This is a genomic window from Bacillus sp. BC08 (assembly GCF_054326875.1).
Genome location: NZ_JBTGPA010000031.1, coordinates 634,388 through 1,068,924 on the forward strand (window position 1 = coordinate 634,388; position 434,537 = coordinate 1,068,924).

Sequence of the window (434,537 nt, forward strand, 5' to 3'; positions counted from 1 at the left end):
TTTTATTATTTTGGCCCTGAGTGGTTTAAGGGCTCTTACTAGTTATTCTATGCTTGTTTTCTTCTTCACTACTTGGATGCCACTATTTCTTCTTTTTTCACTAAAGAGTAACTACAACCCTTTACACCTACTACCTATTATTAAAGATGGATTATACCCTATTGTAAAGGCAACAAAAGAAACAATTACCCCTTATGCTGGCTTAGAAATTGCATATTTTATTTATCCGTTCTTACAAAAAAAACAAAAAGCCATAAAAGGAATACTAATAGCGAATACTGGAACCATGTTTTTCTATCTATATGTGACTATTCTTTCTTACATATACTTTAGTCCGGAGGGGATAAAAGACGTAATTTGGCCAGTATTTCATTTGTTAAAAGGGGTTCGTTTTTCATTCATAGAACGATTAGAAATTATATATATCGCTTACTATTTGATTGTATTTTCTACTACAATATATCCGTATTTATTTTTCAGTTTTGAATCTGTGACCATTTCACTTCAAAAAAACGCCCGCAATTGGGCGCTGCTCGCTTTTATGTTATTTATAGTTGGACTATTTATTTTCCTAAATCCCGATGTAGATCAATATTTGTTTATATATTCTCTTATGGATATCTTAAATGTCATTTTCTTTATTCTATTACCGATCTTATTTTTCGCTTACAGTATTCTTTTTACTTGGGTTACTAGGAGGAAACAATTTTGATTCGAAAATGGATATGGATTGTAATTTGTTGTGTATATATAATTGGTTGTAGTCAGAGAATTCCTCTTGAAAAGGTTTCATTAATCCTGTTAATTGGCCTGGATAGAAGCTCTAATGGAGACATAAAAGTTGGAACAAGTATACCACTCTTTCATCATAAACAGCCAAAAAGTACTATAGAACATTGGACACAAGCATCAACTGTATATACTGGATTCAGTAAGATAGATACGAAGTTAACTGGCTTTATGACAGCTTCCAAAGCTGAAATCATTTTAATTGGGAAAAAATTAGCGCAAGAAGCAAATTGGTTGCAGGAGCTTGATTCTTCTTACCGTGACCCTTACGCTACCATTAATGCTAAAGTAGTACTTGTAGATGGACCTGCAGAAGAAATCTTTAAAATTCACAAGCCTAGTAAACCATCACTTTCATCTTATATAAATGGTGTAATCGAATCCTCTATTCAAAATAACCAATCCGTCTCTTCTACAATTCAACAATTAATGAGAGAACAAAATGAAGAAGGAATGACGCAAACTGTTCCAATTATCAAAAAAAAAATGAATGAAATCGACACAGTAGGAATTGCATTTTTAAATCGAAAAGGGAAATATTTAACTTATATCCCTAAAAAAGATGTTAAATTTTTCAATCTTATAAATAAGCCAAAAAGTAACGGCCGAATGATACTACACCTTGCGCTTCCCCCTAAAAAAGCAAACAAAAAGACAAACGCTTCTATCTTCGTACAGAACGCGACAAGGAAGGTAGATGTTACTTTTCAAAACGGAAAGTTTGTATTTAATTTCAATATACATGCTAATATAGCTTTAATAGAAAAAACCAATACGAATTTAGTTAAGGGGCACTATGATAATAAAAAAAATATAAATAATTTAAAAAGTGCTATTGAAAAAGAAATTAATAATAATTTACAAAATATATTAAATCAAATACAGCAGAATAAAATTGACCCAATTGGATTATCCCTATATGCTAGAGCCTTTCAATATAAAGAGTGGAAAAAAGTAAAAGGAGATTGGTTGCAAGCGTTAGCAGAGGCTAAAATAAATGTAAAGACACACGTCAAAATAAAAGATACTGGGACCATTAGAAATTAGATTAGCCTATTCTTTTATTTGACAAATTTTCTCATTGGAGTTATTTTTTACAAGTTATATTAAAAAATATAGCTGTTGATGAAAACAAGAGTATATATAATAGAGAGTGTATTTTCATTTCACTTTTATATAAATAAAAGCCAAATAGCCGTTCATAATGAACGACTATTTGGCATCTAACTAATAATTTGAATGCTTTTCATGTTAATCTATTTTGTTTAATCCCGTAGAAGTAACTTGATATGTTCTTTTTTTACCTATATATTCTTGTTTATTATTCTCAAAGTTAATAAGTGTAGCGCGTGTCTTTTCCTTTACTGTTTCCCCTTCTATATGGGTAAACTCAATGTAATCTCCCACTTTTACGGGCACGGCTTGACTTTCAGCAGTTTGTTGTCTATTTCCCACTATTTCCTTATTGTACACAACACTACCGGATGAATTCTGTACTTTAATACTTGCATACGTATTATTAAAGTAAGAATGTGGTACACCTGCTTCTAACTTCACCTGCATTTTCTCTGTTGCCCTATTATAATCTACTTTTGCGATTTCTCTATCACTATATCCCTTTAAAGACCAGCCAAATTGATTTCCGTCTAAAACCGTTGTTTCTGGCATTTTTTCTACTTTCTTCATGCCTTCTTTTGTAACTTCATACATTGCTTTTTTTCCAAAGCTTTCTTGTTTACTGTTGTCTACATTTGTGAAAGTAGCTCTATGCACACCTTCTAAATGTGTTAACTCAATATAATCTCCTACTTTAACTGGAGCCTTTTGCAATTCAGCATTTTGTTGTTTGTTTCCATAAATGTCTTTATTGTATACTACTTTGCCTGATGCATTTTGTACTTTAATACTCGCATATGTTTCATTAAAATAATGATGTGGTACGCCTGTTTTTAAGTCAACTTGCATTTCTTCTGTCGACTTATTGAAATTGATTTTAGCAAACTCAAAATCACTTATTCCTTTTAGTGACCATGCAAATTGATTTCCATCTAAAATTGTTGATTCTGGCATTTTTTCTACTTTTTTCAGGCCTTCTTTTGTAACTTCGTACATTGCTTTTTTTCCAAAGCTTTCTTGTTTACTATTATCTACATTTGTGAAAGTAGCTCTATGCACACCTTCTAAATGTGTTAACTCAATATAATCTCCTACTTTAACTGGAACTTTTTGCGATTCAGCATTTTGTTGTTTGTTTCCATAAATGTCTTTATTGTATACTACTTTGCCTGATGCATTTTGTACTTTAATACTCGCATATGTTTCATTAAAATAATGATGCGGTACGCCTGCTTTTAAGTCAATATGCACTTCTTCTGTCGACTTATTGAAATTGATTTTAGCAAATTCGAAATCACTAATCCCTTTTAATGACCATGCAAACTTGTTTCCTTCTAAAATATTATTTACATTAGGTATATCTGGTTTAATTGGATTAGAATCTGTCCCCTTCCAAATCTCTGCTGTTAAAGTTGGATACCCTAATGCAGCTACTTTTTGAATGGTATCGTTATTTGGACGTAATCCCCATTTCTCAAAGAAAGGTATCAAATTTTGTTTGGCTACTTTTGATGCCGAAATCATAAATAATTGTTTTTTATTTTCATCAGTTTGTGGAAGTTCATTTGAAGGCATGTCTCTATACAATTGATGCAATTTAGGGTAGAAATCCTCTCCATATGCTAACTGTAGTTGCCAAAGCATAACAAGCTTAACAAAAACATCACTAACTTCATCATAATTTTTATTAGGTTGTTCTAAGTATTGAAATGCCTTAGTATAAGCGCCCTCCTGTTGCAATCTAAAAGATTGGTTAGATGTAAATGCTTTTTCTACAGAAAGGCTATAAATATTATTTTGTACTTCTGTCATATTATAAAACTTCCAAGGTGATTGCTGTCTCAAATGCCCTGCCTCATGCCAAGGACCCCAGCCATCTTTTATAAATTTATTAATATCTAACACGTATTGGATTGCATCCCCTACATATGCGGTTCGATAAGAAGTTGCATACATATAATAATCGGGAGAATGATTTTCTTCTACGTAATGAATATAATGTTTATCTACTTGTTCCTCAGATAAACCAGCTACTTTGTCTTGAATTCGAGTAGCTTCATCCATCTTTTTTAAAAGTTGTACAGGATCTGTATTAGAACCTAACAAATATTTCTTAACACGTGCAGGGCTGGCCGTAATTAATACACGTTCTCCTTTTAACTCCACTGCATGTGCATTGGGATATTGGTCCAGCATGTTTATTAAATCTTGTTTTGTATGCTTGCCTAGTTCAAAGAGAGGAGTAGTCGTTCCACCAGTTGTGACCGTTGTTCGAATGGTACCACCTTGTTGTTTATTGTAAAAATAAATCATTCCTCCATTTGGCGATTGGATTGTGTTTATACCAGGTTTTAATGTAAATGATTTTATTTTAGAATCTTCTCTCCAAGAAGCATCATACGAATACGTTCCAATGTATGCTTGAATATTTTGATTTCCTTCTACATTAATCGTTATTTGTTCATTTGGCTTTGCATATAAACCAGTGGGTTCATATGGACTAAATGCCATACTTTTTCTTTCCTGTTGTTTCAGTACCTCAACATCCCCTTTTCCTGGGACTGTATATGTTCTGTTTTCTGATTTAACTAACTTTCCCTCTTGCAGTGATGTCGATATTTTTTTTTGCTGCTTTGTTTCCTCTGCAATGATATCTGTTGTAGAAATCATTGCAGTTGCAAGCATAGTTACTGTAGCGGTGGCTGCAAGTATTTTTCTAGTTTTATATTTTGAGTTATTCCCCATATTATCTCCCTCATTTTCCCTTAGTACATGTAAGGACTATTATTTTATTTATCATGTTTTTACATCAAAAACTATTTACGCTATTTATGTTGTATCTAATACTCTATTTTTTCTCATAATAGTCTCCTTTTCTTTATTTCTAATTGTTTATAAATGTTATTTGATGACACATAAAATAACAACTTTACGATAAACTCATCAATAACAACCTATTATGTTTTGATTTAGTATTCTTAACTTCCATCTAATTGTATAAAAGTATTCAATTAGGAAAATAAGAATATAAAGCTCACTAATCATAGATTAGGTTTTACGGAAAAATTCATAAAAATTATTCACCTTAAAAATTCAAACTTGTATAACTACTTTCTACATATAGGATGGAATTATAAAAACATTTCAATAAAACAAAAGACAGAGGCCTGATTATACCTCCGTCTTTTCAATTTATAAAGAACAAAAAATCATTTTATAACTGTATAAATGCCCTTACAACAAATACCGTATTCCGCTATTTTTTTGAAGAAACAGGATTCATTTTTAATGTTTTTATTCCCTCTTTTAATGTAAACGCATCTGCTCTTAACGTTTTCCAACTGTCTTTCGCTGCATTCAGGTTAGGTTTTAGGAATTTGAATTTATTTTGATCCGCTTTTTGGGATGCTTTTTCAATATGACTAAGCACTCCCGAATATTGAGAATCTAAATCATGCCATTGTGCAGACATATAGGTAAGTGCATTAATAGCCGATCCAATCGCATTGTGCATTTCATTAATATTATTATACGCAACACCAACTACACGATTTAATGTCACTTTATAATCTATAGTCTGACGTAATTGTGCTAACAATGGCTCTAACGTACCTAAATTATTTCTTGCTACCCCTATCATTACACCACCAGCAATCCACGTAGGAATTGAGGGAATTGATACAGTTATAATTCCATCTGATTCTACTTGTTTAAAATGTCTTACTTGCTCTAAAACTTCATTTAGGCGCTTTTCATCTTCATCAATTCCAGATGCTTGGTTTTTCAGAATCGAATGCAAAATATCTTTATGACCTCCAAATGCCCGGACATCTTCTCCAATACTATCTCTTAACTTAGCTAGTTCTTGTATTAAATTCTGTGTATACGCTTGATTTTGTTTAATCTCACCTTGTAAATCTGTAATGCCTTCTTTTAATGTATCTGCATCCCCTTCATTAATCGCTTCTACTAATGTGTCATAATAATTGTCGAATTTAGTATCATACTCTACAATCCCCGTCAGTGTATCTAAAAGTTGTTTTTTTATGTGTGAATCCCATTTCGTAGCATGCTCTCTTGCATTCTTTTGATCTTGTAGAATTTGACTAGGTAGATTTGTATATCCTTTAATGTCAATTCCTTCAAAGTTAACATCTGGGTTTTTAATTAACAAATAAGAGTAATCATTCATAGATTTTGCAAATACCCCAGCATCTTGCAAAGCTTTTTTCATCTTTTCGCTGTTTACAGAAAGAGATATATCTTCGGTACTAGTTTGTTCCATTTTACTTTCATTTGCGAAGGCTGCCACTGGAGAAACTACAGTAGTTGTTGTCAGAGTCAAAAACGTCGATACAGCAAGTAGTTTATAAGGAAAGTTTTTATTCATTATAATTCCTCCTATACATATATATTGATTTTTAGTTTGTTTTTTCTTGTTTAAAAGCAATGTCTTTTGAAATGAATTCTGCATCCTTATGAATATCATTCCAACTTTGTTTTGCAGCCTTTAAATCATCAGGTATTAAAGAAAGTTTATGTTCTTGCATTTGGTCGATATTATCATATAGATCTTTATAATTCGCTCCCATCGTATTCCATTGTTGCTGAATATTCGTTAGAGACATGATTGCTTGATCCACTGTTTGATACAAATATGTCAACGTGTCTTTTGTATTAGTAAGTGAAATAACTGCTTGGTTAGCAAGATCGGCTTTCATACTTAATTCTCCGATTTTATTAGAAATTTCATTATAAGAGTTCATATGATTAGATGCCGCAACACCAGCTGCTGTTCCTAAACCGATACCAGCTGCCCCTAGAGCTGTTAGACCACCAACAACAGCTGGTGTCGCTGTGCCACCGGTCACAACAATTACTACCGCTCCTGCAATCGTTCCAATAACTAAAATAGCTGCTCCTAATCCACCACCAATTGACCAGGCTAATACATTATCAAAATGTGCTTTCTGCGTAGAACGTAAATTCTCAATTTCGGCCTGAAGTTGTGGGACTAGTGCTTGTTTTCCCGCTAATATAGCCGTTAATCCCCCTTGTCCATCTGGACCTCCAACATTATTTTTAAAATCTACAGTATTTGTATACAACTTTGTTTTAAAAGCTTCTAACATCTTAATAACTTCCGTAACTTCATTTGAATTTGTATGAATTGTACCGATTAAATCCCCTATTCCTTCTTTGAGGCCCGCCTTATCTTTCTTTTTTACAGTATCTACTAGTGTGTCGTAATAATTTTGAAATTGTTCATCATAATTTACAATATTACGTGCTGTCTTTTGAATGTTTGGCTTCGCTGTATCTAGCCAGTAATTTGCATTGATTCGTGACAGTTCCTGATTCAGGTGAATGTTTTTGATTAATTCTCCACCTCCTGAACCTAAATCAATGTTGGATAAATTTACATTCGGTTGCTTAATCATTGTTTTTGCGTACAAATCCATTACAAGAATATGAGAGCCTGTTTCAGCCAACACTTTCTTTAACCCTTCAGGTCCTAACGCATAATTTTCTATTTTCTGTTCTTGTGCTGTCTGTTCTTGTGCAAGTGCGTGAATAGTACTGCCATTCGTAGCAGTTATAACCGTTACTAAAGCGGCCAAAGTTATGACCTTAAATGGAAATTTCATTTTTTGATTCTCCTCCTTATTTTCAGTTGCGTTATAATTTTTTCGTTAAATATTATTTCTTAATATTAAAATTTATTAACTTGTTCTTCGAGTTGATTTGTTACATTTTTTAGTCGTCTTAATGTATCTTTTTGAGACTGAATGTTATTCGTATCAACTTCAGTCGATAATTTTGTAATACTATTATTTATTAGATTCAAATCCTCTTTATAACGTTTCAATAGCTCAATTTCTCCATCTACTTGATTAACAAATGTATGCAAATCATTTTGCATGAAAAGAATCATTGATTTTTGTAAATCTGCTACTGTTAATTTAGTTGTTAAGTCATATAATTTTTGATTTTGTTTCTCTAGATCATCTAAATGCGCTCGTTGCTCTGCTGTTAGTTTATTAATTTCCGCAAAAGTACTATATGTTTTTTTAATTTTTTCAGGATCAATTACTTTCATAAGATCATACTCTTTCGTTTTCGTAACTGCAGCTGCAGCAATTTCACCTTTTTTACTTTTCTCTATCGTTTCACGTGCCTCTTTTTTGGCAACTTCAATTTCTATAGCTGATTTTCCCTTTTCTGTTGCCTCTTGCTCTGCTTTCTTCTCTGCTTCTCCAATAGCATTGTTTATTTCTTTTCCTTTGTTATACGCTACTACTGCTGTTTGAGCAGCCGGTTCAATGATATCTTTTGATAGACTATAAATTTCTTGGAATACCTTTAGCCCTTGTTCATTTAAAGCTCCTGGTAATAATGCTATTTGCTGTAAATCATTTTGAATTGATTTTTTTGTATTTAGCATTTCATTCTTTAACTTGTCTATTTTTCCTGTTCCCTCTGAACTAAGTACACTCTGTGCTTTTACCACATCTGTATCAAGATTTTTCAGTTTCTTATCTACCTGTAGTTTAAGATCTGTTAACTCATTAATCTGACGTTGCACGTTTTCTTGGTTTGTTATAGTCATATCTTGAAGAACTTCCAGTCTATCTAAAAATCCTTCTTTATCTTCCTTATTATCTACAAATCCTTTTAATGTTGGATAATAGCTATTAAATTTGGTTGCAAATCCTTTGCTTTTTGAATTTAATAGAATTAATTTTGGATATAGTTCTGATGACCACTCTTTCATATCTTGTTTAATTAGAAATTGAGTTGTATTTAAAGATGGAACTTCTTCAAGTTGCACATTCGAACTTGCTAAGGCTCCATCTATAAAGGTTTGTGTTAATTTGGAGTGTGCACCTATTTTTCGTAATGCTGAGGAAATATCTATATTATCTTGTTTCGTTTCTGCCTGAACGATTGGCATTGCGAGAGTATTGATAGGAATAGTCGCTCCAGTAACGATTGATGTTATTAAAAATCCTGTCATAATTTTATTCTTCATTCCGTACACCTCTTCACTATTGTTTTTTACAGTTTTAATCGTAAATGTTGTACAACCTAACGTTAGGATTTCATCACACACACTTGAGGAGAGAAATTTTTTCGATAGAGTAATCGTATCTCGTTTTTTATTTATTTTTGATAGAATATAAGGACCTTACTTCCCCCTCATTTTAAACACTATGTTTTTCATAAGTAAACCAGAAAATCGCTTTTATTAAATTTGATTTTTCAGATATTTATTATTCAAATTATAAAATATTATATTTAAAAAAGTTAAATTTAAATTTCATTTCATAAAGTGAAATAATTATACTATGATAATTAAACGTAAAAATCCTTTTATTCACCAAAACCTATATCAAGCCCTCATCCAAAAATAATTTTAATATAATTTAATAGTGATTGACACATATGTGTCTTTTAGATGAATATGTAAAATTACATATCCATCTAGGAGTAACTAGCATACATACGCCAATAATATTATTGTTACTACGAACACCACAGGAGAAAACTCCCCTCATGCACTCTAGGGGATAGAATGTCTATGTAATAAAATTTTTTACTTATATACTTACTATTCATTATAGAAATACAAAAAGCGATTCTTTTTACATTAAAAAGAATCGCTTTCCACATTCTTATTTTCAATTACATTCCATAAAGGATTGAGATACTATTACCTAAGAGCATTAACTATAACTTCAGTTGCCTCTGCAATGAGTTGATTATCATAGGTAGCCTCTTTCTCATCTTTACTAGATAAAATTGCGATGATAATAGGCGCTCTATTCGGAGGCCAAACGATAGCAATATCATTTCGTGTCCCATAACTTCCAGCTCCTGATTTATCTCCAACTATCCAGTCAGTTGGTACGCCTGCACGAATAAGTTTGTCTCCTGTAGCATTTCCTTTCATCCACTCTGTAAGAATGTTACGTTTATGAGCTGGAAGCGCATTTCCGACCGTTAAAGCTTTCAGATTCGTAGCAATTGCTTTCGCTGTACTAGTGTCACGAATATCTCCTGGAATAGCCTCGTTTAACTCTGTCTCAAAGCGATCAGCCATAGTAATCCGATCACCCATCTGTCTAAGCGCTTTTTCATATCCTTTAGGTCCACCTATTTTATTAAATAAAATGTTCCCTGCAGTATTATCACTGGAACGAACGGCGGCCTCAGCAATTTCTCCTAGTGTCATTCCAGTATCTACATGTTTCTCTGTAACAGGTGAATATTCCACTAAGTCTTCTTTCGTATAAGTAATAACTTCATTTAATTTCTCAGTAGAGTTTTGCTGTAGCAATACTCCTGCGGCTAACGCCTTGTAGGTTGATGCAAAGGCAAATCTTTCGTTAGGTCGATAAGCTATTGTTTGATGTGTACCCGTATCAATAGCATACACACCTAATCGAGCATCAAATTTTTTCTCAAGTTGAGAGAATTCTTTATATGTCGCATGCTTTTTATGTTTAACTTGCCCTGTCTTTTCCTTCGCTTCAACTTGCAATGCCCCACCTGTAAAAGTTTCTAGGCTTGTAAGACTTATACCTAATATACCAATGCATATTCCTATTTTTAGCATCCTCTTATTTTTCAAAATCATCATTCCTTTCAAGTTCTTAACCATTTTTTACGTACACATAATAGACAATCACCGAAACAAGTTTGTTCCATAAACTTTTAAAAATTATTAACTAGTATGAGAGTCATTAACAAAATAAGAGATAGCAACAATCATCGTCGCTATCTCTTATTTCAAATCTTATTTTTATTTATAAAGACCTTTATATAAACAGAATCTCTTGCCCTTAGAGAAATGTACAAGTTTTATTGATTTTGATGCAGATTATTTGTATTTGTAGTTTCACCTTGTATACGTTGCTTTTTCAAATCAAAGTATACATCTAAAACTTCCTTTCCAATTATAGAATTAATACCATTTTTATCATCATGAAGCCATGGGACTACTACTGAGAATGCTACTTCTGGATTATCATATGGGGCGTATCCAACTAACGTTAAGTTGTAACATTCCATACGTTCCCCTTTCGCATTTCTACCAATTGGATCATCTCCACCATATACAGTTTGAGCTGTCCCTGTCTTTCCTGCTGGTTTATATGGAGCATTTTTGAAATATTTCACGCCAGTTCCATCACCTTCTTGGAATACCCATCTAAACCCTTCTTTTATTCGATTAATATGTTCTGTCTTCATATCAATTCGATTTAATACGACAGGCTCTATAGAGCGTATAACTTTGCCAACCTCTTCTTCTTTTATTGATTGCTCTCGTATTTCTTGTACAATTTGAGGTTGCATTCTATAACCTCCATTAGCAATCGTTGAAATATATTGTGCTAATTGCAACGGCGTATACGTATCATACTGACCGATAGAAAAATCTAGTAAAAACCCAGGCTGACTATCTACTTTTCTAGTTTGTCCAACTATTTCATTCGGTAAATCAATACCTGTTGGAACTCCTAATCCAAATTGTTTAAAATAATAGCGCATCGTATCAAATGCTCCTTGTTTTATATCCAATGAACCATTTGGTACGTAATTAACGCCCGCAATTTTTAAAGCTGTCTGGAACATGTATACATTCGAAGATACTTGTAGTGCTCGTAAATCATTAATATTACCAAATCCGGATACATTCCACGATTTCTTAGCTTGTGTACCTTTAAATTTCATAGGTGCATCATAAAATTGATCTCCTGGCTGTATTGCCCCTGTCTCATATCCAGTTAATACAGTTGCACCTTTTACAGCTGACCCTAGCTCATACGACGTCGTCATATTACCTAATGCCAAATCCTCAATCTCTAATTTCCCTTCTTTTTCTACAATCTTTTTGCCTGCCATAGATAAAATCTGTCCGTTATTTGGATTCGTCATGACGACAAAAGCTCGGTCCAACAGTGGCTCTGAACTCTTAAACGCTCTCAAATTTTTCTCTATACTTTCTTCCACTTTCTTTTGTAATTCCATATCAATCGTTAATGTTAAACTATTACCACTTTTTCCTTTAGAGATTATCTCTGTGTTTATAATGTTTCCTGATTTATCAGTAATGTTTTTCATTTCTTCTTTTGTACCGTGTAAGACATCTTCATATCGTTGTTCAATATAACTTTTTCCTACACGATCATTACGGTTATATCCACGTACCAAATAAGAATCTAAGTTTTCTTTCGGTAACCCTTCTTCACTACTCGTAATATTACCCAACACAGAACGGAATAAATTACCATTTACATAATTACGTTCCCAATCAACTGTTGCATCTACTCCTGGAAACTCAGCAAGGTTTTCACTTATTCGCGCATACTCTTGATCTGTTACATCTTTTTTTATAATTTGTGGTGTTAGTTGATAACCAGAACTCATTTTACTTTTAATAGCTAACACCTTTAAATCTTGTGCTGTTAATTCTGCCAATTCTAATTCTGTAACACGACTTCGTCTTAAGTCTTCTATTTTTTTATCTAACTCTTTTCCCTCTACTCCCTTATCTTTTAACTTTTCTATATCTTTTTTCGTAATCATTGTCTCCGCACGTTTCGTATTCAACTGCATCCAAAAATCTTTTTTATCGATGTCTGTTAATTTATTTATATCTTGTTCAGGCATTTCAAGCACTTTCGCTAAGTCTTTTGCTGTTTTTAAAATATCTTTACTAGTAATTCCCTTTACCCTTGTATACGTAATCGTACGAAGAGATTTATTATTAACAACTGTTTTCCCTTCTCGATCTAGTATTTGTCCACGTGGAACTGGAATGCTAGTAGTTGCGTTTTGACTGCTTTCTACTTGATTCTTATAAGCCTCTCCCTCTACGATTTGCACCTTTCCTAGCTGAACAATAATAGCTGAGAATAGTAAAAATATGCAAAGGAACATTATATTTAATCGTATAGATATATACGTCTTGTTCTTTCCTTTTTGTTTTCCCATAAATCCTCCATTTAATTCCTTTTATGTTACATACCGATGACTGATTATAAATATCGTTTCGACTTTTTTGCTAAATCCTTGTTAGCACCCATCCCTTTTCGTTTAGCTACGTAATTCATAACTCTCCCGTCTTGTTTTCTCTCTATTTTTTTGTAGCTCGCATTAGAAATGCTACACTGTATAATGACTCATATTAAACTTACACATAGACTTAATAGTAAATTTTCATACTAATTCTTCCTTTCTTCATGCTGTAATACTTAATAGACAACCTAAATAATAAAGTTGTTCCACATTTACAAAAAAAATAATTAACTATAAGATGAAATAAGCTAAAAAGGGAGGGTTTTATGTTACATACAAAAATAAAAAGATGGAGATTTATAGCGATTCTTTCTATTGTAGGTTTGATATTAATAATTTTGTTAAAAAGCCATTTCTTTTCAATTACTATCGAAACTTCTTCGACCGAAAGAGGACAAATACTTGATCGAAATGGTGTAATACTAGCTACAAATAAGAAAGTTAAGTCTCTATATTGCACTTTTAATGATGAGAAGCTATCGAAACAAGATGCAGCAAACACATTGGCTTTTTTCAATCAATTTTCAAGCGAGTTTCAACATGACATTTCTACAGAGGACATAAAATTTCAATTACAACAATCTTGTAAAAAGCAGACTATGAATGATATACCGTTATACTCTGACATAACTGAGAATGAACTTGCATTCATAAACAAAAACAAACCCAATAATGTAATAATCAAAGATGAAGTGATTCGATATTATCCTAAGCGTGGAATTGGTTCACAAGTAATTGGGTATGTAGAAAATGCCCTTAATGTACCCGTTGGAAAAAGCGGGATTGAGCTACAATATGAAAATGATTTAAAAGGAAAACCCGGAAAAACTCTTATTTTTAAAGTGAATAATAAAAAGTTCTTATGGAACATGCAAAAAGTACAAAAAGGAAAAGATGTCCGGCTAGCTTTAGACTCTAAGTTGCAGCAAAAAACTGAGGAAGCATTAAGATCTCAAATCAAGAAAATAACTGATGTTAATGCTGGTTATGTTGTGGTAACCGATGTGAAAACTGGCGCAATTTTAACTATGGCCAACTCAGCAGTGTTTGATCCAAATACATTATATGAACAAGTATCATCTAAAAAAGAAAACCTCAAATCACTTTCGCAAAATAAAGCAATTCAAAAATTAAAGTATGGTGAATCTTATGTAAATATGGCCTCAACTATAAAGCCACTTACTATTTTAATTGGATTAAACGAAAAGCTTTTTCAACCTGAAGATACTTATTTAGATAAAGGTACTTTTCAATATGATAATCAAAATAACATTACGAATGCACCTGGAACGCCCACAGGTGAGATTACACCGAGGCAGGCTATTATTAATTCATCTAACACATTTATGACAGCAAAAGTAGCTCTACCCTTATTCAACCAAAATAATGGGAATATAGAAAAAGTTGCACATATATGGACAGAGTATTTAAAGCAATTCGGCCTTCGTTCTAAAACTGGGATTGATTTACCCTTTGAAGAAGACGGACAATATGAATTTCATCCAACAAACAAGTTTGAAAATGGTATCTCCGCCTTATTAAATGCCTCTTGGGGAGGAAATGAAGTACACACTCCTCTTCAACTTGCTCAATATGCAGCAACTTTAGCAAGTAAAGGTGATAAATATAAACCTCAAATCGTAAGTGCTATTATTGATCAAAATGGTAAGGAAACAAAAAAGTTTAAACCAATTTTAGAAAGTTCAAATCATTATCCGATGGACTTTTGGAGTGTCGTGCAAGGTGGGATGAGCCAAAATATAGAGGAAATTAAAAACTTACCCTTCCATGTCGCAGGTAAAACAGGCATAACAGGTGCTCCGAATGAGCAAGAAAGAATGATAAACCATTCTCTTTTCATTGCATATGCTCCTACCGAAGATCCACAAATTGCCGTTTCTGTCGTTATTCCTGGTAGTAATTCAGAAAAAAACATCGCAGCTCTCGTTACATCAGAAATTTTAGAGTATTGGAATACTCTTCAATAAGAGAATAAAAACAAAGAGGAAGGTTCATTAAAGTGAACCTTCCTCTTTACCATATAGAATCTATATTTATTATTTTCCATATACCTTCATTACTCTTTTCGAACATAAATGAATATTTAATATCAGTTAAAACATACTCTTTTTGTACATATCCAGTATTACCGTTAATAGTCGATACTTTTATATATCCATTATTCTGCACTTTTTCTGGAATCCAAGCTTTTACCATTTCATTAGATACTTCATATAAAACTTGTGATTCTCGCTTTGGTTCAGCTAAAATTTTCGTTTTATTTCCAGTAACCGTTGCATATATATAATGCGCTTGCTTTGGTTGGTTACCTTCTGTCAATCCACTTGGTACTTTGTATGATTGCTTTGTATCATTTGTAAATTCTCCCCCCATGGTAAGAGCAACTTGCAACTCATGAAAAATATCTTCATCAAATTTCAATTCATCCTTCTTATAACTCTTCCCTTTAAATAGAACTTCATCATTTAACGCTCTATACAAGTCATTTTCATTTTTTGAATTTGTACTTTGATATAATTCATTCATAAATTGTTTTAATGTTGGATCTTGAGCAGACTCATCTTTAGTTTTAGGCTTAATTTGAGTGCTGCTTTGGACCGGTGATTTATTATCATTAAGCCAAGGTTGTTGAACAATAACAAATAACATTGTACAAACCAAAACCACTACAATAGGCAGTGCTTTTTTACGAAACGGCCTTTTATGTATTACAAGATCCGCTTCCTTATTTTCATATATAGACTGCTTTATTTTAAAAATAAACTCTTCTTCATCTTTACGATTCTCCATTGGGCCTTTTTTTAACTGTTTATACCAGTCAGGATTTTGTTTATTGTTCATCACTACTACCCTCCCCTATTAATTTTGAAACCTTACTTCTCGCTCGGCTTAATCTAGATTTTACAGTTCCAATGGATACTCCTAGTGTTTCGGCCATTTCTTCATAAGATAATTCATATTTCGCGTCTAAAATTATTATTTCACGGTGTTTTTTAGGTAGTTTTAATACAACATCCCACACTTCATTCATTTCCTCTTGATTAAAAAATTCTTTTTCTGCCGATGGAGATTGTTTATCATCACTAAAAAATCCTACTAAAGATATCCTTTTAAAATAGGAGGATTTCAAATAGTTTATTGCCGTATTTCTTGTAATTTTTAATATCCACGTTTTAATAGATGACTCCTTTCGAAATGAATTCCAGTTTTTAAATACCTTTATAAATACATCTTGCGTGATATCATCTGATAAGTGTGGATCTTTCGTAATAATAAATGAATAATTCCATACATCTTGCCAATAATCGTTTATAACATAGTCAAGCTCATCATGATTACATTTTTCAATAAACTTCTGTTCCATTTCCACACCTCGAACTTATTTGAATAAACATAAAACTACCCTCGCTTTTATTATGGTTTCAATATATAGACAAGATACAAGTTGTATTTGTTCCATTGTTTATCTTTTTTTGATAAAGATCCGCCCCAAAATGTAAAGGCGTGTAATTACTTTCATAAAATAATCAGCTATATATTCTCTCACATGACAGGCTCCTAAAAAAGAAGTAACACATACAATGTTAAAAATACACTCGTAAAAATCTGATTATTATTTGGGAGTCTCACGCAACACTCTACTTGTATCACCTATTTTTCTTAGAGCATACTTATTTGTGTGCTCTATTTATGTTTTACTAAACAACTGGTTTTTTAGTCTAAAACTTGTCCATTTCAATTTGTTCACCTCTTCTATTTACTATCAACAATGTCACCCTTTCAATAATGAAAATTAAGATGAGGTATCAACTTTCTACACCCACAACAAAAAAGCATTCTCGATTAAGAAGAATGCTTTTTCGAAGCTTACTTATACTTTGTTTTGCATGATTTATACCTTTGTGTTAAGCAAACAATGAATACAGTAAAAGATTTTACTTTATAATTAATTATTATTTTTGGAAAATATGTTTTATTTTTTCACCTGGTACGTTACTCCCCCCTCTTCCTTTTACATCTTCGATCATCATGGTAACAATCATGTTTGGCTCATTTGCATCAAAAGCTGCAAACCATCCAAGTTCTTTTCCGTTAGCTTCTTTCGACTCTTTCAGTTCTGCTGTACCGGTTTTACCAGCAAGAGTTATACCATCAACCTTAGCAATTCTCCCCGCGCCATCAGGGTCATTAATGACTTTTATTAATGCGCTCTTTAATATCTCTTGATTCTTTTTAGAAACCACATTTTCTTTCCAATTCCCCGCTACTTTTGCTTCTTTTAAAAGATGAGGCGACGGAATATTCCCTTCATTCACAATCGGTGCATATGTTAATGCCAAATGGAGTGGTGTCATTAATACTTGTCCTTGTCCGTAACCTGTGTCTGCCAGTTGAATATCATTTTTTATCCCCTCTCTTGCAATGATTGAAATAGGAAATTCGTATTCAATTGGTAATTTTTCATGAAATCCGTATTTCTTAAATTCATTTACATACTTATCTTTTCCCATCTTCAAGGCTTGTTGAGCAAAATAAATATTATCAGAGTACTTCATTGCCTTGTCAAAATCAATTGGACTTGCATCCTTCACACGTGTTACATAATAATTTCCCCAAGAGGAATCTTTTGTCCACTTTAATCCTTGAATATTAAATTCTTCCTTAGGTTTTATTGTGTTTGTTTCCAAACCAATTGCACCTGTAATCGTTTTAAATACGGAACCTGGTACAAATGCTTGTGTGAAACGATTCATCATTGGTAGTTTCAAGTCGTTATTCCATGCTTCTCGTTGGGCCTTTGATGCCCCTCTAACTATTGTATTTGGATTATAAGCAGGGCTACTTACAAGTGCGATTGTTTCACCTGTTTTAGGATTGACCGCTGCACTAGAGCCCGCTTCATTTTTCATCTCATTATAGATTTTTTCTTGAATTGCAGCATCAATTGTTAACGTAACATCTCCCCCTGCTTTCGCTTCTTTTTTTGCTACGTTTTTAATCTCTTTCCCATTCTCATCTTCTATAAATACACGTCCACCCTTTTCACCACGCAATTTATTCTCCAGTACTTTCTCTAAACCTGTCTTACCTATTAAATCATCAGCTTGATACCCTCTTTTTTGAAGTGATTTTAACTCCTCTGCATTCACCTTTCCTATATAGCCAGTTAAGTGTGCCGCTGCTTCTCCTAATAAATACGTACGAATATCTACCGGGCGAGATGATACTCCTTCTAATTCAATATAATCATTCTGTCTAGTTCCCTCTTTTAAAATACCAATTGGTACAAAGGAATCTGGTTTTATCCATTTCGCTGTAAGCTTCTGATTGACCTCTTCTATAGACATATCCAGTAACTGTGCCACTATTTCTTTTGTTTGCGCTGCCGTTTCACCTAGTTTCTCTGGAATAATTCCAACCTCAGTCGCTTTACCATTCGTTGCAAGGCCTTTCCCATTTCGATCATATATTTCTCCACGTTTTCCTTGTTCTATTTGCATACGTACTTTGTAATCTTTTTTCATACCTGGAAAAATGAAATCTGGTGTCCATTCTATTTTCCAAGATTCTTTTTCTTTCACAAGTTTTGCTTCATGGATAAATGAAGCTTTTCCTCCATCCGTATCCATCTTAACTTCAAAAAGAAAAACTTCTTTATCTTTAGCATTCTCTGCTTTCGTTTTAACCTTTAAATTCTTAACGCCAATACCTTCATAAATTTTTTGATATTTCTCTGTGAATTCCTTTTTAGAAATTGTTTTTTTGGCATGTTCTGATAAATGATCATACATATTTGCAAATTTTCTATCATTCCATAAATTGATATATTCTTCAAATGCTTGTTTTGGCGGTTCGTTTTTATTACATCCTACTAATATAACTGCAAAACAAAAGAAAAGCAGCATCCATAATTTTTTCAATTCAATCTTCTCCCTTAGTTAAAAATGTTTATTCCTTTCTTGATTTATTAAATAAAAAATGTTGTAACGCTTAATAGACAGTGTAAGTAATGAAATTGTTCCACATTTACTAAAAAATTTAATTTATGATCAAGTTACATTCGAAAGAGAAGATTTTAAGATTCTTACAAACAAAAGTAGCGGATCAATTTAACACTATTATTTAAACTATCCTTTTGTTTAGGTTCCCCGTTCTTATCCCTTTTGTAGATATTTAATACAAAAAAGGACCCTTATTCTAAGGGTCCTTCAACAAAAAATAACAAATTGTATACAATAAAAAAGATTTACTTAAAGTTTATTTTATAGATGCTGTATATCCTTCTATTTCGGATCAAAATCCCTGTACTGTATGCGACTGGGGATTCGTTCACTCTATAAGCTTATTTAGAAGAGTCATGTACAGGTAAACTACTATGAATTAATTCAGCAACTTTTACATATCCTTTTGAGTTTGGATGAATTAAATCCGTAGACCAAAGCGAATTATCATTAACTAATGGATGATTCCAACAGTCAACAAGATGAAACTTATACTCTCTACTCAGTGAAAGTATAACTTCGTTTGCCTCTAATAATTGTTCTTTTAACATTTGGTTTTTTTCAGAAGAAAATGGAAGCCGAACTGTAAAATCTGGAAGGTTTGCTATAATAATATCAGCATCTGTTTTACTTAATGTATCTATCATAAATTCCATATCGTTCTTATATTCTTGATGATTCCAACGTCCTTTTAAAACATCGTTTGCACCTGCAATTAGACTAACTAAATCTGGATTAAACGTTAATGCCTTTTCCAATTGCTGTGAGCGAATTTCTTTCGTTACTAACCCACGCTTTGCAAAATTAGCATATTCTAAATCGTTTACACAAATTTGAGCAAAATGATCTACCCAGCTTTTTAATGCAATTCCCTCAACTTCATCCCCTATGCCCTCGGTAAAACTATCACCAATCGCTACAAATCGCTTCCACATATGTAATCCCCCTTTTTATTATTCATATCTATACTATATAATAGTTCACAGCGTATATCTATTTTCATTGTAATTTAATTGAATAATGAATCTTCTTTTATGCTGTGTAACTTTATTAAACTATCCTTGTACTAGAGTGCTTTGAATCAAAAAATCAAAATAAACGCCATCCTTTTTGTATATTTCTACAAAAAGAATAGCGCCTTTTGATTATATGGATACAAATTTATTTTAGCCTGATAGCAATACGAAAAGTTCCGACGGACAAATTTGAAAAAATAATGCCCTCTTCAATTCCAAGCCATCAACATAAAAATCTATAATAGTTTGAAACTTTTTGTTTCAAACTATAAAACTAGCTTTTTACTATATCAACCGCACTATACCACATACCGCTAAAAAAAGATCCGATGTTACGCATAAAACGTGTAAACCAATTTGCTTGTTCTATATCAGATTTTGTTACAAGGTCTACTTGTAATGATTTACCTAATAAGAACCCAGGATCTGTACTATCTTTAGGCGAGATAATCATTTTACTAATTGTTACACCTTTTTTAATAGGTGCTTCTTGTTCTTCATTCAATACTTTAAATTCTTTTTTATATACGTCTTTGTTGTTCTTTGGTATCGGAAGTGAAACAGCTTGCTTCGTTTGAACTACTACATCTTTGTCTTTTGCATTTGCTACTCGCACTGTTTCATGCCCGTATACTACTGAATCTTTTCCATAAACTTTCTTCATTTCAAAATTCGCAAATCCATAATCATATAATTTCTTCGTTTCATCAAAACGTGCTGCATGAGAGTTTGCTTTTATCACGACAGAGATTAGACGCATACCGTTTCTTTCTACTGTACCAGTGAAACAATCACCAGCTTCTGGGGTAGTTCCTGTTTTTAACCCATCTACACCTTCGTATTGCTTAATTAAACCTTTTAACATCCAGTTAAAGTTCGTCATATCAATTGGATACTTACCACCCTGTTGGAATGTTTTTTTAGGGATTTTTGCAGTATCTAACATTTTCGGAAAATCTTGAATCAGACGTTGTGCTAAAATCGCACAATCTCTTGCGGACATTTTATTTTTCTCGTCTGGAGTTGTCCCTTCTGGGTGATGTCCTTTTAAATCATAGTTTGTTAAGCCTGTAGAGTTTACAAATTTATAATTTTTCATTCCAAACTCTTTTGACTTATCATTCATCATTTTCACGAAATCGGCTTCTTTTCCAGCAATTTCTTCAACTAAAGCAATTGTCGCACCGTTCGCAGAGTAAATTGCCATTGCCTCATATAACTCTTTTACTGTATAAGAGCCACCATTTTCTAATGGAACGTTTGATAATGAGCGATCTTGCGAAATCTTATATGCATATTCAGAGATTTTAACTTTTTGATCCCATTTAAGTTTCCCTTTATCCACCGCTTCATGAACTAAATATTCACTCATCATTTTTGTCATACTAGCAATTGCTAATGATTCATCTGCATTTTTTTCATATAAAATTTTCCCGGAATTTGCTTCTACTAAAATTGCCGATCCTGCTTCTACATCTATAGCAGAAACTGTTTCTGCTGTTGCTCTTCCAGATGTAACAACTATGCTACAAAATATTGTAAGCACTGTTACTATTACAATGATTTTTTTGTAAAACATACCTTTCAATTCTCTTACCTCCAATATCTTTGTACTCAAAAAAGCGTTATTCTAACATAATCCTTCAAAAATAGACAGTGTTATCAAATTCTATATACATATATGACATTAGGACGACTTTCATATAAAACATCTCATCCCACCCTATTAGGCACACTGACACTTAGTATTCCCACACATATCCCTCTTTTTAATACCTTTGTATTTTTCAAAATGATTCGTACTTTCATATTTATTCGGATTACACTTAATAGACAATATAAGTAATACATTTGTTCCACATTTATAAAAAATAAAACCAGTGTGTCCCGATTAAATTTCGAAGCACACCGGTTGCTAAACTTACTATCGTCTCTTCCATTATTCATATCATTGAACTTCCCCCCTCATTCTATTAATTACTTTATAAAAATAATAAATTAACTTGTTAGTATCATGTCTACTATGAATGACCTATTTGAATTATTAACTTAAATAGTTTCTTAAGTTTTAAAAAAAGCTTATGGAACTTTTCATTCCATAAGCCATTCTATATGATCGGATGTTCAACAATAAAAGATATCCAACCTTCTTTATATTCTGCATGTATATTACCATTATGAAGTTCAACAATTCTTTTTGAGATAGCGAGTCCCAATCCATTTCCTTGATTATCTTTTCTTGCCTTATCGCCTCTGAAAAATCTCTCAAATAATTTATTTGGATCGCTAACAGGTGGTTTCTCAGCTTTATTTGATACTTTCAAAATTGCCTTATTATCAATTACTTCAAGACATATTAATAATTTGGATGGCTTCATGCTGTACTTTATCGCATTCATAAACAGATTTTCATAAACACGTACCATTTTTTCTACATCCATGAAAATAGGTATTGTTTCTTCCGTTATTGATTTTTGAACAATTAAACTTTCCTTTTCGAATATAGGAGTGTATTCCCCAACTATTTGCTCCAACAAACCCGATAAATCAACTTCATTAAAGTTTAACTTGGCATCGTTGTCTGATAAACGGGTGTACTCAAATAGTTCATCAATTAGATATTTCAATCTCTGTGATTTTAAATAAGTGGTTTCGAGATATTCCTGTAATTGTGCTTTACTGTCGTATTGCCCTCTTTTTAATAAATCTACATAACCGATAATAGATGTCAATGGTGTGCGTAAGTCATGAGATACGTTGGTTATGAGTTCATTTTTTGTACGTTCCAATCGTCTTTCCTGTTCAAATGTATTCTCCAATTCCTTGGACATGTAATTAATATTTTGAGCAAGTTGAGTCAATTCGTCTTTTCCCTCGATCTCAATTGTCAAACCCAGTTTTCCATTGGCAATATCATTCACATTATCAGAAATGAGCTTCAAATATACTATTTTCTTTCGAACCAATATTAAAAAAATGATTATAAAAGTAAAGATTGCTAACGCGAATATAAGAAATGTAAGCATATTATTTTCAAATGCACTAAGATTATCAAGATAGTGATTTAGAGTTAATGGAATTATGATATATATAAAAGTGAGGATTGTTAAACCAAACGAAACAAAAAAACTAACTGCAACAGCACCAAGAAGTTTTATAATTATCTTATTTCTAAACCTAACCTTCTTCATATTTTGTACCCAATCCCCCAAACAGTTTTAATATAAATTGGATGTTTAGAATCTTCTTCAATTTTGTCTCTTATTTTCGTAATATGTACCATGACGGTATTATCCGATTTATAAAAAACCTCTTTCCAAACTGCTTCATATATTTTTGCAACACTCAGAACAATCCCTTTGTTACGAGCAAGTAGTTCGAGTATATCAAACTCTTTTGGAGTTAGCCTTACTTCCGTACCTCTTATCCATACTTGACGTGTATCTGTATTTATGGTCAAATCACCAATTTCTAGTATACTTTTATCATTATCTGTATTTGTATTATACTTTTTAAACCTCCTTAATTGGGATTTTACTCTAGCGATTAACTCCAACGGATTAAACGGTTTTGATAAATAATCATCGGCACCAGAGGCTAAACCCTGAATTTTGTCTATATCCTCTGATTTTGCAGAAAGCATGATAATAGGCATATTTCTTTCTTCCCTAATCTTCATACACGCTTCAATACCATCCATATTTGGCATCATAACATCCAAAATAATAAGATCGAATCGCTTTTCTTCTAACAGTTCTAACGCTTCAATAGCATCTTCAGCCTTTTGAGTTTTCAGACCTTCATTTTCCAAATATACAGAGATAAGATTTCTAATCTCTTTATCATCATCAACAATAAGAATTTTTGACTCCATTTAATTCCTCCACAATTTTCTCATATTGAACAACTAAAAGCATAAGCAAGTGGTACATTTTTATACGCCCTTTTGTAAACCTGTAATCGAAAGAACAAAAATAATATAATCAGTATAAAAGATAACGTCTTACAATTTTCTTAAGATCCATTTACAATTAATATTTTTTCTTCATAAAGTTTAACTTTTAATAACAAATAATTGCTTTATGAATCCTTATTTTAATTAATTTTTATTACACCATTATTTTTCAAATCTCATTTTTTACTTGTTACTTATTTTCACCAGTTTTTCTCCTTTTTCTAAAAGTGTTTCATAGTCATTATTCTCTTTAATTTCTTTAATTTTATTTTCAATTGTGGTTGTATTATTTATATTAAAGTACATATTTAATACTTCATATGGTGTCTTTCCTTGTTTGATTGCACTATCTTCAATAGCTTCTTTCCATGGTATATTTGCTTTATCCATGCTTAATTCAAGCGCTGAACCAGTCTCATATTTCATATTCCGTTCTAAAAACTTTGGAGATTCTGCCTGTCCATTAGCAATAAAGTTAAACGCCTCCATAAAAGTAACATGATATGGCTTCTGTTTCTTTGCAAGTACCATAAGATTTCCACCAGTTAACTTACTATAACGATACTCTAAGTATCGTGCTGAACCTTCTATCGCTTCCGTTTTTGTTTCTCCAATTAATTGAGGCCATTTTTTCACGCGATAGTTACGTACAATTGTCCAATCATATAATACCTTATTAATACTTTCTGGGTTCGTATCAATCATCGCTTTATCTAATAGCTTAAATTCTAATCCCATTAGCGCGTAATTTTCTTTATTAATCGGATATTCATGAATAAACTCTCCACCATTTGCATCAAATGTCCAATCTTTTTGTTTATATGCATGAAAAGCTTCATGCAATAAGAAAGAAGAAAAATCAAAATATAAATCTGGATTACTAAACATTTTAGGATAATACTTTAAATAAAACACATCCATATCGTTCATTTTTATTGTCCCAAAGTTCCAAGGAATCCAGGTAGAAATTGTTCTAAAATCAAAACGAGTTAATCGATAGACTTTAGGCAGATGCAGAGAATTTGAGACCTTTATCTCTTTTGCAAAAATACTATTTTCTAGTCCCGTTACATTAACTGCATAAGCTTCTTGTCTAAAGAATCCCCCGTCTTTATTACTACGTATCAGAACCAATGGCATTTTTTCGAAGCGATAATCTTCATTCCAAAGTTTATCACTCGATTCTTCGAAGCTCTTATAAATAGTAGATAATTCTTTTAACATGTTTTGATCTGTGTTATCCAAAGACTTAAACTCAGTATGATATGTTTTATTTAAAATTATGCTTCCCAACATAATTCCTATAAATATTACTAATAAAATTAAAATTAACTTTAAAAATCTTTTCAAGATACACTCCTTTTCTAAAACGATAATCCTTATGATGAATAAGGTGTACAAGTTTTATGTTTATTAACACTCTTTTAGTGCAGACCAAGTTTTATATAATAGCTATAATAAATACAATGGGTACAAGATATTATTTTGATAATTGTTCCATCCTATTAAAATTCCGATTATAGTTATCAATTAATATTGGATGATTATTTAATTTTATTGTAAGGGGATAGTACAAGCATTCCTACAAATGAGGTTAAAGTAGTACTTAATGTAGGAACGATGCTATCTGGCCTATTCATAATTAAGATATAGAAAGAATGATATTTTTCTCTTTTAATTGCTCATACATATCTTCTTGTAAGTTATACATGAAATGCGCCCCCTACTTGTATTTACTTCTTTCTAACGCTTTCTGCCGCTCATTACTGCATATTTGCATCTCAAATTCACTTTCTATTTTGCTTACATGGTATTTTTTCATTTCATCATAACGAGGACTAATTATGTTGATAGTTAGTATACATAATATGATTACATTAACCTTCTTTCGGAAGTACAATTTTTTTATATAATTGAACTGTAATCCAGTAGTAAATCGAGTAAATGACTATGAAAATAACAATTGGTAACCAAATTTGAAAATACGGATCAATTAAAAGAGGCCCAAACATGTTCATGCCAACTAATATGTGAGTAATACCGATAATTGCTGGGACTAGGAATATGAAGAATAACTCCTTATAAATCGATTGTGTTAATAATTCCCGACGAACACCAATTTTACGAAGCATTTGATAACGTATACTATCTTTAGATGCACCAGATAGTATTTTAAACATTAAGCAACTGGCCATCATTGCTAAAAACGCAATTCCAACGAAGAACCCCATAAACATTAGTCCGCTGGAAAAACTTTGATTCGCCTTATATGTTTGATACTTACTATCCAGTTCTTCCACTTTCACATTTTTATATTTAACTACCTGTAATTCATCAATTTTTTTCCATTCTTTTACGTATGCTCCAAAAACATCTGTTTTCCCAATAAAAATAATATTTTCTTTAACTTTCATTCTATCGTATATGTTTTGATCTACAATTTTTATTTTATGATCAGGATATATATACTTGGGCTGAATTGTTTCGAAAGCGTCGCTCCATTGTTTTGGTTTCCCATCATTTTTAACCCATAGTCTTGACAATACAAATGCATCCATGGGGATATCCTCTGAAACCTTTATTATCTTCTCATTTTTTCTATCTTTTACTAAAGGACGATTATTCTCTAGCTCTTCTTTTATATAATAAACATACTTATCATCTACTTTGTAGCGATATTCAAGTTTCTCTTGAAATAAAATACTACTCAAAATGTTCTTTTCTTCTGCTGTTGGATTATGAACTACCGAATCGTAAATTGTTCCTTTATCAGTCTGCTTTAAAACGTCGTTTTTAAATGCCATACCACACGCAATTCCACCTGCTCCAAGGGCTACTAAGATTGCTACCGTCGCAAGCACATTTGTTAGGCCATTAATGCGGAAGTTTAATTGAGCAAAGGTAAAAGCATTAAGCCCTTTTTCACTACGCTTTTTATTACTTTTTATTTTTTTTATCATAACTGGGAGAAGTGATCCAAACAACATGTAAGTACTAACAGTTGCTGAGATTAATCCAAGGGCCATTAATGCAGGAACTGTTCCTAGATTTTTTGCCTGTGGTATATAAAGCAGTGAAGCATAACCAATACTTAACAAAATTAGACCAAGTAAGGCAACTACAGCTGTCATTTTTCCTTTTACCGCGACGCGCTCTGTTTGTGCATCTGCATGTACAAGCTGTAATACAGAAATACGTGACAATTTAATACTGTTCATGCTTGCTGATAATACAAATAATGCAAAGAAGAAGATGCAAGTAACGGCCATAGACGGAATATAGAAAGCTTGGTAACCTTCTCCAGTTAACTCCAATTGTTTCATTAATAACTGCCCGATACCTTCTGCAAGTGCTACACCAATTGTAATCCCAATCACAAGTGACGCCGCACCTAATATGATTGTTTCAAGGAACATTAGTGATGTAACTTTATACTTTTTTGCTCCTAACATCATATACATACCAAACTCCTTTTGGCGTAGAGATAATAAGAAAGAGTTTGCATACATAATGTAAAAAAATGTTACAATCGCTAATAAAGTGGAACCTATTTGAAATATTAATACAATAGGACCAACGTTTGCATTGGATTCAAGGAACGCTTTATTTAGTGATAGCGTTTGAAACATATAAAAAGTTGAAATAGATACAATAAGACCAATAAGTAATACAATATAATCTTGCAACTTACTTTTTAACCCTGACATGGAAAGTTTAAATAACATGCCCAAACCTCCTTTCTTACGCTTTTTGTGTGCCTAAATCTGCAAGCACGTCTAAAATTTCTTTATAAAACTCTTCACGTTTACCACCACGGTAAATTTCTTTATATAATTCACCATCTTGTATGAATAAAATACGCTGACAGTAACTTGCACTGTATGGATCATGCGTAACCATCATAATTGATACGCCTTGTTCTTTATTTAAGTTTGTCATCGCATTAAGTAAACTTGTTGCATTTTTAGAATCAAGAGCTCCTGTTGGCTCGTCCCCTAAAATAATTGCAGGCTCATGCACTAGAGCACGCGCTGCTGCTGAACGCTGCTTTTGTCCACCAGATACTTCAGATGGGTACTTTTGAAGAATTTCTGTAATCCCTAGCATATCCGCTACTTTTTCTACTTTCGGTCCAATATTACGTGATGAAACACCTTGAAGGGAAAGTGGAAGTGCGATGTTTTCATAAATAGATAAGTTCTCTAATAAGTTAAAGTCTTGGAAAATGAATCCTAACTTTTGCGAACGGAAATCAGAAAGCTCACCATGCTTCATTTTCGTAATATCCGTTCCTGCAATTTCAATAACGCCACCTGTCGCTTTATCAAGAGTCGAAATTACATTTAATAATGTTGTTTTGCCAGAACCAGATGGCCCCATGATTCCAACAAACTCCCCCTCTTGAATCGAGAATGAAACACTTTTTAATGCGTGTGATTGATTCTCACCTTTTTTACCGTACACTTTTTGAATGTTTTTTACGTCTACGACTGGTTTTATCATATATATCCTCCTACGTCTCTATGATTGATAAGCTACCGTTCTGGTTGTTTTTTTTCGTTTCCACTTGCAATGCCCCATCTGTAAAAGTATTAAACTTGTACCCCACCAATATATATCTTTTTATTTTTCAAAATAATAAGGCCTTTCATATTTTTGCAATACATAAAAATAGATATCAAACAGGATAAATTGTATTCAATTTGGACATCCATTTTTAGGAATACACGTAATAGACAATCTAAGTAATAAATTTGTTCCTATTTAGATAAGAAAACAAAATGAATTGCATAAAAAAATCCCTTTTCGCTATCTCAAAAAAAGAATCATTGCTGCAGATTTTATAAACTGTATAATACCCAGCTTATATATAAGTACAAATGTTGCTGTCGACCAAATACTTCAGGTAAATACTTTTGGAATATCGCTGAAACTTCTAATATATGAGCTACCTTTTTTCTGCTTCCTGGCGAAGATTTCATGATGGAACACCTTGCAGGGAAAATGAAGAAACAATTTTGCGCAATCATTTGAATTATAAATAAAACATATTAAGAACTACTGGTTATATTTCTTAATTTTTCTTAAGATAATTTATAAAAACTAAACCATAACGGGGAGATTATTTCATAATTGTTTCTAGTACAAATAATAAAAAACTACACCCTATTTAGGATGTAGTTTCTCTAACTGATCTATTTCTTTTTTACTTCATTTTTATAAAAAGCAAATAATGGTTCAATGGCTGGACTAGATAAAAGAGGAATTGCCTTCTCAATCAACTCTCTATCCCAATCAAACCAACGCATCTCCATTAGCATATTCATTTCTGTATCAGTGAACCGCTTCTTTATCTCCTTAGCAGGATTTCCACCAACTATTGTATACGGCGGAACATCTTTACTTACGACAGATCCTGCTGCAACGATTGCACCTTCACCGATTGTAACGCCAGGCATTATTATAGCATTCATTCCAATCCAAGCATCACTTTTAATGACTGTATCACCCTTCGGTTCATATGAATGTTCAATTTGCTCAGCGAATGGATATACTGTAATCCATTCTGAGTGATGATTATGATTACCACCCATTAAAATGACTACTCCACTAGCAATACAAACATAGTTCCCAATAATAAGTCTATCAAGATGCCATCCCATCTGTTCAATTGGATTAAAAAGTGCACGGGACTTAGCATCCCCCCACAAATACCTTACACAGCCATCTTCAAAATTTTGATGACCGTAATACCCTGAATAATAGGAGTACTCTCCTACTTCAATGAGTGGATTTGTTACTATATCTTTTAAATACTTCGTTTCTGACCAATGATTAAATAATGGATGCTTCATAACTTTATTCCTCGCTTCTAAGTATTGTAGATCTTTGTAATTCACTTAGAAGCTTACTACGACTGCTACATTTTTTAGCTTTCTCAAACGACGAATCATTATATTCAAGCCTTTCTTTTATAATAAAAAAATCATAACGTGATAAATTACATAAGTCAAATTGTAAAATTATGTACTCAAATTAATGGTGTGAACTTAAATTTCAGCGTTAAAATAAACGAGTTTTCAAATAATAAATCACAATTACTTATAATAAAGATTTATTATTTATACACACACCTAACTTCTTTCTTATATTAGCCTTCACTCCCTCGATATAATTTTATTATTTATTAATTTGTCTGATAAATCAATAAATGTTAATATGGTTATAGAATATATTATCACCCATTAGATTTCACAAAAACGATTTCTGAATCCTTAAGTAAATAGGAGGTTTAGAAGATGAAACTTTTAAGGCAATCAACAATTATTGGTGCATTAACTGTTGGAGGATTTTTATTTTCAAATACAATTGGTACACTCCCACCTGCGTCTGCTGAATCGCAACTTACACAAAAAGAATCACGATATTCAGATAATTGGCGGTGGCAAAGCTATTTTTTATTACATCATAATGCAGATTTTATAGAAGAGTTAGCAGTTGGTGACTTAAAACATGGAGATACATTCGATGTTACTATATTTACTGGTGGTAAAGATACTGGTATTGTAAAAATATATCAATTGAGTGGAAATGAAAATGATGAAATAAACTTGCATAGATATAAAACCATTTATGACTCGGGTTTGAAACATAATTATGGTAGATTTGTAACACCTATTACTAAGGCTTATAATCCTGGAACATATGTAGCTGTTATGAAACTTGGAGAAAATTATTATTATGGAGGTAGCTTTAAAATCTCAAAATAATTAAATCTCATCAAAAAATATTTAATACTATTTTTATTGGACAAAAACCATTTTAAAAGCTCCTCTACCTTATATAAGATAGAGGAGCTTTTTGATTATTTGCCCTTTTTAAGGTTAAAAAATGCTTACTCTCTTTATAAATTAGCATTTTTATTCAATAACTATTTCGAGTTCTTTAAATTCTACAAATAAAATATGCAATAGTGCATATTTTATTTGTTCACTCTTTAAAAATGCGATAATTTGTTTATAAAAATATTTAAAATTAATATTGGAAGGAGAATATTACATGTCTTTCTATTCTTGGTCTCCACTTATTTTCTTAATAGTTGTTGCAATTATCATTTCTATTCAAAAGGCTAAGAAACAATAATTAATTACTTGGAGGTGTAATAATGTCATTTGCAGCATGGAGTGCAATTTTTATGACTTTAATCGGAGCAATATCTGGAGCAGCCTTTGGTACAATATCCGCTAGAAATAAAAGCAAAAATTAAATGCTAACGTAAAAATAAATTTCTAATAAAACGCTATACAAAAAAGTAGCCTATAAAATTTTATAGGCTACTTTTCATTTCATCAATATTATTTAGCTAATTCTTTTGTACCCTTTATTACATCAACGAAGAATCCCCAGTTATTCACAACAGAAGAAATACTAATATGTTCATCTGGAGTGTGAACATTGAATATATCTGGACCGAATGAAATTGCATCTAAGTCAGGCATCTTTTGAACGAATGCACTACATTCGATACCTGCATGTACAGCGAAGATTTCAATCTCTTTATTGTATTTTTCTTGATGCACTTTTTCAAACAAATTACGAATTTGTGAATTTGGATTGTATGGCCATTCTGGATACTCTGACTCTATTTCAAATGTTGCACCAACTAACTCGGCAATACATTTAATTTCATCTGCAACATGTTGTTTTAAACTACTTACAGAACTTCTCACTTCGTTACGTAATTTAATTTCATCTTGCAACGTTTCAATAACACCTAAATTTGTTGAACTTTCTACTAGACCTTTAATATCCAAGCTCATACTTTGAATGCCGTTTGGAATTAAGAATAATGATGAAATAAGTTGCTTTTGTGTCTCTTTAGCAAATACTTTTTCTACTTTTTCATCCAATTTTGTAAGTGTAACATGAACATCTGGATCAACAGCACGCATTTCTTCTTGTAATACTCTTGTCCAAGATACTAGTTTTTCTTCCACTTTCTCTACATCTTCTGTACGTAATACAATTGTAACTACACTTTCACGCGGAATTGCATTTGTTTTTAATCCGCCGTGAACTTCACTTATATCAAATTGAATATTTGCTGATAAATCACGTAATACTCGTCCTAATACTTTGTTTGCATTACCACGTTGTTTATCAATTTCCATACCAGAATGTCCGCCTTTTAAACCACCAACATATAGACGGTATGCATCCGTATTAGCTGGCGCTTCATCCCATATTACTGGAATTGTTTCAACAGCTTTCGCACCACCTGCGCTACTTACAAGTAATTTATGATCTTCTTCAGAATCAATATTTATAAAAATCTTACCATCAAAGTGATTTGCATCAACAGCGAAAGCCCCGCCCATTGTTGTTTCTTCTTCAGTAGTAATAACTACCTCAAGTGCTGGATGCGGAATGTCTTTTGAATCTAATAAAGCCATTGCATACGCAACTGCAATACCATTATCAGCACCTAAAGTCGTTTGATTTGCATATAACATGTCCCCAATGATTCGTAATTCAATTGGATCTTTTTCAAAATCATGTACGGTTGCTTGATTTTTTTCACATACCATATCCATATGACCTTGAATGATAATAGCTGGTACATTTTCATAACCAGTAGTTGCTTCTTTTTTAATAATGACATTCATTGCTTCATCTTGAATCACTTCTAAATTACGCTCTTTTGCAAAGCCAACTAAATAATCACTAATTTCCTTTTCATTACCCGATCCTCTAGGAATCTTTGAAATTTCTGCAAAATGATAAAATACAGGGTGCTTTGTTAATTGTTCTAAAGTAGAATACATTTTTAAGCTCCTCTCAAAATGACAAAATAATATGTAAGTCTTTTATCATTATACCATGATTCATTATTTTACCTTTCTTTTAACTTTTTTAATATTATCTATATTGTTCATTTTATGGACAACTTCTTACAACACTGTAAGGGTATTGTAATCTATATCGATTTTTCTCATTTCATAATAGGCGCATACTGTGTAAAGAAACAAATTGAAGGAGATAAAGAAAATGAAAAAGTTTTTAGCGATTATTACACTATGTTTATTATTTTCTAGTTTTACTATTGGCTGTGAGAGAGCATCACTAAATCGAATTGGTAAGGATGTGTATTACGTGCAGATAAAAGGCGAAGGGACGATTGAAAAAGTAGAAGGTATAAGCTTACGAAACTACACGTTGCCCGCATATGACGAAGACGGAGTAAAAAAACAAATTACATTTAGAAGTAAGAAAGCATCAAACGAACATAAATTAAATGAAAAGGCATTTTTATGTCTTTATGTAGATCAAGATGATAAGAGCAAAAATGAAATATCATCAATTGAAGTGAGGTCATACGAAGAGGTTCAGGAAGCTGACTTACCCGCAAAAGTAAAAGAAAAGTTAAATGCTAAATAAAAAACAAAAGAAAATGCTCTATGCATTTTCTTTTGTTTTTTTCACTCGTATATATTTTGAACTGCTATTATTCATCAGTTTCTCTAAACGATTTATATTTTCCGTTAACGCACCTTTCACAAGAGAGAAATCTGTATTTGATTCTTCTTTTTTTTCTTTAAAAAATGAAGACTTTTGTACATTTACTTCAGCCATCTCTTCTCCCCCTTTTCAAAAAGATACAACCTTCTATTTATATTATATCGCAAATGTACGCAGCATGTACAAGTATCATTTTCTTTTTAATTCTTCTAATTCTTCTACTTGCTGCAATGTATCTCCTTTTATTAACGAGAAATCTGATATACCTTTAACTCCTACCTGGCATTCTCTCTTTTTTATTTTTGTTAATTATCATAAAATTACCAACATTAATCTACTATTTAATAATAATATTTGATATTATAAAAAAGTAAATTTTGATTCTTTGTTATTGAATCACCAAACATCCAATGGCTATTAATTCGAAATATAATAAATGATTCCTTTGATATAACCTATTTAACCAAAAATCTTTTCGAAAAAGAAATAGCAAAACTAATAAAGCATTAATCCTTTAAGACGGGAGTATATTTATATTGAATAAACGACAGCATTCTAGCAAAAAAAAGGAAGGTTTTTTCGAAAATAGGATATTACCTATCCTCACTGTTCTTTCAGGTGTAATACTATTAGTATACAAAGGGTTAGAATTCATTTCAAAGTATGTATTACTTTTAATCTTATTTGCCCTACTTATTGCTTCATTATACTTATTGTTTATGAAAGAAGTAGTTGGTGCTGCTATTGGATTCCTTTTTGCAGCCCTTGGGTATTATATGTATAAAATCATTTTTAAACAAAAAAAGAAATAGCAGATAAGCAAATCATAAAGAGTGTAATACAAAAGAGAATGCTTTTACGCATTCTCTTTTGTATACTTATATGGAGTCGCCTTTATAAATTTTTCTAATTGATCTACATTTTGAGTCAATGCACCTTTCACAAGAGAGAAATCTGTATTTGGTTCTTCTTTTTTTTCTTTAAAAAATGAAGACTTTTGTACATTTACTTCAGTCATCTCCTCTCCCCCTTTTCAAAAAGATACAATCTTCTATTTATATTATATCGTAAATGTAGACAGCGTGTACAAGTATCATTTTCTTTTTAATTCTTCTTCTAACTCTTCTACTTGTTGTAATGTATCTCCTTTTATTAACGAGAAATCTGTTGTATCTTCATTATCTTCTTTAAAAAAATCATTGTCATAATCTTTTATCATTACAATCACCTCTACGTGCTAGTGTAGGAATGATTGTCCGATTTTATACAAGTTTGTCTAAATTCGCATTACCTTTATGTATAAGTGAAAAGGACAGAAGAAAATCCTGTCCTTATTTACTAAAATAACTATGATGTATTGTTAAATTATATACATTTTCAAAATCCCGATCTTGCAGATTATTTTTCTTCCCATCAATAACAATGAAAACATCACTCACTATTTTTGCTGGTATAATTCCGACATTTTCTACTTGCACCGCTTTCTGCTCATTTAATTGTTCCATGTACTCTAACGGAACGATCGTACTAAATTGCGAGCGGATACCGCAAAAGTTTGTATTTAATTCCTTTGTCGCTTCAAATACAACAATTTTCGCTCCAATCTTTTCTCCATACGAATCTAAAAATGCGTTTAAGCTTTTTGTATATTCTTCTTCCGTATGCCACTCCATCGTACCGAATACTGCTGGATTGACAGTTTGAATGATAGTTGTGTATATTTCTCCTCTTGCTTTAGAAGCAATTAATGATCGTTTAATCGATTGAACAGTCTTGCCGATATCGCTAAATTTCGCTCCCCATATTTCTGAAATATTAGGTGTTAAAATAAATGCAATATCAACGAAAATAACCATTGCAGTGAACATTAAAAGATTTTTCCAGAGGGTTAAATCTATTCCTTTTATCATGAAATACACGGTGACTGATACTATAAACAACCCATACCAAGTCTTTCTAATCCGTTGCTTCTTCTCTTCGTACAACTCTTCATTTCTCCAGTAAAAAAAAACAAGAACTAGAAAAACGATTGCTAAAATAAATAAGCCGATTCGAATGTTAGAGATCACCAATGACATCACCCTCCATTCAAAAACTACTCACGATATCATTACATGCACAAGCAGCTCTCTTTATGACAAAAGACGTGGACAAGCTTCTAAATTTAGCAATATCGCATATACATTAGAAGGTACCACGTCTTTTATCTTGAATCTACATTGTATATGTAGACAAGCATACGTTTCAAATTTTCATGTTAAAAAGAAATATGTTTTGGAATTTCCCCTTCAGGTACTTCTCCAGCCATACTTAAGTAATAATGACGAATTGGACGTAAATTATCGTCTAATTCATACACGAGTGGTATACTCGTTGGAATATTTAATGAAACAACACCATCACTTGAAAGGTTATCTAAGTATTTAACTAGCGAACGTATTGTATTACCGTGCGATGAAATTATCACCTTTTCTCCATTTTTTAATGACGGCGCAATTTCTGAATGCCAATAATCAAGAACTCTTTTCTCCGTGTCCACTAAACATTCAGTCAATGGAAACTCACCTTTTTTAAGTGCTTTATATTTTGGATCATTCATTTCAAATCTAGGATCATCTTCAGTAAGAGCAGGTGGTCTTACATCAATACTTCTTCTCCAAATATGAACTTGCTCCTCACCATATTTTTTCGCTGTTTCATCTTTATTTAACCCTTGTAATGCACCGTAATGTCTTTCATTTAGCTTCCAAGATTTATGTACTGGGACCCAGGCAAGATCCATCTCATGAAGTACAATCCATAAAGTCCGGATTGCTCTTTTTAATACAGATGTATAGGCGGCGTCAAACGTATATCCATTTTTCTTTAATATCGCTCCTGCTTCTCTCGCTTCACTTAACCCATTCTCTGATAAATCTACATCTGTCCATCCTGTAAATCGATTTTCAAAATTCCATAAACTTTGTCCGTGACGAATAAGTACAAGTTTTATCATAATAATTCCCCTCTCGGAAATGTGAATTTTATTGTTCCATTGCGTACACGTATAAAGTATCTAGTAATGTATCTTTTTATCCATTCACTCTATGATCAAACCATAGTTGCCAAATGTATGGATAAAATTTGTTCTTTTTCAAACTATAAAAACAGATATATTTCTTATTATTTTTGATCGATTACAACTTCTCGTTTTGATATCCAAGCATCAAAACCTGATCGACTATTTGCCATTTCATTCATAACTTGATGCCAATTTTCTTCACACGATTCACCAAATTTTGAAAAAATAGCACTCATTTGTTGTCTTTGAACATCGCTCAGTTTTTTCTCTAAATCTACGCCTATTTCTGTTAAAGATAACTGTTTCACACGACGGTCATGTGTAGCTTCATTGCTCTCAATTAAACCCTTTTCCACAAGTTGTCGTAATGGTCCGTGAAGAGCTTGTTTACTTATTTCTAGCAGTGATAATAACTCATTTACACTTATCCCTGGAAATCGTGCGATAAAAAATAAAATCCGGTGATGTACTCGTTGTATGCCATACTCTTTTATAATTTCATCTGGCTTTTCAGTAAATGTTTTATATGCAAAGTAAAATAATGCTAATGCTTCATTCATCTGTTCTTCTTTATGTTGTGTCATCTACTTTCCCCCTGTATGTAAATTATACCACAATCCAGTAATCAATATTTTAATGAACGCATTGGAACTTAGTCTATTGAAATATTCATTGCAAAATTAGGAGATGATTCACTTGAAAACGCAATATACTGTAAGTACATATTTACTAGACCGACTAAGCGAATTAGGAATTGAACATATTTTTGGTGTCCCTGGTGATTATAATTTGGCTTTTTTAGATGATGTACTAGCACATGAAAAGCTAAAGTGGATTGGTAATTGTAATGAATTAAATGCGGCATATGCTGCTGATGGATATGCTCGTATAAAAGGAATCGCCGCTCTTATTACCACTTTCGGTGTTGGAGAATTAAGCGCACTTAACGGCGTTGCTGGGTCATACGCAGAAAACGTACCAGTTATAAAAATAACTGGTACGCCAACAACTAAAGTAATGGAAAATGGAGCACTCGTTCATCATACGTTAGGTGATGGAAAGTTCGATCATTTTTCCAATATGTATAGAGAAATCACGGTGGCACAATCAAAATTAACACCTGAGCATGCCACCGAGGAAATAGACCGTGTGTTACGTGCATGTTGGATTGAGAAACGCCCTGTTCATATTCAATTACCGATTGATGTGTATAATAAATCAATCAATAAACCTACGGAACCAATTTTACATAAACCAGTTGTAAGTAATAAAGATGCGCTAGATAAAATGCTTCTACATGCAACTTCAAAAATAAACAGTGCCAAAAAACCTGTTATTTTAGCTGATTTTGAAGTCGCTCGTTTTCATGCGGAAGAATATTTGCATCAATTCGTAGAAAAAACTGGATTTCCTATCGCAACTTTAAGTATGGGGAAAGGAGTCTTCCCTGAAAAACACCCTCAATTTATAGGAGTTTATACTGGTGATGTTAGTTCTCCATACTTACGAAAAAGAATTGATGAATCTGACTGTATTATTAGTATTGGCGTGAAATTAACTGATACTATTACTGGCGGCTTTACACAAGGCTTTACGAAAGAGCAAGTAATAGAAATCCATCCCTATACTGTAAAAATTATAGATAAAACATATGGACCAGTTGTAATGAAAGATGTTTTAGAACAATTAACTGATTTAATCGAACATCGCATAGAGGAAACACTAGAAATTAAGCCCTTTATTTCAGAATCACTATCGTTTACTGAAGAGTTTAATCCCAAAGCACAAATGGTCACACAAAAACGTTTTTGGCAACAAATATACTATTTCTTACAAGAAAACGATGTTTTAATTGCAGAACAAGGAACGCCTTTCTTCGGTAGTGCTGCTATCCCTTTACCAAATAACACTACTTATGTAGCACAACCATTATGGGGATCGATCGGTTATACATTACCTGCTCTACTCGGTACACAGCTCGCTGATTTATCGCGGCGTAACATTTTAATTATTGGTGATGGTTCTTTCCAATTAACTGTTCAAGAGTTATCGACTATACTCCGTCAAAATTTAAAACCGATTATATTTTTAATTAATAACAATGGATACACTGTTGAACGTGCAATTCATGGTCAAAATCAACCGTATAATGACATACAAATGTGGGATTACACAAAACTCGCAAACGCATTCGGATCAGAAGAAAAATGCCAAACATTTAAAGTGAAAAATGAAATAGAGTTAGCAGAAGTCTTAATGGATATAACTTTAAATAAGAATCAACTTATCTTTATTGAAGTTGTAATGAATCAAGGGGATCAGCCTGAATTGTTAGCTAAACTCGGTGAAAGATTCGGCAAGCAAAATTCTTAATAAGAAAAGCGTAGCTATAAATAATATCAGGTTCAGCTGAGAGTTGTAAAACTTGTTTTGATACTCCAAATACACAAGGAAAAGGATGGCAAGTGCCATCCTTTTTGACATATATTGAACTTCCCCTTATTTTTCAAGAGCACTCTTCAACTAACGCCCAGTATAACAAGCAAACGTTTTTAATCCATCTTTAACTTTATAGCTTTTGTAGCAATAAAAGTTTTAATATGCTTATCTAATATTCTAGTTCCACCAAAATCATCCTCATAAAAACCGGTTATGACTAAACCAGCTTCAATTTGACCTTGAATTTGATCTTCAAGAGTATGGGCATATTCTATTGTCTGATTGGAATTTACATAATCTTGAACTTCATCCTCTCGTAAGTAGTCTAGTGTTGATGAAGGTATAGAATGTTTAACATCAAGTATACCTTTTTGTTCTTGATTGTCATCAAAAATCCATAGTAACGGATTTGTAAATCCTGAAATAAGAATTCCTCTATTCTTTAGTACCCTTGATACCTCATTCCATACAAGATGAACATCTTTTACAAACAAATTAGAAACGGGATTTACGACAATATCAAAATATTCATCTTCAAAATCACTAAGGTCTGACATATCTCCTTGAACTGTTTTTAAAGTTAACCCGTCCCGTTCTGCTACCTTTTTATCTTGTTCCAACTGCTTTCTTGATATATCAGTAACTGTTACATCTGCTCCAGCAGCAGCTAGAACAGGTGCTTGTTGTCCACCACCTGATGCTAAGCAAAGTATCTTTAATCCATCTAATGACTTTGGAAACCACTCTCTAGGAACTAATTTTTCCGTAGTAACTGTAATCTCCCATTCACCTGTTTTGCTTTTCTCAATAACCTCGCTACTTACAGGCTGCGTGTATCTAGAGCCTTCTTCAACCTTTTTATCCCATGCATTATTGTTTTGTTGAGTTGTATCCATTATAACTATTCCCCCTAGCTATCTTGTTACATTTTAAATGTAAGATCATTTACTATGTAAGCTTTCCTTTTTCTATTAACGTAACCAATAATTAATACATATTTTTCTATATTTATATTAACAGATAAAAAGTAGTGAGAAAAATAAAATATTCTAAATAGAAAAAATATAAATTCATTTAAACTAATCAATTACAAATAAAAAGGCATTCCAAACCTGTTGACGGTTGGAACACCTTTTTAAAATTTATTTAAATTTTCAACCTCTGAACTACATCCATTAAACAAATAAATTACAATTTATTCCACAAGCGTTAACTGCCAAGACACACCATACTTATCATTTAACCAACCAAATTTTTTACTAAATGGATAAGAACCTAAAGGCATTAGTACAGATCCATCCTGCGCTAGTTTATTAAAAGCAGTTTCAATTTCTTCTTCCGTATCACAAGTTACATAAAGAGACATTGCTGGTGTAAATGTAAAATTATGATTTACATAACTATCGATGCACATGAACTCTTGCCCGTGTAACGTAAAAGTTGCATGAATGACAGAACCCTCTTTACCAGGTCCATTTTCATCGTAACGAGAGATATTTACAATTTCTGATTGATCAAATAGCGACGTGTAAAAATTCATCGCCTCTTCAGCTTTACCTTCAAACATTAAAAACGTAGTGATTTTTTGATTTGTTTTATTCATACAGAGACAGCCCCTTGTTATGTATTTATGTAAAACATACATTGGCAAGCAAAAACCGAACGTATATTCTTATAAATGTATTGTCTATAAAAAAGATGAGTTTGTCAATTAAATACCTGTTTATTTCTTCTTAAATAATGCTGTCCAAAGAAATGATTCTCCAAACATAGTATTTGGTTGGTCAATTTGCTTCATCTTTCTAATTTCGATCACTTCAAATTCTTTAAATATCCCTCTTAATTTTTCTTCTGAATATGCAAGACCACCTTGTAAACTCCATCCTCTATATACGTCCCAATCTGTTATTTCTGATCCATTTCGCTCATCAAAATCGCCTGCTGCAAAACATGTTAATCCAAAATAACCACCCGATTTCAATGAGTTTTTAATTAAATTCACATAATGTATTCTTCTATGTGGTGGAATATGATGTAAACAGCCCGAATCGTATACAAAATCAAAATCATTTTGACCCTCTAAATTAAAAATCGAATCACAAATAAACTCAATTTCTATTCCTTTTGCTAACGCCCTCTCTTTCGCCCAATTTATACCTTCTATAGATAAATCCACTGCTGTTACTTCAAACCCTTCATTCGCCAAATAAATTGCATTTCTTCCTGGACCACATCCAAGCTCCAGCACTTCCCCTTTGGAAACCGATCCTGTTTCTATATATGAAACTAGATTTTCATCTGGAACATTTTCAAAAAACGGAACATTTTTTTCTCTATTCGCATAAAATTCATTCCAAAATGGTGCTGCTGGTCTTAATAATGAATCAAGCATTTGAATAATATCTTCTTGCGTGTGCAACGTTTCATTTGTCATTTGTACCCCTCCAAATTTTAATAGTCAGAAAATTATTATATATCTTTTAGAACCTTCAGACAAAGAAAAAATCCCTACTTTTCTTTGTCTGAAACATGCGAGATAACATCAAGTAAAACTACAGAACATCTTAAGAATAGAAGTTGATACATATGTGGGAAAGATTTAAAAACTATACATATTTATCAAAAAAATTTAAGTTTATGCTTTGGTTATTTGGTATTACTTGTTTTGTACACTTGGTTGCTTTCTTTGGCGGACTATTTTCTTCTGAATTCCTTTGGTTTAAAGGTCTTTGCGCTATTGCAACACTATTAGTTTTTATGGATGTTAAGCGGAAAATCAATAAATATAAGGTAGTATTGTGAAAAGGAGCCACTACAGGTTTTTTCTGTTCAAAATAAAAAAGCAGCTGTTAGGCTACTTAAAGTTTGTCTTATCACCAAATAAAATGATATATATATTCTCCCGTCACACTTTCATCAACTCCAGCAACCCTAGCAAATCTCATCACGTCAGCACCCTGAAGAAAATACATTGTCAGCATAACTGGCACCCGTGACCACATAAACCGATAAAGCTCATTCACTCTATGCTTAGTCGTAACAATTAAATCATTCGCAGGTCCATTAATCCACGCAGAGGTTCTAACTGAAGTAAACGGAAGATCTTTCCCATTAACCACTATTCTCGCCATAATATGTGTTATATCCACATCGATACCCTCATTCCAAAAATTAAATCTGTTTCCCATATTTACATAAGTATTCGATGCTATAAGAAATGTTTAAAATGCTTTTTTATTTTTTCCAATCTTCAAGATCTTTATATTACCTTGTATATTCGTTTTCAAACACATTTTCATGCCATGCATCATCTGCGTCTGGCCTTGACTGCTTGTTATTGTACTCATTCACATCACCATTTCCATTGAACCATTCAGGATTCCTATGAACGTAACGGTAAATAAACTGTCTTGCTTCTTTTAATGAGTTAAATTCTCTAAATTTCTGCAACTCGACTTTTAATTGTTCTTCAGCCATTAGCTCCTCTGGGGAGAAGTAATCTTTTTTAATAATTTCTTTTATGTCACTTATGAATTTAGTAAAGAAAATACTATACTCAATAAGAAACACAAAAGCCACGATACAAATGCACCGTGGCTGAATATTTAAATACAATTGGTCTTTTCTTCCTTTTTTGCAGATTCTTACCGCCCTTGCTCGTTTTCCGGTATCCTTTTAACAAAGGGGCTACGCTATCCCCACACTATTCTTTTTTCAAAGAACTTTATTGATATAGCGTATTATTAATTCTACTTTGAGAAATCCCCAGAAACGTCCCCTTTTTCATCACCCTTTTTATCGAAAAAAGACCTGCATTTATGCAAGTCAAATATAAATCAGTGGCTTTACTTAGATAAAATTATTGACGAGATTTTATATCACTTATTCTTTGGGAGACGGGAATCTTGCAGCTTCAAAATGCGTACTATTTTCTACATTTGAAATAACTCCAGCTACGCTACTTTGTGCAAAAACCTCGACTACATCCCCTGCATTCAATTGAATTATTGATGAAACGGCAACAACATTAGCAAAGTTTATTGGACCAAAAAAATCATTATCTATTGCAATTGCCGGATTTCCATTAACTCGAATTTCTACCCGCGCTCTATAGTTTGTGTTTAGATTATTAGGAATGAACGCGATTGTTCCAATAACAGAATAAACACCTCTTGTCTTTGGTATAAAAATGGATGTTGCAGGGTTATATTCATTTGCTAAATCAAATTGTTCATTTTGGAATAAGACTTTTACAAAAGTATTTGCTGGCACATTCTGATTAACTGTGCTTACAGCTCTAAAAGCAGATGCTCTTACAAGATTGTATTCGTTATCATCAGAACAACAATTCACTTTTACATTAATCCAAGGCTTTTCATCATGTTTTTTATCACATTTGTCATAACTCTTACTGCTTTTAAGACAATCATGATATTTGTTTTTGTAATCCTTACAATGATCATAGTAGGAATAAGACATACTAGTTTCCCCCTTTTAAATTTATTACTACATACTATGTAAGATAGATTTAAAAGGTTTGGACGAGCTATTATTACTTTTAATAGAATCAATAATCCTCACTATTCTGAAAATAAAAGAAACATAAAAACATGTATAGTAGAACTACCACATCCTTTCTTATCGATATCAACACCAAAAAACACTAGAATTCCATTTCTGTTGCTTCAAAAGCAAGTTTTATATAATTCCTAAAGCCGTAGCTATCAACTGAATAGCACTATTTTCTTCTGATAATACGGATCACGCTTTATCATTAATTCATTGTACACAAACGAATCTTTAACTTTCTGATTCCCCAGGTACTTCATTTCAATTATCTTGCGTTCATCTTCATCAAGGTCATATTTTAATGTCCGTTTAATTTGTTTAAAACGTATCTCATGATTCTTATCGTCACCTTTTATTTTAAGAAAAAGAACGCTGCCCCCCGCTTGATCCTGTTCTTCTTAATTCTTCATCCGGACGCACAATGCTCTGTAGTTTTTCAGCTCCTTCACCACAAGTCTACACATCTCCTTTTCATCGATAGCTTCAAAGAATGACAATTGATTCATATGATATGGTTCTCCTCCATTCAATCTAATTACTTGAAAGTTACTCCTTATCTTGGCCAAACTGTATTTGCATCTAGATTATCACCTTGAAACCGAGCAGTTAGCTTTTGCTAGCTGCTCTTTGTTTGTAAATAACGAACTCAATTGACTGCACGCACATATAATATTCTGTGTTCCTTTCTTTATAAATTGAAATAGTCATTACAAAATGAATCTCGTCACGAGAGCACTTTATTAAGTGCTCTTTTTTGATCTTTGAATACTTATTAAATGAAATTTTTGTTTAATTTATAAAATACAATTGCTTGTCCACTTCAACCCATTCACCATTGAATATTATCTAACCACTATGATCGTATAATTCTTCTTACATTTTTCATTCACTTCGATATATTCTTTAATTTCCCTTAACTATCCTTACACTTATATATAATTGCTTTTTGCTACCTTTACCACCTATGACGAGCAATCATAAGAGGTAAAGATATGAATAAAGAAAATATTGTTTTACATGGTACTGCTATTAAATCAATTTTAATCGATTCAATACTCCTATCTATTTTTCGTCATTCACTTTACCAGCAGAAGCAACAAAAGTAACAGGTTCAACGGTGTTGATTTAGGAAGCGAACTCCCTTATATATATTACTTTTCGTAGCGAACACTCGTTCTTTACATATTATGGAATGGGTTTATATTTGTGACATAAGGGCTTATTTTTTTATTTATTTTAATTTTCAAGGGCTTTTTTATTATACTTGTGTGTTAACCAATTCATAAGTTGTAGTGTGTAAGTAGGTGAATGATAAGGATGGTGTAAAAATGAGTGAATTTAAAAAGAAATTTCATATTCCATGTGATTGTTTTCTTCCCCCAGTACCCCCACCTCAAGTTGGACCTACTGGACCGACAGGAGCAACTGGACCTACTGGGCCGACAGGAGCGACTGGACCTACTGGACCTACTGCTGTAGGATGTTGTCCATGTAATAATGTTCTTAACAACCCTGGATTTGACATACCACCTGTAGGAGTAGATCCAGTTCCAGGTTGGAATCAAGCCGGTTCGGTTTCAGAAGTAGGTTTTCCAAATGTTCATAGTGGTCGTTTTCTGCCAGATGGGTCATTTAGTCTCTTAGCTGCATCAATTGGTCCAGGTGGAAGTATTAATCAAACAGTTGATGTTGACGAAGGTTGTTGTTATACATTTTCATTTGCTGCAGATGTAAGGGATGGTGCATTTCTTATTGCTTCTGTATCTTTTCCAGAGCTCGGGCAAGCATGTCCTCCTGCCCCTGTAACTCTTGGTCCATCAAACATTCCACATATTGTACCAGTTATGAATCAACCGCAATCTCTTTTCCAACATTATATTCTTGTTGTGTGCATACCAGCCACTGTGACTATAGCATGTATTTCTTTCCAAAATACTGCTACAGGTGGAGAAGGTGCAACAGCTTTTGTTGACAATGTCGTATTTCAACCTACTGGTGGGCCTTGTACTTCATGTTCACAAAATTTTTAATAAATTAATGCATTTGAATGTTTTGGTTTACTGGCGAATCCAATAACTATTAAAGAGGGCCTTCTGGCTCTCTTTTCATATTCGAAATCACCATAATCTGGCCCCTCACCCTTGACTCCACTCACTATATATTCATTAATCCATTATCGGTTACTCTTCATTTCATTCCAATGACTATTTTATTTTAAATCCGCACACCCTTTAGAAGCATACATACGATATCATGTGGTATTCTTTTTCAATATTAGTTTTTATTCGTGAGCGCCTTAGATGGCGCTCTTTAATTTTCAAATAACACCTTTTAGTAAAAACGAGAGCGGATTTTATAATGTTGTACAAGCACTACTTCGCTTTATTAAATAAACTATATAGACATCTAAAAGAAGGGAGCTTTACATTCATATGGCTGATTACTTTTATAAAGACGGTAAAAAGTATTATAAAAAACAGTCACATTCGAGCAATCAAAAAAATAACTGTTTTATTGAGACGCATACAATTGCAGGTTCTGAAGAAAATGCAAATGGAAATATACCTGTATCTGTTTTCCTTGAAACTACCACTCCACAAACTGTATTTGAGGATTTTACAAACAATCACAATAAAACATTAATCCAGTTATTTGTTGTTGGTATGAGTGCACCCGTTCAAGTAACTATTCTAACAAGAAAATCTAGTATACCAATTACTACTACATTACAACCCGTTCAAACAAAAATATTTCAAGTTGAAGATTTTCAAAGTCTTACTCTTACAAGACAGGAAGGTCCTACTAGTATAGTTAGTTTATTTGTTCAAAAAACATTTTGTATTTGCTGTAGCGATAATAACGATTCATGTGATGAATATTACCATGATTGCAATTAATAGATTAAATCACCTGAAGAACTCTTTATATAGAGAGTTCTTTTCTTTTTTTATATCTTGTGAAATATACCAAGGTTTGAACCCCTAATCCTAGGGCTTCTTTATTTAAATAAGAATTTTAGTGAAAACAAATTCACTATTTATTTGCAAAGTTCATATACTTATATAGACTTAAAAAATACAAAATATAGTCCTTGGTCCAAGAGCACCACACTCTTTGTTGGTGCTCTTTTCAGTTAAATATTATTTTTGCGAAAATTCCATTGTCTAATTTTTCAATTGTCCATTTCACTTTTCTCTATTTCCACATTTATTATTAGAAATACTAATTTATTAGAGGTGAAATTATAATGGACGAGTTATTATCTTCCGCTTTAATAAATCCTGATTTACTCGGACCTACTTTACCAGCTATTCCACCATTCACACTGCCTACTGGGCCTACTGGATCCACTGGGCCTACTGGATCTATCGGACCTACTGGGCCTACTGGATCTACCGGACCTACTGGGCCTACTGGGCCTACTGGGCCTACTGGGCCTACTGGGCCTACTAGCGATACTGGACCTACTGGACCTACCGGGCCTACTGGGCCTACTAGCGATACTGGACCTACTGGACCTACCGGGCCTACTGGACCACCCGATGGGCCTACTGGACCCACCGGACCTACTGGGCCTACTGGACCACCCGATGGACCTACTGGAAGTACCGGGCCTACCGGAGGCATTGGACCTACTGGAAGCACTGGGCCTACTGGAGGCATTGGACCCACTGGGAACACTGGGCCTATCGGGGGCATCGGACCTACTGGGGACACTGGGCCTACTGGAAGTACCGGGCCTACTGGACCTGGATGTATAGAACCCCTACCACCTTTCACTCAAATTGTTTATGTAAACAAAGCTGGTAATGACGCTACTGCTGATGGTTCTGAATGCGCACCATTTTTAACAGTGACTGCAGCAATGGCATCAATAACAGATGCTATTGCACCATTTCCGGATCCTTTAAATATAACGAAACGTTATGCTATCTCTATTGGACCTGGCAACTATATCGAACCATTAATTCATTTAAAAGCTAACGTTCAATTAGTAGGAACTAGTACTTTATTGACTAGATTACAAATTCCTTTCGATATAAATGATCCGTCTTGGTTTGATTTGAACTTTTCCCAAGATCCTAGATCTGGGTTTGTTAATCTGACATTACTAAGTGCACCTCTTGATTTTAACTTTCAAACGGCACAAAGTGTTTCAGGTAAATTATTCTTTGTTACCGTTAATATAACCCCTACTCCTATATTTACAGCTTTATCGACTTCTGTGAATCAAGTGAATATCCGTGATTCAATGTTATCCGCTGGTTATACTCAAAATGGAATTAATATGGCAATGTTTGCTTCGTTCGTTTCTAGTGGCAATATTACTATTAATTCGCAAGCAACCACAGATACCCAAGTCAACTTAGTTGGTGGAGGAATAAATGGTAATGTCATTATTAATGTGCTACCTGGTCATATTCCAATTGACCCCTTAAATTTAACCAGCTTTGCTATTACAGAAAACATCTTCAATCCCAGCCCTAATTCAGGAAATTTATTTGTCAACGGTGCTAATAACGTTATTACAAGAGTCAGAGCGACAGTTGATTCATTACCTATTCGTTCCCGAATAAATCTTATAGGAACAAATACATCTTTAATTAGAGTTGATGATGCTTTCGATCTAGCTTACACACCTAATAATCCAGCAAACTGGGCACCCCTTCCTCCTACTACAGTACAGGAAGCTTTAGATAGAATTGCCGCATTGCTGGCAGTAACTATTGGTACGCCATAAACATCTTAGAATGAACTTAAATCCTAATTTTACAAGAGCTACATTGCTATGATTTGTAAAAGAAAAGTCTCTTCAAATCTGATTGGAGAGACTTTTTAGTTACTAAGCAAATCTGAAAACTGAAAATTAATATACATTATAAACAAATTGTATTAAACTTTATTACCATCATATTTTTTTGCATAACCGCTATTTTAGTTTCCTCTGCTCTAAAACCAAAATAGAGTAAATCAAAAGTAACAAACGAACCTAATACGGATCCTATAACGTTTCCTAGCCAGAACCTATCGTAACTCCTCCTATACATTAATTCAGGCGTCTATAAGAAACTTAATATATATAAATGCAACGTAAAAACTTGTTAAGATTGCTGTCATTCACACTTTTTGTTCTGATAACGTTATACAAGCAAGATGCGACAAGCGACAAATGTAGGAAATAATATTCGAACATTTTCTTTTCAATACTAAAGGTGTCAGTTACTTCACCTTTTACATCACCGTTTGGCAAATAGAGCATGAATTCCGCTTTATATGTAATTGCATCAAACCGTTTGCCATTCTTTTTGTAACCAGGTTGTAGAACAAACGTTGGTTGCAATTCGATTGCCTGTACTTCACCTGCACTTTGCTTTTCTTTTAACAAATCATAATATTTAGACTCGGCTTCTGAATCAAAGATACAACAATCTAGCTCAACCTTTTTATTGTTATATTTACTCATTGTTTTTCTCTTTTGTTTTACTTATTAGCTGATTAATTTCATAGAGACCATTTATCAAACATTCCATGTTACATCCCCCCTTGAATATTTTTCAAAAATCAATACATACTATTTTCAAGCCGCTTAATCCACGGCTGGTACTTCTTTTTTTGTTACAGTAGGAGGCAGTAGGTTCTTCACTTATCTGCTTTCTCTGTATATTTTTTTAAATATCGAAGATAATACCAACAAGCTGTTTGAACTAGCAGCTTCACTCTTCTCGTAATGGGAATGCAATTTATCACAATTAGCTAACTCATTCGACTCACTGGCAGACAACCCAAATTGTTGTCTGCTTTTTGTATGGAATTTTTCATTTTACATATACTAGTTTTGAGCCTGTTACCAATGCAAGCCATTTTGGTGTTTTGAATTCCGACTAAGCTTTTTGTTGCATAGATTATTACATCTTTGACAACACTGATTTAAAGCGCGTTTTCTGGTTATTCGTAGTTCTAATCCAGAATAATTTTTCTCCTATTAAAGGACGGCAGGTACGACTGCTAGTCCTTTTTTCTTATACCGCATATTCCCCCATCTGGTAGCTTCGGACCACATTACCCTCATCATCGTAATGAGCAATTTCCCAAAAATGATGACAGTTGTGCTTTTCAATTTCTCCATCGAACAAAACGAACAAATGAGTTTTCCAGTTCCAAACGATTGTACCCCACATGCCAGCTACATTTGCTCGCCCGTGTAAGCAAAATGGAGGTTATAATAATTTTACATTTTCTTGAAACCCTTCACTGTACATGCGCTTGATGTCAAAAACATCTTCATTCTCGCACTTTACAAACTTCATAAATTTCGCCATCAACATTGTTATACATTTTTGTTCTGAACTGCTGCCAATACAGATAACTTGCTTTACTTTCCATTTCAGCAACAATAATTTTCTCGTTCGGCCAATGTTCGAAAATGGTTTTTAATTTAAAATTTGTAAATAAGAAAGCTCAATCTTCGCACGCCCTTATTTTTTCGATCTACCAATTTGAGTTAAATCATTCATAAACTTCTCTTGTTCCATTTCGATAATTACAGAATGTGTAATGAAAATACGGTCTCGCTTCAATATCTTTTCTTTCAACCAAATTATTCTGCCGAAATAGTAAACATAATAAGCTTCGTTCTCTTTTACTACAGCATAACATTCCAGTACCGTTTGAATATGTTACGAATTTCTTTCACCAAATCGTCCAATTCTTTGTTAGTAAAAGATGTTTTCGTATTGTTATACCAATTGATTTTTCATAATCCGTATCTTCATCAGGGTCGCTAGTACAAATTGGTTTCCCTCGATTTTTTTCGGTTAAATATTCTTCATACATAAGTTGCACTTGTTCTTGAATTGCGACATGGCAGTAATACCTTTGCTCTATTAGTTTTGGACTATAAAATTTATTTTAAATACGGTGAATGAAATTTTAGTTTTTTTCTCGGCATCACCCTTGTTGTATACAAGCAAAAAAAGAGCCGCAACGATCTGCGACTCTTCTCAAAAATAACTATTTAACGGCCACGTCTTTGCTGACCTTGTTTTGTACTACTTTTCTTATTACTTGGCTTATTAAATGATCGGTTGTTATCATTTCTCGAACTATTTCTTGAGCCACCTTTTGAACCACTTCTTGAACCTTCGCGGCTATCTCTTTGACGATATTGATCTGATTTCTTTGGAGCCGGCTTTGGTACCGGTTTTCCATTTTCATCTACACGTCTTATCTTCGGTTGTTCGATTATTTCTCTTTGCAATGGTGCACCTAGCATTTTTTCAATTTCTTCTAAATGTTTTTCATCTTTCGCTGCAACGAACGTAATTGCAAGGCCTGATCCACCTGCACGTCCTGTTCGGCCAATGCGGTGAATATAACTTTCTACATCTTCAGGAATATCAAAGTTAAATACATGCGTTACACCATCTACATCAAGTCCACGAGCTGCTACATCAGTCGCAATTAAGTACTGAATTTTAGCTTCGCGGAAACTCTTCATGACTCTTTCACGTTTCGCTTGAGGTATATCACCATGAAGTTCAGCACAATTATAACCTAGTCCTTTTAAATTATCATAAAGCTTACTTGCTCTAACCTTTGTACGACAGAAAATAACAGCTAAAAATGGCTGATCACGATCCATTACAAAACGAAGGGCATCTGGCTTTGCACGATCTGTCGTCTCAATGACACGCTGCTCAATTGTATTTACCGTTACTTCTTCACTTTGTACTTGAACCATTTGCGGTTCATCCATATAACGCTTCGCCAATTTTTTAATATCTTTTGGCATCGTTGCTGAGAATAACATCGTTTGTTTACTACCAGGTGTCTCATCTAAAATATCTTCAATATCATATAAGAAACCGAAATAAAGCATTTGATCCGCTTCATCTAGTACAATTGTTGAAAGATTACTTAAATCAATTGTCTCACGTCGTATATGATCTAATAATCGTCCTGGTGTCGCAACAACAATATGTGTATTGCCTTTTAATTTTCTCAATTGTTGTGCTACATCTTGCCCGCCATAAATCGCTAGTACATTAATATCTTCTCTTTGAACAAGCATTTTTTTAATTTCATTTGTAATTTGCAATGCTAGTTCCCTTGTTGGTGCAACAATTAAAGCCTGAACATCACTAGACTCTGGATCAATTTTTTCTAAAATCGGTAACACGAATGCTAACGTTTTACCCGTACCTGTTTTCGCCTGCCCAATAATATCTTTACCTGACATAATAACAGGAATTGCCTGCTCTTGAATTGGTGTTGCTTCTGTAATTCCATTTTCACGTAATGTATGATTAAAAGTTTCACTAATTCCTAATTCTAAAAAGTTTTTCAAATAGACCACTTCTTTTCCTTATTTTTCACATTAGCTTTCATTGTACCATTTGTTTCGCCAAATATGAAAAATAAAAAAATTCTTATCTTCTTTTTTTATATTCATCGTGTACTAGTTGGATAAATTCTTTTTGTTTTTTCTCTGATTTTATTAATGCTTCCCTGTTAGTAGAAGACAAAATGAACTTTTAAATTTTTCTATTACTCCAAATTAAACTTGTATACTTTGTATCTTCGTGTAGCCTTCGAAACCACTCGAATTCACTTAACTTTGCAATATGATGTTTTAGTTTCATGTCATTTCGAGGGTAAAATGTAATTATAGCCAATATTACATCAAGCAATAAACTCATCTTCTCCCCTCCTATACATATATATTTCAATGTTAAGGAAACATAGTTACAAGGTGATAAAATTGACCAATACATTCATAAAGTTTTTTTGCGTGTTTTTCTTACTATATTTTCAATCCAACACAATTATAATGGCGAAATCTCAAACAGATGTAATAAGTGAATTCAAACATGCTTTACTCCAAAATGATAAAAAATTAATGAGGTCATATGTAACAGATGGAGTTGAACTACCTACTTTCCAAACAAATAAACAAAATCATGTAATTAAAATAATACCGTCTCCAAAAGAATCTACTACAATTCTTATTTCTTATTTCAAAGACACTGATGATGAATTTACTATCGGTTACATTTTAGAAATAGTAACAAAAAATAATAAAATATCTCAAATTAATCAAATTTATGATGGAACGAATCCATTTATGAAAGAAGCTACTATTGTAAAAGAATTTGAAATGAAGTGTAAGGAACATATACTTACTCCTACAAAATTCCCGTTCGAAATTCACGAATTTCAAGGGTACATCTATAACGATTACTTAAACCTCCAATACTACAATGAAGATATTAATGGGATTTTTAAAATCACTGTTTCACCAGTTCAAAACAAATTAGGCTTCTATGTACTTAGGGGAGCTAAGTTCTACAGCTTAAAAAATAATATAAAAGCATTATATAATCCTCATTTTGATTCAGCATATGAGCTTATCTTTCAGCAGAATGGTTTTCAATATACAATTGCAATTGGTAACAAACGCTATATAAAAGGAACATATAACGTAAAAGATTTAATTCAAATTGCAGAATCTATGAATTAAAAAAACCGATCTTTTCGATATGGGAAAGATCGGTTTTTTAATGTTTTATATATTGAGTTTTCCTCCATGATAACAATAATACGTTGCTGCTTTAAGGTTTTTAATTCTCTTTAAAGACTCTTCCGCTTTTTCTAAATCTAAGCAAAAATTCGGATTAGCTATTACTAATTCACAATTATCTTGAACTGCCGCATCCCCTGTGATTACACATTCTAAGTCCGGAAAATATAATGAAATATGCCCCGAAGTATGTCCTGGTGTCGCTACAATTTGACATGTGTCATTCAAAATCATTTGACCATCACTTACTTTTTCATCGACGGAAATATGTCTTATATTTTTTAATTGTTGTATAAACCACTCACCAAATTCTTTCTCTTCAATTGGCATACGTTGTAACATTTCTTCAGCTTGAACTAGTCTCTCCGATTTTATTTCACCATTAATGTAGTGGGATTCTATTTCACTAGCAATAATATTAATGTGAGGATATTTCACCTTGAAATCATATAAAGATCCTATATGATCGTCATCATAATGAGTAATAATTATATTTTTTAAGTTTTTCATCTCATACCCATGTTTTACAATTGTATCTTCAATTAAAGGCAAAAAGTTTATATAGCCTGTATCTACTAAAGTTAATTCATTGTTTACTTTAATTAAGCTCGGATAAATACATTGTTTTGCCCCATTAAATTCAAATTCAATTGGTAGTTCTATTATCTTCATTTTTCTCCCCCATACCTGTTATTAAATGTTTAATAATAACTAAATCATCCAATGTCCATTTTGTTCAATTTCACGTTTAATGTATAATTTCCATATAACAAAGAAAAAGCATCCGTTATGGATACTTCCTTATCTAACCTGCTCAACTACATAAATCAACTTGGGCCTATCCGAAACCTGATATGTATAGTCTTCATTTTTATGCATATATGTTTCTATCCTATTTATCACTTTAAACATTCTGTCTGAATTCGCACTGAAACGAGATACTGAATCACATAAAACTATTGACCCTTTCTTGTAAAAATTTATAATTTCATAAATATCCCGTTCTAAAAAAACTTCTCCTACTTGCAAATCCTCTTTCGCTTCATAGTTATAGATTCCCATTCTTATTTCCCCCAAAAATTGTATTTTTTCTTACAACATCCCCTTGTTACATAAATAATACCACGATAAAATTCTAAAACTCAAACTCATCGGATTTATCCAAGAAAATAAAAAAGCCATCACCGAAGCGACCACTTTCAAAAAGATGGGAGAAAAGTGAGAAAAAATGGTTCAAAAACAAAGTAACACCTGAACTGCTAGATGAAGTGGCCAACCGTGCAATTAATACCAGAATCACATTAGAAGTTTATGAATCACCAGCGAGTAAAGGGGCTATTCAAGAATAATAAAAGTTCTCATTAATAGATGTACCCTTTGATTATTTAGAAGTAATTCAACATTGTCCGAATACAGAGATTAATGCAAAAAATGAACTTTAATACGTATTACCACCAAACGTTATCTGCGTAGTGCCTTTACTTGGAACGAACACATACACTGTAAGTCGTTACATAACCAACATTCTATTAATTTAAACAGGTAATTCCTTATTTTTATGGAAATATACAATAAGCAAAACAATAAAATTGATTATTTCCTCACTTTTTTGTCTATCCTTTTAAAAAATCTATGTTTTTGTAAAAGGAGTGTTTATATGGAGAAACAGACACTTTGGAAAAAATTCAAAAAAAGCTCAGCAAACCTCGGGAAATCCAGCGTATATGAAAGTATTATTTTATACTACACAATGAGAAAAAAAGAGCTACCTACTAAAGCGAAATTCATAATATTAGCCGCTTTATCCTATTACGTATTAGCAATCGACTTCATTCCAGATATAGCTGCTATTATTGGGATTGGCTTATTAGATGATGTTTTAGCAATCGCTATTGCGCATAAATTTGTAATGCGCCATGCAGACGCTGAAATTCGCGAGAAGAGTAGAATGAAAATGGAGTCATTATTTACCTCAGCTCAGGCGTAACTTAAAATAGTTAGTCATTTACCCTACCTTTTATAGTTTCAACTACAACCAATCTTTAACTAAGGTAGCATTAATTGCGCTTTTACAGGGTAAATCCTATCAGACTCAACAGAAATTCTCTTAACTCTTTAACCTTAGACAATTAGGGTGCCAGCACTTATTCTTAAGTTCCGACACCCTATTATTCGTTCTTATTCAGTTGATTTCAATAAAGGAATATAGACAATATTAGTGCATGTAGTTTATGCAGTTACATGCGTCCCCCTATACAAAACTGCTAATGCAACTACTATAAGAATCATCCCCATAAAAGCAGGTGCAGTATGACCAAGTGATACATAGATTTGCCCTCCAATAATTGGACCAATCATTCTTGCCAAAGCTTGAATAGATTGGCTACCGCCTTGAATCCTTCCTTGTTCACTAGAATCGACAGACTTTGAAAGCATCCCATTGAATGAAGGCCCGAAAATTGAGTCACCAAAACCAAACAGTAACATCCCAACGATTAGAAGAGGATATAAGGAAAATAAAGCAGATGCTGCAATAAAACTGTAGCCAATAATCTCCGAAGCCATTCCAAGCATAGCTATTTGTTTATCACTAAGCTTGATCAAAAGCTTTGGCATTATAAAAGCTTGTGAAATGATATCTTGAAAGCCCATAATTGAAAACATAAGTCCGATTAGTGCAGGTTTCCAGCTAAAAGTATCCATCGTAAATTGTGTAAAAATTGCTTGTAAAGATCCGTTAGGTATCCAAAGTAAAAACGCTGAGACAAGTAACCATTTTAAGTTTTTCATGGAAAGTATGTTTGCCAGCTGTGCAAAAGGATTTAACCTTACAAAAGTAATTTCTTTTAACCTATTATTTTTGTCAAGACTCTCAGGCATATATTTCATCCCATATAAAACATTTAATAAAGTTATAAGTGCTCCGAAATATAAAGGTACAGAATGACCAAACTTTGCAAGTAATCCCCCAAGAGTTGGTCCGATAATTGTTCCTGCACCTACCACTGCACTCACCCACCCAAAATACTTCGTTCTCTGTTCTGAGGGAATGATATCTGCAAAATATGCAAAAATTGTACTGATGCTCCCGCCTGTTGTTCCTTCTACTATACGTCCAACAAATAGTACCCATAAAGCCCCTCCTATACCAAAAACTAAGTACCCGATTGCAGAACCGAAAAGGCATATTAAAAGTAATGGACGACGGCCATATTTATCGCTCAAAGCTCCGAGTACAGGAGCAGCGAAAAACACGCAGACCGCATAAACAGAGGTCAGTAGCGTAACAACTAGAGCCTGTTCTTCTGGACTACTTATATAAGGCTCCACTAAGAATGGCACTACAGGCATAATGATACTGAAACCTATACCACAAAGAAATACAGAAATAAGACCGAATATTAAAGCATGTTTATCTATGTTTTTTTCAGTTTCATTTTTTGAGTTAAATATAGACATTTAACTTCTCCTCTCAAATTTTTGTTGCTTTGTCAACAAAAATAATAACTCTGTTTTGTTGATTAGTCAACAAAAATAAAATAATAAAAAGGTAGCCTTACCGTGAATAGGCTACCTTTTTATTATTTAAATATATCTCGCATTAACAGGCAAATTTACGACTTAATATGTATACCTTGTTTCTTTATTTCTGCATCCAAATGCCTACTATACTTTTCCACGAAGTTAATAATACTGTCGAATTCTGCCTCGGTTACTTGCTCAAATACAGCTTTATCCCGTTGTTGAAACTCATTGTGCAATTCTTCGTGAATTTTATATATTTCTTTCCCTTGTTCAGTAAGCTTAAAATAGATTTCTTTTTTATTCTCTGATTTCTGATAACTTTCGATAAGGCCTTTGTTTATGAGCTTCTTAGTCATTCTACTTATTGCACCGCGAGTCACATAAAAAGCTTCTGCAAGTTGTGTAACGTTAGAATCTGTATTATTTTCAATATATTCAATGCAATGTACTTCAGAAGACTTAAAACCTTTAAGACCTTCTTCCATCTTATCCTTATTAAGCCAAACCATCTTATTATATAATTCCCTGAAACCGTTCATGACCTGTTCTTCCTTGTTCATGTTCTATCCTCCTAACAGCTCATTCATACGCTAAAACCATTATATTAAATTTCTGTTTCCGTTTCGACAATATTAATATAATTTTTTGAGTTATCTATGAAAGTAGACGATAAAATATAATAATTCACTATACGGAAAATAAAACATGTGTATTATAACATGCCCTACACGGTAGACAAAAAGTAAGAGCTAAGATTAGTTGTCTTAGCTCTTCTTCCATAAAATTTATCCCGCTTTAATGGGCAGTAAGACCCCCATCTCAAAATTCAGCGAAAGCAAAGAAGTTAGGTGGGGGGCGGGCTGCCCATAAAAGTCCGATTGGTGAGGGCTAATAATCAGTGGGGGATGAAGAAAAACCCACTGATTAAAGTTTCACTTTATGTTTTTTAAATACTATTTCACTTCATTGGCTACAAAAAATTGCTCACAAACACTTGAAATGCGCTGCAAGTCTACGTTCCCACCAGATATAACCGCTACTACTTTTTTCCCTTTAATATATGTATCCACTTTCCCTGCAAGTAGGGCAGCAGTAGCTAATGCGCCAGCACCTTCTACAACAGCTTTTCCACGCTGTAATAAGTCTTTCATCGCTACTTCTAATTCACCTTCTGATACTGTAACAATATCATCTACTAATTCCCTTACAACTTCAAAAGTTAAGTTACCAGGTATTTTAACTGCGCAACCATCTGCTATTGTAGGTGCCTCATAATGCTCTACAATCGTACCTTTGTCATAAGAAGCCTTCATCCCATGAACATTATCTGCTTGGACACCAATAATATTAATGGATGGATTAAAAGATTTTAATGCAACAGCAATACCAGAAATAATTCCACCTCCGCCAATTGGTACAATGACAGTATCAACATCCCACATGTCATCAAGAATATCTAATCCTATTGTACCTTGACCAGCCATTACTTCTACATCGTCATATGGATGTAAGTATGTTTCACCTGTCTCCTTAATAATCTCCTCACATTTTGCCTTTGCATCATCAAAAGTTTCACCATATAAAATCACTTCTGATCCATATCCTCTAGTTGCTTCAACTTTTGCCTGAGGTGCAGAAATTGGCATAACAATTTTACTCTTAATACCAAGTAAATGAGCTGATAAAGCAATTCCTTGTGCATGATTACCAGCAGAACAAGCAATTACTCCTCTCTCTTTTTCCTGATCTGTTAACTGTGACATTTTATTAAATGCACCACGGAATTTAAAAGAACCCGTTAATTGCATATTTTCTAATTTCAAGTGAATTTCTCCGCCTGTTTTACTAGTCAAATAAAATGATTTTACTAATGGCGTTTTACGAGCATTTCTGTCTAAAATGTTTTGAGCTTTTTTAATATCGTCTATATGTAACGGTAGTTTTTTAGTTATCATACTAACACCTCTTCCAATGATCTATTCCTAAGTTTTCGTATGTAGCAACTCCTTTATACGAAACCATCTATATTAAGAAAAAGTCTTTATATATGTACCTCACTCTGTAATACACACAGTTGTAAACAATTCAACATCCTTTTCATATCACGTTCTTTGTAATGATTCAGGCATGCAATTTGGATCCAGTTATTGTTTTGTAAATAAGCTGATTCATAATGGACGATATATCCTTGTAACGCTAACGCATCACCTACCGATTTAGAAGAAAGACCTTTATTTAATTGAATGGTAAGTATAATTGGCGCAGCATGTTCTTTCGGTGAAACTAGATTTAAGCCTATGGTAGTAATAGCTTGTTCAATATATGCATACGTCTCTTTTATTTTTTCAAATGCTTTTTCATCTTCAAATCTCCTTAAAGCTTCTTGCAATGCATAAACTAAATTCCATGAATGTGAATATGGAATACTTTCATTTTCTTCGTACATGCCAATGTCCATATAGGCCGGTAATGTCTCGTTTACTTTCACATTATGATTATGAAAAACGAGAGATAATCCAGTAAACGATTTAATTGCCTTTCCGCTCACGCCGCTCGCAAAATATACATCCTTTAAATCTATCGGTATCGCTCCAATTGAGCTAATGCAATCTACACATAGTTTCACTTTATACTTTTCACATAAAACATTTAGTTCTTCTAAATCATTTAACATTCCGGTTGATGTTTCATGGTGAACAAACCAAATCCATTCATAATTTCCCGTTTCCATTATTTTTTCTAATTCTGTATAAATAAATGGTTGTCCCATTTCTTTTTTATACGTATCAAAATGTAATTGCGCACGAATTGAGTGTCCAACTAATCTATTGCCAAATTCCCCATTCGTTAATACTAGTCCTTTTCCTTCTAAAGAGCGTAATTGTAAAGCAATAGCATCATTTGCTAACGTCCCTGTTCCTAACATGATTTGTACGCGTTTCGCTTTTGTCATTTGCAGTAAACGTTTTTTCACATTTTCAATCGTCACTTGAAATGACTTAGAACGATGCGAAATAGGCTTTGCAGAAAATGCTTTTTGAACATTGTCTTCAATATCTACTGGACCAGGTAAAAACGTATATTCTTTCGTCATAATACCCCCAACACTCGATGCTTCAAACATAGCAGGAGTAACATACATTGGCTGAAAGGCTGCTTCTTCTGTACCAACTAACGTATGGAAAGATTTGAATCCCATTTGTTCGTATAAAGGTAGTTCACGTGTTGTAGCAGAAATGAGTGCTAATTCATATCCATTTAGAAGCAAATAACGATGTAAAAAGCGAATTAAACCTAATAATGCTCTTCCATTTCGGTATTCACGTTCTACTGAAAGCAAACGAATTTCATATACATTTTCTCCATGTTCTTGCAAATAAAAATCTAGATTAGAAATTTTATTATCTAATGAGAATGGTCGTTTTCCTCGCAATGCAACCATACCTACTAACTTATCGTCATCTAAACAAATTAAATATGTATTTTCATCATGAAAACGATCAATACGAACACGCTCTTTCGCTTCTTCGTGTTGCGGGATTTCTTCTACAAATGTTTTATAATTCAATTTATGTATACATTCAAATTCCCAAGCTTGATCAGCAACTTTATATATTAACCCCATGTTGTATCTCCTTTATGCATTTAATAAAAATTATAAGTGGAGATTTACTCCACTTATTAAAAGTACGTTTCATTCTCGATTTACATATAAAATAAGTACAATGATAAGAGCACTTAAAATCGTCGTAACAATTGAGTAAGAATATAAAATCATGCAAACTGGTAAACAAGCGATTGTAATTAACCCTGGCTTAGTAAATCCTTTAAAGATTAAATAAAATATAATGAAAACAGCAACAAGGGTAAGCGCTATCAAATAATTAAATGCGATTAATCCTCCGATAAATGTTGATATACCTTTTCCGCCCTTACCTTTAAATACAATTGGATAAATATGTCCAAGTAAAACAGCTAATAAAGCTAACATTACAAATGTAGAATCTCCAAAAAGGTATTTTGCAATAGAAACTACAATCGCCCCTTTTATTGCATCACCTAAAAATGTAGCGATGAAATACCCTTTTCCATATACACGCCCCATATTTCTTGCGCCGGGGTTCCCGCTTCCTTCATCTCGAATATCAACGTTATATCTCCATTTCGTTACTATATAAGCGGTCAATATGTTTCCAAATAAATAAGAAGCGACCAAATACAAAAACTGCATACTATTAATCATATAATCATTCACTTTCTACATGGAAGTACTTATACAATATTCATGAACTATGTATATTGTACTTTTTTATCCACTTCCCTTTATACATTTTAACATCATATATTTACAAATCATACAAAAATTCTCATACAGCTATTTATTTAAATATAAATTCTTCATTAAATAATATGTTCCTTTCACTGCTGGTTCGGATTGTGATACAAATGTAACTTTTCCTATACTTTTCTCACAGCATTTCTTAAATTCAGCATATATTTTAGGAACGAAACGCAAAATGCTGCCACTTATTGCAATTGAAGTTGATACATCAAACTTCATTTTATTGTAAATATTCACCGTAATTCTTGTTAATTCCTTAGCAGCTTGCAAGATAATTTCACGTGCGTCATCATTCCCATTTCTCGCTTCCTCAATAATTAGCGGTGCAATTGCTGCAACTTTATCTTTTGAAGAACTATAAACTAGTCTTTTTATATGAGACGACGTCAAAAGTTGAAACTCATCTTGAATCCTTAAGCTTAATGGGCAAAGGGCAACTCCTTGATCAAATTGATGTGCCATTCTTTTTAAACCTTGTAATGCAATCCAATATCCGCTTCCTTCATCTCCTAAAATATGTCCCCATCCACCACTATACTCGTACACTTCTCCTTTCTTTCCAATACAAATTGCACCTGTACCGCCAATTGTTAAAATTCCATCGTTCCCTTTTAAAACAGCTGCATGTGCAATCATCGCATCATTAAAAACTTCAATTGGTGTTCCGTACTTCTTTATTAGACGTAATGTTAATTCATTCGTATTTACTCCACTTACACCTGCTAATCCTAAACAAATACAAACGCAATGCCCATTTAATACACCTTTCTGACATTGATCAATCACCTCCATAATATGCACAAGAGCCTCTTCAAAATCTATTAATATATTTCCAAAACCACTTGTAGCTCTTACAAGTTCATTTCCGCCTTTATCAAATGCTATTGCTTCTGTCTTCGTTCCCCCACCGTCTATTCCAATCATATACTTCATATGTTCGCCTCATTTTCATCATCTTATTGTAGGGAATGTTATATTCCCTAAAACTACAGATTGCTTTGCACCCGTTGCGCTCGGCACATTACTCGGATTACGATGATATGTTTCGTTTGCTAAAATGGCGAAGGCGATTGCTTCCTTCGCTTCTGAAGAATAGCCTATATCTTCTTGAAGGAATAATGTACAGTTTTCTTCTTTCAATCCATGCCGTATCATTTCTACAAGTGTATCATTATAACTTCCGCCACCACCTAGAATCACCTCATCAATTTCATAATACGGAAAAATAAACTCCTTATAATGATATACAATTGAACTTGCAGTAAATATCGTGACAGTCGTCAATATATTTTCTTTACTATGCTTTTCAAACCGCTTCAATAACTTTTTGACAAATTCTTCTCCAAACTGTTCTCTACCTGTTGATTTCGGTGGATTTATTTTCAAAAATGGATGATTCATACAATATGTTAAAATTTCTTCTACAACTACTCCCTGTTTTGCAATGTTACCATTTTGATCATATGGCAACTGAAATAATCTTTGACATACTTCATCCATTATCATATTCCCTGGACCTGTATCAAAAGCTATAACGCTTTTATCACTTATATGACCTGGTATTACGGTAACATTACCGATCCCGCCAATATTTTGTAGTAGTCTATTTTTAGTTTGGTGACGATATAAAATAATCTCTGAATATGGTACAAGTGGTGCACCTTGTCCCCCTGCTGCCATGTCCATCGTTCGAAAATTAGAAATAACCGTCGTATTCGTTTCATACGCTATAACTGCTGGTTCTCCAATTTGCAATGTAGAAGGAATCATACTTCCATCTTGCTGTGGCTGATGATAAATCGTTTGTCCGTGAGAACCAATTAAATCTAATTGTCTCAAAGGAAAATTGGCCTCTTTACAAACTTCCTTTACAGCGTTTGCGAAGCGTAAACCGAGTTTAAAATTCAAACTGCATATAAGTTGTACATTTGAATTTTCTATTGATAATGCCTGCTGGATATCATTTTTCATATCATTACAAAATGGCACAGTAGTAAAATGGATGAGTTCAACTTTAGAATCTACACCGCTTCCATCTATATGAACGAGTGCTACATCTATTCCGTCTAACGAAGTACCGGACATTACCCCTGCAACATACATAACATGCATAACCTCCCCTTTACTAAAAAACAATCATATAAGTTACAAATGTACAACCAATCGAAAATAATATAAATCTATAAAACAACTGAGCTTTTGATGCAAATGATCCATCAATGAAAGAAACAACTATTGTAAGCAAAATACTTGCCGCAATGCTTGTAACAAGCCATATACTATACATTTGTGACAGATGTAACATTCTCAATAAAGGTACAAAAAGTAAATTTGCACATATCACTCCAAATAATAATAAAAATACACCTTTATAACTAAATTTTATATTCATCCCATTTCACCCTCTCTGGACTTCATGTGAAAGAAGTGATAGGCAAAATACCTATCACTCATAAATACAGTATGAAGCTTACGAATTAATAGATTCTCCGTCTCCATTCTTTTCAATTTCAAGCATATTTTTGTCGTACATTTTAAAGAATGGTAGATAAATAAGAAATGATATTGCTATATTTATTAATACTAATACAACTGCACGCCAATCTCCTCCTGTAGCTAAATATGCCCCAATTGGAGCTGGTAAGGTCCACGGCGGCATAATATGCGTTGGCGTTACAAATCCCATTGCAGTTGCAGAATAAGCTATAGTAGCTGTTACTAATGGTGTAATAACAAATGGAATAATTAAGATTGGATTTAGGACAATTGGTAAACCGAATATAACCGGTTCATTAATATTAAAAATGCCGGGCACAATACAAGTTCTCGATAGTGCTTTCGAATATTTTGATCGGCCAAATACAATCATAGCTAACACAAGTCCTAACGTTGCTCCCGAACCACCAATCCAAATAAACCATTGATAAAACGGCTCCGGTGCAATGAATGGAAAATGACTCGCACCACTTGCTACAGCTTCACCATTCTTCCCTAAATATACATCCCAAAGTGGTCTCGCCACAGTACCTACAACGGATACACCGTGTATCCCGAAAGACCAGAAAAATGTAATTAAAAATACAGGTATAATAACGCCAAAGTAACTATCACCAGCTTTAACTAATGGTGCTGCTAATTTATCCACAACGTAATGTACATCTACTTTAAAAACGACAGTAATAAGACTCATAATAATAATAACGAAAGCCGCAGGTATAAGTGCTTCAAACGAACGCGCTACTGACGGTGGTACTTGTTCTGGCATTTTGATCGTTACGTTTTTCTTCTTACAAAATCTTAAAATCTCAACTGATAAAATAGAAACAATCATTGTCACGAATAATCCATGACCTCCGAGATTTGTCATCGGAAGCATAAACCCTTTTTTATCAATTAATTCAGGCGTTAATGTTAATAGCAATGAACATACGGCAAGTTGTGCCCCTGATAAAGCATCTAGCTTATAACTTTTCGCTAAATTATATCCTATTCCAAATGCTATATATAAAGACATAATAAACATCGTTAAACGATATGGTATTAAAATACTTGTTTGATTTTTTAATGCCCATATGGATATGAAACTATCTTTCGGTAATGGTGGAAATGCTACGATTAAAAAGAAACTTCCTACTATAATAAATGGTAACGCTGAAATAACTCCATCACGGATTGCTTGTAAATGCCTCTGTTCAGAAAGCCTTGCCATCGGTCCAGATAAGTTTTTATCAAGAAACGTGACAAACTTATTCATAACGCTTCCCCCTAACTAATTAATTCATTTACAGTTTTTAATAAAGTCGGTCCGCCAAGCGGTGTATATGCTTGCGGCGGAATGATACCACACGGAATAGATTCCTCTTCTGCAAATTTTTTAACTGAATCAAATCGATGTCTTATTTGAGGTGCAACCATTACAACATCCCAGCCATTCTTCATTTCTTCTTCCACCTCATTTGTTCCAATCGCATGCACTTCCATGTTTACCCCTTTTTTCTCCGCTTCTTTTTTTAAAGCGTTTACAACAATCGCGCTGGACATCCCTCCAGAACAAACGAATAAGACCTTCATTTATTAATCCTCCTATACTTATATTTATCCCCTTCGAATGAAAGGAAGTTTCACTTTACTAACAAGCATATGAAGAAGTGAAAGAATTTAGTTATGATGAAAGTAAATTTCAGTAAAAATATTTTTCCTATTAAATTAATGTTTCAATATGTATTTTTCTCAATTGTAAGAACAACCTCACCTCGGATATCATATTAGTTAACCATATAATAAGGAGGCGTATAAATGATCATTAAACGTTTATTAATGATATGTTGTATCGTCATCTTTTTTATTCCTTTCTCTTTCCTTTCTCCTCACTCTACTTATGCTGAAGTAAATACTACGTATAAAAAACATGAATTACGTGCTGTATGGATTGCATCTGTTCTTAATATTGATTGGCCCTCAAAAACTGGCTTACCCATCGAAAAGCAGAAACAAGAGTTTATTAGATTATTAGATGATGTAAAAAACACTGGTATGAATGCAGTTGTTGTACAAATAAAACCAACCGCTGATGCTTTTTACCCTTCCCATTACGGTCCTTGGTCTGAATACATTACAGGTACACAAGGCAAAGACCCTGGATACGACCCGCTCGCATTTATGATTGAAGAAGCACATAAAAGAAATATAGAATTCCACGCATGGATTAATCCATACCGAATAACAATGAATCACACTGATATAAATCGATTATCAGATAATCACCCTGCAAGACAACATCCGGATTGGGTTGTACCTTATGGCGGAAAATTATATTACAACCCTGGTATTCCAGAGGTGAAAAAATTTATAACAGACGGTGCTTTAGAAATCGTACAAAATTACGATATTGATGCTTTGCATATGGATGATTATTTTTATCCATATAAAGTAGCAGGTGAAGAATTCCCCGATCAAAAAACGTACGAAACATATAATAACGGTAGATTTACAAATATAGAGGATTGGCGACGTGACAATGTAAATGAACTTGTCAAAGATTTAAATACTGCTATAAAACAAGAAAAATCATATGTAAAGTTTGGTATAAGTCCGTTTGGCGTATGGCGAAATATAGCCGACGACCCAACTGGCTCTAACACTACCGCAGGTCAAAGAAACTACGATGACCTTTACGCTGATACACGTGAGTGGATACAAAAAGGATACATTGATTACATTACACCGCAAATATACTGGAATATTGGTTTCACACCAGCTGCATATGACATATTAGTAGATTGGTGGGTAAAAGAAACAAATAATAAACCGATTCACCTATACATCGGTCAGGCGGCTTATAAAATTAATAACAACTCTGTCCCCGCTTGGTCTGATCCAGAAGAATATCCAAGACAAATTGCATTAAACCGGTTATATCCTGAAATAAAAGGAAGTATGCATTTTAGCTTAAAAGATATTAATAACAATCCACTAGGGGTTAAGGATAGACTCGCAAAAGACATATATAAGCACCCTGCACTAATTCCGCCTATGCCTTGGCTTGATCATGATCCACCAAAACAACCTACTTTAAAAGGGGCCATTCCAAGAGATGAAGGTATTGCTGTAGGTATCATTGATGATAGAGAGAATGACTCTGCTTATTACGCCATTTACCGTGTGAATGGCAAAAATGAAGTGGATATACAAAATCCAAAACATTTACTTACTACTGTAAGAAAAGCAAAACTTGGAGAAATTTATGTAGATAAAACAGCTATTTCTGGAGAAACGTACACGTATGTAGTAACTGCCGTTGATCGATTGCATAATGAAAGTATTGCATCTAGTCATACTACCGTTACAGCAAAATAACATCTAATAAAAAAGCGCCTTAAAAGCTAAGAACTATAGCTTTAAGGCGCTTTTTTTATTTATTCTTAAACTTCTCAGTCGCTGCTCTCATCTTTACATTCAAATCGTGATCAATCGAGTCACGAATATCTCGCTCGACTACTTCCATTTCTTTTTGGAAATTTTGCAAGTAGATTTTTAATTCTTCTTCTTTTTCTGGTCGTTGTGAAGGTGGTAACTGTACGACTAACGATAGCATAGCTGTTAAATCTTTCATTAAAAACGTTTCAAGTTTATGTTGTTGCTCAAACATACGCTGCTCCTGATAATACGGTAAGGCATTTAATACGGAAATTGTAATATCATCAACCGTTCGTTGTAATGAAGGATTTATTGAGCGCTTATACGCTTGAATTGTATTTAATGCATCTGGGTATCGATCATAAAAATACAATTTATAAAACGATAAATCTGTCGGTTTTACTGTTTGCTGCGTTTCTTGTCTTAAAAAATCTTTTACTTTCATCGCCGCTACATCAATATCTTCAATTGTAAGTTTTTTCGTTGTTTTTGCCATTACATGTACTTTTTTTTGTTTTTCTTTCGGTAACATTGAGAATACTTGCTCTCTCGTACGTTGACCCGATGCACAGAAAAGAGTGTTTAATGTATACTGTTCTTTCTTTCCTTCTGTACGAATCCAGCGATAAAAGAGCGGATGTTGTGTAAATTCTTGTAGAAACGGTAATGATTTATTCGATAACTTATCTAAAGAATCATGTGCTCTTTTATATGGTTTCGTCCATGAAAAATACAGTTTACGTCCGAAATATACAACTAAAACAACGACAGTAAATGCGATTAAAAGCAATGTACCTAATAGTACTAATACGGTTTGAATGAAACTCATTTTTTCACCTCCTCTAAAAGTCTGTTATTTCCTTGGACGCTGAATGAGTTTTTGTTTCATTTCATCATTAAATGTATCTAGTTCAATAACAAACTTCTTACTTGACTCGATAATACGTTCTGATGATTTCTCAGAAGCTTCAATCGCAGCAAATACATTTTGGAATGATTCGCGTAATTTATCCATGCTAATTGCAGGATTTTCAAGAAGTTTTGTTGTTTCTTCTGTATTTTGTTTTAATGCTTGTGAGTTACTTAATACCATAGATTCAATCGCTTCATTTGTCGCATTCACTGCATCAATTGTTTTACGCTGATTTGTTAATGCTAGCTGAATAGCAGCTGAAACTGTTACGACGTTTTGCGTCATCGTAATGGCATTACGAATTGCCTCTGTTAACTTTTCATTATTTTTCTTAATAATATCTACAGATGCGATAGATTGTAATAATACACTTTTCGCTTGCTGCATATTACGTGTACGCACTAGAATCTTTTCTAATGCATCGTTAATTAATGGAATATCTCTTTGACGTTCTGGATTTTGTTTCTCAGCTTCCAGCATGCCAGCGAGTTTTCTTCCTAAATATACTTGCTTATCAAGTGCGTGAATTTTATCGTGCGATTGCTCTTTAAGCATTTCAAGACCAACTGTATCTTCTTGTAAGTTGTCACGACCAATTAGAAGGGATCTTATAATCTCCTCAATTTGCTTATCTATAGATTGATATTTATGCACGTATGTTTCAAGTGGATTTTTTTTGAATACTTTAAACATAATTTTCTTCATACCACTTGCTTTTAATGAATTCGGATCAAGCTCTGATACCACTTTTCGTAATTCTAACAATGTATTTGGAATTTCTTCGTTCTTTCCATTCATCATCGCTGTTACAGGACGTTTTAATGCTGACAACGTTTGTCCTGCTGCTTGTTGCTCTTTATCCCCTAAATCTCCTAGCTGGGACAATACTTTTGATAAATCTGTATTTTGCTCGCTATTTAACTTTTGTACATAAAGATCAGCTTCTTTATTCAGTTCCTCTAATTCTGCATCTTTTATAACTGTATCAACCACTACTTCTACATTATTATCTTTCACAATCGATACAGGTTCTTTTTTCTCGAGTTCAGTCAACAAAATCGCTCCTTTATTTATATGTGCGAATTTATATGCACTATATATTTCATCTCATTCATCGAATTCATCGAATTCCACTTGTTTGAAACCGATTTTTCAAGAAATACCTGCATATGCAGTCATTCCCTGTTTCTTAGTATAAGTATACCTGTTCTCAACATAATTTTCCTCAGACTTAAGACCTAGTGAACAACATGCTGAAGGCGGATTCTTCATATATTACGTATATAAATTATGGTCTTCTTATCCTACTGTACTCAATCTTTTGACATTCACCCTTTTTCAATGTGATAATTATATTGCACTCACTCCTATTTCTTCTTGCGCGCTACGAATGCTCCATTTTGAAATGCCAATAACACCGTTTCAAACATTTCATCTTCTTCAATCATGTTTATAAACTCGGCTAACTCACTCGCATGAGATGTAGCATTATCAACAACAAGAAAACCCTTTGGCTGTAAAATGCGTTTTATATGCTCAAGCCACCACATGTATTGCGTCCGCTCTGAATCTAGGAAAATAAAATCAAATGAATAATCTAGTTGCGAATCTAAAAATGCCCCTGCTTCTTGATTATGAACATCAACCCTTTGCAAAAGGTTTGCCTTTTCAAAATTGACAAGTGCCTCTCCAACTCGTTCCGAAGAAAGCTCTACAGTTGTTACATTTCCATTTGTTTCTTCTACCGCGTTAGCTAACCACAATGTAGAATATCCATTAGAAGTTCCAATTTCTAAAATATTTTTTGCACTACATCCTTTTACTAAAATTGATAAAAATTGCCCCATTTCACGAGAAATATTCCGTAATTTTTCTTCCCGTGTTTTTTTATTTCGATCATGCTCTTCTCCATATTGTTCAAGTTGAAATAATAATGAATCTAACGTATCCATTTTTTCATCGCCTTTCCAAAGCAATATGATGAAAAAGCTCTTGCTGCCCGTCTACTTTCATTATATGCGAAACGAAAATCTTTTTCTCGTTATACGACAAAGATTTAAATTTTTTTATAGCATATTGTTTCGTTTTTTGGTAAAGTTAATTTCTACGTGCAATTATTCCATTCATACTATTTTTAATTCAATTGCAGTTGTTAAATCATATAAACCCCAATTAAATGAATCGGTATTTCAAATTCAATTAAGCGCCCTTTCCGGACGCATTTTCTTTTGTTTATATATTTCTAGAAGAAAGGATGCTTACAATGAACGTGATTAGCTTAGATGCTGCTCGAAAACGAAAACAGCATAAAAAATTAATGATTACTATACCGATTATTTCACGTATTTATGAAGAAGATGGGGAAATTAAATTTGAGGTAGCCGGCGAAAAAGATGTACCTCTTGAAATGTTAGAGAAATAAAAAAAAGACGCACTTCTAAAGAAATGCGTCTTTTTTTATACTGTTACATTTAAGTGCATAAGTTTTTCAGGATTAACCATCATATAAATGTTTGAAATTTTTTCATTCTCAAATGAAAATGAAAGCACATAAGTCACTTTATTATTTACTTTAACAATAACCCCTGGGGCACCATTTACCATCTTATAATCAACATTGTACTCTTCCGGGAACTTCTTCCCAATTCCAAAGAATAAACGTATAATTCTATCCGCAGAATAGATTGGATGGATTGCAGTTGTAGCTTTACCACCACCATCAGCTTTTAATATCACATCTGTTTTTAATACTTCTAACATGCCTTGTGTATCCCCACACTGCAATGATGATACAAATTTCTCCACATAAGCAGCCATCTTCTTCGTACTTAATGTTGACTGCTTCGGCTTATCCAAAATACTTTTTCGTGCACGTTGAAAGATTTTCCGGCAGTTCACACTACTCTTATCAACAATTGAAGCGATTTCTTCGTAATCATAACTAAAAACCTCTCTTAATATGAAAACAACCCTCTCTACCTCAGTCAGTTGTTGTAAAAGTAATAAATATGCTGTAGAAATTGATTCTTTCATTACAAATGACTCTGATGGATCATCAATCTCTTCCACAAATGGCTCTGGCAACCACATTCCGACATATATGTTCCGTTTATGTGCTGCCGAACGTAATTTATCAATTGAGCGGTTTGTTACCATTTTACATAAATAAGCTCTCATATTTTCTATAGAGTGAATATCCTCCATATTATTAAGCGATATAAATACGTCATGGACAATATCTTCAGCATCCATAACACTCCCAAGTATTCGGTATGCTAACGAAAATAATAATGATTGATACGTTTCATATAATTGCTCCTCTTCCATGATGAACTGCCTCACTTTCGGATTGCTTTAAAATGTGTAACGCTGCACGTTTTCCGCTTGCTACCGCAGCATCAGCTAATATTTCATCATGCCCAACCCAATCTCCTGCAACATAAACACCTGGCATTTCAGGTATATTAGGACCAGGGTTTTCAACACGGTCAATATGAGGAAAATCATGTACTACCGATATTTTCGGTAAATATTGCTGTGTAACAACTTCTCTTTGCCAATTCGGATGTAACAATTCCATTGTATTTTCTAACTGTTTTTTATCTTCTTGAATATGATTCAGCTCTAGCATAGGATTGTGATACTTAATTAGACTCACTGCAATTGATCCATCTTCACTTAATTTAGCTGCTCTCGATTGATTTGTGAAAAATATAGGCTGATCTAATCCCAATGCAAAATGATGCAAAGAATTCGGTAAATGTTTTAAACCGATATCTAACGCTGCCGCGGTCACTTGTATAGATTGTTCACTCCATTTTTGCAAACTTGTTCCCTCTGCACCTTTTATAATTTTACAAGCTTCTTTCGGCGGAGTTGTTACAATGACCGCACCTGCTTCAAATACTTCATCGTCAAAACATTGTATTCTTTGTTTCCCTTCACAACACTCTATTTTCAACACATTCTTTTTAGCTAGAAATTGCACACCACTAGTACTTGCAATATCCCTTAAATTTGTAATTATCGTCTCCCAACCACCATCTACATAAAGTACTCCTTCTTTCATAGAAAGCTGTATTTGCTTTAATACTGAAGATGCTAATTGTATTGTAGGAGCATACGTATATGTTGTTGTTCGGCATAATGCATAAAATATATTTCGAACCATTGGATCTTTAATTTCATTTTCTGCCCATGTAGTTAGGCTCATTTTCGGAACTTTTCCTACATCTAATTTTCCTAAATGTATCATTAGACGAGAGAACTGTACTTTTGCAGACCATGAAAGTAACGGTGTTGATAAAATTGAGCGAAAATCTGTTGGGATGGTGAAAATATCCTCTTTCCATATTCCATGTGCTTTTGTAAATGGGATTCCACCAGGAAGATTTATACCTAACTCATGAAAAGTTTTAAACGCTTCTCCACCTCTATATAAAGCATGTGCACCAAGATTCATACAAATGCCCTTTTTATTTATAGTCATCCCTCGACCACCTAAGTGATTGGACTTTTCTAATACAATCACTTTCCTTCCAGCTTTCGCTAAGTATATCGATGCTGTTAATCCAGCAAGCCCACCACCAACAATTACTACATCCAAATTTTTCATAACAAAATCCCTCCTTTTCCGTTCTACATACAAGACGAACGATTAACGAGGGATGTGACATTCAGTAATACATAATTTATTTTCTAATCCATTACATGCTGATGCCAAATTTCTCTTTCTTCTTCATTCATTTCTCCTATTATTTTTGAAAAATCTATTTTTCTATCAAATGAGTCTTTTAACATATAAAATTGTTCAAACGATCCTGTAAATATTTTTAATGAATGAGAACAACAAATCGTTTCAAGGTTATTAATTGTTGCGCCATCTAACTCTAATTCCTTTAGTCCTTTCATTTTACCTAATGCCGATGCATCCTTTACCTTTGTATCTGTCAACTTTATATTTCGAATTGATGAATTGTGTTGTAAACAATTTAAATTAAAAATGGTGCTATTTTCAAATTCAATTGATATTAATTTTTTTAAATTTTGCAAAACAAGTAAATCCAGTTCACTAACATTTTCTAAACCTAAAATATATAAATACTTTAAAGAGTCTACTTTTGAAATTGCGTAGAGCTGCTCACAATTTGAAATATGTACTGTAAGAGATTCTAAATTTTGAAACTTCGGTAATAATGAAAAATCTTGAATACTAGTATGTGAAATGTCTAATTTCTTTAATGATGATATTTCTACAAGTGCCGATAGAGTATTTATCTTCGTATTCTTTATACTCATTTCTTGTAAGTGTTGCAAGTGTAATACTGGAGTTAAATCTTGAACTGGGTTATTAACCAAATATAACTTCTTTAAAGCATTCATTTGTTCTAATCCTGCTAAATCTTGAATTTCATTTCCAGATAAAATTAGTTCTCTCACTTCTGTACACATTAGTAATGGACTTATATCTACTAATCCATTTCCACCTAAATATAATCTCTTCTCCCTCATAAACTTGCCTGCACATTCAGGTGGACCCACTATATTTCTCCAATTCTCATCTAAACTATCGTACCAATCATTAATGTTTTTTTCAGATTGAAATATTAATTGAGGATGTAAAACAGGTAATTCAATATTAAATAAAGCGTCTAAAAAATGTATATTATCGTTAGCGCCATAACTCCAATATAAATAGTCTTCTTCTTGGTGAATGGTGAAATTTTTATTTTTTAGCGTTTGTACAATAAATAGTAACAAGTCTGAAATTCTATTTGCAATTACATATTTTACTTCTTCATCTCGTCCAAAATTAATAACTTGTCCCACTTTCCCCTTTTCATCTGGGTCAACATCTATTCCTATATTATTACCGCCATAATCTTTACTAATAGGTATCCAATTGTGATTCACATATCTTTCCTTAATACATTCTGCTGGTATTGAAAATGCATCAAAATTAAAAAAATCATTATTTTCAATTTTTTTCCACATTCTCCACTCATCCAAAACTTGATCTAATGAAAGAAATGGTAAACCAAAAAATAACCCTGGTCCTGATTTATCCTCACCGTTATGTGCAAGATAAAGATTACTTAATTCATCTGGAAACGCAATTCCCATTTCATTTTCAGCATCTTGAATTTCTTCTATTGTTGCAGGCGCATTCAAAAACGGTTGAAAGTAATTTTTTAATTCAACTTCCAACTCTTTTAAAATAGTATGATTCATCTTCTGCACTCCCCTTATAATACAAATTAAAAAAGCGCTATCTTTTACATTAATTGTAATTAACAGCACCTTTTTTCGCAATGAAACTATTATAATTATATTGCATACCAACGAACAATTTTATCACTTTCAGTAACGCTTTCACATTTCAGTAACTAGACTCATATCCTAAATTCAAATTGCATGAAAATATAAGAAAGGCGGGTAATACAAATGACTTCTAGTATCGACTACACTTCTCCCTCAACTAATTTCACCTATGATTTAAGTAAAAGTAATTTTTTTAAGAAAGATGCCCAAAATTATATAAACGTACTTGGCGTAAAACAATTAAATACATTAGAAAGTACTTCTTTATTAGATATTTTTTTAAGTACAGGAAATGTTGTAGAGCCGCATATTCATCAAAATGCAGCTGAACTTGTTTACTGTATTTCGGGATCTGCTGTTGTTTCTTTACTGAATCCTTTTACAAATCAAATATTAAACTTACCGATAAAACCAGGGCAAGTTGCCAACATTCCAAAAGCGTGGTGGCATTATGAAATTGCTACAGCAGATGGTACTCATTTATTAGCTATTTTCGACGCCCCAACGCCAGAAGTTATTTTTGGTTCTGATATTTTAAGATTAACTCCCGCTAATATAATGGCTCATACTTACTGTCTCGATGAACAACAATGGAAACAAGCGGTATCCCCCATTCAATCCACTACAGTAATTGGCCCTCCAGCAAATTGTAATAAAAACCGCGGAACGAAAAACCCTGCAACTCAACCTCCTAATCCACAACAAAATTTATATTACCAAGATTCATATTATTTCCCTCTCTACTGGGGATATTAATCTATATCATGAAAAGATCATCATTATCTCCTCGGAAAATACGTAGGAGATTTTTTATTGTATACCCTACATTCCTATTTTTTATCGTAACAATTAATAGAGTACATACATATAATATTTATATATTTAATTGGAGGTGATAGTACTATGAGTAATTATAACTATCGAAAAAACTACTCTCATAATAAAAATAGTAGTTCATCAACATCCTCTCAGTCTTCGAATTCTCAATCTTCCAATTCCCAATCGCAAAGAGATTTAGCTGAGCAAGGCTATGTAAAGAAAAAAGGATGTAACTGCAATAAAAACAAATAGTTTATTACTAATTTGAACACTAATATTTCAATGATCACGATAAATAATTTACTTCCCTAGTATATAAATTTATTTTATGGATGAATTCTATTTTTAATAGAATTCATCTTTTTTTATTTATAGGTAATTTTTTAAACTGCATAACTTATTCCATAAACAATAAAGTGTAAATCATACATTTTGTTTTTCCTTTTATAACAACTTAACAATAAGAAATTTCTCAATTGATTTATCACCTATTTTCCCATAAAATATAGCCCTTCCTAAAAAGTTAGGAAGGGCTATATACAGAATACATTACCACAAGTTATTCGATATTAATACCTGCACTTACAAATCCAGCAACTGCAGCTATTGGACTTGCTGCTGTTAATGAAACATATAACAGTATTTTATCTCCAGCAGCTACTGGAATAGCTTCAGGTATGATTCCCGATGCTGTAGCACCAATCGCTATTACAGCAAATGCTGGTGCTAATAATAGAGGCGCTCCCTGTACTGTAAACGTATTACTTGCTGCTGGTGCAGTTAATATTTGTATCTGCACTTGTACAGGTGATAATGGAGCTAATGCAGCTGTTGCACTAAAGAAACCTGCTAACGACGTAATAGTTCCTGCTCGTGGTGCTACAAATGCATAATCACCTACACCTAACGCTAAAGTGATACTAGTTCCACCAGTTAAAGCTACACCAGGCTGACTAAATCCAAATCCAAGAAGAGTTCCTGTATTAGCTATTACTGCGTTAACTAACGCAGATGGTGTTGTACCTGAAGCGAATGGAATAATAGCTCCGCCACCTGTTGCTCCCGTTGCTCCTGTTAATCCTGTTGCTCCCGTTGCTCCTGTTGGACCTGTGTCTCCTGTTGGACCTGTTGGGCCTGTTGCTCCTGTGTCTCCTGTTGGGCCTGTCGCTCCTGTTGCTCCTGTGTCTCCCGTTGGGCCTGTTACTCCTGCTCCTGTCGCTCCTGTTGGGCCTGTTGCTCCTGTTGCTCCTGTTGCTCCGCCTCCTGGACCTGTTGGACCTGTTGGACCTGTTGGGCCACCTCCTGGAGTAGCACCAATTAGTTGAACTAATAAGTTTAATAGAAGTTGTAAGCTTGCAGGATCAATAATTAAAGAGAAGAAGAATGGTGCAAGAGCACTGAAGAATTGTTGTAATAAAGAAAGTAATTGACCTAGGTCTGGGTTAGGAGATTGTAGTAAGTTAATAATACTTTGAATTAATTGTTTTAAGAAATTCCCTTCTGGAGAAGGTGCTAATTCATTTAGTAAGTTCAATAGTTGAGTAAACAAATTGAGTAAAGCTAATCTGTTTGCATCACTTGGATTTGCAAAAAACGCTGCAATAGCCGCAATCAAAGAGTTTAGTAAAGTTATTAATCTTCCTAATTGTTCGCTAGTAATTGGAACCGTTTGTGGATTGTTACAACAATCTGGAGTGAAAACAATTGGATTATTACAGTTGTTATGACCAAAACAATTGTTATGTGACATTTATTTCCTCCTTACTTATTTTATATTTGAGTGTTTTCCTATTATAAGAACTATAAAATTGTGTATAGGTTTCATTCACTTAAAATAGGAAACATGAATAATAATTAAACTGAAAAAACGTTATTTAATTATGTTCATGACTCACATATTAATTATATGTTTTTAATAATTGACTGCTTAGATTAAACACCTAAACTTACGAGTTTATTTTATTTTTCCACGTTTATCTCTTAGGTCCAAAAGCACATTTTAATTTAAATATTTAAACTAAGCATTTGCATATAACCAATAAGTAACAACACCATCTTTTCAGATAAGTAACAATATCTTTACTAAAATTATGTTCTCTCAATAATTAAGAAGCCGTTTCTATTATAGAAAACTCTCATACAATATATCGGACAAGTTATTCTATACTTCGTTCCAAAAATTAATATAGGGGGTGAGAATGAATTGCCAATCATCCAACCATTTATGGCATCTAGAAGATTTACATCTACACTAGGAGCTGGAACAGGAACAGGTGCAGCTTTTGCAATTGCTGCTACAGCTTGTTTAAACGATGCTGGTACTACTGCAACTGCTTTTCCAACTTTTACGTATTACAACTTTTATGTAAACGGCATTCTTCAACCTAGTGTGAACTCCAGTATTACTACTGGACCTACTGGTGCTATTACAATTCCTGGCGGAGATGCATTAGACGGCGGAATTCCAATTACAATCGAATTTATCGTCACTTAGTTTAACTACTTTAATGTAAAACAAAAAGACAGATTCTTTTTATTTAAGAATCTGTCTTTTTTAATTAATAATGATAAATTGCAAAATAATTGATGAACCTTGTGATGGTGGTTGATCATCCAATAAAGTTAACTGACCAGTACTAACCTGATAAAATGGTTGTGGTTGAAGTATTCCATTAATAAACAAATTAATATAGGAAACCTCATCAGGAGATAAGATGTGAGTTGTACCATATTGAGCTATCCCATCTGAATCTGTATATATAAATTTTACTCCATCTGCAAAAGTGTAAAATAATAAATTAGTTGTTGTTATGGGACCAATAACTCCAGTTGGACCCGTTGCCCCTGTTAAACCTGTCGCGCCTGTTATTCCCGGTGATCCTGTTAAACCCGTTGGACCTGTTACTCCCGGTGATCCCGTTAAACCCGTTGGACCCGTTGGACCTGTTACTCCAGGTGATCCTGTTAAACCCGTTGGACCTGTTACTCCTGGTGATCCCGTTAAACCTGTTGGACCTGTTACTCCCGGTGATCCCGTTAAACCCGTTGGACCTGTTACTCCCGGTGATCCCGTTAAACCTGTCGCACCTGTTACTCCCGGTGATCCTGTTAAACCCGTTGGACCCGTCGGACCGGTCATTCCCGTTAAACCCGTTGGACCCGTTGGAATATAAATTGGGGGAAGAACTGGAAACGTAGGTCCAATGTTTTCAGGTTCTATCATAGCTTTATTTATTGATAATTTATTATCTCGCTTCACTTTAATACCTCGTTCCACATTTTTGTTTACTACTTAGCAAAATAATACATCTATCATTTTAGAAAAATTTCATAACTACTTTTTTCATTCTCAAATGATTTTTACATATAGTAAACTTTTTACCGTTGCTATAACTAGTAGTAATAATATAATAAAATGATAGTTCCATTTCAAAATACTAAATCGGTGACGTTCTAATTTAAAAATGAGGTGATTTATATTCAAGATAAGAATGAAAAAATGAAAAAAGAACTATTATCACTGGCTCTTGAAATTATTCTTCCATACAGACTTACAGGTCCTACTGGGCCTACAGGCATTACTGGATCCACAGGTATTACTGGACCTACAGGCATTACTGGACCCATTATTACAACAAACTCTATGTTCGCTAATAATACATTAGGTGGTCCCATCTCAATCATATTAGGTGGGACCAATATTCCACTTTCTAATAACCAAAGTCTCGGTAATTTTACAGTGAACGCTACAAATGATATATATACAATTCCTGTTACTGGAAGATATTATTTAACCTATCAAATTAATACAACAACTTCTCTACTTGCTGGTACAAGGCTACTATTAAACTCTTCGACTCCACTTCCCGGATCTATTTTTTCACCCGCAATATCAACTTCAAATTATAATAATAATTTAATAACCAATTTATTTGCCGGTAATACAATTTCCCTTCAACTATTCGGCGTATTATCCATAGTTAATTTAGTTGGAGGTGGTTCAACAGGTGCCTCTTTAACAATTATACGAATCGATTAATAAATGATTCATTCTTTTTTATAATAAACTTTCTTAGCTGCTAAAGTAGTAACTATTACGTCATTCCTAAAGCTAATAATATTTCAATAATTTCACGACAGTGATTAAGCAAAAAAATAATTTGTACTATATTCATAGTAGTAAGCATCTATACTAAATTTTCCGTATATACATTATCAATTTACACTTCTCTCTGCCAATGTTACATTGAATAAGAAGACAGTTTCCCAAATGCGAACCATCTCAAAACGTATTTGAGAAACATACTCCAATCCTATACGCGAGAGCAATACTATGTTGACACTCAAAAGAGTGTCTTTTTTTATGAATTAATAAAATAAAACCATCTCTTATAGATGGTTTATCAACACACATTTCTTTATATTCTTGATGCAATTGTAAGTTTATGCAGCTGGATAATAAATGGTCATACTTAACCGTGTTAGCGTACTTCCGTAATTATAATAAGAGTGCGGTCTATCCGCCTTAAAGCGAATTGCATCTCCGCTATTTAATGTATATTGACAATCATTTATTTCAATTATCAATTCCCCTTCAAACACCGTTATAAATTCTTCAGTCCCTTCTTTATGGCCTTCCGAACTTAATTTTCCTTCTGTTTCAATTTCAACCGTATAGATTTCAAAGTTCCTATCATCTTGAAAAGGAAAAGAAGGATACACTTTATATCTCCCATTGTCTTCTGATAATACTTGAACGTCTTTTCGTAAAACAACTTTCGTATCTGGTTGCGGATCATTGATTAAAGAAGTAAAAGACACTTTCAAACCATTAGCAATTTTCCATATCGTTGTTAATGTTGGACTTGACTCTCCTCGTTCAATTTGTCCAATCATCGTTTTACTCACACCTGTTAATTGCGAGACCTTTTCCAAACTCATTTTCTCTTTCTCTCGTATTGTTTTTAAATTTTTCGCCAAAATAAGTTGAATTTCTTCCATAAGAAACACTCCTACACTATATACAATATAACGACCGTTATGTATAATAAAGAGCACACGTTATATTGTTCTTTTCGGTCATTATAACATACACTAAATATTTAGGGGGTTTTGAAATGCCTATATTTTCTTTTTTGTTATTTGTTTTTATAAGTAGCTTCACACCCGGACCTAACAATTTTTTAGCTATGACATACGCCAATCAACATGGTTTAAAAAGGAGTATGCAATTTTGTTTTGGAGTAGCTTTCGGATTTTTCTTCCTCACTTCCTTATGTAGCTTCTTTAATATTGTACTAATTAATATCCTACCCATAATCGAATTGCCTTTAAAAATTTTAGGTGTAGCATATATGCTATATTTAGCTTTTAAAATACTCACTAGTAAAACTAGTACAGATTCCCATAAAAAACATAATAAAAACTTATTTACAGTGGGAGTTTTTCTTCAATTTGTTAATCCAAAAGGGATACTATTCGGCCTGACTGTAGTGTCAACTTTTATTCTCCCTTACTATAATTCATATTCAAGTTTTCTACTCTTCTCATTATTTCTAGGTGTAGTCGGGTTAATGAGTACATTTAGTTGGAGCTTATTTGGTTCCATGTTCCAAAAACTTTTATTAAAACATACGAAATCTTTTAACATCATTATGGCCGTTTTATTAGTTTTCAGTGCTATTTCAATTGTAGTCAATTAAATTCGAATTCTACATTTCTTTTCTTTTCTTTTTAAAAGTATGTTTTAAAAATTTTGCTAAGATGCCCAATTAATATCCCACTTACATGCAATACTTATCAATTTTCAAGGTAGAAGTCTCCTATATCTAATCCTATTTATACAAGATAAAATTATAAAAAGAGGATTACTCATAATAAGTAATCCTCTTTTTATGTCCTATCATTTTTTAAACATTCTGTTCTACTAAACTAGAACCTTTACTTAACTTCATACCACCAACCTTTGCGATCAAGCCAGCCTTTCATACCATTTAATTGATCATCTGATGTTGGATCAGAAATAAAATATGTTAATCCATCAGGCTGTAAAATAAATTTAGCTGTCATTTTAACTGAATTTAAAGCTTGCATAACTTCAGGAACTTCATATGGTGAGAAAGCACCGGATTGGATAATATTTTGTTTAGATGGCGGAGTTGTCCCACCAGATTGCCCAGTTAATGCATACACAATTGAATTAGCAATCTTATCTGGATTCCATTTTGCCATATCTGCTTCATTATCAATGAATCCAAGTTCAATTAAGATTGCAGGTGCTTTCGTTTTCGATAACACATAAAGGTCTTTTCGTTCCTTTGCACCACGATTTGACCAGCCAATATCTTTTGAAAGTTGCGCTGCTATCTTTGCTGATAAAGCTTGTTGGTCATAATACAGTACTTCAACACCATTAGCATTCGTATCATATGAGTTTAAATGAAATGAAACTACTAAGTCTACATCATGTGAGTTTGTTTTAGATACAATGTTATTTAAATTTTGCGCTTGTGTTGTCCCTACTTCATCAGTATCATCATAAACTGTATGCCCTAATGCTCTTAATTTAGCAACAACTGCATCCTTAACTTGGCGATCCATAATATGTTCTTTCCGATTCCCATAATTTGCACCCTGTACAATACTATTGTGACCTCCATGTAAACTATATATAGCCATTGTTCAACATCCCCTTTTTTATTAATATATTCAAAGCTCGTCTTATTGTCCGGTCAAATATCCAGTAAAGCTCCAGCAAACAATAATAAGGGCACTAATCTATTTTTAAATTTTTAATTCTAGATTATCTATTCTCTAAAACAAAGGACTCATAAATAAAAACCACAACTAATATTTTTTAGTTGCGGTTTTTACGCATTTAAACTATTTATTTCGAAATCTTTTTATTATAATACATAAAAATACGTTATAATATAAGCTACTGTTCTTTAGGAGGGGTTTAATGGCTGATAAATATAAATTTTTGATTCTCTTTGTTACAGCATTTGTTTCTTTCTTTTCCTTAATAAAAGATTTCCGTAACATTTCAAAAAGTTTCTTTTGGGGGAGCTTTGCAATCCTAACAAGCTTTATATTATTATTAACTCACGCTTTAGAATTAACTCCAATACTTCTCTATTCAGCTCAGATGGCTCTTGAGATTATTACAATACCACGTAAATTATTTCTTCCACCTGTCACTGAAGTTGCTAGTTTTTGCTAACAATTCATGTATCTTAAAAAATCCAACTCTATATTTTTAATTATCTTTACAGATTTAATATAGTGCGGTTTCTCCTTTCTAGAGAAACCGCACTATATTAAATTTCAAACTGACTAGTATAAAAATCTCATATATCGCTGTTTTTTTCATTGAGTTCGTTTGTTTTGTGTAAAAGAAAAAGCACCCAAATGGTTGCTTTTTACAGAATTATCTTTTTCTATATCTTTTTCTTCTGCTTCTTTTTACTTCCTTTATTTCTCCTTGCTTAACTAGTTTTTCAAGATATAAACATACTAGCTTATAAACACGCTCTCTTCGCTAATTTTCCTGCTCTTCTTGATTTTTCATCCGGACGCACAATGCTTTGTAGTTTTTCAGCTCTTTCACCACAAGTCTTCGCATCTCCTTTTCATCGATGTCTTCAAAAAATGAAAATTGATTCATACGATACGGTTCCCCTCCTATCGATCTTCTCTGTTGAACTTTTACTTCATTTCCTTTTTACATTCTTCAAAAAAATCGATGACATCTTGAGTCTGCACTCTCGTAGAAAATAATTCCATCACATCGTCTTCTCTGTTATAAACACGAATTGTTCTTTCCTTGAACTCCATCCCTAACATCCCATCATCACCTAAAAGCTTTACGTTACCCTCCATTTTTTTAACCTCACTTTCTTTTCAAAGGATTATTTTATTATGTTTCTACAAAATGGAAATTAATATATAATTAAACTATTCAAATAAAAGGTGGTGATGAAAATGACTGAAACAATCCGAATCGCTCTTTTCACTCTTGTAGGAATAAGTGCCGTATTTTCTGTAATTAAAGAATTTCAAAAAACAGAAAAAAGAAAGTTTTGGATTACCTTCGAAACTTTAATTCTGATCGGCGCAGCCTGGATGTTAATAGGACTTCTCACGTAACCTACATAATTAGTACCCCTCCCTTAAATAAAATTTAATATTCCGTCAATAATGCAGATGACATTAGATTTTCCCTCTGTTCCTCCTTGAAGAACCGAGCAGTTAGCTTTTGCTAGCTGTTTTTTATATGAACCCCTTTTTAGACAAGCTTTCATATAATGTAGTCATTCCTTTCTTAAAAATTAAGCTCGTCACTTGAGTTGTGAAAATAGGATTAAATCCTATAACCTTTTCAGAAATCATTCATATTTTATTTCTGAAAAAGTGCTTTATTTTATAAAAAGGTGGTTGCGGAAACAACCGCCTTTTTGTTTATGAAAAAAGGATTATTTTGTTGAGTTTTATTTACATGAATAAATTCATAATATTTACATATACCCCAAATTTATCGATGTTATTACATATTTTTCCTTTTAATCATAGTCCTTAAAATAATTTAAATTGTTATGAGTACACATTTTTTGTGTACTCTTTTCATATCCCTATAAAATAACGCTTTCATTTCAAAGTTATATTGTTATTAAATTATCTATTCTACTCCTCTTCTCTTGTTCATATGCCAAGTTGTTTATTCATAAATTAAAAATAATTGACATAACTGAATGGAGGCTAACTATGTCTTTTGCGAATATTATTAAATACGGACGCGTTCCGCACTTTAACTCTAACTTCCCTTTGATTTTATTTTGGAGTCAGAAAAGTGGCTGCACTTCACTTGCACATTGGTTTTTTTATCAAATAAATTTATTTAAACAAGCCATAAAATACGATTCCTTCATCCATAATTATGAAAATGAAGTATACAAAAACTCCTCCGACTACTTTATTGAACTAGCTGCAGCTTTATATACAAACGGAAAAGATTCCTATAAATTAGTGAGAAACCCCTATACAAGAGCTGTAAGTTCATTCTTTTCACTAATTGCCCCCCCTCACATAGAAAACCCAGCATGGAATCCTATTCGGAATTTTTATTATGGTAATGAATTTTGTAATAAGCCTATTTCATTTAAAATCTTTCTCTACTATTTAAAAGCGCAAATGATAGATTTAGAACAAGTAGATCCACATTTAATGCAGCAATATGAACCAGGTGAGGAAGATTTTGTTACAAAGTATATCTACCTTGAAAATTTCTCTACTGAAATTGTGCGCTTAGAACAAACATATCAATTAAAAACTTCTCCTTTACAAATACTAACCAAATCATGGCATCATCAGAAAGACAGGGCGATTTTTAGGGGTAATTTTGCAGATGCTGATATTACTGACCCTTTATTCCCACGCCTCCCAACGTACGATAGTTTTTATGATCATGAAACAATCCAATTAGTACAAGATATTTTTAATAAAGATTTTAGCACGTACAATTACCCATTAACTCCTTTAAAAAATAAGTGATTTTCTAATTGCAGTTTCATATATTATAGAGAAGCTTAAATTCACCTATTTAAGTTTCCTCATAAAACTCTCGTAGTAAGTTAGGACACTGGAAGCAGTGTCTTTTTTTAATAAAATTCAAATTCTATTATTTATTAAAACGTATAAATATAACTTGAAATACTCGTTAAGGTTGCCGTCATTGGCTCTATTTGTTCCACCGCCATTGTATATAATCAAAGTTCAATTATTTCACTATTATATACAAACAAAAAAAACTCATAATGAGCGCTTTTTTACGCGTTATTAGTCAAACTTTAAACCCCGATAATCAACTGGTATTAGATACAACAACTTCCAGTTCCAAACGATTAGTCCCAATTGGTGAAGAAACAATTTAAGCATTATAAAAACATAAAATTTTAATAAACACTGATAAATTAATACTTGGTCAAGCGTATATAGATTGTGATTTTGTTGTTAGCCCCAAAAGAGGTACATGGGGTTGTCACGGTGGATTTCATGGTTTACGTCATACTCATGCAACACTTTTTTTGTACAATTTTTACATCCAAAAATTACAAGTAAACAATTGGGTCATAAAGGTGTTTTCATAACCTTACGCATGTTTTACCTTGGATACAAGAATACGCAGTTACAACATTTAGTGAACAACTATTTGGATAATAATGTTTACAAATATAAAAATACGGTTTCTCTTTCCTAGAGAAACCGCATCATATCAAAGTTTTTATTAAATTTTAAACTGACTCGTATACAAATCAAAGTAAAACCCTCTATCTTCCATAAGAGATTCGTGATTCCCTCTTTCAAAAATACTTCCATCTTTTATAACAAGGATTTGATCTGCTTTTTCAATCGTTTTCAGTCGATGAGCGATTACAAAACTTGTTCGACCTTTCATTAAATTATTTAGTCCTTCTTGAATTTGTAATTCTGTTCTCGTATCAATATTTGATGTTGCTTCATCGAGAATTAATATATCTGCATCTGCTAAAATTGCTCTTGCAATCGCAAGAAGTTGTTTTTGTCCTTGACTTAAATTCGATCCTTCTGAAGCGATTTTTGTTTCATATTGATTCGGTAAATGCCTTATAAAAGAATGTGCAGATGCTGCCTTAGCTGCATTGATTACCTCTTCATCACTTGCATCTAGTCGACCATAACGGATATTATCCATAATCGTCCCAGCAAATAAATACGTATCTTGTAAAACGACTCCTATTTTACTTCGCAACGAATTCATTTCATAATCTTTTATACTTTTTCCATCGATATGAATTTTCCCTTGCTGTATATCGTAAAAGCGAGTTAATAAATTAATAATTGTTGTTTTGCCCGATCCAGTGGGACCAACTAAAGCAATTGTCTCCCCTGGCTGTGCCTTAAGACTCACTTCTTTTAAAATCGTTTTATTTCCCTCATAACCAAATGAAACATTCTCAAGTGCAACATGCCCTTGTAAATTTTGTACAACGAACGCATCTTTTTTATTTTGAATTTCTGGTACTTCATCCATAATTTCAAAGACACGCTCTCCACCAGCAACTGCCGCTTGAATCGTGTTCATTAAAGTTGCGAATTGACTGAGTGGTCTTGAGAATTGACGGGAATAATTAATAAAAGCCGCAATGACACCTACTGTTGTCATTCCATTTAAAACCATAATTGATCCAGTCCCAATTACAAGTCCCATACCTAAGTTATTAATAAAGTTCATACTCGGAAAAATAAAAGCTGAAAATGTATCCGCCTTCGTAGCTGAAATTCTAAGTTGTTCATTAATTTTATTGAAATTTTGTACGGTTTCTTTTTCTTTCCCGTATAATGTTGTAACATCCGCTCCTGTTATAGCTTCCTCAATAAAACCATTTAATTCTCCTAAATCTTTTTGACGCTTTGCAAAGTTTTTTCCACTATAAGTAACTAGTTTTTTTGTAACGAAAAACATAATAGGTACTGTAATTAAAGTAACAATCGCTAATATCCAATCTAATGCGAACATCGCAATCGTTACACCTATAAAGGTTAATGCTGATGAAATAATTTGTACAACACTTTGTGTTAACGCTTGATTCAAATTATCTATATCATTTGTCACACGACTCATTAAATCCCCTTGCGAACGTACATCAAAGAACCGTAAAGAAAGCGTTTGGATTTTCTCAAAAATATCTTGTCGTATTTTTTGTATCGTTTTTAATGCAACATTAACCATGACAAATGTTTGTAACCAAGTTAACAATACTGTTACACCATAAATCGCGATAAGTAACAAACACATTCTCGCCGTACCGCTTAAATCTTTCGGTACAATATATTGATCTATAATTACTCCCATTAAATACGGACCTAATAGCCCAAGTAACGTCGTAACAAATACTAAAAATATAACGAACGTAAGAGCAGCCTTTTGGTACCCCATATAGTTCCATACTCTCATTACAGTTCCTTTCGTATTTTTAGCTTTACCCACCTTAGATGCGTTACGCCCACCTTTATTAGCAAATTGCCCTTGAAAATTACGCATGTTCTTTCCCACCTTCTTTATTTAAATTACCACCTTGGGAAAGATAAATTTCTTGATATACCTCACATTGTTCTAGCAGTTCTTCATGTGTACCATCACCAACTAATTCACCGTTATCTAAAACGAGAATTTTATCAGCATCTATTATAGATGAGATTTTAGATGCGATTAATAATGTTGTTGTTCCTTTATATTCTGTTCTTAATGCCGATTGAATGTTAGATTCTGATTTCGCATCAACTGCTGATGTAGAATCATCTAATATAAGAATGGATGGCTTTCTCACAAGTGCCCTTGCAATGGATACACGTTGTTTTTGTCCACCTGATAAATTCGTCGCACCCTGTGTTAAATGATGTTGATATGAATCTTCCAGCTTATTAATAAATTCAGTCGCACAAGCTGATGAAGCCGCTACTTCAAGTTCGTCATTCGTTGCATCTTCTTTACCATAACGTAAGTTCTCTTCTATGCTACCCGAAAACAACAATGCCTTTTGAGGTACAAACCCGATCGAAGCACGAAGTTTTTGTAAATCGTATGCTCTAACATTGATTCCATCAATGCATATTTCCCCTTGATCAACATCGTATAAACGCGGTAATAGTTTTGCTAAAGTAGTTTTACCACTTCCTGTAGAACCGATAATTCCTACTTTTTCACCTTTACATATGTTAAATGAAATATCTTTTAAAACATATTCATTATTTTTCGTGTAACTATAACTAACATTTTTAAAGTCAATTTGTCCCACGATTTGCTTAGGTGCAACCGCATTTATTTCTGTCGTAATATCAACCTCAGTATTTAAAACTTGCTGTACACGATCCGCAGATGGAAATGCTCGCGCAATTTGCATAAATACCATACTTATAGACATAAGTGACATTAAAATAATATTCAAATAGTTTATAAACGCTAATATAGCTCCTACTTGAAGCGTTCCATCAAATACTTTTTCTCCACCAATCCATAATGCTGCGACAATCCCGCCGCTTACAACTAACATAATGATTGGCATCATTATAGAAATAAGCTGCACCGCTCGAATATTTATCTTCGTTAAATTTGTATTCACTTTTCCAAACTGAGTGATTTCATATTTTTGTCTTACATACGCTTTAATAACACGTACTCCAGATAAATTTTCTTGTAACTTTGTATTCACTTTATCTAATGCTTCTTGTACTTTTTTGAACGTCCCGCTTGCTTTACTTGCAATGAAAATAATCGCAAGTAATAAAATTGGAACAACTATAAGTAATATAGGAAATAACTCGCGTGCTGTTACAAAAACGATTATTATACTTCCTATAAATAACAAAGGACCACGAACAAGAACACGTAATGTCATCGTCATCGCCGCTTGAATAGAAGTAATATCATTTGTCACAATCGTTAATAACTTTCCAGTTCCGAACGAATCACGATTTTCGCTAGAAAATGTTTCAATTTTCGCAAAAACATCTTTTCGTATGTCAGTAGCGAAATTAACAGCTGCTTTTGTAGAATACATCATACACCCAAGTCCTCCAACTAAACCGAGTGCTGCTGCTCCTATCATAAGAAGCCCCATCTTTATTACATAATTCAAATCCCGATTTGCTATCCCAACATCAATAATATGTTGCATAATAGTCGGTTGAATTAAGTCCATCGCAACCTCAAGTACCATAAATAGCGGTCCAATTATAGCGAAGAACATGTATGGTTTTAAATACTGTAATAACTTACGAAATGATTTCATACATAATCTCCTTTTTCCATGAAATTACCACTGAATAATTCATATCCCTCCTTATGTAAGCGATGTAATTTGTAATTTCTTTCTTATTCCTATTATATTATGTAAATTAATATTTAACATTATTAAATGATACGCATTAATGACTTTTCGGTCAATAAATGTGCTTTATATTACGCAATTAGAAAAACCGTATTCTTAAATTGAAAGAATACGGTTTTTCTCTATATAATTTAAACTGCAAAATTTATTTTTAAATTCATTTTTTACAGGTGGACTTCACATATATACCTATTTAAATAGTATTTATACTTATATACTCCCCATCAAAAATATCTATATAAACAATTAGAACTCTGTTAATACAGGGAATTTATAACCATTAAAATCTAACTCTTTATTACTTCGAACCATTAAATACTTACTAGACTGTAATTCTGAAAACTGTACATCCTCAATCCCTAGTTGATCTGGAGAGAAGTAAAATTCGATTTCTGTAAATCTTTCAGCGATTTCCTCGCATATTTCATCTAAAACTGGAATTACTGGTGCAAATACTCCATATAATTTCAACTTTTCATTATGTACTTCATACACAATTAGGGCATCTAGTTTCTCTGAATAATACAATTTCTCATTCCATCCCGAATCATACATATTCAAATAAAACGAAGGATGGAAGTTTAATGTTGAAAAATTATTTGAAAGTCTTTGGCTACTATCAATAGTTTCATGTATTAACTTTCTATCCTCTTCCATATAATAATCTAACTTTCTAAGCAAGGAATCATTATTATTCTTTTTATCATATAGAACAGTCATCAAATACTCCTGCACAACTTTAAACCCAAATGATGCATATAGTTCAGGTTTTTCCGTAAACAATAATGTACATTCACATTTCTTATCAATTTCTTCTATCATTTTACTTATTAATTGTGTCATGAGTCCTTGTCTACGAAAATTAGGGTGAGTCATTACCGATTGAATGCCTGCTGCATTTATTCTTTCACCATTTACTAGCAATGGTAGCGAAAATACCGCAACATTTGCAATCGCTTTATCGTCATGTAAAAATGATAAAGCTTTGTATGTATCATCCCAATAACCTCTCTCTGAAAAATCATTCAATGTTTGAATTGTAATTCCAAACACTTCTTCAAATAAAGGAAATAACTGCTCTCTTTTCGGTTCTTCTAAAAGAAGTTTTTCAAAAATTTCAACATTCCCCATGTTGTCCCTCCATACGTTAATTCCATCAAATTAGATTTAGTTATATAACCTGCTCTTAATGTAATAGGTCTTACCAATCAATATACTATCATAAAATATAAAAAAAAAGTCTAATTAATTTTATGTTTCGACTATTCGAAAATAAGTCGAATAAAACAATATTAGGATTTTTGAATATTAATAAGTTTATTATATAAAAATAGTGCTTTCTAAGTCGTTTTTACTAATAGAAATGCACCATTTATAAAAAATATTTTTTTATTATTTTTTTCCTTCTAGTCTCTCCTGCGTGTTAATTTCTTCTCCCTTCATTCGCTTTTCAAATGTTCGTCTCCAACTTGTAGAAAGTGCATGAACATCTAAGATCCTTTTTAATCCTTCTATATTTTGTTTTTCCTTATGCATGATACGATTAGCAAATGCCACTGTTACACCTTTCGGATCAGACTTCAGTAACTTTAACGAATCAACAGGTGATACCCATCCTTCTTTTAATACGCGAAAATAAAATCCTGTATATCCTGTTTCTTGAAAATACAGTGGTAACTTTGGAATATTGTATTTCTTAGCTAATTTAAAACAAGGTTGCCTTGGCTGTGTTACTTGTACAATTGCTTCTCCAATTTGAAATGTATCACCAATACAAACATCCTCTTCACGCATATCACTAATTGTTATATTTTCTCCGAATGCTCCATACACAAGGTCTTGATGCAACTCTTTTTCCCAATATCCATAATGTTCTCCTGAGTATACGCACACCGCTTTATCTACTCCACCATGATGAACTAAGTCCGCCTGGCCATCCCCATTAAATTTTACAAAGGATAAAAACACCGCTTCCTTTACTTGTTTCTTATTTATACCTGTATGAATTACCTTTCCTCCGTATGTAACTTCTTTTGGTAACCCTATATTTAAAGATAATAATTGATATTCATTAGTCATTCTATTTCCTCCTTTAAAGGTGTTACATGAATTTTCTCACTCAATTTATTTTCACAACTATCTCTGTTATATAAAGATGATTATAAAACCCGAAAAACCATTGTTCAATCCTATTATTTATATAATAATGATAGGTATAACCTATTATTAAACTTGAGGTGATCCCAATCGAATTACGACAACTTGAATATTTTTTAGCTGTTTCAAAAGAATTACATTTCACAAAAGCAGCTGAGAAATTAAATATTTCACAGCCTTCTCTAAGTCAGCAAATACGTGCATTAGAACATGAAATAGGCATGCCGCTTTTCGATCGCATTGGTAAAAAAATATCTTTAACTGACGCAGGAAGGATTTTATTATTACATAGTAAAACCATTTTTCATGAAGTTGAACAAGCTCGTTCCGCCATTCAAGACTTAAACGGATTACAGCAAGGTACCTTAACAATTGGATCTTTGTTAACCGTCGTAAATTATTTACTACCACCAGCTATATTGAATTTTAATCATTCATATCCCAATATAGAGCTTTCTGTATTAGGGCTTCGTACAGGAGATATTCGTGAAAAATTATTACAAAACGAACTAGATATTGGCATTACATTTCTCCCGGTGCAAGATAAGGAGATTATTTCTATCCCTCTATACAAAAGTGAACTTACATTAGTCGTACCAACCGATCATCAATTAGCTGAACGTAATCATGTATCTATTGCTGAATTACAGAACTACCCTTTAATTCTTTTACCTAAAAATTTCTTTTTAACCGAACTAATTACATCTCATTGTCAAAAATTTAACTTTAAACCAAAACCAATTTTAGAAATTAGTACGATGGAATCTTTAATCCAAATGGTTTCAAAAGGAATGGGAATTACCGTATTACCAAAACCGTATATAGACTTTTTACAAAATAAAAACATTCAAGCAATTAAAATAGAAGATCCTACCCCAACAATAGAAATTGGACTTATTTATAGAAAAGATAAATATATGTGTGCTGCAACTCGAGAATTTATTGAACAACTAAAAAGAACAGTCCGTTCTTTACAAAGCTAAACGAACAAAAGAGATTATCCTATAAAACCGTTTCACAACGCTCTAGTAGAATAATCTCTTTTCAAAACAAAATACAACATAACTTTTAAACTTAAATAAATTTCAATGTACTTTTTTAGATATTGGAATATATTTCGTAAAATATGCCCCCACTAGTAATAAAACAATTGAAATTAACCAAATAAAAATACCGCCAAAGTGAAACCAATATGCAAGCAAATTTAAGATTGCTAGTGTAAAGAAACAAATTGAAGTTAACGCACTCTTCAATCCTTTTACCCCTGCTTTTTTTCTTTTTTCATAAGTAATATACATTGAAACGGCAACAAATAAGATAAGAACAATCGGTAACATTACTTTTAGCAATGGCAATCCCTCCCGTATATACACCTTACTATTACCATTTTATCTCATTTATTCTTCTTGAATCAATTAATAGCATTCTTCTCTCCAAAAGTCAGTATACGTTTTATTATTAAATTTCACATTCACCTTAGAAAAGGATAGGCTCTCTCCAACTTTCAATGAGTACCAGTCGTTAAATAGTGGAGATCCGAAGCAAATATTCATTGTACGATTATGCAAATCAAATAAGACAGAATGCAAAGTTCCAAACCATTCTTCATAATTATGTACTGTCAGCCCAGTAGGATACTCTTTTTCTACTAATCCTTTTAAAGACTTCATGCTCACTAGTTCATTTTGATTTAAATATTCATACAATGTGTGATATCTGTTTGTGGATTGTTCTAATCTTCTATTATTCAATTTTTGGATAGGTACACTAATCGCATGGTTTGTTGATACGATAAAATCATGGCTTTCCTCATCAATTGTGGTTATTGATTTAAAACCGTCATATATTTCAATACGCGCTGCGTCTAAAGGATCTGCTACAATTAGATTAATATTACTTGCAATTGGCATTTCATCAACTAGTGATATCGCCTCCTGCACATTTTTACACTTCTCCAATAATACTCGAATTACCGCAAAACATTGTAAACCACTTAACACTGGCTTTCGTAAGCCTTCAATATTTCCTACGGGTTGACCACATGCTGAAAATGTAACAGATAACCCATGCTCGTTAACTCCTTCTGTTCGCCCGAAATATTGAGTAGAAAAGCCACTATGCACATATGCACCTTCAACATGTGTTGAGCAAAAACGCATATCATCTATTTTTGGCGACAAATCATAATTTCTTAATACATATGTGTGCTTTGAAACTGTCTTTTTAGGTAATACGACACAATGACTACATCCTGCTTTTAATAGTGTTTGGTAATAATACATCATATGTTTAGAAGGAATTTTCAACACTTCACAAAAACCTTCAATTTCTTCATTAATTCCAGAACAATATTGATTTAATATATTTCTAGATTCCGTCCAATAGTTTTCTGATACTAAATGTTCTTGTTGTATAAATTGTGGAATGAGATACGGATGACTTTTCACAAACTCTCCTTGTTGCCTTCCAATATCATAATGACTTCCTTTTAATGATGAAAAGTACCCCTTCACTTCATACATCACATTTCCCCCTCTCATTGATTATATCCATATCATACTAAAAGGATTTTATTCATTCTTGATGTTTTTTACTATCCCCCTTAATGTCATCCTGTTTTAATATCTCTACTAATAATTATTTGATAGAAAACTAGACCCTTGTTGCTATTAACGTAATAGATTTATTTCAAATTAAACTACTTTATTTTGGAATAAATCTATATTGAAGCCGCTTATAATCAATCAACTAAATTTTGAGATTAAGAAACTTATTTATCAGAGCAAAAGGAGAACATTTTTATGAGTATTTGCAAACCAATTGATGAATTAACAATTGAGGATTTGAAACAAAACCCAATATGGGAATGGGCAATAGATGAAGAAGAAAACGAAGAGTATGATGAAACATGGGTAAAACCTGCATTAACCACTAATTTTACAGAAGAGTTAAATGGTTCAATAGTACTTGGCGAATTAATTTTACATAACGGCGAAAAATTCCCTATGATGTGTGAAATTGATATTGAAAATGATGAGGAGGTATTAATTAGGTCTGTAGTTTACTATACCGAAAAAGAAGACGAGTATATTGCTATAGAAGATGTAGTAAAAAAACTTGATCTACCTTTAACAATTCATATCAATCTTACTATTAATGGGGAACATAAAACTTTAATATTTTCCGCGAATAAAGTAGATATTTATAAAAACACTATAAAAACTAATTTATATTAAATTCTGACAAAAGTAAGAACTAGGAATCTATAGTTTCCTAGTTCTTACTTTTGTAATTCTATACTAAATGATCCCTTCCTCCACCAACGTTTCTGCAATTTGAACTGAATTCCAAGCGGCACCTTTTAATAAATTATCGGAAACGATCCAAAGATGGAAACCTTTTGGTGTATCAGGATCTTTTCTAATTCTCCCAACAAATGTATCTATTTTCCCTTCTGCATATAATGGCATTGGATACAACTGTTCACTAGGATTATCTTGTAATATAACACCTGATGCATCCAGCAACACTGCTCTTATTTCTGCGACAGTTGCTTCTTTTTCAAGTTCAATATAAACCGATTCTGAATGCCCTGAAACAACTGGAACACGCACACAAGTAGCTGCCATTTTTAAATTGGGATCTTCTAAAATTTTCTTCGTCTCTTGAATCATTTTTACTTCTTCAAATGTAAAATCATTCTCTGTAAATATATCTACTTGAGGCAGTACATTAAACGCAATTGGATAATGCTTTTTATCTTTTTTCACAGGTAATATCGTACTCTTAACCTCTTCACCTGCAAGCATTGACTTAGCCTGTTCTTTTAATTCATGAATCGCATGAATTCCTGAGCCTGATACAGCTTGATATGTTGAAACGATAATTCGTTCTATACCAAATGATTTTCGTATTGGCTGAAGAGCTGTCACCATCTGTAACGCTGAACAATTCGGAACTGCAATAATACCGTTATGCTCCTTTAAAGTGTGCGCATTTACTTCTGGAACAACGAGCGGTACATCGTGAGCCATTCGGTATTCACTCGTGTTGTCAATTACGATTGCACCACTAGATACTGCATGATTAACAAATCGTTTCGAAACTTCTCCTCCAGCGCTAAAAAAGGCAATATCTACACCTTCAAAACTAGTTGTTTTTGCCTCTTGTATCATTATCTCTCGTCCTTGAAACTGCACCACCTTACCAGCGGATCGTTTTGACGAAAGCAATGTAACTTCAACTATATTAAAATTAGTTTCCATTTCTAACAGTTCTATAATTTTCTGTCCAACTGCACCTGTAGCCCCCACAACAGCTACATGATAGCCCTTTTTAATCATCTTTTCTCCTCCAATACCACTTAAATAAATATTTCTACAATTTCATTTTATAAAGAATTTAACCATTTGGAAAATTGAAATACGTGATATAATCATTCACAAATCATGATAATAAAAGAGGGATCGCTTATGGAAATGAGACATGTTAAAACTTTTTGTGCCATCGTTAAATATGGTAGTTTTTCTAAAGCTGCTCATGCATTAGGTTATGCGCAATCTACTGTAACAGCGCATATGAAAGCATTAGAAAACGATTTACATCTCCCTCTTTTTGATCGATTAGGGAAAAAAGTTCTTCTTACAAAAGCAGGTCATCAATTTCATCCTTATGCTCTAGAATTACTTGCTATTTATGAAAAAGCACAAGAAATCCCTCAAAATAGTGATGATTTAGAAGGAACATTAAGTATCACATCTAACGAATCATTAGCAGTGTACCGATTACCACAATTATTACGTACTTACAAACAAGAAAATCCGAAAGTAAATATCGTACTGGAAACAAATACAAACGAACATGCAATGAATAATCTACGTGAAGGAGAAACAGATGTTATTTTCATAATTGGAGAAAGTATGGAACATAATGATTTTATTACGCGTACTTTTTGTAATGAATCATTTGGATGGATTTTACCTACACATTACTCAACACACTCTAATCCATTTTATTTACTAAACGATACCCAATTTATTTTTACAGAACAAAACTGCGGCTATAGACCGATGGTAGATCGTTTTTTACGTCAAAGTGGAAATATTCCAGCTAAAACATTTGAAACTTCCAACGTTGAAGTCATTAAACAATCTGTCATGTGTGAATTAGGAATTTCAATTCTTCCTTACATCGTGGTACAAGAAAGTTGTCAAAAAGAGCAACTCTATTTTCAGCCTATCGAAACGCCAGCAGTTATTCAAAGCCATGTAATCTATCATAAATCTAGATGGATTTCACCCATTTTACAATCGTTTCTTTCCTTACTAGAGAAAAACTAAAAAGTGCACACAAAAAAGAGTAACTGCCTAATAAGCACTTACTCTCTTCCAATGTTATCTTATTTATTAGTCTGTCCCCCGCCTGCAATTAACTTACTGCCTGAATATGTACCTTTTTGCATAAACAATTGGTTGATTAATTCTTTTTGTTCCGCTTCTGACAATACTCCTTCCCCTTCGCCTAAATTCCCGCTTTGTAATTTCCAAATCTTATTGTGATCCGCATCCATCTTTTCATATTTCCCTTGTTTCCATCTCTCTAAAATGTCTGCATATGTATTTCCTTGTACTAGATCATTACTCTTTACAATATCAAGTAAACTTTCAATACGTTCTTGTGTGATAAAAATATAACCCCACTTTTGATCAGCTTTCGTTTTTTGATGTGCCATTTCATGTAAAGCTGTCTGTATGTTCTCATCTGTCCACTTGAAATTTTTATTAAAGCCGCTATTTGGTAATGAATGATTGCCATTATCTAAAAGCTTTGCATCTTCAGCTTTTACATTACTATCAGCTAGTACCTCTGCTGCTGGAGCAGCTGGTGATGCCTTTTTCGCAGCTGGTTTACTATTATTCAGATAATACAGCATACCATATGTTACACCTACTCCGATTACCGCCATACCAGCTATTATACCTATTATTTTAAATAATGTTTTCATCTTGCTTGTTTCCTCCCGCATATCCCATTTCGTATTTTCTATTTCCTGAAACACATATATATTTCCTTATATTATATTTCTTTCCATTGCTAATTGAAAGATTATTCTGTCAAAACATCCCATCTTTTTTAAATACAAATCTACCTCTAAGCATTTCATTTTAACTTTATAAAAATATATGCTAGCCTACCTATAAAGGAGATGAATAAATATGAGTTTATTGTATGGCGGTTTAACTTTTTTAAACTTTGACGATACATATTTATTACAAAATAAACTTCATTCTTATTCACATGAAGATATTGATTTTAGTCATTTAGAGCACACAAACCTGTATTGCGAGACTCCTTCTTTAATACGGATAAAACAGGGGTTAAATCGTAGAAAACAAAAAGGAATCACTTTTATCGGTTCTGGAAATTATCATTATGTATCTTATTTACTACTAAAAGAAATAAAGGAGCCATTTAGCCTTATTTTATTTGATCATCACACTGACATGAACTTAAAAGAAGAAAATGAACAAACTCTTATTTCTTGTGGGTCATGGGTATCATTCGCTCTTGAAAATAACCCGAAATTAAAGAAAGTAATTATTATTGGACCTTCATCTTTAACGATACATTCTAATAATCATTCATGCGTAGAGGTGTTCCCGATAGATACGTCAAATGAAGTATCTACTCATACAATACTTTCGCATATTCATACAAACACTATATATGTAAGCATTGATAAAGATATTTTAGATTCAAAAGTAACTATTACGAATTGGGATCAAGGACATATGAAACTCTCTACACTTTTAAAATATATTCATGCTCTTATTAGAGAGAAAAATGTCTATGGTATTGATATTTGCGGTGAACTACCGGTTAATCCTTCTCAGCTCTTTCTAGCTACATATACAAATGCCATTAAGATAAATGAAACAGCAAACTTACACATTTTAAAATCAATATATAATACATAAAAAACAACAAGTACCTTATAAGGCACTCGTTGTTTTTATGCACGTTGTTCTTTTAACCACTTCGTAATCGCATCTAACCTCGAAACATCAAAACGGCTCTCTTCAGGCACATTTAAACTGTTTAAACTTTTCACAACTTCTAATTCATTCGATTTTACACTTTCCGCATCAATCATTTTGCAGTACCCGTCTGTAACGGTATTTAAATTTTCATAATAGCGCTGAAGTGGTTTTGATATATATAAATGCTTTTCAAAATTTTTTCTTCTTCTCGTCTCATCAGATTCTTTCCGTCTTCTAAGTTCTTCATCATTTGTATATAAATAAAAATATTGATTTGGAAAACCAATTTCCCTATGTATCAGCTTTTCTTTATAAAAGTTTTCTATTAAAGATAACGGCTGATCAAATATATCAAAATGGAAACACCAATTATAACTAAGTGGCTGATAAATATCACCATCAAGTATTACTAATTCATACTGCTCTGACTTCTGCACTGCTATTTTCCAGCGCTCTACTTGTTTTTCAAAATACCAGGTTGTATGCTCATTTTTTGGTCTTTCAAATAAAAAATTCACTTCAGGTATAATATAAGCACCATAATTTTTTTCTAACTCACGACACGTGCTGCTCTTACCAACCGCGCTCGCTCCCTCAAACGCTATAATCCCCATTGTTTCTCCCACTTTCATTAACTTAGATCTCTTTGTTTTGCTTTCCCCCCCCATAACTGTCTCCATAAAACAATTGAAGCGATAGACAGCATGATTGTTGTTATGATACTCCCCTCAATTCCGAACGAGCCTCCATGGAGGAATTCCGATCCGTTTGTTACAGGTTTAAAGAGTGGCGTAGAATACATCGTCATTCCACTTACTGCAAAGCCATAAATATTAAACTGTGCCCAATTCCACAACGAATGCCACGCGCATATCCCCCAAAGACTACTGTCCTTCAAAACATAAAAAGCTGCAAATACACCAACTAATATTATATTTGAAATTGAAAGAATTGTAATACCTGGATTTAGTAAATGAAGAAAACCAAATAAAAAAGAAGTTACAACAATTCCGATCCATATACGGCTTCTAATAGAAATCACTGGAAATAACCAACCTCGAACAACGATTTCTTCTGTTGCACCTTGTATTAAAAAAGCAACTAAAGATCCCACAATTCCAAATATAGCGGTTGGCGTAATTTGTTGCATTTGTAGTTGTACATTTCCTGTTAATAAAAGTAGCATGACTGGTATTGAAATGAAAACAAAACCTATTAATGCACCTCTCAAATATTTTCTTATCCATTGATCTCTCCAAAAACCAATGGATGGAATTGATCTTTTTTCTACGAATCTAATCCATAAAAAAACAAAAAATATAGCACCGCCAAATGTCAATATCATCTCAATATTGCTATAAATCGCCTTCATTAAAAGTGTTTCTGCTTTTGGTAAAAACAACATAAATAACATGAATAATTCACCTAAAGTTAAAAATACAATTGCAAGTATAACAGCGAATATTGGATGAACTTTTTTTCTTCCTTCTTTGGCTGCTTCAATTATTTTAAATTGCAATATTCTCGCCTCCTTAACAAATACATCAACACTATTCTTATACTATATATCGTTTTCCTAACACAAATTTCCAATAAAAATATTCAATGTTTAGCATAAACCTCAATTTGGAATAATATATAAATAAAAGAGATGACTTTGTGCATTTTACTATTATCACCAAGATTATTCACTGGTATTACCAGCACTTGCTATTTCCCACCATTTGTTGTAAGATAGTAATTAAGGTCAATTTAACACTATATTTTCTTTGCATATTATCAAGTATCAATCAGGAACATTTTATACTCCTTATGGGTTTTTGATAATATGTGAACTTTTATTTTTCATTCAAATAAGGCCGATCATATTGTAATCTTTTTAAATTTTAGGAGGCATTACCATGACATTAACAGGTAAAGTAAAATGGTTTAACAGCGAAAAAGGTTTCGGTTTCATCGAAGTTGAAGGCGGTAACGACGTATTCGTTCACTTCTCAGCTATCACTGGCGACGGCTTCAAATCTCTTGACGAAGGTCAAGAAGTTAGCTTCGAAGTTGAAGACGGTAACCGTGGACCTCAAGCTAAAAACGTTGTAAAGCTATAATTCAAACAATAAAAAGGTTGTTACCAGCTCGGTTAACAACCTTTTTAATATATAACTAAAATTTTTTACATAAAAGGAGTGGTTATATGTATCGCAATCGAAAGAACGATGTAGCAGAGGTACCACCAGAACAAACGCCTGTTTGGGAATGTGAAGCAGAGGATTGTTTAGGATGGATGAGAAAGAACTTTTCATTTGAAGAAGAGCCTAAATGCCCTTTATGTAAAAGTAGCATGAAAAGCGGAGAACGTTTATTACCTAAATTAGGTTAATTTTTACTTAACCCCTCTTTTATAAGAGGGGTTTTTTATTATAAATTTATATTCTCTACATCCGTTCGAACTATAGAATACAATAGTGCATCATGTTGCTTATTTCCTTGATGAATGTATCCCCGTAATAACCCTTCCTTATGAAAGCCTATTTTAGATAACATTTTACAAGAAGTAACATTTTCAGGATATGTAATAGCTCCAATTCTAAATAAACCTAAATCTTGAAATCCATAATGGATAATTTCTTGTGCCGCTTCTGACGCATAACCATTGCCCCAATAACGAGGATGTAAGTCATATCCAATTTCAGATCGTTTACTCCATAGTTGTAAATTATTTAATCCTATTGTACCTACTAAAGTATTTGTTTCTTTTAATAAAATCCCCCATCGTATTGCTTTTTTCTCGAAGTAATTTTTTGAAAAAGATTCAATCATACGTGAAGCTTGTCCAAACTCTGTAAAAGAATTCATACCGTAATAACATGTCACTTCATCCAATGAAAAAATTTCATATATTTTTTGACAATAAGATTGTTCTATTTCAACTAAACGTAAACGTTCTGTTTCTAATATAGGAAATGCCATAGGATCACTCCTTTCTTTCTACTTATTCATTATAGCAGAAAAAGTATTTATAATTAGGAAAGTCCTCAATGTCCCATTTATCAAATATTTCTAGAAAAGCTTATCCTCTTAATTCAATACGAACTAAGAGTAACCCTTCTTACTTTTGCATGAATAGAAAAAATAAAGAGATAATCAAAATAGTATGATCATCTCTTTATTCTCTAGTTTTAAAATTAATTGTATTATTTCTATCACTCCGCTCCTAATAATATGTCTTATAAATTTGATTCCTTGCTCACTTTCCCCTTCTAAAACAACACCCTCCCCCATACATTTATGGTAAAATATAGTTAATTCATATTTTACTGTGGAGGTGTAAATGTTCTATGTATATATTCATCGGCTTATCCCTCTTACTCATATTACTCATTTTTTTATTCGCAAAAAAGTTCGCCCCAAACTCATTCATGATGACTAGTTTTAAAGGCAATAGCTTTAAAACATTTTCAATCGCCATTTTAATCGCCGCAACTCTTTCACTTTCCTATGGAATCTACCAAGCAGCAACATATCAACCTAAGTATTTAGATATCACTCTACAAAATCAAAATTTTACTGTTTTCGGTAATGTTGGGGAGCTTGGATATTTCTCAGAAGAGTTACTAAAAAAAGATACCGAAGTTGAACTATATTTTGCCTCTTGGAAACAAATGCAATTAAATAATCCAGAAATAATAGTAAACTACCCTTCCGGTAAACAGGAAACATGGAAACCGAAGATTACATTAATTCCTGCCAATAAATTAAAAGAGCAACATAATATAAAAGAACTCTATCAACTCTCATCATATTCATTTAAAGAATCCGGGAACATAACCTTAACAATTACTGAGAATAATACAACAAATAAAAAGATCTCAATTCAAGTGAAATAAATAAAATGTCCCTCCAGCATAACGGAGGGACATTTTATTTATTTGTTTATTTATTATTAATTTGACGGTTCATGTAATGTTGCCATTATTTCATTTGCAGTATTCTTTCCATTTCCAATACATGCACCAATTCCGACACCGTAATATGAGGCACCAGCTAAGTAGACATTAGGATAAAGATCCGTCATTTTTTCTTTTAATGTATGAACCGCTTGATTATGTTCTAAATGATATTTCGGCATTAAATCTTTCCAATTTGTAACTTCAACTACTTCTGGTTCTCCTTTAATTCCGAGACTCTTTTCAATATCATATAAAGCGACTCGTACTAATTCTTCTTCACTATAATTTTTAATCGTTTCATATACTGGATTGGTACTCTTATAAAACATTCTTACTAATAGCTTTTGTTTTCCAGATGTATGTTTCCACTTCCGGCTTGTCCATGTACAAGCATCACAATGTAAGTCACTATTTTCCGTTACGATAAATCCTGTGCCATCCGCCGGTAATTGTTCATCTAGTATGTCAAATCCTAAGTAAATACTAATAAGAGATGAGTTTTTAAATGTATGAAACTGCTCGTTTAACTCATTAGACTGTAATAAAGATTCTGCGATATCATGCGGAGCTGCTACAACAACATAATCGGCTTGAATTAATTCATGATTTGCAAAGGAGACTTCATAGCGATTACCTTCTTTCCTTATAGCTGTCGTTACAACACCTTTCTTAACAACAGTCTCAGTCAAAACTTCTTCTAAGCGATCAATAATCGTAGATAGCCCACCTTTAAATGATACGAACTTTTTGTTTCCTGCTGATTGAAACTGTTTTTTATTCTCTTCAAAACCTTTAATAATACTTCCATATTTATTTTTATAATCCAGTAAATACGGTAATGTCGATGCCATAGTAAGTTCATTCAATTTACCGGAATATACACCTGAAAGCACTGGGGCAATTTGTCTTTCCACTAATTCTTTCCCTAAAAAACTTTCTAAAAATACAGCAAGCGAAGTATCTTTTGTAAACTCTTTATTTTTCGTTATAAAATCTTTTAAAGCAACAATTTTCCCTTTCGTTGATACTAGCGTACTGCTAAACAAAGACTCCACACTCATCGGTATCCCAAATATAGTGTCAGATGGAATTGGGTGTAAAGTATTATCTGAATATATGTAAGAAATACCCGTTTCGTTATATACCATTTCTTCTTCTAAATTCAAATCTTTTACAAGCGGCATAACATGTTCATTACGAGCAACGATAGAATCTGCTCCTGATTCCATTATAAAATCTTTTTCTTCTACACTATGGATTTTACCGCCTAAATACTTTTCTTTTTCTAAAAGGATTAAATTTAAATCAACATTATAATCCTTTTTTAATTTTTCTAAATAAAACATAGTAGAAAGTCCTGTTATACCTCCACCGATAACAACAACTGTTTTCATATGTGCTGCGCTCCTAACCGATACAATTAATAATTCCTTTATTATTATACCCAAAAGTCCTTATATTCGACTAGCAGCTTGTGCATTCTGTAAGAAATTAGACAATATATTCGAATATATTTCCGGTTGATCATTGTGTACTAAATGACCAGCAAACGGAATAACAGCAATTTGAATATTGTCGTTTAATTGTTTGAACGTTATAGCAGCTGTAACTTCATCTTCCGAATCTCCCCCTGCAATACAAAGTGTAGGTACTTGAAGATTAGCTACATCACCAGTTTCATCGAATGGGTACCAATCTTTAACTTGCCACGATTCAAGCAATGCTTTCCAATCACTTTTTTTATGAATTTGATTCATATAAGTTACAACTTCTTCATTTTCCATCAATTGCTGATGGCACTTCGCTTCATACTCCTGAGACTCCTCCCAATTTTCTCTCCTAAGCGGAAAGATACCAGAAAAAGTTAATGTTCTCACTTTATCCGGATATTTTTTTGCAAATAATAAAGCGACTAATCCTCCTAGGGAAACACCAGCTATATTACATCTATCAATTTGTAAATGCACTAACGTATCATGTAAATCCTTTACAGAACGTAAGAAATAATTTTCCAATGTCCCCCCTGATTTTCCATGTCCTCTTAAATCTGGACGAATGACTTGATAGTTTTTTTCTCGAAAAAATGCTACCTGCTCTTCGAATTCTACTAAACCTGTCATACCTCCAGAATGTAAAAGCACAATTGGTTCTCCTTCACCTGAAATATGCGTATGTAATATCATTCATGTCCCTCCCTTTAAATTGAATATTCTATCAATTAACAGTATATAGAATATTCATCTGAATTTCCAAATGAAAAAGAACTATAACATTTTCAAATCACGTCATAGTTCTTTTTATTTTAAAAACATAAAGTAATTAATTAATTTGTCTATTTCTTGGCTTAATGCCAATACTTTTTCATGTTGAATTCCGTAATCCGATACTAAATATAAAAGTTCTTCTTTCTTTATTTCAATGACTTTTTCCAATTTCACTAATTCCATGTCGTTTTACTTCTCTCTCCAATACTAAAATGTATGTATTTTAGTATAGCCTATTTACATAATTAGTAAAAGTAAAATACGCATGTAAAATCTTACAAATATAAAAATAATATACTATCAACAAAGAAATTTAATATTTAGCCCTTTTTCCAATTCATCAGACCTCATTACGTATGAATAACAAATCGGAATTTCTCTAATGTTATATCTTTATATTTTGGAGCCCTCTTAGTATGATCAAAGTAACTATATGAGAATTTAAAGATATGCCCAAAATCCCAATCAAATTCACCATAGTCTTTTAGCCAAAATTGATTTTCTGTTGGTAGTATATGAGCACGTTTAGATTCAACTAAAGGTAAACAATCTATCGGTGAGTGTAAAGTTATTTCACTATTTGACGTTAAGTTTTGACTAGCACGTAACACGTATACTAGTTTTAATAGCGGACGTATCCCTCGTTGGAATATATCTCTATGCCCTAGGTCATACATAATATTAATTGCATGAGAAAAAGTAAGTAAATGTCCAATTAAATCATGATGCGATTCCGCTCTATAAATAATATTAAATTGCGAAAGCTCGTTTAAAATAAACGTAGATAATTGCTCTGGATTTCTTAATTCACTTTCTATCTCTTCTTTTATACTTAATTGTTTTACTTCCTTTGTCGTAAAACCAAGCCACGATCTACCAGGAATTGTTTTCCGAAACGAAAATATAAGGTTAGTAATCCCTTCAATTTCTTGATTATCGCCCCATTTTTGTAACTCTTTCATAGCTAATAAACTTAATGCAGCATAAATAACATTATGCCCCACCCAATGAAGTTCATCAATGGTATGTTCTAACGATTTTATAATCATTTTTTTAGCACTTTGAAAATCAATTTCTTCTTTATCATCAATGACTTCACCTAGATTTTGCTTGTTCAGCATCCTTTTTGTTTGGGAATTCATATTACGAGTTATTTCTTCTTCCATTTTGTTATCTTTTATGAAAAAATAACTAGCAATTGCAGCTGCTCCGAAATGTGCATGCCAAATATCATTTGTTTGTCTTTTACATTGAGCAATAATTGAAAGGCCATTTTTTAGAACAGTTTTATCTTCCATCTTTTTATCCCCCGTAATAAAAATCACTTTATACTCATCCTAAAGATGGCGTCAATACAAATAAAATATGATTCGTTTCATCACTTTTATTTAAAAAACGATGTTTCACATTTGGCGGAATACGTACAACGTCGCCTTCTTCTAAAAAATATTCTTTTCCTTCTAATTCCACATACACTTCTCCTTTCATAACAACAGCAATCTCTTCCTTATCTTCATGTGAATAATGACTTTCCGTTGTTTTTGCTTGTTTATTTAAATCCATCATTAACATTTCAATACGAGCTTTCATAAAATCCGGTGTTAATACATCATATACAATGTGATCATTGTTTTCCCGATATACTTTTTTTCGATCTTTTTTCTTAGAAATGAGTGAATCTGTATCAATTTCATTAATAAAAAGTGTAAATAATGGTACATTTAATGCTTTCGCAATTAATTCTAATACACTTAAAGAAGGATTCGCATATCCTCTTTCAATTTGACTAATTAATGAAGTACTAATTCCTGCATAATCAGCAAATTCACGAATTGTCATATTATTTTTCTTACGATAACTTAATACAGTTTGTCCGAGTCTATCATGTATCATAGTAAAAACTTCCTTTCGTCCATCATGTTGCATCTTTCGCTGTCTTTGTGCTGACATACTAAACAAAGGCAAATAATCCTTTCCTATCGTCTTAGGGACTTATATACTTACTTTTGTACATTATATCGTATTAAGTTTATTATAATAAACATTTTATCGGAGGGACAAACTGTGAAATCACCTATTCTTTCATATTGCATCTTATTTTTCGGCGTATTCGCCCTATCAACTTCAGCGATTTTTGTAAAATTTGCAGATGCTCCTGCAGCTATCGTTGCTTTTTATCGATTATTCTTTGCTGCACTGATTCTGTTACCGTTATTACTATTTAATAAAAATAATCGAAACGAGTTAAAAACCGTAACAAGAAGGCAATGGGGATTCGGATTCATATCTGGGTTATTTTTGGCCGCACATTATGTACTTTGGTTTGAATCCTTACAATATACTTCTGTAGCAAGTTCTACAGTTATCGTAACGTTACAACCTTTATTTTCAATGATTGGTGGTTACTTTCTATTCAAAGAGAGATTTACGAAAGGCGCAGTTTTTGGTTGCCTCATCGCCATTTCAGGAAGTATCGTCATTGGATGGCAAGATTTCCAAATTAGCGGAGAAGCTTTATACGGGGACATTTTAGCGTTTATTGCAGCAGGAATTATTACCGCATACTTTTTCATTAGCCAACATGTTCGTAAAGATTTATCACTTATACCGTATTCGGTAATTAGTTATGGAAGTAGTGCCTGTTTTCTTAGTATATTTGCATACATGCAAAACGAAGCTTTCATCCATTATTCTACACAAACTTGGGTGTGCTTTATTGGCTTAGCTTTCATTGCTACAATTTTAGGTCAAACAATATTTAATTGGTTATTAAAATGGATGAGTGCTACTGTAATCTCTATGAGTATTTTAGGAGAAACAATTGGGACTTGTATACTAGCGTACTTTATATTAAATGAGACCATTTCTATACAACAAGCACTAGGTATTACAGTTATTTTTATTGGTTTAGCATTATTTTTAATGCAACCAAAACTGCCGAATCGCAACTAACAAAAAAGCATGACAGTAAAATGTCATGCTTTTCACTATTCGTTATGTACGATTAAACCATCAGGTCTAAAACGACTCATCATTATTTCATTAATAAACTTTCCGTGAGCCTTCAAATTCCCTATCTTTACTCCCTCTTCTACAAATCCGAATTTTTCATATAGTGACTTCGCTTTCGGATTCGTTTCTAAAACACCAAGCTCTACTCGCTCTAACATTAACCAATTATCAGCTAAATCAAGCATTTTTGTAAGAAGTGCTTTCCCAATGCCCTTATTATGATATTCACTATCTACCCCTATAAATAAATCACCCGAATGAGATCTACGTCCCGGGCTTTGGGTTAACCCAACAAATCCAACAACTTCTCCATCATACTCTGCAACAAATTCAAATTGATTTGGCGCTAAATTTCGAATTCTATTTTCCATTGCATCTACACGCATGCTTGGTAAGAAAACCATATAAGGTAAAACATCATCTTGTATACATATACGATGAATAGCTCTAGCATCTTGCATTTCTACCGCTCTTACTTTGATTCCCATATCTTCTCTCCTCCATATCCATAACAATACATATTTATTCTAGAACCCTGGGTGAAAGCCCTTCTCTTCTGTATTTCTTTATGTTATTTTTACATAATTATTTCAGTATATCATCCGATTTACGAACACCTTACCTACACCAAAATTACAGGTTAACTTTTTACTTTATTATATAACTCAAGTAGATTTTCAATTGGAATACCATTTATTTTCATACCAGTTATATCACAATTTTCTATTTCAATATTTTTCAGATTACTATTACTAATCGTACTACCTTCTAAATCACATCTTTTAAATAAAATAGGATGTTTATTTTCTCCAAGACTTGTATCTGTAAATTGAACTCCACCTAAAGTCACAAAATTAAATTTACTACCTGAAAGATTTAAATCTGCATATGAAGAACTTTTTAAATTTATATTTCTAAATTTTGATTGACTTACATTACAATTACTCATATTCATATGCATTATATTACTCCCGACAAATGAACTGTTTTTTGCATTCACTTGATAATACTCTGTATTTGCTAGATTACAGTTTTCATATTGACTATTTTTCATATCTTTATTTTTCACTTGGTTCTCTTCAGCTGAATCTACAGTGATTCTTTTTACATAACAATACTCATCTTCAGATTTATAAATTATTTCATAACCCATTTTTTTATAAAAATGATGATTATTACGTTGCCTACTAGATGTTTCGAGATCCCAAATCCTTACGCTTGGATATCCCTCTTCTATTAATTTAATAACATGTGACCCGATTCCTTTTCCTTGATAAACAGGCTCTACAAAAATACGATCAATTCGGCCATATGACTTACCAGAAATCGTAACTATAATTCCCCCGATTATTTTTTCATCCATTATCACTTTGTAACAATCCAATTCTTCAATCGAATATTTCATCATTTCAACTGAAGAATAACCTGGTGGTTGGATGTTATAGTCAATTACATCACCTTGACCGCATAGCCATCGTTTTACTTCTTCATCAAATGTTCTTGTCATTATTTCTGTTAATTTTTTAGCATCTAAAATTGAAGCTTTTTCTATAGATATTATTGTCATTTTATTTTCCCCTTCATCGCTAAAAACCAATAACTTTTGTGAACGAAATAGTTATTCATTTACTTTTATTTTTAAATTTTTGCCCATTATTACATATGGAACATCATTTTTACTTGGATGAAATGGCTCTAATACATCCACCCAATCTAATCTTTCATATAAAGAACGCGCCTTTTTATTGTTTACTTGTGTTGTTAAAACACTCGTTCTATTTGAAATACCTTCTAATAATTTATTATGTAATGTTGTTCCAAGTCCTTCATCTCGATATTGCGGGTGAACTGCTAACTCTACAAATTCAAAACAATCTTCTAACCATTGCTCTACTTGTCCACAATTTAATGATTTTCTCATTAATTGATTATAGTACTGTCCATCTAAAGAACGATAACCATAAGTAAAACCAATAACTTCATTTTCATCATTTAGGGCTATCACTCCTTTAAAATCTGTATACTCCATGTGTCTTGTAATTCGTTCTACCATTTCATCAAAATTTATTTTATCAAATACTTTACAATATAGTTTTGCCATATTAATAATTATGGCTTGATCTTTTCCTATAGGTAATATTCTCATTTTATGCCTCCTATTTTTAGTAATTATATTTCAAATTTTTATAAGTAATCTAAAAATAAAGAATATTACAACTAAATATGCATCTTTATTTTACTAAATACAATAAACCTACACAATAAAAAGCTCTAGAGCATATTCAAAGAAATTCATGCTTTAGAGCTTTTTTGTATTTCACTTTCTTCATTCATTTAGCGCCTTCCGTACCAAAGTCTTCAATCGTCAGCTTAACATTATATTTGATTGGTATCTTACTAAACACCTTATCCCAATTCTTTTCAACTTTCTTCCATACTTCTGGATACTCGATTTTCAAACTAGTGCTGAAACCAGCAACGTCAGTTTTATATTCCTTTTGAATCTTTTGTAATGTATGATGTACTAATCGCTTCACTTCTTGTTCTGTTGTTTTCTCTGCTCTTTTGAGAAATACATTTTTAAATGCCTCCTTAGATGCCCAACTTTCAGATATTCGCCCTACAGACTGAACATTTACATCAAAAGAAATGTTATCTCCTTTTACATGGGACTTAATCTTACTATTTATAGATTTCATTTCATACATAACAGGTTTTTTCGTCTTTTTATCATAACTCTTCACTAAACCACCTTTTCCATTTGCAGTTATCCACGTTAAACCTTCTAATTCACTTTCGTTCAAAAAGCCACGGAGTTTTTTTGTACTTCCTTTAATTACGGCAGCACCAACATACTTCACTTCACCTTTTATAGAAATTACATTCGGCAAAAGAAAACTCCCACCAGATTTCACCTTCCCTGGTAGTTTAGCAAGCGACACAGGTGCTAATAATCGTGAGGTTCGATACCGATTATCCTCAATTTCCAGCAAGCGGAATGCTGGAATTTCTCCTGGTTCTTTTGATTTTAACGCATCCCTAGCAAGCCCTTTACTAACTATAACAAAACAACTAGGTCGCATCTCATTATCACGAATAAAAAAATCCAGCAACTGTGTTACGTTATATGTTCGAACAATATCTTCACTTACTACTATTACTTTCGTATGATCAAAAATGATAGGCCTTTGTCTTCTTAATGCTACTTCACGAATAGATTCATGCAGTGAATCACTTGTTTCTGAAACATTCATATAAGCTTTTTGTTGCGCTACTCCACCTTTTCCTCCATTTGATGATGATTGTGCTCTAACAAATTGATAGGTGGTTGTTATTGCGCGCTTCTTATTTTTATAACCACCCCCTTCTTCTTCGATTTCTTTCTCAATCTTTGTTTCTTGTTCTTTATCTATTGCTAAACCCATTGCAAACCCCAATTCCTCAATTTCACGACCGCTCCAGCACCCTGTTAGTAATAAAAGAAAAACAATTAAAGTAAATCTTATAATGATTTTTCTAATTTTAAGATTTTGAGTCATGACTTTGCATCCTCCACTTCGAAATCATAAGAAGTAGAAAAGGAATAATACCAAATAATATTATTGCTCCGTTACTAATCATATTTCCAAGTTCAAATAACTCATTAATATTTTTTGGAAGTCCTGCAATGATATATATTATTGGAAGTAATCCATACAAAAAAGAATGAACATTCTTATTAAATATCTGTGCTAGTCCTAACGCAGCCGCATAATAACAAATTGTATACGTTGCAAAAATTTGCATAGTCCATATCACTAGTAACAAAGATTCAAATCGTTCAAAAATTAAACCTTGGATCTCAAAACTTCTCATAAGATCAATTGTAGGCCATGTTCTCACTAATACCCCATCGATAGAAAATGCCCCTATAACCATCACCACTGTAATGACATAAAAAAATATCGGAATTGTAGTACCAATTATAATAACCTTGACAGCTTGAGAGGGCTTCTTCATAAATGCTAAAAGGAATAACATGATTTCTGCACCCGTATATGCCGTTATTGTTGTTTTCAGTCCTTTCAACGCAGGAAGAATCCCGAATCCCAATACAGGACGGAGGTTATCAAATTCGAATATTCCGACACTCATAAACGATGTCACTAAAAAAATAAGAACTGTAATGGGAAAAATAATTTCAAATATACGTCCTATCGCATTTATTCCTCCTAAGTTTAAATAGAGACTTATCCACATAAATGGCATAATTATGGCCCAATCAGGTGTACCTTCTAATAGAAAGAAACTAGTTATACCTGTTAACGTTCTCAGTTGAAATGAAGCAGATGAAAAAAAATAACAGATAATCGACAAGCTAATTAATACTCCAAGCCATTTACCTACAATTTCCTGGCTATATTGATAAAATGTTTTTCCAGGAAATTGTTGACTTAATTTCACGATAATTATTCCTGCAACTATCGCGATTATCCCTCCTAAAATAACAGTTATCCAAACATCAGGTGTTTGAATTTTCTCAGCTGCTGTTCTAGGTAAAGTGAGAATGCCAATAGCAAGTATAGTATTAATCAGAATAACAATTGCTTGTGACGTTGGAATTTTATCTTTTGAATTAATTATCATTCCTTTTCCTTTCCTTTCCTTACATAGTCTTTTAAATTCAACATTTTTGGACGCCGTTTCATCATCTGAATTGGCATTCGAAACATAAAATCCTTCCAATCAGAAAATTGATATAAAACAGCTGGACTAGCATAAGGTACACCAAAACTTTTAAGCCTTGCAATATGACTACATATAAAGAGGAAAAATAGTACAACTCCATATAAACCAAATATCGCTGCGAAAAACATTGCGACAAAGCGAAGAATACGTAATGGGATTGCCGTACTATAATGGGAAAGAGCAAAAGAAGAAATAGCTGTGGCCGCGACAATGATTACCATAATTGGACTCACAATTCCTGCTTCCACAGAAGCTTGCCCAATGATCAATCCTCCTACTATCCCCATTGCTGAACCAATCGGTTTAGGTAATCGCAGCCCTGCTTCTCTTAAAATTTCGATAGCAATTTCCATAAATAACCCTTCTATAATTGCAGGAAACGGGACGCCTTCTCGTCCTCCTATAATTGAAATTGCCAATTTAGTCGGAATCAATCCAGGATGAAATGATATAAATGAAATGTACAGAGCTGGAGCAAATAATGCAATAAAAGCCGTTACAAAGCGTAATAATCGAATCAACGTACCGGGTATCCAGCGCTCATAATAATCTTCAGGTGATTGCATCATCATACTAAATGTAACCGGAACGATTAATGCAAAAGGTGTTCCATCTAATAAAATCGCAACCCTTCCCTCCATTAATGCCGCAATCACTTTATCAGGCCGTTCCGTACTCTGCACTTGTGGGAAGGGACTAAGATAATTATCTTCTATTAATTGTTCTACATAACCTGATTCCGGTACATTATCAATATTAATTTTCTCAATCCTCTTCTTAACTTCTTCTACTAATTCTAAATCAGCTATTTCTTTCATAAAGGCGACAACCAAATCTTTCTTTGCCCGTTCTCCTACTTGTAATTTTATTAAAGATAACCCTTCATTTTCGCCGTGTAAACGTAACAAGGCCGTATTATCAGACAAAACTTCTGTGAAACCTACCCGCGGTCCTCTAACTGATCCCTCTGATATTGGTTCTTCAACATTACGCGTTTTTCCCTTTTTTGTATTTAGTATTAATACATCTGATAATCCATCAATTAATAATGCCGTTGAACCCATTAACACTTTTGGCATCATTTTTTGTATCGATTGTACTTCGTCGATTCCACTAACAGGAAGAACACGGTTTTTAATAAATTCTTTTGAAATGCTCCCTTTTACATTAAGTGATTCATCTTTATATTTATCATAAAAATTACACATCAGTGATTTCATAATATGCATATCAATAAGATCTAAATTAGACAGCCCTTCAATAAAGACAATAACAGCTCGAATGCTAGTCCCACCGATGTTAAACTCTCGACAATAAACATCCGAGTTATAAATTATTTCTTTTTGTATAGCCTCCAAATCTGAATTAAAATTACCTGTAAAATAATGTTCAGAAACTTTAGTAGGATTAGCCCCATTTGTTTTAGCCTGTCCTTGACTTTGATTAACCATTGAATCCTGTTCTTTCACCTTTATCACTCTTTCTTACAAAGCTTCAAGTACATTTGAACCTGTTAACTTCCTTCCCTAGTTCTCGCCTTCTACAAATGTCCATATTCTTCTTCAATTGAATCTAACATTCATTCCAAATTAGTTTGTTGGATTATTCTTTTTCTAATTGACGAATCCAACTAAAGAACTTTGAAACAACATATGGAATTATAAATACAATAAAAGCTTGTAAAAAAATTTTCCACTTTGGAAAATAAACGATAATTGTTTCCCACATTTTAATCATCCTATAACAACATATAATATAGAAAATTTCTCAATCAATGGAATTTCTTACAAATTATTATGTCTGATAAGAAAGTTTCAATTCATTAAACAATTCGGCAGCCATAGTTTTCATCGTTTATACTGAAAATAACTACGATTAATCTATCCAACGTATAAAAAAGGTTGCTGATAAAATCAGTTTTACTGACTTTATCGGCAACCTTCTTTTTTAAAAAGTATCTCTATTTCTTAATTGTTTCTCTTCTTTCCAATGCTTTCCTGGCTAAAAAGCAAAGCGACCTAAAACAGCTGTAATTGCTGGTACAAATAATGGTCTAACAATAAATGTGTCAAGCAATACCCCAATTGCAGTTACAATACCGAATTGAAAAAGACCTTGAATTGGAAGTGTACCTAATACTGCAAAAGTTCCTGCAAAAATTAAACATGCGGGTATAAAGTGAAACTTTAATCAGTGGGGGTCTTACTGCCCATTAAAGCAGGATAAAAATACTATCTGTTTGTAAACCAACGACTTCATTTTCCTTATTTATTGCTACTATGCCTTTAAAACCTGTATATTCTATATATTTATTTATTCGTTCGATCATTTCATTGAAACTTGTTTTTTCAAATGCTCTACAATACAATTTTGTTATATGATGAATTAGGATTTCATCTTTTTAATGCTCACGTAATTCCCTTTATTTCGCTCCCTACTAAAATATTTGAACTCTTCACCAGTTGTAAAACAAAGGGAATTGAAGCTTTTATATCTATTTACTATTAAACTACAAATGAGCCTATATTTCTTATAAATACTTATTTATATTTTAGAAGGCTAACTCCCTAGTTTTTATCATAACTATTTATTCCTCTTCGTTTAAGATTTTCATTTTACATCTACAAAATATCCATTTACATATTTCTAGAAATACCTCCACATACTATACATAAATCAAATGAAATTCGGAGGATGCCTACATGAATAATAAAAATATAAATAAAAAAGAAAATGTCACCGAAAACACTATACCTATTCAAAATGATAATTCTGCAAATCTTAATATCGAAGAACAAGCAATGAATGGCTTATATGGAATGCCAGAAACTGCTATTGAAGATGCTGATCATGCTGTAACTGATGATTTGAATTCAAAAAATTAATAAACTACATAAGAAAGCCAAGGAAAATATCCTTGGCTTTCTTAACTATGCATCCACCTTTTGTACTTCTTCACTCTTTCTTGAAAGCTTTCCTGGCCAAAAAGCAAAGCGACCTAAAATAACTGTAATTGCTGGTACAAGTAATGGTCTAACAATAAATGTATCTAGTAGTACACCAATTGCAGTTACAATACCAAATTGAACAAGAACTTGAATTGGAAGTGTACCTAAAACTGCAAAAGTTCCTGCTAAAATTAAACCAGCGGATGTAATGACACTACCGGTTTGTATAACGCCATTTTTCACTGCATTCAGGTGATTTTGTTTCTTTCTGTTTTTCCATATTTCTGAGACCATAAAGATATTATAATCTTCACCTAAAGCAACTAAAAATACGAATGCGTATAACGGTATCGCACCTTGAATGGCCGGTGCTCCCATACCATAATGAAGTAGTAGCCACCCTGCCCCTAGTGCCGAGAAGAACGATAATACAACCGTTACAATTAAATAAATCATCGCGACAATTGATCGTAAGTAAACAAGTAACAATAACGCTATAATACTAATCATTACTGGAATGATCACTGCTTCATCACGTTCCGTAATTTGCTTTGTATCATATAATGACGCCGTTTCTCCGCCAATCCATAGTTGATCTTCTGCATTACTAATCCCAGCATCTTTTACTACTTTTTCTACACTGTTTTTCAATTTAGGGATTTGATCTAACGCTTCAATTGAGTATGGATTTTCAGCTAAAGAAACCTCATACATTTGTATTTGCTTATTTTCTTTACCCTCTTTTGGATCTTTCACTGTTTTTACGAAAGAAAATTTCTCTAGTTCTTCTTTAATAGGAAGCTCTTTTCCTTTCGAATCAACAACAATCTTTACTGGGGCTAATTCACCAGCTGAGAAATGATCACTAATTAATGTAAATCCTTCACGTGAAGGCATATCTTTAGGAAACGATTCTAATAAGTCATATGTGTATTGAATACGTGGTACAAATGAAGCCAATCCACCTAATACAAATACAGTGAGCATAATTATTGTCCACGGTCTTCGTACTACAACATCTCCAAGTTTTTTACTAAAGGCACCTTTTGATTTTTTAACTTTTACTACTTTCTTTTTCTTTCTTGCCAATTCCTCATTCATTGAAGTTGTTCTCGGTATAAATGGGAAGAATGCAGTTCTACCGAAAATTAATAATAACGCTGGTAAAATTGTTAAAGCAGCAATTCCCATTATGAATACAGCAACACTAAATGGCACTGCAAATCGATGAAAGGCACCGTAATGAGCAAGTAATAATGTTCCTAATCCCAGTACAACAGTTAGCGCACTCATTATAATTGCTCCGCCAGAAGCTTTAATTGCAAGTTGCAATGCCTTATATTTATTTTCTTCTTCTAACAAGTACTCCCGATATCTCGAAATTAAAAATAGACAATAATCCGTTCCAGCACCAAACAATAATACTGTCATTATTGAAATCGCTTGGGCATCTACTTTAATCCATCCGTGATCAGCTAAAAAACCAAGTGTAGGACTAATAATACCGTATGCAAAGCCAACAACAAGTAAAGGTAAAATTGCTAAAATTGGTGAACGGTACAGTAAAATTAATAGGACTAATACAAGTAATACAGTAGCTATTAATAATTTCACATCTGCTTGACTAAATAAACTAACTGCATCCGTTTGAATACCTACAGGTCCAGATAATCGAACATGTAAACCAGAATCACTTATTTTTTGTTTAAATGGATCTACATCCACCTTACTATTCACTATGTTTCTTAAATCTTCTAGATTTCCTTTTAATACATCTGTTCCAGCCGACTTATTAAAGAATACTGGTGTAACAAATGATGTACCATCTTTTGATGCACTTTTTGATAATACTTGTTCCGGGATTGTATCAAATGGTGGTAATGTTGATTGCTCCTTTAAAGGACTAGCTTTTAACTCTTTATAAACGTCTTGTATGAGTTTATAATCCTGTGACTGTAATCCACCATCTCTATACCATACTACTAATAAAGGGTTCCCTGCATTATTCGGAAACTCTTTTTTCATAAGTGCTTCCGCTTGCTGCGACATAGCTGTTTCAGGTAAATTTTTCGGATTCGGTTCTTTCGTACTGTTTACTTGTGGTAACGTAAATGAAAGTAATAATGTAATAAGAATCCATACCGATAAAGTTATCCATTGTGTATGCTTCCCTGCTACAAGCCTCCCTAACATGTGTAACGGGTGCTTTTTCATAAAAACCCACCTTCCTTTTCTCCTCCAATATTAATTATATATACTGGTCGGTTAATTAATCAAGAATGAATAAAAATTTATGTTATAATTATCTCAACAATACATGTCAGGAGCGAATGGATTTGGAACAAAAACAACGTCCTCTTGGAAGGCCTCGTCAAAATAAAAATACAAAATCTAAAAAAGAAATGATTTTAGAAGTTGCAACTCGGTTATTTCTTACTCAAAATTATCAAGTTGTTTCTATGGATGAAGTTGCAAAAGTTTGTGGTGTTACGAAAGCAACCGTCTACTATTACTATTCAACAAAAGCCGATTTATTTACCGCTACTATGCTTCAAATGATGATACGTATACGAGAGAATATGCACCAAATACTCTCTACAAATAAAAACTTGGAAGAAAGATTATTGGACTTCGCTAAAGTCTACTTACACGCAACGATGGATATTGATATGAAGAATTTTATGAAAGATGCAAAACTATCATTATCTGAAGAGCAATTGAAAGAATTAAAAGACGCTGAAGATAGCATGTATGAAGTATTGGAAAAAGCACTCGATAATGCAATGCAAATTGGAGAAATCCCGAAAGGAAATGCTACATTCGCTGCTCATGCTTTCGTATCTTTATTATCAATTGGGAATTTTAAAGATGAAAATCACAATCCTATTCTTGCAAATATAGATGAATTAGCACAAGAAATCGTTTCTTTTTATCGGAACGGATTAGGTCATTCATATTAAACTGATTTACTTTAATAAAAGAGCATATTTGAAAAAGTTCAAACATGCTTTTTTATTATTTACATACCCGTAATTAAATTATATTTTAGCGCTATTTAACAAAAAAAATCTTACTTCCCACCTTTACAACTTTTGAATTTGAACATTTATATTCTCCTTACTTAATCCACCATGATAACAAACTACAGATTCAATATCTAAATTTAAATACTTTTTCAAAGACTGCTGTGCTTCTTTAATATTTAAAGTTGTTGGTGTGTGAATTCCTCCTAACTTTCCATTCACACTATACATCGAGTCTCCTGCAATAAGAGTTTTACTTTGTTTCAAAAATAAACTAATATGCCCCGGCGTATGCCCTGGAGTATGTAGAATTAGTATCCCACCGCAATACGAAAGTTCTTGCCCGTCAATCACAGTATTACTCACTTTTCCTTTTGGTGGATTCTCAATTTTCCCATCCTTCAATAAAGGTAAATCTCCCTCAATATATGGCTTATCTAACTCGTGCGCATAAACTTTAATATTTCTTCCACAGTGTTGCAATAACTCCGGAAGACTACCTATATGATCTATATCCTGATGCGTCAAAATCACCACTTTTAACTTATCAAATGATACCCCAACCTTTTCCATCTCTACTTGTATATCTTCAAATTGTCCAGGAAAACCAGTATCTATTAAAACTGCCATTTCATCATCCCATAAAAGAATTGGGTGAATAATAAATTCTTGAAACTCAAGTTGTAACATTTCTACCCCTTTAGCAATCTCCATATAGCAACTCTCCTTTATACTGAAGTTTGAAGATATGTACGATTAAACTAGAAATATAAAGCTCCACTATCTTATAATATGCTTTGTCATTCCAACAGAAAATGCCTCAAACCCTATAGATTCATAATAAGATTGCAATTTTTCCACACACATAAGCTGGGGAATAACCTTGTTTTGTTCGCAGTGATGGATTAATCGTTCTACTATTTCTTTTCCAATACCAATGGACTGATACTCTGGTAATACACAAACACCACAAATAACGCCTGTTATTACGCCATCTGATATAATACGTCCCATCCCTACTAACGTCTTATCATCAAAAACATACATTGCATACCAACTTTGTTTACACATTTGCTCTAACTCGTTAACCGTTAATTGAAGAGAATTCCATCCTAAAGATTCATATACAGTTAATACTCCATTGAAATCTGTCGGGTGTTCTATTGTGTAATTTATACTATTATTCATGTAAATACTCCTAACTCTCTCGATTGTTTATATTTTATAAAATATAAAACAAACTTCCATAACAACAATACAATTCCTTCTCAACATAAAATAAAAAGAAGCTAACTTCTCCTCAGTTAACTTCTTTTAAATAAATCCATCATTATATTATTAACCAAAAATCATACAGCTACAGACGATCAGAACAAACAAAACTAATAAACTGTTTGAGAAATAACCCATAGAATACTACCCCTTTATTTCAATATGTTAAAGATTTTACCATAAAATTATTTTCAACATAATAACTTAAAAAGACATTGTATTCATTAGTTAAATATACTAGGTAATATTTAATTTTAATCATACACTACTTTATAGATACTTATCCTATTACGATAGTTCACATAACTTCAAAAGAATAAGTGCATATATAAGATCACAATTTATCTAAGGCTTCTTTACTTATTTTTTAACTGTGCTAATTGATAACTTACGATTTCCTCAAGTAAATGTAATACCTTCACAAAAAGAGTATTCACTACTATTACTCTAATCATTCAAAACTCTCCCTGTAATGTATTTAAGCTCTATCCTCATTTATATTAATATCTTTCTTATTCGAAAATAGATTTTTAAAAATCCCTACCCCTACAATTAATAGAACAATTCCAATTAATTTATTTATTTGTAAGGGAACCCTCTCTATTCCAAATAATCCAAATGTGTCAATGCATAGAGCAACAACTAATTGAGTAATAAGACTAATGAGCACCGTATACGCTGGTCCTAAACTCTTGATTGCACCCATGATACAAATAATTAACCCGATGCCAAACAATCCACTTACATAAAACAAGTAATTTGTAGTATACACTTTAATGCTAATACTGTTTTCTGCAATAATATAAAATAGAATAGAACTTATGAGACCTATTCCAAGAACACATGTTGTTGTTAACCACTGTCCTACACTTTCATTTACCTTTGCGTTAAAAACAGATTGTACGCTAATTAATATTCCTGCTACTATAGCTAAACTAAATCCAATCATACTCCCTCTCCTCTTTTCATTGCTCATATATATTATTTTTAGCAACTTCCTTCATTCTAAAAAAATCTTTAATTACAATAACTCCATTGTTCTTTTCAATTAATTTCTCTTTATAAAATTTTTGTAACACCCGAATTACATGCCTATAACTTACACCTATAAAATCCGCAATACTTGATACAGAAGTCGCATCCAAATCTTCTTTATACATATTCCCGTTACTGTCAGTGGAAATAGAAAGTAAATAACTAGCTACACGTACTTCTACTGGATAAAGTAAATTAAGAGCTGTAAAACGAGTCGATATTTTTAATGTGTTCGCAATATTTTCTAACAAGAACCTCATTAATTTAGGATTTTGTAATAACTTGTTTCTAATAACCGTATGAGAAATAGAGATCGCTACAACTTCGGAACAAGCTTCAACCGCATTATGCGCTTTGCTATTTTGTATGAATTCAATATCACCAACAACCGCCAATGGATTGATAAAACGAAGAATCAGTTTCTTTCCCTCTGGTGTAATCGTATAAACCTTTACTTTACCTTTAACAACAAAATATAAACGATCCATTTCGTCATCTATATTGCAAATAAGCTCACCTTTTTCAAAATGATTTAATTGAAAATAAGCTGTATCTATTTCCGAAAAAGCTTCGAGCTTTTTATTTGTTTTCAAATAATGAATAATTAAATCTGATCGATTCTCCACTTTCATTTCCTCCTTTCATTTACATATTAAATACAACAATACCTATAATCATTACTATCGTTCCCACAATATGATATCTCTCCATCTGTATCTTTTTTATTTGAAATAATCCCTTCATTTCAATAAGAGTTGCTGTTAACAATTGCGCAACCATAAGTGTCCCAGCTGTTAATGTAACTCCTAGTGAATATATCGCCAGCGTTTCTGCACAAATAATTAATACACCAAATGCACCCGCTGCTAAATATATTTTTTTCACACGCTTTAAATCCGTTACTTTCTCTTCTTTCTTTAACAAAAATATTGTTGTTGCAATAGTGAAACCAATTAAATGCGTAATAATACTCGTCGACCATATACCAATATGTGAACTAAGTTTCGCATTAAAGGTACCTTGAAGTGTAATAAATACGCCAGCTAAAACAGCAAATACAATGCCTTTCAAAAAATCATCTCCTAATCTTCTATTTCTGACTTAATTAAAAGCTATAATCCTATATAGGCAAAAGGACAAATGTCACATCAGTATGAAAATAACTGCGAATGACCATAAAAAAACACACCTCAAAATATTTGAGATGCACTTTTATTTTTTTATTAATATATATAATTTTAATAATTATAACTACGCTACATTAACAGATTTCTTCTTCAAAACAAACTTTCCAAATAAGAAACGCACTAGCGGCCCCATAATAATTAATTGTAATGGATACGCCATAATGAAGTTTTTAATAAAAATCGAGAAATACATTGAAACGAATGATTCACCATGTAACCCATTATGCAAATACATCATAGCCATACCATAAAACGACATGAAGAACACCATTCCGATTACCATCGTTGTTGCCATCGAAATAATAATATTTACTTTTTTCGATTTATCAAACGGTAACATGAAGACAAGTTTTTTCGCACAAGGTCCAACGATACATATTTCAATTAATAGTGCAATAATGAATCCAATTAGTAGTTCTAATGCGATCTCCTTAATATGAATTGGTCCCCCTATTCCGTTCATCAATAAATTATAAAACGTCATTACAATAACCATCCCAAGGCACATCATCATACCAAACTGGAGGTTTTCCTTTCTTGTTGTTGGCAATTTCTATCATCCTTTCTGTTTAAGTCTTTGTCATTATATCGATTATGGAAACCACTTCGTAAGTGAACATTTTGTGAACAAATTTAAAGCGTTATCATATTTTCTTTCCTTTCTGCTCAAATTCACACGTTTACTTATAAAGGTTTTATATATTTCAATGTTGAATTACTAAATTTAACATTAAATAACATTACTACTAGGAGGATAACTATGTATGAACAAGAGTTTTGCGCATATCACATCGTAACAAAGAAAAAAATGAAGATAGGACAAATCATTCATTTCAATAAAAATCAAACGAATACCCTATTTCAGTTCTTTTTTGAAAGAGAACATTTAAATTCTAACGGTGAAGATGCTATGCAAATTTTAAAAGAACATCATATAAATGAAGAATTACACATAAAGAATGAAAATGCTACAGTAGTTATGGATTACATGGATCAAACAATTAGAGCGGTTAGAGAAACGATTGTAGAAATGGTTAGGCTACAAGAATATCCTGATTATCCGTCAAGATTGTCTTGTTTATATGCTGCAAAGAGCTATGAAGACGCTTTAAAATGGAAAGCATTATTTAATTCTTACAATCGAGAAGTTTTGCAGGTTGTTAAACTACAAGTGATTGGACATTGTTTTGAATGTGACGGAAACCTTTTACCGAAAGAAGACGGTATTCCATTCTCTCAAAAAATTGAACAAGCTAGAGAGTATTGGAATGGAAACGTCAGTAATGAACTTCCTGAGTTACTGATTAGCGGAAAAATTGAAGTGGTGGAAATTATTGATGACTTTTCTGCAATTCATATTTAGTTCCTAACTAAATTATATAGGATGGAGATTACAATGATGAAAAAAGTGTACTTCAATCATGATGGTGGTATAGATGATTTAATTTCACTATTTTTATTACTTCAAATGGATAATGTCAAACTTACAGGTGTTTCAGTTATCCCTGCAGATTGCTATTTAGAACCAGCAATGTCTGCAAGTCGCAAAATTATTGATCGCTTCGGCAAAGGAAATATTGAAGTAGCCGCCTCAAATTCCCGTGCCAAAAATCCATTTCCAAAAGATTGGCGGATGCATGCATTTTATGTAGATGCTTTACCAATTTTAAATGAGTCTGGAAAAGTTGTAACACCCGTAGCCAAAAAACCTGCACATCATCATTTAATTGAAACTCTACTACAAACTGAAGAAAAAACAACTTTATTATTTACGGGTCCACTTACCGATTTAGCGCGTGCACTATATGAATCACCAATAATCGAAGAAAAAATTGAACGTCTTATTTGGATGGGAGGCACATTTCGTACTGACGGAAACGTACATGAACCAGAACATGATGGAACAGCTGAGTGGAATTCGTTTTGGGATCCTGAAGCAGTAGCTCGTGTATGGGAATCAAAAATTGAAATTGACTTAGTAACGTTAGAAAGTACAAACCAAGTTCCATTAACTATAGACATACGTGAACGTTGGGCAAAAGAGAGAAAATATATTGGGATTGATTTTCTTGGTCAATGCTATGCAATGGTCCCTCCTCTCGTTCACTTCTCAACGAACTCTACTTACTATTTATGGGATGTATTAACTGCTGCGTTTGTAGGAAAATCTGATCTTGCAAAATTACAAACAATTAATAGTATTGTTCATACAAATGGACCTAGCCAGGGGCGTACAATGGAAACTGTTGATGGACGACCTGTAAATGTAGTATATGATGTAAACCACAATGGATTTTTTAACTATATAACTGAATTAGCAAAGAAAGCCTCTACTTGAATCACTATATATACGAAAAATAGATAGAATGACATTGCTTCAGACGATGAACTCCCATGTTTAAAATTTGGTTAAAACTACATATTTAACTATTAAAAAGAGTATTGAATTACATTTCAATACTCTTTTTGTGCAATTTAATTCAATTTGATTAATGTTGTGTTTTACAGTTTATTCATTTCATAACCATTTACAAAAAACGTTATTGTTTCTATTTCATCTTCATTTAATTCTCTATTTATGTCTTGTTTATACGCTTCCTTTATATTCTCTTCATCGCCTTTATGAGCTTCTGTATATGTTCCTACTGTTTTTAGCAAATACATCTCTTGTAAAAATTCATCCCGACTTATAGCTGTCCCATGAGAAAGAATATATGTTTCAGCATCAAACGACTCCAACTCTTCTATTAATTTAAACGTTCGTTGCGTCGTATAGTTCCACTTTGAAGAAAAGATATCCGCATATATACAGTCTCCTAAAAATAATATCTTTTCCTCTTTCACGTAAATAACAACTGAATCATGTGCATGATCTCCGCCGACATGTTTTAACACGCATGTCACTTCACCAAGGTCTAATTCAATTTGATCCTGGAACGTTAAGGTTGGAGGAATAATTTTAATATTTCTCTCTTTTTCTTCAAACTCTTTTTTGATGCAATCCGCACAAAATGCAATTTCAGTACCCTCTTTTACGCGTGCGTCCAACGCTTCATCTGTCCATTCATAAAATACTAGTGATTGCATTTCTTTTTTCGTTTCAGCATGCGCAATAGTTAATGCATTTTGTAGTACAGGCAATCCAAAAATATGATCCCAGTGCCAATGCGTTAATGCTACGAAATCCGGACTTGATACATTCTGTTCTTTTAGCATTTCTAGAAATAATTGTGCATGTTCTTCTGAATTCCCTGCATCAATCATTAACGTTTTTTCTTCTCCAACGACCATTCCTAATATAGGTCTATCTGTTTCAGAAACAGGTGTCATATACCAAAATGAGTTTCCTATTTTTTTAATTTGCTGCATTACAAAACCCTCCATTTACTACTACTCTCTTCAATTACCACCACTTTTAAATTTCTGCGATCTAACATAATAACTATTTCACTTTATTCATATACTGTTCTTGTACATGCTGCATTAAATCTCTCATCTTCTTTTCAGCAGGATGTTCTTGATTCTCTGGTACCTCTCTGCCATTGGCTGAAAATTTTTGAGAACATGCTGTACGAGTTACTTCTAAGTTTGCAACTGGAAATTCCCACGAATTTTCGCTTCTACTTCCAGTTGAAGCAAAGTGTATACAGCTCGAATCAATTTTTGTACGCTGACCTTCTTTATTTACTGTGTAATATAAATCATTTACCGTGCCATATTTCATATTTTTTGTAGATGTCAAAGCAGTCCCGTCAGCTGCAAAAGTGACAATACTAAACTCCTCTTCCTTCGGTAACAACTTAGCACCAGGTACGTTGTACACAACAATCAAATCCCCTTCGTACTCTTCAGGAATTAAGTATATAGTATCTGTAGTTTCTTTACCAAAACTAATACATCCGCTTAATAAAAACATAAATACGATTCCGAAACAAAATGTACTTTTCTTTAAAACATAGTAAATTTTTCTATCCATTTAAATATGCATCCCAATCGTAGTCTTCAATTTTATAGAATCTACCTTCATCATTTCTTTCATATGCACATAAAGGTGGTTCCTCAAGAAATTTTAAAATAGAATCATCTATATTCAAAATGACTCCAATTGAAATAATTTGAAAGTTTTTAGGATTATTGACATAGTCATCACTTTCATAACCACTCAGTATTGACCAACTAGAGTCACCTTTTTCTCTTGAATCCTCTTTAAGCATAAAGTTAAATTCTCTTTTTTCAAGTACATCATTACTAACAATTACCTTCGTATCAAAATAAAAGTCCCAATCTTTTGAAGCTGGATCGTTATATTCCGTATCATATATGTTTTCAATTCCAAATGAAATTTTATCACCCACTTTTAAATCTAAACGATACGGATTATTATTGAGTGTCCCTACAAAATTTTTCTCGTTTCTTTCAGAAATTTCAACCCACATTCTTTCACCATGAAACCCATCTTCTTCCTCATTTTTAGATACAAAAATTAGTTTTATCAAATCTCCAACTTTTAATTTCTCCAACACTTCTAAGCTAGGAAGATAGAATGTATAGGGCGCTTCTTTATTTATTTCATAAACATTATCTAAGTACCAAGTCATCTTTTTCTCTCCTTAAGTGCTTTTCACACTCATATTATAAAAATAACACTATTTTTTCTTCCGGCAAACTACTACCATAGAATAGCATTCTTCTCCTAACTCATTTCCTTCCCAATCATTATATATATGTAAAAGTTCAAAACCATTCGCTACTAATAATCTTTCTAACTCCTGCGGATACGTATAGCGAAGATCAATCGTTGTTTTCAGTTCTTCTACTCGCACATCACCCTCATAAAACCTTCTTGTTGTTATGTAATGCTGTATTTGCTGAATTGAATCGTATATCATTTCAGTATATAAATCACATTTCCTTCCCTTTTCATCACTAATAGTTGTCCAATATTCTTCTGTAGGTGGTTGTATTAATTCTTCTTTTGAAGGAAAACGTGTATCGAATATGAATATACCATTATGAGCTAACACATGATGAATAGATGTTAATAACTTATTTTGATCAGTATTCGTAAGAAAATGTTGAAATCCATGACCAACCATAAATGCTAACAGAATTGTTTCATTCATGCTTAATTGTAAACAGTCTTGTTGTAACCATTTTACCTTCTTACAATCCGTAGTTTTTGTCTTTGCTTCAGCAAGCATTCCTTCATGTATATCTACACCGATCATTTTATATCCGTTTTCTATAAAGGGAATGGTAACTCTTCCTGTTCCGCAAGCAATATCTAGAATCCATTCATTTTTGATATTTAGTTTTTGTGCCCATGATAGTAAAAACGGAAAATCTGACAAACTTTTATTTTCCACATCATATCGTTTTGGATTTTCATATTCAGATAGACTCCATTTTGTTTGCAAACTTATTCCTCATTTCATTTTTCCATTTAAATATAATATATAAATTATAACGAATTATTAGTTTTTTCTCTATAATCAAACACAATTATTTGGACTAATCTAACTTTCCTTTTCGTAAGCTAAAAATAAGTGGACGAATCGGAGTGTGATACGATGGAACGTTTATGGATTCCTATAATAGTTACATTTTTTTCATTCGGTGGATTACTATTAGGTGGTGCTGTTGGCATTGCTACACGCCAGCTAATTGAAGAAAAAATGCATCGTCTATACGCATTATGCGGCGGAATTTTGCTTGGGCTTTTATCCCTTGAAATAATTCCTGAAACATTTTCAAGCTTTGAAATAATTGGGCCTATACTTGGTATAGCTATCGGTATTTTAGTTATGAGCTTATTAGATAACTATTGTCATCATCCAATGATACATAAAAAAGATCAACAAGCATGGCAAACTTTCCTTTTTCTTTCTTTCGCTATATTTATTCATAATTTGCCGAGTGGATTTGCTTTAGGTACTGCTTTTATTAATCATGCTGACTCTGCCATACCTTTTTTAATAGCAATCGTCGTTCACCATATTCCTGAAGGCTTAGCATTAATCATCCCCTTCCTCTTTACAAAGCATAAATATATTTCATTTTTATTAACAACTTTATTACTTTCTCTTATCCTCGGTACAGGTACTGTTTTTGGCATTTTGATGGAAGGAAAAGCTCTACATTTACAAGGGCTCATTATGGGGAGTGCTATCGGTTCACTTGGCTATGTCACAATTCATGAAATGCTTTGGAAAGCAAAGAAGCAGCTCTGTTTCCTTTCATTTTTAACATGGGCATCTAGTGGATTTTTATTAATAACAGTATTTACACTATTCGCTGGTCATCATTAAAGATAATAACATTATCATTTGTATATTTTTCCTTTTTCTCCAAAACATAATAGTATCTACCTAATTATAAGGAGGAAAAATTATGTTTGAGAAAACAGCCGGTGAAGCACTAGTTGACCTATTAATTGACTGGGGCGTAGAACACATTTACGGAATGCCTGGAGATTCTATCAATTCTATAATTGAAGCTTTAAGAAAAAAACAAGATAAAATCAAATTTATTCAAGTGCGCCATGAAGAAGCTGGCGCACTTGCAGCAGCTGCCTATGCTAAGTTAACAGGAAAACTCGGCGTTTGCATGGCAATCGCAGGGCCCGGTGCTATTCATTTATTAAATGGTTTATATGATGCTAAGCTCGATAAAGCCCCCGTTCTAGCAATTTCAGGTCAAGTAGAAACCGATTTACTCGGTACGGATTTTTTCCAAGAAGTAAACTTAGAAAGATTGTTCGATGATGTTGCAGTTTATAACCAGCGCATTATGTCAGCAGAACAGCTACCAGCTGTCGTGAATCAAGCGATTCGAATGGCTTATACGAAAAAAGGGGTCTCTGTTCTTACGATTCCAGATGATGTTCCGAAATTCGAAGTAAAAAATGGAGCTCGTGTTACAAATACTTCTTTTACATTACCTGAATTATTTCCGCAAGAAGAAGATTTACATGCTGCCATACTCGCAATAAATGAAGCGAAAAAGCCTGTTATTTTAGCTGGAAAAGGTGCGAAACATGCGAGAGAATCTTTACTTACATTCGCAGAACACATTGGTGCTCCAATCGTACTTACATTACCAGCTAAAGGGATTATCCCTGATGAACATCCACTTTGTATCGGCGGATTAGGATTAATTGGAACGAAACCTTCTTATGATGCAATGAAACATACAGATACTTTAATTATGGTTGGTACTTCTTATCCGTTCACTGGTTTCTTACCTGAAAAAGCAAAAACACTCCATATCGATACTGATCCTGCCCAAATCGGAAAACGTTATGTAACAGATATCGGTTTAGCTGGTGATGCTGATAAAACATTAAAATGGTTAATTGAAAATGTAGAAAAACATGAGGACCACTCCTTCTTAGAGCATCATCAAGAAATGATGAAAAAGTGGGAAGAAAAATTACACAATCAAGAAGACGATTCTTCTACTCCTATTAAGCCACAACGCGTTATGCATGCACTGCAACATGTAGCTCATGATGACGCAATATTATCAGTGGATGTCGGAAATGTAACAGTATGGACAGCAAGGCACTTCCGTATGACAAACCAGCAATTTATTATTTCTAGTTGGCTCGCAACTCTTGGCTGCGGTTTACCTGGAGCACTTGCTGGAAAAATTGCTTTCCCAGATAAACAAGTATTTGCAGTTTGTGGTGACGGTGGTTTTGGAATGACAATGAACGACTTTGTAACAGCTGTTAAATATAAACTGCCAATCGTTGTTGTCGTTTTAAATAATAATAAAATCGCCATGATTAAATTCGAACAAGAAGTTATGGGTAATATCGAATTTGGGACAGACTTAACAAACCCTGATTTCGCAAAATACGCAGAGGCATGCGGAGGTATCGGATACCGTGTTGAACATATAGATGAATTACTCCCAGCTTTTGAAAACGCGGTAAAACAAAATAAACCATGTATTATTGATGTTGTTGTAGATGCTAACGAAGCACCAATGCCAGCAAAAATCACATTTGGTCAAGCAGCTGGTTATACGAAGCATATGATAAAAGAATTATTTGAAGAAGGTAAGATTGATTTACCACCACTTTAAACGAAAAGACGAGGATAGATAAAGCAGAAAGTATTATGCATTATCTATCCTTTTTTGTACATGTACTAAAACACATTTTTAGGCCTTATTGAACTAAAGCATTCGTTAATTCAATAAGCTTTATAGAAATGCTACCCTTTAGTTCAATGAGAAAAAACTGCCTTAATTGCAGCCCTTGCCTCTCCTTTTGTGCGTGTTGGGTGGTACTTCCATTTTACCAATGGATGGTTTCTTTTTGTTTTTCTTGACATAAAAAGGGGCAAAATCCCTCAGCCAATTTTCCATGGCTTTTGGGACGGCCCCTCTAACCCTTTAACTGAAAGAAAACCTGTTCAAAATTGCCTCAGTACTAAGTATGACAGTGTTAAGCTCATTCCCTCGGCTATCTTTTCCCCTTCTGAAATAGAGACTGCGTAAAAAATTTTTGCTATTCACGCGAGCAATCACCTGACTACGACTTCTCGGCAAATTGCAGCATTGCGCTAAGCCGCTAATCCAATCAGCGATTTCTTGATGTGGAAGTAACTCTTTGTCAATCATCGTATCCACGATGTTTACCAACCGCTCATCATCCTCATCGCTAAAAATGTGTCTACCATTATGAAGCATGCCAGAAATAGCGACAAGAACCTCACGCAGCATTGCGACGCTACTCTCCTCGCACTGCACCAGCTCGACAAAAACATCCGCACCATGAGACGCGCTGTGAGCCCAGCCTCCTACTGAAATGTAACCTCGCAGATCCTTCTCCTCTTTATAATAACGGAGCATCGCATGTATTAATTGCTCAATTTCCGCTTGATTAAAAAATGGATTCTGTCTGTGACGTTGCACAATCAAAGCGATAGGTAAAGCAGAGAACGTCCTTGTAAAAACTGACTGATCATCCTCGCTACCAATACTGTAGAACAAATGGTTCTCATCAGTCAGAACAGTTAAGAGGCTTCGTAATTCCTCTTCACTGAATCTATTCTCTTCTCTAATCCACATATAAAACATCGAATAAATCAGGTTATCCCGTAATTCTGGCTGAGGATCTCCAATATATTGAAGTAACAAAGGTAAGAAATCTTGATGCTGCTCACCTTCGCGTAACTGATACTCATCCTTCTCAATTCTTTGCAAATTCAGCATCAATTTAGTCCTTGTATCGCTCATTTCCCCATCTCCTTCAACATTAACATAATCTCCTCTATAACAACTTCTGGCTCATCATGATGAATATAATGTCCACTTCGACTAGCAATCCGGTACTTGCTTGACGTTGATAGCCATTGGAATTCTGCTTGGAGTCTTTGCTCAATTTCCAATATTTCTTGAGATGGCCATCCCTCTTCAACATTGTCAGGTAAACCTCTTGTAATAATTACAAGAGGGAGGTTACTTTGCTTTGAATGATCAACGATTTGCTTATAACTTTGTATTTTATCAATCTTCTCACTATTCAACATAGGATTCTCGTAATATTCCCTATTTCTTGCAAGCAGATTTTCGGGTAGAACCTTTTCATAGGCAAGTTCTTTATATTCCGGTACAGCGTCAACCAAAATCATACCGCAGATGTTCAGTGGATAAAGGCTGGCATATAATCTAGCGACCAAACCACCAAAAGAATGTCCCACCAATATATAGGGCTTCTCCACTTCAAGCGCTAGCAACAATTCGTTGAGCTCCTCGACTAGATCATAGCAAGTCGTCGGAATGGATGTGACTTGCCCCCTGCCAATACCCGACCTGTTATAGGAAAAGGTTGATGTTTTTTGCGATATTCGATCTTGGACTTTATTCCATGTTTCATAGCTATCGCCTAACCCTGCTATGAAGATTACACTTGGAATACTGTTACGTGAATATTTATTTAATAGTCTATAGTTATCACATATATCAATTATCTTTTTATTTTGTTTAGTCACTTTTAATCACCCAGTTCAATTATAGGCTTTATGCTATCGATATCCCTACAATAATTTGATTATTATATATTTTTATAATTTTACTGTTTTTCATTTTGTAACTTCAGCTATCTCTCTTTATTTTTGTATCTCTATATAGAAAGAAAAATCATTCACAGTATGCTGTATTTGTTTCTCTTCCTTCATTTCTTTATCCTTGTTCTTAGATATTCTTACATTCCCTAGTTTAATCGCATCTTGCATACTATTACTTACTAAATTCCCCGCCAATATTGTCATACTATAAAAAGCAATTGGTATAAGTACAATCCATGTATGTGTAGTTAAGTGACGGAAGTTTTGACCAATTAGGCCCGTCCATTCTTTTGTTACACTATCTGGATCCATTCCACTGAAGGTTATAGTTCCACCAAAAAATAATTGCAACAAACCAAGGTGTAAAAGAAGTAATAAAGTACTCACAAATTGTTGAGCTACTAATAAAAGAAATGATGGTAACATATGCGGCCATGTATGGCGCTTCAACCTATGCCACTTACTTCCGCCGAGCACAGTAGCTGCCAACATAAATTCTTCTTTCTTAATACGCTTTACTTCTTGCGCTACATACAACATAACCGTTGGTACAGCAAGACATACAAGAACTATAATTTGAAATGCCACACGCAAATACAACGGCACAACTTCTGCTCCACTATCAAACGTTAAAACTTCATTAATTCTTCTTTAAACCGTAATAACAACAGTTTAATAAACAATAATGTTGTTGGTATTGTAAGACATATAATTGGTAACAAACGTATCCTTTCTTCCCCTAATCCAGCCAGTTTGACCGGCATAAATCCTGTTTTTTGAAACATAATTACGACAAGTATATACGCTATAAGCAAAGATAGTAAAAACGCTGTTAGAAATACAATCATCGTTTCAAAATAATGAATCCATATTTGCGGAAATAATTTTCTTGAGTCTCGAAATCCATATGTAATTTCACCCGGTTGAAGTATCTTCCCTCCAAGAAAGACAATCGTATTCCAAAAACCGATTAAATCAATTTGCAATCCCTTAAATAAACGCGGTAGCGCGCTTAGGTATATTATACATAAAATGGAAGCTACTAGTTGTAAACAAGTAACTCCACACCATTTAGCAATTCGCATCAACATAACGATTTCCCCTTACTATCCGATAGAATATTCAGAAATCAAAAACCGCATTTATTACATTTCTTCAGCTATACTTTGCACCTGTTTCTTCCCACTAGGTAAAATGGTTTGATATAAACACGTAACAAAAAATAATAAACCAAATAAAATAATAAACAATGTATCTGCACGAATCCATTTCGGGAACAACATCGCTATCGCACCGAGAGATAACAGCTGGAATCCTGTCGTTAATGGACTAAGTAAACTTTGAACACGTCCCATGAATGATTCTTCTACAATTTCATACATCCAGCCCATAATTGCAACATTAATAAATGGTAAAAAGAAAGTCGCAAAAGCGATACATACATAAAAAGACCATACGTGGTTTACAAAGTAACACATACCGAAAAAGACCCCTGAGCCTGCCATACCAAAGACAATAATAGGCTTGGGTGCATATTTCTTCCCTACACTTGTTGCTACTATACTTCCAATTAGTAATGAAATTCCTCCAACTACACCGCCCACCATCGCTAAACTTTCATACGTTGTTGGTGCTAATTTGTATTTTAATATGTAAGTAGTGGATACGCTTAAAATACCATTTAATAGTCCAAACACGATAAATCCTAAAAGTAATTTTTTTAAAGTGTCATTTTGATATATATACTTGATCCCTTCTTGAAACTCTGTTATTAACATTTTCAAATTAACTTCTTTCCATTTTGTTCTACCGTTTGGCAAACGCACTTTTTCTGGAATGGAGATCGTTTGAATCAAAATACCACTCATAATAAAAGTGAGCGTATTTACTAAAATACTCCCGTATATTCCAAAAGTCCAGTACACCATCGTTGCAATTCCTACACCAAACAAAGCATACAAACTATTCACCATTTGATTCACACCTGCTGCTGCACCGTATTGGTCGGATTCAACTACTCCCTGTATCATCGACTGTTCTGATGGAGAGAAAAATTGTATACATGCATTTTCCAAAAATAAAAATATAAAGACGAGTATAATCATCCCGTAATAAAGCGAAATTAGAATTCCGATATTACAGAGCGAACAACATATGTTACTTACCGTGCATATACGCTGTCTATCAAAGCGATCCACTACTGTCCCTACTAATAGAAAAAAGATTAATGCAGGTAATGCCATCATAATTTGTGTCATCGTTGCGTAAACTGGTTGTTTTCCGTATTGGTCTAGCAAATAAAACATTAAAGAAACTCCAGCAATCATAGAACCGAGTCGCTCTAAAATATTTGCTAGAAAAAAACGTGCATACACCCTGTTGCGAAATAACTGTAACATTTCTTTCATACTTCGTATCCTTTCCCTCGACAAAATTTTATTATTCTAGTCATTTCTCGGAAGTTATATTATATTTTTCGACTATTATCCAATCTTTTCCTTCTGTATCGAGAACATTATAAAAAGACTCTTGTCATTTATACAAGAGTCTTTTTATATAACTTCGCTTCAGTTAATACCATGCATCAAAATCTTGATACGTCTCGCTAACTGTGTTAATTCTCTAAACTTCGGATACACTTCATTTATTTTACAAATGTATCGCACATCCACTCATAAAATTTTTCTTTCTCTTCAAATTGCGGATAATGCGCGGATTTTTCAAAAGTAATAAATTCTTTTTGCTCTGCTTCAATCGTATCAAAATATGTTTTTGCCGCATGAAATGAAGTATTATAGTCATATTTCCCCATAAGGAAATAAAGCGGTAGCTTCATTTTAGTCACCTTAGTAGGCAATGGATTCTTTAAATCTTTTTCTAATAAGACAGTCTGAGAATGTGATAATCCAACGTTATAACGAATTACGTCTAACAAGTTATATTCATTACTGAGTAACATCCCGATGTTATCACCATCTGGATTTTCAATGAGTCTTGATGTTCCACCATATTTCGCAACATAATTCCGCGGAGTGTATGTATCACCATTTTTAATTTTTTCAGTCAATCCATTTAAATAGGAAACTTCCTCTTCATTGCCTGCATTTTCCGCTTGGTCTATGACAAACTTTAAACTATCCATCTCACCTTCTACTGTATCACTCATTTGTCCAATGCCAACATATGCTTCATATTTTTCAGGAGCTTTATTGGCAGCTTGCATTCCGATATATGTCCCGTAAGAATGACCAACCAATATTACTTTTTCTTTACCAAGACGTTTTGAAACATAATCTGTCATAACTAATAAGTCTGCTACAAGAAGATCTGATGTAAGATTCGAGTAGTCTTCAAAGAAATGATACGACTTCCCACTCGCTCTTTGATCGTAATTTACAACTGTGAAATTCTCTTCCAATAAGTTTTGGTATTTTTGAGCATACGGTATTTCTGAAGTTCCTGGTCCACCATGTACAAAAATAATAACTGGATTGTTCTTATCTTTGCCGCGTATCATAATTTCATGACCACTTCCATTTATCTCTACTTGCTCTAATGTACTTATACTGTTTTTCCCCTTTATTTGCGAGGTCCATGTAGGAAATATTAGTGCAACGATTAATAATAGTGTAGTGATGGCACCAATAAGTTTTATTAATTTTTTTATCTTCTTCATAAGTAGTCCCCTTTCTTTTAAATTTATAAAAACATCAATTTAATTCTGTGAAACTCCCTCAAAATAATATGTATATATAACAATTTCTCTCTCAAATTTCATCTTGCTCGTTTGCACATTCTTAATATCCCATACACTTCTTAACTTTCCGCTATATAAACTCTTAATATTTTCTTAATTTTCAATACATCATTCGTAGAAAGACTCGTTCACAATGTATTACAAATATAGAAAAGAGTCCTTGTTTTCTAAACAAGGACTCTTTTTCTTAAACTATTTCGCTACTTCTTCTTTCGGCATTACCATACCTTTATAAAGTTGGACAGTAATCCAGTAATAAATGAAATAAATGACTAAGAAAATCCCTATCGGCACCCACACCTTTACAAACGGGTCAACTAGTATAAAGCTAAATAAGTTAAGCCCTACTAACACGTGGGAAATTCCAATAATCGCTGGGAAGATAAATAAATATGAAATTTCTTTATAAATACTTTTCGTTAACATACTACGTCTCACACCGATTTTTCGTAACATTTCATAACGGCGTACATCACGAGAAGCACCTGTTAATATTTTGAACATTAGTGAACTTGCCATCATTGCTAAAAAGGCAATTCCAAGGAAAAACCCCATGAACATTGTTCCACTCATGAAACTGTTCATAAACTGATAAATTGTCATTTTTGTAAATAAGTCTACTTTTGTACCTGTTGTTTTTTCAATTTGTTCTTTTTGTCTCTTGTCTATTTCAATTAACAACGGTTTATATTTTTTCATATCATCTACTTTTGCTAATGTAACACTATGTTCCGTTCCTTGAACTGCTTTATAGTGTTCTTCATCAGCAATTCTTACAGGTTTTCCGTTAAATTGATTATGTGTAATTTGTATTTCTCTTACAACCGCATCTTCCCAATCCCTTGGCATACGAGGAAGCTTATTCGCTGCTTCGGGAGCTTCCAAAGCAGAATAAACAGGTTCAGTTAAAGGTTCAGCCACACGTTTACGAGCAGGCTCTTTTAAAGTTTTTGTATCAAAATGATCGGAAACAAGTGGTGGTTTCGCAGTTAAGTCATTACGTAAATAATAAACCGCTTCTCCATCTACTTTATACTTATATTTGCTTTCTTCCACAATTTCCATTTCTTTTAAGGCCGCTGTATCTTGATCATTTGGATCATGAATTACGACATCATATACACGAGAAAAGTCTGTCATAATACCTACATTTTTTTGGAACGCCATACCCGCTGTCATCGCACCTGCGCCTAATGCAATTAACATCGCTACAGTACCTAATACTCTTGATAAACTATTTACTCGAAATCGTAGCTGTGCATATGTAAAACTATTTAAACCCGTTTCATTTCGTTTTTTATTCCCTTTAATTTTCATCACAAAAAATGGAAGCAATGAACTAAAGATAAAATATGTTCCAAGAGTTGTAACGATTGTCGCTATTATAAAACCGAGTTCAGCAAACATTTTTATATTGACCATAAAATAGTAACCTGTACTTACTAGCAGTACACCGATTACTGTCATTATAATAATGCGAGTTTTACTTTTCTTCACTTCATCTAATGTTTCATCTTCACGAATTAACTCTAGTTCTGTTTTACGTAATAGTCGGATGCTATTCATTAAACCAGTAATAAAAAATAGTATTAAGAAGAAAATAGCTGTAACTAAGATTGCTGGTGTATATACAGATGAGTAACTACCTTTCGCTGAAATCTCCATACCATTCATTAAAAAGTTTCCTGCTATACTTGCAAGTAACATCCCTACTAAAATCCCGATAATAATACTAACAATCCCCATACCGAATGTTTCAATAAATAATAACTGTGCTACTTTTTTCTTTTTCGCACCTAGCATCATGTACATACCGAGTTCTTTTCTTCTTAATGTGAGTAGGAAAGAATTAGCATATATAATATAAAATACAGTAATGAAAGATAATAGTATTGCTCCTACCCAAAACACGAGTCTAATACTACTAATAAGACTATTATCCTTCGTAAATTCACTATTCATCGCCATCGTTTGGAACATGTAGAAAATACTAATACTAATAACGAGACCAATAAGTAAAACCATATAATCTTTTAACATTTTTTTCATGCTATGACGTGATAACTTGAATAACATAGTCTCGCCCCCCTACTTAGACTCTGCAGCTGAGCCCATATGAGCGAGCACACCTAAAATGTCTTGATAGAAACTTTCCCGCGTTCCTTGACGCTTTAACTCTTTATAAAGAAGACCATCTTGAATAAATAAAATACGTTCACAATAACTCGCACTAAATGCATCGTGTGTAACCATCAAAATACTTACATTATGATTTTCATGTAAATCTTGCATCGCCTCTAATAAGCTTTTTGCATTTTTACTATCAAGCGCTCCTGTCGGTTCATCTGCTAATACAATTGCTGGATTATGTACTAAAGCTCGAGCTGCCGCTGTTCTTTGCTTTTGCCCACCAGAAACAGCAGTTGGATATTTTGTTAAAATTTCAGTAATCCCTAATTTCTTCGCAACCTCATTCACCTTTCCAGTAATCTCACTTGAAGGTACGCCTTGCAAAGAAAGTGGTAAAGCGATATTTTCATAAATTGATAAGTTTTCTAGTAAGTTGAAATCTTGAAAGATAAACCCTAATTTTTGAGATCGAAAATCTGATAATGCATTCCCCTTCATAGAAGTAATATTTGTACCAGCTATTGTCACACTTCCACCTGTCGCTTGATCCAGTGTACTTATCACATTAAGTAGTGTCGTTTTTCCAGAACCAGAAGGACCCATAATCCCGACGAATTCCCCTTCTTTAATACTTAATGACACACCCCTTAATGCTTTTGACTGATTCTCATTTCTTTTCCCATACGTTTTTTCTACACTTTCTACAGTAACTACATTTGTTGACATCTCTTTCACTCCATCCCTTTTGTATAAAATGAATTTCTCACATATTTCTTATCTTGTTCTCATGTAAACCCTTAAGATTTTTTAAATTTTTCAATCAGAAAGGGTTATACGAGTTATGTAAACCTTTTTCCTACTTCATATTCTCACTTTTCTAAAACTCGTTCCTTCGATTTCGCTTACATTTACCTTACATTTTTGTAAGGTAAAAAAGAAAACACACCCTTTTGAATTGGTGTGTTTTCTTTTTAAACTTTATTTCCGATTATTTATTTCCTCTTTCATACTTTCCACAAACCCATCTAGTTCAATCACTTCTGACTTGTCTTCCCCATATTTACGTACATTTACAGCTCCGTTTTCCATTTCCTTATCCCCAATAACAAGAACATAAGGAACTTTTTGCATTTGTGCTTCTCTTATTTTATATCCTAATTTTTCTTCTCGCATATCTCGTTCTACACGAACACCAGCTTGTGCTAATTTATCTGCAACTTCATCTGCATATTGTACATGAACTGCATTCGAAACTGGAATGACTTTTACTTGAACTGGTGCCACCCATGCCGGGAATGCACCTCCAAAATGCTCAATTAATATTGCTAAGAAGCGGTCTAAAGATCCTAAAACTGCTCTGTGAATAACAACTGGTCTTCTCTTTTCATTCTTCTCATCTATATAATTTAAATCAAACTTCTCTGGCATTTGGAAATCTAGCTGGATTGTTCCGCACTGATGACTTCTATTTAAAGCGTCTTTAATATGAAAATCTATTTTCGGTCCGTAAAATGCACCGTCACCTTCATTTAGTCTATATTTATAATCCAATGAATGTAATACATTTTCTAATGATGCCTCTGCTTGCTCCCATAACTTATCATCACCCATTGAATCTTCTGGACGAGTAGAAAGCTCTACTTCATATTCGAATCCGAAAGTTTTATAAACGTAATCAATTTGCGCCATTACGGATTTAATTTCATCTTCAATTTGTTCTGGAGTTACAAATAAATGTGCATCATCTTGGCAGAAAGTACGAACTCTTAATAATCCGTTTAATGCCCCGCTAAATTCATGTCGGTGTACTTGGCCGAACTCACACATACGAATTGGCAATTCGCGATAAGAGTGTAATTTATTTTTGAACATTAACATATGTCCTGGGCAGTTCATCGGTTTTAATGCAAAGCTTTTATTGTCTACCTCTGAGAAATACATGTTATCCTTGTAATGTCCCCAGTGTCCTGATTTCTCCCATAATTCTTGGTTCATCATAAACGGAGTACGTACTTCTTGATACTTATACTCTTTTTGAATTTCTCTTAAAAATGCTTCTAATTCATTTCGGATAATCTGTCCTTTCGGTAAATAAAATGGCATTCCCGGAGCCTCTTCTGAAAACATAAATAACTCTAGCTCACTACCTAACTTACGATGATTTCTTTTTGCTGCTTCTTCTACGAAATGTAAATACTCTTCTAATTCTTTTTGAGAAGAGAACGCAACACCATATATACGCTGAAGCACTTGATTGTTACTATCACCTCGCCAATATGCACCAGAAACGTGAGTTAATTGGAATGCTTTCAAATAGCCTGTTGACGGTAAATGTGGTCCTCTACATAAATCTACAAATTCACCTTGCTTATATAGTGTTACACTTTCCCCACTAGGGATCGCTTCTAACAATTCTAATTTCAGGTGATCATTTATTTCTTGAAACAATTTTTTTGCCTCTTCTCGAGAGACTTCAACTCGTTCTATTTTTACATTTTCATTTATAATCTTTTTCATTTCTTTTTCGATTTTCGGCAAATCTTCTACATTCACACTATGCGGAAGTTCCATATCATAATAAAATCCATTTTCAATAACCGGTCCTACACCAAGGTTTACATTCCCATACATTCTCTTTACAGCTTGCGCTAAAATATGTGCCGCAGAGTGTCTTGCAATTTCTACCCCTTCATTAGAATCTATAGTAACGATTTCTACTTCCGCATTTTCTTCAATATTTCGGCGTAAATCATATAACTGATTATTTACTTTCCCCGCTACTGCTTTCTTTTTCAAACTACTGCTAATGGATCCCGCAATTTCTTCTAAAGTAATTCCTTTTGCAAATTCTTTAACGCTACCATCTGGAAATTTAATTTCAATCATTTGTTCTTTCATTTTTCATCTCTCCATTTCATAATAAAAAGCACACTCATCCCTAAAATAGGGACGAGTGTGCTTATACCCGTGGTTCCACCCAGATTCCCATTGTAAAATATACAATGGCTTCTTTTACGGTAACGTCGTTTACACGGCACTAGATACTTAATTTCCCCAGTGCAGCTCTAAGGTGGTAAGTTATTTTTCTGCGTTAGGAAGTTCTCAGCTTTCCTTCCTTCTCTGTATAACCGGGTAAAATAACTCGTGTCCTTTTCTTCGCTTATTATGAAATTGAATGCAAAAAAGCATATTCATCCCTAAAAATTAGGGACGAATATGCTTATATTCGTGGTTCCACCCAGATTCCCATCACAAAAAACATAATGGCTTCTTTTGCGATAACGTCGCTTACACGGCACTAGATACTTAATTTCCCTAGTGCAGCTCTAAGGTGGTAAGTTATTTTTCTGCGTTAGGAAGTTCTCAGCTTTCCTTCCCTCTCTGTATAACCGGGCAAAATAACTCGTGTCCTTTTCTTTGCTTTTATGAGTACATCCATTAATTGTTATTTACTATATCCTATTCATTTTATTATTGCAAGTGTTTAAAAAAGTGTTTTTATTTAATAAAAAAAGAAACCAAAATAGATTTTTGGTTTCCCCTTCTCAATTTTACCAATCTTGTGGTTCGTAATTTAAGTCTGAAAATAGACGTCGTTTCTCTTTCTTCGATAAATCTCTCCACTGTCCAACAGGTAAATTATTCAATTCAATATTCATAATTCTCGTACGTTTTAACGTGTATACTTGATAACCTAAAGCTTCACACATACGACGAATTTGGCGATTTAGCCCTTGTGTTAAAATAATATTGAACTCATATTTTGATAACTGTGTGATCTCACAAGGAAGTGTTTTCGTTCCTAAAATCTTCACACCAGCTGCCATTTTTTCTAAGAAATCAGGTGTAATTGGCTTATCTACTGAAACGATATATTCTTTCTCATGTTTATTTTCAGCACGTAAAATTTCATTAACGATATCACCATCATTCGTTAACAAAATTAAACCGTCTGAGTCTTTATCAAGACGTCCAATATGACTAATTCGTAAAGGATGATTCACTAAATCGATAATGTTACCTTTTACAGCTTTTTCACTCGTACATGTAATACCTACTGGTTTATTTAAAGCAATATATACGTGATCTCGAGCAATACGAAGTTGCTCTCCATTTACGCGTACATCATCACCTGGATTGACTTGGTCACCAATTTTTGCAACCTTACCGTTAATAATTACTCTTCTCTCATTAATTAATTTATCCGCTCCACGTCGAGACGCTTTTCCAGCTTCACTAATAAATTTATTGATACGCAAATTAGGCACATCCTTTTCTAAACAAAATTTCAAGCTCACACTGCTTCTACCGTACAATACAAAAGGGTAAGCCTTCTATTATAACTTAAATATATTAACATGAAAGGGTATATAACGTCTTCTATTAATTACTCGTTTATAAGAAAATATCTTTATTATACATTCATTTATGCACGTTTTGAACACTTAATATACAAGCCACTCTTCCTTACATATAGCTTGTTTACCTCTTATATCTTTTAAATCCTCATGAATATTAGCTAGTTTATACAACTCTGGGAAAATCTCTTCTACATAATTTTGATGCGCCATTTCATCTTTCCAATAAGTTAACACTGTGTAACGATTTTCAGTTTTTAAAGACTTCCCAACTACTCCACCTATCATCCCTTTTGCTTTTTTCATTCCTTTATTCCAAATTTCCTCTTGCTTATGTAAAAATTGCTTTTCACTCTGTTGTTTTACATCACAAATTGCAACTCTTACAAATGACCCTTCTGTAACAACGTCTTTCAAAGACATATCAGTAATATCATACAACGTTTGAAACAATTCAATTTCACATGAAAGAAAGGTATCCGCTTGATTGCTATTTACATAAATTGTATCGTGTGCACCATTCATAAATGAATGATATGCACTTCGATCTTCCCATAAAGTAAATACACATGCCTCACCTTTATTCCATCCACCAAATTGTCCATGAAATCCATCTAGATGCTGTATATCACGCCATTTTTCTTGTGCAATTGAAAATAACTCTTTTTTCTCTTCTTCCACTTTACAGTAGATTGTTTTTAGTAACATTTTTAATTCCCCCTTTAGAATATAATATATTTTCTTCTCACATCACTTAGTTTACATAATAATTTTATAATCCCCTAATACTCTTTATAGACATATGGAACTAATCATATTTATCTCTATATCTATCAAACCATCTATCTGATTTTATTTCAAATAATTCAGAATCAAAAGAAAAGATGTAACCCGTAACGAATTACATCTTTATCTTATCTCCCTTATGTACCTTTTTCTCAAATAAATAATACGTTAGTTCTCCCGGATAATGTAATACTGTTACATTCCTCTCTCCTTTTTTAAAACTAACAGTATGCCCGTTTTCCCCTAAGTTCTCCCATCCACTGGCCTTTGTAATAGGCATTACACTTATATATTTATAATTTGCTTCCTTATCATCGTTAATATGGATTGCTGACATTGGTACCGGAAAATCTTCAATTTTAGATTCTTTGTCCAGATATATGAGTGCAAATAAGCTAACTAATAACATGGCCATTGAAATATTTGAAACTAGTTTTTTTCTATTCATTTTCACTAAAACCCTCTTTTCTCTCATATTACTTTCATCATTTTACTTATTTTAATTATTTATGTATAGAAAAAACATAATTTAAATCACTTCTAGGATAAATTCTCTATTACAAATAACATAATTATTATATATTGTAATTAATAGTTTTTTATTTTGGAGGCGTTACTCATTGAGGAATTTATTTTCAAAAAAATGGTCAGTTGTAATTTTTATTTTTATCATGACCAGTACGGTTTTCTACACAATAATAGATAAAAATAATAACAAAAAAGCAACTGTAGAAACAATTGATACAAAAACATTCAAAACTAACTTGCAACCTAAAATAAATGAATTAACTACAAATTATAATGACATCATTGAGAAAGATTGGTTGCCTTCTTCGGAAGGTATTAACATAAACGGAGATTCGGTAGACAGAACTAAACTTTTAAGTACAATGAGTTCTGTTTCCAAGCAATATGAAACAATCATAAAAGAAATAGACACAATTCAAATTGAAGAAAACATAGTAGAAGTACATATAAAAAAGCAACTAACCTATTTCACAACAGAATTTAAAACTGCATCTGACTTCATGAAAAATGCAGCAGATTTGATTATAGCTGGAGCCAATAGCTATACTTCAGCTAATGAAATAATTGAAAATACTAAACACTCTTTAGGACTTGCCGATCAACTTATTATCATCGCTTTATCTACTTTAACTGAAGTGGAAGATAAATTAGGACTGTCGAAAAAATAGAACACTTTACTATTTTAAAATAAAAAAATGATTGCATTTTAATAAATGTATATCTATAATGTTTTTATTGATTCTATACACATTCAATGCGTATAAGTTATTAATTTTATAATTCGGATGAACCATTCAGGAGAAGGTCTTTTGATCTACCGACGGGGCAAAAAGTTGCTGAATCAACTTTGAAACTCTCAGGTCTTGGTTACAAGTAGAACTGCATGGGGACGAATCTCTGGAGAGACTCCCTCTCGCTATATATAGCGCGGAGGAAAACGAGCACCGAAGGAGCAAATCTGCTACTATAGCGGATAATCTCTCAGGTAAAAGGACAGAGACAAGCGAAAGAAAAAGCCGATTTGTATCGGTTTATTTTTCTATCCCTTGTTTCTCCAGAGACCATTTCATTTACTTGAAGTGGTTTTTATTTTTTCATAAAAAGGAGAATACAGATGGAGACAGTAAGTACAGTATTAGAACAAATCAATCACTATGTGTGGGGATTACCAACGTTGTTGTTACTCGTTGGTACTGGTATCATTCTCACAGTCCGTTTAAAGGGTTTACAGTTTAGTAAACTATTATACGCTCACAAACTAGCATTTAAAAAATCAGAAGATACATCTTCTTCTGGAGATATTAGCCACTTCCAAGCACTTATGACAGCTATGGCGGCAACGATTGGTATGGGGAATATAGCTGGTGTTGCAACTGCTGTGACAATCGGTGGACCCGGTGCAATCTTTTGGATGTGGATTACTGCTTTGTTCGGTATGGCAACAAAGTATGCTGAAGCAATTCTCGCGGTGAAATACCGTGTTAGTAATGAGAATGGTGAATATTCAGGTGGACCAATGTACTATTTAGAACGTGGTTTAGGTAAGAAATGGCTTGCTGTTTTATTCGCTATATTCGGCACAACTGCTTCTTTCGGTATCGGTAATATGGTGCAATCTAACTCAGTTGCAGAGGCAATGCGAATTAATTTCTCTTTCCCACCTGCTTTAACTGGTATATTAATGTCGTTTTTAATCGCTATTGTTATTTTAGGTGGTGTGAAAAAAATCGGGAAAGTGACAGGATATATCGTTCCTATTAAAGCTTTCTTTTATATCATTGCTGGTCTTATTATTATTTTCTATCACTACGATCAAATCCCAGAAGCATTTTCACTTATTTTTTCTGGCGCGTTTAATGGTACTGCAGCTGCTGGTGGCTTTATCGGTGCAACAGTTGCATCTGCCATCCAAATCGGAATGGCGCGCGGTGTATTTGCGAACGAAGCTGGTTTAGGTAGTGCGCCTATTGCCGCGGCGGCTGCAAAAACAGATTCACCTGCAAAACAAGCTTTAGTTTCAATGACTGGTACTTTTCTAGATACGTTTATTGTATGTACTATTACAGGACTTGTATTAATTACTACAGGTGCATGGAAGTCAGGAAAAACCGGTGTTGAAGCTACCACATTAGCTTTCCAATCTGTATTTGGTACTGCAGGTAGTATGATTCTCGGTATTGCGATTATATTATTTGCCTACTCTACTATTTTAGGATGGTCGTATTACGGAGAGAAATGCGTGGCTTATTTATTTGGAGAAGGTGCTGTTAAATATTATAAAGCAATCTTTATCTTCATGATTGCTATTGGGGCTAATTTAAAATTAGGTATCGTATGGACATTTGCTGATATTGCAAATGGACTTATGGCAATTCCAAACTTAATTGGCCTGATTGGGTTAAGTGGTATTGTTGTATCTGAAACGAATCGCTTTTTACAAGCAGAGAAATTGAAAGAAAATCATAAAAAACAGGCAAGTTAATCACTAAAAAAAGAATGGCTTATCTATAATAGCCATTCTTTTTTCACTTATTTCACTTCCTTCTGCGCCATATGTAAATACAGCACAAAATCCGTCATTGTCGATGAATGACCAAGTTGACGGATCATCGCTGTTATATTTCCTCTATGATATGTACCATGATTTACGACATGTTGCACTAATTCTAAAATTGAAGTTTCTAATTTACCTACATATGGATTCTCGATAACAAATACAGCATTCACGTCTTGTATTGTACTTAAAAATTCTTTATATTGATTTTCCATGTTTTCAAACATTTTTTCTAATTCATGTAACGATTTATTTTCGATTTGTGTTCGTAAACTTTCTCGGTCTTGTATTGCTTCATTCATACTTTTACCATGCAATATGTGTAACCACACTTGATCTGTAATATACATATGTGCAAAAGTATCCTTAATTGATGGAAACACACTCTTTATCTGTTCAGTAAAAATCGTCTCATAGTTTGGTAATTCTTTTAGTCGATTGAATAATCGTATATTAGCCCAAGCATGATAATCCACCTGTTTTAACATGTACTCTTTCAATCAAAATCGCCCCCCTATTGTATGAAATGAATGGTTTGTTTCTTTATTTCTGATTCTCTATCAGCCTTTACAATTCCTTTTTCTTCAATTTCACGTTTATCTATAGTTTTATTATTTACATACGTATGAAATTCCGTTTGAAATGGAAACGGTGTAATCCGAATTGTTTCCTCGTCCATCCATTCAGCTTGAATAGGTTTCTCCTCCTTACTATTAAACATTTCTGTTCCTTCAAAACCATCTTTAAACAAAGTAATTTCATCTTTCTTTTCTACACCAGGTTTGTTCATACATACATATAAAGAAAGTTCATCGCAAAACTTTAATAATCTATAATGTTTATCGAACATCGCAAACTGTTCTTTTGTTAGCGTTTTCAAAATTCTTTTTTGTCGTTCCAATTCCCCTGTATAAAATGACATCATCTCTTCATCTTCCTCATTTAATGGAAATGATAAAAAATGTTTACTACAAAGTAATGCTCCGTATGGGTTAGACCCTTCAATTTCATTCAAACCAATCGTATAAAAAACAAAACGTAATGAACTTGGACAGTCCATAAATGTATATGGGATATTTTTAGCATCATTCAAAATTGGAACTTTATCAAGTTCTATCCATCCTCTATCATGCTCATATATTGCATCAATTGTCTCTTTTAAGTATGTGTCATCTTCAAAAAAATCTTCTTTTATATGCTTTGCAATCTCTCCAGCTAAAAAACCATGATCATGTTGACGAATTAATATACTTTCTTTCTCATTCTTTTCACGAAAAATCATTCATATACTCCCCCTCATCCTCATATTACAGCGTTTTCTATACATCAATTCTTAATTAATCCCTAATTATTAGCAGGGATTCAGTCTCTTACAACGAAATTAACATAACTATATAGTATTCTTTCTAACCATATAAATAGCTTTCTCTATACTACCCATTATACTAAAACATTCATTCTAAAAAACTTTTTATGAGGTGAAAACATGAACAAAACAGAATTAGTTAAAAACGTGGCACAATCCGCTGATATTTCTCAAAAGGAAGCTTCTGCAGCGGTACAATCCGTATTTGACACAATTGCTACTGCATTACAATCTGGCGATAAAGTTCAATTAATCGGCTTTGGAACTTTTGAAGTGCGCGAAAGATCTGCTCGTACAGGACGTAACCCACAAACTGGCGAAGAAATTCAAATCGCTGCTGGTAAAGTGCCAGCATTTAAAGCGGGTAAAGAGTTAAAAGAAGCTGTTAAATAAACAAGAAACCAGCCATTTTATAGGCTGGTTTCTTGTTTATTTAAGTAATTCCTTTATATTCTCAGCGTGATACACTTCACAAATATAAAATATACATTTGCAGTTACTTACAATTTGATATTTTCTAGTTGGATACACATTCGCCGTAACAGAGCACCCATCAAACAATTCAATAATATTTCCAGAAGGCTGATATCCTTCGTATAATACGTTTCTTCTTACTTCCATCTTTTCTATAAGCTTTTCAACTGGAATATTTCCACTCTCTAATTCACTCTTAATTGTATTTGGTAAAAACGAAGTGTCCGCAAAAATTAGATTTTCAGATAACACTTTTCCTTTATAACTAACATTGGATACACGGTAAAGAAATGTTCCGTTTTTATCAAAGAAATTCTTTGCTTCTTTCGGGATGTACTGTCTATCAAGTACCTCTTGTTCGAGAACATCAAACTGAACTGTATCATTCAAAAGCTTTTCTAAAGCATGAATAGATGATGTATCTCCAGAAAATAAAATATTTTTAATTACTTGTACATTATAAGTGAATTCATTTGTTCTATTTTCCGCTACTAACATGAGGAACACCTCTTCTATAAGATTTTTTATTTAACTTATTTATAATTTAAAAGCGCTACTGCGTCTAACTGTGTAATTTCAGTTACTTCTTTACTAAATATTGCAATTGAAGCCATATAATCTACACTTGGCCTTATATCTTCCATCATTGTATTTTCTACTAATTCTTGCCTATCCTTAAAAACCAACAAATTTGGAGGGTCATTTGGAGCCGATACGGTAATATGGACTGGCGGAATCATTAGCCCTTCACCTGTCGCTTTTAACACTGCTTCTTTTCGAGTCCAATACGTTAAAAAACCTTCTATTTTCTGTTCATCTGGTAATTTCATAACTTGCGCTATTTCAAAGTCTGTTAATACGCCCTCTGCCATTTTCATAACATCTACATTTGGATTCATTTGTTCAACATCAACGCCTACAGGTACAGACTTTGTAAATGCCACAACAACCCACTCACCTGAATGTGAAACAGATAACTGCGGCATTCCTTCTGGTAATTGTGGTCTGCCATGTTGTAACTTACATACTGGACACATTCGATCAATTGGAACTTGAACTGGTAACATAGAAAGTATCTTTCCAAGAACTAATCTACTAATTACACAACCTATTATAAATCGTGCACGATCTACCGAATGATGATATGAATTTGCTTTCTCTCGTTCTACGTCATTTAGCAAATTGTAATGCCATGATTGTAGATCCGAAATTCTTGCCCACCATATTTGACAATCATTCTCACTAAGAGTCGGTACAGAATCTACAACTTTACTCTCTATCATGTAAACTCTCTCCTTCTAACAAACAATATCATTTTATTTCAAAAGAGTATTATTATTTTATAACTTATTCGTTTACAACTTCTTTCTCTTTTTGTAATACAGGTAATGGCTTTTTCTTCTTCTTTGACATTATCTCTTTATCAGAAATACGTAAAGAAAATAGTAATGCTACGAGTAAAAATAGTGCAGATCCAATTAATGCAGCTTGATAAGGCAAGAAATCTGCCTGTGCATTATTCTGTATTTCATTACTTCCAAACCAAGATAATATGCTAGCTAATACAGCAACTCCTATCGCTGAACCTAATCGATTTTGCACATTGAATATAGTCGTTGCTCTTCCCATAGAAGGTGGCATTATATTATTAAATGCAGAAAATTGAACTGCACCGACAGACTGCCCTAAGAAAATACCGATACCAAACAATAATGCCCGTATTTGCCATGGATTCGTATCGTGATTTACAAAACTTAATAAAACAAAGATAACCGCTGTACAAGCTAATCCAATAGAAATTACCTTGCGAGCTCCTAATTTCTTATATGACCATGGTACAATCTGTGACGATATCATTAATCCAATCGCCTCTGGGAATGTCGTAAGACCTGATTCCAGTGCGGAAACTCCTATTACATTTTGATACATAAGCGGAAAAACAAATAACATTCCTAGTAAACCAGCGGATGAAAACAATGAAATTAGACTCATTTTTCTAAAGACTGGTTCTTTTAACAAGCGTAAATCTAACATCGGTTGCTGTACTTTAAGTTCAACAATGATAAACAATGTAATAAATATAATCCCAGCTATTCCAGTACATATAATCTCTGGAGAACCCCAGCCTCTTGATGGACCTTGGCTAAGTGCATAGATAAGCATCGCAAATCCTGGTGCTGAAAGAACAAAACCGAGAGAATCAAAGCGACCAGCTGATTTTTCAATATGCTCTTTTAAAAATAGTAGACCGAATAGTAACGCTACGATTCCAAACGGTACATTAATATAAAATGCCCAACGCCAAGACATTTGATCTACAAAGAAACCCCCAATAATTGGTCCTACTGCCGGTGCGACAGCAATTGGTAATATAATAAACCGTGAAATTTTCGGCCTTTCCTCTGGTGAAAATGTTCGGAATAACATCGCCATCCCAACTGGTGTTAAAAGCCCCCCACCAGCACCTTGCATGATACGAAAAATATTCAATGAAGTAATATCGTTCGCTACTCCGCATAATGCAGACGCAGTTGTAAATACGAAAAGAGCGGTTAGAAATACTCTTTTCGTGCCGAAGCGATCTCCTAGCCAACCAGAAATCGGAAGGAAAACAGCTAAGCTAACTAAATACCCAACATTAACTGTCCCCATCGCAGATGGAGGAACTTGTAATTCTTTACTTATCGTTTGCAGTGCTACATTCACAATTGTTGCATCCATCGCAGCCATAAACATCGCTGTTATATATACGATACTTACAACTACCTTTGGATTTATTTTTTCCTTCATTATCGTTTTCCTACTAATATTTTTTCGCCAATTTGATTACTTTTTGGATTCAAATCTTCCCAGTTATTTTCAACATATTGTAAACAATCATTCCTACTAGCCTCTTCGTGTACGACATTCCAACCAATAGGTACATCGAGAAAGACAGGCCAGAGAGAATACTGACCTTCCTCGTTTTTTAATACTTTATATGTGTAATTATCATTTTCGAATGGATTCGTCATACTGTACTTACCCCTTTCTTTTCCTGCAAATATTTCGCCAGTACTTGTCCGATTTCTATAAGCGGACCCGGCTGACATAAATCTTTATGTCTACAATCAATATCGTGCTGCACAATTCCTCCGTCTAAATAATTTAGCCACGTATTTGGAGAAATAGGATCAAACCAGTCTGGTATAACAGTGGATCTAAAGAATAAAATATCTCCGTTATAAACTTTCGGTACATATTTCCCTAACAATCCTACTGAATTCACATATGTTTCTTTCAAATTCAAAATTGTCTCTTCTTCAAGACTTGCTAATGCACTTCCATCTTTACGAAGTATTTCAACTGCACTTTCCATCGTAAGTGGTTTTCCATCCATGTTATCTGGATCATATCCACCTAAAGCAAGTAATGCGATTAATGCTTCTTCTTCAGTAGGTGCTTCCGTATTCGGTAAAAAGTGACCAGGATAAGAATCCAGCATAACGAGTAATTCTACTTCTTCTCCTCCATTTTGTAGTTGCGCCGCCATTGCATGAACAACATTTCCTCCAAGCGACCAACCGAGTAAACGATATGGTCCGTGAGGCTGTATTTCACGAACGTGTTTTAAATAATCCGCGGCCATCTCCTCTAAACTTTTTGGAAGTTCTTCATTTTTAGCGATACCACGTGCTTGAACACCATAGATTGGATAATCTGTTCCTAAAGATTTCATAAGTCCTGCATAGCACCAACTTAATCCACCTGCTGGATGCACACAAAATAGTGGTAATTGGTCTCCGCTTGCTCGTAATGGAAGCAACACATCCAGTGCACTTTGACCATTTCCCATTTCAAGTCTTTCCGCAAGCCCTGCAACAGTAGGTGCTGCAAATAAAGTTCCAATATTTAATTCCACTCCAAGCGCTTCTTTAATTCTGCTCATAAGCTGCACTGCAAGAAGTGAATGACCACCAAGATCAAAGAATCCGTCATCAATTCCAATTTGAGGTACACTTAAAATCTCTGTAAATAAGTCACATAACATTTCTTCTTGCGGTGTTCTTGGTCCACGACTATAAGATGATGCGATAAATTCTGGAGCTGGCAATGCCTTTCTATCTAATTTACCGTTTGGTGTTAAAGGTAACTCATTTACTACTACAAAAGCGTATGGAACCATGTAATCTGGTAAACTACCTCCAGCATACTGACGCATTTCATTCGTATCGATTGTTTCATGATTTGATGCGACGATATAAGATACTAATCGTCTATCCCCTGGTTGATCTTCCCGTACAATAACGGCTACTTGCTCAATTTTAGGGTGTTTCATTATGACCGCTTCTATTTCCCCTAATTCAATTCGGAATCCACGAATTTTTATTTGGTGATCTGCACGCCCTATATAATCTAGCGTCCCATCTTTACGCCAACGCGCTAAGTCCCCTGTACGATACATTCTTGTACCCGGCTTACCAAAGGGATCTGCGATAAAGCGTTCTGCAGTTAAGCCCGCTCTTCCTAAATAGCCACGAGCAAGCCCAGCACCTGCAACATACATTTCTCCCACTACTCCAGGTGGCACTGGTTGTAAATAGTTGTCTAATACATATACTTTAAGGTCTGGTATACTGCAACCGATTAAACTATTCGCGCGTAAAGAAACAATATTCTCATCTAACTCAATATAACTAACATGTACTGTCGTCTCTGTAATACCGTACATATTAATAAGCTTTGGTGCGTTATGAGGATGTCGACTATACCAATCTTCTAATCGACTTAGCTCAAGCGCTTCTCCTCCAAAAACAACATATCGTAAAGATAATGTTTGACCAATTTCTTCATTTTCACGATCTGCTTGCATCAATTGATAGAAGGCTGATGGAGTTTGGTTTAAAACAGTTACCTTTTCTTTAACAAGAAGTTGTAAAAATTCTTTCGGCGAGCGACTTACAGTATGTGGTACTACGACTAGACGACCTCCATATAATAAAGGTCCCCAAATTTCCCAAACCGAGAAATCAAAAGCATAGGAATGGAACATCGTCCAAACATCTTCTGCGTCAAATTGGAACCAATGATCAGTTGCTCCTAAGAGTCTTACTACGTTTTGATGAGGTATCATAACGCCTTTCGGTCTACCTGTTGAGCCTGACGTATAAATAACGTAAGCAATATGTGAAGGCGATAGTGGCTTCATGCGCTCCATTTCATCAATATTATCTTCACTATATTTCACTATTTCTTTTATTACTTTTTCATTATCGACTAAAATTTTCAGTTCCTCATCACATTCAATTTCCACATCTGAATTTGTTAAAACACATGATGGTTTCGCATCGTGGAGCATAAATGAAATACGTTCAGACGGGTAATCTGGATCTAATGGAAGATAACCTGCTCCCGCTTTAAGAACCGCAAGTAAACTCACAACCATATCTAAAGATCTCGGCATTGCTAATGCAACAAGTTGATCAGGACCGACTCCTTTTGCTATTAGCAATCGAGCTATTTTATTCGCTTTTTTATTCAATTCTTCATAAGTTAATTTTTCATCTTCAAAGACGACAGCAATAGAATTTGGATTTATATAAGCCTGTTTTTCAAATAATTGTGGTAATGTCATTTCTGGTACAATTTGAAAACCACCATTCCACTTTTCTAACACTGTATTTTTCTCTGCTAAAGTTAATATTTCTAATCTACCAATAGATTGATCCTGATTTTTCGCCGCATCGTCTAATAACAGAATGTATCTTTCTATTAATTTTTGAATCGTTTCACGTTTATATAGATCAGTACTAAACTCTAACAATCCGTGTAAGCCATTTGGAGTACCATCAACTCCGTTACTCTCGCTAATTTCAAATGTTAGATCAAATTTCGCAGAGCCAACGCTTTGAATTTCAAGGTTCGCTTCTATATCCGGAGCGTCAAAGGTTGCTTCTGGCGTATTTTGGAAGGCTAACATAACTTGAAACAGCGGATGACTATTTCGAGTACGTACTGGGTTTAATACTTCAACAAGTCGTTCGAATGGAACATCTTGATTTTCATAAGCTGCAAGATTTACTTGCTTCACTCTATTCAATAGTTCTTTAAAACTTGGATCTCCTGATGTATTTGTACGTAACACTATTGTATTTACAAATAACCCAACTATATTTGATAGTGCATCGTCATTTCTTCCAGCAATCGGACTTCCAATTGGTATATCAGTACCTGCGCCTAATCTTGTAAATAGTGCACTAAGTCCTGCTTGTAACACCATAAACAAACTAACTCCGTTTTTCCGTGCAAGCTCTACTAACCTATTATGCATAACTGCATCTATTTGAAAATGAATTGTTTCTCCTCGGTAACTCGTTTCAATTGGACGCTGGTAATCTATAGGTAACTCCAATTGATCTGGTAAACCCTTTAGCTCTTGTTTCCAAAAATCTAATTGTGTTGAAATGAGACTCTCTCGTGTAGCTTCATCACCTAGCAATCGCTGTTGCCAAAGTGCATAATCTGCGTATTGAACTGGAAGTGTCTCCAGCTGTGCTTTGTCACCTTGACATCGAGCTTTATACGCCGCTGTAAAATCTCTCGTTAACGGTTGTAATGACCAACCATCCCCTACAATATGGTGCAATAGTATTAGTAATACATGTTCGTTTTCATTCACTGTAAATAGTTGCAAACGAACTGCTGGTTCCATATCAAGATTAAAGCTATATCTTACCGCCTCTGCAAGCACACTTTCTAATTCATCTTTACACGTTCTTGTTATAATCATTTCTAAATTTAAATTTTCCATATCTAAAATTTCCTGATAGGAACTACCTAATACGTTAGGGAAAATCGTTCTAAGCGTCTCATGTTTCTCAACTACATCATAAAAGGCACCTTGCAATGCTTCCTCGTTCAACTTTCCAGAAATCCGAATGACTAACGGAATATTATAAGTAGGGCTTGGACCTTCTAAGCAATTTAAGAACCATAGCCTACGCTGTGCAAATGAAAGTGGAACTTCATTTGGTCTGCTTACTTTCTTAATAGCTGGTCTTGCACTTTTTGCTTGATCCAATTGTTTCGCTAGTTCCGCAACAGTTGGCGATTCAAATAATTTTCCAATTCCTAATTCGACACTTAACGTTTCACGAATTCTTGCCATTAAACGAGATGCAAGAAGCGAATGGCCTCCCATTTCAAAGAAATTATCATCAATGCTAATACGAGAAACACCAAGTATTTCTGCAAATAAATCACATAATATTTCTTCTTTCGGGTTTCTAGCAACTCTCTCCTTATTCATTTCATTAAAATCAGGAGCTGGTAATTTCTTTCTATCAACCTTTCCATTTGGTGTTAATGGTAATTCTTCTAACAACACAAACGCTGAAGGTACCATATAATTCGCTAAACTTTCTGAAACATAAGAACGAATTTCTGCAAAGTTAATTGTATCCTTCTCTTCAGCAACGATATACGCAATAATTCGTTTATCATTTGGGCGATCTTCTCGTACCATTACTACTGCTTGTTTAATATTTTCATGTCGTTGTAATACCGTTTCAATTTCAGCTAATTCAATTCGGAAACCACGGATTTTTATTTGATGATCTGCTCGGCTCACGTATTCCAGCACACCATCGTTACGCCATTTCACAAGATCACCTGTGCGGTACATGCGCTTCCCTCGTTCTCCAAAAGGATTTGCAACAAATCGTTCGGCCGTTAACTCTGGTTTTCCTAAATAGCCGTTCGCAAGTCCTTCTCCGGCAATATATAGTTCGCCAATTACTTCAGGTGGTACTGGTTGTAACCCTGCATCTAATACATACACGTCTGTATTCCAAATCGGTTTTCCAATAGGAGGTATACCAATTTCATTATCGTCGATGGTCTTGAAAGTAGACCAAATTGTCGTTTCTGTTGGTCCATATAAGTTTGTAATAGAGCAACCTAATTCTTTTAATGTATTTGCTAAATGAGCTGGAAGTGCTTCACCACCAACAAGCACTTTTAGCCCTTGTAGTCTCTCTGGATATTCCATTACTAACGCCTGCCAAAGTGTCGGTGTAGCTTGCATAATTGTCGCTCTTTCTTCTTGTAACAATGCCGTTAACGCAGATGGTTCTTGAATTACTTCTTTTTGTGCGATTGTTAAACTTGCACCACTAATAAGAGGTAAATAAATTTCTAGTGCAGAAATATCAAACGCAAACGTTGTAACTGCTACTAAATGATCGTTTTCATGTAATGAAAACATATCGTCCATAGCCAATAAAAAGTTACTTAAAGCTCTCATAGGAACAATTACACCTTTTGGATTTCCGGTTGACCCTGAAGTATAAATTGTATACGCAGGCTTTAAAAGTGATTCATCATTTCTACATGGTAAATTCATATGAGAATATGCTCTTAATGCTATTTCTATTTCTTCACGATCTAATTCGATTTTTTTCATATCATTTTCTACAACTAAAGCAGATGAAACAGATGAATGTGTGATAATACAAACTGGTTTTGCATCATTTACTATATAATTGATTCGCTCAGCTGGATATTCTGGATCTATTGGTAAATACGCTGCACCAGCCTTTAAAACTGCTAGCATGCTAACTACCATTTCTATTGATCTTGGAAATACTAAAGCTACAAACTGATTTGGTCCTATTCCTTCTTCTACTAAATAGTGCGCCAGTTTATTTGCTCGTTCATTTAGCTCATTATACGTAAAGTCTACTCCGTTACACGTAACCGCTATTTTACTTGGATTTTTTTGTACTTGTTTTTCAAATAATGTAGGTAAAGAGATTAACTCTTCAGCTTCTTTAGTTTCATTCCATTCCATTAGGACTTTATGATTTTCTTCAGGAAGAGTAATGTTTATGCTTCCAATCGGCTCGTCTTTTGGATTAGCATTTATCACAAATTCTAATAACTTCATAAATCTCTCTTTATGTAACGCCAGTTCCGTGCCATTATATACTTCCGGATTCGCATCAAAATGAATCATTAACTCATTTTCATCGAAACGTTTATAAACATTTATCGATAAATCATCGACAGGTCCTGCTGATAAATTATGTGCAATACCACGATTCCCAGCAAAGTTAAGCCCATAATCAAAAGGCATAACATTCACTAACGGCCCAAATAACCTTTGATTTTCACCTAGTAACTTTAAGTCTCTTCTTAATTCCTCATGACGATATTTATGATGACGACGTACGTCTCGGATTTCTTTAGAAACTTGCTGTAATAATTCCGCAAGAGTTATATTTGGAGTTACAGTGAGACGAAGTGGTACTAAATTCATTACCATACTCGGTGTATAAATAGATGCTGAACCTAGGCGCCCCATCATCGGTAAACCTAAAACAATTTCATTTGCACCTGTTAATTTATGCAGATAAATACTTGTTATAGCGACAATAAATTCCGGCCAATTTGTTAACGAAATATTAATATCTTCTAGTAAAGTTTTCGTGCTAGAACTTGATAAATAGGCTGTTTCTCGTAAAAATCCATTTGATGTTCTCGGCGCTCGTTCTGCTAAACTTATGACATCCGGTTCATCTGCAAACTTTTCTAACCAAAAAGTACGATCTTCCTGAAATTGTTTAGACTCACGATACTCCATATCTTCTTGTACAATTTTTGCAAGAGAACCAAATGGCTTTTCATTCTTTCTTGTTTCTTCTATAAGTGATGTATACTCTTTCGCTACCTTTTGGCTAAGAAGTGAAAATCCATAGCCATCCATCACAATGTGATGGATGCGCTGATACCAAAAGAAACGATTATTTTCAACTTGAATAAGTGCTTCAGTAAATAATGTATCTGTTTTCAAATCGACTGGCATAGATAAATCATTTTTCATCCATACTTTAGCAGCTTCTTCAGGATTCTCTTCTTTACGAGCGTCAATAAAATGCATATGAAAATTTGACGATTTCTCAATAACTTGCCATGGGCCCATTTCATCCTCTTCGAAACGAACATGTAGTGCTTCTGCTTCTGATACAACTTTACGTACTGCTAATTCAAAAATTTCTTGATTAATATTTCCGCTTATTTCAACATACTCCCCAGTATTATAAATCGGATTAAGCGGATCTAATTGCTGTGCAAACCACATACCAGTCTGCGCAGATGATAACGAATGACGAATCTTTTGACTATTAGGCATTCTTTACTACCCCTTTATTATGTAGTCTATATTAAAGTACATGTTCTGTTTGCGGAGATAATAAGCGGTACCAATCAACAACAGTTGGGCTCTCTGCTAAATCCGCAAAAGTGATTTCTTTTCCTTCGCGACGCCACTTCTCTACTAAACTCATAATTCTGACCGAATCAAGTCCTCTATTTAATAAATCTTCATCAGTCTCAACACTTTCTACTGGTTCACGAAGTAATTGTGCAACTAGTTCATGTACTTCCTGTAAAGTGATCATTTCACTCTTATCGCCTTTTTCATTTTGTAACTCTTTTAACAGTAAGTTGGTTGATGTCGTCACTGCACATCTATTAGATGCATACTGTAATGCTTGTTTATGATGCTCTAGTGAAAAATCAGCAACTGCATCTGCTACAAAGAACGGCTCTATACCATCCATAAATGCTTCGCAAGCTGTTAAAAGGCAGCCGATATGCGCATAAATACCGCAAATAATAAGTTGATCTCTTCCTTGTTCATTTAAAATTTCTAATAGATTTGTCTTTTTAAATGCACTATACCTCCATTTTGTTAAAAATATATCATCCTCATCAGGAGTAAGTTCACTGACAATTTTCTTTTTATCTGGTCCAGCAGGAATACCGTCCCCCCAGAAATCTTGTAATAACCCTCGTTGTTCTAACGTTTGTCCACCTGGTTGTGCTGTATAAACAACTGGTATACCAAGTTCCTTACATTTTTCTCTTATCACCTTAATATTTGAAATAAGTTCTACTTTTGGTGATTCTTTATCGCTATATGCATCAAGAAAATATTCTTGCATGTCATGGATTAGAAGAACCGCACGTTTCGGATCTGGCGTCCAGTTCACTTTATTTTTTGGTAGTTCTGATTCAACTGGCATTTTGTATACTGAAATAGATGGGATAGCCATCTAATCACTTCCTTCCAATTTTTATATTTTTTATATTTTTTATATTTTTTATTGTTTTACCGTAATAAGTTTTTCAGTAATGACTTTACGTAACTCTTTTTTGCTTACCTTTCCAACACCTGTTTGCGGGAATGATTCAATAAATTCAATTCGATCTGGAATCTTATAAGCTGCTATACCGCGTTCTCTTAAAAACATTTTTAATTCGCTTATTGTTGGAGCTTGTCCTCGAGCTATAACAAAGGCACAAGTACGTTCTCCTAAATAATCATCAGGCATTGATACAATGGCTACATCATGTACTGCATCATGTGCTAATAAATGATTTTCAACTTCTTCCGCAGCAACTTTCTCACCACCACGGTTAATTTGATCTTTATCCCTACCTTCTACAATGATGTAACCTTGTTCATTTACTTTCACAAGATCTCCTGTGCGATAAAATCCATCTTTAGTAAATGACCTTTCATTATGCTCTGCCGCTTTATAATAACCACGAATTGTATATGGCCCTCTTGTTAATAAACTTCCTACTTCACCAGGTTGTACATCGTTATCATTTTCATCAACAACCCTTACTTCGTCGTATGTAGACATCGGTCTACCTTGCGTATGAATAATAATTTCTTCAGGATCATTTAATCTTGTGTAATTTACTAAACCTTCTGCCATACCGAATACTTGCTGTAACGTACATCCAAATGTAGGGCGTATACGTTTTGCAACCTCAGCGCTAAATTTCGCACCACCTACTTGAATCACTTCTAAGCTCGATAAATCATTATTACGAGAAGATGCAGCATCAAGCCATATCATTGCTAATGGCGGAACGAGAGCAGTAATCGTAACTTTTTCTTTTTCAATAAGTGCAAATGCCTCATCTGGACTACCTCCAGTTGCTAGCACTACTTTTCCACCCGCATAGAAAGTTCCAAATGTTCCAGGAGAACTCATCGGGTAATTATGTGCTACCGGAAGAACTGCCATATAGACGCTCTCTGTATTCAAATTACAAATTTCAGCACTAACACGTAAACTATAAATATAATCATCATGTGTTCGAGGAATTAATTTAGAAAGTCCCGTGGTCCCCCCTGATAATTGGAGAAACGCGACATCACTTGGCTGAACGTCTGGTAATGGAACGGAATCTATATATAGATCATTTATGTTTAGAAACTCTTCTTCTTCTCCCACTACAATTACATGTTGTAAAGTTGGCACTTTCTCTTTCACTTCTCTTGCTAGTTTTCGATAATCAAAACCGAGAGCTTTCTCTGAAATAACGTAAGCACTCGCCTCACCAAACTCACAAAAATAACTAATTTCACTGCTTCGATGTGAAGGTAGTGCAAAGACAGGAAGTGCTCCAATTCGAAATAGCGCAAAACATATTTCGAAAAACTCGATAACGTTAGGTAATTGGATTACAACTCGATCCTCTTGCTTTATTCCTAAGTTCAGTAAACCTGACGCTAAGCGATCTACTTTTTTATCAAGCTCACTATACGTTATATGCGTATTACCACTTACAACCGCAATTTGATCTCCATATTTTTCAGCACGCTCTCTTAAGACCCCGCCAAATGTTTCACCAAGCCAACACCCTTCCTCTCGATAGTGATCGGCAAATTCTTTTGGCCATTTTGTATAACCTGTTAGCATTCTTTCTTCCCCCTATTCTTCATTCAATGAGCTATCATTCAAACCTAAAGCTTTCAGCATCGTTTGGAATTTAGCTGAAGTTTCTGCTAACTCATCTTCTGGTTTTGACTCAGCAACAACTCCCGCTCCTGCAAATAGTCGAAGTGTATTTTCTTGCACTTCAGCGCAACGAATTGTAACAATCCATTCACCATCTCCACTTAAATCGCTCCACCCTAGCATTCCTGTAAAGAATTCACGGTCAAATGGCTCAATTTTTTGAATCGCCTCTCTCGCTTCTTCCATTGGCGTTCCGCAAACTGCTGGCGTAGGATGAAGTGCAATTGCTAATTCCAAAGAAGTAATATTCGGATCCTTTAGTTCACCTTTCACTTCTGTGGACAAATGCCACATCGCTTCACTATGAATAACAGATGGTTTTTCTGGAACATGTAATGTGTGACAGTATGGACGAAGCGCAGCAGCAACCGCTTCTACTACTACCGCATGTTCATGTAAATCTTTTGGAGAAGAAAGTAATTCCTCTGCTCTTCTTTTATCTTCTACTGGATTATCACTACGCGGTCTTGAACCTGCTAACGGATTAGAAATAACTTGCATACCATTACGTGAAACGAGTAATTCAGGGCTTGCCCCAATTAATGTCTTATTATTCTCGTTTTCATCTTTCGGTAAATTAACAGCAAATGTATAACCGTGCTTATTATGCTCTGCTAATTCTCGAAGAAGTTTTTGCTTATTAATCTTTTCGGAAGATTTAACATCTAACGATCTGGATAGAACGATTTTCTTTAAATCTCCGTCTTGTATTTTTTCAATTCCTTGCTTCACACCATTCATATACACTTCCGGATCTGGTACAGGCGTCATTTCAAATGTTAAGTTCTCATTTGTTTCAAGCTGATTTGTTGTATCTAATTGTAATCGTTCTGATATTCTGCTATATTCTGGTACGGTAAGTTGCACTTCTTTTCTACGATCAAATGGCAAAGCACCGACAACGATAGGATTCGGATTTCCAGCTTGTTTTGCATTACGTAATACTGCCTGTACTAGTTCTGGAAAACTTTCAATTTCACGATGTTTTACTGTAGTAAACTCTCCTTCTGTCAATATCGTTCGAGTTGGTGAAGCGAAAAAGAACGAAGATTCAGTCTTATAATCTTCTAATAATTGTTCTGACAGTTCCTTTACAGCCGTAAGTTCATTCATAGTATAGTAGCCCCCTATTTTTTATTAAACGCCTAATGTAGCTCCGCCATCGACACATAAATTGTGCATTGTAATGTGACTTGCTTTATCAGAAGCTAAAAACAATACCGCTTCGGCAATTTCTGAAGGCTGTGCAATTTTTTGTAATGGTATACCGAGTCTATATGTACTTTGAGAACCAGCAATGATATTTTTTGCTCCATTCTCATCAGCCCATAGTAACCGTTGCATTTCAGTTTCAGTTGAACCTGGAGAAACTAAGTTACAGCGAATGTTATATGCTGCAAGTTCTAATCCTAAACACTTCATAAACATCGTCGTTGCAGCTTTGGATGCCGCATACGCAGCCATCTCCATTCTCGGGGTATTTGCTGCATTTGAACCAACTGTAACAATTACCCCTGACTTTCTTTGCATCATACGTTTACTTACCGCTCGGGACATATAGAAAACTCCTGTAGCATTTACAGAGAATGTTTTATTCCAATCTTCATCACTTAAAGAGTGAATTGCTCCCATACGTAAAACCCCTGCAACATTTACTAATATATCTATCGGCGCTATATCATTTTCAATACCGTTTACCATATTTTCAACAGCGGTACTATCACTCACATCTAAACGAAACGTTTTCAGGTGTGTTTCCTTTAATTCATTTTCATTTAAGTGAACATTTAACCCCTCTTCATTTTGATCAACCGCAATAACTGTAGCTCCTCTTTCTAAAAACATTTTGGCAACAACACTACCTATACCTCGGGCTGCACCTGTTACTAAAACCGTTTTTCCAACAAATTCCCCTAAGTTCATTTCCTCTATCCTTTCACTTGAAAATTAATCTAATTAACCAAATTTGATAACGATTATCATTATCAATGTAAAAAATAATACACTTACTAAACTAATTGGTCAAGTGTACTTTCCATCAAAATATTATTCATTGATAATGTTTTTCATTTAATATTCTTACACCTAAATGATAATCTTTCTCAATAAACTTGTCAACCTATTTTTATTTTTCAGATAAAAAATTTTAGTACTTCTCAATGCAATTACATCTAAAAGTAGTAATAAACACGTACATTAAACATTTAATTCCTACTCCTCTTTGTAAAATTAAAGAAGATAAACTATAGATACCCTCATTTACAAATCCTTACCAAAAAATCGAGTATATACTTTCTCAACATTTTTCTGAAAATATCGAGAAAGTATATCTTGCAATTATTGATGTATGTCGTGTTTATAATTTAAGATTTAATAAGTAGTTCGAATATAATGTTTCATTTTTTAATATTCCAATATAATCCAAACGAATACTTTACTCACTTTTTGCCTCAAGAAAATTCCACAAGTTGTTATTCATAGAAAAAGCACCCTATTTAATAGGGTGCTTTTTCTAATCAAAGAGCTATAGAAGATTTATATATTTATGCTACACTGCGATAGTCTTCTTCTTGTTCTTTATTCTGTTTAGGTGCTTGAATTAAAATTGCGATAATAAATGATACGACACATAATACGCCGATCACCATGAATGTTGGTTTGAATCCACCTAGAAGCGCACCGATAAAGGAACCTGCAAGCGCTCCAAATCCAAATCCTTGATACACAATTCCATAGTTCTTACTATGGTTTTTCATACCGTAGAAATCACCAACAATAGCTGGGAAAATCGTAATATTTCCACCAAAGCAAAACGCTACACTTGCTACACATACGAAGTAGATACCGTAATTTAAATCTACAAAACTTAGAACTAAGACTGAACTTGCCATAACAACAAAAGTACCAGTAACGATTTTTAAACGACCGATTTTATCTGATAACGGTCCTAGAATAATACGACCTAATGTATTGAAGATTGCAACCATAGCCACCGCATTAGCTGCTGTTGCTGCGCTAAGTCCTACAAGTTGAACACCAATATCTTTTACCATACCAATTAAGTATAAGCCACTCATACATGATGTAAATAACATAATAAATAATAAGTATACTTGTTTTGTGCCTAACATTTCTTTCGTTGTATATTCGTGAGTTTTTGTCTCATGAACTGCACCTTGATCTGCAGCTTGATGGATTAAACAAGCTCCAAGGACAATCATAGCTGTAACAATTAACCCCCAGTATATAAATGCTTGTGATACTCCAACTGATTCAATTAACTGTGCATTAACGTATTTAAAGATTAAGCTACCTGAACCATATGCAGAAACAGAAATACCAGCAATTAAACCTTTACGCTTTGGAAACCACTTTATTAAATTGGATAATGAAGTGATATACGCTGTACCATCTGCATAACCTACAACAACTCCTGCTAGTACATACAGCAATATTAATGAGGAAGCTTGTGAGCTAAGTACTAATCCTAGCCCTAATGCTAGTCCAGCTATCATAATAAGTTTACGAAGTCCCCATTTTTCTTGCAATTTACTTGCAAATAAAGTTGAAAATGCTAAGGAAAGACTAGTAATTGAGAAAGTTATAGCAACTGCGTTAAGACTCCAACCGTATTTACTAACTAAAGGCTGATTGAATAAACTCCATGTATATATTGTTCCAAGCCCCATTTGTACGATGACTGTGCCAAGTACAACTAGCCATGGATTAACATTTGATTTTTTCATACCTTTTCGCCTCCTCTTTCTATTTCAATGCTGTTCGCTAAATTTACTTTTTTTATGTTCATATTGACCACCTCTTTTGATTTAACACCTTCATTGTATAAGATGTCACCGCTTATGTAAGCACTTACAAGATAGAGCGTCAAATATATGGAATCAGTTACAGAAAACGAAGGACGAAATACAAAAAACGAATTATTAAATACGTAAATAGCTATTATCATGTTTCGCATCCATACGACTTACAGCTGTTTTAACATCTTCTTTTATAAAAATTATGTCTCAAGTTATATCATGGCTAGATTACAAAATTTTGATTTTCCTATACAACTAAAAAAACTATTTTTACACTACGATGCATTTTATTTTTTATAAAATAAAAAATTTTTTATTGATAAACAAAACTAAATATTCACTAATATATCTATACGTGGTTTAATATATATAATAAAAAAATAATTCTGTCTTTAATAAGGAGGTACTATGAAAGCAAACGTAGGGGATACTATACTTTTTCACCGAAATAATTTAAAGATTACAGGATCTGTACTAAAACTATATACTGAATCGGTCTTAGTTGAAATTACAGATGTAAGCGGTGGTACTTTTGAATTTGATCGAACAATTGTAAATCATAAAAACTATAAAATTTTAAATAAGAATACATAAAACAACAAAAAATAGCCCCTGCTTACCAGCAGCGGCTATTTTATATGAAAATACTTCATTAGTTTATATATCCTAAAACACTTACAATCTTACTCGCTTTTAAATTATTAATGTGATAATAAATTTCTAAGCCCCTTCTCTCAGCTCGTAACACTTTACCTTTCATTTTTGATAAATGTTGCGAAACAGTCGATTGTGGAATATTTAGTAATTCTGTTAATTGCGTTACATTACAAGTTTTTCTCGTACTTAATTCATTTACAATTTGTAATCGGATTGGGTGAGCCATAATTTTTAAAATATCTACATCTTCTTCTGAAACTAAACTTTTTCTCATTTCACTCGTATATGTTGTCATAAGACATTCCCCTTTTATGTGAATTTCTCTTATTTATATCTATTTCCAAAATATTTAAAACTCCGACGAGAAACCTTTATATAAAAATAATAGAATTTTAAATTTTTAAAAACAGAATGAAATACAATTCACTTTATTTATTTGGTACATATACATAATACAATGTTAATATGTGCTCTATGTGAAGTTAGCATATATTTATAATGAAGATTTTTCAAACAATTCACATCTAACTATATACTTCCTCATAACACTATCCAGTGATTTTAACATATTTTAGGCATTTGTATATACTATCTACAAAATAAATGTTGTTTAGGAGGAATTCAAATGCCAACAATGTTACAAGAAGAAGTTGAAGAAGCGCGCGAAACATATGTCAGTCGTATCATTTTGGTCGGTGGATCAGCTTTATTTTTAGTCGGTGGTGTTATCTCGGCAATTTCGGCCTTTAAAACTTATAATCGATTGGAAAATACACCGCCTTCTACTGATAACTCCTAAGAATAACAAACAAATGCCACCTCTATAAAGAGATGGCATTTGTTTTATCATAAGTTCTATAGTAGAAACTCGCAAAGAATGCTTTAAATATGAATTATAATTGAACTTACTTCACCACAAACCTCGTCTGACTACAACCATCCTTCTGCTTCGTTACTTCTAATACAGCTGGCATTGCGTTTTTCAGCTCTTGAACGTGTGAAATAACACCGATAAATCGGCCTGATTTTTGTAAGTCAATTAAGGCGTCTACCGCTTTTGTTAATGATTCCTCGTCTAATGAACCAAAGCCTTCGTCGATAAACATCGTTTCGATGGAAATACCGCCTTCATATGCTTGAATGACGTCTGCCATCCCGAGCGCTAAGCAAAGCGATGCATTAAATTTCTCGCCGCCAGATAATGTTTTTACATCGCGTGTTTGGCCAGTATATGCGTCGTATACATCTAATCCTAATCCACTTTGACGATTTCTCTTTTCAACTCGTTCACTTCGTTTTAAATAAAATTGTCCATTTGATAATTTACGTAATCGTTCGTTTGCAATTTGAACAATTTGTTCTAAATACTCAATTAAGATGTAGCGTTCAAATGATATACGGCTTTCGTTATCACCTTTCATTACTTCATATAAATCAACAAGTTCTTGGAAAGCTTTTTCTTCCTCATGAATTTGCTCATCAATACGTCTAATATTTTCATGTAAACCAGAAATATATGTTACTGCATTTTGCGCACGTTGACGCTTTTCTTTAATGATATCAAGATTTATTTCTAAATCTTTTATATGTTCACCTAACGCTGTAATATCCATATACTCTTTATCTTTTAATTCCGCACGTAACTCTTCAATTTGTTTTGCAAGTACTTCAAGAGATGAATAATAGCTTTGAATTTCTTTTTGTAACATCTCCATCTCAGCATCATTTAATTTAGCTTCTTTATACGTAGATTGATCTGTAAATCCGCTCTGTTCAAGCTCTTTCATAAAGCGCACGAAAGTCTCTTCTTTCTTCAATTTTGTACTTTCAAATTGATTAGAAGCACTTTCCTGTTCTGCTTGAATTCGTATATTTTCATTTTGCCAATGTTGATACGCTTCCTGCACTTTCTTCCATTCTTCCTCCATTAATTTGAGTTCATGCATAGCTTGGTCAAACTGTACTTTCCAAGATTGGACTGTTTGTAAGTTTTCAGGAATATTTTTCTTATCATGTTCATATGACGTACGAAGCTGCATACACTCCATTTCTATACGGTGCTGCTCTGTTTCTACCTCACGCTGTTGCTTCTGAAGTGCATCCACTTTTTCTTCTACGCTTTTTATATTCACAGCAATTTGCTTACGCGTTTCTTCGCTTGCTTTTAACGTATTCACTTCAGTTACTAATTGTTTTCCCTTTTGAACAAGCGCACTATATGTTTCAGCTAATTCTTCAGAGCGATAACCTCGCTTCTTAACCTCCTCTATTACTTGCTCATATTGAAGATGATAGAAATTCCATTTCTCCTCTAATTGAACATGTAATTTTTCAGCAACATTCTTCTTATCTCTTAAATCATTTAACTCTTTTTCATCGATTGCATCACTTTGCTCTGTAGCTTTTTTCGGATGGTCCGCACTCCCACATACTGGACAAGATTCGCCATCATGTAGATGAAGAGCTAATATTCCAGCTTGTTCACTTAACCAGCGACGTTCCATATTTTCATATGCGTTCACTGCCATTTGCATCTTATTATATGCCGCTTCTTTTTCTTGCTCGAATTTTTGTTTTTCTTGCCAAACATCATATGCTTGCTTTAAAACTTTTGCATCTTCTCGCATATTCGTTAGTTCTTCTACTTTATCTACATATTGCTCAAGTGCTTGTTCTAATTGCTGTAATTCACCAGACATTTGCTGTTTTTGACTTGTATGCTCGTCTAATTGTCGCTCTAAGTTGTGCATACCTTCTTTTAATTTCCCTACTTGAATTTCTGCATTTTGTAAATTCAACTGTTTCTCAGCTAATGATGCAATAATCGGTTGTAATTCTTCTAACCTTTGAACAAGTTTTTTTGCATTTTCTCTCTCAGGCTCTTTATTTTTTACTGCTTCATATTTCTCCTGAGCTAGTTCAAAGCTATTCGTTATATTATCTTTTTTGGCGATTATCTGTTTTAACAAACTTTCAGCCTTCTGCTCATTTTGTATTGCTTCTTCGTACCATTGTTCAAATGGTAATAAGCGCTTCGCTTCTTCCGCACGTTTAAAAGATGTTTCTTTCATTTCAATAACTGTACGGTTTTCTTGTAAAATATTATATTTCTCATTCTTTTGTTGTAAATCTATAAATTTCTCATTTACAGATTTCGCTGCATGAAAACGTATTTCAGCATCCTTTAATTGCTTCGTTTGAACTTCTTGTTCTACTTGTAATTGCTCAACTTCTGCCTTATACACATCTGTTTCTTGTTCTAATACTTCTACTACTTGATGCGTATTTACATGTTCTTGTTCTACTAATATCTCTAATAATGATCCATCTCGGATTGGTAATTTAAAAACATTACGGAAGTATAACTCTCGCTCTTTCTGTTTTTCTTGTAAGACGTCTTTCCATTGTTTTCGTTTTTGATCAAGTAATTCACGCATTAACTTATAACGATCCGTTTTAAAAATACGACGCAAAATTTCTTCTTTGTTTTCTGTCTCAGATGTTAATAGTTTTCGGAATTCCCCTTGCGGTAACATAACAATTTGGCTAAATTGATGTTTACTTAAACCAATTAAATCTTCCACTTTTTTATTTACATCCGTTACATGAAAACGATCAACGGCTGGAACCTTCTCTTCACCAATCACTTCATATAATTCTACTGCATGTCCCGTAATCGTCTTGTTCCCTTGTTTTTTATGTCCAAGTTGTCGTTTTATTTCATAACGTTTCCCTTTTAGTTGAAAGGTTAGTTCTACACTAGTATACATATTATCATCAGCAAATTGACTGCGCAGCATGCTCGTATCACTACGTTCTTCTCCGCTTGCCTCACCATATAACACATAACAAATTGCATCAAAAATCGTTGTCTTTCCAGCCCCTGTATTACCAGAAATGGCGAAAATACGATGATCTCCAAGATTATTAAAATCGATTACTTCTTTCTGTTTATATGGCCCAAATGCTGTCATAATAAGCTGAATCGGTCTCATCCTCGTTCACCTTCCCGTTCTTGCACTGTTTGTAGTACCTCTACAAATAGACGTTCTTTCTCTTCTGATAAATCTAAGCCTTTCATTTCTTTATAAAAAGCCTTTAATAGCGATAGATCATCCGTTTTATGTCTTGAAACTGTTACTTCATTTGACTCTGTGAACTCTCGTCTTTGAATAGATCTTTCAACATGCATTGCATTTGGATATACAGAGCGTATTTTTTCCATTGGCTGCAAGACAGGATTTTCATCTAATAATTTTACAAACACGTAATCTTCACTTATTGGATGTTGTAATAATTCATCTATTTTTGCTTCTACTGTTCGCATTTTACGGCGTGGTGTAAGTAACCTTTTTTCAATTGTTACTTCACCTTGCTCGGCTAGTTCTACAATATAATATCCTTTTTTATGTTTTTCTTCAGAAATAGAATATGCAAGTGGCGAACCTGAATATCGAATTGTCTCATTACGTACGAAATGCGCTTGATGTAAATGTCCAAGCGCTGTGTAATGAAACTTATCAAAATAATGACTATTTACGTATTCAGCACCACCAATTGAAAGTGGTCGTTCTGCATCACTTGTATTCTCCTCAGCTTCTCCCGCAGAAGTTACAAATGCATGACCTACAAATATATGTCTAGCTTCTTTATCCATCGTTTCAGAAAGCTCATTCATAAAAATACGCATCGCATCATCATGAGAACGTACGTCTTCATTTTTCAATACATGTCTAACTATGCTTGGATCAGCATATGGAACGAGATGGAAGTGAACCTCACCATGTTCATCATTTAATATAATTGGATTATATGGAAATTGAAATTGCCCCACAATAAATAAACCTTGTTTCTTCATTAAACTACTACCAAAATGAATACGATCAGGACTATCATGGTTACCTGCAACCGCAATAACTGGTGTTTGTAAATCAATCACTATTTTTTGTAACACATCATTTAATAAGTCTACTGCTTCTGTTGGTGGAATTGCTCGGTCGTATAAATCGCCTGCAATAATTACAGCATCTGGTTTTTCTTCTTCAACAGCTTGTACAAACTGATCTAATACAATCTTTTGATCTTCAGTCATATACACGCCATGAACAAGTTTTCCTAAATGCCAATCCGCTGTATGAAATAACTTCATATTGTTCTGCTCCTTTTAATTTACTGATTTTAGTGATACGAGTTGATAGTTTATAGTAGTTTTTCCGTTCTCCCACTCTAACTTTTGTATCATTGCACTACCAATTCTTTCTTCATTTGATTTATATAAAGGTAATATTTCTTGAACTGTAAATAAGTGATAACCATCCAATTTTAATTGAAATATGTTTTCTTCTATATGTAACCTTACTTCTTTTTCATTTGAAATAATTTTTGTGTGCATCTCAAATTTCATGATAGATACAACCCCTTTTTCTAATCTCTACACTATTAATAGTATATTGGCTATGCAAGATTGACAAGTAAATACACGGTAAAGTACATACTTTTCTATCGCTATATGTTTTTTATTTTTCACATATAATACGGTATGTGAAATTTTATTCGTTACAAAAATAAAAATGTCTCATGTGACATCTTTATTTTTGTATAAAGTCTTTCATTACATAATATAAAACTGTAATTAAAACGATCGCTACAAAAAATGAAAATACTGCGACAATGTACCCATCTTTATTTAATAGAAGGCAAAAAGAAATAGATATGATAAAAATCGGAAATACAAGTCGTACTTTATCCTTCACTTCCTCTGTCGTATCTGTATGATGAAAAAACTGAGTTATCCCTATCATTAAAGAAGACAAAATAATCACCGACAACAGTAAAGGTCCTGGCATTCCGATTTCTCCTTTCTCTATTTCTAATGAAAAGCAATTTTTCTTTTATCATAATCATTTCAAATACCCTTTTTAAGATGATTATGTACAATTTACACCTATATAATAGCGTGTTTATCATGATAACTTCAAATAATTACAATTACAGTAATGTTGTAATATTCATTTTCAACCTCCGAAATCCTGCAAATATAACTCGTCAAAATATGCATTGGGCAAATTAACATGTATCGCCAACTTTAGACAAAGTTTATAAAGGACATTTCAGTACGTATCAAGAATTAAGAATAAGAAGATATGTAAGGGAGGATGAATTATGACTGAACACGTTTTATTTTCTGTTAGTGAAAGCGGAGTTGCATCAATTACTTTAAACCGCCCAAAAGCACTTAATTCTTTATCTTATGACATGTTACAACCAATTGGGCATAAACTGAAAGAATGGGAAAATGACGAGCGAATTGCGCTTATCGTATTAAAAGGAGCTGGCACAAAAGGTTTTTGTGCAGGCGGCGACATTAAAACTCTTTATGAAGCACATTCAAATGAAGCTGCATTACAGCATGCGGAACGTTTTTTTGAAGAAGAGTATGAAATTGATACATATATTTATCAATATAAAAAACCAATCATCGCTTGTTTAGATGGAATTGTAATGGGCGGTGGTGTCGGTCTTACAAATGGTGCGAAATATCGAATTGTAACTGAGCGTACGAAATGGGCAATGCCCGAAATGAATATCGGCTTCTTCCCAGACGTCGGTGCTGCTTATTTCTTAAATAAAGCTCCAGGGTTTGCCGGCCGCTATGTTGCTTTAACGGCATCTATTTTAAAAGCTTCAGACGTATTATTTATAAACGCTGCTGATTACTTTATGACATCTGATTCATTACCAAATTTCCTTACTGAACTTGAAAGTGTAAATTGGCATAAAGAAGATGATGTACATACTAATTTAAAAGAAGTCATTCGTACATTTGCAACTGCTCCAAGCTTAGAAAGCGAACTTGCTTCTTCATTAGAAGAAATGAATTCACACTTTGCATTCGATACAATTGAAGAAATCATCCAATCATTGGAGAAAGATCAAGGTTCCTTTGCTTTAAAAACGAAAGAAACGCTATTATCAAAATCCCCTATTTCGTTAAAAGTAACATTAAAACAGTTTATTGACGGACAAGATAAGTCCGTTGAAGAATGTTTTGCTACCGACCTTGTACTTGCTAAAAATTTCATGAGACATGCAGATTTCTTCGAAGGAGTACGCTCTGTTGTCGTTGATAAAGATCAAAATCCGAATTATAAATATAAGCAGTTAAGTGATGTTTCAGAAGAAGATGTAAATCGATTCTTTAACTTACTTAATGCATAAAGTGAAACTTTAATAAGTGGGGGGCATCCCCGTTCATACAGGATAAATCTGAGGCTATATAGTCGTGTAATTACGCGACTATATAGCTTCTTTCTCATTTAATAATTTTTAATAAAATTTAATTTTATTAAATCGAAATATGTGCTACACTATTTTTAATCAAATATTCTAAAAATAAAAAGGAGGAGCGACTATGATTGAAAATTTTTTTCTTTTCATCATTATGTCTATTTGTCTAATTATTTTACCTGGTCCAGATACAGCAATGGCCACGAAAAACACATTAGTTGCCGGTAAGATGGGTGGAGTAAAAACAGTGTTCGGCACATGTATTGCACTTTTGATTCATACGTTAGCAGCAGTAATCGGACTATCCGCACTTATTGTAAAGTCAGCTCTTTTATTCTCTATTTTCAAGTACGTTGGAGCTCTATATTTAATTTATATTGGTATTAAAGCCCTTTTAGCAGTAAGAAATAAAGAAAGTGTTGATACAGCAGATATACCTTTAAATCATGAAGACGAACACTCTTCTTGCTTTCGCCAAGGGTTTCTTACAAATTTATTAAACCCGAAAGTAGCAGTCTTCTTTTTAACCTTTTTACCGCAATTTTTAAATCCAAATCATAATACGTTTATCCAACTTCTCGTAATGGGCCTTACTTACCTCGTTTTAACAGTTATTTGGTTCGCTTTTTATATATTTTTAATCGATAAAATTAGTGCTTTTATGAAAAAACCGAAGACGCAACGTTATATTCAAGGGTTAACAGGAATCGTCTTAATTGGTTTTGGTATTAAACTAGCTTTTGAAAAAAATAATTAACAAAACGAAAACCACCACTATTCTTAGTGGTGGTTTTCATTTAATAACCGATTTGGCTATCTACTCTTTATTAAAACCAGCGCTCAGTTACAACTTTTTTACGTGTATAGAATTGTACACCATCTGTACCATTTGTACCTAAATCACCAAAGAAGGAAGCTTTATTTCCTGCAAATGCGAAGAATGCCATTGGTGCTGGAACGTTTACGTTTACACCGATCATACCAGCATCGATATTATCACGGAACGTTTGTGCATGCTTACCGTTTGACGTATAAATAACTGCACCATTTGCAAATTTAGATTGATTTGTTAGTTTAATACCTTCTTCTAAATCTTTAACTCTTACAATGCTTAATACTGGAGCGAAAATTTCATCTTGCCAAATTTTCATTTCTTGATTTACACCGTCAAAGATTGTCGCACCTACAAAGTAACCTTCTCCAACTTCTTCCTTAATTTTGCGGCCATCTACTAATAAAGTAGCCCCATCTGCTACACCGCTATTAATATAGCCTAGTACACGCTCTTTATGAGATTCACGAATTAATGGTCCAACATAATTTTCTTCGTGGAAACCATCACCTACTTTTAACTTCTTCGTCTCTGCTACTAGTACGTCGATGAATTCATCAGCAATTTCATCTACTACCGCTACTACTGAACATGCCATGCAGCGCTCTCCACTACTTGCGAATGCAGACCCAATCACACCTTGTACGGTTTTCTCAAGATTGCAATCTGGCATTACAATCGCATGGTTTTTCGCACCAGCTAACGCTTGTACACGTTTCCCGTGTTTCGTACCTGTTTCATAAACGTAACGAGCTACCGGCTCAGATCCAACGAACGAAACAGCTTGAATATCTTTATTTTCTAAAATGCTATTTACAACATCTTTTCCGCCTTGTACTAAATTTAATACTCCTTTTGGAAAACCAGCTTCATAGAATAACTCTACAAGTCGCTCCGCTAAAAGTGGCGTTCTTTCAGATGTTTTTAATACGAATGTATTACCACAAGCAATTGCAAGTGGGAACATCCATAATGGAATCATCATTGGGAAGTTAAACGGTGTAATACCCGCAACAACTCCAATTGGATAGCGCCAAATCGATCCATCAATGCCGCTTGCAATATTCGGTAGAGCTTGTCCCATCATTAAATTTGGTGCTGATGTTGCAAGTTCTACCGCTTCAATACCACGCTGCACTTCACCAGTTGCATCTGTTAATGTTTTACCATTTTCAAGCGTTATGATTTTTGCAAGCTCTTCTTTATTTTCTTGTAAAAGCTGTAAATATTTATACAATTGTCTTGAACGGTTCGGAACTGGTACTTTAGACCATGTTTCGTAAGCTGCTTTTGCCGCTTCAACAGCTTTTTCAACATCTTCTTTCGGAGATAGTGGAACGTAAGCGATAATTTTTCCAGTCGCCGGATTTGGAACTGCTTCTACTTCTGTACCAGTAGATTCTACCCACTCACCATTAATATGATTTTTTACTCGTTTAATTTCAGTTGTAATCATTATATTCTCTCCTTTTTTATGATGTATTTACGTCTATTATTTTTGATTAGAAATTAATTGTTCACTCACTTTCTTATATAAAGCTGCCATATCGTTTTCACCATACCCAGCTTCACTTGCTTCTTCATATACATTTAATAGCATTTCGCTTACTGGTAAGTGAAGTTCGCTTTCTTTCGCTAAATCTACTGCAAATCCTAAATCTTTCTTTAATAAATTCACAGTAAAGCCTGGCTCGTAGTTTTCTGATGCAATGAAGCTTTTATAATTGCGCTCATAAATTCTACTTTGACCGTAACTTACATTTAAAATATCAAACATTTTATCTAAATCCATATTATTCTTTTTCGCTAATGTTAAAGCTTCACTTACGCCAGCTGTATAAAAACCAATTAATAGGTTATTAATTAATTTAACTGTTGTACCACTATCAATCTGCTCACTAACATGGAAAACATTCGCTCCTAGTACGCTCATGATAGATTCCGTTTTCTCATATACTTCTTTCGATCCACCAACCATAAACGTTAATGTACGGTTTTCGGCTCCAATTACTCCACCACTAACAGGTGCTGCTAAAAAGTCTACTTTCTTTTCCTTCGCAGATTCCTCTAACTGTTTGTTTAACTGTGGAGATACAGTACTTGTATCAATTAAAACTACATTCGAGTGACTATTTTCAAATAATCCTTCTTCGCCAAAATATACCGCTTCAACAGCACGAGGTGAAGGTAAACTTGTAAAAATCACATCACATGTTTCTGCTAGTTTTGAAATCGATAATCCAATAATTCCTCCTTCTTTTTCAAAGGAAGCTTCAGCCTCTTTATTTAAATCCACGCCATACACTGTGTAATTTGATTTGACTAAATTTTTAGACATCGGAAGACCCATGTTACCTAAACCGATAAAACCAATCTTTTTCATATCGCTTTCCTCCTATTTACACAATATACTTTCCGCGATTTATAATAGCTTTCGCAATTTCTCTCTTTTTTGTAAATACGTTCGTGTATAAAGGCACTAATAATTGACGAATTTCAGTTAAAATCACATGTCTATCTTGTTCTTCTGTGACAGCCGCTGAAAGTATAGAGATCGCCGCTTCTTCTACTTTGCGATAGCCTTCTTCACAAATAACGTCAGTTATCATTTGTTTCGTACGCTCTTTCTCTTCACCATTTTTTCTAATGGCTTTACTCGTACGTAAAAATGCTGATTCCATGACGTACACGTCCGTTAACATATTTGATAATACACGTGAATATTCTTGCTCTTGATCAATTTTTAATCCTGGAGTTTTAGAGAGCGTTTTCAAAGATTGTTTCAACAATTTTTTCGCTAATAAAATGTAACGATGGTTTCTTTCGACATTTGCTACATCAATCTCTACTTCTGTATCTTCAATTTGTTCCATTTGCTTCATTAACATTTTGGCAACTGTTAATCTATTAATTTCGTTCGTTCCTTCAAAAATACGACTAATTCTAGCATCACGATATAATCGTTCTACCTCGTACTCTTGCATATAACCGTAACCACCATGAATTTGTACAGCTTCATCTACGATATGACCTAGTGTTTCAGAAGCATTTACTTTATTAAGTGCACATTCAATTGCAAATTGAGACATTTTCTTCATAAGATCTTCATCACTCTCATGAATTGCTGCGTCAATTACACCCGCTGTACGATAAGCTGCACTTTCTGCACCATATGTAGCAATGATCATATTTGCAATTTTCTCTTGAATCATCGTAAAATCTACTAATTCCTTTTGGAACTGTTTTCGCTCTTTTCCATATTGAACCGACAAACCAATTGCTTGTTTTGCTGTTCCAATATTTCCAAAAGCAAGCTTAAGTCTAGCGAAGTTAAGAATATTAAGAGCTACGTGATGCCCTTTCCCAACTTCCCCTAAAACATTTTCTGCAGGGATGACAACATCTTCTAAAATAAGAGTAGCGGTTGATGAGCCTTTAATCCCCATTTTCTTTTCTTCTAGTCCAATAGATACACCTTCACATGTTCTTTCGACAATAAACGCTGTCATTCCTTTATTTGTCTTCGCAAAAACAACGTATACATCTGCCATATGAGCATTTGTAATCCACTGCTTCTCACCATTCAACTTCCAAGCAGTACCATCTTCATTTAATACTGCACTCGTTTTTGCACTTAAAGCATCAGAGCCAGCATTCGGTTCAGTTAGAGCATAAGCCCCAATCCATTCTCCAGACGCAATTTTCGGCAAATATTTTTCTTTTTGTTCTTTCGTTCCGTAATATATGTAAGGCAATGTACCTACACCTGCGTGTATATTAAATGAAACGCTAAATGCACCAGCGTATCCCATTTTTTCTGCTACAAGCCCTGAAACTGCCTTTCCTAACTCAAATCCACCGTACTGTTCTGGGACCTCGATACTTAATAATCCAAGTTCTCCAGCTTTCTCAAATAATTGACGAGAAACTTCATAGTTATGTTGTTCAATATTCTCCATTTGTGGAACAATTTCTTGTTTAACGAATTGTTCTGTCGTTTTTGCGATTAAATCTTCATCTCCTGAAAAATCTTCTGGCGTAAAGAAACTATGATTCACATCTTTATTAAGTGAAAAAAATTCATCCCACGGTAACTTCGTTTTCTCCATCTGAATCCCCCTATCATTTCGGCCTTATTTTCTACTTCATATGCTCGTCTACGATGAGTGGAATATCTTATTTTTGAAAACAGAAGGCGATGAATATTCACATCAAGCAGTTCTTTTTGCCAAAGATGTATTCTCATCGCCTTAGTTGTTTTATCTATTGATCCTCTGATAATACTGTTTTTGCAATTCCAGTATCTAATTCTTCAAAGTCATGATATGAAATTGTTTCATATAACTCACTTCTCGTTTGCATACTTGAAAGTGCATCTTTTTGAGAACCTGTTTCCTTAATTAAAGTAAACACATTCTCATATGCTTTCGCTGCAACACGAAGTGAAGTTACAGGATATATAACTATTTGGAAGCCCATATTCGCAAATTCCTCTGCACTATAATATGGCGTTTTTCCGAATTCAGTCATATTCGCAAGTAAAGGTGCATTTACTTTACTATTAAATAGACGGAACTCTTCTTCTGATTGAAGTGCTTCAGGGAATATCGCATCTGCACCTGCTTTAACATAGGCGTTCGCTCTTTCGATCGCTTCATCTAAACCTTCTACACCGCGAGCATCTGTACGTGCCACAATATACAAGCTTGGTGCAACTTCTTTAATTGTTTTAATCTTTTGAACTAATTCTTCTGTCGTAACGAGTTTCTTACCATTTAAATGTCCACATTTTTTTGGTAATTGTTGATCTTCAATTTGAACAGCTGCAACTTTCGCTTCTACCATTTCTACCGCTGTTCTCGCTACGTTAAGAACACCGCCAAATCCTGTATCAATATCAACAAGAACTGGTAAGTCTGTAGCTCTTACTAGATCTCTTGCTCTCTCTGCTACTTCAGTAGACGTAACGATTCCTAAATCAGGTAGTCCTTTACTTGCAGTATAAGCAGCTCCTGATAAATAAAGAGCTGAAAATCCTGTATTTCTCGCAACTAAAGCTGCCATTGCATCATGAGCACCTGGAATTTGCAAAATTTCATTTGCTTCTACTAAAGCTCGGAAGCGATTCGCAAGCTCCTCTTGTGTTGACTGTTTATTCACAACCCAAGCCATTCTAAATTCCCCCTATTATTAATTTAAGAATAGATCTACAAATTCGTTTACATTCATATTTTCTAGTTTCTCTTCATTTAAACAAGCTTCATGAATTTGTTCTTGTTGCTTACTAGAATAATGACCTGCCATATTTGCAGTGAATTTTTGAACAACTTTTGGAATTGCTTCGTCTCTACGGAAACGGTGACCAAGTGGATATTCACATTCCACGTTTTCTGTTACAGTGCCATCTTTGAAATGGACTTGAACAGCGTTGGCGATTGAGCGCTTGTTCGGGTCAAGGTAATCTAAACTGTACTGTTTGTTTTCAACAACAACCATCTTATTACGTAATTCATCTACACGTGGATCATTTGCTACTGCATCCTCATAATCGTCCGCAACGATATCTCCTTTTAATAAACCAATTGCCGTAATGTATTGTAAGCAATGATCACGATCAGCTGGGTTATTTAATGGACCTTCTTTATCAATAATACGGATTGCTGATTCATGAGTTGTAATTGTAATATGATCAATTTCTTCTAATCTTTCTTTAATTTCTGGATGTAATTTCACAGCACACTCTGCAGCAGTTTGTGCATGGAACTCTGCTGGATATGAAACTTTAAATAATACATTTTCCATTACATATGACTCTAATGGTCTCGCTAACTTTAATTCTTGTTTATTAAATAATACATCTTGGAATCCCCAGCCTGGTGCAGATAAAGCTGTTGGATAACCCATTTCACCTTTTAGAGCAGTCATTGCAAGATGAACACCACGGCTTGTTGCATCACCTGCTGCCCATGATTTACGTGAGCCAGTATTTGGTGCATGACGATATGTACGAAGACTAGAATTATCAATCCATGCATGTGACAATGCATTAAAGATTTCTTCACGTGTTCCGCCAAGCATTTTTGCAACTACAGCAGTTGTTGCTACTTTTACATATAATACGTGGTCAAGACCAACACGGTTTAAGCTGTTTTCTAAAGCAAGTACACCTTGAATTTCATGTGCTTTAATCATCATTTCTAGTACTTCACGTACTTTTAATGGTTCTTTTCCTTCTGAGATACGAACACGGCTAATATAATCTGCAACTGCTAAAATTCCGCCTAAATTATCAGATGGATGTCCCCACTCTGCTGCAAGCCAAGTATCGTTATAGTCTAACCAACGGATCATACATCCGATATTAAATGCACCTTTCACTGGATCAAGTACATATGACGTACCTGGTACACGTGTACCATTTGGCACGATTGTTCCTGGAACAACTGGTCCTAGTAATTTCGTACATTCTGGATATTGTAATGCTAAAATTCCGCATCCAAGCGTATCAAGCAAGACGTAACGAGCAGTACTGAATGCTTCTGCACTAGTTACCTCTTTATTTAATACATAATCCGCAATTTCTTCTAATAATGCATCTTTTTGTTTAATTTCATTTGTTTTAATCATGCTATTCTTCCCTTTCTGTCGAAAATTCGTTATTATTAATGATGGGTGTCGGTCAAACACCCATCTGGCGGGCGGCGCAAACAACTCCCCAGTTGTTCTTATTTACTAAGTACATGTCGCTCGCCAATGTAATTTACACGTGGACGGAACAATCGATTGTTCGTATGTTGCTCAATTACGTGCGCACATAGGCCCACTGTTCTAGAGCTAAAGAAGATTGGTGTGTAAAGTTGAATTGGGATACCAAGCATCCAATATACTGGAGCTGCATAATAATCAAGGTTTGGATAAATTCCTTTTTCCTTCTCCATAATCTTTTCTCCAGCTTCACACATTTCATATAGTGTATAATCACCTTTTACATCACATAACTGCTTTAAAGCTTCCTTCATCATCAGTGCTCTTGGATCCATCTTCTTCATGTACACACGATGTCCAAAGCCCATAATTTTTTCTTTGTTATATAGTTTCTTCTGTAGCAACTCTTCAAACTTCTCAACATTACCAGCTTCTAAAAGCATGTACATAACGGCTTCGTTTGCACCGCCGTGTAAGCTACCTTTTAAAGATGCAACTGCACCTGTTAAAGCACCATATAAGTCGGATTGCGTTGATGCAATAACGCGCGCTGTAAATGTAGAGTTTGGCATTTCATGTTCACTATATAAAACAAGGGAACGATCAAAGATCTTCTCCTCAAGTTCAGTTGGTTTTTTACCTGTTAACATATAGAAGAAATTCGCGCTATATGATAATTCTTTAAGAGGTTCGATTGGGTCTTCATTATTTAAAATATGATAGCTATTCGCTACAATGTTTGGTACTTTACTCAATAATTTGTACCCGCGGCTTTTGTTTACCTCTAACGAGCGGTTTTCGATATCATTATCGTAACCAGCTAATGCGGAAACACCTGTACGCAATCCATCCATCGGGTGCGTTTCTTTCGGTAATGCCTTTAATACGTTGAATACACCTTCTGGTACCGCGTATTCTTCTTTTAATTTCTTTTCAAGTGTTGCTTTTTCATCCTCATTTGGTAGATGTTCTTCCAATAAAAGGTGCACAATGTCTAAATACTCTTTTGTTTTTGAGAGTTCGATTAAATCATACCCTTGAATTACAATTTCACCTTTCACTGTGTCAAGAAACGAGATCTTCGTCTCCGCTGCCACTATACCATCTAATCCCGGGGAAAATTTTTCTTCAGCTTTCATCATTATTTCCTCCAATCCTAATAGATCTTCGTGCACATAACTGTAAGCCTTTACAATACTGTGAAACTACATTTCTATTTCAATGTATCAGAGTTTTTAGAAGATTTCAATTTATTTTATAATGATATGTTTCCTATACTTTTACCGATGTAACAATACAGTTTTTCAAAAATAATTTTCATATTTTATAAAGAAAGGACAGACTTCTTTGCGTGTCTTATTAAAACAAAATATAAGGATGACTCAGAAAATCCCATAGAATATATCATTTATCCGATTTTCTTAAGAAAATAAAAAAAACGAGTTGTATACATATACAACTCGTTTCTACATGATATTTATTTCACTATCTCATCAATATAATTCTTATATAAAACTTATTTATTTTTGAAAAAGTTATTATTTTACATAATTAAATTGAATTTCTTCCGTTTCCTCATAGTAACATTCAACTAAATGATAGTTTTTAAAGTACTAAAGATTAGAAACATCCCCTAAAATAGAATGTCTTCTTTCTCAACTGATACGAGTTCCCCATCTGTGATTTCTCAGAAACTATCCCTAAAGAATAGTCAGGCTGAATTGAACTATAAATATGTTATCCTTTAGCCATTGCAAATCGTTACGTTCAATTGAAATTTTCATCTTTGTTTCTCCTGTTTACGCAAATTCTTTTTTACCTAATCGCTGTTTTACAAAAACGACAAAAATAATTAAAGCAAGTAATCCTGAAATTGCACTACCTGCAAATAAAATACGGTAACCAAACATTTGCGAAACAAATCCAAGTAAAATCGCACCAAGTCCAATCCCTAGATCAAATGCGGTAAAGAACGAAGCGTTAGCAACTCCTCTTTTACTCGGATCAACAATTGTAATCATCGCTGCTTGCAATGCCGGCTGCGCTGAACCGAATCCAACACCGTATAATGCAGCGGCAATAATTACACCCATTAAACTATTTGAAAGTGTTAATACAACTATTGCGATAATAGTAATGCATAGTGCCGGGAGTATGATAAATACTTCACCATACTTATCTAATAGTTTTCCTGAAATTGGTCGTACAATTGTTAAAGCAACTGCATATACAAGAAAGAATGTCCCAGGATTCACATCAATTGATGATGCAAATAGCGGTAAAAATGTCGTAATCCCTCCATATGCAAATGATAAAAAGAAAACAACAATCGTAATTGTTAAAACCGATTTTTCAAACAACTGCATTTTCCCTTTTTCTTTTTGAGGTGTGAATGGCATTTTCGTCATGAACGATAATAGGACTGCCATAAAGGATAAAAGAGTTGCTAACAAGAATAGACCGTGAAATGAATAATGTTGTACAACCGATAATCCAATCATTGGACCGATTGCCATTGCAATTGTCATAGCCATCCCGTACCACCCCATCCCTTCACCACGGCGGGAATCTGGAATAATATCAGTTATCGCTGTTCCAACAGCTGTTGTAGAAACAGCCCATGTTACTCCATGAATAACCCGCAAAACAGCTAAAAGGACAATAGTCGACGCTAAATTATACGAATACATCGTTATCCCAAAAAAGATGAGTCCGAAAATAATAAAAGATCTTCTACCATATTGATCTAACATTCCTCCGATAATCGGTCGTATTACAACTGCTGCTATTGTAAACATTCCCATCATGAGTCCAACTTGTGATTCATTGCCACCTATCTCTTTAATAAAGAGCGGGAGCGTTGGAACTAGTAAATAAAATCCTGTAAATAAAAATAACATTGCGAAAGTCATTTGAATAAATGATTTCGTCCATAATCGTTCCATTAAAATTCCTCCATAAACACGTATGTTCTTTCAATTACCACCTCCATTTTACATTTTCTTAATCCCTTTTCCCTCCGTAAATAGACGTATCTTTTATAATAAATGGTCCACTACCAATTTAAATTGGTCTTACAACTTTATACGCATACCTTAGCCTAAAGTCCTATCTATATGTACCTTTATATGTGTGAAAAGAATATACTACTTTATTATCACAACTTAGGAGTGATTATTTTATGTGGGTACCTTCAAGAGTAACAGTCGTCGTTCCTTCGACTCCTGGGATACACGTTCCAGCCGTTCATACAGCTAGTTCCGATGTAGGAATTGAACTTCCTGCAACTTGGCAACAATATCAAATTCCCGGTCAAGTTACTCCCTCATTTTGGCATCATGGCGCACATCCAAGTAGTACTACCTTTCAAAGCCACGGTTATCCTCCGTTACCTCAATCTCAAGTTTTTTATCATTTCCCTTCAATTTATTTTCAAAATTTCTATGGTACTTTTAATATTTAAAATACATTGTCTCATAGCTACTGCATTTAAAAGAAAAAAGCACTTAAGATTGTAATGTTTACAAATCTTAAGTGCTTTTTAATGTTTTTCATAAAATTTTCTTATTGTCCATTATTAGCAGGGGCCTCTCCTGCATTACCGCCAGTCGCTGGTGGAGTTGTATTCCCTTGGCCTCCTCCATTATTTGCTGGAGGTGTCGTATTTCCTTGGCCTCCTCCGTTATTTGCTGGAGGTGTTGTATTTCCTTGGTCTCCTCCGTTATTTGCTGGAGGTGTTGTATTTCCTTGGCCTCCTCCGTTATTTGCTGGAGGTGTCGTATTTCCTTGACCTCCTCCATTATTTGCTGGAGGTGTCGTTCCTTGACCATTACCATTATTTTGTTCATTTTGTTTCTTTTCTTCTTCTTGTTTCTTTTGCTCTTCTAGTTTCTTTTCTTCTTCTTGCTTCTTAAGTTCCTCTTGTTGCTTTTGTTCTTCTTGTTTTTTCAGTTCTTCTTGTTTCTTTTCTTCTTCTTGCTTTTTCTCGTCTTCAGTTTTTTGTTGCTGGTCTTGTTTTGGTTTTTCTGTCGTGTCCGGTACGCTCGTATTTGGAGAAGAATCACGTTTTTCACCTTTTATACGTAGCTCACTACCTTCTTGAATAACAGTACTTGGCATTTTAAAGCGTGATTTATCAGTAGCCATTTCACTCATCATTTCTTTAAAGATCAACTGTGCAATTTTTGTATTTTTACTACTAATATACTCGTCTTTACCATCTTTCATATACCCAGTCCATACTGCCATCGTATACTGCGGTGTATAACCTGCAAACCAACTATCACGAGTTGCACTTTCTGGAATGTTAAATTTCGCTAATTGTTTTGAATCATAGTTTGTTGTACCCGTCTTACCAGCTACGTCTAAAGAACTAATATTTGCTGCTGTACCAGTACCTGATGTTACTACTGAGCGAAGCATATCAGTAATCATATATGCTGTAGAATCAGCTATAACTTGTTTTGGTTTTTGCTCAAAACTTTGTGATTTGCCGTCTGGATAAACTATTTTCTTAACAAAATGTGGTTTTGCATACTTTCCACCATTACCAAATGTCGCATAAGCACCCGCCATTTCAGTTGGTGATACTTCGTTTGTACCAATCGCTGTAGATTCTTTCGGTGTTGAATCAAATGTAATACCTAATTTCTCAGAGAATTCTTTTGATTTATTAAGTCCTACTTCTTTTGCAGTTTTAACTGCTGGAACGTTACGTGACATTTTTAACGCTTCACGCATAGTAATTGGACCTAAATGAGTTCTGTCCGCATTTCGAAGCTCTTGTCCAGTTGAATATTTAAATGGAGAATCATCAATTTGATGATACGTAGCCCATTTTAAGTATTCAATTGCAGGACCGTAATCAAAGATTGGCTTCATAGTTGAACCAGCTGCGCGATCTAATTCAATCGCCATATTATGTCCTTTAAATACTGCTTTATTTTCACCGCGTCCACTACCTATAGCACGAACTTCACCAGTTTTCGTATCCATAAATGTGAAAGCACCTTGGAATTTATCATTTGGATAATTAATAATATTTGTATTTAAAATATTGTCAGCTAATTTCTGTGCTTTTGGATCCAAAGTTGTATGAATTTCTAAACCATCAGAGCCAATATTAGCATCAGGCAATTCTTTTTCTACTTCTTTCACAACTGCATCCATAAATGCAGGGTATGGCATTGCTTGAAGTTCAGTTGCAGGTTTAAGACCCTCTGTTACTGAAACTTTCGATGCTTCTTCCATTTCTGCCTTCGTAATATAGCCATGTCGATTCATTAATTTTAGTACAACATCTCTTCTTTCTGTTGCCTTTTGAACATTTTCTTTTTTCGTTGGATCATAGTTATTTGGAGCTTTTGGTAACCCTGCAAGCATCGCAACCTCTGGTAATGTTAAATCTTTCAATTCTTTACCATAATAGTTTTGTGCTGCTGTTGCGATTCCATATGAACGATTTCCTAAATTAATTTTATTTAAATACATTTCTAAAATTTCATGTTTTGAATATTGTTGTTCTAGCTTATACGCTAAATATATTTCCTGAACCTTACGTTTTGATGTTTTTTCCATCGATAAGAAGTAGTTTTTAATAACTTGCTGTGTTATCGTACTTCCACCTTGTGAACCGTAATCTCCTTTAAGACTCACCAAAACAGCACGGGCAGTACCTTTAAAGTCTACTCCGCTATGCTCGTAAAAACGTGCATCTTCTGTTGCTAAAAATGCATTTTCTACTAATTTAGGAATTTGATCATACGTAACATTCGTCCGTTTTTCTTTCCCGTATTCATATACCAAATCGCCATTTTTATCATAAATTTTTGAGGATAACGGATTAACAAGTTTTGCTTTCTCAAGTTTTGGTGCGTCCTTAATCATTACAAAAAAGGTAGCAACCCCCGCCACTAAACCAACAATACCAAGTAATAAACAAGTAATTAAAAACTTGCGAAAGAATGATGTTTTCCCTTTTGGTTTTTGTGTTTTAGAAGCTGGCTGTTTTTTCTTTTTAACTTGTCGTCGCTCCTCTCGAGAACGATAATTTTCTGACATGTTACTTTCTCCTGCCTTTCAATTCTCCCGTTGATTTACTTAAAAATATTGAGGTCACTTTCTAAAATGAATTTAATTAAGAAAGTATATTGACCTGGAGCATTCAATATTTTCCTAATTCACAGATTATAAATTTTAGAATGCTTCTTATACCAAGTATTTTCACTTCTATTTTTCTAATAATGCTGCCCCTTTAAGCATAGAATGTAAAAAGTGAATTTTTAATACCTCGTATAAATAATATACCTTTTTTTCAAATGGTCAATATTTTCTTATTTATAAATCAAAGGTGAAATAAAAATAGCACAACGATATGTACTTCGTGTGAACTTCTTTATAATTACGTATAACGAACATTTAATATATTGCATATAAGTATAATACCTCTTTAATTATAAAGATTTCAACACCACAACCTCAACATCTATAAGAAATTATTAAAAATGAAAAGCAAGGAGTTGCGTAATAATGGAATTATCTCCCGTGATTTCAAAAAATATAGTTGCTGTTGGCTATAATCCTTTTTCTATGATTTTACGCATTCAATTAAAGAATGGAATGTATGATTTCTTTAACGTGCCTGAAAACATTTACACCAGTTTATTAAGCGCACAATCTAAAACTAATTATCACAATACTTATATTAAAAATTCTTACCGCTATACCAAAATTTAAACTTAAACAGAATGAAAAAAGAAAGGCGGTAGTCCCCCTTTCTTTTTTCATTTCCCGATTTAGCTATCTTCTATCCCTCTTATTCATTTCATCATATGCTCGAATTTGTTTTTTTAAACGCCGATCTGCTTTTCTATCATGTACAACTAATATCGCATGTATAACTCCTGGAACCCAAAATATTAATGTTAATATGAAGTTAATTATTGCTTGAAATGGTTTGCCGCAAAATAATACGGCTACAGGTGGAAGAAGAATTGCCAACAAATACATCATCACTTAAAAACTCCTTGTTTTGTATTTTTCCTCTCTCTTTATACACTAATAAAACCAATTATCTTTGTATTTCATCTAATAACTGTTCTACTGTTATATATTCTATTCTAATGCAAAAAAACCTACTACTTCAACTTTTCTACTTATGTAAAATTGAAATTTTACATACCTCCTTTACATGAATAATTTCATATTTTCATTTTTTCTAATCTTTCTTCTTTCTCTATGATAGTTAATCCAATCGCTGAAATAGCAGTTCCTATCGCTTGTATCCAAACACCAATGAGTGCTATTATTCTCTCATTCTTCTTATCAACTATACTGTCTTCATGTTCTATTTCGTTCTTCGATAGATTAATAATACCTTGATACGCTTGAAGTCCAGCGCCTAAACTTTGCAAAGAATTGCCTAGTATTATTATTCTTTGTATCGCTTTCATCTGAAGCAAAGCTGCTTCTACTCCTAAAAAAGCTCCTATCGATTGCAAACTATTCCCGACAATAATGAGATAATCATTCTCTTTCAAGTGTTCATTTATATTGAAATATGTTCCTATTACATTTGATATATTCCCTAACGCTAATAACTCAATGCCCATTTTATCGAGCATTTCACTTTTATTCTCCAAACATATATTTTGATTTTCTCTTTCGCCTTCATCTTCGGTATCATTACTCGCTATAATTTGTAATATATACCCGAGGGCTTGTAATGAGCTTCCTACAATTACAAGATCTGATTCAACTTTCTCTTCTCCAATAAATCCTCTTGTCGCCCCAATAGCCGCCGTAAGATTTCCTCCTACTTGAAACCATGCTCCAGTCACTTTTAAACCGCTTGGATTCATTCTTATCACCTATTTAGAAATTTTCTACTGCTTTCGAAATACATAAATGACATCCTCTTTCTCATATTTATTTTCTACATGTAATTTTGTGCATTCTATAATGTTTTATAAATACAAAAAAGCACCTTTAAGGTACTTTTTTAGACAAAGTGTGTATCACTGAAAATATGCCCAGAATGTATATTTACATACATTCTGGGCATGTCAATGAAGATCCATTTTTATCTATTGTAATATTTAATATATACTTAATCGCATTACGTGACCACATTTCAGGTGTGGGTGATTCATTTACATACTGTGGTGCACATGAATATAGCATTGGAGTGCTAATGCTCCCACCTGGATCTAAAGCAACAACAGCCATACCATCGGGCAATTCAAGTGCCATAGATTTCGTGATACCTTCAATTGCAAACTTTGAGGCACAATATGGCGCCAGCTCAGCTTCTCCCTCTCGGCCCCAACTAGAACTCATATTAATAATCATTCCTTCTTTCCTAGCTACCATCGCTGGGACAAAAGCCCTAATTACATTTACTACACCATTTACGTTTACATTCATTACATTTTCGAATTCTTGAGCTGTTACTTTCCACAGTGGCGCATTTTTATTAACAATCGATGCATTATTTATTAACAAATCAGGTGCTCTATGTCTATGCAGTATATAATTTGCCCAACTACTTACTTGCTGGGAGTCTGAAACATCAATTATTTGAAAATCATGTATATTACCGTAATAATTTTTCAATTCTTCAATTTTATTTTTTGAACGCCCACAGCCATATATAGTCCATCCCAATTCATGAAATCGATCAACCATTGCACGACCTAATCCTTGTGTCACTCCTGTAATCATTACAATTTTTCCAATTTCATTTCGCTCCAAATATCTCTCCTCCTTTACAACATTTTACACTCTTCCTTTTCATTCAACCATTTACTAAAGTATCAACTCATTTCATACTTTAGAAGGAATTTTTATGTAAACAAAAAGAGTAACCATAACAGTTACTCTTACTTATATATCAAAAAATCATTATTTATTTCGTTATTGCTTTTATATTTCAGCTTCTTTTTCCCGTATTTCTTACACCGATACATATAAGCTACACCTAGATTACCTACTTTTGTTTAAATTCTCAATCTCATTTTGCAACTTTTTGAATTGTTCAAAATGCATAGTGATAGATTGACTATTTCCATAATCAACACTATGCTTCACAAATAAAACACCAGTGTCATGAAAAATTGCTTCCAGTTCTTTTCTGATGGATACTTTCATTATATGTGCTGTTTTAATGGCCGATAAAATTGCAATTTCATTAAACTTTAACTTTATTTCATTTGGACAAAATGCTTCTTCAACCAATATAACTTCATTGCTATAAATAAGTGCAACAAGATTACTTGATTTTGCATCTGTTAAATCTACTTTTTTTATAACATTATTCATTACATTTTGCCTCCTTTGATTTCGCATATATTAATTATACAATTATTTTTAAAAATTAATCGACCTTACATTAATTTTAACATACTTTTATTGTAGGATTAAGCTACACTTCAAACGTTTTACTATTCCACAATTTTTGTTACATGAACCATTTGGACTATAACACCATATAGTAGTATTAACAAATGATTGTAAAGCGGGTGAAAACTATGCCCTCAGTTGTAGGGAATTTAGTTGTACAAAATAGTAACGGTTCATTTAATTTAGGCGATTTCTACAATGTTTCTCCGAAAGAAAATACGAAGGCTTATAATGGATCTGGTGCTTCAAATGTTGGTTTTGTTGTTAATACTTTTAATGGTGTGAGCGCGACTAATACTTTTGATTCTGACCTTGCAGATCAAAACCAAGTAGGTACAGCTTAGTCCTATTTTTTTCATCGTACTGTTTAGGAATAATAAATTTGTCTATACTATAATCAGGCTGTTACACAGCTATTATTGATTTTTGGAGTACCCTATCTTTTTCTCCCTTTCCCTGGGGCTTAGCAGCTAGTATGAAGCTAGCTGCTTTTTCGTTTCATTTTTTCTGTTCCTCATCTAACAAAAATAAAAAGCTATAATTTAAATTTCAGCTTCCTTTACGTTATTTCAATAATATCTGTAGTATTAAATACGTAAGTTTTATAAAATGCGTCCGTACATATTACAATGCGCTTTAGCGGGTTTATATGCACAACTGTCATATAGCTTGTAAGTATGTAGCCATCTTCAAAATAGGTCACCAATATTTCTTTCTCAGACAATAATGACATTAATAATTTATCAGAAATTCTCTCTTTTGCTTCTTTTGTTAAGAGCGGTTTTTGTACTTTAAACTTCTCTCCAACAATCTTTCGCATACTTAATAACTGTTCCGACATTACTGTAAATGGAACCCATTCTCTTTCTGCTTTCTGCACCTTTACATCATTCATTTCTTTATCTCCTTGATCATTTATCCATTCCATTTCACATATATTGTTACTCAATTATTCTTTCATAATGCTAGGCTCATATTTCCCCCGCATTAACAGGTAGTAAAGCTCCCACCTCAAAATCGGTACATGTGAGGTATATAAGTCGAAAACCAACCGCTCGTAAACGTCAAATTAGTTAAAGTTACCAATAAATGGACGATAAGCACCTCACTGATTAATGTTTCACTTTATTTCTAATTCATATACTATCTGCATTCAAAAGAACACTCGTTCTAATTATACACGAACATATATTCTTTTGAAAAGAGATATAATTATATTTTTAACAAAATATAATTCAAATAATTTTCTTATACATTTATCCATCATTGATTTTCTTGATCAAATGAGTTTTTCACTTCCTATTTAATAGGAAGTAAACATATTTACTAAAGAAAGCGACTTCATACAAAATGAAGTCGCTTTTTTCTAATAACGTATTTTTCTATATTTATTTTTCTATCCTGACAAGTGTTCTTTCTGGAATCAAAATTTCATCAATTTTAAAATCATTTATTTTTAATTTTAATTCCCCCACTCGTTCCTTATCTAGGAGCAGATTATATCGTAAGATAAAAAGAAACAAATATTAGCCCCGGGAAATTTGTTATGAACGAAACAAAAGTGTTCAGCCTAACTTCTGACGGCAATTCATGTCCACCTGAATTGTTGGGCTTCACCCGTAACACAAATCAGATGGAGTCTATTTGCCGAAAAGGATAAAGCTAATAGCATTTTTTTAGCTTCTTTCTTCTCCTTTTCAGTTTGCCACTCATAAAGTTCAATGCACCAACTCGTTGAAACTTCATACGTGTAACTCGTTTGGAATTGAAACTCTTATACAATTTCAAGCATACTTTCATCTGAAAAACACGATCCCAAAACAATTACATCATTAAAATCTGGATCTGTTAACGGAATTTATACATTACAGCCTATATAACTTGCTAAACTCATTTTTACTCCTCCAATATTCGTATACAAAATACTTCATATGAACATTTATCTACTTGAATATAAAATCCCTGCCTAAACGAAAAAGTTTTAATTTTTCAAGTTTATTAACCAACTATAAATGAAAGCATATATTATAAAGAACGAACTCACAAAATTTAGGGAATTTATAACGGACCACAATTCGTTCCTTATGAATTTCTATGAAAAGAGGGGAATGTAAACACTCTCTTTTCGTACATACTGTATAAAACTATTTATAAATAATTGCCCCTAATTATTAAATATATTTTGGTTGTACTATTATATGTAACTCCCTCTCTGTTTCTGCTTTTTTTGGGTTACGAAAATACTCTAATTCGTACTTTAATACTTCATACTCAACCATCCCAATCTTAATCCCTTTCGTTTCCTTTAAAATAGCTAATAAGTTACTTATATCTTCATCATAAGATTCAAAAACCTTCCCTCCACCTTCTCTTCGAAAAATCACTTTCATATTTTCTCCTCCTACGTAATATATTTTTCTATTAAATAATTTGTTTAAAAGCATTCTTTCTTTATCCTAAAAATTTCATACTAAAAAGAACATCCTTTTTAGTAGAATGTTCTGCTTTTCACTTCATTTCGCATCAATATTTTTTCAATAATATTGTATGTTTCATTCTGCAAATTATGTTTATCTACTTCAATAAAGTAAAATTTAAATCAATTAGGATTTTGTTCATTCTCGACTAATAATTGGCCTACACCAATCAGATTGCTTGCAAATAGTGGGAGGAAATTAATAAATTCATTTTATATTTAATGAAATTAAGCAAACGAAACATTATAATATCGACATTATATGAAGCATTGATTATTCCAATTTAAAACAATTACATAAATTCCCATTGTAATTCTTAATATTTAAATGTAATATTGTATTGTCTTACTATCTATTTATAACTCACACACTAAGTAGAAAAGGGAACCTATATAGGTTCCCTTTTCTACTTACAGTCATTATTTCTTTTCTAGAAATTCAAATGTATTTTTAAAGTCTTTATCGTTCACCTTAATATCAGCATCTTTCAGTAAATCATTGACTACTTGTTGTTTCCATTTACCAGTCGTATCTTGTAGTCTTTGCTGTTCTAAATCTTTACGAATTTGATCTTTTACTTCATCAAATGGCTTCAATTCTTTTTTATCTGTTACTTTAATAATATGGTAACCGTGAGTTGTTTTTACTGGCTCACTTACTTGTCCTGCATCTAATTTATATGCAGCTTCCTCAAATTCTTTCACCGTTTGCCCTGGAGCAAAACCAGTTATTTCTCCGCCTTGTTCTTTTGAACCAGGATCCTCTGAGTATTGCTTCGCTAAAGCTGCAAAATCTTCACCATTATTTACTTTCTCTTTCACTTCTTTAGCAGTCTTTTCATCTTTCACTAAAATATGACTTACCTTAATCTCTGGTTTATAGTTATCTTTTACATCTTTTTCTGTGACAGTCGCTTTAATCGCTTTCTCAAATGCGATTTCCGGCTTCATTTTTTCTTTTAATTCATCTTCATTTTTCAATCCAACTTGCTCTAAAGTTGATTTGAAGTTGTCACCCATTTTATCTTTTGCTTCTTCTACTTGTTTTTTTGCTTCCTCATCTGAAACTTTATATTTATCTAGTAATGCCTTACTTAACACCATTTGGTATAAAGTACTTTCCCCATATTTTTGTCTTAATTCTTTACTTAACTCTTTCTCTGTAACATTTCCTACTTTTGATGTTACTACATTGTCTGAGGAACCACATGCCGATAATGCTAGTACTACGCATGAAATAATTGTTCCTAAAAATAGCTTTTTCTTTTTCAATTCGAAATACCTCACTTTTATTATTATATAAGAATAACTATACAATATACTTGTGTTAACAATGTGTTTTCCACATGTAATTCATTTCATTTGAATAAACTATGTATCGTGTTCTTTTTTCAATACGTAAAGGGTCATCTTACTATGTATTAGTAAGATGACCCTTTACGTATTCCTAAAACATTTATTTACTTATAGGTACTTAATATTTAAATGTTCTTCCAGTATCCAATTATTTTGCCCGATATCTACCGCATTTTTGGCTCTGCCCCACACACGAAAAGATTTTGCTCCATCAATATTACCTTTATAATTTATACATTCAGGCTCTGCATAATAGTTTACTCCATACCCAGCGGGATATTTTGAAGATGCATAAAACCATTTCACATCAAAACATTTCACATATACCCATTGTTTATCGTTTCCTAAGCAAATCATATCTTTATCTGCGCCTTCCCAATAACCACCTAAGACTAAATATGGCGTTTTTTGAGTGATTGTACCTGTAAACTGAGGATTTGCAGGGTTTTCATATACGTTTATGCCATACCCATCATCATATTTTGAAACTGCAATACCAATACCATTTGATTGCTGCGTATCCTTCTTGTCAGATAAAATAGATTGATTTACTTGATCTGAGCCTATAAACCAAGAAAGCGACTTATTTCCTATTAATTGATTCAAATCGCATTTCCCAATACCAGGAACATATCCTGAATCAGTATATTGCCAAATATCACACGGATATGCTGGCTTATTCCCTCCATAACGAGGAATCCACACAAAATCAACTTCAATATTACGTGATCCAAATGATACATACGTGTGATGCCCCACATATAGCCCTACTTTTTTCGCACCTAAACGGCGTAATTCATCTATAAACGCTTGTGTCCCCCCTTGCATATCCACCATCGTTTGAATTTCTACGTCCACCACCCAAAACTTAGCAGACTTATCTCCGCGATTCCAAAAATCTTGTGCCTCTTTCCTAGCATCAGCAATAGATATAAAACGACAAAATGCATAATTACCAAATGGAATACTGCGTTTTTTCATTTCAATCACATAATTTTGATACATAAAATCTATCGTACTCGATCCATCTTGAACTCTAGCAATAACTAAATCTAGCTGAGATGCTGCAATCTCCCAATTAATCGTTCCATTCCATTTTGAAATATCGATAATACACCCCAATACAATTCATCCCCTTTGTATTATTATATTCAAAGCTTGTCTTATTGAAAGCTCCTTATGCCTAATACTAGCTAGCTATAATATAAATAAAGAAAATCTATATTATTTTTCAAAATATACAATCTTTTAATTGAAATTCTACTAATATTTCATACAGTTCATTCACAAATTCGAAATATACACTAACATCCATTAGTAAATCATATTGGTTATTCAATCTAGTATTAGAAACGTTCTTTCTATTACTACTCATCAGTATTAATCTTCTTTAGACTAATAAACATATGTATGACAGCTAACTTTCTGTATTTCTTACGATTACTCTATATTAACGAATATAATTTATCTTTTATTTCTTATATATTTTCACATGAAACATACTATCTTTATACGCTATATATTTATCAGTGGAAATTTCAGTCACCATCCGCAATTAGCTAGACAATGTAACGTTAATACATATAAAAAAGACATTTTCTATACCTTCTAATACAATTCTTAGTTTTCAATACATTTTCCACATTCTTACCACGCCTTAAAGCTCCATATCGTTATCAACTTAACTAAAATTTCATATTATATTAATACGCCTTTATAATCTGAACGAAATAGCGCAGTAAATGATACTGCATATGAGGAGCTGATTTCATGGAAAAAAAACCTATCGTGGTCAAAATACCTCCAAATTCAAAACTGAAAATTACATTTTTTGGTCCTTGTAACGAGGTAATTACAAATGTTTCTATAATTAATCAACTTTCCACACCTAAGTGTCAAACTATTACGCAATATCCAAACTACAAGAAGTACGAAACCGGAATACGATCATTATCCAGTTGTTAATCTGTTCTATTCACACTCCTTATAACTTTGTTAGTTAGACAACTTTGTTAATAGACTAAAATTACTCATTTCATGTTATTTCATTGATAATCTATTGATTTGTTACACGTTTTTATTAACCGAGCATATATTATCGTATGGAGATTATCCACTCATAAAACCTATCTTTCTTTAGAGCGTACTTTTTATGTATGCTCTTTTTTTATTTATCTCTCACCCTGTACAGATAAGCGTGTTCACTTTTATATTTCATGGGTGGTAAATAATCTAATACGAGTGTAAGCAACAATACTTCTGTATTTATTATACGTTCACTATAATCCTTGCATTTTCTTTCGATTTTTGAGAAATTGAAGGAAGATAATTCATTTAAATTTCTCGATAAAAGGGGTGGAATATATGACTGTTGTACATATTAGATGGTCTAAACTTTATAATTTATCTGAAATCAATCATTATGAAGAAGCTTTTTCAAAAGGGGTATATGCAATTTATAGAATGTATCGTGGGAAAGAAAAATTACTATACATCGGAAAAACAAAAAGAAGTTTTTCGAAACGATTACATGAACATTACAAAGAATGGATTCAAGGGGCAAGAGGAATCCATGTAAGGCTAGGGATTTTAGAATTTCCTAATGGAGGTCAATATTCTGAGCAAAAATTATCAGATGTAGAGGCACTTTTAATTTCTTGGCATACTCCACTAGAAAACACCCAATGTACGAATTACTATATAGGAAGAGGAAATTTAGAAGTTATCAGCTTTGGACAAAGAGGATTAATTGATAAAAAAATAACTACTCAAAACTATGAATGGGCGTGAACTCTGATCATAAATTAGTTTAATAGAGTTTGATATTCTCCCCTTAAAGTCCGATATGGCTTTTAACGTATCACATGGGAATATAATGACGACATCCATTAAAGAGCTTGATAGCCCAGTCCCTTTTTCGTTTAAACTGCCCTCTGTTAAATTAGTGTATTCATTCCATCATCATTCATCTAATAGATTTCTCTTCTAAATTGACTAAAAATGTATTAAGATTCTTTATATACTCAAGGAGGTCAAATATGTTCAAGTTGCATCCCATACTACTTATCTTAGGATTTATTTTATTTTTATATAGTGTAATCACCTTAATGCTATTCCTTTCCATACAATAGCAACACCTACATAAACCCATGTTAAATATGTAATTTCTATATAGTAAAGAAAAAAAATGTAAAACAATTAGCAAATGTAATGCTAATTACTCATCATGTTACTATTTTCGTTGTACTCTTTTTATTATCTGTAGAAGATCTAATAGCCCTTTCACCCTCAAAACTGCAAATTTTTTTTGAAACTTTATCTTTTATTTTTTATGTTGTACCTCATTTCCATTTTTATTTTCACTATCATCATTACATCTTAGTATTCGAATTGCTCCTGAAACAAACCACATTCAACCTATTTACTTATATATTTTAGAAAAACAATAATAATCCCCCACCATTTGGTAAAGGGGATTAACAAAATCTACTGAAAAGTATTTTATTCTATTCGTTATTTAATTGGTGAAGGAAATCTTGCAGCTTCAAAATGTGAACCATCTTCTGAAGGACTTAAAACTCCATCTATGCTACTTTGTGCATAAATCTCAACTTGATCTCCTTCATTCAATTGAATAATCGTCGAAACACTTACTACATTTCCAAAACTTATTGGACCAAAAAAATCATTATCTATAGCTATTGCTGCGTTTCCATTCACACGAATTTCTACACGAGCTCTATAATTTAAGTTAGGATCGTTTGGAAAGAAACCAATTGTTCCAATAATAGAATAAACCCCTCTAGTCTTCGGAATAAAAATAGACGCTGCCGGGTTATACTCATTTGCTAAATCAAATTGTTCATTTTGGAACAATACCTTTACAAAAGTATTGGCAGGAACCGTTTGATTCACCGTATTTCTAGCTCTAAATGCTGATGCCCTAACAAGCTTATCCTTATTCTCATTACACTTACTCGTGTTCTTACAACAATCATGCTGTTTCTTTTTATATTCTTTACAATACTTACAGTAGTTATAACAAGACATACTAGTTCCCCTTTCATGCTTATTACTACATATTATGTAAGAGGGATTCGCAATGTTTGGACGAGCTATTATTTTAGTACTATACTTGTCGCCTATTTATCGTGAGCGGAAAATATATTAATAAAACCACCAATTAGAGGTATAGTGCACTCGATTCAAATTTGATAGATTCTTCTCTTATTTATTTTACTTTCAATACAAAAAAGAGCGAATCTACATTCGCTCTTTCTAACATATTTATGGCCCAAAACTTATCATCCAACCTAACATAAATCCAAATAACGCAAACAGCAGCATAAAAACAAATAAACTACATGCCCACAATGCATATTTTCGACTTTTGCTTTTTGTGATCATACCTATGACTGAGCACACCACTCCAATACCAACTATTTGCAAAAAACCTTTACCTATAAATGTTTCTTGAATAAGCAATATAATGTTCAAATACAATAACGCTAGTAAAGCAATAATTAATGAAATAGTCCCCATCCACGTTTCCTGTTTATAAATACGATTCTTTCTTTTTTTTAAGAATGCCAATTCCATAACCTCACTTCACCTACTTTCAAGTTTCTAACTTTTTCGTGGCTCATCAATTTTTCAATTTCTACTTTAGGCCCAGTTACAACTGCCCCGTATGTTTTCACCCCATTTTTTTCAAGGAAAGAAATTCGCTTTGACAACTCTAATACTTTCGCTCTAGATAGCTTCACTGCTAAATTTTCATGCTTCTGTAATGACTTTAAAACAGCAATAAATTGTTCCTCATGAGGTGAATCACTTTCAAAAGCACCACTTGGCATTGAAATCATATCTGCTGGGAAGCCAATCGGGGCTACATACATACCTTCATCATTCGTTTGTTTCTCCTCTAATCCTGTATTAACAGCATACCAAACGATATCAATAGTAGGAAACATATCAGTTACCTCTTGTACACTTAATAATTCCCTAAAAGATACAAATGCTTCTACAACAGACTCTTGCGGAAGTCCTTTTAATACCTGTGCTTCTTCGCTACTATTATAGGACGCATTATAATTATTAGGATGAGACAATACTTCGTTATCTATATACGGGATTTCTGGAATTTTTTCATCTGTTGTATATTCACGGCTTACTTTCGTTGCTGTACTTAATAAATAATCGGTTTTCTCTTCTCCTATTCGAATATCTTTCTTACCTACCCTTTTATACAAATCAAAATGCAATTGTAAACTAAGTGGTAACAACGTTTGCTCCATGTCCCTATCTTTCAAAAATACATTTGGTTCTGTTACACTTAACGTTTGATTTACTACATTCCGTATCTCCATCGCGTTTGTAGGTGCCAATGTATAATATAATAGTGTAGATATATATAAAATAGGTTGAATGAGTAATAAAAAAGTAAATACAATTAAAACATTCGTAATTCGTGCTCTTTTTTTACCTATTTTCAACACTTGCTCCTGTTTTCCATCTGGAAGTGAAGCCGGTCTTTGATGAAGAGCTTCTTGTAACAATTCTTTATAATCATCTTGTTCAGAATGAGGTTTATCATTTGTCATTTTGACTCTTTTCCTCCTTTAACAATTCTTTTAATCTCTTTCTCCCGCGAAATATGTGACTTTTATACGTGTTTAACTTTACATCTAATACAGATGCACCCTCTTCGTACGTTAATTGATGTACGTCACATAATAAAATAGCTTGTGCCTCTACCATCGGTAAAGTATGAATAATCTGAATCAATTTTTCATAACTTTTTTTTGCGACCACATACTCTTCTGTAGATTCCCCTGCTTGTATTGTCTCTAATTCCTTCGTTCCTACAAAGGTAACCTTTTTCTCTTTCCTAACAAAATCAATAAACGTATGATATGCCACTTTAAATAGCCATGATTTCACCTTTTGGTTTTCATAGTCTTCTAAATAAAGATATGCCCTATAAAAAGTCTCCTGCATCAAGTCCTCCGCTACGTGATGGCTACGAGAAAGGGAAAATAAATACCGGTACACATCGTTTATATAAATCTTATATATTTCTTCAATCTCCATCCCCCTCCTCCTTTCATATATAACACGAATGAGCAAAATAAAAAGTTGCATTCTTTTTCCCTTTTTATTTATATAAAACAAAAATCATTTATACATTTTAATAACCATTTACAATTATAAACAAAATATGTGATGTTATAACTGCGAATATCTTACAAAATTAGAAAAAACGAGTTGTATCTTCTTTGTAGGTTAATAGTTATAAGACAATTGTCCTTTTCGATATAACCACAGATATGACTTCGTTGTTGCATCTTAACCTGGTTCGCGTAAATAAATGTTCATGTATCCTTTCATGTAAAGCCACTAGTCATCATTTGTCATGATTAGATAATTCCCATTCTTTTTTTATCGATATCTTCTCATCAAAAAAACTCCACTTGTATTATGTACGGAGATTAGCTCATCGGTTATTTACAAATTGTAGATGGGGACTATTTGACGCTTATACATACACAATTTCCCCCCTCAATTGTTCCCGTCATTTACGGACAATAAGACTCACACCTCTAAATTTGGCACTTGCAAGAAAGTTAGGCGGGAGTCGCTCTGCTCATAAAATCCGATTGGTGAGGGCTAATAATCGGTTTTGGATGCCCGCCCTATACTGATTAAACTTTCCATTTATAAATTAAATACAGTTCCATATGGGATAGTAAGAAAAGAACTTCCATACGGTGTAATAGGTTGCACTGGATAAAAATATTCCATGGATGAATAATATGGCTGGATACTTTGTTGCTGCATTTGTTGTTGCATTTGTAACGCTTGTTGAACAGCTTGAACTGTACTTTGTGCTCCGCTAAACGTTATTGATGTACCATAAGCTGGTCGCATACCTGCTTGAGAATAAAAATACGAATAAAACATTATTGTCAGCTCACTTCCATATAAGCTATTACAAACCATAGTATGATTCTTTTTTTAGGAAGTGCTGAAAACTAGTACATTAGCTTTTATTAGGTTTCTCATTTCATTATTTCTTTTAATCGCTTCAATTTCATATTTCACTTATTCGTTTCAATTATTAAACGTGATTGAATTTTTAAAGCAGAATAAAATTCTAAATGGAACTCCATTAGACCCTAACTTAATTAAACTTATAATTATCATCAAACCTTTACAATAATACTAGTCTCATAAGAACACCTTCATTTTGTTTACATATACTTTTACAAAACATTCTTGGGTATATCACATATAACTTATACTCATAAACACTTTACATCTAGAAACAAATATTGACCATTACATGTACTTACTATTTAAATTTTTTTAAAAGGAGGTTATTATGAAAAATAATCAAAACTCAAACGATCCGTGCGAAAAATTCCGATTCCCCTGTTTTATTTCTATATCCTCTTGCGATCAAACTAATTGTTGTACACCTGTTTTTTTCTCATTTTCTCAACAACAAGAATTATTGTCCCTAATTAACCAATTAAATCAAGCTATCCTTTCTTTCTTTACCACGCCAAATCCGACAACTATACAAATACTCCAATCATCATTACAAGCATTAAATGATTTAATCATTGCAGTGCAACCAAATACTCCAAATAAAAATTTAGTTATACGAACTATCATTCAATTAATCAATTCTTTGCCTACTGCATCTCTTACTCAAATCTCTGCGTTATTTCAATTTCTATTCCAAAATTTATCTTCGCTCATTAGTTGTTCCAATATTTCAGACCCATTGTTACAACAAACATTCAACTTAATTTTGCAAGGAATATTGAATAGTTCTCTATTAAATATTATCGGAATACCCGGTCCTACTGGAGCGACAGGACCTAGAGGATTTCCAGGACCTAAAGGAGCAACTGGGCCTCAAGGTGTGCAAGGTATTCAAGGGCCAGAAGGACCGGAAGGACATACTGGACCTCAAGGTGTGCAAGGGCTTCAAGGACCGGAAGGACTTGCAGGCGCAACTGGACCTCAAGGCGTGGAAGGGCTTCAAGGACCGGAAGGACCGGAAGGACCGACCGGGCCCCAAGGTGTGCAAGGGCTTCAAGGACCACCTGGACCACCTGGACCCACTGGCTCTGGGACTGGAATGGGAGTTCCTGGACCACCAGGGCCAACTGGACCCCAAGGTGTGCAAGGTATTCAAGGACCAGAAGGAGCAGAAGGACCGACTGGACCTCAGGGTGTGCAAGGGCTTCAAGGGCCAGAAGGAATCGAGGGGCCGACTGGACCTCAAGGTGTGCAAGGCATGCAAGGACTGGAAGGACCGGAAGGACCGACTGGACCTCAAGGTGTGCAAGGCATTCAGGGGCCAGAAGGACCACCAGGACCCACTGGCGATTGTGAGTGTCCACCGGGGCCGACTGGACCGACTGGACCTACCGGACCGACTGGGCCGACTGGGCCTGCATGTAATTTCCTAGTATATGTTACAAATGCAGGACTCATAGATGACCCTACAAATGATACAGTATCTGTAATTAACACCGGAACAAATACTGTGGTTGATACAATTACTGTAGGTAATGCACCTCTTGAAGTAACAGTTTCACCAAATGGCGCTCGTGCTTATGTTACTAATATTTTTTCTGATACCGTTTCTGTTATTGATACTGCTACGAATACAGTTATTGCTACCATTCCTGTTGGGGCTGACCCAATTGGCGTAGCTGTTTCACCAAATAACACAACTGTTTATATTGGAAACCACGCGAGTGATGATGTTTCTGTTATTAATGCCGCCACTAACACGGTTATTGATACCATCCCTGTTGGTAACGATCCGCAAGGAATCACTGTTTCTCCAAATGGAACTTTTGCATATGTTGCAAACGAATTAAGCAACAATATTTCTGTTATTAATACTGCTACGAATACAGTTAGCGCTACCATTCCTGTTGGCATTCGTCCTAGGATAATCGTCTTTACACTAGATGGTACTCGTGCGTATGTCACAAATCAAAACAGCAATACTGTTTCTGTTATTGACACCGCTACTAATTCCGTTATTAATACAATTAACGTAGGTTTTGAACCGGTTGGTATAGATATTACACCAGACGGCACTCGTATTTACGTGGTAAATAAAGTTAGTAATAATGTATCGGTAATAAGTGTGGCGACAAATACTGTAATTGATACAATTCCTGTTGCTTTATCCCCGGATCAAGTAACCATCATACCAGATGGTACTCTCGCCTACGTTACAAACCAAGGTAGCAATACTGTTTCTGTTATCAATACTGCTACAAATACAGTTATAGATACGGTTCCAGTAGGTGTTGCTCCAACTGGTATAGCAACCGGAACTATTTGTGAATAAAATAAAAAAACAGAGGGACAAAAATATGTCTCTCTGTTTTTTATTTTTTGTACTCCTTAAAAATTTTATATGCAAAGCGGTCCCCACTTTGTACTTTTTACAAATCATAATATACATGGAGAGGATATTATTCGACTCAATTCACTTTTTCTTATGTATACTTCTATACATGTATTTGTACGTCCCCTTATATTAAAAGAAGTAACCGGTCATCTTTACGAGCTTAAAAACAGTCACAAATGATCTATATCAAGGCTAATCTTATTTTCCTAACCTCCTACTCATCCTCCAAAAATAATTCCTTTACAAAATAAAAAAGCAGCTGATATGCTACTTTACATTCGTTTTATCCCCAAGAAAAATGATATATATATTCCCCTGTTACACTTTGATTAATCCCAGTTATTCTAGCAAATCTCATTAAATCCGCCCCCTGAAGAAAATACATCGCAAGCGTAACTGGTACTTGTGACCACATAAATTGATAAAACTCCTCGACTCTCTGGTTTGTTGAAACAATTAGATCATTTACAGGCCCTTGATTCCATACAGAAGTTCTAACTGAATTAAACGGAAGATCTTTCCCATTAACGACTATTCGTGCCATGCTTTGAGTTATGTCCACATCAATTCCCTCCATCATTACAAAAATCGGACCTGTGTATTTACTCCTATTGTTATAAATATTCTTTACTTTCATAAATGTCTAAGGCAAATCTCTATTTTTCACTTCTATTCAAATTAATTTATTTATTAAAGTAAACAACAAATGAATTTTTAGTATTCAACTCCCGCAACTTACATGACATTTAGATCTTTTATAACCTTGTTCACTTTTAACAATCTGATATGCAAAATTACATATCTTATTATCTCAATATCACTTTATTAACTACACTTTAATAAGAATCCATTTAAACACCTTGATAAATCAACGTTTGTAAATTAATTCCTTATCCCAAAATCCACCCCTTTATCCTTAAACACTATATTCGAATAATTATGTTGGAATTTATTGTTGTATACACATCTATCTTTTTCAGGTATTATATACGAGAAGAGTAAGGTAAGAGTTACTCTTTGCCATTTTAGGAAAGGTCCTGTTGGAAACAACAGGACCTTTTTTCGTATAATTGCATTTTCGTTTATTTCCGACTTATAACCATTTTATTATTAATCAAAAACACTATGCTCACGTAACACACATCTGTAAATCAATGAATATGCATGCGCTTTATAAAGAAAATAAACAAGCACATTATTCGTCATTTTAACGATAGCGCGCTTCACTCATCTACTTTATGTGGTTTCTTTGATTTTTCATTCTCTTCTTTCTGAGCTTTCTCCACTGCTTTTAAAAACCCTTCCAATGCTTTTTTCGTATTAATATCATTTAGTGGATGTAGATCCATTGCAGTTACCTCCTCCTAGAAAGTATTCCATGATTACCAAGTTCAATAAGAAACACAAAAGCAACGGCACTCATGCACCGTTGCTGATTATATAAAATGAATTGGTATTTTCGTCATTCTTGCGGATCAGCTTTACAATAGCCATTGTGTATGAACATTGGTTTTTCTAGCATCTAGTTCACCGCCTTAAAAATGCAGGATTTCCCTTTCCAATATCGAATTGGTAATGTTTAGAAAGGGGGTGTAACATGGCGGAAATTAAAGTGGGACTTACACAATTTTTAGACTTCACACTAAAAAGTAGTGCAGCTAAAACAAATTTTGTAAAGAATCTAAAATCTCAACCTGAATATCACCCAGTTTTTGATTACTGGAAACAATTACGAGAAACTGTTATTAAATTTCATAAAAACGAACTACCTTTTGACTGTTTTGAAACATTAGTACAAACTGTTGACCAGAAGAAAAAGCAAAACTACATTGATGTTATAAAGCAGTACAAAAAATTTATTAAAAACAAAGACGTCTCTTGGTTTGATCCAGGTAAATCACATTGGTTATCAGATAATTTAATCGTCCGCTCATCACCTGAACTCGGTTTGCTCATTAATGATGAGCCGCATCTTATTAAACTGTTTTTCAAAGGAAAAAAAGAGCGAATTGATAAATATAACATCAACTCAACACTGACATTATTAAATGAATCAACATTTTCAAATGAATATAACGATGTGAATTATACGGTCCTTAACATCCAAAAGAACAGAATGTATACGAATAACTCTATTAATAATGATCATTTAATAGCTCTTGAATCAGAAGCCCACCAGCTTTCTTATTTATGGAATAAGGTGTAAAAGGGTTTAGGTGTCTATTTCAATACCTTGTTCATGCGTAATTTGGGCACAATTTTCACAAATCCAATTCGTTTCTTTTAAGTGAAGCTCACCTTCTTGTTTCTCACAAACAATGTAGGGTGGGCGTTTTTTGAAAACAGTTTCTTTTCCCATTTCAACATCCTAATTCCCCCTGACTTCTTAACCACTAAATAATTCCTAAAATGTTCTTACAATCCCTTTCGTGTTCCAAATCATGTTTTTTTCACTCTATACAGTGCAGCGATTTCCCCTCTTGTTAGTCACTCTTCTTTCACCCACATTACTTTATTTGGTTGTGATTATCGCTGGAACTCAGCTAACGCCGCCCTAACCTCTTCTCTCACAACTTCACGAATAAGTTCTTATAACAATTCCTCTAAATTCATATATGCATCCCCTACATCTTTTTTTGAATTTCCTGCTTGTTGTTTCATTCACTCATAAAATTTATGAATAATGATCATCCACCTTTTACCTTCCCTAAGTACTTGAAAGAGATTATCCGGCATTACATTACAGGCGCTTCATAAACATCTGGGGAAAAGTACGTTATAGCGATGGCTATCATGAATACAATTTGATCTATCCTACTTATACCTTATAATTCAGAAGTTTGACACAGCTCATGAAAAAGCTTATAAAGAAAAGTAAGGTTCCTAATATTCGTTTCTATGATCTAAAAGATTACAAGTAAACGTTTAGTAGGTATCACACTGGACACTTAATGAGATTGTTGTACCAGGAATTTAAGAAACTACGGTGAATCAATTTGCAAACGAATTATTCGGAAAGAAAACTCTCGTTAAAAGTTTTCGTTTCACAGCAAATACACCAACTAATCAACCTAAAATATTAATAGTGAAAAAGGAGAAACAAAACATGAAAGAAATCAAATCAGAACAGGAATTCAAAGACATCATCGCAAGTGAGGAGCCAGTAGTTGTTAAATTCTTTACTACATGGTGCCCAGATTGTGTACGTATGGACAACTTTATCGGAGATGTAATGGAAGAGTTCAATAAGTTTGAATGGTATTCTATTAATAAAGATGAGTTCCCAAGTATCGCTGAAGAGTATCAAGTAATGGGTATTCCAAGTTTACTTGTATATCAAAATGGCGAGAAGCTAGGCCACTTACATAGTGCTAACGCAAAAACTGAAGAGCAAGTTACTGAGTTTTTAGAAGCATACTAAGATGAAAACCCTCTGAAAAATATTTTCTAGAGGGTTTTTATTTTGCCCAATCATCTTTCAGCAGTGTAGTATACTGATTCACCTATCCCTCAATCAAAATCGCGTTTACACCCTAACTTTGCACTTTACAACATATTTTTCCTTCACGAAACTTTGTTATCCCCTTCTTAAAAAGCTAAAAAACGTCAACAATGTTTGTATAGACCCACACGAGTTTCGTTTGGTACTCTATTTATAGAAAGAAATTCCTTGTAGAAAGGTGAGTGATTAAAATGGATACTCTTTCTCATAAAGAAGCTGATAAAGGTGCTATTGTCAGCATTATGGCCTACATATTTTTATCCTCTATGAAAATCATCATCAGTTATATTACCCTCTCTAGCGCATTACGTGCTGACGGTTTAAATAACTTAACGGATATCGGTGCTTCTTTAGCGATATTAATTGGTCTAAAAATCTCTCGTAAACCTCGTGACCCAGATCATCCTTATGGGCATTCGCGCGCAGAACAAATTGCATCACTTGTTGCTTCTTTTATTATGGCAACGGTCGGATTAGAGGTTGTTATTAGTGCCATTCAATCTTTTTTCAATCCGAAACAAGCAGCGCCTAATGTACTTGCCGCATGGGTAGCCTTATTTTCTGCTGTCGTTATGTACTTTGTGTATTTATATACGAAAAAGATTGCAGCGCGCACAAAAAGTAAATCATTAGAAGCTGCTGCAAAGGATAATTTATCAGATGCTCTCGTAAGTATCGGTACAGTAGTAGGTATTGTCGGTTCGCAGTTCCAAATGCCTATTTTAGATCCTATTGCCGCTTTACTTGTCGGCCTTATTATTTGTAAAACTGCATGGGAGATTTTCGTAGAGGCTTCTCATATGTTAACGGATGGAATCGATCCAGATAAGATGGAAGAGTACGCTGATGCTATTGAACATATTGGCGGTGTGGAAAACATCGTAGACATTCGCGCGCGTATGTACGGGAATCAAACGTACGTTGATATTACAATTGAGGTTGATGCTCGAATGGATGTTGGTGAAAGTCATTGTATTACTGACAACATCGAGGCTATGCTTCGGAAGCAGTTTGGCATTTACCATGCACACATTCATGTGGAACCAATGAAAAAAGAACCTATTATGACATAGGTTCTTTTTTCATGAACGTTTTATGAAATATAACACATAAAACGAGCCAGCTACCGCCAGCTGCCCATCCTGCTAATATGTCAGATGGATAGTGCACGCCAAGATATATTCGGCTAACTGAAATAGATAATACAACAAAGCTCGCTATAAAAATAATCAACAATTTTTTATGCAATGTAATTCGTTCTTCAGTAATGGTGACGTATGCAATAAATCCTAAAAAAGCAGTAGCATTCATCGTATGACCGCTCGGAAAACTATATCCAGTTGCCGTAACAAGCTGCGTTACATCAGGTCTTGCTCGTTCGTACCATAGTTTAAGCATACTGTTTAAATAACGAGATCCATAATAATTAATTGTTAGAAGTAATGCACTAAGCAATTTTTTTCTAACGAGAAAATACATTACAAGAATAATGAGCAACGGAAAATATATTCTTTTGGAACCGATAAAAGACACCCAAGTAAAATAGGCTGTCAAATAATCGTTTCGAAAACTTTGAATAAAATGCGCGACTATATTGTCAAATTTCTCAATACAAGCGGTATGATACGAAAGTGATAATACGACAAAACAAATGAGTAGCGTAAAACTTAACAAGTATAAATGTCGATATCGTTTCACATACATAACCTCACTATGCAAAAAAATGGAGCGGTTGTTTTAGTTTTCCTCTCCATTTCTTTTTTATGCATAGTTTATTAAAAAATATAATTGTTAATTTTTTCTTTCATTGCTGGAATATCTTCATTCGTTACTGTAAAGCGAATCACTTTCTCGTCAAGATCAAGCGCTTCTGCAAATAAACCTGCTAATCCGCGAGATTTTCTGTCTACTTCCATAATAATCTCTAGTCGATCGTAGGCGCTTGGCAAGATTAATAATTCTAGTTCATCTAATTTCCCATAATACTCTCCGGAAACCGGAACAAACTCAAATTCTTGCGCAAATGGAACTTGCTTACGTAATCGATACGGTAATTCTTCACATTCTATATGACGCGCTTTAAAACCTAATTGTTGTACACTCTCTAACACACTATTTAATAATGCATTTGGCAACACTTGAATGTGATCTCGATCACTTGGATCTATACTGCGTTTAATATCAAGGCCTGTATGCACCCAAACTGTTTTCATTCCAAGTGTAAGCGGCGTTTCCACTGGCATTACAAATGAAAATGGAATTTCTTTTTTTTCATTCGGCTCAACAGAAAAAGGTTCTGTTAACCGAACTCGCTCTAAATCATAAGTTGCTGTTACTTTTTTATCATCAACTTCTCGTACATACGATGTTGATAACGTTAAGTAAATGCTTTCAATTTGTTGGCTAACTGAACCACCAGTTATATGAACCTTACCTAGTATCTCTTCTCCAACAATATACTCATCTTTTTCAAGAACTGTATCTACTTTTGCATTACCAATACCAACGCTTGCTAAAAACTTTTGAAACATGTATCCTCCATCCTTTCTAAAGCAAAAGCTATATCTTTTTTTAAATCTTGTACATTTTCATAGTACGGCGTTTTTATTTGTAACATTCGCATAAGTATTTCACGGTTATAATTTTCTAAAGTTAATTCGTCATACCATGGTTTTTCATGTTTTTCATTAGATTCATAGCCTGCATATAATAAAAATAATGAGAAATGACCCAGCGCATAAAAATCGCTACGAAACTGAACTTCTCGCATCAAAGCTTGTTCACCTTCATAAGTTATAGCTCGTTCATCACCCTCACCCTTCAATTTAGCCAAACCAAAATCAATAATACTAATTCGATTTTCTTTCATTAATATATTCGGAATGCGTAAATCTCGGTGAATAATCCCTTTACTATGAAACACCGATACAATTTCTAATATTTCATATAAAATTTTAAAAACTTCACGTTCTGTATATACATGCCCATCCAAGAAAATATAATCTTCGAAATTTTCACCAGGCATATACTCCATCACAAAAAAGCTTTTTTTCTCCCATACGAAATGATCATATAAACTAGGAATTGCATGATGATTTAATGTTTGTAAGATCATTTTCTCTTGTTCAAATGATTTTCTCCCAGATTCATATCTTTGTTTACTTTGCCTTAATTGTTTTAAGACTTTATATCTATTTATTTGTAAGTCATTAACGACATATGTAACCCCATAACTGCCCATTCCAATTACTGATTCAATTTTATAACGTTCTGCAACGATAGTATTTTTTCGCAGTGGTCTATCAAATAAAGCTAGTATACGACGCCATTTCATCAGCTACTTGAAAAGAAGCTACGGCTTTTACGCTTTCTTTTATAATGCTGATGTCCATAACCAGATGAACGTCGTTTATAATCGCTACTTGAATAAGAGCGACCTCTATGACGATAATCACTACTAGAATACGAACGATATTTTTTCCTACCTAATAAAGAATCAATAATTTTTTTGAACATCCCTTCACCTCTTGAGTAAAATTTTCTTTTAATTATACCAACTATTACCGACTATATTTGTGACAAGTTTGTAAAGAGTAAAAAACGACGAGTTAAGCCCGTCGTTACTTTCACTCATCCTCTTCATCAAACACTTCATCAATCATACATTTCTCTAATAAGTACTCGAATGTAATGTCTGCGAGATCTTCAATTTCTTCTCGTTTTGGGACGTATCCTCTTTCAATTAGTTGCTCATAAAAAAACTCCGCAATCTCTTCCGTATCAATTACGACTTCAATTTCCTTCATGAGCATCACTCCTTTATTTCTGTTTTATGAAAAAATCTCAAAAATATGTATATGAGATTAGAAAAATAGTTTTTCTTTTTTTATAGGTCATATCCTTTGGACGAGATGCATACGATGGTAGTACAAGCTATCAAAAAGGGGGATTTAATTATGGAATATCAATATGAGGTAGAACAAGAAGTAGGGCAAACAAAAGAAGAGTTCATGCATGAAGATCAATGGGCAGACTCTCTTATTAAATGGCTTTTTATTTTTTTAATAATTGTAGGCATACCTTATACTGCATATGTTGTTGTTCAATTCATTCTCTCTTTCTAGTTAACTATTTTTTCTCTGTCAATTTAACTAAATAATTATGAACAACATCCATAACAATTTTGTACTCTTCATCTTTAAATGTATCGAATAACAATTGATAATCGTTATAAATATCAAGTAATCCATCAATGATTTCTTGACGATTTGTCTTAACACTCACTTTTTTTGAGTTGTTAATTGACTTTAATTTTCCTAAATCTAATTTATTCATACCAGCTTTATCTTGTTTCATTTTCTTCAAAATTGCATTTGCCGTTTGAGCATTGGCAAGTAACGTTAAATCTGACTCATCCGCTTCTAACCATTCACCATCCGTAATTCGTGACAATTCGTATATTGTATCTTCCCATGCGTCATTTTTATATCTCCATACTTCTGTACGAAAACCAACAATACGAAACACATCTTTATCATATCCTGTTACTTGCACGAGATCACCAAATGTGAAATTATAATTTAATTCAATCCACTCAGTTTCACCTTTTTTCATATCTTGCTCTGAAACGTGCTGCAATGTTTGCTCTACGTAAAACCCATCGTGATTATTGACTTCGTAAACGTAAACTCCATCTAAAACCTTCATATTTGTGATTTTACCAACGGTTCCATATAGCGTAATCACGACTATGTCCCCTACGTTATATTTAGGTTGCTTTTTCCTTGCCATCTATATCTCTCCTTTTTTTGACGTCGTGATTTTGATAACAGTATATGCAACCTACATAAAAACGCTTATCACAGAAGCGTATATTCATAAATTTTTTCAATAAAAAATATCACCATATGAAATTTTTTTTGCAACGTAAAAAAAGCTAGCAAATAGACTAGCTTCACGTCAAAATTTTCATATTATTTTTATCTCTCTTGTATGTATAAATCCCAAGCTTCATCAAATATAGACATACTTTCTAGCATTCCACTTAATTCTAAGTATGAACTAATTTCATCGTAATCTTCTGATTGCTTCGGAAAGCTTAAATCATCGTACATTGCCTCTGCTAAATTCGAAATTTCATTACTAAATAAAGCGGCACGATGCTTCATCATATAGTGGTAAAATGTCTTTTTCAAAAATATTCCCTACCTTTCTAACTTGGATACATTATACAAGGCAAAATAGAAAAAAACCAGCATAAAAGCTGGTTAAAAGTCGAAATAATTTCTTTTTAATAGACGTGGTCTTCCCATTAATTCTTCATATGTTAGTTGTTTTGGTAAATCTTTCGTATAAATTAGAAACAATTGATCTTCTATTTCTTTCACTGTTTGATCAGCTTGATAGTCCATACCACATGAGGAACAAGAAATGCATGGTGTCTCTTGGATTTCAATGGCTTTCGTACCATCTGGCAATTCCCAATATACAGTATTCAAGCTTTCTTTCGCTTCTGTACTGTCACACCACATACAATTCATACTGCATCACCCTCATTTTTTTTGTCGTTTTCTTCTAATTTAGCCATTTGCGATTGGTACTTTTTATCTTTAAGTTGATCGCGCTTATCACGTTTATCTTTTAGTGATGCATGAGTGTCATTATCTTCATAGTCTTTACGACGGTTCATACGCTGTAAGTCGTCTGGAACAAGGTTAAATTTCTTATCACTCATAAGACCTGCGATACCAACATCTGAACGTTTTTCTTCGTAGTTTGGATAGATTTCTTTAAAGTACCCTTCTGCTCTTCCTGGGATATAGCTCTCTGGTTCTGGATACGTTGTAATAACGCCTTCAAAGTTACGAAGTACAACTTTATCCGCACTTTGCGAAATTAAATAGTTTGGTTGAAGCGCAATTTTGCCGCCTCCTCCTGGTGCATCAACAACGAATGTTGGAACTGCATAGCCAGATGTATGACCGCGTAAACCTTCAATAATTTCAAGACCTTTAGATACTGGTGCACGGAAATGACCAATGCCTTCAGATAAGTCACATTGATAAATATAGTATGGGCGTACACGGATTTTTACTAAGTCATGCATAAGTTTTTTCATAATTGGAACGCTGTCGTTAATACCAGCTAAAATTACTGCTTGGTTTCCGATTGGAACACCAGCATTCGCTAGCATTTCACATGCTTTTTTAGACTCTTCTGTAATTTCAATAGAAGTATTGAAATGTGTATTTAACCATACTGGATGATATTTTTTAATAATGTTACATAAGTTTTCTGTAATACGCTGCGGGAATACTACCGGAGCTCTCGTTCCGATACGAATAATCTCGACATGCGGAATCTCTCGTAAATTTTTTAATACATATTCTAAAATTTTATCGTTAATAAGAAGACCGTCACCACCAGAAATTAATACATCTCGTACTTGTGGTGTATCACGAATGTAACCAATTGCATCATCTAATTGTTTCTTTGGCACACCCATTCCAATTTGTCCACTAAAACGACGGCGTGTACAGTAACGACAATACATAGAACATTGATTCGTTACTAAGAATAATACGCGGTCAGGATAACGATGTGTTAACCCTGGAACTGGTGAATCTTCATCTTCATGAAGCGGATCTTCTAAATCATATTTTGTTTTATATAACTCTTCCGAGATCGGTACAGATTGCATCCGAATCGGACAGCGTGGGTCATCAGGATTCATTAGCCAAGCATAGTACGGTGTAATATTTAACGGGATCGTTTTCGTTGAAATTTTAACGCCTTCTTCTTCTTCAGGTATTAAATTAATCACTTTCTTTAAGTCATCTAACGTTTTGATCGTATTCGTTAATTGCCAAACCCAATCATTCCATTGTTCTTCAGTAACATCCTTCCACAACTCGATATCTTTCCAGTGACGATTTGGTTTGTATACATCATGTAACATTGCTATTCCCCCTTTTTATACGCTCATCCTTTATATAAGCAATAGTTATGCCAACTTTACATTATTGATAAGTAAATGTACGGAGAACGCTATTACATAAGCAAAAAAATATTTTTAAGCACTGTATGAAATTCATACATACTATCATATTCATTACTTTTTATATATGTAAACGCTCTTTTATTGGTGCAAACACACAAAAACCGCCAATTATTCGGCGGTTTTGTCGTACTTACTCAGTTTATATTGAAGCGTTTGGCGAGGGATACCTAACATTTTTGCAGCTTGTAATATATTCCCTTCCGTTTCAATTAACGCTTGATCTATTAATTCTTTTTCCGTTTGATGAAGTGCTTCTCTAAGAGGCAATATGTTCTTCTTCTTCGGAAGACTATCTTTCCGAAATGTACGCGGTAAACAATTGGCTGTTAATGTATTACCTTCTGCAATAATGACAGCATGTTCAATCGTATGTTTTAGCTCCCGAACATTTCCAGGCCATTGGTAAGCTTCTAGTCTTTCTTTCGCTTCCTTATCCATTTGAAGTACACCTTTTTTATAACTTTTATTATATTCGTTCAAAAAATAAGACGCTAATAATAATACATCCTCAGTTCTTTCACGTAACGGCGGAATATATAATGAAAAGACATTTAATCGATAATATAAATCAGTACGAATTTTATTCTCTCTTAAACATACTTCTGGTGGCTGATTCATTGCCGTAATTACACGAACATCTACTTTTCTCGTCTTATTATCACCAATTCGACGAATAACACCATCTTCTAATACACGTAGCATTTTCGCTTGTAAATCGAGCGGCATTGAATTCAGTTCGTCTAAAAACAATGTCCCACCATCTACAAGTTCAAATAATCCCGCTCGTTCAATTGCTCCAGTATAGCTACCCTTCGTCGTTCCGAACAATAAACTTTCTAATAGCGACTCTGGCAACGCTGCGCAGTTTTGTGCAATAAATGGCTTGTTCTTCCGTTTAGAAGCTTCATGAATCGCTTGTACAAATAGCTCTTTCCCTGTTCCTGTTTCCCCATATATTAAAACATTTGCATCCGTTGGAGCTACTTTTTGTGCTAATTCTTTCGTCTGTTTAAACCGGGCATCATTCGTCACGATCGTATCAAATGCAACATGCTTTTTAATTGCTTTTTTTCTAGATGATCGCTTTATTTTCGACTGTAAATCGACAATTGTATCCGTAAGTTTTTGAACTGTGGAATAATCCTTAGCAATTTCAACAGCCCCAGCAATATTTCCATCTATAAAAATAGGTAACGTCGTATTTACTGTACAAATGTCTTCCCCATTTAAATTTTGATAATGTTGCACTTGATGAACGATTGGCTTTTTTGTATCTAACACTTTCATCAACGTACTTGTTTCCCTAGATAAAGAAGGAAACGCTTCTAATAAATGTTTACCTAACACTTTTTCAATTTTTGACCCATCGTGTTTTGCAGCTACGGTATTATAAAAAATTGTAATACCATTTTCATCTACTGCATGTATAGCCTCATCAATACTGCCCAAAATCGCTTCAATGACTTCTTGTGTCGAAACTGCTAGCAATGTCATCCCCCCTTTTGCCGAAAATTCAGCAATCCTGTGCCGAATTTCCGGCATACCTATATGCGATTATAAGCATGACGATTCCGTTCTATTTTTATACCGTACTATTTAGACAAATCTTTCACCCATATATTCATATCTTCCAGCTTATCGAAAATGTAGCAATTGTTCGCCAGTCTTCCTGTATACATATAACCTAACTGATGAAAGGCCGCATTCATTCCGAAGGAAAGTGATCGGGCAATTGTATAGGAACAGAAAATCGATTTTTCTTGCAGTTCTTCTTCTAACTTAATTAGTAAACTTTTCATAAACCCATGCTTACGATATTCGGGTAACGTAGCACAATTCGTTAATTCTGCATTCCCTTCTTTTATATTCATTTCTGCAGATGCTGTACTAATTATTTTCCCCTCGAATTCATACACATAGTATATTGTATCGTCTTCTTTCATCGTTTGTTTTACATAACTTGCTTCGTTTAAAGGAGTCGGATAAACCTCAAATACTTTTCCAAAGACAACCGCTAATTCTTCCGCATCCTCTTCTGTCGCTTTTCTTAATAGAAATTTCTCCGGGACTATTTTTTCCTTTACTTCTTTTGCTTTAACACCGCTTAAGATGGTATCTTCCTCAACCCAATGAATACTATTTCGTCTTTCATCATTAATAAATTTCACGAAGAAGTATGCATCATGACCTTGAAAATAATGCGGTATTGTTGCTTCCAATAAAAAACCGAAAGAGAGCCATGTAGAAACATGCTCTCCCTTTCCTTTAATAATACATTTAGTGAAAGAATGCTTCTCTGCTAATTCGTCAATTGTTTGGATAATCCTCTCGATATTTCCTGTGTAGTGGTCTACTCGAATACGTTTATTAAAATAGTCTAAAACGCCTTCTACTGTATAGCCATTCGTCTGTTCGCTAAAAGATTCATAGTATTTCATTTTTTCACCTCACACCAATCTAGTAATGTACATGCAATGACTTTTGCGGCAGCTATCATTTTATCAACTTCTATATATTCGTTTGGATAATGGGCTACTTTCGTCTCACCTGGACCAAATACTATCGTTGGTACACCTGCGATTTGTGTAAATAAACCTCCATCAGTCCCCCAAGGAGATGCTTCAATAATTGGTTTGTTCCCTTCGATTTCAACAAAGTTATGCTCGAGTGTCGTAATTAACTCATGATTTTCTTCTAGTTCACCAGGAACCCATCTCGCTCCAAACCATTCTACTTCTACAGGATTTTCAACAAACCAATTGTCCACAGCATTTAATTCAGCGATCCAATTCTCGAACTCTTCTTTTGCTGCCTCTATAGTCTCATTCGGCGCAATACCACATCTTCCTTCTAAAATTAACGAATCCGGAACAGAACTTGGCCAGCTCCCACCTTCAATTTTTCCAATATTAATTGGAATTGGAATCGGGATTCCTTTAAATAATGGATCTGTAATTCGATCATTTCTCTTCTCTTCCAATTTTCTCAAATGATCTACAACAAACATACCTTTTTCAATTGCACTTACTCCTTCATAACGCGTTCCACCGTGTGCTGCTTTACCTTTCACATGTAGACGAAACCACATGGACCCTTGTTGTTTCGGGAAAAACTTCATATTTGTCGGTTCTGGAATAATAACACCATCCGCTTTATATCCTCGTAATATAGTCGCTAATGTTCCTGCCCCGCCACTTTCTTCTTCTATTACACTTTGAAAATAAATATCTCCTTTTAATTCAATACCAGATTCAATAATGGCTTCCATCGCAAGCATTAGTGAGACATTTCCGCCTTTCATATCCGTTGTTCCACGACCATATATACGATTCCCTATTTGCTCACCACTATAAGGGTGATGGTCCCACTGATTCACATCTCCTTCTGGTACGACATCAATATGTCCATTTAATATCATAGATTTCCCGTCGCCACTTCCTTTTAAAGTTGCCACTATGTTCGGGCTATCTGAAAAACTTGTACGCGGTGATACAAAATAAGGATGATCTTTCATTTTAGAAAATGAAGGTTCCCAAATATCAAGAACTAAACCTAGCTCACGTAATTTTTCAATCACAATTGCCTGCGCACCACTTTCATCACCAGATACGCTTTTTTCTTGAATTAATCGTTTTAAAAATTTTACGCTTTCCTCTTCATGACTCTCGATATAATCACAAATTTTCTTTTTTAATTGCTCCATATATTACATCTCCCCTCATTCAATTACTAGTAAGTTAGAGCCAATTTTGAAATCAGCTTCTGTATGTTTCCTTATATCTTCCACTGTGTATGGGCTCATTAATTCTTGTAAAATGAGTCCCTCCTGCGTCACTTCCATAACTGCCATATCCGTAATAATTAAATCTACACATTTCTTTGAAGTTAATGGTAATGTACACTCCGAAACAATTTTTGCATTTCCGTATTTATCAACATGATTCATCACAACAACGACCCGCTTCGCTTTTTGTGCCAAATCCATCGCTCCCCCAATACCTGGAACGCGTTTTCCTGGTACAATCCAGTTCGCTAAATCACCATTCTCACTTACTTGTAATGAACCAAGAATCGTTATGTCTAATAAACCTTTTCGAATCATCCCAAACGCTGTACAACTATCAAAATAACTCGCTCCTGTAATAAGAGAAGTCGGTAAACCTGCTGCGTTACATAAATTTTCGTCTTCATTCCCTTTGCTTGGCGTAGGTCCCATACCTACAATTCCATTTTCAGCATGAAACATAACGTTTATATCGTCAGGAAGATGATTCGGTACAAGCGATGGTATGCCAATACCTAAATTTACAATCATACCATTCTGTATTTCTTTCGCCGCACGTCTAGCAATCTTATCTCTCACTTCTACGCCCATACCCATTTCCAATTCACTCCTTCCGACGGTACGATATAATTTACAAACACTCCTGGGACAACAATTTCTTCTGGATCTAAACTTCCAAGTGGAACGATCTCCTCTGCTTCTACAATCGTTATATCCCCTGCCATTGCTACGTGAGGGTTCATGTTACGAGCGCTTTTATCAAACACAAGATTACCAAACGGATCCGCTTTTTTCGCATATACAATTGCAACCTCAGCAGTTAATGCTGTTTCAACTAAATATGTCTTACCATTCATTTCAACTGTACGTTTTCCCTCTTCTACAATCGTATCAACACCTACATCCACTAATACGCCTCCAAGTCCTACACCACCAGCGCGAATACGCTCTGCTAATGTTCCTTGAGGAGAAAACTCGATTTGCAACCTTCCTTCGTTTAGCTGTCTTCCCGCATTTGGATTTGAACCAATATGTGAAGTGATTAATGATTTTACTCTTTCATTCGTAACAAGTCGACCGATTCCTACATCAGGGAATCCCGTGTCATTTCCTATTAAATTTAAATTTGTAACTCCTTTTTCTAAAATCGCCTGTATTAAAGATGGAGGGGATCCAATCCCCCCAAACCCTCCAAACATTAATGTCATATCATCATGGAACAAAGAAATTACTTCCTCTATCTCTTTTAATTTATCAAATGTATTCGTAATAGTTGTCATGCGATACTATGCCCTCCTTTTTGCATCATTTCTTCTACACTTTTTGCAAAAATTGAAAGTAATTCATCTAACTCGGAATATGTAGTTGTCATCGGCGGTGCTACAAGCAGTGCACTATCTTCTTTTCCTGCTTGCCCTGAAACAGCTTGGTATAAAAGAAGACCATTTTTAGCTGCAACCGAAATTAGTTCCGACGCTTTTGTAAACGGTTGCAATTCTACTCCAATCAGCAACCCTTTTCCGCGCACATCAGCAATGATTGTCGATTGTTGCTGAACTTTCTGTAGTCCTTTTATTAAATACTCTCCTTTTTCTGCTGTTTTTTCAGGTAGATTATGTTTCTCCATATACTCAATAACAGCTAGAGCTGTTGCTGCAGATAATGGATTTGCACTTAAAGTATGCCCACTCATAACTGAACGCGATCCACGTAAAATTGGCTCCATAACACGATCACTTACAATCGTGGCTGCCATCGGTGTATATCCAGCCCCTAAACCTTTACCAAGAGTCATAATATCTGGTTCTACACCCCAATGCTCCATCGCAAACCATGCGCCAGTACGACCAAGCCCTGTCATTACTTCATCCGCAATAAATAAAATATCGTAATGACTACAAATATCTTTAATGACTTTATAATATTCTTTCGGCGGAACGACTGCGCCTCCAGCTGCTCCGATAATAGGTTCAGCAATAAAAGCTGCGATATGTTCTGCACCAATTCTTTCAATTGATCTTTCTAGTTCCGTCGCACAAGCAAGCTGACAAGTTGGATATACCTTTTGCACCGGACATCTAAAACAATATGGAGCTGGAATAGTTGGATAATCTTCTAAAATTGACACGAAACGTTGTCTGCGCAGTGGATGCCCAGACATTGATAAGGCTCCCATCGTAATACCGTGATAACTCATCCATCGTGACAAAATTTTATGTTTTCCTTGAATACCTCGCTCTTGAAAATGCTGGATTGCAATTTTCATAGCTGTTTCATTTGCTTCCGTACCACTATTCACAAAAAAGCTCCAGTTCAAATCTCCTACACTTAAATCGCTTAATTTCTTCGCTAATTTTTCAGCTGGTTCACTCGTAAACTGTGATCTATAAACAAAAGCAATCTCCTCTGCTTGCTTTTTGATAACGTCCGCAATCTCCTTTACGCCATGCCCAATACCTGCCGTAATTGCCCCTGACGAGCCATCAAAATATTTATTTCCGTTTTGATCATACAAATACACACCTTTTCCATGTGAAATCATTGGATACGGCTGACCAACAAGTGGTTTAATTAAGTAATCGCGCATAGCGCTCCCCCATTTCTCCAATTTGTATATATATATGAAGAAAATTGACGTTTCTTTCATAAAAAAGAACCCTCTGCGAAAGCAGTGATTTTATCAAAAAACTATTATAAAATATACAAATGAGTGCTTAATATCAATTCCAAAAACAGAAAATTCAGAACTTAAATCGAAGACCAACCCTTATCTATACGCTCAACTAACCCTCCTTTATATAAAATAAATGCTTCACTACATGTTTTCTTAACATAATGTCAGCTTCCCTCAATTGCCGACATTGTGTAAACTTCGACGAAACTCCCTTTAAACTCCTTCCTATTCTCCTACTTTATATTGCATATTTTCAAACAAATCTCGACAATTAATCCCACTAAATACATAGCAATTATTTTAAAGAAACCAAAATTCCACATACATCCCCATCCGTTTTATACAATAAAAAAAGAACCGATTAACCACATTAATCAGTTCGGCACGACGCTCTTTTATCAGTTAATACCTTCATTCGCTAACGTAAATAGAAACAATAGCATTACAAATTCAAATTTCATCCTACAGCCTAAAGCACAAAATCGTCCATAACCCACTCACAAATCCTTGCGGGATATCCCCATCCCAATATTTCATTCCTTTCCTCAATTTCAAACTACCTTTCCTTTATAATTTATGTAGGACAATTATCAATTTGTATGTGTATTCGCCCATAAATTAAAAAATCCCTAGTTTTCTAAGAATTTGGGACATGTTTTCAATATTTCATTTGTTTCACTCTTACGTTTTTATTTCGAAATACAAACTTCATCAGCTCATATGGTGGAAATATTGTTGTGTCCTCTAGAAATTTATAACTCTCGTTCACCTAAACTACACTTATCCGTAAAAATACTTATTATAAATTTCCTACCTTTCTTTTTTTATAACATTTTTCTGCATAACCTCTTTCTTGCTAAGCATATAGTGTTAATGATGACAAAGGAGGAATGTTCATGTCTCAATCTGAAATCGAAAAATATGGACAAGAAGCTGCACGTTACGAACAGCTCGCTCGTTACTATCAATTTCATAATCCGAAAAAATATGTAGAACTATATATGAAATATTATGATGCGCTTACGAAACTTGTACAGGCATATGAAAAAAGAGATTCACAAGAAGCTGCTTTACCGTCACACATGAGGTTTTTTCACTCAGCTTCCAATACACCTGCGGTTGATATTTTAGTAAACGGACAAAAGGTTATTAAAAATATTTCATTTAAACAATTTAGTCCTTATTTAACATTAGTACAAGGTAAATACCGTATAGATATTGTTCCTGTCGGCAATGAAACTCCCATCTTTTCAGCTTTAGTACCGATAATGGGAAATCACTCTTATACTTTTGCCGCAATAAATAGTGACAATCATCTACAATTACAACCTATGCTTGATAATACACATTTACCAGCTGGTCAAGCAAAAATACGCTTTGCACATTTTTCTCCGGATACCCCTGTTGTAAATGTAAGTTTAAAAGGTGGAGATCATTTATTTGAAAATGTACTCTTTAAACAAATTACAGATTTTTTAGAGGTTAGCCCTGGTACAGCAGATATTGAAATCTCACTCGCAGATAATGCAAGTGTCTTGCTAACTATACCGAATTTCAAAGTCGAACCGAACATCATTTATACCATTTCAATTTTAGGTTATTCAACGAAAGATCCTAAATTAGAAGGCGTTATCCTTACAAATTAATACAGTCTACACCATTCATTTGGTGTAGACTGTTTATTTTTGAAACTCAATTTGAAATTCTGTCCAATCGTTATCTGAACGACACATGATGGACCCCTTATGTTTTTCTACAATTTGTTTACATACAAATAACCCAATACCAGTTCCTAACTTTTTAGTAGTTACAAATGGTTCGAAAATCGTTTCTACATTTTCAGCTGGAATCATTGGTCCATTATTTTTTATTACAATTCGAATTGCTTGATCTTCTTCAAATACATCAACGATAATTTTTCGCTCTTCTTTTATCGATTCAAGAGCGTCAATTGAGTTCATTAATATATTTAAAAATACTTGCCTCACTTCACTCCGATAACCAACAAGCGGAATTGGGTACGGCAAATTCTTTTCAATCGATACATTTGCATTAACCAAACTCGGATATAAGAACTGTATAATATCTTGAAACAAATCATTAAGCCAAAATTGTTCTGATTCCGTCCACATTTCTTTTTTCGATACGAGTAAAAATTGCGAAATCCGAAAGTTTAATTGGTCTAATTCATGCGAAATAATATCTAAATACGATAAACTAGGATGATCTGCCTTTAATAATTTGACAAATCCCATAATCGAAGTAAGTGGGTTACGAAATTCATGTACAAAACTAGCTGACATTTGCCCTAATATCGTCAGCCTTTCTTTATGTGTTTCGTTAATATATTGCTGTTTTTCCTCTAAATTTCTTGATATAATTTCCGAGTATTTTAAAACAGTATAATAAATTAATTTATCAAAACAAGTATGTATTTGAGCCATAATTGGTTTCAATTCACGTGCGCTAACATCTAATTCACACATCGCTTCAAAAAGCTCATTTCTTCCCACGTTTGCATTATAAACAAAATCTCCAATATTCGCATCTGCTCCTGCACGTTCAATAGCAATTTTCTCGCATAATGGCTGAAGATAATCTATATCTTTTTCTTCCATAGTAAGTTCGATAATTAACTCTAATAAATCCTCTCCATTTTGAACTGCTTCTAGTTTAAATGGATCTTTATCGGAAATTATCATTTTGTTTTTCCAGTTCTCAACGAATTGGTGCCTGTTGTTTTTCAAGTGCGAACAAAATACTTCTTTAATATCCTTATCGATTGGAAAAACCCCCATTCCCTCCATTTCCATACGACGAACACCCTTTATATTTTGAATATTAACACAAAAAATGCAATTCGTTAATAGATTATTGTCACATTTTGTTAATATGTGTTGATAAAATTTTTAATGCCTTTATTAATTGTTTAGATTGATACATTCTATTTTCCTTCCTTTCATTCAAAGTTTTTAACATTCGATGCGACTTTTTTTGCATCCTGCCTCATTCTTTCGTACAATAGAAAATGAAAGGTGTGAAAAATATGGTAAATAAAAATGTGGAAGATTATCTCCAAGAAGGCATTTACGGCCAAAAGCAGAACAAACCAGAAGAACGTAATATGTATTTAACTACATTACGTGAGCGTGTAGAAATCGCTTTAACTATCGGTCAAGTAATGCAAAGTAATGTATATTCTGAAGTAGCTAGTAGTATGCGCTCTTCTCAATCATTACAAATATTCCTAAATGGTGGCATTGCTTACCCACATTTATCAAAATACATTAAATTAGCAAATGAAAAAAATGTTCCTTTTACAATTGTTCAAAATAAAGGCATAGAAACACCCATCGGTTTAGTATTATCTCATAGCACTGCTGTTGACAAAGAACAAATTTATGTAGAAGATGCTATTTTCAAACAAGAAATGAAGTAAAAGGTACACTTGATTAAATGAAATCGTATCGAGAAACGTAAAACAAACAATAAAAAACGAGTATGGAATCGTAAACATTTCCTGCTCGTTTTTTATTACGATGTTTAAGCTCAATCTACTTTATTTTTTAATACAGACTAATTTCATTTCTGTCATCTCTTCTATTGCATATTTAATTCCTTCACGCCCCGTGCCGCTTTCTTTCACACCACCGTAAGGCATATGATCTACCCTAAACGTTGGAATGTCATTAATCATGACACCACCAACTTCAAGCTCATCAATTGCACGCATTGCTTTAAACAAATTATTTGTAAATACACCTGCTTGTAGACCGTAACGTGAATGATTTACTTGCTCTATCGCCTCATCAAATTCTTTAAATGTATTTACTGTCATAAGTGGACCAAATACTTCTTGGCACTGTACAGATACATACTCCGGAACATTTGTTAATACAGTTGGTTCAAAAATCCTTGTATCATGTTTCTTACCACCGTATAAAACAGCTGCCCCTTCCTTAATAGCTTCTTGCACCCACATTTCAATTCGCTCTACATCTTTTTTCGAAATTAAAGCCGATACATCCGTTTCTTCATGCAATGGATCCCCAACAACAACTGTTTCCATCGCTTTCTTTAGCTTTGAAAGAAATTCATCTGTTCTCTTTTCATGTACAAAAACACGTTGTACTGAAATACAAACTTGTCCATTATTAACAAATGCTCCCCATTTTACACGTTCAATTAATTCATCTGTTAATTCTACATCTTCATCAATAATAACAGCAGCGTTTGATCCTAGTTCTAACGTAACTCGCTTTAACCCAGCCTTTGCCTTAATTCCGATTCCAACTTTCGGACTTCCCGTAAAAGTAATGGAAGCAACATCATCATTTGTAACTAGCGCCTCACCTACAGTTGAACCAGGACCAGATATAATATTTAAAGCTCCTTTTGGCAATCCTGCCTCTTCAAATAGTTCAACTAATGCGTAAGACGATAATGGCGTTTGATCAGCTGGTTTTAACACAACTGTATTTCCAGCAGCAATTGCAGGGCCGACTTTATGTGCCACTAAATTTAATGGGAAATTAAATGGTGTAATCGCTCCGATAACCCCAATCGGTTTTCGTATTGTATATGCAATACGCCCATCTGCGCCAGGTGCTGCATCAAGTGGCAGTGTCTCGCCGTATATACGTTTCGCTTCTTCCGCTGCAAATTTGTATGTCTGAACAGTACGATCTACTTCTCCCCTCGCAGCACGAATTGGTTTTGCAGCCTCTTTTGCTATAATCTCTGCAAATTCTTCTCTTCTTTCATCCATTTTTTGTGCAACCTTCTCTAAAATAGTCGCACGATCATATGCAGATAATGTATTCATTTTTTTCATTGCATTTTTTGCAGCAGTAACAGCCTCTTGTACATCTTCTTCCGTTCCTTGTGCAATTTCCGCTAACGTTTCTTCAGAATATGGTGCGTATAATGGTTTATAGGTGTTTACAGACTTCCAATCTCCATTTATATATAAATGCTTTTTCATAATTCTTCTCCTTCCAAATATATATATACAACAATATTTCACCTAGTGAAAGGTCTGACTTATGCCATTGTATCATAGCCCTTATTCCGCCAAAAACATTATGCTCAAAAAAAACTCTGCCATATAGCAGAGTCTACGAACTAATTTGTTCTTGAAATGGAATTTGTTTTTCATCTTCTAAAATAACAATTGATTCTACAGTTTTTGTAACTTCTAGTCTCTTTATATAGTGTCCATCTAATTCTTTCACACAAAACTTATAATTTTCAATTTCAATGAAATCCTCTTCAGCAATTTCTATATTTTTCGTTAAAATCCAGCCACCTATCGTATCAACACCATTATCATCAATCGTTAAACCTAATAACGTATTCACTTCACTAACAAGCACTTTTCCCTCTAGAATTGTTTTCGTTTCACTGACTTGTTGAATTTCTGGCTGTTCATCTGTATCAAACTCATCTTGAATATCTCCAACTATTTCTTCTAAAATGTCTTCAACTGTAACAAGTCCAGATGTACCACCATATTCATCTATCAATATAGCAATATGCGTTCTTTCTTTTTGCATTTTTAAAAATAGGTCGTGTATTGGGATAGATTCGATAACTAAAATGATTGGCCTAATATATTGCTCTACTTTCTTATTACTTACTGCATTATGCTGCACAAAATCTGTGAAAATATCTTTAAAGTTTACAAAACCTATTACGTGATCTTTGTCTCCATCTACAACTGGGTATCTCGTATATTTTTCTCGAGACATTTTTTGCAAAGCTTCTTCAGCAGGCATTTCTTTACTTATAATATGCATCTCAGTTCGGGGTACCATTATTTCTTTCGCTATACGATCATCAAATTCAAAAATTTTATTTACATATTTATATTCAGACTGATTAATCTCTCCATTTTTGTAACTTTCTGAAACTAACAACCGTAATTCTTCTTCTGAATGAACCTCATCGTGCCCTTTCGGTGGTTCCAGCCCTAACAACTTCGTAATAATTCGGGCTGATCCATTTAAAATCCAAATAAATGGAAACGCCATACGATAAAAGAAAATTAACGGTTTAGCAACAAACAAACTCACTTGTTCAGCTTTTTGAATCGCGAATGTTTTTGGGGCCAATTCCCCTATTACAACATGTAAAAATGTAATAAACAAAAATACTAAAATTACAGCAAAAATGTCTGCCAGTTGAGTAGAAATGTTCAAATTTACAAAAAGCGTGTCGAACATTTGCTTTAACGCAGGTTTCCCAAACCACCCAATCCCCAGAGCTGTAACTGTAATTCCTAGCTGACAAGCAGATAAATATTCGTCTAAGTTTGTAATGACTGTTTTGACAGATGTTGCGCGATTATTTCCTTCTGCAATTAAATAGTCAATTCGTGAACTTCGCACTTTAACAATTGCAAATTCTGCTGCAACGAAAAATGCCGTTAAGGCAATTAAAACAATCACTATACTTATACTATATATGTCCAAATACTTCTCCTTACTTACATTGTAAGCAAGGAAGCCACCTCCTACTTAATTTTATTCAAGTGAAGTAAGCATTCTAATACTCTAACAAAATTCTACATTAGCAACCACCTTTTTATATATTATATGCATACATAAAAAAGATATTTATCATTATGATAATCTAATTCATTTCCCTTAGTCAAATAGTTCTAAATCTTAAGATAAAACATTTTATATAAACGATATATTCTTCACAGCTTCATTTCGTGAAAAAACACTTTCTTTGCCGATTCCACACTTCTTTTGTCACCCTAGAAGGGAACCTCCTTCATAGATCGAAATCATTTAACAGGATATATATAGGAGGGATTATTTTGGAATATAAAACACCATTTATCGCAAAAAAATTAGGTGTTAGCCCAAAGGCTGTTGTCCGGATTGCACAACAATTAAATCTTACGATAGAAAAAAATAAATATGGTCACTTTATTTTCACACAAGATGATTTAGATCAAATGTTAGAATTCCACCTTTCACAAATAGAGCAGTCTCCAAACTCTCACCCTACCCCAAAAACTTCATCACATGATGTTGAAGAATTAAAAACTCAAGTAAATACAATTGTTCAAAACAAATCATCACATGAATTTGAGCAATTAGCAGCTCAATTAAACACTATTACGAGAAGGCTAGATCGAATGGAAGAACAAATGCAAGATAAGGCAAATGATGTTGTTACGTACCAACTGTTACAACATCGCCGTGAAATGGAGGAAATGTTAGAGCGAATTCAAAAGCTAGAGGCTGCACTCAAGAAAGAAGAGCCAATATATATAACTCCTGATACTAAACCAACATATGAACGTGAAAAGAAACCGAAGCGCCGCAAAATGATTTTTAGTATATTTGGATTATAAATTTTAGACCCTTATTACAATAATAAGGGTCTTTTTTCATAAAGAGTGATTTCATATTAAAATAGCATTCTCTTTATTATACATATTCATTTCGCTTTATTTAGTTAACATAATATTCTTACTGTATTCTGCGATTAATGCCTGTGCATGAGCATTCCCTTGAATTACATCTCGAAATTCTTTTAAAGAATATAAATGCGTAGCCCCTTTCCGGGCATGAATTCGTACTGGTACACCTTGTAAAGTATCATGAAACTGAAATGGCTTATCTATCGTTTCAATTGGAAAACCAAGTGTTACTAAATACATATACATTCTTTTTGTAACTGCTGCAATATACCATTCTGCTTTCGTTTCTAATGCATGCATAAATAAAATAGCTGTTAATCTTTTGAAGTGTCCTCTCCCACGAGACGTTTTCGCAATACTTAACTTGCCTATTTCATATACATTTTTCAAATCTTTTACTAAATCATTTTTAGAAAACGGATAGAAAAACTCAGAATTTGATTGCTCTGGTACCGTATACTTAATACATTCTACTGTACCGATATGATGTTCATCTTCTATTAATAAAAATCGTGATGGATTTAAATTACGTTCTACGAACATTAAGTTTCTTTCTTCACAAAAATCTCCCCATAGTTGCTCGAACCAAAAATGTTCTTCCTTTGTTTGAACCCGCTGGAACATATTTCCCCGCCTTTCCCATCGCCGCTCTGTTTTTGATAACGCTTTCACTATCTATCATATAAGAACACATCTTCGTATGCAACTAAAAATATTTATGACTTATTATATTCTGCAAAATGAATTAAATTCCATCTAAATCGTCTTTTATCCCTCATGTACCGTTCTTCTAACACCATATTTATATTACTTTCAAATTCAAGTCGTATGAAGCTTCCTTCCATACTGCATATAATTCTTCTTAATCTAAAAAAATCCTTTATAAAAAAGGATTTCTTTTACTTCTTCATGCTTTTTAACCACTTCTCAAAAATTTGTACCATCCCATGTTTTCCGGCTAATTTCTCTTCCCCTTGTTTCGTTTTATATGGATATAATTGCAAGAACACACCACACCCGGACTCAATTTTTTTACTATGCATATGACTTCCTGGATATACACAAATAACTTCATAAATGGCCCTTCGATAATATACTCTCTTTCCATCCTGTTCTTCTACATATTTAATAGACCAATACTTATACATTTGCTCAGTTGCTTTCGTATTTCCAACGTGTTGAAAAATATTGTACATTGGGCTATACTTCACTTCAATAATAATAGAAGATTGATATACGTATTTCCCTTCTTCCTTTACATAACAATCTAAGCGAATATCTGGCTTCTTCGTATCTTCTCCATTATAAAAATTACTCCCTTTACTTAATGCAATAAGAGGATGTGTTTCAATTAAATCATTGAATGCTACATGTACTCTCATATCATCTCGGTGTAAAACCACTGTCGTTCCATCCTGTAATCCATCTACATAAAAATGTTCTTGTATTTGTTCACGGATGGAATTTATAGCCTCAAAACCAATTTGCTCTAGCATGGAAATAACGATAAAAAAAGCGTAATATTCATACACTAAAAATGTTGGTTTATAAACAAATAATAAAGATGGAGATTGATCTGTATATTGTGGAAGTAAATCTAAATACTGTAGTAGTTGTTGATGTGGTATCGGTAAATTATGTGAGTTCATGTTACCCGTTTCGGAAACTTCTCTCCAAAATGGAGAATGCATTAAAGTTTGAAAGTATTGTACACTTTCATGTACAAAATGCGCTAATATTTTATATTCTTGTATCTTCATAGAACTTTTTCGCAAATCCGCCTCTTTTAGTAAATGTATATTTTTATATTTTTGTTTCTCTCTATCAGTCACTGATCCATTACGCTCAATTGTTTGTATAATCGTTTTTACAGCTTGAAATTCTTCTGATTTCTTCTTTTTTGCTCTTTCTAATATTTCAATTGTTTGACGTAAAAAACTTTCAGCTTCAAGTAAATAGAGGTTAAAATGCATCGCTTTAAATTTAAGAAAAGCATTTTCCTTACTATTTTTTTGTTCTATAAACTTACGATTATATTTTTTTGCATAAGGTTTTCTTTCCGCCACTATGGCTCCTTTTCTCGTTGCTTTCCGCTCCTTTTCTTCCCATTTATATTCATGTATAAATTTTGAACTCAATTCTATTTTCTTAAAAATTTGCTTTATCTTTTTCATTTTTTGTGGCAACTTTCTAAGTAACACTAAATAAGAAGAATCTTCAATATCACTGAGTGCAGAGAAAGTCTTTTTATAATAACCTCTATCTAAAATCAACTCATTTAAAATTGACTTTACATAGTTTTGAATCATTTCAAATTGGTCATCAAAAAAATTTTTGGGAACGACTTGAAAAGCGCCATAATACGTTTTATCTTCTATATTCACTTCAAAATGATATAAGCCACAACGCCATGGATAAAAGAATTCCGTTTTTCCATGTTCATATATTAATACCTTTTGTTTTTTTTCATTTATTTCATATTTTGACTCTTTTATATTTTTCTGTCCCTCATATACTTTATTCCATATAAAAGTAATATTCATTGGACTTTCATAATGGTAATGCAATCTAATTGGTTTTAATTCTTGTACTTTATATATACATTGAACTAATGCTGTAGTAGATGTACAAAGACGATTTAATAAAATATATTCCCCTTTTGCCTCAGATCCAATGATTAACTTTAATACAAAAGGGAGTGTTTCTTTCGTATCAACGATTTCTGTTTCATATCGCCCTTCATTTTGCATAGCCATACAACTCCAGTTCTCTACGCTTTTCTCTTATATATGCTAAAGAGTGTTCAAATGTAGATACTCTGTTTGCAAGTGGCGATTGCAAAAGAGGTACTAATGTCGCTCCCCTTTTTACTTCTTCAGAAAGTAAAGACCCAACCATCATTTCAGTTCCTCTTATTTTCGTCAGTACACGCTGCTTGATTTGTAAATCAAATCCTTCTTCTCTACTGATCATATAAGAATAATTATTTTGAAACGGTATATTTTGCAAATAAGTAGCTATTGCGTTTGCACATCGAAATGAAATTCCCTTTGACGTATCGTGTGATGACAATACGACATGTAACTTATCTAATAGCTCTAACTCTTCTTCAGAAAACACCTCAATCATCGCTTTATTTCTAACCCAACTTATACGAAATTCTCCTGCAGTTACTTTCAGAGGTGGTTGTAATACAATTTTCTCTTGTTCCATACACATCTCACAAAACGGAATCTTTTGTAACGTTATTAAATTCGTCCGATCTAATAATCGATCTGAGAGTTCTTTCGTTGTTTCATCAAAATTTACTGTACCTACAAATATAATATTTTCACCAATTTCAATTGTTGGTGGAATTTGATTTTCTTTTTCTTGTACACCTTCATACAAATTTAAAATACGGTTTTGCTTTTCAAGTTGAAGAACAGATAGAAATGGAGTAAACCAATGCTCAATATGTGACATATTCATTTCATCAAAAACGATTATATATAGCTGATTTTGATTTTCTTTTGCCTTCATTAACGCCCTAACTAATTTTGTTTCACTTTCAATAAAAGTACCATTTGGGTGAAGGTAACCAAGTAAATCATGTGGTTCTTGATACGATGGTGATATCGGAATCCACACCAATTCTTCCCCATACTGTAACCCAAGTGCTTCTGCATAAGCTTGCACAAAACGGGATTTCCCAGCGCCTGGTATACCACCAAGAATCGTCAACATATTTGTTTTCGCACTTATATGAAAATTGTAAATGTCCGTTTCATCCAAATAGAGCCCTTTATTACGCACGAAACTTTTTACATACTGTAAAAAGACGGATTCACGCTCATCCCATTCCCATTCATCCTTGTGCACTTTTATTTCCTCTACTTCTACACGCTTACCTTCTTCAGTCATTCGTTTTTTTAATTGCTCATACATGTGATTACTTACAAAATATAATTGATCTTCTACCGCTATTTCTACATGCTTACCCCAGTCATTAAAGTCTATATACTTACATTCCCGTTGCTGTTCAAAATAGGCAATTGAACTAATTGATGATGACTTTAAAGATATATTTCCATATAACCTTCCATCGTGCCACAATAATTCAGGAGGCTCAAAGTCTTTCGGATATTTTGGCATTAGAAATGATAAATAGCCATTTCCAAGTTTTCTTTCTAAAGACTCTACTTTTTTGTATTCGGAAACTTTAGGTACTGGAATCATTTTATAGCCATTAGCCATTTCTCGCGGTTCCTCAGCACAAATTAACTCCACATATATATGTCCTCTCTCGTAATAGAGACGAAACATAACCAGTTGCTTTTCTAATTTTCTTTTCTTTAATTCCGAAAAGACTTTTTCATTCTTTTTATTGCTACATAAACCTTCAAATACGTATGGTTCATTTTTTAATTGCTCTTGTAACGTGAATGGTATTGGCGATAGGCATTGTACAAAGAAGTTCTCTCCATTCTTCTCTCTCTCTGCTTTTGTAAACTTTCCAATAAACCTCATATAGTACATTCGTTTTATAAAACTTGGCTGAAGAGCTTTATGTAATTTCACCTTCGTCACCTTCTTTTTTTCATACTATTCTTAGTGTATGAAGGAAACGAAAAACTAGAAACAAAAAACCTGACGTTATCCGTCAGGTTCAAAATCAAAACGTATATTAATGAGATGGAAATGCTTTTTTCTCTTGTAAAATGGCATTATGTGCAATTTTCATTTTAGCAAGTACATATCGTAATCGATCTTCAGCGTTTTCATCTGTATTTTGCTGTAATTCCGCCAAATTCTCTACAGCACTCGCTAAATTTTCAATCACTCCTCGTAGTTCAGGATGATGATTAAAAAAGGATTCTTGCACTAATACTTTCCTTACTTCACTCGCTAAATCAACAATTCTGGTTAACTGTTCTTTTTCTTCCATTTTCATCCCTCCTGAATATCTTATGTATTAAATATTCTCTAGACAAAGAAAAAAGCCCTTTATTTAAAAGGACTTTTACATTTTTATATTTCCAGTCAATAACATATAAAGTGATGTAATAGCTGCAATAACAATTGCCCACATTACATATCTCTCAATACCTCTAAAACAGCGATTTCCTTTTTCTTTTCTTGCATACATGTAAACAATAATCCCGATTCCATATACGATTGAAACAAGTAATAAATTTTTCAAACCTGCTGCATATAGAAGCCATACAGAATAAATTGAAGCAATTAAAGCTAACGAGCCGTTTTTTACTTTTGCATCTTTTAGTTCGTTTGTAATAACTAATTTGAATTGGAATAACGCTGATAATAAATATGGTACTAAAATTGATGTTGACGCTATAAAATACATAATTTGATATGTTGATTCTGAAAACAGAACGATTATAAATATAGTTTGGGCAACGCCATTTGAGATCCATAATGCCATATGTGGCGTTTGTTTTTTATTTGTTTTCGTAAAGACTTTCGGAAACACACCATCTTTTCCTGCTACGTGGGAAATTTCAGAAACAAGTAAAAACCAGCCTATTAATGTACCTACAAGTGAAGCAACTAACCCGATGTTAATCGCAACTGCTCCCCATGTCCCAACAACATGTTCTAATACATGTCCCATTGACGGGGTTTCTAACACGGAAAGCTCTCCTCTTGTCATCGCTCCCATTGACAAGACAGAAATTAAAATATAAATAGACATTACTAAAATAAGTCCAAGTACTGTCGCTTTACCAACATCTCGACTATTTTTCGCTCTACCAGATAATACTACCGCTCCTTCAACCCCAATGAAAACCCAAAGAGTTACAAGCATTGTATTTTTCACTTGACCCAGTATAGAGGAAAGTGAGATCGTTCCTTCTCCCCAAAAATCATGTGTAAATGTATCCCAGCGAAACGCTGTTACCATTACAACAATAAATAATACGATTGGAACTAATTTCCCTATCGTTGCAATAACATTCATAATAGATGCTTCACGAATTCCAAATAAAATTAGAAAATGAAGTGTCCATAATAAAAGTGATGCTCCTACGATAGATGCAACATTATTCCCACCTTTAAAAATTGGGAAGAAATAACCTAGTGTACTAAACAGTAACATGATTGTTGCAACATTTCCTAAAATTCCTGCTAGCCAATATCCCCAAGCACTGTTAAATCCAATATATTCACCGAAACCAGCACGTGCATAACTATAAATTCCGCCCTCAAGCTCTGGTTTTTGTCTTGCTAACGTTTGGTATACGAGCGCGAGTGGAATCATTCCCATCGCTGTAATACACCAACCAATTATTATAGAGCCGCTATTTGCTCCTACTGCTAAATCATGCGGTAAACTAAAAACACCGCCACCAACCATTGTTCCGACTACTAATGCAATTAATGGAAAAAATCCTAACTTCTTTTCTATTTGTACCACCCCATCTGTCATTCTAGGTGTTATGTTCGTTCAACTATTAAAGTCACCTTTTTCTCTAATAGACGTTTCTCTTATATTTTTTCAGGAAAACATTACTTATTCTAAAAGAAAATGAAGAAAAATGGAATACTTTTTTGAAAAAATGTATAAGTATGCACAAAAAAACCGTTCATTTTGTAATGAACGGTCATTTCACACATATAAATTTGTATATTTCTTGTAAAATTAACGAAGTAAATTCTCTTTTTGTAAAAATTGTTTTGCTACTTCTTCACTACCTTTACCATTCACATTTACTTCATAATTCATTTTTCGCATTTCTTCATCTGTAATCTTCCCAGATAATTTATTTAATACTTTTTCAAGTTCAGGATATTTTTGTAACGTCTCTTTTCTTAATAACGGTGCACCTTGGTATGGTGGGAATAATCCTTTATCATCTTTTAGCACTTTCAGTCCGTATTGCTCAAGTTCACTATCAGTTGAATATGCATCAATTACGTTAACATCCCCTGATTGAATTGCACTATAACGTAGTTTCGGTTCCATCGTTTTCACATTTAAAAACTTATAGTTATATAATTTTTGCATTCCTTTATAACCATCTTCACGATCTGCAAATTCTAATGTGAACCCTACTTTCGCATCCTGTGCAATTTTTCCTAAATCAGAAATTGTATTTATATTATTTTGATCTGCTATTTTTTTCGGCATAGCTAATGCATACGTATTGTTATACTCCATCGGCTTCAACATCACCATATTATATTTCTTTTCCATTCCAGCTCGAGCTTGTTCATATACTTCATCTCGATTTGTGCTTTTTGGCTCTTCTTTCACGAAAGTAGATAAAGCTGTTCCCGAAAATTCAGGGTATATATCTACTTCACCTGATTTCAATGCTTCAAATACAAATGTTGTTTTTCCAAGACCTGGTTTTAATTCTACATGTAAATCGGTATCTTGTTCGATAAGTTGCTTATACATTTGAATTAAAATTTCAGGTTCTGATCCAAGTTTTCCGGCAATAACAATATCTTTCTTTTGTGTATTCCAAAGAAATGGAGAAGCAATCATTATACAAACAATACATATCGTCAATATAACACGCTTAGAAGAGCGTTTTGGACTCTCAAGCACTCGAAGTACTACATCAAAGAATAAAGCGAGTAACGCGGCTGGTACGGCCCCTAAAACGATAAGTGCATGATCATTTCGATCGATACCTAGTAATATGAGTTTACCGAGCCCACCAGCACCTATTAGAGCTGCTAATGTAGCCGTTCCAACAATTAATACCATCGCCGTACGAATACCGGCCATAATAATTGGTAATGCAAGAGGAAGCTCTACCTTCCACAGTCTTCTCCAGCTATTCATCCCCATAGCTCTCGCTGCTTCGATTAAAGATTCATCTAACTCCCTTATTCCTGTATATGTATTTCGTAAAATAGGTAATAGTGCATACACAACTAATGCAATAATGGCTGGAAGTTTTCCAATTCCTACTAACGGAATTAAAAGTCCGAGTAATGCCAGTGATGGGACCGTCTGCATAACTGCAGAAGTTCCTATAATAAACTCAGCCATTCGTTCTTTTCTCGTTAATAAAATGCCAAGCGGTACTGCAATAATTACTGCAAAAAATAATGAAATAAGTGATATTTGTAAATGCTCACTTAATGCAGTTAGTAATTCTATTTTTCGTTCTTGGAACGTTTGTATAAAATCAGTCACTGTTTAGCCTCTTTCCTTCATTTGTTCAACTATGTAATTGACAATATGACGACTTGATAAAGCTCCAACATATTGACCATTTTCTTCAACTGGCACTGATTCTTCAGCTTGTAAGCGAATAAGTGCTTCTTGTAAAGGAGAATGCAAAGATAAAGCAATCCCTTCACCTTGTGTGCGATCGTCTAGCGGCATTACATCTCCTATATTCATGCCCTCATACCAAGGTCGTCCACGCTTTCCAATGAACTCTTCTACAAATTCATTTTTCGGATTATGTATAATTCCTTCTGGTGTATCTAATTGAACAACTTTTCCTTCTTTCATAATGCAAATACGATCTCCAAGCGATAACGCTTCTTGCATATCATGCGTTACAAATACAATTGTTTTTTGAATCTTTTTTTGCAATTGTACAATATCCTTCTGAAGCTGCTCCCTACTTAGTGGATCTAACGCACTAAATGGTTCGTCCATAAGAACGATTTTCGGATTTGCGGCTAATGCCCGTACAACACCAACGCGCTGCTTTTGACCTCCTGACAATTCATCAGGCATACGATCGCGATATACGTCTGGATCTAGCCCGACCATCTGTAGCAATTCATCGACACGGGCTTTTGTTTTTTCTTTGCCCCATTTTCTCATTTCAGGAACAACTGCAATATTTTCTGCAATTGTCATATGCGGGAACAAAGCGATTTGTTGCAACACGTAGCCTATATCCCAGCGTAATTCGTTTATATTATATTGTTGAATATCTTTTCCATCGATTAAAATCGATCCTTCAGTCGTTTCAATTAAACGATTAATCATTTTCATTGTCGTTGTTTTCCCGCAACCACTCGGACCAATAAGGACAAAAAACTCTCCCTTTTTAATTTCTAAATGCAATGAATCCACTGCTTTCGTGCCATCTTCATACGCTTTTGACACATGATTAAATTGAATCACAAATACAACTCCTTTATCGTTGTTTCCTTTATTTTGATGGAAGATGGAATTCATTTCAAATAATACGCATTATTATACAAAAAAGAGCCCACATTTGAGCTCTAACGGTCGAACAATATTGTTTTCATTATTGCAGCATATTCACGTACATACATTTTCCTCTTAGAACGCATTGGTGTTTCAGCAGCTAGCGCCTCCATCTTCATGCCTAAACGCTTTGCAATTATTTTGGTTCTATATAAATGATACGTATTACTTACAACTACCGCATGTTTCACATCATATAAATCCATACTAAACTTTACATTCTCATACGTATTTGTAGATTGATCTTCTATTAAAATACGACTATCATCTATACCATGTACCATTAAATAGTTTTTCATACTATGAGCTTCCGGTATATCTTCATCTTCCCCTTGACCACCTGAAACAATTACTTTCGCTTCAGGATGGAAATATAAATATTCCAACGCTACATCCAAACGGTTTTGAAGTGATAAAGACGGTCTATCTCCAAATAACTTTGCGCCTAATATAAGAACGTACGGAGAGTGATTACTCAATTTTTCACGAGCAACATTTTTCATTCGAAACGTCATATACAGAATGTATAGTGGCGGTAATAATAAGGTTATAAGCAAGATCCATTTGTTCATAAATAAATTTACACTCCCTTTCTTTTTATTATATAGAAAAAGATTGGAAGGCAGAAGTACTTTTTATCCCGCTATTTGCGGGCAGTATGATCCTCACCTCAAAATTCAGCGAAAGCAAAGAAGTTAGGTGGGAGTCGGGCTGCCCGTAAAAGCCCGATTGGAGAGGGATGAACAGAACCCCCACAGATTAAAGTTTCACTTTATACGATTGATTTATTAGAAACATTCGTCCTTACTTTACGTTGTGAAAGTACATAATACATAGCGATTCCTAATGAAAAGATCAATATGCAGCTTAATACGTAAAAAGGGAGCATTACCCCAGTTTTAGATACCCCAGCTGTAAACAGCATTAATAATACAATTCGTATTCCTGTACCAATTAATCGAAATAAGCTGTCTACACGTCCCATTACTTCGTTTGGAATTTCCTCCATCATCAATACATTTCTTGCCACTCTTGTACCCGCATTTCCAATTGCATGAAAAATTGCAAGTCCATATAACAACATTACGGAAGGTTCAATAATCATTGCGGTAATTGAAATTACATAAATGAGCATCGTCATGACGATTGAAACTTCTATCTTTATATATTTCATCATAATTGGAATACCTATTCCCGCAAGAACCGCTCCGACGCCGTACATCATACCTTCTATTGCGTATACTGAGGCACTGGCTTTTAATATATCTGAAATGTATACCGGGATTAAATAATTTGCCATCATAACACCGATAAAAGGCATATAAGTCGCAAGTAAAAACCAAAAGAACTTCGGACGCTTTTGCATGAAGTGAATTCCTTCGAACAATTGCTTCTTAAATGTTACTTTCTTTTTTACTTCCTTTTTCTTTACGTACGGTATACATAAGAAAAGGATAAATGCTCCTGCAAAAGTTAACATATCTACTAACAAAATCCATTTTAAAGAAATGATTTCAATAAGAAAGCTAGCAGCCGCTCCTGAAATAACTTGCGTTAACTGTCCTTGTATTTCCATTGTTCCACTTAAATTTTTATAATGTTCTGCTTGAAATATCTCTTGGTTGAACGCAAATATTGTAGGATAAAATAGTAAATAGTAAAATGACCCTGCTATATATATAAGAATATAGTGAATTGAATGATAAGGTTGCCCAGTAAATCCCCATATAGCCATCATTCCTATAACGACTATCCCAATACCTTCATTACATAATAATAAAGATTTTCTTGAAAAACGATCAATACTTTGCCCAATAAACGGCGTTAATAAAAACATAATCAGAGTTGCGATGATGGAAACATAACCGAACGTTGTATCTCCACCACTCTCTTTAATTAACAACCACGGAATCGTTATCATAACAATTCCGGAACCAATAGCTGATAAGCTATTGGCCCCTAGAATGAAATACAAGCGTGAATCTTTATACAAAGATGGCAGATTACTCAACTCCTAGTTGTTTTTTCACCTCTTTATATACACCCATATATGCTTTTAATTCTTTAACTAAATCATGAATTAATGGTTTTGCATCTTCTCCCAGTTCACCGTCTTGTACATGAAGTCCATCAAGCACAACTTGTTTTGGGATGGCATTTGCGTATACCCCTCTAGCAACAGTGCGCATATTGTTTAATGCGTTAATTCCACCTTTACCGCCTCCTGCAACTGCAAGTAATGCGACAGGTTTATGAACAAATTCACTACTACTTAAGTAATCTAACGAATTTTTCAACGCACCACTCATTGCATTATGATATTCAGGTGTACATAGTACTACACCGTCTGCCGTTTTCACTAACGCCTTTAATTTTTTTACCGCTTCTAATTCACGTTGTGATTCTTCCCCATTATATAAAGGCAGTTCCTCTGCTGCTAAATCGTATAACTCCCCTTCAAATTGATCAGCAATATATTTTGCCACCACACGCGTTCTACCGAATTTTCTTGGTGTACCATTAATAACCACTAGTTTCATAATTATTTCTCCCCTTTGTTTTCAAGTTATACTTATATATTATCAGAAATTTCTATACAAAACACAATATAAAGAGGGAACTAGCTTGATAAAATAGTATGATAGGCAAAAAAAAGAACTCATACGAAAGTATGAGTTCTTCACAATTACGATTCTCCACCATTATGCCTCAGTATACCTCTGCTTCCATTCGCTTCAAAATGGGCATACGCTTGTTCTGCTAATTTATTACGTTCTTCTGGTAAAGATATATATTTCAAAATATTTTCTATTATTTTTTCGTACGAAGTAAACACAATTCCTGGCCACTCCATCTCGTCCTCTGGATTACTATTTTCCGAAATAATAAACTTTTTATTTGCCACTGCATAAGATACCCGAGGTGTTTCAAGAATACCTGACAAGTAAAAATGAATATTTAATATAATTTTAGACCTAGCAATCAATTCATTTCTAGCAATTCCCCACGCATTATTTTTAAAAACTATATTTAAATTTGGAGCAACTGCTTTTAATTGATCTAAAATAGCTTGCCGCCTCGAATTAAGAGCACCTATAAACAGTATATCAATGTCTTCAGTGATCTCATCATCAAATGCATCTTTTTTTATTTCCAAAGTTGGAGCATAGTTCATTCCTACATGTTTTATTTCTTTTCCTATCCCTTTTTGTTTTAACCATGCTATATTTTGTTTACTATAATCCCAAATTTCCTTATCTTTTAATAACATTAAATAAAGTGGGTGCGCATAAGGGCTTCCTTCATATAGCTGTTCTAAATTATAAATAATTGCATTCTTCGGAAGTAGATTCGGGTTATGCGCATATGTATGCGCTCCAAAAACAATTGTTTTTTTTACATTTTCTAATATTGTTTCTGAAATAATTGCTGTATTTCCCTCTTGCTCCAATCCCCATTTCAAAGCTCGCGCGACATCTATGAAACTACCATACGTCTTTGGACATATAAAAAGACAATAATCATATTCTTTATTCAAATATACTTCCATTAGTCTTAAATTATTTTTATATAAGTCCACATCCGGATATTTCATTAACAGCTCATTTGCATGTTTTTTTGCTACTTTATACATTCCAGCATAATAAGCAGCAATGCACCTTCTTAATTCAATTTTTTCCCGATGCTCTTCTGCTACGTCCATGTCTATAAGAAGATTTGCGATACAATACGCTTTTAAATGATCACGATCATAATAATAATCTAGTAGTGGCATCAATTCTTCATACGTATTTCCATGCACAGATTCCCCTAATTCTAGCGCCCATCGTATTAATTCCATGATTACTCCACTACTCCTTTAACCGAAAATGTATTTAATAAAATTTCGCATTACTTTCTACCATATTTGCTATATGCAACGGTAACTCTTCTTTTTTCGATTCCAAATATTTCTGTGATACTGCACCTAAATGTTTTTTATGCGGTATATAAAAAGCACTTATAGAAATCTCATAGTCAAATAAGTAATCATACACATGATAATCTACAAATAGAAGATCATTTTTCGGAAAAGGAATCTCCTTCCCTTGCAACGAATACATCAAAGCAATATTATTTTGAGATTTTAATCGATACATTCTTGCAAGCTGGTATAATGGTTCAGCCCGAGTTGGTCTATATTCCCACGCTCTTTGAAAATAAAGAATAGCTAATGCTGTATATTGCTCTTCTTGATTCTTTGCATTTTCTATTTCATCAGCTTCTGTTACTTCATATTGTTTATTTGCTGAACGGTTTGCTAATTGTTCATAACAAAATCCTATTCGCAATAACGAATAGAACACCTCTTCAACCCATCCCCCTGCTTCCACTCGTTTTTTATACCATTTAATCGAATCTTCAAATTGACTTAAATGAAAATAAGTTTGGGCTAAATAAAATAAATATCTTATATGCAAATCTGGCGTTGTTTCTGGATCATTTAATCCTTGTAACAACAACCTCTCATCTCTCTCAAATTTATCAGCTTTACTCCCACCATCTCCTGGATCGTTAACGACAAGTGTCTCTAGCCTAGCTACCCTCGTATTGTAATCCGCACCAACTTTGGAACGATCTATATCCCAATACTCATGAGTAACACCAACAGATTTCCATGGTAAAGAAGCTTTAAGAAGGCGTGTAAGCCAATACTTAATATGAATATCATATTGCAATGTAAGATAATGGTCTTCCGTTAAACTAGTCTTATCAAAATCAGGATCAACTTCTAATATCATATCCGCATCTAATATTAATAAATAATCTGCTTCTGGATATGTTGTTTGTGCCAATTTAACAGCTAAACTTCTGTTATAACCAAAGTTTTTAAATGGTTCATGATGAACTGTTCCAGGGATATCATTTTCTTTACACCAATTTTCAATAATTTCAGGTGTATGATCTGTTGATCCCGTATCACAAATAGAAACAAAATCTACAATTGATTTTGTAGCATTTAAACATCTTTCCATAATTCTAGACTCGTTCTTAACAATCATACAAAGACATAACTTTTTTTCTTCCCCTGCATTCTTCACTTTCTCATTTCCCATTTAACCACCTCATATTTTATTAACACGCTCTTTTCATATGTAACACCATTTCATAGCTACACTGATGACATAATCATCCTTTTACTATTTATGAAAACTTCATTTTATTTATTCTTATTTTTATGTTGGGACATCGTTCATACTTCCCTTTATATTTGATACAATCCGTACAAATAAACAATGATTGATTGGTATTTTTAAATGAGAAATTTCTTTCACTATAAAAAAAGAAACTTGCGCCTTTGCACAAGTTTCTTTTCAAAAGTTCTTTCCTATTTTTTCACAACTTCATGTCCACCGAACTGATTGCGAAGAGCTGAAACTACTTTTCCGTGGAATGTATCATCTTCTTGAGAACGGTAACGCATAAATAATGACATTGCGATTACCGGTGCTGCCGCTTGAAGTTCAAGTGCCGTTTCAACAGTCCATTTCCCTTCTCCTGAAGAGTTCATTACCCCTTTAATGCCATCTAGTTTAGGGTCCTCCGCAAATGCCTTTTCAGTTAAGTCCATTAACCAACCGCGGATAACTGATCCGTTTGCCCATACTTTTGCAACATCTTCATAATTGAAGTCAAAATCACTTTTATCTAATACTTCAAATCCTTCAGCAATTGCTTGCATCATACCGTATTCAATACCGTTATGAACCATTTTTAAGAAATGGCCACTACCAACGCGGCCAGCATAAGAATAACCATTCTCTACTGCTAAATCTTTAAATAAAGGTTCTAATTGATCGTAAATTTCTTTTTCTCCACCAACCATTAAGCAAGCACCGTCTCTAGCTCCTTCTACACCGCCTGATGTTCCGATATCTACGTAATGTAAACCAAAGCTTTTCGCTTCTTCCGCACGGCGTAACGTATCTTTATAGAATGAATTTCCACCTTCAATAACGATATCACCTTCCTCTAATAATGGATACACATCTTTTAATACTGATTCAACAACTTCTCCCGCAGGTACCATTACCCAAATTGTACGCGGAGCTTCTAGTTCAGCAATCATTTCTTTTAATGTATGACGAGCAGTAATCCCTAAAGCTCCTGCCTTTTCAACAAGCTCTTTATTTACATCGTATACAACTACTTCATGCTTGTCTTCATATAAATGTTCTGCTAATGGGAATCCCATTTTTCCTAATCCAATTAAACCTAGTTTCATATTAATCAATCTCCCATTCTATACAAATATATTTAATAACGAAATTAGTCCAAGTGCTACAACAGATAATATTGTCTCCATTGCAGTCCATGTTAATAATGTTTCCTTCACAGTCATTCCGAAATACTCTTTAATCATCCAAAATCCAGAATCATTTACATGTGATAAAATTAATGATCCTGCACCTGTTGCAAGTGCTAATAGTTCAACGTTTACACCTGGTGTACTTGCTGCAATCGGTGCTACAATTCCAGCTGCTGTCATCATAGAAACTGTAGCAGATCCCGTCGCAATTCGGATAAGTGCCGCAATTCCCCACCCTAATAATATCGGTGAAATATGAGATTCTTTTGCCATCTCTGCGATTGTCGTTCCAATTCCAGAATCTAATAATACTTTATTAAACGCGCCACCTGCACCGATAACTAACAGTATGTTCGCAATTGGTCCTAAACAATCATTTGTAAATTGTAATACTTTATCCTTTGAGAAACCTTTTGCATAACCCAGACTAAAGAAAGAATATATTGTTGCAATTAATAATGCAACGATTGGATCTCCAATAAAGTGCAATACTTGTGCAAGTTGACTTGATTTACTTAGCGCGACTTCCGCAATCGATGCACCTAGCATTAGAAATACTGGTAGTAAAATAGTAAACAATGTATTTCCGAAACTAGGAAGTTCCTTCTTCTTATCTCTTTCAATAAATTGCTCTGCTATATCTAATGGCACTTCTTTATGTATACGAGCACCGATCCATTTCCCGTATAGCGGACCTGAAATGATTGCAGTTGGAAGTCCGACAATTAATGCATATAAAATTGTTTTCCCTACATCTGCTTTAAAAATGCCTACCGCTGCCATCGCTGCTGGATGCGGTGGAACGAGTCCGTGTACAACAGATAGTCCTGCTACTAGTGGAATACCGATTGTAATAAGTGATACCCCAGTTTCTAACGCAATTGTAAATACCAATGGAATTAATAGTACAAATCCAACTTGGAAAAATACTGGAATCCCTACCAAAAATGCAACAAACATCATTGCCCAGTGAACACGTTTCTTCCCAAAACGATCAATTAATGTGGTAGCAATTCGTTCAGCACCGCCAGATTCGGCCATCATTTTTCCAAGCATCGTTCCTAATGCTAAAACTATCGCTAAAAACCCTAACGTATTACCAAGCCCTAGTTTAATAGAGTCGATAATCCCTGGATCTTTTGGTGAAGTTCCAATCAATGGCATTCCCATTGCTAGTCCTACACCAATTGCTGTTAAAATTAACGCGACAAATGGATGCCATTTTACTACCGTAATAAGTAAAAGTAGTATGACAACTGCCGCTAGTACGATCCCAACTACCATTTCTCCCAATCCCCCTATTGTTTACGTTGGAAAGCAGCTATACAATCAAATTCTTCTTTCAAGCGATTGTAAAGTCGTTCATACATATAAAACATTTCTAAATATATAGCCGTATTTTCTTTATTCGGTACATGGTGATGTACAATATCAATCCAATCCTTTACCTCTTCAAGAGAATCAATTTTTCCTACAGCATATAAAGCAACTGCCGCTGCCCCAAGCGCAGATGCTTCATGACTTTCAGGAACAAGCAATTCTTTTCCCATCATATCGGATAGCATTTGTCTCCAAAATGCAGATTTCGCAAACCCTCCTGAAACGCGTATTTCAGTAAGTGGCCCTGTACAATCCCTAATTGCGAGTGCCACAGAATATACGCTCATACAAACACCTTCCATGACTGCTCGTATAAAATGTTCTCTTTTATGCTGCAGGTTAATTCCAAAGAATGTACCACGCGCATTTGCATTCCAGTAAGGTGCACGTTCTCCAGATAGAAACGGTAAAAATAGCAATCCACCTGCTCCAGCTGGTACACTTTCCGCATATTTGATTAATAAATCATATGGATCAATGCCAAGCTTCCTTGCAACTTCTTGTTCTGGGCTACCAAATTCATCACGTAACCATCTCAGTAATATTCCGCCGTTATTCGTTGGTCCTCCTATCACCCAGTGCTCGTCCGTTAATGCATAACAAAACGTTCTTCCTTTTTCATCTGTATTAACACTTGACGAAATTGTTCGAACCGCACCACTTGTTCCAATCGTAATTGCAGCCGATCCAGGCGATATTGCCCCAACACCTACATTCGCAAGAACACCATCACTTGCACCAATAACAACTGGAGTATCTTCACGTATGCCCATCTTTTGTGCTAATTCAGGTTTCATACCCGATAAAATATATGTAGTTGGCACAGGTGTTGATAATTGTTCTGGTGACATATGTAACATCGTTAAAACATCTTCATCCCAGTTTAATGTTTCTAAATTAAATAACCCAGTAGCAGATGCTATCGAATAATCCACTACGTAACGTGAGAATAATTGATACAAAACATATTCTTTAATGGAAATAAATTTATAAGCACTCGCGTATAATTCTGGCTCTTCCTCTTTCATCCACAATAATTTACAAAGCGGCGACATCGGATGAATTGGTGTACCCGTTCGTCTATAAATGTCATGCCCATTCATATGTTGTAATAATTTTTCTGATTGCTTCGTACTTCGATTATCTGCCCAAATGATAGAACGCGTTAATGGCGCACCATTTTCATCTACTGCAATTAATGCGTGCATCGCTGTACTAATACCGATTGAAGAAATATCTTCTGGTAACACGTTACCTTTTTCTATGGCAACGCTTACAGTTTTATATACAGCAGCACATATTACATCAGGATCTTGCTCAGCCCATCCGACTTTCGGTTGAATAATTGGATAATCAACTGCATGTGATGCAACGACTTTTCCTTTTTCTGTGAACACAACCGTTTTTGTACTTGTGGTACCGATATCAATCCCGATAACTCTCCCCCTTGTTTCCATGCGAATCTTCCCTTCGTTTCTAGCAAAATACGATCTAGTAAACCGTTTACATGAATTAGTATATAAAATATTTTTTCTTTAATCAAGTTTTAAAGAGAAAATTTTTTTCATAACAAAACATATATCCCCCTCATTCCACCCCACTTACATACTAAATTTTAATTTTCAATGCGTTAAATTTGCGTTTTATTCGTTACGTAACACACTCTCTTTCTTCCATTAGGGATACATACATCGTCCTTCCTACTCATTTGGACGAAAAAGAAGTTGGAAAGAGATATTCATTTTTATGGAGCATTTAACATCAAGCTAAAAAACAACTACCTTCCTAATAGGAATTCTGTCCCTTTTGCCCTTTAAATTGTTTTCGGTTCACTCTTCCTTTTATCTTAATAAACATAGAGCGCGTATCCTACTATCACTTTATTAACTTGTAAATATATGTTCCATAATATAAAATCTAATAGTATTTATATTTTTCAGAAAAATAAAACAATATTATAAACTTTATTGTATAATGTTGTAAAAAGATGTCGGAGGGATTTAATGTTACATAAAACATCTCAATTCACAATTAAGCTTTCATCCATTATTTTATCACTGTTACTATTATTAAATTTACCTTATTTATTTATCACTCAACAAGGATTTACCTTTCAACCAATTTATTTTTTTGACCAAATCGTTACTATGTTAAAACAGGTTTTCTCCCCTGAATCATTGTTGGTTATAGGATCAGACCCAAAGTATGGTCATTTAAAAACAACACCATTATTTCCAACTGTTTTAGAACCTTATCTATATTCATTTACTATATTATTTTTAGCCTTTTTGCTTGCGCTCTTTTTATCATCTAGCATGGCATTTTTTTATTTTTTAGCAAAAGATTATATAAAAAAATGGATAAACCGAATTGTGTTCATATTAGAAGCTGTCCCTGATATGATGATGATGATTTGTTTGCAAATATTTTTCATATGGGTACTTCAGAAATTCGGAGAAGCTCCTTTCACCATTATTTCCTATAATGAAAATCGAGCTTATTTACTCCCTATTTTATCTTTATCTGTTTTACCTACATTACAAATGTTTCGAATGATGGTGTTATACATAAAAGAAGAACATGGAAAACATTACGTAGAGGTTGCATATGGCAAAGGCCTTTCATCAAGTTATATACTTTGTATTCATTTATTCAAAAATATATCTATCCACTTCTTCCACCATTTAAAAACGATTTTTGTTTTCTTACTGTCTAACTTATTCATTTTAGAATTCGTTTTTAATATGCAAGGCATTATTCAATTTTTATTTAAAAAGGCGTTTATTTCACCGCCAGCTGCATTTATCATACTTGTCATGATTATTTTACCGTTTTACGCCATTTTTCAAATCATCTCTTTCATGATGAATAAATGGCAAAAGCAATTGAAAGGAGCAGCTTTATGAAATCTATTTGGAAATCAAAACGCTTTTTAATCGGCTTTACTTATTTATTCATACTTGTTTCAGCTAGTTTTATTTATAGTTGGTTCTTTAAAGATACCATCCCAAAAGCTCCCCAGTTACTTTACAATGACAATAACGAATTGCTTGGAAAGGCTCCCTTTCCACCATCATTAATACCGCCTTTTGGATCGGATCGTTTTGGAGAGTCTGTTTTCTTACAAATTATAGAAGGGGCAAAGTTCACCATTTTATTAGCCGTGGTAATTAGCTTCTTTCGCATATTATTCGGAACATGTATAGGAATCCTCTTAAGTTTATACGCTTCAAAATTCAAGAGATTTTTCCAAGCATGCTCAGAAGTTTTTTACTATATTCCTACTTTATTTATCGCATTTATACTCATCACGCCCGTTAATATTGTAATCGTATCAAATGCTGATAGATTAGATCCAAATATTTCATTTGCGTTTTATCAAGTACTCGTACTTATATTCGTCGCTCTGCCTACACTTTCTTTATATATATCCTCAGAGGTTGATGAATTTATGAAGCAAGATTATATTTTAAGTTCCCAATTGCTAGGGGCTAGCCGTTTTCATATTATCAAAAAACACTTACGAGTCTTATTACTTGATCGCTTATTTGTGTTATTCATGGAACATATTGTCCAAGCGCTCATACTCGTTATCCATTTAGCGTTGCTTGATATTATAATTGGCGGGATCCAAATGCGGGAACTCTATGATGGAGCGCTCAAACCTGTTTCTCTATCTAATGATTGGGCTGGCCTTATTGGATTAAATCGGTATGAAATGAATCTTTCGTGGTGGATTATTTTTTATTCTCTCGCTTCATTCTTTATTACGATTCTATTTATTAAGCTTATGACAATCGGGATTCAAGATGCACTGAAAGCAAGAGATTCGCAAGTTGTAGCAATTCAAACCGTTCCAGATCATAAGAAATTTGTTAAAAGTAAAGATTCTTTTTCGTTTGCAGATAAAGTGAACCTTTAATCATCTCTCATAAATCGGTATTGATATAAAAAGAGCTGATCTCTGTTAAATGCAGGGATCAGCTCTTTTCTGGCGTCTAACTTTTTTACATGTCTTTAGCTAGACTCATGCTTTTTATATTTAAAGTGCATTATTTACAATCACAATTATGCTGTTTAAAATCGATTACCATACGCCCTTGAATTCTTCCTTGTTCCATTTCTTCGAATACATTTTGTACTTTATCTAAAGAACAAGTTTGAACGACCGGCACTACTTTTCCTTCTGCACCGAACATGAATGCCTCTTCTAAGTCTTTACGAGTACCGACTAGAGAACCAACGACTTCAATTCCATCTAGTACAAGTCGCGGGATGTTTAAATCCATCGTTTCTACTGGTAAACCTACTGCAACGACTTTACCACAAGCACGTACTGCATCAACTGCTGAATTGAATGCTACTTTAGAAACAGCTGTTACTACAGCAGCATAAGCACCACCAAACTCATCTTGAACAATCTTATCCGCAGGACCTTGAGAAATTGGATTGATAGTCATATCAGCACCAACCTCTTTTGCTAAGGCTAATTTATCGTCATTAATATCTACTGCAATTACCTTTGCACCAAATACGTTTTTAGCATATTGGATAGCTAGGTTACCTAGTCCACCACAACCATAGATGACGATAGGTTGACCAGGTTTAATGTCTGATACTTTTATCGCTTTATATGTAGTTACGCCCGCACATGTGATTGATGATGCTTGAGCAGGATCTAACCCTTCTGGTACTTTCACCGCATAATCTGCTGTAACAATACATTGTTCTGCCATACCACCATCTACTGAATAACCAGCATTCTTAACTTCACGGCAAAATGTTTCTCTACCAGTTACGCAATATTCACAACGTCCACAAGATTGGAACATCCATGCAATACTTACACGGTCACCAATCTTTAGTGAAGTAACATCATCAGCAAGTTTCGTAACAATACCTACACCCTCATGACCAAGAATGCGGCCATCTGTGTTTCCGAAATCATGATTTGCAACGTGTAAATCAGTATGACAAACTCCACAATACTCTACATCTACTAGTGCTTCACCTGAGTGTAACGGACGTAATTCCTTTTCAATAACTTCAATGTTTGCTTTACTATTTTTATTTACTACTACTGCTTTCATATGTGATCTCCCCTTTAGTGTTTTAGAATTTTAATGAGTTCATCTCACAACTTCTGTCTTCACTGATTTGGCTCATCATTATGCCAAATTTAAATGTTCAATCATCATTACACGTTCATCATAACATGTAATTTTAAAAGCATTTTGTTAAATATTGAACAATATTTGAATTATTAGCCAAATGTTTATTTAAAGGGAAAACTGAAATTGCATCTATGAATAGTTTTTAGAACTCTACATGGGAGTAAAAGACTCAATTAATAAAGGTTTTTTAAAACAGGAAATTATAATCATCAAATTTTTACAAAAGGCTATTGACCAATATAAAAAGCCCTTCAATTGAAGGACCTTTTATATTCGTTTCATCGAAATTGTTTCACGTATACTTTGTAAATTTTGCAACGTTTCTTCTTGTCGTTGTAACGATAATCCAACGTACAAAGTATCTAATAAACTTAACTGTGCTAATCTTGATGAACTTGCTTCTGTGCGGAATTCCGTCTCACGTGTTGAAGTATATAACGTAATATCAGCAAGTTGACTTAATGCTGATTTCTGATAGCTCGTAATCGCAATAATACGAGCTCCCCTCGCTTTTGCTACTTCTAACGCTTCCAGTAACCCTTTATTGCTACCAGAATGAGAAATTGCAATGACTACTGCTTCTTTCGTAAGTAAACCCGCACCCATAATTTGAAAATGTGAATCTGTATGAGCAATACAAGAAATACCTGTTCTCATAAATTTATGATATGCATCCATCGCAATAATACCAGAACCACCATTTCCATAAAACTCAATACGGCTTGTATCTTGCAATACTTTTACAGCTTGCTCTAGCGCTGTATCGTTTAGCAAATGTAATGTATCTTGCAGTCCTGTAATATGCGAATGAAAAACTTTTTTAGCAACGGTTACCATGCTATCTTCCGCGGAAACTTCTTCATGAATATTTTGCATTGGCGTATGTACAATTTCACGAGCTAATGTAATCTTTAAATCTTGAAACCCTTGAAAACCAAGGTGCTTACATAAGCGGAATATCGTAGCTTCGGAGCTATTCGTAACTTCAGCTAATTCTGTAATAGATTTATGTACAACATCTTGCGGATGTTTCAATATATGTTCAGCAATACTTCGCAATTTCGGTGATAAACCGTTTAACGAAGCCTGAATCTTTCCAAGCCCATTTCTTGTACCTGGCATAGCATATCTTCCCCTTCCATCGCATCCTTACCCCATAAAAAACCAATTGTTGCGGGCTAATAATCAGTGGGAATGCCCCCCACTGATTAAAGTTTCACCTTATTGTACCTAATTATTGAAAGAAGAAAAACCTTTATTCAGAATCACTATACATTTTTAATTGCTTCTATGTATTCTGTCATAACATATGACTATATTATTCATACTTAATATTATTTCTTCTCATGTTTCACCGCATATAATGCAGCTTGCGTACGATCATCTACTTCCAACTTAGCTAAAACATTTGAAACATGTGTTTTTACAGTTTGTTCTGTAATATGAAGCTCTGCTGCAATTTCCTTATTGCTTCTCCCTTTCGCAATTTCACGAAGTACTTCTTGCTCTCTTTTCGTTAACATGGAAAAAGGGTTTTCTTTTTCTTTTTTGACTGCTGATCGTCCTAAGAGTGCTGGTGTTACTTTCGGGTGAAAATTCGCATTACCTTCCTGTACTGCAATGATAGAAGCTACAAGTTGCTCAGGTTGTACTTCTTTTAATTGATAACCATCTGCTCCAGCTTCTAGTGCTGGTAAAACATAATCTTGCTCTGAAAAACTGCTTAATATAAGTATCTTTATTGTCTCATCATACTGTTTTATTCGTTTTGTTGCTTCAATACCATCCATCTTCGGCATTGATAGATCCATTAATACTATATCTGGCCTTTTTTTTTGGACGAATGTTAATGCCTCTTCACCATTTTCCGCTTCCCCAACAATTTCAAATTCTTCTCTCGTTTTCAAAAAGAATACAAGTCCTCTTCGAACGATATGATGATCCTCAACTAAAAGTAATTTAATCTTCAACCTTATTCTCCCCTTCAAACCGGCAATTGAATTTCAATTTTCGTACCCTTCTTCAACTCCGTTTTTATTTGAAACGATCCCTTCATTAACTGAATACGTTCCTTCATACTTTTTAAACCGAGCGCTGTCTCTCTTACGTTATCTTGTATAAAGCCTATTCCGTTATCCTCTATGTAAAAATATAGCTGGTTATTTTCTATTTTTAAAAGAACATTTACCTTTTCACATGAAGCATGTTTTTTACAATTATGTATTGCTTCTTGACTAATACGCCATAAAACTTCTTCTATTTCATCCCTAATTGAAACCATTCCATCAATTCGAACTTCCACAAAAATCCCTAACAACTTCCCGTAATTTTTAATTGCTTCTGCTAAACCTTTCTCTAATCCTTCCGGTCTTAATTGCCAAATTAAAAGTGTCATTTCTTGTAATGCTTCCTGTGATAATTCACCAATATAACTTAACATCTCTTGCAAGTCTCTATCTTGCGTCATATTTAGAGTACCTTTTGCTGTTAGCATAATAGAGAATAACAATTGTTTTACTGAATCATGTAAATCACGAGCTAATCGATTCCTTTCAGCTACCACTACGTATTTACGTTCTTTTTCCACTAACTGAATACGTTGTATTGTCGTACCTATTTGAAATGCAATCGATTCTAATAATGCTAATTCTTCTTCTGAAAAATGTGTTTTTTGAGGCGAAGCCACATTTAATAGACCAAATTTCTCCAACCCAGACCTAAGAGGAATTGTCGCATGATGCGTAACATCCTCTGTCTCTCCCCAATTACATTCAATCGCATCCTCTATCCGCTTACATTCAATAATATTTGTTGCTTTTTCTAATCTCCCATTCACAAAACGCTCTACACACCAGCAGTCTCCTTCACACATTGGCTTTTTTTCTTGCCACGTAAGAGCTGGAGGTAAGTTTTGATCTACAAGCATACGGTGCTTTCCACTTTCATCGATAAAGAATATCCACCCTGTTTGTAAATTCATAACTTGTAACAATGTATGTAACACTTTTTCTAACATGTCCTGTAAGTCTGTTGCTTCATTTAATAATTCAGCAATTGCTTTTAATGCTTCTAAACGATGCGTCTCTTTTTCTTCAAAGTTCATTCTCATCACCAACTACCATTATAACATTAAGAAATTTCTAAATTCTACAAATTAAAAAGAGCCAAATTCCTTCGGCTCTTACTTTATCTCAATCATTTTATTATTATTTTTCTATCCAATGTTGGATGCAGAATTTTTGTTAACAAACTGTTCTACTTTAACTGTCCGATAAAGATTGTCCAGCACGGGCATGCTGTAAGCTTTCAGCAGTAACGACCATATTTGCTGCTGGCATCTGCACTTGATTCTTATGGAACATAGACATTAATTCAAACCTTACTTGTCTAGAAGTTTCAAAATAATCTTCTGGCTTTATTAAACCTGTAATACAAAATTCATATCCAACGTATTTAAGATTCGGATTTAAATCTGTAACACCAACATATTTAAACGGCTCAACAGCTTCACCCTCTACTTTATAAAGACTCGGAGCCAATTTTTCATTACAATTTACACAAACTTCTTCTAACAATTCCTTAACTCTTGTAGGATCTTCCTGATAACTTACCGTAATCCGTTCAATTACGCGCATCCATCCTTTATTAAAATTTTGTATCGTTCTAATCTCTCCATGTGGTATAGTTAGGAGTTTTCCTGACCATTCACGAATTTGCATAAAACGAATACTAATTTCCTCAATCGTTCCTGAATTTGTTCCGTTAAAAGTAACAAAATCGCCAACACGAAACTCTTTGTCCGCTAATCGCGCAAAGCCTAATATAACATCTTTTAGCATCTGTTGTGCAGCAAAACCGATAACAACCCCCGCTATCCCTGCACCTGCAATGATACTTTTTATATCTACAAATTGGCTAATTAAATATATGATTAGACTGATGATTATGATATATCTAAAAATAGATCGAATCACACTTTGAATCGTTTGCTCTACCTCTTCATCAAAAAAGCTTGATTTCCTAAAAAACCAATCAATAATACGGTTGATTACAAATGAGATAATAATTAGAACTAAAGCAAATAGTAAAAATCTTAAAAGTAAAAACTCTCTTACATAATTAAAAAATTCTTCAGTATACGTTAATAAACTCATCCATCCACACCCTTAACTAATGAAAATTTCATGAAAAACTAATTTATTGTTATATCTTTTGATTTCCTTATTACTTGTTACACTTTCTTCTATAAATATACCCTTTTTCATCAACTAAAGGGAGATAACGATACAATTTTTTATAAGTGACTTTATTTTAAGACCTCAATACTTCCCTAAACAAAAGGGGCATATTAAGACAACGCCGAATTGTTCATTTGAAAATATTTTGACTCGCGGAGATTACTTACAATGGGCTATAACGTAAAAAGAGACCTTTTAAAGGCCTCTTTTTTACTTTACTTCTGCATGTAAACATGACTTAAAATGTCCGAGTGCAAATTCATGTCCTTGCGCATTAAAAGACGCAACCGCCTTTTCATAAACTACAATTTTAAATCCTTTGTTATAAGCATCTACTGCTGTGTGAAGAACACAAATATCAGTACAAACACCAACAAGATGAACTTCTTCTATTCCTCTTTCTCTTAACTTCATCTCTAAGTCTGTTCCTGCAAATGCACTATATCGTGTTTTATCCATATAATATACATTCTCTGCATTTTTATATGTTTCGTACACATCTTGTAATTCCCCAAACAAATCTCTTCCATTTGTACCTGCTATATTATGAGGCGGGAATAACTTTGATTCTGGATGATATACATCATTTTCTTCATGTTTATCAATTGCAAAGACAACGTAATCTCCATTTTCAATATATTGCTTCGTTATATGTACAATTTCCTTCTCAATTTCTTGCCCTGGTTTCCCGCAAGTTAAAGCACCTTTTTCAGCTACAAAATCATATGTATAATCAATATTAATAAGAGCTCGTTTCATAACTACTCTCTCCCCTTCTTCTGTTTCACAGTAAACAATAGAAAATTTGTTATTACGACATCGTATGTACTATTCGACATTTCAAATGAAATACCTACATTTCTATTTTAAAACTTACCTTAATCCGAGTTTATCATATAAAAGATAAATAATAGTAAAACAAATAGCTCCTATTAACAAGTCATGAAGAAACGAACACACCAATTTATATCTTCATCCTCGACCTCTATCATAGTAGTAACAAGCGAGCTCTTCCTATGTAATCGTATTAAAAGACGAAACAAGTTATTCACTATTACATCCGCTAGTCCAAACAAAAAAGCACACTACTTTTTGAGTAATGTACTTTTTATTCTTATTAAGACGCCGGTTTTGTTTCAAATGTTGCTTGATTAAAACTAATAACCTTTCCTTTCGGGTCATTGTTTTCATACTGAACTGCAGTAATCGTATGACTACCTGTTTCAAGCATCTTTTCTTTTAATTGTACGGTTGTCTGTGTTGTACTAGTGACTTGATATTTATCTGCATATACTTGATCTACAAATACAAATGTTTCTTTATCGTTTTGAAAATTAGAAAGCTCTAATTCAACATGTTGAATTAAAGTATCCTTTTTGATGAATACAGCCGGTATATTACCATTCTCAGACGTGCCATCTGGTGTAATAACTTTTACTTTTCCTTCTCCAATTGGCACTGCTCCCTCAGGAAATAAAACTATATTCTCATTACTCGCGTTTACAACTTTTTCTTCCTGCTTTGATTGTGTACCCTCTTTTTCCTGTGGAGTACCGCAACCAACTAGTAACAATACAGACAATCCAGTGATTATGAATTTTTTCAAAATTCATCCCCCCTGTCATTTCATTATAATTTATTATACAAAAATAACTTTTAAATTATAAGACTACTTTCAACACTTTCATGAACAAATAGAATATTGCTCACGATTAATGTATCATACTTTCCTTAATAGAACATTAATTTTTTTTATGAAATAAATAGTAATTCCCTCTTATCTATCATTTTAGCCCAACAGATTAATTACATACCTGTCCAAAATAAAAAGACATTGTTCATACAATGTCTTTTTATTTTGAGCTTTAAAAAACAAATGTTGTAATCTCATCTACTTCTTTTCTTTGAAGTTTCTTCGGCTTATCTTTCGGGAAACCGAGTGAAATAACCATATTTATTTGTTTTTCAGGCTCAATTTGTAAATATTGTCGTAGTTCATCTTGAGCTAACAATACCGGTCCTGTCATCGGACAAGTACCAAGCCCCTTCGCATGTGCAGCTAACATTAAATTTTGTGCTGCTAAACAGCTACTCTTAATCCCTTCTTCTTCCCAAACTGAATCTGGAACAAAAGCAATTGGATCAAATATCTTTTCGCGAAATTTTGATTCATATGGTGTTGCCAAACACACGATTAATACTGGCGCCTCCGAAAAAGCTGTTGCATATGGTCCGAAAGAACGTGTAAGTAATTTCCCTGCTTTCTCTTCTCCGTTTTCTGCCGCTTTTGCCGCAAGTTTATGTAATGCATCCCATGTCATTTGTTCAATTTCTTTAATTTTCTCTCGGTTCATAATGACCAAGAACTCCCACGTTTGTGAGTTCGTATCACTCGGTGCATAACGAGCACAATCAATAATTTCTTTTATATCACTAGTGGATACTTCTTGTTCTGTGAACTTCCTAACACTTCGTCTACCGTGAATTACTTCTTTAAAATCTTCATAATTCATACATTAAATCCCCTTTTTACAGCGTTTTCAAAACTTGTCCTATGCTTGAATTATATCATGAAAAAAAGCTGGAGGAATACCAGCTTTTTTCTTCAATATTAGTTCATAACTTTAAACGAACGAATACTTTCTTCATATGCAACTTGGAGTTTCTTTGTAATTGGCCCTCTTCCGCCGGTTCCAAACTGTTCATCACCTATTTGAACGACTGGGAATATTTCAAGTGGTGTCGCTGTGAAGAAACACTCATCAGCTTCATACACTTCTTGTAGTGAAAATTCTCGTTCTTCTACTTCAATATGTAACTCTTTCGCTAATGTAATAACGAAGTGACGTGTAATGCCGTGGAGAATGAAATTGTCAGCCGGATGTGTAATCAATTTATTATTTTTCACCATAAAGAAATTTGAATGACACCCTTCCGTTACAATTCCATCTCGTACTAATATCGCTTCTTGATAGCCTTGTTCGTTTATTTTATTTTTAATCATAATATTAGGTAACAGATTTAAAGATTTTATATGACAAAACTTCCAGCGTATATCCTCTTCTACAGTAACTTTTATTCCTCGTTCCATTGCAGCAATTGGCCTTGGAAACGAAACTATATTTGCAAAATATGTTGGTTCCATATTTGATTCATACACATGATTACGTGCTTGAGCACCTCTTGATATTTGCAAATATACATTCCCATCTTCTTGAAAGTGATTTTTTTCAATCATTTGATGTAACTCTTCCACCAACTCTTCCTTAGTAAACGGTGGAATTAGTTTTATTTCTTCCATAGAATTAAAGAATCGTTCTAAATGTAAATCTAATAAATGTGGCTTCCCATCATATAATCTGAATACCTCATATATACCATCACCAAATTGAAAGCCTCTCTCCTCTAATGGAATCATCGGCTGTTCTTCCTTCGTATTTACCATTCTTCCGTTAAACAAAATCCAATCTTTATGAGTAGCTTTCATTTATTCCCACTCCTTTATTCCATGATTGGTTTAATTGTACAACTTATCCGCATCCAAAAGAAGGAATTTTCTGTATTTTTATAAATAAAAAAGTACATCACTCATTTAAAGTGATGTACTCAACCGTTCATTTATTTTAGAAAATATTTTTCAATATCATCTAACATAAGATTGGCAGCTACAATACCACCTGCTGTATTCCAAATCACTTCATCTACTTGGAATACTTTATTATCTTTAGAAGCCTGTAACTGCTTAAAGAGTGGATCTTCTGTCCATTCTTTCGCTAACGTGTTTCCTTCATTATTCTTATCCGTATCTTTATCAGATGTGAAATAGAATATATAGTCCCCATCCATATTTGGAATTTGCTCTTTTGTAATTCCTTTTATCGCAAATTCATCTTTATCTTGTAGTGGTGGTCTTTTAAATCCAATATCATTTAATACAACGCCTGAGAATGAATTTTTTTGATAAATACGAACATCACCTGGAACGAAGCGAATAATGGAAACTTTAGAGTTAATTTTATCACCTAATTGTTCTTTTATTGCTGCAATACGCTTTTTATAATCATTAAGAGCATTTTGCCCTTCTTTTTCTTTTTTTACAGCTTTTGTATAAAGCGTAAAGTTTTCTTTCCAATCACCGCGCAATGTTTCAGCATATACCGTTGGCGCGATTTCTTTTAACTGCTCATATATTTTTTCGTGACGCATTTTGTTTCCGATAATTAAATCCGGCTGAAGCTGCATTACTGCCTCTAAATTAATGTCACGCTCCGTTCCTACTACTTTCGTATCTTTTAACTCTTTCGCTAAATGAGGATACCAGTCATCACCAGCACGTGGTTTTGTCGTTCCAACTGGCGTTACTCCAACAGTTAAAAGTGCCTCAGCACCCTCATTTGTTAAAACGACAACTCTTTTTGGCGTACCATTTACTGTCGTTTCGCCCATTGCATGTTTTATTGTATATGAATCTTTTGCTTTAGCTGATGTATCATTTTCTTTCTTCTCTTCTTTACTACACCCTGCAATTATGATCGTTAATAACATAACGCAAAATATAAACAAGTTTTTAGTGCGTGTCATAAGTCCTCCTAGTTGAAATTGATTATCATTTACATTCTAAAGAGTAATGTATCTCTCATACATTGTCAATAGATATATCAGAAAACTTTTTCAATATATATAATATAGACCTCGTTTTTATTCAAACTATTATTTATTTGTTACTCACATTTTTTAACCGTAACATATGAAAAATAAATGGACATATGAAAGTAATTGTAATTCCAGTCAATACATAACGTAAATAATACATATCAGGGATTACTTTTTTTAGTATGAGCTGTATCATGAACATGAAACTAAGACCTAATACTGTTTTTACTACCTGTATTTTTAAATTATTATTTTCGTTCATTTTAATAAAATGATTTTCTAACATGGTGCCAATCGTAGAACCTGTCAAAACTCCAAGTAATTTTAAATTATCTATTTGGTCAGTCATAAAATACATAATGAGTGAAACTGCCAATACAATTCGTTGTAACAATATAAATTTCCTATCACTTAATTCCTCTGTTACTTTCGTATATAAATAAACAACTATGACACTAATTAAAACGGCACCTATTATATCACTGAACCAATGTACACGTAAATATAGACGAGAAGTAGCAACTAATATTATAAAAATAATTCCAATGATCCAAATGATTCTCTTTTTACATAACATCATAAAAGAGCCCCAAAATGTTGTCGCTAACTGGACGTGTGTACTTGGAAAAGAATAACCAGCGGCTGATTTTTCATATAAAGCCTGAATTCCGTCGTATGTATACGGTCGCGGGATTTTCATGAATTCTTTTACCACTATCCCTATATACCCAGAGAAACAAAGCATAACAATCATATGAAATGCTTTTCTTTTAGAAACGCACCAATATAAAATCGAAATTATAACTAAATACAGCGTTTCATTTGCAATACTGGATATAAATTTGAAAAGCATTGTAAGCACACTTCCCTCCAGAGTGGTCATCCATTCAAGAAATAACATATCAATATTAAACATACAAAAAACGATACCTCCTAAAAATTTCCCTTCTTCAATTTGTCAGCACTTAAGATACACTAGTTGATTTACATTTCAAATTTATACACCTACTTACGTTATAGATTAAGAACATATAGTACCACATACTAACAACAGATAACATGTGCAATCATCTAATCATTTCAATAAATTCTAATGAATTTTTGAGCTTTATATACAAAAACATCTGCATCTCGTTACTTCATTTCTTATATTTCATCTCAGATTGCACCCATAGCAGTTCGTATTGTGTGTTATATGGAATTTCTATTAGATTAAGCTGTTTAACCTTACTAAAACTTTCAAAGCTATTACAAATACAAAGAAACCGCCTTATGTAAGGCGGTTTCTTTCATTTTGCTTTAACCAATTTAAAATAAATATATACGATTGATAGTGAATATAACGTATGCAAAATAAAAGGAATAAAAGAGCTATTCCAGTGCTACTATACAGCAAACCGAATTTTAAAAAAATATTTAAAAGCGGTGGAAAGTTCGTTATGTTTTGTAATGTAATCAGCATACAAAATAAAAGGAAAAACACAGGGGCATATTGTAATTCATACGGCTTTTTCTTCTTATTCATTCTCTTTCGAATGAACATATGGATTAGCTCTGCTACTAGAAAACACCCTCCAATTAATACAAGACCAGAAGTCATCGTCATATATCCACCTGCCTTATATTTATTCCGCATAACTACACATCGTTATATTTTTTTCACATATATCCCATCTTGTTCATTAAAACCAAAGCTCTCTATGAAAGATTTAGCTTGTTCTGTTAATTCCGTTTGTATTACTTTTATCTCTTTCACATTTCTTTCTTTCATCATCGTTTCAAATGTAAAATATGTATTTGTTCCATAACCATAACTTTGATAATCAAAGTGAATAATTAACTGAGATAAAACCGCACTCTCCTCTTGAACACGATAATCTATTACACCAATATATGTATCATCAGCTTTCACACAATACTGTACCTGATTCTCACTTAAACTATGTGAGCGAAACATTTCTTTAACAACGTTTTCATTTTCTACATTTACTTTTTCAAACGTAATCATATGTTGTCCATCCTTTTACTATTATTGTATCAATAATTCGTTCCATTTATGAAAAAAACCTTAAGATCATATGCGATCTTAAGGTTTTTCTAATTAAACTAAGCTATACGCACGTTTCGTTTCTTCGTGGAACTTATTCGTATCGTATTTATGCTCAACATAAATTTGATGCCATACCATAAACGCAAGTACAGTCCAAATTTTACGGCTATAATCGCCTTTATCTGCACAATGTGCTTCCAGTAAGTTTAATACATACTGTTTGTCGATTAAATGCTCTGTTTTACTCTCGTTTATAATATTGATAGCCCAATCATGCATTTCGTCTTTTAACCAGTGACGAATTGGTACTGGGAATCCAAGTTTTTTACGATCTAATACGTGATCTGGAACGATTCCGCGTGCTGCTTCACGTAAAATAGCTTTCGTAGTTCCGTTAGCAATCTTAAATTCAGTTGGAATTTTAGATGCAACATCGAACACTTCTTTATCTAAGAACGGTACACGAAGTTCTAATGAGTTTGCCATTGTCATCTTATCAGCTTTTAATAAAATGTCACCGCGTAACCATGTGAACATGTCAATGTACTGCATTTTGCTTACATCATCATAATCTTTAATTTCGTTATACAATGGTTTCGTGATATCCATATAGTTAACACTTTCATTGTAATACTTCATTAATTCAACTTTCTCTTCTTCACGGAAGATTTTCGCGTTTCCATAGTAACGCTCCTCAATTGGCGTACATCCACGCTCTAGGAAGCTCTTTCCTTTAAAGCCTTCTTTAAGAGCACCACTTAATGCTTTTAGAACGCTCTTACCTGGGCTAGGAATGTAAGAGAACATTTTTAGTGAGTTTGGCTCACGATAAATGTTATAACCACCAAATAGCTCGTCTGCACCTTCACCTGAAAGAACAACTGTTACATGCTTACGTGCTTCTTTTGCAACAAAGTACAATGGTACAGCTGCTGGATCTGCTAAAGGATCATCCATATGCCAAATGATTTTTGGGAACTCATCCATAAACTCTTTCGCTGAAATGAATACGTTATGATTTTTAACGCCTAATTTCTCAGCAGTTTCTTTGGCAACATCAACTTCACTGAAACCACGTTGTTCAAAACCAATAGAGAATGTTAAAAGATTTGGATTCATTTCTCTTGCGATAGAAGCGATAATAGATGAATCGATACCACCAGATAAGAATGAACCTACTGGTACATCACTGCGCATATGCACTTTTACTGAATCATATAACACATCACGAATTGCTTGGATATGCTCCTCTTTCGTTGCGCTTGAAGCATTGAAATAAGGCTTCCAGTAGCGATAGATTTCCATCTCTTTACCAACTTCTTTTACGAAATAATGACCAGGCTCGATTTTATTAACATCAATTGTTAATGTTTCTGGCTCTGGACCATATTGGTACGTAAAGTAATGTTGTAGTGACGTTGGGTTAACGCCTTTATCTTCCATCACATGCATAATACTTTTCTTCTCAGATGCGAAGAATGTAGTATCACCTTGTTGTGCGATGTATAAAGGTTTAATACCGAAGTGGTCACGTGCACCGAAAAGTTTCTTCTCTTCACGATCCCAAATCATAAATGCAAACATACCACGAAGATAGTCTACACATTTTTCTTTCATATGTGCATACAATGCAATGATAACTTCTGTATCAGATTGCGTTGCAAACGTTGCACCTTTTTCAAGTAACATTTCACGTAATTCTACATAGTTGTAAATTTCACCATTAAAAATAATTACATATCGATCATTTTCATAAGTTAGCGGCTGATGTCCTGCCTCTAAGTCAATGATGCTTAAACGGCGGAAGCCAAATTGTACATGTTCATCACGAAAATATCCTTCGTCATCTGGACCGCGGTGGAAAATCATCGTGTTCATATTTTCAAATTGATGTTTTTCTGTTTCTGAAAACTCTCTAGGGTTTTCACATAAACATCCTACAAAACCACACATACTTCTTACCCTCTTTCAGTTTTCATTCTGTCTATATACTACTATATCAACCCTATTTATACTAGCATAATCAATTGAATATGGCGACCAAAAACTATAAAAAAATCACTCCATTTCACATTTTTAACAATTTTTTATGAAAACATGAAAACTAGGCAATCACCTTTCTCCGCTTTTGTCATATGATATTGCAAATTGATTTCTAGGAGGGAATACCATGAGTGAAGAAAAAAAAGACTCTTCTCGCCCACCGGTTCGCAATTATTTAAAGCAAATTGATGATTTCTTCGAGCAAACACCACTTCGCAATGTAATCGCTGATTTAAATCATTTTTTCCAAAAAGGAAACCGTTTATTAACATTCCCTGTAGATTTATATGAAGTTGGTGAAGAACTCGTTGTTACAGCTGAACTACCAGGTATCCAAAAAGAACAAATTCAAATTGAAATACAAAGTGAATACTTAAAAGTCTCTGTAAAAGAAGAGATACTTGAAGAGGCCGAGGAAGAAACATCTCATAACTATTATCGCCGAGAACGTTCCATTTCAGAAGCATCAAGATTGATTAAATTACCATACTCAATTAATAAAAAAGCAGCGAAAGCTTCGTATCAAAACGGCGTGTTAGAAATTCGAGCACCAAAGCTACCACAACAGCATGACATTTTATCCATAGATTAATGTAAAAAAAAGAAGGGTGCTGTGCACCCTTCTTTTTAATCCGCTAATCGCTTCATATCACGTATAATGTCTTCGTACGGCGTATTACTAATGCCACTATATTTTTTCATTACTTTTCCGTTTTGATCAATTAAATAAAATGATGTTCCATGTATTACTTGACCATTCTCAGGTTTATCTACAAGTGATTGGAAATTATCTTTTGAAAACTTTGTGATATCTTCTAACGAATAACCCGTTAATAAGTTCCAGTTACTAGTATCCTCTGTAAACTTTTGAATGAAAGCCTTTAGATTCTCTGGCTTATCAAGGTCTGGATCTACACTAAACGAAACAAACTGAACGTCTAATTTCTCTTCTTTTGCCATCTTTTGCAGTTTTGCCATATTAGCAGTCATTGGTGGACAAACTGTTTGGCAATTTGTGAACATAAAGTCAGCAACCCAAACTTTTCCTTTTAAATCTTTTGTACCAAATGACTTTCCATCTTGGTTTGTAAATTGGAAAGTTTCTAAATCCCAATTCAGTGGTTTACGAAGCTTTGAACCTGATCCACTACATCCAGCAAGTACAAAGAGACAAAATACAACCATAAGACCAATTACTTTTTGATAACGCTTCATTTATAAACCTCTTTTCTCTATCCTAAATTTAAATAGGTTATGTTTATCATAACAAAAGTTAACACTACGAGAAAATTGTTTACTACATTTGTTCACGAAATCGTACGAATTTACGTATGTTACTTCTTTATTTCAAGCGAATTACTAGACAAAATATATTTTTTTACTATTATTTCTCTAAATAGAATTTGCAAAACTAATTTTATTGTTACTTTTGTAAACATATCCCCCTATTTTTTAACAATTCCTTAAACATTCATCCATGTTATACACTGTATTCCTTAACAACATTTCGGTACAATACAATTACAACGATTTTAAATGAGGTGATGTTCATGACAAAACGTTATGAAAATATGGATAATGTAAGCACAAAAAAATCAATTCGTTCCTTCATACGTTGGCGAAAAGAGCGAAAACAAAATAAAAAGGATTTTTCTTTTTTAGTAGAACAATCACCTGTTAAACAATGTAAATTCCTACAAAACAACTTTGAAAAAACGACTGTAACTTGGATTGGTCATTCCACATTCCTTATCCAAACGAATGGGCTGAATATATTAACAGATCCAGTATGGGCTACTAAATTAAAATTAGTTCCAAGACTTACTGAACCCGGTCTTTCTATACAAGAACTACCTAAAATTGATATTGTCCTCATTTCGCACGGTCATTATGATCATTTAGATTTTTCAACGCTTCGCCAGCTAAATGATGATGTTTTATACCTTGTACCTATTGGACTGAAAAAATTATTTACTCGCAAAAAATTCACTCACGTAGAAGAGTATAATTGGTGGGAAAATACAACAGTTAGTGATGTTTCCATTCACTTCGTACCTGCCCAGCACTGGACGAGAAGATCCTTATTTGATATGAATACCTCTCACTGGGGGGGATGGATTATTAATAATGAAACAACGAAAGAAACCATTTATTTTTGTGGTGACAGTGGTTATTTCCAAGGTTTCAAAGAAATCGGCAAACGTTTTTCAATTGACATTGCCCTTATGCCAATTGGCGCTTATGAACCAGAATGGTTTATGAAAATATCCCACGTTTCACCTGAGGAGGCTGTGCAAGCTTATTTAGACTTAAACGCTACACACTTTATACCAATGCATTACGGAGCTTTTGCTCTCGCCGATGAAACACCTCGTGAGGCAGTAACAAGGCTTCGAAATAATTGGAATTTGCGTATGTTACCGTGGGAACAACTGCATGTACTCTTTTTAGGCCAAACTTTTACTTATAATAGCGTAACAAATGATAAGCAAACAAGTGAAACGTTACACGTATAACGTAACTTCTTATTTTCTATATCCAACATATACTATAGAAAATCATAAAGTGAAACTGTAATCAGTGGGTGTTTTCTATGAATGAATATTTACAGACTCGCTATATCATTAGCGGTAGTGCCTGTATAGCCCTTCTTATTTCTTACTTTCTATTCACATAAAAAAGCTACTTGAAAATTCATTTCAAGTAGCTTTTTTATTACTCCGCTAAATACATAAATCCGATTGCTCCCGGACCTGTATGAGTACTAATAATAGGCGTTGTAAAGAAAATTTCTGATTGAGCAAATCCACTCACTTTTTCAACAGCCGCTTTTACATTTTCAGCTAAAGGAATTGCTTTCGCATGTGGAATTGCAACAGCTTTTACAACTTTTCCAGCTGTATCTTCCTCAAATAACTTAGCTAACGTTTTTACAATTTGACCTTGGCTACGCACTTTCGTTACAGGGTTATAAACACCATCTTCAAGGCTAGCAATTGGTTTTATATTAAGTAGCGAACCGATAAACGCTTTTCCTTTACCGATACGCCCACCCTTCACTAAGTTTTCTAATGTATCTACTACTACAAATAAACGAGTATTCTTTCTCACTTCATCTACACGTTTTAAAATTTCTTCTAGTGAGCGTCCTTCATTTGCCATTTTCGCAGCTTCTATTACTTGATATGCTAAAGCATGTGTAATAAATTGAGAATCAACAACTGTTACTTTTGTATCGGTCATTGATGCAGCACTATTGGCAGTTGCCACAGTTCCACTCATTCCACTTGTCATATGAATGGAAAGCACTTCACTTCCATCTTCACCTAACTTGTCATACATTTCTACAAATGTACCCATTGCCGGTTGTGATGTTTTTGGTAATTCCTCTGATTTAATCATTTCTTCAATAAATTCATCAGGTTGTAAATCAACACGATCTAAATATGTTTGTCCATTTACAGAGATTGATAATGGTAGCACATGAATGCCATACTTTTCGATTACATCCTGCGCTAAATCTGCAGTTGAATCTGTTACAATTTTAATTTTTTGCATATTATATTCTTCCCTTTCCAATACGCTCTCCTTGTTATTATACTAGCATTCCCTGTGCTTTCAACAATTTCGAACAAATTTCACCAAATTAATTATATTTTTATACCTAAAATGAAAAAGACAGAGTTTACTAACCCTGTCCATACTCCGTATCATGCATTTTTTTCAAGGGTATTTGTATTATATACATTTAAATAATCATTCCACTTCAAACAATTTTGTAAATATTCACGGAAAGAATACGAAAATCTTGGGTGCTTTTGTTTTTGAATTTTTGCAATAAATAATTGAAGACGAGACTGAATTAGAAACGATAATGGATGCTGCGCCTGTAGGACAGGGATTTCGAATATTTTAATACAATCCCCTGTTGAATGAGTGAAATAAAAACTTTTCGTAATCACAATATCAATCCTCTTTTTCATTGGATTTTTGAACTTCCTCTACTTTACGCTGTAACACGTTGTTTATAGTGGAGACTTCTATGAATACAAAAGTATACTTAGTCAATCCCTGTAGTCCTTTTGGTTAGAAGGTTTATACTCTATTCATCTCCACCTAATCCATCCTCCGTCCTAAATATCCGATAAGACAGGAATCTCGTTATCCGTATATTGCTTAATGATTTTAGTATAAACTTAGTAAAGCGCAAAGTTTGTCTAAATTTTGGAGATTCTATAATTTTTTTCTTCTTTATATTGTATACGTTTATAGCTATAGTATAACAACTAAATAAAAAAAGTGCCTTTATAACGAGGCACTTTTCGACTGTATTTCTTCTTCTCTTTTCTTTTTTCGCTTACTAACAATCTTTGATAAAGCGATACTAATTTCATAAATACAAATAAGCGGTACCGCTACTAAACTATGTGATAAAAAATCAGGCGGTGATATACACGATGCAATGATAATCAATGCTACGTATGCATACCTTCTTATTTTTATTAGAAAATCCGCCGTCAGCAATCCAATACTCGTTAAAAACATTACTACTACAGGTAATTCAAAAATTACAGCAAATGGAACCGTTAAATTAAGAACAAAATGAAAATACTTTTCTGTCGTAAACATCGTATTAAACATTTCATTACCTATCGTAGTTAAGAAATGAAATAAAAACGGCATTACAACGAAATATCCAAAACATAAACCTGCAATAAATAATATAGACAATACCGGTATATACATTATTGTCATTTTTTGTTCATTTGGATGTAAACCCGGTTTTACAAATAACCAAATTTGTATAGCAGCAAAAGGAATTGTACAAACGATAGCAAATACTGTAGCAATCGAGAAAAAAATCCATAATACATCACTTGGACCGAGAACAGTTAATTTCATTGGTAAATCTTTTACAAGCCAAAAATAAATATCCTTCGTAAAAGTAAATCCGATAATTAAAAATAGTACAAAGGATAGCACTGTATATATTACTCGTTTGCGAAGCTCAACAATATGTTCTACTACGCTCATTTCCCGATCTTCCATCTCGTTCACCACACTTTATTTATCCATTTCGAGGAAAATTCATTACATTTTTTCTTTCTTTTCCTTCTCTTGAAATGCATCATCAGTCAATTCTTTCGTTGATTTTTTAAATTCTTTTAACGTTTCCCCTAAAGCCTTTCCGATTTCCGGCAATTTTTTCGGCCCAAACAAAATAAGTACAGCTACTAAAATTAAAATTAATCCTGGAAAGCCAATATTTGAAAACATTTCTCCATCCCCTTTATTAGTAGATTCCTTGTCCTACTATTGCATAATTTTATTTTGTCAAAAAAGTTTGAAAACGTCAACAAAACCATTGCCTTTTGTCAAAAAAATTCAAAAATATAATCAATTATACAAATTTCATTTTCTATTGCTCTTGTGTATGATATGGTAAGGGAAACGACATATTATTTTATGATAGTAGAAAGGATTTGTATTATGACTGAAAAAATGACACGAATGACGCAATTTGTGAAAGAAGAAATTGCAAATGCAATTACACATGGTATCGGTGCCATTTTAAGCATCCCTGCCTTAATTATATTGATTATACATGCCTCTAAGCATGGTACCGCATCTGCTGTAGTTGCATTTACGGTTTATGGTGTAAGTATGTTCTTACTGTATTTGTTTTCGACATTGTTACATAGCATACACCATCCAAAAGTAGAAAAATTATTTACTATACTAGATCACTCAGCCATTTATTTATTAATCGCTGGCACATATACTCCTTTTTTACTAATTACTCTTCGTGGACCATTAGGCTGGACGTTACTCGCTATAATATGGACACTAGCAATCGGAGGTATCATCTTCAAAATTTTCTTTGTACGCCGCTTTATTAAAGCATCAACATTATGTTATATCATTATGGGTTGGCTCATAATCGTTGCAATTAAACCACTTTATGAAAATCTAACTGGACACGGTTTTTCACTACTGTTAGCGGGCGGAATTTTATATTCAGTAGGGGCTATATTCTTCCTTTGGGAAAAGCTTCCTTTCAACCATGCCATTTGGCACCTTTTCGTTTTAGGTGGCAGTGCAATGATGTTTTTCTGCGTACTCTTTTATGTCTTACCTACAGCATAAAAAAGGTTTCAGCTTATATAAGCTGAAACCTTTTTTATTGATTATGTAATTGTGATGCAATAACATCCTGTGTATGCTTCGTTAACTCTTTAATATCCATATTCGCATACTCTTCAGGTGTAATCGGCTTAGAAATTGTTACTGTTGCATGAGCTGGTTTCATACGGTTTCCATTCGCTTCAAACATTTTATATGTCCCGTCTAATGTTACAGGTAAGATTGCTACACCAGATTTTACTGCAAGGTGAAAACTCCCGGCCTTAAACTCTCCAATTTCGCCACCCTTACTTCTCGTTCCTTCTGGGAAGATTACGATAGAATGTCCATTCTTTAATAGTTCAATTCCATCTTTAATCGCTTGAAGAGATTGACGACGATCATTACGAACCATAAATACACAATTCATAAGTTCCATCCAAGTTGGTACAACTGGAAACTTCTTAATCTCTGCTTTTGAAACGAATCCAATTGGTTTATTTAAGTAACCTAGTAAAACAGGAATATCCATATTACTTTGGTGATTACTTACAACTAGTACCGGCTTATCTTTTGGAACATTTTCAAGTCCCTTTACTTCAACTGTAGATCCAGCTACACGTACCATTTTCTTACCAAACCAATTTGTCGTTTTATACACAACATTATCTTTTTCTTGTGGCGACATCGTATTTACTTGTCTTTTCAGACGCCACATTCTCGGTGTAATCGCAATTACGATTAAAATTAAATAAAAGATTTTAAAAAACGTTTGAATCATACAGAACCCCCACCTATTATCATTCCGACCTTCATTATACTAGACAAACGAAGGAAAAAGAAGAAAAAATGTCCAAACAACAAGTGCTTGGACATTTTTAAATATTCTATATTAGAAACGTTTTGCTAATTCACGAGCATTAGCAATTGCTGCTTCTTTAATTTCCGGTGCTTTTTCAGGGTTTGCATTCATACCTTCAACTGCAATGTATTCAGTTTCATTTACACCAATGAATCCTAATACTGTTTTTAAGTGATTGCGGCCGAAGTCTACAGCTGCGTATGCTCCTTCAGAATAAACGCCACCTGTTGCTTGAATGTGAAGTGCTTTTTTGCCTTCTAATAAGCCAACTGGACCATTTTCAGTATACTTGAATGTTTTACCTGCGATTGCTAAGTTATCTAAGTATGCTTTTACTACTGGTGGATAGCTAAAGTTCCACATTGGAGTTACGAATACATAACGATCCGCATGCATAAATGTTTCTAAGTTTGTGTTCATTGCTGCAACTTTTTGTTGTTGAACTTCAGTTAAAGTTTCAAAGCCTTCACCTGCTGCAAATTTGCCCCAAGCAGCAAATACATCTGCATCGATTGCTGGTACTGTAGTGTTGAATAAATCAATTGTTACAACTTCGTCTTGTGGATGTTCGTTTTTATAAGCTTCGATGAAAGCTTCTCCTACCGCCATTCCGAAAGAACCTTCTGCTGAATTTGGATTTGCTGTAATAAATAGTACTTTTGTCATTGTATTCTCTCCCTTTTACACACTTTATCTTTAATTTGAGATTTATAATTCGAAAGTAAATAACTTACCTTATGTAAGTATAATACAAAAAGTTCTGTTCAATGTCAATAAAAAATAGCTACTTTTTTTTCGTAAGTTAATAAACACTATCTTTTCAATATGTTTTTGGTGAAACAAAAAACTACCTCCACATTCCATGGAGATAGTCTTCATCATTTTCTATTTTTGAAACACATGTTTCACTTTTTCAGCTGGAATATTACTTCCGCCTCTACCTTTTACATCTTCAATCATCATTGTAATGACCATATCTGGTGAATTTAAATCAAATGCAGCGAACCAGCCTAGTTCTTTTCCTTCGGCCTCTTTTGATACTTTTAATTCCGCTGTACCTGTTTTTCCAGCAAGCGTCTTACCATCAATTTTAGCAATTTTTCCAGTACCATCTGGATCATTAATTACTTTCGTCATAGCAGTCTTTAATATATCCTGATTGCCTTTTGAAATGACATTCTCTTTCCAAACTTTTGGTTGCTTATCTGTTTTAATAATATATGGAGAAGGTATGTTTCCATCATTAACAATTGGTGCATACGTTAATGCTAGATGGAGTGGCGTCATTAATACTTGCCCTTGTCCATAACCTGTATCTGCCATTTGAATATCGTTTTTAATCCCATCATTTGCGATTTTAGAAGCTGGGAATCCATATTCAATTGGTAGTTTCTCATCGAATCCGAATTTTTTTGCTTCACTCATAAATTTATCTTTTCCGATTTTCAAAGCTTCTTGTGCGAAATAAATATTATCCGAGTATTTCATCGCTTTATCAAAATCAATCGGATTCGCATCTTTTACACGTGTTACATAATAATTACCCCAAGAAGAATCTTTTGTCCATTTCAAACCTTCAATTTTTAACTCTTCTTTTGGATCAATTGTTTTCGTTTCAAGACCGATTGCAGCTGTAATAGGCTTAAATACAGATCCTGGAACTGATAATTGTGTAAATCGATTCGTCATCGGTTTCTTCGGATCATTATTTACCGCGTCACGTTGCGCTTTTGAAGCACCTCTTGTAAGGGTATTTGGGTTATAAGCTGGCGTGCTCACAAGTGCAAGTGTTTCTCCAGTCTTTGGATTAATTGCTGCACTTGACCCTACCTCATTTTTCATTTCATTATAAATTTCGCTTTGAACTGCACTGTCAATCGTTAAAGTTACATTTTCTCCATCAACAGCTTCTGTTTTTGCTAAATTTTTAATTTCTTTTCCTTGCGCATCTTCTACGAAGACACGACCACCTTTTTTACCGCGTAGCTTTTCTTCCAGTACTTGCTCTAAACCAGCTTTACCTACTGGATCATCAGCTTGATAACCTTTCTTTTGTAGCGTTTTTAAATCTTCAGCATTCACTTTTCCAATATAGCCAGTTAGATGTGCTGCTTCTTCTCCTAATGGATATGAGCGAACATTTACTGGCTTTGTTGCAACACCCGGTAAATCTATGTACGTATTTTGTGTTGCTCCTTCAGGCAATATTCCCATTGGTACAAGGTAATTTGGCTTTACCCACTTCGCTGCTAGTTTTTGATCAATTTCTTCTACAGACATATTTAGCAACTTCGCTACCGTTTCTTTCGTTTGCGGAGCAGCATCCCCTAACTGTTCAGGAATCATTCCGATTTCAGAGGCTTTACCATTTACCGCAAGATATTTACCGTTACGGTCATATATTTCTCCACGTTTTGGCTCTGTCGTTTGCATACGTACTTTACTATCTTTTGTCATCCCTGGGAATATAAAATCAGGAGTCCAATCTATTTTCCAAGATTCTTTATCTCCATCTTTTTCTTTCACCATTTTTGCTTCATGGCCAAAAGTGATCTTACCACCAACTGTATCCATGCTTACTTTAAAAGGAACAGGGCCTTCATCTTTTTTATCTTCTTTTACTTCCCCTGTTTCTACTTTTAAATCTTTCACTTCAATGCCAGAATAAATTTTTTCATATTTCTCAGTGAAATCTTTCTTTGAAATATCTTTTTTTGCCTTTTCTGATAATTGATCATACATTTCTGCAAACTTTTGTTTATTCCATGCTTTTGCATATGTATCAAACGCTTCTTGTGGTTTTTCTTCTTTACCGCATCCCACTAACATGAATGTTAAGCAAAGAAAAAGAATCCCCCATATCTTTCTCAATCGATTCTCCTCCTCTTTCTATATGAATACTCTTGAAAAATTCAGCATTTTTTCATGCTACTTATCATTATAGCACTATTGAATCTTATCTATAAACTTATATTGATGAATACAAATAAAAAGATTGATGTGAGTTTCACATCAATCCCTATTATTATTGTTGCTTCTCATATACATGGTAATAGTACGTATACGGATTTTTTTCATCTGTTAAACCTTTTTCTACAAAAATTTCTTTCCAATTTGTCATATCGATTTCTGGGAAGAATGTATCTCCTTCAAATGCATGATGGATTTTTGTTATATATAGCTTGTCTACGTAAGGTAAAAAGAGATCATAAATTTGCGCTCCGCCAAAAACAAAAATCTCCTCTTCATTTTTGCATAGCTCAAACACTTCTTCTACAGAATGTGCTACTTCACAACCTTCAACATGATACCCTTCATTACGAGTTACAATAATATTACGTCTTCCAGGCAGTGGTCTACCAATCGCTTCGTAGTTCTTTCGGCCCATAATAAGTGAATGACCCATCGTTGTTTTCTTTACATACTGTAATTCACTTGGTAATCGCCAAGGCAAATTATTATCTTTACCAATTACTCTATTCTCGTCCATTGCAACCATAAATGAAACAATCATCTTTTCATCTCCTCTACAATTATACTGCAACCGGTGCTTTAATTGCTGGGTGTGGATCATATCCTTCAATCGTTAAATCTTCCATTTCAAAATCAAATACAGATTTCACATCTGGATTTAATGTAAGTTTCGGGAATGAACGTGGTTCACGTGCCAATTGCTTTTCTACTTGCTCAAAATGATTCGTATAAATGTGAGCATCTCCAATTGTATGAACAAATTCTCCTACTTCAAGTCCGCATTCATGAGCAATTAAATGTGTTAGTAGCGAGTAACTTGCAATGTTAAATGGAATTCCAAGGAATATATCTCCACTTCTTTGATATAGCTGACAAGAAAGTTTTCCATCCGCTACATAAAATTGGAATAACGTATGACATGGTGGTAAGGCCATACTTGGTACATCTTCAGGGTTCCAAGCAGAAACGATTAAACGACGTGAGTCTGGCGTTTTTTTGATCATTTCAATTACATCTTTTAATTGATCAAGTGTCTCACCAGCTGTCGTTTTCCAAGCACGCCACTGCTTACCGTATACGTCTCCTAAATAACCATATTTATTCGAGAAATCATCATCTTCTAAAACGTTCTTTTTAAACAATTCCATTTGCTCATCGTACTGTACTTTAAATTCCTCATCTTGTTGTGAGCGAAGACCGAAATCAGTCATATCAGGACCAATATACTCATCGCTTTCTACCCAGCTCTTAAATGCCCATTCATTCCAAATGTTATTATTATGCTGCAATAAATAACGAATATTTGTATCACCTTTCATAAACCAAAGCAGTTCACTTGCTACAAGGCGAAATGGTACTCTCTTTGTCGTTAATAAAGGAAAACCTTTACTTAAATCAAAACGCATTTGATATCCAAATACAGATACAGTGCCTGTCCCTGTACGATCTTCTTTCTTCGTACCATGCTCCATTACATGGCGGCATAAATTTAAGTATTCATATTCAGCATGTTTCATATGTAGTAAAACCTTCTTTCAATCTTATATGCAATTTATCATAACATGAAAAACAGTGAATTTAATAATCTTGATTAATAAAATTTCATTTCAATAATTCTTACAAAATTATTAACTTTCCACATTTATAAAGGTTTTCATTTTCTATTACCGAAAGTATAGTGCGGTAGAACAAAATTTATATTTGGAGGTTAGAAGTATGTCTAAAATTGAAACGCCTGTTATGACTTCTTTACAAACAACGATTGAAAAGATGATGAAGGATTTACATGTTCCTGGTGCTGCTGTAGCTGTTATAAAAGATGGTGAAGTTATTATTTCAGAGGGTTTCGGCTATCGAAATATAGAGACAAAAGAAGCTGTTACACCGAGTACTCGGTTCGCAATCGGTTCCTCAACGAAAGCTTTTGGTACACTTTCATTAAGCTTGTTGGCACAGCAAAAAAAGTTTAATTGGGATACTCCTGTCCAGTCTTATATACCTAACTTCTCTTTATCTGAACTACTTGCTAGCTCACAAGTTACAGGACGAGATTTGGCTTCCCATCGCACTGGGGTTAGCCGTCATGAAGCTCTTTGGTACAGCTCTTCCTTATCTCGAGAAGATCTTGTCGAAAAAATAAAACATTTACCGCTTGATGCACCGTTTCGGACTTCATTTCTATATAACAACTTAATGTATGCGACAATTAGTTATATTGTAGAAAACATTACGAATCAAACGTGGGAGCAATACGCTACAGAACATATTTTAGAACCTTTAAATATGAGACATACAAACTTCTCTGTTACAGATTCACAAACTACAGATGATTATGCTTTACCTTACGTTGAAAATGACGGTGAAATAAAAGAAGTTCCATTCCATAACATCGATACAGTCGGCGCTGCTGGGTGTATTAATTCTACAATTGAAGATATGGCAAATTGGGTCCTTCTTCACTTAAACAAAGGGAAATTTGGAGATCATGAATTAATCTCCTCTGAATTATTACAACAAATGTATACACCACATAATTCCATTCCAGATCAACCAGTTTTATCACTTCCTGAATCTCCATTAAATAGTTACGGTCTTGGTTGGTTTATTAGCGCTTACCGTGGTAATAAGGTAATTCATCACGGCGGTAATATTGATGGATTTTCAGCGCTTGTTTCATTCATACCAACAGAAAACATAGGCCTTGTCATTTTAACGAATGCTGGAGGCACATTACTGCCTACTTATCTCGCTAATCAAATTTATGACGAACTACTTGAATTAAAATCCATTGATTGGCATAAACGCGCTGTAGAAGATACTGAGAAAATGAAGGAGATGATGAAAGAAGCAACTGAATCCATTCCTGAACAAATGAAAGGGACTACACCTTCTCACAAGTTAGCGGACTACACTGGTACGTTTGAACATCCTGCTTATGGGACATTACAAGTATACAAACGAGATGATTCATTATATGTACAATTTATGGAGATGGATATTCAATTAGGGCATCATCATTACGACATCTTCTCTGCAAAAGTTGATTTATTCCAAATGAAAATGAGTTTATTATTCGCTTATGAAATGAATGTGAGTGGTGAATTCCCATCCCTTCAATTGCATGTACCTGCAATGCTAAGTACTCAACCTCTTGCATTTAAGAAAATTAAATAAATATTTTAATAGAGGGATGATAACACTTCCCTCTATTCCCCTTTTCTCTATCCAAATAAAGGATAATACGTAAAAGATACAGAATTCTATTATTCAACTAATTAAATTAGAAGGAGGAAAAACTGTGTACACAGAAATTTTTAAAGAAGTTGTTTCGATTACACATCACGATTATTCAGGCTGTTTAGATAAGGCAGGATGGGACGATCCTTCTACTTATTTACAAACAGTTGAGAAACTAGAGAAACTTGGAAAACTAACACCAGTACAATTTACTAAAATTGTACGTGATTACTTACTAGACTTTAAAGATAATCATATGTTTTTCAAAATGAACTCTAACAATCAACCACTTAACAGTGTTGGCTTCCAAGTGAAAAGATACGAAGACCACCTATATATTACATCCACTTCACAAGAAATAAGAGTAAAAAAAGGGCAGTCTATTCTAGCATTAGATAATATGAAAATTCCAGAGTTATTAATAACATATAGGAAGTATTTAAATGTGAATACATATGAACGTGAAAAATGGGATTATGTTTTATTACAATCATCAACTTGTACACTTATAAATGAAGATGGCGTAATTGAAACCATTACTTTACAAAAATATAAACAAAATGAATACACGCCTATTTATTCATTTAAACAGCATAATAAAGACACACTTTTAATTACTTTGACGGATTTCGCAAATACTGAAGCTATTAATAAATTATTAGACTCACACAAAAATGAGCTTAACTCTTTTCCGAACTTAATTATTGATGTGCGTTTGAATCGTGGTGGAAGTGATGATGCATTTTTTAAATTACTTCCTTACTTATTTGAAGACAAAGAGATCTCCCTTTTAGATTCTTCAGATACAATGCAATTGAATCATACAGAACGAAACTTTCATTTACGTATGAAAGACATCGAAATGGAAGATTACGATTCTTTAGACGAACTTTCCAAATTATTCACTGATATATTTATTCAAGATTTAAAAAAGAATTATAAAAAAGGATTCGTTACATTTGATACTTCTGAGTTACCAAAAGAACTTCAATCATTAAAAATAAACGGAAGAAAATCACCTAATAGAGTAATTATATTAACAGATGTTACATGTGGAAGTTCTGGTGATTCTTTTGTAGAAGTTGCAAAAAAATCATTGAAAGTAAAAGTAATAGGTCGTCCGACTGCTGGTTTAAATGATTATTCTAATTTAGCGGTAATGGAATGGGCTGATACTTTCGCACTTTACTACCCTACTTCACGGCTCTCTATTATAGATAAAGGCGAAGGAATGTCTGGAATTGGTATACAACCGCATATACATATCCCGTGGACTCCGGAACATATACAAGAAGATGTAGATTTAAAATTAGCATTACAACTGCTTCAAAACGAAGAATGGTAAAAAAACAAAGGTAGATGTGAATCACACCTACCTTTTCTATTTCATATCAAGCTTTTCTGGTTGAAACCAAATTGGCTTTAATAACTCAAAGTTTTTATGATCCTCTAAAACAATAGTAAGGCGTTCTAACGTATCATCTAACATATGTGGTGCTGCTCGTAATGACCAGACAACTGATGAGAAAACTGTCATGCCAACGTACACCGCATATAATTTCCAGAACTCCTCTGGTATTCTCCCATTAAAGTATCCTTCTATTTGTCCGATTGAATACGGGATACTAATGTCCCTTGCAAATAGTGCGATTTTTACGAAATCATGAAGTGGATCGCCCCAGTCGTATCCATTAAAATCAACAACACCTACATATTTCCCATCTCGCACAATTATATTTTCTAAATGAAAATCATCGTGTTGAAATCGATTTGGGCGGTTCTTTACATATATTTCATTTTCATCTATAAACTTTATGATTTTATCATCATTTTTTATTTTTATTCCACATGTTTTATATGCCTCTACATATTTTTGATGTTTTTTCATTGCTCTTTCATACCATGGAAGGATATCCTTAGGAGCTTCATATGTATGCATTTTTGCCAAATCTTTTCCTGCTTCTATACCAATATCATATTGTTCTTTTGGTGAATACGTAGGCAATAGCTTCTTCGCATCTTCTCCTTCTAAATATGAAAAAATCCCATAACATAAACCTTCTTCTGCCAACAAACCCATTTCAATTGGCTTTTGCGCTTGCACACTACGGTTTTGCATTTCATTTAAAATTTGAAACTCTATTTTCTTTCTTTCATACTCTTTTATATCGCCTGTCCGCAATAAATATTTTTCTTTATTCGCATTCGTAATTACATATTTCTTATCAGGTGAGAAACCTTTAGAAATTTCTTCAATATTAACTGCATCTTTTACTATCTGTATATTGTTTTTCCATGCTGTAATTGTTTTCATTTTTATTCCCCTTACATTTCTACATTTGGTGTATACGCTACTTCTCTATGAATAGCTTGTTATCTAGGCCCTAACGTCCTTACAATTCCCTCGTCTGCTTCCTTAAAATATATTTCACTTTCTCCCGTACTTTATGATACTATATTTACCTTTCTTCATCCAATTATGGAAAATAACATATGATAAAAAGAAATGGGCTCCTCTAATTTGTTACCCAAAATTCAATATGATGAATACCCACTCGAAGTATATTCATATTAAGAATACGCCCCTTGTACTACTTGCACAATTTCCATCGGTGTATTGACCATATAATCTGGTGCATCTTTTTTCACTGTTTCAATAACATCATACCCCCAAGATACCCAAATTACGTTCACCCCTGCCTTTTTACATGCTGCTACATCTCGCTGTTCGTCACCAACGTATAACATATCTTTCTCTGTTATCTTTTTGGATTTTAAAAACCTTTTTATCATTTTATCTTTCCCGAACAAATTTTTTGAACAATACACTTCTTGAATATTTGCTATATCATTATTGTGTAAAAATGCCCGAATATGCTCTTCTGAGTTAGAAGATATAACGGCAATTCCGTAGCCTTTTTTATGCAGTTCATCTAATACATCCTTCATTCCATGGAACAAAACGAGATCTTTTATAGCAGGTTGATACAATTTATAAAACTCTAGTGCTAATATTGGTAGTTTATACAGTGGTACATCGAGTTGTTTACATCGCTCTGACATCGTTAATTTACGTAAATAGTCAATTTCTTCTTCCCTTACCGTTTTATACCCGTGCTTTTCAGCAAGCTGATTATAAATTGGTACAAATATATTTTGTGAATCTACTAATGTGCCATCAAAGTCAAAAACAATATACTTTTGCATTCCCATACTCCCTTTGCTTCTTTTTTCTAAACCTATTTTATTCAACGCCATAGTTGTCTTACCCTTCTACAAAAATAAAAAAGAACAAGATTTTCTCTTGTTCTTTTAAGAAAGCCATTTTGGCGGTACATTCGTATTCCAATAAATATTTCCTAATTCATGGTGTCCAGAGTATCCATCATCAAAACGGTGATAGTGGAAATTAAAATAATAACCATCTTGCGGTGGATGATCTCTTCTTACATGAAATCGCAATAAGTCATTTCCTGATTTCGTGTCATACACATGAAAAATCTTTTCATTATTTCCGCCAGCTGGCCTTTGAGAAATCGCTAATGATTGCAATGACTCCTCTGGTACATCACTTGTAAGCTCAGCAATTGCCTCTTCAATTTTCGGTAATATTACATCTTTAAACTCATCCTCAATTACTGGACCAATTTTAGTGCCAAACTTTTGCATCGACTGCTTCTCTGCTTCTTGCATTGCGTACGTAATAAAAGTATCAGTGGTTAACCTGTCAGTCGTTTCTTCATATGTATAGGACGTACTTTCCAAATTTTGTTGCCCAGCTGTGCTCGTAGGCTTGTCCGCAGCTTTGGCATTATCAAGCAATATGGAAGGAGGCGTCACTAAACCAAATGTAAATACGGTAATTAATGCGACTAATGTTTTTCTAAACCAATTTGGCATGTATGTTCCCTCCCCTTTCACTCATTATGTTTTATATAACGGTTGTTCCTTCTATTATACAAAATGATTGTAATTTTTGCACTTTACAATTTTGTTAACGTTCACATATTTTTCACTTGAATATGAAATTGTAAGATTTCATACAATATAAGTACAACAACAATGAGGAGGCAATCAGATGACTTTAGATGTCATGTATTCCGCCGCAAGCATACTCGTTTTAGTATATTTTCTTTATCAATGTGTAACAGATTAAAAAAAGAGCCGTTTTTCGGCTCTTTTTCTATGGTAAAAATACAATCCAACCAATCCATATTATAAAAATTACCCCTGCAATTACAGCTGGTAATAAATAAAAATGAGAAAGGATAACTATTCCATACAAAAGGAGTACTGGAAGTAATAAATAGCGATCTGCCTTCCATCTTAACAATAGTAATTTTCCTTCATCACAATATAAATGAAGAAACATTTTTTTCGTAAATTCATTCCAATAATCGCGCGCATAACGAGAAATTCCAACTAAAGCAAATGCAAGAATAATAGCTGCAATCCACCTCGGACTCATAATAATACTGACAGTGCTTATACATAGAATTTGAATATAGAATATTCGTGCACTACTTGTACGGAAAAATTCTTTTAAAAAGGATTCAACAATACGAGATTCCTTTTTCTTCCCTAAAAACTTTTTAGAATGCGGAAACATCCACGGTTTTTTATTCGAACTACTCGGTTTAGCTGTATGACCACCAACTTGCATAATCCCACTTGTCCAGCGCATACTTTCTTCTTTCTCTTTCTCAACTTCTTTAAAAAAGCAATTTTTATAATTCAATTTTTCTTTTATTAATGCGATAATTAGAAAAACTGCTAGACCGATACTTAGTATAGAATAAAATGGATTTTTATAAATAAGAAACAGACTTACTCCAAAAAAGGTTAAACTTATAGAAAACATTACATTCTTTATAATCCATAGTAGCCATCGTTTCCCCACACGTACATGAATAAATCTCGTTAATAACGACAACAAAAATCGAAATATAGTAAAGAATAACCAAAATAATAAGACTTGTATCTTCGTCACTCCAATACTTTTCATCAATACTGGTAACATAGCAACTACTACTATTACATCCGTTATAGCTATTCGAATAAACGTATATGTCATGCCATACTGGATTAACTTTTGCATGTGAGCGGGATACGAAATTAAAAATAAACTATCCGCTTGTTCAAAAAATGAACGAACTCCTCTTGAATATGTAATCACATAAAATGCGAATAGACCTAATCCGAAATAAACTGTCTCTTCCATCGATAATTCTTCTATCCATAGTGAACGATAATAAATTCCCATAAATATAAGTGCAGGAATAATAATATATAGCGCAACTGTCCAATCAGTTATAGAACGTATGGACTTCCATTTACGCCTCACTTCATAACGCAATCTTTTATAAAATTGTTGTTTAATCATGTTGTTCACGCCTTACGATTACATCAAAGCAGTCTAATAATGAACTCCCTGGCATTTCCGCTAACGTTTGGATTGCTTCTAAATGTCCATCTGCGACTAATGTACCTTGTGAAATGAGTAAAAATCTCTCACAAATTCTTTCAGCTGTGTCTAATACGTGTGTACAAAGTAATATACCTGCGCCGCGTTCTTTCTCTTTATATAAATAACTTAAAAACTCTTTCGTAGCTACTGGATCTAAACCGATAAAAGGTTCATCAATGATATAAAAATCCGGTTCAGTTAAAAATGCCAAAATGAGCATTGATTTTTGTTTCATGCCTTTTGAAAACTTTGATAAATACTCATGTTTATGTTTATCCATTCGAAACATATGTAATAATTCTTCAGCTTTCCTTTCCCAGCTTCCGCCCTCATTCTCACGAGCAGCCATTAATAATTCAATATGTTCCCATAGCGTTAAATAATCATAATATGTCGGATGCTCCGGCACATATGCATAAGGGTTCTTTTTTTCACCGAATGATATTTCACCATTCATATTTACAAGTAAACCGAGCATCGTTTTAATCGTCGTACTCTTCCCAGCACCATTCGCACCAATAAGTGCAACTAATTCACCTTTTTTAATTGAAAAAGCAATATCATGAATTGTCTTTTCCCCTATATCATATCCGGCAGAGCGGATATTCACGTCTAACATACATTCCCCTTCTTTCCATTTCCAATACAATCAAGGAAAAGAATAACATATAACTATCTATATATCATTATAAAATATTTATTTTCATAGCAGGAATAAATAATTTTTAACAGAATATTTAATGTTTGATTACATTTTATTGGAGTGAATTATATGTCTTTTCAAATTCGCGAAGCTACGATAGACGATATAGATGCACTTTGTTCTTTAACAAAAGAATTAAAAGGTTCCTCTATTTCCTATGAAGATATGAACAACCGATTGCGATTCGTAAAAATGAGTCCTTTTGATTTTTTATATGTTTATGAAGAAGAAGACACTATATACGGATTACTTGGGTTTCGTATACGTGAAAATTTAGAAGATATAACTCGTTATGGGGAAATTTCAATTATTAGCGTTGATTCTACAATACGACGAAAAGGCATTGGACAAGTATTAATGGATTATGCAGAACAATTAGCCAAAAAACATAATTGTATTGGTACATGGCTAGTTAGTGGAACAAAAAGAGTAGAAGCACATCCTTTTTATAAAAAATTAGGATATGAAGTGAATGGATATCGATTTGTAAAACATTTTTAAAATACTTATAAATAGAAAGGACTAAAACTATGACAAACATCGAAGCTATTTTTATTGATCGTGACGGTACAATTGGTGGTGACACTACAATACATTATCCAGGTTCTTTTACATTATTTCCTTTTACAAAAGCAGCTCTGCAAAAACTAAAAGCTCAAAATATAAAAATTTTCTCTTTCACAAACCAGCCAGGTATCGCAGATGGGATAGCGACTGTTGCTGATTTTGCAAAAGAATTAAAAGGGTTCGGCTTTGATGATATTTACGTATGTCCTCATAAACACGGTGATGGTTGTGAATGCCGCAAACCAAGTACAGGTATGCTGCTACAAGCAGCCGAAAAACATGGGCTTGATTTAACAAAATGCGCTGTAATTGGTGATCGCTGGACCGATATCGTTGCCGGAGCAACAGTACATGCGACGACAATATTAGTTCGAACAGGCGCTGGATATGATGCTTTACATACGTACCGAGACAAATGGGCACATATTGAGCCAAACTACATTGCAGAAAACTTTGAGGATGCTACAAATTGGGTTTTAAATCAACTATAATACAAATGAAAAGAGACGTTTTCACAACGAAAATGTCTCTTTTCATTTTATATTTTTTAAAATGTTAATTCATAATGGAAATAACGATTATCTCTCAAATAGCCATTTTCAGCGTATAATCGCTGTGCTGATAAATTATCAATCTCCGTTTGTAATTTTACACCTTTTGCACCATTTTCTAAGGCAAATTCTTTAGCAGCTTCTAGTAATTTTTTACCAGTTCCTGCTCCGCGCTTAGTGGCTTGTACAAACAGATCATTTAATATCCATAATTCTTTCATCGAAATGGAAGAAAATGATGGATATAATTGTGTGAATCCAATATATTCACCGTCTTCAACTGCTACGAAAATAACGGATTCTTTTCTCTCAATTCGATTTCGCAAAAATACTTTTGCTCCTTCTATATCGGAATCTTGTCTATAAAACATACGATAGTTATTAAAAACTGATGCTAGTCCATCTAAATCTGCAATTGTTGCCTCATATATTCTCATTTTACTCCATTCCCCTTCCAATACTGTCTCATTATATCCGTTGCCCATTTAGGCTGTACAATTTCTTCTTTCGGCATAAACTCTTTCATTATCGGCTTTATATCCAATATAGGGGTGCCATCAATAGCATCTAATCCCTCAACAATAATTGATTTACCCTCTCTTTTGATCACCTTTACAATTGTGGCTCCTATGCGATTCGGACGATTTTTCCCGCGCTGTGCAAAAATGCCTACTCTAGGATAATCATTATTATTTCTAGGATGTCTAGCAAAATATTGAATTTGTTCATCAGTTACTTTATGAAAATAAAAAACAACTTCAATATGAGAAAAATCTTCAATCCCTTGTATACTTTCCTCTGTATACGTTTCAGTTAAAGTAATATAGGATCTTACTTCTCCCCACTCATCATCTTTTATTTCCTTTCTTTCATTATGTACAAATGCGATTGGTTGAACTGAAAACATACGCATTCCCCCTTAAATGTAACCACTTACATTATAAAATATTTTCTGAATGTTTTCCACAAACACGCATTAGGTTACATAATATAATTATAATCTATTTTGTAATGCGAAATTAACTGCTTCAATTGCATGTATATAAGTTGTGTCGAATATCGGAACTGATACGTCTTCCTGTTTTATTAATAATCCTATTTCTGTACAACCTAATATGATTCCTTGCGCTCCTTCTTTTACTAGCTCTTCTATAACTCTTTTATAATACTCTCTAGATGGAGATGTTATCATTCCTAAACATAATTCTCTATATATTACTTCGTTTACCTTATCTCTATCCTTTTTTGATGGAACCATTACTTTTATATGATTTTCTTCTATGCGTAATTTATAAAATTCTTGCTCCATTGTATATTTAGTTCCAAGTAAACCAACCTTTTGAATATCTTTCCTTTTAATTTCTTTCGCAGTTGCGTCAGCGATATGTAAGACTGGAATATGAATATTCTCCTTTATTTTCTCAACTACTTTATGCATTGTATTTGTGCAAATAATTATAAAATCTGCTCCTCCCCTCTGTAATGAATATGCTGCATTTCCTAATATTTCTCCTGCTCCATTCCAATCCCCCTTAGACTGGAATCGTTCAATCTCTTCAAAGTCCACACTATTAATCATACATTTTGCTGAATGTAACCCTCCTAATCTCTCTTTTATTTCTTCATTTATAATCCGATAATATTCAGAAGTTGATTCCCAGCTCATGCCACCAATTAAACCTATTGTTTTCATTACACACTACACCCACCTTATACTGTTTTTTAAAACTAGTTACAACATTTTATTATGTATATTATACATAATAAAACAAGACTTTACGTTTGTAATATAAAGTCTTGTTTTAACTATTTCCAAGGAAATTTTATAAGAATATTCTGAAATTAATTATCTAATGTTTTTATAGAAACTTCATATTGATAATGAAAACACTCTCGATACAACTGTTTAATTTCATCATACGATGGCACACGTGGATTATTTGCTGGACTTCCACTTTCAATTGCATCTGATGCCATTTTAGAAATAGCTTTTTCAAATTCAACTTCACCAATGCCGTATTCTTTTAAATTTGGAATACGAAGATCAAAACAAAGTTTTTTTATTTCCCTCAGCGTGTAGCCGGCTACTTCTTCATCACAATAGGAATACATATCTTTATTTAAACAACGTCCGATTTCAGCTAGTTTTTTTACTGCACTAACTTTTGTATAATCTAAAACTGTAGGCAATAGTATTGCATTCGATATACCATGTGGTACATGAAATAACGCCCCTACTGGCCTGGACATTCCATGAACTAGCGTAACAGATGCATTTGAAAATGCGATTCCAGCTTGTAAGGACGCAATCATCATCGCTTCTCTTGCCTCCATATTCTCTCCATCTTCATATGCAATACGTAAATATTTCATAATACTTTCAATTGCGGAAAGTGCAAGTACATCGGTAAGTGATTGTGAAACTTTAGAAATATATGCTTCGACTGCATGACATAATGCATCTATCCCTGTTGCTGCTGTAATATGAGGTGGTACCGAACGTGTTAAAATTGGGTCAATAATCGCTACTTGTGGGGTAAAACTCGGATGTTTCATCATCATTTTTACATCTGTTCGTTTATTCGTAATTACTGCTACACTTGTTACTTCCGATCCAGTACCAGAAGTTGTTGGGATTGCAATTAGTGGTAGCGGATCATTGTCTATTTCTATATCCTTTTGGACATAATCTTCCACTTCTCCACCATTTGTATATAATACTCCAACTGCTTTCGCTGCATCAATACAACTTCCACCGCCAATACCAATAATAAAATCACACTTTCCTTCTTTACAAATAGTTAACGCTTCTAACACGTGTATATTGGTAGGCTCAGCATTTACTTTATTATATGTATTAACTGTAATACCTTTCGTATTTAGTTGTTGTATACACCTCTCAACATATCCTAAATCCTCCATAATTGTATCAGTAACTATAAATGCTCTTTTCCCCAACTTCTTAGATTGTTCCCCCAGCTTTTCAAGCGAATTTCTTCCATATAATACAGACTTCGGCATACGAAACTCAGCAACTTCTTGCAAGTACCCCACCCCTTCTTACCCTAATTAATATTTTAGTTTATAAAATATCGACTTAATAAATTCCTGTTACTGTATAGAATGCAATAACTAAAAATACAGCAACCGTTTTCAAAATTGTAATAGCAAATATATCTTTGTATGACTGTTTATGTGTTAAACCTGTTACTGTGAGAATAGTAATAATTGCTCCGTTATGTGGTAATGTATCCATTCCTCCTGATGCCATTGATACGATTCGGTGCATTACTTCTAATGGAATATTAAATTGATTGGCCGCTGCAATAAACTTATCTCCCATCGCACTTAAAACGATCCCCATTCCTCCTGATGCAGAGCCTGTAATTCCGGCTAAAATATTCGTCGTTACGGCTCCATTCACTAGAGGATTTGTGAATGTGGCAGAAATACCATCTCTCATAATCGCGAATCCTGGAAGTGCTGCGATGACACCACCGAATCCAAACTCAGCTCCTGTATTCATCGTTGCAAGTAGCGCTCCACCAATACTTGTATTCAATCCAGCTTGAAATCCTGTTACTACTCGTTTCCAATACAGTAATAACGTTGTTACAATACCTATTATAAGTGCCAATTCTACTGACCAAATTCCAACTACTGCACTTAATTCTACTTTTCCAAATGCTTTCATACCAATTGCAGAAAAATCAAAACCATTCGGATACCACTTCGGTATCATAATAGTAAACACCTTATTCATTACACCTACTAAAATAAGTGGTATAAAAGCAATCACTTGCTGAACTCTTGTAATTTCAATACTTTTAAGTAACGGCATATCTTTTTGTTCTACTTGCAAAGAAGCTGCCATTTCAGTATTCCCATCGTTAAAACCAAAATACCCTTCTCCTGCTGCCTTCGCCTTCTTACGTCTACTCTCTAAATATAGTAAGCCTAACGTAAGTACAAAAATTGCCCCTACAATACCAAGTATCGGCGCAGCATAAATGTCCGTTTTAAAAAATGTTGTAGGTATTACATTTTGAATTTGTGGTGATCCAGGTAGCGCATCCATTGTAAACGTAACTGCTCCAAGTACAATCGTTCCAGGGATTAAACGCTTCGGAATATTCGCTTGTCGAAACAGCTTAGCTGCGAACGGATAAACAGCAAACACTACTACATACACACTAACACCGCTATACGTTAAGATAGCACCCATTAATACAATCGCTAATATCGTACGTTTTTCACCAACTAACTCTATAATTGTCTTTGCAATCGAATCTGCAATTCCTGACATTTCTACTACTTTCCCAAATATTGCCCCAAGTAAAAATACAGGGAAATATAGTTTAATAAAACCTACCATTTTCTCCATAAAGATATTCGAAAAGAAAGGTAATACAAAACTAGGCTCTGTCAAAAATACCGCAAATAATGCAAATATCGGTGCAAATAAAATAACAGAAAACCCTCTATATGCTACAAACATTAGTAAACTAAGTGCTAATAATATAATAACTAGCTCCAATTATACCCCTCCTTTAAACAGAAAATTCAAACTTTTATAGATAAACTTCTACTAATCTTTCGATTCTGACATCCCTCCTCTTATTCATGCAAATTTTTCATGCTAAAAATGTCTAATTATAAGTATTCGATTACATATGAAAAATCCCTTTAAACATAAACGATTTCATCGTCATACGTTATAAAGGGATTTTCAGTCTCAATATTTACTTCTTTATCAAACTACTGTCTACACAAAAATGATGTAGTTCTTTTACATCATTTACTATATGAGTCGCACCAACTTCAGTCAATTCTGTTTCACTACCATAGCCATATAATATACCTATTGAAGCAATTCCATTATAATTTGCTCCTATTATATCGTGTTTTCTATCTCCAATCATAACAATTTCTTCTTTATTAAGGACTTCATTTGTTTGTAAAATATGAGCAATGATTTCTTCCTTTTTTATTCTCGTACCATCTAAATTACTTCCAATGATACCTTCGAAATAATTCGTTAGTTGAAAATGCTCTATAACTTGTTCAGCAAATATAGTGGGCTTTGAAGTGGCTATAAATAAACGATTTCCAGTATCTTTTAATTGTTTCAAAAGGTTTGGAATACCATCGTAAACCTTATTTTCTAACAATCCACGTTGTTTTACATACTCTCTGAAGTAAAAAACAGCTCGTTCAACTTCTCCTTCATTCATATTGTATCTCTCTACGAATGATTGCTGGATGGGTGGACCAATAAATGAGTCTAATTCACTTACATGTAATTCTTCAATTCCAACCTTTTGTAATGCATACAATACTGAATTTATAATTCCTTCTTTCGGATCCGTCAATGTTCCATCTAAATCAAATAGAAATGTTGTATACATGTTTTCTTCCCCCACTCATGTTACTGTATAAGTATCCTATAACATCTTTTCTCACTTTTCCTTCTATTATACTATCATTATTTTTTCTTAAAAATTACTTTTCCTATGTCACATACGTTCAGTTACAAAAAAACGATACATATGATAAAGTAAAAAAGTTACAATTATTTTAATAGAAACTGGTGAATCTAATGTCAATTACGTTAATTGTTATAATAGCTTTCACAATTGTTATTCACGCGGTTGAAACGAGCTCTTATAGTATTCGGTTAGCTGGAGTGCGTTTAAAGAGAATTGCTGTTGCTTTGTCTGTCGTAGGCATGGTGTTACTTATTTCAAGAACATCTAACATGCTACAAGCCTTTTTAATCGGTGGGATTGTCGATGAGGCAAAACGAGACGCATCCATTAATTTAGAACATATTATACGGCTCGTTCTATTATCCGCCTCTGTCGGTACATTGATTGCGATTATACTATATCCAACTTTAACCAAACTATTTGGATATGTCATTCAAAACTTTGAAACAGACGGTTCTTTCATTCGAATGATGAAAACAAATAACATTCAAAAATTAAAGTACACAAAAAAATATGTACGCTTCCCAAAATTAGAAATGATTCATAGACTACGTATTGGTGGTATTCCAAAACGTATTATGCTTATTAACATGTTTGCTACTGCTATTTATACAGCTGGTGTTCTTTCAGCCCTATATGCTTCTTTTTTACTTCCAGCTTACGCGACAAAAGCTACTACAGCTTCTGGACTTATTAATGGTTTTGCTACCATTTTATTAACAGTGCTACTAGATCCACGTATCGCACTTTTAACAGAGCGAGCCCTTCAATCAGAAGAAGGTGCTGAAGCAATGAGTAAAATGTATGGTTGGTTAATGATTTCTAGACTTTTCGGTACGTTATTAGCTCAACTGTTATTCATACCAGGTGCTTATTGGATCACATGGATTATTAAACTGATGAATTAGTCCTCTATAAAAATAGTAGGTGGGATAACAAATGACTATACAAACAGAGCAAGATATAATTCACTTAATTGAAAACGACGATTGGATGATGAACGTATTACACACGGCAAAATCACTAGAGCTTCCTGATTGGTGGATTTGCGCCGGGTTTGTTCGCTCTAAAATTTGGGATACTTTACATAACTATGAAGCTAAAACAGCTATGCCTGATGTTGATGTGATTTATTATGATAGTCTACATAAAGATGAAATATACGAACAATCATTAGAAACGAAATTAATGAAAATTGATGCTACGATCCCTTGGTCTGTAAAGAATCAAGCTCGTATGCATGTAGTGAATAATATGCCACCGTACTCTTCTTCTGTTGATGCTATTTCTAAATTTCCTGAAACAGCAACGGCTTTAGGAGTTACATTAGACGAAAAAAACAATGTTATATTAACAGCTCCGTGCGGTATTGAAGATGTTCTTTCCTTACACGTGAGACCAACAGCTCATTTTCTTGAATCAAAAGAACGTATACATATGTACAAAAACAGAGTTATTAAAAAGAATTGGCAAAGTAAATGGCCAAACATAACAATCACATATCCAGAAATTTAGAAAGGGTGCTTCTCATTTATAGAAGCACCCTTTTCTTCATTTCAAAAAATGCATGACTGTTTCTGCAAATCTATCTGCTTCCTCATAATGCGGTGTATGAACACTCTTTTCGAATACAATATAATCTCCATTTTGAGCATCTTTATTAAACGTACCAATTTGTTTTTCACACGTTACTGCATCGTATTTCCCTACAATTAATAACATTGGATTTTGTATTTCTTTTATTTTTTGTAATAATGAAGTATGAACTGCTCCTTCTACTTTTAATCTATCAAAATGAATTTTGGAGCGATTTGAAAATACTTCCCACTCTTCATCACTATATAAACTCTCGTCTGTCTCATCTTCCTTATAATTGTAAATCTCCATTCTATTTTCTTCTAATTCATTGCTTAGTCTTATATAAGCTTCTAGCAACTCTTCTGAAGTAGCATTGCTAGATGAATAAGCAAAGGACTCTTCTGCTACTTTTTCTTTTCCATACTTTTTTAGTAAATTCCCTGTCTTTTGTAACAAGGCCCTACTTGTTAATGCGAAATCGAAAGTTGGCGCTTCAAATATGATTTTCTCTATTGAACTTGGATATATCGACGCATATAACAATGCTAAATAGCCACCGAAAGAATGTCCAATTACAGACCACTTCTCAATTTGTAATACTTTTTTTAGTTCCTCACAGTCTTCAATCAAATCATTTAATCCAAAAGCTTCGTCTTCAGTAATTTTTTCTGAGCGACATACACCTCTTTGATCTATCATAATTACAAATAAAGAATCTTTTAAACGTTCCGCTTGATGAAATGAAAAGTCATAGCAACTTTCTCCTGGACCACCATGCAAGTATAAGACTGCTTTATTTTTAGGATCTCCATGCGTTTCAACGTATAGCTCTTTCCCTCTAATATGCATGTATTTCCCTGCTTCTATTAAATTCGCCTTTATGATCATCACCTTCTTTTTTACTGAATATTATAACATTAATTGTTAAATAATCCCTATTACATTTAAAAAGACGATGATGATTGCGAGCGGTGCTACAAATCGAAGTAAAAACGCCCAACAAGTAAATACTTTCTTTCCATAATTTCCACCTACAAAAAACTCTGCTTCTAATACCTTCTTTTCCATTTTGAATGAAACGAAAATACTAATAAATAGTGCACCAAGTGGCATTAATATATTACTAGATAAGAAGTCTACTGCATCAAAAATATTCTTTCCAAAAATCGTAATATCACTCCATACTCCAAATGATAAGGCTGATGGTATACCTACTAAGAAAATGCAGAAACCGATCATCCATGATAATTTCGTTCTTCTTTCCTGTTCACCATTTGTCACTGCTGAAACAACTGTCTCTAATAATGAAAATGCCGATGTTAATGTCGCAAATGTAAATAGCGCAAGAAATACTGTTAAGAAAACCCCACCGAATGGTATTTGACTAAATACAGATGGTAATACGATAAATAGTAATCCAGGTCCTTCTGTTGGTTCCATTCCTAATGAAAATACGGCTGGAAAAATAGCAAGACCCGCAAATAATGAAACAAATAAATTCAATCCAACAATTGTTATTGCTGATTTTGGTAAACTTTCTTTTTTATTTAAATAGGAACTATACGTGACCATAATCGAAATCCCTATACTAATCGCAAAGAATGATTGGCCCATTGCAAACAAAATACTTTCTGAAGTAATCTTTGAGAAATCTGGTTGTAAGAAAAACTTCACACCTTTCATTGCGTTATCAAGTGTTAGTGAGCGAACAATAAGAGCGACAAATAATACGAACAATGCTGGCAACATATATTTACTCGCTTTTTCAATTCCGTTTTGTACACCTTTTGATACAACCCAAATCGTAATGAACATAAAAGCGAAATGTCCCATAATCGCCCAAGTCGGATTTCCAATTGTTTCAGTAAATAATGAACCGTAATTTTGTCCTGGAGTAATAAGTTGTCCAGTTACTCCTCTGAATAAATAAATTAATACCCATCCACCTACAACACTATAAAACGAAAGTAATATAAAACACGTTCCCACGCCAAGGCGTCCAATCCAGTGCCACCCTGTATTTGGTGCAATACTTTTAAATGCTCCAACTGCTTGTTTCTGTGTACTGCGTCCAATCATAAATTCAGCTATAAGTAGTGGTAGTCCAATTAATACTGTAAATAATATAAAAATTAAAAAGAATGCTCCTCCCCCGCTCTTGCCAGCGATATAAGGAAACTTCCATATTGCACCAAGTCCAATTGCCGATCCTGCTGCAGCCATTATAAAACCTAATTTCGAAGTCCATTGCTCCGTCTGTTTCATCTTATTTTCCTCCCAATAAAATCATTTTATATAAATAATTAAATTTTATAGACCAATCCGAATAAACCCTCCATTTCTATTTCCATAAAATAAAAAAATGGCCTAGCATCTCTATATAAAGAGACGCTAAGCCATTTACTTAACGCGGTACCACCCTTATTGATTCCATTATGAATCCACCTTAGTAGTAATCGTTTGATTACAAACCTAATATCGAAGGTTAACCGTTAAGATTTACTAAGAATGTGATTCCGTTCCACCTTACTGCTCCTAGGCGAGTTCAGGATGTCATTTGACTATGTCACACCAACCCATAGCTCTCTGTACAAATATACGACCTTACTACTCCTATTCAACACATTTAAATATTTAGAATATATTTTCTTTTGAAATTAATATGAAGTATATCGGTTATATTTGTAACTGTCAAGGGATATATTAAAATTTGTTGAGAAACCTTTTTATGATCCTCCGTCATCATCATCACTATCAGCAGTACCTTCTTCTGGATCATCTTTATCTTGTTGTTGCGATGACTCTTTTTGTTGAATAGTATTATCTACCGCTGTAGTTAACGTCACTTCACCTTTTATTATATGTATTTTTACATCATCCGTTAAAACGTACTTTACGATGACTTCAAAACATAACACAGCCCTTTATTTTTCCCTCTACTATCGTCGTATACTGTACATAGCCATTACAATCTATAAAATTTAACAATTAATACACTTATAAAATTATAATCCTCTTTTAAACTTTCACGTTAAAACACAAAAAAGCACTCATTGCCTTTAGTCGACAATCAAGTGCTTTAAGTAGCATTAATTTTGTAAGTTTTATTGTAACAGTATGACACCTTTTATATGTCGTGACAACTACTACGTTAAAACTTACGAGTTTGTACGAGTTCGTTAGTTTAATATACATTCCATGTGTTTATCATCATCGCCCAGTAAAATGTCATCTCGCCTAAGCTCGTACCTCGTTTTCTATTCTATCATTGCACACAGTACTCCATGATGGTACAACCATCATGGAGTACTTACTTTCAAACACCATATATTTTTTCTATCCACATCAAAAACAAATTCGTTTTCATTCTCTTTTCTTGTCTACCTACGTATGAAACTTTAAATATCATTATATATAAAACAAAAATATACAAATAATACTTATAACTTCTATTCATCATAAACAATTAATCTTCTTATAATAAAAATGACCTTATTCAGCTTTAAGCTAAACAAGGTCATTTATCTATATTAAAACTCTTCTTCCCATGCTTCTTTTGCATCCAATAACCTTTGTGATAAAAACTCATAAAAATTCTTTGCTGTATTGTAGTCATCAAGTCCACCTTGTCTATCCCATGCTATTACTGGGCACTCATTGTTTTCCATATTACTAGTGTCTAGACAATAAGCATATTCCCCAATATCTTCAATAACTACTAAATTCTCACTCATTCCTAAATCTCTATAACTCTCTGTTTCAATAACAACAGAAGCTATATTAGACTTAGCCACCCCTAAAATATCAACACCAAATAACCCACCAGAGCCATAATTAGTTAAAAACCACTTATAACTTTCTGGCAATTTTAACTGTAGGGTATCTTGAACATAATCAACTTGTTTTTTATCTACTCCACCAGTAAAGTCATCTGATTCCATATTTATCTTAATAAAATTGGTTAATTCCTCTTTATTCATTCAAAATTCCTCCTTTTATAATTCAGCTTTATCTATTTGTTTAGCTCTCCATCTCCAATATTTCGACCTAAAATTTTCATATTGCTTTTTTAACACAGGGTCGTTTCTAAAGCTTCCACCATTCTCCACTAAGCCATGCAATATTTTATAATATTCCTTATGCATACTACCCGGGAGCTCCACCATTGATCCGGGCTCTCTTTGAATTAAATGATGAAGTTCTATAGCAGTCCCATCTTGCCAAATTGGTGCTCTTCCTTTTTTCATCAATTGGAGATTTGTCATACCAGTTTTAGGGTCAATTCTCATATAATCAATATCTAACCTTTGAAAAACCCGTCTGCTAATATCCCTTACTTCTCCATTAACTTTAGTTGTTCCAGTATATTCTACATCCTTATAGTTTTTATATTCTTTACCCGTACCCTTAACAACCTTACTCTCCATATACTGATAAGCCTCTTTCAGAGAATACTGTCCTCCTCCTGAGACATTTCCTACTCCAGCCATGGCGAAGCCTTTTCCCTCGCCTGGGATCCATTTGTATTCCAGTAATGTTTTTACTGCGTGCTGGATCTTTTCATTCCCCTGCAAGAAGGTTGTTTTTACGGTTGTGGCACCTTTGTTCCATAGGCTTCCAATTTTGTCGGCAAAGCCTTTTGCTGTGGAGGCTACAAAGTTTACACCCTCTTTTACTTTGTGGCTGGCTGTTTTTATACCATCGACGGCTGCTTTTCCAGCTTTTCCGGCTACCATTGTTACGCCTTCGCCTAGTCTTTTTCCTGCTTTTACAATCGTCTTCCCAAAGCTAGAAGCGACATACTTTATTCCTTTTCCAGCAAGACTTGCCACTTTTCCAACAGGAACAAAGTTTAGGAGTGTCCATCCTGCGGCGATGAGTCTTTCTTTTGATGATAATTCTTTCCCTGTAATAGGGTCTTTACCGGTAACTGCACGAATTGCATCATTTACTCCAATGAATTCAGCTGCCCCTTCTACTCCCTTTTCCCACCATGATTTTTCATGTTTCTTTTCTGTTTTATGGGTTTCTTTCAATTTTTCATTTTGTTTCTTTTGATATTCTTCATCTGCTTGACGAAACTTTTGAGCGATACGCCGTAATTCTTTTTCTGTAACTTGTAAGTTACGTATGTAAGATTCCATGAGTCTCATTGATCTCATATATTCCCCATAAAAATGCTGACTCGTTGCTCCTTGCCATTGCATTTGAATACTAAACATAGATTGATTGAGATTCTGTTGTATATTCTGGCTGTGTGTTTGCATCTCTGATATGTTTTTGGCAATTTGTTCGAGTTGTTCAGGTTTGACCTTAATTTCCAAACCTTCTCCCACCTTCCTCTATTTTATACCAAAAATGAATAGAACTGCATCAAATTTTACTTATCCCCTTTAGAAAAAACATCAAAAATACTATTATCACAAATCGCTTCAATTTCTTCCTTTACAAATAATTTTTGAAATTTTGTTCCTGGATTTAATATTACATTTGCATCTAAATCTATCGTCTTTAATAATTCAACTGCATTCATAGAGACATACGGACATTCTTCTGGAATAACCATTTCTAAATGCTTCAAATCAGAATATAGTGGTAACATTAATCCTTCTTCCATTTCAAAATAATGAATTTGCAATTGTGTATTATCAGTTGAAATCAAATTTCCTTCTTCATCTACAGTTGTATCTCCCTCTACAGAAGCAACAACATACAAATTTGATTTCTGTAATATCTCATAAAAATGAACTCTTCTTTCTTCATTCTGTAAAGCTTCCACTAACGCCTCATCTAATGGACAAATTTCTAGTAAACTCATTGAACTTCACTCCTTATGCAAAATTTAAATTCGTTATTTTTGAATATTGATTACTGGTACTTCTTTTGAATCATTAGTTCTATTCACTAGATTTAAATAGAAATGTGATACTGTAGTAGTATAATATGGCGTAATCCAAAGATATGGAAGATTTAGTGTGAATATTCCCACCAATGAACCTAAAATAAACCAACCAATGAAACTTAACCAAGTGATAAATAAATCTAACTTATGTCCTTTCATCATCATTTTACTTTTTTTAATTGCTTCACTTGCTGTACATTCTGGATCCTCTAACATAATGTAGTAAGCCATAGAATAAGAGAAAAATTTAATAATACCTGGAACAATGAACAAAAGACTCCATAAGCTAATAAATATTGTTTGTAAGATACCTAATTTCATAGCTCTAAATATATTATTTGAATTGAAACCAGCAAATAGATCACCTATTGTGGTAGATTCATTTTTCGCTAAACGTAATGTAATTGTATAATAGCCATAACTCATAACACTTTGTACAACAATATAAAGAATAAAAATAATAGCCCATACAATAATTTGAGATAAAATCAATCCAAAATTAATTTGAGGTTCGCCATATGAATAATATACAAAGTTCTCAGGTCCTATAATATCTATAAACAAACCAAAAATTAGAAATACTACTATACCAATGATATACATACTTGCTACGGGGATGAGATAATTAAGAAACGTTGAGCCTACCCCTAATCCCCATCGGCCTTTCAATGAGGCTAATGCTTCCCTTTTTAAATTGCTAATCATCTTTTTTCCACCTTTCAAATTCTGTATTATGCATAGTGTGGCTTTAATGAATAATTAATGAGTTTAGTAAAATTCAAATTTCTACTAAACTCATTAATATTTACTCATTATGCGAAATAATTTCGCCATCTTACGCAAAGTAAGATGGCGAATGTTAAATCCAATTATTTTTTAACGTTCATAGATTTAATTTTTTCTACATTCTCTTTTGCTTGTTTCGTTATTTCTCCATTAATAGCATTTGCATATTTATCACGACTTAAAAATTCAAAACATTTATATGCATTATTCGTATCAGTTGCGGACATATACCCTGCGCCTTTATTAAACATTTTTAGAGCTACTGTATTCATCCATTCTTTTGCATCTGCTTCTGGATACCCTAGTTCCATAGAATGATAAGTTAATTCAATTGCTGAAGCTAAATCTTCAATTGTATCTTTATTCCCGCTTACTTTTGCAGATTCAAATGTACTCAAATACTCAATTGCCGCTTTTACCCCATCTTTAATTCCTAACGCTTCAATACCTGGTGTTTTATATAAAATTTGATAGTTGTTTAGCGCTGATTTATATTGCGTTTTTTCTAACTGTTTTGCTTCTTTAATTACAAGACTAGCAACATTAGAAAATCCTGCTTCGTCAACCACACCACGGGAAGCTGCTTGACCATAATAATGTAAAGCATTATAAAGGCTCGTTTGCCCTTCTTTATTTGCTTCATCACCTGCTAACTGAATAAGTTGAATTCCCTCCATTTTTTTGGATGCATTATCAATCATATTCATACCACTAATTTGGCCAATCGTTTTATCAATATCCTTTAACTGTGCAAGTAATGTGTATGATGGTAATAAGTTTTTACTTACTTCACTTTGCCATCCTGTCGTTCCATTTATTTTATTCCATTCATTTTCTGTCTCTGTCCATAATTTATTCGCATAATTAACCATTTCTTCTCTTGAACGTTCCAATGGGTGCTTTGTACGAATTGCATTTGCAATATTTAATACTGCTGTATAATATTCTCCATTATTTGCAGCATCGTTTGCTTTTCTTTCAAACATTAGCGGCATTAATAACTTGTGAAATTCATCTTGAACAGATTTTTCTACTCTTGCCGTATTTGCTAATAAATTCGCTTTATTTATAGCATCTTCGACTTTGAAATTAGAATCTTTAATTTGTCCACGAAGTCCCTCTACAGCCGCACTAAATTGCTGTTCTAATTTTTCTTTTTGTTCTCCTGTTGCACCGTCAATATACTTATTTGCTAATAGTAAAGCATTTTCATATTGTGGATTCGCTGGATTTAAATATGTTTCTATTTGATCGATTTCTTGACTAAATGGTTCAGATTTTACTTGTGCTTTTTGAGTACTTGAATCGATATTACTTGTTTTCTCGTTATTTTTGGCACCTTCAGTCTTTTCATCTTTTTTGTTTTTCTCAGTTGTTGTACTTGTTTCCTTATTATCTTCTGTAACTGCTTTTCCTTCATTACTGCTAGTATTTTCTTTTACAGGGCTTGCTTTTTCTTTTGTCTCAGTTGCAGACTGCACTACTGTTGTTTGGATATTAAGGTTCTGTAATTCTTCTTGTAATAGCTTGTTGAAAATATCTTCTACATCTTGATTCGCTTTTTCTACTAATGTAGGATCTACACTTTCAAGTACTGATGTAACTAAATAAAATTTACTTAATGCTTGTTCTAAAGATGCTACATCCCCTGTATTTGACCACTCTCTTTTTTCTTCTATTGCTGTTTGATAGACTTTTGCTGCTACAGATTTAATATAATCTTTCTTATTTTCACTCAGGTATCTTTGTAATTCTTCTTGTGTAGTAACCGATTCATTTAATACATTCATTTGATTACGTAAATAGAATAGTGCTCTCTCATTTGAATATTCACCACTTGTAAGAATTTGTTCTACATTATCTAATGCTAACTTATGTTCTGCTATCGATTTTGATTTTGATGGTGTATTCAATTGGCTAACGAGCGTCCAGTCTTCTTTTTTGCTATAGTAGTTCGTTAAATTATTTAATGCATTTTCATCCAGTTCTTTTTGACTCGTATAAAAATCATTAAAGAAAACAGATGAGTAGTATTTTCCATTTCCTGCGTACCACTCAACTAAAATATCACCCGTTTTTGGTGATACTGTAATCGTTGGGTGTGTTGGTTCTGGTGGCTTCGGATCCACTACCGGCGGTTTTGGATCTACCACTGGTGGCTTTGGATCCACTGGCGTATTTGGATCTACTGGCGGCTTTGGATCCACTGGCGTATTTGGATCTACTGGCGGCTTTGGATCCACTGGCGTATTTGGATCTACTGGTGGCTTTGGATCTACTGGCGTATTTGGATCTACTGGTGGCTTTGGATCCACTGGCGTATTTGGATCTACTGGTGGCTTTGGATCTACCTGTAACTTAGTGTCCACTGGTTTATTCGGCTCAGTTGGTGACTTAGGAATATCCGCCACAGGTCCCCCCATATTAGATGGCAAATCTAACTTTTGTGGAGTTGGTGCATCCGATAATTTAATTTGTGGATCTTTCTTTTCCACCGATACTTCATCTGGTTTATATGTTACTGGCGTAATTGGTGATTTATTATTCCCAATTAAGTCTGCTAAATTAATAGTTGGTTTTTCGCCGGGTTTTTCATCTTTTTTTGCAGGATCAGCGACTAAATTTGGGAACATAGACTGTAAATCTCCCCCTGTAATACGATCATCTTTTTTCTCTTCTGTATTACTTGCTAGTTTTACTTGTTCTTTTCCTGCTGTCTTAAAGCCTTTGTCATACACAAGATATCCTGATGTTCCTAGTAATGCTACCGACATTACTGATATAGCGACTTTTTTCCCTAAGTTATTATTGTTTTCCTCCATGTCCTTTTCCCCTTTTCCTATCTTTATTGAATCCAACCGTTTGTTTTCATTTCTGTTAGTTTTTCTTGGGCGGCTCTTACTTCGGATTCATTTTCATTTGCTTGCACTGTTTTTCTTAAGAAACGACTTGCTTCCTCGTATTTTTTCTGTTTAATTTTAAACATCCCGAATGCAAAATTCACATGTGGATTTTCATCATTTTGTGAGTATGCTTCTGTGAAAAGCTTCTCTGCTTCATTCCCTTGTCCCACTTTATCGTATAAAATCCCTATATTTACAAGCGTATTTATGTCGCGTGTTCCACTGCTAACAACTCTATTGTAAGCTTCTAACGCTTGCTGATATGCAGCAGTACTCTTTGCACCATCTCGCGTTTCATAAAATTGACCCGCTTCGTAATACACAATTCCTAGTTGATTTAACAACTCAATATTTTTCATATCTTTTTGAATCGCTACTTGTAAAATGTGAGATGCTTGTTGATAATTCATTTCTTTCTTCGCACTATCAATTAGATTTGTTTTATTCCAAAGCACATATAAATTTGAAAGTTCAATTGTATATATGGCATTCTTTGAATCTTGCATAATAGCTTCTTTAAAGAAAGATTCTGCTTTATCTAACTGTACCGTTGCGGTTGATAATTGACCTTTTAAATACGAAACAATTGCTTTATCTTCATTTGTCTTCGTACTCATTTTGACAATAACATCTTCCGCTTTTTCAAATTCTTTCATTTTCATATGACTTACAGCTAAATCGCGCATTGCATCTTTTTTGTATGGTTCAATTCCTTTTGCATTATTCGCTAACGCTTGTTCAAAATTTTGCACCGCTTCTTGATATTTCCCAATGCGGAAATTCGCTGAAGCTAATAGGTACGCAGCTTCATTATTTTCTTTATCGATTTCTCTATCTTTTATTAGTTTTGTAATATAATCGATTGCAATTTTATTTTTCCCTTCAGCAACGTAAATCGTTGCTAATTGGAGATAAGCCTCATCCTTGCCCTTCACAGCAATTGCCTGTACAACAGCTTCTTCAGCTTTTGTATATTTTTTATCATCATAAGCTTGTCGTGCTTGTTCCATATACTTTTGATATTTAGCGTTTGTTGTATAGAAATAAAATAACGTTGAACCACCTATAACAACAACTGCAGTTGAACCAATAATCAAAATTCGTTTTTTATTCTTTTTCCACCATTTAGAAAAAGGTGATGGTTCACTTTGTTCATGTGCTACTGTAAGTGGTTGATTGGATGCTTTTGCATTTAAAATCTCATCATCTATATCATATTCCACTTGTTTTTTTGTTTGTTTTCGGCTCTGTAGAATGCTATTTGGCACTGTAATTGTAGCTGCTACTTCTTGCTGCGACTGTGTTCCTTGCTCTTCTTCTATCTCTTTAATAATGCTTTCAATTTCCTGTTTTAACGCCTGATCAATGTTTGGAAATTGTACGATTCGTGAATAGACGAAACAAGCAAATGCTGCATTGTTTTCTCGTTCCAATTCAGTAGCTAATTCCAAATAATGTTGTAGGACCATTTTATTATTTATTTCAGGCTCTTGACTCTCCATAGTTTGAATGATATATGCGAGTTCTTTTTGCAGCGCTGTTGATGGATTGAGTGAATTGAAAATTATTTTATATTCATATAATGCCGCTTGTTTAAATCCTCTCTCTTCTAATAATCTTGCAATTTCCAAACATTTTGATACAAAAAGAGAGTGTTCTTCTGCTGACTGCCTTTCCGCATCAATTTTTATTCTTTCTCTCGCGCTATTAAATACATCGTACCACTGTGCAAAGCTTGGGCATTCTGCAAAAGAATTACTACTCCATGCCTGCTTAAATAATTTTGCAATTTCCTCGTTCCATTGATTATGTAATACTTGCTGAAGTAACATATATCTTTCACATTCTGTCTGTATTTCTTCCGTTTTAAAGTAACTTGCATCCGTCCATTTTTCATTTCGTACTTCTTCACTACACCAACTTAATATTTCTCCTAGTAAAATGGCGCCTGCAAAGCGATCGGCTTCTTTTTGCCATACTCCACTTGTCAAATACTTTGGTGCGTAGCCTGCTGAACCTGCTGGCAATAACGAAGGTCTTTTCGTTTTTGGGCCATACATTTGCTCAACATCAACAAGTTCGATATAGTGTTGGCCTTCAATTGGATTTTCACTTAAGAAAGGTACAAGTACGTTGCTAGACGATAAATCATTATGAGCAACTTCATTTTCCTCCATCATTTTAAGTGTTGTAAGAAATGCTTCTGCAATAAAGAAACATTGTTCTTTTGATAACATTCGTTGTTCTTGTAAAATATCCGCCCAAGTTGGACCTTCAATCCAAGGCATTACAATACTATTAGCAAGATCTTCTGATTTTTCGATAGCAGATGTATGTTCTTCTTTAGTAACGATATAGCGTGAACACACTTTCAGACCCACTAAGGAAGAAAGTGGTTTCAAAAATGCTAGTTGATGTTTTTCCTCACGATAGCGTTCCTTAAAAACTTTTAATGCAATTCGTTCTACACCATTTTCCTGTTGTAATTGATAAACTGTTCCTTGTCTTCCCTCTTGACCATAGGGCATTTCAATACCAATTACAGCTGGGTGTTTCTCAAAACGATAAACATCTTTATTAAGACTAATTTTTTCTCCTACTTCTGGTCGGAATCCCATTTTATCCCCTTACTCTCGTATAACAATTTTTCAAAAAAAGACCAGGAACAATAGCTCCTGGTCTTTTGCAATTGTTCTATTCTTAGTATGCGTTATCTGTGTTACGGAATTTATCAGCAATACGTTTTAAATCTGTAGAAATACCTTCTAAAATTGGAATATATTGTTGCATTGCTTGTTTAGATTGAATAAATTCTCCACGGAATTTCGCTTGTGTTGCCCCAGCCCATTGACCTTCTAGACTATTAATATCGCCTTCAAGTCTATTAATTTGGCTTTGAGCTTCACCTGCTGCATTTTTAAAGTTCCCTGAGATTCTTTCAAGTTCTTCTGGTGTGATTTTAATTTCTGCCATCGTAATAATTTCCCCTTTCAAATCATAAATGATACAACAATTAGATTATAAACTATATTCATACAATTTTTAAAGGGTTAAATTACAAAAATATTCTATTTTTTAGTAATTCAACCCTATTTTAATATTATTTCACTTTTAATTCAGACCATTTTACACTAATTTTATCTGTCATCGTGCGAAGTAAATGTAATGGTGTATATGCACATTTTATTTTTATTGGCTTTCTACGTATGCAATATCCATCCCCGCTTAATAATTCTTGATCCATTTCAGTATGTGGCAGTTTCATATTAAAGAAATACACATCGTTATTTTGTGTCGTTCCCAATAAATATCCAATACTTCTCTTTCTAATTTCCGCAAACCATTTTTCATGAGAATAGCTATTTAAGCTAGACGTAGTAGCAGCTGTCATAAAGTGGATTCCTTTATTTTTACAGTTTTGGACTATTAGTTCCATTTTATTTTTCGCCTCATAATCAGTAGATAATATAGTTAACATTTGATCGATATCATCAATCGCAATGATTACTCTCTTATATGGAATCTCCACTGTTGCGTTTGGATCTATAGAAGGCATTATTGGTTCTCTATTATTTATTAGCTCTAACAATTCATCTAACATTTCTTTTAATTGCATACCATCTGTAACTTTCTTCTTCACATGTGGTAAATCTCCAAGAGCTAATATGCCTGTAGGTCTTTCACCAAGGTCTACTAAGTATAGCTCAACCTTTTCAGGAGAGTATTGGTATGTAGTAGTGAACAGAAGTGTTTGTAAAAGTGATGTTTTTCCACCTTCTATTCTTCCCCCAACAAATATATGACTCATTTCATCTAAAGAAAAACTTTGCAAACGAATATCCTCTGTTTCTATACCTGCTGAAATATGAGCTCTTTCTAATTTTTCAATCATATGTTCTACAAATATTTCTTTAGGCACCATTGGAATAGCTTTTGCTTTTTCACCGTTCCATTCTCCATTCATTTTTTGAATAATTGTTTTTAATTGTTGCGAGTACTCAAGTTCACTTTCGCCAATAAACGGCAATGCTGCTTGGAATAATTCCGGCGGTTGCCCTTTCATTAATCCACGGCCAACAGGAACTTCAATTAACGGGAATTTAGGTCTGCCAACTAAGTTATGATATTCTGTTCCATCTTGCAATTCAAATGTAAGTGCCATTGGTATATTATTACGAACACGATCGAACATATCTATTGTTTGATTCAGAGAAAAATAGAAATATACTCCGTATGTACTTGATTCACGCAATAATAATTCTAATACTTCATTTTCTTTCTCGAATTCATTTTTGAATCTTATATAACCATCTACCATTACTACTATTGCTGGTATTTTCTTTTCTACCATTCGGTTATACATAGAGAATGACTTTGCACCGATATTAGAAAAACTCTCTTTTCTAAGCGTGATTTCCTTCTTTAAAAATCCGAATAGACGTTTCATTTTCTCATTTTCGCCTTCTTGTATAATCCCGCCAATGTGAGGTAAATCTCTAAAATCTAAGAACATTCGACCAAAATCAATAACGTAGAAATTCACTTCTGATGGTGTATGAGATACAGCTAGAGACATAATAATTGTTTGCAACATCGTCGTTTTTCCTGTACCTGGCATACCATAAATATTTAAATGCCCTTCTTGTAAATCTAACTTCAGAGGAAATTGAGCTTGATTTGCAACATCATCAATTAATCCTACCGTTACTTGTAAATATTCTTTTGATTTATTCCACTCAGCAATTGTCCAATCTTCCATAGCATAAAATTCTTTTAACAATAATTTTTCCGGTAATGGATCCAGCCAAGGTCCTGGTAATGCTTTAATATTTTCTTTTTCTGATACGCTCTGTACATATTGAATAAAAGCTTGTAGTTGTTTTGGACTATTTGTCATTGGTTTTGGACGCTTTTTCACTTTTATTCTTTCACCCGAGAGCTTAACTTCTGTAAAATCAACAATATCAAGAACTTTCTCTTCATCTGGATTATAAGGTGCTCCGCTCCATGCTGATTGGAATAATTCCAATACTTCATTGCTACCAACTTGGAGATACCCTCGTCCTGGTACATTGATTTTTGATGCATCTGGAATCTTTAACATTTCACGACTATCCGCATCATCTTGTACACGTAAACAAATTCGAAAACGCGAGTTACTCCAAATCTTGTCATTTACAACCCCTGAAGGTTTTTGAGTTGCTAATAATAAGTGAACTCCTAACGTCCTTCCTATTGCAGCGACACTAATTAGCTCGTCCATAAATTCTGGTTGTTCCTTTTTCATTTGAGCAAACTCATCAATAACAATAAACAAATGTGGTAAAGGTTCTTTTTCACGCCAGCTTGTTTCATAATATTCATCTAGATGCTGAACATTTCCAGCCTGAATGAATAATTTTTGTCTACGCTCTAATTCTGCCTTTAATGAAATTCTGGCACGCTCAATTAAGTTTGGATCTTCTAAGTTCGTAATAGATGCAATAATATGCGGTAATCCCGCAAAGGTGTTTGACATTCCACCACCTTTATAGTCGATAAGCATAAATGCCATCTCATGAGGATGATAGGTTGCCGCTAACGCGGCTATTATGGACTGAATTACTTCACTTTTTCCTGATCCAGTTGTACCAGCCATTAGACCGTGCGGACCATGCCCCTTTTTCTCTATTTTATCGTGAATATTTAGAAAAACAGGTTTACTTCCTTCTCTTACACCAATTGGAACCGGCAATGAAGTCGGATATCGATTTTCTTTCCATCTCTCTAGTACTTGTAACTCTTCCATATTTTTAGCTTGAAACAAGTCTAAAAATGTTAATACTTTCGGAATGTTGGCTGCTGTAGAACTTTTCATTCGAATTGGAGCAATGCTTCGCGCTCCTAGTTCACATCGTTCGAATGAAAGTCGATCTACTTTAAAACTAGCACGCGTTGTCCCACTATTTTCTGCTGAACTTGAAAACGTTTCTACTAACTCACCACTTTCTCCATTTAAACTTATTACAAGATCACATTCCATCGGTAACCGTTCCTTTTGTTCCGCAAAAATAAATGTAGAAGCCCCTACACTTTCACCTTCTCTAAGTAACATTGGAGTTAAAGGATCATCTTCTAAAAATTCTCTCGCTGATAAGAAAAAGACATACATCGGAATTAAAGGAACTTTTGCATCCGCTTGCGCAGAAGAATTATAGATTCTACGCATGTTAAGTGGGGTAAATAGTACTTCAGCTAGTTTCTGTGCATCTTGTTGATTTTCAGATAAAAAGCGCATACTTCTCTGTTCATCCCATACGTGAGGAAGCCACCTCATCCAATCCCACTGCTTTTTCTCTTTCTCATGATAAAATGCTGCTATTTTCACTTCATTTGGTGCATGATGCGTCATAATTTGCGTCGTTACAATTCGAATAAAGTTTAGTCTATCTTCTTTATTTCCAACTACACCAATTACATCGTTTTTTTTCAAAGAAATGGAAATGTGTCCATTTGGTATCGTATTGAAATCCCTTTTGACATTTTGCGCTTCTGTAACTAATGGATTTTCTTCATAACCTTTCTGTTCAGGCACCTTCAATTCTACAAGAAATGGTCTTTCTCCTGTACCAATACGGATATCTAAAAAGTCTGGACTTTCAGGTGTTCTCTCCCATAAATTACTTTCCCGATTTTCAATTCTCTGTACACTTTTTAATGGGCTTGGGTTTTGTGTAATTAAATATTTTGCTTGTTCAACCTTTAACGTATCTAATTCCACTCGATGCTTTTGAATTTGCTCTAAATATCTTGTTTGTAATTGTTCAACCATTTGACGATATTCTTTCTTTTTACGGAAATGCCCCATCGTTGTAATTATATATGATCCCAACATCGGAATACTTGAAACCATCATTAATGGCATATAACTTGAATTCATCTTCATAAATTTCATCATTACAAAATATAATACCAATGTTAAAACCGTCATCATTGCAGGCAGTAACATTGTTTCAATTGAAAACTTCGGCTCCTCCGGTATATTCGGTGGATCATGAATAATAACATCCCCTGTCGGTATATCTACTTTCACACGCGGAGAGCGTTGAAAATACGGTGATTTTTGCACAAAACATTTCTCCTTCCCTATCCAAAAACTTTTACTCAATGATTTTCCATACATAATCTTCTTCACTAGAAGACATATCTTGTTTAACAGGTTCATTATAAACTTCTTCTGCTGGCATCATTTCAAAAGAAGGGATAATTGCTCCTTTTTTATGTAGCATTACATATTGTCCATCCCACACATCATTATCGCGCAACGTTTCATCATTTCGAATAGAATGCCACTCTTCTTTATCTTTTGCCACTCTAATTTCATAGATCCCGCTTAATGCTTCATCTATTTTTTCATGATGTAAAATCGCTTCAATAATTTGCACCACTTTTACGTCATTTGGAATTGCAATATCAATTTCTTCATTTGACTGTTTTATGTATGTCACAATAATCTCTTCCACGTTTATTCACCTTTTTTCCATCATGTTTGTTACCAAGAAACATCTAAAAATGAAATATCATCGCTTGTCGGAGAGTTCTGCGCCCTCTCAATTTCTTTTAGCACTTCCTCAAAGTTATACTGCTTAAGCGAAAGAAGTCCGTCTGAATGAATAACTATCCGATTAACTTCTTGTCTAGACAATGTCTTTGAAAAAACCGCCAATTCCCCACCAATAACGCCTCGCTGTGTAGACCATCTTTTCTCTATATTTCTCTCAAACTTCATTACATCCGAACAATTCTCCTTATCTTGAAACAATTGTACAAATGAATCACCATGTGTAACTATGGTTATTTGTACTTTATCTTGATTTGGAATGAGTTCTATTTTCCCGCCAATAAACATCGCTTCACTACCTTTTTTTCGCTTTTCTTCCAAAACATCGCGTAGTAACCACGGTGTTTCTTCTGGCAAGCGAAATGCACTTACTTCCTCTGAAGCTTCTTCTATCCAATTATTTAACTGTTCATTTAATAATGTGGTAATGTTCATTCCATTTTCTTGACATGTTTCAAATAAATTTACTAACTTCATACCAAGAAATTTCGCAGCAATTTCACCATGAAAAGATAGCCCTACACCATCACATAAGGCAAATATGAAACTAGTTCCATTATCTAGAAATACTAGAAAGTCTTGTCCACTCTCATTTAAATCCTGCGTTTCTTTTGCTCTTACATAGCTATATCTATAAGTGAAATGTTTCATTTCCTTTTCTTGCAATACCGTTTCTTCCTTTTGCGATAGGGTATATTTCACCTTACTCCCCCCTCCTATCGAACCGGCGTTGCAGCAGACATTTGAAATCCAAGTGATACTAAGTCCGCATTTGTCCCAGGAAACATCATCACAGCACCATCTGCAATATGAAACCCATGTTCCGTCATCATCTCACGATAGCTTTGAGGGATAGGTGATGACAATCTTTGCAACTTTGCACCATACTCATCTGTAATTTCTGTATTTGGCATAATCCCTTCCCACTTCTTTATATTAGAAATTTGTTCTTGCATAATTTCATCTGAAATAAAAATATTTTCAATTAGTACGTTTCCATCAGGTACAGACATATTCATAATTCTTCGTACAATTAATTCTGGATCTTCACCAGTTGAAGCACCATCTGTCATATGACAAACAACAGGAGCTGGCCCATCTTGTAAATTTGGTAATTCCTTTTGCAATAACTTCTCCACTACAGAGAAAGCTTTTGCTGTATCAGTTAAACGATGCGTTTGGATTTTTTCTAGCGGGCGCAGTCTTGCTACCTCGTCTATTGTTTTCACACCACCCAATAAATCAAAAACATGATCGCTATAGGCTAAAATAGATAACTTATACCTTGGAAGCAAGCGACTACCTTTTGTTGAACGAAATACCATTTGGCGAATCGCTAAAGAAAGAGCATCCGTTACAATATCAATTCTTCTTTTTTCTTCTCCGCCTGCATCCATCATTTGGTTCATTGATGCGCTTACATCAAGAAGATAAATTATATAAGCTGGTGTTTGTTGTGTTGCTTGAGTTTGATATAACATGTTTCATACCCTTCCATACATTATTATATGAATCTTTTCTATATTCATATTTCATTATAACTTATGAATTTTCTTTTTCTCAATTCATTATAAAATGTTCTTAATATAATTTACATATTTTCACACAAAAAATTATTCCTTTTAACATGTGTTGAAAAGAATAAACCCCTTCTATAGTATAGAAGGGGTTTATTCTTACGGTATAAGACGCGTACAATCTCTCGGAAAAGCACTCGCTTCTCGTACATTTGTTAATTCTAATAGTTTGTATACAACTCTCTCCAATCCAATTCCAAAACCACCGTGCGGGGGACAACCGTATCGGAATGTATTTAAATAAGATTGAAATATATCTGGATGTAATCCTTTTTCTTTAAAAGAAGTGAGTAACATTTCGTAATCATGAATTCGCTGCGCCCCTGAAGTTATTTCTAGCCCTTTATATAGTAAGTCGAACGAATCAGTAATAGATGGATTCTCTTTATTCGGCATCGTATACATCGGCCTAGCTTCTTTCGGATAATGTGTAATGAAAACAAACTCACTCTTATATGTTTCCTTCACATATTTCCCTAATAGCTTCTCACCTTCTGTATCTAAATCCCCAATTGGCGATTCTTTCTGGTACTTACTTTTCAAAATTTCTTGCGCTTGTAACAATGTAATTTTCGGTATTTCTGTAATAACAGGTACTTCTATTTGTAATAGTTTTAGTTCTTTTTCACAGTTTTTTGCTACTTGTTGAAACATATATCGTAAAACATCCGTTTCTAGTTGCATCACTTCATAAAAATCATGAATAAATCCAAGCTCTACGTCTAACGAGATATATTCATTCAAATGACGGGAAGAATTATGATGTTCCGCTCTGTAAACAGGTGCAACTTCAAAAACACGTTCGAGTCCCCCAGCTACCATCATTTGTTTATAAAACTGAGGTGATTGTGCTAAATAAGCTTCTTTTTGAAAGTATGGTAGTTTAAAAACATTCGCTCCTCCTTCTGCCCCTTGCGAAACAATTTTCGGAGTAAATATACGTGTGAAATCGTTCTCTATTAGAAATTCACTAAAGCTCTGAACGAGTGTAGATTTCACTTTAAATATTGCCGCGGTTCTCTCATGTCTTAATGATAATACCCGTTCATTCAGTAATTGATCTAAACCAACTTGTAACTTCCTTTTATTTATTTCAAACGGAAGTGGTTCTGCACCATTTAATATTTTCACTTCGTGAGCAAGTACTTCAACTCCTAATTCTGTTTTTGAAGTCTCCACTATTTGGCCTACGACTTGAACGACACTTTCCACATCTACTTTAAATCCAGCTAGCTCGTTTTCTAATACGCATTGCATAACTCCTGATCGATCCCTTATTAATAAAAAACTAACATTACCTAGATGACGAATCTTTTTTACCCATCCTTGAAGTACTACAACTTTTCCGCTTTGCTTTGTACATTCTTTTGTGAGTGAACGCTTCATTACATTTCCCTCCAGTAAATTTATATTTATTTACGTTATTGTTGTTGTCATCGTCATCATCCACGGTCACTCACCTCCCTTCAAAGAATACAAAAATCCGCCCCTATAAATAGGGACGGATTTTTCCGCGGTACCACCCAAATTGTCATAATGACCATCTTAGCCCTGATAACGGTAGGTACCGTTTGCTTTTACTAATTATCACGTTCAAAGCAACACTCACAAGTGTCTTTCCATCATGCGGTATCGCAATCTTCTCAGCAACCGATTGCTCTCTGTAGACCTTTGCATCATGTACTTTTCCTGATCATCACTTTTTATATTTACAGAGTATTCTATCTCTTCACTTTATAAAACGCAAGCCTTTTTACATACATTTTCATTTTTCATATCCAATTTTGTACAATCTCCTCTAAAGCCATACCACGTGAGCCTTTTAATAATACGATGTCATTTTCCGTTATAACTTTTAATATTGCCTCTGCTATCTTGGCTTTACTATTAAATGACTGTACTTTTTCTGTATCATATTTCTTTCTCGCTTCTTCCGCTACAATTTCAGCTAACTCTCCATAAGTGAATACATATTGAATGCTCTCTTGATTTAGCATGTTACCAATTTCTCTATGATATGTTTCAGCTTTCTTCCCTAACTCTAACATATCCCCAATTACTATCATTTTTTTCTTATAGGCATTTAATGTCTGTAACGTTTCAATTGCAGCCTTCATTGAAGAGGGACTGGCATTCCACGCATCGTTAATAATTGTAAAACCTGTTTTGGCGGTTAAAAATTGAAAGCGCATATGAGTAATATTTACTTGCCGTAATGCTTCCTGTATTTTTTCTGTAGGGACATTATAATATTGACCTACAACGATTCCAACAATCGTATTTAAAATATTATGTTTTCCATATAAGGGAACATCGTACTGTATTTTTGAATCCTTTACTTTAAAATGAACACCATATTCATCTAATCGCACGTTTGTTGGAAACAAATCATTTGTATACTTTTCACCAAATGCCTTACAATTTATACTCGATAGATTCTTATTTTGAAAAAGCAATGGTTCATCGCCATTATACAAACATAATCCTTCATCTTTTAATCCATCAATAATTTCTAATTTAGCCTTCGCAATCTCTTCTCTTGATCCGAGTGTTTCTAAGTGAGACTGGCCAATCATTGTAATGATCGCTACATCTGGCTGTGCTATTATTGATAAGTTTCTAATTTGCCCTTTTTCACTCATCCCCATTTCAAGTATTAAAAACTCTGTATCTCGTTTCATCTCTAAAATTGTTAATGGTAAACCGATTTGACTATTAAAATTCCCCTTTGTTTTATGCACACGATGAGTTGTACTTAAAATCGTGCTTATAATATCTTTTACTGTTGTCTTGCCATTACTACCAGTAATTCCGATTACTTTTACATGTAGCTCTGTTCGATAATATTGTGCCAATTGTTGCAAAGCAAACAAAGTGTCATCTACAAATATAATTGGCATCCCTTTTGGCGGAGTACCATAAGACTTTTTCCATAAGGAAGCGACAGCTCCATTATCCATTGCCTCTTTCACATAATCATGTCCATCTTTCACTCTAATGATTGGAACAAATAAATTTCCTTCTTTCATGCTTTTGGAATCTATGCAGACACCATGTATCTCTATATGATGAAACGATTCTTGTAACCCTTCACCATCTACTACCTCTTCAAGTTTTTTCAAATTCATTTGAATCAAAGTATCACCTTTTTCCATTTTATTACATAATTTCCGTTTCATTTACGCATATTGATAAAGTGAAACTTTAATCAGTGGGGATTTTGTTCCTCCCCACTGATTATCAGCCCTCACCAATCGGGCTTTTACGGGAAGCCCGCCCCCCACCTAACTTCTTTGCTTTCCCTGAATTTTGAGCTGGAGGGTCTTACTGCCCGGCAAATAGCGGGATAAAAATTTTATAGCGAGGTGTTTATATGAAAAAAGCGATTAGTTTCTTTCTTCTTTTGTTATGCCTAATTGCAGTGAATGAAACATACGCCTATTCACCAAAAGCTTTACCAATCTCCCAAAACTCTGATCAATGGCAAGTGAATATTGATGAACCGAAAAAAATAAGCAAAAAGACGCTTCAAGCTAAAAAAGATGAATTTCAAACCTATCAATTTTCAGTAAAAAATGTTGGAAACAGTGAAGTATATAACGTACAAGTCGAAGTATTCCGCAATGAGCCAAAAACGCAAACGAAATATGAACTATTCTCCCTAAAGGAAAGTCGTTTAGCAAGTGGAAAAACTGGATTTAGACATGCTAATTTTCCAGTTGCTACAAAAGCAGATGTAGTTGATGTAATCATTACTTGGCAAGAACACCCTTTCCGCTCCATGAGAAACGGTCAAAAAGTTGAGTCTAGAAAATTTAAAGATCATTTTGTTTTTAAAGACGAGAAAAAATAAACGAATGCAGCTAAATTCACACTACCATTCATGTAGCTACCTTTACTAGTACCAGTCCATAAGCAAATTAAAAAGTCGTGGCTTATAAATGCCACGACTTTTTATATTAATTCGTACTAATTCCTCTTGCTGCCCAAATACGATCGATATCAGCAGCATGTTGTCCGCCATATAAAAGAGCATCCGCTTGCTTAATTGCTTTTGCTCCATCACTGAATTTAGAATTTGGTGTTAATGACCAGTGTGATTGTAAAATAATTTTCGTTGCTACATCACGTCCAAAAGCTTGCGCCATTTCGTATTGACCTTGTGCCCAAATTTCCCCATCATCATGTACCTCATTTGTAATATCTTTCGGATACACTTTATTCGTATCTAATCGGCGCAAGCACGTCGGATCTGAACTAGAATAAGCAGTCGCATCCCATTCTCCAACACATGCTTTTCCGTATCCTGTAGTTGATACTGCATCTTCATACGTAGCACCTAAGAAGTCGCCAAACCCTTCTCCCATCGCTCCGCCTTCTGCTGAACTACCAAAGCCAGGAACTTGGTTATCTTGAATCGAATGTCCGTATTCATGTGCGATAATACCAGCATCTTCTGCATCATCTACTCCGCCAGTACCAAAAGTTAATGCTTTCGTTGTCGGAGAATAAAATGAGTTATCCGCCGTCGTTCCATTCACATTCACTTTAATAGAGCGATTATTAATATTTTTAAAACCTAACCCTTGAATGTAACGCTGTAATGTATCGATATGATAATACGACATAACATCTTCAAAGCTATCATTTGCGCGTGTATAGTTAAATTGTAAATTCGCAGATTTCGTTTTTGCTTTTGAAGAAATCGTTACATACTCTCCAATTAAAAATCCTGTTCCATCTAAACCTTTTAACGTAACAGTCTTCAATTGGTTCGTTAGCGCAGTTGAATCTGCATCGTTATTATCTTTTAAGCCTACTTTACTACCGCTAGATACGACCGGGTTAGGTAAAAACACTTTTCCTGATCCTTCGGCTTTTCGGTTTATATCAACCTTTTTAATTAACTTTCCATTTTCCGCGTCAATAAATGTTTCCCATGCACCAAATGGGTTATTAGAATGGACTACAACTTTATATACTGGACGAGCAATTCCCTCTTCAACAATATATCCGAATTCTTTCTCTGTAGGAGCCCATAAGTTTTGCTCACTTGCTTCTCCAACATACGCCATTGATTTTTGTATTGCATCCTTTTCACTAATTTTTGTCGTTACTTCCTTCACACCTTTAACGGATTGATAATCAGAAACAGCAAGTACTCCCTTTCCCTCTCCGTTAAGTGTAACTGTAATTTGTTTTGAAAATACAGGCGCACCGTTAACAACTTGTTGGAACCTAACATATGAAGCTACTGACGTTTCTGTTGTAGAAATATATTGTAAGTCTGAAAGGTCTGTTTTCAATCCATACTGCGCTGCATTTTCTTTTAAATATTCAGTTGCTTTTTTCTGTGGTGAATAAGCCTCTAGCTTTACTTGCTGCTGTTTTTCCAATGCCGAAACAGTAGAAATCGTCCCCATTACTAACGGCACAGTCATTGCCATTGCCACCATTTTTTTATTAAACATAGAACCACTCCCCCTAATAAAGTAGCTCAACCTTATCCCATTACCACTAGGCAATTATTCCCCACAAAATGGGGGGATAAAAATTGAATCTACGAGTAATTCTCTATAAACAATTCTATTACCTTTCCATTTAGGGTGAGTGAAATTTTCTCAATATTTATGTGTAAAATGAAAACAATACTTTAGAAAGAAATTTCCATCATACAAAAAGGAAGTTGGAATGATTCCAACTTCCTTTTTTCTTTAATGAGCCGCGCTTAATTTAATTCGAACTTTCGCTTCACCTAAAGATAGCTCATCGTCTTCATTCGTTAAGTGATCAAATGTAAATTGCTTAACGAGTAAATTTTCTTCCAATAAATCTTTATGGTTCGTTAATGTTCGTTTTAGTTCATCCTCTGTATCAAGAATAACATCGACTCGTAAATTAACCGGTAAATTCAGCTGCTTACGATATTCTTGAACCGCTCGAATGAATTCACGCGCTACTCCTTCTTGTAACAATTCTTCCGTTACATTCGTATCTAACATAACTGTATATTGTCCGTTAGTTGTATTAGAAAATCCTGATTTCGCGACTTTCTCTACTACTACATCTTCGGCTGTTACTACTATTTCTTCTCCTGGTGCAGCTTCGTAAACTGCTCTTTCTGTAGATACAAAGTGTTGTACTTCTTCTTTTGATAATTGTTTTAGCCATGTATTTACTGCATTCACATTTTTACCAAACTTCGGACCAGCTGTTTTAAAGTTCAGCTTTAATTGATAGGACGTATATTTCGTTTCATCGAGTTCAACATGGAACGCTTTGACGTTTAGCTCATCCATGACGATATCACGATACGATTCCCAATCCATATCATTCTCATTATGTGCTAGTAATACAAGTTCCGCTAACGGCTGTTTTACTTTTAAAGAATGCTGATTACGATTACTTCTTCCAAGTTCAACAACTTGTAAAACTGCATCCATTTCTGCTTCTAATTTCGGCTGAAGTAGTGATTCATTTACAACTGGATAATCCTCTAAATGAACGCTACTTCCAGTTAAATTTAAATGAATATCTTCAGCGACAAACGGTGTAAATGGTGCAATTAATTTACTAATTGTCACAAGTACTTCATGAAGTGTCTCATACGCAGCTGCTTTTTCAGCACTCATACCAGACTCCCAGAAACGATTACGTGATCGTCTTACGTACCAGTTACTTACTTCATCTACAAGTGCTGCGATTTCACGAGCTGCATTCGTAAATTGATAATCATCAAGTGCGGTTCTCACTTTTTTCGTTGTGCTATGCAATCTTGATAATACCCATTCATCCAATTTCGTCCGCTTTACATCATACGTTTCTTTCGGATTATACTCATCTAAATTTGCATATAAAACGTAGAAGCTATACACATTGACTAATGTATCTACAAATTTAGATTTTGCTTCCAGTACTGTTCTTTCAGAAAAGCGCTTCGCATTCCACGGAGCACTATCAACAAGAAGCGCCCATCTTAAAGCATCTGCACCAAACTGATTGACTAAATCAACTGGATCTAGTGCATTCCCTTTACTTTTAGACATTTTCTGTCCTTCTTCATCTAGAACATGCCCTAATGATAACACTCGTTTATACGGTACTTTTCCTGTATATAGTGCTGATACTGCTAATAAACTATAAAACCAGCCGCGTGTTTGATCAATGCCTTCTGCAATTACATCTGCTGGAAACTGTTCTTCAAATAACTCTTTATTTTCAAATGGATAATGATATTGTGCAAATGGCATGGAACCACTATCAAACCAAACATCAATTACTTCTGGTGTACGATTCATCGTACTTCCGCATTTTTCACAGCAAACTTGTACTTCATCTACATACGGCTTATGCAATTCTAAATCTTCTGGTGTTTCTTTCGTACTATGCTTTCTTAAATCAGCAATGCTTTTCGGTGCGAATTGATGATCGCAACTTTCACATTCCCATACGTTTAATGGTGTTCCCCAGTATCTATTTCGGCTAATATTCCAGTCCACCATATTTTCTAAAAACTTACCAAAGCGTCCATGTTTCATATGATCTGGATACCAAGTAACAGAATCGTTATTTTGTAAAAATGTATCTTTAATTGCAGTTGTTCGGATTAACCAACTCTCTCCTGCATAATAAAGAAGTGGGGAATCACAGCGCCAGCAATGTGGGTAGCTATGTTCATACTTTTCTTTATGATATAGTAGGCCTTCCTTCGCTAAATAACGAACGATATCCACGTCACAATCTTTTACAAATTTCCCTTTCAAAAATGGTACCGCTTCTGTATACTCACCTTTCTCATCTACAACATGTAAGAATGACAATCCTGCACTTTGAACGACTCTATAATCGTCCTCCCCATATGCTGGAGCGATATGAACAAGTCCTGTACCACTATCTGCCGTGACAAAATCTGCCGCGATAACGTGGTAGCCATTTGTAACTTCTTTCATTGGAAATGGTGCTGTATAAGATGTGTTTACTAATTCATCACCTTTATGAACAGATAATACTTCATAGTCTTCTTTTAATACATCTTGTACACGTTCTTTCGCAACAATGTATACATGACCTTCTTGTTTCGCTTTCACGTATTCCATGTTTGGATGTACAGCGAGCGCAACATTTGCTGGCAGTGTCCAAGGTGTCGTTGTCCAACCTAGGAAATATTCATTTTCACTATCTTTCACTTTAAACTTAACTGTTGCACTTAAATCTTTTACTGTTTTATACCCTTGTGCAACCTCATGTGAACTTAGTGAAGTTTGACAACTTGGGCAATATGGTGAGACTCTATGTCCCTTATACAATAAGCCTTTTTCATGAATCGTTCCTAAAATATGCCATACACTTTCGATATATGGATTCTCTAACGTAACGTATGGATCATCCATATCTACCCAATAACCGATGCTTTCAGTGAATTCACGCCACTGCTTCTCATATGTGAATACACTCTCTTTACACTTCTGGATAAATGGCTCAATTCCATACTCTTCGATTTCATGTTTACCAGAAATACCGAGTTGCTTCTCAACACCTAATTCTACAGGTAAACCGTGTGTATCCCATCCCGCTTTTCTTAACACTTTATATCCAGCCATCGTTTTATATCTTGCTACTACATCTTTAATTGTCCGTCCAAGTGCATGACCTACATGCGGTAATCCATTCGCCGTTGGTGGTCCTTCATAAAACACAAAAGATTGTGCGCCTTCTCGATTCTGAATTGATTGCTCGAAAATACTTTGCTCGTTCCACTGCTTACGAATACGTGTTTCTCTCCCTACAGCTGACTCTTTTACATCTACTTTCTTCATCTACAATCACTCCTTTGAATGTTTTAAAGCACACAAAAAACCCGTCCCTATAAAGTAGGGACGGGTTTACCCGCGTTACCACCCTAATTCTATTAGCTCTTCACTAATAGCACTTAGCAACGTACTGTCATACGTGTTCTTTGTAACGGTAGACATCCGTCCGGGCTTACTTATTTTCAGCCTCGGCTCCTCGGAGATGATTTTCAAATAACGTCTGAACACCGGCTTTCAGCAACATACCGGCTCTCTGGGGAACAGTACACTATTTTACTCTTTCTCGTCTTCAGATTTGTATACTTTGTTAAAAGTTATTTTATGCCATCGGGCAATGAATTGTCAACTAATTCAAAATATATTTTCATTTATGCCCTTTTTCGCGATTGTTATACAATTACTTTTCAAATTCTCGCAATGCTGCTAAATTTTCATCATCCTCGATAAGTTCAGCGAAAAATCCCGACTCATCCTCACGCAGAACAAATTCAAGCTCTTCCTTTGCCTCTTCATTTCTGTTTAACTGCGCTAAATAACAAGCACGATCATATCTTGCTAACAAATCACTCGCATCCATTGTTAATACATCATTTGTTATTTTTTCTGCCTTTAGTGTTTGGCCGGCACTATGATATGAAGACGCTAAAGAAAGAAGAATTGCTGTTTCATTCGGATGATGTATAGAAGCATTTTCTAATATATGAATCGCCTCTTCAAACCTTTCTTGACTTTGATACATTTCTCCTAAAGCAAGAAACGCTCTACTTACAAACGGTGTTTGCTCCGTTAATTGTAAGGTAATCTTTTCTGCTTTTCTTTCTTCCCCTATTTTAAAGAATACTTGCGCTTGTAAAAGAAGCGTATCATAATCATCTGGTAACTCTCGAACCATTTGCTTCGTTACTTCCGAAGCATCCCGTAACATATCTTCTTCCTCACACTCTATGAAAAGATTTACAAGTTGCTTCGCTACATCGTAATCCCATTTATTTTCTAACGATGTTTGCAATACATCTATCGCCTCTTTATACATCGCCACATTCTCGTAAAACAGTGCAAATCGCTGTGCCACCATACTATTTTTCGGATTAAGTTTTAACGAAATTTCATATAAATCAATGATTGTAGTAATAATCGAAATTTCTTTCGCGCGGTTTTTCATACGATAAAAAGCTCTCGTAATTATGGATTTTTTCGGCTGTTCATTTTGTTGACGTTCAATCCATCTTTCCGTAACCGCAGATGCAGCATACATAAATACCATACTTCTTTCTGCCTTTTTCACTTTTAATGTATGAAGAAAATCTCGTATGTTAGACAATTTTTTATGTTGTTCTATCGCTTTTACATATGCATCAAATATACGTTCATTATTTACATCTTTTTGTATCACTTTCATTGCAATCTCAATTGCTTTTTCATTTCTATTTTTTACTAACACTTTTGCATAATGATATAGAACTTCTGTATGCTCACCGTCTAATTGTAGCGCGTATTCAATCCATGCCTGTTCTTTATCTATTTCATCCATCGCTCCATACACATATGCAATCGCATCTAGTCGCCATATTTCAGGTACTTCGTCCGCTAATTGTTCTAGTTCAGTCAGCAATTCTTCCTGAAGATTCATTTCTACTGAAAGCTGTGCCAAATATTCCATGTTAATATGCAACGGCTCTTCTTTCATCGCCTGAACCATATGACTTTGTTCTTTAGTACGGTTTTCTTCTTTTTCGTATATTTCTGCAAGCTGTAAATGTACACCTACGAAATTCCCATCAAGCTCTAAACAGGTTTCATACGCTTGTTTCGCTTCTGTCAATTGCCCTAATGCCATAAGTGTTTCACCAATTCGGTAATACGGTAATGCGGTTTCCTTTTGTTCTATCGCCCTTTTATATCTTTTCATCGCTTGGCCATACTGACCAATAGATTCATATAAAATACCTATATAACAACCGTATTCACTTACTTCATTTCTTTCTTTGTGTAATGTTCTTAAGAATGCTATTCCTCGTTGTACAAATACCGTTCCTTTAATTCGATTCACATATTCATCTAATGTACTCGCTACATTAGATTCGCTCTGCTTTATACCATTCTCTAACTTGGACAATGCTACTTTAAATCCTTCTTCATTTCCACCAAGTTCAACCTCAGCATCCCATAAAACCATTCCCGCATTCATAAGAAAATCTTGGCTCTTTTCAATTTGCTTTTCAATACCGAGTATATATTCTTTAGCTTCCTTGTATTGTTCTCTTGCCATATAAACTTGCGTAATTCCAAAGTGAGAATAAACATCATCATGATTTTCTTCTAAAGCACGAGTATACAATATTTCTGCTTCTTCCAGGCTATCATTTTGAAAATGATAGTCACCTAATTTTACGTATAATGGTGCCTTATCGTCACAATTCTTAATACCTTTTAATAAAATTTCTTTCGTACGTTCCTCATCCTTCAAATCAGACTCGTATATTTCCGAAAGTTTCGTATAAATGTAAGGTGCATTACTATCCAAGTGAATCGCTATTTTAAGCCCTTTAATCGCTAAATGTAATTTCCCTAAATGATGCGCACATCTCGCTCGCTCATACCATACATGTGCCTCATTTTTATACTCTTTTAACAGATCATTAAAAATTTCATACGCTTCTTCATATCTTTCTAAATCTATTAATATTAACCCGTGATTCGTTAAAGTGAATCGTTCTGGACTACGTTCTAAAGCAACATGAGAAAACTGCAACGCCTTTTCGGATTGGTCGATATACATATATGATAAAGCGAGAAAACTCCAAGCAATCGGCTGATCTGCATCTAATTGTAACGAAGAACGAAAACTTGAAATCGCTTCTATATAACTTTCCTGTTCAAAAGCATATCTTCCGTTTATTAAATGATATAAAGCACGATTATTTTTCTTCTCAACACTCGCGAGCATTTGCCCTGCTTTTTCTAATTCTTGAAGGCGAATAAAACACTGCGCACCATGCAATTTAACAAAATCTGAGTTCGGAAACTTCTCCATTAACTTTTCAATACAACATATAATAAACTCATTATCTACTTCAACATCTAAATGCTTAACCGTATATAACCACGTATTCGGATTATCACTCGTCTCTTTTAAAAATTGTACTAAGTTATGAATCCCCTCTTTATCATGTTCATCTAAATGATCCGTAAGAGAAAAAATAGTTTTAAAATAATGATTTTCTTCTTCATTTAAAAATGCTAGTTGCTCCTTCTTTTCTTTCGGAACAAACGTAATCGCTAAACACCCTGTGTAACGATATTTCTCTTGTAACTTACTATATTCCACAATAACGGGTTCTATAAAGTTCGGATCTTGAACATAAAAAGCTTGTAACGTATCATCATACCCACATAATACTTGCACATGTGAAGCATGCTCAATATCTATACTTAATAAAACAGGAATCCCTTCATCCAGTAGTCTCTTATAATTTTCTTCATTCCCTTTAAAATAACGATATTCATAATCTAATTCTTCTAAATAAGAAACAGTATCTGAAAACTTCGAGCCTGTCATATCAAAGATAAACTCTGCTATTTCATCTTGTGTACGTTTTTCTCCCCATAACTGCAACATCATTTCTAAACTTGTCGGAACACAATAATTATCCTTTTGTACAATCGGAACTATCGGTAAATGAACCTTTTTGCCATCTGGATTTTTTTCTAAATTATGATATAAAGACTCTTTTAAACTTTTTTCTTCTTTTAATAATTGTTGTAAATCTGCAAGTTTATTCATTTTGTAAAGCGCTTCTGCACGTATATGTACAAAGTAAGTTTTATACGCATGATAAGGAAGCTGATTATTTATGTTATCTATTACCGCTAACATCTCTTCATACTTCCTTACATCTAATAAATATTTTACCTTTTCAAAATGAAAATATGGTACTTGCGGGAACTTTACAATCGCATCATCAATTAGCTGTAATGCACGTTTTTGTTCTCCTTGATTTGCATATAACTGTGATAATAAATAAGTAGATAGCTCTTCACAATCTTTATGCTGCATGCCAGCTATAAATTGTTCTTCTGCTTTCTCCCATTCACCTGTATGCATATAGACGTAGCCCCATTTATCAAATACGGCACGTGCACTGTACTCCTCTGCCTTTTGCATATAGATTAGGGCCTCTTCATTTCGTTTCATTTCCAACAAACATCGTACTAACGTAAAATATGTTTTCGCTAAAAGATCAATTTCTATTTCTTCTTTATTTACCTCTTCTAATGAGTCTTTTAACAACTGTTCTACTTCCAGTATTTTTCGCTCATCAATTAACTCATCACAATATAAAGAGAGCGTTCTCAAATTTGGGAATTTTTTATAGGCGTAGCGAATGAGGAATGAACTGTATTGGTGCATAAGCCCTTCATCAGTAAGACGTATTAATATGTCAAACTCCTTATGTGAAGGAACACTAGCAAGCCAATTCTTCAAATAGGATAAAGTATTCTTTTCTTTTATATATGAAATTTCATTATTTATTTCCTGTAATCCATCTATAAATCTCTTGTCTTTCAAACAAGCATCTAACTGCTTAAAATCTAGCATGTATTCACCTCGAATATTTATTTGCACTGCTACTTGCTTAGATTTTACACATCATATTGTAGGTATTCAACTAAAATCTCCTATAATGGATAGTATTATTTAATATTATTCGAATTTATAACAAAATATAGTAAAAATGATTGTTTTTCTCTGTATTTTGTTTAATTATATGGAATAACGTAACATGAGGATCTTACCTATTGAAAGCTGAAATCAGTACATGCAATTATATCGGCGATCATACGGTGGATATCGACTTACTTACAAATAGTGACAATCCTCAATAAATCGCTATCTTTCAACATCCTATGTCACCAAATGTAATTTTCATATTCGGAGCATATACTAAAGAAGAGTACATTTGAAATGCTTTAAAAAATCGGAGTTCAGCTTTATATTGAGCTAGCGCACCATTATATGTTAATCCTCTTGTCATTAAACGATCTATAAATTGCTTCTTATCACCTGGATTCCCTGCAATCCCCTCTTCTTTTAATGAATGATACAAACTTTGTTTATCATTATGCTGCATATTAGAATCTAAAAAGTTCACTTTATCACTTACTCTACATTCAATATTTTTTACGCCTAGTTCACTTAAAAACATCGGTATTTTCATACCAATATTTCCATCTTTTCCGCTTCTCTGCATGTCACTTTCAAATAACTGCTGCAAAGCACCTAGCCTAATAATTTCCGATTGATTCTCTCCATTTAAATAATATGAAGACATATTTGATATCCAGTGTGGTTCAAAACAAATTATTTTTCCGCCCCTTTTAACTGAATGCATCATTTTTTGTAGCACCGTTTTTGGCGAACTCATATGTAATAGGAAAGCATGACAAATTGCTATATCGTATGTATCGTTCAATTCAACTTCTGTGACATCTCCCTCAAGAAATTCTGACTCATATGGAAGTAAACGAAACAACTCTCTCGCTTCAGCTAGTAATGTTTCTCCACTATCAATGCCAGTATACTTTGATCCTTCTGGAAGTAATGGCATTAATACTAATCCTAAATAACCATATCCACAACCATAATCAACGATATGTACTGGCTTAGAAATCTTCCAAACTGTATTTACTAAAAATCTTACATAATCGTCATTGTAATATAAACCTCTCGTATTTTTTAAATATGTTAGTTTACTGTTCCAATCGTATGTTTCCAAGTTTAACGCCTCCTTTATATATGACATTACAATTCTCCATTTAATACGGACATTCCTACACTTGAAACAATTCTAGAAAAGTTTAAATTTAATAAAATTAAACTTCTGCTTTCACATTTTCTATAAAAATAAATAGGCATACATATCTACTATGATACGTATACCTATTTGTTTTACATCTCCTCAGGAGCATCCACCCCAAGTAAACGTAATCCCTCTTTTAATACAACTGTCACAGCATACACTAATGCAAGTCTGCTGTCTTTCTCTTCGCTCTCTTCTAATATACGAACATTACCGTAGTATTTATTAAACGATTGTGCTACATCTAATACGTATTTTGAAATGATTGATGGCTCATTTTTGTTGAAGGCTGCCTCAATTACTTGTGGGAACTTATTCAGTAATTTTACAACGCTCCAGCTATGATCATCTTTTAATGCAAACGTACACGTTTCAAATTCTACACTTTCTTTTCTTAAAATAGAGCAAGCACGTGCATGTGTGTATTGTACGTACGGCCCTGTTTCACCTTCAAATTTCAGCATATTTTCTAATGAGAATTCAATATTATGCATACGCTCGTTTTTTAAATCGTGGAAGATAACTGCACCAACGCCGACTTGCTTTGCTACTTCTTCTTTTTGTTTTAAGTTTGGATTTTTCTCTTTAATATTTTGTTTTGCAAGAGCTATTGCTTCCTCAAGTACTTCTTCAAGTAAAATAACTCTTCCTTTACGTGTCGACATTTTCTTACCGTCTTTTAAAATGAACCCAAACGGTACATGTTCCATGCCCTCAACCCAATTGTAACCAAGCTTTTTTAATACAGTGAAAAATTGATTGAAGTGTAAACTTTGTTCTGGGCCAACTACATATAATGCCTTATCAAATGCATATGTGTTTTGACGATATAACGCTGCCGTTAAGTCACGTGTTGCGTAAATCGTCGCACCATCTGATTTTCTTATTAAGCAAGGCGGCATTCCCTCTTCTTCTAAATTAACGACTAACGCGCCTTCTGACTCTTCAAGCAAATCATGCTCCTCTAAAATACCAATAAAATCTTCCATTAAGTTATTATAAAAAGCTTCTCCTTGAAAATTAGTAAATTCAACACCGAGAAGTTCATAAATACGAGAAAATTCTTTTAATGATTCATGACGGAACCAATTCCAAAGCTCAACAGCTTCTTCATCACCTTCTTCTAATTTCTTAAACCAAGCGCGTCCATCTTCTTCTAGTTCTTCGTCGTCTTTTACCTCTTCATGGAATTGAACGTATAACTTAAATAGTTCACGTATTGGATCCTCTTTAACTACTGCTTCGTTTCCCCATTTTTTATAAGCAGTAATTAACTTTCCAAACTGTGTGCCCCAGTCTCCAATATAATTAATTCCTACAACTTCATAGCCGCATTTTTCAGCGATATGTTTCAGAGAATTTCCAATCATTGTAGAACGTAAATGCCCCATCGAAAAAGGTTTCGCGATATTAGGAGAGGAATAATCGATAACTACCGTTTTTTCACAACCAAAGTGATTTTGACCGTACTCTTCTTTCTCTGCTAAAACCGTTTTTAATACATCATCACTTACAGTTTCACGATTAAAAAAGACATTTACATAAGAGCCAACAGCCTCTATTTTCGTAAAAAATGGATCACTTAATTTCTCCGCAACTTCCTTTGCGATAATAGCTGGTGATTTTTTATATTGCTTCGCAAGTGAAAAACATGGAAATGCCGCATCTCCGAATTCATCTTGTTTCGGCGTTTCAATTAAATCTAAAATTTTTTTTTGCGTTAATTCATTCGTGAAAATATTAGATAAACTTTCCGCAAACTGCGCTTTATAATCCATACTACAACCTCCTTATTTTTTAAAACACAAAAAACTCGTCTCTAAAAAAGAGACGAGTTTAAACCCGTGGTACCACCCTTGTTGTTCATTACGAACCACTTTCCCGTTTATAACGAGGACAGGGGGCCTCGGCTTACTCTACTATTCGTTCAAGAAGCATCTCCGAAGTGCGCTTCGTCTTTTTCTTCCGCACTAGGCTCACACCATCCCTAGCTCGCTTTCCTTCTAAAAAAGACTACTCTCTTCATCACCGACAGTATATTTAATTAATTATTGCTTATTATACATCTTTTCAAACAATTAGCAAGGGTCAATTACACCAAAGTGAAACTTAGCACTTTTTCTTTTGTATACGTGAAAATTATGTTTTTCAAATCTAGAACTACGGAAATGATCTTTCAGAACGACACGTTTTCTCGCTACACGCTTCGCTTCTGCAATTGTTTCGTCAGTAATATCATGATACAAAGCGAAGTGTTTTAATCCTTTTATTCCATCTGATTCTATAACAGTTTCTTCGAACATTGGATCAAGGTAAACGACATCATAACTACTATCTTCACATTGTTTTAAAAATGCGTAATGCTCCGTTTGCTTCACATTGATTCGTTGCATTGCCTCATCAATTTCAGAAACAGATGAAGACCATGTTTTCAAACCATTTTTCATAATATAAGCCATATACTCATTGCCTTCAATTCCCGTTACTTTTCCGCTTTCACCAACAATATAACTAGCTACAATACTATCTGATGCCATGCCAAGCGTACAATCTAACACTGTCATTCCGCTCTCTAATTGCGTGGCTTGTACAAACGGATCCTGTTCTCCGCGCATTAACCTTTTCACACGAAACATCGCTGAGTTTGGATGAAAGAAAAACGACTCTTCCGTTCCTCTCGGATAAATAGCTAATCGGTTTTTCCCTACAACAAGTACATCTTGTTTATACTGCTCATGCAGTTTATGTACTGGTATGTCATTACGTTTAACGAAAGAACGATTTAATTCTGCTGCTACCTTGCTTGCATAATCTGTCATTTCTTTGTTCGTTCTTCCTGCTGTTGTTACGATCATTTTTTCACCTCTATATAAAGAAAAGAGGGAGATTTACTCTCCCCCTTCTTTAGCAATTCTTTTCGAAAGCTTGTTCTAAGTTCGTAATAATTTCGTCCATAGTTGCACCTTCAATTTCATGACGGTGAATGAAGTGAACAACTTCTTTTCCTTTTAATAATGCCATAGATGGTGAAGATGGAGGAATTTCTCCGAAGTATTCACGCATTTTTGCAGTAGCATCTTTATCTTGGCCTGCGAATACAGTTACAAGATGATCAGGTTGTTTTTCAGCACGAACAACTGCTTGACCTGCTGATGGACGTGCTAAACCAGCTGCACAACCACAAACTGAGTTTACAACTACTAAAGTTGTACCTGCCGTATTTTCCATAAATTCAGTTACAGCTTCTTCTGTAGTTAACTCTTCAAACCCAGAACGCACTAATTCTTGACGCATTGGGATTACCATTTGGCGCATGTATTCTTCATAAGCATTTGACATCTTGTAATCTCTCCTTCAACTTTCATTCCAAATTCATCATATCACGCTCTATTAATAGGTGCAAAAGAAAGATAACGATGATTTCATTTTTTTGTAGGGATTTCACAAACCCCACCGCGGCAATGTCCAACTGGGACAAGTTTTCTATTATTAGCGATATAATCGTATACTTTACTTCCAAATCCGAGTACGATAGATAGTTTTATAAAAGGAACGGCAAACCAATAAGATGGAACGGCCTTTGCTAATACATGTATGCTATGAATTCCGTCATACCACTTATTATCTTTTAAAATATACAATCTTTGTTCCATCTTACTTTGTAGTTCCTGAGAAAGTTCATACTTTTCAACTACATCTTCATCTCGAAATGAAACAAATTTCATCTTACCCTTTTTATCTAATTTTTTCGTACGTTCTGCAACCGCCGTACACATCGGGCACCAACTATCATAGAAAACAATCATACATTATTCCCCTTTACGAGACTCCGTCATTTGTTTCCATACAGAACCTTTTGCTTCTTCTCCGCCTTCAATACGCTCTAATGCTAGACGTGCTTGCATCGCTACTTCAAACTCTGGATCATCTTGCGCTGCTTTTAATGCCGGAATCGCACTTTCATCTCCAAGTTCAAATAAGAACATCGCTGCACGCCAGCGTACTAATTTACTTGAATCTTTCAGAGATTTAATCATAACGAACATCGCTGCTGGATCACCTACGTCTGATAAGCAATCGCCCGCTGTACGGCGAACACTTACTGAACGATCTAATAGCGCTTTATATAATAACGGCAATACTCCATCACCTTTTACCATACCTAAATACGCTGTTGCTAAACGGCGAATCGAAACTTTTTCATCATCTAACGCCATCTTCAACACTGGCATATCTTCTTCAGTAGGATCCATTTGTTCTAATGCTGCAAAACGGTTTTTCCAGTCAGCATCTTTCATCATCTCTTCTGTTACTTTATATGGCTCACGCTTTTGAATCGTTACTTCCACAGCACCTGCTTGGTTTAATAATTCTTTAACTGTTTCATTTACACGTTCTTCTGAATAAGCAGCAACAATCTCTTCTACTACTTCTTTCCCTATTTCTTCAAAATTACCGTAACGTGTACTTTGTTCCACCCATTTACGTTCTTTTACGACGTTTGGTGCAGACATTTGCACTTTCATAATTGATTCTTTAAAACGATCAGGTAAGCCAACACGCTCTTCTGTTGTTCCATCTGTTAACTTTACTTGCATTGGAATTGTAAAGAACATTTGAACAAACACTTTCACTTCCCCAAAATGAGCAAGTTGTTGTTCTTCACTTTCTTCTACTACCTCTTCACCGAAAACAGCACGAACTTGTTGTAATAAAACTTTCCAGTCATACTTCGCATTTCGCTCCACTGCTAAAAAATCGGCTACATGATATACACCTTTAATGCCTTCAATTTTCAAAATTTCTTGCACTTGCATTGGTGCTTGTTCTTTATTTTCATTTGTATAATTATTACGCGCTCCTGATGGTAATACTTCATTCAAAATAACTTTCATTGTATTTGGACTTGGCGTCGGTTCAATTGCTTTAATCTTCACGTAAAAAACTCTCCTTTATTGCGTGTTCTTACGTGTATTGTAACATGTTCCACATCTCTAAACCTACTCGGATGCTTTATTTTGCTGATTTCTTTCCATCATCATACTTTCTCTTTCCACCTAATTCTCCCAAACCCATTGTTTAAAGTCCCATCTTATTGTGATGCGCCCTCCCGCCTTCTCTCCAAAAATGTAATGCTCTCAATCATAACTTCCGTTATATATATTCTCTTTTCTTGATCATCTTCGTAATTCCTTGTATGAATACGTCCAGTAATTCCAACAAGAGACCCTTTCGTACAATATTCAGTTACATTCTCAGCCGATTTTCTCCAAACGACACAATTAATAAAGTCCACTTGTTGCTCACCTAAACTATTTCGAAAACCTCTATTCACCGCAACACATACTCGTGCATAAGCAACACTTTGCTTTGTGTAGTATAATTCTGGCTCCTTTGTCAATCTACCGATTAATACAACTCGATTCATCATAAGTTATACCACCTCACATATTTTTCTTTATTGTAAAGAAAAATGTATGAAGGGTAAAAAGCGTAAAATAATATATTTTAAAGTGAAAAATATTCTTTTATATGTTATAAAAGAAAAAAAGAAACCTTACATATTTTAAACATGTAAAGTTTCAAAATTTATACTTCACTGCAGGATATGTAATATCCACCGCTAGCCATCTTTATCTCAACGTTGTACATTACATTTTCTAAGTAAAAAGTAATCGGTTTAATTTTACTCTTAAGTTTTAGTCTTTCATTGCATTCGGCCGCATATCCTTCTATTGCTGAAGTAATAACTTCTGATGATGGATATGTTAAAGCATCTTCTAGTTCTATAAAAAAACTTTTAGAAAATAGTTTTTTCATAATTCCTTTCTTCTCTTTCATCATATTCCATCCCCCTTCAATTCGAGTTATCTACAACCATATTATACCATTACTGAAATTAACCTGCATTAACAGGCAGTATAAGCCTCACTGATTAAAATTTCACTCTATCTTTGAAAATAAAAAATCCTGCATTTTTCATGCAGGATTTTTTATTAGTCATTTTTCGTAAAGTAAGAAACGAAACGAAGAATTTCTAAGTATAACCAAACTAATGTAAGCATTAGTCCCATTGCAGTGTACCACTCCATATATTTCGGAGCTTGACTACGTACACCATTTTCGATTAAATCGAAATCTAGTAATAAGTTTAATGCAGCAACTACGATAACAACTGCACTAATAATAATACCGATTGTACCACCTTGGTGAATGTACGGAACCGTTACACCAAACATGTTTAATAGAAATACGACTAAGTACATAACCATAATTCCAAGTGTCGCAGCCATCACGCCTGTACGGAATTTATCCGTTACTTTTACTACGCGCGTTGCATATAACACTAACATTGCAAATAGAATTGAGATTGTTAGTAATACAGCGTTTAAAACGATAGAATCGCCAAACTTCATTGTATACACAGCTGAAATACTACCTAATACAACCCCTTCTACCGCCGCATAGATTGGTGCACCAAAAGGTGAAATACGCGGGAAGAACATAGACGCAAATGCGATGATTGCTGCAACGATTAAAGCACCAATTAATACTGGCATCTTCATCGTCCCCTGCATCATCTGTATGTATGAATAGACAGACGTTGCAAGTAGCAAGATAAGCATAATAAACGTTTTGCCTACTGTTCCGCCAATCGTCATCGCAGAAGCGCTTGCTCCCTCTTTACGGAATGCCTCTTTTTTCAACATTGGATTAGATGTTCTCATTTTTTCCCTCCTAAAATAGGTTCTACCAATAGTGTAAAGTTTTTCTCTTTACTTTTCAATATATGCAGCTTGTTTTTATTTTAATCCTTCAACGATGTCTGATAGTTCACTCCATCTTTCCATCGTTTTTTCTAACTCTTCTTCTGTTTTCTGCTGTGCTTCAGATAATTCTTGTGCCTTTGTGAAATCAGATCCAACTTTCGCAAGTTCTTCTCCAATTGACTCAATTTTCTCTTCTAGTTCGGCAATTGTATCTTCGATTGTTTCCCATTCACGCTGCTCATTGTATGAAAGTTTACGTTTACGTTGTTGTTTCGGCGCTTCTTCTACCACTTTTTTCTCTTTTTGAACTTCCGCCTTCTCAATCAGTTCTTTCGTCTTTTCCATTTCTAAAAAGTCCGTATAACTACCTAGGAATTCACGCACTTCGCCTCCGCCACTAAAGATGAATAATTCATCTACTACTTTATCTAAGAAGTAACGGTCATGCGATACAGTTAAAACGACACCTGGGAAATCTTCTAAATAATCTTCCAGCACTGTTAAGGTTTGTGTATCTAGGTCATTCGTAGGTTCATCAAGTAATAGTACGTTTGGTTCTCCCATTAAAATACGTAATAAAAATAAACGTCTTCTTTCACCACCAGATAGTTTACCAAGTGGTGTACCATGTGAATGCGTCGGGAATAAGAAACGTTCTAACATTTGAGATGCACCAATTACTTTTCCATCTGTCGTATGAATAACTTCTGCAATCTCTTTAATGTATTCAATCATACGCTGATTTAAATTCATCTCTTCATTTTCTTGCGTATAATAAGCAACTTTTACAGTTTGCCCTACTTCAACTTCACCACTATCAGGAGCTAACTTCCCTGCAAGCATATTTAATAGAGAAGATTTTCCGCTTCCATTCGCTCCGATAATCCCGATGCGATCGCCCGGCTTCACTATATGATTAAAGTTGTATAATACCGTTTTATCACCGAACTTTTTCGTTACATCTTTTAACTCAAGTACTTTTTTGCCAAGGCGACTCCCGCTAAGCGCAATATCAACTGACTGTTTTGCAGCTGGTCCTTCTTGACCTTTTAACTCATCAAATCGTTGAATACGTGCTTTTTGCTTTGTCGAACGAGCTTTTGCACCACGTCGAATCCATGCTAGTTCGCGGCGGTATAAATTTTGACGTTTTGATTCTTGCGCAATTTCTTGTTCTTCACGAAGTGCTTTCGCTTCTAAAAATGTACTATAGTTTCCTTCGTAACTATATAGTTTACCATTGTCTAATTCAAAAATACGATTCGTCACACGATCTAAGAAATAACGATCATGGGTTACAAGTAATACGGCACCATTATATCTTGCTAAATATTCTTCCAACCATTCAACTGTCTCATGGTCAAGATGGTTCGTAGGCTCATCCAAAATTAATAAATCAGGTGTTTCAATAAAACATTGCGCCATTGCAATACGTTTTTTCTGTCCACCAGATAGGTTTCCAACAGTTGCTGTGAAATCAATAATTCCTAATTTCGTTAATAACGATTTTGCATTCGCATTTGCTTCCCATGCACTCATCGCATCCATACGTTGCTGCACTGCAAATAATTGTTCCTGTACTTTTTCATTACTTGGATCTTTTTCGATATTTAATAACGATTGTTCATAATCACGAAGAAGACGAATTAAAGGTGTATCACCATGGAACACTTGCTCTAATACTGTTAGTTTTTCATCAAACTCTGGTTGCTGTGATAAATAACTAATTGTATAACCACGTGAATGCGTCATATCACCTGTATCAGGAGTTTCTAAACCTGCAATAATTTTTAATAATGTCGATTTACCAGTACCATTTACACCAATAATTCCGACACGTTGTCCTTCTGTAATACTACATGATAATCCATCAAATAACGGTTTTTCCCCGTATGATTTCGATAAGTTTTCCACAGTTAACATTTTCATATTTGTGCATTCCACTCTTTCATAAATTGTTCAATAAACTGTTCCATATAACGATGACGAACTTCAGCCTCTTGTTTTGCTGCGTTCGTGTTCATTAAGTCTTTTAGTTTCAAAAGTTTTTCATAAAAATGATTTAAAGATGGATCGTTATTTTTTCTATATTCATCTTTCGTCATCACTTCACGCGGAGGAATAGTTGGATCATACATTAATCTCCCTTTCGCTCCACCATACGCAAATGTGCGAGCTATTCCAATCGCTCCAAGTGCGTCTAAGCGATCCGCATCTTGAACAAGCGCCCCTTCAAGTGACTCCACTTTACCGCCATGACCACCTTTATAAGACATATTGGCAATGATATGAAGAACATGTTTACTTTCCTCTTCTTCCACAAGTAATTCTTCTAACCAATCAGAAACTTTTTTCATTCCTGCTTCTTCACTTTCATTTAACTTCTCATCTGCCACATCGTGAAGTAATGCTGCCATTTCAATTATAAAACGATTTCCTCCTTCTTGCTCGGATAAAGAAATCGCCAGTTTATGTACGCGTTCAATATGATACCAATCATGCCCACTCGCATCTTTTTCTAAAATATGTTTTACAAAAGTAATTGTTTTTTGAATCTTTTCTTGTTTTGTCATTTTATCTTCACCCAGTTACTTATTGTAACACGCCCGCATTTTTTCATCACATATTTTCTTGTCCGCCCATACACTGAGTGGTAAGCATCATCATGAAGGAGGAATAAATATGTTCTATAATAATCAACCGCCTTATCCACAACAACCATTTTACCCTCAGCAACAGGACCAAAGATACACAGAGCAATATGAAGAACAAGAGCAACAATATGATCAAAATCCATACGAAACACCGCAAAATCAAGAGCAACAATATGATCAAAACGCATACGACGCACGTCCAAATTATGATTACCCTCAAAACCCATATGCAGCACCGCAAAATCAAGAGCAACAATATCAACAAAATCCATATGCAACACCACAAAATCAAGAACAACAATATCAACAAAATCCATACGCAACTCAGCCGCAACACCAGCCGCAAATGTATCAACCAAACTATGGCGCGCGTGTTTCACCACCGGCACCACAAACAATTGATCCGACACAACCACAAATTTTATCACCGGGACCAACACTTGATATTACACAACCGCAAATCTTACCACCAGGACCAACATTTGATATCACACAGCCTCAAATCTTACCGCCTGGACCAATTACAGAACCAACACAACAACAAATTCAACAAGTTGTCGGTACACAGTTTTTACCTTTAAAGAAACCTGTACTAGATTTCGTAAAACCTTGGGTAGATTACGGTTTAAATGAAGCAAAACATACCTCTCACAAACATGCTTTAACAGAAGTTGCTGCGATTATGTTTTTAGTTGGGAAAGGATTCAACCCGACGATTGCACATTATATTGTGGAATCTTGGGAGAAGAATGAGCAGTTTTAAGGTTGTTTATTTTTATTAAATAAAACTATAAAAGCGTCACAAGTGCCTGTTATACAAGCATTTGCGACGCTTTTCATTTGTTATATTATATTCTAATTCAAAGGGGGATTTCGTATTTTTTCACATGTTTTTATATTATTTGTGAGCAAATAATAACCTTTTAATTAAACTGTATTAGCTTGAATTCTAATTTAAAACAATTCTTTTAACATAAATTTCTACGATAAATCTTGAATTATAATCATTTTGATAAATAGCCATTACCGTTCCCATTGTTGAATTTGCGTGCGGAATATATCCTCTGAATTCATAAAGTTTTAAAGAGTACCAAAAACGTTGATTTATCAAAGTTTTATAAAAGTGATGTTTCATAGTGATTCATCACTTTTTTTATTTTGTGGGTGAATTGTGGGTAGGTTCGTGGGTACCCCCACAAAATAAAACAAACCTAAATAACTTAGGCCTATTTTATTTTTTTATCTGTTTTTTCCTATATTAAAAGCATTAGCTAAAAGTAAATTTAAAATATCGTAGCAACAAAATCGACTCAGTAGAGTGCGCTTTGAATTTATTCATATGATTAAAATTCCCCTCTTAAGTGCCCCTTAATATAATGTGAATTTTCTATATTTACATTTTTTCTTCTTGCCTCATAATTTTAATCGGGAGAGTGAGGAAGAAAATGGTTCAAATAAAAATTACACCTGAAGAACTAGAACAAATTGCAAAACGGGCTAATGATACTAAGCATGCATTAGAATCCATACATAATAATTTATGCAATCAAATTGATTACATGTGTTTTCAATGGACAGGTGCATCGAATCAAAATTTCGTTCAAATGTTTAACAATGCAAGACCATCTGCATTCACAGCTATTAATGCACTTGTGCATGTTGAAGAAGAATTAAAGAGAATTGCTGAAAAATTCCGCTTTACGGATAATCAAGATATAACTACTCAAAAAAAAACTACATCTAGTAAAGCATCTGAAAAATCTTTCCTAGGAAAAGTTTGGGATGGTATAGTAGATGGTGCGGGAGATGCTGTTGGAGATACAATCGACGGTATAAAGGCATTAGGTGACTGGGAAACTTGGAAAGGCATGGGCTACACTGTCACCCATTTAGATGAAGCTTTGCCAGCTATGTGGGATGCGTTATCCGACTCTTTTAATAAAGATGTGATAAATGGGGATGCAGAAACACGTGCAAGATGGGGATCGTATGCATTAACACAAATTGGATTAGGTCTTCTTGGAGATAAAGGGGTCAGTAAAGCTACAAAACTAGCGCAAGGTGCCAAATTTTCTCAAGGTATATCAAAAGCTGGTCAATTATTTAATAAAGGTGACAACTTTGCTTTTGCGGGTAGTAATGGTATCAAATCTGTATTTGACAATACTACTTTTAGACAAGCCGAAGAAAAACTATCAACTTATCAGTTTGCTAAAGGTGAAGGGAGTCCTGGAAAGAGTAATTCTTTTGAAGAAAATCATACGCCACCACTTTCTAATCAGGAAGCCATTTCTAGTCTACAAGGAACAGAAAACTTCAAACCAAATGGACTTAAACATATCCTAGAAGGTGAAATAAATAGAAGTGGTAAGGCAGTTGGTTATCATTCTGAAGCATTAGAAAATACACCTGGGAAAATTATTAGAGGAACAGAAGAAATAGTAAATGATCAGGGCATCTATAAAGCTAAAATAGAAGTAAATGGAACTCCTAAGACTGCAAATGGAGGGTTCTCCACATTTTTCCCTAAAGAATGGAACTCACAAAAGATTGTAGATAATGTCAATGAAGCATACAATACTAAAAGGCATATAATCGGTAATACATACAAAGGAGTAGGTTCAGATGGTATAGAGATAACCATGTATATAGATAGCAATGGGAAAATTATCTCTGCTTTTCCAAAAGAATAAACTCTATTTTCAATAAATTTAAGGGAGTATATTAGAAATGAAATATGAATATAGTTTTGAAGTGCTTGATAATGACGTATTAATCATGAGATTACCAAAGGAAATTGAACTTGTCGGAACCTTTGTATATGTTGAAGTTTCCGCTTTTGGAGATTGGATTTTAGAAGAAATACATAGTGTTTTAAACGGAGAAAAGGATTACGGGGAAGTAAACGGCAATATTTGTGGTTTAGAAATTCGAAAAGATACAACTACCGTTTTAGACAATTTGGCCGAAGATGATAAAGGTGCATTTTGCGAGATAGAAACGATTGAATTAGTAAATTTAATTCATATTTGGCTCGACAAACAAAAAGAATTTAAAAAAGAAAAAAATAAAGAATTGTAATAATTTAATTGGCTGACTTCTACATGAAGTCGCCTTTATTTATTTTCCCATACTCTTCCCACTATCTATTTCCCCTTTGAAATTATTACTTAAGATTGATATTTTACGTTTTATATCCATTTTCCTTAGAGAATTATCAGCGAAATGAATACGTATATCCGACACGCTTGGAACGGTATTGATCCATCAACTGGAGAAAAACTTTCCACTTGGGAAAGAATTTTCGCTGGAGGAATGGCTGTAGCTGGTCTTACACCAGTTGGAAAAATTGCCAAAGTTGGAAAAGGGGTAAAAATGACTGCAAATGCAGTTGAAGCTGCTAATACTGTTAAAAAAGCTGAAAAGCTAAGAAATGCTACACAATACTCCACTCGTATTGAAGATAAAGTAATAGCGGTTGAAAAACAAAACCTACCTGGAACTCTTGGTGCAACATTTAAAGATGGTAATTATAGAACAGTAAAAACAACAGAAGATATCAATTTTTACCGAGCATATGGTGGACAAGCTAAACCAAACGGAACATTTGTTACTACAGTTCCTGCGCCGAACAAAATTCAAACAAAAATAGATTTAGCGTTATTACCTGAATGGAAAAACACTCGACAATATGAAGCGGTAATACAAGCCCCGGAAGGTACAATATTACAAATAGGACGAGCTGAAAAACAAACAACTAGGTCTGGAACAATATTTAAAGGTGATGAAGACCAAGTATTATTACCATTCGGATATCCATCAGAATGGATCAAAGAAGTTAGAGAAATTCCAGGTAAATAGGAGGAAAATATATATATGTCTAAAAATGCAAATGTACTATTAAGTCAAATCGAGATAGTAATTGAAATTACAAAAAATAAACAAAAAGAAAAAGAAGATCCATTCTATGAAGATTTACTAAAACGATTAAATCTTTTAGCTAATTATCTGCAAAATAACAATTATACTAATGACGGATTAGAATCTCGTCGAATTAAAGGCGCGGTGAGAGCCTATACTGATACCGGTCTCGTAAAAAGTTTTGACGACCCTCTACTTATTGAATTAGATAAATTAGAGACTATGCTAAATGAAAATTAACAATTCCTTTCAAAGTATATTAATTGTAAATAAATAACATTAGACCACCTATTACAGGCGGTCTATTCTTTTTTCTATTTCACATACACATAGGCTTCATTAGCTGTTACATAGTATGTTTTACCATTGCTGTTGTGTACTTTATATTGTGACGATCCATTGACACTTACTTTTGTATCAATAGTAAATCCTAATCCCACATCTACAGAACCCACAACATCTTTATCCTGCCAAGATGGAGCATTATAGAATCGTAGATTGTTAACTTTTGAAACAACACGCTTCCCTACAATAGAAGAATCCACCGTGCTTTTCTTACTAAAATTCACATAAGATGGATCATTTTTAATCCATTGCTCACCGCCAAGGTTTAGCCATCCATCCTTTTCAGCCCATACAACGATATTACAAGGTTTATAGGTCTATATCGTTGAATCTTGGGAGAAGAATGAGCAGTTTTAAGGTTATCCATTTCATTTTAAATAAAACAAAAAAAGTGTCACAAATGCCTAGGTTATAAGCATTTGTGACACTTTTTGTTTGTTATATCAAATATCATTTCAATACTGTATTACTGCAGTTACCTTTTCTTTCTAGGACCAATAATTAATTTAATCGCCGTTCTTTCTTGATCATTAATAGTAACCTCTTGAAACGCTGGAACAAAGGCTAAGTCAATACCACTTGGAGCAACAAACCCTCTTGCGATCGCAATTGCTTTAATTGCCTGATTTAAAGAACCCGCCCCAATCGCCTGAATTTCTACATTTCCACTTGTTCTTAGTACACCTGCAATTGCACCTGCCACTGAATTTGGTTTTGATTTTGAAGATACCTTTAATATATTTTCCATGTAAGTTGCTCCCTCTATTATTTAATCGCTCTTCTGTTACCGTTTAAAATATTTCACCGTATCTTTTACTACTATTCACACCAAAAGCAAACAATGCTACATATGTACATTCATTCGATACTTTTCGTCTTCTTCCTGCCCCACTACGTAAATAAAGGAAAACAACCGTAAACTCTAATATACAAACGTTTCAAATTGCAGGCATTCGCTTAAACGATCACATCATTGCAACTGAGACTACTGGTTTTATTTTTACATGTGAAAGTAAAATGTATGTTCCCGCTTGACTTCAATCTTTCAAGATATTCCACTGATTTTTTCACCAAATCATTAACCTTTTCTTCTCCAAAATGGTTACAACTTCTATTCTATTACTATATTTCATCGTATTAGCACTTTATACTCCAAATCTATCACCTTTTATATAAGACAGGCATAAAATACTATGAGTATACACTTCATTCATAATAGGAGGTAATATATTGGGTTCGTACTATCATTCTTCAAACTCCAATAAAAAATGTTCATGTAAATCTTCTTCTAGCTCATATAAAAAATGCTCATGCAATTCCTCTTCTAGTTCCTGTAAAAAAAGCTGTCCGGCATACGGCACTTTTTGGCAAACAGAGTTTATAACTGTTCCTTTTGGAGATCCTTTTCCGTTTAATCACGTTGGCCCTATAGCAGGAGGAGTTTCCTTACTAAATCCTACTACTATACAATTTAGTCAAGCGGGTGATTATAGAGTTTCTTTCATTTCAACGATTAACACTACTGTAAATCCTGTGTTTCCACATATTCCAGTCATGACTATATTTCTAAATGACAATCCACTTGCTAATAGTCAAGGTGACTTTGCTTTTCAAATGAATACTTCATCAAATAACGAATGCCTTCAACTAACAGGCGAAACGCTCGTTACAGTTACCGCTAATTCAACTCTTCAACTGAAAAATAATAGTGGTTTTAATCGTCAAAGTATTGCAACTTGTGATAATGGTATCAATGCAGTTGAATTAACAGTTATAAAACTAAGTTAATAATCTTCTCCACATTTAGATGCTATTTCAGCATCTTTTTTTATTGGATAGTGTTCTTTTGATTCCCATTATGCTTTTTCTGTTAATTTAATAAACATGAAAAAACACCGAACTCTTCTATTACAAAAGTTCGGTACTTTTTATATTAAAAATCCCTCATTCTTTCTTACTTCTCCACATAAACCGACTTAACAATTGTACGATTGTATGGTTGTCCTTCTTTATTCATCCCTTTTATATCCATCGTAACGTTGTATACTCCTGGTTGCTTTATGTCCTTTAAAGCACCAGTAAATGCAGTATTATTAACATTTTGTAATTCATTATATTCAGAGACTAGTTTTCCTTCTTTATTAACTACTCTTACTGTTATGGAAAGATCCCCTTTCATTTCAGGTGCCACAGGTGATTTTTTCAGTTTATACTCAGATTTATTCACTTTAACTTTTGTAGGCATTTGAAGAACAAATGGCGCACCGCTATCGTAATCGCTTACAACTAAATATGCATCTTTCGACTGCTTCGCCATCATTTTAACTTTCCATTCTCCTACATCCATTTTATCAAATTTAAATGTTCTAATTGTCGCACCACCAAAGAAAGATTCACCTTCACCAGTAGTTATAACGCTATCTTTATTTGTATACATTTTTCCTTTTGGTGATATCATTTGTACTTCTACATCAGAAGAAGCAGTTAATATAGAAACGATTCCTTCTGCCTTTTTATCAACTGTAACGGTTTGCTCTATCCACTGATTTTGTGGCAATTCTCCGCCTAAAATATTTTGATTTGAAGTTGTATTTAATTGTTCTATATTTTCATTTGAACTAGTGCTGGAGGCTACTAAAGCTGGTACGGCTACATTTGCTGTACGTAAATGTGGTTCAATTCGCGCGAAAACAGCTGATCCTTTTCGTATATTATCATGATCAAATCTGGAATCTGTAAATAAATGCGTTCCATACGGTAACTTAGCACTCCACTCATTTACTAATCCATCATTTGAACCGTATGATGACAAATAGAACCCGCCCATAGATAAAGCAGAAAATACTGGTCCCCAGCTAGTCCCGGTAGCCGTATAGTAACGGTTTAATTTAGCTGCTGGATTATTATCAATCGTTGAACGAAATTTTGCCATTTCCCCCATTTGTAATGAATACGTACCATCATCTTTTTGACCTAAAATAGAAGCAAGCCATCCTGCCCACCAACTATAGGATAAATCCGCTAAGTTTGATCCATGATGTGGCGTCGCAAGCGTAATAACATTTCCGACAAATCGATTTGCACCATATCCTACTAACGCAGCCTGTGTATCGATACCGCCTTTACTATGTGCTACAATATTAACTTTTTTACCGAAATGATTATATATTTCTTCTAATTTTTGTGCTAACAATTTTCCGTTGTCCCATTGACTAGCTGATCCTTTTCCAGCAGCATCATATAATTGTATAAATACTGTTTGATAGCCTGCTTTCAAAGCATAATCATACATATCATTTATATCGTGATACACTGTCTTTCCATACCAACTATCAGCATTCCCATTCCTTCCTTGTACAAAAAGAATTGGAGGTTTATTCTCATCATAATTTGCAGGTTTTTGACCTAAAAACCATTCTCCAGGTGTAGCTACTTCTTTATCTGGAAATCCTGTTTTAATTTCTTTTACTTCCTCCGCCTCTACCTTCGTACTAACAGCCATCGGAGTCATAATAAAAAATGCGAGAAGTAATAACATACACCTTTTCAAAATCCTCATTAACATTCCCCCTTTTTTGAAAGGAAGTACTATTTTTACTCTAGTTATTTCTTACTTATTTTTTAGGTAAAAAAATAGTAACTGTCCTTTCTTATGAAACGTTATTCTCTCAACATGTATTCATTCCTTTTCCTATTAAGCTCATTAAAAATTTCTCAACATATTTCTAACTAAAAAAGCTGCGTATAAAAGGTCTATATCATAACCTTTTATACGCAGCTTCTTTCTTATAAATCAATGATATACTCATCATCATATTTATCGTATTGGAGCCCTGATCCTATTTTTGATTCCGTAACTTGATCTCTTAAAAACGGTGCAGCTTCCATTTTGCTAGTTGCAATTTCAATTCCATATTTTTTCGTTAAATGGGCTAATTCTATTAAAAACCACTCTCTTCGCAATGTAACTGGAATATCAAATGTTCTTCTTTTCATATATAATAGCACCTCTTTAATTTTCATAACTAAATAAATATCAATACATGCACGTGTGAAAACTACCTTTCATCAATAACATCCAATGAAACATTATAGTATATGCATGTCCATTTTAAACGTGCTATTATAAAACAATATTTTAGTTTACATAATCATATTATGTAAGAGTAAAAGAGAAAGGTATATCCCTTCCCTTCTACTCTAGAAATTTAAATTAAGAACATCTTGGTACACCTAAAGCTAAGAATAAACCTGCTACTCCCGCAGTAATCGGTACTTTTAACGTAATAACATCGTCTACTTTCGTTACTAAAAAGAAAGCATTACCTTCTTGTAATATACAAGTTACCAATAATTGAAATTCCATTTAAACCCCTCCTCTCAATCGATATATTATACTTTATGAATTTACTTCAAAAATGTAATAGGAAATACATCTATTTTTCCTTATATATAAAATAAATGTTTATAAGTCTATTAAAAATACTAATTTTCTAAATTTATATAAATCGTGTAATATCCAATAAGTTCCTATATAATCAATAGTGAAAATCTTACATATGGAGGTATAAAAATGGCGATTTTGAGTAATATTGGTGCAGCTTTATTTTTTATTGCTTTTATTCTTTTAATACTATGTATCATTTCATTCTTTAAGAAAAATAGAAAAGCAAAACAATATGGTCGTCCTACTGTTATTCTTTTTATGATTTCAATTCTCTTAATAGGAATGGGCACTACAAAATCTAAACACCCAGTCATCGATTTTTTTGCTACTTTAAGTTTAATTTTATTTATCTTTTTCCTTGTTCTAGCAATCTTATCCGTAATTAAAAAGACAGGTGTAGCAAAAAAACAATTTATTATCACTGCTATTTTATTTGTCATTTTTGTTGCATTATCAAGTATTTCAGCTCCTTCTTCTAAAAAGACGACAGCAACAAATAAACAAGTCGCTTCTAATAATATAGAGAAAAAAGATGATAAAAAGAAAGAAGCGGACGAAAAAACTCAAAAGCAAGAAGATGAGAAGCGTCAAGCCGAAGAACAAGCTCGTAAGCAAGAGGATGAAAAACGCCAAGCCGAAGAGCAAGCTCGTAAACAACAAGAAGAACAAAAACGTCTAGCTGATGAACAAGCTCGTAAACAACAAGAGGAGCAAAAACGTCTAGCTGATGAACAGGCTCGTAAACAACAAGAAGAGCAAAAACGTCTAGCTGATGAACAAGCTCGTAAACAACAAGAAGAGCAAAAACGTCAGGCTGATGAACAGGCTCGTAAACAACAAGAGGAACAGAAAAAAGCACAGCAAGCTCAAACACAACCAGCTGCAAGTAACAATAGTAATGTAACTTACGCAAACTGTGCCGCAGTTAAAAGTGCCGGGAAAGCACCTTTATATAGAGATCAACCAGGATATAGTCGGAAACTAGATAGAGATGGCGATGGAGTTGCATGTGAATAATAATAGTAAAAAGAAGCTTCTAGTAAGCTTCTTTTTACTATTACGTATAGTTAGTACTCTTCCATTCTTGTAAGCCATATATCAATTCAAATTGGCATCTTATTTTTTTAAATGCTTGTAATATTAATCATTAACTGGAGCGATACTCCAATTAATGATTTCAATATTTTTCACCTCCACTTTTCCTTTGACAAAAACATGTGGAATTAGGTGAAACATCCCGAATCTTCTACCCTTTTCATATTCCTCTCTGTAATATTCTTTTGTGCAGATATTTAATTGCTTTAATTCTCTATATTCATTAAAGTTGATGAGTTCTATTTCACATTCTTTTAATTCTCTATTTGGTCCACCCCAATTATGCTTGGAGTACTTGTATATTGCCATACACTGACCATTCAGTGCGCTAATAGGAATTTTATAAAACTGTTTATTTGTATGAATGTTTACTCCTATTTCCAACAATACTTTATGAATCTCATAAGGGTGCAGTGGTAAAAAATGCACGACATCATTCCATAAACAATCTAATTTTGGTATTTTACGTGTTAATAAGTGTTCTCTTTGAGTATGATCTTTATATTTTTGTATATACTCACCATATAAATTTGGATATACCCTTTTCAATTCATTTAATGGGATTAAATATTCTCCTTTTAGTTCTTCTGGTACCATATGATAAACAAATTCCATAAAAACCTCCTATAAAATATATAATTCCTATCTAAAAATGAACTCAAATTGATAAAATATAAATTTGTAAACCATCTATATCATAACAATTCCCTTTCAATAATTTCCTAACTTAAAAATTCTTCGCTATCGGTTCTATAATGTCCTCCGGTAAATGTCACTCCTATTATCCTCAAAACTGACACATTATAAGTGATTTCAATCACCACATTGATTTTCATTTATCGCTATTCTTAATTTAGATACTACATTAAAACTTTATGGAGGCATTCATATGGAACATACATTTACTGAAACTTCAATTGTTGGTGAGATTGTTACACAGTTCCCGAAAGCTAGTGATCTTTTTAAATCGTATAGAATAGATTTTTGTTGTGGTGGTAATAAGCCACTTATTGATGCAATTCATGAAAGAAATTTATCAGCTTCTGAAGTAATTACAGAGTTAAATACGCTTTATCATCATACGAAACGATTAAATGAATCTGAAATTGATTGGAAAAATGCTTCTTATCGTGAATTGATTGATTATGTAATTCATAAGCATCATCGTTATTTAAATGAAGAGTTACCGCAGTTAAGTCCATATGTGACGAAAGTATTACGCGTTCATGGAGCAAATCAGCCTCATTTAGCTCAAATTCATAGGCTGTTTCATGAACTTAAAATGGAATTAGAACAGCATTTAATTAAAGAAGAAACAGAAGATTTCCCATTAATTTTAGAGTTTGAACAAAATCCAACTGATGAAAACTATGCAAAGTTACGTAAAGTAGTAGATGAACTAGAAAATGAACACAATCATGCCGGAAATATTATAAAAGAGATTCGTAAAGTGACAAATGACTTTACTCCTCCAGAAGGAGCTTGCGGCACTTATCGACTTGTGTATCAACGTCTTGAAGCTCTAGAGTCTGATTTATTTGAGCATATTCATTTAGAAAATAATATTTTATTTCCACGTGCCATTACAAAAGCATAAATTAAGTGCAGGACATGAGTGTAAATACTTATGTCCTGCTTTTTCATTTTACGAAAAATATCCACGCCCCCTCACACAAATCCGAATTTTAACAATTTGTGAATCATTATATAAGTGTGATAAATATCACATCTCCCTCTTTTTTGATTTTCTATAATAGAAATATAATCCTTTGTTCAACATTTCACATAAAAAGGGGAAACGAAAATGAAAAAACGTTTAGTGATGATCGGAAATGGTATGGCGGGCATACGCTGTATGGAAGAAATATTAAAACATGATAGTGATTCATATGAGATTACTATTTTTGGAGATGAACCGCATCCAAACTACAACCGCATTATGCTCTCTCATGTTTTACAAGGCAAAACAAATATGCAAGATATCATTATGAATGAATACAGTTGGTATGAAGAAAACGAAATAACTTTGTATACGAATGAAAGAGTTCAAAGTATTAACAGAGAAGAAAAAATTATTATTACAGAAAAGAATCGTATTGTTACATATGAAAAACTTATTATAGCAACAGGTTCTAGTGCTTTTATTTTACCTGTTGAAGGTTCCACTCTTCCTGGTGTAACAGGATTTCGGACTATTGAAGATACACAATTTATGATCGATACCGCTAAAGAAAAGAAAAAGGCCGTTGTCATTGGTGGTGGGTTACTTGGTTTAGAAGCAGCAAGAGGTCTTATTGACTTAGGAATGGACGTGCATGTTGTTCATTTAATGCCTAGCTTAATGGAGCAACAACTAGATACGAAAGCAGCCGCTCTATTGCGTGAAGATTTAGAGGCACAAGGCATGAAGTTTCTCATGGAAAAGAAAACTGTAAAGATACTTGGGATAGACCATGTTGAGGGCATTCAATTTGAAGATGGTGAAGTTGTAGACTGTGATTTAATCGTAATGGCTGTCGGAATACGCCCGAATACGCAAATAGCAAAAGATGCTGGTTTACTTGTCAATCGCGGAATTGTAGTCAATGACTATATGCAAACAAATGATGAATCCATATATGCAGTTGGCGAATGCGCAGAACATGATGGTATCGCATATGGACTTGTTGCCCCTCTTTATGAACAAGGCTCAATATTAGCGAAACATATAACAAATTTACAATCGAATGGATATACGGGCAGTATCGTCGGTACGCAATTAAAAGTTGCTGGTTGTGATTTATTCTCTGCTGGTCAAATTTATGAAGATGATCAGACGAAAGCAATTTCAATCTTTGATGAATGTAAACGTTCCTATAAAAAAGTATTAATTCGTGATAATAAAGTCGTCGGTATCGTTTTATATGGTGACACAGCTGATGGTACACGCCTCTTTAGCATGTTAAAAAAAGAAGAAGACATACAAGAATATACAGCCGCTTCCCTTCTTCACAAAGCTGGTGAAGAAAGTGAACTCGATGTTGCTACAATGAGTGCGGATGACACGATTTGTGGATGTAATGGTGTTACGAAAGGTACAATCGTTCATGCCATTTTAGAGCAAGAGCTAACTACTTTTGAAGAAGTAAAAGGATGCACGAAAGCCGCAGGATCTTGTGGTAAATGTCGTCCGCTTGTGGAACAAGTTTTATCTCATACACTTGGAGATGCTTTTGATGCTTCTGCGCAGTCTACTGGTATGTGCGGATGTACAACTTTATCACGTGATGAAGTCGTAGCAGCCATTCACGAGAAAGGTTTAAAATCTCCAAAAGAAGTACGAAATGTTCTTGGTTTTGCACATGAAGACGGCTGTTCAAAATGTCGCCCTGCTTTGAACTATTATTTACGTATGGCGATTCCAGAAGAATATGCAGACGATAAATCATCTCGTTTCGTTAATGAAAGAATGAACGGTAACATCCAGCACGATGGTACATTCTCTGTTATTCCACGTATGTACGGTGGCGTTACAACAGCAGATGATTTAATGAAAATTGCTGAAGTTGCGAAAAAATATGACGTCCCTCTTGTGAAAATTACAGGTGCGAGTCGAATCGGCTTATATGGTGTTAAAAAACAAGATTTACCTAACGTATGGGCTGACTTACATATGACTTCGGGATATGCGTATTCAAAATCTCTTCGTAATGTAAAATCATGTGTTGGTTCTCGCTTCTGCCGTTTCGGTACGAAAGATTCATTAGGACTTGGTATGCTACTTGAACAATCATTAGAAATGGTAGATACACCACATAAAATGAAGATGGGTGTAACGGGCTGTCCTCGTAACTGTGCGGAAGTACTAACGAAAGATTTTGGCGTTGTTTGTGTCGAAAATGGATACCAACTTTATATTGGCGGAAATGGTGGTACAGAAGTACGCGAAGCTGATTTTGTAATGATTGTCCCAACTGAAGATGATGTCCTTCGCATCGCTACAGCTTACATGCAATATTATCGTGAAACTGGTATTTATGGAGAGCGTACTGCCTACTGGACAGAACGTTTAGGCTTCGATCACATAAAAGAAATACTACAAGATGCAAGTATGGTGACTACGCTAAATGAACGCTTCCAAACAGCTCGTAGCACATATACGGAAGCGTGGGGACAAGCACTAGAAACGAAGTCATTAAAAGCGATGTATGAAGTAGAAACTGTGAAATAAGGAGCTGTGATCTATATGATACAAACGAAAGAAAAAATAAAAGTTATGCGTGCGGAAGACCTTCCTATTCAAATTGGTAAAGAAGTACAAATGAAAGGTATGTCTATCGCCCTATTCCGCCTTTCAAATGGAGATATTCGAGCTGTAGAAAATCGTTGTCCTCATAAAAACGGACCGTTAGCAGAAGGAATTGTATCTGGAGAATTCGTCTTTTGTCCACTGCATGATTGGAAAATCTCACTAATAACAGGTGAAGTTCAAAAACCTGATGACGGCTGTATTCAAACGTATGAAGTAGAAGTTATTGATGGTGACATTTATATAAAGTGAAACTTTAATCAGCGGGGTCTGGTTCATCCCCCGCTGATTATTAGTTGAACCAATCAGGCTTTTACGGGCAGTTGATCCCCACATAACTACTTTGCTTTCGCTGAATTTTGAGGTGGGGTCTTACTGCCCGTTAATGCGGGATATACATGTAATTTACGAAAGGAAGCCTCCTCTGGCTTCCTTTTAAATAAAAATTGATGAGGTGTGATTATGAACGGATATGTATATTTAGTTGGTGCAGGACCAGGTGATGAAGGGCTTATTACAAAGAAAGCGATAGATTGTTTAAAGCGTGCAGATATTGTTTTATATGACCGCCTATTGAATCCTAGCTTCCTTAGCTATACAAAACCAACTTGTGAATTTATTTATTGCGGAAAAATGCCAAAGAATCATATTATGCGACAAGAAATGATTAACGCCCACCTCCTTCAATTTGCGAAAGAAGGAAAAACCGTTGTCCGATTAAAGGGCGGAGATCCATCTATTTTTGGCCGTGTTGGTGAAGAAGCAGAAACTTTAGCAGCAGCGAACATTCCATATGAAATTGTACCAGGTATTACATCTAGCATCGCCGCTAGTAGCTATGCAGGTATTCCCCTCACCCACCGTAACTACAGTAATAGCGTCACTTTACTAACTGGGCATGCGAAAGGTCCTTTAACCGATCATGGAAAATATAATTCATCCCACAATAGCGACACAATTGCCTACTACATGGGTATAAAAAACTTACCTACAATTTGTGAAAACTTACTACAAGCAGGAAAGAAAAAAGATACACCAGTAGCCGTCATTGAATGGGGTACAACCGGAAAGCAGCGCGTTGTCACAGGAACACTTTCAACCATTGTTACTATCGTCAAAAACGCGAATATTTCAAATCCATCCATGACAATTGTTGGTGATGTCGTTTCCTTACGGGCTCAAATCGCTTGGAAAGAACGTAAACCATTACATGGTAAAAAAGTTTTATTTGCATCCGCAACAAATAAAACAAGTTCAATGATGCAACAGTTACAAGAATCCGGTGCAGAAATATATCAAATTCCTACTTTCAAAAAGGCAGAATACACATTAACACTTGAACAAATCGATGAAATTTTTAACGTTAATCGCCTTGTTTTTTGTTCATCTGAAAGTGTAGAAATATTGATGAAATCATGTAGTAAACACCAAAAAGATATTCGTTCTTTACAGGCGAGGCTGCAGCATATGAACGTTACCACTCAAGAAAAACTTATGCAATATGGGCTACTAAGTAAACAAGCAGAGTTCTCTTCCGATACTACTGTTTATTTAGGCAGAAATATTAATCGAATTGCCTTTATACAAGAGAAAATTGGTGCTGGCTCCTACATGAAGACTCATGAGTATACTATTGATCATCGTTTTGATGAAGTCCATTCTCGTATGCTTTCTGAATTCTCATGGGATAGCATTGTGTTTGATGGGCGTGCCTCAATTGATACATTTTTATCAGAAATAAACCGACTTGGCTTTAGCGATATTCTTACTCTTCCCTTCTCGTATACCGACATTCCAACTTTACACTATGCAAATAAAGTCGGATTTCATCATATAGATGAGCAATTACAAGACATGATTATGAAGAAAGATTTGGTGGTACGATGAAAGGTATTGTATATGTTGGACACGGGAGTCGCTTGCAAGAAGGTAATGAACAATTCATTCACTTTATTCATTCTGTTATGACAGAACGTAACGAAAAGATTCAAAAAATAGCTTTTCTAGAACTAACAACACCTACTATTTCGGATGCAGTTACAGAAACGATACTAAAGGGCGCAACTGAAATAATGATTGTACCTGTTTTATTATTTGCAGCAGCTCACTATAAACGTGATATTCCTTTTGAAATAAAGCAACTACAAAAGAAATATCCACAAATCACATTTTCAATTGTACCTCCTTTTAGTACGCATCCACATATGGTGGAACTTGTCGTAAAAAGAATACGTGAAGCTATGCCAATGCAAGGTAGTAGTATTTTACTCGTTGGACGAGGTAGCAGTGATCCACAGCCGATACATGAGTTACACCAAATCGGAGCAACTGTCGAACGAAAACTCAGTATGCCAGTAACATGTTCCTTTTTAACGAAAGGAACACCCTCTTTTACTGCTGAGTTGAAGACTATAACATCGACTGCGTCCCATGTATATGTCATGCCGTACCTTCTCTTTACCGGGCTGTTGCTTCAAAAAATTAAGTTGCATACAAAAAAATATGATTATGTTACGACTTGTAACTGTCTTCAGTTTGATACATATATGAAGTTAACGTTGTTAGAACGAATGGAGGAATGTGTGTATGTATGACATGCACCCTCTTATGCTTAATCTAAATAAAAAAGTGGTCGTTATTATTGGTGGAGGTAAAATTGCATATCGAAAAGCGTATGGATTAAAGGATACAGGCGCTTTTGTCACCGTTATCAGCCCAGAAATTTGCGAGGAAATGAAAGAACTTCCTTATGTTACTTGGAAGCAAAAAACTTTTGCTAATGATGATATTAAAGATGCTCACCTTATTTATGCAGCTACAAATCAACATGCTGTAAATATGATGGTCAAACAGGCCGCCCACGATTTCCAGTGGGTTAACGTTGTAAGTGATGGTACAGAATCATCTTTTCACACACCTGGCGTCATCCGACATGATGAATATGTTGTCACTATTTCAACTTCAGGTAAAGATCCATCGTTTACAAAGCGTTTGAAGCAAGAACTAACATCTATATTTCCTAATCTTATAAAAAAGCTTTCTCGTATCCACAAATTATAATCTATTTTTCAGCTAAAATAGTAATTCCCTTTGGACAAACGTTCTTTAGAAGCGTTTGTTCTTTTTGTATTGGTTCCTTTTTTGAATTAAGCCGCTTGATTATCAGGCATGGTACAATTGTAAACGACACCTAATATATCAAAGACTGTTTTCCTCTTATATCGATGGGATTTCCGTCCATCATTTACCGCCTCAAATCTATTCAGTTTTAAACGTATATTCAAAACAAAATATATGACAAATAAATAACGACAGTTACTGTAATAATGCTGAAAAGTGTTGAAAATAAAACGATTTGTGCATGTAGTTCAGGCTCTATTTGATACTCCATAGCAATGGTTGATGTATTTCTTGAAGTAGGAAAAGAACTTGCAATAAATAATGATTGTGCGACAATACCATCAATGTTTAGTAGGTAGATCATGGCAAGTGCTAATAATGGTCCCATCAATAATCTTCCAATTAAAGCCCATGTTATGACTCGATGGAAAAAATTAAGCTTAATATTGGATAATTGCGCTCCTAGCAATATGAGTGCTATTGCAACAAAACTATTCGCAAGCTGATTAAGAGGTAGAAAGATAGAATTAGGTATTTGAATTGTAAAAGATTGAAAGAGAACCCCTAATATGAGTGCATGAAATACAGGCAGTCTTAGAAATGATTGAATAATACTTCCGATTGTTTTTGTCGCTGATAGTAAGTTATATATCCCATATGAATAAGTTAAAAGATTCTGAAAAATAACAATAAAAATTTGAATGGAAACCCCCACTGGGTTGTGACTGAAAATCAATTGACTTACTGGTAATCCATAATTACCGGAATTCATTAACGAAATGCTATTTTTTAGAGCTGCACTTTCTCCTTTTTCTAACTTTAATGTTTTTGAAATGAAATGACTTACTATCATCACACTCAGACTGTAAAGCATTAAATAGTATATTATCTGGAGCAACAAACCTGTTTCTATACTAATATCATATATATTCACAAATACAGCCGCTGGCATCAAGCAATAAGTAATAAGTGTAGATAGCTGCTTTAAGTTAAATTGGAACTTTCTTTGTAAGATTGCACCAATTAGCATCAATATTAATATTGGTAATATTACGTCTAATATAATAAAAACAAACATTTAAAACCTCCTTCTAAATATGGACACATTTAATTCAAATGTAGACCCTGACGCTACCCAAAATACCATTTAAAAGCATTCGTATACAGGATATTATCGGTAGCTTGTTCATCAAATAGCTGTTGAATCAATTTGATATCTCCATACTCAAAAGGTCTTTTCGCTCTGGTAGATGGTAAATCTGTTCCAAACATAAGTGCATCTGGGTTAACTTCATAAATCGACTTTAAGGCATTCTCAACATCTAATTCGACACGACCAAAACCAGTAGCTTTCACATGTACCCCTTTATCAACTAGTTTTAATAAATGTGGTAAACCTTCTTCTGATAACCCTAAATGATCAATTGATATAGCTGGTAACTTTTCTATAGTGGATGCAATTTCGGGCAACTCTTTTGCATCCATATAAAGCTCACTATGCCATCCTACTAAATTATGAACTCTTCTAGCAAAGGAATCCAACTTCGATAAATCTTCTGAACCACCTCTTTTAATATTAAATCGTAATGCTTTTATCCCATTTTCATTTAAATTTAGTATTTCTTCATCCGTCACTGTAAAAGGTAATTGTGTTACGCCACAAAATGTTGAACCCAGCTGTTTTAGTGCCTTTAATAAATATTCTTGATCAAACCCTTGGAAAGAACCAGATACGATCGCTCCACCAATTACATTCAAATTAGGAGTTTCATTCTGGTAGTCTTCTACAATAAAGTTGGGCGGAAAATACCCTTGGTTCTCAATAATCGGAAAATTAAAATCAATAATATGAAAATGTGCATCAAAAATTCTCATTTCATTTCCCTCCCCTCTCTTTTCTTTAACATATCAAATATGACTCATAAAAAAAATTATGGATTATTTATATAAATTCATAATTTTATCTTATCAACCTAAACTGTATTCTTTATTTTAAGTGTACTTTTTCACAATATCCATTAGCCTTACCCAAAAATCTGGTCCTAAAAAATATGCAGTTTTTTCTTGTTATAGATACCTTTATATGTTTTTTGAATTTCGGAACATTTCAAGCTATTGATATATTTTTATACATATTAATAGATAGCTTTTAGAAAGGAGCGACTATTTATCGATTCGTTAGCGATCAATAGTCATCGTTTCATTCAAAAGTTATTATTTTCGTTCTCGATATATTCCGACAAAGGCAAAGTCCCTTTCTAGTACGCTAAACGTGTAAGAGGCGAAGTACCTTTAGCTACTCGTTCCTTTAAAGTTCCCCATTGTGGAATTCGATTTAATTTCATACATTTATCGTTTAATTTCTTTGTCTGTAGGCAAAACAATTGCAGCTATTATATAAAGTAAAACTGTAAATCCGCTAGTAAAAAAAGCTGATAATGCAGTTACTATACGAAGGATACTAACATCAATTCCATACTTATCGCTTAAACCACCTAATACACCGGATACTTGTTTATCTTGAGTGGACTTATATAATTTTTTCATCTAAACACCCCGATTTAATTAAATACTTGTATGTTAAAAATCAGCTCAATCTTTAGAATAGATTTAAAATCCCTTTAACTAACTTGATCTTTAATTGAATACTATCTGACATCTATATTTTAACATAAAATTCCATCACCCTTCTGTTTTTCATTTTAAAACCATATTATTTTAGAAAACAAACATTTGTTAAGATATCAATAAAAAACAAGTTGAAGCCTATTACTAAAAGAACCATCCTAGATTACTTTAGGATGGTTCTTTTTCTTAATTAATGATTCTTTAACATTACTAACAGCTTTTCTTGACTATACATCCACACTGTAATGATTAAACAAGCAAGTGCGACTTCTGATAATGCCATAAATCCAATTGCATAATGGCCTGTTAGTTGGAATAGTAAAGTTAAAATTAGCGGCGGGAAGAACCCTCCTAGTCCGCCTAAAGCTGAAACGAGTCCGTTTACAATCCCTGCTTGCTCTGAGAAGTACATTGGAACGAGTTTGAAGATTGTACCATTACCAATCCCTGCACAAAATGCTACTAGTAAGCAACCAAATGTATACACGTTCATACTAGGCATAAATGATAAAATAATACCTGAAAGTGTTAAACCAATAAATACGAAGATTAATATTTTAAATGGGTTAAATTTATCACCTAGCCAACCGCCAATTGGACGCATCATTGTTGCTAATACGATGAATCCAGCTGTCCGCATACCTGCATCCACTTTCTCTAATCCGAAGTGAGATACTAAAAAGTTTGGTAAGTATACTGTAAATGCGACAAATGATCCGAATGTTAAAAAGTAAAAGATACATAGAAACCAAAGTTTTTCATTTTTATATACACCTTTTATTTGTTCCATTAATGGTGTATTCACCTTTTTCTCCTTACGATCACCTAATAAAAAGTTCATAAGTGCAAAAGCTGCAAGTAAAACTAAATAACACTGCACTGTCGTTCTCCAGCCAACTGAAGTTGCAATGACAGGTGCTAAAAACGAAGTAATTGCTGTTCCGGCGTTACCGACACCGTAAATACCATTTACAAAACCGTGACTCTCTTTCGGAAAGTATTTCGGTAAAGAAGTTACACCTACAGAGAATACTGCGCCACCGATTCCGACAAATAATCCGCCAATAATTAAATCCATCATTGAATTGGCAACACTAATATAAAAGACAGGAAATAATAATAGAATAAAACTAATAAAGAATAATTTTCTTGCTCCAAAACGATTTGTCCAATAACCAATTGGAATGCGAAGAACAGAACCTAAAATAACCGGTACTGCTGTTACCATAGAAATTTGTCCCGCAGTTAATGGAATATCCGCTTTAATATAAGGCATTAATGATGATAAAATGACCCATACCATAAAACCGATAACTAGATTAGAAGTTTGTAAACTTAATTGAAAATTAGGACTTTTCATCCTGTTCCCTCCTATGTATGAATAGTTATATTCATTCCCTCCAGCCTAATCACGTCCTAACATGATTAGGCTGAAAAGAATCAACCACCACTTACTGGCGGAATAATTGCTATAACATCGCCAGTTTGAATGATGTCATCCTCATTTGCATACTCTTCATTGATAGCGACCATGATCTCACTTGAAATCGCTACATTGTATTTCTTAATGAGCACTTTCTTTAGTTCAGCAACCGTAATATTTTCACAATCTATGTGTAATGCTGGCTTACTTACTTCTTCTTGTAAATGTGCAAATAATAGTACTTCAATCATATTCTCATCTCCTTTCTAGGCTCGCCATTACCATATACTTTTTTCTCTAACTGATCGCCTATCCATGACCCACCATCTTCCCAAAACTCTTTCTTCCAAATGGGAACAATTTGTTTTATACGCTCCATAATATATTCGTTCGCCTCATAGGCAGCTTTCCGGTGTGGTGTAGAAACAGCAACGACAACAGCCAAATCAGAAATTTGTAAAGTACCAATGCGATGTGTAATAGCGACATATGTCCCAGGCCACTTCTCTCCTACTTCAGTGCCAATTTTCTCAAGCTGTTTTTCTGCCATTGTTTTATATGCTACATACTCTAAATATAGTGTACGACGGCCTTTCGTAAATTCTCTAACAGTACCAATGAAAGTAGTAACTGCGCCGCATTCACGACGAATTACTTTGTTTGTAACTTCTTCAATTGAAATAGGTGTATCAATTACTTCATAATACGTATGTGTCATCTTGCACCTCTTATCTTTGTATAAGTTAGCAACCTATTTTTCTATTACTTGTATGATCGAAGTGGTTCTTTCCATGGCCACTCACTTCCCATGTTCGATTCCAATAATAATACCGAAACAGTTATCCCTGCTTCAAATCCTCTCGTCCCTCCCGGCAGGACGATACATGCATTTGCCTCTGCAAGTGAAGAAATTGCGCTAGATTTATCTAAACCAACTGGTGTAACTTGTAATTGACCATCTACAACCTCTACTCTCCCTCTTACAAAACGAGTAAACGGATTTGCTTTCGGGAAGTCTTTCTGTAAAATTGCTTCTGCACGATATACGTGCGGATTTTTCCTATGCAAGTATGTTCCCATGACTGGTCGAACATATAATTCACATCCGACATAACAAGCTGAAGGATTACCAGATAGACCAAATAATAGTTTTCCTTCTAGCTCAGCTACAGTTGTCACACTTCCTGGTCGCATTGCTATTTTATTGAAAAGTACATTAGCTTGTAATCTCTCATAAATAGCAGGTAAATAGTCATAGTCTCCTACCGAAACCCCACCAGTTGTAATTAAAATATCGACTTCTTTCATCGCTTTTTTTACAGTGTTATAACACGTCTCAAAATCATCAGCGAATTGTCCATAATACTGTACAGCCCCGCCCGCTCGTTCAATTTGAGCAGCAATCATATAAGAGTTACTATTTCGTATCTTCCCTGGCTTTAATCGTTCATGTACTTCAAGCAATTCACTCCCTGTCGTCACAATCCCAACAACCGGCTGTTTTACAACATGTACTACACTATAACCAAACGTAGCAAGAAGCGCTGCTACTCCAGGGGTAATAACAGTCCCTTTTCTTACAAGAATGCTATTTTGTTTTACATCCTCTCCTTTAAAAGAAATGTTATCTCCCGAAGAGAAAGAGCGTTTTAATTTCACATAAGTCTTTTCGTTTTCTTCTAACCCTTCCGTTAGCTCTAACATAACAACTGCATTACACCCCGCTGGAATTGCCGCACCTGTCATAATACGGACAGCTTGAAATGGTTTCACTTCTTCTGTAAAAACAAAACCTGCTCCAATTTCGCCAATCACTTCAAACCGAATTGGGTTACTGCTACTTGCTTCCTTTGTATCTTCCGCTCGAATTGCAAATCCGTCGTACGGAGAGCGATCAAAATGAGGAACATCATGATCTGCAATCACATCTTCTCCAAGCGTTCTACCGTAGCTTTCTATAAGGGAAACCTTTTCTATTTCACCCTGGTAGGCATATTCCATTACACGCGCAACTGCTTCTGCCACTGGAATTGGTATACGTTTTTCTAACATTCTTTTTCACCTCGTTTTAATAAACTGAAACTCTCTTTCTATTCATCCTATATATTTTGCGTATAATCGTTTTGCTAATTTCACATCATTTGTCCCATGAATAAATACCCTACCGTCTGTAAATAAAACGAAACGATATTCATCAATTAGAAATGATAGTAAGTATGGCGTTTTTTTGACATGTACACTTTTTTGTAATCGTTTTTGAATTTCTGTTAAATTAAGATTTCTCTTTATTCCTGAACGGATTTGAACTGTATTCCGTCCGCATAACACTTCCGTTTTCATTTGCGCTTCAAATGTTAAACTTGGATACGTTCGTAATTTCCCACAAGATGGACATGTACTTTTCTTCTGTCTATTTACTTTTAATGAGAGATATTGATTGTTCCAAATATCAAATGATAACATCGTTCCTCTTAACGATTCATAATCATCTACCAATATTTTCATCGCTTCTGTTACTTGGTGAGCAACTACCATTTGTACAACTGGCTGAATAATTCCGGCTGTATCACATGTTGCACCACCCATAGGATGATCCATTAGACAGCGAAAACATGGTGTTTTCCCAGGAAGAATTGTATACGTTACACCGTAACTTCCAATGCATCCACCGTATATCCAAGGTATATTTTCTTTTTGTGAGATGTCATTTATAAGTAGGCGCGTATCAAAATTGTCAGTCGCATCTATTATGAGATCCACTTCTTTTGTTAACTCTTCTATTTCTTGCATTGTGACATCCGTTACAACTGGTACAATTTCTACTTCAGAATTAATCTTTCTTACATGTTCTGCCGCTGCAATTGCTTTCGGTTTAGACTGCTTTGCATCTTCTTCTGTATATAACTGTTGTCGCTGTAAATTACTCCATTCGACGTAGTCACGATCGGCAATTGTCAATTTCCCAATTCCCATCCTAACGAGCGCTTCCGCATTTGCAGCTCCTAGTGCACCCGCACCGATTAGGAGCACTTGTTTTTCTCTTATTTTTCTTTGTCCCATTTCACCAATTCCAGAAAACAATACTTGCCTTGAATATCGCTCTTGCATAGAGAATCCTCCTTTCTCTATCCGCCAATGTATGACATTTCAACTTTTGGACGTTTATTTGTACTTTCCACCGTTCTTTCATCTGAATATCGATCTGTTCTATATCGCCACGTATGTTGTAAAATTTTTAATAGTGATGCATCCGAAATATTTTCTCGAAGAAGCGTTCGCAAATCCGTTCCTTTCGTTCCAAATAGACACGTGAAAAACTTGCCGTCTGCCGAGATACGAGCTCTCGTACAAGAAGAACAAAATGACTCAGATACTGAAGTAATAAATCCAACTTCGGCATCGCTCCCTACATATCGATACAATTTCGCAACTTCGCCAAAGTAACGAGGTTGAACAGGCTCAATCGGATGTACGCGATTAATCTTCTCTATTAATTGTTCCTTCGTAATAACTTGTTCAAAGTTCCATCCGTTCGTACTGCCAACATCCATAAACTCAATGAAACGTAACTGTATTTCTTGTTCTTTAAAATACTGAGCCATAGGAAGAATTTGACTATCATTCATTCCTTTTTTTACGACCATATTTACCTTTACTTCTAATCCTGCAGCCTTTGCTGCTTCAATTCCTTTTAATACAGGTTTTGTACTTACATTTCTTCCGTTAATTTTTCGGAAGACGTGATCCTCTATCGCATCTAAACTAATATTTACACGTTTTAATCCCGCGTCTTTTAACGCCTTAGCTTGTTTTGCTAAATGAATACCGTTTGTTGTGAGCCCAATATCCTTTAAGCCTTCTAACTTTGTAAGCCTTGCGATTAACTTCGGTAAGTCTTTACGCAATAACGGTTCGCCGCCAGTAAGCCTAATTTTATTGACTCCCATACTTATAAACAATCTTGCTAATCTTTCTATTTCATCGAACTTTAATAAAAACTCTTCTTGTAAAAAAGCGTAATCAGGCCCAAACACTTCAGCGGGCATACAATATGTGCACCTAAAATTACAACGATCAATAACTGAAATACGTAAATCTTGAAGTGGCCGCTTTAAAGAATCTTTCATTTTCTCGTGCATCTATATCCCTTCTTTTCTCCTGCAATCCTTAGTAAGTTTTCGTTTTTTTATTTGCCTTTATTATAGAAAAGAAGCTACATATTCAATGTGACATTTCTCACATCACTTTCCCCATTCAAAAAATCTTCACAAATCCGTTCGAATTTTGTTCACATCTTCAGTCTCTCCTCCTTACGGTCATTGAAATTTCACTTTATTTTTAAAATATCTCTTGCATTTTCAGCATATTTACACTCAAAATAGGAAATGTATTGCTTATAAGAAGAAAGGTGATTGCTGTGGCAAACAGTATGACATTATCTCAAGATTTAAAGGAATTACTTGCATCTGTTGAATATAAAATGCAGATTAAAAAGGGGAGTTTTATTTTTCAAGAAGGTATGGAAGCAACAGAACTCTATATCATCCACTCTGGAAAAGTACAAATTAGTAAACTAAGTGCTGACGGGCAAGAATTAACACTCCGTATTTGTTCGGCATACGACATTATTGGAGAATTAACATTATTCACGGACAATGCGAAGTATTTATTAAATTCAAAATGCCTTGAAGATGTTGAAGTAGGAGTAATAAAGCGTGAAACCTTAGAAAAAGCATTACTCCAAAAACCAGCACTTGTATTTGAATTTATGAAATGGATTAGTGAACATTTAAGAAGAATGCAAACGAAGTTCCGAGATTTAGTATTACACGGCAAAAAAGGTGCCCTGTATTCTACTCTCATACGAATGACAAATAGTTATGGTGTGTTAAAGGAAAATGGTATCCTCATCGATTTACCATTAACGAATCAAGAACTTGCCAATTTCTGTGCAACTTCACGTGAAAGTGTAAATCGAATGTTAAATGAATTAAAAAAGCAAGGTACAATTTCTATTCATAAAGGAAAGATAACAATACACGATTTACAATTTTTAAAATGTGAAATTGCTTGTGAAGATTGCTCTGCTTCTGTTTGTAGCATTGATTAGCATCTTATTGAAATTTATACCTATAAAGAAAGCCGAGGTCTCCAATTAGATCTCGGCTTTCTTTATAAGTTACTAAACATATAAAACAAAATTATTTTTTCAATTCATTTGGAATACGTCTTCTGTAAATTACATAACTACGGCTTATATATTTAATTGGGGCACTAAATACATGTACAAGTCTTGTAAATGGCCATACTGCGAATAGGCCCATACCTGCAATTATATGAATTTTAAACCATACAGGTACTTCCGCCATATATTCAACTTTCGGTTGAAAAATAAAGAGACTTCGGAACCAAGGACCGATCGTTGTACGATAATCAAACCCTTTTGAGTCAATGTTTAAAAATGTTGAAGAAAGTCCTGCTAGCATTACGATAAGCAATAATATAAGCGCAATATAATCTCCCTTTGTACTCGTTGCAATAATGCGTTTTACTGTTACGCGGCGGTACGTTAATATAATTAAACCGATGATAGAAGCAACACCTGCCGGAAGCCCGAAACTAATTGCCATTATGTGATACATATGCTCAGAAATACCTATTGAACGATATACAGCCTCTGGAATTAAAATCCCCATAACATGACCGCCAATTACGAACATGATCCCAAAGTGGAATAATAGACTTCCGATTCGTAGCATTTTCTTTTCTAATAGTTCACTAGATTTTGATGTCCATCCAAATTGATCATAGTTGTATCTGAAAATATGTCCACCGATAAAGATTGCAAAAATGATATAGGGAAACAATAACCATAGAAATTGATCCATCATTTTGACAACTCTCCTTTCTAATTTGTCTGTACACCCCATGTATCGATAGCGAGTAGAACAGCCGCAAGAATTGGTTCATACATGCTACCTGCTTCTTTTAACTGAACGTGTAATGCTTGTATGTTCTCCTTGTATTTACTCATAATTGGTTCACTGTCTTGCTCATTTGCATTTGCAAAAAACTCTAGTAAAAGTGGTAAATAATCAGGTAGTTCTTTATCCGTTACTTCAAAACCAGATTTTTTATAATGCTGCTTTAACTCTAGTAATTCAATACCTCTTTCTCTTTGTTCACCGGTGTTCATATACGTTAAATACATATTTGTCTTTTTACCAAAATCAAATGTATACACGTAACTATCAATAAGTTGATCGTTCGTTTTATTTAGTACTTGTTCTATAAATGTTGTAAGTGGAGCTTTAACTTCATCCTGCTCAATTGCTTCAACCTCTTCTTGTAATTCAACTAAAGCTTCTCTCCACCCGAGTTCCGGGTAGGAGAGAAGGAATGAAGAACACGAAAAAGCAGTTTGTAAACTTTGTTTCATATGTTTCCGCCCCCATTATTTAAGAAATTGTCGTGCAAGAGCCTGGGCCACCTGCGAAGGATAAACCACAGCTTCCTTGTTCGTTATATAAATCTGCAACTTGTTCGCGGTGAGATGTCGGAATGACGAAACGATCTTTATATTTCGCGATAGCAAGAAGACGATACATATCTTCTACATCTTGTTTCGTTAAACCAATTTCTTTTAATACAGCTTCATTTGGTTCTTTATTAATTTGCAATGCTCTCATATGTGTTCGCATGACAGCCATTTTTTTCAATGTAAGACGAATATGTGATTCATCTCCTGCAGTGAGTAAATTCGCTAAATATTGAATTGGGATACGCATATTATCAATAGCAGGGAAAATCTCTTCTGCTTGCCAGTTACTACCTTTCCCCTCCACCATGTTCATAATTGGGCTAAGCGGCGGGATATACCAAACCATCGGCATAGTACGATATTCTGGGTGAAGAGGTAGAGCGATTTTCCAATCGATAATCATTTTATAGATTGGTGACTGTTGTGCCGCTTTAATCCATTCTTCAGGAATCCCTTGCTTTTTCGCTTCAGCTGCTACTTCTGGATCATTTGGATCTAAGAAAACAGTAAGCTGAGATTCATATAAATCTTTTTCATTTTCAACAGAAGCCGCTTCTTTTACTTTGTCAGCGTCATATAGCATTACCCCAATGTATCGAATACGTCCTACACATGTTTCCGAACAAATTGTTGGCATGCCTGCTTCAATACGAGGGAAGCACATTGTGCACTTTTCAGCTTTATTCGTTTGCCAGTTAAAATACACTTTTTTATACGGACAAGAAGATACGCAAAATCTCCATGCACGACATGCATTTTGATCGACAAGAACAATCCCATCTTCTTCACGTTTATACATCGCACCAGATGGACAAGAGGATACACAAGATGGATTCATACAATGTTCACATATGCGCGGTAAATACATCATAAAGACATTTTCAAAATCCGTTTTAATTTCTTCCTCCATTTTCTTTACGTTCGGATCTTGTAATCCTGTTATATGTCCACCAGCTAAATCATCTTCCCAGTTCGGACCCCATTCAATTTTATCGATAAATTCACCCGTTATTGCTGATTTCGGACGAGCAACTGGCTGATGCTTACGCTGCGGACTATTTGTTAATGTTTCATAATCATAGTTCCAAGGTTCAAAGTAATCATCAATTGTCGGTTGGTCTGGATTGTGGAAAATATTCATAAGGCGCTTCATTTTCGAACCGGATTTCAGCTGAATTTCACCATTTTTCAATTCCCAGCCACCTTTATATTTCTCCTGATCTTCCCATTGCTTCGGATAACCAATACCAGGCTTCGTTTCTACGTTATTGAAGTACATATATTCAGCACCTGGACGATTTGTCCAGGTGTTTTTGCACGTTACGCTACAAGTATGGCAGCCGATGCATTTATCTAGGTTCATTACCATTCCGACTTGTGCTTTAATCTTCAAGCCAATCTACCTCCTTCAGTTTGCGAATTACAACGTTTAAGTCACGCTGGTTCCCTGTTGGACCATAATAATTAAATCCATAACTTAATTGACCATATCCACCAATCATATGTGTCGGTTTTACGTGAATTCGAGTTGGACTATTATGCGTTCCCCCGCGATTACTTGTTAATTTCGTTCCAGGTACGTTAATGTGGCGATCTTGCGCATGGTGCATAAACGCCATTCCTCTCGGTATACGATGCGTTACAACAGCACGTGCTACAACAACACCGTTACGGTTAAAGCACTCGATCCAATCATTATCTGCAACACCAGCTTCTTCAGCATCCTCTTTATTCATCCAAACAGTTGGACCACCTCTAAACAGCGTTAACATCGGTAATGAATCGAAATACATACTATGAATTGACCACTTATTATGCGGTGTTAAATAGTTCAATGTAATCTCTTTTCCTTCTACTTCAGGCCGTGATTTACGGAACGGTTTATGTTGCAGAATTGGTTTAAATGTTGCCATCGTTTCACCAAATTCTTTCATCATGTCATGATCTAAATAGAAAGATTGTCGTCCAGTGATTGTTCTCCAAGGGATGAGACGTTCCACATTTGTTGTAAACGGTGAATAACGGCGTCCACCTTTTTCTGAGCCTGTAAATGCTGGAGAAGTAATTACTGTTTTCGGCTGCGCTGTAATTTGTTCGAATGTGAAGCATTCTTCTTCACGTTCTTCTGCTAAATCACGTAGTTTTAAATCTGTTTGTTTTTCAAGTGCTTCCCATGCTTTTACAGCCATATGACCGTTTGTAGTAGAAGAAAGTGTTAATACCGCTTCAGCAGCATTAATTGCTTCTTTTATGTCTGGGCAACCTTTCGCAATAGAATCCGTTCGAACGACTCCTAACCTGTTCTTTAATTGCTCATATTCTTTTTCTGCAGACCAAGAAATCCCTTTCGTACCAATCGGTTGTTTTCCAGTATTCGGTCCTAGCGCAGTCATTTTGTCATAAATCGTTTTATAATCCCTTTCAGCAACATGAATTTGTGGCATCGTTTTACCCGGGATTGGTTCACACTCACCTTTACTCCAGTCTTTAATTTTGCCAAGTGGTTGTGCTAATTCTTGTGGTGTATCGTGAAGAAGTGGTGTTGCCACAACTTCTTTCATTGGTTCAAGATCGATTTTCTTCGCTAAATCAGACACGGCTTTAGAAAGAGAAGTGAAAATATCCCAATCAGAGCGCGCTTCCCACGGTGAACCGATTGCTGGATTAAATGGATGTACAAATGGATGCATATCTGTACTACTTAAATCATGCTTTTCATACCAAGTTGAAGCTGGTAAGACGATATCAGAATAAAGCGCTGTTCCAGCCATACGGAAATCTAAATTAATGAGTAAATCTAACTTCCCTTCTGGCGCTTCTTCATGCCACTTAATTTCTTCTGGTCGTAACGAATCACTATCGTCATTCATTAATCCGTTTGTTGTACCTAACAAATGCTTTAAGAAATATTCGTGGCCTTTACCAGAACTTGAAATTAAATTTGCACGCCATACGAATAAGTTGCGCGGAAAGTTATTTTTGTTATCTGGATCTTCAATTGCGAATTTCAGTTCTTTATCTTTTAATTTTTGTGCAACGTATTTTCCGATTTCTTCTTGCGTTGTTGCACCAGCAGCCACAGCTTCTTTATATAATTCAATTCCATTTTTCTCGAATGTCGGATACGAAGGTAACCAGCCAAGTCTTGCTGCTAATACGTTGTAATCACCGTGATGTTGATAACGAGAGTTACCTTCCACTGGTGATGCTAAATGCCCAACTGGTGTATCTTCATAGCGCCATTGATCTGTTACGAAATAGAAGAAAGATGTACCATTTTGTAATTTTGGTGGCCCTTGCCAATCTTTTGCCATCGCGATTGTTTGCCATCCTTCTGCTGGTCGTAATTTTTCTTGACCAACATAATGCGCCCAACCACCGCCGTTTACACCTTGTGCCCCAACGAGAAGCACAAGATTTAAAACGGCGCGATAAATCGTATCAGAGTTAAACCAGTGGTTAATACCAGCTCCGACAATAATCATTGAGCGACCATTCGTATCAACAGCATTTTGTGCGAACTCACGAGCGATTTGAATAATAAGCTCACGTTTTACTCCTGTCATTTTCTCTTGCCATGCAGGTGTAAACGGTACGTCATCATTGAAGTCTTTCGGCTCTTGCCCACCAAGCCCTCGGTTCACACCATAATTTGCTAACGTTAAATCGTATACCGTTGTAACGAACACTTCTCCTTCTTCTGTCATAACTTTTTTCACTGGAATTGTACGTTCTAATATTGTATTTCCATCATCAGAGAAGTACGGAATTTGTACCGTTTCAACACTATCTTCCCTTCCAAGTAAAGAAAGAAGCGGATTAATCTTTTCACCTGTTTCTTCATCTTCTAAACGTAAGTTCCATTTCTTTTCGTTATCCCAACGTGATCCCATTGTGCCGTGAGGAGTTGCAAAATCATTCGTATTCTCGTTCCAAAGTACAGGTTTCCATTCCCCTAACTTCGTTTCGCGTCCAATATCAGAAGCATTTAAGAACCGATCAGCAACGAATTGTTCCCCTTTTTGTTTCAATGTGACAAAGAAAGGAAAATCAGTATATTGCTTCGCATACTTTGTGAAGTATTCCACTTGATTATCTACGTAAAATTCTTGTAAGATTACGTGCCCCATTGCCATCGCAAGTGCACCATCTGTACCTTGTTTCACACTAATCCAATCATCCGCAAACTTTGTGGATTCAGCAAAGTCAGGACTGACAGAAACGACTTTCGTTCCTTTATATCGAACCTCTGCTAAAAAGTGTGCATCTGGCGTTCTCGTCATCGGTACATTTGAACCCCATGTCATAATGTAACCAGAGTTATACCAATCACTACTTTCTGGTACATCTGTTTGATCGCCCCAAATTTGCGGAGAAGCTGGTGGTAAATCTGCGTACCAATCATAGAAGCTAAGCATCGGTCCACCCATAAGTTGCATAAAGCGACTACCCGCTGCATGACTTAACATCGACATAGCTGGAATTGGTGAGAAACCAACATTTCGATCTGGACCGTATTTCATTACTGTGTATAGTAAAGAAGCTGAAACGAGTTGTAACACTTCATCCCAATTCGCACGAATGAATCCCCCTTTACCACGCGCCTGCTTATACGTACGTGCCTTTTCAGGGTTTTCCACAATGCTTTTCCAAGCATCTAGTGGTGACTCGTTATTTTGTAATTCTTCTTGCCACATATTCCAAAGAACACCACGTACATACGGATATTTCACACGAAGTGGACTGTAAATGTACCAAGAAAAACTTGCTCCACGTGGGCATCCTCGCGGTTCAAAATCAGGCATATCAGGACCTGTAGTCGGATAGTTAAGCTCCTGCCCTTCCCACGTTACAATTCCATCTTTCACATATATATTCCAGCTACATGAACCTGTACAGTTCACGCCGTGTGTAGAACGAATTACTTTATCATGCTGCCAACGCTTTCTGTACACATTCTCCCATTCGCGATCTTCATATGTTTCTTGCGTATGATTATCGTTATAACGATCTATTGGTGAAAAATATTTTAAACGTCTCATTAGTGCTGAAGGTTTCTTCTTCATACTGTTCACTCCTTTAATACGTCTCTCTTACATACCCTTACTATAAGAGAGGTTGTAAAATACAGATGTGACATTTCGCACAGTTCAAGAGATTGTCAAAAATTCAGTAGAAAATAAGTTTGTGAGAAAATCTTTTATTCCGTTGTGAAGAGGTATAGTTAATCTGAATTATTAGGAGAATAGTATTTTGAAGTATCGAATATTTTGCAAAAGAAAAGACGCAGGAGAACTTCCTACGTTTTTCTTTATAAATATATGAAAAAGAGTTTTGTAATTATTTCAAAAGTTCCACAAGGAAAATACCGAAAATTGTATGTGAGGATGTTTTTTCTTCGCGATATTACTTTATAGCAATACACATTTCACATAAAACTACAAATCATCATTTACCATATTGCCCTAAGTTACGGAAACAATTATACTAGATATAATCGCAATAAATAATCTGAATATTCTTAGAATTGAAGATAAAATTCTTTACTGCCCACAATTAGATAGATACATACTATTTTCCACTAAATAGATTAGAAAACGATAATAACATTAGGAGGATTACGATGCACCAGCTTGATTCATTACATCCCATTATAGAAAAAATAATTAACAATATTGAAAAGTTAATGGTCGGAAAGCGAAAAGAAACGATCTTAGCTTTGACAGCTCTCTTAGCTGAAGGTCATGTACTATTAGAAGATGTTCCTGGCGTTGGGAAAACAATGTTAGTACGTGCTCTTTCTAAATCAATTGATGCCGATTACAAGCGCATTCAATTCACACCTGATTTACTGCCGTCAGATGTTACAGGTGTTTCTATTTATAATCCGAAAGAGCTCCAATTTGAGTTCAAGCCTGGACCAATCATGGGGAATTTTATACTTGCTGATGAAATTAATCGTACATCTCCAAAAACACAGTCTGCCTTACTTGAAAGTATGGAAGAAGGCAATATTACAATAGATGGCAGGACAAGACCGTTACCAAAACCGTTCTTTGTAATGGCTACACAGAATCCGGTCGAATATGAGGGAACATATCCTTTACCAGAAGCACAGCTCGATCGTTTCTTATTGAAACTAAAAATGGGATATCCTACACCAGAAGAAGAATTTGAAATTTTAAACAGGATGGAAAAAACAAATCCTCTCTCCCATTTACAAGCTATTACAACAATAGAAGAATTACTTTATTTACAACAAAGCGTACGGGAAATAAGTATGGACAAATCCATCAAGCATTACATTGTAAAGCTTGTTAGTCAGACTCGTTCTTATAGTTCTATACAGCTTGGTGCAAGTCCACGTGGCTCGATTGCTTTAATGAAAGCTTCACAAGCTTATGCATTCATCCATGGTAGAAATTATGTTATTCCAGACGATGTTAAATTTTTAGCTCCTTACGTATTGGCTCACAGACTCATTCTAAAAATGGAAGCAAAATTTGAAGGAATAACAGGAGAACAAATTATCGCAAAAATCGTTGCGCGAACGACCGTGCCGACTCAAAGGAAGATGAACCTTTGATGAAACGAATACTACGAGCACTCTATCATTTTACTAAGTTATCACTCATTCCGTTTTGCCTAGTCTTATCATTTGTATACGCTATGCTTCAAGGAGGTTTTGTAAGTTGGTTTTTGTTTTACAGTATGATTCCTATTGGCCTTTATTCACTACTACTTCCCTTCTATGCTTTACGGAACGCCGAGGTAAAACGAATAACAAATCAAGACGAATATGTAGCAGGAGAACCATTTTTAAGTACGATTACAATAAAAAGAAGTTTTCCTTTTCCCTTACTTTATTTAATTATAGAAGATGTGTTGCCATCACAATTTACAAATTGTAAACAAACGAAGATGAATAAAGTAATACTCTTTCCAGGATTGAAACGAAATATTTTGTTTCAATATGCTATTGACACAATCCCTAGAGGAGAGCACGCTTTTTCAAGCGTACGTGTCAAAACTGGTGATTTATTCGGTATGATGGAGAAAGAAGTAACTTTTTCAGTTCCAGATACATTTTTAGTCTATCCCCAGTATGTAGATATAACATATCGACAAATGGAAAATCATTTCGAACAAGGAGCACTTTCAGCAAATATAAATTTAGTAAAAGACTCTACCATTTCTGTCGGTGTGAGAGACTATAAACCTGGTGACCGCTTTTCATGGATTGATTGGAAAGCAACTGCACGAACAAACAACATTATGACGAAAGAGTTCGAACAACAGCGTAGCCATAATATTATGATATTCATGGACAGAACCCCATCCCCTCTATTCGAATCAGTCGTCACATTTACTGCCTCTATTGTCAGGTCTGTCTTGAAGCAAAATTCACCAGCGTCATTCGTATCTGTCGGAAAAGAACGAACTTTTTTCCCTTTAGACAATGGAGATAGTCAGTTGCATCAAATCTTTTGTCATTTAGCGAAAGTACAAGCAGATAGTGTATTCCCGCTCTCCCGGAGTGTAGAAATGGAATTAAGAAAAATTTATGAGCCCGTCACGATTATACTCGTGACAAGCGATCTATCTCCCGATATTCAAAAAGCGGCTGACTATGCTGCAATTAAAAATAGAAAATTAATGGTGTTTGTCGTAAAAGAAAAAACAAATCAACTCTCACATCGAGAACTCAGTATTCTAGAAACTCTACAAAAACGAAAAATATTTGTAAAAGCGGTTTATGAAAACCAGTATACAAATGTGTTTTTTGAGGTGAGCAAATGATAACATTACCGGAAAAAAAACAATTGGATATGAACAAATTTTTCATGCATGCATGCGCATTTCTACTTTTACTAGAATGGCTAAGGCCCCTCATAGGTATTACAAACGTAGGTAGATTAGATGTTTTCGTAATATTTATAGGGATTTGCTTCACTCTCTCTTTTTTTCAAACAAAGTGGCAGATGCCAATAAAGATCGTCACGATTTTATTCATCATTCATTTCCTATATTATAAAAATACTTTTATAAATCCATCTTGGCTAACGAAATTTTTTACTGATATTTCTCGAGATTCCTCACTGTTATTTCAGGGGAATTTGCTAGATATTTCTCCAGTTTTTCCAACACTTTTATTTTTTTTATCATTTTGGTTTTTGAGTGCTTTCATCTCTTTTTGGATGATTCATAAAAAACGTGGGTTGTTATTTCTTATATTGACTATTATTTATATCACCGTTTTTCATAACTTACATTTATACAATGCAAACTTCGCTATTATTCGTACTGTTGTCATCGGCTTTTTTATGCTTAGTCTTTTTCGCATAGAACGAATAAAAGAGATGGAACACTTACAAAATTATGCTAAAGAAATCTCAAAATTACTTAAACCTCTTACAATATTTATTGTATTGTCAGCAACCATCGCATACTTCGCACCAAAATTTGGTCCTCAATGGCCCAACCCAATGGATTTTTTAAAATTCAACACATCCGAAGCAAGTAAAAAGCAAGAAATTTCTAAAATTGGGTATGGTTTAGATGACTCGAGATTAGGTGGTCCTTTTAAGGCTGATCCTACAATTGTATTCACAGCACAAACGCAAAACAAACAATATTGGAGAGTCGAAACGAAAGATTTTTATACCGGAAAAGGCTGGGAGGTTTCTGAAAATCAAAAAAAGATTTCTTTTAAAAATAAAAACGACGTCGTGAGCTGGTACGAACAAAATACAAAAACGGAGACAACAAAGGCAACAATCAACATGCAAAAAAGTTATCCTCACCTCACCTATCCAGCAGGGTTAGTATCTGTTGAGGCTTCTTCTAATGTAGAATACAGTGTTGACCCATTTTCAGAAAAAATCTATACGATGGACGGAGACTCCTCTACTACTTTACATTCATATAAAGTAACGTATGAGATCCCCGAGTTTTCCATAGAACAATTGAAAGCTGTAAAGACAAATGAAGGCCAAGAAACAAATACTTATTTCATGACAAAATACACGCAACTTCCCGAATCATTACCGCAGCGAGTAAAAGACTTAGCTGCTAATCTAACAAATGATACAGACAACCGATATGATAAAGTATTAGCTATTGAAAACTACTTCACCGACCATTCTTTTGTATATGAAACAATGAATGTCTCGTTCCCTGCCAAAAACCAAGATTATGTAGATCAATTTCTTTTTGATACAAAAAGCGGCTACTGTAATAATTTCTCGACATCTATGATCGTGTTACTTCGTTCTGCTGGAATTCCCGCTCGCTGGGTAAAAGGTTATACGGAAGGAACTCTTGATAATACGCTGGTGGGTGCTGAAGGTGAGGATGTTTATAAAATCGCGAACGATAACGCACACTCTTGGGTCGAAGTATACTTCCCTGGATACGGATGGATTCCATTCGAACCAACAAAAGGATTTACGAATCCCTATAATTTCACAAATAATACGCCTGCTTCTACTACACAAAATAGCGAAGAAACTAATTCTCAAAACGCGCAAATGCACCAAAGAAACAATGAAGCAAAGCTCAAAAGTTTAATAGAAGATACAGAAGAAGCTCCTACTAAAAAGATTACAACTGCTAAAAATAGATTTTCTTGGTGGTACGTATTCCTCTCTTCGATACTAATTAGTATTATAGGATACACTCTCTTCGCTACTAGAATGAAATGGATTACATTTTTTATCATTCTTTTCTATAAATACCGAAAAGATGATGCTGTTTATAACAAAGCTTATGGCGCACTTTTAAAACAATTTGCGCGAACCGTTATACCACGTGGGGAAAGTCAAACGTTCCGAGAGTACGCTCTCCACATCGATACACTTTACAACTCAGCCGATATGCAACAACTTACTTTCAGTTATGAGAACGCTATGTATCAAAAGGGGCAGGCTGCAGCAGAATGGGAAAAATCCGTATACTTATGGGAAATCCTTATGAAAAAAGCAGCTTCTCCGCCTAAATCAAATGACTTCCATTCAGCGATTTAATCTTGATAATGTGAGTTAAAAGTAAAAGCCTCAAAGAACAACATTGTTCTTTGAGGCTTTTTTAATAAAGTGAAACTCCTAGTTATTCCCCAAGTACCTTCTCAATCTCAACCTCTAAATCCACCGGCTTCGTCTGCGGCGCAAAACGCCCTACTACTTTCCCGTCTTTTCCGATTAGAAACTTAGTAAAGTTCCATTTCACTGCTTTCATACCGAGTAAACCTGGTGCTTGTTCTGTCATGTATGTATAAAGCGGATGTGCCTTATCACCTTTCACATCAACCTTTGCAAACATCGGGAAATTCACACCGTAGTTTAACTCACAAAAACTAGTAATATCTGCTTCTGTACCTGGTTCTTGTCCTCCGAATTGATTACAAGGGAAACCGAGTATTTCTAGTCCTTGGTCTTTATATTTATCATATACTTCTTGTAACCCTTTATATTGCGGTGTAAAACCACACTTGCTAGCTACATTTACAATAAGAAGCGCTTTTCCTTCGTAATCTTTTAACGACTTATCTTCTCCTGTTATCGTTTTAGCTGAAAAATCATAAACTGTCATTATCCTTACCCCTCTCTTCACTATCATTCTATGTTTATACTATACTACATTCGTGAATATACAGCTCTTATTACGTATTCCCTTCCAAAATGATAGCGCTTTATTTCCGTTCGAAAATTCGACACAAACTACTAGACTTTTATGTTGGAAAGTTTTACAATTAAATTGTGAACAAAATGTGACAGTTTATATTCCATTATAAAAGAAAAGGATGGTGTTCATTATGAAAACTGCACAACATGAAACGATTTCAAATCGCGAGTTTTATTTCGTACTATATATGATGTTATTGTATGTGATTGGCTGGGTAATCGATGTTAATGGTTTATTTTTAAGCTCCTACTTTAATTTAGCAGGAGAGATTATGCTTCCAATAGTTGGTGGCATTGTTGGACTGTTTGTTATGTCTATCAATAAAGAACAAGCAAAATAACAACACTTTAAAAAGGCAGAAGACGAGCTTTCGTTTTCTGCCTTTTTTCTATTTTAGCGTATAATAGAAACATGCAGTAAATAAGGAGTGGTAATGATGAAAAAAGTAGAGCAATTATCTTCTCACCTATATCTTATTGATGATTTTGATTTACAACATAACGAACGAACTGGTACGTACGTTTTATTAGGTGACGACATTACTTTAATTGAAACTTGTGCAGCCCCTTCTCTTCCATATATTTTAGACGGCTTACAACAATTACATATTGATTTAAACGAAGTTAAAAACATTATCGTTACACATGTTCATTTAGATCACGCCGGTGCTGCTGGTTTAATGATGGAAAAGTGCCCAAATGCTACTTTATATGTGCATTCTCGCGGTGCTCGTCATATGATTGATCCAACAAAACTCATTTTAGGCGCAAAAGCTGTATACAAAGAAGATTTCGATAAACTGTTTGATCCAATTCTTCCTATAGAAGAAGAACGTGTTCGTATTGTACAAAATGGAGATACATTACAAATTGCCGAAGACCGCACCCTTACATTTTATGATACACCGGGACATGCTAAGCACCATATTAGCATTCACGATTCATTAACAAACGGCATTTTTACTGGTGATACAATTGGAATTTATTATAGAGAACTCGCAGACCTTGGTGTAGAACTATATTTACCATCAACGTCCCCTTCACAATTCCAACCAGATGCGATGATTGCTTCTAAAAATCACATTCAAAGTATGAATGTAGATACTATTTATTTCGGTCATTACGGTGCATCATCCAATATTACAGAAGTATATAACCAGCTTGAACATTGGCTACCTATTTTCGTTCATACTGGTAAAGAGGTCTTTGAACAGTATAATGATTTCGACGAGGCTACTAAAGCATTACAAACTGTGTTAATGGAAAAAATCTCTTCTCATCTTACAATGTTAAACATTCCATCAGATCATTCCGTTTATAACATTTTACATCTAGATATAGAAATTAGCGCGATGGGCATTATTGATTATTTCACGAAGCAAGAAAAGGCAAACTCCACTATTAACTAACAGTATAAGAAGAGATACACAACCGTAGTTATTGTATATCTCTTCTTTTTTTGAATATATTTTGAGTAAAGGATGGTGGAATGCAATGCAAAAAGTAATGCTATACCTCAGCTTTACATTATTTATCGTCTTATTATTATTTGTCGGAGTGAAAATTCAATTTTATTTAGATACAGATGCGCAGGTGAATTTTAACGTTTATCCAAGATTATTCTACTTTACACTCTTCCCTCTTATAGTTGGCATTTTATTACGATTCCTTCAATCGATTAATCGCGAAACGAGTAAACAAAACTGGAGCTTTCAACCGGATAAGTTTATCGCTATTACAGTGCCTACAATATTAATTTCCTTTTCCCCAGCTCTACTCTTTTCACCACTTGGTCAATACTTACCTTATTTAGCTAATATTATTCTTATAAATACAACTTTTATTACGATAATTAGTTTAATAGCTGGTTATTCACTTTTAGATTGTTTTATACAAAAAGACAATGAGAATAGTAAGGAATATAACTAAATGATTTCCTACTTTCACTTTATTAAGCAAATCAAGATAATTCTGCCCTGAATTGTATGCAAAAGAACCTAATGTTCAAATTTTTAAGTGTCGTTGGTTACGGTGGTTTATTTGTAAGTGGGATATTACTTGTAAGAGTCGCTATTCATGCGGTAAGGAAATGTATGTTAAACTAAAGAAAATCGTGTACTAAGTTAAATGACACTTCAAATAAGGGAGAATTATTATGTATAAACTTTTTGGATTCTCGTGTCTAATGTTTCTCGCAAGTATATGTTCTTTCTTTATTTTAAGAGGGCCTAATGCAAATTTAACTTTAATTATTGCGATTCTAGCTATACTTTCATTACTCGGTATTCTTTTTGCAATCGCATCAAAGAATTGGTTATTCGGAATAGTTGGTACGGTATTAAATGGCGTAATATTAGTAGTTGTATACTTCCTATTGCTTGCAAAAGGAATAGGTGGTTAATATATTTACGTTTCAATAAGAAAAGCTCACAGCTTAGGCTATGAGCTTTTTTACTTATCTCACCTTTTCATCTACATACTCCATAAACTGTTCCGCTTGAATAAATCTTTCTTTGTACGCCTCAGGTACGTCTTCTACTTTCATTCCACCAGTTGATTTTGTCTTCACTCGTACGATTTCATGTGTCATTAATGCTTCCATATAGTGATCAAATTCTTCTTGTGTTAATATTTCTTTACTAGATTTATGACCATTTAATTTATCAAAGTATGGTTGAAGCCCCATACTTACCTTCTTCATCTCTTCTCTTTTTGCTGGTGATAATTGATCATAATCAATATTACCGTTCGAATCTCCGTATACCAGCTTTGCATTTGTTAATTTTTTTAGTTCTTTTGTAAACTCTTCATATTCCTTCGCACCCATTTCATCTTTCGCTTCTGATAATTTTGCATTAAAACGCATATACGCTTCTAATGTCATCGCTCCGGCATGTTTTTTTAGATTCTCAAAAGATCCATATATACCATCCGCCATAATAGATTGATACGCAAAACCAGTCGTTGGGATTAAAAAAGCTGTTGCAAGTACTCCTGCGATCAGACGGTTCCTCCTCTTACGCCCCCCGTGATTCATTTTTATTTGAAAGATTACTTTTTCTTTTAACTCCGGCGGGGCAACAATCCCCTTCGCTTCTTCTCGTATAGATTCTCTAACTCTACAATCTAAACTCATTTCACATTCCCTACCTCTCCTAAAAAGATTTCTTCTACTTGCTCTTTTTGACGTAGTTTCTTTAATGCTGCGTTAATTCTAGATTTCACAGTACCAATTGGAATATGTAATATTTGTGCTACTTCTTCTTGTGAATAATCGTGTAAGTATCTTAATATAATAACTTGTTTCAATTTATACGGTAATTTATGAATGAGTTCGATTAGTTTTTTGTTTGATATTTTACTTACAACATCGTTAGAAAAGTCAACTTGTACCGGTTTTCTTTGCTCTTCTGCTTTTTTTATAATGCGTAATCGCATCCACCTCTTTCTTCTATAAGAGTGAATTTGTTTAATCACAAGTCCAATTAGCCAAGGGCGAAATGGTTTCTTGCTATCATACTTACGAAGCGATTCATATAGCTGTATGTATATTTCTTGAACGACATCATCTACATCCGTTTTATCTTCAATTAAAAAATGTGCTGTTTTATATACTTCTTGAATCGTTTTATCATACAACTCGCTATATGCTTCTTTATTGCCTGATAAAGTTAAATGGATTAAATTTATATACACTGTTTCATCCTTCATATATCATCCCTCCTTTGTCTTACACTATATATTGGCAAATAATTGAGATTTCGTTCGATTTTCCCAAAAAGTTTTTATATAAATTTATATAATGATCGAATGAGTTCATAAGCTTCACTTATAAAGTCGCATAACTATTATATAATTTTCCAATTTCTAATGAACATTTAAAATGATTTATATAGTCAAATTTAGGAGGATATATAATGAAAGCTATCATTGTAACGTCGTTCGGTGGTCCTGAAGTGATGAAATATACAGATATGGATATGCCGGTTATTTCAGAAAATCAAGTTTTAATTCGCGTTATTTCTACTAGTATAAATTTCGCCGATATTAAATCCCGTTATAGTAAAAAAGGAAATACAGCACCACCTTTTATACCAGGGATAGATGCCGCTGGTATTGTAGAACGTGTCGGTTCTCAAGTGAAAAATATTCATCCTGGACAACGTGTCATTGCTTTTCCTCAAAATGGATCTTACGCAGAATACGTTGTCGCAAACGAAAACCTTACTTTCGTTTTACCTGATGAAGTAGATTTTCAAACTGCAGCTGCTTGTCCGATTGTATCTTTTACAGGCTATAATTTACTCGCAAATGTTGCAAGGCTTCAACAAGGCGAATCTGTACTCATTCATGCTGCGGCTGGTGGAATTGGTACGACAGCAATTCAAATCGCAAAACGATTAGGGGCCGGAAATGTTATCGGTACTGTCGGAAATGAATCGAAAAGTAAAATCGCTTTAGACGCTGGAGCTGATTATGTTATTTGTCATCAAGATGAGGATTTTGTAGAGAAAGTCAATGAGCTGACAAATGGTGAAAGGGTTGATGTAATTTTAGATTCTATTTCTGGAACGGTTTCGGAAAGAAGTTTAAAATGTCTTGCTTATTACGGTCGCCTCGTTCATTTCGGAAATGCAAGCGGTGAAATTGGTAACTTTCAAACGAAAGATTTACACGCAAGTTGCCGCTCTATACTCGGTTTTAGCTTCGGCACTACACGAAAAAAATGTCCTGAACTACTCCAAGAAACAGCACATGAAGTTTTCCGTTATTTACGTGATGGCAGTCTAAAAATGAAAGTTGCGAAATCTTTTCCACTTCAAGATGCAGGGAAAGCACATGAATGGGTCGAAAGTAGAAAAAGTACAGGGAAAGTAATACTAACTGTCCAGTCCTCTTCCTGAAATGAATACTTGAAACCGAGGTGTCATTCATGGGATCACGAATTATGCATGCTATTATAGCCAACAAGATTGCCGAAAAACTATATATCCAAGATAAAACTTCTTTCATACTTGGAGGTGTAGCCCCTGATGCGGTTCATTCAGCAGAAGAAAAAGGAACTTCACACTTTTACGCTGGCACAACGAAAAACTATACGAGAAGGATAGATTTCAATTCTTTTTTTCAAAAATACAGAGCTCATATGGATTCCCCTTTTCTCTTAGGCTATTACACTCATCTCATTGCCGATGATAATTGGCTAAGTGGCTTTTTTCTACCTTGGCTAAAAAATAGAATAGAAAATGACGAAACGATCACACCTATGTACTATAACGATTTTAAATTGTTAAATGCAAAGTTGCTTCATCATTACGATAAAGAACAACAGCTCTTCTCTCTTCTCAACGAAGAGGCTCACATTATGGATATTGAAGAAGTTTCTAAAGAAAACGTATTAGCTTTTCGAAAGTATCTTTTTGAAGATATGTTGTATCCAGAGCAACATTTACATGAAGAGTTACAAGTATTTACGTTTAATCAAATCGTTGGTTATATTGAGACAGCTATTGAAAAAGGCGTATTTTATATTAATCAACTCTCTAATGAAAAATCCACTTCAAACATGTAATCCCCCTCAATATATTTGAGGGGGATTTTCACAAAACAATATTATTATTTGTTCTTTTCCATAACCGCAAAATAATTCCCTTCACTATCAGCAAAGTTAAACACTTTACCAGAAGGCATCGTTACCATTTCGCCAACAGTAACATTTTTATTTTTTAAATCTGTATATAATTGATCAAGATTTTCTGAGAAGAACATTAAAGATGGTGTACCAAGATTTAATTCTGGGCTCATCTTAGAAATCACTTCTTTATTATGTAATATAATGCTCGTTTCTGCACCGCTTTTCGGAGCGATTTCAATCCATCTCATTCCTTGCTTATTATCTTCCTCTGCTACTACATGAAATCCTACTTTCTCTGTCCAAAAATTGACTGCCTCATCTTGATTGTTTACATATAACATAATTTGTCCGACTTTATGAATCATTGTTTTTCCCCCTAATGATTTTTATATTCTATGTAGGTTTCTACAGGTACTATTATTATTCCTTTTTCATTCAATTACAATCAAAAAGACGTAACTACAAATAGTTACGTCTTTCCCATTATTTATCTAGGCTTTTTCTTTCCAGTAAACGCTGGTTTCTTTTTCTTTGGTGCTTTCGGTTTCGTTTCTACAAATGATCCGTTGAACATTTCTTGCTTCGTAAATACGATACCTAGTTTTTTTGCAAATTGAAGTAATTTACGCTCTTCTTGTTGTGTTACAAGAGAAACGACTGTTCCTTCTTTACCCATACGTCCTGTACGTCCTGAGCGGTGAATATATTGGTCTACTGTGTCTGGTAACTCCAAGTGGATTACATGTGTTAAATCATCAATATCAATACCGCGTGCTGCAATATCAGTAGCAAGTAGAATTTCTAATTTCCCGCTGCGGAAAGCACGCATCGTTGCTTCACGCTCTTGCTTACCTGCTTCTGCATGAAGAGCTGCTGCTTTCATTTTACGGAACTGCAATTTCTGAGTAATTTCATCTAAACGGAATGGGTCGTTTAAGAAAGCAACTGCTTTTACATCGCCCATATGCATAATTCTTCTTACATAATCATTTTTTTCGCGTCGCTCACAAATGATGTACGTATGCTCAACTAAGCTTTTTGACTCTGCACGTGTTACACGTACTAATTGTGGTTCAACTGCCAAATCACGTGCCGCGTCTTCTGCCGCTTTTGTAATTGTCGCCGAGAAGAATACTAATTGACGGTCGCGCATCGTTGATTTAATTACATCTTGTACTGCGCCCATCATCTTTTGTTTTACAATTTGATCAAACTCATCAAATACAATTGTTTTTACTTCATGCATCTTTAGCTTTTTCATTCGAATTAATTCTAAAATACGTCCTGGTGAACCGACAATTACTCTCGGGTGTTTCTTTAATTTTTCAACTTGGCGCTTAATATCTGCACCACCAATTAAAGATGCCCCTGAAATTTCAGTCCCTGCTGTAAACTTTTGAACCTCTTCGTGAATTTGCATGACAAGCTCACGTGTTGGCGCTAAAACAACAACTTGTGGTTGTTTTACTTCAGGATTAATTTTATGTAAAAGGGGTAATAAGTACGCTAATGTTTTTCCTGTTCCAGTTGGAGACTCAGCTATAACGTCTTGTCCTTCTAAAATAGTTGGAATCGCTTGTTTTTGAATTTCAGTTAATTCTTTAAAACCAGCCTTCTCCCAAGCTTGTTGTAAAAATGGTTGCATATCTTTTATCATTTGTTTTTCTCCTTTATCTCTATTTTTGAAGAAAATGTTGTATTGTTCGCACCGTTTCTATCATGTGTGAAATAACAGCTATTAAATCATCAACATGGTCTTCTGTAATCGCTTTTTGAAATAGAACCTCTACCTTATTATGATATGAAATCGCTCGCTTATTATATTCGTATGAAAGTTTTTGCGTAATCATTCTTTCTTTTCCCCATATAGAATGCATGAAAGTTTCAATTTCTTCGCACACTACCTCTGGCTTTTCTATCGGGAATGAAAATGCTAACTTCATTTCACAACCTGGTGTAAATTGTGGTACTTCTAATATTTCACCAGACAAGTTCTTTGCATCTACAGATAGTGAAAATGTTGCTTCTACTAACTGTTCGAACGGCTCTGTTAATTGAAATGAAATATGGTATATACGACTTAATGAGGCAAGGTCCATCATATCTTTTCGATCTGTTACAAGAATATCTCCATGTAAATCAAAATCATAAACAGCACCTTCTACGATTACTTTTAAATTATCAAAAGCAGTTGGATCAAACATAATTTCCTCCAAAAAACAGGCGCCTTTCGATGGAAAGGCGCCACTTGATGTATATATAGTTTACAGATAAACGAGATGAATTACAACCTTTTAGAATAAACCTACTGCTTTTCCATCTTCATTTACGTCCATTTGTAGTGCTGCTGGCTGTTTTGGAAGGCCTGGCATTGTTAACATTGTTCCTGTTAACGCAACGATAAATCCTGCACCAATTGATGGTTTCAGCTCACGAATTGTAACGATAAAGTCAGATGGACGACCTAATTTTGTTGCATCGTCAGAAAGAGAGTATTGTGTTTTCGCCATACAAATTGGTAGGTTACTCCATCCTTCTCCTTCATATTGAGCTAATTGCTTACGTGCTTTCGGAGCAAATTCAATATCTTTTGCGCCGTACACTTTTTGAGCAATTGTACGGATTTTTTCTTCTAATGGTAATTCTAATTCATAAAGTGGTGCGTAGTTGTTCTCACCTTTTTCGATTTCTTTTAACACTTTTTCAGCAAGGTCAACTCCGCCTTGTCCACCCTTCTCCCAAACTTCCGTTAAGGATACTGCATAGCCACGCTCATTGCACCACTCTTGTAAGTATGCAACTTCTGCATCTGTATCTGTAATAAATTTATTAATTGCAATTACGAAAGGCACACCGAAACTTTGAATTGTTTCAACATGCTTCTGTAAGTTTTCCATACCTTTTGCTAATGCGTCTACATTTTCTTCTTTTAATTGATCTTTTGCTACGCCACCATGCATTTTAAGCGCACGAATAGTCGCAACAATAACAACTGCTTCTGGTTTAATGCCAGCTGCACGAGCTTTAATATCTAAAAACTTCTCTGCACCTAAATCAGCACCGAATCCAGCTTCTGTAATAACATAATCACCTAATTTTGCTGCCATTGTTGTAGCGATAACACTGTTACAACCGTGAGCGATATTCGCAAATGGTCCGCCGTGAATGATAGCTGGTGTATTTTCTAACGTTTGTACTAAGTTTGGTTTTAATGCGTCTTTTAATAATAATGTTAACGCACCTTCTACACCTAAATCTTTAACTGTTACAGGTTGATTTGCAAAGTTATAAGCAACTACGATGCGAGATAGACGCGCTTTTAAATCTTGAATATCTGTTGCAAGGCAGAATACGGCCATGATTTCAGATGCTACTGTAATATCGAAACCGTCTTCACGGGGTACACCTTGAACTGGTCCACCAAGACCAATTACTACGTTACGAAGGGCACGATCATTTAAGTCAACACAGCGTTTCCAAACGATTTTACGCGTATCAATCCCAAGTGTGTTTCCTTGTTGGATATGATTATCAATAAACGCCGCTAACGCGTTATTAGCAGTTGTGATTGCATGAATATCTCCAGTAAAGTGAAGGTTAATGTCTTCCATTGGTACAACCTGTGAAAAACCACCACCTGCTGCTCCGCCTTTTAGTCCCATCGTTGGTCCAAGAGATGGTTCGCGAAGTGCAATCACTGTTTTCTTACCAATTTTATTAAAAGCTTGACCTAAACCAACTGTTACTGTTGATTTACCTTCTCCAGCTGGAGTTGGGTTAATCGCTGTTACTAAAACAACTTTACCGTCTTTCTCGTTCTGTAAGCGCTTAAAAATATCAAGAGATAACTTACCTTTATAATGCCCGTACGGCTCTAATTCATCTTCTAAAATATTTAATTCAGCTGCAATTTCTTGAATCTTCTTCATACTCGCTTCTTGTGCGATTTCAATGTCGGATTTAACTGTTGTAGTAGTTGTCATATACCCTAGTCCCCCTTTAATTGGTTCTGATGATATTGTATCAGTTTTTTGTATTTTCTGCACTTATTTACCTCCTAAAAATTCTTTCATTTCTTTATACGTTTTTTAACATAAATACCCATAAGAATGTTAACGATTGTTGTAACTCGATAGGTAGTTGACCTAGCATCTTCTCATTTACTCCACGCTTATATACACCGATGCCATCTACAACTTCAAAACCTTGTTCTTTCGCTAACTGTTCAAATTCCCAAGGCATCATCGTATTACAAACAACGTCTTTGCCGTATAAACGAGGATAACTGTTCTCTCGAGGTTTTGCTGTCGGTCCTAAAATTGCAATACATGCATACCCATCACTTTTTAAAACGCGCTTTATCTCATTTAATGCTCGTAATGGTTCCTCGGTCCATTCTAAAGAATTAATTGCCATAATTGATTCAAATTGCTCATTTTCAAATGGTAAGGAAGAAAGATCCCCTTTTATAAAAGATAAATTCGGTCCTTCTCCGCGCTCCTTACCTTTTTGAATCATCACTTCTGATAAATCTACTCCAACTGCTTTATAGCCCGCGTGACTTAATTTATATGTACCGTATCCATCCCCACAACCAACATCAAGCACCTGAGCTTCTTTTTTCACGTATTGTTCAAAAAATGGAATAATTGTACTCCTACTCCCGCTGTCCCACATCTCTTGACTATTTTGAGTCCAAAATTCTGCACTACTATCCCATTTTTTCTCTGCTGATTCATGCCAATTAAATTTCGTCATACATTCCCCTGCTTTCACGTTTTATCACTCATTTCATTCTACATCATTTTCCAAAATTCCTGTTTATCTTCATTAGGAGATGTACAAGCTAATAATGGAATCTTTATTCTCCAATTTTTGCTTTACTTGGGTTTAACTCATACTCATGTTCTTCTCTTTATGTAAGATACTATAGGTACACCCAATTGAAAGAGAGGGATGTACATGCGAAGAAAGAGAAATCATCATTTTAAAAGTGGTGAAAAAAACGAAGAGTATGCAGCTGAAATATCACCAGCTGGTATACCGATTAGACATAAGCGTAAAGAAATTGCAAATGAAATAGAAGGTACAAATACCGGTGCAATGGTAGGCTATGTCGCTTTATTTCTTTCGCTTTTCTCAATTGCATTTTATCCGGTTACACTCGGCTCTCTTGCGATTTTAGTCGGCTTATTAGCTGTCAATTTCGGCGCAAGAACACTTGGTTATACAGCAATTGGTTTTGGTAGTTTTTCTGTTTTATTTACTTTACTCTATCCGCTTGCTTTGTCAGCGTTTTAAAAAAAACACACCAAGTTATACTTGGTGTGTTCATTCGTGGTACAACATAATATGACCGCATCCACAGCAATGTTTCGCTGTAATTTCTTGAAACACTGGATAATTCTCTTCATCCCGATGCTCAATAAACACCTTTTCAAATCGATACATATTTTGTGCATATGCCCAATCTTGTTTCGTACGTGCATACAAAGTTGAGGAAAAAAACTCCTCACCACCGCAAACGATACATGTATTCTTCATCACTACCCCTCCTATGCTTGTCTTACTTCATCTATATGAGCATAAGCATAAAAAAAAGACCTTCTATTACTAGAAAGTCTTTTCTGAAACAAAAAGAAATGTACCAAACATTCCTACTCCGCTATATTCTTTCGTAACACCAGCTTCTGTTTTAAATGTTTGCTTTACAGTCATAAAAAATACACTATTTCGTGCATCTGTACTTTCAAATTGTAGCTTTTCTTTTTTACCATCTACATTTTGTGTGCATTCAAAACTACTCTCATCACATTTCAACGCATACTTATCTTCTAGATACAATTTATAATCTGATTCTTTCGGACAAGTTATAAGTAATATTGCCACGAGAATAATACTTACAATACCCACAATTGTATAATATTTCTTCATTTGTACTCCTTTCAAATGACAAGAAAACTTGACTGCATGCGCCAAGTTTTCTTAGTCCACAACCCATTGCCACTCTTGTTCTTTCTTATCAAAAATGAGCCAACCTGTCTCTGTTGCTTCTTCTTTCAATTCATCAATATTATCTAGTACCTCATCCGTACTTTCATACGAACCAACTACATATACCGGAATTTCAAGACCTCTTCTTGACTCAATTTTCCCTGCTAGATCAATATAAAGACCGTCTTCCATTAATGGAAGAAGCCCCATGATCACTTCTTTCGAAATTGCTGGGAAAATTTTTGATTTTTGGAACAAAGAAAAACGTTTCTTACCGAAAGCACCGAGTTTATAAGGAATGACTTTAGTTAACATGCCTACAAAATCAGCAATTCTACGATAATACACTTTGTTGTACCATCCATCATCATGTGAAAAATAAACAAATCTATTTTTCAATAGCGGAAAGAATGTTCTTGCAAGTGGTTCTTTTTTGTGAGCCAAATATAAAAGCTCTGCAATTTCTTTTGGCTCTAATTCATCTAAATCGCTTGCATCATCAAAATCTACCCAACAAAATTCATCAAATTCATCAATCTCTGCTTGAATTAGCTTATGTATATTTTCTTCCTCAACATATTCAAATAAAGTATGATAATGAAAATCTGTCCATTCAAAGTTATGCTTCAAAAGCAACACTTGATGAAGCGGTGAAGGGATGTTACTTGCAAACTCTTTAAACGTAATTCCTGATGTAATAAAACAATGACCCCGACGATTACCATTAATATATATCATATTCTTTACTTGGTCAGATCCTCCAGACAAAGCACCTAGCCACCTTCGTTTTATATGTTTCAATTCTATAGCATATTTTAACATGAAAAATTTTAGAAACATAGAAAAAAATTCAAAAACTATTTACAATTTCATGTGTTTTATTACATAGTGATTACAAGAAAAAACGCCTGCTCGTAAGCAGGCGTCTTTAAAGGATTTCATCTGGGTTTTGAGGATGATGATTTCCCTCTTTCTTTTCATCTCTTTGGAACATCGATTGAATTTTATCAATTGTTTGTGGAGCTAATTCAATCATTTTTTCCGCTAAATGTGTCGCATTTTGTAAATGAAGAATATTTACTCCATCCTTATTCACTACAAGAAATGCTACTGGTGTAATAGAAACACCACCCGCGCTACCGCCACCAAATGCAGGGTTACCGTTCGCTCTTTGTCCATCATTCGTTTGGAAATCAGAACCTCCTGCTCCAAACCCGAACGCTACTTTAGAAACCGTTAACACCACACCACCGTCAGCCGTTTGAACAGGCTCTCCAACAATCGTATTTACATCGACCATTTCTTTTAAATTTTCCATTGCCGCTTTCATTAACCCTTGAATTGGATGATCCACCGTTCATAACCTCCTTTGTCATATCTTTCCTAGTTTTTCCGAAAGTTGGTGAACTAAACATAAAATTTTATATTGATATTAAAAATATTTTTTATAATCTCCGCAGAAACAAAAAATGCCTATGAATTGTAAGAATATCTCTAACAATTCATAGGGCACTTCAAATTTGATATTTTGTGTTTTTCCATGCAAGATAATTAAGTAAATAAAAATTCATTACATACTTATATTAGATTAGATTGGAAGTGTCTACTTGATCGTATATACTGTAAAACCACTTCACATTTATAAAAAAATGCAAGAAGAAGGTTTTTATCACGGAAATGAGAAATATGTTTGTCCTCACTTCAAATCTCCATATGCATGGATGATATTACAGATGAAAGAGAGAATTCCTAATTATGATGGCCGGACTTTCCCTGTATGGGTTTGGAATAAAAGACCTGACCAAAACCGCCCAGCACTTTTACCTAAAGGTCAAAAAGGTTTCATTCTTACATTAGACATACCAGATGAAGACATTCTTTGGTCTTGTTTTCATACTTGGCACGCTATTTTAAATAATAGTCCTATAACTAAAACGGAGGAAGAATGGGATCATTTCGAAACAGAAGGTTTTCCAAAAGATAAAATGATAGCTACCTGGACCAGAATTTTTGACTTTGATTGGTTACAAAGCCTAGATAAAGATTGAATAGAATTTGATCCAGATTGGGTACAAGGTGTAACACCTTGTATAGAAATGAAACATATAATGAAAGCTAAACGATTCATTGCTAAATAAAGTAGAGAGCCATAGCTTTCTACTTTTTGACTTTATATATAAAATAACGTATTTGAAAAATGAAAATAATTAATATATAGAGTGTAAATCTTCGTATCTTAGATTTACAAGTTGTTGCACGTAACCTTTTTTGTGCCACTTCATATTAAATGACTCTATTATTTCCCCTCATATTCTCACTTCAAAGTCATAATTACCTGTCTTTCAACAAACCCAAACTCTTCATACATTTCTTTTGCAAAATTTCCAGCAAATACATTTAAACGAATTTCTGAATAATTCTTTTGTAATTCCTTAATACCAGCCTCCATTAACTTTCTTGACAATCCTTTCCCGCGGTACTCTGGAAAAACATACAATTCGTATATAAACCCTAGTTTTCCATGAGAAAAATAGTCCGTATTTTCCCCTATTAATATCCATCCCATTACATTATTTTCTTCTTTAACGACTAAATAATATGCTCCCTTTTCTACAATCGGCCTTGTAATTTCAATTGCTTTCTCTGTACTTAACTGACAATTCCCTCTTGTCCCTTCAAAAAGTGATTGAGCTGCATATTGTATTATTTTGCCCGTTTCTTCCCGATTTGCCTTTTCTATCATTTTTTACAACTCTCCTCTTTAATTGGCATTAATATCGCTCGTTCAAGATCCTCCGCTTCCATAACAATTCCCATCAATCCCTTTTCCGTACTCGTTTCATGACATTCACCCTTCTTCCAAAATACAGCTTGTCCCGCTTTCACCTTCACTTTTTCTTTATCTGCTCCACATACATACCCTTCTCCGTCCACAATAAGAAGCAGTTGCGATACAACTGCTTCATGATATCCAATTATTCCATTCTCTTGTAAATGCATAGCACCGATATGTATTTTCCCTTGATGATTTAATATTTTCGACATTATGAAATTAGATTGAAATGCTGATATGTGTTTCCCTACTTTTTCACTAAAATCAAATATCTTCATTCCTAGTCCTCCTTATACGTATAAAACCATCCTTACTGTCTGCATCATATGTCCTTCAAAATCTTCTTCAAATTCCTCTAATTGTGCAAAACCTTTCGCTTCATAAAAATGTTTTCCTTTTTCATTCGCTGCTTCTACATGAATATATAATTTCCGAATTCCTTTTAATGCCGTTAACCCTTTTTGTAATAAAGCACTTCCTATCCCTTTCCCTTGCTGATCGGGTAACAAATAAATCGCGCCTAATTCTGCTTCGTTTTGCAGTCTAACAGGTGAAAAATTCGCAAAGCCAATTACTTCTCCCTCTTCTTCCGCAACGAATAAATGTGTATTTTCGAGACGATATTTCATTTTTTCATCAGAATAAGCCTCGTCTAAGAAACTGTCTTGAATCTTTCTCGGAATAATACCTTCGTACGTATCATGCCAAGCTATTTTCGCTACTGATTGTACAGCGTGAATGTCTTCTTGCTTCATTTCTCTAATTACATATGTCATCTCGATGTCTCCATTCTCTTAAAATTATATTCTGCTAATATACTAGAAGAAATGGCAGAACCATTTTCATAATTTACTTTAATTAATTTTAATTTCTCAATTGAAGCTGTTGCACAATTAAATTTTCCATAAATATATTCCATTGCAATTAAAAACTGATTTACATGTAGCTTATTTGCAATTGTACAATGCGGAACCCATTTTCCAGGCACATAATATGAATTTAAATTATCATGAAAAGTTTTAAAATAATCATGATAAGAATGATGAAGTTTTAACAATTCATCTGTAATGGTCGGTGCTAAAAAGATCGTTCCGTTAGTAGGAAAAGTTCCAACAGCAGGAAAAGTTACCTCAGCCATATTCTCTTGAACTGCTACAAACTCCTCTAATTTCTCCTTATATAAATGAACGTCTAACTCATGGTAATCAGCTAATGTAATATGAGGTTCTACTCCTGCTAATTGATTTGTGCCAATGATATTTGTTATTTCATTTTGCAATTCTATAATTTTATTAGTAAACACACGATCAAATGTAGCAATAATAGCGTACATACTTCCTCACCCCTTCGTTACATATAGCGCTTCCCATTCTTCACGAATCATTCCCATTCGAATAGAATCATAGTATGTTCCGTTATAATAACGGCATTTGCGCATTCTACCTTCTAAAGTCATTCCTATTTTCTCCGCTACTTTCATCATTCGTTCATTACCAGACCAAGTCGTGATTCCTACCCTACCAATTTCCATGTTTTCAAATAGTAAATCTCGATATAGCGTTAACGCTTCTGTACCGTAGCCACCATTCCAGTAATTTGGATTATAAATAACAATCCCCATCTCCAACCAACGCGTCGGTTTATGCTCCCAATAAAACCCGATTGTTCCTATAATTTGGCCGTTATTTTCTATAATTAATTTAGATAGAGGTTCTTCTTTTAAACGTGTTTGCATCCCCTCTTTATAAGACGGGTATTCTTGCATTGAGAACGGGAAATATGGTGCATCCCATTTTTTCCATTCTGGATTTTCTTCTTTAAATACGATATCCCATAATGTTTTTATATCCGACTCTTCAATTGTACGAATTGTAACTTTATCCCCTTTTACTATTACGTTTTGCATAATTTCCTCCTACAACTCTCTTTATTTCATATATAATTATAATGTTTTTTCAGAAAAATCAAAACAAATATCATTTATTATATTGTATAATTTTGTTATAAGATACCAATTATTCATGTAGAAAGCTGGTGATTCAATGAATAATCGATTTAGTATTGCTTTATTTCTCACTATTATTACGACAAATATTATTCTCTATTTCTTCTTACCTTTAAGTATTGTTACGAAATGGGACTTCAATGGAACGCCTACATCAACAATGGATAAAAGCACTTTTGTTATCGTAAATATAATTATATGTTCCTTCTTATTCCTTTTATTTTTAGCTTTATCTAAAGTAGAGGGTAATCCGAAATTTCTCCTTTGGATCGGCAACACAATTTTACTATTTTTATTTTTTGTCGATATTATCATTGCCCTCATCGCTCTTGGCTTCACACTTCCTCTTGATCATTTAATATTTTTAGCATTAGGGCTTTTATTTATATTAATAGGCTATTTCAGTTCCAAAATTGATACGACTAAATCAACAATTTCATTAGAATGGAATGATAAGCACCTTGAAAAAAGAGCTTCAAATATTTGTAGTATTTCAATGATGATAGCAGGTATTTTCCTAGCTGGGCTTCCATTTATCATTCCTGCTCCGTATAGAGGTTATGCTATACTCACAATTATTTTAGGAATGATGCTTGTCATTTTACCGAGTACGATTTACTTACTTATGAAAGACAGCAAGCAATCTACTCCTTTAAAAAAGTAATAAAAAAATAGGAGGTTACATCCCTCCTATTTCAGCTTAATATTTTCTTTTTCATTTTTTCTATCTCAACTAAAATACCTTTCTCTATCCAGCCTTCTACTCCATCTCTTTTAATTAAATCATATCCTGAGCAGCTATCATCGATGAGAGAAACAATGTCCCCTTTTCTTACGCTTATTTGTGCACAAGAAATATCGGTTTTCACTGTGTATTCACCTGAATCAAGTTGCCTAATATATTCATTTTTCACAGAGAGTAATTTATTCGTTTCTCTTTGCTTACATATCGTATAATCTTTCAATTTCTCCATAGGCTCTATGTAATAATACGGATAGTTCACCCCGCCCTGCATTGATGTGTTCGCATGAAAATCAGCTATTACTTCATACTCTGGAAAATAGTCTACATATGTATAAAAAAACGCATCCCTTCCACTTTCCCTCTGAATGATAAATGCGTTTAATTGTCCTGCTTCTTTAATCGCATTTCCCCCATCAATCGCAATAATCTTTTTCTCCTCATCAATAACTGGATTGTTAGACGGGGCCTTGTCTGAATAGTTTACAACAGGCCAATGACCGACAACTACATACTTATTTTCTCTATGTGATTTATTGAAAAACTCTGGCATTGCTATCGCATTTTTTCGTTCCGTTTCTTTCCAATCTTCTCTATCTTCAAGGCCAGCATGTACAAAGATATAATCTTCTGTTTCAATTGCTGTTGGCAATTCTGTTAGCCATTCTATTTCTTTTGAAAAATGGCCCATCAATACTCCACTTACTTTTTGAATAGACGTATTTTCATGAATAGAGAAATGCACACACTCTAACCATTCATTAAAAATCGAATGCTTTCTCGTACATAAATAATTGATAAGACCAGGATTTTCATTTAAAAGCGCATCAACTAAAACTTCACAATTCCCTTCAACAACGTGAACATTTGAATTGTTCTTTACAAGATTCATTACGTAGTTTACTACGCCGATGCTATCTTTTCCTTTCTCACAAAGATCACCATTAATAATTAAATAATCTTCATCTTTAAAATTAACTTTATGTAGTAATTCTTGTAAAAGAGGTAATTCTCCATGAATATCAGATATTACAATTACTCTGACATCATTAGGGATTGATAGTTTCTTTATTTTTTCCAAGTATAAGCGCTCCAATCATTCTCTGTATTATTTATAAAAAACAATTCAACACCATAAATTATAAACCTTTCTAAAAGAAATAGGTTCTATATATTATGTCATATAGAACCTATCCTTCTTTATAATTCTTTATGAAAAGAATAGCTTACCTTATAATAGCCTTCTCTTTCATAAAAGCGGTGAGCGTCTAATCTAGGAAACGCTGATGTAAGAGCGATGGACTCACATTCATTTTCTTTTCCCCAGTTCTCTATATATGAGAGTAATACATTCCCATACCCTTTTGAACGATGTGCTTCTGCTGTTACAAGGTCATACACGAAAACATGTTTCTCATTATAAAAATTCGTACAAATCGCTACACCGGCCAGACTCACAGCTTCATCCTCTTCATTACGTAGCGCAAATAGTTTATAGTTTTCTTCTTTCATTTTTTGAAATAAAGAACTTGCTTCTTCTTTTGAAAGTTTAGTTCGTAATTGCTGTAATACGGGAAATACATCATGTAAATCCGCTTCTGTTACTACTTCTCTAATATTCATTATGATTCTCCCCTTACTATTTATAAAATTTTCTAAATGTTATATCATCATTATAGAAAGCAACTGCCCTTAGCTTAAGTGACAGTTCTATTCTTTTTTATAAGGACAGTATAAAAAGGAGCGTCTATAAATGGATCTGACTATCCCATTAGTATTACAAAGTAAAACACCCCTTTACTTACAAATTTATGAATATATGAAACAAGAAATCTCTCATGGATCAATATGTGCCGGTACACGCCTTCCTTCTCACAGAAATTTAGCTATGCAACTTAATGTGAGCCGTATTACAGTTGAATCGGCTTATCAACAATTACTAGCTGAAGGGTATGTAGAAAGCAAACCGAAACGCGGGATTTTTGTTGTAGAAGTTGATATTGATGTCATTCAAAAGAAACAGCAAATTGCGTCAAACAGTGCTAACAATAAAGAAAATGAACAATATGATTATGATTGTAGTCAAGGACTTATTGATCAAAAAGCTTTTCCGATAACAAACTGGAAAAGAGCAATACACGAAACTTTATTTCAGTATGAAAATGAATTATTTGCTAAAGAAGATCCACAAGGTGAGCTCGTTCTACGAGAACATATTTCAAAGTATTTATATCATGCTCGCGGGGTATATTCTTCACCTGATCAAATTATTATCGGAGCAGGTACGCAGCCTCTTCTTTGGCTACTACTTCAACTACTTGGTCAAAAAAAAGAATACGGGATCGAAAATCCTGGGTTTCACCGTATCCCTGCTATGATTCAAAGTTCCGGTCTTCCCGTCCACCCTATCCCTTTAGATGATAAAGGGATTCATATTTCCGCTTTACGTGAATCGGCTTCCAATGTAGCGTATGTCACTCCATCTCACCAATTTCCACTTGGAATCATTATGCCGCTATCTAGAAGACTCGAGTTATTAAAATGGGCGAATGATTGTAAGGGCTATATTATTGAAGATGATTACGACGGGGAATTTCGCTATATTGGAAAACCTATTCCTTCTTTACAAGGGCTAGATTCAAATGAACGTGTTATTTATATGGGAACTTTCTCAAAATCTTTTTTACCTTCTTTACGAATGGGATATATCGTTTTACCACCTCATCTATTAGGAGCTTATCAAGAACTTGGTGGTATGTTTAAACAAACAGTTTCTACGCTGCAACAACTTACCTTTGCCACCTTTATTCAAAATGGTGATTGGGAACGCCATATTAACCGAAGCCGCACGTTATATAAAAGAAAACATATTTCTTTAATTAAATCTATTACAAACGAAATGGGTAATAACATTCGTATACTTGGTGAACAATCAGGACTTCATATCGTACTTCACGTTCATAATGGGATGAACGAACAAGAACTTATTCATGCGGCTGCGAAACAACGTATTAAGTTATACCCTCTCTCCACATACGATTCTGTTCATAATATAAGAGAGTACTCGTATGTATTACTCGGATTTGGCAGTATTCCTGAGGATCATATCGAAACTGTTGTCCAATTACTGAAAAAGGCCTGGTTCCCTAAATAAGAATAGCTCCACGCAAGTTATACTTACGTGGAGCTATCTTCATTCACTATTTTTCTGATTTCGCTGTTCTTCCTGGTCGTTTCACACCTGTTGTTTCTGTTGAATAGGAAGCTTCAATGATAGCAGTTGGATCTACAGAGAGAACGAGATCTTTCATTTTCGGATAAATGAAACGGTTTGTAATACAGTAAATAATTCTCTTTTCTTCTCCTAAAAAACCTCCTTCTCCATGTAGATACGTAACTGATAATTGCAATTCTTTCATAAGTAGATCGCCTATTTCTTTATTTTTACCAGAAATAATCATAACGCTCTTCCCTTGATTTATACCATCTAATATGAAATCAATCATCTTCGTAACAATATAGAAAATTGCTAATGAGAACATCGCTTGTTCGATTGAAAATAAAATCGCTACAAATGTGAAAATAACTGCATTTACCGCCAGTAAAAATGTACTAATCGGTACTTTAAAGTGTTTGTTCATCCAAACTGCTAACATTTCTGATCCGTCTATTGCTCCACCCATTTTAACAACGATCCCAACGCCAATTCCAAACAACACTCCGCCATAAAGTACAATTAATAGTTCAGAAGTTGTAATCGCAGGAAATGGTTTTAAATAAATTAACCCGAGTGTTGTAACTACATTTGCATAAGATGTACGGATGAAAAACTTCTTCCCCATTACTTTTGCGGTAAATAGCAGGATAGGAATATTAAGTCCTAAAAACACTCCGTAAAGCGGTAATCCAGCAACTTTATTTGCCATAATAGCAATGGCCGTTACCCCGCCATCTACTAATCCATTAGGTGCTAAAATAAGCTCTAATGAACCCGCTACAATAATCGATCCAATTGTTAATAATATGTATTCAAATACTTTCTTCATTCATTACCCCCAAAACATATATATTTTCTTAGTATTATTTTAACGTAATTTTACTACTAATTCAAAGATGTGAGTTTATATATACAAAAGTTTCACCTTTATAGTGATTTTTCATGTAATTTATTAAAAAAACACACTTACGTATTACAGTAAGTGTGCTCCAAACATTTATTTGAGTTTTAAGTATGAATTCATCTTCATCTTAAATATTTCATCAACTGCCCTATTATACCCACCAGCATTTCGAAGTGACTCCCCAACTTTACGACTATTTTCCTTAAACGTTACATCATACATTACCTTCTTTACAGTCTCACGTAACAATTCAGAACTTAATTCTTTACGATTAATCCTTATTCCAGCCCCTACTTCAGTCATTCTTTTCGCAACTAAAGGCTGATCTCCTGTTACTGGAATTACAACTAACGGGACACCATAATATAGTGCTTCACTCGAACTATTCATACCACCGTGTGTCACGAATACATCAGCATGCTGTAATATTTCTAATTGCGGCACATAATTATACAACTTAAAGTTATTCGGAATGTTTTCAAATTGATTTATATTTATCTTCTTACCAACAACTAATACGACTGTCGCTTCTATATCTTTAAACGCTTCAAAACATTTTTCATATAGTTCAGGTTGTTCATTAAAAACTGTTCCCATAGAAATGAAAATCAATTTTTCATCTTTTAAATCTTCCATAGAAAAGCTGTCTACTTCTTTTCGAGTAGCAATTGATGGGCCGACAAATTTATATGATTCATCGAATACATCTGAACGCGGCTGGTATTCTTTTGAAGTGTATACGATAGTAATATCACCAGGATGATTCATAATATCATACATACTATTACATTTTATTCCATACTGCCTATTCCATTTTTCCATTCCCGCTAAACAAGATTGATATAATGGATCCGTTTCATCTACTTGTCTTGATTCTTGTTCATCATTAAAAGTAATATACTGATTAAAAGCAAATGTTGTACAAGAAGAAACGCTAGGTAATTTTAAAACATTTGCTATAATACGTCCTACGGGAAAATGATTATCGTATATCAAGTAATCGTACTTTTCCCCCTTTGTTTCTTCTACAATTTGAGTTACAATACGCTCTGATGCTTCAATCATATGAGATAGCATCGTCAAAGGACTCCCGCCTTCATTTACTCGTTCCATAATATTAATTTGAGAGAGGAAATTCTCAAACACCCGGAATTCTGTACCTGTTGCTTCAATCTTCTTTCTATAATCTTCAATACAATACGAAACAACTGTCTCCCCCCGCCGAATTAACTCACTTACAATAGCTAAAGTCGGATTTATATGACCTTCTCCAGGGAAATTTATTACGAGTACATTTGCCATCATATTCTCTCCTATCTAATATTATTAATAATTAATTATATTAATTAATTTAAAACTATTATAAAGGAATCTATTCTACTTCTTTATATTTTTCTCTTCATTTTATTATTGAGAAATATTTTTCATAACCTACATTATTACTCTCATAAAAGAACACTTAACTCTTCATTTACTGAAAAATAAGAGATTTACATTTGGGCATTTTGCAGATTTATCATCAAAAATATTATTTTGATAATTCATACAAAACTAGAAAAATATAATTTACACACTGATTTCTCACCATAAATGTATTTAAGTTCTATGTTGTTCCTATCATTATCCACTTGGAACATATTCTGTTATATAATAAATTTATAGAATTTACAGAAAAAGGAGTAACTTCATGCTACAACAACTATTCACTTCACCTATTTTATCTGTCCAAACTTTACACCCAGGTTATGAAGACCATGCAAGCGATGTGTTTCTCGTCCGAACAGAAGATGCAGAAGTCATCGTTCGTTCTTCTAAAATGAATGAAGAACCAAATAATGATTTTTGGTGGGGATGTAAAAAACTATTTGGAATTGATCCGAGGAACGTACATCATTTAGAAGCTGTACATACATTGCTGCAAGAACATACTAATCTTCCTATCCCAGCAATATTAGAAAAACATATTTTAAATGGGCGTAAATTCGTTGTAGCCGAAAAGTTAGTAGGTAACACAGTTCAATCTTTTATCGGGCAACCTGATTCTATTTTATTCAGTCTAGGAAAAGGGCTTGCAGAAATACATAAATATAAAGCCGATTACATAGGAAATGTTTCAGGTTCCTTCCAAATTACACTAGATGAATTCCAATCACACATTTTAAATGTGAGTAAAGAGCTTGTGAATATGTTTTATTCCGATAATGAAAGCATACAAAAGGCATTTCCTACTTTTGAATCACAACTTTTTTCCTTACCAACACAAAAAGAATCAACGCTCGTTTTAATTGATATGGATCCTACTCAGTTTTTATCAGATGGTACATCTATTACAGGCTTAGTAGATACAGAAGCCTATGCAGTTGCTCCAAGGGAGTTTGATTTTATCGGCTTAGAATATATATTTACTGAAAAAGAGGCTCATGCTTTTAAACAAGGTTACGAAACGATTATGCCCATTCCCCGTCTTGAAGAATGTAGACCTCCCTATCGATATTTGTATCGGTTATTATCTGTTCAAGGCAGTGTGAAATTTGAAAAGTGGCTAAGTCATCCATCCTATTTTTAAATATGAATGCGAGGGATTATGAAATGAATATTGAACGAAAGAAATCTTTAACAGCGAAAGAAATTCAGCAAATGAAAGATTTAGCTCACATTTGTGGGCAACACGATCAAATTGATTACTCGTCAGATTTACATGTAAACTTTTTAACTGCTCGTAATAATGAAGATATCTATGACTTTCTACTTTATGATAATACTCAATTAATCGGTGCATTAAGTATGTATGACTTTGAAAGACCGACAAAACTGGAGTTAATAGGGTTTGTTCATCCGAACTATAGGAAACAACATATAGGCACTACTCTTTTACAAACTGCAATGAAAGTAATTCGAATAAAAGAGGCAGATGAAGCTCTTCTTATTATGAATGGTGATTCTGCTTCTGGGAAAGAATTTGCAAAGCAGATGAAGTTACCTTATTTATATAGTGAATATAGTATGGCGTTCAAAGCAAAAGAAGTGCAAAAAACAACAAAGAATACTATACAGCTCACTCTTGCATCTTCAGAATCACTTCTTGATCTTATTGAACTTTCCAGCAAAGCCTTTGGAGATTCAGTAGAAAATACCTCTATATGGTTACAAAAAATGATGAATTCACCTTCTCATCAAGTTTACAGTGCTCTTATCGACGAAAAAGTGATAGGAACGATTACAGTTTCTGAGCAAGAACAATCTACTACGCTATCAGGCTTCGCCGTTCATCCTTCTTATCAAGGTAAAGGATATGGTAAAGATATTCTTAGTTATATGGTACATACCCTTATTACAAAAGGAATATCAACAATCGAATTAGACGTCGAAACGAAAAATAACTACGCTTTAAAACTATATACACAATGTGGTTTTGAAATAAAAACGAAGCATGACTATTATAATGTAATGAACTTTGAGGTGAATACATATGTTTAAAAAACCAATTTATTCTAATTATGATATTTTTGCAGACATCTATAATAAACATTGGGGACATTTTGCTGAACACTCTTATCCAGCCTATCATAAATTCATTTTACAAGATGCCGCTCCAAAATCCCGTATATTAGACCTTTGCTGCGGGACTGGTCATCTTACTAAGAAACTACTTGATCATAATTTTATAGTAACTGGTATAGACGGTTCTGCACAAATGATTGAACATGCACTTTACAATGCACCCGATGCATCCTTTATCGTCGACGATGCGCGCTCTTTCAAAGTAGATGAGCCGTTCCACTACGTCATCTCAGCTGGTGATAGTTTAAATCATATATTGCAATTAGATGAGCTAAAAGATACTTTTCATCATGTTTATTTAGCATTATATGATGGAGGTACATTTGTATTTGATATGAATATGGAGAAAGGTTTTCTTGAAAATTGGGTTGCTTCATTTCATATTTCATCTGAAGAATATGTTTGTACGATTGATTCTACCTATGATAATAAAAAAGCAGTAATGAACTTTATACTATTTAAACATGACATAAATAATACTTGGACAAGAAGTGACTTTTCTTTTGAGGAAGCTTGTTATTCCAATGAAGAAATAATTTCTTCGTTGGAATCTGTAGGTTTTAAGAACATTCAAATACACGGTACAAATAGAGCATTTTTCATTTGTCAAAAATAAAAAAACTGAATCATAACGATTCAGTTTTTTCTTAGTATATTTACGACAGCAGCCGTTTCATTATTTTCTTTGTAAACACGTGGAATTCTTCTGTCTAACATACATGTAACTTCATAGTTAATGGTACCTAACATATCCGCGATTTCTTCTACTGCAATGTTTTCTTCGCCTTGTTTACCGTAGAATACTACTTCGTCCCCAACTTGTACTGGCATTGCTTTTGAAACGTCTAACATGAGCTGATCCATACAAACACGGCCAATAACAGGTACTCGAACTCCATTGATTAATGCATGCCCTTTATTAGATAACTGACGATTATAGCCATCAGCATATCCAATCGGTACAGTTGCAATCCATTCTTCACCAGTCGTTACATACGTATTCCCATAACTTACACCACGATTCTTCTTCGCATGTTTAATGTGGGCTACTTTTGATTTTAACGACAACGCAGGCTGTAAAGAAACGACTGAATGATCTACCTCTTTTGAAGGGTACATTCCATAAATTCCAATACCTACACGAACCATATTTTGAAATGTATTGCTAAGTTCCATTGATCCAGCACTATTTGAACTATGAATATATGGAATATGAATTCCTAATTCTTTTGCTGCATTGACAGCTTTCTCAAATAAACTTGTTTGCATATTCGTATATGATTTATCAATTTCATCTGCCGTAGAGTAATGTGTAAACATTCCTACTACCTCTACATACTCCATACGGTTTAATTCTTCTAAAAATGGTTTAACCTCTTCTTCTTGTAAGCCGATACGACTCATACCTGTATCAATTTTCACCTGAATTTGCGCTTTCTTTTGAAGACGGTTTGCGATTTCATTTATACCTAGTAAATCTTCACTTCTATAAACAGTCATCATAACGTCATATTGAATTGCCTCTTCCGCAGCTGCTACTGATGTATAACCTAAAATTAAAATCGGCAAGTTAATTCCTGCTTCTCTTAACTCTATCGCTTCATCTACAAATGCAACTGCAAGCTGATTTATTCCTGCTTCAATAGCAGCTTTTGCAACTTCAACTGCCCCGTGGCCATACCCATTTGCTTTTACAGCAGCCATCATTGCAATATTTTCATCATTCACTCGTTTTTTAAATTCTTTTACATTATGTTTTACTGCATTTAAGTCAACTTCAATAATTGTATCTCTTCCATATCTCAAACTCATTGGTCTAACTCCTAACTCAATAATTGCATTCCATTCTATTTCACGTTTCATATGACCTTTTACAATATAATACTTTTCAATATGCTAGTCAAACTACTAGAATTTTCGGAATTTTAAGTATGATATAATACCCTTAAGAAATTATTATATACGGAGATGAGGAGAATTACAATGTTTGTAGAATCTGCCTTGCATCAACTTAAAGTTGCTGTTGATACTTCTATTCAAATGTTTAACCAATATAATGAAGCCGATTTAAAAATACAGCCCATTCACGCAAAGCGATCTGTATTTGAAATGTGTGCACATCTTTCTCTTATTTGCCATGCAGATTTACTCATTTTAAATGGTATTACAGAAAAACAACTACATACTTTCTATACAGAACAAACACCCGAAACAATTACGCAAATGCAACAAACGATGATACAGGGCTACGATTTACTTTCTAAAACTTTTTTATCCTATTCCAATGAACAATTAGCAGAAATTAAGACTGCTTATTGGGGTATTTCTTATTCATGCTTTGAATGGTTGCTTGAAATTGTTGCGCACTTTTATCATCATCGTGGGCAAATTCATATTATATTATGCGAGCATACGAAAGATCCTCACATTCCTTTATTTGAGTGATTTTTCACTCATTCATTATTTATAAATAGAGAAGCTATAAAACCAATAAAAAGTATCATTCCTAATAAAATAAACGTTTGAGCATAACTTCCTATTTTCATAAGATAAATAGAAATGATGGGCCCTATACTAGTACCTAAAAATAAAATAAAGGTATAAATAGAAACTGCTATTCCCCTTGCTTTCCCTCCCAATTGGCCGACAAGAGCGACTAAAGACGGTACGGATATAGCAATACCTATTACAAAACAGACACTCATTATGACAAGAAGAGGCAAATACGAAACAAAGCCCATTGCGCTTAGACTAAAAATAGCGACTAGCAATCCACCTTGCAGAACTTTCCTTACTTCGAACCTCTTTGTTAAACGACCTGTAAGTGGTGACAGCAGCATACCAATTAGCCCCGCTAAGCGAAAATAAAGGATTTGTTCTGCAGTTAAATTATAAGTAGGAGAGCTCAAATAATTCCCTAAAACAGTATACATATTAACAAAAGCCATTAATAAAACAAACGCAATCATATAGCTTAATGCTAAGCTTTTATGTGTAAAGACTTTACCCATCTGTTTAATTGGTCCCAAAATATCAGTATAAGATTGAAATATCTCCCCTTTCGGAAGAGAATACTGAATCCATACAGCAGTAATCATATAGACAACGCTAAGAAGAAAGAACACCATATGCCATCCAAAATGTTGACTAACAACCGTACTTATTACCTGACCTACAATTCCAGCTACTAAAAAACCGGTACTAACAAATCCTATCGTTGTAACCTTTTTTTCTACTGGAAACATTTCTACAACGTAAGCTAACGCTACCGGAGAAAATGTAGCTGCTGCTATCCCTTGTAAGCCCCTAAAAATAACAAGCCACAATATACTATCCACAAACCCTAAGGAAAACGAAATTATCGACAGAGCAAGTAATCCAATGAAGACCACTTTTTTCCGCCCATATTTATCAGAGATTGCCCCAAATAACAAGCAACCTATAGCAAAGCCAACAGAAAATATACTGCCTGTAGCTGCAGCTTGTGCTAGTGAAACATTAAAAAGGTCTGAAAATAGTGCAATTAAAGGGATTGTTACATATAAACTAGACATAACTACCATACCCGACCAACATAATACAACGGTCATAATTGTGTAATTCTTTTCACTATTTATTTCCTTTCCTATTTCCATCATAATATCCCTCCCTTATTACAATTTTTTTATCAATTTAAAACCTCTAAAGTACGCTTACTTATTTTAATTACGTCGTAAAAAATATGACTGCCTTAAAAGTTAGCTAAACATATAATAAGGTAAACTAACTATATTCCCAAATAAATAAGTTGATCCTCATAATCAACTTATTTATCTACCTTCTCCTAATTTCACCTGCATATTTACTTGCATTTTATTTAATAGCCTTTCTAAAACTTGACGCTCTTCTTGATTAAAATCGTCAACTAGCGAAGCGCAAGATAACCAAAAAGTTGGTAAAGAGTGCATAACTAGCTCTTTTCCTTTCGGAGTAATTTTTACTTTTAATCTTCTTCGATCTTCAGAATGATGGAATCTTACGATTAACTCTCGTTTCTCCATCCAATCTAATAAGCCAGTGACAGAAGCACGTGTTATCCCTAATCGACTCGCAATATCAGAAGGACTCATATTCACTTCTTCCCCATTTGATTCCATTTCACGCAAAATAAACAACAGTAAAAAATCTAATTTACTTTCCGATATACCAAGCGGAGCTAAATCTACATCAACAGCATCAAGAACATTATCAGACGTCCATAACATTAACAAACCAAGTTTTGCTGCGATTGGATCCGTATCCGCTGATGCTGTCTTTTTTATTAGCTCTGCATACGGCCCAATCCCTAAAGGAAGTGAATCTTTTTTTGAATCCATTCATCTTCACTCTCCTTTCTTTTCAACTAATTAGCTTACCTAACTACTTTTCATTATACTCATATTTTTCCTTTTATTGCAAGAATATTATTACAAAAAAATCCTGTCATAAAAACAGGATTTTTCAAACTGACTAACTATTATTTTTAAATAATATGAAACTTCTTTAAGGCAAAAAAAATACCATCTTCACTCGCCTTCTTTGTAACGAAATCAGCTTTTGTTTTTAGTACTTCTCCGCCATTCCCCATCGCAATACCTAATCCTACATACTGCAACATCTCAATATCATTTCTACCGTCACCAAAAGCAACCGCTTCTGATTTACAAATGTTTAAGTGATCCAATACTTTTTGAATTGCAGTTAGCTTCGATACTTTATTATCTTCCAATACATTTATGACATAACCATGAAAACGCTCAAACGTAAGCATAGGATATCTTTCAAGAAATTTTTGAGCTTCTATTTCATCTGCATACAGACATAAGCAATAGATTTCTTCTGACAAATCCCTGCTTTTTTCAGGATACTTCTCTAAATTCAGCGTCTCACTAAGCGCTTGCATTACACGCTCATTATCTGAAGCTATTCCGTTCATTGCAAAACCTTCGGTAAAATAAGAAATACCATGACCATGTAATTCAGCAAACCCCGAGATATCATGAACGATTTCACTGGAAAGTACCGATTTATGTATAACTATTTCCTCACACTTAATATGTGCACCATTTGCAGAAATAATTGTATGTATGCCCAGCTCTTTAAATTGCGAGCATAAGCTATATGGTCTCCCTGTAGTAACAACTACGTGAATTCCTTTATCTATTAATCTTTGTATCGCTCCTTTTGTACTTTCGTGCATACTTCTATCTATCTCACTTAAAAGCGTACCGTCAACATCAAAGAACACTACTTTGTACATGGGTCTTTACATCCCAGCCAAATGATTCGTATCATTAATGAAATGTACCGTTTTCTGTTCCCCATCAATTTCAATTAAACTGATTCCCGTATCCCCCATTTTAAAGTAATAATCCATTGAGATTGGCATTTTGAAAAATGCACGTAATATACTATTTATTACACCACCATGTGCAACAATTGCAATTCGGTCATATGTATTCTCTGTCACGATTTTAGAAAAGATTCCTTCTATTCTCATTCTAAATTCAATAAAGGATTCCCCATTTTCAAAACGGTCATGAAGAAACTTTGGCTCTGGATATTTCTTTGCTTCTTCAAAAGATAAGCCTGCTTGCACTCCGTTATTAAACTCCATTAACTCCTCTTCTAGTTGAATTGGGCATCCAATTCCTTCAGCTAACGTTTCACCCGTTTCACGAGCACGTTTTAATGTACTTGCCCAAATGAAATCTGGCGGAAAATCTGCTTTCACTTTCTTTACAAGCCTTTGCACTTGCTGTCTTCCCTTTTCTGTTAATTCAAAGTCAGCTCGTCCTTCATGTACATGTAAAATATCTGCTTCGGATTCACCGTGTCTTATTAGTAGTATTTGCATTCTTATTCCCCCTTCTCTCCTTAAAACCAAGGTTAAATTTTAACATATTATTAAAATTTTTCAAAATAATAAAAGCAATCCCCATTCATCTAAGAATGAAAAATGTAATCTATAAATTAAAGCAATGATAAAAAAATAAAAAGAGAAATGGCATCCCATTTCTCTTTTTCACGCTTATTGTTCTTTTGGCGTATCTGAAGAAGGCAATTTCTTCGTTTGTTTTTCTTTAAAGATTTCTCCAATTGCCCCGAGAGTACCAAGCGTCTCAATTGCATTAGACGGAATAAAGACTTTATTTGCTGGCCCTTTTGCAACCTCAATCAATGATTCAAATGATTTATAAGCAAGTACGCGTTCATCTAAATCGGCTGCACGAAGTAATTCAATTCGATTTTGTTCTGCTTTTGCAATTTCCTCAATCGCTCTTGCTTCCCCTTGCGCTTCTAATTCTTTTGCTTCCTTTATACCTTCAGCTTCTCGAATACGTGCTTCTTTATCCCCTTCAGCCATTAAAATTTTACTTTGCTTTTCCCCTTCAGCACGAAGGACTTTATCTTGTTTTGCGGCTTCCGCTTCTAATATGATCGCACGTTTATTACGCTCTGCTTTCATTTGTTTTTCCATTGATGCTTGCACATCTTTTGGCGGATTAATATCAACAACTTCAACACGTTCAATACGAACGCCCCATTTTTCTGTTGCTTCATCAAGTGCTAAGCGAATTTCTGTTGAAATTTTTTCACGACCAGACAACGTTTCATCCAGTTCCATTTTACCGATAATTTGGCGCATCGTTGCAGAAGTAATGTTACGAACACCATATTCATAGTTCGAAATACCATATGTCGCAAGTTCTGGTTCCACAATTTGATAGAAAATAATTGTATCAATTTCTACTTGTACATTATCTTTCGTAATTACCTTCTGCGGTGGTACATTCGTTTGTTGAATACGTAAGTCATGATATACACGAACGCGGTCCACAATTGGTATTAATAAATTTAATCCGGGCTGCATAATACGCTGAAACTTACCAAATCTCTCAACGACTCCAACTTTTTGCTGTGGAATAATTTTAATTGTTAATGCGATAAATGTAACAACAATTAGTGCGAAAATAATGGTTAATGTTAATGCTACTGCCATATTTATTCACTCTCCTTTTTCACTTGTAATATAGTACTATTCCTCTTTATAACAATAACTTTTTCCCCAGCATCAATTGGATCATCTGCGATAGCTGTCCAAGTATCTCCATCCACCTTCACAATACCATTCGCTTCATTTGTAATCGCTTGCATAACAATTCCTTTTTTACCAACTAGCATATCTACTGTATCAGTAAAACCTTTTGCTTCTCGAAAGTTTTTTGAAATTCTTTTTGTAAAGAAAGTCAATGTTAAACTTACAATCGCACCAGCAATAACTTGTAACAGTAGTGCTTCAGGAACAAACAAAGCAATTAGACCTCCGACAACAGCTCCAATTCCAAGCCAAAGCATATAAAACGTAATCGACAACATTTCCGCAATAAATAAAATGCCAGCTATTATAAACCATATTACCCAAGCAGCCATATGCAACCCTCACTTTCTTTCTCATTTTCTATATGTATATGAAGAAAAGAATGGTTTATCCGCCCTTTCTTATACATGGGCGCTTACTACAAGCTATTGTACATATTCACTGTTATAATGAGTATTATTAAAATACTATATTAATATATTCTTCATTATACATGAAAATCCCTTTCAAAAAGTGACAAAAAATTAAATTCTTTAGAAAATTTAATTTTCAAATTATAATTATTCTAACTAGGGAAATATTTTTTAAAGAAGGTGGTGTACTTATTGCAAAATCGTTTATTAACTTACTATTTAGGATCAAAAATATGCATTACTCTCGCTGACATCGTATACATCATGATTATTACAACCCATATGTATATCACAACGAAATCAGCTACATTAACTGCTCTTTTTCCATTAGTACAAGTCATAACTAATCTTATAGCAAATACATCTGCACCACTTATCATGAATCGTTTTTCATCTTATTCATTACTTTTCACACTACAATGGATAAAAACTGCCCTATTATTTTTATTAATGATATTATTTCCATCCCTGTCCACAAACTTTGTAGCACTATTCATTTTCATTTTTTTCATTTCATTATGTAGCGGTTGGAGCGCGCCATTATTATACGGTATCCTCCCTCGCTTTACACGAAAAGAAAAATTAGTAAAAGTAAATAGTATTTTTTCCTTTTCCACACAAATTGCGCAAGCCGCTGCTTATTCATTTACAAGTGTTATAGTTCTTCTTATCGGTGCTACTTCTACACTTATGATGAATAACATTTTGATGATTTTTGGATGTTTTGCACTACACGTTTCATTACATTCCATACATACTGAACGAGTAATAGAGCCTTCTTCTTCTAAAGGCGCTGCTTTATTGGAAGGTTGGAAACTCTTATTTCAGAACCCGTCTCTCCGTATCGTTACATTTATGGACTTAATTGAAACTTTCGCAGGGACAATATGGATTGGCGCTATTACGATGGCGTATGTAACGACTGTCCTTCATAAAGGAGAAGAATGGTGGGGATATATTAATACAAGTTATTATATTGGGACGTTAATTGGCGGGATATTAGCGTGGAAAATGAGTACATACATTCAAAACAATTTAATACGCTCCATGGCAATAGGCTCTCTTATGTTCAGTATTCTTACATTTTTATATGGAATGACAAGTAGCGGGTTTATTGCGCTTTTTCTATGCGTTCTAATGGGTCCATGTTATCAAATTAGAGATATTTCTCAAACGACAGTGCTGCAATCAAGTATCGCCCCTACTTTACTATCAAAAATGTATACAGCTCATGGCGCACTCCTCTCGACAGCTTCTGGTATTTCTATGCTTAGCGTTGGAATTATTACCGATTTGTTTGGTGTTCGTACAATTTATATCATCGCTGCTTTTCTTATTTTATGTTCCGCTTGTTTATCTTTTAGCCTATTAAAATATAATAAGACCGACCAGAAAGATATTTCAATGTAATCAATAAAGTAAAAAGGACAGGAACTCCTGTCCTTTTTGTATATTCTATTTATGACAAACCCGGAATTTTTCTATGTTCTGTCGCTTGTTCAAAAGCATATGCTAGTTTAATCAAGGTCCCCTCAGAAAAAGCCGTGCTTGCAAGAGTAATTCCAAACGGTCTCCCGTTATCCATATATCCCGCTGGTATCGCTATAGACGGATAACCTGCTTTCGCACATATAGTGGAGCCGATATAAGAAGGGAATAGAATCGCATCAAGATTATATTTTTTCAGTGTAAAGTCAATACCTTGTTCTTGCGAAAAATATATATCTTCTAATCTTGCGTTTATATATTCAGGATTTCTTAACGTATTGGGAAAATCTTTTCTTCCTTCTAACTTAGTTTGCCCATATTTCAAAGCTCTCTCTGCTATGTTCTCGTTAAACTTCATTAACTCTGAAATAGAATGCACCGGAATAGTAGAAGATAATTTCGAAAGATAGTTATCTAAACTATGCTTTAGTTCATAAAGCGGTACTCCCCAGCTCCATTCTCTATGAAAAGACGGAATATCAATATTTTCTACTACTACCGCTCCCTCACTACGCAATACTTCAATTGTTTCCTTAAACAATTTTTCATCATACTCACCAGATTCATAATAATCTTTTGGCGCATTACTATATACACCAATCTTTGCTCCATGTAAGCCATTAACATCAAGATATTTTGTATAATCATATTCTGCTATACCTTCACTTTTATGAGTAGCTACATCCTTCTCATCTACCCCAGTTAAACTCCCTAATAAAATAGAAGCATCTGTTACTGTTCTCGCAAATGGACCTGCTGTATCTTGCGAATACGTAAACGGAATAATGCCTCTACGACTAATTAAACCGACAGTCGGTTTAATACCGACTACAGAATTTTGAACAGCTGGACTTAATATAGAAGCATCCGTTTCTGTCCCAACAGATATTACTGTAAAGTTAGCAGCAACTGCTATCGCAGATCCTGTACTTGAGCCACCAACAAACATATTATCCTCACCTGTACCGTAAGGGTTTATTGTTTGTCCACCTCTTGCACTATATCCAGCCCACATGTCAAAAGACATTGCATTTGCTAACTCTGTCATATTTGTCTTTCCTATTATGATTGCTCCTGCTTCTCTCAGTTTCGTAACGAGAAATGCATCCTCACTACTAATATTTTGTTCCAAGGCAATCGTACCTGCACTTGTATGCATGGAATCATTCGTTTCAATATTGTCCTTAAGTAAAACAGGTATACCATGTAATGGACCTCTTATACCTTTTATCTTTCTTTCATAATCTAACGCTTCTGCAATAAAAACGGCATCTGGATTGATTTCTAAAATAGAATTAATTTTTGGTCCGTCTTGATCATATTTTGCAATTCTATGAAGATAATACATAACTAATTCTTTTGAAGTTAATTGTCCAGCTTCCATCGCTGCTTGTATATCATGAATTGTTAATTCTTTTTGTAATTGTGCATTGAATTGAATCTCCATCGTCATTCTCCTTCTATAAAGCCTTTTATTGATTTCATGTATCTATTACTTGTTCATTTTCTCCGCTCCTCGTATATACAAATACAATCCCTGTAAAAGAATTCAACTTGCTAATGTAAAAACCTTTTATTTCCTGAAAAATAAAAAAAGTCTGAAACGAGTTCACCTTCGCTTCAGACCCTATTATTATTGCACGTATACTTCTTCTAACAGATGTACAAACTCCCCTTGTTTCCCGGCTAATTCAGGGCATTTTGCAATATTAATCCATTCGTAGCAAAATACTAAACCTTTATCTTCCTCACCGGCACTTACAATATGTTCCCAATCATCTTTTACATCTGTTAGTAACGTTACATGGAAGAAATGGCGCTTTTGATATTCTTTTTTGTCTTTCACAAGTATGATGTAATCGGCTAGGAATCTTTCTATGCATAAATGGCGTAATCCAGATTCCTCTTGTACTTCACGTAAAAGTGCTGCTTCTAACGTTTCCCCTTCGTCAACTGTTCCGCCGGGTATTTGTATACCAGCTTCAGGTATATCACGATGTTTAAAAACAAGCAGTTGCATAACTCCTTCTTTTTCTCTTGTTACATATGCGTGTACTTTTTTCTTATATAACACCGTCATAATCCTTCTCTCCCCTCAATTGTTCACTGCGTTACTTCTTCAAGTGTCAGTTGATTTTCATATAAATATGTAGCTTGTGGATTTCCCACATACCTCACATGCCATGGTTCATATCGATAACCTGTAAGCGATTCTTTCTCTTTTGTATATCGAATGACAAAACCAAATTTATGGGCATTTTCAGAAAGCCACTGCCCTTCTTTCGTTTCGCCAAAAATTGTCTCTAATTGAAACTTAGCAGATTGAGATGTAATATCCATAGCTAGACCAGTTTGATGTTCACTTGTTCCAGGAACTGCGCTAGACATCGCTGTTTTTGCTTCTCCATCTTGTTTTTTATACATCGTATTTAATGCTTTTTGTCGATCAAAAGATCTAAATCCAGAAACCGCAAAAAGAAAAACACGCTCCTTATCAGCTTGCTGAAACATTTCCTCAAGCGCCCCTGCTGCCTCTTTTCTCATTTTTTTCTTTTCTTGATCACCTTCACTTGAGTAACGCACTTTCGGAATAACTAAATCTGGTGGTCTATACCCATCTGGTAAACGCCTATTTTTATTCACTAGCACAAGCATCGAATTCGGATTACTAATTACCGCAATATCACCATCCATATTCGCAATCGTTTCTTCCGCTTTCGGAAATATATTATTTACATTTACCTCGCGCGCCTGCTTATCCTTATACATTTTATAATTGACTCCTGCTACTCCAACAATGAGTATCATCGCTACGATACCAAGTAGTGTCCATCTTTTTTTCATATAACGACCTCTTATTTTAATAATTTGGCCATTTCATACTCATCGATGTTCTCTCCATCGATAATAAGAGCAGCTCTTTTGACACCTTCTTTCTCAAATCCAGCTTTTGTATATAGTGCCTGAGCTCTTGTATTGTGGGCCATTACCGTTAATTCTAAACGCCATACATCATGTAATCTTGCCCATTTCTCAGCCTCTTTAAACAATCTCGTCCCAATACCTCGCCCACCATACTCTTGCAAAATACCAATTACAATACCTGCTACATGTCTTTTTCTTTGAATATGATTTCCATTCACTAAAATAAACCCTACGATTCTCTCATCTTTAACTGCTACTAATATCGTTGCATACTTATTTTCTATAAAACGATGAATCATTTGTTCTTGTTGCTCGACTGTAAATCTTCTTTCTCCTGGTTCATATAACATGAATTTCGTTTCTTCATCTAATTTCTTACTTAATTGCAAAAATGGTGCTGCATCTTCTATTTTGATTTCCCTAATCACTTCTATCACCCTACCAGTTTCATAATAAAAAGTTTTCCTTGTAAAAAGATTTTCTCTATTTTCCTGAAAATCCCTTTGTAAATCTCCCAGTATAATTTGACAAATTTCGATATCACTATAACAATGACAAATTATGTCTATTCTGTGACGTCTCATCATTACAAAAAAACGCAAGCATTACACTCACGTTTTTTCAAACTCTCCCACTCATTTATGTTTCACTTTATCCATTCACCTTTTCTGCCTGCCAGAAATATTCACCAAACGCTTTAGCAAGGGCATCAATCGATCGATTTAGTTCTTCCTCCGTATTATCTACGCCACCAACTTCAATTAATATCGCTTGCCCGGATAAGTCTTGATTGTAGACACCATTTCCTGTTTGGAATCCTTTTTGAATGACACCACGACTCATTCCTGGATACTTCTTACTAATCGTTTCATGTAAAACTGTTGCTAATTGCAGGTTTTTTTCATAGTTTTTGTTTCCTTTCCCTACTACAAATGCAAGCTTCGCATATGATTTATCGCCAATGGTTTTTGTCGTAACATTCTTCCGAGCACTATCACGGTGTAAGTCGAAAAAGTACTGCAGTTCTTTATTGCCAGTCATTGCTTCTTGTACAATTTCCCGTGACATTTTGTAAGAACTATTACTATTTAGCCCTTTACTAATCAACTTTTGACCGATATCTGTCTTGTCGTTAGTAGCTCCGATCCCTTCGCTTACTAATTGTTCACGAAAGCGATCGCCCACTATTGATATGTTCGTAACAGAACTGGTCGCTTTATTCGCATTTGGATCGTTTGCTAAATTAAGTAACGGCAAATAAGATTCCCAACTATGCGAATGATAAATAAACGCAACTTGTCTTTTTCCTGTCGTTTGAGCCGGTTGCTTTTTCTCTTTGTTCGTATCTGGCTTTTGAGCCTGTCCACCTTCACCAGTCCGTTCTTTTACTACTTCTTCAAGTGGAACGCTCGACTCTATCGGTAAGTTAGAATAATTTGTCCCTTCACCCGCAATTACAATTTCTGTATCGTACTTACCAAAACCAGGTAGCTCTTTGCCAACAAAACTGCGTACATCGTTAAAACGAATATTCGTAGCCATCGAAAAGAGAAAAGAAGAAATCGAAAAATCCTGATTTAAATTTCGATACTCCTGTGTAAAATAATGATTCTCTTTCCCAAGAACGTACATGTAACCATTCATCGATAGCTCATTTAACCAATTATATAAATACGTTGACTTTGTCTCTTTCATAGAAGTTACCATCATACTAATAAGAAAGAAAGTCGCTAGTACTGTAGCAATAATAAATAAAACTAACTTACGTACACTTGTGAATTTCACATAAAAAAAGCCTCGATTCATACTATCACCCTCTCTATTCCAAGTTATGTACAAGCTCTAGAGAATAGACCGTCTAAATTCCGGCTATATTGTTTATGAGGTGAAATGAATTGAAGCTACTAATAGGAACATTACCCATTGTACTATCATTTATTTTTTATTGGCTCGCTAAGCATCATACAATCCGTATTGCTTTACATATTTCAGCGTACTTAGCACTTTATGTACTCGGTACAATTATTTCTATTAATATATATGATGTTTTAATACAAGATTTAGTTTTCATGACAAGCATTCATGGTATTTTACTAAATCCATTTTTTCTTATATCAGGAGCGTATATAGGGATATACACTTTATACTTACTTTTATCTTACATGATTACAAATATGAAAAATGGAGCGTAATGAAATGCAACCACCATTCATCTGTCATATATGTAAAAAAAGAATTGCGCGAAAGAAAGATCTTATTACTGCCACATCATACTTCCGCTTATATTTATTTCACGGTGATTGTTTTAAACGACAGCAAATGTTCGTCTCACCATTTATCCCTGTGAATACACTATTTAATTTCTTTCTTATTATATATGGCCTTATTTTTAGCAGCATTCTTATGTTTACAGAGCCCTCTATCATTTGGCTTATGTTTTTGTTTCCTATTCTATATCGGTTTCTTTCTTATTATTATGTTGAACGTTTTTTCTCTAAATAAAGTGCAGACTGTCCTCTCGGAATACTTAAACATTCCCACTCATTTTCTTTTAACATTTTACCGATGTAAATAATCTGTCCAATATGCAAAGCGTAATGAGAAATTTGTCTTTCAATTGCTTGCATAACAGTCTGTGCTTCGCCGCGAATATATACCGTTTGTAATAGGTGTTCAGGCGTTAGGACATTCATCGTTTTAAAAACATATTCCCATCCTTCATTCCATGCTGTGAGAACTTCTTTCTTAGAAGAATAACCACCTTCAAATTCAGCATCTCGGTTACGATCTATTTTTTCACCATCAGATGTTAAAAAATCCGTCCATCTGGAACGCATATTACCATGCAGATGTTTTATAATAACCGCTATGCTATTTGTTGCTTCATGAGAAGACCATTCAATCTGTTCATATGATAATTGTGCAAGCACCCGTTCCCCTTGTTTTTTTGTTGCTTCAAAATTTGAAATGGCACATTGTAAATATTCTCGTCCGATATCCATGTTACACCTGCCTTTACACTAACTAATTTGTGTTCCATTTGGCAGTTCCATATTCGGCTGTAGTAATACTACATCACCCGCTTCAGGTACTCCGCCAAGCACAAGTACTTCTGATTTAAATCCAGCCACGCGCTTCGGTGGAAAGTTTACAATCGCAACGATTTGCTGACCGATTAAATCTTCCGGATTATATCTTTTCGTAATTTGAGCACTTGACTGCTTGATTCCAAGCTCTCCAAAATCAATTTCTAGTTTAATCGCCGGGACCCTCGCTTCTTTAAATTCTTTTGCATGTGTTACAGTTCCAATTCGTAAATCCAAAGCTAAAAAATCTTCAAAATTAGCCATTTTATCATGCCTCCCAATTATTACTTAGACAAAATACAAAGATTCCCTTCAAAAAAAAGAAAGGTGCCTAAGCACCTTTCTTCTGCAATTCACTTGATTCATTTGATTTATAGAAGAAGAAACCGAGAATCCCGCCAATACATGATGGGATTAACCATCCTATTCCTTCTTTATATAATGGTAACATTTGTAACACGTTAGAAATCGCGTCAATTTGAATGTTCGCACTTTCTAAACCGTTAAAGAAACTAATTAACAATGCGCCTAGAATAGCTCCAATATAAATGGTATTACGCTTCCCAATCCATTTATGGAAGTAAGAAAGCACGATTAATACGATTGCAACTGGATAAATGATCATTAACACTGGTAAAGTAACTGCAATTAATTGTGTTAAACCTAGGTTAGATACAACTAAACTAAACACACATACCATTGTTACAATCGTTTTATGCGAAAGTTTTGGGAATATGTTTGTAAAGAAGCCAGCACAAGCTGATGTTAATCCAACAGAAGTTGTTAAACAAGCAAGTATAATAACAAGTCCTAATAAAATTTTACCACTTGTTCCATATAACTCATTTACAACATTCGTTAAAATAAGTCCGCCATTCTCCGAGACACCAAGTGATGTACTTGTTGAACCAAGATAAGCAAGTGATAAATAGATTAGCGTTAAACCAAGTACAGCAATAATACCTGATACTACTGTTATTTTTGCAACTTCACTACTCTCTTTTATCCCTTTAGAGCGGATAACTTGTACAACGACAATTCCAAATACAAGCGCACTAATTGCATCCATCGTTAAATATCCTTGTATAAATCCACCAAAGAAAGCATTTTCTTTGTATGCCGCTAGCGGTGCAGCTGGTTCTCCAATCGGATCAATAATTGCCTTTCCGACAATAACAGCAACAATCAATACTAACAATGGTGTAAGAAATTTCCCGAACCAATCCACTAATTTAGATGGATTTAATGATAAATACCACGTTATTCCGAAGAAAATTATAGTGAAAAGAAATAGCATGTACCACTCTGAAACCAATGCCTCTGATAGAAATGGCTTCATACCCATTTCAAATGAAACGGCTCCCGTACGCGGAATCGCGAAAAATGGTCCAATCGCTAAATAACTAATCAATGGGAAAATAAACGCAAATATAGGGTGAACTCTTGAAGATAGCGCTTTCAAGTCCCCCTCTACAAACGCGACAGCTGTTACAGCTAATAGGGGTAATCCGACTCCCGTTACTAGGAATCCAATTGTAGCAATCCAAACATTTTCTCCAGCTTGTTGCCCTAAAACTGGTGGGAAAATTAAATTTCCTGCTCCTAAAAATAGTGCAAATAACATTAAACCAATTGCTACCGTATCACCTGGCCTTAAACGTCCCTTCATACTTTTCATTTGCATAGCACTTTTTCATTGTTTATCTCTATTTTCACAATATGCTATGCATCCTCCTCTCTGCTCAAGATGATAAAATATGCCCCTTACAAAGCAGTGTCTTTCTCCATAATTTCTCCATTCCCCTTATTCTTACTCTAACTATTATTTTTTGATTTTTTTGAATTTTTAACTCATTAGAGTGGTATTGCGTGGAATATAGTTGTCAGACCTCTTTGTTTTTATCACACATATAGTAACATATTTAGTTGAAAAATAGAAACATATTTTCAAATTGATTTTTTTGAAAATCAAAATTATCTACATTTTTTATTCTTTTACACAAATATTGTTACAATCTCACCCATTATTCCATCATTATTTTCGAATAATTTTATACGCATAACATAACAAAAACCATCCAACATAATTAGATGGCTTTTGCATGTTACTCTATCGTTTCAACTTCACGTGGATTTTTCATCTCTTCCACATACACAACTCTAAATCCGTGATCTTCTAAATCCTTCAATAACGTCTCTAATTCACCGTCGTTAAACTCTTCTCCCAATGTAAACATAATTCTACGAACTAATAAGGCATCATTATCAAAAGTCATTAAACTTTGGATACCTGTATATTTTTTTAATACTGTCGATAATTTTTGAATAGCCCCATTATAATCCTGTGTTCCAATCATGACAGAATATTTACTAGAATGAACGCCCCAAGCATCTTCTAACAACTCAAAAACTTTTTTATGCGTTAAAATTCCAAGGAAGACTCCTTTTTCATCAATCACTGATAAATAAGGTAATTTTTTTATTGTAAAAAATACTTTAAAGAACGAAGAATCTTCTCTAACATAACCTTTTTTATCGTTTAATAATTGTAATACACTCTCTTCCAGTGAACCTTTATATTCTAAAATATCTACTTTGTATACATTCCCTAAATATTTCTCTTTTTTTTCATCTAAAACTGGTACACAACGATACCCAGTTTTATTTAAATGCTCTAGTGCTTCCCCTATTGTAATTGAACTTGGGCAAAATAAAACTTCCCTTTTCGGCACATAATTCCCTTTAATCCTCATAAACAGCCTCCTTATGTTAAAATACTTTCTGTGCCATAACTATATTATATTTTCAGAAAAAAATAAATAATTTATTTTACTTTTCTGAAAATTATTCATTTTCTTGTCATAATTTATTCACGTTTCATTCACTTATATCCCCTACAATACTAAATTTCTTTAAGAAAAATATATTGTAACTTACACAGAAAAAAGCTAAAATAAGAATAAGAATTTTCTGAATATTCTAAGAGTAGGTGATTACATGACTTTATTGCGCTCACATATATGTAAATTTATCGTCGGTGTTCTCATTATTTTTATCATTAGTCCTATTCCGGCTTTATTCATTACACATAAATACTCATACATAACTGGGTTTATAAGCATTTTTCATAACTTCGCACAACTTTCTTCTATGACAATTCCAAAGATTGATTGGATGCACGAGTCTATCTTTTTCTCGGCAAATCAGATGGTTCATACTTCTAACCATTCAACACCGTTATTCCCTTACATATGGGAAATATATTTTGTATCGATTGTTCGTTTTACCTTTACTCTTGCGATCGGATTCTTCATCAGCTTAGGCATTGGCCATTTATTTTTTAAAGTACCTCATTCGGTTAAGAGGTTCACTTCTTTATTAAGATGGATACCGTACTCTTTTTGTACTGTATTATTACAATGCTCAGTCTTATTACTACTCCTGTACATCGCAAAATTTATAAAGCTTCCTTACTACTCATCTTTTATCATCGTTTGTAGTACTTCCATGATTATCGTTATGCAAGCAATAAAAAAATGGATCCCTTTCTTAAGTAACAGAAATGAATATGAAATAAAACAATCTTCTTTCCTTGTAGATACATTGTTTTTGGCACTTACTTCGAATCATAAATCTATTCTAGGTTCCGTTATTCTTTCATTCATTTTTATGGAATGCGTTTTTCACGCAAGCGGATTATTACAATTTATCGTTCAATTCGGCGGAAATGCACCTGTAATTGTTACAATAAGCTTACTACTTTTGTATATCCCATATTGCATACTTTCTTTTCTTCAAACACTATGGACAACAAACCACTTTAAACAACAATCATACGCTTTAACGAGAAGTATTCCAAAACCTTAATTTGAAATAACCCTCTAGAATCTGAAAGTAGGGGGTTATTCCTTTTGTATAGCGGACAAAATAACAGCAAATTCAAAAACTATTGCAGAAACATACCAATATTCACCCTTTTTCTTTGACTATTCTTTTCGTTTGGATTTATTATAAAAGTATAACATAATTGCAGGAGGTGACATCTTTATTCCAAACTACGGAATAGAGAACACACTTGGACATATTAAATATTTTTCTCATCTTTGTACTTATCCTTATTTCCGGCTTTTTCGTTGCATCAGAGTTCGCTGTTGTAAAAGTACGAAAAAGTCGAATTGACCAGCTTGCAAATGAAGGCAATAAACAAGCTTTAGCTGCAAGAAGTGTCATTTCTAATTTAGATGTTTATTTATCAGCTTGTCAGCTCGGAATTACGATTACTTCTTTAGGACTTGGTTGGCTTGGTGAACCGACTGTGGAACATTTACTACGACCGCTCTTTGAAAAAATTAATATTACTGGAACAATGGCTAATACTTTATCCTTTATTATTGCTTTTAGTGTTATTACATTTTTCCATGTTGTATTAGGTGAATTAGTTCCAAAGTCTTTCGCAATTCAAAAAGCAGAGGCAATTACACTTAAGTTTGCACGACCTCTTATTTTATTTGATAAAATTATGTATCCATTCATTTGGCTACTTAATAGTACTGCTATCTTTTTCACAAAACTACTCGGTTTAGAGCCTGCAAAAGAAAATGAACTTGCCCATTCTGAAGAGGAACTACGACTCATTTTAGGTGAAAGTTTCAAAAGCGGTGAAATTAACCAAACCGAATATAAATATGTAAATAATATTTTTGAATTTGACGACCGGGTCGCAAAAGAAATTATGGTCCCTCGTACAGAAATGATTTGCTTATCTACTGAAAATACGTTAGAAGAAAATATGGATATCGTCGCAACTGAAAAGTTTACACGCTATCCGATCATCGAAAAAGATAAAGATGATATTATTGGTATGATCAATACGAAAGAAGTGTTTCACGATCAAACGAAAGGCATTCATAAGCCACTTGAATCATACATACATCCAGTACTAACTGTATTTGAAACTGTTCCAATTCGCAAAACACTCGTACATCTACAAAAGAATCGTGTTCAGATGGCAATCGTTATGGATGAATATGGTGGTACTGCTGGACTTTTAACAATGGAAGATATTCTTGAAGAAATCATTGGAGAAATTCAAGATGAGTTTGATGCGGATGAATCACCTATGATTGAAAAACGTACGCCGAAGCTTACTGTTTTAGATGGGAAAGTACTCATTTCTGAAGTAAATGATATGTTTGGCCTACATATTGATGATAGCGATTTAGATACAATTGGAGGCTGGCTCCTCTCTCAAGCAGTGGACTTAAATATTGAGGCTGGTTATTTCATTGAATTTGCTGGTTTTCAATTTAAAGCACTAGAACTTGATGGACATCAAGTGAAAAAAATTGCGGTACATAAATTAGACACGAAGAAGGAGTTATAAAGTGACAGTATTATTAACAATCTGTATCATTGCCTGTTTCATTGTTTCATTTCTCGCCTTTATTTATCCTATCATTCCAGGCATCCTTGCTGTATGGGCTGGATATTTCATTTACCATTTTGGTATAAATGGCGGAGAATTAACAACTTCCTTTTGGATTATTCAAGTCATTTTCACACTTTTCATTTTCGTTGCTGATTTTATTGCGAATGGATATTTCCTAAAGAAATACGGGAGTTCTAAATCGGGCGAACGTGTCGGTATGATTTCTATCATTGTTGGGTCTTTCTTCTTCCCACCATTCGGTTTAATTATCATACCGTTCTTATCGGTATTTATTACAGAACTCATGCATAAAAAAGCGCCAAAAGACGCCTTTCTAGTAGGAGTTGCTACTGTAGTTGGTTTTTTAAGCAGTACAGTAGCGAAAGCCATTCTCCAAATTATTATGATTATCATATTTGTATGTTATATCATCTTTTAACCATCCCAGTTTCGGGATGGTTTTTTTAATAGGAAATACCTACTCGACTATTCTCATATTCGTTTTCACTACATAGATTCCACGTAAATTGTGCTGTATCACCAACTGTTATTTTCGTCCCACCTTCTGGTAATACATCTTTTTCAGTTCGATATACCCCTGTTGCATCCCCGTCTATTAAATGCGTCGGACAAACAACCGTCCAACATAAATTACTACGACTAAGTATCTTATATGCAGCTAAATGATCTTCTGCTGCTGTTGTCGTTTTCCTTTTTGATTCAGTTGATTGAAAACGATATACATTTAAATTTGTTCTCGCTTGTAAAATACCAGCTGTTCCTATTGTAATGATTTTATGAACTCCTTCTTCTTCCATTTGCTTTATAATTTGTGGCATACTCTTCGCTAATGTCCCATTTTGATCCGTTCCAAGTGCACTAATTACTATATCGCTTCCTTCTATCACTTTCTTTATATCATTTTCATTCCATACATTACCTTCTATAACTCGTAACCTTTCATGATGTATTTCCAGTCTATTTACATCACGCGCTAATGCATTCACTTCAGCTGAATCTTTTAATGCTAATTTTATTATGTTTGAACCTACTCGCCCAGTTGCTCCCAATATACATACTTTCATTTGTTTCCCCCCTATTTCATTCTTTCTCTATTTTTCAATAATCTCACTCAATTTACAACAAAAAAGCTTCCTCATACATAAGAGGAAGCTCTATTATTATTTTATTTCTTTTCTTTAGAATCCGTAGACTTCTCAGTTCCACTTGTTTCTTTATCCTTTTTGTCCTCTTGTTGTGTTGTTGTATCGTCTTCTTTCTTCTTGTCCTCACCTTTACTACAACCTACCATTAATAAAGAACTTGCAAGTGCCATAGCAGTTAATGATTTAACCCATTTGTTCATTTGCGTTTCCTCCTTTAGATAGAATATGTACAATCCCATATTACTCTCTATTTTTAAAGGAAAGATTGAAAAATAGTAAATTAACGGTAAATATTTGTAAATTTTCTGACAATACACATAGACTCTCATTTTTTTCATGAAAAGTAAAAAACTAAGGCGCCTATCTTTCCGCCTTAGTTTCTTATGCAAACTTCTCATTTTCATATACCTGTTTAATCTTATACTCTTTCTTCACAACATATTGCCATACATTATAGGCATAACGGTTCATTTTCAGGAAGCAATTTTCTAAAAAAGAGCGAAATTCTGGATTCGCAACTTCAACTGCCACTTGAGCGAACTTTAGTGCTAACCGTTTTAAATGCGAAATATAACAAGTTGCAATATGGACATCCCCTGTATATTTACTATCAGTTTCCTTTTCCATTTCATGAAAATGAAATGAAATTGGTTCACAAGTTATATGCTGTACATTCTCTCCTTCTTGAAAATTTACTTGTTCATTATATGCTTGCAGCATATAAGGTAAATGCTGCTGTAATAGCTCCTTTAATTCTTCGTCTCTTACCTTTCCTGTATACTCCCCAACCTTATATATAAGCATATAACTATACCTCATTAATTCTTTCATACAATCCATGAAAGTACCTCCCTTCTCTTTTGTATATACACTATAAATATGATGCTATAACATTTGCTATTCTTGCTAAAAACCAATCCCATTTACTAATTTTCTCAAAATCTGCTTCCGAAAATCTTTTTGATTTATGAAAATCTACTTTTAATCGGTTCCATACGTCAGCAACAACTTTTTTATCATATATGAGACAATTAGATTCACAATTTAAATAAAAACTTCTATTATCAAAATTCGCTGTACCTATATCGACAATTTCTCCGTCAATGATTGTTACTTTCCCGTGAAAAAAACCATTCCGATATTGATAAATTTCTGCTCCAGCATCGTTCATATCTTTCAAATACGGATAAGCCGCTTGTTTTAACAATACCGCGTCACTTTTAAATGGTACGAGAATTTTCACATTGACACCGCGATGTAGTGCATCCTTTAACTCATTCATCATTTCTCTACTTGGTACAAAATATGGCGTAGCAATAATTAAAGACTTTTTAGCCTTCTTTAAAAGCGCTCCATATTTCTCCCATAAACCCTTTCCATCTGAAAATAAATATTGATATTTCACATTCCCTATTGCAGGTAAACTTTCATGTACAGGCATTATTTCTCCTGTATCTTCTTTCCAATCAGCAGCAAATTTTCTTTCCATATCCGTAGCACCATTCCCATTGATTCGTACATGATAATCACGCCACGGACCAAATTTCGGATCTTGTCCAAGGTACTCCTTTCCAATATTAAAACCGCCGACGTATGAGACCTTCCCATCTATCGTAACAATGCGTCTATGATTCCGTTGATGCAATGAATAGAATACATGTTTCAGTTTAAGCTTTTTACTAAACGTAAACTGGACACCGTTTCTTTTTAGTTGACGAATTATCTTTTTCTTCAGCTTATATCCACCTATTCGATCAACTGACAATTTCACTTCTACTCCACTCGATGCCTTTTTCTCGAGTAACTGCAAAAATTCTTGGCTTATTTCATCTTTACCTACAATATAAAAATGGATATATATGTACTTTTCAGCATTACGTATATCCTCAAATAAATTCTTATATAACTCTTCGCCGTTCGTATATAGTTGAAAATCACCTAATCGAACTTGTCCTAATTCATATTCACTAGCCATTTTTTTCCCCATTTCCACATCGATGTTCATCCAAATGAATACACCTACTAAAAAAAGGAGTACAGCGAAAAAGTGTTTCATGGATATTTTCCTTTCTCCACTTACTGTTATTTCTATATCTTCCCTTTTTTAATACATTATCATTCAAGAAAATATGTCATTACATGATATATGTCCATAGCAAACGATAGCTCATTTGCATATTGTATGTTGTATCTTAAAATAAAAGGAGGAAATAACAATGGGCTTCGCACATGGTAATGGATTCGCGCTATTAGTCGTATTATTTATCCTCTTAATCATAGTCGGTGCTGCTTGCTTCTGCTAAGTAGTTATCGTCATATGATATGTGGATGAAAAAACTATAAAAGCGGACACCTATTTTTAGGTGTCCGCTTTTCATATGAAAAACATTTCAGTTCGTTATAATACCGTTAACGACGACATATTCAACTCAAAAAGTTAGTAATGTGGCTACTTTCTTACTCTCTGCTTTACGTATATGACGTTGTTCTGCACGTAACACAGCAATGCGATGTAATTCTTTCTCTTCTTCTGTTTCAGGGATTACTCGAGGAACTGGAACTGGATTATTCTCCTTACTAAGTGCAACGAATGTAACAAATGATGTTGCTGCTATACGTTTCTCACCTGAAATTAAATCTTCTGCTACTACCTTCACAAATACTTCCATAGAAGTTCTACCCGTCCAAATTACAAAGGATTCATAACTAACACAATCTGAAGAGCGAACAGGATGTAAAAAATCTACCCAATCCATAGATGCTGTCACACATTCTTTTCTTGCATGCCTCGTTGCGGAGATAGAAGCAACCATATCCATCTCGGCTAATATCTTTCCACCAAATAGCGTATTATGATCATTTAAATCTGTTGGAAATACTCGGCTCGTTTTAAACACTCTGGATTCATTAGCTGTTTTTCCCTTTACTTCAGTCATTGTTATCACCTCTTTGATTATTTAATCCACTAATTGCAGACATTAAGACTCCCACCACAAAATTCGGCTGGAGCAAAGAAGTTCGGTAAGAGTTCCATTTCCCATTAACACTAGAACGGTATGAGCTCACTATCATTACACGTTTAATATTAACAACATTCAGAACTCTTAGTCCACAAAAAAGAACCGATGTAATCAATCGGCTCCTCTAAATACATATTGTTCTTTCGGTTGTTCAACTTTATTCCATTTCGTTACTTCTAAAACAGGAATGTTCGCATGGAATGGCTGATAAAATTCCGTTGATATCTCTCCTTCAACTTGAATCCAATCATCATTGTTCCATTCTACCCCTTCTGGTTTTTTCACTAACATACCATATACACCAGAATCCGCTACACAATGTATAATACCGAAACGGAATAAGAAATATTGTTCTTTTTTAGAAGAATCATCTTTGAAAACAAACCCTTTATAGGATAATTTTTTTCCAGTAAACTCGCCAGGGTAATTATAAATTGTTTCCATCCCTTTTAGAAAATCTTCATCTTTTAAAGTAATACTATCTTTCGTAACAAACTCTTTTTTCCCTTTCTCCATTACACCACGGTATCCTTCTTTACCGTAATAAATGCTCGTATCAGGTCTTAGAAATTGCCTTGTCATAAATGGATCTTTACTTTCTGCTTGTGCTACTGGAAAATGAAACCCTTTCGCCTTAACAATGTCCGAATCTAATGTTGCAATTGGGAAAAACAATCCTGTGACTATCGGAAAACAAAATAATGTGTACGAAAATGCTTTTTTCCACCAAGTATTTTCATCTTTCGAATGATCATGCCCGCAATGGCTATGATCACAACCACAATTGTGCTGTTCTTTTTCTTTTTGATGTTCTTTTTGGAAAACGATAATAATTTGAACGACCGTTAAAAAACCTAAAATAATAGCTGCTGTTGTTGATAAATAGGCATACTTCATATTGATATATTTCGTAATATTACCTGAAATATGAAGCTGCGCGATTAAGATTGTAAAACCTAATAATATATATGCTCGAAACATAACCTACCACCCCATCGCATAAATGAGTAGTGAGCTTGCATAAACAACAAGTGTAACTGTAACTGTAACGACAATTACAAATTTCGTTTTAAATGTTGCAAGCATCATAAACATATTTTTAATATCCACCATCGGCCCATATACGAGGAACGCGACAAGTGATGCTGTTGAAAATGTACTTTGGAAAGACGAAGCAATAAATGCATCCGCTTCTGAACAAAGTGATAAAATGTAAGCAAGACCCATCATAACAGCTGGTGAAGAAAACGGCCCTTGTCCTATAGCAAGAAGTGTTGAAGTTTGTACGAACGTTTGAACTGCAGCTGCAATTAACGCACCTAATACTAAATATTTTCCCATCGAGAAAAATTCCTCAACAGCATGCGTACATACATCCCACATTTTTTTACGTAATGGACGCTTATGATTCACTTCTGGGAAGTGATCATCTCTTAATTGATGTTCTTTAAACATAAATGATAATATAATTCCAACGATAATTGCTACGATAATCGCTACAATAGAACGATACCATACCATGTGCATACTACTTCCAAAGGCAACATAAGTTGCAAATAATACGACGGGATTAATAATTGGTCCAGTTAACATAAATGCAATCCCGGCATATGGCGGAACTCCTTTTCCGATTAATCGTCTTACAATCGGAACAATTCCACATTCACAGCCCGGAAACATCATCCCTAAAAAAGTAGCCATTAAAACAGACAGAAAACGGTTTTTCGGCATCCATTTTGCTACCATATCCTCTGTCACAAACATTTGAATGAATCCTGAAATAAATACACCAATGAGCACAAAAGGAAGTGCTTCGATCAATATGGAGATAAAGATTGTATTCATTTGCAGGAATGCTTTCGGTAATTGAAACAATTCCATGATGTATTTCCTCCAACTTTTCATTAACAATATGTAATTTTAACCCCATTTTATTAATTGGACAAGACTTATACGGAATTCACTCCCTTCATATACATTACATTTTATAAGTTATATTCTATTCAAAACTTTGGATTCCATAGCAAAAAAGCTGCTCTAGCGTAGTTATACAACTATGCTAGAGCAGCTTTCTTATCGTTAAAAGTAACGTTTCTTCCAAAATACAAATGCTAGTGTGAAAGACAGTGTTACACATATTATGAGTACAATTACAAAACCATGTGCTTCTCCTTCAAACGGAACCTTTACGTTCATTCCAAAGAAACTAGAAACCATCGTTGGTAGCGATAAAATGATTGTTATAGACGTTAACAGTTTCATAACACTATTTAAATTATTTGATATAACGGAACTAAAAGTATTCATCATTCCACTTAAAATGTGACTATATATTTCCGCCATTTCAATCGCCTGTTTATTTTCAATTAATACATCTTCTAATAAATCTTGATCGTCTTCATACATTTTTAAAAATGTACTGTTACGCATTAATTTTTGAATTACGATTTTATTCGCCTTTAATGATGTTGTAAAGTAAACTAAACTTTTTTCAAGGCCTAGCAATGTGAAAATTTCTTTATTTTTCATCGACTTATTTAATTGATGCTCTAAATCGATTGTTTTTCTGTTAATTTGCTTTAAGTATCTTAAATAATAAGTAGAAATCGTATATAAGAGCTGGAGTGCAAAGCGTGTCTTTTTAAACGTATAAAATTCTTTAATACGTTGATTAATAAAACGTTCAAAAATTGGATTTTCCTCTAAACAAATTGTCACAAAACAATCTGGCATGACAATCATACCTATTGGAATCGTGTCATAAATCGAATTTCCTTCTTCGTCATGTCTAACTGTTGGAATATCCACGATTATTAAAGTATTACTGTCTTCCTTTTCAATACGAGAACGTTCTTCGTCATCTAAAGGGTCTTTAATGAAATCTAAGTCTACATTTAAAGTTTGTACTAGATATTGAATTTCTTCTTCCGTTGGATGAAGTACATTAATCCAGCAACCCTTCTGCATTTCCTCAATCTCTTGTAGTTTTCCGTTTCGGTCTGTTAAATAAATATTTAACATACTATCACCCCGATTCTTTTTACATGTAGGAATCTACCTCTCTTACACAACAGTTTTTGAACCGCCATTCTCAGCATATGAAACATACGTTTAAATTTCAATAGAAAAATTATTTTGAAAACGTTTTTATAAGAAAAATATTTTAAACAAAGAAAAAGACAGAGTGCTCTCTGCCTTAAAAAGCTTATGTTGCCTTTATAACATATTTAGAAAGCATCCACAAGTTAAAGCCGACTGAAATCGTGTAACCAGCGTATGTTGAAATAATAAAACTTACATAATCAAAATACGGAAGCAATACAATATTTAAAACTATCTTCACAATAATGCCAATCACTAATCCTAGCACCGTTTTCTGTTGTTGATTAATTCCTTGTAACATCGCTGCCGTTACTGTAAAAAGCGAAAATAGTATACAAGCAGGAGCATAATATTGTAAAATAACTCTCCCCATCTCCGGATCATTGCCGGCACCAAATAAAAGAGTATATACTGGTTTTGCTAGCAACATCATTCCAATTGCTGCTGGTACCGTAATACCTACTACTAATATATTCGTCCTCGTAAAATGTTTGTACAGTAACTTCACATTTCCTGCTGTATAGGCTTTTGTCATCTCAGGTACGAGAGACATACTAAAAGCAGTCGCAACGGAAACTGGGATAAGTACAACCATCTGAACAAGACCAATTATTGCATTAATCTTCTCCGCTTCTCCTTGCATATATCCTATTTGTATAAGTAGTTTATTAATTGTAAATGTGTCAATCGTCTGATACAACGGAATTGCTAAACCAACGACAACAAACGGTATTGAATATGTAAAGAGCTCCTTGTACAGCGAAAAAAATGATTTCGTGGTTTGCGGTATACTTACCATTTCTTTTTTCTTTAAGTGCTTTCTCCTCTTTATGTAATATGCACTTAAAACAGTCAGTCCACCTATCGCTCCCATAAAGGCACCGAACGTTGAAATACCAACAGCTAGAGAGATAGAAGCTTTTAAAATATATAAAACGACAAAACTTCCTATCAAAATGGTTAAGACTCGAAAAAATTGTTCTACCACTACACTTAAAGCAGAAGGCCCCATCGATTGGAACCCTTGAAAGAATCCCCTTAATAAACTCATTACCGGTACAAGTATTAACGCAAAGCTTACAATTTGAATATTAGTTGTGACCGCCGCTACACTATTCCCTGTTTGATCATTTCCATCGATTACAAGTTTAGCTAAATGTGGAGCTAATATATATAGGGTTAAACATGAGATTACTCCCATTATTAACATAAAAAAGATGCCACTCTTTAGTACTCTCTTAACTGTATGGTAGTCATTCAGTTGATCATATTTTGATACCATTTTTGAAACTGCGAGCGGTAGCCCCATCGTCGCAATGCTGAGCATAATCGTATACGGGCGATATGCATACGTGTATAAAACGTACCCACTCGTACCGACCATGGCTGTAAATGGTATAACATATATAAATCCTAACATTTTAGATATCATCGTTGCCATCGTTAAAAATATCGTTCCACGTATAAACGGTGACCCTTTCATCACATTCCTCCGCTACGCTTTATTATTACACATTATGGACAACTCCTTTTCTTTAGAACCGAAACAATTAAAAAAAGCCAATGAAAAATCATTGACTTTAACGCGCTGCTTTTTTCTTTTTGAAATACTTTAAACCAAAGTATAGAGCAACAAAGAGAACCGCTCCTATAATTATGTAATGTGTGTAATCAGATGCATACTCTTTAATGTGTCGCCAATTCCCGCCAAGCTTTTCACCTAAGTATATAAATAGTATTGACCATGGAATAATCGCAACTACAGTATACAGTGTAAATAGTTTTAACGGCATTTTAGCTAATCCTGCTGGAATAGAGATTGCGTGACGTACGACTGGGATAAAGCGCGCAGAAAAGATTACTCCTGCTCCGTAACGCTTAAACCAACCTTCCGCTATGTCTAAATGGTGTTTATTAATAAGTAGATATTTCCCGTATTTCTCTACAACTGGACGGCCTCCATAGTATCCAAGCCAGTATAAAAAGATTTGGGCTAACGTACCACCGATTGTCCCAGCAATAACTGCACCGACAAAGCTAATTTTACCATCCGCTACTAAAAAGCCCGCATACGAAAGTACAATTTCACTCGGGATAATTTCAATCATTAAAGCTAGCGCTACTCCAAAGTAACCTAAGCTTGCAAAAAATTGCAATAACTGATCTATTATGCTTGCTAACATTTTATTTTCTATCTCCTTTTTTCTTCACATACCATCCCATTATTACATAAAGGTTGCATTCTGCCAATATCTTCATTCCAACAATATTATCTATTAATCTAGTAAGGTTTCTTTCTGAGGTTCTTTCATGAAGGCGAACATTTCTTTAATTTGTTCTTCAGTATTTCTAGCAATCGATAAATTAGGCAATTCATTTTCACCAAAAAACTCCACATCTTCTGTTTCAATACTCGTTTTCTTTTCGCCACCAATAATCTTACAGCCAATAAAAATTTTATATACATGCGTTGCTGAAGGCGATGGTTGATGTTTTTCTTTATCATATATAGCGAGTAGCTTAAAATCATCTACTTCATAACCCGTCTCCTCTATAACTTCTTTCGTTGCTACTTCTGTTGGCGTATAACCGATATCAGCCCATCCACCTGGCAATGCCCATTTCCCATCACTTTTTTCTTTCACAAATAATAACTTTCCATTTTGAAATACGACTGCTCTTATATCAACTTTCGGTGTTTGATAGCCCGTCTCATTTGCAAATAAATTCTCTACAACTTCCCAATCTGTCTTTGTATAATGTGACATCATCGAAATGGAAATATCCCGTAATTGTTGGAAACGCTCTATATCATACACATCTTTAGAATACGTTAAACCCGCTTGGGCTATAGCTTGTATTTGTTTTACCCAATCAATCCATTTTACCGTCATGTTTCCACATCTCCCATCCTCTTTTAATTGGATATTAAGTTAGTTTCACTGATACATCTTTATTATACAAAAAAAGAGATTGATAATGTTCCAATCTCTTTCAAAATTAATCCAATTCATGTAGGTGGTCATGTATATACTTTCTTCTTTTATTTATATATTCATAAATCATATCAGCTTCTTGATCAAATGTTTCTAATTTTCCTTTCATATAGGGATCTTGTAGTAAATATGGACGAATCGATTCACACAAACCTTCAACTTTCGGCCTCATAAACGAAACAGTAAATTTTTCTTCTAATATTTCTTCCAAAATACTTCGGTATTGTTTTCTAAATACAGGTATATCTAACAATCTAGCACTTAACGTGTTATAACCTTGAATACGAATATACTCATGATTAAGTGGTCTCCCTTGTACATCTCGCCCCCAAGTCGCATCATAATCCCACGGTATCACTTCAAATAAATTCGTTTCATCGTTATGATATAGTGCATAGTTATGAACAAAACCATCAAAGTTTTGCGTAAAAATTACGCCAGCTAACCATCTTAAATATTTGTCTACATGCAAAAATTTTCCAATTTCTTTTTCATAAGCTTCCCTCTTCAAAGTATTCGCTTGAAATACAAATTCACTCAGCTGTTCTTCGCTATTTTCATTCGAACATTTAAATTCATAACCCGCAAAAAGCTCAGTTTTAATATCTTTATCTCTCTCACTCATTAAAGAAAAATTCGCATCGTCATCGATCGCATAATAAATAGAACCATTCGGTAATCCTCTATTTTTCAAAAAGTTTTCATCTACTGATTCTAACTGTAAATATACTCCTTGAATTTGACCATTAATTTTTATAAATACATGTTGTGATTTTGGTGAAAGTACACCAATATCATGAAAAAAATCTAAGGATAATTTATTTCGTATGAGAGACGGATCCATAAACTCAGAATTTAAATGAAACTCTTTCGCACCTTGAAACTTTTTCGGTTTATAAAACATAACATGATAAGACTTTTTCTCAAATTCACGAATATGAGCCCCTCGGTATACGATATCAATGTCATACTTCTTTTTTCCATAAGTTAATTTTGCTGGCACTGGACTGTCTGACCAAATTTCTTTTTTCAATTCCACTAGGTTCATTGGATGAATAAAAAAATCATATGAAGGTAGCATATTTTCACATCCCTTCTCAGTTCTCTTCATTCAATGTATGCGCCTTGTCTTGTCCATACATCCGCTATCATCTATTTATATAAAATTACACTCTTGTCCTGTTCAGAAAGACGTCATATCTCATATCATGTTAAGGAAAAAGAATACCTTTTCACCTGAATACATGATAAGGAGGATTTCTATGAAACGTGATATTAGAAAAGCGGTTGAAGAAATCAAAAGTGCTGGGATGGAGGATTTTTTACATCAAGATCCAAGTGCTTTTGAGTGCGATGATGATAAATTCTCTCATCATCGATGTACAACAGGATGTAAATGTACAACTGGGGGTAAATGTCCAAGAACAAGATGTACTCGTGTGAAACATTGTACGTTCGTTACAAAATGTACGCATGTAAAAAAATGGACATTTGTTACAAAATGCACTCGTGTACGCGTTCAAAAATGGACGTTCGTTACGAAAGTAACGCGTAGAAAAGAATGCGTTTTAGTTACGAAAGTGACGCGTAGGAAACATTGTACGTTCGTTACAAAATGCATACGCTTTGAAAAGAAATTTTTCTGGACAAAACGAAGCTTCTGTAAAAAGTGCGAATTCTTCCCGCATAGAGACGGTCACTCGTGCGATGATTCATGTGATCATGGTAGAGACTGTCACGATAATGGACACAAATGGAATGATTGCAAAGGCGGACATAAATTCCCATCTTGCAAAAACAAGAAATTCGATCACTTCTGGTACAAAAAACGTAATTGCTAGTTTTTCATATAAAAAAAGGCCGTTTTCACGGCCTTTTTTTATGCTTACTGAAAATGACTTATATCTGCAAATTGCTTCACTTCACCTTTACCTTCTTCAAATTCTATTATACTAAGACTAGCACTATGCATAAATGGATCATTCCAAACATTTTCTATTTCAATACCTGCAAAATGTCCTACAAGTAGTTTTGCCGCTGCCGCATGGGAAACAATTAATATACTTTCTCCTTTATGCTTTTCTAGAAGAAGCTGTATCCCCTCAATTACCCTTTTATAAACAGACTCAAAATTTTCTCCTGATGTTGACTGAAAAAGATGTGGCTCATACCAAAACAATTGTATTTCGTCTGGGTATTGCCTTTCTATATCATCGACTGTCTGTCCTTCCCATATACCCATGTTAATTTCATAGAAATGCTCATCCGCAATTATCGGTATATCACGATCGCCCTTTATTAGCTCTGCAGTATGAAGGGTTCTTTCACTCGGACTACTATAAATCGCATCGATAGATAAATCTTTCATTCGATCTCCTAATTGCTTAGCTTGTAGCATACCGTTTTCAGTTAAAGCAGAATTTTTCCGCCCTTGCATTCGCTTCGCTACATTCCATTCCGTTTCACCATGCCTTGTTACATATACCGTTGTCTTCATTTCTCATTCCCCCTTACCATGTTGGCCGCAATTCCCACGGTTCTACTCGTCCTACAATCCATTCATCACATTTACTCTCAATTCCTTTCATTACCCCATACGATATTTCTTCATGGGTAAGCCATCTCCCGTATGTATCTTCTAATATAAAACCTAATATTATTCTATGGTAGCTACATCGCGTACCTCCTATTTTTTGTGCGGGCATACGCGACGCTTTACTACCTAAAATATGAAAAACGTTGTATGTTTCAGACGATAAGTCTAATTCTTTACAAATGAGTGATAACGTATCCTTCGCACTTACGTGTATCCATGCGATAACTACTGTTATGGGACCATTCCTCTCAATTGTACTTTTAATAGCTAGCTTTATATCGTCATCATTATGATAATCTAACGGAAGACATGTGATACTTTCTGGCGCAGCACTCTCTCGCTTAACATTTTCTAATTTCACTTCATCTCGTCCAATAATAGAAACATGAAACCCTTGCTCACAAAGCCACATAGAAACTCTCTTAAGCATTCCTGTTCCGCCAATTACTAGCGCATGCAACTTCTTTCCTCCCTTAGTAAAATGTCATATGAGGTTTATCTTCTCTATAATAATTAAGTCGGTCTTGCAATGTCCCTGAATGAAATTCAAACTTATGGCCGTCAGGATCAACAAAATATACAGACTCACAGTCCCTTATATTCCGTTCTCTTCCTTGTAAAATATGAACATCGTTTTCTTCTAATCGCTGCAGTAGGCGTTCAAAGTCTTTCTGTTCAACTGAAAAAGCAATATGCGTATAAGATTGATGAATCTCATTTCTCGGGATATGTGTTTCTTCATTAAGCGCTACCCATACCCCACATATATTGAAATATGCGAGTTTTCTCCCTTTAACTAATAATTCTCCTTCTAGTACTTTTTCGTAAAATGTAATAGAATCTTCTAAATTAGATACTGAAAAACAAAGATGATTGATTCCTTTTAACAACTCTAATTCCTCCTATACAAATAAAAGATGAGCGAAAATTCACTCATCTTTTATTATACTATTTCTTTGTAATATATGCCCATTTATAACTGAAGTCCCCACCAAACGTATGATTCGCAATACCTTTTACGTATGGTTTTTCTAAATATGCCGTACTTTGTTGGTACGTAGGAGAAATGGCAGCATCTTGACCAATTAAGATTTTTTCAGCTTCTGCAAGGGCATTCCAGCGTGCTTTATCATCTTTTAATAGTTCTCCTTTTGATTTTGCTACTAAATCATCATACTTCGGGTTAGAATAATCCATTTCATTAAATGCACTTCCAGTAACAAACATATCAATATAAGTCATTGGATCTGGATAGTCCGGACTCCATGCGGATAATGAGAATTCATATTCAAATTTCTTTTCTAACTCTAGCTTCTGCTTATATGGTTGTTGTTTCAAATTCACTTTAATACCTGGTAAATTTTTCTCTAACTCTTCTTTAATAAAGTCGCCCACTTTTTTACGGCTACCGTTATCATCATTTAGAAATTCTACTGTAATTGTATCTTGGCCAAGCTCTTTCTTCGCTTCTTCCCATAATTTTTTTGCTTTTTCCGCATTATCTTTGCTGTCACGGAAATTTTTATTTACAGAACGGAAATCTTTTCCATCTGGTCCTGTCGTAAATTTCTCAGGTACTAAGAAATATGCTGGTAATGATCCGTCATTTAAAATAACATTGGCAATTCCTTTTTTATCGTATGCCAGATCAATCGCTTCACGAACCTTTTGGTTTTTGAACGTTGCATTTTTTTGGTTAAAACGCAAGAAATACATACGTGGATCTAACTTCGTTTTAAATTCATCTGGCTTATTCTTTTTATATTTATCAACGAATTCAGAACTTAAAATTACTCGATCCGCTTGATCACTATCATATAAATTTACTCCTGTGCTCGTTTCCTTCACAATATTTACATTAATTTCTTCTAACTTCACAGTATCTTTATCCCAATAATTAGGGTTTTTCTTTAGCTGATAACTTCGTTCATGTTTCCATTCACTCATCGTAAATGGTCCATTATATAATAGTTTATCTGCTTCTAATGCATATTTATCCCCTTGTTCTTTCACATATTTTTCATTCAAAGGGAAAAATGTTGGGAATGAAGTAAGCTCAAGGAAATATGGTGCTGGTTGTTCTAATTCTACTACTAACGTTTTATCATCCTTTGCTTTTACTCCTAATTGATCTAACGGTAATTCTCCCTTATTTACTTTCTGTGCATTTTTCACATCAAATAAAATAAATGCATATTCAGCTGCCGTTGCTTTATCTAATGCGCGTTGCCATGCAAATACAAAATCTTGCGCTCGAACTGGATCGCCATTAGACCACTTTGCATCTCGTAATTCAAATGTATATGTCGTTTTATCTTCACTAACCTTCACATCTTTTGCCATACCCGGAGTTGGTTTATTATCCTTATCTAAACGATATAACCCTTCCATTGCATTGACAAAGGCACGGAATGATACAGAGTCCGTCGATTTTGACGTATCCATTGAAGGAATTTCTGCTGCTTCTAGTAAGTTTAAAACTTGCTTATCTGCTGCTCCCTTACCTGCTTCTTTCTTCGTTGTAGATGCCTTCTCCCCATTTCCGCAACCTGCAACTAATACACTTGTCGATAATGCAAATGCAGCAATCGTTGTTACCTTTCTCTTCATTCTTCCTTCCCCCAATCTATATGTATAAATGAAAGCTAGTATAATACATATTATTATACAAAAGATTCAGATTATTTCAAATATTATTTTTGTACAGTAAAAAAAGAAGCGGATAGAACGCCCTTCTATCCGCTTCTTTTTCTATTCCTTTTACTTGTAATCCATCCTCTATGTCAAATGGATTTTGAACTTTAAATATTTCGTCCATTATCTTCAAAAACTCTTCCTCATTTTTAGATTCTCCATTAATCGTCAATGAGTACGGCTCAATCTCGCCCAATTTATAGTCAACAACAAATTGGATCTTCACCTTTTTCCTTGGCATATCCGGACTTTCTCCTTGGAACTCTACCAATTCTAATCCTTCCGTGCCACGATAATATACCCAACCTGGATTTCTAAAATAATTTTCAAATGATTCACCAATGGAAAAGAACGGATATTCATATAGTGAGCCTGCACGAACCTTTTGTATAATATCTCGATCAGTCGGGAAAAAGAAATGGCTGAAAAAGATACTAGCAACCGCTAAAATCGTAACGATGGTTGCTCCCATTTTACTCGTTCCACCACTATCACGGATGAGATACTTCTCAACCGATTCATCTTGAATTTCTCGTGCTTTTATTCGATATATGCGCCTTTCTGCAAATTGATAATATAATCCATTCGCAAAAATAGCCATTCCAAATAAAATAAAAACGAGTAATAAAAACGTAAGAGGCACCATATTAATGATTGGCAGTGCTACGTTGAATCCCATATAATAAGAAAACGCATCGCATGCTAATAATAACAATATAAATAAAGCTGCAGGCAAATAATACTTACGATATCCAAGCCAACCTACATTAAAAATAGCCGCCCAACCATTCCAGCTCCACCTAGCAATCCGCTTTTCCTCAAGCTCCCATTTCCTTTTGTAATACGGATATTGTCTCCCTACATATACTTCTAATTCTTTGTCTATTAGCGAGCTTCCTTCACCTTGTTCATTATGCAAGGTCCGCTGGCAACTTTCACAATTCAACTGATTTTCCTTGCAAAGTTGCCCACAATTTATACACTTCAAAACAATCCCTCTTCTCATCCATACGTCATTTCAAAATACCTTCGTGTTTTAATAACCACTCTTTCCTCCATAAACCACCCGCATACCCAACAAGCTTCCCGCTCTTTCCTATTACACGATGACATGGAACGATAATTGAAATTGGATTACGACTATTCGCTCCTCCTATCGCTCGTACAGCTTTCGTATTCCCAACCTTCTCTGCAATATCTAAATATGAAGCACTTACGCCATAAGGAATAGTATAGAGCGCATCCCATACATTTTTTTGAAATGATGTTCCCTCAGCAGACAACGGGACCGTGAACTCTTTTCTTTTCCCCTTAAAATATTCATCTAGCTCATTTATACATTGATCTATCATTTCATTTTTATGTTCTTCCTGTCTCACATCAACAAATATAACAGACGTAATTCCTTTATCGTTCGCTGTAATTTCCAGCAAACCTAATTCACTTTCATAATAAGCCTGGTACATATGTCATCCTCCAATTCAATTCATATTAATTATTGTAACACGAATAGACAAAATTTTTCGTATAAGCGTTTTATTAGGGAAAACAAAAAAGAGAATGATACAATGTAAGAAAATTTAATCTAGGAGGCTGTTGGATGAATTCCGAACTTTTTTCATCTTATACAATTAAGGACGTTACATTAAAAAACCGTATCGTTATGTCACCTATGTGCATGTATTCATCAGAAAACGAGGATGGTCAAGTAACTAATTTCCATCTCATTCATTACGGAACAAGAGCTGCCGGTCAAGTTGGTTTAGTTATGATTGAAGCGACAGCCGTGTTACCTGAAGGAAGAATTTCTAACAAAGACTTAGGTATATGGAATGATAGCCTAATTGAAGGCTTACATAAAACGACAACTCTTATACATGATAACGGTGCAAAAGCTGCCATTCAACTCGCTCACGCCGGAAGAAAAGCAGAATTAGAAACGGATGCTCTCGCTCCATCAGCAATTCCGTTTAATGAAACAATGAAAATACCAGTAGAAATGAATATACAGCAAATAAAAAATACTATATTAGCTTTTCAGCAGGCTACAATACGATCAAAACAAGCTGGATTTGACGTTATTGAAATACATGGTGCTCACGGTTATCTTATTAATGAATTTCTTTCTCCACTTTCTAATAATCGGACTGATGAATATGGAGGCTCACCTGAAAATCGCTATCGTTTCCTACGTGAAATTATTGACTCAATAAATGAAGTTTGGAACGGACCGTTATTCGTTCGTATTTCAGCAAATGACTATCATCCTGATGGGTTAACGGTTCAAGATTACGTTCAGTATACAAAATGGATGAAAGAACAAGGGGTAGATGTAATCGACTGTAGTTCTGGGGCTGTTGTACCGGCACACATCGATGTATACCCCGGGTATCAAGTACAATACGCTAAACATATTAAAGAGCATGCTAACATTGCAACTGGTGCTGTTGGATTAATTACGACCGGGGCACAGGCAGAAAAAATTTTAAATAATAACGAAGCAGATTTAATTTTTATCGGACGTGAGTTACTTCGCAATCCTTACTTCCCAAGAATAGCCGCCAACGAACTTGGCTTTGAGTTACAAGAACCGTACCAATACAAGCGAGCACCAGGGAAAATCCATACGAATAAATAAAGTGAAACTTTAATCAGTGGGGGTTTTCTTCATCCCCCACTGATTATTAGCCCTCACCAATCGGACTTTTATGGGCAGTTGATCCCCCACCTAACTTCTTTGCTTTCGCTGCATTTTGAGGTGGGGGTCTTACTGCC

General features: G+C 34.1%; 419 protein-coding genes, 11 pseudogenes, 1 riboswitch and 6 other annotated features (1 of these 437 cut by a window edge). Of the genes and pseudogenes, 109 read left to right on the plus strand and 321 right to left on the minus strand.

Features of this window, described 5'->3' with window-relative positions:
• Positions 1–712, plus strand: the 3' portion of a protein-coding gene (locus ACXVYO_RS13890) for a GerAB/ArcD/ProY family transporter (protein WP_458467476.1). Its footprint begins 392 nt before the window's first position; 712 of the gene's 1,104 nt are visible here — the last part of the coding sequence; its start codon lies beyond the left edge, outside the window; it ends in the stop codon at positions 710–712.
• A complete protein-coding gene (locus tag ACXVYO_RS13895; RefSeq protein WP_458467477.1) occupies positions 709–1,836 on the plus strand; it encodes a Ger(x)C family spore germination protein in 1,128 nt (375 codons plus the stop codon). Before ACXVYO_RS13890 ends, ACXVYO_RS13895 begins: the two co-directional genes overlap by 4 nt.
• A gap of 204 nt (positions 1,837–2,040) precedes the next feature.
• On the opposite strand, the gene ACXVYO_RS13900 is transcribed toward ACXVYO_RS13895, so the two are convergent.
• The 4 genes from ACXVYO_RS13900 to hblC form a co-directional block, all read right to left on the minus strand.
• On the minus strand, positions 2,041–4,650 hold the full coding sequence (locus ACXVYO_RS13900) for a putative mucin/carbohydrate-binding domain-containing protein (protein ID WP_458467478.1): 2,610 nt from the start codon (positions 4,648–4,650) through the stop codon (positions 2,041–2,043).
• 511 nt (positions 4,651–5,161) lie between these two features.
• Complete coding sequence (hblA, locus tag ACXVYO_RS13905) at positions 5,162–6,295, minus strand: hemolysin BL binding component B (RefSeq protein ID WP_458467479.1); 1,134 nt, start codon at positions 6,293–6,295, stop codon at positions 5,162–5,164.
• A 31-nt stretch (positions 6,296–6,326) separates the two neighbouring features.
• On the minus strand, positions 6,327–7,553 hold the full coding sequence (gene hblD, locus ACXVYO_RS13910; protein WP_458467480.1) for a hemolysin BL lytic component L1: 1,227 nt from the start codon (positions 7,551–7,553) through the stop codon (positions 6,327–6,329).
• Between the two features lie 65 nt (positions 7,554–7,618).
• Positions 7,619–8,938, minus strand: a complete 1,320-nt coding sequence (gene hblC / locus ACXVYO_RS13915; protein ID WP_458467481.1) for a hemolysin BL lytic component L2 — start codon at positions 8,936–8,938, stop codon at positions 7,619–7,621.
• A 596-nt stretch (positions 8,939–9,534) separates the two neighbouring features.
• On the opposite strand from hblC, the pseudogene ACXVYO_RS13920 reads away from it, so the two are divergent.
• Positions 9,535–9,612, plus strand: a pseudogene (locus ACXVYO_RS13920) (undecaprenyl-diphosphatase); the annotation flags it as partial.
• A gap of 7 nt (positions 9,613–9,619) precedes the next feature.
• Here ACXVYO_RS13920 and bla read toward each other — a convergent pair.
• Together bla and ACXVYO_RS13930 are read right to left on the minus strand one after the other, a co-directional pair.
• Positions 9,620–10,570 carry a class A beta-lactamase Bla1 gene (gene bla, locus ACXVYO_RS13925; RefSeq protein WP_458467482.1) on the minus strand — a complete coding sequence of 317 codons (951 nt, stop codon included), beginning with the start codon at positions 10,568–10,570 and terminating at the stop codon, positions 9,620–9,622.
• Positions 10,571–10,770: 200 nt separating this feature from the next.
• Positions 10,771–12,906, minus strand: a complete 2,136-nt coding sequence (locus ACXVYO_RS13930) for a peptidoglycan D,D-transpeptidase FtsI family protein (protein ID WP_458467483.1) — start codon at positions 12,904–12,906, stop codon at positions 10,771–10,773.
• A 350-nt stretch (positions 12,907–13,256) separates the two neighbouring features.
• Between ACXVYO_RS13930 and ACXVYO_RS13935 the strand changes: the two genes are divergently transcribed.
• Positions 13,257–14,978, plus strand: coding sequence for a peptidoglycan D,D-transpeptidase FtsI family protein (locus ACXVYO_RS13935; RefSeq protein WP_458467484.1), 1,722 nt, complete (start codon positions 13,257–13,259; stop codon positions 14,976–14,978).
• Positions 14,979–15,024: 46 nt separating this feature from the next.
• Here the strand turns inward: ACXVYO_RS13935 and ACXVYO_RS13940 are convergent, their stop codons facing one another.
• From ACXVYO_RS13940 to ACXVYO_RS13990, 11 genes are all read right to left on the minus strand, one after another.
• Positions 15,025–15,852 (minus strand): SH3 domain-containing protein, encoded by an 828-nt coding sequence (locus ACXVYO_RS13940; RefSeq protein WP_458467485.1) that lies wholly within the window; start codon positions 15,850–15,852, stop codon positions 15,025–15,027.
• Positions 15,842–16,375 (minus strand): RNA polymerase sigma factor, encoded by a 534-nt coding sequence (locus tag ACXVYO_RS13945; protein WP_000435495.1) that lies wholly within the window; start codon positions 16,373–16,375, stop codon positions 15,842–15,844. Before ACXVYO_RS13945 ends, ACXVYO_RS13940 begins: the two co-directional genes overlap by 11 nt.
• Positions 16,376–16,964: 589 nt before the next feature.
• Positions 16,965–18,932 (minus strand): penicillin-binding transpeptidase domain-containing protein, encoded by a 1,968-nt coding sequence (locus tag ACXVYO_RS13950; protein WP_458467486.1) that lies wholly within the window; start codon positions 18,930–18,932, stop codon positions 16,965–16,967.
• A gap of 422 nt (positions 18,933–19,354) precedes the next feature.
• A complete protein-coding gene (locus ACXVYO_RS13955; protein ID WP_458467487.1) occupies positions 19,355–19,948 on the minus strand; it encodes an SGNH/GDSL hydrolase family protein in 594 nt (197 codons plus the stop codon).
• Positions 19,949–20,303: 355 nt separating this feature from the next.
• Positions 20,304–21,617 carry a D-alanyl-D-alanine carboxypeptidase family protein gene (locus ACXVYO_RS13960; RefSeq protein ID WP_458467488.1) on the minus strand — a complete coding sequence of 438 codons (1,314 nt, stop codon included), beginning with the start codon at positions 21,615–21,617 and terminating at the stop codon, positions 20,304–20,306.
• A 520-nt stretch (positions 21,618–22,137) separates the two neighbouring features.
• Positions 22,138–23,220: a HAMP domain-containing sensor histidine kinase gene (locus ACXVYO_RS13965; protein ID WP_242252768.1), complete on the minus strand. Its 1,083-nt coding sequence runs from the start codon at positions 23,218–23,220 to the stop codon at positions 22,138–22,140.
• The gene (locus ACXVYO_RS13970) at positions 23,217–23,903 is read right to left on the minus strand and encodes a response regulator transcription factor (protein ID WP_270732803.1); all 687 of its coding nucleotides are present in this window, start codon (positions 23,901–23,903) and stop codon (positions 23,217–23,219) included. Before ACXVYO_RS13970 ends, ACXVYO_RS13965 begins: the two co-directional genes overlap by 4 nt.
• Positions 23,904–24,167: 264 nt before the next feature.
• Positions 24,168–25,334 carry a hypothetical protein gene (locus tag ACXVYO_RS13975; RefSeq protein ID WP_458467489.1) on the minus strand — a complete coding sequence of 389 codons (1,167 nt, stop codon included), beginning with the start codon at positions 25,332–25,334 and terminating at the stop codon, positions 24,168–24,170.
• Between the two features lie 527 nt (positions 25,335–25,861).
• Complete coding sequence (locus ACXVYO_RS13980; RefSeq protein WP_458467490.1) at positions 25,862–27,709, minus strand: FtsX-like permease family protein; 1,848 nt, start codon at positions 27,707–27,709, stop codon at positions 25,862–25,864.
• Between the two features lie 16 nt (positions 27,710–27,725).
• Positions 27,726–28,487, minus strand: coding sequence for an ABC transporter ATP-binding protein (locus ACXVYO_RS13985; protein ID WP_458467491.1), 762 nt, complete (start codon positions 28,485–28,487; stop codon positions 27,726–27,728).
• 692 nt (positions 28,488–29,179) lie between these two features.
• Positions 29,180–29,839, minus strand: a complete 660-nt coding sequence (locus ACXVYO_RS13990) for a CatB-related O-acetyltransferase (protein WP_458467492.1) — start codon at positions 29,837–29,839, stop codon at positions 29,180–29,182.
• A 444-nt stretch (positions 29,840–30,283) separates the two neighbouring features.
• Here ACXVYO_RS13990 and ACXVYO_RS13995 point away from each other — a divergent pair, with 444 nt between their 5' ends.
• A complete protein-coding gene (locus tag ACXVYO_RS13995; protein WP_458467493.1) occupies positions 30,284–30,754 on the plus strand; it encodes a DUF5065 family protein in 471 nt (156 codons plus the stop codon).
• Between the two features lie 585 nt (positions 30,755–31,339).
• Here the strand turns inward: ACXVYO_RS13995 and pepD are convergent.
• Entirely contained in the window at positions 31,340–32,809 is a 1,470-nt protein-coding gene (gene pepD, locus ACXVYO_RS14000; RefSeq protein ID WP_458467494.1) for a beta-Ala-His dipeptidase, read from the minus strand.
• Between the two features lie 223 nt (positions 32,810–33,032).
• Between pepD and ACXVYO_RS14005 the strand changes: the two genes are divergently transcribed.
• Entirely contained in the window at positions 33,033–33,422 is a 390-nt protein-coding gene (locus ACXVYO_RS14005; RefSeq protein WP_458467495.1) for a YxeA family protein, read from the plus strand.
• 18 nt (positions 33,423–33,440) lie between these two features.
• On the opposite strand, the gene spoIISB is transcribed toward ACXVYO_RS14005, so the two are convergent.
• Positions 33,441–33,617, minus strand: coding sequence for a stage II sporulation protein SB (gene spoIISB, locus ACXVYO_RS14010; RefSeq protein WP_458467496.1), 177 nt, complete (start codon positions 33,615–33,617; stop codon positions 33,441–33,443).
• A 422-nt stretch (positions 33,618–34,039) separates the two neighbouring features.
• On the opposite strand from spoIISB, the gene ACXVYO_RS14015 reads away from it, so the two are divergent.
• Positions 34,040–34,315 carry a hypothetical protein gene (locus tag ACXVYO_RS14015; RefSeq protein ID WP_458467497.1) on the plus strand — a complete coding sequence of 92 codons (276 nt, stop codon included), beginning with the start codon at positions 34,040–34,042 and terminating at the stop codon, positions 34,313–34,315.
• Positions 34,316–34,359: 44 nt separating this feature from the next.
• On the opposite strand, the gene ACXVYO_RS14020 is transcribed toward ACXVYO_RS14015, so the two are convergent.
• The 5 genes from ACXVYO_RS14020 to ACXVYO_RS14040 all read right to left on the minus strand — a co-directional run bounded on the left by ACXVYO_RS14020 (position 34,360) and on the right by ACXVYO_RS14040 (position 37,148).
• Complete coding sequence (locus ACXVYO_RS14020) at positions 34,360–34,521, minus strand: hypothetical protein (RefSeq protein WP_458467498.1); 162 nt, start codon at positions 34,519–34,521, stop codon at positions 34,360–34,362.
• Between the two features lie 75 nt (positions 34,522–34,596).
• Positions 34,597–34,722: a hypothetical protein gene (locus ACXVYO_RS14025; protein WP_000588712.1), complete on the minus strand. Its 126-nt coding sequence runs from the start codon at positions 34,720–34,722 to the stop codon at positions 34,597–34,599.
• 112 nt (positions 34,723–34,834) lie between these two features.
• Positions 34,835–35,572, minus strand: coding sequence for a type II toxin-antitoxin system SpoIISA family toxin (locus ACXVYO_RS14030; RefSeq protein ID WP_458467793.1), 738 nt, complete (start codon positions 35,570–35,572; stop codon positions 34,835–34,837).
• A 188-nt stretch (positions 35,573–35,760) separates the two neighbouring features.
• A complete protein-coding gene (gpmA, locus tag ACXVYO_RS14035; RefSeq protein WP_458467499.1) occupies positions 35,761–36,498 on the minus strand; it encodes a 2,3-diphosphoglycerate-dependent phosphoglycerate mutase in 738 nt (245 codons plus the stop codon).
• 167 nt (positions 36,499–36,665) lie between these two features.
• Positions 36,666–37,148 carry a MarR family winged helix-turn-helix transcriptional regulator gene (locus ACXVYO_RS14040; protein WP_088080043.1) on the minus strand — a complete coding sequence of 161 codons (483 nt, stop codon included), beginning with the start codon at positions 37,146–37,148 and terminating at the stop codon, positions 36,666–36,668.
• A gap of 103 nt (positions 37,149–37,251) precedes the next feature.
• On the opposite strand from ACXVYO_RS14040, the gene ACXVYO_RS14045 reads away from it, so the two are divergent.
• Positions 37,252–38,937, plus strand: a complete 1,686-nt coding sequence (locus ACXVYO_RS14045; protein WP_458467500.1) for an alpha-keto acid decarboxylase family protein — start codon at positions 37,252–37,254, stop codon at positions 38,935–38,937.
• 179 nt (positions 38,938–39,116) lie between these two features.
• Here ACXVYO_RS14045 and ACXVYO_RS14050 read toward each other — a convergent pair whose 3' ends face one another.
• The 3 genes from ACXVYO_RS14050 to ACXVYO_RS14060 form a co-directional block, all read right to left on the minus strand.
• Positions 39,117–39,899 (minus strand): class I SAM-dependent methyltransferase, encoded by a 783-nt coding sequence (locus ACXVYO_RS14050; protein ID WP_458467501.1) that lies wholly within the window; start codon positions 39,897–39,899, stop codon positions 39,117–39,119.
• Positions 39,900–40,198: 299 nt separating this feature from the next.
• On the minus strand, positions 40,199–40,606 hold the full coding sequence (locus ACXVYO_RS14055) for a VOC family protein (RefSeq protein WP_458467502.1): 408 nt from the start codon (positions 40,604–40,606) through the stop codon (positions 40,199–40,201).
• A gap of 120 nt (positions 40,607–40,726) precedes the next feature.
• Entirely contained in the window at positions 40,727–41,437 is a 711-nt protein-coding gene (locus tag ACXVYO_RS14060; protein WP_458467503.1) for a class I SAM-dependent methyltransferase, read from the minus strand.
• A gap of 152 nt (positions 41,438–41,589) precedes the next feature.
• Here ACXVYO_RS14060 and ACXVYO_RS14065 point away from each other — a divergent pair, with 152 nt between their 5' ends.
• Positions 41,590–41,805, plus strand: a complete 216-nt coding sequence (locus tag ACXVYO_RS14065; RefSeq protein WP_458467504.1) for a hypothetical protein — start codon at positions 41,590–41,592, stop codon at positions 41,803–41,805.
• A 71-nt stretch (positions 41,806–41,876) separates the two neighbouring features.
• On the opposite strand, the gene ACXVYO_RS14070 is transcribed toward ACXVYO_RS14065, so the two are convergent.
• From ACXVYO_RS14070 to ACXVYO_RS14080, 3 genes are all read right to left on the minus strand, one after another.
• Positions 41,877–42,191: a hypothetical protein gene (locus ACXVYO_RS14070; protein ID WP_458467505.1), complete on the minus strand. Its 315-nt coding sequence runs from the start codon at positions 42,189–42,191 to the stop codon at positions 41,877–41,879.
• A gap of 76 nt (positions 42,192–42,267) precedes the next feature.
• Positions 42,268–42,582 carry a hypothetical protein gene (locus tag ACXVYO_RS14075; RefSeq protein WP_458467506.1) on the minus strand — a complete coding sequence of 105 codons (315 nt, stop codon included), beginning with the start codon at positions 42,580–42,582 and terminating at the stop codon, positions 42,268–42,270.
• 303 nt (positions 42,583–42,885) lie between these two features.
• Positions 42,886–43,482 carry an ABC transporter permease gene (locus tag ACXVYO_RS14080; protein ID WP_458467507.1) on the minus strand — a complete coding sequence of 199 codons (597 nt, stop codon included), beginning with the start codon at positions 43,480–43,482 and terminating at the stop codon, positions 42,886–42,888.
• A gap of 1,418 nt (positions 43,483–44,900) precedes the next feature.
• Here ACXVYO_RS14080 and ACXVYO_RS14085 point away from each other — a divergent pair.
• The 3 genes from ACXVYO_RS14085 (at position 44,901) to ACXVYO_RS14095 (ending at position 48,313) form a co-directional block, all read left to right on the plus strand.
• On the plus strand, positions 44,901–45,602 hold the full coding sequence (locus ACXVYO_RS14085; protein ID WP_458467508.1) for a collagen-like protein: 702 nt from the start codon (positions 44,901–44,903) through the stop codon (positions 45,600–45,602).
• A gap of 402 nt (positions 45,603–46,004) precedes the next feature.
• The gene (locus tag ACXVYO_RS14090; protein ID WP_458467509.1) at positions 46,005–46,469 is read left to right on the plus strand and encodes an exosporium protein D; all 465 of its coding nucleotides are present in this window, start codon (positions 46,005–46,007) and stop codon (positions 46,467–46,469) included.
• Between the two features lie 350 nt (positions 46,470–46,819).
• Entirely contained in the window at positions 46,820–48,313 is a 1,494-nt protein-coding gene (locus tag ACXVYO_RS14095) for an exosporium leader peptide-containing protein (RefSeq protein WP_458467510.1), read from the plus strand.
• Positions 48,314–48,643: 330 nt separating this feature from the next.
• Here the strand turns inward: ACXVYO_RS14095 and ACXVYO_RS14100 are convergent, their stop codons facing one another.
• From ACXVYO_RS14100 to ACXVYO_RS14110, 3 genes and pseudogenes are all read right to left on the minus strand, one after another.
• On the minus strand, positions 48,644–49,036 hold the full coding sequence (locus ACXVYO_RS14100) for a DUF1064 domain-containing protein (protein WP_458467511.1): 393 nt from the start codon (positions 49,034–49,036) through the stop codon (positions 48,644–48,646).
• 1,551 nt (positions 49,037–50,587) lie between these two features.
• A complete protein-coding gene (locus ACXVYO_RS14105; RefSeq protein ID WP_458467512.1) occupies positions 50,588–51,928 on the minus strand; it encodes a DEAD/DEAH box helicase in 1,341 nt (446 codons plus the stop codon).
• Between the two features lie 73 nt (positions 51,929–52,001).
• Positions 52,002–52,271 (minus strand): annotated as a pseudogene (locus ACXVYO_RS14110) (hypothetical protein).
• A gap of 29 nt (positions 52,272–52,300) precedes the next feature.
• Here ACXVYO_RS14110 and ACXVYO_RS14115 point away from each other — a divergent pair.
• On the plus strand, positions 52,301–53,092 hold the full coding sequence (locus tag ACXVYO_RS14115) for a hypothetical protein (protein ID WP_458467513.1): 792 nt from the start codon (positions 52,301–52,303) through the stop codon (positions 53,090–53,092).
• A 45-nt stretch (positions 53,093–53,137) separates the two neighbouring features.
• Here the strand turns inward: ACXVYO_RS14115 and ACXVYO_RS14120 are convergent, their stop codons facing one another.
• Together ACXVYO_RS14120 and ACXVYO_RS14125 are read right to left on the minus strand one after the other, a co-directional pair.
• Complete coding sequence (locus ACXVYO_RS14120; protein WP_458467514.1) at positions 53,138–53,824, minus strand: MBL fold metallo-hydrolase; 687 nt, start codon at positions 53,822–53,824, stop codon at positions 53,138–53,140.
• 129 nt (positions 53,825–53,953) lie between these two features.
• Positions 53,954–54,214: a hypothetical protein gene (locus tag ACXVYO_RS14125; protein ID WP_142286503.1), complete on the minus strand. Its 261-nt coding sequence runs from the start codon at positions 54,212–54,214 to the stop codon at positions 53,954–53,956.
• Between the two features lie 595 nt (positions 54,215–54,809).
• Here ACXVYO_RS14125 and ACXVYO_RS14130 point away from each other — a divergent pair.
• Positions 54,810–55,139 (plus strand): YkvA family protein, encoded by a 330-nt coding sequence (locus ACXVYO_RS14130; RefSeq protein ID WP_427265776.1) that lies wholly within the window; start codon positions 54,810–54,812, stop codon positions 55,137–55,139.
• A 242-nt stretch (positions 55,140–55,381) separates the two neighbouring features.
• Here ACXVYO_RS14130 and ACXVYO_RS14135 read toward each other — a convergent pair whose 3' ends face one another.
• The 10 genes from ACXVYO_RS14135 to ACXVYO_RS14180 form a co-directional block, all read right to left on the minus strand.
• Positions 55,382–56,611 (minus strand): MFS transporter, encoded by a 1,230-nt coding sequence (locus ACXVYO_RS14135; RefSeq protein WP_458467515.1) that lies wholly within the window; start codon positions 56,609–56,611, stop codon positions 55,382–55,384.
• Between the two features lie 155 nt (positions 56,612–56,766).
• Positions 56,767–57,237, minus strand: a complete 471-nt coding sequence (locus ACXVYO_RS14140) for a MarR family transcriptional regulator (protein WP_458467516.1) — start codon at positions 57,235–57,237, stop codon at positions 56,767–56,769.
• Between the two features lie 393 nt (positions 57,238–57,630).
• Complete coding sequence (gene tdcB, locus ACXVYO_RS14145; RefSeq protein ID WP_458467517.1) at positions 57,631–58,632, minus strand: bifunctional threonine ammonia-lyase/L-serine ammonia-lyase TdcB; 1,002 nt, start codon at positions 58,630–58,632, stop codon at positions 57,631–57,633.
• An 86-nt stretch (positions 58,633–58,718) separates the two neighbouring features.
• A complete protein-coding gene (locus ACXVYO_RS14150) occupies positions 58,719–60,302 on the minus strand; it encodes an aminotransferase class V-fold PLP-dependent enzyme (RefSeq protein WP_458467518.1) in 1,584 nt (527 codons plus the stop codon).
• A 69-nt stretch (positions 60,303–60,371) separates the two neighbouring features.
• The gene (gene plsY / locus ACXVYO_RS14155; RefSeq protein WP_458467519.1) at positions 60,372–60,920 is read right to left on the minus strand and encodes a glycerol-3-phosphate 1-O-acyltransferase PlsY; all 549 of its coding nucleotides are present in this window, start codon (positions 60,918–60,920) and stop codon (positions 60,372–60,374) included.
• A 132-nt stretch (positions 60,921–61,052) separates the two neighbouring features.
• Positions 61,053–61,952, minus strand: a complete 900-nt coding sequence (locus tag ACXVYO_RS14160) for a BadF/BadG/BcrA/BcrD ATPase family protein (RefSeq protein ID WP_458467520.1) — start codon at positions 61,950–61,952, stop codon at positions 61,053–61,055.
• 18 nt (positions 61,953–61,970) lie between these two features.
• Positions 61,971–63,122 (minus strand): anhydro-N-acetylmuramic acid kinase AnmK, encoded by a 1,152-nt coding sequence (gene anmK, locus ACXVYO_RS14165; protein ID WP_458467794.1) that lies wholly within the window; start codon positions 63,120–63,122, stop codon positions 61,971–61,973.
• A 22-nt stretch (positions 63,123–63,144) separates the two neighbouring features.
• On the minus strand, positions 63,145–63,411 hold the full coding sequence (locus ACXVYO_RS14170; protein ID WP_458467521.1) for a hypothetical protein: 267 nt from the start codon (positions 63,409–63,411) through the stop codon (positions 63,145–63,147).
• Between the two features lie 78 nt (positions 63,412–63,489).
• The gene (locus ACXVYO_RS14175; protein ID WP_458467522.1) at positions 63,490–64,773 is read right to left on the minus strand and encodes a PTS sugar transporter subunit IIC; all 1,284 of its coding nucleotides are present in this window, start codon (positions 64,771–64,773) and stop codon (positions 63,490–63,492) included.
• Positions 64,774–64,784: 11 nt separating this feature from the next.
• The gene (locus tag ACXVYO_RS14180) at positions 64,785–65,090 is read right to left on the minus strand and encodes a PTS sugar transporter subunit IIB (RefSeq protein ID WP_458467523.1); all 306 of its coding nucleotides are present in this window, start codon (positions 65,088–65,090) and stop codon (positions 64,785–64,787) included.
• Between the two features lie 225 nt (positions 65,091–65,315).
• Between ACXVYO_RS14180 and ACXVYO_RS14185 the strand changes: the two genes are divergently transcribed.
• Positions 65,316–66,875: a glycoside hydrolase family 10 protein gene (locus tag ACXVYO_RS14185; RefSeq protein ID WP_458467524.1), complete on the plus strand. Its 1,560-nt coding sequence runs from the start codon at positions 65,316–65,318 to the stop codon at positions 66,873–66,875.
• A 55-nt stretch (positions 66,876–66,930) separates the two neighbouring features.
• Here ACXVYO_RS14185 and ACXVYO_RS14190 read toward each other — a convergent pair whose 3' ends face one another.
• The 3 genes from ACXVYO_RS14190 to ACXVYO_RS14200 all read right to left on the minus strand — a co-directional run bounded on the left by ACXVYO_RS14190 (position 66,931) and on the right by ACXVYO_RS14200 (position 69,800).
• Entirely contained in the window at positions 66,931–67,764 is an 834-nt protein-coding gene (locus tag ACXVYO_RS14190) for a DUF3974 domain-containing protein (protein ID WP_458467525.1), read from the minus strand.
• Positions 67,765–67,788: 24 nt separating this feature from the next.
• Positions 67,789–68,901: a toxic anion resistance protein gene (locus tag ACXVYO_RS14195; protein WP_000137398.1), complete on the minus strand. Its 1,113-nt coding sequence runs from the start codon at positions 68,899–68,901 to the stop codon at positions 67,789–67,791.
• A 314-nt stretch (positions 68,902–69,215) separates the two neighbouring features.
• Complete coding sequence (locus tag ACXVYO_RS14200) at positions 69,216–69,800, minus strand: O-methyltransferase (RefSeq protein ID WP_144611362.1); 585 nt, start codon at positions 69,798–69,800, stop codon at positions 69,216–69,218.
• 311 nt (positions 69,801–70,111) lie between these two features.
• Between ACXVYO_RS14200 and ACXVYO_RS14205 the strand changes: the two genes are divergently transcribed.
• Positions 70,112–70,270, plus strand: coding sequence for a hypothetical protein (locus tag ACXVYO_RS14205; RefSeq protein WP_001100983.1), 159 nt, complete (start codon positions 70,112–70,114; stop codon positions 70,268–70,270).
• Positions 70,271–70,305: 35 nt separating this feature from the next.
• Here the strand turns inward: ACXVYO_RS14205 and ACXVYO_RS14210 are convergent, their stop codons facing one another.
• From ACXVYO_RS14210 to ACXVYO_RS14220, 3 genes are all read right to left on the minus strand, one after another.
• On the minus strand, positions 70,306–71,175 hold the full coding sequence (locus ACXVYO_RS14210) for a sigma-70 family RNA polymerase sigma factor (RefSeq protein ID WP_458467526.1): 870 nt from the start codon (positions 71,173–71,175) through the stop codon (positions 70,306–70,308).
• The gene (locus ACXVYO_RS14215; RefSeq protein WP_458467527.1) at positions 71,153–72,463 is read right to left on the minus strand and encodes a phytoene desaturase family protein; all 1,311 of its coding nucleotides are present in this window, start codon (positions 72,461–72,463) and stop codon (positions 71,153–71,155) included. The genes ACXVYO_RS14210 and ACXVYO_RS14215 overlap by 23 nt, the downstream gene beginning before the upstream one ends.
• Before the next feature lie 83 nt (positions 72,464–72,546).
• A complete protein-coding gene (locus ACXVYO_RS14220) occupies positions 72,547–74,079 on the minus strand; it encodes an SMI1/KNR4 family protein (protein WP_458467528.1) in 1,533 nt (510 codons plus the stop codon).
• A 213-nt stretch (positions 74,080–74,292) separates the two neighbouring features.
• Here ACXVYO_RS14220 and ACXVYO_RS14225 point away from each other — a divergent pair, with 213 nt between their 5' ends.
• A complete protein-coding gene (locus ACXVYO_RS14225; protein ID WP_458467529.1) occupies positions 74,293–74,925 on the plus strand; it encodes a cupin domain-containing protein in 633 nt (210 codons plus the stop codon).
• A gap of 622 nt (positions 74,926–75,547) precedes the next feature.
• Here ACXVYO_RS14225 and ACXVYO_RS14230 read toward each other — a convergent pair.
• Complete coding sequence (locus ACXVYO_RS14230) at positions 75,548–76,738, minus strand: exosporium glycoprotein BclB-related protein (RefSeq protein ID WP_458467530.1); 1,191 nt, start codon at positions 76,736–76,738, stop codon at positions 75,548–75,550.
• Positions 76,739–77,191: 453 nt separating this feature from the next.
• Between ACXVYO_RS14230 and ACXVYO_RS14235 the strand changes: the two genes are divergently transcribed.
• On the plus strand, positions 77,192–77,482 hold the full coding sequence (locus ACXVYO_RS14235; protein WP_001121646.1) for a DUF4183 domain-containing protein: 291 nt from the start codon (positions 77,192–77,194) through the stop codon (positions 77,480–77,482).
• Between the two features lie 60 nt (positions 77,483–77,542).
• Here ACXVYO_RS14235 and ACXVYO_RS14240 read toward each other — a convergent pair whose 3' ends face one another.
• On the minus strand, positions 77,543–78,247 hold the full coding sequence (locus ACXVYO_RS14240; RefSeq protein ID WP_458467531.1) for a DUF4183 domain-containing protein: 705 nt from the start codon (positions 78,245–78,247) through the stop codon (positions 77,543–77,545).
• A 210-nt stretch (positions 78,248–78,457) separates the two neighbouring features.
• Here ACXVYO_RS14240 and ACXVYO_RS14245 point away from each other — a divergent pair, with 210 nt between their 5' ends.
• On the plus strand, positions 78,458–79,027 hold the full coding sequence (locus tag ACXVYO_RS14245; protein ID WP_458467532.1) for a BclA C-terminal domain-containing protein: 570 nt from the start codon (positions 78,458–78,460) through the stop codon (positions 79,025–79,027).
• Between the two features lie 404 nt (positions 79,028–79,431).
• On the opposite strand, the gene ACXVYO_RS14250 is transcribed toward ACXVYO_RS14245, so the two are convergent.
• Positions 79,432–80,046 (minus strand): helix-turn-helix domain-containing protein, encoded by a 615-nt coding sequence (locus ACXVYO_RS14250; protein WP_458467533.1) that lies wholly within the window; start codon positions 80,044–80,046, stop codon positions 79,432–79,434.
• 59 nt (positions 80,047–80,105) lie between these two features.
• On the opposite strand from ACXVYO_RS14250, the gene ACXVYO_RS14255 reads away from it, so the two are divergent.
• The gene (locus tag ACXVYO_RS14255; RefSeq protein WP_458467534.1) at positions 80,106–80,690 is read left to right on the plus strand and encodes a LysE family transporter; all 585 of its coding nucleotides are present in this window, start codon (positions 80,106–80,108) and stop codon (positions 80,688–80,690) included.
• Between the two features lie 238 nt (positions 80,691–80,928).
• On the opposite strand, the gene ACXVYO_RS14260 is transcribed toward ACXVYO_RS14255, so the two are convergent.
• Positions 80,929–81,666, minus strand: a complete 738-nt coding sequence (locus ACXVYO_RS14260) for an N-acetylmuramoyl-L-alanine amidase (RefSeq protein WP_458467535.1) — start codon at positions 81,664–81,666, stop codon at positions 80,929–80,931.
• Between the two features lie 283 nt (positions 81,667–81,949).
• On the opposite strand from ACXVYO_RS14260, the gene ACXVYO_RS14265 reads away from it, so the two are divergent.
• Complete coding sequence (locus tag ACXVYO_RS14265; protein WP_061672984.1) at positions 81,950–82,210, plus strand: hypothetical protein; 261 nt, start codon at positions 81,950–81,952, stop codon at positions 82,208–82,210.
• Between the two features lie 318 nt (positions 82,211–82,528).
• Here ACXVYO_RS14265 and ACXVYO_RS14270 read toward each other — a convergent pair whose 3' ends face one another.
• Both ACXVYO_RS14270 and ACXVYO_RS14275 read right to left on the minus strand, forming a co-directional pair.
• Entirely contained in the window at positions 82,529–82,654 is a 126-nt protein-coding gene (locus ACXVYO_RS14270; RefSeq protein ID WP_458467536.1) for a hypothetical protein, read from the minus strand.
• 41 nt (positions 82,655–82,695) lie between these two features.
• Complete coding sequence (locus tag ACXVYO_RS14275) at positions 82,696–82,869, minus strand: hypothetical protein (protein WP_458467537.1); 174 nt, start codon at positions 82,867–82,869, stop codon at positions 82,696–82,698.
• A gap of 102 nt (positions 82,870–82,971) precedes the next feature.
• On the opposite strand from ACXVYO_RS14275, the gene ACXVYO_RS14280 reads away from it, so the two are divergent.
• Both ACXVYO_RS14280 and ACXVYO_RS14285 read left to right on the plus strand, forming a co-directional pair.
• Complete coding sequence (locus tag ACXVYO_RS14280; protein WP_087980415.1) at positions 82,972–83,136, plus strand: hypothetical protein; 165 nt, start codon at positions 82,972–82,974, stop codon at positions 83,134–83,136.
• A gap of 615 nt (positions 83,137–83,751) precedes the next feature.
• Positions 83,752–84,537, plus strand: coding sequence for a sulfotransferase family 2 domain-containing protein (locus tag ACXVYO_RS14285; RefSeq protein ID WP_458467538.1), 786 nt, complete (start codon positions 83,752–83,754; stop codon positions 84,535–84,537).
• 733 nt (positions 84,538–85,270) lie between these two features.
• On the opposite strand, the gene ACXVYO_RS14290 is transcribed toward ACXVYO_RS14285, so the two are convergent.
• From ACXVYO_RS14290 to ACXVYO_RS14305, 4 genes are all read right to left on the minus strand, one after another.
• Positions 85,271–87,067, minus strand: coding sequence for an ABC transporter ATP-binding protein (locus tag ACXVYO_RS14290; protein WP_458467539.1), 1,797 nt, complete (start codon positions 87,065–87,067; stop codon positions 85,271–85,273).
• Positions 87,060–88,814, minus strand: a complete 1,755-nt coding sequence (locus ACXVYO_RS14295; protein ID WP_458467540.1) for an ABC transporter ATP-binding protein — start codon at positions 88,812–88,814, stop codon at positions 87,060–87,062. The genes ACXVYO_RS14290 and ACXVYO_RS14295 overlap by 8 nt, the downstream gene beginning before the upstream one ends.
• A gap of 345 nt (positions 88,815–89,159) precedes the next feature.
• On the minus strand, positions 89,160–90,044 hold the full coding sequence (locus ACXVYO_RS14300; RefSeq protein ID WP_458467541.1) for a GNAT family N-acetyltransferase: 885 nt from the start codon (positions 90,042–90,044) through the stop codon (positions 89,160–89,162).
• A 261-nt stretch (positions 90,045–90,305) separates the two neighbouring features.
• Entirely contained in the window at positions 90,306–90,992 is a 687-nt protein-coding gene (locus ACXVYO_RS14305; RefSeq protein WP_242252921.1) for an MOSC domain-containing protein, read from the minus strand.
• A gap of 158 nt (positions 90,993–91,150) precedes the next feature.
• Here ACXVYO_RS14305 and ACXVYO_RS14310 point away from each other — a divergent pair, with 158 nt between their 5' ends.
• Positions 91,151–92,053, plus strand: coding sequence for a LysR family transcriptional regulator (locus tag ACXVYO_RS14310; protein ID WP_458467542.1), 903 nt, complete (start codon positions 91,151–91,153; stop codon positions 92,051–92,053).
• Positions 92,054–92,155: 102 nt separating this feature from the next.
• Here the strand turns inward: ACXVYO_RS14310 and ACXVYO_RS14315 are convergent, their stop codons facing one another.
• Both ACXVYO_RS14315 and ACXVYO_RS14320 read right to left on the minus strand, forming a co-directional pair.
• On the minus strand, positions 92,156–92,419 hold the full coding sequence (locus ACXVYO_RS14315; RefSeq protein WP_458467543.1) for a hypothetical protein: 264 nt from the start codon (positions 92,417–92,419) through the stop codon (positions 92,156–92,158).
• Between the two features lie 66 nt (positions 92,420–92,485).
• On the minus strand, positions 92,486–93,592 hold the full coding sequence (locus ACXVYO_RS14320) for a C45 family autoproteolytic acyltransferase/hydolase (protein ID WP_458467544.1): 1,107 nt from the start codon (positions 93,590–93,592) through the stop codon (positions 92,486–92,488).
• A gap of 279 nt (positions 93,593–93,871) precedes the next feature.
• Between ACXVYO_RS14320 and ACXVYO_RS14325 the strand changes: the two genes are divergently transcribed.
• Entirely contained in the window at positions 93,872–94,306 is a 435-nt protein-coding gene (locus tag ACXVYO_RS14325) for a hypothetical protein (protein ID WP_458467545.1), read from the plus strand.
• Positions 94,307–94,369: 63 nt separating this feature from the next.
• On the opposite strand, the gene ACXVYO_RS14330 is transcribed toward ACXVYO_RS14325, so the two are convergent.
• Positions 94,370–95,413, minus strand: a complete 1,044-nt coding sequence (locus tag ACXVYO_RS14330) for an aspartate-semialdehyde dehydrogenase (RefSeq protein ID WP_458467546.1) — start codon at positions 95,411–95,413, stop codon at positions 94,370–94,372.
• 129 nt (positions 95,414–95,542) lie between these two features.
• Here ACXVYO_RS14330 and ACXVYO_RS14335 point away from each other — a divergent pair, with 129 nt between their 5' ends.
• On the plus strand, positions 95,543–96,409 hold the full coding sequence (locus ACXVYO_RS14335) for a LysR family transcriptional regulator (RefSeq protein WP_458467547.1): 867 nt from the start codon (positions 95,543–95,545) through the stop codon (positions 96,407–96,409).
• Between the two features lie 59 nt (positions 96,410–96,468).
• Here the strand turns inward: ACXVYO_RS14335 and ACXVYO_RS14340 are convergent, their stop codons facing one another.
• Positions 96,469–97,074 (minus strand): PRK06770 family protein, encoded by a 606-nt coding sequence (locus ACXVYO_RS14340; RefSeq protein ID WP_458467548.1) that lies wholly within the window; start codon positions 97,072–97,074, stop codon positions 96,469–96,471.
• Between the two features lie 211 nt (positions 97,075–97,285).
• Between ACXVYO_RS14340 and ACXVYO_RS14345 the strand changes: the two genes are divergently transcribed.
• Complete coding sequence (locus ACXVYO_RS14345) at positions 97,286–98,047, plus strand: arginase family protein (RefSeq protein WP_458467549.1); 762 nt, start codon at positions 97,286–97,288, stop codon at positions 98,045–98,047.
• Positions 98,048–98,082: 35 nt separating this feature from the next.
• On the opposite strand, the gene ACXVYO_RS14350 is transcribed toward ACXVYO_RS14345, so the two are convergent.
• Together ACXVYO_RS14350 and ACXVYO_RS14355 are read right to left on the minus strand one after the other, a co-directional pair.
• The gene (locus tag ACXVYO_RS14350) at positions 98,083–98,724 is read right to left on the minus strand and encodes a chloramphenicol acetyltransferase (RefSeq protein ID WP_458467795.1); all 642 of its coding nucleotides are present in this window, start codon (positions 98,722–98,724) and stop codon (positions 98,083–98,085) included.
• A 17-nt stretch (positions 98,725–98,741) separates the two neighbouring features.
• Positions 98,742–99,629 (minus strand): CPBP family intramembrane glutamic endopeptidase, encoded by an 888-nt coding sequence (locus tag ACXVYO_RS14355; protein ID WP_458467550.1) that lies wholly within the window; start codon positions 99,627–99,629, stop codon positions 98,742–98,744.
• A gap of 382 nt (positions 99,630–100,011) precedes the next feature.
• Here ACXVYO_RS14355 and cspD point away from each other — a divergent pair, with 382 nt between their 5' ends.
• Both cspD and ACXVYO_RS14365 read left to right on the plus strand, forming a co-directional pair.
• Positions 100,012–100,215, plus strand: coding sequence for a cold-shock protein CspD (gene cspD, locus ACXVYO_RS14360; protein ID WP_000176368.1), 204 nt, complete (start codon positions 100,012–100,014; stop codon positions 100,213–100,215).
• An 86-nt stretch (positions 100,216–100,301) separates the two neighbouring features.
• On the plus strand, positions 100,302–100,487 hold the full coding sequence (locus tag ACXVYO_RS14365; protein WP_000286198.1) for a cold-shock protein: 186 nt from the start codon (positions 100,302–100,304) through the stop codon (positions 100,485–100,487).
• A 38-nt stretch (positions 100,488–100,525) separates the two neighbouring features.
• Here ACXVYO_RS14365 and ACXVYO_RS14370 read toward each other — a convergent pair whose 3' ends face one another.
• Positions 100,526–101,077 (minus strand): GNAT family N-acetyltransferase, encoded by a 552-nt coding sequence (locus ACXVYO_RS14370; RefSeq protein ID WP_000885373.1) that lies wholly within the window; start codon positions 101,075–101,077, stop codon positions 100,526–100,528.
• 368 nt (positions 101,078–101,445) lie between these two features.
• On the opposite strand from ACXVYO_RS14370, the gene ACXVYO_RS14375 reads away from it, so the two are divergent.
• A complete protein-coding gene (locus ACXVYO_RS14375; protein ID WP_458467551.1) occupies positions 101,446–101,994 on the plus strand; it encodes a hypothetical protein in 549 nt (182 codons plus the stop codon).
• A 56-nt stretch (positions 101,995–102,050) separates the two neighbouring features.
• On the opposite strand, the gene ACXVYO_RS14380 is transcribed toward ACXVYO_RS14375, so the two are convergent.
• From ACXVYO_RS14380 to ACXVYO_RS14400, 5 genes are all read right to left on the minus strand, one after another.
• The gene (locus tag ACXVYO_RS14380) at positions 102,051–103,451 is read right to left on the minus strand and encodes a protoporphyrinogen oxidase (protein ID WP_458467552.1); all 1,401 of its coding nucleotides are present in this window, start codon (positions 103,449–103,451) and stop codon (positions 102,051–102,053) included.
• Between the two features lie 60 nt (positions 103,452–103,511).
• Complete coding sequence (locus tag ACXVYO_RS14385) at positions 103,512–104,240, minus strand: alpha/beta fold hydrolase (RefSeq protein ID WP_458467553.1); 729 nt, start codon at positions 104,238–104,240, stop codon at positions 103,512–103,514.
• A 114-nt stretch (positions 104,241–104,354) separates the two neighbouring features.
• Positions 104,355–104,504, minus strand: coding sequence for an aspartyl-phosphate phosphatase Spo0E family protein (locus tag ACXVYO_RS14390; RefSeq protein WP_000424361.1), 150 nt, complete (start codon positions 104,502–104,504; stop codon positions 104,355–104,357).
• Positions 104,505–104,671: 167 nt separating this feature from the next.
• Entirely contained in the window at positions 104,672–105,619 is a 948-nt protein-coding gene (locus ACXVYO_RS14395; protein WP_458467554.1) for a hypothetical protein, read from the minus strand.
• 34 nt (positions 105,620–105,653) lie between these two features.
• A complete protein-coding gene (locus tag ACXVYO_RS14400) occupies positions 105,654–106,214 on the minus strand; it encodes a helix-turn-helix domain-containing protein (protein WP_073518301.1) in 561 nt (186 codons plus the stop codon).
• Positions 106,215–106,385: 171 nt separating this feature from the next.
• Between ACXVYO_RS14400 and ACXVYO_RS14405 the strand changes: the two genes are divergently transcribed.
• Complete coding sequence (locus ACXVYO_RS14405; protein WP_458467555.1) at positions 106,386–107,273, plus strand: DMT family transporter; 888 nt, start codon at positions 106,386–106,388, stop codon at positions 107,271–107,273.
• Between the two features lie 35 nt (positions 107,274–107,308).
• Here the strand turns inward: ACXVYO_RS14405 and ACXVYO_RS14410 are convergent, their stop codons facing one another.
• The 9 genes and pseudogenes from ACXVYO_RS14410 to ACXVYO_RS14450 form a co-directional block, all read right to left on the minus strand.
• Entirely contained in the window at positions 107,309–107,821 is a 513-nt protein-coding gene (locus ACXVYO_RS14410; RefSeq protein WP_061679063.1) for a GNAT family N-acetyltransferase, read from the minus strand.
• Between the two features lie 152 nt (positions 107,822–107,973).
• Complete coding sequence (locus ACXVYO_RS14415; RefSeq protein WP_458467556.1) at positions 107,974–108,900, minus strand: GNAT family N-acetyltransferase; 927 nt, start codon at positions 108,898–108,900, stop codon at positions 107,974–107,976.
• 51 nt (positions 108,901–108,951) lie between these two features.
• A complete protein-coding gene (locus ACXVYO_RS14420; RefSeq protein WP_458467557.1) occupies positions 108,952–109,479 on the minus strand; it encodes a GNAT family N-acetyltransferase in 528 nt (175 codons plus the stop codon).
• Between the two features lie 184 nt (positions 109,480–109,663).
• On the minus strand, positions 109,664–110,872 hold the full coding sequence (locus tag ACXVYO_RS14425; protein WP_458467558.1) for a Ger(x)C family spore germination protein: 1,209 nt from the start codon (positions 110,870–110,872) through the stop codon (positions 109,664–109,666).
• Positions 110,856–111,959 (minus strand): GerAB/ArcD/ProY family transporter, encoded by a 1,104-nt coding sequence (locus ACXVYO_RS14430; RefSeq protein ID WP_458467559.1) that lies wholly within the window; start codon positions 111,957–111,959, stop codon positions 110,856–110,858. Before ACXVYO_RS14430 ends, ACXVYO_RS14425 begins: the two co-directional genes overlap by 17 nt.
• Entirely contained in the window at positions 111,956–113,536 is a 1,581-nt protein-coding gene (locus ACXVYO_RS14435) for a spore germination protein (RefSeq protein WP_458467796.1), read from the minus strand. The genes ACXVYO_RS14430 and ACXVYO_RS14435 overlap by 4 nt, the downstream gene beginning before the upstream one ends.
• A 127-nt stretch (positions 113,537–113,663) precedes the next feature.
• Positions 113,664–113,789 carry a hypothetical protein gene (locus ACXVYO_RS14440; protein ID WP_458467805.1) on the minus strand — a complete coding sequence of 42 codons (126 nt, stop codon included), beginning with the start codon at positions 113,787–113,789 and terminating at the stop codon, positions 113,664–113,666.
• A gap of 273 nt (positions 113,790–114,062) precedes the next feature.
• Positions 114,063–114,230, minus strand: a pseudogene (locus tag ACXVYO_RS14445) (MMPL family transporter); the annotation flags it as partial.
• A 76-nt stretch (positions 114,231–114,306) separates the two neighbouring features.
• A pseudogene (locus ACXVYO_RS14450) lies at positions 114,307–114,438 on the minus strand (GNAT family N-acetyltransferase); the annotation flags it as partial.
• Between the two features lie 325 nt (positions 114,439–114,763).
• On the opposite strand from ACXVYO_RS14450, the gene ACXVYO_RS14455 reads away from it, so the two are divergent.
• Complete coding sequence (locus ACXVYO_RS14455; protein ID WP_458467560.1) at positions 114,764–114,946, plus strand: DUF4021 family protein; 183 nt, start codon at positions 114,764–114,766, stop codon at positions 114,944–114,946.
• Between the two features lie 45 nt (positions 114,947–114,991).
• Here ACXVYO_RS14455 and ACXVYO_RS14460 read toward each other — a convergent pair whose 3' ends face one another.
• On the minus strand, positions 114,992–117,223 hold the full coding sequence (locus ACXVYO_RS14460) for an MMPL family transporter (protein ID WP_458467561.1): 2,232 nt from the start codon (positions 117,221–117,223) through the stop codon (positions 114,992–114,994).
• Between the two features lie 122 nt (positions 117,224–117,345).
• On the opposite strand from ACXVYO_RS14460, the gene ACXVYO_RS14465 reads away from it, so the two are divergent.
• Entirely contained in the window at positions 117,346–117,969 is a 624-nt protein-coding gene (locus ACXVYO_RS14465) for a TetR/AcrR family transcriptional regulator (RefSeq protein WP_458467562.1), read from the plus strand.
• A 123-nt stretch (positions 117,970–118,092) separates the two neighbouring features.
• Here ACXVYO_RS14465 and ACXVYO_RS14470 read toward each other — a convergent pair whose 3' ends face one another.
• The 6 genes from ACXVYO_RS14470 to ACXVYO_RS14495 form a co-directional block, all read right to left on the minus strand.
• On the minus strand, positions 118,093–118,746 hold the full coding sequence (locus tag ACXVYO_RS14470) for an MBL fold metallo-hydrolase (protein WP_458467563.1): 654 nt from the start codon (positions 118,744–118,746) through the stop codon (positions 118,093–118,095).
• Between the two features lie 66 nt (positions 118,747–118,812).
• Positions 118,813–119,220: a GNAT family N-acetyltransferase gene (locus tag ACXVYO_RS14475; protein WP_458467564.1), complete on the minus strand. Its 408-nt coding sequence runs from the start codon at positions 119,218–119,220 to the stop codon at positions 118,813–118,815.
• A 562-nt stretch (positions 119,221–119,782) separates the two neighbouring features.
• Entirely contained in the window at positions 119,783–120,253 is a 471-nt protein-coding gene (locus ACXVYO_RS14480; protein WP_087956436.1) for a DMT family transporter, read from the minus strand.
• A 16-nt stretch (positions 120,254–120,269) separates the two neighbouring features.
• The gene (locus ACXVYO_RS14485; protein WP_458467565.1) at positions 120,270–120,965 is read right to left on the minus strand and encodes a Crp/Fnr family transcriptional regulator; all 696 of its coding nucleotides are present in this window, start codon (positions 120,963–120,965) and stop codon (positions 120,270–120,272) included.
• Positions 120,966–120,984: 19 nt separating this feature from the next.
• Complete coding sequence (locus tag ACXVYO_RS14490; protein ID WP_458467566.1) at positions 120,985–121,410, minus strand: DMT family transporter; 426 nt, start codon at positions 121,408–121,410, stop codon at positions 120,985–120,987.
• A 180-nt stretch (positions 121,411–121,590) separates the two neighbouring features.
• Entirely contained in the window at positions 121,591–122,076 is a 486-nt protein-coding gene (locus tag ACXVYO_RS14495; protein ID WP_458467567.1) for a DUF2798 domain-containing protein, read from the minus strand.
• 210 nt (positions 122,077–122,286) lie between these two features.
• Between ACXVYO_RS14495 and ACXVYO_RS14500 the strand changes: the two genes are divergently transcribed.
• The gene (locus tag ACXVYO_RS14500; protein WP_458467568.1) at positions 122,287–122,889 is read left to right on the plus strand and encodes a DUF2441 domain-containing protein; all 603 of its coding nucleotides are present in this window, start codon (positions 122,287–122,289) and stop codon (positions 122,887–122,889) included.
• A gap of 33 nt (positions 122,890–122,922) precedes the next feature.
• Positions 122,923–123,864 carry a nucleoside hydrolase gene (locus ACXVYO_RS14505; protein WP_458467569.1) on the plus strand — a complete coding sequence of 314 codons (942 nt, stop codon included), beginning with the start codon at positions 122,923–122,925 and terminating at the stop codon, positions 123,862–123,864.
• 164 nt (positions 123,865–124,028) lie between these two features.
• Here ACXVYO_RS14505 and ACXVYO_RS14510 read toward each other — a convergent pair whose 3' ends face one another.
• The 4 genes from ACXVYO_RS14510 to ACXVYO_RS14525 form a co-directional block, all read right to left on the minus strand.
• Entirely contained in the window at positions 124,029–124,895 is an 867-nt protein-coding gene (locus ACXVYO_RS14510) for an MBL fold metallo-hydrolase (RefSeq protein ID WP_458467570.1), read from the minus strand.
• 73 nt (positions 124,896–124,968) lie between these two features.
• Positions 124,969–125,502 carry a DUF6843 domain-containing protein gene (locus tag ACXVYO_RS14515; RefSeq protein WP_458467571.1) on the minus strand — a complete coding sequence of 178 codons (534 nt, stop codon included), beginning with the start codon at positions 125,500–125,502 and terminating at the stop codon, positions 124,969–124,971.
• Positions 125,495–126,124 carry an immunity protein Imm33 domain-containing protein gene (locus ACXVYO_RS14520; protein WP_458467572.1) on the minus strand — a complete coding sequence of 210 codons (630 nt, stop codon included), beginning with the start codon at positions 126,122–126,124 and terminating at the stop codon, positions 125,495–125,497. Before ACXVYO_RS14520 ends, ACXVYO_RS14515 begins: the two co-directional genes overlap by 8 nt.
• A gap of 48 nt (positions 126,125–126,172) precedes the next feature.
• Positions 126,173–126,943: a class I SAM-dependent methyltransferase gene (locus ACXVYO_RS14525; protein WP_458467573.1), complete on the minus strand. Its 771-nt coding sequence runs from the start codon at positions 126,941–126,943 to the stop codon at positions 126,173–126,175.
• A gap of 153 nt (positions 126,944–127,096) precedes the next feature.
• Between ACXVYO_RS14525 and ACXVYO_RS14530 the strand changes: the two genes are divergently transcribed.
• Positions 127,097–127,834: a ZIP family metal transporter gene (locus tag ACXVYO_RS14530; RefSeq protein WP_458467574.1), complete on the plus strand. Its 738-nt coding sequence runs from the start codon at positions 127,097–127,099 to the stop codon at positions 127,832–127,834.
• Between the two features lie 82 nt (positions 127,835–127,916).
• Positions 127,917–129,617: a pyruvate oxidase gene (locus ACXVYO_RS14535; protein WP_458467575.1), complete on the plus strand. Its 1,701-nt coding sequence runs from the start codon at positions 127,917–127,919 to the stop codon at positions 129,615–129,617.
• Positions 129,618–129,929: 312 nt separating this feature from the next.
• Here the strand turns inward: ACXVYO_RS14535 and ACXVYO_RS14540 are convergent, their stop codons facing one another.
• The 12 genes and pseudogenes from ACXVYO_RS14540 to ACXVYO_RS14595 all read right to left on the minus strand — a co-directional run bounded on the left by ACXVYO_RS14540 (position 129,930) and on the right by ACXVYO_RS14595 (position 143,084).
• Positions 129,930–130,775 (minus strand): DUF2785 domain-containing protein, encoded by an 846-nt coding sequence (locus ACXVYO_RS14540; RefSeq protein ID WP_458467576.1) that lies wholly within the window; start codon positions 130,773–130,775, stop codon positions 129,930–129,932.
• Positions 130,772–131,530, minus strand: coding sequence for an alpha/beta fold hydrolase (locus ACXVYO_RS14545; protein WP_458467577.1), 759 nt, complete (start codon positions 131,528–131,530; stop codon positions 130,772–130,774). Before ACXVYO_RS14545 ends, ACXVYO_RS14540 begins: the two co-directional genes overlap by 4 nt.
• 117 nt (positions 131,531–131,647) lie before the next feature.
• Positions 131,648–132,250: pseudogene (locus ACXVYO_RS14550) on the minus strand (ABC transporter permease subunit); the annotation flags it as partial.
• Positions 132,241–132,696: pseudogene (locus ACXVYO_RS14555) on the minus strand (ABC transporter permease subunit); the annotation flags it as partial. The pseudogenes ACXVYO_RS14550 and ACXVYO_RS14555, both read right to left, overlap by 10 nt.
• Positions 132,697–132,750: 54 nt before the next feature.
• Positions 132,751–134,013 carry an MFS transporter gene (locus ACXVYO_RS14560; RefSeq protein WP_458467578.1) on the minus strand — a complete coding sequence of 421 codons (1,263 nt, stop codon included), beginning with the start codon at positions 134,011–134,013 and terminating at the stop codon, positions 132,751–132,753.
• 236 nt (positions 134,014–134,249) lie between these two features.
• Positions 134,250–135,281 (minus strand): alpha/beta hydrolase, encoded by a 1,032-nt coding sequence (locus ACXVYO_RS14565; protein ID WP_458467579.1) that lies wholly within the window; start codon positions 135,279–135,281, stop codon positions 134,250–134,252.
• A gap of 273 nt (positions 135,282–135,554) precedes the next feature.
• The gene (locus ACXVYO_RS14570; protein WP_458467580.1) at positions 135,555–137,438 is read right to left on the minus strand and encodes an FtsX-like permease family protein; all 1,884 of its coding nucleotides are present in this window, start codon (positions 137,436–137,438) and stop codon (positions 135,555–135,557) included.
• Positions 137,439–137,450: 12 nt separating this feature from the next.
• On the minus strand, positions 137,451–138,218 hold the full coding sequence (locus tag ACXVYO_RS14575; protein ID WP_000106430.1) for an ABC transporter ATP-binding protein: 768 nt from the start codon (positions 138,216–138,218) through the stop codon (positions 137,451–137,453).
• Positions 138,219–138,470: 252 nt separating this feature from the next.
• On the minus strand, positions 138,471–140,390 hold the full coding sequence (gene thrS, locus ACXVYO_RS14580) for a threonine--tRNA ligase (RefSeq protein WP_458467581.1): 1,920 nt from the start codon (positions 140,388–140,390) through the stop codon (positions 138,471–138,473).
• 44 nt (positions 140,391–140,434) lie between these two features.
• Positions 140,435–140,658: a binding site (T-box leader), on the minus strand.
• Positions 140,659–140,695: 37 nt separating this feature from the next.
• Positions 140,696–140,919 (minus strand) — a binding site (T-box leader).
• A gap of 124 nt (positions 140,920–141,043) precedes the next feature.
• Positions 141,044–141,751, minus strand: coding sequence for a pseudouridine synthase (locus tag ACXVYO_RS14585; protein ID WP_001222159.1), 708 nt, complete (start codon positions 141,749–141,751; stop codon positions 141,044–141,046).
• Between the two features lie 186 nt (positions 141,752–141,937).
• A complete protein-coding gene (locus ACXVYO_RS14590; protein WP_458467582.1) occupies positions 141,938–142,558 on the minus strand; it encodes a DUF4937 domain-containing protein in 621 nt (206 codons plus the stop codon).
• 193 nt (positions 142,559–142,751) lie between these two features.
• The gene (locus ACXVYO_RS14595; RefSeq protein ID WP_458467797.1) at positions 142,752–143,084 is read right to left on the minus strand and encodes a hypothetical protein; all 333 of its coding nucleotides are present in this window, start codon (positions 143,082–143,084) and stop codon (positions 142,752–142,754) included.
• A gap of 223 nt (positions 143,085–143,307) precedes the next feature.
• Here ACXVYO_RS14595 and ACXVYO_RS14600 point away from each other — a divergent pair, with 223 nt between their 5' ends.
• Complete coding sequence (locus ACXVYO_RS14600; protein WP_458467798.1) at positions 143,308–143,832, plus strand: hypothetical protein; 525 nt, start codon at positions 143,308–143,310, stop codon at positions 143,830–143,832.
• Positions 143,833–144,051: 219 nt separating this feature from the next.
• Positions 144,052–144,171: riboswitch (glycine riboswitch) on the plus strand.
• 107 nt (positions 144,172–144,278) lie between these two features.
• Positions 144,279–145,646, plus strand: coding sequence for an alanine/glycine:cation symporter family protein (locus tag ACXVYO_RS14605; protein ID WP_458467583.1), 1,368 nt, complete (start codon positions 144,279–144,281; stop codon positions 145,644–145,646).
• Between the two features lie 47 nt (positions 145,647–145,693).
• On the opposite strand, the gene ACXVYO_RS14610 is transcribed toward ACXVYO_RS14605, so the two are convergent.
• Both ACXVYO_RS14610 and ACXVYO_RS14615 read right to left on the minus strand, forming a co-directional pair.
• Complete coding sequence (locus ACXVYO_RS14610) at positions 145,694–146,218, minus strand: DinB family protein (RefSeq protein WP_458467584.1); 525 nt, start codon at positions 146,216–146,218, stop codon at positions 145,694–145,696.
• 14 nt (positions 146,219–146,232) lie between these two features.
• Positions 146,233–147,000: a DUF3891 family protein gene (locus tag ACXVYO_RS14615; RefSeq protein ID WP_458467585.1), complete on the minus strand. Its 768-nt coding sequence runs from the start codon at positions 146,998–147,000 to the stop codon at positions 146,233–146,235.
• A gap of 204 nt (positions 147,001–147,204) precedes the next feature.
• Here ACXVYO_RS14615 and ACXVYO_RS14620 point away from each other — a divergent pair, with 204 nt between their 5' ends.
• The gene (locus tag ACXVYO_RS14620; protein WP_001043960.1) at positions 147,205–147,477 is read left to right on the plus strand and encodes an HU family DNA-binding protein; all 273 of its coding nucleotides are present in this window, start codon (positions 147,205–147,207) and stop codon (positions 147,475–147,477) included.
• Positions 147,478–147,513: 36 nt separating this feature from the next.
• Here ACXVYO_RS14620 and ACXVYO_RS14625 read toward each other — a convergent pair whose 3' ends face one another.
• The 10 genes from ACXVYO_RS14625 to ACXVYO_RS14670 all read right to left on the minus strand — a co-directional run bounded on the left by ACXVYO_RS14625 (position 147,514) and on the right by ACXVYO_RS14670 (position 164,164).
• Positions 147,514–148,056, minus strand: a complete 543-nt coding sequence (locus tag ACXVYO_RS14625; protein WP_458467586.1) for a cold-shock protein — start codon at positions 148,054–148,056, stop codon at positions 147,514–147,516.
• 35 nt (positions 148,057–148,091) lie between these two features.
• Positions 148,092–148,841, minus strand: a complete 750-nt coding sequence (gene sfp, locus ACXVYO_RS14630) for a 4'-phosphopantetheinyl transferase Sfp (RefSeq protein WP_458467587.1) — start codon at positions 148,839–148,841, stop codon at positions 148,092–148,094.
• Between the two features lie 64 nt (positions 148,842–148,905).
• Entirely contained in the window at positions 148,906–150,348 is a 1,443-nt protein-coding gene (locus tag ACXVYO_RS14635; protein ID WP_458467588.1) for an MDR family MFS transporter, read from the minus strand.
• The gene (locus ACXVYO_RS14640; RefSeq protein WP_097819790.1) at positions 150,348–150,572 is read right to left on the minus strand and encodes an MbtH family protein; all 225 of its coding nucleotides are present in this window, start codon (positions 150,570–150,572) and stop codon (positions 150,348–150,350) included. The genes ACXVYO_RS14635 and ACXVYO_RS14640 overlap by 1 nt, the downstream gene beginning before the upstream one ends.
• Positions 150,569–157,729 carry an amino acid adenylation domain-containing protein gene (locus ACXVYO_RS14645; protein WP_458467589.1) on the minus strand — a complete coding sequence of 2,387 codons (7,161 nt, stop codon included), beginning with the start codon at positions 157,727–157,729 and terminating at the stop codon, positions 150,569–150,571. The genes ACXVYO_RS14640 and ACXVYO_RS14645 overlap by 4 nt, the downstream gene beginning before the upstream one ends.
• A gap of 31 nt (positions 157,730–157,760) precedes the next feature.
• The gene (gene dhbB, locus ACXVYO_RS14650) at positions 157,761–158,654 is read right to left on the minus strand and encodes an isochorismatase (protein WP_458467590.1); all 894 of its coding nucleotides are present in this window, start codon (positions 158,652–158,654) and stop codon (positions 157,761–157,763) included.
• 48 nt (positions 158,655–158,702) lie between these two features.
• The gene (locus tag ACXVYO_RS14655; protein ID WP_458467591.1) at positions 158,703–160,319 is read right to left on the minus strand and encodes a (2,3-dihydroxybenzoyl)adenylate synthase; all 1,617 of its coding nucleotides are present in this window, start codon (positions 160,317–160,319) and stop codon (positions 158,703–158,705) included.
• Between the two features lie 12 nt (positions 160,320–160,331).
• The gene (dhbC, locus tag ACXVYO_RS14660) at positions 160,332–161,531 is read right to left on the minus strand and encodes an isochorismate synthase DhbC (protein WP_458467592.1); all 1,200 of its coding nucleotides are present in this window, start codon (positions 161,529–161,531) and stop codon (positions 160,332–160,334) included.
• A gap of 24 nt (positions 161,532–161,555) precedes the next feature.
• The gene (locus ACXVYO_RS14665) at positions 161,556–162,341 is read right to left on the minus strand and encodes a 2,3-dihydro-2,3-dihydroxybenzoate dehydrogenase (protein ID WP_458467593.1); all 786 of its coding nucleotides are present in this window, start codon (positions 162,339–162,341) and stop codon (positions 161,556–161,558) included.
• A gap of 620 nt (positions 162,342–162,961) precedes the next feature.
• On the minus strand, positions 162,962–164,164 hold the full coding sequence (locus ACXVYO_RS14670; RefSeq protein WP_458467594.1) for an L-lactate MFS transporter: 1,203 nt from the start codon (positions 164,162–164,164) through the stop codon (positions 162,962–162,964).
• A 480-nt stretch (positions 164,165–164,644) separates the two neighbouring features.
• Here ACXVYO_RS14670 and ACXVYO_RS14675 point away from each other — a divergent pair, with 480 nt between their 5' ends.
• Positions 164,645–164,830, plus strand: coding sequence for a YkvS family protein (locus ACXVYO_RS14675; protein WP_242253821.1), 186 nt, complete (start codon positions 164,645–164,647; stop codon positions 164,828–164,830).
• Positions 164,831–164,888: 58 nt separating this feature from the next.
• On the opposite strand, the gene ACXVYO_RS14680 is transcribed toward ACXVYO_RS14675, so the two are convergent.
• Positions 164,889–165,188: an ArsR/SmtB family transcription factor gene (locus ACXVYO_RS14680; RefSeq protein WP_000214798.1), complete on the minus strand. Its 300-nt coding sequence runs from the start codon at positions 165,186–165,188 to the stop codon at positions 164,889–164,891.
• Between the two features lie 330 nt (positions 165,189–165,518).
• Here ACXVYO_RS14680 and ACXVYO_RS14685 point away from each other — a divergent pair, with 330 nt between their 5' ends.
• Complete coding sequence (locus ACXVYO_RS14685; RefSeq protein ID WP_001142748.1) at positions 165,519–165,692, plus strand: hypothetical protein; 174 nt, start codon at positions 165,519–165,521, stop codon at positions 165,690–165,692.
• 106 nt (positions 165,693–165,798) lie between these two features.
• On the opposite strand, the gene ACXVYO_RS14690 is transcribed toward ACXVYO_RS14685, so the two are convergent.
• From ACXVYO_RS14690 to ACXVYO_RS14705, 4 genes are all read right to left on the minus strand, one after another.
• Complete coding sequence (locus ACXVYO_RS14690; protein ID WP_458467595.1) at positions 165,799–168,888, minus strand: AAA family ATPase; 3,090 nt, start codon at positions 168,886–168,888, stop codon at positions 165,799–165,801.
• Entirely contained in the window at positions 168,885–170,042 is a 1,158-nt protein-coding gene (locus ACXVYO_RS14695) for an exonuclease SbcCD subunit D (RefSeq protein WP_458467596.1), read from the minus strand. The genes ACXVYO_RS14690 and ACXVYO_RS14695 overlap by 4 nt, the downstream gene beginning before the upstream one ends.
• A gap of 15 nt (positions 170,043–170,057) precedes the next feature.
• Positions 170,058–170,297: a DUF2584 family protein gene (locus ACXVYO_RS14700; protein WP_000667347.1), complete on the minus strand. Its 240-nt coding sequence runs from the start codon at positions 170,295–170,297 to the stop codon at positions 170,058–170,060.
• Positions 170,298–170,481: 184 nt separating this feature from the next.
• Entirely contained in the window at positions 170,482–170,739 is a 258-nt protein-coding gene (locus tag ACXVYO_RS14705; RefSeq protein WP_458467597.1) for a hypothetical protein, read from the minus strand.
• A gap of 316 nt (positions 170,740–171,055) precedes the next feature.
• On the opposite strand from ACXVYO_RS14705, the gene ACXVYO_RS14710 reads away from it, so the two are divergent.
• Both ACXVYO_RS14710 and ACXVYO_RS14715 read left to right on the plus strand, forming a co-directional pair.
• A complete protein-coding gene (locus tag ACXVYO_RS14710; protein WP_458467598.1) occupies positions 171,056–172,111 on the plus strand; it encodes an enoyl-CoA hydratase/isomerase family protein in 1,056 nt (351 codons plus the stop codon).
• 193 nt (positions 172,112–172,304) lie between these two features.
• A complete protein-coding gene (locus ACXVYO_RS14715; RefSeq protein WP_097845140.1) occupies positions 172,305–172,937 on the plus strand; it encodes a LysE family translocator in 633 nt (210 codons plus the stop codon).
• A gap of 70 nt (positions 172,938–173,007) precedes the next feature.
• On the opposite strand, the gene ACXVYO_RS14720 is transcribed toward ACXVYO_RS14715, so the two are convergent.
• From ACXVYO_RS14720 to ACXVYO_RS14755, 8 genes and pseudogenes are all read right to left on the minus strand, one after another.
• Complete coding sequence (locus ACXVYO_RS14720) at positions 173,008–174,468, minus strand: CoA-acylating methylmalonate-semialdehyde dehydrogenase (RefSeq protein WP_000633353.1); 1,461 nt, start codon at positions 174,466–174,468, stop codon at positions 173,008–173,010.
• Positions 174,469–174,504: 36 nt separating this feature from the next.
• On the minus strand, positions 174,505–175,395 hold the full coding sequence (locus ACXVYO_RS14725; protein ID WP_458467599.1) for an NAD(P)-dependent oxidoreductase: 891 nt from the start codon (positions 175,393–175,395) through the stop codon (positions 174,505–174,507).
• 16 nt (positions 175,396–175,411) lie between these two features.
• On the minus strand, positions 175,412–177,121 hold the full coding sequence (locus tag ACXVYO_RS14730) for an acyl-CoA dehydrogenase family protein (protein WP_458467600.1): 1,710 nt from the start codon (positions 177,119–177,121) through the stop codon (positions 175,412–175,414).
• 154 nt (positions 177,122–177,275) lie between these two features.
• Positions 177,276–178,184 (minus strand): methylisocitrate lyase, encoded by a 909-nt coding sequence (gene prpB / locus ACXVYO_RS14735; RefSeq protein WP_458467601.1) that lies wholly within the window; start codon positions 178,182–178,184, stop codon positions 177,276–177,278.
• A gap of 18 nt (positions 178,185–178,202) precedes the next feature.
• Complete coding sequence (prpD, locus tag ACXVYO_RS14740) at positions 178,203–179,639, minus strand: 2-methylcitrate dehydratase (RefSeq protein ID WP_458467602.1); 1,437 nt, start codon at positions 179,637–179,639, stop codon at positions 178,203–178,205.
• A gap of 98 nt (positions 179,640–179,737) precedes the next feature.
• Complete coding sequence (mmgD, locus tag ACXVYO_RS14745; protein WP_048528943.1) at positions 179,738–180,859, minus strand: citrate synthase; 1,122 nt, start codon at positions 180,857–180,859, stop codon at positions 179,738–179,740.
• A gap of 396 nt (positions 180,860–181,255) precedes the next feature.
• Positions 181,256–181,501: pseudogene (locus tag ACXVYO_RS14750) on the minus strand (HesB/YadR/YfhF family protein).
• Positions 181,502–181,516: 15 nt separating this feature from the next.
• Entirely contained in the window at positions 181,517–182,662 is a 1,146-nt protein-coding gene (locus ACXVYO_RS14755) for an MFS transporter (RefSeq protein ID WP_458467603.1), read from the minus strand.
• A 236-nt stretch (positions 182,663–182,898) separates the two neighbouring features.
• Between ACXVYO_RS14755 and ACXVYO_RS14760 the strand changes: the two genes are divergently transcribed.
• Positions 182,899–183,180 (plus strand): hypothetical protein, encoded by a 282-nt coding sequence (locus tag ACXVYO_RS14760; protein ID WP_458467604.1) that lies wholly within the window; start codon positions 182,899–182,901, stop codon positions 183,178–183,180.
• 101 nt (positions 183,181–183,281) lie between these two features.
• Here the strand turns inward: ACXVYO_RS14760 and ACXVYO_RS14765 are convergent, their stop codons facing one another.
• The gene (locus tag ACXVYO_RS14765; protein WP_458467605.1) at positions 183,282–185,777 is read right to left on the minus strand and encodes a PBP1A family penicillin-binding protein; all 2,496 of its coding nucleotides are present in this window, start codon (positions 185,775–185,777) and stop codon (positions 183,282–183,284) included.
• A 468-nt stretch (positions 185,778–186,245) separates the two neighbouring features.
• Between ACXVYO_RS14765 and ACXVYO_RS14770 the strand changes: the two genes are divergently transcribed.
• Positions 186,246–186,452 (plus strand): KTSC domain-containing protein, encoded by a 207-nt coding sequence (locus ACXVYO_RS14770; RefSeq protein ID WP_458467606.1) that lies wholly within the window; start codon positions 186,246–186,248, stop codon positions 186,450–186,452.
• A gap of 63 nt (positions 186,453–186,515) precedes the next feature.
• Here ACXVYO_RS14770 and ACXVYO_RS14775 read toward each other — a convergent pair whose 3' ends face one another.
• The 4 genes from ACXVYO_RS14775 to ACXVYO_RS14790 all read right to left on the minus strand — a co-directional run bounded on the left by ACXVYO_RS14775 (position 186,516) and on the right by ACXVYO_RS14790 (position 189,035).
• Entirely contained in the window at positions 186,516–186,728 is a 213-nt protein-coding gene (locus tag ACXVYO_RS14775) for a YqaE/Pmp3 family membrane protein (protein WP_458467607.1), read from the minus strand.
• Between the two features lie 188 nt (positions 186,729–186,916).
• Positions 186,917–187,576, minus strand: a complete 660-nt coding sequence (locus ACXVYO_RS14780) for a DUF6944 family repetitive protein (RefSeq protein WP_458467608.1) — start codon at positions 187,574–187,576, stop codon at positions 186,917–186,919.
• A 184-nt stretch (positions 187,577–187,760) separates the two neighbouring features.
• Positions 187,761–188,438 carry an SDR family oxidoreductase gene (locus ACXVYO_RS14785; RefSeq protein WP_458467799.1) on the minus strand — a complete coding sequence of 226 codons (678 nt, stop codon included), beginning with the start codon at positions 188,436–188,438 and terminating at the stop codon, positions 187,761–187,763.
• Between the two features lie 261 nt (positions 188,439–188,699).
• Complete coding sequence (locus tag ACXVYO_RS14790) at positions 188,700–189,035, minus strand: hypothetical protein (RefSeq protein WP_073518359.1); 336 nt, start codon at positions 189,033–189,035, stop codon at positions 188,700–188,702.
• 209 nt (positions 189,036–189,244) lie between these two features.
• Between ACXVYO_RS14790 and gerPF the strand changes: the two genes are divergently transcribed.
• The gene (gene gerPF / locus ACXVYO_RS14795; RefSeq protein WP_001141565.1) at positions 189,245–189,460 is read left to right on the plus strand and encodes a spore germination protein GerPF; all 216 of its coding nucleotides are present in this window, start codon (positions 189,245–189,247) and stop codon (positions 189,458–189,460) included.
• Positions 189,461–189,675: 215 nt separating this feature from the next.
• Here gerPF and ACXVYO_RS14800 read toward each other — a convergent pair whose 3' ends face one another.
• The 5 genes and pseudogenes from ACXVYO_RS14800 to ACXVYO_RS14820 all read right to left on the minus strand — a co-directional run bounded on the left by ACXVYO_RS14800 (position 189,676) and on the right by ACXVYO_RS14820 (position 194,070).
• Positions 189,676–190,011, minus strand: a complete 336-nt coding sequence (locus ACXVYO_RS14800) for a YolD-like family protein (protein ID WP_458467609.1) — start codon at positions 190,009–190,011, stop codon at positions 189,676–189,678.
• A 762-nt stretch (positions 190,012–190,773) separates the two neighbouring features.
• Positions 190,774–190,974: pseudogene (locus ACXVYO_RS14805) on the minus strand (hypothetical protein); the annotation flags it as partial.
• Between the two features lie 313 nt (positions 190,975–191,287).
• On the minus strand, positions 191,288–191,506 hold the full coding sequence (locus tag ACXVYO_RS14810) for a hypothetical protein (protein ID WP_458467610.1): 219 nt from the start codon (positions 191,504–191,506) through the stop codon (positions 191,288–191,290).
• Between the two features lie 506 nt (positions 191,507–192,012).
• Positions 192,013–192,864: a peptidylprolyl isomerase PrsA gene (locus ACXVYO_RS14815; protein ID WP_048563092.1), complete on the minus strand. Its 852-nt coding sequence runs from the start codon at positions 192,862–192,864 to the stop codon at positions 192,013–192,015.
• A gap of 192 nt (positions 192,865–193,056) precedes the next feature.
• Positions 193,057–194,070: a glycoside hydrolase family 25 protein gene (locus ACXVYO_RS14820; protein WP_458467611.1), complete on the minus strand. Its 1,014-nt coding sequence runs from the start codon at positions 194,068–194,070 to the stop codon at positions 193,057–193,059.
• A 648-nt stretch (positions 194,071–194,718) separates the two neighbouring features.
• Between ACXVYO_RS14820 and ACXVYO_RS14825 the strand changes: the two genes are divergently transcribed.
• Entirely contained in the window at positions 194,719–194,913 is a 195-nt protein-coding gene (locus ACXVYO_RS14825) for a hypothetical protein (RefSeq protein WP_458467612.1), read from the plus strand.
• A 399-nt stretch (positions 194,914–195,312) separates the two neighbouring features.
• A complete protein-coding gene (locus ACXVYO_RS14830; protein WP_458467613.1) occupies positions 195,313–195,738 on the plus strand; it encodes a GIY-YIG nuclease family protein in 426 nt (141 codons plus the stop codon).
• Positions 195,739–196,461: 723 nt separating this feature from the next.
• Here the strand turns inward: ACXVYO_RS14830 and ACXVYO_RS14835 are convergent.
• From ACXVYO_RS14835 to ACXVYO_RS14855, 5 genes are all read right to left on the minus strand, one after another.
• Entirely contained in the window at positions 196,462–196,998 is a 537-nt protein-coding gene (locus tag ACXVYO_RS14835) for a C1q-like domain-containing protein (protein WP_458467614.1), read from the minus strand.
• Positions 196,999–197,235: 237 nt separating this feature from the next.
• Positions 197,236–197,547 carry a hypothetical protein gene (locus tag ACXVYO_RS14840; protein WP_458467615.1) on the minus strand — a complete coding sequence of 104 codons (312 nt, stop codon included), beginning with the start codon at positions 197,545–197,547 and terminating at the stop codon, positions 197,236–197,238.
• Positions 197,529–198,551, minus strand: a complete 1,023-nt coding sequence (locus ACXVYO_RS14845) for an anti-sigma factor (RefSeq protein WP_458467616.1) — start codon at positions 198,549–198,551, stop codon at positions 197,529–197,531. The genes ACXVYO_RS14840 and ACXVYO_RS14845 overlap by 19 nt, the downstream gene beginning before the upstream one ends.
• Positions 198,541–199,041 carry a sigma-70 family RNA polymerase sigma factor gene (locus ACXVYO_RS14850; protein WP_458467617.1) on the minus strand — a complete coding sequence of 167 codons (501 nt, stop codon included), beginning with the start codon at positions 199,039–199,041 and terminating at the stop codon, positions 198,541–198,543. The genes ACXVYO_RS14845 and ACXVYO_RS14850 overlap by 11 nt, the downstream gene beginning before the upstream one ends.
• A gap of 624 nt (positions 199,042–199,665) precedes the next feature.
• A complete protein-coding gene (locus ACXVYO_RS14855; protein WP_458467618.1) occupies positions 199,666–199,911 on the minus strand; it encodes a DUF3947 family protein in 246 nt (81 codons plus the stop codon).
• 421 nt (positions 199,912–200,332) lie between these two features.
• On the opposite strand from ACXVYO_RS14855, the gene ACXVYO_RS14860 reads away from it, so the two are divergent.
• Positions 200,333–202,333 (plus strand): YVTN family beta-propeller repeat protein, encoded by a 2,001-nt coding sequence (locus tag ACXVYO_RS14860; protein WP_458467619.1) that lies wholly within the window; start codon positions 200,333–200,335, stop codon positions 202,331–202,333.
• 346 nt (positions 202,334–202,679) lie between these two features.
• Here ACXVYO_RS14860 and ACXVYO_RS14865 read toward each other — a convergent pair whose 3' ends face one another.
• Positions 202,680–203,033, minus strand: a complete 354-nt coding sequence (locus ACXVYO_RS14865) for a hypothetical protein (protein ID WP_458467620.1) — start codon at positions 203,031–203,033, stop codon at positions 202,680–202,682.
• 586 nt (positions 203,034–203,619) lie between these two features.
• Positions 203,620–203,745: a hypothetical protein gene (locus ACXVYO_RS14870; protein ID WP_458467621.1), complete on the minus strand. Its 126-nt coding sequence runs from the start codon at positions 203,743–203,745 to the stop codon at positions 203,620–203,622.
• Between the two features lie 248 nt (positions 203,746–203,993).
• Between ACXVYO_RS14870 and ACXVYO_RS14875 the strand changes: the two genes are divergently transcribed.
• Complete coding sequence (locus ACXVYO_RS14875) at positions 203,994–204,602, plus strand: hypothetical protein (RefSeq protein WP_000807970.1); 609 nt, start codon at positions 203,994–203,996, stop codon at positions 204,600–204,602.
• Positions 204,603–204,608: 6 nt separating this feature from the next.
• Here the strand turns inward: ACXVYO_RS14875 and ACXVYO_RS14880 are convergent, their stop codons facing one another.
• Positions 204,609–204,755, minus strand: coding sequence for a hypothetical protein (locus ACXVYO_RS14880; RefSeq protein WP_458467622.1), 147 nt, complete (start codon positions 204,753–204,755; stop codon positions 204,609–204,611).
• Between the two features lie 747 nt (positions 204,756–205,502).
• Between ACXVYO_RS14880 and ACXVYO_RS14885 the strand changes: the two genes are divergently transcribed.
• Positions 205,503–205,817 carry a thioredoxin family protein gene (locus ACXVYO_RS14885; RefSeq protein ID WP_000658777.1) on the plus strand — a complete coding sequence of 105 codons (315 nt, stop codon included), beginning with the start codon at positions 205,503–205,505 and terminating at the stop codon, positions 205,815–205,817.
• 272 nt (positions 205,818–206,089) lie between these two features.
• Complete coding sequence (locus ACXVYO_RS14890) at positions 206,090–206,971, plus strand: cation diffusion facilitator family transporter (protein WP_458467623.1); 882 nt, start codon at positions 206,090–206,092, stop codon at positions 206,969–206,971.
• Here ACXVYO_RS14890 and ACXVYO_RS14895 read toward each other — a convergent pair.
• The 5 genes from ACXVYO_RS14895 to ACXVYO_RS14915 form a co-directional block, all read right to left on the minus strand.
• On the minus strand, positions 206,961–207,596 hold the full coding sequence (locus ACXVYO_RS14895; RefSeq protein WP_033656043.1) for a phosphatase PAP2 family protein: 636 nt from the start codon (positions 207,594–207,596) through the stop codon (positions 206,961–206,963). The genes ACXVYO_RS14890 and ACXVYO_RS14895 overlap by 11 nt on opposite strands.
• Before the next feature lie 77 nt (positions 207,597–207,673).
• Entirely contained in the window at positions 207,674–208,429 is a 756-nt protein-coding gene (locus tag ACXVYO_RS14900) for a sporulation protein (protein WP_458467624.1), read from the minus strand.
• A complete protein-coding gene (locus ACXVYO_RS14905; RefSeq protein ID WP_458467625.1) occupies positions 208,411–209,232 on the minus strand; it encodes a serine/threonine protein kinase in 822 nt (273 codons plus the stop codon). The genes ACXVYO_RS14900 and ACXVYO_RS14905 overlap by 19 nt, the downstream gene beginning before the upstream one ends.
• Positions 209,232–209,414: a hypothetical protein gene (locus tag ACXVYO_RS14910; RefSeq protein WP_000473374.1), complete on the minus strand. Its 183-nt coding sequence runs from the start codon at positions 209,412–209,414 to the stop codon at positions 209,232–209,234. The genes ACXVYO_RS14905 and ACXVYO_RS14910 overlap by 1 nt, the downstream gene beginning before the upstream one ends.
• A gap of 110 nt (positions 209,415–209,524) precedes the next feature.
• Complete coding sequence (locus ACXVYO_RS14915; RefSeq protein ID WP_000658451.1) at positions 209,525–209,704, minus strand: YozD family protein; 180 nt, start codon at positions 209,702–209,704, stop codon at positions 209,525–209,527.
• 150 nt (positions 209,705–209,854) lie between these two features.
• Here ACXVYO_RS14915 and ACXVYO_RS14920 point away from each other — a divergent pair, with 150 nt between their 5' ends.
• Complete coding sequence (locus ACXVYO_RS14920; protein WP_000456535.1) at positions 209,855–210,022, plus strand: DUF3930 family protein; 168 nt, start codon at positions 209,855–209,857, stop codon at positions 210,020–210,022.
• A gap of 4 nt (positions 210,023–210,026) precedes the next feature.
• On the opposite strand, the gene ACXVYO_RS14925 is transcribed toward ACXVYO_RS14920, so the two are convergent.
• From ACXVYO_RS14925 to ACXVYO_RS14970, 10 genes are all read right to left on the minus strand, one after another.
• Positions 210,027–210,689 (minus strand): hypothetical protein, encoded by a 663-nt coding sequence (locus ACXVYO_RS14925; RefSeq protein ID WP_000101496.1) that lies wholly within the window; start codon positions 210,687–210,689, stop codon positions 210,027–210,029.
• 188 nt (positions 210,690–210,877) lie between these two features.
• A complete protein-coding gene (locus ACXVYO_RS14930) occupies positions 210,878–211,093 on the minus strand; it encodes a YozE family protein (RefSeq protein ID WP_000750725.1) in 216 nt (71 codons plus the stop codon).
• Between the two features lie 72 nt (positions 211,094–211,165).
• Positions 211,166–211,438: a YokU family protein gene (locus ACXVYO_RS14935; RefSeq protein ID WP_000995761.1), complete on the minus strand. Its 273-nt coding sequence runs from the start codon at positions 211,436–211,438 to the stop codon at positions 211,166–211,168.
• Positions 211,435–212,856 carry a lysine 2,3-aminomutase gene (gene kamA / locus ACXVYO_RS14940; protein ID WP_429704939.1) on the minus strand — a complete coding sequence of 474 codons (1,422 nt, stop codon included), beginning with the start codon at positions 212,854–212,856 and terminating at the stop codon, positions 211,435–211,437. The genes ACXVYO_RS14935 and kamA overlap by 4 nt, the downstream gene beginning before the upstream one ends.
• 210 nt (positions 212,857–213,066) lie before the next feature.
• Positions 213,067–214,452, minus strand: a complete 1,386-nt coding sequence (gene rocR / locus ACXVYO_RS14945) for an arginine utilization transcriptional regulator RocR (RefSeq protein ID WP_458467626.1) — start codon at positions 214,450–214,452, stop codon at positions 213,067–213,069.
• A 98-nt stretch (positions 214,453–214,550) separates the two neighbouring features.
• Positions 214,551–215,396: a putative beta-lysine N-acetyltransferase gene (gene ablB, locus ACXVYO_RS14950; protein WP_458467627.1), complete on the minus strand. Its 846-nt coding sequence runs from the start codon at positions 215,394–215,396 to the stop codon at positions 214,551–214,553.
• Positions 215,393–216,661 (minus strand): peptidase, encoded by a 1,269-nt coding sequence (locus ACXVYO_RS14955; RefSeq protein WP_458467628.1) that lies wholly within the window; start codon positions 216,659–216,661, stop codon positions 215,393–215,395. The genes ablB and ACXVYO_RS14955 overlap by 4 nt, the downstream gene beginning before the upstream one ends.
• 15 nt (positions 216,662–216,676) lie before the next feature.
• Positions 216,677–217,339, minus strand: a complete 663-nt coding sequence (locus tag ACXVYO_RS14960; RefSeq protein WP_458467629.1) for a CoA transferase subunit B — start codon at positions 217,337–217,339, stop codon at positions 216,677–216,679.
• On the minus strand, positions 217,324–218,022 hold the full coding sequence (atoD, locus tag ACXVYO_RS14965; protein WP_000208097.1) for an acetate CoA-transferase subunit alpha: 699 nt from the start codon (positions 218,020–218,022) through the stop codon (positions 217,324–217,326). The genes ACXVYO_RS14960 and atoD overlap by 16 nt, the downstream gene beginning before the upstream one ends.
• Positions 218,019–219,329 carry an aspartate aminotransferase family protein gene (locus ACXVYO_RS14970; RefSeq protein ID WP_001205889.1) on the minus strand — a complete coding sequence of 437 codons (1,311 nt, stop codon included), beginning with the start codon at positions 219,327–219,329 and terminating at the stop codon, positions 218,019–218,021. The genes atoD and ACXVYO_RS14970 overlap by 4 nt, the downstream gene beginning before the upstream one ends.
• Before the next feature lie 983 nt (positions 219,330–220,312).
• Here ACXVYO_RS14970 and ACXVYO_RS14975 point away from each other — a divergent pair.
• On the plus strand, positions 220,313–221,062 hold the full coding sequence (locus ACXVYO_RS14975) for a DUF4397 domain-containing protein (RefSeq protein ID WP_458467630.1): 750 nt from the start codon (positions 220,313–220,315) through the stop codon (positions 221,060–221,062).
• A 33-nt stretch (positions 221,063–221,095) separates the two neighbouring features.
• On the opposite strand, the gene ACXVYO_RS14980 is transcribed toward ACXVYO_RS14975, so the two are convergent.
• Positions 221,096–222,229 carry a BA2291 family sporulation histidine kinase gene (locus tag ACXVYO_RS14980; protein WP_458467631.1) on the minus strand — a complete coding sequence of 378 codons (1,134 nt, stop codon included), beginning with the start codon at positions 222,227–222,229 and terminating at the stop codon, positions 221,096–221,098.
• Positions 222,230–222,462: 233 nt separating this feature from the next.
• Between ACXVYO_RS14980 and ACXVYO_RS14985 the strand changes: the two genes are divergently transcribed.
• On the plus strand, positions 222,463–222,855 hold the full coding sequence (locus ACXVYO_RS14985; protein WP_000247570.1) for a YueI family protein: 393 nt from the start codon (positions 222,463–222,465) through the stop codon (positions 222,853–222,855).
• Positions 222,856–222,975: 120 nt separating this feature from the next.
• Here ACXVYO_RS14985 and ACXVYO_RS14990 read toward each other — a convergent pair whose 3' ends face one another.
• Both ACXVYO_RS14990 and ACXVYO_RS14995 read right to left on the minus strand, forming a co-directional pair.
• Complete coding sequence (locus ACXVYO_RS14990) at positions 222,976–224,400, minus strand: aldehyde dehydrogenase family protein (protein ID WP_458467632.1); 1,425 nt, start codon at positions 224,398–224,400, stop codon at positions 222,976–222,978.
• A 133-nt stretch (positions 224,401–224,533) separates the two neighbouring features.
• Entirely contained in the window at positions 224,534–225,889 is a 1,356-nt protein-coding gene (locus ACXVYO_RS14995; protein ID WP_458467633.1) for a hemolysin family protein, read from the minus strand.
• Positions 225,890–226,242: 353 nt separating this feature from the next.
• Here ACXVYO_RS14995 and racA point away from each other — a divergent pair, with 353 nt between their 5' ends.
• Entirely contained in the window at positions 226,243–226,785 is a 543-nt protein-coding gene (gene racA / locus ACXVYO_RS15000; RefSeq protein WP_073518453.1) for a chromosome-anchoring protein RacA, read from the plus strand.
• A gap of 96 nt (positions 226,786–226,881) precedes the next feature.
• Here the strand turns inward: racA and ACXVYO_RS15005 are convergent, their stop codons facing one another.
• From ACXVYO_RS15005 to gntK, 15 genes are all read right to left on the minus strand, one after another.
• Positions 226,882–227,478 carry a hypothetical protein gene (locus ACXVYO_RS15005; protein ID WP_458467634.1) on the minus strand — a complete coding sequence of 199 codons (597 nt, stop codon included), beginning with the start codon at positions 227,476–227,478 and terminating at the stop codon, positions 226,882–226,884.
• Between the two features lie 275 nt (positions 227,479–227,753).
• Positions 227,754–229,604 (minus strand): hypothetical protein, encoded by a 1,851-nt coding sequence (locus ACXVYO_RS15010; RefSeq protein WP_458467635.1) that lies wholly within the window; start codon positions 229,602–229,604, stop codon positions 227,754–227,756.
• Positions 229,594–231,414 (minus strand): AAA family ATPase, encoded by a 1,821-nt coding sequence (locus tag ACXVYO_RS15015; protein ID WP_458467636.1) that lies wholly within the window; start codon positions 231,412–231,414, stop codon positions 229,594–229,596. Before ACXVYO_RS15015 ends, ACXVYO_RS15010 begins: the two co-directional genes overlap by 11 nt.
• A 106-nt stretch (positions 231,415–231,520) precedes the next feature.
• Positions 231,521–231,781, minus strand: a complete 261-nt coding sequence (locus ACXVYO_RS15020; protein ID WP_000391452.1) for a hypothetical protein — start codon at positions 231,779–231,781, stop codon at positions 231,521–231,523.
• Positions 231,782–231,856: 75 nt separating this feature from the next.
• Positions 231,857–233,284, minus strand: coding sequence for a basic amino acid/polyamine antiporter (locus ACXVYO_RS15025; protein ID WP_458467637.1), 1,428 nt, complete (start codon positions 233,282–233,284; stop codon positions 231,857–231,859).
• A 213-nt stretch (positions 233,285–233,497) separates the two neighbouring features.
• Complete coding sequence (locus tag ACXVYO_RS15030) at positions 233,498–235,009, minus strand: ABC transporter permease/substrate-binding protein (RefSeq protein WP_458467638.1); 1,512 nt, start codon at positions 235,007–235,009, stop codon at positions 233,498–233,500.
• 3 nt (positions 235,010–235,012) lie between these two features.
• On the minus strand, positions 235,013–235,960 hold the full coding sequence (locus ACXVYO_RS15035) for an ABC transporter ATP-binding protein (RefSeq protein WP_458467639.1): 948 nt from the start codon (positions 235,958–235,960) through the stop codon (positions 235,013–235,015).
• A 101-nt stretch (positions 235,961–236,061) separates the two neighbouring features.
• Positions 236,062–236,619 carry a YdcF family protein gene (locus ACXVYO_RS15040; RefSeq protein WP_458467640.1) on the minus strand — a complete coding sequence of 186 codons (558 nt, stop codon included), beginning with the start codon at positions 236,617–236,619 and terminating at the stop codon, positions 236,062–236,064.
• Between the two features lie 200 nt (positions 236,620–236,819).
• Entirely contained in the window at positions 236,820–238,049 is a 1,230-nt protein-coding gene (locus ACXVYO_RS15045; RefSeq protein WP_458467800.1) for an MFS transporter, read from the minus strand.
• 1 nt (position 238,050) lies between these two features.
• Complete coding sequence (locus tag ACXVYO_RS15050) at positions 238,051–238,587, minus strand: NADPH-dependent FMN reductase (protein WP_063262789.1); 537 nt, start codon at positions 238,585–238,587, stop codon at positions 238,051–238,053.
• Positions 238,588–238,733: 146 nt separating this feature from the next.
• Positions 238,734–239,888, minus strand: coding sequence for a glycosyltransferase family 1 protein (locus ACXVYO_RS15055; RefSeq protein WP_458467641.1), 1,155 nt, complete (start codon positions 239,886–239,888; stop codon positions 238,734–238,736).
• A 34-nt stretch (positions 239,889–239,922) separates the two neighbouring features.
• Positions 239,923–241,143 (minus strand): tetratricopeptide repeat-containing glycosyltransferase, encoded by a 1,221-nt coding sequence (locus ACXVYO_RS15060; RefSeq protein WP_458467642.1) that lies wholly within the window; start codon positions 241,141–241,143, stop codon positions 239,923–239,925.
• A gap of 272 nt (positions 241,144–241,415) precedes the next feature.
• Positions 241,416–242,312, minus strand: a complete 897-nt coding sequence (gnd, locus tag ACXVYO_RS15065; RefSeq protein WP_000765991.1) for a phosphogluconate dehydrogenase (NAD(+)-dependent, decarboxylating) — start codon at positions 242,310–242,312, stop codon at positions 241,416–241,418.
• 18 nt (positions 242,313–242,330) lie between these two features.
• A complete protein-coding gene (locus ACXVYO_RS15070) occupies positions 242,331–243,680 on the minus strand; it encodes a GntP family permease (protein WP_458467643.1) in 1,350 nt (449 codons plus the stop codon).
• Between the two features lie 14 nt (positions 243,681–243,694).
• Entirely contained in the window at positions 243,695–245,233 is a 1,539-nt protein-coding gene (gntK, locus tag ACXVYO_RS15075) for a gluconokinase (protein ID WP_458467644.1), read from the minus strand.
• A gap of 546 nt (positions 245,234–245,779) precedes the next feature.
• Here gntK and ACXVYO_RS15080 point away from each other — a divergent pair.
• Both ACXVYO_RS15080 and ACXVYO_RS15085 read left to right on the plus strand, forming a co-directional pair.
• Positions 245,780–246,682: an ABC transporter permease subunit gene (locus tag ACXVYO_RS15080; RefSeq protein ID WP_458467645.1), complete on the plus strand. Its 903-nt coding sequence runs from the start codon at positions 245,780–245,782 to the stop codon at positions 246,680–246,682.
• Positions 246,679–247,698: an ABC transporter permease gene (locus tag ACXVYO_RS15085; RefSeq protein WP_458467646.1), complete on the plus strand. Its 1,020-nt coding sequence runs from the start codon at positions 246,679–246,681 to the stop codon at positions 247,696–247,698. Before ACXVYO_RS15080 ends, ACXVYO_RS15085 begins: the two co-directional genes overlap by 4 nt.
• A gap of 130 nt (positions 247,699–247,828) precedes the next feature.
• On the opposite strand, the gene adhP is transcribed toward ACXVYO_RS15085, so the two are convergent.
• From adhP to asnB, 14 genes are all read right to left on the minus strand, one after another.
• Positions 247,829–248,866 (minus strand): alcohol dehydrogenase AdhP, encoded by a 1,038-nt coding sequence (gene adhP, locus ACXVYO_RS15090; RefSeq protein ID WP_063262781.1) that lies wholly within the window; start codon positions 248,864–248,866, stop codon positions 247,829–247,831.
• 351 nt (positions 248,867–249,217) lie between these two features.
• Positions 249,218–250,072 (minus strand): MurR/RpiR family transcriptional regulator, encoded by an 855-nt coding sequence (locus ACXVYO_RS15095; protein ID WP_458467647.1) that lies wholly within the window; start codon positions 250,070–250,072, stop codon positions 249,218–249,220.
• A 212-nt stretch (positions 250,073–250,284) separates the two neighbouring features.
• Entirely contained in the window at positions 250,285–250,920 is a 636-nt protein-coding gene (locus ACXVYO_RS15100; RefSeq protein ID WP_458467648.1) for a response regulator, read from the minus strand.
• Between the two features lie 14 nt (positions 250,921–250,934).
• Positions 250,935–252,053, minus strand: coding sequence for a GAF domain-containing sensor histidine kinase (locus ACXVYO_RS15105; protein ID WP_458467649.1), 1,119 nt, complete (start codon positions 252,051–252,053; stop codon positions 250,935–250,937).
• A 157-nt stretch (positions 252,054–252,210) separates the two neighbouring features.
• Complete coding sequence (locus ACXVYO_RS15110) at positions 252,211–253,104, minus strand: mechanosensitive ion channel family protein (RefSeq protein WP_458467650.1); 894 nt, start codon at positions 253,102–253,104, stop codon at positions 252,211–252,213.
• A gap of 294 nt (positions 253,105–253,398) precedes the next feature.
• On the minus strand, positions 253,399–253,947 hold the full coding sequence (locus tag ACXVYO_RS15115) for a cysteine hydrolase family protein (RefSeq protein WP_073518473.1): 549 nt from the start codon (positions 253,945–253,947) through the stop codon (positions 253,399–253,401).
• A 358-nt stretch (positions 253,948–254,305) separates the two neighbouring features.
• Positions 254,306–254,794 carry a putative periplasmic lipoprotein gene (locus tag ACXVYO_RS15120; RefSeq protein ID WP_063262774.1) on the minus strand — a complete coding sequence of 163 codons (489 nt, stop codon included), beginning with the start codon at positions 254,792–254,794 and terminating at the stop codon, positions 254,306–254,308.
• Positions 254,795–255,053: 259 nt separating this feature from the next.
• On the minus strand, positions 255,054–255,701 hold the full coding sequence (locus ACXVYO_RS15125) for a nitroreductase family protein (RefSeq protein ID WP_458467651.1): 648 nt from the start codon (positions 255,699–255,701) through the stop codon (positions 255,054–255,056).
• 98 nt (positions 255,702–255,799) lie between these two features.
• Positions 255,800–256,675: a D-amino-acid transaminase gene (gene dat / locus ACXVYO_RS15130; RefSeq protein WP_458467652.1), complete on the minus strand. Its 876-nt coding sequence runs from the start codon at positions 256,673–256,675 to the stop codon at positions 255,800–255,802.
• A gap of 131 nt (positions 256,676–256,806) precedes the next feature.
• Positions 256,807–257,769 carry an ABC transporter substrate-binding protein gene (locus ACXVYO_RS15135; protein WP_458467653.1) on the minus strand — a complete coding sequence of 321 codons (963 nt, stop codon included), beginning with the start codon at positions 257,767–257,769 and terminating at the stop codon, positions 256,807–256,809.
• Positions 257,770–257,902: 133 nt separating this feature from the next.
• Entirely contained in the window at positions 257,903–258,757 is an 855-nt protein-coding gene (locus ACXVYO_RS15140) for a phosphatase PAP2 family protein (protein WP_458467654.1), read from the minus strand.
• A 354-nt stretch (positions 258,758–259,111) separates the two neighbouring features.
• Positions 259,112–259,441 (minus strand): hypothetical protein, encoded by a 330-nt coding sequence (locus ACXVYO_RS15145; RefSeq protein WP_458467801.1) that lies wholly within the window; start codon positions 259,439–259,441, stop codon positions 259,112–259,114.
• Between the two features lie 48 nt (positions 259,442–259,489).
• The gene (locus ACXVYO_RS15150) at positions 259,490–259,849 is read right to left on the minus strand and encodes a GNAT family N-acetyltransferase (protein ID WP_458467655.1); all 360 of its coding nucleotides are present in this window, start codon (positions 259,847–259,849) and stop codon (positions 259,490–259,492) included.
• Positions 259,850–259,942: 93 nt separating this feature from the next.
• Positions 259,943–261,844 carry an asparagine synthase (glutamine-hydrolyzing) gene (gene asnB, locus ACXVYO_RS15155; protein WP_458467656.1) on the minus strand — a complete coding sequence of 634 codons (1,902 nt, stop codon included), beginning with the start codon at positions 261,842–261,844 and terminating at the stop codon, positions 259,943–259,945.
• Positions 261,845–262,061: 217 nt separating this feature from the next.
• Between asnB and ACXVYO_RS15160 the strand changes: the two genes are divergently transcribed.
• Positions 262,062–262,526 (plus strand): Hsp20/alpha crystallin family protein, encoded by a 465-nt coding sequence (locus tag ACXVYO_RS15160; protein WP_001288083.1) that lies wholly within the window; start codon positions 262,062–262,064, stop codon positions 262,524–262,526.
• 35 nt (positions 262,527–262,561) lie between these two features.
• Here ACXVYO_RS15160 and ACXVYO_RS15165 read toward each other — a convergent pair whose 3' ends face one another.
• Complete coding sequence (locus ACXVYO_RS15165; RefSeq protein WP_458467657.1) at positions 262,562–263,149, minus strand: SCO family protein; 588 nt, start codon at positions 263,147–263,149, stop codon at positions 262,562–262,564.
• Positions 263,150–263,484: 335 nt separating this feature from the next.
• On the opposite strand from ACXVYO_RS15165, the gene ACXVYO_RS15170 reads away from it, so the two are divergent.
• Positions 263,485–264,450 (plus strand): MBL fold metallo-hydrolase, encoded by a 966-nt coding sequence (locus ACXVYO_RS15170; RefSeq protein ID WP_458467658.1) that lies wholly within the window; start codon positions 263,485–263,487, stop codon positions 264,448–264,450.
• A gap of 199 nt (positions 264,451–264,649) precedes the next feature.
• Here ACXVYO_RS15170 and ACXVYO_RS15175 read toward each other — a convergent pair whose 3' ends face one another.
• From ACXVYO_RS15175 to ACXVYO_RS15190, 4 genes are all read right to left on the minus strand, one after another.
• A complete protein-coding gene (locus tag ACXVYO_RS15175; RefSeq protein ID WP_458467659.1) occupies positions 264,650–265,492 on the minus strand; it encodes a DegV family protein in 843 nt (280 codons plus the stop codon).
• A 152-nt stretch (positions 265,493–265,644) separates the two neighbouring features.
• Positions 265,645–265,896, minus strand: coding sequence for a DUF2535 family protein (locus tag ACXVYO_RS15180; RefSeq protein WP_033656333.1), 252 nt, complete (start codon positions 265,894–265,896; stop codon positions 265,645–265,647).
• 343 nt (positions 265,897–266,239) lie between these two features.
• On the minus strand, positions 266,240–266,983 hold the full coding sequence (gene tatC / locus ACXVYO_RS15185) for a twin-arginine translocase subunit TatC (RefSeq protein WP_458467660.1): 744 nt from the start codon (positions 266,981–266,983) through the stop codon (positions 266,240–266,242).
• A gap of 42 nt (positions 266,984–267,025) precedes the next feature.
• Positions 267,026–267,211 (minus strand): twin-arginine translocase TatA/TatE family subunit, encoded by a 186-nt coding sequence (locus ACXVYO_RS15190; RefSeq protein ID WP_000492443.1) that lies wholly within the window; start codon positions 267,209–267,211, stop codon positions 267,026–267,028.
• 213 nt (positions 267,212–267,424) lie between these two features.
• Between ACXVYO_RS15190 and trhA the strand changes: the two genes are divergently transcribed.
• Positions 267,425–268,081: a PAQR family membrane homeostasis protein TrhA gene (trhA, locus tag ACXVYO_RS15195; RefSeq protein ID WP_000136894.1), complete on the plus strand. Its 657-nt coding sequence runs from the start codon at positions 267,425–267,427 to the stop codon at positions 268,079–268,081.
• Between the two features lie 34 nt (positions 268,082–268,115).
• Here trhA and ACXVYO_RS15200 read toward each other — a convergent pair whose 3' ends face one another.
• The 5 genes from ACXVYO_RS15200 to ACXVYO_RS15220 form a co-directional block, all read right to left on the minus strand.
• Positions 268,116–268,838, minus strand: coding sequence for a lysophospholipid acyltransferase family protein (locus tag ACXVYO_RS15200; protein ID WP_458467661.1), 723 nt, complete (start codon positions 268,836–268,838; stop codon positions 268,116–268,118).
• 111 nt (positions 268,839–268,949) lie between these two features.
• Entirely contained in the window at positions 268,950–269,585 is a 636-nt protein-coding gene (locus ACXVYO_RS15205; RefSeq protein WP_048541201.1) for an FMN-dependent NADH-azoreductase, read from the minus strand.
• Between the two features lie 219 nt (positions 269,586–269,804).
• Positions 269,805–271,790 (minus strand): penicillin-binding protein 3, encoded by a 1,986-nt coding sequence (gene pbpC, locus ACXVYO_RS15210; protein ID WP_458467662.1) that lies wholly within the window; start codon positions 271,788–271,790, stop codon positions 269,805–269,807.
• A gap of 154 nt (positions 271,791–271,944) precedes the next feature.
• Positions 271,945–272,433: a dihydrofolate reductase gene (locus tag ACXVYO_RS15215; protein WP_458467663.1), complete on the minus strand. Its 489-nt coding sequence runs from the start codon at positions 272,431–272,433 to the stop codon at positions 271,945–271,947.
• 19 nt (positions 272,434–272,452) lie between these two features.
• Positions 272,453–273,409, minus strand: a complete 957-nt coding sequence (locus ACXVYO_RS15220; protein ID WP_458467664.1) for a thymidylate synthase — start codon at positions 273,407–273,409, stop codon at positions 272,453–272,455.
• A 199-nt stretch (positions 273,410–273,608) separates the two neighbouring features.
• On the opposite strand from ACXVYO_RS15220, the gene ACXVYO_RS15225 reads away from it, so the two are divergent.
• Positions 273,609–275,066: a serine hydrolase gene (locus tag ACXVYO_RS15225; RefSeq protein WP_458467665.1), complete on the plus strand. Its 1,458-nt coding sequence runs from the start codon at positions 273,609–273,611 to the stop codon at positions 275,064–275,066.
• Between the two features lie 124 nt (positions 275,067–275,190).
• On the plus strand, positions 275,191–276,474 hold the full coding sequence (locus ACXVYO_RS15230) for a S41 family peptidase (RefSeq protein ID WP_458467666.1): 1,284 nt from the start codon (positions 275,191–275,193) through the stop codon (positions 276,472–276,474).
• A gap of 36 nt (positions 276,475–276,510) precedes the next feature.
• Here ACXVYO_RS15230 and ACXVYO_RS15235 read toward each other — a convergent pair whose 3' ends face one another.
• The 6 genes and pseudogenes from ACXVYO_RS15235 to ACXVYO_RS15260 all read right to left on the minus strand — a co-directional run bounded on the left by ACXVYO_RS15235 (position 276,511) and on the right by ACXVYO_RS15260 (position 281,215).
• On the minus strand, positions 276,511–277,443 hold the full coding sequence (locus ACXVYO_RS15235) for an aminoglycoside phosphotransferase family protein (RefSeq protein WP_458467667.1): 933 nt from the start codon (positions 277,441–277,443) through the stop codon (positions 276,511–276,513).
• Between the two features lie 62 nt (positions 277,444–277,505).
• Positions 277,506–277,699: pseudogene (locus ACXVYO_RS15240) on the minus strand (VOC family protein); the annotation flags it as partial.
• Between the two features lies 1 nt (position 277,700).
• Positions 277,701–278,336, minus strand: a complete 636-nt coding sequence (locus ACXVYO_RS15245; RefSeq protein ID WP_458467668.1) for an HAD family hydrolase — start codon at positions 278,334–278,336, stop codon at positions 277,701–277,703.
• 105 nt (positions 278,337–278,441) lie between these two features.
• Positions 278,442–279,029: a YpjP family protein gene (locus tag ACXVYO_RS15250; protein ID WP_458467669.1), complete on the minus strand. Its 588-nt coding sequence runs from the start codon at positions 279,027–279,029 to the stop codon at positions 278,442–278,444.
• Positions 279,030–279,312: 283 nt separating this feature from the next.
• Positions 279,313–280,512, minus strand: a complete 1,200-nt coding sequence (locus ACXVYO_RS15255) for an ABC transporter permease (protein WP_458467670.1) — start codon at positions 280,510–280,512, stop codon at positions 279,313–279,315.
• Complete coding sequence (locus ACXVYO_RS15260; protein ID WP_341517931.1) at positions 280,505–281,215, minus strand: ABC transporter ATP-binding protein; 711 nt, start codon at positions 281,213–281,215, stop codon at positions 280,505–280,507. The genes ACXVYO_RS15255 and ACXVYO_RS15260 overlap by 8 nt, the downstream gene beginning before the upstream one ends.
• Positions 281,216–281,368: 153 nt before the next feature.
• Between ACXVYO_RS15260 and ACXVYO_RS15265 the strand changes: the two genes are divergently transcribed.
• Together ACXVYO_RS15265 and ACXVYO_RS15270 are read left to right on the plus strand one after the other, a co-directional pair.
• Positions 281,369–281,800, plus strand: coding sequence for a GNAT family N-acetyltransferase (locus ACXVYO_RS15265; RefSeq protein WP_000009787.1), 432 nt, complete (start codon positions 281,369–281,371; stop codon positions 281,798–281,800).
• Positions 281,801–281,829: 29 nt separating this feature from the next.
• Positions 281,830–282,357, plus strand: coding sequence for an HAD-IIIA family hydrolase (locus ACXVYO_RS15270; protein ID WP_063262752.1), 528 nt, complete (start codon positions 281,830–281,832; stop codon positions 282,355–282,357).
• A gap of 56 nt (positions 282,358–282,413) precedes the next feature.
• On the opposite strand, the gene ACXVYO_RS15275 is transcribed toward ACXVYO_RS15270, so the two are convergent.
• The 6 genes from ACXVYO_RS15275 to ACXVYO_RS15300 all read right to left on the minus strand — a co-directional run bounded on the left by ACXVYO_RS15275 (position 282,414) and on the right by ACXVYO_RS15300 (position 287,825).
• Complete coding sequence (locus tag ACXVYO_RS15275) at positions 282,414–282,854, minus strand: GNAT family N-acetyltransferase (RefSeq protein ID WP_073518498.1); 441 nt, start codon at positions 282,852–282,854, stop codon at positions 282,414–282,416.
• Entirely contained in the window at positions 282,851–283,324 is a 474-nt protein-coding gene (locus tag ACXVYO_RS15280; RefSeq protein ID WP_458467671.1) for an SAM-dependent methyltransferase, read from the minus strand. Before ACXVYO_RS15280 ends, ACXVYO_RS15275 begins: the two co-directional genes overlap by 4 nt.
• An 87-nt stretch (positions 283,325–283,411) precedes the next feature.
• Positions 283,412–284,110, minus strand: a complete 699-nt coding sequence (locus ACXVYO_RS15285) for an aspartate/glutamate racemase family protein (protein WP_458467672.1) — start codon at positions 284,108–284,110, stop codon at positions 283,412–283,414.
• Between the two features lie 149 nt (positions 284,111–284,259).
• Positions 284,260–285,462, minus strand: a complete 1,203-nt coding sequence (gene eutG / locus ACXVYO_RS15290) for an alcohol dehydrogenase EutG (RefSeq protein ID WP_458467673.1) — start codon at positions 285,460–285,462, stop codon at positions 284,260–284,262.
• A gap of 52 nt (positions 285,463–285,514) precedes the next feature.
• Positions 285,515–286,954, minus strand: coding sequence for a GntP family permease (locus ACXVYO_RS15295; RefSeq protein WP_458467674.1), 1,440 nt, complete (start codon positions 286,952–286,954; stop codon positions 285,515–285,517).
• A 205-nt stretch (positions 286,955–287,159) separates the two neighbouring features.
• Positions 287,160–287,825 (minus strand): HAD family hydrolase, encoded by a 666-nt coding sequence (locus ACXVYO_RS15300; RefSeq protein WP_458467675.1) that lies wholly within the window; start codon positions 287,823–287,825, stop codon positions 287,160–287,162.
• A 191-nt stretch (positions 287,826–288,016) separates the two neighbouring features.
• On the opposite strand from ACXVYO_RS15300, the gene ACXVYO_RS15305 reads away from it, so the two are divergent.
• Positions 288,017–288,814, plus strand: coding sequence for a lipid II flippase Amj family protein (locus ACXVYO_RS15305; protein ID WP_458467676.1), 798 nt, complete (start codon positions 288,017–288,019; stop codon positions 288,812–288,814).
• Positions 288,815–288,845: 31 nt separating this feature from the next.
• On the plus strand, positions 288,846–289,421 hold the full coding sequence (locus tag ACXVYO_RS15310; RefSeq protein ID WP_458467677.1) for a nucleotidyltransferase family protein: 576 nt from the start codon (positions 288,846–288,848) through the stop codon (positions 289,419–289,421).
• Positions 289,422–289,457: 36 nt separating this feature from the next.
• On the opposite strand, the gene ACXVYO_RS15315 is transcribed toward ACXVYO_RS15310, so the two are convergent.
• The 16 genes from ACXVYO_RS15315 to ACXVYO_RS15390 all read right to left on the minus strand — a co-directional run bounded on the left by ACXVYO_RS15315 (position 289,458) and on the right by ACXVYO_RS15390 (position 311,407).
• Positions 289,458–290,372 (minus strand): alpha/beta fold hydrolase, encoded by a 915-nt coding sequence (locus ACXVYO_RS15315; protein ID WP_458467678.1) that lies wholly within the window; start codon positions 290,370–290,372, stop codon positions 289,458–289,460.
• 36 nt (positions 290,373–290,408) lie between these two features.
• Positions 290,409–291,749 (minus strand): sodium-dependent transporter, encoded by a 1,341-nt coding sequence (locus ACXVYO_RS15320; RefSeq protein ID WP_458467679.1) that lies wholly within the window; start codon positions 291,747–291,749, stop codon positions 290,409–290,411.
• 116 nt (positions 291,750–291,865) lie between these two features.
• Positions 291,866–292,114: a binding site (T-box leader), on the minus strand.
• 96 nt (positions 292,115–292,210) lie between these two features.
• Positions 292,211–292,402: a hypothetical protein gene (locus ACXVYO_RS15325; RefSeq protein ID WP_458467680.1), complete on the minus strand. Its 192-nt coding sequence runs from the start codon at positions 292,400–292,402 to the stop codon at positions 292,211–292,213.
• A 612-nt stretch (positions 292,403–293,014) separates the two neighbouring features.
• A complete protein-coding gene (locus ACXVYO_RS15330; RefSeq protein ID WP_001030887.1) occupies positions 293,015–293,464 on the minus strand; it encodes an SMI1/KNR4 family protein in 450 nt (149 codons plus the stop codon).
• A gap of 15 nt (positions 293,465–293,479) precedes the next feature.
• A complete protein-coding gene (locus ACXVYO_RS15335; RefSeq protein ID WP_458467681.1) occupies positions 293,480–294,808 on the minus strand; it encodes a WXG100 family type VII secretion target in 1,329 nt (442 codons plus the stop codon).
• A gap of 56 nt (positions 294,809–294,864) precedes the next feature.
• Positions 294,865–295,302, minus strand: a complete 438-nt coding sequence (locus ACXVYO_RS15340) for an SseB family protein (protein ID WP_458467682.1) — start codon at positions 295,300–295,302, stop codon at positions 294,865–294,867.
• A gap of 33 nt (positions 295,303–295,335) precedes the next feature.
• A complete protein-coding gene (locus tag ACXVYO_RS15345) occupies positions 295,336–296,091 on the minus strand; it encodes a DUF975 family protein (RefSeq protein ID WP_000625107.1) in 756 nt (251 codons plus the stop codon).
• Between the two features lie 164 nt (positions 296,092–296,255).
• Complete coding sequence (locus tag ACXVYO_RS15350; RefSeq protein ID WP_458467683.1) at positions 296,256–298,994, minus strand: hypothetical protein; 2,739 nt, start codon at positions 298,992–298,994, stop codon at positions 296,256–296,258.
• 23 nt (positions 298,995–299,017) lie between these two features.
• Positions 299,018–301,693 carry a tetratricopeptide repeat protein gene (locus tag ACXVYO_RS15355; protein ID WP_458467684.1) on the minus strand — a complete coding sequence of 892 codons (2,676 nt, stop codon included), beginning with the start codon at positions 301,691–301,693 and terminating at the stop codon, positions 299,018–299,020.
• 82 nt (positions 301,694–301,775) lie between these two features.
• Positions 301,776–302,048, minus strand: coding sequence for a WXG100 family type VII secretion target (locus tag ACXVYO_RS15360; RefSeq protein WP_002141592.1), 273 nt, complete (start codon positions 302,046–302,048; stop codon positions 301,776–301,778).
• Positions 302,049–302,175: 127 nt separating this feature from the next.
• Entirely contained in the window at positions 302,176–306,183 is a 4,008-nt protein-coding gene (gene essC / locus ACXVYO_RS15365) for a type VII secretion protein EssC (protein ID WP_458467685.1), read from the minus strand.
• Positions 306,184–306,214: 31 nt separating this feature from the next.
• On the minus strand, positions 306,215–306,577 hold the full coding sequence (locus tag ACXVYO_RS15370) for an EsaB/YukD family protein (protein WP_000391141.1): 363 nt from the start codon (positions 306,575–306,577) through the stop codon (positions 306,215–306,217).
• Positions 306,578–306,606: 29 nt separating this feature from the next.
• Positions 306,607–307,326 (minus strand): hypothetical protein, encoded by a 720-nt coding sequence (locus ACXVYO_RS15375; protein WP_458467802.1) that lies wholly within the window; start codon positions 307,324–307,326, stop codon positions 306,607–306,609.
• A 65-nt stretch (positions 307,327–307,391) separates the two neighbouring features.
• The gene (locus ACXVYO_RS15380; RefSeq protein WP_044792564.1) at positions 307,392–308,156 is read right to left on the minus strand and encodes a vWA domain-containing protein; all 765 of its coding nucleotides are present in this window, start codon (positions 308,154–308,156) and stop codon (positions 307,392–307,394) included.
• A gap of 195 nt (positions 308,157–308,351) precedes the next feature.
• On the minus strand, positions 308,352–309,638 hold the full coding sequence (gene aspS / locus ACXVYO_RS15385) for an aspartate--tRNA(Asn) ligase (protein WP_458467686.1): 1,287 nt from the start codon (positions 309,636–309,638) through the stop codon (positions 308,352–308,354).
• Between the two features lie 108 nt (positions 309,639–309,746).
• Positions 309,747–309,958: a binding site (T-box leader), on the minus strand.
• 66 nt (positions 309,959–310,024) lie between these two features.
• Positions 310,025–311,407, minus strand: coding sequence for a UDP-N-acetylmuramoyl-tripeptide--D-alanyl-D-alanine ligase (locus ACXVYO_RS15390; RefSeq protein WP_458467687.1), 1,383 nt, complete (start codon positions 311,405–311,407; stop codon positions 310,025–310,027).
• A gap of 218 nt (positions 311,408–311,625) precedes the next feature.
• Between ACXVYO_RS15390 and ACXVYO_RS15395 the strand changes: the two genes are divergently transcribed.
• Positions 311,626–312,105, plus strand: coding sequence for a hypothetical protein (locus ACXVYO_RS15395; RefSeq protein WP_458467688.1), 480 nt, complete (start codon positions 311,626–311,628; stop codon positions 312,103–312,105).
• Positions 312,106–312,211: 106 nt separating this feature from the next.
• Here the strand turns inward: ACXVYO_RS15395 and ACXVYO_RS15400 are convergent, their stop codons facing one another.
• From ACXVYO_RS15400 to ACXVYO_RS15465, 14 genes are all read right to left on the minus strand, one after another.
• Complete coding sequence (locus ACXVYO_RS15400; RefSeq protein ID WP_458467689.1) at positions 312,212–313,723, minus strand: M36 family metallopeptidase; 1,512 nt, start codon at positions 313,721–313,723, stop codon at positions 312,212–312,214.
• A gap of 243 nt (positions 313,724–313,966) precedes the next feature.
• On the minus strand, positions 313,967–317,068 hold the full coding sequence (gene ileS / locus ACXVYO_RS15405) for an isoleucine--tRNA ligase (RefSeq protein WP_458467690.1): 3,102 nt from the start codon (positions 317,066–317,068) through the stop codon (positions 313,967–313,969).
• A 53-nt stretch (positions 317,069–317,121) separates the two neighbouring features.
• Positions 317,122–317,361 (minus strand) — a binding site (T-box leader).
• A 98-nt stretch (positions 317,362–317,459) separates the two neighbouring features.
• A complete protein-coding gene (locus tag ACXVYO_RS15410; protein WP_458467691.1) occupies positions 317,460–321,662 on the minus strand; it encodes a tetratricopeptide repeat protein in 4,203 nt (1,400 codons plus the stop codon).
• 298 nt (positions 321,663–321,960) lie between these two features.
• The gene (locus tag ACXVYO_RS15415; protein ID WP_458467692.1) at positions 321,961–322,866 is read right to left on the minus strand and encodes a class I SAM-dependent methyltransferase; all 906 of its coding nucleotides are present in this window, start codon (positions 322,864–322,866) and stop codon (positions 321,961–321,963) included.
• Between the two features lie 146 nt (positions 322,867–323,012).
• Complete coding sequence (gene argS / locus ACXVYO_RS15420) at positions 323,013–324,701, minus strand: arginine--tRNA ligase (protein WP_458467693.1); 1,689 nt, start codon at positions 324,699–324,701, stop codon at positions 323,013–323,015.
• 45 nt (positions 324,702–324,746) lie between these two features.
• Positions 324,747–324,961, minus strand: a binding site (T-box leader).
• Between the two features lie 40 nt (positions 324,962–325,001).
• Entirely contained in the window at positions 325,002–325,778 is a 777-nt protein-coding gene (locus ACXVYO_RS15425) for a class I SAM-dependent methyltransferase (protein WP_458467694.1), read from the minus strand.
• Positions 325,779–325,827: 49 nt separating this feature from the next.
• The gene (locus ACXVYO_RS15430; protein ID WP_000063705.1) at positions 325,828–326,262 is read right to left on the minus strand and encodes a BrxA/BrxB family bacilliredoxin; all 435 of its coding nucleotides are present in this window, start codon (positions 326,260–326,262) and stop codon (positions 325,828–325,830) included.
• Between the two features lie 83 nt (positions 326,263–326,345).
• Entirely contained in the window at positions 326,346–326,729 is a 384-nt protein-coding gene (locus ACXVYO_RS15435) for a thiol-disulfide oxidoreductase DCC family protein (protein WP_458467695.1), read from the minus strand.
• Positions 326,730–326,732: 3 nt separating this feature from the next.
• On the minus strand, positions 326,733–327,860 hold the full coding sequence (locus ACXVYO_RS15440) for a conserved virulence factor C family protein (protein ID WP_097864367.1): 1,128 nt from the start codon (positions 327,858–327,860) through the stop codon (positions 326,733–326,735).
• A gap of 155 nt (positions 327,861–328,015) precedes the next feature.
• On the minus strand, positions 328,016–328,354 hold the full coding sequence (locus ACXVYO_RS15445) for a single-stranded DNA-binding protein (RefSeq protein ID WP_458467696.1): 339 nt from the start codon (positions 328,352–328,354) through the stop codon (positions 328,016–328,018).
• Between the two features lie 158 nt (positions 328,355–328,512).
• Positions 328,513–328,767, minus strand: a complete 255-nt coding sequence (locus tag ACXVYO_RS15450) for a DUF4318 domain-containing protein (RefSeq protein WP_458467697.1) — start codon at positions 328,765–328,767, stop codon at positions 328,513–328,515.
• A gap of 152 nt (positions 328,768–328,919) precedes the next feature.
• Entirely contained in the window at positions 328,920–329,651 is a 732-nt protein-coding gene (locus ACXVYO_RS15455; protein WP_001260655.1) for a Bax inhibitor-1/YccA family protein, read from the minus strand.
• Between the two features lie 75 nt (positions 329,652–329,726).
• Positions 329,727–331,622 (minus strand): ABC-F family ATP-binding cassette domain-containing protein, encoded by a 1,896-nt coding sequence (locus ACXVYO_RS15460; RefSeq protein ID WP_458467698.1) that lies wholly within the window; start codon positions 331,620–331,622, stop codon positions 329,727–329,729.
• Positions 331,619–332,266 (minus strand): HD domain-containing protein, encoded by a 648-nt coding sequence (locus ACXVYO_RS15465; RefSeq protein WP_458467699.1) that lies wholly within the window; start codon positions 332,264–332,266, stop codon positions 331,619–331,621. The genes ACXVYO_RS15460 and ACXVYO_RS15465 overlap by 4 nt, the downstream gene beginning before the upstream one ends.
• 109 nt (positions 332,267–332,375) lie before the next feature.
• On the opposite strand from ACXVYO_RS15465, the gene ACXVYO_RS15470 reads away from it, so the two are divergent.
• The 5 genes and pseudogenes from ACXVYO_RS15470 (at position 332,376) to ACXVYO_RS15490 (ending at position 336,508) form a co-directional block, all read left to right on the plus strand.
• Positions 332,376–333,110 (plus strand): hypothetical protein, encoded by a 735-nt coding sequence (locus tag ACXVYO_RS15470; protein WP_458467700.1) that lies wholly within the window; start codon positions 332,376–332,378, stop codon positions 333,108–333,110.
• A gap of 682 nt (positions 333,111–333,792) precedes the next feature.
• Entirely contained in the window at positions 333,793–335,040 is a 1,248-nt protein-coding gene (locus ACXVYO_RS15475) for a WXG100 family type VII secretion target (protein WP_458467701.1), read from the plus strand.
• Positions 335,041–335,077: 37 nt separating this feature from the next.
• A complete protein-coding gene (locus ACXVYO_RS15480) occupies positions 335,078–335,428 on the plus strand; it encodes a hypothetical protein (protein WP_000873112.1) in 351 nt (116 codons plus the stop codon).
• 156 nt (positions 335,429–335,584) lie between these two features.
• Positions 335,585–336,208, plus strand: a pseudogene (locus tag ACXVYO_RS15485) (pre-toxin TG domain-containing protein); the annotation flags it as partial.
• Positions 336,209–336,223: 15 nt separating this feature from the next.
• Positions 336,224–336,508 carry a hypothetical protein gene (locus tag ACXVYO_RS15490; RefSeq protein WP_242255463.1) on the plus strand — a complete coding sequence of 95 codons (285 nt, stop codon included), beginning with the start codon at positions 336,224–336,226 and terminating at the stop codon, positions 336,506–336,508.
• 74 nt (positions 336,509–336,582) lie between these two features.
• On the opposite strand, the pseudogene ACXVYO_RS15495 reads toward ACXVYO_RS15490, so the two are convergent.
• Both ACXVYO_RS15495 and spoVS read right to left on the minus strand, forming a co-directional pair.
• Positions 336,583–336,906 (minus strand): annotated as a pseudogene (locus ACXVYO_RS15495) (N-acetylmuramoyl-L-alanine amidase); the annotation flags it as partial.
• 182 nt (positions 336,907–337,088) lie between these two features.
• Entirely contained in the window at positions 337,089–337,361 is a 273-nt protein-coding gene (spoVS, locus tag ACXVYO_RS15500; protein ID WP_061678591.1) for a stage V sporulation protein SpoVS, read from the minus strand.
• A gap of 482 nt (positions 337,362–337,843) precedes the next feature.
• Here spoVS and ACXVYO_RS15505 point away from each other — a divergent pair, with 482 nt between their 5' ends.
• Positions 337,844–338,401, plus strand: a complete 558-nt coding sequence (locus ACXVYO_RS15505; RefSeq protein ID WP_458467702.1) for a preprotein translocase — start codon at positions 337,844–337,846, stop codon at positions 338,399–338,401.
• A gap of 166 nt (positions 338,402–338,567) precedes the next feature.
• Here ACXVYO_RS15505 and ACXVYO_RS15510 read toward each other — a convergent pair whose 3' ends face one another.
• The 3 genes from ACXVYO_RS15510 to exsG all read right to left on the minus strand — a co-directional run bounded on the left by ACXVYO_RS15510 (position 338,568) and on the right by exsG (position 340,979).
• Positions 338,568–340,151 (minus strand): esterase/lipase family protein, encoded by a 1,584-nt coding sequence (locus ACXVYO_RS15510; protein WP_458467803.1) that lies wholly within the window; start codon positions 340,149–340,151, stop codon positions 338,568–338,570.
• Between the two features lie 248 nt (positions 340,152–340,399).
• Entirely contained in the window at positions 340,400–340,609 is a 210-nt protein-coding gene (locus ACXVYO_RS15515; RefSeq protein WP_046959276.1) for a hypothetical protein, read from the minus strand.
• A gap of 217 nt (positions 340,610–340,826) precedes the next feature.
• A complete protein-coding gene (gene exsG, locus ACXVYO_RS15520) occupies positions 340,827–340,979 on the minus strand; it encodes an exosporium protein ExsG (RefSeq protein ID WP_000395678.1) in 153 nt (50 codons plus the stop codon).
• Between the two features lie 207 nt (positions 340,980–341,186).
• Between exsG and ACXVYO_RS15525 the strand changes: the two genes are divergently transcribed.
• On the plus strand, positions 341,187–342,077 hold the full coding sequence (locus tag ACXVYO_RS15525) for an excalibur calcium-binding domain-containing protein (protein WP_458467703.1): 891 nt from the start codon (positions 341,187–341,189) through the stop codon (positions 342,075–342,077).
• A gap of 123 nt (positions 342,078–342,200) precedes the next feature.
• On the opposite strand, the gene ACXVYO_RS15530 is transcribed toward ACXVYO_RS15525, so the two are convergent.
• On the minus strand, positions 342,201–342,770 hold the full coding sequence (locus ACXVYO_RS15530; protein ID WP_458467704.1) for a group-specific protein: 570 nt from the start codon (positions 342,768–342,770) through the stop codon (positions 342,201–342,203).
• A gap of 274 nt (positions 342,771–343,044) precedes the next feature.
• On the opposite strand from ACXVYO_RS15530, the gene ric reads away from it, so the two are divergent.
• The 6 genes from ric (at position 343,045) to ACXVYO_RS15560 (ending at position 349,503) form a co-directional block, all read left to right on the plus strand.
• A complete protein-coding gene (gene ric, locus ACXVYO_RS15535; protein ID WP_458467705.1) occupies positions 343,045–343,752 on the plus strand; it encodes an iron-sulfur cluster repair di-iron protein in 708 nt (235 codons plus the stop codon).
• A gap of 207 nt (positions 343,753–343,959) precedes the next feature.
• Positions 343,960–346,365, plus strand: coding sequence for an NADPH-nitrite reductase large subunit (nirB, locus tag ACXVYO_RS15540; RefSeq protein ID WP_458467706.1), 2,406 nt, complete (start codon positions 343,960–343,962; stop codon positions 346,363–346,365).
• Between the two features lie 15 nt (positions 346,366–346,380).
• A complete protein-coding gene (nirD, locus tag ACXVYO_RS15545) occupies positions 346,381–346,695 on the plus strand; it encodes a nitrite reductase small subunit NirD (protein WP_201033706.1) in 315 nt (104 codons plus the stop codon).
• Positions 346,696–346,905: 210 nt separating this feature from the next.
• A complete protein-coding gene (locus ACXVYO_RS15550) occupies positions 346,906–348,330 on the plus strand; it encodes a uroporphyrin-III C-methyltransferase (RefSeq protein WP_458467707.1) in 1,425 nt (474 codons plus the stop codon).
• Entirely contained in the window at positions 348,327–349,037 is a 711-nt protein-coding gene (locus ACXVYO_RS15555) for a sirohydrochlorin chelatase (RefSeq protein WP_458467708.1), read from the plus strand. Before ACXVYO_RS15550 ends, ACXVYO_RS15555 begins: the two co-directional genes overlap by 4 nt.
• Positions 349,030–349,503: a precorrin-2 dehydrogenase gene (locus ACXVYO_RS15560; RefSeq protein ID WP_458467709.1), complete on the plus strand. Its 474-nt coding sequence runs from the start codon at positions 349,030–349,032 to the stop codon at positions 349,501–349,503. Before ACXVYO_RS15555 ends, ACXVYO_RS15560 begins: the two co-directional genes overlap by 8 nt.
• A 220-nt stretch (positions 349,504–349,723) precedes the next feature.
• Here the strand turns inward: ACXVYO_RS15560 and ACXVYO_RS15565 are convergent, their stop codons facing one another.
• The 9 genes from ACXVYO_RS15565 to moaA form a co-directional block, all read right to left on the minus strand.
• A complete protein-coding gene (locus tag ACXVYO_RS15565) occupies positions 349,724–350,641 on the minus strand; it encodes an AEC family transporter (protein ID WP_000497512.1) in 918 nt (305 codons plus the stop codon).
• Positions 350,642–350,694: 53 nt separating this feature from the next.
• Complete coding sequence (locus tag ACXVYO_RS15570; RefSeq protein ID WP_458467710.1) at positions 350,695–351,438, minus strand: amidohydrolase family protein; 744 nt, start codon at positions 351,436–351,438, stop codon at positions 350,695–350,697.
• A gap of 474 nt (positions 351,439–351,912) precedes the next feature.
• Positions 351,913–352,110 carry a PspC domain-containing protein gene (locus ACXVYO_RS15575; RefSeq protein ID WP_064473971.1) on the minus strand — a complete coding sequence of 66 codons (198 nt, stop codon included), beginning with the start codon at positions 352,108–352,110 and terminating at the stop codon, positions 351,913–351,915.
• Positions 352,111–352,381: 271 nt separating this feature from the next.
• On the minus strand, positions 352,382–353,551 hold the full coding sequence (gene narK, locus ACXVYO_RS15580) for a nitrate transporter NarK (protein ID WP_000841867.1): 1,170 nt from the start codon (positions 353,549–353,551) through the stop codon (positions 352,382–352,384).
• Between the two features lie 80 nt (positions 353,552–353,631).
• A complete protein-coding gene (gene moaD / locus ACXVYO_RS15585) occupies positions 353,632–353,865 on the minus strand; it encodes a molybdopterin converting factor subunit 1 (RefSeq protein ID WP_458467711.1) in 234 nt (77 codons plus the stop codon).
• On the minus strand, positions 353,862–354,332 hold the full coding sequence (locus ACXVYO_RS15590; RefSeq protein WP_458467712.1) for a molybdenum cofactor biosynthesis protein MoaE: 471 nt from the start codon (positions 354,330–354,332) through the stop codon (positions 353,862–353,864). The genes moaD and ACXVYO_RS15590 overlap by 4 nt, the downstream gene beginning before the upstream one ends.
• Positions 354,333–354,376: 44 nt before the next feature.
• A complete protein-coding gene (locus ACXVYO_RS15595) occupies positions 354,377–355,666 on the minus strand; it encodes a molybdopterin molybdotransferase MoeA (RefSeq protein ID WP_458467713.1) in 1,290 nt (429 codons plus the stop codon).
• Positions 355,667–355,708: 42 nt separating this feature from the next.
• Entirely contained in the window at positions 355,709–356,722 is a 1,014-nt protein-coding gene (locus ACXVYO_RS15600) for a molybdopterin-synthase adenylyltransferase MoeB (protein ID WP_458467714.1), read from the minus strand.
• A 17-nt stretch (positions 356,723–356,739) separates the two neighbouring features.
• Positions 356,740–357,753: a GTP 3',8-cyclase MoaA gene (gene moaA, locus ACXVYO_RS15605; RefSeq protein WP_458467715.1), complete on the minus strand. Its 1,014-nt coding sequence runs from the start codon at positions 357,751–357,753 to the stop codon at positions 356,740–356,742.
• Between the two features lie 278 nt (positions 357,754–358,031).
• On the opposite strand from moaA, the gene ACXVYO_RS15610 reads away from it, so the two are divergent.
• Positions 358,032–358,724: a Crp/Fnr family transcriptional regulator gene (locus ACXVYO_RS15610; protein ID WP_000013863.1), complete on the plus strand. Its 693-nt coding sequence runs from the start codon at positions 358,032–358,034 to the stop codon at positions 358,722–358,724.
• A 91-nt stretch (positions 358,725–358,815) separates the two neighbouring features.
• Here ACXVYO_RS15610 and narI read toward each other — a convergent pair whose 3' ends face one another.
• Genes narI through ACXVYO_RS15630 form a run of 4 tightly spaced genes read right to left on the minus strand, consistent with a single transcriptional unit; the run spans position 358,816 to position 365,221 of the window.
• Positions 358,816–359,505, minus strand: a complete 690-nt coding sequence (gene narI / locus ACXVYO_RS15615) for a respiratory nitrate reductase subunit gamma (protein ID WP_458467716.1) — start codon at positions 359,503–359,505, stop codon at positions 358,816–358,818.
• 17 nt (positions 359,506–359,522) lie between these two features.
• Positions 359,523–360,053 (minus strand): nitrate reductase molybdenum cofactor assembly chaperone, encoded by a 531-nt coding sequence (gene narJ, locus ACXVYO_RS15620; RefSeq protein WP_458467717.1) that lies wholly within the window; start codon positions 360,051–360,053, stop codon positions 359,523–359,525.
• 19 nt (positions 360,054–360,072) lie between these two features.
• Entirely contained in the window at positions 360,073–361,548 is a 1,476-nt protein-coding gene (gene narH, locus ACXVYO_RS15625) for a nitrate reductase subunit beta (protein WP_458467718.1), read from the minus strand.
• The gene (locus ACXVYO_RS15630; protein ID WP_458467719.1) at positions 361,538–365,221 is read right to left on the minus strand and encodes a nitrate reductase subunit alpha; all 3,684 of its coding nucleotides are present in this window, start codon (positions 365,219–365,221) and stop codon (positions 361,538–361,540) included. Before ACXVYO_RS15630 ends, narH begins: the two co-directional genes overlap by 11 nt.
• Positions 365,222–365,778: 557 nt before the next feature.
• Between ACXVYO_RS15630 and ACXVYO_RS15635 the strand changes: the two genes are divergently transcribed.
• Genes ACXVYO_RS15635 through ACXVYO_RS15645 form a run of 3 tightly spaced genes read left to right on the plus strand, consistent with a single transcriptional unit; the run spans position 365,779 to position 370,180 of the window.
• Complete coding sequence (locus tag ACXVYO_RS15635; RefSeq protein WP_458467720.1) at positions 365,779–366,741, plus strand: AAA family ATPase; 963 nt, start codon at positions 365,779–365,781, stop codon at positions 366,739–366,741.
• Positions 366,741–367,955, plus strand: a complete 1,215-nt coding sequence (locus ACXVYO_RS15640; protein ID WP_458467804.1) for a DUF58 domain-containing protein — start codon at positions 366,741–366,743, stop codon at positions 367,953–367,955. Before ACXVYO_RS15635 ends, ACXVYO_RS15640 begins: the two co-directional genes overlap by 1 nt.
• Positions 367,952–370,180 carry a transglutaminase TgpA family protein gene (locus ACXVYO_RS15645; RefSeq protein WP_458467721.1) on the plus strand — a complete coding sequence of 743 codons (2,229 nt, stop codon included), beginning with the start codon at positions 367,952–367,954 and terminating at the stop codon, positions 370,178–370,180. The genes ACXVYO_RS15640 and ACXVYO_RS15645 overlap by 4 nt, the downstream gene beginning before the upstream one ends.
• A gap of 82 nt (positions 370,181–370,262) precedes the next feature.
• On the opposite strand, the gene bsaA is transcribed toward ACXVYO_RS15645, so the two are convergent.
• Complete coding sequence (gene bsaA, locus ACXVYO_RS15650) at positions 370,263–370,745, minus strand: glutathione peroxidase (RefSeq protein ID WP_000219426.1); 483 nt, start codon at positions 370,743–370,745, stop codon at positions 370,263–370,265.
• A gap of 223 nt (positions 370,746–370,968) precedes the next feature.
• Between bsaA and ACXVYO_RS15655 the strand changes: the two genes are divergently transcribed.
• The 4 genes from ACXVYO_RS15655 to ACXVYO_RS15670 all read left to right on the plus strand — a co-directional run bounded on the left by ACXVYO_RS15655 (position 370,969) and on the right by ACXVYO_RS15670 (position 373,238).
• Complete coding sequence (locus ACXVYO_RS15655) at positions 370,969–371,178, plus strand: DUF3925 family protein (protein WP_000844973.1); 210 nt, start codon at positions 370,969–370,971, stop codon at positions 371,176–371,178.
• A gap of 96 nt (positions 371,179–371,274) precedes the next feature.
• Entirely contained in the window at positions 371,275–372,246 is a 972-nt protein-coding gene (locus ACXVYO_RS15660; RefSeq protein ID WP_458467722.1) for an MBL fold metallo-hydrolase, read from the plus strand.
• A gap of 85 nt (positions 372,247–372,331) precedes the next feature.
• Positions 372,332–372,766 carry a hypothetical protein gene (locus ACXVYO_RS15665; RefSeq protein ID WP_458467723.1) on the plus strand — a complete coding sequence of 145 codons (435 nt, stop codon included), beginning with the start codon at positions 372,332–372,334 and terminating at the stop codon, positions 372,764–372,766.
• Positions 372,767–372,992: 226 nt separating this feature from the next.
• Complete coding sequence (locus tag ACXVYO_RS15670; RefSeq protein WP_097844656.1) at positions 372,993–373,238, plus strand: hypothetical protein; 246 nt, start codon at positions 372,993–372,995, stop codon at positions 373,236–373,238.
• A gap of 54 nt (positions 373,239–373,292) precedes the next feature.
• On the opposite strand, the gene ACXVYO_RS15675 is transcribed toward ACXVYO_RS15670, so the two are convergent.
• Together ACXVYO_RS15675 and ACXVYO_RS15680 are read right to left on the minus strand one after the other, a co-directional pair.
• Positions 373,293–373,973 carry a DUF3600 domain-containing protein gene (locus ACXVYO_RS15675; RefSeq protein ID WP_458467724.1) on the minus strand — a complete coding sequence of 227 codons (681 nt, stop codon included), beginning with the start codon at positions 373,971–373,973 and terminating at the stop codon, positions 373,293–373,295.
• A complete protein-coding gene (locus ACXVYO_RS15680; RefSeq protein ID WP_458467725.1) occupies positions 373,970–374,548 on the minus strand; it encodes a sigma-70 family RNA polymerase sigma factor in 579 nt (192 codons plus the stop codon). Before ACXVYO_RS15680 ends, ACXVYO_RS15675 begins: the two co-directional genes overlap by 4 nt.
• A 206-nt stretch (positions 374,549–374,754) precedes the next feature.
• On the opposite strand from ACXVYO_RS15680, the gene ACXVYO_RS15685 reads away from it, so the two are divergent.
• Positions 374,755–375,741, plus strand: a complete 987-nt coding sequence (locus ACXVYO_RS15685) for a quinone oxidoreductase family protein (protein WP_458467726.1) — start codon at positions 374,755–374,757, stop codon at positions 375,739–375,741.
• Between the two features lie 29 nt (positions 375,742–375,770).
• On the plus strand, positions 375,771–376,409 hold the full coding sequence (locus ACXVYO_RS15690; protein WP_458467727.1) for a zinc dependent phospholipase C family protein: 639 nt from the start codon (positions 375,771–375,773) through the stop codon (positions 376,407–376,409).
• A 44-nt stretch (positions 376,410–376,453) separates the two neighbouring features.
• On the opposite strand, the gene ACXVYO_RS15695 is transcribed toward ACXVYO_RS15690, so the two are convergent.
• The 5 genes from ACXVYO_RS15695 to ACXVYO_RS15715 form a co-directional block, all read right to left on the minus strand.
• Positions 376,454–376,837 (minus strand): VOC family protein, encoded by a 384-nt coding sequence (locus ACXVYO_RS15695; protein ID WP_000581463.1) that lies wholly within the window; start codon positions 376,835–376,837, stop codon positions 376,454–376,456.
• Between the two features lie 122 nt (positions 376,838–376,959).
• Positions 376,960–378,129 carry a DEAD/DEAH box helicase gene (locus ACXVYO_RS15700; protein WP_458467728.1) on the minus strand — a complete coding sequence of 390 codons (1,170 nt, stop codon included), beginning with the start codon at positions 378,127–378,129 and terminating at the stop codon, positions 376,960–376,962.
• 19 nt (positions 378,130–378,148) lie between these two features.
• Positions 378,149–378,676, minus strand: a complete 528-nt coding sequence (locus ACXVYO_RS15705) for a hypothetical protein (RefSeq protein WP_458467729.1) — start codon at positions 378,674–378,676, stop codon at positions 378,149–378,151.
• Between the two features lie 90 nt (positions 378,677–378,766).
• Positions 378,767–380,455 carry a formate--tetrahydrofolate ligase gene (locus tag ACXVYO_RS15710; RefSeq protein WP_012644371.1) on the minus strand — a complete coding sequence of 563 codons (1,689 nt, stop codon included), beginning with the start codon at positions 380,453–380,455 and terminating at the stop codon, positions 378,767–378,769.
• A gap of 94 nt (positions 380,456–380,549) precedes the next feature.
• Positions 380,550–381,230, minus strand: coding sequence for a class I SAM-dependent methyltransferase (locus ACXVYO_RS15715; protein WP_458467730.1), 681 nt, complete (start codon positions 381,228–381,230; stop codon positions 380,550–380,552).
• Positions 381,231–381,434: 204 nt separating this feature from the next.
• Here ACXVYO_RS15715 and ACXVYO_RS15720 point away from each other — a divergent pair, with 204 nt between their 5' ends.
• Entirely contained in the window at positions 381,435–381,773 is a 339-nt protein-coding gene (locus ACXVYO_RS15720; RefSeq protein ID WP_001253201.1) for a hypothetical protein, read from the plus strand.
• Positions 381,774–381,803: 30 nt separating this feature from the next.
• Here ACXVYO_RS15720 and ACXVYO_RS15725 read toward each other — a convergent pair whose 3' ends face one another.
• From ACXVYO_RS15725 to ytfJ, 4 genes are all read right to left on the minus strand, one after another.
• The gene (locus tag ACXVYO_RS15725) at positions 381,804–382,016 is read right to left on the minus strand and encodes a hypothetical protein (RefSeq protein ID WP_000798748.1); all 213 of its coding nucleotides are present in this window, start codon (positions 382,014–382,016) and stop codon (positions 381,804–381,806) included.
• A 69-nt stretch (positions 382,017–382,085) separates the two neighbouring features.
• Complete coding sequence (locus ACXVYO_RS15730; RefSeq protein WP_458467731.1) at positions 382,086–382,406, minus strand: hypothetical protein; 321 nt, start codon at positions 382,404–382,406, stop codon at positions 382,086–382,088.
• A gap of 51 nt (positions 382,407–382,457) precedes the next feature.
• Entirely contained in the window at positions 382,458–383,234 is a 777-nt protein-coding gene (locus tag ACXVYO_RS15735) for an oxalate:formate antiporter (protein WP_458467732.1), read from the minus strand.
• Positions 383,235–383,394: 160 nt separating this feature from the next.
• Complete coding sequence (gene ytfJ / locus ACXVYO_RS15740; protein WP_073518546.1) at positions 383,395–383,820, minus strand: GerW family sporulation protein; 426 nt, start codon at positions 383,818–383,820, stop codon at positions 383,395–383,397.
• 253 nt (positions 383,821–384,073) lie between these two features.
• On the opposite strand from ytfJ, the gene ACXVYO_RS15745 reads away from it, so the two are divergent.
• A complete protein-coding gene (locus tag ACXVYO_RS15745) occupies positions 384,074–384,514 on the plus strand; it encodes a DUF3841 domain-containing protein (protein ID WP_458467733.1) in 441 nt (146 codons plus the stop codon).
• Between the two features lie 266 nt (positions 384,515–384,780).
• Here ACXVYO_RS15745 and ACXVYO_RS15750 read toward each other — a convergent pair whose 3' ends face one another.
• The 5 genes from ACXVYO_RS15750 to ACXVYO_RS15770 are packed head-to-tail and all read right to left on the minus strand — an operon-like array spanning position 384,781 to position 387,205.
• Positions 384,781–385,209 (minus strand): GNAT family N-acetyltransferase, encoded by a 429-nt coding sequence (locus ACXVYO_RS15750; RefSeq protein WP_458467734.1) that lies wholly within the window; start codon positions 385,207–385,209, stop codon positions 384,781–384,783.
• Positions 385,206–385,577 carry a cupin gene (locus ACXVYO_RS15755; RefSeq protein ID WP_458467735.1) on the minus strand — a complete coding sequence of 124 codons (372 nt, stop codon included), beginning with the start codon at positions 385,575–385,577 and terminating at the stop codon, positions 385,206–385,208. The genes ACXVYO_RS15750 and ACXVYO_RS15755 overlap by 4 nt, the downstream gene beginning before the upstream one ends.
• A 12-nt stretch (positions 385,578–385,589) precedes the next feature.
• Entirely contained in the window at positions 385,590–386,075 is a 486-nt protein-coding gene (locus ACXVYO_RS15760) for a GNAT family N-acetyltransferase (protein WP_242254093.1), read from the minus strand.
• Positions 386,072–386,632 carry a 2'-5' RNA ligase family protein gene (locus ACXVYO_RS15765; protein ID WP_242254091.1) on the minus strand — a complete coding sequence of 187 codons (561 nt, stop codon included), beginning with the start codon at positions 386,630–386,632 and terminating at the stop codon, positions 386,072–386,074. The genes ACXVYO_RS15760 and ACXVYO_RS15765 overlap by 4 nt, the downstream gene beginning before the upstream one ends.
• Before the next feature lie 6 nt (positions 386,633–386,638).
• Positions 386,639–387,205 carry a GNAT family N-acetyltransferase gene (locus ACXVYO_RS15770; protein WP_458467736.1) on the minus strand — a complete coding sequence of 189 codons (567 nt, stop codon included), beginning with the start codon at positions 387,203–387,205 and terminating at the stop codon, positions 386,639–386,641.
• A 136-nt stretch (positions 387,206–387,341) separates the two neighbouring features.
• Here ACXVYO_RS15770 and ACXVYO_RS15775 point away from each other — a divergent pair, with 136 nt between their 5' ends.
• On the plus strand, positions 387,342–387,968 hold the full coding sequence (locus ACXVYO_RS15775; protein ID WP_458467737.1) for a DUF1648 domain-containing protein: 627 nt from the start codon (positions 387,342–387,344) through the stop codon (positions 387,966–387,968).
• A 31-nt stretch (positions 387,969–387,999) separates the two neighbouring features.
• Here ACXVYO_RS15775 and ACXVYO_RS15780 read toward each other — a convergent pair whose 3' ends face one another.
• Positions 388,000–389,127, minus strand: a complete 1,128-nt coding sequence (locus ACXVYO_RS15780) for a metallophosphoesterase (protein WP_458467738.1) — start codon at positions 389,125–389,127, stop codon at positions 388,000–388,002.
• Positions 389,128–389,246: 119 nt separating this feature from the next.
• Entirely contained in the window at positions 389,247–389,669 is a 423-nt protein-coding gene (locus ACXVYO_RS15785; protein ID WP_458467739.1) for a GNAT family N-acetyltransferase, read from the minus strand.
• Between the two features lie 130 nt (positions 389,670–389,799).
• Between ACXVYO_RS15785 and pdxR the strand changes: the two genes are divergently transcribed.
• Positions 389,800–391,200: a MocR-like pyridoxine biosynthesis transcription factor PdxR gene (gene pdxR / locus ACXVYO_RS15790; protein WP_458467740.1), complete on the plus strand. Its 1,401-nt coding sequence runs from the start codon at positions 389,800–389,802 to the stop codon at positions 391,198–391,200.
• A gap of 46 nt (positions 391,201–391,246) precedes the next feature.
• Here pdxR and ACXVYO_RS15795 read toward each other — a convergent pair whose 3' ends face one another.
• On the minus strand, positions 391,247–392,092 hold the full coding sequence (locus ACXVYO_RS15795; RefSeq protein WP_458467741.1) for a YitT family protein: 846 nt from the start codon (positions 392,090–392,092) through the stop codon (positions 391,247–391,249).
• A gap of 168 nt (positions 392,093–392,260) precedes the next feature.
• Positions 392,261–393,469 (minus strand): macrolide family glycosyltransferase, encoded by a 1,209-nt coding sequence (locus ACXVYO_RS15800; RefSeq protein WP_458467742.1) that lies wholly within the window; start codon positions 393,467–393,469, stop codon positions 392,261–392,263.
• 385 nt (positions 393,470–393,854) lie between these two features.
• Here ACXVYO_RS15800 and ACXVYO_RS15805 point away from each other — a divergent pair, with 385 nt between their 5' ends.
• From ACXVYO_RS15805 to ACXVYO_RS15815, 3 genes are read left to right on the plus strand one after another with little or no spacing between them, the layout of a single operon-like run.
• Positions 393,855–394,733, plus strand: coding sequence for a nitrate reductase (locus tag ACXVYO_RS15805; protein WP_458467743.1), 879 nt, complete (start codon positions 393,855–393,857; stop codon positions 394,731–394,733).
• A gap of 23 nt (positions 394,734–394,756) precedes the next feature.
• Entirely contained in the window at positions 394,757–395,644 is an 888-nt protein-coding gene (locus ACXVYO_RS15810; protein ID WP_458467744.1) for a GNAT family N-acetyltransferase, read from the plus strand.
• Entirely contained in the window at positions 395,637–396,344 is a 708-nt protein-coding gene (locus ACXVYO_RS15815) for a class I SAM-dependent methyltransferase (protein ID WP_458467745.1), read from the plus strand. The genes ACXVYO_RS15810 and ACXVYO_RS15815 overlap by 8 nt, the downstream gene beginning before the upstream one ends.
• A gap of 20 nt (positions 396,345–396,364) precedes the next feature.
• Here ACXVYO_RS15815 and alr read toward each other — a convergent pair whose 3' ends face one another.
• Positions 396,365–397,540 (minus strand): alanine racemase, encoded by a 1,176-nt coding sequence (gene alr, locus ACXVYO_RS15820; protein ID WP_458467746.1) that lies wholly within the window; start codon positions 397,538–397,540, stop codon positions 396,365–396,367.
• Positions 397,541–397,711: 171 nt separating this feature from the next.
• On the opposite strand from alr, the gene ACXVYO_RS15825 reads away from it, so the two are divergent.
• Positions 397,712–398,173, plus strand: coding sequence for a DinB family protein (locus ACXVYO_RS15825; protein WP_458467747.1), 462 nt, complete (start codon positions 397,712–397,714; stop codon positions 398,171–398,173).
• Between the two features lie 8 nt (positions 398,174–398,181).
• Here the strand turns inward: ACXVYO_RS15825 and ACXVYO_RS15830 are convergent, their stop codons facing one another.
• The 6 genes from ACXVYO_RS15830 to ACXVYO_RS15855 all read right to left on the minus strand — a co-directional run bounded on the left by ACXVYO_RS15830 (position 398,182) and on the right by ACXVYO_RS15855 (position 403,180).
• A complete protein-coding gene (locus ACXVYO_RS15830) occupies positions 398,182–399,363 on the minus strand; it encodes an MFS transporter (RefSeq protein ID WP_458467748.1) in 1,182 nt (393 codons plus the stop codon).
• 174 nt (positions 399,364–399,537) lie between these two features.
• Positions 399,538–400,083 carry a MarR family winged helix-turn-helix transcriptional regulator gene (locus ACXVYO_RS15835; protein WP_458467749.1) on the minus strand — a complete coding sequence of 182 codons (546 nt, stop codon included), beginning with the start codon at positions 400,081–400,083 and terminating at the stop codon, positions 399,538–399,540.
• 146 nt (positions 400,084–400,229) lie between these two features.
• Positions 400,230–401,006, minus strand: a complete 777-nt coding sequence (locus ACXVYO_RS15840) for a Cof-type HAD-IIB family hydrolase (protein WP_458467750.1) — start codon at positions 401,004–401,006, stop codon at positions 400,230–400,232.
• Positions 401,007–401,012: 6 nt separating this feature from the next.
• Positions 401,013–401,603, minus strand: a complete 591-nt coding sequence (locus tag ACXVYO_RS15845; protein WP_458467751.1) for a histidine phosphatase family protein — start codon at positions 401,601–401,603, stop codon at positions 401,013–401,015.
• A 174-nt stretch (positions 401,604–401,777) separates the two neighbouring features.
• On the minus strand, positions 401,778–402,749 hold the full coding sequence (locus ACXVYO_RS15850) for an SPFH domain-containing protein (RefSeq protein WP_071721675.1): 972 nt from the start codon (positions 402,747–402,749) through the stop codon (positions 401,778–401,780).
• A 2-nt stretch (positions 402,750–402,751) separates the two neighbouring features.
• Positions 402,752–403,180 (minus strand): NfeD family protein, encoded by a 429-nt coding sequence (locus tag ACXVYO_RS15855; protein WP_073518570.1) that lies wholly within the window; start codon positions 403,178–403,180, stop codon positions 402,752–402,754.
• A gap of 273 nt (positions 403,181–403,453) precedes the next feature.
• Here ACXVYO_RS15855 and ACXVYO_RS15860 point away from each other — a divergent pair, with 273 nt between their 5' ends.
• Positions 403,454–404,671: an MFS transporter gene (locus ACXVYO_RS15860; protein ID WP_458467752.1), complete on the plus strand. Its 1,218-nt coding sequence runs from the start codon at positions 403,454–403,456 to the stop codon at positions 404,669–404,671.
• A 49-nt stretch (positions 404,672–404,720) separates the two neighbouring features.
• Here ACXVYO_RS15860 and ACXVYO_RS15865 read toward each other — a convergent pair whose 3' ends face one another.
• From ACXVYO_RS15865 to spoIIP, 5 genes are all read right to left on the minus strand, one after another.
• Entirely contained in the window at positions 404,721–406,196 is a 1,476-nt protein-coding gene (locus ACXVYO_RS15865) for an amidase family protein (protein ID WP_458467753.1), read from the minus strand.
• 186 nt (positions 406,197–406,382) lie between these two features.
• Complete coding sequence (locus ACXVYO_RS15870; RefSeq protein ID WP_458467754.1) at positions 406,383–406,829, minus strand: NUDIX hydrolase; 447 nt, start codon at positions 406,827–406,829, stop codon at positions 406,383–406,385.
• A 23-nt stretch (positions 406,830–406,852) separates the two neighbouring features.
• Positions 406,853–407,593: a M15 family metallopeptidase gene (locus ACXVYO_RS15875; protein ID WP_458467755.1), complete on the minus strand. Its 741-nt coding sequence runs from the start codon at positions 407,591–407,593 to the stop codon at positions 406,853–406,855.
• 11 nt (positions 407,594–407,604) lie between these two features.
• Positions 407,605–408,102 carry a GNAT family N-acetyltransferase gene (locus ACXVYO_RS15880; RefSeq protein WP_458467756.1) on the minus strand — a complete coding sequence of 166 codons (498 nt, stop codon included), beginning with the start codon at positions 408,100–408,102 and terminating at the stop codon, positions 407,605–407,607.
• 223 nt (positions 408,103–408,325) lie between these two features.
• Positions 408,326–409,480, minus strand: a complete 1,155-nt coding sequence (gene spoIIP, locus ACXVYO_RS15885) for a stage II sporulation protein SpoIIP (protein WP_458467757.1) — start codon at positions 409,478–409,480, stop codon at positions 408,326–408,328.
• Positions 409,481–409,569: 89 nt separating this feature from the next.
• On the opposite strand from spoIIP, the gene ACXVYO_RS15890 reads away from it, so the two are divergent.
• Positions 409,570–409,866: a hypothetical protein gene (locus tag ACXVYO_RS15890; protein ID WP_458467758.1), complete on the plus strand. Its 297-nt coding sequence runs from the start codon at positions 409,570–409,572 to the stop codon at positions 409,864–409,866.
• A 4-nt stretch (positions 409,867–409,870) separates the two neighbouring features.
• On the plus strand, positions 409,871–410,176 hold the full coding sequence (locus tag ACXVYO_RS15895) for a permease (protein ID WP_458467759.1): 306 nt from the start codon (positions 409,871–409,873) through the stop codon (positions 410,174–410,176).
• Here the strand turns inward: ACXVYO_RS15895 and ACXVYO_RS15900 are convergent.
• From ACXVYO_RS15900 to cbpA, 4 genes are all read right to left on the minus strand, one after another.
• Entirely contained in the window at positions 410,149–410,676 is a 528-nt protein-coding gene (locus tag ACXVYO_RS15900; RefSeq protein ID WP_458467760.1) for a DUF1572 domain-containing protein, read from the minus strand. The genes ACXVYO_RS15895 and ACXVYO_RS15900 overlap by 28 nt on opposite strands.
• Before the next feature lie 18 nt (positions 410,677–410,694).
• Positions 410,695–411,024, minus strand: coding sequence for a chaperone CsaA (csaA, locus tag ACXVYO_RS15905; RefSeq protein ID WP_458467761.1), 330 nt, complete (start codon positions 411,022–411,024; stop codon positions 410,695–410,697).
• Positions 411,025–411,091: 67 nt separating this feature from the next.
• Positions 411,092–412,429, minus strand: a complete 1,338-nt coding sequence (gene brnQ4, locus ACXVYO_RS15910) for a branched-chain amino acid transport system II carrier protein BrnQ4 (RefSeq protein WP_426830857.1) — start codon at positions 412,427–412,429, stop codon at positions 411,092–411,094.
• 436 nt (positions 412,430–412,865) lie between these two features.
• Positions 412,866–413,513, minus strand: coding sequence for a cyclic di-AMP binding protein CbpA (cbpA, locus tag ACXVYO_RS15915; protein ID WP_458467762.1), 648 nt, complete (start codon positions 413,511–413,513; stop codon positions 412,866–412,868).
• 244 nt (positions 413,514–413,757) lie between these two features.
• Between cbpA and ACXVYO_RS15920 the strand changes: the two genes are divergently transcribed.
• From ACXVYO_RS15920 to ACXVYO_RS15930, 3 genes are all read left to right on the plus strand, one after another.
• Positions 413,758–414,627, plus strand: a complete 870-nt coding sequence (locus tag ACXVYO_RS15920) for a hypothetical protein (RefSeq protein ID WP_458467763.1) — start codon at positions 413,758–413,760, stop codon at positions 414,625–414,627.
• A gap of 208 nt (positions 414,628–414,835) precedes the next feature.
• Positions 414,836–416,143, plus strand: a complete 1,308-nt coding sequence (locus ACXVYO_RS15925; protein WP_458467764.1) for a hemolysin family protein — start codon at positions 414,836–414,838, stop codon at positions 416,141–416,143.
• 1 nt (position 416,144) lies between these two features.
• Positions 416,145–416,627 (plus strand): DUF456 domain-containing protein, encoded by a 483-nt coding sequence (locus ACXVYO_RS15930; protein WP_458467765.1) that lies wholly within the window; start codon positions 416,145–416,147, stop codon positions 416,625–416,627.
• A 25-nt stretch (positions 416,628–416,652) separates the two neighbouring features.
• Here ACXVYO_RS15930 and ACXVYO_RS15935 read toward each other — a convergent pair whose 3' ends face one another.
• The 4 genes from ACXVYO_RS15935 to cls form a co-directional block, all read right to left on the minus strand.
• Positions 416,653–417,273 carry an NAD(P)-dependent oxidoreductase gene (locus ACXVYO_RS15935; protein WP_458467766.1) on the minus strand — a complete coding sequence of 207 codons (621 nt, stop codon included), beginning with the start codon at positions 417,271–417,273 and terminating at the stop codon, positions 416,653–416,655.
• 101 nt (positions 417,274–417,374) lie between these two features.
• Complete coding sequence (locus ACXVYO_RS15940; RefSeq protein ID WP_001045960.1) at positions 417,375–417,554, minus strand: hypothetical protein; 180 nt, start codon at positions 417,552–417,554, stop codon at positions 417,375–417,377.
• A 181-nt stretch (positions 417,555–417,735) separates the two neighbouring features.
• Positions 417,736–418,194 carry a spore coat protein gene (locus ACXVYO_RS15945; protein WP_458467767.1) on the minus strand — a complete coding sequence of 153 codons (459 nt, stop codon included), beginning with the start codon at positions 418,192–418,194 and terminating at the stop codon, positions 417,736–417,738.
• Between the two features lie 31 nt (positions 418,195–418,225).
• Positions 418,226–419,410: a cardiolipin synthase gene (cls, locus tag ACXVYO_RS15950; RefSeq protein WP_458467768.1), complete on the minus strand. Its 1,185-nt coding sequence runs from the start codon at positions 419,408–419,410 to the stop codon at positions 418,226–418,228.
• 160 nt (positions 419,411–419,570) lie between these two features.
• Between cls and ACXVYO_RS15955 the strand changes: the two genes are divergently transcribed.
• On the plus strand, positions 419,571–419,657 hold the full coding sequence (locus ACXVYO_RS15955) for a YjcZ family sporulation protein (RefSeq protein ID WP_000505094.1): 87 nt from the start codon (positions 419,571–419,573) through the stop codon (positions 419,655–419,657).
• A gap of 126 nt (positions 419,658–419,783) precedes the next feature.
• Here the strand turns inward: ACXVYO_RS15955 and ACXVYO_RS15960 are convergent, their stop codons facing one another.
• The 8 genes from ACXVYO_RS15960 to cotH form a co-directional block, all read right to left on the minus strand.
• Entirely contained in the window at positions 419,784–420,290 is a 507-nt protein-coding gene (locus tag ACXVYO_RS15960) for an acyl-CoA thioesterase (RefSeq protein ID WP_000141167.1), read from the minus strand.
• Positions 420,291–420,485: 195 nt separating this feature from the next.
• Positions 420,486–421,355 carry a TIGR03943 family putative permease subunit gene (locus ACXVYO_RS15965; protein WP_458467769.1) on the minus strand — a complete coding sequence of 290 codons (870 nt, stop codon included), beginning with the start codon at positions 421,353–421,355 and terminating at the stop codon, positions 420,486–420,488.
• 3 nt (positions 421,356–421,358) lie between these two features.
• Positions 421,359–422,255: a permease gene (locus tag ACXVYO_RS15970; protein ID WP_000418724.1), complete on the minus strand. Its 897-nt coding sequence runs from the start codon at positions 422,253–422,255 to the stop codon at positions 421,359–421,361.
• Between the two features lie 198 nt (positions 422,256–422,453).
• Positions 422,454–423,395 (minus strand): magnesium transporter CorA family protein, encoded by a 942-nt coding sequence (locus ACXVYO_RS15975; RefSeq protein ID WP_458467770.1) that lies wholly within the window; start codon positions 423,393–423,395, stop codon positions 422,454–422,456.
• A gap of 184 nt (positions 423,396–423,579) precedes the next feature.
• A complete protein-coding gene (locus ACXVYO_RS15980) occupies positions 423,580–424,959 on the minus strand; it encodes a putative polysaccharide biosynthesis protein (RefSeq protein WP_458467771.1) in 1,380 nt (459 codons plus the stop codon).
• 97 nt (positions 424,960–425,056) lie between these two features.
• A complete protein-coding gene (locus ACXVYO_RS15985; protein WP_000881202.1) occupies positions 425,057–425,659 on the minus strand; it encodes an undecaprenyl phosphate transporter UptA in 603 nt (200 codons plus the stop codon).
• A 93-nt stretch (positions 425,660–425,752) separates the two neighbouring features.
• Positions 425,753–426,370, minus strand: a complete 618-nt coding sequence (locus ACXVYO_RS15990; protein ID WP_458467772.1) for an NUDIX hydrolase N-terminal domain-containing protein — start codon at positions 426,368–426,370, stop codon at positions 425,753–425,755.
• A gap of 106 nt (positions 426,371–426,476) precedes the next feature.
• On the minus strand, positions 426,477–427,553 hold the full coding sequence (cotH, locus tag ACXVYO_RS15995; protein ID WP_458467773.1) for a spore coat protein CotH: 1,077 nt from the start codon (positions 427,551–427,553) through the stop codon (positions 426,477–426,479).
• Positions 427,554–427,734: 181 nt separating this feature from the next.
• Here cotH and exsB point away from each other — a divergent pair, with 181 nt between their 5' ends.
• Positions 427,735–428,313 (plus strand): exosporium protein ExsB, encoded by a 579-nt coding sequence (gene exsB, locus ACXVYO_RS16000; RefSeq protein ID WP_016088231.1) that lies wholly within the window; start codon positions 427,735–427,737, stop codon positions 428,311–428,313.
• Positions 428,314–428,357: 44 nt separating this feature from the next.
• Here the strand turns inward: exsB and ACXVYO_RS16005 are convergent, their stop codons facing one another.
• From ACXVYO_RS16005 to ACXVYO_RS16030, 6 genes are all read right to left on the minus strand, one after another.
• Positions 428,358–428,969, minus strand: a complete 612-nt coding sequence (locus ACXVYO_RS16005) for a phosphoserine phosphatase 1 (protein WP_063261336.1) — start codon at positions 428,967–428,969, stop codon at positions 428,358–428,360.
• A gap of 13 nt (positions 428,970–428,982) precedes the next feature.
• Positions 428,983–429,528 (minus strand): short-chain dehydrogenase, encoded by a 546-nt coding sequence (locus ACXVYO_RS16010; protein WP_458467774.1) that lies wholly within the window; start codon positions 429,526–429,528, stop codon positions 428,983–428,985.
• Between the two features lie 13 nt (positions 429,529–429,541).
• Complete coding sequence (fosB, locus tag ACXVYO_RS16015; RefSeq protein WP_458467775.1) at positions 429,542–429,958, minus strand: FosBx1 family fosfomycin resistance bacillithiol transferase; 417 nt, start codon at positions 429,956–429,958, stop codon at positions 429,542–429,544.
• A gap of 58 nt (positions 429,959–430,016) precedes the next feature.
• Complete coding sequence (locus tag ACXVYO_RS16020) at positions 430,017–431,678, minus strand: peptide ABC transporter substrate-binding protein (protein ID WP_458467776.1); 1,662 nt, start codon at positions 431,676–431,678, stop codon at positions 430,017–430,019.
• 76 nt (positions 431,679–431,754) lie between these two features.
• Positions 431,755–432,768, minus strand: coding sequence for a DUF2628 domain-containing protein (locus ACXVYO_RS16025; RefSeq protein ID WP_458467777.1), 1,014 nt, complete (start codon positions 432,766–432,768; stop codon positions 431,755–431,757).
• A gap of 7 nt (positions 432,769–432,775) precedes the next feature.
• Entirely contained in the window at positions 432,776–433,228 is a 453-nt protein-coding gene (locus ACXVYO_RS16030; protein ID WP_458467778.1) for a methylated-DNA--[protein]-cysteine S-methyltransferase, read from the minus strand.
• A gap of 134 nt (positions 433,229–433,362) precedes the next feature.
• On the opposite strand from ACXVYO_RS16030, the gene namA reads away from it, so the two are divergent.
• A complete protein-coding gene (gene namA, locus ACXVYO_RS16035) occupies positions 433,363–434,400 on the plus strand; it encodes an NADPH dehydrogenase NamA (RefSeq protein WP_458467779.1) in 1,038 nt (345 codons plus the stop codon).
• Positions 434,401–434,537: the final 137 nt, after the last annotated feature.

What these genes read in the sequence shown, in the direction of transcription:
- ACXVYO_RS13900 (WP_458467478.1), bottom strand. Translation starts at nt 4,650, where the DNA reads ATGGGGAATAACTCAAAATATAAAACTAGAAAAATACTTGCAGCCACC.
- hblA (WP_458467479.1), bottom strand. Translation starts at nt 6,295, where the DNA reads ATGAATAAAAACTTTCCTTATAAACTACTTGCTGTATCGACGTTTTTG.
- hblD (WP_458467480.1), bottom strand. Translation starts at nt 7,553, where the DNA reads ATGAAATTTCCATTTAAGGTCATAACTTTGGCCGCTTTAGTAACGGTT.
- hblC (WP_458467481.1), bottom strand. Translation starts at nt 8,938, where the DNA reads ATGAAGAATAAAATTATGACAGGATTTTTAATAACATCAATCGTTACT.
- bla (WP_458467482.1), bottom strand. Translation starts at nt 10,570, where the DNA reads ATGGTTAAGAACTTGAAAGGAATGATGATTTTGAAAAATAAGAGGATG.
- ACXVYO_RS13930 (WP_458467483.1), bottom strand. Translation starts at nt 12,906, where the DNA reads ATGGGAAAACAAAAAGGAAAGAACAAGACGTATATATCTATACGATTA.
- ACXVYO_RS13935 (WP_458467484.1), top strand. Translation starts at nt 13,257, where the DNA reads ATGTTACATACAAAAATAAAAAGATGGAGATTTATAGCGATTCTTTCT.
- ACXVYO_RS13940 (WP_458467485.1), bottom strand. Translation starts at nt 15,852, where the DNA reads ATGAACAATAAACAAAATCCTGACTGGTATAAACAGTTAAAAAAAGGC.
- ACXVYO_RS13945 (WP_000435495.1), bottom strand. Translation starts at nt 16,375, where the DNA reads ATGGAACAGAAGTTTATTGAAAAATGTAATCATGATGAGCTTGACTAT.
- ACXVYO_RS13955 (WP_458467487.1), bottom strand. Translation starts at nt 19,948, where the DNA reads ATGTGGAAGCGATTTGTAGCGATTGGTGATAGTTTTACCGAGGGCATA.
- ACXVYO_RS13965 (WP_242252768.1), bottom strand. Translation starts at nt 23,220, where the DNA reads ATGAAGAAGGTTAGGTTTAGAAATAAGATAATTATAAAACTTCTTGGT.
- ACXVYO_RS13970 (WP_270732803.1), bottom strand. Translation starts at nt 23,903, where the DNA reads ATGGAGTCAAAAATTCTTATTGTTGATGATGATAAAGAGATTAGAAAT.
- ACXVYO_RS13980 (WP_458467490.1), bottom strand. Translation starts at nt 27,709, where the DNA reads ATGTTATTTAAACTTTCCATGTCAGGGTTAAAAAGTAAGTTGCAAGAT.
- ACXVYO_RS13985 (WP_458467491.1), bottom strand. Translation starts at nt 28,487, where the DNA reads ATGATAAAACCAGTCGTAGACGTAAAAAACATTCAAAAAGTGTACGGT.
- ACXVYO_RS13990 (WP_458467492.1), bottom strand. Translation starts at nt 29,839, where the DNA reads ATGAAGCATCCATTATTTAATCATTGGTCAGAAACGAAGTATTTAAAA.
- ACXVYO_RS13995 (WP_458467493.1), top strand. Translation starts at nt 30,284, where the DNA reads ATGAAACTTTTAAGGCAATCAACAATTATTGGTGCATTAACTGTTGGA.
- pepD (WP_458467494.1), bottom strand. Translation starts at nt 32,809, where the DNA reads ATGTATTCTACTTTAGAACAATTAACAAAGCACCCTGTATTTTATCAT.
- ACXVYO_RS14005 (WP_458467495.1), top strand. Translation starts at nt 33,033, where the DNA reads ATGAAAAAGTTTTTAGCGATTATTACACTATGTTTATTATTTTCTAGT.
- spoIISB (WP_458467496.1), bottom strand. Translation starts at nt 33,617, where the DNA reads ATGGCTGAAGTAAATGTACAAAAGTCTTCATTTTTTAAAGAAAAAAAA.
- ACXVYO_RS14020 (WP_458467498.1), bottom strand. Translation starts at nt 34,521, where the DNA reads ATGACTGAAGTAAATGTACAAAAGTCTTCATTTTTTAAAGAAAAAAAA.
- ACXVYO_RS14025 (WP_000588712.1), bottom strand. Translation starts at nt 34,722, where the DNA reads ATGATAAAAGATTATGACAATGATTTTTTTAAAGAAGATAATGAAGAT.
- gpmA (WP_458467499.1), bottom strand. Translation starts at nt 36,498, where the DNA reads ATGATAAAACTTGTACTTATTCGTCACGGACAAAGTTTATGGAATTTT.
- ACXVYO_RS14040 (WP_088080043.1), bottom strand. Translation starts at nt 37,148, where the DNA reads ATGACACAACATAAAGAAGAACAGATGAATGAAGCATTAGCATTATTT.
- ACXVYO_RS14045 (WP_458467500.1), top strand. Translation starts at nt 37,252, where the DNA reads ATGATTCACTTGAAAACGCAATATACTGTAAGTACATATTTACTAGAC.
- ACXVYO_RS14050 (WP_458467501.1), bottom strand. Translation starts at nt 39,899, where the DNA reads ATGGATACAACTCAACAAAACAATAATGCATGGGATAAAAAGGTTGAA.
- ACXVYO_RS14055 (WP_458467502.1), bottom strand. Translation starts at nt 40,606, where the DNA reads ATGAATAAAACAAATCAAAAAATCACTACGTTTTTAATGTTTGAAGGT.
- ACXVYO_RS14060 (WP_458467503.1), bottom strand. Translation starts at nt 41,437, where the DNA reads ATGACAAATGAAACGTTGCACACGCAAGAAGATATTATTCAAATGCTT.
- ACXVYO_RS14065 (WP_458467504.1), top strand. Translation starts at nt 41,590, where the DNA reads ATGTGGGAAAGATTTAAAAACTATACATATTTATCAAAAAAATTTAAG.
- ACXVYO_RS14070 (WP_458467505.1), bottom strand. Translation starts at nt 42,191, where the DNA reads ATGGGAAACAGATTTAATTTTTGGAATGAGGGTATCGATGTGGATATA.
- ACXVYO_RS14080 (WP_458467507.1), bottom strand. Translation starts at nt 43,482, where the DNA reads ATGTCTTATTCCTACTATGATCATTGTAAGGATTACAAAAACAAATAT.
- ACXVYO_RS14085 (WP_458467508.1), top strand. Translation starts at nt 44,901, where the DNA reads ATGAGTGAATTTAAAAAGAAATTTCATATTCCATGTGATTGTTTTCTT.
- ACXVYO_RS14090 (WP_458467509.1), top strand. Translation starts at nt 46,005, where the DNA reads ATGGCTGATTACTTTTATAAAGACGGTAAAAAGTATTATAAAAAACAG.
- ACXVYO_RS14095 (WP_458467510.1), top strand. Translation starts at nt 46,820, where the DNA reads ATGGACGAGTTATTATCTTCCGCTTTAATAAATCCTGATTTACTCGGA.
- ACXVYO_RS14100 (WP_458467511.1), bottom strand. Translation starts at nt 49,036, where the DNA reads ATGAGTAAATATAACAATAAAAAGGTTGAGCTAGATTGTTGTATCTTT.
- ACXVYO_RS14115 (WP_458467513.1), top strand. Translation starts at nt 52,301, where the DNA reads ATGTTAAGGAAACATAGTTACAAGGTGATAAAATTGACCAATACATTC.
- ACXVYO_RS14120 (WP_458467514.1), bottom strand. Translation starts at nt 53,824, where the DNA reads ATGAAGATAATAGAACTACCAATTGAATTTGAATTTAATGGGGCAAAA.
- ACXVYO_RS14125 (WP_142286503.1), bottom strand. Translation starts at nt 54,214, where the DNA reads ATGGGAATCTATAACTATGAAGCGAAAGAGGATTTGCAAGTAGGAGAA.
- ACXVYO_RS14130 (WP_427265776.1), top strand. Translation starts at nt 54,810, where the DNA reads ATGGAGAAACAGACACTTTGGAAAAAATTCAAAAAAAGCTCAGCAAAC.
- ACXVYO_RS14135 (WP_458467515.1), bottom strand. Translation starts at nt 56,611, where the DNA reads ATGTCTATATTTAACTCAAAAAATGAAACTGAAAAAAACATAGATAAA.
- ACXVYO_RS14140 (WP_458467516.1), bottom strand. Translation starts at nt 57,237, where the DNA reads ATGAACAAGGAAGAACAGGTCATGAACGGTTTCAGGGAATTATATAAT.
- tdcB (WP_458467517.1), bottom strand. Translation starts at nt 58,632, where the DNA reads ATGATAACTAAAAAACTACCGTTACATATAGACGATATTAAAAAAGCT.
- ACXVYO_RS14150 (WP_458467518.1), bottom strand. Translation starts at nt 60,302, where the DNA reads ATGGGGTTAATATATAAAGTTGCTGATCAAGCTTGGGAATTTGAATGT.
- plsY (WP_458467519.1), bottom strand. Translation starts at nt 60,920, where the DNA reads ATGATTAATAGTATGCAGTTTTTGTATTTGGTCGCTTCTTATTTATTT.
- ACXVYO_RS14160 (WP_458467520.1), bottom strand. Translation starts at nt 61,952, where the DNA reads ATGAAGTATATGATTGGAATAGACGGTGGGGGAACGAAGACAGAAGCA.
- anmK (WP_458467794.1), bottom strand. Translation starts at nt 63,122, where the DNA reads ATGTATGTTGCAGGGGTAATGTCCGGTACTTCGTTAGACGGAATAGAT.
- ACXVYO_RS14170 (WP_458467521.1), bottom strand. Translation starts at nt 63,411, where the DNA reads ATGAATATAAAATTTAGTTATAAAGGTGTATTTTTATTATTATTTGGA.
- ACXVYO_RS14175 (WP_458467522.1), bottom strand. Translation starts at nt 64,773, where the DNA reads ATGAATAAGTTTGTCACGTTTCTTGATAAAAACTTATCTGGACCGATG.
- ACXVYO_RS14180 (WP_458467523.1), bottom strand. Translation starts at nt 65,090, where the DNA reads ATGAAGGTCTTATTCGTTTGTTCTGGAGGGATGTCCAGCGCGATTGTT.
- ACXVYO_RS14185 (WP_458467524.1), top strand. Translation starts at nt 65,316, where the DNA reads ATGATCATTAAACGTTTATTAATGATATGTTGTATCGTCATCTTTTTT.
- ACXVYO_RS14190 (WP_458467525.1), bottom strand. Translation starts at nt 67,764, where the DNA reads ATGAGTTTCATTCAAACCGTATTAGTACTATTAGGTACATTGCTTTTA.
- ACXVYO_RS14200 (WP_144611362.1), bottom strand. Translation starts at nt 69,800, where the DNA reads ATGGATACGTTAGATTCATTATTATTTCAACTTGAACAATATGGAGAA.
- ACXVYO_RS14205 (WP_001100983.1), top strand. Translation starts at nt 70,112, where the DNA reads ATGAACGTGATTAGCTTAGATGCTGCTCGAAAACGAAAACAGCATAAA.
- ACXVYO_RS14210 (WP_458467526.1), bottom strand. Translation starts at nt 71,175, where the DNA reads ATGGAAGAGGAGCAATTATATGAAACGTATCAATCATTATTATTTTCG.
- ACXVYO_RS14215 (WP_458467527.1), bottom strand. Translation starts at nt 72,463, where the DNA reads ATGAAAAATTTGGATGTAGTAATTGTTGGTGGTGGGCTTGCTGGATTA.
- ACXVYO_RS14220 (WP_458467528.1), bottom strand. Translation starts at nt 74,079, where the DNA reads ATGAATCATACTATTTTAAAAGAGTTGGAAGTTGAATTAAAAAATTAC.
- ACXVYO_RS14225 (WP_458467529.1), top strand. Translation starts at nt 74,293, where the DNA reads ATGACTTCTAGTATCGACTACACTTCTCCCTCAACTAATTTCACCTAT.
- ACXVYO_RS14230 (WP_458467530.1), bottom strand. Translation starts at nt 76,738, where the DNA reads ATGTCACATAACAATTGTTTTGGTCATAACAACTGTAATAATCCAATT.
- ACXVYO_RS14255 (WP_458467534.1), top strand. Translation starts at nt 80,106, where the DNA reads ATGCCTATATTTTCTTTTTTGTTATTTGTTTTTATAAGTAGCTTCACA.
- ACXVYO_RS14260 (WP_458467535.1), bottom strand. Translation starts at nt 81,666, where the DNA reads ATGGCTATATATAGTTTACATGGAGGTCACAATAGTATTGTACAGGGT.
- ACXVYO_RS14265 (WP_061672984.1), top strand. Translation starts at nt 81,950, where the DNA reads ATGGCTGATAAATATAAATTTTTGATTCTCTTTGTTACAGCATTTGTT.
- ACXVYO_RS14270 (WP_458467536.1), bottom strand. Translation starts at nt 82,654, where the DNA reads ATGAATCAATTTTCATTTTTTGAAGACATCGATGAAAAGGAGATGCGA.
- ACXVYO_RS14275 (WP_458467537.1), bottom strand. Translation starts at nt 82,869, where the DNA reads ATGGAGGGTAACGTAAAGCTTTTAGGTGATGATGGGATGTTAGGGATG.
- ACXVYO_RS14280 (WP_087980415.1), top strand. Translation starts at nt 82,972, where the DNA reads ATGACTGAAACAATCCGAATCGCTCTTTTCACTCTTGTAGGAATAAGT.
- ACXVYO_RS14285 (WP_458467538.1), top strand. Translation starts at nt 83,752, where the DNA reads ATGTCTTTTGCGAATATTATTAAATACGGACGCGTTCCGCACTTTAAC.
- ACXVYO_RS14290 (WP_458467539.1), bottom strand. Translation starts at nt 87,067, where the DNA reads ATGCGTAATTTTCAAGGGCAATTTGCTAATAAAGGTGGGCGTAACGCA.
- ACXVYO_RS14295 (WP_458467540.1), bottom strand. Translation starts at nt 88,814, where the DNA reads ATGAAATCATTTCGTAAGTTATTACAGTATTTAAAACCATACATGTTC.
- ACXVYO_RS14300 (WP_458467541.1), bottom strand. Translation starts at nt 90,044, where the DNA reads ATGGGGAATGTTGAAATTTTTGAAAAACTTCTTTTAGAAGAACCGAAA.
- ACXVYO_RS14305 (WP_242252921.1), bottom strand. Translation starts at nt 90,992, where the DNA reads ATGACTAATGAATATCAATTATTATCTTTAAATATAGGGTTACCAAAA.
- ACXVYO_RS14320 (WP_458467544.1), bottom strand. Translation starts at nt 93,592, where the DNA reads ATGTATGAAGTGAAGGGGTACTTTTCATCATTAAAAGGAAGTCATTAT.
- ACXVYO_RS14325 (WP_458467545.1), top strand. Translation starts at nt 93,872, where the DNA reads ATGAGTATTTGCAAACCAATTGATGAATTAACAATTGAGGATTTGAAA.
- ACXVYO_RS14330 (WP_458467546.1), bottom strand. Translation starts at nt 95,413, where the DNA reads ATGATTAAAAAGGGCTATCATGTAGCTGTTGTGGGGGCTACAGGTGCA.
- ACXVYO_RS14335 (WP_458467547.1), top strand. Translation starts at nt 95,543, where the DNA reads ATGGAAATGAGACATGTTAAAACTTTTTGTGCCATCGTTAAATATGGT.
- ACXVYO_RS14340 (WP_458467548.1), bottom strand. Translation starts at nt 97,074, where the DNA reads ATGAAAACATTATTTAAAATAATAGGTATAATAGCTGGTATGGCGGTA.
- ACXVYO_RS14345 (WP_458467549.1), top strand. Translation starts at nt 97,286, where the DNA reads ATGAGTTTATTGTATGGCGGTTTAACTTTTTTAAACTTTGACGATACA.
- ACXVYO_RS14350 (WP_458467795.1), bottom strand. Translation starts at nt 98,724, where the DNA reads ATGGGGATTATAGCGTTTGAGGGAGCGAGCGCGGTTGGTAAGAGCAGC.
- cspD (WP_000176368.1), top strand. Translation starts at nt 100,012, where the DNA reads ATGACATTAACAGGTAAAGTAAAATGGTTTAACAGCGAAAAAGGTTTC.
- ACXVYO_RS14365 (WP_000286198.1), top strand. Translation starts at nt 100,302, where the DNA reads ATGTATCGCAATCGAAAGAACGATGTAGCAGAGGTACCACCAGAACAA.
- ACXVYO_RS14370 (WP_000885373.1), bottom strand. Translation starts at nt 101,077, where the DNA reads ATGGCATTTCCTATATTAGAAACAGAACGTTTACGTTTAGTTGAAATA.
- ACXVYO_RS14375 (WP_458467551.1), top strand. Translation starts at nt 101,446, where the DNA reads ATGTATATATTCATCGGCTTATCCCTCTTACTCATATTACTCATTTTT.
- ACXVYO_RS14380 (WP_458467552.1), bottom strand. Translation starts at nt 103,451, where the DNA reads ATGAAAACAGTTGTTGTTATCGGTGGAGGTATAACAGGACTTTCTACT.
- ACXVYO_RS14385 (WP_458467553.1), bottom strand. Translation starts at nt 104,240, where the DNA reads ATGATATTACATACGCATATTTCAGGTGAAGGAGAACCAATTGTGCTT.
- ACXVYO_RS14390 (WP_000424361.1), bottom strand. Translation starts at nt 104,504, where the DNA reads ATGGAATTAGTGAAATTGGAAAAAGTCATTGAAATAAAGAAAGAAGAA.
- ACXVYO_RS14395 (WP_458467554.1), bottom strand. Translation starts at nt 105,619, where the DNA reads ATGGAAGATAAAACTGTTCTAAAAAATGGCCTTTCAATTATTGCTCAA.
- ACXVYO_RS14400 (WP_073518301.1), bottom strand. Translation starts at nt 106,214, where the DNA reads ATGATACATGATAGACTCGGACAAACTGTATTAAGTTATCGTAAGAAA.
- ACXVYO_RS14410 (WP_061679063.1), bottom strand. Translation starts at nt 107,821, where the DNA reads ATGGGAATCAAAGTAAGAGCGGTAGAAATGCAAGATGCTAGAGCTATT.
- ACXVYO_RS14415 (WP_458467556.1), bottom strand. Translation starts at nt 108,900, where the DNA reads ATGACAATAATATCTATAGAAAAAGCTTCAATTTTAGATGCTAAAAAA.
- ACXVYO_RS14420 (WP_458467557.1), bottom strand. Translation starts at nt 109,479, where the DNA reads ATGAGAATATTACCTATAGGAAAAGATCAAGCCATAATTATTAATATG.
- ACXVYO_RS14425 (WP_458467558.1), bottom strand. Translation starts at nt 110,872, where the DNA reads ATGACTCAAAATCTTAAAATTAGAAAAATCATTATAAGATTTACTTTA.
- ACXVYO_RS14430 (WP_458467559.1), bottom strand. Translation starts at nt 111,959, where the DNA reads ATGATAATTAATTCAAAAGATAAAATTCCAACGTCACAAGCAATTGTT.
- ACXVYO_RS14440 (WP_458467805.1), bottom strand. Translation starts at nt 113,789, where the DNA reads ATGTGGGAAACAATTATCGTTTATTTTCCAAAGTGGAAAATTTTTTTA.
- ACXVYO_RS14455 (WP_458467560.1), top strand. Translation starts at nt 114,764, where the DNA reads ATGAATAATAAAAATATAAATAAAAAAGAAAATGTCACCGAAAACACT.
- ACXVYO_RS14460 (WP_458467561.1), bottom strand. Translation starts at nt 117,223, where the DNA reads ATGAAAAAGCACCCGTTACACATGTTAGGGAGGCTTGTAGCAGGGAAG.
- ACXVYO_RS14470 (WP_458467563.1), bottom strand. Translation starts at nt 118,746, where the DNA reads ATGGAGATTGCTAAAGGGGTAGAAATGTTACAACTTGAGTTTCAAGAA.
- ACXVYO_RS14475 (WP_458467564.1), bottom strand. Translation starts at nt 119,220, where the DNA reads ATGAATAATAGTATAAATTACACAATAGAACACCCGACAGATTTCAAT.
- ACXVYO_RS14480 (WP_087956436.1), bottom strand. Translation starts at nt 120,253, where the DNA reads ATGATTGGATTTAGTTTAGCTATAGTAGCAGGAATATTAATTAGCGTA.
- ACXVYO_RS14500 (WP_458467568.1), top strand. Translation starts at nt 122,287, where the DNA reads ATGTATGAACAAGAGTTTTGCGCATATCACATCGTAACAAAGAAAAAA.
- ACXVYO_RS14505 (WP_458467569.1), top strand. Translation starts at nt 122,923, where the DNA reads ATGATGAAAAAAGTGTACTTCAATCATGATGGTGGTATAGATGATTTA.
- ACXVYO_RS14510 (WP_458467570.1), bottom strand. Translation starts at nt 124,895, where the DNA reads ATGCAGCAAATTAAAAAAATAGGAAACTCATTTTGGTATATGACACCT.
- ACXVYO_RS14515 (WP_458467571.1), bottom strand. Translation starts at nt 125,502, where the DNA reads ATGGATAGAAAAATTTACTATGTTTTAAAGAAAAGTACATTTTGTTTC.
- ACXVYO_RS14520 (WP_458467572.1), bottom strand. Translation starts at nt 126,124, where the DNA reads ATGACTTGGTACTTAGATAATGTTTATGAAATAAATAAAGAAGCGCCC.
- ACXVYO_RS14530 (WP_458467574.1), top strand. Translation starts at nt 127,097, where the DNA reads ATGGAACGTTTATGGATTCCTATAATAGTTACATTTTTTTCATTCGGT.
- ACXVYO_RS14535 (WP_458467575.1), top strand. Translation starts at nt 127,917, where the DNA reads ATGTTTGAGAAAACAGCCGGTGAAGCACTAGTTGACCTATTAATTGAC.
- ACXVYO_RS14540 (WP_458467576.1), bottom strand. Translation starts at nt 130,775, where the DNA reads ATGAGCGATACAAGGACTAAATTGATGCTGAATTTGCAAAGAATTGAG.
- ACXVYO_RS14560 (WP_458467578.1), bottom strand. Translation starts at nt 134,013, where the DNA reads ATGAAAGAAATGTTACAGTTATTTCGCAACAGGGTGTATGCACGTTTT.
- ACXVYO_RS14565 (WP_458467579.1), bottom strand. Translation starts at nt 135,281, where the DNA reads ATGAAGAAGATAAAAAAATTAATAAAACTTATTGGTGCCATCACTACA.
- ACXVYO_RS14570 (WP_458467580.1), bottom strand. Translation starts at nt 137,438, where the DNA reads ATGTTATTCAAGTTATCACGTCATAGCATGAAAAAAATGTTAAAAGAT.
- ACXVYO_RS14575 (WP_000106430.1), bottom strand. Translation starts at nt 138,218, where the DNA reads ATGTCAACAAATGTAGTTACTGTAGAAAGTGTAGAAAAAACGTATGGG.
- thrS (WP_458467581.1), bottom strand. Translation starts at nt 140,390, where the DNA reads ATGAAAGAACAAATGATTGAAATTAAATTTCCAGATGGTAGCGTTAAA.
- ACXVYO_RS14590 (WP_458467582.1), bottom strand. Translation starts at nt 142,558, where the DNA reads ATGTTACTAAAAACAATCTACTGTAAAGTGGAAGAAGAGAAAAAAGAG.
- ACXVYO_RS14595 (WP_458467797.1), bottom strand. Translation starts at nt 143,084, where the DNA reads ATGAATAGAAAAAAACTAGTTTCAAATATTTCAATGGCCATGTTATTA.
- ACXVYO_RS14600 (WP_458467798.1), top strand. Translation starts at nt 143,308, where the DNA reads ATGACCAGTACGGTTTTCTACACAATAATAGATAAAAATAATAACAAA.
- ACXVYO_RS14605 (WP_458467583.1), top strand. Translation starts at nt 144,279, where the DNA reads ATGGAGACAGTAAGTACAGTATTAGAACAAATCAATCACTATGTGTGG.
- ACXVYO_RS14615 (WP_458467585.1), bottom strand. Translation starts at nt 147,000, where the DNA reads ATGATTTTTCGTGAAAAGAATGAGAAAGAAAGTATATTAATTCGTCAA.
- ACXVYO_RS14620 (WP_001043960.1), top strand. Translation starts at nt 147,205, where the DNA reads ATGAACAAAACAGAATTAGTTAAAAACGTGGCACAATCCGCTGATATT.
- ACXVYO_RS14625 (WP_458467586.1), bottom strand. Translation starts at nt 148,056, where the DNA reads ATGTTAGTAGCGGAAAATAGAACAAATGAATTCACTTATAATGTACAA.
- sfp (WP_458467587.1), bottom strand. Translation starts at nt 148,841, where the DNA reads ATGATAGAGAGTAAAGTTGTAGATTCTGTACCGACTCTTAGTGAGAAT.
- ACXVYO_RS14635 (WP_458467588.1), bottom strand. Translation starts at nt 150,348, where the DNA reads ATGAAGGAAAAAATAAATCCAAAGGTAGTTGTAAGTATCGTATATATA.
- ACXVYO_RS14640 (WP_097819790.1), bottom strand. Translation starts at nt 150,572, where the DNA reads ATGACGAATCCATTCGAAAATGATAATTACACATATAAAGTATTAAAA.
- ACXVYO_RS14645 (WP_458467589.1), bottom strand. Translation starts at nt 157,729, where the DNA reads ATGCCTAATAGTCAAAAGATTCGTCATTCGTTATCATCTGCGCAGACT.
- dhbB (WP_458467590.1), bottom strand. Translation starts at nt 158,654, where the DNA reads ATGGCTATCCCATCTATTTCAGTATACAAAATGCCAGTTGAATCAGAA.
- ACXVYO_RS14655 (WP_458467591.1), bottom strand. Translation starts at nt 160,319, where the DNA reads ATGCTAACAGGTTATACAAAATGGCCAAAAGAATTTGCCGATCACTAT.
- dhbC (WP_458467592.1), bottom strand. Translation starts at nt 161,531, where the DNA reads ATGAATGAACTTACGGCTGTAAAGGAACTGTCAGAACAATTATTAGAA.
- ACXVYO_RS14665 (WP_458467593.1), bottom strand. Translation starts at nt 162,341, where the DNA reads ATGAACTTAGGGGAATTTGTTGGAAAAACGGTTTTAGTAACAGGTGCA.
- ACXVYO_RS14670 (WP_458467594.1), bottom strand. Translation starts at nt 164,164, where the DNA reads ATGAAAAAATCAAATGTTAATCCATGGCTAGTTGTACTTGGCACAGTC.
- ACXVYO_RS14675 (WP_242253821.1), top strand. Translation starts at nt 164,645, where the DNA reads ATGAAAGCAAACGTAGGGGATACTATACTTTTTCACCGAAATAATTTA.
- ACXVYO_RS14680 (WP_000214798.1), bottom strand. Translation starts at nt 165,188, where the DNA reads ATGACAACATATACGAGTGAAATGAGAAAAAGTTTAGTTTCAGAAGAA.
- ACXVYO_RS14685 (WP_001142748.1), top strand. Translation starts at nt 165,519, where the DNA reads ATGCCAACAATGTTACAAGAAGAAGTTGAAGAAGCGCGCGAAACATAT.
- ACXVYO_RS14690 (WP_458467595.1), bottom strand. Translation starts at nt 168,888, where the DNA reads ATGAGACCGATTCAGCTTATTATGACAGCATTTGGGCCATATAAACAG.
- ACXVYO_RS14695 (WP_458467596.1), bottom strand. Translation starts at nt 170,042, where the DNA reads ATGAAGTTATTTCATACAGCGGATTGGCATTTAGGAAAACTTGTTCAT.
- ACXVYO_RS14700 (WP_000667347.1), bottom strand. Translation starts at nt 170,297, where the DNA reads ATGAAATTTGAGATGCACACAAAAATTATTTCAAATGAAAAAGAAGTA.
- ACXVYO_RS14705 (WP_458467597.1), bottom strand. Translation starts at nt 170,739, where the DNA reads ATGCCAGGACCTTTACTGTTGTCGGTGATTATTTTGTCTTCTTTAATG.
- ACXVYO_RS14710 (WP_458467598.1), top strand. Translation starts at nt 171,056, where the DNA reads ATGACTGAACACGTTTTATTTTCTGTTAGTGAAAGCGGAGTTGCATCA.
- ACXVYO_RS14715 (WP_097845140.1), top strand. Translation starts at nt 172,305, where the DNA reads ATGATTGAAAATTTTTTTCTTTTCATCATTATGTCTATTTGTCTAATT.
- ACXVYO_RS14720 (WP_000633353.1), bottom strand. Translation starts at nt 174,468, where the DNA reads ATGATTACAACTGAAATTAAACGAGTAAAAAATCATATTAATGGTGAG.
- ACXVYO_RS14725 (WP_458467599.1), bottom strand. Translation starts at nt 175,395, where the DNA reads ATGAAAAAGATTGGTTTTATCGGTTTAGGTAACATGGGTCTTCCGATG.
- ACXVYO_RS14730 (WP_458467600.1), bottom strand. Translation starts at nt 177,121, where the DNA reads ATGGAGAAAACGAAGTTACCGTGGGATGAATTTTTTTCACTTAATAAA.
- prpB (WP_458467601.1), bottom strand. Translation starts at nt 178,184, where the DNA reads ATGGCTTGGGTTGTGAATAAACAGTCAACACAAGAGGAGCTTGCGAAT.
- prpD (WP_458467602.1), bottom strand. Translation starts at nt 179,639, where the DNA reads ATGATTAAAACAAATGAAATTAAACAAAAAGATGCATTATTAGAAGAA.
- mmgD (WP_048528943.1), bottom strand. Translation starts at nt 180,859, where the DNA reads ATGATGAAAGCTGAAGAAAAATTTTCCCCGGGATTAGATGGTATAGTG.
- ACXVYO_RS14755 (WP_458467603.1), bottom strand. Translation starts at nt 182,662, where the DNA reads ATGGAACGATTATGGACGAAATCATTTATTCAAATGACTTTCGCAATG.
- ACXVYO_RS14760 (WP_458467604.1), top strand. Translation starts at nt 182,899, where the DNA reads ATGTGGGTACCTTCAAGAGTAACAGTCGTCGTTCCTTCGACTCCTGGG.
- ACXVYO_RS14765 (WP_458467605.1), bottom strand. Translation starts at nt 185,777, where the DNA reads ATGTCAGAAAATTATCGTTCTCGAGAGGAGCGACGACAAGTTAAAAAG.
- ACXVYO_RS14770 (WP_458467606.1), top strand. Translation starts at nt 186,246, where the DNA reads ATGGAATTATCTCCCGTGATTTCAAAAAATATAGTTGCTGTTGGCTAT.
- ACXVYO_RS14775 (WP_458467607.1), bottom strand. Translation starts at nt 186,728, where the DNA reads ATGATGTATTTGTTGGCAATTCTTCTTCCACCTGTAGCCGTATTATTT.
- ACXVYO_RS14780 (WP_458467608.1), bottom strand. Translation starts at nt 187,576, where the DNA reads ATGAATCCAAGCGGTTTAAAAGTGACTGGAGCATGGTTTCAAGTAGGA.
- ACXVYO_RS14785 (WP_458467799.1), bottom strand. Translation starts at nt 188,438, where the DNA reads ATGATTACAGGAGTGACACAAGGATTAGGTCGTGCAATGGTTGATCGA.
- ACXVYO_RS14790 (WP_073518359.1), bottom strand. Translation starts at nt 189,035, where the DNA reads ATGAATAATGTTATAAAAAAAGTAGATTTAACAGATGCAAAATCAAGT.
- gerPF (WP_001141565.1), top strand. Translation starts at nt 189,245, where the DNA reads ATGCCCTCAGTTGTAGGGAATTTAGTTGTACAAAATAGTAACGGTTCA.
- ACXVYO_RS14800 (WP_458467609.1), bottom strand. Translation starts at nt 190,011, where the DNA reads ATGAATGATGTAAAGGTGCAGAAAGCAGAAAGAGAATGGGTTCCATTT.
- ACXVYO_RS14810 (WP_458467610.1), bottom strand. Translation starts at nt 191,506, where the DNA reads ATGAAAGTGATTTTTCGAAGAGAAGGTGGAGGGAAGGTTTTTGAATCT.
- ACXVYO_RS14825 (WP_458467612.1), top strand. Translation starts at nt 194,719, where the DNA reads ATGGAAAAAAAACCTATCGTGGTCAAAATACCTCCAAATTCAAAACTG.
- ACXVYO_RS14830 (WP_458467613.1), top strand. Translation starts at nt 195,313, where the DNA reads ATGACTGTTGTACATATTAGATGGTCTAAACTTTATAATTTATCTGAA.
- ACXVYO_RS14835 (WP_458467614.1), bottom strand. Translation starts at nt 196,998, where the DNA reads ATGTCTTGTTATAACTACTGTAAGTATTGTAAAGAATATAAAAAGAAA.
- ACXVYO_RS14840 (WP_458467615.1), bottom strand. Translation starts at nt 197,547, where the DNA reads ATGGAATTGGCATTCTTAAAAAAAAGAAAGAATCGTATTTATAAACAG.
- ACXVYO_RS14845 (WP_458467616.1), bottom strand. Translation starts at nt 198,551, where the DNA reads ATGACAAATGATAAACCTCATTCTGAACAAGATGATTATAAAGAATTG.
- ACXVYO_RS14850 (WP_458467617.1), bottom strand. Translation starts at nt 199,041, where the DNA reads ATGGAGATTGAAGAAATATATAAGATTTATATAAACGATGTGTACCGG.
- ACXVYO_RS14855 (WP_458467618.1), bottom strand. Translation starts at nt 199,911, where the DNA reads ATGTTTTATTCGTATTTTTATTCTCAAGCAGGTATGCGACCAGCTTAT.
- ACXVYO_RS14860 (WP_458467619.1), top strand. Translation starts at nt 200,333, where the DNA reads ATGAAAAATAATCAAAACTCAAACGATCCGTGCGAAAAATTCCGATTC.
- ACXVYO_RS14865 (WP_458467620.1), bottom strand. Translation starts at nt 203,033, where the DNA reads ATGAAAGTAAAGAATATTTATAACAATAGGAGTAAATACACAGGTCCG.
- ACXVYO_RS14870 (WP_458467621.1), bottom strand. Translation starts at nt 203,745, where the DNA reads ATGGATCTACATCCACTAAATGATATTAATACGAAAAAAGCATTGGAA.
- ACXVYO_RS14875 (WP_000807970.1), top strand. Translation starts at nt 203,994, where the DNA reads ATGGCGGAAATTAAAGTGGGACTTACACAATTTTTAGACTTCACACTA.
- ACXVYO_RS14880 (WP_458467622.1), bottom strand. Translation starts at nt 204,755, where the DNA reads ATGGGAAAAGAAACTGTTTTCAAAAAACGCCCACCCTACATTGTTTGT.
- ACXVYO_RS14885 (WP_000658777.1), top strand. Translation starts at nt 205,503, where the DNA reads ATGAAAGAAATCAAATCAGAACAGGAATTCAAAGACATCATCGCAAGT.
- ACXVYO_RS14890 (WP_458467623.1), top strand. Translation starts at nt 206,090, where the DNA reads ATGGATACTCTTTCTCATAAAGAAGCTGATAAAGGTGCTATTGTCAGC.
- ACXVYO_RS14900 (WP_458467624.1), bottom strand. Translation starts at nt 208,429, where the DNA reads ATGTTTCAAAAGTTTTTAGCAAGCGTTGGTATTGGTAATGCAAAAGTA.
- ACXVYO_RS14905 (WP_458467625.1), bottom strand. Translation starts at nt 209,232, where the DNA reads ATGAAATGGCGTCGTATACTAGCTTTATTTGATAGACCACTGCGAAAA.
- ACXVYO_RS14910 (WP_000473374.1), bottom strand. Translation starts at nt 209,414, where the DNA reads ATGTTCAAAAAAATTATTGATTCTTTATTAGGTAGGAAAAAATATCGT.
- ACXVYO_RS14915 (WP_000658451.1), bottom strand. Translation starts at nt 209,704, where the DNA reads ATGAAGGAAATTGAAGTCGTAATTGATACGGAAGAGATTGCGGAGTTT.
- ACXVYO_RS14920 (WP_000456535.1), top strand. Translation starts at nt 209,855, where the DNA reads ATGGAATATCAATATGAGGTAGAACAAGAAGTAGGGCAAACAAAAGAA.
- ACXVYO_RS14925 (WP_000101496.1), bottom strand. Translation starts at nt 210,689, where the DNA reads ATGGCAAGGAAAAAGCAACCTAAATATAACGTAGGGGACATAGTCGTG.
- ACXVYO_RS14935 (WP_000995761.1), bottom strand. Translation starts at nt 211,438, where the DNA reads ATGAATTGTATGTGGTGTGACAGTACAGAAGCGAAAGAAAGCTTGAAT.
- kamA (WP_429704939.1), bottom strand. Translation starts at nt 212,856, where the DNA reads ATGTTACATGATGTATACAAACCAAATCGTCACTGGAAAGATATCGAG.
- rocR (WP_458467626.1), bottom strand. Translation starts at nt 214,452, where the DNA reads ATGACATTGCTAGCAGTTTCGACACAAGAAGTCATTGAAGCGATTTTG.
- ablB (WP_458467627.1), bottom strand. Translation starts at nt 215,396, where the DNA reads ATGAAATACTATGAATCTTTTAGCGAACAGACGAATGGCTATACAGTA.
- ACXVYO_RS14955 (WP_458467628.1), bottom strand. Translation starts at nt 216,661, where the DNA reads ATGGAGCAATTAAAAAAGAAAATTTGTGATTATATCGAGAGTCATGAA.
- ACXVYO_RS14960 (WP_458467629.1), bottom strand. Translation starts at nt 217,339, where the DNA reads ATGGGTATGGGCGTAGAAGTGAGAGATAAGATTGCTAGACGTGCGGCG.
- atoD (WP_000208097.1), bottom strand. Translation starts at nt 218,022, where the DNA reads ATGACAACTATTACGAATACATTTGATAAATTAAAAGAGATAGAGGAA.
- ACXVYO_RS14970 (WP_001205889.1), bottom strand. Translation starts at nt 219,329, where the DNA reads ATGCGCGATTACTTAATTAAACCACTTGTTGGTCAGCCGTATCCAATG.
- ACXVYO_RS14975 (WP_458467630.1), top strand. Translation starts at nt 220,313, where the DNA reads ATGTCTCAATCTGAAATCGAAAAATATGGACAAGAAGCTGCACGTTAC.
- ACXVYO_RS14980 (WP_458467631.1), bottom strand. Translation starts at nt 222,229, where the DNA reads ATGGAAATGGAGGGAATGGGGGTTTTTCCAATCGATAAGGATATTAAA.
- ACXVYO_RS14985 (WP_000247570.1), top strand. Translation starts at nt 222,463, where the DNA reads ATGGTAAATAAAAATGTGGAAGATTATCTCCAAGAAGGCATTTACGGC.
- ACXVYO_RS14990 (WP_458467632.1), bottom strand. Translation starts at nt 224,400, where the DNA reads ATGAAAAAGCATTTATATATAAATGGAGATTGGAAGTCTGTAAACACC.
- ACXVYO_RS15005 (WP_458467634.1), bottom strand. Translation starts at nt 227,478, where the DNA reads ATGTTCCAGCGGGTTCAAACAAAGGAAGAACATTTTTGGTTCGAGCAA.
- ACXVYO_RS15010 (WP_458467635.1), bottom strand. Translation starts at nt 229,604, where the DNA reads ATGCAAAATGAAGGGCGATATGAAACAGAAATCGTTGATACGAAAGAA.
- ACXVYO_RS15020 (WP_000391452.1), bottom strand. Translation starts at nt 231,781, where the DNA reads ATGGAAGAAAAAGAACAGTTAACCAGAATTGTTGATTTAGCGAGTGAA.
- ACXVYO_RS15025 (WP_458467637.1), bottom strand. Translation starts at nt 233,284, where the DNA reads ATGACAGATGGGGTGGTACAAATAGAAAAGAAGTTAGGATTTTTTCCA.
- ACXVYO_RS15040 (WP_458467640.1), bottom strand. Translation starts at nt 236,619, where the DNA reads ATGAACAAATGGATCTTGCTTATAACCTTATTATTACCGCCACTATAC.
- ACXVYO_RS15050 (WP_063262789.1), bottom strand. Translation starts at nt 238,587, where the DNA reads ATGAAACTAGTGGTTATTAATGGTACACCAAGAAAATTCGGTAGAACG.
- ACXVYO_RS15055 (WP_458467641.1), bottom strand. Translation starts at nt 239,888, where the DNA reads ATGGAATTAATACGATGGGCGCTAGAATTAGGGGAATCTGTGCATGGA.
- ACXVYO_RS15060 (WP_458467642.1), bottom strand. Translation starts at nt 241,143, where the DNA reads ATGGGAAATGAGAAAGTGAAGAATGCAGGGGAAGAAAAAAAGTTATGT.
- gnd (WP_000765991.1), bottom strand. Translation starts at nt 242,312, where the DNA reads ATGAAACTAGGTTTAATTGGATTAGGAAAAATGGGATTCCCATTAGCA.
- ACXVYO_RS15070 (WP_458467643.1), bottom strand. Translation starts at nt 243,680, where the DNA reads ATGGTAGTTGGGATCGTACTAGCGGCAGTTGTCATACTACTTTTACTT.
- gntK (WP_458467644.1), bottom strand. Translation starts at nt 245,233, where the DNA reads ATGGAAACAAGGGGGAGAGTTATCGGGATTGATATCGGTACCACAAGT.
- ACXVYO_RS15080 (WP_458467645.1), top strand. Translation starts at nt 245,780, where the DNA reads ATGTTACATAAAACATCTCAATTCACAATTAAGCTTTCATCCATTATT.
- ACXVYO_RS15085 (WP_458467646.1), top strand. Translation starts at nt 246,679, where the DNA reads ATGAAATCTATTTGGAAATCAAAACGCTTTTTAATCGGCTTTACTTAT.
- adhP (WP_063262781.1), bottom strand. Translation starts at nt 248,866, where the DNA reads ATGAAAGCAGTAGTAGTAAATAAAAATAGTAAAGCAAACATTGAAGTT.
- ACXVYO_RS15095 (WP_458467647.1), bottom strand. Translation starts at nt 250,072, where the DNA reads ATGCCAGGTACAAGAAATGGGCTTGGAAAGATTCAGGCTTCGTTAAAC.
- ACXVYO_RS15105 (WP_458467649.1), bottom strand. Translation starts at nt 252,053, where the DNA reads ATGAACTTTGAAGAAAAAGAGACGCATCGTTTAGAAGCATTAAAAGCA.
- ACXVYO_RS15110 (WP_458467650.1), bottom strand. Translation starts at nt 253,104, where the DNA reads ATGAGTTTATTAACGTATACTGAAGAATTTTTTAATTATGTAAGAGAG.
- ACXVYO_RS15115 (WP_073518473.1), bottom strand. Translation starts at nt 253,947, where the DNA reads ATGAAACGAGCTCTTATTAATATTGATTATACATATGATTTTGTAGCT.
- ACXVYO_RS15125 (WP_458467651.1), bottom strand. Translation starts at nt 255,701, where the DNA reads ATGAATTATGAAGATTTTAAAGAAGTAATTCACGGTAGACGAAGTGTT.
- dat (WP_458467652.1), bottom strand. Translation starts at nt 256,675, where the DNA reads ATGAAAGCTACTCATAAAGATTGGATTTTGTTTAACGGAAGAATGGTA.
- ACXVYO_RS15135 (WP_458467653.1), bottom strand. Translation starts at nt 257,769, where the DNA reads ATGACACGCACTAAAAACTTGTTTATATTTTGCGTTATGTTATTAACG.
- ACXVYO_RS15140 (WP_458467654.1), bottom strand. Translation starts at nt 258,757, where the DNA reads ATGTTTAATATTGATATGTTATTTCTTGAATGGATGACCACTCTGGAG.
- ACXVYO_RS15145 (WP_458467801.1), bottom strand. Translation starts at nt 259,441, where the DNA reads ATGACTTCTGGTCTTGTATTAATTGGAGGGTGTTTTCTAGTAGCAGAG.
- ACXVYO_RS15150 (WP_458467655.1), bottom strand. Translation starts at nt 259,849, where the DNA reads ATGATTACGTTTGAAAAAGTAAATGTAGAAAATGAAAACGTTGTTAAA.
- asnB (WP_458467656.1), bottom strand. Translation starts at nt 261,844, where the DNA reads ATGTGTGGTTTTGTAGGATGTTTATGTGAAAACCCTAGAGAGTTTTCA.
- ACXVYO_RS15160 (WP_001288083.1), top strand. Translation starts at nt 262,062, where the DNA reads ATGAGTGAAGAAAAAAAAGACTCTTCTCGCCCACCGGTTCGCAATTAT.
- ACXVYO_RS15165 (WP_458467657.1), bottom strand. Translation starts at nt 263,149, where the DNA reads ATGAAGCGTTATCAAAAAGTAATTGGTCTTATGGTTGTATTTTGTCTC.
- ACXVYO_RS15170 (WP_458467658.1), top strand. Translation starts at nt 263,485, where the DNA reads ATGACAAAACGTTATGAAAATATGGATAATGTAAGCACAAAAAAATCA.
- ACXVYO_RS15175 (WP_458467659.1), bottom strand. Translation starts at nt 265,492, where the DNA reads ATGCAAAAAATTAAAATTGTAACAGATTCAACTGCAGATTTAGCGCAG.
- tatC (WP_458467660.1), bottom strand. Translation starts at nt 266,983, where the DNA reads ATGGAAGATCGGGAAATGAGCGTAGTAGAACATATTGTTGAGCTTCGC.
- ACXVYO_RS15190 (WP_000492443.1), bottom strand. Translation starts at nt 267,211, where the DNA reads ATGTTTTCAAATATTGGCTTTCCAGGATTAATTTTAATTTTAGTAGCT.
- trhA (WP_000136894.1), top strand. Translation starts at nt 267,425, where the DNA reads ATGACTGAAAAAATGACACGAATGACGCAATTTGTGAAAGAAGAAATT.
- ACXVYO_RS15200 (WP_458467661.1), bottom strand. Translation starts at nt 268,838, where the DNA reads ATGATTCAAACGTTTTTTAAAATCTTTTATTTAATTTTAATCGTAATT.
- ACXVYO_RS15205 (WP_048541201.1), bottom strand. Translation starts at nt 269,585, where the DNA reads ATGACAAAAGTACTATTTATTACAGCAAATCCAAATTCAGCAGAAGGT.
- ACXVYO_RS15215 (WP_458467663.1), bottom strand. Translation starts at nt 272,433, where the DNA reads ATGATTGTTTCATTTATGGTTGCAATGGACGAGAATAGAGTAATTGGT.
- ACXVYO_RS15220 (WP_458467664.1), bottom strand. Translation starts at nt 273,409, where the DNA reads ATGAAACATGCTGAATATGAATACTTAAATTTATGCCGCCATGTAATG.
- ACXVYO_RS15225 (WP_458467665.1), top strand. Translation starts at nt 273,609, where the DNA reads ATGTCTAAAATTGAAACGCCTGTTATGACTTCTTTACAAACAACGATT.
- ACXVYO_RS15235 (WP_458467667.1), bottom strand. Translation starts at nt 277,443, where the DNA reads ATGAAAACAATTACAGCATGGAAAAACAATATACAGATAGTAAAAGAT.
- ACXVYO_RS15245 (WP_458467668.1), bottom strand. Translation starts at nt 278,336, where the DNA reads ATGCAAAAGTATATTGTTTTTGACTTTGATGGCACATTAGTAGATTCA.
- ACXVYO_RS15250 (WP_458467669.1), bottom strand. Translation starts at nt 279,029, where the DNA reads ATGCCAAATTGGTTTAGAAAAACATTAGTCGCATTAATTACCGTATTT.
- ACXVYO_RS15255 (WP_458467670.1), bottom strand. Translation starts at nt 280,512, where the DNA reads ATGATTAAACAACAATTTTATAAAAGATTGCGTTATGAAGTGAGGCGT.
- ACXVYO_RS15260 (WP_341517931.1), bottom strand. Translation starts at nt 281,215, where the DNA reads ATGTTAGACGTGAATATCCGCTCTGCCGGATATGATATAGGGGAAAAG.
- ACXVYO_RS15265 (WP_000009787.1), top strand. Translation starts at nt 281,369, where the DNA reads ATGTCTTTTCAAATTCGCGAAGCTACGATAGACGATATAGATGCACTT.
- ACXVYO_RS15270 (WP_063262752.1), top strand. Translation starts at nt 281,830, where the DNA reads ATGACAAACATCGAAGCTATTTTTATTGATCGTGACGGTACAATTGGT.
- ACXVYO_RS15275 (WP_073518498.1), bottom strand. Translation starts at nt 282,854, where the DNA reads ATGAGAATATATGAGGCAACAATTGCAGATTTAGATGGACTAGCATCA.
- ACXVYO_RS15280 (WP_458467671.1), bottom strand. Translation starts at nt 283,324, where the DNA reads ATGTTTTCAGTTCAACCAATCGCATTTGTACATAATGAAAGAAAGGAA.
- ACXVYO_RS15285 (WP_458467672.1), bottom strand. Translation starts at nt 284,110, where the DNA reads ATGAAAACAATAGGTTTAATTGGTGGCATGAGCTGGGAATCAACTTCT.
- ACXVYO_RS15300 (WP_458467675.1), bottom strand. Translation starts at nt 287,825, where the DNA reads ATGTATACAACATTTCTATTTGATTTAGATGGAACATTGACGGATCCG.
- ACXVYO_RS15305 (WP_458467676.1), top strand. Translation starts at nt 288,017, where the DNA reads ATGTCAATTACGTTAATTGTTATAATAGCTTTCACAATTGTTATTCAC.
- ACXVYO_RS15310 (WP_458467677.1), top strand. Translation starts at nt 288,846, where the DNA reads ATGACTATACAAACAGAGCAAGATATAATTCACTTAATTGAAAACGAC.
- ACXVYO_RS15315 (WP_458467678.1), bottom strand. Translation starts at nt 290,372, where the DNA reads ATGATCATAAAGGCGAATTTAATAGAAGCAGGGAAATACATGCATATT.
- ACXVYO_RS15320 (WP_458467679.1), bottom strand. Translation starts at nt 291,749, where the DNA reads ATGAAACAGACGGAGCAATGGACTTCGAAATTAGGTTTTATAATGGCT.
- ACXVYO_RS15330 (WP_001030887.1), bottom strand. Translation starts at nt 293,464, where the DNA reads ATGAATAAAGAGGAATTAACCAATTTTATTAAGATAAATATGGAATCA.
- ACXVYO_RS15340 (WP_458467682.1), bottom strand. Translation starts at nt 295,302, where the DNA reads ATGAGTTTACTAGAAATTTGTCCATTAGATGAGGCGTTAGTGGAAGCT.
- ACXVYO_RS15345 (WP_000625107.1), bottom strand. Translation starts at nt 296,091, where the DNA reads ATGATTAGCAATTTAAAAAGGGAAGCATTAGCCTCATTGAAAGGCCGA.
- ACXVYO_RS15350 (WP_458467683.1), bottom strand. Translation starts at nt 298,994, where the DNA reads ATGGAGGAAAACAATAATAACTTAGGGAAAAAAGTCGCTATATCAGTA.
- ACXVYO_RS15355 (WP_458467684.1), bottom strand. Translation starts at nt 301,693, where the DNA reads ATGGGATTCCGACCAGAAGTAGGAGAAAAAATTAGTCTTAATAAAGAT.
- ACXVYO_RS15360 (WP_002141592.1), bottom strand. Translation starts at nt 302,048, where the DNA reads ATGGCAGAAATTAAAATCACACCAGAAGAACTTGAAAGAATCTCAGGG.
- ACXVYO_RS15375 (WP_458467802.1), bottom strand. Translation starts at nt 307,326, where the DNA reads ATGAAACATTTCACTTATAGATATAGCTATGTAAGAGCAAAAGAAACG.
- ACXVYO_RS15380 (WP_044792564.1), bottom strand. Translation starts at nt 308,156, where the DNA reads ATGTTATATCAAACTCAAGCAACACAACAAACACCAGCTTATATAATT.
- aspS (WP_458467686.1), bottom strand. Translation starts at nt 309,638, where the DNA reads ATGAAGCGTTCACTCACAAAAGAATGTACAAAGCAAAGCGGAAAAGTT.
- ACXVYO_RS15390 (WP_458467687.1), bottom strand. Translation starts at nt 311,407, where the DNA reads ATGGAAAAAGGTGATACTTTGATTCAAATGAATTTGAAAAAACTTGAA.
- ACXVYO_RS15395 (WP_458467688.1), top strand. Translation starts at nt 311,626, where the DNA reads ATGAAAAAAGCGATTAGTTTCTTTCTTCTTTTGTTATGCCTAATTGCA.
- ACXVYO_RS15400 (WP_458467689.1), bottom strand. Translation starts at nt 313,723, where the DNA reads ATGTTTAATAAAAAAATGGTGGCAATGGCAATGACTGTGCCGTTAGTA.
- ileS (WP_458467690.1), bottom strand. Translation starts at nt 317,068, where the DNA reads ATGAAGAAAGTAGATGTAAAAGAGTCAGCTGTAGGGAGAGAAACACGT.
- ACXVYO_RS15410 (WP_458467691.1), bottom strand. Translation starts at nt 321,662, where the DNA reads ATGCTAGATTTTAAGCAGTTAGATGCTTGTTTGAAAGACAAGAGATTT.
- ACXVYO_RS15415 (WP_458467692.1), bottom strand. Translation starts at nt 322,866, where the DNA reads ATGTCATATATAAAGGAGGCGTTAAACTTGGAAACATACGATTGGAAC.
- argS (WP_458467693.1), bottom strand. Translation starts at nt 324,701, where the DNA reads ATGGATTATAAAGCGCAGTTTGCGGAAAGTTTATCTAATATTTTCACG.
- ACXVYO_RS15425 (WP_458467694.1), bottom strand. Translation starts at nt 325,778, where the DNA reads ATGATCGTAACAACAGCAGGAAGAACGAACAAAGAAATGACAGATTAT.
- ACXVYO_RS15430 (WP_000063705.1), bottom strand. Translation starts at nt 326,262, where the DNA reads ATGTCAAATGCTTATGAAGAATACATGCGCCAAATGGTAATCCCAATG.
- ACXVYO_RS15435 (WP_458467695.1), bottom strand. Translation starts at nt 326,729, where the DNA reads ATGATTGTTTTCTATGATAGTTGGTGCCCGATGTGTACGGCGGTTGCA.
- ACXVYO_RS15445 (WP_458467696.1), bottom strand. Translation starts at nt 328,354, where the DNA reads ATGATGAATCGAGTTGTATTAATCGGTAGATTGACAAAGGAGCCAGAA.
- ACXVYO_RS15450 (WP_458467697.1), bottom strand. Translation starts at nt 328,767, where the DNA reads ATGATGAAAGAGAAGAAAGGAATTATGAAAAAACTATTTTCTAAAAGT.
- ACXVYO_RS15455 (WP_001260655.1), bottom strand. Translation starts at nt 329,651, where the DNA reads ATGAGAACATCTAATCCAATGTTGAAAAAAGAGGCATTCCGTAAAGAG.
- ACXVYO_RS15460 (WP_458467698.1), bottom strand. Translation starts at nt 331,622, where the DNA reads ATGAAAATGTTAACTGTGGAAAACTTATCGAAATCATACGGGGAAAAA.
- ACXVYO_RS15465 (WP_458467699.1), bottom strand. Translation starts at nt 332,266, where the DNA reads ATGACAAAACAAGAAAAGATTCAAAAAACAATTACTTTTGTAAAACAT.
- ACXVYO_RS15470 (WP_458467700.1), top strand. Translation starts at nt 332,376, where the DNA reads ATGTTCTATAATAATCAACCGCCTTATCCACAACAACCATTTTACCCT.
- ACXVYO_RS15475 (WP_458467701.1), top strand. Translation starts at nt 333,793, where the DNA reads ATGGTTCAAATAAAAATTACACCTGAAGAACTAGAACAAATTGCAAAA.
- ACXVYO_RS15480 (WP_000873112.1), top strand. Translation starts at nt 335,078, where the DNA reads ATGAAATATGAATATAGTTTTGAAGTGCTTGATAATGACGTATTAATC.
- ACXVYO_RS15490 (WP_242255463.1), top strand. Translation starts at nt 336,224, where the DNA reads ATGTCTAAAAATGCAAATGTACTATTAAGTCAAATCGAGATAGTAATT.
- spoVS (WP_061678591.1), bottom strand. Translation starts at nt 337,361, where the DNA reads ATGGAAAATATATTAAAGGTATCTTCAAAATCAAAACCAAATTCAGTG.
- ACXVYO_RS15510 (WP_458467803.1), bottom strand. Translation starts at nt 340,151, where the DNA reads ATGTTATTACTTCTCGCATTTTTTATTATGACTCCGATGGCTGTTAGT.
- ACXVYO_RS15515 (WP_046959276.1), bottom strand. Translation starts at nt 340,609, where the DNA reads ATGAAAAGAAGAACATTTGATATTCCAGTTACATTGCGAAGAGAGTGG.
- exsG (WP_000395678.1), bottom strand. Translation starts at nt 340,979, where the DNA reads ATGGAATTTCAATTATTGGTAACTTGTATATTACAAGAAGGTAATGCT.
- ACXVYO_RS15525 (WP_458467703.1), top strand. Translation starts at nt 341,187, where the DNA reads ATGGCGATTTTGAGTAATATTGGTGCAGCTTTATTTTTTATTGCTTTT.
- ACXVYO_RS15530 (WP_458467704.1), bottom strand. Translation starts at nt 342,770, where the DNA reads ATGGAATTTGTTTATCATATGGTACCAGAAGAACTAAAAGGAGAATAT.
- ric (WP_458467705.1), top strand. Translation starts at nt 343,045, where the DNA reads ATGGAACATACATTTACTGAAACTTCAATTGTTGGTGAGATTGTTACA.
- nirB (WP_458467706.1), top strand. Translation starts at nt 343,960, where the DNA reads ATGAAAAAACGTTTAGTGATGATCGGAAATGGTATGGCGGGCATACGC.
- nirD (WP_201033706.1), top strand. Translation starts at nt 346,381, where the DNA reads ATGATACAAACGAAAGAAAAAATAAAAGTTATGCGTGCGGAAGACCTT.
- ACXVYO_RS15550 (WP_458467707.1), top strand. Translation starts at nt 346,906, where the DNA reads ATGAACGGATATGTATATTTAGTTGGTGCAGGACCAGGTGATGAAGGG.
- ACXVYO_RS15555 (WP_458467708.1), top strand. Translation starts at nt 348,327, where the DNA reads ATGAAAGGTATTGTATATGTTGGACACGGGAGTCGCTTGCAAGAAGGT.
- ACXVYO_RS15560 (WP_458467709.1), top strand. Translation starts at nt 349,030, where the DNA reads ATGTATGACATGCACCCTCTTATGCTTAATCTAAATAAAAAAGTGGTC.
- ACXVYO_RS15565 (WP_000497512.1), bottom strand. Translation starts at nt 350,641, where the DNA reads ATGTTTGTTTTTATTATATTAGACGTAATATTACCAATATTAATATTG.
- ACXVYO_RS15570 (WP_458467710.1), bottom strand. Translation starts at nt 351,438, where the DNA reads ATGAGAATTTTTGATGCACATTTTCATATTATTGATTTTAATTTTCCG.
- ACXVYO_RS15575 (WP_064473971.1), bottom strand. Translation starts at nt 352,110, where the DNA reads ATGAAAAAATTATATAAGTCCACTCAAGATAAACAAGTATCCGGTGTA.
- narK (WP_000841867.1), bottom strand. Translation starts at nt 353,551, where the DNA reads ATGAAAAGTCCTAATTTTCAATTAAGTTTACAAACTTCTAATCTAGTT.
- moaD (WP_458467711.1), bottom strand. Translation starts at nt 353,865, where the DNA reads ATGATTGAAGTACTATTATTTGCACATTTACAAGAAGAAGTAAGTAAG.
- ACXVYO_RS15590 (WP_458467712.1), bottom strand. Translation starts at nt 354,332, where the DNA reads ATGACACATACGTATTATGAAGTAATTGATACACCTATTTCAATTGAA.
- ACXVYO_RS15595 (WP_458467713.1), bottom strand. Translation starts at nt 355,666, where the DNA reads ATGTTAGAAAAACGTATACCAATTCCAGTGGCAGAAGCAGTTGCGCGT.
- ACXVYO_RS15600 (WP_458467714.1), bottom strand. Translation starts at nt 356,722, where the DNA reads ATGCAAGAGCGATATTCAAGGCAAGTATTGTTTTCTGGAATTGGTGAA.
- moaA (WP_458467715.1), bottom strand. Translation starts at nt 357,753, where the DNA reads ATGCACGAGAAAATGAAAGATTCTTTAAAGCGGCCACTTCAAGATTTA.
- narI (WP_458467716.1), bottom strand. Translation starts at nt 359,505, where the DNA reads ATGATGGATCAATTTCTATGGTTATTGTTTCCCTATATCATTTTTGCA.
- narJ (WP_458467717.1), bottom strand. Translation starts at nt 360,053, where the DNA reads ATGAAACAAAGTTTACAAACTGCTTTTTCGTGTTCTTCATTCCTTCTC.
- ACXVYO_RS15630 (WP_458467719.1), bottom strand. Translation starts at nt 365,221, where the DNA reads ATGAAGAAGAAACCTTCAGCACTAATGAGACGTTTAAAATATTTTTCA.
- ACXVYO_RS15635 (WP_458467720.1), top strand. Translation starts at nt 365,779, where the DNA reads ATGCACCAGCTTGATTCATTACATCCCATTATAGAAAAAATAATTAAC.
- ACXVYO_RS15640 (WP_458467804.1), top strand. Translation starts at nt 366,741, where the DNA reads ATGAAACGAATACTACGAGCACTCTATCATTTTACTAAGTTATCACTC.
- ACXVYO_RS15645 (WP_458467721.1), top strand. Translation starts at nt 367,952, where the DNA reads ATGATAACATTACCGGAAAAAAAACAATTGGATATGAACAAATTTTTC.
- bsaA (WP_000219426.1), bottom strand. Translation starts at nt 370,745, where the DNA reads ATGACAGTTTATGATTTTTCAGCTAAAACGATAACAGGAGAAGATAAG.
- ACXVYO_RS15655 (WP_000844973.1), top strand. Translation starts at nt 370,969, where the DNA reads ATGAAAACTGCACAACATGAAACGATTTCAAATCGCGAGTTTTATTTC.
- ACXVYO_RS15660 (WP_458467722.1), top strand. Translation starts at nt 371,275, where the DNA reads ATGAAAAAAGTAGAGCAATTATCTTCTCACCTATATCTTATTGATGAT.
- ACXVYO_RS15665 (WP_458467723.1), top strand. Translation starts at nt 372,332, where the DNA reads ATGCAAAAAGTAATGCTATACCTCAGCTTTACATTATTTATCGTCTTA.
- ACXVYO_RS15670 (WP_097844656.1), top strand. Translation starts at nt 372,993, where the DNA reads ATGTATAAACTTTTTGGATTCTCGTGTCTAATGTTTCTCGCAAGTATA.
- ACXVYO_RS15675 (WP_458467724.1), bottom strand. Translation starts at nt 373,973, where the DNA reads ATGAGTTTAGATTGTAGAGTTAGAGAATCTATACGAGAAGAAGCGAAG.
- ACXVYO_RS15680 (WP_458467725.1), bottom strand. Translation starts at nt 374,548, where the DNA reads ATGAAGGATGAAACAGTGTATATAAATTTAATCCATTTAACTTTATCA.
- ACXVYO_RS15685 (WP_458467726.1), top strand. Translation starts at nt 374,755, where the DNA reads ATGAAAGCTATCATTGTAACGTCGTTCGGTGGTCCTGAAGTGATGAAA.
- ACXVYO_RS15690 (WP_458467727.1), top strand. Translation starts at nt 375,771, where the DNA reads ATGGGATCACGAATTATGCATGCTATTATAGCCAACAAGATTGCCGAA.
- ACXVYO_RS15695 (WP_000581463.1), bottom strand. Translation starts at nt 376,837, where the DNA reads ATGATTCATAAAGTCGGACAAATTATGTTATATGTAAACAATCAAGAT.
- ACXVYO_RS15700 (WP_458467728.1), bottom strand. Translation starts at nt 378,129, where the DNA reads ATGATAAAAGATATGCAACCATTTTTACAACAAGCTTGGGAGAAGGCT.
- ACXVYO_RS15705 (WP_458467729.1), bottom strand. Translation starts at nt 378,676, where the DNA reads ATGTTTGATCCAACTGCTTTTGATAATTTAAAAGTAATCGTAGAAGGT.
- ACXVYO_RS15710 (WP_012644371.1), bottom strand. Translation starts at nt 380,455, where the DNA reads ATGACAACTACTACAACAGTTAAATCCGACATTGAAATCGCACAAGAA.
- ACXVYO_RS15715 (WP_458467730.1), bottom strand. Translation starts at nt 381,230, where the DNA reads ATGACGAAATTTAATTGGCATGAATCAGCAGAGAAAAAATGGGATAGT.
- ACXVYO_RS15720 (WP_001253201.1), top strand. Translation starts at nt 381,435, where the DNA reads ATGCGAAGAAAGAGAAATCATCATTTTAAAAGTGGTGAAAAAAACGAA.
- ACXVYO_RS15725 (WP_000798748.1), bottom strand. Translation starts at nt 382,016, where the DNA reads ATGAAGAATACATGTATCGTTTGCGGTGGTGAGGAGTTTTTTTCCTCA.
- ACXVYO_RS15730 (WP_458467731.1), bottom strand. Translation starts at nt 382,406, where the DNA reads ATGAAGAAATATTATACAATTGTGGGTATTGTAAGTATTATTCTCGTG.
- ACXVYO_RS15750 (WP_458467734.1), bottom strand. Translation starts at nt 385,209, where the DNA reads ATGATAGAAAAGGCAAATCGGGAAGAAACGGGCAAAATAATACAATAT.
- ACXVYO_RS15755 (WP_458467735.1), bottom strand. Translation starts at nt 385,577, where the DNA reads ATGAAGATATTTGATTTTAGTGAAAAAGTAGGGAAACACATATCAGCA.
- ACXVYO_RS15760 (WP_242254093.1), bottom strand. Translation starts at nt 386,075, where the DNA reads ATGACATATGTAATTAGAGAAATGAAGCAAGAAGACATTCACGCTGTA.
- ACXVYO_RS15765 (WP_242254091.1), bottom strand. Translation starts at nt 386,632, where the DNA reads ATGTACGCTATTATTGCTACATTTGATCGTGTGTTTACTAATAAAATT.
- ACXVYO_RS15770 (WP_458467736.1), bottom strand. Translation starts at nt 387,205, where the DNA reads ATGCAAAACGTAATAGTAAAAGGGGATAAAGTTACAATTCGTACAATT.
- ACXVYO_RS15775 (WP_458467737.1), top strand. Translation starts at nt 387,342, where the DNA reads ATGAATAATCGATTTAGTATTGCTTTATTTCTCACTATTATTACGACA.
- ACXVYO_RS15785 (WP_458467739.1), bottom strand. Translation starts at nt 389,669, where the DNA reads ATGAATATTAGAGAAGTAGTAACAGAAGCGGATTTACATGATGTATTT.
- pdxR (WP_458467740.1), top strand. Translation starts at nt 389,800, where the DNA reads ATGGATCTGACTATCCCATTAGTATTACAAAGTAAAACACCCCTTTAC.
- ACXVYO_RS15795 (WP_458467741.1), bottom strand. Translation starts at nt 392,092, where the DNA reads ATGAAGAAAGTATTTGAATACATATTATTAACAATTGGATCGATTATT.
- ACXVYO_RS15800 (WP_458467742.1), bottom strand. Translation starts at nt 393,469, where the DNA reads ATGGCAAATGTACTCGTAATAAATTTCCCTGGAGAAGGTCATATAAAT.
- ACXVYO_RS15805 (WP_458467743.1), top strand. Translation starts at nt 393,855, where the DNA reads ATGCTACAACAACTATTCACTTCACCTATTTTATCTGTCCAAACTTTA.
- ACXVYO_RS15810 (WP_458467744.1), top strand. Translation starts at nt 394,757, where the DNA reads ATGAATATTGAACGAAAGAAATCTTTAACAGCGAAAGAAATTCAGCAA.
- ACXVYO_RS15815 (WP_458467745.1), top strand. Translation starts at nt 395,637, where the DNA reads ATGTTTAAAAAACCAATTTATTCTAATTATGATATTTTTGCAGACATC.
- alr (WP_458467746.1), bottom strand. Translation starts at nt 397,540, where the DNA reads ATGAGTTTGAGATATGGAAGAGATACAATTATTGAAGTTGACTTAAAT.
- ACXVYO_RS15825 (WP_458467747.1), top strand. Translation starts at nt 397,712, where the DNA reads ATGTTTGTAGAATCTGCCTTGCATCAACTTAAAGTTGCTGTTGATACT.
- ACXVYO_RS15830 (WP_458467748.1), bottom strand. Translation starts at nt 399,363, where the DNA reads ATGGAAATAGGAAAGGAAATAAATAGTGAAAAGAATTACACAATTATG.
- ACXVYO_RS15835 (WP_458467749.1), bottom strand. Translation starts at nt 400,083, where the DNA reads ATGGATTCAAAAAAAGATTCACTTCCTTTAGGGATTGGGCCGTATGCA.
- ACXVYO_RS15840 (WP_458467750.1), bottom strand. Translation starts at nt 401,006, where the DNA reads ATGTACAAAGTAGTGTTCTTTGATGTTGACGGTACGCTTTTAAGTGAG.
- ACXVYO_RS15845 (WP_458467751.1), bottom strand. Translation starts at nt 401,603, where the DNA reads ATGCAAATACTACTAATAAGACACGGTGAATCCGAAGCAGATATTTTA.
- ACXVYO_RS15850 (WP_071721675.1), bottom strand. Translation starts at nt 402,749, where the DNA reads ATGGCAGTAGCATTAACATTAACCATTATTTTCGCACTAATTGTTGTT.
- ACXVYO_RS15855 (WP_073518570.1), bottom strand. Translation starts at nt 403,180, where the DNA reads ATGGCTGCTTGGGTAATATGGTTTATAATAGCTGGCATTTTATTTATT.
- ACXVYO_RS15865 (WP_458467753.1), bottom strand. Translation starts at nt 406,196, where the DNA reads ATGGAGATTCAATTCAATGCACAATTACAAAAAGAATTAACAATTCAT.
- ACXVYO_RS15870 (WP_458467754.1), bottom strand. Translation starts at nt 406,829, where the DNA reads ATGACGGTGTTATATAAGAAAAAAGTACACGCATATGTAACAAGAGAA.
- ACXVYO_RS15875 (WP_458467755.1), bottom strand. Translation starts at nt 407,593, where the DNA reads ATGAAAAAAAGATGGACACTACTTGGTATCGTAGCGATGATACTCATT.
- spoIIP (WP_458467757.1), bottom strand. Translation starts at nt 409,480, where the DNA reads ATGAATCGAGGCTTTTTTTATGTGAAATTCACAAGTGTACGTAAGTTA.
- ACXVYO_RS15895 (WP_458467759.1), top strand. Translation starts at nt 409,871, where the DNA reads ATGCAACCACCATTCATCTGTCATATATGTAAAAAAAGAATTGCGCGA.
- ACXVYO_RS15900 (WP_458467760.1), bottom strand. Translation starts at nt 410,676, where the DNA reads ATGGATATCGGACGAGAATATTTACAATGTGCCATTTCAAATTTTGAA.
- csaA (WP_458467761.1), bottom strand. Translation starts at nt 411,024, where the DNA reads ATGGCTAATTTTGAAGATTTTTTAGCTTTGGATTTACGAATTGGAACT.
- brnQ4 (WP_426830857.1), bottom strand. Translation starts at nt 412,429, where the DNA reads ATGAAGGGACGTTTAAGGCCAGGTGATACGGTAGCAATTGGTTTAATG.
- cbpA (WP_458467762.1), bottom strand. Translation starts at nt 413,513, where the DNA reads ATGAGGATTAAAGGGAATTATGTGCCGAAAAGGGAAGTTTTATTTTGC.
- ACXVYO_RS15920 (WP_458467763.1), top strand. Translation starts at nt 413,758, where the DNA reads ATGACTTTATTGCGCTCACATATATGTAAATTTATCGTCGGTGTTCTC.
- ACXVYO_RS15935 (WP_458467766.1), bottom strand. Translation starts at nt 417,273, where the DNA reads ATGAAAGTATGTATATTGGGAGCAACTGGGCGAGTAGGTTCAAACATA.
- ACXVYO_RS15940 (WP_001045960.1), bottom strand. Translation starts at nt 417,554, where the DNA reads ATGAACAAATGGGTTAAATCATTAACTGCTATGGCACTTGCAAGTTCT.
- ACXVYO_RS15945 (WP_458467767.1), bottom strand. Translation starts at nt 418,194, where the DNA reads ATGGATTGTATGAAAGAATTAATGAGGTATAGTTATATGCTTATATAT.
- cls (WP_458467768.1), bottom strand. Translation starts at nt 419,410, where the DNA reads ATGAAACACTTTTTCGCTGTACTCCTTTTTTTAGTAGGTGTATTCATT.
- ACXVYO_RS15955 (WP_000505094.1), top strand. Translation starts at nt 419,571, where the DNA reads ATGGGCTTCGCACATGGTAATGGATTCGCGCTATTAGTCGTATTATTT.
- ACXVYO_RS15960 (WP_000141167.1), bottom strand. Translation starts at nt 420,290, where the DNA reads ATGACTGAAGTAAAGGGAAAAACAGCTAATGAATCCAGAGTGTTTAAA.
- ACXVYO_RS15965 (WP_458467769.1), bottom strand. Translation starts at nt 421,355, where the DNA reads ATGTTTCGAGCATATATATTATTAGGTTTTACAATCTTAATCGCGCAG.
- ACXVYO_RS15970 (WP_000418724.1), bottom strand. Translation starts at nt 422,255, where the DNA reads ATGGAATTGTTTCAATTACCGAAAGCATTCCTGCAAATGAATACAATC.
- ACXVYO_RS15975 (WP_458467770.1), bottom strand. Translation starts at nt 423,395, where the DNA reads ATGTTAAATATTTATTTAACAGACCGAAACGGAAAACTACAAGAGATT.
- ACXVYO_RS15980 (WP_458467771.1), bottom strand. Translation starts at nt 424,959, where the DNA reads ATGAAAGGGTCACCGTTTATACGTGGAACGATATTTTTAACGATGGCA.
- ACXVYO_RS15985 (WP_000881202.1), bottom strand. Translation starts at nt 425,659, where the DNA reads ATGTTAGCAAGCATAATAGATCAGTTATTGCAATTTTTTGCAAGCTTA.
- ACXVYO_RS15990 (WP_458467772.1), bottom strand. Translation starts at nt 426,370, where the DNA reads ATGACGGTAAAATGGATTGATTGGGTAAAACAAATACAAGCTATAGCC.
- cotH (WP_458467773.1), bottom strand. Translation starts at nt 427,553, where the DNA reads ATGCTACCTTCATATGATTTTTTTATTCATCCAATGAACCTAGTGGAA.
- exsB (WP_016088231.1), top strand. Translation starts at nt 427,735, where the DNA reads ATGAAACGTGATATTAGAAAAGCGGTTGAAGAAATCAAAAGTGCTGGG.
- ACXVYO_RS16005 (WP_063261336.1), bottom strand. Translation starts at nt 428,969, where the DNA reads ATGAAGACAACGGTATATGTAACAAGGCATGGTGAAACGGAATGGAAT.
- ACXVYO_RS16020 (WP_458467776.1), bottom strand. Translation starts at nt 431,678, where the DNA reads ATGAAGAGAAAGGTAACAACGATTGCTGCATTTGCATTATCGACAAGT.
- ACXVYO_RS16025 (WP_458467777.1), bottom strand. Translation starts at nt 432,768, where the DNA reads ATGAGAAGAGGGATTGTTTTGAAGTGTATAAATTGTGGGCAACTTTGC.
- ACXVYO_RS16030 (WP_458467778.1), bottom strand. Translation starts at nt 433,228, where the DNA reads ATGTACCAGGCTTATTATGAAAGTGAATTAGGTTTGCTGGAAATTACA.
- namA (WP_458467779.1), top strand. Translation starts at nt 433,363, where the DNA reads ATGAATTCCGAACTTTTTTCATCTTATACAATTAAGGACGTTACATTA.